Here is a 461,373-nt window from a genome sequence, read left to right as displayed (position 1 = left end):
CTTGGTCTATTAACAATGTCGCTTTGGCGGAGAATTTACAAACCGCTTTGGCATATTGGCAGGCCGGAAGAAATGAGGACGCATACCTGCTTTGGAAAGGAAATATTACCGAAAGTATGTATTACGGGATAAGTCCCGGAAATTTTGAGCAATTATCACATTACGACGCATTTCGAGGTGAATTGTACCGCGATTTTGCAGACCCAATTGGCGTTGCTGCCAGAACTTTAACGGAAGGACTTTTTGGGGTTTATCCTAATTTGTTGGAGAATAAAATCAGTATCAAACCGGGATTCCCGAAAGAGTGGAATTTTGCAGAACTGAAAGTTCAGGATTGGGAATATAAATTTAATAGAACCTCGAAGAAATCAAAGTTTTGGTTTAAATCAAATAATCAAAAATCGGTTACGCTTCAAATGCAAATTCCGGTAAATCATACCGAAATAAAATCCGTAAAAGTAAATGGTAAAAAAGTAGATTGGAAAATTAAACCCAATTCCATTTTGCAGCCTTTTATTCAGTTTGAAACACCAATCGGAAAAGAATTTAATATAGAAATCGCCTATTCCGGACAGGAATTAAAAATTGAAAAGACAGATTTTATCAATTATCTTTCTGAAAATCTGCAGCTTAATTTCGATTCAAAAAAGAAAATTCTTCAAGTCAATGATCCACAGGAATTGATAAAAACCCGAAATGGTAATCAGTTTGAGTTGGTTAAAGAAGAAAGAAAAGGAACTTTTTTTGTTCAGCTTGAGCAAAACGGAACCAAATGGTGGCAACCTGTGAATGTTGATATTCAACATCCTTTGCAAACAAAATGGGTGAATAACAAACTTCAGATTCAAAATAAATCATCGAAAGATTATAATGGAAAACTGACTGTTAATGGTTTAACTAAAACATTTTCAATTACTAAAAATCAGATTTCAACCATTGAAATTCCGACAAATATTTTAAGCAAAGGAACCAATAACTTAGAATTAGATTACAATGGAATTAAGCAAAATGTTGAAATTACAGATTGGGGAATTGAAAATAAAAGTGAATTTAATACCATTTCATTAGCATCAAAATACAACGACCGAGTAAGCCAAATTTTCGATCAAAAATATCTTTCGCCAAGACCAACTGTTCCTACCTTACAACTTCCGTGGCAAGGCATCGGGAACTGGTGTTATCCTTTGGCAACTACTCAAATTGACGACAGTGGATTGATGACAAATCGTAAAAATGGAAAACTAGAATTTTTAGGAATTCCGTTTTTAATTGATAATAAAGATAAAAATATTGTTTTTGCAAGTCAGTGGGATAATTATCCGAATGCTGTTGAAATTCCATTAAATGGAAAAGGTAAAAAAATATATTTTCTTTTAGCGGGTTCTACCAATCCGATGCAGTCGCAAATAATTAATGGAAAAATTACAGTTCAATATTCTGACGGTTCAAATACAGAATTAGAGCTGAAAAATCCAACAAACTGGTGGCCGATTGAGCAGGATTTGTTTGATGATAATTTTGCATTTGAAATTCCGGATGATAAAATTCCGTACAGAGTAAAACTAAAAACCGGAGAATTGTATAAAGGAGGAAGTTTAAGTAAATATTCAGAAATTAAAGGAGTAAGCAACCGTGCTGTGGAAGGCGGAGCAGCCACTATTTTGGATTTACCGATTGACCCGAATAAAGAATTAAAATCTATAACAGTAACCGCAGTAAGCAACGATGTTGTGATTGGAATAATGAGCGCGACGGTTTTGAAATAGGTTTAATGCCACGAATGCACGAATTAAATAATGACTAATAAAAAAATATTTGTGTATTCGTGGCAAAAAATAAAATAATTAAATAATATAACCGCAAAAGGTTCAAAAGAAATTATTGAAAATAAGAAATTCAAAAGTTTACAAAATGTCTGATTTTTTATTGTCATTTTGCCACCTTTTGAATAGCTAAAGAATACAAGAAAATCTTTTGTCTCTTTTGCGGTAAATAAAAGCAAAATAAAAATTTAAAAATGAAAAAAATTGCAATATATCTGAGTCTTTTCTGCGTTGGATTTTCTTCACTTAATGCCCAGAAAATTGACCGAAAGAAGGTCGTACAGCGTCACAATGTTGTCAACACAAAAGCTGACACACTTTCTACTTTGACGGTTGGAAACGGGAAATTCGCCTACACGGTTGATATTACCGGAATGCAGTCATTTCCTGAATATTACAAAAACGGAGTTTCATTGGGAACACAGTCAGAATGGGGCTGGAACAGTTTTCCCAATAAAGAAAGTTATAAATTCGAAGAAACTTTAAGAGCTTACGATTTCAATAACGACGGAAGAAAAGCTTTGTACAGTGTTCAGATTAAAGAACCAGAAAGAAATAAAGGTGCTGTTGATTATTTTCGTGTGAACCAACACCGTTTGCAATTGGGAAATATCGGGATTGAGCTGCTTAAAAAAGACGGTCAGAAAGCAAAAATTTCAGACCTCACAAACATCAATCAGAAAATAGATTTGTGGACCGGAATTATTACCAGTGAATTTTCTTTGGAAGGAACTCCTGTAAAAGTGTGGACTGCTTCTTTCCAGAATTCAGATAAGATCGGAGTTAAAATTGAATCAGATTTGATTTCTAAAAACAGATTGAAGGTTTTTGCACGCTACCCGTCTCCAACCGGACAATTTTTGGATGATGCAGCATTTTATGGAAATGAAAACGATCACACCACGAAAATTGTTTCGTCACAATCAACGCAAGGTTTGATTCAGCATAAATTGCAAAGCACCGATTATTATACTCAACTTAATTTTACAGAAGGAAAACTTCGGGAAGCCGGAAAACATTATTTCGTTTACGAACCTTCTTCTAAAAATAAAAAATTAGAATTAAGCGTTGAATTTTCAGCTAAAAATCCAAAATCTAATAGAACATTATTCGTTGATGCTGAGAAAGAAAGTGCAGCAGGATGGGAATCGTTCTGGAAAAGCGGTGCTGCCGTTGATTTTGAAGGAAGTACAGATCCGAGAGCCAATGAATTGGAAAGAAGAGTTGTCTTGTCAGAATATTTAACCAAAGTACAGTGTGGAGGAAGCAATCCGCCGCAGGAAACAGGTTTAACTTTCAACAGTTGGTACGGAAAACCGCATACAGAAATGCATTGGTGGCACGGTGTACATTATGCTTTATGGGGAAGACCTGAAATTTTGGAAAAACAATTGGATTATTATTTCAGATCTTTCGATAAAGCTAAAAAATTAGCTGAAAGACAAGGTTATAAAGGCGTTCGTTGGATTAAAATGTCAGATAATGAAGGAAATGAAAGTCCGTCTTCTGTTGCTGCATTTTTGATCTGGGAACAGCCGCATATCATTTATATGACCGAACTTTTGTACCGCAATAGTAATGATAAAAAAGTATTGGAAAAATATAAAGATCTGATTTTTGCAACGGCAGATTTTATGGCAGATTTTGCAACGTATGATAAAGAGAAAAACCGTTATAACTTAGGAAAAGGCGTAATTCCTGCACAGGAAGTTTTCCCGGCGAAAGATACATACAACCCAACTTATGAAGTTGCGTATTGGGATTGGGCTTTGAAAGTAGCCCAGCAATGGAAAGAAAGATTGGGACAGCCAAGAGATAAAAAATGGGATGATGTGATCAATAAATTAGCTCCACTTCCGGTTCAGGATGGTGTTTATTTGTCAACAGAATCAGCGAAAGATTCTTTCACATTTCCAAAATGGATGACCGATCACCCTGCAGTTTTGGGAGCATTAGGAATGGTTCCTGAATCTCCGAAACTGAATAAAAAAATAATGAAAAATACGTTGGATATCGTTTGGGAAAGATGGAATTGGGAGCACACTTGGGGTTGGGATTTCCCAATGACCGCAATGAATGCAGCAAGACTTGGACTTCCGAATAAAGCGTTGGATGCACTTTTTATGAATATTCAAACCAATACATATCTTAAAAACGGACATAATTTCCAAGATAAACGTCTTAGAATATATCTTCCCGGAAACGGTGGCGTTTTAACAACTGTTGCGATGATGCTTGAAGGTTGGGATAATTCTACCGGGGAATTCCCTGGTTTTCCAAAAGATGGAAGCTGGAAAATAAAAGCTGAAGGTTTCAAAAAAATGCCTTAAAAAATTTCACATTCATATTAATTGAAGTCTGTTCTGAAAAGAGCAGGCTTTTTTGTTTGTGTTTAAGATTTTTAGAGTTTCATAGAAATTTAGACAATGTAAAAAATGATTTAATATTTTATTAATTTTTTCAAAAATATAATAAACAAAACTAGAATTCCGCATTACTTTTTTTTAATCGAAACAACGCATTTTAATTCTATGTCATGAAATTGGTGATTTTCAAAAAAGATAAGTCATATAAAGGCTGATAAAAACCTATTAAAAATCAAACAATTAAATACGTTTTAATAAAAATAAATGACATTTATCAATTAATGTAAATTTTTGTAACTTGTCTTCTGGCACTAATCTTTTTTCAAATTAGATTTAGTTTAATTAAAATAATTTCTCTTACCGAAAAGTCATGGCTGAAACGTTCGAAATAAATATCAATGAAAACTCCAGAGTTCCTAAATACAAACAGATTGTTGATTCTATTCTGAATGGAATCGATGGCGGGGAAATAAAGATCGGGGAAAAAATTCCTTCAATCAATGAGCTTAGTGAATCATGTTTTCTGTCGAGGGACACCGTTGAAAAAGCTTATAAAGAACTGCGCAAAAGGCAAATTATAGAGTCTGTAAAAGGAAAAGGATATTATATTTCACGCATCAATAAGAATGACATCATTAATATCTTCTTTCTGATCAACAAACCGAGTACTTACAAGATGATGATCTACAATTATTTCGTCAATGCAATCGGTACCAAAGGGAATGTTGAGATGTATATTTATCATTGTGACGAAACGCTTTTCATTAATGCTTTGAAAAAAAATCTTGGCGGATTTGATTATTATGTCATCATGCCTCACTTCCGAGATGAACAGTCGAAGCATACGAGTTCGACAAAAGAGGTTATTGAAATGATTGAAAAAATTCCAAAGAATAAATTGTTGTTGCTTGATAATACCAAGCCTAATATTTCGGGAGAATACGGTACGATTTTTCAGGATTTTGAGCATGATATCTATAATGCTTTGAAGGAAGGCTTAGAAAAAATAAAAAAATACGAGAAGATCATTTTGGTTTATCCCGATAAGTCAATTCACCCCTATCCTTTCCGCATCGTACGTGGTTTTGAGAAGTTTTGTGAAGATTTTAAACTGGATTATGAAATTTTGGATGAAATATATCCCGACATGGAACTTCAGGATAAGGATATATTCATCACCATTCGGGAGCGTGATCTGGTAAATTTGGTAAAGCAAATCAGGCAGAAAAATCTTGAACTGGGAAAAGACATCGGCATTATTTCTTATAACGAAACCCCTTTGAAAGAATTACTGGGAATTACCGTAATCACCACAGATTTTAAAGCAATGGCAGAATCTGCAGCGTACATGGTTTTAAAAAATAAGAAAGAGCAGGTGAATAATGTCTTTAAATATATTGAAAGAGATTCTCTATAGAAATTTGTTCATAAAAAAATTCGTGAAGTTCACTTTACGAATTTTGTTTTTATAATTTAAATAATTTATTTCTTCTTTTCAGATTTTACGGCTTGTCGGGCAAGTAATTTCCAATTTTTTCCGGTTTTCACCCAAACCAATACAATATCCAATGTTACATCACCCGGAGCTTTTCCAAGATCAGCAGTCGTTGCGTAGAAATGGTGACGAACAATTGCCGTATTTCCTACAATATTTACCGTTTGGTTGGTAATATCAATGGTTACAAAATCTGATTTTTTACTTACTAATTTTTCGACAAATTCTGTAGCGTCATCAATATGTCCTCCCGAATGACCATATGTTAATTCAGGTAAAATCAAAGATTCCAACATTGCTTTATCACCGCTTACCATTGCTAAGCGAAGTTTTTCGGCAGCATCAGCAACAACATCTTTGTCGTTCTTTTTCTGTCCGAATACAACGAACGCCAGTAAAAAACTGATGGTAAAAATTATTTTCTTAATCATAATTATAATATGAATTGATTTATTAAAATTTAAGATCGTATTACTTCACTCTAAAGTTCTGTAGATCAGTTGTTTTTTCACAACAAACCTGCTCCATCACTTGTCTGAACTGCATTTTTAGCATCTCAATAATATGATCACCGCCTTTATCGCCTAAAGCACCGACTGCATACATAAAGGTTCTTCCCATAAAGGTAAATTCTGCGCCACAACTCAAAGCGCGGGCAACATCCGGACCAGTTCTTACGCCGCTATCCATCATTATTTTGATTTGACCTTTGTATTTTTCACTGATGTCTTTCACTACAGCAATCGTAGATTCTCCTGCATCAAGCTGCCTTCCACCGTGATTTGATATAATCATTCCGTCGAATCCTAAACGAACTGCTTCTGCAGCATCTTCGTCTGAAGCCACCCCTTTAATGACCAATTTTCCTTTCCATTTATCGCGAATTGCTTTTATTCTGTCTGAATTTAATCTTCCGGAAAATGTAGAATTCATGAACTGTCCCAATTGTTTCACGCCCATATTTTTATCCATGTATTTTTCCATGGTCTTAAAACTTGGAACTCCGTGTTTCATTATTTCCAGACACCATTCCGGTTTTACCAAAGCTTGTGAAACGTTCCTGAAATTCAATTGAGGAGGCATTGCCAAACCATTTCTGATTTCTTTTGCTCTGTATCCAAAAGTCGGAACGTCTGCTAAAACAACCAAAACATCGTAACCTGAAGCTTCGCAACGGTCTAGAATATCGTCACGCAACCACTCTTCTCTCGGATGGTATAATTGATACCAGGCTTTTCCTTCTGTTAATTCAGAAATTCTTTCAAGACTGCTTGTCGTTACCGTACTTAATATGAAAGGAATATTATGTTTAAAGGCTGCTTTCGCTAAAATTTCCGGAGCATTGGGCCACATCAATCCTTGCAAACCAACAGGAGAAATTCCGAAAGGTGCAGAATATTTTACACCAAACAATTCAGTTTCCATATTGGCTTCCGCATAATTATTATTCAGATATTGCGGGCGAAGCAGAACTTCTCTCAATTCGCTTGTATTTCTGTCTCGGTTGATGTTTTCGTTACATCCGCCATCGAGATATTCGAAAGCGAAACGGGGCATTCTTTTTTTTGCTTTTTCGATTAAAAGTTCAAGCGAAGCGTAACGGGTATCAAATGGAAATGACATAACTAGTTGTTGGTTGTTTTTAGTCAATGGTTTTTAGTTTTTAGGGCTAAAACTTTCTACGCATTAACTATTAATTATAAATTAAAAATTAAAGGCTGAAGCACTTTCATCTGATAGTGCTGCTGTAAAAAAGTTTCGTCTATTTTTTTGTTTGAAATCACCATTGATGCTCCCAAAGCCGATCCCAACGGAGAATGTGTAGACATCACATTGTAATGCTGAAAATGATGAGACATCAGTTTCATAAAGACATCATTGTCTGTAAAACCGCCGTCAATGTAAATATTTTTAATTTCTGAATTTCCGATGGCATTGGTAATGGTATGAATCTGCAGATCCATCAATTCAATCATCAGCTGGTGATAGGCTTCTTCAAAGGTAGCGAATGAATTGAGATCAGTAGCGGTAATCATTTTTCGTTTTAAAATAATCCCTTCAAAGCGGAAATATATCGCTTTGTGCTTCATCAAACGAAGGTACAGATCCTGATCAAATTTTACTTCTCTATGGAAACCATATTCTTTTCCGTAATAATCACATAATTTTTCAACCTGAATTTTATATTCATTTCCCATAAAGAAACGTGATGCTTTTACACGTTTTCCGTCAATCCGCATATAATTCAGACAGTTGTTTTCTATATCTTCATCAGTCAAGCTTTCATCATTAAATGGGTTTAAAGAAATACTCCAGGTTCCTGTTGAAAGCAATAAAAACGGTTCTTTTTTACTTAAAATATAAGGTAAAAGTGCTGATGAACTGTCATGAATCCCAACGCCGATTTTAATTTTCTTATTTCTGTAAGAAGTGTTGATACTTGCAGAAGTTGGAACGATTGGAGGCAATAAAGCATCAATTTCTTCTTCGTAAACCCAATCGTGGTAATCTGCTTTGTCATAATCCCAAAGATTGGTGTGACAACCAATTGAGGTAAATTCTGACACACAAATTCCAGTAAACAAATACGATAAATATTGTGGTAAATGAAGACTGTAACGTATTTTTTTGAATATTTCCGGGTGTTTATATTTCATCCAGAACAATTGTAACCCAGAATTCAGCATTCCGGCTTGTGGCGAAGCTGTTTCACGCGCAATTTTCAGTTTGCTGCCGTGTTTTTCGTAGAATAGATCAAGAATTTCCTGATCCATCGGTTTTGTGTAATTGTACAAAGGCGTCAGAACATTTCCTTTCTGATCAAGATGTACAAAACTTGCTCCGTATGTAGAAAAATTGATTGCTTTTACTTCAAAGTTTTCATCATCAAGAATGGCATTAAAGTTATCTTTGATCCAATTTTGTAATGCAGAAAGATCTTCTGTCGGATAACCGTCTTCATCTGTCGTAAGCGGTAATTCTGTATATTCGCGCACGACTTCTTTATAATTTTTATCAAATAAAAAGAATTTTTTATTGGTCTTTCCAATATCAAAAACTATGGTTACCTTTTTCTTGGACATTCTTAAGATGAATTATTTATTTAAACACAAATAGCGCAAATATTTTCACTAATAACACTAATTTGTTTACGTTGTAGTTTACAAAATTAAATCATTAAGGAGTGTTTAGACAGCAAGAAAATACTTAACAGTCTAAACACTTTCCCCTTAACGAAACTATATAAGGATACATATAATTAAACTTTCAATTGCACTTGAAAGCTGAAATTATCAATTTTAAAACAGGTTTTATAATCCTGTTGCTTTAACATTAAGACCTCTTTCGGAAATCAATTGCTCTCTTACTTTTAGGTTTCTGTATGTTGCGATTGGGTCTAAAGCGGCACCTGTCTGTAATCTTGCTGCTCTCAGTAACGGACGAACATCGGTTCTGTATGCGTTCTGCAAAATATCCTGCGCCAACACAACATCATTATTTTGTTGCGCTTCTTTTAATGCTTTCTGATCAACTAAAAGTGCTGTCGCATAAGCAATTAAAATTGCTTCTAGAGATTGTAATAAATCTTCCAACGGATCTTTGATATTGTGACTTGCATCTATCATCCAAGCCGGATAAGGATTGTTTGGATTGTTTTCCATTCCGTATACTAATTCATTGAAAATCAAGAACAAAGCATAAGGCTTAATAGAACCAACCGTTAAATCATCATCTCCATATTTGCTGTCATTAAAGTGGAAACCTCCTAATTTTCCTTTATACATCAAGGTTGCAACGATTTGCTCAATATTTGAATTCGGTAAATGATGCCCAAGATCAACCAACGTGAAAGCTCTTTCACCACAAGCGTTTGCCAGCATAAAAGAAGTTCCCCAATCCTGAATGGTTGTTGAATAGAAATTCGGCTCGTAAGGTTTATATTCAATAAAAAGCTTCCAGTCTTCAGGCATTCCTGCGTAGATTTCTTTTAAACTTTTTTCAGTATTTGACAAAGCGGTCTGGAAATTCAGCTGTCCCGGAAAACTTGATCCGTCTGCCAACCAAACGGTTAAACTTTTTGAATCTAATTCTTTTCCAATTCTTATTACTTCTTTGTTGTGTTCAACTGCATACGCTCTAGAATCTTCATTTGCAGCGTTTAAAGAACCAAATTTATACGATTGTTTTGCTCCCGGCTGATCCTGAAACGTGTTAGAATTCATCGCATCAAAAACAAGTCCGTGAGAAACTGCTTTTTCTTTAATCGCTTTCACATCACTCGGAATATCCCAAGGAATATGCAATGAAACAGCTCCCGCAGAATGCGTTAAAGCGTGAATCAATCCTACATCGTCTAATTTCTGCTCCAAAGAAGAAGGTTCGCCACCGTAAGAAAATCTTCCGAAACGGGTTCCACCTGCGCCTAAAGCCCAACTTGGAATTGCTACCTGAAAATCGGCAATTTTGTTGACAATCTCAGCAACGTTGGAACCTGCTTTTGTTAATTTATTTTGAAGAAAATCAAAGTCTGAATTAAAGTTTTCAACTTCGTTTTTATTGTATTGTTCAATGATATCTTTTCCTATAATCATAGTTTGATTTTTAATTAACCTTGTCAAGGTTTTGAGCCTTGACAAGGCTAAATGATTTATTAAAATTAGTATTAAATATTGATTCCTACCTTTCAATTACTTTCGAATCTCGCAGCCCGACCTGAGTGGAGCTCTTTTTGCGAGGAGGTACGACGAGCAAAAAAGCGGGAACGGAGGGCGGATTAAGCTGCCCAAATAAAATATATTAATCAATAATTATCTTGGGAAAGCATTAGCCATTCCGCCATCTACATTGATAATATTTCCTGTCGTTTTATCTAAAATCGCAACACAAGCGAAAACTCCGTTGGCGATATCTTCAGGAAGTATAATTTCGTTTAATAAATTTCTCTTTGCGTAAAATGCAGGTAATTCTTCTACAGAAATTCCGTTTGCTTTTGCACGACCTTCTGCCCAAGAACCTTCCCAGATTTTACTTCCAACGATAACTCCGTCAGGATTTACAACATTTACACGGATCTTATCTGCTGCCAATTCTGCTGCCAATAATCTTGTCATGTGCTGTTGAGCTGCTTTTGCAGTTCCGTACGCTACGTTATTTGGTCCGGCAACCAATCCGTTTTTACTTGCAATATTCACGATGTCTCCACCTAAATTTTGCTTTTTCATAATTTCAGTACCGCTTTTAGCCATCATAAACTGACCTTTTACCAATACATTCTCCAATAAATCCCAGTCTTTCGTAGTTGTATCTTCCAAAGATTTAGAAATAGCCAGACCTGCAGAATGAACGATGATATCTACTCCACCGAATGCTAAAACAGCTTCCTTAAAAGCATTGGCAATAGATTCTTCGCTCGTCACATCACACGGAACAGATACTGCCTGATCTTTGTTGTATTTTGCGGTAACAGATTCTACCGCTTCCTGATTAAGGTCTGTAAAAACAACCACTGCGCCTTCAGCAACCATTTTGTCAGCAATAGCCTGCCCGATTCCGCCTCCTGCACCGGTTACGATCGCAACTTTTCTTGAAAGAGGTTTTTCTTTAGGCATTCTCTGCAATTTAGCTTCTTCAAGTAGCCAATATTCGATATCGAATGCTTCCTGTCTTGGTAATGAAGTGTATTCAGAAATAGCTTCTGCACCACGCATTACGTTGATTGCATTGACGTAAAATTCGTTCGCAACACGAGTTGTCTGCTTATCTTTTGAGAAACTGAACATTCCAACGCCCGGATAAATGATGATCACAGGATTCGGGTCACGCATTGCAGGGCTGTTTGGATGTTTGCAAGTCTCGTAATAGTCTTTATATTCCTGTCTGTATTGTTCGAAAAGTGGATTTAATTTATCTAAAATAGCTTTAGAATCAGATAAATCTTCATTTTTATCTAAAGTCAACACTAAAGGTTGAATCTTTGTTCTTAAAAAGTGGTCCGGACAAGAAGTTCCCAATGGTGCTAAACGCTCCAAATCGTTACTGTTGATGTATTCTAAAACAACATCACTGTCTGTGAAATGACCAACCATTCTATTTTCAGAAGAAGCTAAACCTCTCAATAAGGGCATCAATTGAGCCGCTTTATTTTTACGTTCTTCAGCAGGAAGAGATTCTACTTTTTGACCTCCGAAAACCTGTCCGTTTTCTTCGATTTTTTTAGCGATATATTCAGAAGCGGTTTCGATTACTTCCAAACTGTTCATGTAACATTCGTACGAAGTGTCTCCCCAAGTGAATAATCCGTGGCTTCCTAAAACGATTCCTCTGATTCCGGGATTATCAGCCAAACATTTTTCAAGCTGTAAACCTAAGTCGAAGCCAGGTCTCTGCCAAGGCACCCAACCCATTGTGTCTCCCCAGATTTCTTTGGTAATTGCTTCGCTGTCTTTTGCTGCTGCAACTGCAATTAATGCATCCGGGTGAAGGTGATCGATATGTTTAAATGGAAGTAAACCGTGAAGAGGCGTATCAATAGAAGGCGCTTTGCTTTCCAAATCGAAAATACAGTGATCGAATAAACCTACCATTCTGTCTTCGTCTGCTAAACCTCCGTAAACATTTTTCAGATTTCTCAGTCTTTCCGTATATAATCCGGCGATTCCTTTTCTAGTCAAAGTTCCGATGTCACCACCTGAACCTTTTACCCACATTACCTCAACTTCTTCATTCGTCAACGGGTCTTTTTCGATGGTTTTGCAACTTGTGTTACCACCACCATAATTTGTAATTCTAAGATCTGCTCCTAATATGTTTGAACGGTATAAAAATAAAGCCACCTGATCGTCTCCGAAAGATGCCGCTTTGCTATCATCCCATAAATAATCTACGTATTTAAATGTTTTTACGTTTTCCATTTGTTTTCTTTTTGTTTTCTGAATTTTAACCCAAATTTAGACTGTAGTATTTTGTACAGCATCCCGTACTATACTGCTGAATCGATTATTTAAAGATAAATTAACACTGATATTTATCACTTTTCGATTCAGCTGTACGGTCAATTCATTAAGGTTAATTATTAGTTAATATTTTGATTTGGTGTTTATTATCGATTAATATCCAGGAAGCTGAGTAAGATTTGGATTATCAATTAACGGATGCCCCGCAGACGCTGCCGCAAAAGGAAGTAATTCTGTTTTATTAGGTACAAATCCGTAGAACAGACCGTCTCCGCCACCTTCGATCCAGTTTGGATATGTTCCGCCATTTTCAGCTGAACCCGTTGGTTTTGTATAAATAATATTACCAACCTGAAGTGTATTAAATCCTCCTGTAAATCCTACAGCTTTTCTTGCATTACCATTGAATGTACTTGTATAAGCCTGGAACATATTTACAGGATACCATTTGTCATCAGCTGTTGAAGTTTGTCCGTTCGCTAATGCAATAGCCTTCAAAGTCGTTTGATAAGCAGCATACCCAGCTGAACTGGTAGGAACTGCCTGAACCTGTGCAATCTGTGCAGGATTAGTTAAATCAATATAAGTAACTGCCAAGAACGGATCTCCGTAAACCTGAGCATTTTTATGAAATTTATACAAACGATAAACCGGTGTTGACGCAAACTGACCTGTACGGTTTGATAAGTTTTTCATAGCTTGTTTTGTCGCTTCAATTTCGCTTGCGATACGATTCATTCTGATTAAATCAGTACGAAGCATAAATTCGTCCGAAAATTCCCACTTACGCTCCTGAACAAGTGCTGATTCAAAAGCCTGCTGACCGCTTGGTATTGGTAATGAACCGATTCCGGCTCTGTTTCTTACTTCCATTAAAGCAGCAATTCCTGCAGCGGTAGGTCCGTTATTTAAATAATTTTGTGTTTCAGCATACATTAATAATACATCTGCGTATCTGATGATAGGAATATTCAAATTACGTGAATCTGCAGCTTGTGGCTCCACACACCAAGAGATTCTAAACTTACCCGGCATAATGCACGAATAGGTTGTTCCTACATCTACCCATGTATCACTTGCATTACCAGAGTTCAAGAAGTAAATACTATAAGAAGTAGTAGCAACATCTCTGCGCTTATCTGCAGCATTAAAAGACAGATAATAACTTGGAAGTATAAACTGTAACGCTTTACGAGAACCATAAGTACCTCCTCTTGATCCCGGATGAGCATATACTCCAAATGCTGAGTTCGTATTAGGTCCATAAGAAGCGATGTGCCACATCATTTCCTGATTTACGGTTGAAAAGTTTCTTCTGTCGAAATTAAACCACAAAGCTTCAAAACCACTTTTTCCTCCCTGAGCCTGTACCAAACTATTGGTTCCGCCCTTAATTACAGAATCTAATGCAGCATCTGCAATTTGGTATAATTGCTGAACTCTGGCATTATCCGGACGGCGAGACATTATCCCCGGCGAATTTGTATTCAGATCCCAACGAAGAGAATATCCTGCTGCATACAAAGCGATTTTTGCTAAAAGGGCATTGGTTGACTGCTTGTTTAATCTTTCCGGTGTTCCGTTAGAAGCAGGCATATTGTTTATGGATTCTTGTATATCAGCAATCACTTTATCATAAATCACATCACGCGAACTACGTTTAGGATAAAGAGTATTAGGATCATTAGGATCTGCTTCTTCTAAAGGAATCCAAATTGCTGGTACATCACCATACACTCTGATCAGGTTGTAGTAGCAAAATGCACGAATGGCCTTTGCTTCTGCCAATAATGCATCACGCTTTTGGCTTGCCGGCATATCTGGTAATCTGTCGATGGCAATATTGGTTCTTTCGATCACCGCATACATTGCAGAATAAATTCCTGTAACCGTATTGGGTGTTTTTGCATCGTACTGATAATTACAAATATTGTATTTAGAATTATTTGTTGATCCGTCTTCTGCAGAGTGAGTAACTGTGTCGCCAGCTCCTAACTGATAGAACATTTCGGTAGGAACAAGACCTCTATATAAACCCTGAACAAAAGCATCTGCAGTTTCTATATTGGTAAATACCGATTCTGTATCTGATGAATTATAAGCAGGTTGATTTAAAAAATCTTCGCTGCACGCATTGATACTTAAACCAGCAATCAAAATAGATGGAACTATGATTAGTTTTTTTAAAACGCTGCGATTAGTAAATATATTTTTCATGATTGAAACAATTAAATATTAAAAAGTAAGATTGATCCCTAAAACATAACTTCTAGATCTTGGGAATGAAGAACTATCATAACCAGGTGTTACCGCAACACCACTTGCTGCTGAAACTTCCGGGTCAAATCCGGAATAACCAGTAATGGTTGCTAAGTTATTAACTGTTGCATAGATACGTGCATTGGTCAATTTAATATGGCTTAAGAATTCTTTAGAAAAAGAATAGCCTAATGTTACCATAGAAACTCTTAAATACGAACCGTCTTCTACATAGTATGATGAAGGATAAGTGATGTAGCTAGAATTGGTTGTACCTAAACTCCAAAGACTTGAATCTTCATTAGGATTAAGCTCTTTTAGTCTCACCAAACTTGTTGCAGCCTGCCCTGTATTAGGATCTATCACATGATAATAGTTATCTCCAAATTCTGAAGGTACATTCTGGAACATTGCATACGGACTCATACTGTGTTTGGTCGCATTGTACACATCACCACCGACGCTGAATTTCAAAAATACCGCAAGATCAAAACCTTTGTAAGAAAAATTATTACTAATTCCTCCAATAAAATCCGGAGTACCATTTCCAATTTTCACCAATTTTCTTGTAAACTGATCTCCTGCTTCATTATCAGCAGCAAATTTAATATCACCCGGTTTTGGAGTTCCAGAAGCAGGTTTTACAACTCCCGGTTTTAGAGTTAATGTTCCGTTTCCAGCCTGTGTAAAGTCATCAGTGGTATAAATTCCCTGATAAACATATCCGTACATATCTCCCAGTTCTTCTCCAACGGTCGCATAATAAGTTACCATACCTGATCTGTTACCTCCTACGCTGAAATTTCTAAAAGTTCTCCCACCATCAAGTGATAGTACTTTTGACTTATTGAAACCTACATTGGCATCGGTAGACCATCTGAAGTTTTCAGATTTTAAGTTGATTGAATTTAATGTAAATTCCATACCTCTGTTTACCATAGAACCTACATTTACAAACTGACTTTTATATCCTGTGGATGCAGGAAGTACAGTTTCCAATAACATTCCACTTACGTTGTTATTGTACCATTCAGAAGTTAATTTGATTCTGCTGTTAAACAAAGCAAGATCAACCCCAATATTTGTAGATCTCATCGACTCCCACTCTACACCACGATTACCTAAAACAGAGTTTGTTACTAAAGCTAAATTACCCACGGTATTATTAGTAGGATAATCTGTACCTACGACATTGGTTCTAAATACATTATTTGGAATACCATTATTACCAACCACACCATATTCTCCTCTTAACTTCAAGTCATTGATATAATTATCAATTTTAGAATTTTTCCAAAAACCTTCTTCAGAAACACGCCAAGCTACAGCTGCAGATGGAAACATTCCCCAAAGATTATCTTTAAATTTTGAAGAACCATCATGACGTAAGGTAGCTGTTAACAAATAACGATTATCATAATTATAGTTTACACGACCAAAATATGAAAGTAAACTATAAGAAGATCTATCTGCATCTTTATCGGCAACGGTAGCATTTGTAATATCATCTAACCCGTAATTTAGAATAGTAGGAAATTTTATCAATCTCATACTATTGCTTTCATTTTCCTGGTATAAGATTTCATTACCGATTAAACCAGTGAATTTATGTTTTTCACCTAAAGTTTTATTGTACGTTAATGTATTTGTGATCTGATAACGATAAGCTTCAGAATTCCCAATACTTCCGTTTATCCCTGTATTTATAGGATCTGTAAGAAATGCACGGGAGTTTCTATCTGAAAATGAAGTAGATTTAGCGTTGGTCCAGTTATAAGAACCCGCAGTTCTAAATGTAAAGTCTTTAAATAAATCAAATTCAAGACCTACATTCGCTAAAAATGTTCTGGTTCTTCTGTTTTGAGTGGATGCCGCCGTTTCAATATACGGGTTTTCCGTATCAAAGGAAGAATCTAAGCTTGAATAATCCCCAAATGTCTGTGTATTAAACAACTGATCCTGCGTGAACAATGTTCCTCCGGTAATCGGCTGTAGTAATATTTTTTTCATTCCTGAATATGCACCGCCTCCATTTGTAGAATTGGAAGTAAACATTGAGCTGAAATCTAAACGTATCCCTTTATACAATTCTGAATTGATATTTGCACGTAATGAATTTCTAGTTTCGCTGAAATTTTGTAATAACCCGTCTTGTTTGTTATAGTTGTAACTGATAAATGCCTGTGTTTTATCTGTACCTGCGGAAACACTTACATTATGATTCTGAGTCATCCCAGTTCCGCCAAGCATTTTTTCTTGCCAGTCTAATCCGTTTTCCGATCCGTATCGATTACTGATTCTGCTAAATGCTCCTGTATAAAATCCTGGTGAATCGATCCCTAAGCTATTATCAAAAACATTACTCCACTGGGTTGTTTTTCCCTGAAGCTGTGCCATTTCATACTGATATTTCACATATTGCTCAGGATTGGAAACCATATCCAGCTTCTTAGAAAGCATATCAAATGCCATAAAAGAGTTATACTGAATGGTGATTCTCCCTTTTTTTCCGCTTTTCGTTTTAATAACTATAATACCATTAGAACCACGAGAACCATAGATTGCAATGGCAGAAGCACCTTTCAAGACATCAATACTTTCAATATCATTAGGATTGATAATATTTAATGCATTATCCAATTGAAAACCATCTACAATATACAATGGCTCTGTTGCTTGAGTGATTGAGGCACCACCACGAATTGTAACATTTGCACTTGCTCCGGGAGCACCACCTGCCGTTACAATATTTAGTCCGGCAGCTCTACCCTGCAATGCCTGCAAAGCATTCATAGAAGGAGTTGCAGCAAGATCTTTCGCAGATACTGAGGATACAGATCCGGTAAGGTCAGATTTTTTCACTTTACCATATCCGATAACTACTACCTCTTCGATATCTTTAGTATCAGTCTTTGCAGTATCACTTACTGCCTTTTGTCCGAACATAAAGCCAGACGCAAGCAAAAATAGCGGTGCGATGAGTGGCTTAAAATTCTTCTGTTTAATTATTAAAGACATATATATTAACTTTTATTTACATTATTATCACGTACCAAAGTACACAGTTACAGAAGTTCTGGCATCCTGCAATATCCTGCACCATAAAATTCATAATTTATCTTAATTTTTTAGATATATCAATTCAAATTTTCAAAATAATTAGTAATTCAATTATGTTAGATTTGATAAATAATTAAGTATAAAATAATATTATATTGACAATGCTCAAATTACAACCCCAAAATTATTTTATTATAAACATAAAAAGGCACCGAAACATATCAGTGCCAAATTGAGCTTTTAACTCTAACTATATGAATATGATAAAATAAAGTCTATAATGCAATACGTTTATTATCGTAATGAATTTCCGTATCCTACAATTAAAATTGAGATAAACATGACAATCATTCCCACGGAAATCGTGGTAATAGTTTTTTTGGAAACGCCTTTCCATTCTTTGATGATAACGCCCCACAAATTAGCAATCAAAATGATAAATGCCATGTGTAAGATCCATGAACTTGGACCATTCCCTAGTTTGCTCTCTCCCATCCCGTAAAAGAAAAACTGTAAAAACCACATCGTTCCTGCCAATGCACAGAAAATGATATTTTTTGCAACTGGTACATTTTTTTTGACGTAATCTGTATAGGATTTATTTTTAAATGAAAGATAAAGGCAACCAATAAGATTAGAAGCCATTCCGCCCCAAAGTACCACTACATAGGTCACATTATTCTGAAACAAAAACTCACCTTGTGAAGGATTTGCTATTTTCCAGGCTTCATTAGCAACATTTGCCATTGGTTTCCCAGCTTCTAATCCGAAATTAAAACAGGCACTTAAAACTCCTGAAATAATAGCAACAGTTAAACCTAAGCCAAATTTATATTCTGTTTTTACTTCTACACCGTGCGGATCTATTGAATCTGTTTTAAGCTCTTTATCTTTCATCACACCAGCTTTTCCGCTGATAATAATTCCGATAACGCATACAAAAAGCCCCAATAGAACCATCTGCCCCCATGAGTTTGAAAGCATTAAACCAATATTATCTTTTCCGTCTTGTGGAGAAAATTCATAAAAAATTGAAGGAACAAGCGAACCAATTACCATCGTTAACCCTAACATAATACTGCTTCCGAGAGCAACCCCTAAGTAGCGAACTCCCAAGCCATACATAAAGCCTCCAATTCCCCAAAGGGCACCGAATAAAAATGTAAGCCCTAAAATAGATGAACTTTCATTTTGTATAATATCCCAAAAATTAGGAATCGTTAGAAATGCTGCCAATGGCGGAACGATAATCCATGAGAAAGTACCACCTATCAACCAAAACGTTTCCCAAGACCAGCCTTTTACCTTTTTGTAAGGCAAATAGAAACTTCCTGAAGAAAATCCTCCTAAAAAATGAAATAAAATCCCTAATAATGCATTCATAATTTATCGTATTGGTTGAGTTTGAAAATTAACAAGATGTAATCGATTGCGCATCTTGTAGTGTCATGCTTAAACTTTTTGGAAAAATAAGATTTTTTCTAATGTTATGCATGTATTTTTCAATCTACTGTTTTATTGACAGTTATATTAATTTTTAGTTATTTTCACTTTAAAATATTTTACCAAAAATAACACTGAATCTTACTTTTCTTAACCTTTTAATAATTTAGAAGCATCATACAGTATTAAATCAACAAAAAAAGACTTAACAATTTTCATCATTAAGTCTTTCAATTTGGTTAAAAATGAAATTTATTTCAATTTATACACTTCGCTTCCTGCAAGCAGTAAGCAGCCTAAACCGTAGTCTTCAAAATCTGGTTCTTTACTTACAGAAAGCGGTTGACCGTCTTTTGGCTCTTTTCCCGTTCCTTGTACCCAACCCAAAAATCCATTAGGTTGTACAGAATCTTTTGCAATGGCATTCCAGGCTTTTACCAAAACCGGCAGATAAGTATCTCTGTCGATGAGGTTATTATTTATTCCATACGCCATTCCGTAAACGAATAAAGCCGTTCCGGTCATTTCTTTTCCTCCGAAATTGTTTGGATCGTGCAAACTCACATTCCAAAAACCGTCTTCTCTCTGAAGCGGAAGCAAAGCAGCCAACAAATCTTTATAGTCCTGCAAATATTCCTGATAATGAGGGTCAGATTTTGGCGTATCATCAAGTGTTTTTGCCAAAGCAGCCACTACCCACCCGTTTCCTCTACTCCAATAGCAATCTTCACCATTCGGTTCTTTGTAAGGTGGAACAAAACTTTTGTCACGCCACCAAATTTTGTCTACCGGATTGTACAGACCGTTTCCTCCATGCTTATATTTTGTGTAAGCATACATTTCGTAGTTTTTATCAAAGTATTTTTGTTCTCCTGTAATTCTGCCTAATTTCGTGAAAATCGGCATCGACATTTGAAGTGCATCAATCCACCACCAATCATCTACTTTTGGTGTTGCAATCATGCTGTCCATCGAGGCTTTTACATTTTTAATTCTTTCCGGATGTTTCTTTCCGTCGATTTCATACAAATCAATATAAGTTTGTCCGCAAGCCTGATGATCGGCATTTCGAGTATATGTTCCGCGCATCAGATCCCATTTGTGATTATTTGCCCAAGACATCGCATAATCATAATATTCTTTTTTCGGATCAACTTTGTATAAAGCAATCAATCCTTCATAATAAACAGCACGAGTCCAAAGATTACTTGGCCATACTTTTTTACCAACGATATCTTTTCCCGTATCGGGCCATTTGTTCATAAAATATTGATTGGCTCTTCTTGAAACATCCAAAACTTCTTTTTTATTCGGAAGTTCTACCTTACTTGCAGAAGTCTGTTTTTGTACTGAACAGGAAGTCATTCCTCCAATGATCAGCGCAAAAAAACTTGCTGTTAACAGTTTTTTCATAGTATATATTTATTTTTATTTTCTTTTTAAATAATTCTTGAGTTCACATTCCTTTAAATTCCGGACACCTTCCGCTACTAATTCTGCGTTCAAAGTTGCTCCCGCTTCATTCGTATGAGTATGGTCTTTCGGAAAATAACCTTTTACTTTTTCTTGTCCCATTTGCTCATATTTTTCAATCACCAGTTCATTTAAATCTATAAAGTAAGCTCCGGTTTGTTTCGCTACTTCCTGTGCCCAAATTCCATATTGATCTTTTTCTATTTTACCCTTTTCATTAAATTTATTTCTTGGAATAGGCGAAACAATAATCGGAATTGCTCCTTTTGCTTTTGCTTCACTGGCATATTTTCTCATATAATATCCGTATGTATAAACCGTTTCGTTTACTTTACGAATAGGATTATAAATATCTTTCGATTCATTTCCAATGCCTTTGATCGTACCTCTTGCTCTCAAAGTATCTGCCAATTCTCCACCATCGTTATGACCAAATTGCATTAACACATAATCTCCTTTTTTAATTGTTTTCATAATTGAATCCCATCGTCCTTCTGTGATAAAAGTTCTGCTGCTTCGTCCACCTTTTGCGTGATTCTGAATTTCGATTTTATCTGTATTAAAATATAAATTCATAAAACTTCCCCATCCCCAAAGTGAATCTGCACCTTTGCCTGAACCGTTTTGTACCGTAGAATCTCCGATAATGTAAAGAACAGGTTTCTCCTGAAGTTTTTGAAATGAAACTCCAATAAATACAACCAATAAGATAAGCGGAATAATGATTTTGATTTTCATAATTAATTATTGTTTAGGAGTTACCGTATAAATATTCGGTTTTGGCATTTCTTTAATCGATTCATCCAAATAATAATCGGTGTGTGGTGGCTGATTGTAACCCACATTTTGCCAGACGATACTCAAACGATACTGCGGGTTATGCATCAAAGTATATAATCTGTGTTTTGTTGGAATTGTTGTGCTGAAGATTCTCAATTCCTGATTGTCTGATGTTCTGTACATTACTTCTTCCCGCCAGTCTCCAAAAAGATCGGCAACCAAAGACGGATTCTTTTTAGTTCCATTATTCGATTCGCACTGAAAGCTTTTAGCATCGAAAATCACGTTTGATTGTTCTTTTTTCCAGTCCCATTTTGAAACGACAGTTCCATCTAAAATTTCGCTTAAAAAATCTCCATCCCAATAGATTCCCATATTGGCAGGCGGGTTTTTATTACTGATCTTTTTTCCTTTGGTATCATAAATACCCCTTAATCCTGCTCCTGCAGCCCAAGATTCTGAACCTTCGTAACGAGGGTCGATATTTAAAGACAAACCTCTTCCCGGTCCTTGAAATTTACCTGCTTTACTATAAACTGTCGAAGGTAATTTCCATAAGACTTTTCCGGTTTTCCCATCCCGAAAATGCGCTCCCGCATCATCAAACCTTTCCTGAATATCAAAAATTTCCAGTCCCGGATTACTTGGGTCTAAATCGCCAACGTGCAAAGCATCGCCGTGACCATAACCTGTGCTGTTCAGCACTTTTCCGTCGTCATCAACGGTCATTGCACCGTAAACAATTTCATCTTTTCCGTCGTTATCGACGTCTGCAATAGTTAAATTATGATTTCCTTGTCCTCGATATTGCTTATTTTCTTCTGAACTTTCAGTATCAAAAAGCCATCTTAAACTCAGTTTTTTATCTTTATAATCCCAAGCTGCAATAGCTGTTCGTGTGTAATATCCTCTCGACATAATGATACTCGGCGTTTTTCCATCGAGATAAGCGACTGCTCCTAAAAATCGGTCGATACGATTTCCTTTTGCATCGCCCCAGGTTTCCGTCATTTGCTCGGCGGTTGGATTTAAACTGCCTGCAAATCTTGGAACTTCGTAATTCACAGTATGAATTTCAGCTCCCGTTTGTCCGTCAAAAACCGTCAGAAATTCCGGTCCGGAAAGAATCATTCCGTTTTCATTCACATAATTTTTGGTCGGGTCACCTATGAATTTTCCTCTTCCGTCTTTGCTTCCGTCAGCTGTTTTCATTACGATTTCGGCTTTACCGTCCTGGTCTAAATCATACACTAAAAACTGGGTATAATGCGCACCTTCTCGTATGTTCTTCCCTAAATTAATCTCCCACAAAAGTTTACCATCCATTTTATAAGCCTGAATAATCGGTGGGTCTGTATCACCTTTTTGGCTATTATCTTTTGACCTTCCTGTTTGATGAAGGATAATTTCATATTTGCCATCGCCATCCAAATCGGCAACAGAAGCATCATTTGGAGTATATCCAACTGGTGTTTTTAATGGAATTGAAAAATATGGTTTCTGATTCGCTACATATTTTGCAGAATCAATATCTATCGTTTTATCCTGAGTATTTGATTGGACGAAATAGGTATAATTCTTTGTTTTGTCGGCAGTTTTATCTAGAAAATTAGTTTCGTTTGAAAGTGGTTTTTCGTTCAGTTTTTTGGTCGAATTGTTATCAACTCTATATAAATCAAAGTAAGTATTTTGAGCTTCAGTTCCGAGCAAACGCCAACTTACAAAAACTCCAGAATCTGCAGGTATAGCGACAATTCCTCTTTTCAGATATTCCATTTGTCTTTGTGCAGACAGAAGTTCTGAAAAAAGAATTGCACCTAAAATAAATTTGAATTTTATTTTCATAATTCTAATTTTATAAGTTTTGGCTAAAGCCGGATTTGAAAAACATTTTGCAAATGGGCTAAAGCCCATTCCTATTGATAATATTCGATATTATTTATTATTCTCGTTTTATCCTTGTCAAGGATTTTTTTCGCTGAATCACTCGCAGCCCGACTTGAGCGGAAATCCTTTTTTGCTTGGACTTTAAGTTCTATTTAATGGAAATCGTCTGCAAAAAAGATTGGGAGCGGAAGGCGGATAAAGCTGCCCAAATTAATCAAATTCAATCGATTGCACTTCTGTTTTTATTTTTTTGAAGTTTGCTTCAGCAGCCACTTTACCCATTCTTCAGTTCCCTGATAATTGGTAAAATCTGCGGGTAATTTTTTACCGTCGATATATTCGTTGTAACACCAAGGATCGCCTAATGCGAAAACCGTCCCTTTGCCGAATTTTGCAATAGCTCCGATATTTTTCCCTCCTGCTGACAACAATTCTTTGGCTGGATTTTTCACAGAAATCGTTGCCACTTCTTTCATATATAATTTTTGCTCAGAAAAAATTTCATTTCCTTCAGGAACCATCACTTTTCCCTGTTCAAATTCTCTTTTCTGAACCCGGTTGTAACTGTCATTATTGAAATGAATTCCGAATTCTCCAGCTAATTTGTTGAAATGTTCAAATTCAGAATTACCGTTGTCGTTGCTCATCAATACCAAAACGCCTCCTTTTTTAACCCAGTCCGTCAAATTTTTGATGCTTGTTGGGTTTATCAGATTGGCCTTTCCGCCGTACGCTTCTTTGTCAATATCTGCATCAACGATGATGTAAATATTGGCATTTTTCAAATCTTTTTTGGTTGGTGCAGTTGTCAAAGTACTGATTTCTGCGCCTTGTTTTTGAAAAATTTCTCCCAACAAAGAAAATCCGCCATTGGTCGTGTCGTTCCACGTGTAATGCCAAGATTCTAATTCTTTGGTTTCTTTATTTTCTCTTTTTTCGTTGTTGAAAAAATTATCTAAAACTACTTTGGGTTTCTGCTGAGCATTAGAAAAACTGAATGTCAGCAAAGTTCCTAATGCGAATGTTTTTAATATTTTGTTATTCATTTATTTTAAAATTTATTTTGAATAATGGATTGGAATTAATTGAATCTCGCCATCCAAACCGGAAGGTTGTACTTTCCAATTGGATGCGTCGAATGGTTTATAATCGATATTTACAAAATTGATTTCGTGATAATTTCTCCACTGAATTTTATTTTCATCCATATATTTAATTCGATTCGCCATCAGATTACAGACTTCGATTTGAATGGTATTATTACCTTTCTTTAAATATTTTCCGATGTTGATTTCAAACGGAATGCTCCACACAATTCCTGCATCCTGACCGTTAACGATTACTTTTGCACTTTCGTACAGCTTATCAAATTTCAGAACAAAATCATCTGCTTTGTTTTTCTTTAATTTAAATGAAGTCGTATACACTCCTGTTCCTGAAAAACTCTGCGTTGATGAATCTTCTGTAAAATTCGTCCAAGGTTGAAGCTTGTCTAAAGTTTTGGATTTTGGAAGTTCAGGACCGCCTTCTTTGAAAGTCAGTTTCCAAGGTTGATTTAAAACAATCGGAGTATCTGTTTTTTCAATATATTTCCATTTTGGAATTGTAATATCTGTATTTTCAGAAGCTTGTATAATTAAAGATTCACCAGATTTTAGTTGAATTCTAACCGAATTATTCTGTATTTCACCAATTCCAAAATTTCCATTTTCAGGATTCATCAAAGCCACCTGTTTTCCTGAATAATTTAAAGGAACAAATTCATTTATTTCTTTTGAAGTATGATTGACGATGTAATAATATTTTCCGCCATCAAACTGTCTTCTTACAAATTTCAATCCGGTGTCGGTCAGTTTTTCTCTTTCAATTTTTAAATATTCTAAAGCTTTCGCAACATCTGAACTTAAAATAATTTTACCTTTTCCGAAGCTTGCCATTTTCAAATTTCCGGTTTGGTTTTGAAACGGAATTTGATTCCAAAGAGATTTTAACTGAGTTCTTCTCTTTTCCACCTCAAAATTTCCTGGAATATCTTTCGGTTCGTTTTGAAAAATAATTGAAGCTCCGTTTTGAGCCAATTCCAAAATATTTTTCAACGTAGATTCAGGCAAATAAGTCAATTCCGGAATAACTAAAACCTTGTAAGAACCACCATTTTTGGTAACCTGAATATTCTGATTTTCCAACTTCGATTCGCTAATCATTTTATCAGAAACCATATCAATCGAATACCCAATTTTGCTTAATTCCGTCAGGTTTTTGTACATCACTGTTGGCTGCAACCACTTTTCAACATTATGAACTTTGAATGTCACATCTTTCCCTTTCGGACTCGCCCATTGGTCATAAATTGGCCAATACATCAACAGTTCATTATCCGGTTTTCCGCTTTGCAAAACACTTTGAGTTCTTTCAATATAAGAATTAAGACCCTTCAAATGAGGCCATAAACTATTCTCCGGAACAAAATTGGTTGAAGCATAAAACAACCAGCCCGGAAACTGAACATCTGAAGGTGTATACGTTGTTCCGTGGTAAAAAATATGATTGATTCCAGATAAAAAAATCTGCTCTGCTTCGGGTTTTACCTGTGACCACGAAGTTTTAAAATGTTCCGTCAACCACGTAAAAGACTCATTAGAAATCAAAAGTTTTCCAGTAACATTTGCAGCCGAAGATGCAAATTTCAGCATATTAATATCAGGAATTTCCTTTGTATTAATATCTTCCACATTTCTTCTCAACCCTGTAATATCGAATTTTGTACTTCCAAAAGTTTCAGATTCGGGAATATCAACTGCAGCGTACAAATCCAATAAATTTCCCGGCGAACCGTGTGCCTGATTGGTGTTTTTAGAATTTTTGGAATGTGCCCAATTGGTGAAATCTTTGGTAAAATTGTTTAAAATCAGTTCACTCATCGTTTCTCTGTAATCTGATTTTATTCTTGCTGCGATTTCGTTTTCCTCATTGCCCACTAAATATTTGATGTACGGGCTTACATCGTATCCTCGTCTCTTTTTAAATTCATCTTTAAAATCCGGCGTCCAATCAGCGTTGTAAACTTCGTAACTGTCATTGAAAAAAGAACGGATTCCGTAGTTGGAATTTCCAAAAGCTTTGTCAAAGGTCTTCAAATAATCTTTAGTTGCTTCCGGTGAAAAATGGTCTAAAGTATAACCATCTCCTCCCGGAGCTGCACGTTTTACTTTTTGAAGCGTTTTTCCAACAAAAACTGCATAAACAGTCCATTTACCAGAATTAGGTTTCCAATCTAAAATACCATCACTATTCACTTTATCAGTCAAAACAACAGCTTCGTTTTTCTCATTATAAGCCGTTACAATATCTAATTTAACCGTCTTTAAATTCTTTTGTTTTTCATCTTTTAAAACAATCTTTTCCGAAAATTTTTCACCTGGAGCAATCGTGTAAGTCTGAACAATCATTTTCGTCGCAGCATCCTGTTCGTCAACTTGCGGTCCACCAATTGGCCAACCTGTTCCAACCGACATATCGACACCCATATTCAGGCTTTTTGCTTTGTTGGTCGTGAATTGAAGCATTTTCATCCATTCCGGAGAAAGATAATTGATATATTTATTTTCAAATCCTTTTGCACCATAAATCGGGACGATTTCTACACCTCCAAAACCAGCTTGGGAAAGTGTCGTCAATTGTTTATCTAACCCTTTTTCATCAACAGCACTTCCCATCCACCACCAACGTGTCCAAGGTTTGGCAGTCTCAGTAGTTTTTGGCCACGGATTTTGTGCGGAAAGATTTCCGAACGCAAAACAGATAACGCTGAGTTTTATGATATTTTTAATTTTCATTATTAAATCTTTACTTTTAACGTTTGTCATTTAGAGGAACGAGAAATCTGTTTACAAATAGATTCTTCACTTCACTCCACTTCGTTTCATTCAGAATGACAAACTGCTTATTATTACTCAGAGAATTTTTTCAATTTCCATCGGGTTTTAAAGTTTCCATAAAGATACTTTCCGGCCAATGGAATTTTTCAACATCATCAGGTTTATTGGGGTTAAAATTTTTATAACTTTTTGAAATATATTTCTTCAAATGCAAATTTTCATCAACAATAGATTTTACTACACACTTCGCCAATTCGTATGCTCCATATGTATTGAAATGCGTATCGTCTGCCAAAGCTGTTGGCTGATTGGAATAAGAATTTGCAGGATAATAGACAAATGCTTTCTTTGCAGCTTCCGGACCCATTGCTTCAAATAAGGTTTTACTCAACGCATTCAAATCAATTAAATATACATTTTCCTCTTTCGCAATTTCACGCATTGCATCAGGAAAGTCATCCAAAGTATTGATAATTTTATTATTTTCATCAAAAACTCTTCGGTTCATCGAAGTAACTAAAACAGGAATTGCACCCAGTTGTTTTGCTTTCAGAATCCATTCTTTTACCCTTTTTCTATAACCGGATTTCGTACTGTTTCCGTATTTCTGGTCGTTGTGCCCAAACTGGATGAACAGGTAATCTCCTGATTTTATTTTATTCCAGATTTTATCGATTCGGTGGCGGTCTTCAAAGGCTTTTAAAGTTTCTCCGCTTTCGGCATAATTCGCAATAACGACTTCATTCGGAACGAAAAAATACGGCAACATTTGCCCCCAAGACGCCCAAGGCTCATATTGCGCGTCGACAACTGTAGAATCACCCGTTATAAATATCGTTTTAGCACTTTTGTTGGGTTGGACGATTACCGAACAGACTTTCGGAGCTTTGTCGTTGAATTCAATCGTCAACAAATTGTCCCAATGTAAATATTTTCTTTCTCTCGGTTTTAACTTTACAATCCCAATCTGAGTTCCTTCCTGATTTCGAATTATACTGTCTTTTACGTGAACTGTAATTTGTTTTTCAACAATTTCACCTTTCTTTGTTTTGACATCATTCAGCATCAGTCGACGGTTTTCCACTCGGACGGTTGTTTCAGAATTTCCTTTTGAATCGCCTAGTTTTAATTGAATATCATAATTGCCTTCAGGAATCGCAACTGAAAAATAAAACGGTTTATCGCTCGTAATAAAATCTCCTGTCAAAGCATTCCCTCCATTATCCACAGATTTCAGACCGGAAATATCCATAAATCCGTAACCGATTTTTTTGTCAAATTTTGAATTTGAACTAATGGGAATAAAACCGTTTTCAATTCTGTTTCCACCAAAATCAAACTTAAAAGTTGTCTGTTGTGCTAACAAAAACGAACCTAAGAAAAGCGTTAAAAATTTCATCCAATTCTTCATCATTAATCTGTTAAAATATTTTCTTTTGGCATTATAAACTGCTTATTTTCATCACCTAAATCCGGCAAACCGAAATAGAAATACAATGTTCTTTTAAACGTTCCATTCAGATGATTTGGTTCACTTTCGGATCCTAAAGTTGCTGTATCATTGTTAATATTGAACGCCAAAACAGTTCCCAATGGCGGAATCGCATCTAAAAATGAAATATTACCCGTTGGAAGTTTCGGATAACCTTCAGCACCATAAATTCCGTAGAAATCAAAAAGCCTAACGAACATTTTTTCTTCTTTAGTTCCAACAGTGATTTTCCCTTCTGCTGTATTCAATTGCATCCAAGAAATATCATCGAAATAACCTTTAAATTCGGGATAAATCCAAGGCGAAAAACCAGTTCGGGTTGAGTTTCGTAGATTTTGCCAAACATTATAAGTTTGTCCTTGAGTTCTGTTTTTCCAAACGTGATACGGACCTTTGCCTAACCATTTTGCGCTGATTACATAATTTTCAGGATAATCAAAACTTACGCCTGCAAACTGGTAATCTCCTGAAAGCGAATATTCATAATTTAATTCTAAAATTCCATTTTGATTCAGCTTCCAGACTGCTTTTTTTCCGTCTTTGTAGGAAATCTGAATGACTTGATTTTTACCTTCTGCAAAAGATTTAATGGATGATAATTCTGTTTTTCCATTCACGAAAACAGGTCCGTTTCGGAAAGTTATTTTTTTTCCTTTTTTATCTAAAATAACTGACTTTAGCAATCCGTCTTTTTTGCCAAACGAGAATTCTTTTTCTTCTGATTTTAAAATAAATAATGAATCATTTTCTGAAAATAAAACTGGAAATTCTTTGATTAAAGATTTTGAAAATTGTTTTGAAATTTCATCATTAGATTTAATTTTCCAAGTCCAGGTGTAAATTTCTTTACCAAAAGAATCGGTTGCGGTTAATAATAAACCTTCACTTTCTTTCCAGTTGGTTGGAAGATTTAAACTGATTTGCCCTTTTTCAACTGGCTTGATATTCGGAGATTCTGCTTTTCCTTTTTGGATCACATCAAATCCTGATTCTGACGAAAAAGGTGTTTTGAATTTGACCAATTTCCATTCAAACTGACATTCATTTAGATTGGCAAAATGATAACGATTTTCCACGGGAATGATTCCATTAAAATCATTCGGCAATGTTTTAAAATCAATTTTTACCGGACTGTAAATTTCCCGAATCGCATAAAAACTCCCCTCTTTTTCACGATGTGGTCCGACCACTCCATCCGGAGCGTTGATGGCATTCACATCGATTTGATTATTAAAATCGGTTCTTACCAAACCTTCATCTGCAAACGCCCAAAGAAAACCGCCTGCTCCTTTTTTGGAGTTCCAGTGAAGTTCCCAATAATCGGCTAAAGAAGTTCCTCCGCCGCCGTCATCCTGCGCGTGAAGAAACTCGGTCGGCATATAAATATTTTCGCCTTCAAGGATTTTTTTTGTGCTGTAATAATCTTCGTAATGATTGCAGTCAATTCCATTGAAAGCATTTCCAGGTTTGTGATGCGCGTGAATGACAGGACGGTTTGATAAATCGTATTTTGCATATTCTGCATCCAAATCAAAATTATGTCCGCCCTCATTTCCGTTGCTCCAGAAAATAATGGAAGGATGATTGGTATCTCTTGTAACCATTTCTCTCACAAGCTTTTTCCCAACTTCGGTACTATATTTTTTTTGCCAACCCGCCAATTCATCCAAAACGTATAAACCTAAAGAATCACAAATCTGCAAAAACGATTTATTGGGTGGATAATGCGAATAACGAACGGCATTCATATTCATTTCTTTGATGAGCTGAACGTCCATCAAATCGATGTTTTTGTTGACTGCCCTTCCGGTTTCAGGCCACCAAACGTGACGGTTGATGCCTTTCATTTTGATTTTGGTCCCGTTGATGTAAATTCCGTCGCCTTTTCGGATTTCAATTGTACGGAAACCGAATTTTTCTTCGCTTTGGAAGATATTTTTTCTGTTTTTATTTAAACTGAATTTTGCTTTGTATAAATTCGGCGTTTCTGCTGTCCAAAGTTTAGGATTTTTAACGGAGAATTGAATCTGTTTTAAAGTGTCTCCTTTTTGAATGGTCATCTGAGATTCAGTAATAAGAATGTTTTTAGCATCAAAGATTTCGACCTTTAAATTATTAACCGATTGGATTCCTTGTAAATAAATATTTGAACGAAAAGTTCCGTCTGCTTTGGCATCAATCGAGGTTGATGTAATGTGTTCTTTCGAATTTGCTTCCAGATAAACTGGTCTAAAAATCCCTCCCAAAACCCAATAATCAGCCAATCGTTCTGCATTGTTAACCGATTTATCAGCAGACATTTTCGAAACTTTGACTTCAAGAATATTTTCTTTTCCGAAATTTAATTTGTCAGAAATATCATATTTAAATTCATAAAAAGCACCTTGGTGAGTTTCTCCGGCTAATTTACCATTGATTTTTACTTCGGTATCGGTCATCGAACCTTCGAAAACGATATTGACTGATTTTCCTTTCCAGGAATTTGGAACTGAAAATTGGTGTTTATACAAACCAACTTCGTCATTGAATTTAAAGTTTTTGCCATAGGTGACATAATCTCGTCCGTAATTGTACGAGCCAAATCCCTGCTGTTCCCATTGTGAAGGAACTTGGATTTTGTTCCAGTTTCCTGATTTTCTTCCACCATTTATCCAAAAATTCCATTCTTTCGTATGCTCAGAATCTGTCCCGCTCAGGAATTGAATTTCCTTAGATTGAGAATGCAACAATTGAGAGCATAAACATAATAGAACGAATATTTTGGAAAAACATCTCATTTTGCGGCAATATCGGAATCGTCTTTTTTATCGTAAGATTGAGTGAGAGAAGCAACCTGAGTTACATTAATATTTTTTTGTTTTAAATTCTGAATGTTATTCAGGTTTTGCATTTCAGGTTTTAAAGCCTTTATTTTAAAGTTTTCAAATGTGAAATCCTTCACATCGAATAAATCTGATTTTTCAATAGAAAACGCAGTTCCGCAACTGATGTCGATATTTTTTATTGTGATATTGTTGGCTAATCCTTTTTTAGGTCTTTCTTCACCTTTTAAATCAAAAAACTGGTTCCAGCCTTTTACATATAAAAAAGTTTTTACGTTTCCTGTGATATTTTCAACCGTAAGATATTCGTAATGTTGTGGCGTGTCGGGACGCATTTTCAGGTGTAATAATCTTGAAGCATCTTTCACTTTAGAATTACGCAAAATCACGTTATAATTATGAATCGATTCGCTTCCGCAAGTTAAAACACTGTGGCAAAATCCGAAACTGTTGTCTTCGATAAGGATGTTTCTGTTTTCGCCGTTGTTCGGGTCTTTATCGGACTTCGGACCTTTTCCGCCTTTCAATGCAATCGCATCGTCGTTGACCGACATATAACAATTTTTAATTAAAAAATTAGTACAGGCATCAATGTCAACAGCATCTGTACTTGGTGCTTTTACAGGTTCTTTCGGAGCTAATATCGTCAGATTTAATAATTTCACAAAATCACTTTTGTAATAATGCGTGCTCCAGAAAGGTGAATTTTTAATGGTGATTCCTTCAACCTGTACATTTTTAGAATTTGAAACATAAAGAATTCTAGGTCTCATTTCATCCATATTGGTACATTTAGGATTCCATTCGCGTCTTTTCCAGAATGATTTCCAGAAACGAAGTCCGTTTCCGTCTAATGTTCCTTTACCAGAAATCGTAAAGCCGTCTAATCCGTCTGCGTTAATTAAAGCCGGAAAATATTTTACCGTTTGTCCTTCCATTCTTGTGGTTACTACTGGAAAGTCATTGATGTCATCGCTTCCTTTTAATTTCGCTCCATTTTCTAAATGTAAATGAGTTCCCTGCTTAAAGAAAACTGAACTAAGCAGGAAAGTTCCTTTCGGAACCACCACAACGCCACCACCATTTTTAGCAGCCAAATCGATAATTGCCTGAATCTGCTTGGTCTGAAGAATTGTACTGTCATTCTTCACTCCATTTTCTGTGAGGATATATTTTTTGCCTAATTTATTGATGTCTGTAGGTTTATTTTCTTTAAACCATTTTGGAATCGTCGTTCCGTCAGGGAATTTATCCTGACTTTTGAAACCTGAAGAAGATAGAACGAGAATTAAAAGAGACCAAAGGAAATTAGATGTATTTCGATATTTCATAACTTATTATATTGCTGTATGTCTTGATTTTTATGAATAATTGATTATAAAACACAAAAATCAGTAAAATAACTTTCATTATTTAAAGAAAATTATTCTTTCATTTCATTTTCATAAAAATATACATTCCGCTACTTTACAGCATCCTGCTCTTTCATGTGGGAAATTTTAAGATACTTTTGACTTTAATAAAATTTTCAAATTCAACGGATTTTCATTAAGTTTACCTTTCTTGTATTAAATGAAGTTGAAAATTAATAATCATGAAAGTAATATCAGTAAGACAAAATCCCGAATATAAAGAAAAAGCAATTGAATTTTTCCAGAAAAGCTGGTCTGAAATTTCGCCAATTATTTATGAAGACTGTATATCGAACAGTATTGCTGCAGAGCAATCTTTACCTCAGTGGTATTTATTGGAAAAAGATGAAGAAATTATCGGTTGCGCAGGATTAATTACCAATGATTTTATCAGCAGAATGGATTTGTATCCGTGGCTTTGTGCCCTATTTATCAATGAAGATTACAGAGGAAATCATTACAGTGAACTTTTGATTAATAAAGCTAAAGAAGACACCAAAGATTCAGGATTTAAATATCTGAATTTATGTACCGATCACATTGGATTTTACGAAAAATATGGTTTCAAATATATCGGACAAGGGTATCATCCTTGGGAGGAAGAATCCAGAATTTATCAGATTGAACTTTAAATATTTTTATGCTTATTGAATACAGAAGCCTTTTACCAGACGAAAGTAAAGAGTACCGAAGATATTTTAATGAAGTACCGCGGTTTCTAAATCAATACTAATCTTAGGAATTACTCAGCCAAATTTCTTCAAACTTCTGTTCAGGCTTCGTACCGAAATTCCTAAATAAGCAGCCAAATCTTCTTTGGAAAGCTGAATATCCTGTTTTGACTGAAGTTCCAAAAGTTTTCGCAAACTGTGCTCAACTGTGTAGAGCTGCTGAAAAGATGCCCGCTTTGAAGTATTCACAATGCGCTCTGCAAAAGCATCGACGAGTAAAGCATTGAGTTCTAAATTATTTTTTAAAAGTTTGCGAAAATAAGGAACCGACAATGCATACGCCGAAACATTGGTCATCGCTTCGATATTGCATAAACACGGAATATTTCTAATGCATTCGATTTCACCAAGAATTTCGCCTTTTCCTAAAAATTCGAGAATAAATTCTTTATCATTTTCTTCACTGAAATAGCATTTCACAATCCCTTCTTTCATCAGCATGACTTTGGATGATTTGTCATTCTGCATGAAAAGCTTTTGTCCTTTTGTGAACTGTTTCAAAATCACATCTTCTTTTCGTTGCTGCTTCTCGTAAAGTTTTGTAATAAAATCTAAAAACGTCTGGTTTGTGCGTAACATATTTTTAATCAGGACAAATGTCCTTTCGGGATTTTTTATATAGGTTGAAATTTGCGGTAGAAAAATACACAATACTGTTGAAAAATAAAATAGTAATCTTACTCGATTTATATAAAATTTAATAAAATATGAAACAACTCATTAAGCTAGATGATTGGAAAAGAAAAGAACATTTTCAGTTTTTCTCAAAATTTGAAGAACCTTTTTTTGGTGTAACCATCAATATAGACTGTACTTTAGCCTATCAACAAGCGAAAGAAAAAGGCAACTCTTTTTTTCTTTATTACCTGTACAGAGCTTTAAAAGCAGCAAACAAAATAGAAAACTTCCGCTATAGAATTATTGATAAAGAAGTCTATTTGTTTGACCAAATCAATGCTTCTGCAACCATCAACAGACCCGATGAAACATTTGGTTTTTCTTATATGGATTATGATAAAAATGAAGAATTATTTTACCAAAATGCAAAAGAAGAAATTGCAAGAGTACAGCAATCTAAAGGTTTAATTCCTGCAGGTTCGGGAGAAAATGTTATTCATTTTTCGGCTGTTCCGTGGCTAGATTTCAATTCACTTTCTCACGCAAGAAGTTTTACATTTCCGGACAGTTGTCCCAAAATTTCATTTGGTAAAATCACTGAAAATAATGGTAAAAAATTAATGTCTGTTTCCATTCATGCGCATCACGGATTGATGGATGGTTTTCATATCGGATTGTTTGCTGAAAAGTTTCAGGAATTGATGAATGAGAATTAAATAAAATAAAATAACGTCTACAGATTTTGTAGACGTTATTTTAACATTAAAATTATAGTTTAGCGAAAATCAGTGCCCGTGTTCGCCAGAATTTGATAATTTAGCATTCACAAAAAAAGCACCTTTTGTAACCACCGATGCATCGGCAGGAATTTCATTAACGCTCGTAATTGCGGTATATCCCATATCTGAAGAACCTTTTACAATCTCTATTTTTTCAAAATTGACTGTCTTAGATTCTTTTCCGTGTTCTTGCTTTTCATCTGCGTGTTCACCTTTTTCTTCAGTATGTTCTTCAGGTTTTTTATTTGTTTTTATAAAAATATAATATTTGCTGTCTGCTTCTACAATGGCTTCATTCGGAACTGCCGGTGTCGTGCTTTTATCAAGACTTACAATTCCGGTGATATTCATCCCGTCGATTAATCCTTCTTTATTTCCTGTGACAGAACAGTGTACAGAAATGGTTTTGCTTTCGTTTTCAAAAGATGAACCGATGCTGTAGATCTTTGCATCGTACTCAATTTCCGGGTTGTTGGTCAGTTTAAAATGTACGATCTGCCCGACTTTCATTTTAGGAAGATCTTTTTCAAAAACCTGTAGATCAAGATGTAACGAACCATTATCAATCACATCGGCAACGGGGGACGAGATATCAACGTAACTTCCTATCTGTGCAGAAATATTACTCACCGTTCCGCTGATTGGCGATGTGATAACCAAACCAGATCGCAAATTACCATTATTAACCGTTGCAGGGTTGATTCCCATAATCTGAAGCTGTCTTTGTAAAGATGATCTTTGCGTTCGCAAAGTTTTTAGTTCTGCATCAGAGCTTTGCAGATTTTTCTTTGCACCGGCATCGTTATCAAACAATTCTTTTTGTCTTCTGTATTCCTGTTCTGCAAACGCAATTCTGCTTTTCACAGTAAGATATTGCTCTTGTAACTGTATATATTCAGGATTGCTTATGGATGCGATCACCTGACCTTTTCTTACAAAATCCCCGATTTGCACATTCAGCGTCTTAATAATTCCACCATACATTGAAGTTATAGTGGCTTTATTATTATTTGGAACCCGCAGTGCACCGTTAGCTTTAATCGTAGAAGTCAGCTCTTTCATTTCGATTTTTCCTAAGGTAACACCTACGCTTTTTATTTGTTCATCGGTAAGACTGGCAATGCTTTGTGGAGCTTCATCATCGTGTTCTTCGGTTTTTTCGGTTTTAATTTCGCCCTCAGATTCCTTTGTGGAAGCTTCTTTCCCGCAGCTTACAAGAAAAATAAAGGTGAGAGCCGTATAGATGATATTTCTTTTCATTTTATTTGTTGATTAAAGAGTTAATGGTGATCACAGACTGGTTTACCTGTTGTATGGATTCCAAATATTTCAGCTGAATATTAGTCGCAGTCTGCAAAGCAAATAAATATTCGACATAAGAGATTTCTCCGGTTTTGTAACCGAGTTGCCCTGCTTTGACGATTTTTTCTGCATTTGGCAAAGCCTGCGCAATGTAATATTGGTATTGCTGAATATCCTGTTGATATTGGCTTAATGCATTTTCCAACTGAGCGGTCAATTGTTTTTGTTGCTGTTTGGCATTAGATTCTGCCATCTGTTTTTGATATTCTAAAGACTGAATTCGTGCTTTGGTCGCTCCAAAAGTCAATGGAATCGCAACTCCGACACTCGCAACACTGAAACGGTTTCCTGCATTATAAAATTTCTCCTGACCATTCAATGTATGAAAACCAATAATCGACTGATTGGTATAGCCTAAAGTGAATTCCGGCAAGCCTTGTGACTTCTCAACGTTTTTGTTCTTATCGGCGATTTCCATTTCCTGATAAAAAGCTTTTACAGTCGGATGATTGGCAATAGCTGTGCTGTCAAGAACATATTCCGCTTTCAACGGTTCATAGCTTTTATTAAGAGGAATCTGAATATCGTCATTTGTATTCAGAAGCATTTTCAGATTTTTGTAAGCATTATTAAGATAAATCTTATTCTGATTTAATAATAAATTGATTTCTCCTTTCTGGGTTTCTGCAGTGCTTATTTCTATTTTCTTGATGTCACCTGCATTAAATCTTACGGTTGCAATTCTGATAAAATCCTGATAAAGACTATCCAATTTCAACAGTTTATTTTGATTATAATGCAGATATTCAATTTGATAAAAATAGGTTCTTACCTGTTTTGCCAACTCATTAACTGTAATTTCACGATTAATTTGCTTTCCTTTTATTTCCTGCGCAATGATTTCCTTTCTCGCTTTAAATAATGTAGGAAACGGAATCGTTTGCGAAATAGAAAACGACTGGTCAAATTTCGGACTGTTGTATTGCCCCAATTGTGCATTAAACTCCATTTTCGGAAGTTCATTGGCCGTTGGTTTTAAGCTTTCAGAAACCTTAACGTCTAAGTCTTTTGATTTTATTGAATGGTTATTATTCAGCGCTATTTCTGTTGCCTCTTCTACCGATAGCGTTTTTGTAGTTTGAGCAGCCATTGTTTGTCCAAACAATAAAAAACCTAAAATAATCACCGTCGTTAAAGGTTTCATTTTGATATTTTTTATTTTGAATTTTGTGCTGAAAATAATATAAAGCATTGGTAAAACGAATAATGTAAGGAAAGTTGCTGTTATCAATCCACCAATAACAACGGTTGCCAATGGCTTTTGAACTTCTGCACCCGCTCCTGTGGAAATTGCCATCGGAAGAAATCCTAACGATGCGACCGCTGCAGTCATCAAAACCGGACGAAGCCTTGTTTTAGTTCCTTCAAAAACACGTTTCAGAATATCGGTTTCACCATCTTTTTCCAATTGATTGAATGTTCCAATCAAAACAATTCCGTTTAAAACCGCAACCCCAAACAAAGCGATAAAACCAATCCCTGCACTAATACTGAATGGCATATCCCGAATAATTAATGCGAAAACACCACCAATTGCACTCATAGGAATGGCTGTAAAAATTAATGCGGCTTGCTTGAAAGATTTAAATGTAAAATATAGCAGCATAAAAATTAACAAAAGAGAAACCGGAACAGCAATCATCAAACGTTTGCTTGCTGCCTGCAAATTCTCGAATTGCCCACCATACGTGAAATAATAACCCGAAGGAAGTTTTATCTTATTGTCTAATTTTTTCTGAATATCATTCACCACACTTTCCACATCACGGTCTTTTACATTAAAACCGATCACAATTCTTCGTTTTCCTTCTTCACGGCTTATCTGTGCAGGACCGAGTTTGTAGCTGATATTGGCAACCTGTGAAAGTGGAATCTGATTTCCTGAACTTGTAGATATCATCAGGTTATTTACGTCATCAATATTGGTTCTGTGAATGCTGTCTAATCGTACGACCAAATCAAAACGTCTTTCGTTCTCAAAAACCAAACCTGCGCTTTTACCCGCAAAAGCCGTACTGAGCGTATTATTCACATCTTCAATATTCAATCCGTAGTTCGCCATTCTTGTTCTGTCGTATTCTACGTTGATTTGCGGAAGTCCGCTAACCCGTTCAATTTGAGGTTTAGTTACCCCTTCAATAGTTTGAATCACATCATTCACCTTTTCTGCATAAATCGCAAGAGAATCCAGGTTTTCACCAAAAATTTTCACGGCAACATCCTGGCGAATTCCAGTCATCAGTTCATTGAAACGCATCTGTATCGGTTGATTTTTCTCAAAGAAAACACCGGGGATATTTTCCAGTTTTTCAGAGATTTCATCAGCTAATTCATCGTAGGATTTTTTTGTTTTCCATTCTTTTTGTGGTTTTAAAACAATAATCATATCCGTTGCTTCCGGTGGCATCGGGTCGGTAGGAACTTCGGCTGAACCTGTTTTTCCTACAACCATTTTCACTTCATCAAATTGCTTAATGATTCTTGATGCCTGCATCGACGTTTCTACACTTTGGGTAAGCGAACTTCCTTGCGGTAAAATACAGTGAAATGCAAAATCTCCTTCCTGCAATTGCGGAATGAACTCACCTCCCATTCTGCTGAATACAAAAATACTAACTGCAAATAATGCAACGGTAGCCGAAACTAAAATGTATTTTAAACGCAGTGCTTTCTGTAATAGCGGCTGGTAAATATTCTGCAGCCTGCGCATCATTTTATCTGAAAAATTTTCTTTTGTGGAAGGCTTTTTAGATAAAAATAAGGCACTCATCATCGGAATGTAAGTCAGTGATAAAATCAAAGCTCCTAAGATTGCAAAACCTACTGTTTTTGCCATTGGTGTGAACATTTTACCTTCTACTCCAACCAAAGTCAGGATAGGAATATAAACGATAAGAATAATGATTTCACCAAATGCTGCGCTGTTTCTGATTTTTGAAGCGGAAAGAAAAACTTCTTCATCCATTTCAGTCTGCGTAAGTTTCTGAGTCGATTTTCTGAGTCCTAAATGATGAAGCGTCGCTTCCACAATAATAACTGCACCGTCTACAATCAGTCCAAAGTCGATTGCTCCAAGGCTCATCAAATTTGCACTTACGCCAAAAACATTCATCATTCCCAACGCAAAAAGCAATGCTAATGGAATTGCGGATGCAACGATTAATCCTGCTCTGAAATTCCCAAGAAATAATACCAGAACAAAAATTACAATCAATGCGCCTTCAATTAAGTTTTTCTCAACGGTATTGATGGCTCTTCCCACCAAATCTGTTCGGTCTAAAAACGGTTCTATAACAACATCTTTGGGTAAAGATTTTTGAATTGTCGGGATTTTTTCTTTCACCAAATTCACCACTTCATTACTGTTGGCTCCTTTCAGCATCATTACAATACCGCCTACAGCATCTACTTTACCATTGAACGTCATTGCTCCATAACGTACCGCACTTCCTAATCTTACGTCGGCAACATCTTTTATAAAAATCGGAACACTAGCTGTGTTGTTCTTTACGGCAATGTTTTTTATATCTTCCAGAGAAGCGACAACGCCAATGCCACGGATGAAGTAAGCATTTGGTTTTTTATCGATATAAGCTCCTCCAGTATTCTGATTGTTTTTCTCTAATGACGTGAAAATATCAGTCACACTTACACCCATTGCTTTCAGTCGGTTAGGGTCAATAGCAACTTCGTATTGTTTCAACTCACCACCAAAACTATTGACTTCCGCTATTCCCGGTGTACCATTTAATTGTCTTCTCACAATCCAATCCTGCATTGTTCGCAGTTCCTGGGAAGTGTATTTGTTTTCGCTTCCTTTTTTCGGATGCAGAATATATTGATAAACCTCGCCCAAACCTGTACTTACGGGCGCTAATTCAGGAGTTCCGATTCCTTTTGGGATTTCCTCTGCAGCTTCTTTTAGTTTTTCGCTGATAAGCTGACGTGCAAAATATATATTAACATCGTCTTTAAAAACAACGGTAATTACCGATAATCCAAATCGGGAAATACTTCTCGTTTCCTCAATATCCGGAATATTGGCGATGCTTTGCTCAATGGGAAAAGTAACCAGCTGTTCTACTTCCTGACCAGCAAGCGTAGGACAAACCGTGATAATTTGTACCTGATTATTGGTAATATCGGGTACAGCATCGACGGGTAATCTGGTCGCGCTCCAAACTCCCCAAATTATCCACAATAAAGTCATTATCCCAACGACTATCTTGTTTTTGATGCTAAATTTTATGATTTTATCTAACATAGAATTTTATTTAATTTTTATTGATCTGCAATCTCATTATGCATTAAATAATTGATGCATTTTTGAGATACAAAGATGACTAAGAACACTATGCAATCATATTGCAAAGTTTTCCTAAAGGTTTTGATGAAAAAATTCTTTCATCTGATCACTAAAAATTAAATTTTGGGAGGTTGCCAAATATGGTCGTAAACCTGATAGGCAATATTGTTTCTATGGAAAAGAATTTTCTTTGAAAAATAGGCTTTTACCTGTAAAGGAACTTCTAAAAAAGGTTCCATTTTAAATGATGTTACCGTAATCTGGCAACAGCTGCAAAAGCAGAAAGGAGAACAGCCATCATCTATATTATGAGAATGAGAATCCTCAGTATTGAGTGAAATTTGGGTATGATTATCTTTTACAGATTCAGCCTTGACATCACTGCACGGCATAATCAGCAGTGCAATGAAATAAATTGTCAATATAAGTCTTAAAAGTTTCACTTAACAAAAATAGAAAAATGGTTTATATAAACTAAACTTTATTGTAGTTCAGTTATTTAAAAGCTCTAATAAAAATACATTAGAGTAGTATGATAATATTTGTTTTTATGATTGATACCCCAATAATTTTCTAATCTGGTAGAAGAATCTTTCAATTAATCTTAAATCCTGTGTAACAATCTCGGCATTTCCTCTAAGCTCTTTGTCGAATTTAAGGGTTTTATTGTATGATGTTTTTAAACCTTTTGGCAGCACAACATCTACGTAATAATTTCCTTTATCATCCGGAATTAATGAGATATTCTGTACTTTCCCTTCGATAATTCCGTATTCCTGAAAGCGATAATTATCTAATTTAATCAACACCTTTTCTCCGGGAATAATTTTCCCCGAATTTGCTGTTGGTACAGACATTCTACCCACCAATTGTTCAGTATTATCCGGTAAAATAGACACTATAGGATCGCCAGCTTTTACAAATTGGTTTTCGCCATAAAACTGCTGAAAACTCGCCATTCCATTGGTAGAAGAAACAATAAGATAACTCTGTTCCCATTGTTTTAAAGATTTTCGCAACTGTTCGAATAGTTGAAGAGTTTGCGACGAATAAGTAATTTTATCTTTTTCTGTGTTGATTGCGGTTCCGCTTTTTGTTTTATTGAAATTAGAAATACTTTCCTGTAATTGAGAAAGAGAAATATTTAAATTTTCTAAGTTTTGCTGAGCCTGCAGATATTTTATTTTTTCAGTTTCGAGTTCTACCGCTGCAATCACGCCTTGATTAAATAATTCCTGAGATCTTTGATAGCTTTTACGGGAAAGCTCGGCCTTTGCTGCTTCCAGATTTTTTTGCTGCTTTAAATTAGCAATTCGGCCTCTGGATTCTGAAATACTCAGATTCGTAGCAATATTTTCTGGGGCATAAGGCTGTAAACGGGTAAATAAATTCTCATCCTGAAAAGCTTTCGCAAAACTGTTGTAATCACTCTGAAGTTCGCCTAATTTAAAATGAGAAGCCTCTTTCACAGGAAAAGAAAGCAGTTGATCCGAAGCAATAGAGTCTACCAGTTTTTTTAGTTTTAAAACATCCTGATAATTTGCTGTAGACTGCAAAACCATCATTACATCACCTTTTTTTACTTTTTGATGATCTTTAATGAATATTTTCTCAATTTTTGAGCTGCTTCTTGCTTCAATTTTCTCCGGTGGATTTTGTGAAGTCACAATAATCGGAGCCGGAACAAATTCCGGATATTTGATGATGTAACTCATCGCAAGAATGAGTAATAGTATAAGTAATATAATGGTATTTCCCCATCGGAACATCCAATGTGGCGGCTCTGTAAGTATATCCTGAACGCTTTCTGAGCGCAGTTCTATGTTGTCTAAAGTGTCTTTCATAATTAAAAACTAAATCCTCAATTGAGGATTTAGTAATCATATTGATGTATATAATAATTTATAATTGCATTCAAAAATTCTATCATTAATCATAACAAACTACTATTTGTCCCATTTTAAAACAACAGTTAGGGAATGAGCAATAAATATAACCTGAAGGACATGTTCCCCCACTTGGAGGAGTCGCATATGGATATTGACCACTGCATTGATCAATTGGGGGTAGCTCTTTATCAGAACCTAAAATTTTACTTAAATCATTTCTATTAATTTTTTTTAAATTTTTCATAATAAATTTGTTTTAATTATACCTCTGGAGCTAAACATATTGGATCTGTGCCATTTGGACAACGATCTAAACACTTTGTGGGTACCCATGCTCCATTAACACGACAGACACCCCAATCATTTTCCCCATAACCTCCACCATGGATCTCTTTTAAATTCTTTTTTGAAAGTTTTTTTAAATTTTTCATAATATATACAGTTATTTTGGTTTTCTTACTCTCTTACAGGTTTTAAGATTATTTTTTAAAAGTTTAATTAATCCTTGTTTTAAGTATTTTAGTAAGTCTCTAAGAAGTCCTCCTATCATTAAGAGGATTTAACTTATAATATTTGTTTGGAATTAATAATCAATACAAGCGTAAGGTCTATTAGATTTAAAACAGCAGCTAGGCAATGAACAGTAAATGTAACCTGCAGGACACGATCCGCTACTTGGAATTCCATTTGGCTGACCGCCACAATCATCAACTGGAATTGGCTCACCGTGACCAGCACCTAAAATTTTACCTAAATCGCTTCTTTTCAGTTTTTTTAAATTTTTCATGATAAATAGTTTGATTTTGATTTCCCTACTCTTTTATAGCTTTTCGGGTAACGCTTTTAATAAATTCCATCTCATTAGAGACCAGTCTGACAATCTTGTGGGTCATACATATTTTGATGTATGCATGATCCTCTTTGCGGGCACCACACTAATTTGCAAGGACAATTATACCCCCCATCTTCTGGTATCTGATCACCAGGAACAAAGTGAGCAAAGCAATCATCAGCACGTCCTCCTCCTTTGATGTCTTTCAATTCTTTTCTTGAGATTTTTTTAAAATTTTTCATATTGGTAAAATATTTTTGATTTTTCCTACTCTCTTATAGCTTTTCGGATAACGCTTTTATTAAGACTTAAATATAAAAAATAATTCCGACATAGATGAATTATTTTTTATATTTAATTACCTAATTCCAGTTGATTTTTAACGAGTCTGTAATATTCTCCTTTTAAAGCTACCAATTCCACATGGTTTCCTTCTTCTACAACTTTGCCTTTATCGAGAACAATAATTTTATCGGCATGTTTTACGGTTGATAATCTGTGAGCAATGACAATCGCTGTTTTTCCTTTAAAGAACTGTTCTAGATTTTCCATAATTACCTTTTCATTATTGGCATCTAAAGCACTTGTTGCTTCATCAAAGAAAATATATTCCGGAGATTTGTAAACCGCTCTTGCAATGAAAAGTCTTTGCTTTTGACCACCACTTACACCGACTCCTTCATTTCCTATTTTTGTGTTGTAGCTTAAAGGTAGATCTTCGATAAACTCTTTAATATTGGCAATTTCTACAGCTTTTCTTAGTTTTGATTTGTCTACATAATCTTCTCCGACTGCAATATTATTAGCAATTGTGTCATTAAAAACATATCCTTCCTGCATCACCACACCACACTGATCTCTCCAGAATCTTGGTGAGATGTTTTTCATTTGGGTATTCCCTATTTTGATTTCACCTTCGTTAGGTTCATAAAACTTCATTAATAATTTCAACAATGTCGTTTTCCCACTTCCGCTGGCTCCAACGATTGCCGTTGTTTTTTGGTGTGGAATATTTAAGTTTAAATTTTCAAAAACAGGAACATCCGCACCGATGTATCTGAAAGACATATTATTGATTTCTATATCTTTATCCGGAATTTCTGTAGCATATTGATCGTCTTTGCTTTCCTCATCTTCTTTATCATGAATTTCGCGTAGTCTTTCTAAAGAAATTTTGGCATCCTGAGTTTGTTTTACAAAATCAATCAATTGCAATAGGGGACTATTCAACTGTCCGATAATGTATTGTACAGAAAGCATCATCCCTAAAGTAAGATTCCCTTCCAAAACCAATTTAGCAGAAAGAAAACTTACCAAAATATCTTTCATTTGGTTGATGAAATTTCCTCCAACCGATTGCCATTGCTCTAATGACAGCGATTTTATTTTTAATTTAAAAAGTTTTACCTGTAAAAATTCCCAATCCCAACGTTTTTGTTTTTCAGCGTTATGCATTTTTATCTCCTGCATTCCGTTGATCAGTTCAATGACTTTACTCTGTTCCTGTGAAACCTGTGAAAATCTTTTATAATCTAATTCTTTTCTTTTTCCGAGAAAAAAAGTAATCCATGCAATATATAAGGTGGCTCCAACTAAATAGACAACAAATAATCTGTAATCATAAAACAGCAATACAATACTGAAAATAATCAGGTTGACTAATGAGAACAATGTATTCAGAGAAGAGTTGGTCAGAAGCTGTTCAATTCTGTGATGGTCATTAATTCTCTGCATAATATCTCCGGTCATTCTTGTATCAAAGAAACTGATGGGAAGTTTCATTAATTTAATAAAGAAATCTGAAATAATTGAAATGTTGATTCTTGTTGAAAGGTGAAGTAAAATCCAGCTTCGGATAACCTCAATTCCCATTCTGCCTAGAAAAAGCATCACTTGAGCGAGAAGAACAAGATAGATAAAATTCAGATCCTGATTCTGAATTCCAACATCCACAATACTCTGAGTAAGGAAAGGAAGAATAAGAGAAAGTAAACTTCCCGCTAATAATCCTACCGCCAACTGAACAATAAGCGATTTATATTTTAACAGATATTTAGATAAAAAAGAAAAACTGGCTTTACTTTCCTGATCGTCAAATTCGGTTTGGAAAAATGCTGGTGTAGTTTCCAGAATCAAAGCAATTCCCTCTTCCGTGTTTTCGTTGGCATTTTCACCAATCCATCTTTTGATAAATTCTTCTCTGGAATAAGTAATCAGTCCGTAGCTCGGATCTGAAATATATACCAAATTATTTTTATCTATTTTATAAACGACTACAAAGTGATTTTTGTTCCAGTGTACAATGCATGGGAAAGGTACTTCTTCAGCTAATGTATTGAAATCGACCTGCACTCCTAAAGAACGGAAGCCCAAATCTTCGGCAGCATCACTTAAACCAAGTAAGCTGCTTCCTTCCCGGGTAGTTTCTGAAAGGTTACGAATCTGTTGCAGGGAAATACTTTTTCCGTAATGTTTGCTGACAATTCTTAGACAAGTAGGGCCACAATCTTTAGAGTCGGGCTGTATGTAATTTGGGAATTTTTTTTTCAATGCTTTATATTAAAAAGACTGTATAAAATACAGCCTCAATTTAAGATATTTTTCAAATGTAATTACCACATGCAATATAATGTTTGCTCACAAAATTCTATAGTATTTAAACAACCGCTACCAGAATGAAGTCTACATTCATCATAAGAAGAAAAACAACTGCTTACATCACGTATATCTAAACATAAATGTGGTTTTCCTCCTCCTTTTAAATTTTTAAGATTTTCTCTTGATAACTTTTTTAGATTTTTCATAACATATTTTTAGTTTTTTCCTACTCTATTGAAGCTTTTCGGATACCGCTATATTTTATCCCAATTTAGGAATTTTTTAAATAACTATCATATGCAATATAATGTTTGACCACAAAATCCTCTAGGTGTACAGCTACTACCTGAATAAAGCCTACAATGATCATAAGATGGATAACAAGTACTTACATCGCTAATGTCATCACATGGTTTATACGGACCTCCTCCTCCTTTTAAATTTTTAAGATTTTCTCTTGATAATTTTTTTAAATTTTTCATAACATATTTTTAGTTTTTTCCTACTCTATTGAAGCTTTTCGGATACCGCTATATTTTTATCCCAATTTAGAGATTTTTAATAAATACAAATATTATATTAAATAAAATTTATATTTTTTAATAATTAAAAACTTTTAGATATTAGTAGCAAGACTTATTGCAATAACGAATGCAAAAACCGCCTGAATTAGGATCATTTACGCATTCAACATTTGTATTGTAGCACTTTACAGATGCTGCTTGCCCTTGTGCACATTCAAGAGTAATTCCTCCCTGTACGCTTTTAAGATTTTCTCTTGAAAGTTTTATTAAGTTTTTCATAAATATAAGATTTGGTTTTCCTACTCTATTGAAGCTTTTCGGATGCCGCTTTAGTTTTATCCCAATTTAGGGATTTTTCAAATTCAAATATTATATTTAATTAAAGAAATATTTAATTTTTCTGAATATTTGTCTGTGATTATAATATATAATTACCTGTTAGATAGTCTAGTATTTTTATTTTTCAAATAACTATCATACACAATATAATGTTTGTCCACAAAATTGTGTAGTTGCACAACCACTGCCTGAATAAAGCCTACAATGATCATAAGAAGAGTAGCAATTACTCACATCACGAATGTCAGTACATAGATCCCATGATGATCCTATTCCTCCTCCTCCTTTTAAATTTTTAAGATTTTCTCTTGATAACTTTTTTAAATTTTTCATAAAATATTTTTTAGTTTTTTCCTACTCTGTTGAAGCTTTTCGGATACCGCTTTACTTATTTCAAATATAAATGAAATATTTTAATCTTCACAATCGTTTTTGTTAAAAAAAGTTAAAACCGACAATTATATGATAACAATATTTCCATCTGTAATCAATTCACTAATAAAACAATGAATAACTTCACAAATAAATTTATCTGCAACATAGAACCGTTAAGTATCTTAGTAAAATAAACCCTGCGAAATTGCTTTAGGTAATCTGAATAATAAACGGATTTTTTCTCATCTTATCTTAATCAATTGCCAACTATAAAATACGTATCTTTTCCTAAGAAAAAATATAATTAACTTAAGAAGAAGTAAAATTTTAAAACAAAAGTTTAGATAATAACAAAATAAAAGAGGCAGATAAGACAGCCTCTTTCTTTAATTAAATATTATGTATTGTAGATAATAATTATTATCTAATAAATTCTAAACATACTGTGGACAAACTACAGCCGGGCAAATCAATTTTGGACATTTAATTTGTCCAGGAGGCGGACAACAGATATTTACGCATTGTTTTACGATTATTCCACCGCTTCCGGTAATATTTTTCATCTGATTTCTTGAAATTTTTTTTAAATTTTTTATAACATTAATTTTTTAAGATTCTACTGGACATGCTATAATACAAATAATATTAGGACATCTTTTTATTCCCGGAGGAGGACAACATGCTTGAGAGCAACCAGAAGCCCCTCCGCTAATGTCTTTCATCTGATTTCTTGATACTTTTTTTAAATTTTTCATAATACTGTAATTTAGTTTGATTTGATGATTAAATTATGGCTGGTTTCCGCCACCGCATCCATCGTATGGCATGCATTTCCATTTTCCGTTGATCAGGCAAATTTGCCCGCCTTGGCAATTAATACCACCTTGAATGGTTTTCATTTCCTGTCGGTTGATTTTTTTTAGATTTTTCATAAAAATTGAATTTGGTAATTTCCTACTCTTTTTAAGCTTTTCGGACCTCGCTTTTAATTCATTTAAAATTAATCAATTTTAATTAAACGGAAATAATTTAAGCAGAAAAATCTTCATCTTCGATCAATTCATTAATAAAATAATGAATGTCTTCGCGATCATACTTATCCGGAAACTGATAACCGTTAAGAATAAAAACTGGTGTAAAAGTAAGTCCGGCAGAACTATTTTCTGATGTCATCTGAATAATATTGGTAAGATTTTGCGGTTGATTGGTTCCCGATTTTTTCTTAATTTCATCCTCATTTCTATTTTCAAACCAGATATCAACAGTATTTAAAAACTCGTGTTGTGATTTGTTTAGATAAATGCTCAAAAAGTCTGAAATAAGCTGGGTATATTTTTCACCGGCACTTTCACCCGAATAATTAAATCTAATCTGTGCAGAAATTTCATCTGGATATTTAGCTAATAAATCTTCAAGAATCTTATGCGCATTTTTACAAAAACCACAATATGGATTGGAAACCACAGAAATGTGAAGTTTTGCATCCTTATTACCTAAGAAAAAAGTGTTCTTATCTGAAAAATCAATTTTCTCATTACTTAAAAGCTCTCTTTTGAACAAATCATAATTTCTTTTGAATCTAAGATTTTTTGCATTCGATTTTTTGAGCTCTTCTTTTTGATTCATCAAATTATTTAGGAAAGCAATTGTAAAAAACAACGAAATAAATGCAATAATACCAATAAAGACAATTGGTATGTAAACTTCTAGACTAAAATAGAAGCTGCTGATTACAATCTGTGAAAGCAGAATAAAAATAATGAATAAACAAACTCTGCACAATGATTTTTCTACGAAAGCCTGTACATACAGAGAATATAAAATAACCAAAACGGAAATTAACGAAATAATTCTTAAAGCAAACTGAGCACTCGGAAACAATAGCCCGATAAAAGTTATTCCCAAGAAATAGATTAAGCTAAAATCAGAAAGCTTCAATCCTAAAATATTGGTCTTGTCTGAAGAAAAAATCGTTGCACATGCACTTTGGGTATTACTGTTTGAAGCGCCACCGCAAATATTGTTAACTACCACAGATTCTTGCCCGAATTTTTGATTAAAAAGTTCTAAAGAAATGTAAATTCCGAGTAAAGACAATAGATTAAAAATGCTTTCGTACCAGGTAAACTGCAAAAACGAATAAAGAAGAATGATCCCGAAAATCACATAAATAAACGGTTTAAAATCGAAAAATGTTGTCGTCTTTACATTCTCCGTTTTTTCAAAAAGAAGCACAAAATCACCTGAGTTTTTATAAAGTTCTTCCTTACTTATATTCTTTACCTTATCAGAATAAATAGTAAACTCACTGTCTTTCTTTTTTACTAGAGAAAAAGAATTATCGACCAAGGCCATGAATTCACTAGGTAATTCGTCCCAATATTCTTTATCCAGCTCATAAGCGTCATTTTTTAAACCCAAAAAATTGAGTGTGTCGCTAAACGCTAAAGCTGAAGGATAATTGGGATGAGAGTTGAACTGGAAATAAAATTCTTGTTTGTCGAGTCTAAAATGATCTATTAGTTTGTCGAAATTCATTGATGATTTGGTCTATAGTTAATGGGATGAAGATAATAAAAATTACTTTATCAGCTAAGAAAATTCAAGAAAATAAGTAACATTTTCTATTTTTAGTTAAACAAAAAACGCCATTACCGTATAAAAATATAAAAACAACGTCAATAGATCTTATTGACATTGTACAGTTTAAATATTCAGAACTGTAATATAGAGTTGCTGAATATTTTATAAAATAATTGAGTGAAAATTATTAAATACTTCTGTTATTACGTATTTTAGATTATTATGATCAGACTAAGAAATACTTTTTCCATTTGGCAACGGTATTTCTGCTGAGTCCATAATGTTTTGCCAGTTCTATATTGCTAAGATTGTTTTTCTTTTGATACTCCAGAATCTTAAAAATTGTTGATTTATCATAAGAACGATGACTCCCGTTTTTTAGCAGTTTATCATTTTGTGTATTTCCAAATAAAATACTTTCAAGTTTAATAACATCCAACTGAGAAAAATTTTCTTTCTCTAATAAAGCTTTTATTACGCTATCTTTTTCCTTATCAGGAAATTTCATTTTTAAAAGGTCTTTATAGATCCTTTGATAATCAGGTCGAATCATTTTTTTGTGTTTTTATTAATAAGATTGCTCTATGTTCTGTATGAGTATAGTTCCAACATTTGCAGTTTACATTTATATATCTAATATTTTTCAATCCACTTCAGCAGAGTGTTTTTAGGAATTTTATATTCTTCCATAATCTCTGCCTTTGTTTTTTTTCCTGTTCTCACAAGCTCTAAAACAAAGTTGATAATCTCTTTGGTGTAGAGATTTTTCCTGAAACTAGGTAAAGAAGTTTTATTTTCGTGACTTCCTGCATTTGGTGACTTTTGTGGAGAAAATAAAATAAGGTGTTGCGAATAGAGCCTGAAAAAATCATATTCAAGAAGTTTGCACCATTTTAACATGATATTGGCAGGAAGATCAACTGACCGGTACATCTCCTCTATTTCATCTTCATTACAATTCATAAAATTACATATTCGGTCATTTTCAATTTTTTTTGTAATGACCTCTTTTTGAATTAAATTTCCAATGTGTATTTTTTTATAATCGAACTTCATTTTTTAATCATCGTTTTCATAAATCATCATTCACAGAATGACTCATCTGTTTTTATTAAATTTTTATTTTCAGACAGAAATTGCTTTTCCCAATCCTGTCGAAAACGAAATTAAATGCTGGAAAATCAAAAAACGAGAATAAAGCCATTAATTAACATTAATAAAACTGATAATAATCAAAAAAAAACATTAATTTTAAAAAAGCAATCAACTGAAAAACAATATTTTAATATAATAAAAGCATTAATTTTATAAAAGTTTTTTTTAAATATTTTTTTTAGTACATCTTTAATAAAAAAATTTTACTGATATTGACACTGTAAAGCCATTTGCCATATATGATTAAATATTTACTCTATTTTTTATTCTTTAGTTTTTTATTTACTTCCTGCAATTCTTCCAGCGAAGATGATTATTTTGATAAATTAAATAAGAAAATTAATACATCTCTGGCTGCTCGAAAAGAAGATCGTCATGTTATTATTAAAAGATTTTATAATGAAGAACTGCAAAAATATAATGAAGACAAAAAGCAGCTTTATCTCATCAGCAGTAAATATGTAAATGTGCTTTACTTCGCTGATAAAAGAAATGAGCAGATTCCGCTTGTGTATGAACTTTTAAGACTGAGTGACGGGAAGTATAATTATGTAAGTATTACCTGTAATTACAATCTGGCAACTCAGTTTGAGACCAGTTCTCCCGATTGGTCTATGCGGCATATCAATGAAGCAATAGAACTCAATGAAAAAGTAGGAAACAAATATTATCTTCCTCATTTATATCATTTTAAGGGCAGACTGTTGTATAATAAAGCAGACTATCCCAATGCATTGGTTTTCTTTAAAAAAGCTTTAAATACTTATAACAAAAAGAAAGAACTGCTCTATATTGCATCAATGCATAATAATTTTGGAATGTGTTATGCAAAAATGGGAAAACTGAATCTGGCTATTTCGGAAACTAATAAAGCTATACAGATATTAACACAGAAAAACATATTAAATAATGAGCAAAGGGTTTTTGTATATTATATGAAGGGCAGCCTTGCTCAATATTATTTAGAACTAAAAAAATATGATATTTCTGAAAAATTATTCTTAGAAAAATGGAGTTTTTCCTTTAAAAACGGAAACAACAGAATGGCACTTTTTGCCGCTAAAGATATTTTGAATATCTACGATATTACAGGCAAGAGATCTGATGAAGATGAAATTATCGAATCTCTTAAAATTATCGAACCTAAGCTGGAAAAAGTAGAAGATAAAATCATTTTGACCAAACTGATTAAAGATTATTATTTAAGAAATGATAATTTCAAAGATTTTAAAGGCATTTCGATGAAATTAGCAGATCTCAATGATGAGCAGGATCATTTGTCTCAAAAAGCGCTAAGTGAAACAGTAGATGCCATTGACAGCTATATCATTAAAGAGATCAATAAAGATAAAGAAGATCAAAAGAAGCAAAACGTCTTCCTGATTTTTTTCATATTCCTTATATCGGCTGTTTTTACGGGTTGTATAATCATTTTGAGAATGAGAAAAAAGAAAAAAGAAGAACTTACAGAAAAAGAAAAAATAATATTTGAGACTTCAAAAGAAATTCTAGAGAAAGATCTTCAATTGCAAAAAGAAAAGGTAAAGAATCTTCATCTTAATCTCAATCTGAAAACAGAAACCCAAAGGGCATTTTTGGAAAATTTGAAAAAGATAAAGAAAACGAAGAACATCGAGCCTGAGGAAATTTTAAGAGATCTACAATTTAAAATAAATAATTTAATACAGCTTGATAAAAAAGACATTGAGCTGATTAATGAAAGTTCACTGGAGAATAAATTATTCATGGATAATCTTTCTGAAAGGTTTCCTGTTCTTACTCAGCAGGAGCTGAAGCTCTGCGTTTATTTTAAACTCAATTTATCTGGAAAGGAAATTGCTCTTTTGGAGAAATTCACAGTAGGAAGTATCAGAGTTTATAAAGCGAAAATAAAATCAAAAATCGGATTGCCCAAAGAAGAAGACCTAAGTGAATTTTTGAATACAATTTAGAGGAAGAATTTCAGATTAGATCTGGCTATTGTGTCTATAATAAATTAATAACTACACGTTAGTGTTGCAGATTAAAGAAAATTATACCTGCCAAATTACACATTGTTACACGCCGCTACTTATTTGCAAAATCTTTTAAGGTAACGGTTTTGCTATCCGGTGAAATCTCTGTTCTATACACCGAAAAATTTCCATCAACAGAGTACTGTCTGCAGTCAGGCTCTTTATGATCTTTATAATCTTTAAGAAACTTCTCCATTTCTTGATAAGCTGCCGGAACTACAATATATTGTATATCCTTATGATTATATTCGGCAGCGTATTCCTGTAACTTTAAAGTTCTAGCCAATGCTTCTTTGTAATTCATCCTAAATCGTATCTAAATTATATTGAACTGTTATATTCAAATAATATTCTGTTAATCTGATTTGGTGTTAAAATGAAAATTTGATGAAAATAATCTCAATCCATTATACCATCATTAAGTAATAATCAATTATTATTAAAAATGCATAACTCGACAAAGATAGAATATTTCACCAATTGAAATAATTTTTTTTATGATTTTTTTAACAAATAATAATTTTGTAAATAAAATTACTAAATACAAAAAGAGAATAATATCAAACTATTAAAAAAAGACTGAATATTAAATATTTACATTAATAATAAACTTTAAAATTGCTTAATTTTCTGTAATCATATTTATAATATCGGGCTCTGTTATTATACCTGTCATATTCGTCAAATAGAACATATTTTTCAAAATCATATACTATATCAAATTTGAGATTAAAGATGGTGAAACAATTGTCAAGTGGAAATTTAATTCACAGGCGAATGCAATTAATAATCATAAAAATTTAAAAATAGTAAACCCGAATAGCACCAATTAACAGATCTGGCGCAAATTTTGGTTAAACAAAAAGTGAACTTGAAAATAATTAAAGTCAAATCTGCAGTTCCGATTTTTAATTATTTATTTAAAACAGAAAGATTTTGGAAACAATATACGACCATCTTAATTCGATTAATGACAATCTGGATAACAACATTTATCTTCAGGCATTGAATTCTGCAAAATCGGGAATTATCATTACTGACAACCGACAGCCAGATAATCCAATTATCTATTGCAATAAGTCTTTTGAAGAAATTACAGGCTATTTGCACAATGAGATAATTGGTCATAATTGTCGTTTTCTGCAGGCACAAGACCGCACCCAACCTGAACGGGAAATGATAAAAGATGCGGTAAAAAATGGTAAAGAATGCCATTTGGAAATCCGGAATTACAGAAAAAACGGAACATTATTCTGGAACGAACTTATCATATCTCCAGTAAGGAATAAAGAGGGCGAGGTAACTCATTTTATCGGAGTTCAAAATGATATTACCGACAGAAAAAAAGCAGAAAATGAATTACGGGAAGAAAAAGCGTCAGCTGAAAAAAAGATCCTCGAACGTACCAAGGAACTTCATGATAATGAAGCATTTCTTTCGAGTATTATTCAAACCGTAAGAGAATCTCTTTTAGTATTAGATTCCGATTATAAGGTCTTGAGTGCCAATACTCACTTTCTGAATTCTTTCAAAGTAACACCGGAAGATACGGTTGGTAAGATACTTTTTGAATTAGGAAATCATCAATGGGATATTGAACCTTTAAAAGAGCTTTTAACGAAAATTCTTCCAACAAATAATCCTGTAATCGATTTTGAGGTAGAACACGACTTCCCTTATATCGGAAGAAAAATTATGCTGGTTAATGCCTATCGAGTAGAGTTTGAAGGTCAGTATAAAGACAGAATATTGATTGCAATTGAAGATATTACCGAAAAAAAGGAAATTGACCGTAGAAAAGATGATTTTCTTTCTATTGCAAGTCACGAATTGAAGACACCGTTAACTACAATTAAAGGATTTGTACAGCTGCTTAAGCGAATGGCTCCTGAAGAAGCTTCAGACAAGTTCTTAACTACTTTAGATAAAGTATCTGTAAATGTTGAAAGGCTAAATAATTTAATTTCTGAGCTATTGGATACCTCCAAAATACAGTCTGGAAATATTGAGATACATAATGAACCTTTTAAAATTGACACCCTGATCAGAGATACCGTGGAGAATCTTTCTCTGGCAACGGATTACAAAATTAACATCAGCAGCAATACCAATGCTACGATTTTCGGGGATGAGCTGCAAATCTCTCAGGTAATCAATAATTTGATTTCAAATGCTATCAAATATTCACCCGGATCTGATAAAATTGATGTTTACTGTAACAGGGTCGGTCACTTTGTAAAGGTTTCAGTAACAGATTACGGGATGGGAATCAGCCCGCAGGATCAGTCTAAAATATTTGAAAGATTTTTCAGAGCTCGAGATATTCAGAAAAAATTTCCGGGAATGGGAATTGGCCTTTATATATGTCATGAGATCATCGCCAAGCACAATGGTACACTTTGGGTAGAAAGTGAAATTGGTGCAGGTTCTACCTTTAATTTCACATTACCAATTATAAAAGAAAATAGAAATGGAAGGTAAAAAAATAATGATCTGCGATGACGATGACAGCATACTGGAAGTTCTTCAAATGATGCTTGAGTTTGATGGATACACCGTTTTTCTGGAAAACAACAGCACCAATCTGATTAAACAAATAAATAATGTAAACCCCGATCTTTTGCTGATGGATCTTTGGATGCCGGTACTTTCGGGAGATCAATTGCTTAAAACAATCAGAACGACAAGTGAGTTGAAAAACTTACCTGTAATTATTTTTTCAGCGAGTGTAGATGGTAAGGAGATAGCTAGTAGTGCAGGTGCAGATACGTTTATCGCAAAACCATTCGATATGGACGATATTTCTTCCAAGATAGAAGGATTACTTGTAGGATAGCTTATTGTTACTATTCTACAAGTAATTTTCACTTTTTATAGTTTTTAATAAATCTTTTAGATATAAATTTCTTACAGAATTTAAACGTATAATTTTTGCACGATTCTAAATTATTCACACGTAGATTTTACCTGAAACCTATTTCCAATAACTCCAGTTGAGCCCGTCAAAAACTGCTATCGAATTGCTTACCGTATCGTAGCACATCATCCCGGGATAAGGACTCAAAACAGATTCATGAGGATTTTTAATATGAGGAAGTACTAAAGCCTTGTTTGAAGATTCAAAAATCAATACTCCTTTTGCAGCACTTGAAGCTGAACCGATGATAACACCGTTACCTACTTCATTTCCGCTTGCAGGTACCAATGCAGCAACACTTCCCTCATCTGACATATCTTTCCAGGTACCATTTTCATAAAACTTTGTTTTGCTGCTTTGTTTATCAAAAATAAATGTTCCGTTTTGAGAATTTGCCGGTGACAGAACTGTATTTACAGCCGGTAAAATAATGCCTTTGGTATTGGAAGTATCGTTTGTCGCAGTATTGCCTGCAAATTCCATCAATGATCCGATTCCTGACAATTCTGTTTTCCCTATCGCTACCTATGCATTTGCGATGGAGAAAAATGCAGTGATTGCTAATATTAGAGTTTTTTTCATCTTTTTAGTTGGGTTCGTTACAGGTTCTTTTGATACAATTCCAGCCGGAACCGTTGTAAAGTTTTACACATTGGGCAGTAATGTCATAAACAATCATTCCTTTCTTAGGCTCCAAAACAGCTGATGAGTTTGAGACCCTGCTGATGACCATTCCTTTATTCGTAGAATTAAGCGCTACAAAACCGTTAGGAATTCCTCCCTGAGATATTCCGGGGCCTTCAGGCCAGTTCTTGTGCCTTTCAGATAGTGTTGAAATACCCAAATTGGTATAAGATGACGGTGTACCCGCTGTTCCAGGTTTAAAGCAATAGTTAACATCGATACTTATATTTGCCGCATTACTTACAAGTCCTGCATTATCCTTAATTGTATATTGTACAGTTGATGCAGTATTATAAAAGTTTTGCGCAGGCGTAAATGTCAGAATTCCAAAATTATCGACATTCCAAGTTCCCTGATTAGTAATCGTAAAGCCCTTAACATTTCCACCCGTATTTACAATATTGATTGAATTTCCCGGCGGTATCAGGTTTATACTTGCAGGAACCAGCACTCCACCATCAAAATCATTATCATTAGCAATTAGATTAAAAGTTTTTGTGATGTTTTTAGGAGCAGCTAAAATATCATTCCCTGCAACAGGAGGACGGTTTATACCAAAATTATTTCCTTGTGACGACCCTGTAGAAAGTACAGCAGATATACTATTGGAGGTAGTTCCCATACGATTTCCAACAACAGAAAAACCTTGTGGCAAGTTCAATTGTATCGTGTAAGGTCCCGGATAGGTATTGGTGTTAATATTATCGAAAAAATAAAATCCTGAGCTGTTTGTAACGGCATTTTTCACCAAAGTTCCATTGCTGTATAGATTTAATGATACTCCATTAATTCCTACTCCATCTGGTGTACCTGCATTATTATCATTATAAACAGAACCATTGAAACTTGCAGCAAATGTAATCGATTGCTCATTGTAAGCACCTATAAAAGCCAAATCAGATGATCCTGAAAATGTCTGTATAAGCTGTACCGCTTGTGAATAATTGCTACTGGTAATTCCAAATTCTGACCAGTCAGCAGCTAAAACACGAATCACCCTAGTACATGAATTAGAGGTGTTTGCGTTGTAGGTGGGAGGATTTGTATTGGCATTATAAAATTTCCAGCAGGCATTACCGATAACCGGCACCGAACTGAACGAAACCACATAGGGAGTTCCTACGTTCTGGCCTGCCTGGTTTACAAATCTGAAAGTATCAGGCAATGTTGTATTATTTATTGTTCCAACCTGAGTAAAAATCAAGTCCGGGACATTATCACCAATCGAAGAAGGTACAATTCCCAACGTGTTCAGACTAATGCTGGATCCTGAAGTAATATTGAACAAAGCTGTACCCAGATCAAGCCCTTGAACTCCATCGGAAAGATACTGTACCAAGTTGTTATTAACGGGAAGAGGCGATACATTACCAGCACCTCCATACATCTGCCCCACCCCTATATAAGTATCGCTGTTGGGAGTAGGAATTGTATATGCCGGCAACGCAATATAGCTGCCAGCAGTGAAAGACACTCCTTTCGTGTTAAGAATTCCGTTGTTGACACCGGTGCTAAAGGTTTTTTCGGGAAGCGGTCCTGCACCATCAGGATCCCAAGTAAATGCTAGTAAATTATGACTGTTGTCTGGCTTTGTAACTGCACTGGTTTCACTATCCCAAAATCCTGCATAATCAGAGTAGATTCTCGACACGGGTTTTTGAGCAAATAATAGTGAGCAGCTTCCTAGTCCAGCCAGAACTAAGAGGTACTTCATCATTAAAAAATTTCAGTTTTCAGGCACAAAATTAGATAAATCAATCATAAAAATAAAAATCTAAAGTGACGATTTCCCAAAAAAGTGAATCTTATCATATATTAAATCTATTAACAATAAATTTGATTTTTTGTTGAAAATATTTTTTTTTATGCTAATCATTGAATTCTTTAAATACCTGATACCACAAGATTTAAATTATATCTGCAATGTCAATTATAAATTTGAATAATCTCATCTGATGCATGATCATAATTAGAGCTTTTAATGAATATCAAGCGATTACCAGAAGCTCAAAATTGTTCTCATTTAATTTTTTTACATTTGTTTTATCTAAATTTTATGAAAAAACTTACCCACTTTAAGGCTTTAATCAATTACCATAAAACAGAAAAAGGAGGATTGGTTACGCCGGTATCTACAGGATTTCGTGCGTCTTTCAAATTTCCTTTCGAATTAGTATCGTATCTAGGAGTTCAGACATTTACCGAAAACGAACTTATTTTTCCCGGAGATTCTATTGCTGTGGATGTTACTTTAATCGGTGCTGAACTATTCCTCGGAAAATTATATACAGGAATGGACTTTGAAATTTCCGATAATTCAGGGATTATAGGAAACGGATTAATTACCGAGCTTTATTCTAAATAAATCTTAACTTCTGTGATAATAATCTTAACTTTTTATTTTTAATTGAGTTTTTGTATTATCAATTTACAGAACCATAAAAAAACCGAGCCTTAGATAAGACTCGGTTTTTCTGATAATATAATGTAAATTTTGGTGTCAATGTATTCTTCTTAAAATAAATTGTAGAGAACAGGGTTCTTTTTTCCTAGAGTTTAGAACCCTGATGTTCTACATGAAAACTGAATGATGAAAAATTTTTATACTTTATGATTTGGTGTCATGTTTAATGTGTAACAAATATATAATCATAAAATATCGTTTGCAAGAAACCGTTGGAGCCATTTATAAATATTGACGTAAAAATTCGTAAATAATCACTTCATTTATAGTGATAAACAGTTATTAATTAGACTTTTAACAAAATAATTTAAACAATATAAATAAGTGATAAAGTTCATTTAAAAACCTCAATAATTAGACACTATTTTAATAATACCCCATATAATAGTGTTTCAAATTTTTGACAGACCGTAAATTCTTGGTAAATTAGTAGCACAAAACTATTGCCATGATCTTATCACCTTTAAAAATTTTTCCTTCTGCAGGACACAATAATAAGGATTCCGGTGCTGTAAAAAATGGATATCGTGAAGCCGACCTTACAAAGGAAGCCAGAAATAACATTGCTCGTAGAAGTAAAGCTGAAGACCTGATTATGGATGAAGACTGGGAAACAAATTCTCAATACCAAAGCAGGATAAAACCCGGTAAAGGATCTGTTTTGTTAGATATCCATTTTAACTCTGCAGCCTCTCTTGCAAGCGGTACTGAATGCTACATCACAGCAACAGATTTTAATAATAAAAATTCTCTCTCTTACAAAATGGCGGATGAAATTTGTAAGATAACTGCAAAGGTTTTGCGTATTCCAAACCGTGGTGTGAAATCGGATAATCTAAGCCAACATTCACGTATAGGAATTTTGCATTTAGGAGCAGGTGTTTCTGTACTTTGGGAAATATGTTTTATCTCTAATAGTAAAGATATGAACTCGTATCAGGCAAATAAAGAAGAACTGATGAAAAAAGTAGCAGAAATCCTGAAAAAGTATGACGAGAGGATACTCTGAAAACGTTGTTGTGAAACTTTATAGATGCGAAGTGGATTTTTTAAAGAATTCTCTGTTTATTATACTTAGAAAATTCAGAAAAGTTAGACTCAGGTTGTCAAAAAAGTTCATTCCCATTTAAAACAATTAAAAATAGAATAATATAATTTTTGATTAAGATTTTCATTAAAAAAAATATTTAGTAAAGTATATTATAATCCATATTTTAATTATATTTACAGTATCATCAATTTTTAAATATAAAAGATATGAAAAACTTAAAAAAACTAAGCAAAGATCAATTAAAAGGTATTTCAGGAGGCGGAATTAAGCCATTACCAGAACCAGAATTTTGCATGTATTATTGCAATGGTGTTGTCATTTGTGCAACTTGCAGCAATGATTTCAAATGTCCTGATGATTCGATGTAAGTCATTTATTGTTAAAAAAACGCTCCAAAATGGAGCGTTTTTTTATGATAAGATTTTTTATAGCATTATTGAGATCGTCTCTATAAACAAAAACAATCTACTGTAATACAGCAGATTGTCTATTTAAAGTGACTTCGAAGGGATTCGAACCCCCAACCCTCGGAGCCGAAATCCGATATTCTATCCAGTTGAACTACGAAGCCATTTATGTTTTAGTGTCTGAGAGTGGTAGGGTTTCAGAGTTTCTGTAGCTCTACCACTCTCCCACTCTAAAACGTGATTTTCACACCTCCCACTACCTGCGCACCAAGAACTTTGTATCCTTTATACGTTTGGTATTTTGAGCTTAGAAGATTGTTTCCGAGTGCAAAAATACTGAAATTTTTGTGAATTTTGTACTCTGCAGATAAGTTTAAATCAGCATATCCACCAACTTTATCATTCGTATCTTCAGTCGACTGGAAAATCATAGACGGACTTCCCACTCCTTCAAGCATATACGAATTTGTAGTTCTGTCTGTTGCGAAAATTCCTTTGAAACCTAAAGACAATTTTTTCTCAAACATCGTGTATTTTGCACCGATACTTCCCGTAACTAAAGGAACGTTATAAATATTTTCGTAATTCTTTAAATCATATTTTAAAAATCTTACATCAGCATCTACAATTAAGTTTTCTAAAGGAAAATATTGTAAACTACCTTTAATGTCACTCACATTTCCATCGTCATAGACTGCTGAGAACGTATTGGCAAAATCGTAACCAGGTCTGTCTAAAGTAAATTCATTGGTAAAAAGATTATTTGCTCCGAAGAACATAATATTTTTCATTTTTCCAAATCCGGCAGAAACATCATATTTAAAAGTTTCGTCGATATCTCCTCTCAAACCTGCATAAAAATGATACTGTGTTTCAGTTGGTCTCAACATTTGATCGGAAACCAAGAATGGATTTTCCTGCAACAATTCAGCATACGTATTTAGTTTTAAACCACCGTCAACTCCACCGTAGAATTTAAATTCTTTAGAAGCAGCCACCTGAAATTCAGCCTGTGGAAACCAATATGTTTTATTATTTTTAAGTTCTTCTGCTAAAATTAAATTAGAATTTCTTGCATTTAAAAAATTAAATGAAGAACCCAACATTAAGTAAGATTCACCTTTTGCAAAAGTAACTTTCGGAGCTAGACTTGCGTTAAAAAACGTTGCCGCATTTTCATCTCTTATTTTAAAATCAGTTTTTACCGTTTCTAAACCTAATCCTAAATCAGCATTCATTACAATTCCGTTGTCTGAAAGCTTTACAGCATGCTTTGAAAGATTAGCTAAAATGGAAGCCTGATTTTCTTTTGCATCAAAATGATCGCTCAGAAATGAAGATTTTACTCTTACATCATTCAGGATTTCATTAGAATAAAAATCATAGTAACCGTTTACTTTAAACTGATTTACTTTTTGTTGTAAATCTACGTCAGCTGAAGGATTTACGGCATAAATCCCATAATAATTATAGTTATTTAAGCCATATTCAGCATTAACATTTATTTTTCCTTTTTCTCCGTAAGAGTTTAAGAAAGCGCCTAATGTTGCCGAGCTTTGCTTAGAATCCCAAGGATAAACTTTTTTCAGACCGTTCGTCGATAAAACATGAACATCGGCACCCACTTCCAGCTTATTTTCAAGCGTTGTAGAAATATTGGCATCGGCTAAAATCTTCCCGTAATTCCCCATTCCGAATTGGAAATAATTATTTTGAGCCGTTCCGTCAAATTTCGGAGTCACATCTTCACCCTGAATGGTAGAAGTTTTAAAATCTGAAACTGCAGGAACATCCGTAATCGTATATCTTACAGGATTTGCTGATTTCTCTTCAGGCGGATAGTTTTTCTCTATCACTACAGAAGTTTTCTTCTTCTCGATTTTCTTTACTTCCGGTTCTCTTTTCTTATTAAGAATCAGCTTTTCTTCCTTGATCTGAGAAAACGCCACAGACGAAATTCCTAGAAATAATATAGATAGTATTTGAATTTTCTTGTTCATATATATTGTATTAATGTATAAAGTAAAAAGTATAAATGATCAAATTGCATGAATACATTTTACATGAATACGACAGTACATTTATTTCTTAATTTGTTTTTTTACTTCCTTCGCTTCTGCAACAATTTCAGGGAAATCTGCATAGTTTGAGATAATCTGGTCGCAAGTATAACTCGCCTGATAATTATCTTTCAGACCAATGTAGTTTTTCGCCATCAACACCAATGCTTTTGCACCCCAATAATCTTCTGAAGCGTAATTGTTGGCAATTTTAAAGATCGTTTCATTGGAAGATTTATAAGCTTTCGCTTTGTTTTGATAAAATGCTTTTGCATAGAAAGCTTCAGCCGCAACTTCAGTGTTTGAAGATTTTTCAAGAGCTGTATAGGCCGCTTGTGCATCTTTATCTTTTCCTGAATTCATCAAACTTCTTGCCTTGATCACTTTTGCAGTTTCGATAACTGCTGCAGAGTTTTTATTATTGGCGATTACTGCATCGGCTAATTTTTCAGCTTGTGAGAAATCTTTTTCTTCCGCATACATTTTCATCAACTCAACATTTGCGTAATTTTTAACGTTAATATTCGAAGAGTTTCTGATGTTTTCTAAGTATTTTTTAGCCTCAGCAGAATTTCCTTGTGCAATGTAAATTTGAGAAACTCTTGTTGCTGCATCGTCCTGATAATCATTCTGAACATTTGCAATTTCCTGTAAAACCAATAATGCTTTTGTAGGATTATTGGTCTGGTAATAACTTTCTCCCAACTCATATTTAGCCTGATAAAGGCCTTCTCCTGTTGGATTTTGAGTTAAATATTTTTCGTAATAAGAGATTGCATTTTTGTAGTCTTTCTTGGTGAAATACTGTTTACCTGTTGATAAGTTGATTTCGTCAAATTCAGAAGCGTCGATATTTACACCTATATTTCTTGCGAAATCAGCGTAACCACTAACATCACCATTTTTAGTGAAAACAGGTTTTGCAGCCTGAACAATTTTCTGTGCGTAAGCTGTATTTTTGTATTGTTCACCTAAAGATTTTAATTCAGATAATGCTTTATCACTTTGATTTTGATCAATATAATTCTGCGCTCTGTAAATTGATGCATTTGCCACAAGATCTTTATCGGAAGAAGATTTAATTACTTTTCCGAAGAAATCATTAGAATTGGCAAAATCATTTTGAGCGGCATAAGCAACTCCGATTTCGTATTGTGCATCATCAATATATTCGGAAGCAGGATATTTTGAAATCAATGATTTTAGGTTGGTGATTTTTGCAGCCTGATCCTCTTTAAACCCTAAAGCCAAAGCTTTTTGGTATAAAGTATAGTCTGTTGCGTCTTCATTTTTATCGTAAATCGCGATCGCCTGATCCAAATCATTGTTAGCATAATTAATATCTGCTAAACGAAGTTCTGCATCATTCTTAAACTCAGGTTTCGGATTTTTTAAATATTGCGTAAAATATTGTTCTGCCTGATCGAATTTTTTAGATTTAAAATAAGCATATCCCAAATCATAAGAAAGCTGTTGCTTTTCAGGGAAAGTTTCGTTGGCCAATTTTTCGTAACGCACAATTGCTGAAGGATAATTCCCTTTCTGATAATATACCTGACCGAGCCAATACAAAGCTCTGCTGTGGAATTCTTTATTTAAATCGAATTCTAAGCTTCTTAGGAAATATTTTTCAGCTTCGTCAAAATTACCTTTATTGAATTCTTCCGTTCCCAAAAGGTAAGAGACTTCCTGATCTACTTTATCGGTTTCAGGAGTTGAATTTGGCAATTTATCAATCGCATTCAACGTTTCTTTAAAGTTCCCGGAATACAGATAAGATTTCACCAAAAGGGATCTCATTTCTGCCGTTTTTGCATCATTATTATTAATGGTGATATAATCTTGAATAACTGTTGTCGGACTTTCAAAAGGGTTACCAATATCGTAACTTAATTTTGCGTACTGTTCATGTGCCAGTTTTTTAACACTTTTATCATAATCCATCTGATAAGACGAACGGAATGCCGAAAGTGCTTCCTGCTTTTTCTCAACAGCCAAATAAGCGTTCCCCAATTGATAATAAGCATTCTGAGCCAAAGCCGAATTACTGTTTAACAGTTGGTTGTAATAAGAAACTGCTTCATCATATTTTTTAAGCTGAGCCGCTACAAATCCCATTTCGTACAAATCGTTTTCAGACGGGTTTTGCTGAACACTTAAATAATCTTTCAAATGTGGATAAGCAGAGTTGTAATCATTTTTCATGAAATAAGACTCACCAATGATTTTATGTACTTCTGCTTTATAAGAATCTGAAATATCTTCATTCAACAAAGCATTTCCTTCCGAAATTGCTTTATCATAATCTTTATCGTTGTAATACATCTGCACGTAATACGGACGCACTAATTTTGAATATTTAGGCTGATCTTTTACAGAATCAAAATACTGAAACGCCTGATCATTCTGTCTCTTTGAATAATACAAATGTCCCAACATATAAGCGATATCGCCTTTCTGAGATTCATCAGCAGTTTTGTGAGCTTCTTCCAGTGCATCAATTGCACCTTTAGAATCGCCCATCATAAATTTAGCATAGCCAAGCTTCAGAATATACTGTGTATTTTCTTCCTTGGTCAATTGATATTGATTGACTTTCTTTAAAGTTTTTAAAGCTTCCTCAAAATCTTTTTTAGCTAAATAATAATCTGCCAAAGGTAAATTAGCCTGTGCAAAATAGGCTGAATTAGGATATTCTTTCATGAAAGCTGTCAATCCGTCTTCTGCATGATTTTTCTGAAGAATAACTCCAATTACATTATCAAAAAATTGGGCAGCTTCTTTTTTAGACTGTTCAAGATTCTGATTGTAGAAATACTGTCTTGCATATTCGTATTGAGAAGCATTGTATATTTTGGTCTGATAAAGATTCTGAGCCAGATTAAACCTATAGTTTTCCTTCTGGGTAAAGTATTGAGACTGTTGCGCTTCCGAAACTCCGAAATAGAAAACAGCAGCCGCTAAAAGTATTTTTTTTGATTTCATTAATATCAAATTTAAAAATGGGTAAGCCTTCAAAAATAAGACCAAATGTTTTAATTTTGAGATAAGAATTTATCCACAAATTATCAACGAAAATATCGAAAAGATATTGTATAAACAAGTCTTTTTACATAATGTTAGTATGTGGATTATTTTTTAATATTTATTAACTTTTGAAGAAGAAATATTAAGAAAATATTAATTATTTCACAGAAATAATTACATTTGTTTTTTTCAACTTTATATAAACATTGAATGAATCAACTTTTCAAAAGGAAAACCTATTCAGAGACAGACACATCGACAAATCTTCTAAGAGTTCTGGGAACTTGGGACATTGTATTTTTTGGTATTGCAGCTATTATCGGAGCAGGAAGCTTCAGTAGTTTAGGCGAAGCAGTTTTCAGAGGTGGTCCCGGTGTGATTATTCTCTATTTGATTTGTGGTTTTGCCTGCGGTTTTACTGCTTTGTGCTACGCTGAATTTGCGAGTAGAATTCCTACGGCGGGTTCTGCTTACACCTATGCTTACGCCAGTTTTGGTGAATTGATTGCGTGGGTAATTGGCTGGGCTTTGATTATGGAATATTCTTTCGGAAATATCTATGTTGCTTTCTCATGGTCTGATTATTTTACCAGTTTTCTAGAGCGACTCGGCATGCATATTCCAGATTATCTCACTTGCAGCTATACCGAAGCCAAAAAAGCTTTTACAAATGGTTCTGAAAACAAAGAATTGATCAATGCTTGGACAAATGCACCATTATTAGGAAGTTTAAAATTTATCGTAGATATTCCAGCATTGGTTATTAACGGATTAATTACCTGGCTTTGTTACCGTGGCGTGAAAGAAAGCAAGAACTTCAACAATTCTTTAGTTATCTTAAAACTTGCCGTAATCGTTTTGGTTATTTTAGTCGGCTTTTCATACATCAATACCGAAAACTGGACTCCCGTAAGTCTGGAAACCGGAACTTCTTCTTTTATGCCGAATGGTTTTGCCGGAGTAATGAGTGCAGTTTCAGGAGTTTTCTTTGCCTACATAGGATTTGACGCATTGAGTGTACTTTCTGAAGAAACAAAAGATCCTCAGAAAACCTTACCCAAAGGTATGATTATTTCTCTGGTTCTTTGTACCGTTATTTACATTGCCCTGACTTTAGTGTTAACAGGAATGGTAGATTATAGAAAATTTGACGGTATCGGCGATCCTCTTTCATTTATATTTGAAAAAACAAATGCCAATGTTGCATGGATGGAACTTACCGTTTCTTTCGTGGCGATTGTAGCAATTACTACCGTATTATTGGTTTTCCAGATGGGACAGCCTCGAATCTGGTATGCGATGAGCCGTGACGGATTGATGCCTAAAAAATTCCAGGATGTGCACCCAAAATACAAAACGCCTTCGTTTGCAACGATTGTTACCGGTATTGTGGTGGGAGTTCCTATTATTTTTACCGATAAAAGTTTCATCTTAGACTTTACAAGTATCGGAACTATTTTCGCCTTCGTTTTGGTTTGTGCAGGAGTTTTGATGCTTGCTCCAAAAGAAAAGATTAAAGGGAGATTTCACCTTCCTTATATTAATGGGAAAATAATTTTCCCTGTTATTTTTATCGGTTCATTGGTGGGATTCCATTATTTCCAGCCGGACTTTTTTGATCATTTAATGGAATGGTCTGATCCTAAAGAAGGCGAATTCAAAGCTTCGATTTTCTTTTTCATCTTGATCAATCTTGGGCTTTGTGTTTTAACATTTATTAAAAATTTGTCACTAATTCCATTGATTGGTTTAAGCTCTTGCTTATATCTTCTTACAGGAATGAGCCATGAAAACTGGTTTTATTTCGGAATATGGTTCGCTATCGGTTTAGTAATATATTTCTGTTACGGATATCAGAACAGCAAATTGAGAAATACCAATTAAAAGATGAAATATCTTTTTTGTCTGCTATGTTTAATCATTATCGGATGCAACAAATCTAAAGTTGAATCGGACAATAATGTAATTTCAGAGAAGTTAGAAATAAAGAAGATTCCTTACAAAGAATTTTTAATGTCGATTAATAAAAAGACTGCGGAAGAAAAGAAAAATTATCTGTTTAAATTCATCAACTATGACGTTCCCAATTACTGGATGAGTACACCTTGGTCATTCAACGGAACATCGAGAGAACCCCAGAAAAGCACGATTGCCTGCGGATATTTTGTAACCAATACGCTTACTGATTTCGGTTTTGATATCAACAGAACATATTTAGCACAGCAAGCTTCATCGGTAATGATCAAAAAGCTTTGTAAAAACATTAAATATTTTTCTAGCAGAGAAGATTTAGAGAAATATATTTTAAGTGAAAATAAAAATCAGGTTTATATTGTTGGTCTAGATTTTCACACCGGTTTTATTACAAGAGATAATAAAGACACCTATTTTATTCATTCTAATTATATCAAAAATAAAGCTGTCGTAAAAGAATTAACGCAAGCATCGCAAGCTCTTAATGCTTCTAAAACTTTTATGATTGGAACTTTAAATTATTGAAATTTTAGTAAATGATATTAATTTTCAACGCAAAAGGTATTCAAAAATTTTTATTGTTTTTTGAATCATTACAGTAATTAAGTTTTTACGGACAATTATCATTTTGATTTATTGAAATTCAGCAAGGTGAGTCATTAAACATACTGCTGAAATCAATTTATTGGTTCTAAATCATTCCTAAACCTTTAATTTTCTTAATGTTTTAAAATGTAATGTAAATAATCAAATTACTCTTTTTTAACACAGTACTATTTGGCGAAATTATTGCTAACGTTCTTTAAGAACTTTAAACTATCAAGCCATGTCTGAAAGAATAAAAACATACGACGAATTCTATGAGTTTTACCTTGGCGAACATAAAAAACTCGGAACAAGGATTTTTCATTTTCTTGGAATCTTATGTGTATTTATCGTCATAGGATTTGTATTATATACCGGTAAAGAACGGTTCTTGTGGTATATTCCAATTTTCGGGTATGGTTTTGCCTGGCTGAGTCACGCTTTTATTGAAAGAAATAAACCGGCAACGTTTAAGTATCCGCTTTGGTCTTTATTGTCTGATTTTAAACTTTTTTTTGAGCTTTTAATAGGGAAACAAAAATTTAATGGAAATAATTCTGACTTAACAAAAGGTGAGAAGTATTAAATATTTAATGATATAATTTTAAAGTCTAAATCTTAAGAAAAGCCTATTAATTTACTTCTATTATCTTGTATCTATTTAGAAATTTCTTCGGCATCAAACTTGCAATGCAACCTCAAAATATATGAACTTATGAAAAATGTAACTCTCTTTCTAAAAGGAACTTTTACAATATTATCTTTTTTAATTTTATCGCAATGTAAGCCGATGCCAAACTCGACATCAGACAATGAAAAAACATTTATTGTAGGTCCCGAAACAGCAGATTGTACAGGAGTAGCACCTATGAAATGTCTTCAGGTAAAAGAAAAAGAATCTGATACTTGGCAGAATTTCTACACCAACATTGAAGGTTTCACTTACGAACCGGGATATGAATATGTTTTAAAAGTGAGAACAGAGAAAATTGAAAACCCGCCAATGGATGCTTCCTCAATCAAATATACTTTGATAAAACAGGTTTCTAAAACCAAGAAATGACAAAAAATCCCCTTCAATTATTGTTGAAAGGGATTTGTATTTTAGAATGCTTATTCTATTCCTGAAGTCCTCTATTTTGAGGAGGATTAGGCATTTGAGGTTTAGAATATTCCTCCATTTTTTGAGTTGCCGCCATAGAGACTACCAAATCATTCAACATAGTACTCGCTGCTGTAGGAGAATTGGGCAGTAAAACCAAATTACTTCTATTATTAGCCCCAATAGAATTCAAAGTATCATAATGCTGTGTAACCACGATTAATGCAGAAGCTTCCTGCGCATTGATATTGGCTGCATTCAGCATTTTCACAGATTCTTCCAGACCTTTTGCAATTTCTCTTCTTTGATCTGCGATACCTTGTCCCTGAAGTTTTTTAGATTCTGCTTCAGCTTTTGCTACAGCAACAATTCTTATTCTTTGTGCTTCAGATTCGTATTCTGCGGCAGTTTTTTCACGTTCTGCAGCGTTGATTCTGTTCATAGCGTGTTTTACCTGTTCGTCCGGATCAATATCAGTTACCAAAGCTTTGATAATATCATATCCATAACTCTGCATCGCTTCCTGTAATTCACTTTTTACAGCAATTGCAATATCATCTTTTCTTACGAAAACATCGTCTAATTTCGTCTTTGGAACTTCTGCTCTTACTACATCAAATACATAAGAAGTGATCTGATTTTCAGGATTTTCAAGACGATAATATGCATCTTTTACATTTTCTCTGATTACTTGATACTGCACAGAAACTTTCATTTTGATAAAAACATTATCTAAAGTTTTAGTATCAATAATAACATCAAGCTGCTGAATTCTAAGATTGAGACGTTTTGAGATCTGATCCAGAAAAGGAATTTTCAAATGTAAACCAGCATGGCTCACTTTTAAAAACTTCCCTAATCTTTCTACAACAGCGGCAGACTCCTGTTTTACCGTAAAGAAAGAGGCAAATAATGTGACCAGTCCAAAAAAGACCAAAATACCTAAATACACCATATAGTTTTTATTTTAATAATTAGTTGATAAGATACAATATTCCACAGTATAAATCAAATTAAAATGAGTAATTCTACATCGTCATTCCGATATCAATACCTTTTATTTTTCGGTAAAGATCTGTTGCATAATTATCGGTCATTCCAGAAACAAAATCAATGACACCAAGAACTTTCTGGTAATCACTTCCTTCTTCGTAAATAAACTGTTTCGGAATTAGTTTTAAAGCTTTTGTATCATAAGATTTGATTTTATCTTCAGACTTTAAAATTGACGGAATAAAATGATCAAGCAATTCGTACATTACGTTGTAGCCAGCATTTTCAATCTCCACAACTGCTTTATGATTGTATATTTTCTCTACCGAAAAGCTTTCAATATCCTGTAAAGCCTTATTTTCACTTTTATAAATGTCAAGCAATGCTTTGTCAAGATTTCCCTCAAGAATTTTATCAAAATTTTGCTTGTACATTGAGATCGATTTATTAATCAAAGCATTAATAACTTTTGCTCTTAAATAAGAAATTTTTTCATTGTCATTTCCTATAGAATCAAGCTTTCTTTTTACTCTGTCAACATCATCAGTTTCTGATTTTACCAATTCAAAAAATAAGTTTGTACAATCAGCCGTTGAAACAATGCCCAATCTGTGTGCATCTTCCATATCGATAATATTATAGCAAATATCATCGGCAGCTTCTACCAGCCAAACGAAAGGATGCCTTTTGAAAATATAAGGTTCTTCGCTTTCTGAGATTAAGTTTGTGCCTTTTGCAATTTCAAGAAAAATCTCTTTTTCATTCTGAAAAAAACCGAATTTCTTTCTGTGTATAATTCCTTTTTTCTTGGCAATTGCTTCACAAGGGTATTTTGCAATGCTCGCCAAAGTGGCAAACGTCAACTGGGTTCCACCGGCATCTTTCCCGTTTTGCTGCTGAGCTAAAACCCGAATCGCATTGGCATTTCCTTCGAAATTGACCAAATCAGCCCATTCTTTTTCGTTGAATTTAGGTTTAAGATCATTTTCATTTCGGTCAAAATAACTGGCAATTGCATCTTCTCCCGAATGTCCGAAAGCAGGATTTCCCACATCATGACAAAGACATGCTGCAGCAATTACATTTCCTAAATTATGATTATAAAAATTCTTTGATTCTTCTGTAAGGTCACTTTTATAATGCTCCGCAATAAACTCACCGATCACACTTCCCAAACTTCTTCCCACAGAAGAAACTTCTAAAGAGTGCGTCAATCTATTGTGTACAAAAACACTTCCCGGGAGCGGGAAAACCTGTGTTTTATTTTGTAGTCTTCTGAAAGCTGAAGAGAAAATAATACGATCAAAATCTCTCTGAAAATCTGTTCTTGAAGCAATTGTATTTGGATTGTTTCCGGTACGTTGACTGGTAAAAATCTGGTTCAAATTCATCATTTTCCAAAATTAATTCAATTTTTACTTTTAAAGGAATAATATTTGAACTTTTGTTGAAAACTATACGATGCCCGAAGGTCCTACTATTGTTCTGATGAAAGAAGATCTGCAAAAATTTGTAGGCGAAAAAGTAATGGATGTTGACGGAAGCGAAATTCCAAAAGAATCCGAAGTAAAAGGAGAAATTTTAAGAGAAATAAAAACTTTCGGAAAACAAACATATTTGATTTTCGATAAAATTATATTTAAAATTCATCTGATGATGTTTGGTTCTTACAGTTTATATGAAAGGAAAGATATTGATACCCTAAAGCTTGGGTTAAAATTTAAAGATGGCGGAATGTACTTTTATACTTGTGTAGTAAAAATAGTGGATGAAAGCCATTTAAATAAAATCAATTGGGAAGCTGATGTGATGAGCAGAAAATGGAATCCCGAAAAAACCGAAAAAACTTTGGTTGAAAATTCTAAAATGATGATTTGTGATGCTTTGATGAATCAGGATATTTTCTCAGGTGTCGGAAATATTATTAAAAATGAAGCTTTGTTAAGAGCCCGAATTCATCCCGAAAGCCTGATTGGCAAATTACCATCAAAGAAACTGAAAGAAATTATTGAAGAAGCCAGAAATTACAGTTTCGATTTTAAGAAGTGGAAGAAAGCAAATGTTCTGAGCAAAAATTTTAAGATTTATCATCAGAAAAACTGTCCGATATGTGGCGCTGAAGTTATTAAAAAAGATACCGGAAAAAGTAAACGTACCAGCTTTTTCTGTGAGAATGACCAGAAATTGTATTAAAAGTCATTTTTAAGAGCTAGAATTTTTCTAACTTTATAGAACATTAATTTCTTGAAATGACCGACAATAAATGGCTTGACCGATGGAACGAAAGATATAGCAATGACGAATTTGCCTACGGAACCCAACCCAACAACTACCTAAAAGATCAACTTCAAAAACTGGAAACAGGCTCTATTCTTTTTCCAGCAGAAGGTGAAGGAAGAAATGCCGTTTTTGCTGCTCAGCTCGGATGGGAGGTTTACGCATTTGATATCAGCGCTGAAGGAAAAAACAAGGCTTTGCATCTGGCAGAAATCAATAATGTAAGGATAAATTATCAGGTAGGGGAATTGCAAACATTGAATTTTCAAAAAGAGCAGTTTGATGCAATTGCACTGATCTATGCACATTTTCCTGCAAATTTGAAATCATCAATCCATAAACTGCTAGATACCTATTTACGTAAAGAAGGTTATATTATTTTTGAAGCTTTCAGTAAAAAACATCTTGACTTTGTATTAAAAGATGAAAAAGTTGGCGGTCCAAAAGATATAGAATCTTTATTTTCAATTGAAGAAATCAAAGCAGATTTCCCAGATTACGATATTATAGAACTATCAGAAACTAAAATAGAACTTAATGAAGGTCTTTTTCACAACGGAACCGGCTCCGTCATTCGATTTTTGGGAAAGAAAAAATAATATACTTTTTAGTCAGACCAACCGACCACAAAGATTATTTAATCTTATTTTTTAGAAGTTTGGTGAAGACACAACCATTCATCATGTCAATTTTTGGTATTAATCTTCAGTATAAATACAATTTTAGACTGCATCAAATCAATTCCTTTCTAATCGGGAACTCCTTTTGACCGAAATTCTAACGGAACGTAAATCAAAGTCAAACACTACTTTACATATTTTCGCACAAAATCTCGTTGATTCCTATCTGCTGAAGTTTCACATTCTATTAACATAGAAACTCCTCTATCCTATTCATATAATTAAAACGAAATAAAAAAAATTGATGACCAATTGATCATCAGTAAAGACGATTTTAACAATTGCTATGCATCACTTGCTATTCGCTTGATATTGTCAATATGAAAATAAGAAATACAGAAACATTAATAAATTGATAATTTTTTAATTATAATACAATTTAAAAACAACCAAATTTAACGCAAAATTAATAATCAAGAAACCTTAAAAGTTTTAAAATCACATCCACAGATACATAAAACACTGATAAACATCATAATAATTCAATTTGGCACATCATTTGAAAGTCGTAATATTGCATTATAAAATTCGCAATAAAAAATAAATAAATTAAAAATTCAAAAATTATGATCGCTTACATTGGTATCGCAACATGTGCAATTCTTGTTACTTCTTATTTTGTAACTGCTAGAAGAGAAGGGAACTAGTTTTTAATTAAAACATTCCTCTATTTAACAAATTTCAATTAATATTTTTTTATGTTTACAGTTTAAAACTGTCGCTCTTCTACTCAACCGGAGTAGAAGAGCTGAAAACATAAAACTATGATTGCACCACTCGAGAAACTTCAAGAATTACTATTTTCTAATCTCAGTCTGGTCATTTCCAATTTACATCAGGAGCAGGAATGCAAAGAATATTTCGGATGTAATTTTCAACTCAACTCCTTTCAAATTAAATTCAGAAAAGCCAAAGTAACACCGACAAAAATTGGTCAGTTTGTCACTTTATGGAAAAGAAATTCTATTTCTAGAGAAACAGAGCCTTTCACTTCTGAAGATCCTTCAGACTTTTACTTAATCTTAACTGAAACATCTGAAAATTTCGGGTTTTTCCTTTTTACAAAAGATAGTTTGATTAAAAATCAAATTCTCAGCTCAGGTTACAAAGATGGAAAACGAGGTTTCAGAGTTTATCCGAATTGGGATATTCCACAAAACAAACAGGCAACGAAAACTCAAAACTGGCAAACTCAATTTTTTATAGATTTTGCTGATGAAAATTATGTTCATATGTTTGAATCTATTTTAAAATCGAGAATCTTATAGAGAAATACAACTGATTAAACCCGTTATGCATTTTGCGATGTCTTTTATGATTGATATTTAAGCAATTGTATTTCTTTGTTAAATGAAATGCCTTTATTTATTGTTTATTGTAAAAACTTTGTCTGTCTTGGCGGTTAAAAAAACGCAATGATATACAAAGAGTTTAAATAAAAAACTGAAATAAGCCGTTTCACTTGTTTTCGAAAGACAAAGATTCAAAAATCAAAACTATTAAATATTTTCTCGCAGATTTTTCGGATTGAGCAAATTTAAAATGCTTTAAAATAAATCTCACCTAATTTGCAAGATTTTAAGTAAATAAAAAGAAGAAATTGTTTTTCAAATACATTTAAACTGGCTTGAAAATTCTAAATCACTTATCTTTGCAGATTAATATTAATGTTCAAGAAATATGAATCTGTACAATCTCATTATTCAGGATAAAGAAGCTGTAACGCTGGATGAAGTTTATCTTGAACCTCAAAATAAGCAACAATTTGTACAGCTCATAAAAGAACACACTTACATCAAAGAACTTCAGGAATACGGACTTCCCGTCAATAATAAAATCCTTCTGGAAGGAAGCTCAGGCTGCGGAAAAACAATGACCGCAAAAGCAATCGCCAATGCTTTAGGAAAAAGTATTATCATCTTAAATCTGAGCAATATTGTTTCATCTAGGATTGGGGAAACTTCTCAAAACATCAAAATGATCTTTGACAAAGCTGCAAGAGAAAGATCGGTTCTTTTTCTGGACGAGCTGGACCAAATCGGAAAAGCCCGTGGAAGTGACGATAAAGATGTTGGCGAAATGCGAAGACTCGTTAATACTTTGATTCAACTGATTGATTATTATCCCGAAAATGCACTTTTATTGTGCGCTACCAATCACGCAGAAATTATTGATACCGCCATTATCAGACGTTTTCAGTTAAAGATCAATTACACCATGCCTTCAAAAGATTTTCTTGATGAATATTACGATCATGTTTTATCTCAGTTTCCCGAAGACTTAAGAGATATTGAAAGAAAGTATGAAATTTCGTTTGCAGAAGCGAAGGATTATACTTTTACGGTGGTGAAAGGGAATTTGATTGAGAAGCTGGAAGCCAAAAACTCAATACTTCTATAAATATTGAGATAAAGATTTTTCTTTCAAGGTTGATTTAAAATTGTTTTGGAATAATAATTATATTACTTTAGCGTAATTAGTTTGAATTGACGCAATGCGTGAAGCTAAAAGTTATCTGCCATATTATACCGACACTATGCAAAGACAAACAATAAAGACAAATAATTTATCGACGCTAACTTGGTCAAACGATTACTTAATCGATTGGGCAAATTCAGGTAGACAGTATTTTGCAGATGGACAAGTAAAAGAACTTGGAAGATATTATTTCGCTTTTTCGTTTGACAGTGCAATAACTTCAGAAGATGGAATATATTCAGTCATTTATAAAAAACTTGGAACAAAAGGACTTTTACTTAAAAATGGACAAATTTTACGGGAAATCAATCGTTCTTATTATCACGCAGAAGTTTATGAGTATCCTATTGCATTTGCTAAACTTAAGGACGGCAGAAACATTTTAATTCATTGTCCAGAAGAATATTGTAGGCTTGACTTCGAAGAAGTTGAAACAGGCAACTTTTTGACAAATCACATTGTCAGAAAACCATCTGACTTTTTTCATTCAAGATTAGAAGTTAGCCTTGATAATAAAACACTGTTAAGCAAAGGTTGGGCTTGGCATCCATATGACTTTATTGAAGTATTTGACATTGAAGAATGTATTCATAATCCACTTGCTTTGGACAAAAGCAAACATAATCCTGATGTTGACGCTGAAATTTGTTCCGCAAGTTTTATTACAAATGACTTGGTTTTAATTGGGTCACCTAATGACACAGAACCATTCAACCACGACCCATCTGACAAACTTAAAAATGGACAAATTGGGATTTGGAATATTAAAACCAACGAAGTAACAGAAATAATTCAACCAAATTTTACTACTGGCGGACACTTGACGGCAATAGATGAAACATTTGCTTGGGACTTATACGAAAATCCCAAAATTATCAATTTCAAAACTGGTGAAATTGTAGATGAGCTGAAAGATATACAATCAGGCAATCAAGTTTCTTCAATCATTCATCATCTTGACAACTTGCCGAGAATAGCTTTTAACAGAAAGACAAAACAAGTTGCGATAAGTAAAGACAATAAAATTGAGATACTTACAAAATAAAAATACGGCAGGTAACAAGGGTTTTGCAATAGTGGGCCGAAACTGCAAAGTTCAACGGTTGTTCTTCTATTGAACTTTTGTACAAAACTGAAGATTTGTGCTTCGACTGCCCACCATCGCAAAGCCCCGAAACGTTAGCAAAAAATTTAAGCAACCACTCGTCACAAATGAAATTTATTATAATTTTTCTTGGAATTTCTACATTTTGCTTCCCGCAAAAAATAAGTTTTATTTACGAAACAAAATACAAACTGAATTTAGAAAATCCAGATGATGTTTATTCCCAGAAGATGATTTTGGATTTTAAAAATAATATTTCAATTTTTAGAGATTCACTAGACAAAAAAAATGATTCAATAAAGTTGAATAATGGAAACGGAAGGTATAATATGGGCGTTGAAAACAAACTCTATGTCAAAAAGAATCTTGCTCAAAAAAGAATTGAAAAAGTAATTACTTATCTGGGAACAGATTATCTTCTTCCAGTTGAGGAAATATTAAATTGGAAAATAACTTCGGAACAGAAACTCATTGGAAAATATAAATCTCAAAAAGCAGAAACAAATTATGGAGGAAGAAACTGGATTGCTTGGTTTACTTCAGAATTACCTTTTGCAGATGGTCCCTATATTTTCAGTGGTTTACCCGGATTAATCGTTTCTATTCAAGATTCAAACAATGAATATTCATTTAATTTGATAGAAGTCAAGAAAGGCGGGAATATTTTTGACGCACGAAAAAAAACAATAAAAATTGATTGGAAAAAATATGAAGTACTTGCCAAATCATATTTTAATGATCCATTTGATATAAATTCAAAAGGTTGGAAAACAGCTACATTTACCGATCCAAAAGGTAATACAGTGGATATTTCTGTAAAAAATAAAGAAATACAGAATAGTATTTTGCTAAAAAATAATCCTATTGAGTTAAATCATAAAATAAACTATTAACAAAAATTCTGCTAGCATTGTATTGTCAAATGCGGGGTTAAATTCTACATTGAAATATTCAAATATTTAGCAGCTGCGCTACTTTTCATATGGTTTTTTCACTAATTTTAACAAGGCGAAAAAACATAGGCTTTACGCAGTTCTGAATTGAACTTTCAGTTAAATCTAGCATCTCGCTAATACTTTTTCCGTTAGCCTCAATTTTTATCAATCCACCGTAAATAGTGAAAGAACTTACAATTAAATATAATAAATTAAAAGTTTTAAAATACTTGACTTTATCAATAATTCTAATAGTAATTTTTGGTTTAATAACAATAAATTATGAATATTTAGCTTATAGACCACCTTCATCATCTGGAAGACATCAATGGGTTGGAAAATTATTTTATGAAAGAGAAAACTTGTTATTAGGAATTTCTTTATTTCTGAACTTGCTTTTTTTAGTTCTTTTAGTTGACTCATTGAGTATGTTAATCCGAGGAAAGCTTGAACTTACGAAAGTAAACGGAATTATTTATAAAAACGGAAAATATTTTGTCGAACAAAAAGATATAAAGAAAACCGCATTATTCGATAATAGCAATAATTCTTCAATACTAATTTATTTAAAGTCATTAAATAATGTAATATCGAAACGTGAAACAAAACTTGATCAATTTTTAGTAAAAGGATTTTTATTAATTAATAGAAATAAAATTCAAATAAGATTAAGTTTTCTGGAAAATAGCAAAAAAACTATGAAAATATCCGTGAATTTTTAAAACAATAAAAAACTACAGCTAACATAAGCTTTACAAAATGAAACCAATCTATCTATTCTCGCTTTTGACAATACTTTTTTCCTGTACCGAAAAATATACCGGAGAAGTTAGTTTTAAATCTTGTAAAATCAAGTATGATGTTTTAGATGAAAAAGTGGAATTTAAAGTAGACGGACAACATATGGTCGGTAATCAATGGAGGCTTGAATCTGCACAACAAGAATTGGCACTTTGTCTTTGTGAAAAATATTTACAAAATCCGGATAAAGAAACTAAAGATAAAATTTTAGAGATCTACAATGGTGATTTTAAATATTATGACAGACAGATTAGCTTTAAACCCTTTGATTTTGATTCAATCCTAAAAGACAGAAAAGAAATTTTTAATTATAGAATTTTAGTTGATTAAACATATAAAATTTATATTTGATCAATAAAAATTTAAAAACTAAATGATATTATTACCCACGAAAATAGAAAACTAAACTAGATGAAAAGAACAATTTTAATTTTATCGACTGCTTTCGCAGTAAACCTGAATGCTCAAAATCTTTTTCCTGTAAAATTAGACAACTGTAAAACAGATAAGTTTTGCCTTGATTGTGGAGATGTAAAAGCCGGATATAATGAAGAGGACTTTTTGCAATTACAAAATGAACTTCAAGAATCTTTAAATTTAAAAGGCTTAAAAGGTGCTATTAAATTTCAGATACTTGTTGATTCAAAAGGAAAAGCTTGTGTTCTAAGCCATACAGACCAATTAAAAAACCCAATTACTTTAAAGATTATTGAAAAATTAAATAAATTGAAAAACTGGTCACCTGCAATTACAGCTGGAAAAAAGGAGGAAAAGTCTTCAATTAATTTAATTTTCACCATCAATGAAAACAAAATCAAAGGGAATGTAGAAAGAGTTGATGTCAAAGCTTTTACAAAATCTTTTGACAGACCTGCAAATCCTGAAATATTCAATAAAACTTATAATTATAAAAATGAAAATCTAAAAAATTATAAGATAACATCTTGGAACTCCAAAAACTCTAATCTTCCAAATAATATGAATGATCATATTGCAATTGATAAAAGTGGATTAATTTGGTTAACTGCAGATGAAAGTTTGGTCACTTTTGATGGCAAAGATTTTAAAAATGCAGAGCAAAACATTACCGATAAAGGAAAATTCTTTTCATATTATGCCCTTGCTTCGGATAATGACAATGTAAAATGGGTTGCAGCAACCAACAACATTTATAGTTTTGATAATGATAAATGGACAAAATATGATCCTAAAGAAATCGGCATTGACGGAGCCTACGAAATAATTAACAATCCAAAAACTGGTGAAGTATTTTTCTGTTCTGATGAAGGCTTAACAATTTTCAAAAACGGGCAATGGTCAAATATCAATAAAAGTAAAATTAAAGAATTTCCTTCCGACAGAGTAACTTTCGCAAAAAGGGATTCTAAAAACAGAATCTGGATTGGAACTTTTAGCGGAACGGTAATGATCGATGAAAATGGAAAAGCTACAAATTTTGAAAATACTTCGACGGTATTAAAAGGCAAATGTATTACCTCAATGGATGAGGATGAAAATGGTAATCTATACTTTACGTTATATGAGTTTAACTCTAAAGAAAAAGGACAGGTAAATAGGAATGAAGGTTTTGCAATTAGAAATACTGATGGAACGTTTAAACAGTACACAACAGAAAACTCAGGCATCCCTTTTAACCATACAAACTGTATTCTTTACGACAAAACTGATAAAGTAGTGTGGATATCAACCGACAGAGCAGGATTAATAAGATACGATCTAAAAGATGGATGGGAAAATTATCATAATCAAAACTCAGATATTCCAACTTCATACATCTCAACTATGACATTTGATGAGAAAGGAAATCTTTATTTAGCGACTAGACAAGGATTGGTAAAGATCGAAAAAAAGTAAAATTATTGTAAACATTTTGATTCAAGGTTGAAAATGTAAAAGCGGTCAAAATACTTAAACAAAAAAAAGGATTTCAAAAATTTGAAATCCTTTTTACTTATATTTTTTTTTAATCTTACAATCCGATTACAGGCATTGAAAGCATTAAGATATTTTCGTTTTCTTCAAGTCCGTCAAGCGGCTCGATAATTCCCGGTCTGTTTGGCTGAGACATTTTCATTGTAATATCGTCTGCTCCTAAAATACCCAACATTTCTGTTAAGAATTTAGAACTGAAACCAATATTGATATCTTCACCGTTATAATCACAAGGAATCTGCATATCTGCTTTGTTCGCATATTCTGTATCTTCTGCGTGAAGGTGAAGAATATTTGCAGACAATTTGAATCTCACCTGATTGGTTGATTTATTAGACATGATCGACGCTCTTTTAATTGCACCCAATAAAAGGTTTCTGTTGATCGTCAAAACATTCGGGTTCTCTTTAGGAATTACTGCAGTGTAATTAGGATATTTCCCATCGATTAGTCTACAGATCCAGATATGTTTACCAAAAGTAAATTTGGCCATATTCTCGTTGAAGTCGATTGTAATATCTTCATTTGAGCTTGCTAAAATATTTTTGAAAATATTCAAAGGCTTTTTAGGCATGATAAATTCCATTGGCTCAGCATTCATCAAATCTGTTCTTTTGTAAACCACCAATCTGTGAGAATCTGTAGAAACAAAATTAGTTTCGTTTTCTCCAAACTGGAACAAAACTCCCGTCATTACCGGACGAAGAGAATCGTTACTTGTTGCAAAAAGGGTGTTGGTTAACGCTTCAGACAAAACTCCTGCAGGCATTGTGATACTTTGAGAAGCATCAAATTCCGGAATTTCAGGATAATCGTCTGCATTATCTAATGCTACAGCAAAATTATCTTTTTCATCTAAAATTTCAAGCAAACTTCCTGTACCTTCAGCGTTATCTTTTACCGCTAAAGTAAGAGGCTGCTCGCCATACGTTTTAATAAAATCTTGAAAAATCTTAGCTGGAACCGCAAATCTACCAGAATCATCAGACTTCACTTCCAAAGAAGTAATAAGCGTTGTTTCGCCATCAGATGCAGTAATGGTAACGTTGTTTTCGTTTAGTTCAAAAAGATAGTTTTCTAAAATCGGTCTCGACTGAGAACTTGATATTACGCCACTTACAGTTTGCAAAGCCTTCTGCAGTTCACCACTTGAAATAATAAATTTCATAGATTTAAAAATAAGTTTCCACAAATATAACAAATAGAAAACAGATAGAAAAGAATAATATGGAGAGTTATTAACAACCATCAAAATAAATTTATCTTTGTTAAAAATCAAAAGCTATGCGCAAACCTCCGATTCATAAAAGTTTTCTGAATGCTTTTCGAGGTATTTTTTTCATGTTTAGATCTGAAAGAAATTTTCAGATGGAAGTTATTGCTTTACTGATCAACATTTTTTTGATTTTTTATCTGAAACTTTCAACAATAGATACTGTTTTAGTTTTAATAGTTTCATTTGGAGTCTTATCGGCTGAGATTTTCAACACTGCAATCGAGAAAATCTGTGATATCATTCAACCTGAATTTGATAAAAGAATTGGTTTTATTAAAGATATTTCTGCGGGAGCCGTTACTTTAATGGCTATTGCTTCGGTTATTGTTGGAATTTTGGTGTATTGGAAATATATTTTTTTTAATTAAACCGTAAAGATTACTCTAAAATCAGTGTAATATTCTTGTGCGATTCTATAATTTCAATTAAAATATCAAAAAGAGTTTGTCCTTTTCCCTCAATCAATTCATCAAGTTTGCCCTGAATTAATTTCACATTAAAAGGCTTCCCCTGTCTTATTTTATTTTCATAGAATTCTTTAGTTAAATCGAAACCTAAATCTTCTTTTGATTTTTGAGATTCCTTCCAAACGATTTCTAATTTTTCACTGTTTTCAAATACACCAAAACCACTGTAAAGTATATCATCAAAACCATCCAAAGTACCCACTTTCCAATCTGTATCTTTCATAAAAACAGTAGAAATTTCTTCATAGAAACCTTCTAAATCTGAAAAATGACCGCCATTGATGACAGTCATTTTGTTATGATGAATTTCGTTTTTCATTTTTAATTATGGATATTATTTTCTCAGATAAATATTCCCGTATTTAGACTCCAGAATATATTGCGGTCCGTTTCCAAATGTTGTCGTAACTAAAGTACGAAAATCATTCGAGTCTTTTCCCGTGAATTTAGCATCTAAATTTGAATAAATTTGTCCAAAATGGGTTTCTGCAGAAAGCTTCCCAACATTTCTATCCAAAATCGTGGCATCAATTCCACCGTATATCGCATTCACATTGATTGTTCCACCAAAATCTTTCACTTCAACCAAGCCATATTGAGATTCTATTTGCGTAGCTAAAGATTTCGGAACTTTTATTTCTAATTGGATATCAATATCAACGCCATCAGTCATTGAACTAAACGTTACATTGTTTTCTTTACAATATTTTTGATATTCTTCACGGCTTTTAAAAATCAATTTCTGACTTCCCTTTTGAACTGTGATACGATGCGGAATATTTTTCATTTCAGACATTTTGCCTTCAATAACGAGAGAATTACCTTCGTTCGATTCTTTTATCTGAAAAGCATTGTTTCGTTCATTCTCATTAATGTTAACCGTTCCCAAAATTTGAACTTCAGATTTATCCCAAGTACTGATTTTAATCAGTTGCGGATAATCAAATTTCAATGATAATTTTTGATTTTCATCGGTAGGAAAGCTCTTATTAATGGCTGTTTGCGCTGCAGTAAGACCGAAAACGAAACTCGCTGCAAGAATTAACAGCGTTCTCATTTTGCTCTTAAATAAATTTTACTGTAATCGGAACGCACTTCAATATTGGTACCGCCTCCATTCACTTTTCCAATCAATTCATCGCCTTGACGTGCCAAACCCTGTTTCTTTTCAATATCAATTTTAAGATCCGGAGACATATAAATTTCGCCATAAGAGGTTGTGGTTTTAAGATTAGCTTTCACCGATTTAGGAAGTGTAACATCAGCAAATCCGTAAACAGAAATAATCGACAAAGGGCCTTTTACGTTTTGTTTAAATACCGCTTCCACATCTCCATAAATAGATTTTACGACAGCAGGGCCGGTAATATTCTCCAATTTAATACTATTATACGTTGCAGCAATTTCGATTTCATTCTGCATATTTCTGAAAACTACTTCTCCGCCATACTGTGATTGATGCTGAAAAGAAACAATAACATTTTCGGGAACTAAGATTTTTATCTCGGGAAAAGAAATCTTTTTTAACGGATTAACTTCCAATATGCCATCTTTTTCGTTGACATTTATCCCAAGTCCGGTGTTATCTACGATTCCTAAAGCATTAATCGACTGAAGTCCTTCTGCGCGTTTATCCACTTCAGGAACTTCACCTTCCAGCGAAAAAACAATTTCGTTTCCATTATAACCTTCAACCGTTACTTTTCCAAGATTGATGAGAAGTTTACCATTATTCTTTTTAACCTTAAATGTTTTAGAGTTTTCTTTTACAGAATTGGTTTGCTCGATGTTTTCCTGTGCATGGAAAGAAACTGTCATCATGGCAAACATGATTAAATATATCTTTTTCATATGTAGATTTTTATTGTTTTTTAATTGTCCTATGTTATCGCTATACCTTCACACGTGTTTATGATTCTTAATAATGGCGATTTCATACTTTTTAATTTGTTAAATAATTTATTGATTTTTATATAAAAGCTTTTAATATTTCATTAAAACAGCATAGGCTTCATCTTTCACGAAAGCCGCTGTAGTAGGATTTAGAGTAAGTTCCCTCAACTTCGCACTCACTTCACTATTTAATTTGGATGGATTTTTCTGAGCTAAAATGGCAATAAGTTCTTTTTGAACAAACGGATCGTCCTGATTAAGAAAAATCTCACGAATGTGATCTCTGACAGTTGTATTTTCTATGTGTGCAGACAAAGCTTCAACTGCTGCCAATCGTACATTTGTATTTTCGTCTGAAAGTGCTTTTTCAGATAAAATAGCAATCATTTTTTCATCTGAAGGCGAAAAATTGTTTATCAGAGAAATCCCTTCCAGTCTTGAGCTTGCAGAATATTCATCAGCCATTAATTCTAGTGCCTTTACATTCTCAAAATCGTATTCTGTTGCTGAGCTATTATCCTGAACTAAATTTTTCGTTTCTGCTATTCTTTTTGAATGCTTTAAATTATTTTTCTCAAAAACTTTGGGGCTATTTTCCTGCTTTGTCGTCATTATTTTTGCAGTTTTCAGTTCATTTTTGGGTTTTATAATTTCAACTAAATTTTCATCTTCAGTTTTAGTTTTTTCCTGAATGGCAATAGTCGATTTTTCATTTTCTTTTTGGTTCCATAAAGCAAAGCTTCCAACACTGAAAATTATTACTATAGAAGCGGCTGCAATCCACTTTTTCCAAGTAAATAACGGAATTGTTTTTTCTGAAATAGCAGGCTCGTTCAGTTTTGACATTATTTTGTCAAACGTTTCTTCCGGAACTTCGAGTGTATCGAATTCCTCACGATGATCTTCAATATATTTTTTAAGCGAATCTTTCATTTTTGCATTTTTGAGTTAGTTTTTCAAAAATTTTCTTTTTAGCACGGTGATAATAACTTCTTACCGTGCCTGGCGGAATATTTAATTCTTTTGCAATTTCCTCCTGTGGCATATTTTCAAACAGAAAAAGATTAACAATCGTTCTGATCTGTAAAGGAAGCTCTGCAATAACATTTTGAAGTTCCTCTATCCTGAATTCTAGATCCAGCTTTTCTTCAAGTTCATCATCCTTTGTATCCAACATCTTATCATCTTCAATTTCCGCAAAATATATTTTCTTTTTCCGTAAAAAATTGAGTGCGTGATTGATGGCAATCCGTTTAACCCAACCTCCGAAACTATCGGTATTTTTTAAGGATTTTATTTCTGAAAATGCTTTCACAAAAACCTCCTGAAGAATATCTTCTGCTTCTTCCCTATCATTAACAAGACGAAAAATAGAATTGAAAGCAGCTTTAGAATACCGTTGGTAAAGCACAGAATATCCGGAATTGTTGCCAGAACCGCATAGCTCCAACAATTCCTTGTCACTGATATTTACTGCTGTTGTTTTCAAAAATTGGTTCCGGTTTATTCTTTCTACTTAATAGACGCAATCACATCGTTTATGTTGCAATTTATTTTAAATTTTTTCACAAAAAAAATGACTGCCATTGTTGACAGTCATTTTTCATTTATTATTAATTGCTTTTTTATTATTCCTAACACCAAACCTAACCGTTTTTTGAATCCGTTAGATTTTAGTTCGAAAGCCAAAAGCTAATCGCCAGAAACTTAAAGCCTACTTGAAGTATTCAACTCCGTTTTTAAATATATTGTGATAATTCGCAGTTGGAATGTTTTTCATCAATCCTTCTGCGAAACGTTCAGGATGCCCCATTCTACCATAGATTTTTCCACACGGACTCGTAATTCCTTCAATTCCAAACAATGAGTTATTTGGATTGAATGGCATTCCGTGAGCGATGTTTCCATCTAAATCTAAATATTGAGTGGCAATCTGTCCGTTTTCATACAACTTCTGAATTTCTTCTTCTGAAGCCATAAAACGACCTTCACCGTGAGAAATCGGAATGGTGAAAACCTGATCTTTCATTCCTTTCAACCAAGGCGATTCATCGTTCAGAACTTTTACATTCACCATCTGAGAAATGTGTCTTCTGATTGCATTGTGAGCCAACGTCGGAGAATTTTCATCTAAGTCTTTAATTCTTCCGTAAGGCAACAATCCGGATTTAACCAATGCCTGGAAACCATTACAAATCCCGATGATCATTCCGTCTCTGTCGAGCAATTCGTGAACGGCATTTCTCATCTTTTCATTCTTCAAAACATTCACGATAAACTTAGCAGAACCGTCCGGTTCATCACCCGCAGAAAACCCTCCAGAGAATGCTAAAATCTGTGACTGTTTAATTTCTTCCACCCACGCATCGATGCTCTCATCAAGCAACTGATGATTGATATTTATTAAAGGTAAACTGCTTACAATTGCACCTTCTTTTTGGAATGCATTCAGTGTATCATATTCGCAATTTGTCCCCGGGAAAACCGGCGCAAAAACTCTTGGCTTCGCCAATCCGTGTTTTTTGATAACGATATTTCTTGGGTTGATTGAGTTCAGTTTTGAATCCAATTCAACCACGATCTTTTCTTTTTCAACCGTTGAGAAAAGGTTTTCAAAAGTTTTCGTATTGGCTTCAAGTAATTTTTCGATTTCAAAATCCAAATTACTGATTTTCAAAACACTTGAATTTTTAACTTCACCAATTAATTGAAGTTCAACAGAGCTTAATTCTTCAGTTGATTCGATGATTAAACTTCCAATATTTTTAGCTAATAAAACACTCTCGTCAGCAACATTTATTTCAGCTCCCAATCTGTTTCCGAAACTCATTTTTGCTAAAGCAACTGCAACTCCGCCTTCTTTAATTGTCTTCACAGAAACAATTTTTCCAGCCTTGATATTTTCGAAAATAAGTTCGTAAACATCTTTCAATTTATCATAGTTTGGAAGTCCGTTTTCCTGTGGAATATGATTGAAGAAATACAGTTTATTTCCCGCCTGTTTAAATTCCGGAGAGATGATATTTTTCTTTTCTCCATTAGCACAAGCAAATGAAATCAACGTTGGTGGAACATTCAAATCTTGGTATGTTCCACTCATAGAATCTTTACCTCCAATTGCTGCTAAACCGAAATTGATTTGAGCATCATAAGCTCCTAAAAGAGACGCCAAAGGTTTCCCCCACTTTTCTGGATTTTGTCCTAATTTTTCAAAATATTCCTGGAAACTGAATCTGATATTTTTATAATCGCCACCCATCGCAACGATTTTCGCAACACTTTCAACCACCGCATAAGAAGCTCCCAACAATGAGTTTTGCTTTGAAATTTCAGCATCAAATCCCCAACTTGCCAAAGAAACCGTTTCGACGTCTTTTGCTCCTAAAATTGGCAACGTCTGAACACTTCCTTCCATCAAAGTTTGCTGATATTTTCCACCTAAAGGCATCGCAACCGTAGTAGCACCGATAGATGAATCGAACATCTCCAATAAACCTTTTTGAGAAGCGACATTTTTATCGCTTAATATTTTTAAGAAATTCTCTTCGTTAAAAGTCTGTGCTTCTTCTTTCAATTCATTAAGATGTGTAATCTTAACTTCTTGGCTTTTAGAACAACCGTTGGTATCCAGGAATTCTCTTGAAAGGTCAACAATTTTATCGCCTTTCCAGAACATCTGCATTCTTCCAGAATCTGTTACTTTTGCCACTTCAACAGCAACAATGTTTTCAGCTTCACAGAACTTGATGAACTGCTCTTTATCTTTTGGTTCAACCACAACTGCCATTCTTTCCTGAGATTCAGAAATAGCAAGCTCGGTTCCGTTCAAACCTTCGTATTTTAAAGGTAAAACATCAAGATTAACTTCCAAAGAATCAGCAATTTCGCCTATTGCAACAGAAACTCCACCCGCTCCGAAGTCGTTTGACTTCTTAATCAATCTAGTCACTTCAGGATTTCTGAATAATCTCTGAATTTTACGTTCTTCAACCGCATTTCCTTTCTGAACTTCAGAACTCATCGTGTGGATAGAAGTTTCGTCCTGCTCTTTTGAACTTCCGCTTGCTCCACCAACTCCGTCACGACCTGTTGCACCACCTAAAATGATGATAGAATCGCCAGCTTCAGGTTTTTCACGTCTTACCCAATCCACAGGAACTGCTCCGGCAACGAAACCAACTTCCATTCTTTTCGCTTTGTAGCCTTCGTCATAGATTTCAGAAACCATTGTAGTTGCCAAACCGATTTGGTTACCGTAAGAAGAATATCCGTTTGCCGCTTGTTTTGTGATTGTTTTTTGAGGTAATTTACCCGGTAAAGTTTTGTCAACCGATTCTAAAACATCGGCAGCACCCGTTAATCTCATCGCCTGGAACACAAAAGAACGTCCAGATAAAGGATCTCTAATCGCGCCACCTAAACACGTTGAAGCACCTCCAAAAGGTTCAATTTCTGTCGGGTGATTGTGTGTTTCGTTTTTGAATAATAAATACCAAGGTTCTTTTTTACCATCGTATTCAGCTTCGATCTGGATGGTACAAGCGTTGATTTCGTCTGAAACCACCAAGTTATCAAGCTTTCCGGTTTTACTAAAATATCTTCCGCAAACGGTCGCCAAATCCATTAAAGAGATTGGTTTCAATTCACGTCCTAAGAATTTTCTTTTTTCGATATAATCATTGAAAATAGTTTCCAATGTATGTTTAAACTGTCCTTCAAATTCAATATTTGACAATTCTGTTTCAAAAGTTGTGTGACGACAGTGGTCGCTCCAATACGTGTCTAAAACTTTCAGTTCAGTTTCTGTAGGATTTCTCTGTTCAGTTTTAAAATATTCCTGAATGAATTTCAAATCATCCAAACCTAAAGCAAAACCGTGATTATTAAAGAATTCTTCTAATTGAGCATCATCAAAATTGATAAAACCTTCGTGAACAATTACTTTTGACGGCGTTTCTTCCGCAGGAATATTTAAAGTTGATAGATCTTTCTCCTGAGATTCTACTTTATTGATTAAAAGGTCTTTGATTTTTACCAAGTCAGATTCAGAAACTCCTTCAAACTCGATAAGTTTACCGCTTCTTACTTTAGACTTCTCATTTTCAGTCAGTAAAGCAATACATTGTTGCGCAGAATCAGCACGCTGATCGTATTGTCCCGGTAAAAATTCTAATGCGAAATGGATTCCCTGTGCAGGGTTTTCTTCGATTAAAATATCAGTAACCGGATCTACGAAAGTGCTGTTTACCACTTTTTCGAATTCACCATCATTTAATCCAAAAATATCGTAAACGTTATACACCTTTACGCTTTGGATAGACGGAACCACCGCTTTTACTTCATCAAAAATCTTTGGACTTTCTACATCGAAAATTCCTCTTTTTTCTACGAAAATTCTTTTGTTATTAGACATTAGATGCCAGATATTTATTAGATTTATTTTTAATTTTTAACTGAAATTTATGTTGGCAATCCCACTTTGCAGCCCGACTTGAGTGGAGCTCTTTTGCCGAAACGAAGTGTAGGCAAAAAGCGGGAACGGAAGGCGGATAAAGCTGCCATAAAAAAATCAGTGTTTCTGAAAACTTTGTCAAATCTTAAACTTAACAAAGTAAAAAATGCAGCCGAAAAGACTGCATATCATTTATACTTTAAGATCAGCCTCCAAACCAATCAGGTCTTTATTGGCATCAATGATCGGCTGAACTTCATTTGCGATGAATTCTTCCGTTTGAATTGGTGCAAACCCGATAAAGTTTTTAGGATCTAAAACTTCTTTTAATTTTGACTTATCAAGCTTTAATGAATCGTCATTTAAGATTCTTTCGATAAGGTCATTTTCTTTACCTTCTTCTTTCACTTTTTTAGAAGCTTCCATTGAATGAACTCTGATCACTTCGTGGATTTCCTGACGGTCTCCACCAGCTTTTACCTCTTCCATGATGATGTATTCTGTCGCCATGAAAGGAAGTTCTTCCATAATATGCTTGTTGATTCTGTTCGGATATACCACGATTCCGTTCATGATGTTGTTCCAAATCAATAGAATTGCATCAACAGCCAAGAAAGCCTGAGGAATCGTTAATCTCTTGTTTGCAGAATCATCTAAAGTTCTTTCAAACCATTGCGTAGAAGCGACCATTGCAGAACTCGTCGTCAAAGACATAACATATTTTGCCAACGCTCCGATTCTTTCGCTTCTCATTGGATTACGCTTGTAAGCCATTGCAGATGAACCGATTTGGTTTTTTTCGAATGGTTCTTCAATTTCTTTCAAATTTTGAAGAAGACGTAGATCGTTGGTAAATTTATGTGCAGATTGTGCAATATTTCCTAATAAAGCGACCACTTTAGCATCGATTTTTCTGTCATAAGTCTGTCCAGAAACTCCGAAAACTTTCTCAAAACCGAATCTTTTTGAAAGCTCTTTATCTAAATGTTTTACTTTAGAATAATCACCGTTGAAAAGCTCAAGGAAACTTGCAGCAGTTCCTGTTGTTCCTTTTACTCCTCTGAAACGTAGCGTTTCTAAGAAGAAATCAAGCTCCTCGATGTCTAGAACCAAACTTTGTAACCAAAGTGTAGCTCTTTTTCCAACAGTTGTTAACTGAGCTGGTTGGAAGTGTGTAAATCCTAAAGTTGGTAAATCTTTATATTGAATAGCAAAATCAGAAAGATTTTTCATTACGTTAACCAACTTTTTCTTTAAAATTAAAAGTCCGTCACGGATTTGAATTAAATCTGTATTATCTCCTACAAATGCCGAAGTAGCTCCTAAGTGAATAATTCCTTTAGCAGAAGGCGCCACATCACCATAAGCGTGAACGTGAGCCATTACATCATGACGGAATTTTTTCTCGTATTCTGCCGCTTTATCGTAATCGATATTATCAACATTGGCTTTCAACTCAGCAATTTGCTCGTCTGTAATCTCAAGACCTAAGTCTTTTTCAATTTCAGCAAGGGCAATCCAAAGCTTTCTCCAATTCTGGAATTTATTATTATGAGAAAAGTTAAATAACATTTCTTCACTGGAGTAGCGCTCTTCCAATGGATTTTTGTAGGAATTCATTTCTTTACTTTTACTTTTTAGATATGCAAAAATAAGGATTTTCGGTGAGAGATAAAAATCGTGATGTTGGTTTTAAATTTTGTTTAAAATAGACTTGTTTTAACCGATTTAAAGCTAATTTTCAGTTCAGATAAATTCCGAAATACCATGTCCAGGTTATTAAAATAATCTGCATTGGAATTCTTTCTTTATACAAATAAGCCATTCCGGGACCAGAATAATCTGCTTTAAAAAGGTTCACTTTCTTTCGTGATGAATAAACATTAGCAATAAACACTAAAATTAAAAAGATAATCAACAAAATTGAAGTAAGCTCCCGAATTGAAGGAATCATTAAGCCAATTGCCGTCAGAATTTCAATTAGACCTGTAAAATAGACCCAAAACATTTTTGCCGGAATAAATTTAGGAATCATTAAAGCCATTCCTTTTTGAAATTTAAAATGGGCAAAACCTGTGAAAATCATGAAAACTGCCATTCCAAGATTTCCGGAAAATAGAAGATTCCAATTTCCCTCAAAGATTTTTGTTCCGACTAAAGCTAAAGCAAATGTAATAAAAAGGATTCCCAGTAATTTCATATTAATTGTTTTAAATTCTCACATATATCACTGATTTTCACAAATGATTGAGAATATTTTTTTAAAGTTAAATAAAAAAAGAGGTTTTCTCTAAAAAAACCTCCTGATATAAACTATACAAATCTTATTAATTCGATTCCGCAAGATCTTTAACAATCTGTAAACCTTTGGTAAAGCCTTCGTTCATATGATCTTTCCATTCGCTTTCGGCCTGAACTTCTGCTTGAAGTTTTACCGTTCCGTCATCGAGCGAAATCAGGAAATATTTTTCAAAAGAACCGTTCCACTCCATCACTTCTTTACTTTGAGTGTCTTCATTTCCTTCTTTATCAACCATTCCTAAATGTTTAAAAACAATCTGATCGGGCTTTTCCAAGCTATCGATCGTGGATACCATTCCTTCACCTTCTGTATTTGTAAAATACGTTTTTCCACCAACTTGCCAATCTGATTTCATTATTGAAATCGACTTAGGATTGAAATATTTCGTCCATTCACTGTACGTTTCTGGTGTCCACAAGACATCCCATATTTTTTGTTTTGGAGCATTGATAATAATGTCGTACGATAAATTTTCCATAATAATGATTTTTTGATGTGTGTGATTTGGTTAAAATCACTTGTGTCTTTGCAATCAATCACTTAAAGCTGATTTTCAGCCAGATTCTTTACATTTTGAAGCGCAGCCGGGAATTTTTCTTCAAAAAAATCTTTGAATTCCGGTGACGATTTAATGGCTACTTTCAATATAGTTTCTTCTTCTGTTTCCTCTAAAATATAAGATTCTGTAGCGTCTCCCCAATCTTGTGGAGTTTCTACGCCATCATAAATTTCGCCCAAATGCAGAAAAATCATCTCTTTATTGGGATCATTCTTTACAACACGACTGTACATTCCGTTATTGTTTGGATCAAAAAATTTAATGATGCTGCCTTCATCCCAAGTGCCGAGATAAAATGAGCCTTTAGAAAACGCTGAAGTCCATTGTCTGTAACTCAAATCATCCCACAAAACGGTCCATATTTTTTCCGGAGCTGCATTAATTTTAATTTCGAATTCTAAAGTTTCCATAATTTAATTATATTTAGTTTAGGTTTAGGTTTAGGTTTAGGTTTAGGTAAAAATATTTATCCGCCGACAAAATCACCGCCATTGATGTGAATAATTTCACCCGTGATAAAACTTGAATCTTCAGAAGCCAGAAAAACATACGCAGGTGCAACTTCTGAAGGCTGACCGGCTCTTTTTAAAGGTGTATCTTTTCCGAAAGAAGCAATATCTTCAAAAGTTTCTTTCACTAGCGGAGTCCAAATCGGGCCCGGAGCAACACCGTTGACCAAAATTTTCTGCTCGGCAAGATTTGTGGCCAATGAACGAATAAAAGTTGCGATTGCACCTTTTGTTGCCGAATAATCGATGAGATGATCGCTTCCGCGATAGGCAGTTACCGAAGTGGTACAAATGATTCGTGCGCCTTTATTCATTACCTTCAAACAGTCTCTTGTAAAAGAAATCATTGAAATGATATTGACGTTGAATGTTTCATTAATCTGATCATCCGAAATTTTTTCGATCTCACCTTTCGGAAACTGAATTCCGGCATTATTGACCAGAATATCAACATTTTTCCAATGTTTACTAATCTTTTCTAAAGTATTTTTTCTAAATGCTTTTTTAGAAATATCACCTTTGAAAAGAATACATTCCTGACCCTCTTTTTCAACCAATCTTTGGGTTTCTCTGGCATCTTTTACACTTTCTTTATAGATAATGGCAACATCGGCTCCTTCTCTTGCAAAATGTACAGCTACTGCCTGACCGATTCCGCTGTCGCCCCCGGAAATAATAGCTTTTTTATTAAGTAATTTTTTGCTTCCTAAATAATTTTGCCTGATAATCTCAGGATATAAACCGTCTTTAGGTACTTTGGAAAGTGATTTTGACTTGTTCTGCGTCTTCATAAGCAAATCTTTTTCAGAACTGTATCAAACAACAAGCCGAATAATGGAAGTAGAAGTTTGATGTTGGAAGCTGAAAGTTTTTAAACACTCAAATAACTTCTGACATCCAACTTCCATCACCCAGTTAAGAATGATAAGCTTCTTCTAAATCTTTAATTACAATTTTTTGCATTTTCATCATAGCCTGTACTACAATTTGGGCTTTTTGCTGATTAGAATCGCTCATCAGCTCAATTAATCTTGTGGGTACAATTTGCCAGCTCATTCCGAATTTATCTTTTAGCCAACCACACATACTTTCTCTACCCCCATCTGTAGTGAGAGAGCTCCAAAGGTGATCTGTTTCTTCCTGATTTTCTGTCATAATGACCATTGAAATCCCTTCATTAAAATCAAATTTGTGATCGTAAGAATTATCCATGCAAAACATTGAATAACCGTCAATTTCAAAATGGGCGTGTTGTACATTTTCCGGAACTTCGTGATTTTCATCATTTACGCCTTCTCCATATTTCAAGACGCTTTCTATTTTTGAATTGGGGAAAATTGTGGTGTACGATTCCATCGCTTCCAATGCTTTTCCGTTATTTTGATGGATAAACATTAAAGTCGGAATAATTCTTTGCTCGCTTTTCTTTTCACCTAAATATATTTGCCAAGTAACTCCAAATTTATCTCGGATCCAACCATATTTTTTACTCCAAGGATAAGAATCTAACGCCATCAAAACAATCCCTCCGTCTTCCAACTGATTCCAATATTCTTGAACTTCATCTTCCGTTTCACACATTACCATAAACGAAACGGAAGCATTTTTTTCAAAATGCGGGCCGCCATTTAAAAGCATTAATTTCTGTCCGAAAAGTTCTACATTTAAAACTACCGGAGTATCTGCAGTAATTTTTCCATCAAATATTTTGCAGTAAAATTCAGCTGATTCTTTTGCATCACCATCATACCAAAGGCATGGGAAAATATTGTTATTCATTGTTTTAAAATTTAAAGTTGATTGAGTTCAAACACGACTTGTTTAATATTTATTCTTTATTATGTTAAGAAAAATATGTGACGTATTTATATTTAAAGATTGCTTCGCTGGCAATGACAAACTTTATGTTTAGTTTTTAATTATTTTTAAAGGAAATCTGATTTTCCTGCATATAGCATTTTAATTTCTCCATCGCATTTTTTCCAAAACCGTGAAGTTGCATGATTTCCTGCTCAGAATAAAGTGACAGTTTTTCTAAAGAATCAATCTTTTCTTTTTCAAGAGCCCTTCTTGCAGGCATCGCTATAATCCCCTTCAAAAAATCTCCATTCGCAACATAATTAACAGCACAAATAGAGGTTAAACACTTTGCCATAATTATTAAGTTGATCATATTGCAAAAAAAATTGTTAGTTGTTTTCTACATATTTATGAAAATTGTTGAGTATTGCATACCAACCTTCACGTTGCATTTCAGCTGAATTTTGTTTTTCAGGATCGAAAATCTCGGTTACTTTAGTGGTATTTTCGTCTATTTTCTCAAAAATCACTTCTACTTCTCTTCCATCTTCAATGTGATATTTTATTCTTTCATTCGGAATCACTTCGTCATAAATTCCGATGTAATCAAATCCGAAGCTTCCGTCTTTTGCCTCCATTCGGTTATTGAACTTCCCGCCTGGTTTCAAATCACTTTCAGAAATCGGACAAAACCAGCTTTCGTGTGCAAAATTCCATTTGGTAATGTGTTTTGGATCATTAAAATAATCCCAGACTTTTTCTACCGGCGCCAAGATCGTAATGTCAATTTTAACTTTGTCCATTTAATATTTTGTTTTTATGGTGTAAAATAAGGGTAAATTAACATCTACCCTTTCATTAATTAAATATAAAACTATTTTGTGTATTCTTCGTTATAATTAATCATCCAATGAACACCAAACTGATCCTGAAAGCTTCCGAAATAATCTCCCCAAAACTGGTCTTCAAGCGGCATTTCAATATTTCCACCTTCTGAAAGTCTTTTAAAAATTCGATCTGCATCTTCTCTGGAATCAGGGAAAATTGAAACATAATTATTATTTCCAACGGTTAATTTCTGTCCGAATGACGGCACAATATCTGAAGCCATCAAAAGATCTCCACCAATGGGAAGCGCAATGTGCATGACTCTGTTTTTTTCTTCGTCTGAAAGATTTTCAGTTCCGGGAGCATTTCCCATTTTGTGAATTTCTCCAACGAATTCTCCACCGAAAACAGATTTATAAAATGTAAATGCTTTTTCTGCTGTACCGTCAAAATTCAGGTACGGATTTAATTTTGCCATGATTTTTATTTTTAAAAAGTTAGTTTTTTTAAACACGAGTTTCGCTAATGGTTTTTACGAATAAAACAATTAAATTTATCATGAAATTTGTGTAACCATTTGTGTCATTTGTGTTTATTTAAACGCAAAGAGCACAAAGATTTTTTATCTAATTGAGAATGCTTTTCGTTCGCAAAGGCGTTTGATTCAGCAAAGAAAATAAGTTATATTTTTATACGTTTTGTCATTCTGAACGAAACGAAGTGCAGTGAAGAATCTGTTTTAAATATACATTTGATTTTAATACTTCATATTCTCATCAAAGTCATATTTCATTCCTTCGTACCCAAGAATTCTGCGCATCAATCCGATTTGTCCACACAGATAATCTTCACGACCAATGCACATTCCAACAAAATTTAGAACTGTTTCAGGAAAAAAATCAATGTTCATTCCCATCGGAAATGCTTTCTCTAAATCTTCGTCTGATGCTTCCAATAATTTATTGTAAACAAGCGGTGAGATTTTATGAAAAGAATCTTTCAATTCTTGTAAAGACGGGTATTCTAAGTTTTCATCTAACGCTTTTCCCTGCAAGAAAAAATCTTTAAACTCAAATTCTTCATTTAATCCGAGCACGCTTCCCATTGCATAGCGCATATCGAGAAAATTACCTACCATCCAAACGATATGGTTTGTTCTGCCTTCAATTCTTTTCAGCCCATCTTCCTCTGAAATTCCATCAAGAACCATCAGAAAACTCTGACTGTGACCTCTAAATGCAGGAATTATAATTTCTAATTTTGATGACTTTGGTGTGTCCATAATTTAAGGTTAAGGTTAAGGTTGATTCAAATTGAGCTTAAGGCTGTGAAGGCATTTGCGACATATCTGCAAACGTCACATTCCATCCGTGTCCGTTGATGTCCCAAAAAGAATTTTGATACATCCATCCGTAATCTTGTGGTTCTTCGTGTTGATAAGCTCCGTTCGCTACGGCTGCATTAACAACCTGATCAACTTCCTCACGACTGTTTAAACCAATTGCAACCAGAACTTGTGTTGTATCGCCTTTCGGAACAGGTCTTTCTGAAAATGTTTGAAAATATTCTTCCTTTAAAAACATGACGTAAATAGTATCGTTCAACACAACACAAACCGCTTTATCGTCTGAAAATTGCTCGTTGACGGTAAATCCTACGTTAGTCCAGAATTCTTTTGTTTTCTGAATATCTTTCACCGGAAGATTCACATAAATTTGATTGACTTTCATTTTGTAATTTTTTATTTAGGTTAAATCTGAAATTTAAAATTCTGCAGGAAGCTGAGACATATCTGAAAAAAGTACTTCCCATTGATGACCGTCTAAATCTGCAAAAGTTTTCTGATACATCCAGCCATAATCTCTAGGCTCACTGTATTTGGAACCTCCATTTTCTGTAGCAGTTTTCACCATTTGATCAACTTCTTCACGACTGTTTACACCAATTGCAAGAAGAGTTTGAGTAGTATCTCCCTTTGCAACAGGTCTGTCTGTGAAAGTTTGGAAAAACTCTTCTTTTAAAAACATGGTGTAAATATGATCTTGTTTCATGATTACACAGATTGCTTTTTAATCAGAAAATTGTTCGTTGATAGAAAACCCAAGTTTCGTCCAGAATTCTCTCGTTTTCTGAACATCTTTTACAGGAAGGTTTACGTAAATTTGATTGATTTCCATTTTGTAATTTTTGATGTTAAACTTTTAACCAAAATTACCAAGTCACTCTGAAAATCAACTTGCCATAAGACAAGATTTAATTTTTCTTCGGATGTGATACCAATTCTTTACGGATTCTGCTCAGTGAAGTGTCAGTAACTCCAAGATATGAGGCTATCTGCTTAAGTGGTGCAAATTGTACGACTTGAGATTTTTGCTCTAAAAGATGAAGATAACGTTTTGTTGCAGAAAGTATAAACATCTCAACCGAGCGCTGTTTGCATAAAAAAAGCTGCTGAGACATCCAAGCTCTTCCCCATTCTCTGAGATTCGGAATCTTATGAAATAGTTCCTGAAAAACATCAAAATCCATCTTCCAACATTCACAATCGGTGATACAAACAATGTTTTCCTGCGTAGGAATTCTTTGAAAAAGTGAAGAAACATCGATGATAATTTCGTTTTCTGTAAAAAAGTTTGTCGTCACATCGTTTCCGTTGAAATCATTGACAAAAGAACGTGCCAAACCTTTTTCTAAAATATAATATTCATTAGCCATTTTGCCTTCCTGCAGAATAGTTTCCCCTTTTTGAAAAATTACTTTTTCGTGAGCCTGAATAATTTCATCAAGTTCTTCCTGAAAAAAGAAAGGAAAATCGCGGTAAACGTCAAAGGCTTTGTTGGTCATCCAAATACTATTTTAAGATTTTAAAATTAAAATTTTTATTGGAATTGGAAGTGTTTTTTTTGGATTACCTGAATTTAAATATTGTAATCCTAGATTTTAATTAATTACAAAGTATTGTAATACATTATTTACCAATTCTGGTGAAAAAACTTATCAAATCTAAATGCCCATTTTGTCATTCCATAGGAATCTAAGCAAAGAATTAATTTTAAAATAGTTGAGATTCCTTCGGAATGACAAACTAGATGCTAATTAGATACTGATTTTTGAGATCATTTAAGGTTAATTTAAGCAGATGGAAGATAACATCAACAAATTCCGTGCAAGTGCTACAAGAGCTTCTTTTGCGCAGTCTTTGATTAAAAAATTAGATAAAATAGAGCGTATTGAAGTGGATAACGAAGACGTTTCCAAATTCAATATCCGTTTCGTACAGTCACAAGTTCCAGGAAAAGTTATTGATTCAATGATATTTTGAAAATATTTTTAAAGATTTCCCGAAAGCTTCTTACTATGGTGTTTTGCCTTTTCGTGGGTTCCCGCAAGTCTGTCGCAGGGGTGAAAGAAGGTTTCAAGAGTTGCCGAAAGTTTCTTACTAGTGTGCAGGAGCCTTTCGGAGGGGCATTTAGGATTTACTGCCCTGTTTTGAAACTACTCCTAGCAAGTAAATTTAAAACAAAGAAAGCTGAATTGGTTTAGGTTTTGAAGGTTTTTCAGCATCCCCAAATACTGTTTTACCACCAAATCTCCAGGAGTTTTGGCGTTCTTCTTCAATAACTTCGTTAATATCAAAGTTCGGAGTAAAATTTTTCTCTGCTTCTGCAATAATTGTATGAAGTTTATTGATAGATTGCAGTTTATCTGAATTTCCCAATTTAGATTTTTCGATTCCTTTCTGAAGAATATTGATGGTTTCATCATAAACATTAATGGGAACCGGAAACGGATGCCCATCTTTTCCGCCATGTGCAAAAGAAAATCTCGCAGGATCTCTGAACCTTGAAGGCGAACCGTGAATAACTTCGCTTACTAAAGCAAGGCTCTGTAAAGTTCGCGGTCCTACACCTTTCAATAAAAGCAATTCTTCAAAGTTTTCAGGCTGGTTTTCTCTTGTCATGTACAAAAGTGTTCCGAGTTTTTTCAAATCAACATCAGAAGCACGAACATCATGATGCGCAGGTAAAATCAAATTGGCGAAATCCTGCATGATTTTTTCTGAATTGGTATGGGAAATTTCTAAAATTCCTTTGCGGCTTTCCTGAGCTTCGTGAGCTGTAAGGTTCAGAATATTCCCACGGTTAATTCCCTGAATTCCTTTGTGAGGTTCGTCGACAAAAGATTCCATATTTTCCGAATGCCAATGATATCTTCTTGCAGTTCCGTCTGCATCATTCATTCCCTGTTGTACAACTGCCCAATTTCCTTCATCTGAAAGGATAAAATTATGAAGGTACAACTGATAGCCATCCTGAATGGCAGTATTATCAACCTTTGCAGAAAGTTTACTGGCACGAACTAATTCGTTTCCATCTAATCCTGTTTTATTGGCGATGACTAATAATTTATTCGGAGTTTCTTTTGAAAGCTTACCTTTTCCACCACAAATATAAATTCCGAGTTCTTTGGAATTTGGATTGATGCTGCGTTTTAAAGCTCCCATAACAGATGTTGTAATTCCGGAAGAATGCCAATCCATTCCCATCACAGCACCAAAACTTTGAAACCAAAACGGATCTGCTAATCTTCGAAGAACTTCATTTTTCCCGTAATCTGCAAGCATTACTTCAACAATAGAAAGTCCGAGTACAGCCATTCTTTCATAAAGCCAAGGCGGTACTTTTCCGTAGTGAAGTGGTAAAGTTGCGGTTCCGGAACGTTTCATTTGTTATAGTTGATAGTTGATAGTTGATAGTTGATAGTTGATAGTTGATAGTTGATAGTTGATAGTTGATAGGCAAAATTAAAACCTTACAATTGAAATACATAAGGCTTTAACATTTTTATTTTTTCATGCAAAGATTTTTAATTAACTAAATCAACAGAATAATATTAAAATTACTGATGTGAAAGAATATTGACTAATTTACCGAACGGGTCTATCACAAAGAATCTTCGGACACCCCAATCTTCATCGATCAATTGGTAAGTGATTTCAAATCCTGAACTGTTCATCTTTTCATATATTTCATCAACATTGTCAACTTCGATAGAAAAATCGGGAACTTCCGTGTCGTTTCCACCTTGAGTTGCAAAACTTATCTGAACTTTTGCTTCTTCGTTATTGCCAAAAGTTTTGATCCAGCCGTGATTCATCAATGTTTCGAGACCCAAAATATCATGATAAAATACATCAGCATTCGATAAATCTTCAGTTTTTATATTAGCAACAATTCTTTTTACCATTTTCTTAAATTTTAGCTTTAAAAATAAAAAAAGCCTTGTGAAAAATACAATTTCACAAGGCAATATAATTATTTATTTAAAATTTTAATGCTTTATAATTTCCTTTACAATTCCTCCTTGAGGCTCTCTTACCGTTTGAGTGAAAATAAATGCTTTTGGATCGATTGAACGAACGATATTCTGCAGTTTTCTAACTTCCAATCTGGTAACAATCGTGAAAATAATATCTGCTTCGGCACTTTGCTCAAAAGATTCTTTCATAAAACCTCTTTCGCCTTTGTACACCGTAATTCCTCTGTTCATCGTTAAAACCAAAGCTTTTTTGATTTCTTCGCTGTTTCCTGAAACGATGGTTACGCCGGTGTAGGCTTCAATTCCTTCAATTACATATTTGGTAATCTGACTAGCCACGAGATACGTCATAATTGCATACAAAGCAATTTCAAATTTAAGAAAAACGGTTGCGATGATAAAGATAATCACATTCATTCCTAAAATAATTTCGGTAATGCTAAAACTGCTTTTTTTGAACGTTAATAAGGCTAAAACTTCCATTCCGTCGAAAGTTCCGCCACCTCGCATAGATAAACCGATTCCAATTCCCATGAAAAATCCGCCAAACACAGCGACCAATAATTTGTCATGGGTCACTTCCGGAAAAGGGATGAAAAAAATGGTGATGATGATTAGTAAAATCGTTAAAAAACTTCTGATCGCAAAGTGTTTTCCGATTTGGAAGTACGCCAGAATGATAAATGGTAAGTTTAAAACCAATAGAATGACTCCGAGATTCCAATGGTAAACTTCGTGAAGTAAAAGTGAAACACCGGTAACACCACCATCTAAAAAGTGATTCGGAACGAGGAAAGATTTTAAAGCAAAACTCGCAGAAATAACTCCTAAAACCAGATAAATAATATCTGATAAAGTAAATAGCGGGCCATGTTTAGTAGAAGCTGAGCTCATAAAGTGATCAGTTATTATTTAGTTTTGTTTTGATAATATCCAGGTTATCCTGTTTTTTTTGATTTCTGCTGTTGATTGCTGTTTCGGTAAAATAATGATGGCTTTCTAAAAACTTTTCCTGTAATAAATTCCAGTCGCGCTCAGAATTTACGATTCCAAACATAGAAAGTTCTTCAAACAATTTATCTCCGATCACAAAAAAATCGTCTCGACCAAGATAGTCTAAATCGGCATCGGCTACAATTTGTTCTAAATGATTTTTCGGAGTCTGAGGAATTTTTGTCGCCATGATCATTCCGTTTATTTTATCTAACTGATCTTGCGAAAAGCCGTATTCTAAAAGATATTCCGCAGCAATTTCACAAGACTTTTCTTCATGATTTTTTGATCCAAATAAAAATCCTGTATCGTGAAATAATGCAGCGGTTTTTAGCAATACCAGATCTTCATCATTAACTCCTTCAGATTTGGCAATTTTTTCGACAGCATCGATAACGTCTTTTACGTGCATCACACTGTGATAAGAAAGATGCTCAGGAAGGTTTTCTCTGAGTCTTTTTAATATGAGTTTATTTAATTTTTCGTATTCCATATTTAAAATAGAAAATGTTTTTTAATTTGTTTTTAGTGCAACTTTTAACGCAAAGTCAAAGTTCGCAAAGATTTTTTTAAAACTACTAACTGTTTTTAAGTTCGCAAAGGCGTTCTACTTAGCAAAGATTGCAGAATTTTAGACTAGTAATTTAAATTATTTATAAATCTTTTTTAGTTTCAAGGGCAAAATACATATCCATATCGCCTTTTCCTTTGGTATGAATTTTACCTCTGTATTCGCAGACTATTTTGTCTTTTACCAGCTGATATGTAGATTCTGAAATATTTATTTTCCCTTTCTGGCTGTTTTGTTCCATTCTTGCAGCTGTGTTTACGGTATCGCCCCAAATGTCGTATGCAAACTTTTTTACCCCAACAATTCCGGCAATTAAAGAACCTGAATTAATCCCGATTCTGATATCTAAAACATCAGAATGAGTTTTCTTTCTTTCTTCAATAAAATCAATAATATCCAAAGCTACCAATACCGTTTTGTAAGCGTGACATTCATTTTTCATAGGTAATCCACAAACCGCCAAATACGCATCACCAATGGTTTTTATTTTCTCTAAACCATGCTTTTCCATAATTAAATCGAAAGCAGTAAAACATTCGTTCAACTCAACCAACATTTTTTCGGCTCCCATTTTCTCGGAACTTTGAGTAAAATTAACAAAATCGGTAAATAAAACACTTACTTCATCATAATATTTAGCTTCAGAGCTTCCGTTTTCCTTTAATTCTTCGGCAACTTCATGCGGAAGAATATTGAGAAGTAAATTTTCAGTTTTTTGCTTTTCTTTTTGCAACTCAAACGTACGTTCGTCGACCTGTTTTTCAAGCAAATCATTTTGATCCTGAAGAATCTGCTGTTTTTCCTGTTCCTGTTTTATATTGATATCAGAAAGTCGGTTGACTTCATCCAGCTGTTTCACAAGACTTAAATTGGTTGATGCAAACTGCCATGCTAAATAGGCTGAGATTGAAATAGGAAAACTTATGAAAATAAAAATCATGACATATCCCATAAAATCATCGCCCATTATTTCACCCATATCAATGGTATTCAGTTTATTCAGAAACATGAAGATAATGACCATCACAATAAAAAGAAAGAATACCAAAACCCCTCCACCAACGATAAATGCAGATTTTTCTCTTCTGATCATTGCTCTGATTATTAAATAAAAAGATTCAAAAGCAACAAAACAAAGGTAAAAAAAAGCAAAACTGGCTGCAGAAGCTGCACTGAAATAATAAAGAATAAAAATACACGCTGAAATAATCAACATTACTTTCAGCCTTTTTTTTGTTCTTCCAAATAATGTATTGACAAATCCTGTGAGCGAAGTACCGAATGCCATTACCGAAAGAAATGCAAAAAACGTATAAGAGTCGATATCTAAAGGATTTTTTATTTCTGACAAGAGCAAAATCATATAACTCATCAAAGAAATAGAAAAATTGTATGTAGAAAAATAAAGATTGTAAATTGCTTTTCTGTAAAAAATAAACAACAGGAGATGAATAAATCCTAATGCACCAAATATTCCGCAAATCAGCATGGTGTAAAAATTGAAATACTGCACTTCTTCAATTTTGTCTCTGATAAATTCGTTAGCCGAAGCAAGCTCTACACCGATTGCAAAAGGCACTAAAGTAATGGTCTTCTTTTTGCCTGCAGCAATTGGTAAAAACCGTATTGCTAAAACATTTACTTTGGTATTATCTAAAGTAAACAATTCGGGGATTCTGTTTTTAATCCTGAATTCTCTTGATTTTTCGTCTCCGATTTTACCAATGCTTTCAATCTTTTTACCGTTTAAATAAACTTCTGAAGCGCCAAGTTGCTGAATCTTAAAACATAAAGATTGATTGACCGATGCAGAATCTATCTTAAAATAGTACCGTACCCAATAAATCTGATCTTTTTTAACATCTTTTTTTAAGTTATAATTTGTAGGATTCCATGAATAAACTTTTCTAGAATTAAAATTTACATTTTCCCATGAAGAATCATCGAATTGTACAGAGGCAAAGGCCGGATTATCACCTGCAAAAAATTTACTGGCTTCATCGATTGAAGCACCAGCTTTAATTTCTTTATTGGTAAAAACTCTCGGTTTCTCACGAGAATTTTGAGCAAAAGAAAATGTTTGCAACACAATGAATGCAAAAAACAGAAATTTAAAGAGTAGATTTTTTTTCACACTGATAAAATTAAATTTGATTGACGAAATACATGTCCATTGCGCCTTTACCTTTGGTTTCGATTTTCCCACGATACTCAAAACTAAAGCTTTCTTTTATTAACTGATAAGTTGCTTCAGAGATATTTACTCTTCCCGGTGCGCTATTTTGCTCCATTCTTGCAGCCGTATTTACGGTGTCCCCCCAAATATCGTAAGCGAATTTTTTCACTCCTACAATTCCTGCAATCACCGCTCCGGAATGAATTCCAATCCTGATATTTAAAGCATTTGGATTGTGTTGTTTGCGATGTTGAATATAAGAAAGAATTTCTAAACTTGCACTGACTGCATTTTTTGCATGTTGATCATTAGAAACCGGTAAACCACTCACCGCTAAATACGCATCGCCAATGGTTTTTATCTTTTCTAAATTGTATTTCTCCATGATTCTGTCGAACTCTGTAAAGCAGATATTCAGTTCATTCAGAACTTCCTGCACACCGATTCTTTCGGAATTCGCGGTAAAATTGACAAAATCGGTAAACAAAACAGAAACTTCATCGAAATGTTTTGCGCTTGTTTTCCCTTTTTCTTTTAATTCTTCAGCAACTTCAAACGGAAGGATGTTCAACAACAAATCGTCTGATTTTTGTTTTTCTTCAGCAATTTTTTTGTTGTCTTTTCGCTTCTGATTATAAGAAAACCCAGCAAAACCTAATAATAGCAAAGATAAACCAGCTCCAATTGCCCACATATTTTTTTGCGTTTTAGAACTTTCTAAATCTGCTTTTGCAATGGCATCTTTTTTCTCCTGATTGATTTTGGCAATATTTTTTTCCTGGTCGTATTTTAATAAAACAGCTTTTTGCTCTTCATCAAATTTAATCTGAATTTCTTTTCGTTTTAAATCTTCTTCAAGCGCCAATCTTTTTCTTTCTTCGTCTGTTTTTGCTGCAGCCTGTTTTTTTTCGTATTCAAAAAGAAGTGCTTTTAATTCTATTTCTTTTTGGAGTTGTATGCGTTTGGTTTCTTCTTCTAATTTTATGCGGGTTCTTTCGTTTGCGACTTCAGTTTCCGATTGTACAGAAGAAAGAGCTTTCATTTTGTCCATTCCATACGTTTCTTCTTTCTTGTCATACATCTTTTTTAGGTACGAGTAAGACTGAGTGTAATCCCCAAGGAAAGCATAAGCACGATGTAACACTTCATAATTCTGAATAAAAATTTCCGGAGAAACATAAGTCTTCAATTGAGTAAAATATTCAAGATTTTTTTCCTGCTCTTTTGTTTTGGATTCTAATGCTAAAAGTTTTGATGGCTCATTTTTAAGAGCTAAGCTATCTTCCATTATCTTTTTTAACCCAATAAATCCTTCATGATTTTTGTAATACTGATACATCGGATCTTTTTCACTACTCAATTTCATTCCTTTAGCTGCATATTCCTCAGCTTTTACAAAATCTTTTTCTTTAGAATAAATATCTGAGAAATAGTAATAGACCAACGGTAAATTATCTTTCAAATTTTTAGCCTCGTAATAAGTTTTAGCCTCATTCAGATATTTTTTTGCTACTTCCAGTTGATTCATTTCAGAATAAATATTAGCCATAAAAATCTTTGCTTCTGCTGTCTGCAAATCATTATGACTCTTTTGGGAAACTTCCAAACCTTTTTGGAAATACTCCAACGCTTTTTTATTATCTCTGCTGGTTAAGAAAAATGTCCCGGCACTTCTGTAGGCGGGATATAAATTTTCAGGATAGTTTTTTTTAACAAAATCGATGTACGTATATAAAGCTGTATAACTGTCTGCGTACTCTTGTTGTATAAAATTGTTAGCAAAAAGACCTTGGTAAGATTCCATTACAATGTTCTTGTCTATTTTTCTGCCTTCTTTATTATACTTTAAAATTTCATTGTAATATTTTGCGGCAACATCACTTTTTTTGTTGACAGCATTCACTCGTGCCATCCAAAAATTGAGAAGAGCTCTCTTTTCGTAATTTTCAGTTTTATGGAGATATTTTTCGGCTTCTAACAAGTATTTTTCACCCGTAACTAAATCATTTTTTTGCAAAAACAAAGTCCCTATAAACAAATTTGCTCTTCCGATTTGCTCAGTATCATTGTTTTTTAAATAACTAGATAATGATAATTTGGAATATGAAATTGCACTGTCTGCATTTTTATTCTGAACATAGATATTACCTAAATCTCCAAAAATCTTTGCTCGTTCTTTTTCGGACTTAGTCAATTTCAGCTGACTTTTCAGACTGTTTATTTCAACAGATTCCTGCGCTTTGAAAACGGCATTCCCATAAATGAGAAAACAGATTATAGCAAAAGAGGTAAATTTATTCTTCAATGATTAGTTATTGCGTTCATCCACAAAAATAGAAAAATCATTCTATTAAATAACAGAATGATTCAAATTGATGAGAAATATTTTTATTTACTTCAAAGATGCAATAGCAGCTTCGTAATTAGGCTCTTGTCCGATTTCAGGAACTTGCTCAGTATATATTACTTTAGCTTTTTCATCCAAAACAACAACTGCTCTGCTTAAAAGCCCTTTCAAAGGAGAATCTGAAAGCGTAACGCCATAATCTTCACCAAAATTACCTCTGAAATCTGATAACGTTTCTACGTTATTCAAACCTTCAGCTGCGCAAAATCTAGACAATGCAAAAGGTAAATCTCTTGAAACATTAATTACAACTGTATTATCAAGATTTGAAGCTTCTTCGTTGAATTTTCTTGCAGAAGCCGCACAAATTCCTGTATCAATACTTGGAAAAATGTTCAGAACAACTCTTTTCCCAGTATAATCAGCAAGGTTTTTTTCAGACAAATCTCCGGAAACCATTGTAAATTCCTGAGCATCTTTTCCTACTTCGGGAAGATTTCCTATCGTATTTATTGGGTTTCCTTTAAATGTAATTGTAGACATAGTTTATTTATTTAAATTTTTATCAAATTTATTCAAATTCCTGGTGAATTTGTTTGAAATAAAGGTTAAATAATTCTTAAAGTGAAAAAACTCATTGATTATTAAAGTGTAAAAAATTAAAATTTAACTAAATTTGTGAAACTAAAAATTTAAATAATAAATAACAGTATAATGTCAGAAAAATCAAAAATCTATTACACCCTTACGGATGAAGCTCCAATGTTGGCTACACACTCGTTTTTACCGATTGTAAAAGCTTTTACAAAACCAGCAAACATTGAGATCGCAGTTCCGGATATTTCTTTGGCAGGAAGAATCTTAGCTAACTTCCCAGAATTTTTGAAAGATGATCAGAAAATCGTTGATGCTTTAGCTCAATTAGGAGAATTGGCAACTCAACCGGATGCAAACATTATCAAATTACCAAATATTTCAGCTTCTGCTCCTCAGTTAGATTCGGCTATCGCTGAATTACAAGCTAAAGGTTTTGCAGTTCCAAATTATCCTGCAGAGCCTAAAAATGACGAGGAAAAAGCAATTAAAGCTAAGTATGCTAAAGTTTTAGGAAGTGCTGTAAACCCTGTTCTTAGAGAAGGAAATTCTGACAGACGTGCTCCAAAAGCTGTTAAAAATTATGCAAAGGCAAACCCTCACAGAATGGGTAATTGGGCTTCAGACAGCAAAACTGACGTTGCTCACATGAACAGCGGAGATTTCTACGGGACAGAAACTTCTACTACTCTGGAAAATGCTACAAAATATAAAATCGTTTTCAAAGGAAATGATGGCGCTGAAACTTTATTAAAAGATTTCGCAGGTCTTCAGGCTGGAGAAGTAATCGATTCTTCTGTAATGAACTTAAATTCTTTGAAATCTTTCGTACAGGAAGCTATCGAAGAAGCTAAAAACAGAAACGTACTTCTTTCTGCTCACCTGAAAGCGACAATGATGAAAATCTCAGATCCAATCGTTTTCGGAGCAATTGTTGAGACTTTCTTTAAAGATGTTTTCACTAAATATGCTGAAACATTTAAATCTTTAGATGTAAATCCAAACAACGGTCTTGCTGATCTTTTCGATAAAATTAAAGGAAATGCTCAGGAAGCGGATATTAAAGCGGATATTGAAACTGCTTTAACAAACGGACCAAGAGTGGCAATGGTAAATTCTGATAAAGGAATTACGAATTTCCACGTTCCTTCAGATATTATCGTTGATGCTTCTATGGCTGCTTTGGTAAGAGGCGGAGGAAAAATGTGGAACAAGGAAGGAAACGAAGAAGATACAGTTTGTATCATTCCAGACCGTTCTTACGCAGGTTTCTATCAGTCAGTTATTGACGACATGAAAGCGCACGGAAAACTGGATCCTACCACAATGGGCTCTGTTCCAAACGTAGGTTTGATGGCTCAAAAAGCTGAAGAATACGGTTCTCACGACAAAACTTTCCAGGCTTCTGCTGAAGGAACGGTTGAAGTTCAGGATGAAGCTGGAAACGTTCTTCTTTCTCAGAAAGTTGAAGCTGGTGATATCTTCAGAATGTGTCAGACGAAAGATGCTCCGATTCAGGACTGGGTAAAATTAGCAGTAAACAGAGCAAGACTTTCTGATACTCCGGCAATTTTCTGGTTAGATAAAGGAAGAGCTCACGACAGAGAAATGATCAAAAAAGTTGAAAAATATTTAGCTGATCACGATACAAACGGACTTGACATTAAAATTCTTGATGTAAAAGACGCAATGACGGAAACGTTGAAGAGAGCAAGAGAAGGAAAAGATACCATTTCTGTTTCAGGAAACGTATTGAGAGATTATTTAACTGACCTTTTCCCAATTCTTGAACTTGGAACTTCTGCTAAAATGCTTTCTATCGTTCCATTGATGAATGGTGGTGGTTTATTCGAAACAGGAGCTGGAGGTTCTGCTCCAAAACACGTTGAGCAATTCTTAGAAGAAGGTTATTTAAGATGGGATTCTTTAGGTGAATTCTTAGCTTTACAGGCTTCTTTAGAGCATTTAGCACAAACTCAGGGGAATACAAAATCTCAGGTTTTAGCAGATGCATTAGATGAAGCAAATGCTAAATTCTTGGCGACTGACAAATCTCCTGCAAGAAAAGTTGGACAAATCGATAACAGAGGTTCTCACTTCTATTTGGCAATGTATTGGGCAGAAGCATTGGCAAACCAAACTGCAGATGCTGAATTAGCTGAACAATTTGCTCCGGTTGCGGAAGCAATGCACGAAAATGAAGAAGTTATCAATGCTGAGTTAATTGGCGCTCAAGGTAAGCCTCAAAACATTGACGGCTACTTCAAAACAGATACTTACAAAACTTATGAGGCAATGAGACCAAGTACTGTTTTAAATGAAATTATTGACGGAATCTAATTCTTGATTTAATATAAATGAAAAGCTCCTTTTTTAAGGGGCTTTTTTGTTTTGTTAAACATAAATTGCGCAAATGTTTTTCACTAATTGCGCAAAAAATATGCGTTTAGTTTGTCATTCCGGAGGAATCTAAGTGTAGTAATAGCGAAATATTTTTAAGTTTTGGCTAAAGCCAATAGTTATATACAAAAATAAAGCGGGCTAAAGCCCGCTCCTATTGATATTGATTAGTATAAAATACTGAAGTTTATCCAAAAAATAATTCATAATTCATAATTCATAATTCATAATTCATAATTCATAATTCATAATTCATAATTCATAATTCATAATTCATAATTCATAATTCATAATTCATAATTCATAATCATAATTCATAATTAAAAATTAATCAAACATGCGCTTTTCTCCATTTAATCATACTCAAAATAAATAAACCTAAAATTCCCAAAACAAAATATCCTTCTGCGACTTCAAGCTGAACCTGAGGTTTGATGAGCGCCACAATTCCGTAGCTTATTGCAGAAGTGATGATAAACACTACTCCACCTGTCATTCCACCTGCAAGTCCGGCAGAATTGGGGAATCTTCCGATACAATATGAGAAATAATTATTAAAAATAAATCCGGCAGTCACATGAATGACGAATGCAAAAGCAACCAAACTGTAAATATTATTTGAAAAATAAGATGCAATAAACATCAAAACAATCAGCAACAATTGAATAAAATTGGCATTTCTAATTTTAGGTAAAAATGCTTTATTGATTAATGCTTTTCCTAAAAAACCTCCCGCCATCCAGGCAAAACCAAGAATCAAGGAAACGTATCCGGCAACAACTTCAGAATAACCCATTTTATGCTCGATAATGAAAGAGCCACACAAATTGAAAAACATAATCATCGAGTAACTCAATCCGCACATCACCATTCCGTAGAAAAAATCTTTCGCTTTAAACATCGAATCGTATTCTTTAAGCAAAAATTCAACATTGAAGGGATTTCTTTTCTTTAAAGTTTCACCTGAGAAAATCAATTCAAAAATTAAAAGAACCAAACTATATCCCGCTAAAACATAGAAATTAGATTGCCAACCGAAAATTTTCTGTAAATAACCTCCGATAAACGGCGCAATGATCGGACCGACTGACCATACAATCGTCATGATACTGAGATAATGTTTCCGCTCATCTCCTTCATAAACATCCACAAAAAAAGCACGTTTAGAAACCACTGCAAATCCTGATAAAATCCCCTGCAAAACCCGCATTGCATAGATTACAAAGATATTTTGAGTCGTCGCAGTAATCAGGAAAGAGACAATAAATAAAGCCAAAGAAGCCATTGAAATTCTGTATCGTCCGAAAGAATCAACAATACTTCCTGCAAAGAACTGCGTGATGCCATAACTTATCAAAAATATCGATAAAGTAAGCTGAATATTGCTTTCAGGTTGGTGAAGTTCAGTCGCCATACTCGGCATTGAAGGCAGATAAATATCTGTTGCCAAACCCGACATCGGAATCATTGCAAAAGCAAGAATCGTTGAAATAAATTTATTTTTCTCTTTTAACATCCGCATGAAATTTTCAAGCCCCAAAAGTCCGACTTTTTATTTGTTCAAGCGTGTTTCTTTAGATTAATAATTCTGAAATAGTATATAATTAAATTCAATCGTAAATGTAACGTGATTTGCTTTTTCTATACTTTAAGATAACTTCCGAATAATTTTAATCATTATAAATTATTTGAAAATTTTTAAAATCTTCTTTTTGTAAAATTTTAATTTGTAATTTTAAGGAAGAGTTTCACCAAAAAGGATCAGAATTATGGAAAATATAAAATTTGAAATTACACCTTACCAAGACGAATTGCATCTGCTAATTGATGGTAAAAAAGTTGGTTATATGTCAATTTCCGTTGCCGGAAGACTGCTCAATGTCTATTACACCAAGATTGATGAAGATATTGAAGGACATGGCTACGCCAAACTTCTTTTAGACAGACTAGTAAGTTTTGCTGAGGAAAAAGATCTGATGATTGATCCTGAATGCGATTTCGTAAGACAGCAGCTTGAAAATCACCCGAAAAGATACAAAGGAATTTGGCACGAATAGATTATTCCCACCAATTCTGAAAATGATACGATGTATTATTTAAATCTAATTTTTCACCGATTTTCGGAGTGAGAATATGCAAATTTTTCTCTTTTCCGAGCGTCGTTACTTTTTGCAATGGCTCATTCCAAGGATGTAAAGCCAGAGCAAATTTCCCGGAATGAACAGGAATAATATTTTTTGCCTGAATATCTAGACTTGCCTGAATAACATCTTCCGGCAAAGCATGAATGTATTTCCAAGCCAGATTGTATTGCCCGTTTTCCATGATTGCAAAATCGAAGGGACCGTATTTTTCACCAATTGTTTTAAAGTGAGTATCATAACCGCTGTCGCCGCCTAAAAATATTTTTTTCGTAGGCGTTTCAAGAACATAAGAAGTCCACAACGTTGTATTTCTTTGGAATTTTCTTCCCGAAAAGTGTCTTGCCGGAGTAAATGTGATGTTAAAACCATCTTTTAAAGCAACACTTGCGCCCCAATCTTCTTCAATAATCTGATCTTCAGAATATCCCCATCTTTCAAGGTGGGCTCCCACTCCTAAAGGCATAATTGCTTTTCCTACTTTCTCACGGATTGCTTTTACCGTCGGAAAATCTAAATGATCGTAATGATCATGTGTAATCACCAAATAATCAATATTCGGAATATCTTGAGGTTTAAACAAATCTGAACCTTCAAAAGCTTTATTGAAAAACTTAAAAGGCGAACCAAATGTGCTCAAAACCGGATCAATCAAAAATGAAACTCCATCGATTTTTATAAAATAAGAAGAATGTCCCATCCAAATGAAAACATCTTCGTTTGCCGAAATACTATTTAAATCTGTATGAATCGCCGGAATTGCCTGTAAAGGTTTCAGCAACGGATCTTTTTTACCAAATAAAAAATCGAACATTACTTTTGGCATAGAAAAACCTTCAGCAATCTGTGGAGTAAAACTTTGATTCTGAAACTGTTTATTTTTATAATTCTTAGAATTGAGTATTTTTTCAAGACGTTTTCCTTTCGGTGCTGCGCCAAAAACTTCCTGAGACATTACAAAATATGTGGCTGCAACCAATACTGCGATCAATACAATTAAATAAATCATCTTTAAAATTTGATATTCAAATGTAAAAAACTTTCTTTAAGTTTAATACTCTTTCATCAATGACGCATGAAAGTGAATTTTACTTTTTTTATTTTAATTTTTGATAAGTAAAAATTATTTTACCGCAAAAGAGGCAAAAGAACAATCTTAAAAATAGAAATTCAAAAGCTTACAAAATGTAGAAAACTTATAGTTATATTAGTTTTGCAAACTTTTGAAGAACTTCAACGAAATAAAATCTTTTGATTCTTTTGCGGTTAAAAGAAATATTATCCAAATTATATTTAAAAGTTTTTAAATTCGTTTACCAAAAAACTATATCCTTTGAAATATTTAATATTTACAGTATTCCTTTTAAACTTTGCTTCCTGCACTTCTATAAAGAAATATAACGAACAAAGATTAAACATAATTCCTCCTGACAAACTACGTCATGACGTTGATTTTGCTTACAAAAAACTTCAGGAAATGCATCCGAATTTAAACTGGTATATTTCAAAAAAAGAACTCTATTTTAAATTTGATAGTTTAAAATCAACCATCAACAAACCTTTAACCCCAACTCAGTTTTATTTTAAACTACAACCTGTCATCGCACAAATCCGTGAAGGTCATTTATCATTAAAGATTCCGGCAAAAAGGTTTTCAAAAAAAGAAATTAAAGCTTTAAAAAACAAGAAAGGTCTGTTTGGTAGATTTGAATATCATGTAGAAAATGATCATTTGTATTTTATCGAAAACAAAGATTCTATTCAGAACATCAAACCGGGAACTGAGCTTTTAAGTATTAATGATGTCCCTGTTTCAAACTATCTCAAGAAATACCGTGAATTGATAAGCAGTGACGGTTACAACACCACTTTTTATTCTTATTATCTTAAAGATGTTTTCTTTAACTTTTTTGTTGCCGAAAAAGGAATAATGGACAGTGCAAAAATTGAAACTCTTTACAATAATAAAAAACAAACCCTGGTTTTAAAACGGGAAAGCAAAAACAAACAAGAAATCGAAAAAGACAAAGCTGATAAAAAACGAACTCCTGAAAAAAAGATCAACGATTATGTTGCTTCAACGAGCTCTTACAACAGAAGTTTTAAGTTTTTAGATAAAGACAGTACAGTTGCTTACATGAAAATCAAAAGTTTCTCAAGATCATTTTCAGATAAATTTTACAAAGATTCTTTTGCGAAAATTAAAAATGCGGAATCTTCTTACCTCATCATCGACATTCGCGAAAATTATGGTGGTTCGCTGTATGAAATCAATCAACTCTATTCTTATCTTGCTCCTGAACCCTTTGTTTTGATAAAACCTTCACAGCTTACATCAAGAGTAACGCCGCTTAAAACCAATTATTTCAGAAAGTCAAATCCGTTGCAATATACTGTTAAAAGTCTGGTTTATCCGGGATATTTCTTTTATCAGGCCTTGAATGTTTACAAAGGAAAAGATGGTGTTGCTTACTATAAAATGAAAGAAAATAAGCCGACAAAGCCTAAAGAAAATGCTTTCAAAGGAAAAGTGTACGTTTTGATTAATGGCGGAAGTTTTTCGGCATCATCTGTTATTTCATCCAAATTAAAATATGATAAACGAGCAACATTAGTTGGCGAAGAAACCGGCGGTGCAAATGACGGAACCGTTGCAGGGTTTTACTCTTATCAACAGCTCCCCAATTCTAAAATAGATTTACCGATTGGTTTACTTTTAATACAACCCAATATTACCTTTGAAAATACAAAAAAAGGAGTCACTCCTGACGTGGAAATTGAGCAAAGCATGCAGGATATTATTGATCAAAAAGATTCGCAGCTTGATTGGGTGAAAGCAGAAATTAAAAAAGAGAAAGAAAGCTTAAAAATTGCAGATTGATGAAAAACTTGATTAAATATTTAAAGTTTGTTGTCATCTTCATTATATCTTGGTTTACAATTCACACCATCTACATCATCATTGATGGATTGTCTGACAGCGGTGAAAAAGCAGATATTGCCATCATCCTCGGAAATAAAGTAAATGAAGACGGAACTCTATCTGCAAGGCTTGAAAAACGTTTGGAAACCGGAATTGAATTGTACAAAAATTATCGTGTTAAAAAAATTCTGGTAAGTGGTGGTTTGGGTAAAGAAGGTTTTTATGAAGCTGATAAAATGAAAGAATTTTTAATCAGTAATGCAATTCCTGACTCTGTAATTCTGGTGGATAATTACGGCAACAATACAAGGTTGACCGTTGAAAACACTTTAAAATTTCATCAAAAATATAAGTTTAAAAGCATCATCGTTGTTTCGCAGTATTTTCATGTGACCCGAACGAAAAAACTTTTTAAAGAGAAAGGTTTTATGGATGTGAAAAGTGTAAGTCCGAAATATTTTGAATGGCGAGATTTGTATTCTATTTTGAGAGAATTTCCAGCTTATTATACTCAGTAGAGTTTTCATAAATGTTTAAAAGAAAATTCTGTAGTTTTAGGATATGAAAAGTACATTTTTTTCCGTTCAGAAAAAGAGTTCGGCGTATTTTAAAAATACGTTCAGTGATTCGATGTATCATATTTTCTTGTTTAATGGAAACGGAAAAATCATTGTTGATTTTATAGAATACAATTTTATAGGAAAAACGGTATTTTTCACTTCACCTTTTCAAAATATTCAGATTTTAAGTGAGACTGAGATTGAGATTGAAGTGTTAAACTTTCATGGTGATTTTTACTGTATCGAATTTCATAAAAAAGAAGTGGCTTGTAACGGATTACTTTTCAACAACATTTATCTTTTCCCTCATTTTTCTTTAACCGAAGAAGTCTATCAGGAGATTTCAGATTATTTTTTAAAAATTAAGGAAGTAAATCATTATGAAGATTTTTCAGGTTCGGTTTTACAGTCATATCTTCAGTTAATTCTGGCCATTTCAAGCAGGGAAAAGAATAAATTACTTCCGGATAAGGAAATAATAAAAGATGATTTCAATGAACTGAAATTATTTCAAAACCTTGTAGAAGAGCATTTTATTGTAGAAAAAAGTCTGTCTTTTTATGCGGATTTGCTGCATGTAACCTCAAATACTTTAAGCAAGAAAATTAAATCTAAATTTAATAAAACTCCTTCTCAAATTATTCAGGAACGAGTAATTCTGGAAGCTAAAAAACAGATTCATCTTACCCGAAAATCAATTAAAGAAATCGCTGTGGAACTCAATTTTAATGATGAATTTCATTTCAGCAAATATTTCAAAAAATACGTAGGAATTTCACCAACACAGTTCAGAAAAGAAACTGGAATTTCTATCGTGGCAGATTTGTACAAATAACTTCCACAATCATCCATTTTATTAGCTATTAGCTCGGCATAACTTTGTCAAAAAATAAATTATGCTGGAACTTTTAGCAAACTCACAGAAAAACTTCATTCACTTTTTAAGAATAAGTATTTTTATTGTAATGGCCTGGATCGGAGGTCTCAAAGCTTTTCAATATGAAGCGGAAGGTATTATTCCTTTTGTAGCCAATTCTCCTTTTATGAGTTTTTTTCTTCAAAAAAACGTTTCTGACACCGATAATTACAAACTTCACAAAAATAAAGAAGGCGAAGTAGTTCCTGAAAATATTCAATGGCACAAAACCAACGGTACTTATATTTTTTCTTATGCTCTAGGAAGCGTAATCTGTATCATCGGAATTCTGGTACTTTTAGGAATTTTCTATCCTAAAGTTGGGGTTTTAAGCGGAATTCTAACCGCCGGAATGTCCGTAATCACGCTTTCTTTTCTTATTACAACACCAGAAACCTGGGTTCCGGCTTTGGGTGGAGATCAGCATGGATTTCCTTATTTATCCGGAGCGGGAAGATTGGTTATTAAAGATATTATTATGTTGGGTGCAGGTTTGATTATTGCATCAGATTCTGCGAAAAGTATTTTGAAAAAGGATTGATTATATTTTTTTAGGTTTCAGCGGCACCGAAACCTAAAAAAGCTCCCAACTTAGGAGCTTTCAATATCACTATTTTCAATTAATTGATATGTTCTACGCTAAGGATTTCGATTTTTCTGTCTCCCTCCTTAAAAGGCCAATCAATAACTTCACGTTCTTTGTTTCCTACAATGGCCAATACAATATCAGAAAGCACAGAATATTTCCCTTTCTTCACTTTTGCCTTGTCATCGGAAACAATCGTAAATTTTTGCTCTTGAGGATGTGAAGAATCTTTTATTTTTACTTCACAGTTGATGGTTACGATATCTTTTGGTAAATCACGGCGTAATACCTGTTTTGCATTTCTCAGTTGCGCAAGAAGTATTTTCTCTTCTTCAGCAGTTGTTTTTTTTCTTCTTAAATGGTCTTTTATTAAATCATATACTCCTGTGGTTAAAATAATCTGTTCTGACATAATTTTATTTTTAAAAAATGAAATTTCCGAATGCCGAATATTGACTCAGACATAGCCATAGCTCACAAAAATTTGTGATAAGGTATGCAGAATGCACATTCAGAAAAAATAAATTGGGTTAAATACTTAACAATGCCCTGCCCTGAGTCTCGACAGGGATATTAAATAAACTCTTTAGAATTTTTTAAAAATTTGTCATCATGCAGATATGACAAAGACAACGAAAGCGTAATCGAAGAATACTGCACCGGAAAAAAGTACTTTGTTGTCATTTAATTGATATTGACACGAAGATACAACTTATAATTGATATTAAACAGCAGCTTCTTCGTTAGGTATTTTCACAAATTTCTTTATTATTTCTTTTGGAATTCGTTCAATAGATTTTCTATCTGCTGAACATATTTTCCATAAAAAATTCTGTACCAATATTTTGCTAACAAGAACAGACCAAAAAGACCAGCAGCAAGCATAGAAATAATTGTGGTAGCTACCTGGAAATCACTCAACGGTTTACGATGTGGGAGAAACTCGATCACAATAATCAGTTCACAAACCAAAAACGGGACAAATGAAAGCATAAATGATAAATAATACTGCTTATTAAGGTCAAATTGGTACATGAGGTCTTTCAGTGAATCGTAAGTTTTCATCATCGGGTTGCCAATGTCATTATATAATTTAAAAAACTTACTGAAGAAGAACGAAACCACAATTAGCATTGATACCAACAATACTGTCAAATAAAATTTAAACTTAAATGGAGCTTCGGGAACAGATATCCAGACTATTGCAAAGCCGAAAATTAATATTCCAACGGTTGACCAAAATTCCATTCGCATGTTTTTTCTGATTTTTTCAAGCGGAAGATTGATTTTATTTTTATGTTCAATGCTGATTTCGGGTGTTTCATCAGAAACATCATCATTCCAGGCGTTTTTTAGGTCATCTATATTCATAATGTTTGTTTTTGTAAATTCTTGGATGGAAGTTCGGGAGATGGATAGTGAAAGTCTTTCCAGCTTCAAGCTTCCCGCATTCTGCCTATTGATTATTTAAAATATCTTTCAGTTTATTTTTGGCGCGATTCATTTTTACTCTTACATTTCCTTCGGAAATTCCCATTTGATCAGCGATTTCTCTTCCTGAAAAATCTTCGAGATAATAAAAAATAAATGCTTTATCGATAGGATTCAGCTGATTGATGGCTTTATACATTTCAGCAAGCTTATCCTCTTTTTCATGATCATATTCATCATTTACAATTTTATAATTTGAAAAATCTTCATTGGCGATAAAGCTTCTTTTCTTTTCAGATTTCAAAAAAATTATCGCTGTATTCAGCGCAATTCTGTACAGCCATGTTGAAAATTCACTTTCACCTTTAAAATTAGGATACGCTTTCCAGACCTGATACGTAATCTCCTGAAAAAGATCATCGCGGTCATCTTTATCATCCATATACATTTTAGAAATCTTAAAAATAATTCCTTTATGCTTATCGATTTTGGTAATAAATTCCTGTTGTGAGGTCATGGTTCTATACTCTCTGTAGAGTTAGTAGTTTTTTGAAATAAATGTTACAATTTTTTTTCTTTTTTTCGATAATGATCCAATCATCTTTCACCAAACAAAAATTTAAGAAAATCAACACATATCATTTAACTCATCTTCATCTCGCTGCATCATGGCGCAAAATTTGTGTTTTATGTTGAACATCACAAAAAAATATTAATATGCCTTACCTTACAAAACAAGACAGCAAAAACTTTGAACTTTATTACGAAGATTTCGGTTCCGGACAACCGATTATTTTAATTCACGGATGGCCTTTAAGCGGAAAATCCTGGGAACTTCAGGTTCCTGTACTTTTAGACTTAGGATATCGTGTAATCACCTACGACAGAAAAGGTTTCGGAAAATCTTCTCCAACATTAGATGGTTATGATTATAATAGCCTGGCTGCCGATCTACACGAACTTATCACGCAATTAGAATTAAAAAATGTCATCCTTTTCGGCTTCTCTATGGGCGGAGGCGAAGTTGTACGTTATTTAACCAATTACGGTTCAGAAAATGTAGATAAAATAGCGTTGATCTCATCTATCATTCCTTTGGTAAAACAGAAAGATGACAATCCACATGGAGTTTCTGAAGAAGAATTATATGGAATTTTAACCAGCCTTAAAACTGACAGAGTTACTTTCCTGGAAAGTTTCCATAAAAACTTTTACAATTACGGATTACTTTCTCAAAAAGTCAGTCAAAAACAGCTGGATTATGACTGGAGCATCGCATCTTGTGCCTCTCCTATCGCAACGATAAAGTGTGCCGAAAGCTGGGCAAATACAGACTTCCGACCGGAATTAGCAAATGTAAATGTAAAAACATTGATCGTACATGGTGATGACGACCAGATTGTACCAATAGAAACAGCTGGAAAACAGGCCGCAGAAGGAATTGCGGATAATGATTTTGTCATTATTGAAGGCGGACCACATGGATTAAATGTAACGCATGCAGAACTGTTAAATGAAACCTTAGCTAAGTTTCTAACTAACAACTAAGTTTTAAGTTTCAATATATTTGAAACTTAATGATCAAAAAAACCGCAATAGAATGTATTGCGGTTTTTTGTATCAAAGTCTTAAACTAAATCTTTAGAAAATATAATCTGTACTCAAAAAATTAGAATCATGGTCTCTCACAATCGTATTCAACAATTCTTTATTTGAATCTGTAATTTTTGCAGCAACTAAAGAACGGATAGAAAATGAGCGAAGTGCATCAAAAACGGAAAGTGTACCTTCCGCACTGTCTTTTCTTCCGGTAAAAGGGAAAACATCTGGTCCACGCTGAGCTTGACAATTGATATTTACACGGCTTACCAGATTAACGAAAGAGTCGATTAATTTTGAGACTTCCATCGCATCTTCACTGAAAATACTCACCTGCATTCCGTGATTTGCATTCACCTGATAATCGATTGGCTCTTCAATATCATCAAATGGAACCACCGGAATTACCGGACCAAATTGCTCTTCATGATAAAGCTTCATCTCACTGTTTACGGGATAAACCACCGCAGGAAAAACAAAAGATTCTTCTGTAAATCCGCCATTTTCATTAAGAACTTTTGCTCCTTTTGCTAACGCATCGTCAATACATTCTTTCAGATAAGGTGGTTTATTAACTTCCGGAAGTGGAGTAATTTTCACGTCTTTTTCCCAAGGAAGTCCAGGCTTCATTTTAGAAACAGCTTCCGTTAATTTCTGTGTAAATTCTGCTGCAACATCTTTTTGAACAAAAATTAACTTCAAAGCGGTACATCTTTGTCCGTTAAATGAAAGTGCACCCAAAATACATTCGCTTACTGCAACATCAAGATTTGCATTTTTTGTAACAATTGCTGCATTTTTTGCATCCAGACTTAAAATTGCTCTTAAACGGTTTACTTTCGGGTGTAATTTCTTCAATCCGTTGGCTACTTTGCTCGAACCGATAAAAGCTAAAACATTTACTTTTCCGCTTTCCATAATCGGAGTGATAATTTCTGAACCTTTTCCGTATAATGTGTTAACCGTTCCTTTTGGAAAAGCTTCTTTAAATGCTTTTAATAAAGGATAATGTGCTAATACACCATGCTTGGGAAGTTTAAACAAAATCGTATTTCCCATAATCAAAGCAGGAATCAGTGTGGTAAAAATTTCGTTTAAAGGATAATTGAATGGTCCCATACTCAAAACTACGCCAAGAGGTGCTCTTCTGATTTGAGCAATCGTACCTTCTGCCTGCTGAAAACGTGAAGATTCTCTGTCTAAATCTTTTAGAGCATCGATCGTCTGGTTGATATAATCAACTGTTCTGTCGAATTCTTTGGTAGAATCGGGCAACGTTTTTCCAATTTCCCACATCAGTAATCTGATAATTAAATCACGCTCTTTTATCATCAGATACACAAATTTCTGCATGCATTTTATTCTTCCTTCCACAGACATCGTCGGCCATTCTCCCAATCCGTTATCATAAGCTTTTACCGAAGCTTCCAAAACTTCCATCGCTTCTTTTGGGCTTATATTCGGAATGCTTCCTAATTTTTTTCTTTCTAAACCGTTGTCTGTTTTAATACAGACCGGCGAATAAATATCCGTGACATCTCCCTTCCATTCTATCAATTCTCCGTTGAGGAGATATTCTCGCTGGTGAATTTCGGGAACTTTATATTCTTCTGGAATTTCATTTTCTAATTTAAAAAGGTCACTGAATGACACTTGATTATTTAAACTCATAAATTGTATATTTTAATAGTTTGAAATTTGAAAGAATAAAGTTAGATCTAAAAATCCGTTTTTAAAAGAGACAATTAATAGATTTGCTCTATCTGGTGCGTATTTGAATAAGAATTAATACACAACAAAAAACTCAGCGTTGTCGCTGAGTTTGCTTTATTTTTCTGTTGATTTTAATGCCCAGAACATGAGTAACGGCTGCATAAATAATCGGGCTAGTCTCTTTCCGTCGGTATTTAGGCCGAAACTGTTTCGATCGTTTTTATATTGCGCAATATTTCCCGGAAAAACGGCAGTGAAAAAAGTTCCTGCAATTTTCCCCACAATAGATTCATACTTTTTTGGAGTGGCGATAATAGCTGTTCCTAAAGCAATCTCTGCAATCCCTGAATAAACAACGGTATCATCTTTTTCCAGCGGAACCCAATTGGGAACCTGCGCCTGAAATTCTTTTCTTGCAAATGTGAGGTGACCGATTCCTGCTGTAATCAACATGGCTCCGAGACCATATTTTGCGATGGTTTTGATGGTTTCTGATTTCATAATGTATATTTTGTGATACACTCATAAGTCAAGAATGATTCCAATCTTATGTTTATTTCTGTTAAAAATCGCTGCTTTGAATTAATTTTTCTTTCTAAATTCTTTTTTCAGTTTAATAATGACTACTCCATTACGCGCCTTAGTTCCGTAAAGTGCAGTTGCCTGATTTCCCTTGATAATATTCATTTTCTTAATTTTATTAGGATCAAAATCTTTTAAGGTTTTAGTTTTCACAATTTCGCCATCAATTACCCATAAAGGTTCGTTGCTTCCCTGAATGGATGAAGGTGCGCCTCTTCCCATTATTCGAGGTGAAGAATAAGCATTGTTTTGATTAACTGTTAAACAAGATATTTTCCCTTGAAGACTGGCAAGAGCCGAAGTCTTTACTGAATCATTTTCCTGAGCATTTACAGAAACAATTCCAACGGCTGTTAAGATAAAACCGATGGCAAACTTTGAAAAAAGTGAGTTGATTATTGAATAATGCATATTTCTATTAAGCTGAGATTCGTAAAAGTTTCCGCAGGCATTTTGAGATGAAGAATCAGAAAAATAGTCTAAAATTTCATCATCAGAATCATTCGTAAAATCTCTGACGGTTTTTGAACAGACAGCACAGAATCTTCCTTTTTCCTGTGGAGTCATGCTTTCCCATTTTTCATCACAAGGCTTTGGTATCGTAATTTTCATAGTCTCTTTATTATTAAAGATGCAGTATGGAATAAAAGGGTTGGAAAACAAATTGAAGATTACCTCAACAATAGATTTAAAAGTGATAATTATTATTGTAATTCGAATAAATATCTTATTTTCAAATGATTGTAAATATTACAAATCGATTATTTTTTATAATTTTAAAACTATGAAAAAACAGAATTTACTTAGAATGGACAATGTGGGAATCGTTGTAGAATCTCTCGACGAAACGATTTCTTTTTTTCTCGAACTTGGTCTGGAGCTGGAAGGAAGATCAATGATTGAAGGCGAATGGGCCGGTCGTGTAACAGGTCTTGGTAATCAATCGGTAGAAATTGCTATGATGGTTACCCCAGACGGAAACAGCAGACTGGAGCTATCTAAATTCATTAATCCGAAAGTAATCGAAGATCATCGCAACGCTCCCGTAAATGCCTTAGGTTATTTACGTGTTATGTTTGCCGTTGCAGACTTAGACGATACGCTCAACAGACTTTATAAACATGGCGCCCAACTTGTGGAAGAAGTCGTTGATTATCAAAATATATATAAACTTTGTTACATTCGTGGTCCTGAAGGAATTCTTATCGGACTGGCTGAAAAAATTGAAAACAACAAAGACTAATTAAACTTTTAGAAGTCAAGAGAAAAAAATTATTTAGTTAGTCTATCAAATCCTACATCTCCAACATAAGACTTGACAATATAATTCTTTTGTGATTTTATTTATATTTGAAAAATATTATCCTGCGAGATACAATAGAACAGGTCAAATAGGCAATCCAAAAAATTAATGCAAATGAAAGAAGAAAATATCAACAGGCTCAATTCCTTATTCTCAAATTTAAAATCGGAAGAACAAAAACTCAAAGAAAGTCTGGAGAAACAGAAAAGCGAAGACGATTTATTTATTGAAGGTTTTAAAACGCTGTGCAAGAACTTCATCGATCCAAAAATGCAGGAATTCAGAAGAATGTTGAGAGAAAACGGATTTGGCTGCAAGATTTCATTTAATGAAGAAATTAAAAATGGATTAGGCATCAATTCACAAACCAATATCAAACTTCAGATCTCAAGAAATGTAGATTCTAATTTTTACGCCAACGATAAGTTTCCGCATATTATGTTTGTTGCTGATAAAAATTTAAAAAGAATCGTTGTACATCAGGATACAATTTTCCAAAACGGTATTGGAATCGCAGCAGTGAAAGAACAAAACTACACGCTGAAAACACTTGATGAAGAAAGTGTAGAAAAAGAAATTCTTGAATCTATTGAAAATATTTTAGTGAATAAATAACATATAAAAACCTGCTGTGTGGCAGGTTTTATTGTACTTGAAACATTTTATCCCTGAACATCTTCAAGATGAAAATACCTCGGGTCAGGATATTGAAATTCAAAATCCAACTCTTCAATTAATTTGTTTGGAGAAATCGTTCTTCCAACTGTCGTTCGAGTTCCTTCGTAAGGCAGATCTTTCTGAGCATTAATCACTTCTTCTTTGTTTGGATGAATTGGCGCAACCACATTGTACACTTTAGATTCAGAATGATTGTCTAACATTTTTTCTACCACCGAGCAAATATCTGCATAATGAATATGATTCACCAACTGATCTATATTTGAAATATTATAATTCTTCAAAAGTCTCTGATCTCCCATCAACCCGGCCAATCTTAAAATATTGGTCTGTGGAAATTTATCTAAGAAAAAACTTTCACTTTCTACTTCTTGTGCAGGTTTATCGTCTTCTGTAAAGTCTTTTTCAGTTTCAGGATAAACGCCCGTCGAACTTGTCAAAAACAATTGGCCTTTAAAATCTCCAAGAAAATTCAGCAAGTTTTCACGTTTGTCATTCATAGGAATTTGAGCACCTCTGATTCCCGAAAACGGAACACTGATGATAACTGCATCCAGTTTTTTTGCTGCATCCCATTCTTTCATCTCTGGATTCAATTCATTAGGAAAACTGACTAAAGTGGTGTGATACCCTTTAGATTGTAGATCTTCAACCTTTGATTCTGTAGTCGTGGTTGCATAGATTTCATATTGGTTTGATAATCGTTCTGCAATGTGATTTCCGAGCCAACCGCAGCCGATGATGCCTAGTTTTTTCATGTTAGTTTTTGAGTATTATTTCAGTGATTCGTAATTGTTATCAGGATCTTGGAAGTTTTGAAGGATTTTAATAATCTTTAAAACATTATTTTCAATAGTGTAGATGAGAGTATTGTGTTTTGTAATTAAAATCCTGTGATAATCTGTATTCTCATATTTTTGAAAAACCACATTTCCCGCAGAAATTATTTCGATGATTTCTGCAAATTTTGTTAGAAAATCATCATAAATTTTATCATTCCATTTTTCAAGAAGATATTCTTCAATATTTCTTAAATCTGAAAGTGACTCATCAGAGAAGTTTATTTTCATTTCTGTATTTTTCTAAACGTAATCTTGTAGCTTCCATAACATCTTTGTAATCGTGAACTCTCCCGTTTTTAAAATCTTCTTCAGAACGTTTCAAAGACTCCAGAATTTCTTCTTTGGTTTCGTTGCGCCATTGTTTAGGTTCGATGGTTTTTGAGATTACTAAAAGTTCTTCCGGTGTGAATCTTTTTTCTTTTAGTTTTTTGAAAAAAGTAGGTTTCTTAATTCCTGATTTCTCAATAATATAAGACATTTTGAAAGGAGAATTTTTCAGAATCTCATCAATGTTATTTTGGATTTCGATGTATTTTTCTATTTCTGCTGTCATGTTTTTTATATTTAGATTCTCAATTTTACATTTTAAATCGATAAAAAAAGTACTTTTTGTCTCATTTATTGATACAAATGTAATCAATTTTTGATTCTAAATTATAAAATGAATATCAAGGGCGCTGAATTTATTTGAATCTATCCTTATTGTTTCCATACCGTTTGTCATCCTGAAAGGATCTCAACACAGTCTTCTCATAATTTTTCTTATACTACACTTAGATTCCTGCGGAATGACAAATATTATAGCTTATGTTTATTATTAGGATTGAAGCTATACTTAAATTCTTACAGAAACCGAAGATTCAGCGTAGCCAATGACAAGAACAATTGTTTCCGTACTGTTGTCACTTCCGCAAATTTCTCACTTGTCTTCAGTACTTATCCCCAAAAATATAATACTCATCCAAACAAACTGATTATTATATGATCATGAGACGTCATTTATCAGTCCCGAGAGGTTTAATGAAGCTTCGAACAGGTGTTTTAATGATCAAGAGAGGTTTTTCAATGGTCTGAATATATCATTTACCGCTCCGGATACGTACACGAAAGATTCGATGCGGTTGTTTATATATCTCTACTAATCTTTTACCTGTCGAGATAGGTTGTATAACCTGTCTGAATGGTTAAGTAACTCCATCGGGGGTATCACCAACCACGATGGATCTTTGATGAACGTATCGGAATAGGTTATACAACATATCGAAACCTTTACGGAACGTATTGGGACTTCTTCAGAACGTATAGCGATAGATGTTTTACGTATACCGAAGGGTTGAGAACCTCAAATGTGGGGTTGGGAACGTGTCGATAATGATTTTCGCTGGTGCTGGAGCTATGATCTTTTTTGGTAAATCACAATGTGCGTTGAAGACTTCCTGCAATTGCAGGAGGTTTGTTTTAAGGGTGTTTGAGAGGTCTTGCGGATGCGGGTGGTTTTTTATTTGGGGTTATATTTCCCTATTGTTTTACGCTAGCGCGAGCTTCAAGCTCGTGCTGTGATTTATTTGTGGGTACGAGCAAGATGCTCGCACCAGAGGGGATTACAAAAACTCTTTTATGAATAATTTGAGTTAACTATATTTACGAGTGTATAATATCACACCTTGTTTATGAATAGATATAATCCAACTGAAAGATTAGGAGTTAATGAAACTGAAAAAATTGTAATCCAAAATCTTGGATGGATATTTCGTGAACAACCAATTGTTGATGTAGGATTGGATGCTATAATTGAACAAGTTGAAAATGGTGAACCAACCGGAAGGTTTATAGCTGTTCAAATTAAAAGTGGTTCAGGAAATTTTTATAAAACTCAAAAAGGATTATCTCATTATGTTACTAATATACATTATAATTATTGGTTAAATCTGAGTATACCAATAATTCTTATAGCACATATTCCAGAAGAAGGAAAAACATACTGGCAAGAAATTACAGAGAAGAATTTTAAGAAAACGAAGAAGAGATGGAAGATCGATATTCCATTCACGCAAGAATTTAATGAAAATTCTGACAAAAAACTCAAAAAAATAGCTTCCGATAAAAGTGATGAGAGGCTATTTAATGTATATATTGGTAGAGCACACTCTGATGATATTGAAGATATAGCTGAAGATTTAAATTCAATTACAGATGCTACTTTTTGTATTAATAATATATCAGCAATCATTAATTTACAGAGTGAGGATGTCCAGAAAAGAACTGAAAAATTAAAACTATTAACCGAAAATATGTCGTTGAATTACAGTTCTGAAAAATCAAAACTTTACAAAGCTCTGTCACAAAAAATGAATTTAACCTCAAAGAGAATTCAAATTGAAGTTGAATTATTTGCTCAGGTATACTCGGTGGGAATTAGTGCTTTTGAAAAGCTATTAAATAATTTAAATAATCTTAATCTAAAACTTGAAGACTTTGTAGAAAACACAGTCGAAATTAAGAATATTCCTAATAGTATTGATTATGCTATTAGAGAATATACTAACTTACGACAAACCCTTATTGAAATGCCTTCATATAATTTCAGCTTTTTTAAAGAAGCAAAAAAACAACAAGTTGAAGTTTTAAGTTTATTTTTGTTTGAGTTAACCGAGGCAAGTCAGATGACAAAAAAAATCTTTAACAATTTATAGAGTAGAAATCTCAATTTTGTGGAATTGCAAACCTCAACAACAAAAAAGCATATATTATAAATTATAAATCTACTTAACATTAAAATCACAACATGAAAAAATTAGACGTTGAGCATTATTTTTATATTTATACTGTAAGAAAAGAAATGCAGGAGAAAGGGATAACAAATCCTAATGAAAATGTAAAAAAATTCACATCTGAGCTTGTTGAAATATTAGAAATAATGCCATTAGATGAAGAAATCATTTTAAAAGAACGTGGTTTTTATGATAGTAAAGAAAACCTTCTAATTAAATTTCCTAATCTAGAAAATTAAATCAGATTTACAAAAAACCTGCCTCACAGCAGGTTTTCTATATTTAAAAAGTTTTAAAACAAACTCTTATTCTTTGTACATTTACCATAAAGTCTATGCGATGAAAAGAATAATTGTGTTTTTAGTTTTAACTTCGATAATTTCCTGTCATAAACATCTGGAAACACAAAAGACTACATCCACAAAAATAAATACTTCTGCAATGGTAAAGAATGATATTCCTGCACAAGATTCAATTTTTGAAAATGAGATAATTTGCGACTCAGTATATCAAAACAAAAATTATAAAATTGTTTTAAGACATTTTTCACGGGAAAAAGGCTATGATGAGAACGATAAAAATACAGTCTTCATTTTCAGTAAAAAAATAAACGGAAAGTATGAAGAACTTTTACGTGATTCTATTGAATCTCATGTCGGAGCTTATGAATTTCAGGATTTTAATGGAGATAAAATTAAAGATATCCTTATTCAGAATATTTCTGACATCAGAAGCAATTGGACGTATTATTTATACCTAGTAGATCTTAAAAATGACAGACTGACGAAGGTTAAAAATTTTAATCAGATTAAAAACCCACATTATTTGCCTCAAAATAATTTAATCGACAACGAAGTAATGTCAGGAAGAAACTGGACGTCTTTTTATCAGATCAAGAAAGATACGGTTTTCGATTTCGGATATGTGATCTATAATGGCGAAGATGGTAACGGAAATGCTGTTGATTTTGATAAAGAATATGATAAAACGCTGTCGAAAGTTCTTAAAAATAAAAATTATAAATAAAATAAAACCTGCCTCACAGCAGGTTTTTATATTTCAATACAATAACTTCTCGATACGCTTTTTTCAAAAGCTACTCGAAGTGACGGGATTATTAAACATTTTCAAATTAAATCATTTTCAAATTCTAAAATTTAAAAAAACTCTCCAATCTCGCGGATTTGTAATCCGTGAGCAAACACTAGAAAGAAAAATCCGTATATTTCACTATAAAATTCTTAACAGCATATGAAGACAAAATTTTTAAAAATTGTTGGAGTTGTTTTTTTTCTATTTGTACTCTTCAGAGTAATTAATCCTAATTACACGAAGAAAATTTTTGTTCTTAATTGTTCAGACGAATATAAAATGTCAGTTTTTGGGAGAGAGTATGAAGGATTTAGATATCATAATTCTAAAATGGATGTTGCGAAATGCCTCTGTGAAAAATACCTTAAGACTAAAGAAAAAAAATATGAATCTGAGATCCGAAAAATTATTAACGAGTTTGAGCTTGAAAACTCTGTATATAATATGACAATTGAAAAGATTTGTACCGACAGAGAGGAAGTGTTCTTTTATTGGTATTATGAGTAGTTTTCTGACTGTAATCATCATTGTAAAAAAAATAAAAACCTGCCTCACAGCAGGTTTTTATATTTTGAATCAAAAACTTCTCGATACGCTTTTTTCAAAAGCTATTCGAAGTGACGGGATTATTAAACATTTTCAAATTAAATCATTTTCAAATTCTCAAATTAAAAAAGACTGTCATCCACAAAATTCGGCAACGTTACTTTCAAATTCGGCTCTATTTCCATCGCTCTTTTAATCGCAAAAACAGCACCTTCATTTCTTGCCCAGCTTCGTCTGGAAATTCCGTTGTTGACGTCCCAGAAAAGCATCGATTTTAATCTTCTGTCGGCGTCATTGCTTCCATCCAATAACATTCCGAAACCACCGTTGATCACTTCGCCCCAACCAACGCCGCCTCCATTGTGAATACTCACCCAGGTTGCCCCACGGAAACTGTCACCGATCACATTGTGAATCGCCATATCTGCCGTAAATCTCGAACCGTCATAAATATTGGAAGTCTCTCTGTACGGTGAATCTGTCCCCGAAACATCGTGATGATCTCTACCCAAAACTACCGCTCCGATTTCTCCGTTTTTAATAGCTTTGTTGAAAGCTTCTGCGATCTTCATTCTTCCTTCTGCATCGGCGTACAAAATTCTCGCCTGTGAACCAACCACCAATTTATTTTCTTGCGCCCCTTTGATCCACTGAATATTATCCTTCATCTGCTGTTGGATCTCTTCCGGAGAATTCTGGATCATTTCTTCTAAAACTCGGCAAGCAATTTCATCTGTTTTCTGCAGATCTTCAGGTTTTCCGCTTGTGCAAACCCAACGGAACGGCCCGAAACCATAATCAAAACACATCGGTCCCATAATATCCTGAACATAAGAAGGGAATTTAAACTCTCTTCCCAATGTCGGATTTTCAGACATTACATCAGCTCCGGCTCTTGAAGCTTCCAATAAAAATGCATTTCCGTAATCAAAGAAATAGGTTCCTTTTTCTGTATGTTTATTGATCGCTGCAGCGTGTCTTCTCAAAGTTTCCTGAACTTTTTCTTTGAATAATTCAGGGTTTTCTGCCATCATTATATTCGATTCTTCAAATGAGATCCCGACAGGATAATAACCTCCCGCCCAAGGATTATGAAGCGAGGTCTGATCTGAACCAATATCTATTCTTAAATTTTCCTGATCGAATTTTTCCCAAACCTCAACGATATTTCCAAGATAAGCCAGAGAAACAACTTCTTGAGTTTCCTGAGCTTTTCTTACTCTTTCTACCAATTCATCAAGGTTTTCATGAATTTCATTTACCCATCCCTGATCATGACGGATTCTGGTGATCTTTGGGTTCACTTCTGCAATTACTGTAACGCAACCTGCAATATTTCCTGCTTTTGGCTGCGCTCCGGACATTCCGCCCAAACCTGAAGTAACGAACAATCCACCTTGTGGTTCTTTATTAATCTTTCTGAAAGCATTCAACACCGTAATCGTTGTTCCGTGAACAATTCCCTGCGGACCGATGTACATATAAGATCCTGCCGTCATTTGTCCGTACTGCGTCACACCTAAAGCATTGAACTTTTCCCAATCATCCGGTTTAGAATAATTCGGGATCATCATTCCGTTGGTTACCACAACTCTTGGTGCATCTTTATGTGAAGGAAATAATCCCATCGGATGACCTGAATACATCGTCAATGTTTGTTCGTCTGTCATTTCAGACAAATATTTCATCGTCAAAAGATACTGTGCCCAGTTGGAGAACACCGCACCATTTCCACCGTAAGTGATCAGTTCGTGTGGATGTTGAGCAACCGCATAATCCAAATTGTTCTGAATCATCAGCATGATCGCTTTTGCCTGCTCAGATTTTCCCGGATATTCTGCAATATCTCTCGCTTTCATTTCATAATCCGGACGAAAACGATACATATAAATTCTTCCGAACTCATCGAGTTCTTTTTTAAACTCTTGAATTAATTCTGCATGAAACTTTGGTTCAAAATAACGTAAAGCATTTTTCAGAGCGAGTTTTTTCTCTTCATCCGTTAAAATTTCTTTACGTTTCGGAGCGTGATTGATATTGGTTTCGTATGGTTTTGGCTGAGGTAATTCGCTTGGAATACCTTGCTGTATCTGTTCTTGGAAAGTCATTATTATAGTTGATGGTTGTTTGTTGATAGTTGCTTGTTTTTTTGTGGTTTTAAAGATATTCAAATTAGAAAATTCCTGCAACTAATGTGAGAAAATATACTGTGTGATGGAATTCCTTTTTTTTCAAACTTTATTCAAGGTTTGTCATTCCATAGGAATCTAAGCGCTATTTTTAAATTATTGTTTAGATTCCTATGGAATGACAAACAAGTATTTATCTAATAAATATTTCTGTAAAAAGAAAATACCTCAGTGAATTTCAATGAGGTATTTATTCTTATTCAAAAAGGTTTAATTACTATTTTTCACAAGGATCCATCCCGTAAACGTTCTTCCATCCGGAAGTGTGATGACATACCAATAACTTGAGGTCGGTATTGGTCTTCCTGAAATGGTTCCGTCCCAAACAATCTGAGTATTGGTATTTTGCTCGAAAATTAAATACTGATAACGGTCAAACACTTTTACATTCGTCATTTTGTTTCCGAAAACATGAAGGTTTCTGACGATCCATTTATCATTTTGCCCGTCTCCGTTTGGTGTAATTGCATTTTTAATATCTAAAATAACTCCGTCCTGTTTTACAATACATTTTCCTTCTACATATTTCACGTAAAATGTTGTAATTCCTGTCGGCAGATTGTAAAAAACATTAGTTCCCTGCCAATTAATACCGTCAATTGAATAGAGGATCGGCTGTGAACCGGTCGCTATTATCGTATAAGTATTACCGCTCGCAATCATATTCTGAATGACCGGAACATCATAATATTTTGCTTCAAAAGTCGCAGTGTAAGAACATCCGTTATCTGAAGTTACTGTTACGGTGTAGGTCCCTACCACTCCTGCATTAAGAAGAGTATCTGTAGTAGAAACTATTTGCCCTGCAGGATTTGTCCATACATAACTTACAATTGTGTGATCTTTTACTTCTAAAGTATAGCTGAAGTTTGCATCCGGACAGAAATACTGTGTTGGGATCTCAAAAATAGGAACCTTCTTAAGTGATATTTTAATGGTTGCTATTTCAGGACATAATCCAGAAACGCTTACTCTCACATACACGATATCTGATCCTAAATTTTGATTAAAAGGATAACTCGCCGGGTTTGCAATGGCATTCGTTCCTGAATTTAAATCAGCTAAAGAAGCATAATAAGTAAAAGTAGCATTAGTCCCTGAGAAAATTTGCGATTGATATTGAGTAAGGTTTACATTTTCAATGCCGTCATTTAAGGTATCGCAGACATTATTGAGAAGGAATGGACCGGAATTTTGAAGAACGACTTTGGTTCCAATAATAAAATTGATCGTAGCGATATCATCACATCCCGGAATATTCATCACTTTTACCCAAATCTGCTGTGGAAAAGGATTTGCTGTAAAATTTTGTGGATTTGCAATCGGATTCGTTCCGTTTTGTGCATCACTCTGACTAAGATAAAAAGTGAATGTATTGATCTGATTCGGAATATCTACATAAAGGTTGGTAAAATTCATCAGATTGACTTCGTAGACGCCATCAAGATTATCATCACAAACCGTTATGGTTGAATTAATAGCTTTTGGAGGGAAATAAGTATTCAGCTGAATCGGCGCTACTGAAAAACAGCCATTTGTTTTCGATTGGAATCTTGCCCAAACCTGCACCGTAGAAACTGTTGTTACGATACTGTTTCCAATCTGAGTGGAAGGAATTCCTGCATTGGCTTCTGCTAAAGTATTGTAATACGTAATGTTCATATCCGACAATGGATATGTATTCTGAGACGCTGAAAACATTTGAGAAACCGCATCATTAAGCTGAAAAGTTTCATTTAAATTAAAATCTTCATCACAAGTATTTAAAACAGCATTCGTAAGTATAATCACCGGTAAAAATGTCATTTGAATATTCAATTGTGACGCAGAAAAACATTCATTATTATTATTAAACTTCACTTGTACATAAACCGTTGCGCTTCCCTGAACAGGAAATTCTGCAGGATTGGCAATAGGCCCTGAAAAAACATGGGTAGAAGGATCATATGAAGTGTAATAAGTGAATGTAACATTTGAACCACTGTAAATCTGAGGTTGAGCAGACAAAAGATTATACAGCTCTACTCCATTGTTATTATTATCACAAATATTGGTCAGATTAATATTTACAACAGTGTTCACAGCCGGAGTTGAAACCAAACTAATGGTCACCGGATAAATCTGAGTACAATTGTAAGAATTAATTTTTACGAAAAGCTGTCTCGTACCTACAACATTTACACTCGTTACAGGATTGGTTCCGTTTTGAGCATCAGCTTGAGTAAGATAGAACGTTGTGGTTGCATTCTGATTTCCGATAATCGCTCCCGAAAACTGAGCTAAGGGAACAACTTCAGTATTATCATTACTAAAATCACACACCGTAAAATTAGAATCTACAATAACCGGATGAACCAAATGAACATTAAGCGCTCTAATGGTATAACAGGTTTCACTTTGCTCAAAGCGGACATAGAAAGTTTTGCTAACAAAATTTCCGTTTTCTGTAATCGTTTGCGTGGGTGAAATAGGATTTATTCCATCTAAAGCTGCTAAATAATTATCATAAAACTCGGTAACAGGTACCGTTGACGGAGCAACAAGCATACCCGCAGAAAGTGTTTGTAGATTAACGGTAATATCATCTGTTCCGTTGAAGCAGATATATTCATTTTTATCATTAACTAGAATCTTAGTAAAGGTGATATTTAAGTTAACGGTAACAACTGCAAAACATCCTCCCGGAATCTGAACTCTGATATACACCGTGTATTGCCCTTCTTTAATCGTTCCTATTACAGTTCCTGAATTATTATAGGCTTCAAGAAAAGTTTGATACACCGTGAAAGTAGCGCCCGGTTGTGTCGTAATTAAAGGACCAATATTTAAAGCAAAATCAAAAGGTTCATTATTATCTGCGTTAATATCACACATCGTGTATGAAAAATTAATCGGAGAATTAGCATTCACTCCCGGTTGGAAAGTAAAATTTACGGGACCTAGAATATAAGTACATGCCGCATCCTGTAATCTTACCCAAACTTTTGTGTTTGTAGTAATATTTGCCGTAGTTACAGCATTGGTATTATTTTGAGCGTCAGCTTGAGACAGATAATATGAAAATCCTGATGTTCCTGCAGGAAAAAGCTGGCTGTTTAAGAAACTCAAATCATAATTCTGCTCAATTCCATCGTTGTTGGTATCGCAAAGTAAAATACTATCTGTCAAAAGATTTTTGGTAAGAAAGTTCAACGTAAGAACTGCCACCCTAAAACATCCGGGAACATTAGGATTCTGAATTCTCACATATAAAACCTTATTGGCATTCAACAAATAGCTTGTAGAAATGCTGTTCTGATTATTCTGTGCATCAGCTAAAGATTCGTGAAATGTAAAATTAAAATTCGCAGGATTTTGTGAGGTTACATTAGGTTTAAAATCATTTAAATTAAGCTGAATCGGAGCATTCCCACAAAAGTCTTGTGTATAAGTTCTCGAAATAGGATAAGAAAGATCAAAATCAAGGGTAAAATCATCAGTTAACGTCAGATTACTGTTTCCACAAATATTAAAAACGACATTAGCAGTATAAACTTCATTCTGTGTAGGACACAAAGTAGCCTGAATACCCGATGCCACGGTCTGTCCTGCTGAATTAGTCCATGTTACTGTTGGCTGAATTACACTTCCGTTTGGAGTAAACTTCCATGATTCCTGTAAAGCCTGCCAGTTTCCGGTATTTCGTGAAGCCGGAGAATATCCTACCGTTCCCGTATCATTTATAATTCCAATCAAAGCATTTTCAAACTTTCTGGTTGGGCACGGTGTGAGCTTTTTATCTACAAAAACTTCCACAATATTGGTGGTTTCATGTAAAACAATTTGTGAAGAAGAGCGATCGGTACATCCGGCAACTCTTCCGTCATAATAACTGATTACAAACTTTCTGTAAGGCGCCGTTCCCACTGTAGAATAGTAAATTTCTGATGTATCTGCAGCAGAAAAAACCATATCGTGATACACCCCGAAAATAGAATTTTTGGGTAAACCTGCGTTAGGGTTTTGCCAAAGAACATTTGGATAATTGATATTTCCCTGCTGATTCAGATCGAAAGTGACCATTCCGTTTGAGCCAATGACGACAGACTCAAAATATTGATTAAAAAAGCAAAATTTAAATGGCAAATCTACTTTTGGCGTAAAAATATCGTCAAAATTAGCATTCAATGCCGTTCCCTGATTCAGAGGAATTGGCGGATCATACGTTCCCTGCGTGAGCTGGTACGTCGTTGTTTGTTTCAGCTCCGGGTATTCTACGTGAAGCGGAATACAGCCATTAGCATCGAGATCATTTGTACACGTTACATGAAAATTTTCATTCCCAACAGCGTCTTTCACTTTTACACTTATGGGAGCTTGCGAAAAGGCATAACAACTGATCAACAGTAAGAAAATCTGTAAATATTTTGTCATAGAAATTTGGTGTGATTAAAATTATTAATTAATTAAAACAATTTACTAATAAATATACCTTAAAAATAACACTTTTTATGTACAAAATACACAACAAATGCTATTTATTTATAAATTATTAAGAATTAATTAATATTATAATAAAAGCACGATATTAAAACATTATCTACATTCTAAAATACCACACAAACTCGACAATATTCAACTGCGAAACAGGGAAAGAATACTCTATTTCATAAAAAAAGTGGAAATCTTTTGAATTTCCACTTTAATATTTAAAAATTAATCTTAATTAATCTCCATCTGAAAACATCGAATTGGCAAGCGACGTCACTATAGAAAGTGCTATACTGAAAATAAACGCCCACCAAAAACCATCTACAGCCATACTATCTATAAAATAATCTGCAATAAGAATAATTATAGCATTGATTACCAAAGCAAAAAAGCCCAAAGTAATAATGGTAAGCGGCAAACCAAAAAGACTTAAAATTGGCTTCACGACTAGGTTTAAAAGTCCTAAAACAATTGCAAAAATGATTGCCGTTGAAAAGCCGTCAAAATGTACACCCGGTAAAATTTTTGTCAGTAAAAAAGCCACAATAGCTGTTATAAGAAGTCTAATAATTAAGTTCATCGTATTTATTTTTATATTATCTGTCTTTTACAAACAAAACCTATTCCAATGACACGTAATCATTGATGTGTACTAAGTTTTCTTTGTTATAAATTTATTTAATTTTCATCATGGTCACCAAAGACGTTGCTACATGACTTTCAGAAGAGTGTTTTTCGTCAACCGTGAAAATCTCTGTTCTGATGACACTGATCTTAGAACCTCCTTTCACTACATAAGCTTTTGAAACCAGCGCATCTCCCATTGCAGGTCTCAAATAATTCACCTTCAACTCCACCGTTACTACATAGCAATCTTCTTCGTAATGACTTACTGCCGCATATCCTGAAGAAACATCAACCAAGGAAGCAATCATTGCCCCATTGAACATTCCAGCTTTTCGGGTCATTAATTCCATTTTAGGAATTTTAATAGAAACAAAATCAGTGTTTACTTCTAATAATTCAGCTTTATAGAATTTCAATGTTTCAGAGCGGTTGAAACTGTCGGTCATGAGTTTTCTTTTTTCGGGAGTCATTTTGAGGGTTTGAGGGTTTGAGGGTTTGAGGGTTTATGCAAATTTCTGTAAAATTTATTTAATAATTTCTACAAAAATACTTTTAACTTACCTTTGCAAAATGGAATTAGAATCTATTTACAAAAAACTGCAGATTCAGGATATGAATCAGATGCAGAAATCTACATATAAAACTACAGAAAACAATACCGATGTTGTTTTGCTTTCACCTACAGGATCAGGAAAAACATTAGCTTTTTTGTTTCCGGTTCTCAGGAATCTTAAGAAAGAATCAACAGGAATTCAGGCATTAATAGTAGTACCAGCAAGAGAATTGGCTTTACAGATTGAGCAGGTATTCAAGTCGATGGGAACAGATTTTAAGGTGACTGTATGCTACGGCGGTCACGATAAAAAAATTGAGATCAACAATCTCAAGGAAGCTCCTGCTGTATTGATCGGAACTCCGGGAAGAATTGCCTATCACATGAGGAATAAAAATCTTGATGTAAAAACAATCAAAAATCTGGTACTTGATGAGTTTGATAAGGCTTTAGAATTGGGTTTTCATGATGATATGGAATATATTATTGAAAACATGTACAATCTTTACCAGAGAATTCTGACTTCCGCAACTTCAATGGACGAAATCCCTAAGTTTACAGGTCTGAAAGATGAAAAAATAGTAGACTTCTTAAAATTAGGAGAAAATAAACCTGATATTCAATTAAGAAAAGTGATGACTATTTCTGAGGAAAAACTGGATACTTTATTTCATCTTATTTGCAAAATAGGGAATAAAAGGACTCTGATTTTCTGTAATCACAGAGAAACTGTCGACCGTATTGCTGATCTGCTTTTAGATAAAGGCATCGCCAGAGAAACTTTCCACGGCGGCATGGAACAGGATGAAAGAGAACGTGCTTTGCTAAAATTCAGAAATGATACAGCCAGAGTTTTGATTACCACAGATTTGGCTGCAAGAGGTTTAGACGTTCCCGAAGTTGAATCGATCGTACATTATCAATTGCCGGCAACAGAAGACGCTTTTATTCACAGAAACGGTCGTACCGCAAGGATGAATGCAAAAGGCTTTGCTTATTTGGTGATGACAGAAGATGAAAAATTTCCTTTCATTAAAAAAGATACGCCAGAAGAATCTGTAAAAGAATTTTCTAAAGTTCCCGCAAACCCGCCTTTTCAGACAATTTACATCAGCGCAGGAAAAAAAGATAAAGTCAATAAGGTAGATATCGTTGGATATTTATTGAAAAAAGGTGAGTTACAAAAAGAAGATCTTGGTCTGATCGAAGTAAAAGATACAACTTCTTATGTAGCTGTTTCCAGAACTAAAGTAAGAGAATTACTTAAAAAACTAAACACTGAAAAGCTGAAAGGCAAGAAAGTGAAAATGGAAGTTGCATATTAGGTTGAGGCTGAGGTTAAGGTTAAGGTTGAGGCTAACAAAAATCAGCCTTAACCTTAACCTTAACCTTAACCTTAACCTTAACCTTAATTTACCCTATTTCAATCCTTTGGTTTTTGTCTGCAATGTGTAAACAGATTTTGAAGCGGTAATAAACAGAATATCGTTTTTCTCACCTCCAAAAGTTACATTTCCCGTCCAGTCTTCAGGAATTTTAATGTGATGTACTTTTTCACCTTTAGCATTAAAAACAGTGACGCCATCTCCGGTAATATAAAGATTTCCATCTTTGTCAAGCGTCATTCCGTCTGATCCCATTTGGCAGAATAATTTCTTTTCAGATAATTTCCCGTCTCCTAAAATATCATAAACATACGTTTTTCCGGCATCAATATCCGAAACGTACAGTTTTTTTGTCTTCACATTTCCAATGATTCCATTAGGCTGCACAAAAGTTTCCAGTTTTGAAATTTTGCCATCTTTATTTCTGTAATACAGATTCTTTTCAGGAATCTCCACTTTAAAATTTTGCCAATAATCTCTTTTATACAATGGATCGGTGAAATAAATTCCTCCGTTTCCGTCGAGCCAAAGATCGTTGGGACCATTTAGTCGTTTCCCTTCAAAGCCTTTAGATAAAACCTGTACTGATTTATCTTTACCAATCTTCCAGATTTCACCTTCATCGTCTGAACAGGTAATTAAATTATCATTCTCATCGAAATACGTTCCGTTGGCGCGTCCGGTTTTATCTAAAAATAAAGATACTTTGTCTGTTTTCCAATCCCAGACATAAATTTTGTCATTAGGTTGATCTGTAAAATAAACGTTTCCGGCTTTGTCTGCTGCAGCTCCTTCGGTAAATGAAAATTGATTTGATATTAATTTTGGTTCAGTGTTTTCCAACATAGCATTGTAATTTGATGATTTGCAACTGGTAAATGCCAAAACCAAACCAACAAGACCTGCATTCAAAATATTTTTCATTTCTATAAATTTAAGGCTTACAATTTACGATTTGTAAAAAGTATTGCCAATTTTATACGAATAATTATTTAGTTTAAATACAAACAACCAAATGTCCTTTTTGTCCTATTCTGTAAGTATTTAATATTATTTATTAAACCTTAAAATCAAGAGCTTTGTATCATCTTTTAACGAGGAAAATTTAGACTGCGTTATTTCATAAATGATTTACAAATCATCTAAAAAAGTCCTTTTAATTCAATAAAATTCAAAAGATGAGCATTCAGCAAGGTAATATAAAAATTCCGGGAAGTGATGGTGAGGCTTTCAGAGATTCTGTAGGAACAATGGACGATACAGGGAAAAGAAAATGGGTTTTTCCTCGAAAACCAAAAGGTAAGTTTACCAATTACAGAGATTATACAAGTTATGTTTTATTAGCTTTATTTTTCGGAATTCCATTTTTAAAGATCAATAATAATCCATTTCTATTAATTAATCTTATTGATAGAAAATTCTTTATTTTAGGGCACTCGTTTTACCTTCAGGATTTTTTTATTTTAGCTTTAGGAGCCGTGATTTCTGTCATTTTTGTAATGCTCTTTACCGTAGTTTTCGGAAGAATATTTTGTGGATGGCTATGCCCGCAAACCATTTTCATGGAAATGGTTTTCCGAAAAATAGAATATTGGATTGAAGGCGACCGTAACAAACAAATGAAACTCGACAGACAGAGTTGGGATTCTGAGAAAATAAGAAAAAGGCTTTTAAAATGGTCTGTTTTCTATATTATTTCATTGATTATCTCCCACTTTATGTTTATGTACATTGTCGGGTACGAAAATATTTTCAAAATCATTCAGGAAGGTCCAGGAGAACATCCTTTACATTTTACGGCGATGCTGTCTTTTTCACTGGTTTTCTATTTTGTTTTCACTTGGTTGCGCGAGCAAGTCTGTACCTTGATATGTCCTTATGGGAGACTTCAAGGCGTGTTAATCGACAAGCAGACCATCAATGTATATTACGACACAAAAAGAGGAGAAGGTCGTGCTAAATGGAGAAACGGGGAAGACAGAAAATCTTCAGGAAAAGGCGATTGTATTGATTGCGGACAATGTGTTGTCGTTTGCCCAACAGGAATTGATATCAGAAATGGTCAGCAATTAGAATGTGTCAACTGCACTGCCTGTATCGACGCTTGTGATGAGGTAATGGTAAAAGTAGGTTTACCAACCGGATTGGTACGTTATGCCACAGAAGCAGAAATTGAAACCGGAAAAAAACTTGGAATCACTTCAAGAATGATTATTACCACAATTTTTCTGGCGTTATTAATAGGATTTTTAGGATTTTTATTAAACGACAGAGGTTCTATGGAAGCAAAATTTATAAAACCCGCAGGATCTACATTCTTTGTGAGAGACGGAAAAATCATCAATAATTTCACCTATACTTTTTTAAACAAAACCAATGAAAAAAAAGTAATTACGATAAAAATAACGCATCCCAATCATGCTGAAATTATCTCTTCAGGACCGAGTAAAATCGTCTTAAAAGGCGACCAGATTCTCAAAGGTTCAATCAGCATTGCATTCCCTGAAAATGAAATTAAATCGTCCAAACAAAATATAACATTTGTTGTCTTAGATGAAAAAAATGAAGTTTTAGATACTTTCGAAACAACTTTTGAAGGACCTTTTAAACTTGCATTGTAAAGCATTAGTTTTTATGATTTTTGATAAATTGCGAGGGTGCAATTCCCGTATTTTTACGGAACATCCTCGCAAAATAAGAATACTCTTCATACCCCAATCTGAAAGCAATCTCTACAAGACCTTCATCAAGATAAATAAGCATTCTTTTAGCTTCCAGAATCACTCTTTCAGTAATAATCTCAGAAGCCGTTTTCTGCATAACGGTTTGGGTAATTCTGTTAAGATGCTTTGCCGAAATATTGAGTTGTGAAGCGTAATAAGAAATCGATTTTTGAAAAGTAAAAGATTTCTCCAGCAAGTTTTCAAAATCCTGATAATGTTTAAAATAAGATACACTTGCTGCTGAAGTTTTTTCATCACCTTTAGAAAACTCTCTTACCGACTGAATATAAATTTGAGAAATAAGAGATAGAATAAAGCTCTGCTTCATAACATTCTGAGATTGATGTTCATTTTGAATAGCCTCAAAAAGGCGAATCGTATCAACCAAATCATCAGATTGAAGCTGAAGTTTTCTCGGAAAACTCGGAGAGTTAAAAAATGGAAAATTTTTCAGCTTTTGATTGACGTAATGCATTTCATAATAAGGCTGAGAAAAAAAGAAAATATAGCCATCCGTATCCGGAGAAAGTTCCCAACTGTGCACCTGTCCCGGAGAAAGAAAAAATAAACTTCCTTCAAAAACATCATATTTTTGAAAATCTATTTCATGAGTCCCGGTTCCTTTAGTGAAAATAACGGTAACATAAAAATCATGACGATGCGGTTTCTCGATATGTTTATGACTGGAAACCAAATGATCTTTCAATGTATTAAAGTAAAAATCCGGAGCGTTTTTCTCTGACTGAAAAAGATTGATGTGCAATACCGAGATAGAATTCATCCTGATTTATTAAATATGAAAGAGAACAAAAATACACTTAAACTGCACATTTTACAACGTGTATTTGTAGTAAAGCTTAAAAAATATTTATCTTTGAATTTTCAGGATTTATAATGAAGACAAATTTACCCGACAAACTGTATTATTCGATAGGAGAAGTTGCGAAAGCATTCGATGTAAACGCTTCATTGATAAGATATTGGGAACAAGAATTCCCCATTATTAAACCTAAAAAAAACAAAAAAGGAAACCGCTACTTCACTCCCGAAGATATCAAAAACCTGAAAATCATTTATCATTTGGTAAAAGAAAAAGGATATACGCTTGACGGAGCAAGAATTGCCTTAACAACCAACTCAAAAATTTCTGAAACGGTAACATTAATCGACCGTTTAGAATTCGTAAAAGCAGAATTGCTGAAGCTAAAAGATTCTTTGGTAGAAAAAGATTCTGAATAAAAATGTAATCCCAAATGATTAAAGTAAAACACAGAAAGCATTTAAAAACTCTGGCTGGAGTCTCATTGTTTCTTATAATTATCGGAGCTGTTTTTAATGTGAATACTTATTTAATGGCCGCTTTGATTGGAATCTTTGTCGTGTCACTTGTCCAAATTTTCATTCACAAGAAAAGTGATTCTTAAGTCTATCTTTTCATATAAACATTTTTACAATTCACTGTAAAACAATTATTTAATTACTATTTTTTTTCATTTTTATTAGCTTATGAATTAAATTAATTCATAACTTTATTGTATTCTGATTTCGATAAATCGAAATAAGCCAAAAAACATAAATAGATAACGATGAAAAAAAATTACTATCAGAAGATGGCATTTCTTGGAATGCTGTTGTTTACACTAGTTGGATTTCAAAAATACGCCAACAAATCTGATGAAACTTTTCCAGAGGTTACCTTTATTTCCGAAAGTTTACCTGTAGAATCATTCTCAGAATTTGACCCAACGATTTAGACGAAAATCAATGGCAAAAGCTCGGATTTTCCGAAAAACAAGCAGCAACAATTTTAAAATACAAAAAAATTGTCGGCGGAAAATTTCTGTCAAAAGAACAGCTCAAGAAATGCTATGCAATTTCAGAAGAAAAATATTCCCAACTCAATTCTTTTATTTTATTACCTGAAACCAATTTGGAGGCAAAATCCGGAAATTCAGATTTTAAAAGTTATGAGAAAAAATCTTTAAATATCACCAGGAAATTTAATCCCGACCAACTTTCACAAACCGATTGGGAAAAAATCGGGTTTTCTGAGAAACAAGCTGCTGCAATTTTAAAATATAAAAATTATTTAGGTGGAAGTTTTGTTAGCAAAGAAAAATTCAAAGAATGCTTTATCATCAATGAAGAAAATTATGCGAAACTTGAACCTTACTTAATTCTTCCGGCAAAAACTCCGGCCAATTTTAATGCTTATGCAGGAAAATCCAATTCATTCAAATTTAAAACGCTGCAAACTTCTTTTGATCCGAATATATTAGATGTGCAAGGTTGGATGGCTTTAGGATTCTCAGAAAAGCAAGCGAATGTGATCGTTAATTATCGTGACAGAAATCTGAAAGGAAGTTTTAAAAATTTGGAGGATATTAAAAACTGCTTTGTCATTTCCGCAGAAAAATTTGAAGAATTAAAACCTTTTATCAAACTAAACGCTTCTACAATGGCGAAAAATGCTGAAGATAAAAAGCCCGAATTCAAACAAGAGAAAACTGATTTTTCAAAAACGGATATGAATTCTATTACGTTTAAACAGCTTTTAGAATTTGGTCTGGATGAAAGAAGCGCAGGTTCAATGATTGGTTTCAGAAAAAAACTGGGTGGGTTTATGACGAAAGAGCAAATTTTGGAGACCTATAATATTGATAAAGAATTGGTTCAAAAATTATTAAGCTTTACTCCACTCGATAATTCAAAAGTTGAGCGATATACTTTGGTCGATGCACCCGAAGAATGGCTGAAAAATCATCCGTATTTCAAATATTCTGCAGACAAAATTATGTATTATAGAATCAGCAATCCCGATGATAAAAAGATTTGGAAGCTATTGAAAACCAAGCCTGAATATGAAGCGAGAATGAGGCTGTATTTGAAATAGTTGATAGTTGATAGTTGATAGTTGATAGTTGATAGCAAAAATATTTAAAATTTCACCATTAAGATTAGTTGAGATTTTTAGAATATTAAGTTTGAGCTTTGCTTTAAGAATTCAGCTTAAAAAATCTTTAGATTTTTCTTAATCTATCTCAACTTCTAAACTAATCTTAATGGTTTAAAAAGCTTTTAAAGTTTTAAATCAATCTAAAATTTAATCATTTAATTATGAATTAATATTTATTAGAAATTCAGGAGAAAGCGTAACAACTCCTTCTGCTAAACCTTCAGGATGAGTGGTAAAGCCTTTTAGTTTTGAAGTTTTTCCTTTTAAAACTAAATCCATCAATTGTTTATCGGAAAGTTTTTTACCGAAAATATCAAATGAAACTTTAAAGCCGCAGTTTTTAAAATCTGAACATCCGACTGCGGTTTTTCCTTTCATCAAATTGTGTGATTTGCATTTCGGACATTGTGTTTCTTCCCAAGACTGTAATTCTTTTTTTACAGCCGGCTCACGTTTTTTCTTTTCTTTGACTTCCTCCTTTTCTTCATGCAAGGTGAAAACCTTTGCCTTTCCGTCAACCACTTTTTTGGTCAGTTCGGTCACCATTTGTATCAATTCATCTTTGAACTGATTGGCTTCATATTCACCACTTTCAATTTTCCGCAGTTTTAATTCCCACTCCCCTGTTAATTCCGGGCTTTTCAGCAATTCGTCTTCAATCGTATCAATTAACTGAATTCCGGTTTGGGTAGCAATCAGATTTTTTCTTTTCTTCTCAATATACTTTCGCTTGAAAAGTGTTTCGATAATATTTGCTCGCGTTGAAGGTCTTCCAATTCCATTATTTTTGAGCATTTCACGAAGTTCTTCGTCATCGACTTGCTTTCCGGCAGTTTCCATCGCTCGAAGTAAAGTTGCTTCGGTATAGGGTTTTGGTGGCGAAGTTTTTCCCTGATGAATCATCGGGTCATGAGGTCCCGTTTCCCCAACTTTGAATTCAGGAATCGTCTGTTCCTCTTCCTTGTCTTTTTCCTTGTCGGTCGGTTCTTCTTTAGCGTCTTTCGCATACACTTCTCTCCAACCCGGTTCGAGAACCTGTCTTCCACTTGTTTTAAATGGAATCGTCCCAACCTGAGCTTCAACCAACGTATTTGAAATTTTACATTCCGGATAAAAAACGGCAATAAAACGCTTCGCAATCAAATCATAAATCAATTTCTCTTCTCTCGTTAAATTTGGAGAAGGCGGAATTTCTGTCGGAATAATCGCATGGTGATCGGTCACTTTTGCATCATCAAACACCGCTTTAGATTTTGGAATCGGTTGTTCCAGCAAAGGCGAAATCAAATCTTTGTAAATGGCCATACTTTGAAGTATCACTCCGATTTTCGGATATAAACTTTCCGATAGATATGTCGTATCAACACGAGGATAAGTGACGTGTTTTTTCTCGTAAAGACTTTGAATATATTTTAAAGTGCTGTCTGCAGAATACCCAAACTTTTTATTGGCTTCCACCTGAAGTCCGGTCAAATCAAACAGTCTTGGATTTTTTTCTTTTCCTTCTTTAATTTCAAATGAAAGAATTTCAAAAGGATTAACCTTCAGATATTCCAAACCTTTTTCGGCTCGGTCTAAAGTTTTGAGACGGTCAATTGCAGCGTTGAAAATTACGTCACGGTATTTTGTTTTCAGTTCCCAATATTCTTCGGTTGAGAATGCATCAATTTCTTTCTGACGCTGAACCAACATCGCCAAAGTCGGAGTCTGTACTCTTCCAATCGATAAAACCGCTTTATTTCCACCAAATTTTTTGGTGAAAAGTCGCGTTGCATTGATACCCAACAACCAGTCTCCTATCGCTCTTGCATTTCCTGCTAGGTAAAGGTTTTTGTAATCTTCGGCTGGTTTTAATTTTTCAAAACCTTCTTTAATTGCTTCTTCTGTCAATGATGAAATCCACAAACGCTGTACAGGTTTGTCGCATTTTGCTTTCTGCAAAACCCATCTTTGAATAAGTTCTCCTTCTTGACCGGCATCCCCGCAATTGATAACCTCATCACATTCGGCTACCAATCTTTCGATTACTTTAAACTGATTTTCAACGCCTTTATTCGGAATTAATTTGATCCCGAAACTTTGAGGAATAATTGGCAGCAAAAACAAATTCCAGGATTTGTATTGCGGACCGTAATCGTGAGGTTCTTTTAAGGTGCAAAGATGTCCGAAAGTCCAAGTCACACAATAGCCGTTTCCTTCCATATAGCCTTGTTTAGGCATAGTTGCGCCCAATACTTTGGCAATATCTCTGGCAACACTGGGCTTTTCGGCAATACAAAGTTTCATGAATAATTGGGATTATTGGGAGGGTTGCAAAAGTCGGGATTTTTTTTGGAATTATTGAAATGAGATAGTGAAATTAATGATCTACTTTAAATATCGTTTTTTTTTATTACTGTCATACATTTTTATAATCGAATACAAAACAACTATTAAAATACTATTAGCTGTAACTACAAAAGCTCATTGCATACACTTTTCTAACAATAATTTCTTCCTTTAAATTTAAAAAAAAAATAAAAAATGTTTAATAGTTATTATTATCAAAATTTAAAAAATAAATAAAATCTTATTGAAAATACATAACTATAAATGATTATTTTAATAAAACACAATTAAATGCTTATTTCATTATTTTATTTTAGTTAAAAAATATTAAAATATTATAAATAATTTATATATTAGTTGAAATATAAATTTAAATAATTATGAGAAATTTTTTACTATCGTGCCTTTTAGTATTTGGAATTGGCATTTCTGCGCAAACAACACTTTTAGAGGACAATTTTGACACTGTCACTAGTGGCTCTACAGGAAGTTGGACGGGAACCAACATTGGAACTTTATCTATTTATCCTTATAATGCATTTTTCGTTCAAAGTGGATGTCCTGCTAATTTAATAAGTGTCAAAACAATGCAGGTCACTGGAGTTACTTCGGCTACTGTTGTTAGCTGTTCATATCAAAATGTTTCTGCAACTAACACAGGGTTTGCAGCGTTAATTTATCGTATGGTAGACACCACTTCGTACTATAACCTCAAATTATCATACAAATGGAAATGTGGGGGAGAAACAGATCAGGACTACGGACAGTTAGTATACTCTACGGATAAAATAAATTGGATACCTGTAAGTACCAGACTACAAGGTCAAACTGCCACCCAGACTATTACAGATTTAGCTTTGCCAGCAGGAGCTGAAAATGCTATTATTTACATCGGATGGCTTTTCTATGCTAATACAACTACTGCTACACAGCCAGGCTTGAGTATTGATGACGTTAAAATTACAGGAGTTGCTCCTTCTTGTTCAGGGACACCTAATGCAGGTACAGTCAGTTTATCTTCATATATAGGAAAATCCGGAACACCAATAACAACTTCTGCTTTAGCACTTTCTGCTGGAGGAGGAATTACCTATCAATGGCAGAGTTCTACCGACAATGGAGCTTCGTGGAGCGATATTTCTTCTGCAACAACCCCCTCTTCAAGTATTACTCCAATAGGAAATTTTGGAAGTTCTATACTTTACAGATTAAAAACAACGTGTACAAACTCAGGACAGAATGCTGTTTCCAACACGGTTACTTACAAGTTTGACTATTGTAGTGTTTCTGCAAATGGAGCTGATAATAAATTTCCGGTTACCTCTGTAAAAATTGGAAGTTTGGAAAAAGTCTCAGGCACAACCCCAGGTCCTACAACACCGCCACAAGAATATTTCCTACAAGATGCGACAAACTTTACTGTTACGCAGTCCGACAATGTAACTATGGATGTAAAGGTTTTTGCAGGTACCAACAGAATGGGACTTACATTTTTTATCGATTGGAATAATGATGGAGATTTTGATGATACTAATGAAGCTTTTAATACTACTACTCCATTAACAGGTACTGGTACAACTGCAGACAACTTTCCACTTATACCAGCAACTTTCACAGTTCCTTCAAATGCTGTTGTAGGTGACTTAAGGATGAGAATAAAAACCAATTTTTTCCCAACTACCAACAATACGACTCAATTAGCAGCACTAAGTTCACCTTGTAGTAATGTAATAAATGGACAATCAGAAGATCACATCTTAAAAGTAAATGCTCAAACTTTGGCAGTCTCTGATATTAATAAAACAGGAAATCTATCTGTATATCCAAATCCATTCTCAAGTACCCTTAACATTTCTGATATTAAAGGAGTTAAGTCTATTTCTATAAGTGATATTTCAGGAAAAGAAGTTAAATCTCTTGCACCTGCTACAGAAATAAACCTTTCAAGTTTGACAACAGGATTATATATCGTTAACCTTAAAATGAATGATGGCAGTACTAAACCATTCAAAGTAATCAAAAAATAATTACAATCTAAAAATATTAAAACCGTTTCGTTATTGCGAAACGGTTTTTTAATGTTATATTCTTATAATTTTTATAGTAAAATAAAAATCTGACAGTAATTAATTGCATTTATAATTATCTGTTTTTCATTATCATATTCTCAAAATACTCAATTTCACCGAATTCGAACAATTCCTTCTCTTTGATGTTAACTAATTGTCTGCTTTTTTCCAGAAAAGAATGACTGTACAAAGCATAAGAAGGCTGTTCAGCAAAACCATTTTTAAGCATTTGATGCGCTTCTACGATAGGTTTCCCATATAATTTCCTGAAACTTCCAATGTTGTATTGTGAAAATTTTCCGTAGTGAACAATGAATTTTAATGATAATTCGATGGTCGTATTCAACATTTCACTTAATTCCTGAATTTTCATATTGAAAGCATTTCTCATATTTCTCAGCATTCCGGAAATCTTTTTATACGATGGTTTGTTGTCGTAGCGATAAAATAAAATCGCATCGCCCTCAATTTCTGAAATATCAAAATACTGATTGTTTATATCAATCAAAATAGAAAGTAGTTGTTTTACAATATATTCTCCGGTATAAAGTTTTGTATTGAACACAAATTCAGTAAATCCACTGAAGTCAGGAATCAGAATAATTCCGTTATTAATGTTCGTATTCTCCATAATTTTTGGTTTTAAAACCTTTTTTGAAAGAGACGAACAAGTATAATTTTTACTTTACGGAAATTAAAAACCATCAATATTATTAAACTTAAATGATAATTAAGGCGTAGAGAACTTATACTTCAATAATGAATTCATTTCATTAGCTTAAATAAGATTATTCTGCGAAGAAAAATATTCTTCAATTTAATCAATTAAAATACGAAAATAAAACATTGATTCACAATCAATTAAACACATATTTAAAATTAACATTCAAAAAAGTCTATTATTTTAGTGGACTAATAAAAATATATGTTTTATATTTGCACCCGTATTCAAGTTTGGAAATGAAAATGAAATCAAAATTCACCTACAATTTTATGTCGAAGATGAGCATCATCCATATGATGATGTATTGCTGTATGCCTTTTTGTGGGAATTTTAGTGGCTGACCTTACTTTTATTATAACATATTTTTAAAGGCTTTACCACGTTGTAGAGCCTTTTTTTATTAAAAATTACAGAAAAAAAATGATAGAAATAAAGAATATTTCAAAAACATTTCATCAGAAAAAACAAGCTTTTAAAGCTTTAAATAATATTAATTTAAGTATTGAAAAAGGTGATATTGTCGGAATTATTGGTTTTTCAGGCGCCGGAAAAAGTACTTTAATCCGAACCGTTAATTTATTGGAAAGACCAGATGAAGGACATATCATAATCAATGGAAAAGATTTCACACAACTAAATTCCAAACAGTTAGCCCATGAAAGAAAAAAAATAGGAATGATTTTTCAGCATTTCAATCTTCTTTCATCAAGAACGGTTTTTGAAAACATCGCACTTCCATTGGAATTGGATTCTGACAATAAAGATAAAATCAGAGAAAAAGTAAATGAACTTTTACAAATCGTAGGACTTGAAGATAAAGCTCATGATTACCCTAAAAGTCTTTCAGGCGGGCAAAAACAAAGGGTTGCCATTGCAAGAGCCTTAGCGAATGATCCCTATCTCCTACTTTGTGATGAAGCGACAAGCGCACTGGATCCTGCAACGACCCAATCTATTTTACAGTTGCTTAGAGACATCAACCATCGTCTGGGAATAACAATTTTATTGATTACCCACGAAATGGAAGTCATTAAAGCAATCTGCAACCACGTTGCCGTCATCGATAAAGGACAATTAGTATCAAAAGGAACTTTGAGTGAAATTATTTCCAACAAAGAAAATCCTATCATCAAACAATTTTTAAATTCAGGTGTTATGACTATACCGCAAGAACTCAATAAAAAACTACAGAAAGAACCACAAGACGGTTTGTTCCCGTTGGTTGAAATCGAACTGAACGAAAGTATCAGCGTAGAAAAATTACTTTCTGTCATCTACGATCAATATAAAATTCCATATAAACTTCTGAAAGCTGATGTAGAATATTTGGGAGATTCCAATTTCGGGAAACTGCTGCTGCAGTTACAGGGAGAAGCTGATGAAAACCAGAAAGCAATCTATTATTTTAATCAGAATAACATTCAAAATACAGTAAAAGGATATGCTTAGTGATACGGTAATTTCGCTTCTGGGAAAAGGAATTTGGGAGACAGTTTACATGACGTTTGTTTCAGGGTTTTTTGGTTTTGTTTTGGGTCTTCCTGTTGGAATTCTGCTTTTTATTACTAAAAAAGGACAGCTTTTAGAAAACACCATTTACAACAGAATTCTGTCGGTTTTGGTTAATATTTTCAGATCGATTCCTTTCATTATTTTGATTGTCTGGATGATTCCTTTCACGAGATCTTTGGTAGGAACTTCCATCGGAATGAATGCGGCATTAGTTCCTTTAAGCATTGGAGCAGCCCCATTTATTGCAAGATTGGTTGAAAACAGTCTTTTGGAAATTCCGAATGGGTTGATTGAAACTGCAAGAGCATTAGGTGCAACTCCGTTTCAAATCATTAAAAAAGTTTTGTTACCGGAAGCTTTGCCATCGCTTATCAATAATGCAACGATAACTTTAATAACTCTTGTCGGATATTCCGCAATGGGTGGAGCTGTCGGAGCCGGTGGATTGGGACAAATTGGTTATCAGTACGGATATATCGGTTACGATGCGTTGATTATGAATCTCGTTCTGGGTTTGTTGGTCGCTTTGGTATTTATCATCCAGTTTTCAGGTGACAGATTGGCGAAGAGATTTGATTATAGGTGAGTTAGAGTGTTTGAGAGTTTTAGCGTTATTGAGAGTGAAAAGTCGATTGACAAAATTTTAATCATACAATCTACAATCTTACGATATTACTTAACGAACATCCAACTTCCATCATCCAACACCCAACTTTTTTAAAAAAAATAATTTACAATGAAAAAAATAAAAATCTTAGGATTAGCAGCAGGTTTGTTGTTATTCGGAGCGTGTAATTCGCCCAAAAAAGATGATCCAAACTTCATCAGAGTAGGAATTACTTCCGGACCTGAGCAGCAGATTGCCGAAACCGCCAAAAAAGTAGCTAAAGAAAAATATAATCTGGAAGTAGAGCTTGTTTCTTTCAACGATTATGTGGTCCCTAACGAGGCTTTAAATAATGGCGACATTGATGCGAATGCCTTTCAGCATGTTCCTTATCTGAACGAACAGTCGAAACAGCGCGGTTACAAACTGGCAGTAATTGGAAATACTTTCGTTTATCCGATTGTAGCCTATTCAAAAAAAATAAAAAATATTAATGAACTTCAAAATGGAAGTACGATTGTAATTCCTAATGATCCAACCAACGGCGGTCGTTCTCTCCTACTTTTACAAAAAAACGGTTTATTAAAGTTAAAAGAAAACATCGGTTTGCTACCCAAAGTAACCGACATTGCTGAAAATCCAAAACAGCTTAAAATTCTTGAAATAGAAGCTCCGCAATTACCAAGAGTCTTGGATGATAAAGAAGTGGTAATTGCTATTATCAACAATAATTTTGCTGCTCAAGCCGGATTGGATGCCGATAAAAATGGTATTTTCAAAGAAGATAAAGATTCTCCTTACATGAATGTTGTCGTTTCAAGAGATGACAATAAAAATACAGATAAAGTGAAAAATTTCCTGAAAGCCTATCAGTCGAAAGAAGTTGAAGATAAAGCCAAAGAAATCTTTAAAGGCGGTGCTGTGAAAGGTTGGGATTAGTTGATAGTTGATAGTTGATAGTTGATAGCAAAATTAAAAATCCTCTACTCATAAAGAAAAATTCTATTATTATATGCGATACCGCTTCGGGAACTTTTCCTCCGGAGCGGTATTTTTATTTTGAAGCATCCTGAAATTTAAATGAAATTAACTGTATAAATCATAGAATGAATTAAATATTCTAATGGTTCAAATTTCAAAAACAAATTCAAACTTCCTTCATTAACCCAATTATTCTACCGATTTATATACTATAGTTAAAAATAACCATTTCTCAAAAAACACATTTTCTCAATTTGAGATAATAAATATTTTTCCTATTTTTGTGAACAATCAATAAAAAGTTTTTTATGTTGAAGAAAACTGTACTTCTAAGTTTGTTTACGATAATATCTGCCTCTGCAATGGCTCAAAACAATACAAAACCTGTTTATTTAGACGAATCTAAACCTGTTGAACAGCGCATTCAGGACGCACTTTCCAGAATGACACTGGAAGAAAAAATAGCAATGCTTCACGCACAGTCAAAGTTCAGTTCTCCCGGTGTTCCAAGATTGGGAATTCCTGAATTCTGGACAACCGACGGTCCACACGGAGTTCGCCCCGAAGTAATGTGGGACGAATGGGATCAGGCTGGCTGGACAAATGACTCTATTATCGCCTACCCTGCCTTAACCGCTTTATCAGCAACATGGAACAAGAAGATGTCTTGGAACTACGGTAAAGCATTAGGTGAAGAAGCTAGATACAGAAAAAAAGACATCCTTTTAGGACCCGGAGTAAATATTTACAGAACTCCTTTAAACGGAAGAAACTTTGAATACATGGGTGAAGATCCATACTTAACTTCTAAAATGGTAGTTCCCTATATTCAAGGAGTACAATCTAACGGAGTGGCAACTTCTGTAAAACATTTTGCATTAAACAATCAGGAAATGTTCCGTCATACAAGCAATGTGATTGTTGATGACAGAACGTTATATGAAATTTATCTTCCTCCTTTCAAGGCTGCAGTAACTGAAGGAGATTCGTGGACTATTATGGGTGCTTACGATATGTACAAAAATCAGTATGCAAGCCAAAATCAATATCTTTTAAATGATATTCTTAAAGGAGAATGGAAATATAAAGGGGTTGTTGTTTCAGACTGGGGCGCAGTAAACAATACCGAACAGGCTATTCATAACGGATTAGATGTAGAATTCGGAAGCTGGACCAATGGCCTTTCTGCCGGAACAAGAAATGCATACGACAATTATTATTTAGCAAAACCATATTTAGACCTTATTAAATCAGGGAAAGTAGGAACTGAAGAGCTTGATGACAAAGTAACAAGACTTTTGCGTTTAGCGTATAAAACTACGATGAACACCAAAAAACCTTTTGGAAACATCGCTTCTGAAGAGCATAAAGCGGTAGCAAAAGAGATCGGTGAAGAAGGAATTGTTTTGTTGAAAAACCAAAATAACGTACTTCCAATCGACATCAACAAAGCAAAGAAAATTGCGGTAATTGGTGAGAATGCGATCAAAGTAATGACAGTTGGTGGAGGTTCTTCTTCATTAAAAGTAAAATATGAAACATTACCTTTAGACGGAATTAAAGCTAAGTTCGGTAAAAATTCAGACGTACAATATGCAAGAGGTTATGTAGGAGATATCGGTGGAGAATACAACGGTGTGAAATCTGGTCAGGATCTGAAAGATACACGTTCTCCGGAAGAATTATTGAACGAAGCTGTTGAGTTGGCAAAAAAATCTGATTATGTTATTTTCGTAGGTGGATTAAACAAAGCTGATTTCCAAGATAGTGAAGGAAACGACAGAAAAAGTTACGGACTTCCGTACAACCAAGATAATGTGATCTCAGCTTTAGCAAAAGCTAACAAGAACTTTACCGTTGTTTTGATTACAGGAAATGCAGTAGCAATGCCGTGGATTAAAGACGTTCCATCTATAGTTCAGGGTTGGTATTTGGGTTCTGAAGCAGGAAATTCTATTGCTTCTATTTTGGCAGGTGATGCCAATCCTTCAGGAAAATTACCATTTACATTCCCGGTAAAACTGGAAGATAATTCGGCTCACACAATGGGTGAATATCCGGGAAATAAAGAAGAATTGGCTGCCGGAAAAGGTAAAGATCAGAAAAATCCGATCAATATTACATACAACGAAGGAATATTTGTTGGTTATCGTTGGCATGACACCAAAAAAATAAAGCCTTTATTCAGCTTCGGCCATGGTTTAAGCTACACTACTTTCGAGTTTGGAAAAGCTAAAGCCGACAAAACAAGCATGAATCAGGATGATAAAATTACCTTTACGGTTACTGTAAAAAATACAGGTAAAAAAGCTGGTGCAGAAGTAGCTCAGTTATATATTACCGATGTTAAATCATCTGTTGAACGCCCTGCAAAAGAGTTGAAAGGCTTTGAAAAAGTATTCTTAAATCCTGGAGAACAGAAAGAAGTAACATTCACGATCGATAAAACTGCTTTAAGCTATTTCGATGCTCAAAAGCACGACTGGGTTGCAGAACCTGGAGATTTTGAAGCGCAAATCGGAAATTCTTCTGATGCAATTAAAACAAAAGTAAAATTTACTTTAAAGTAATTAGCGAAAAACAACACGTTTTATTTTAATATTATTAATAAAGAATCTGCATTGTCATAATGCAGATTTTTTTATTGTTTTTTAACTTTTTGAACTCGCCAAATTGTTTTTAGTAGCTATTTCCCGCTATCCACTCATACTCCTCATTCGCCCAACTCTCCTACACCAAAACCCTCAAGCTTTCCCAATCCTATTGCGGGGTAACCGTTTCTATCGGGGCTAATAAACTCAGTCATAATTTTCACTGAAGAACAAAACTAAGAAATATTTGATCATTTTTAATAATATGTAAAATTTATTTTTTGCTTTCTATATAAAATCTTATCAAAAGTTTATGTCTTAATAGATAAAAATATAGATGTCCAAAAAGCTCTGTAGGAACAACCTGTCAATAAATTATCAGACCGATCCTCGGAGCTTTTCGTAATAAATAGCTTTTATTTTTCAATATTAAAATTTCTTCAAAAAAAAACGTAACAGATAAAAATCTGTTACGTTTCAAGATCGGAAAATCTTTCTTTTAATTACTTTTTATTAAGAAGAGAAATATAATCTCCATATCCTTTTTCTTTCATTTCAGCTTTTGGAACAAACTTCAATGATGCAGAATTGATACAATATCTCAGTCCGCCTTTGTCTTTCGGTCCGTCATCAAAAACGTGTCCCAAATGAGCGTCTCCGGTTTTACTTCTTACTTCTGTTCTTGCCATTCCGATTGAATTATCGGTTTTTTCGTCGATAACATTTTTAGAAATAGGTTTCGAGAAACTTGGCCATCCACAACCCGATTCAAATTTATCGGTTGAGATAAATAATGGTTCTCCCGTTGTAATATCTACATAAATTCCTTCACGAAATTCTTTGTCATATTCATTGGTGTGAGGTCTTTCTGTAGCATTTTCCTGCGTAACTGCATATTGTTCTGCAGTTAGTTTTTTCTTTAAAACTTCCTTATCCTGTTTTTGATATTTAGCTTTTGGAAGTGGGTTTGCATTTCTTGCAATTTCAAATAATCCCGGCTCAATGTGGCAATAACCTCCCGGATTTTTATCTAAATAATCCTGATGATAATTTTCGGCACTGTAGAAGTTTTTCAACGGAATCGTTTCTACAACCAAAGGTTTGTTATAATTTTTCGCTAGTTTTTGAACTTCTTCTTTAATAACCGCTTCTGTTTCTTTGTCCGTAGAATAAATCCCGGTTCTGTACTGATCACCTCTGTCATTTCCCTGCTTGTTTAAGCTTGTAGGGTCAATTGTTTTAAAATATAAGTCAATCAAAAGCTTAAGATCAACCTGCTCCGGATCGTATTTTACTTTCACGGCTTCGGCAAAACCTGTTGTATGACTTACAACTTCCTCATAAGTAGGATTTTTTTTATTTCCGTTGGCATACCCAACTTCAGTTCCTACCACTCCTCTGATTTGTTGAAAAAAATGTTCCGTTCCCCAAAAACATCCGCCTGCAAAATAAACTTCTTTTACATTTTTAGCATTCATAATGGTCTCATTTCCTTTTTTAATTGATGAAGATTGTTGTTTTCCTTCTCCACAACTTGTTGCAAAGACTGCAATTCCCAGAATCATTCCGAGAAATGTTAATATATTTTTCATTTTTGTTTTATTATATGTTTTCATTTTTTCCATTTAAAAGCATTAAACCAAATCCTAAAAGCATCATATCCTTAAGAATAAAAAAGTCTGTAACAGGAACGCCGTCAACAATATGCCAAACATTCGGTGTTGTAAAGAGATAACTCAGTGTCACCAAAAAAGTAACCACCATTCCGATACCTGCAAACTTTTTTAGATATGCAAATTTCACGCTAAAGATCAGTAAAAAGGCAATGATAATTTCTATGACACCGATTATATTAGAAACCGCTTGGGCGCTCATAATATCATATACGAAAAACGTAAGAAAATGGTTTTCTACCAAAGGTTTTATGGCAGCAGCTTCCGTGGGTGTAAATTTGAAAGCCCCGATCCAAAGTAAAATAATTGCAGCTCCGAAAAGCGAAATGTAATAACCGATTTTGTACGTTGGTAAACCTTTGTTTTGTGATGTTTGTTGCATTGTTCTTAGATTTTGTATTAATATTTATTATTTTCAAAACTATAGTCGCAACAATTACAAAATCCTGACAGGCTATTTACTAAAAATCTAATTTCCTAAATACTTTATCTTTAAAACTCTGAATTTCAGCAGTATTGATATCAACTTCTTCTTCTTCAAACCATTTCTTTTTCAAGATGGAATCTAAAATCTCTACTTTTTTCTGATAAGCTTTGCACCATTTACAAATCTTTACATGCATAGAAAGCTGCCAGTTTTCTTTTGGCGAAATGCTTTTTGCATTACGCTTTTCCATCAGTAAAGTAGCTTTACTGCACGGTAAAAAGAAAATATGAATTATTTTTTTTAACATTTTTATTCCTTATGATTTTGAAAACCAATTAATTTCCAGGCATTCCCGCAGCTGCATTCTGGTGCGTTGTAAAATCTTCCAAAGATTAGTCGTAGAGATATCCAATTCCTGACTCACTTCAGGTGCTTTTTTTTCTTCGAGGTAATACATTTTCATTGGGATCTTCCATCGTGAAGGAAGATCTTCAATACAGTCTTCCAAGCTTTTATTAAAATCCTGATTGTCCAGAAGTTCAGATTCCTGGTTAGAAACGTTCCAATCATTCAACACCGAATCGTTTTTCCAGGATCCGGTTTCATCAAAAAAGTGATCGAGTTTTATATATGGTTCAGACCTGTATTTTTTACGGTAAAAATCGGCAACTTTATTATTGAGAATCGTGTTGAGCCAGGTGAGGGGCTTGCTTTTTCCTTCAAAAGAATCGTAAGACGAAAAGGCAGCAATAAAAACCTCCTGAACGATATCCTCTGCTTCCACTTTATCCGAAAGCAAATAAATTGCTCTTCTCAACAACGATTCAGAGTATTGTTCTATCCAGTTTTTTAAGGTCTCGTTTTTCGTCATTTTTTTGTTTGTCTCTTTTCAGATACTAACGAAGGTAATAAGTTAAACTCAGAAGTGCAAAGTTTTTATTAATCCTTTTTTCTGTTCAAAAAATCAGTCTAGAACCTCATAGGTTTTAAAAACCTATGAGGTTTGTTTTTTCAGCAACAGGCTTAGCCCCGAGTGGAGCATTTGTTTGAGCTCATTTTGTATGTTTTGACGGCGGCTTTGCCACCGCCAAAACATACAAAATAGCGAGTGCGGAAAGCGGGAAATAGCTCCTAAAAAGAAAGGAAGTTGTAAACTGGATGGTGGAAGATTACAAGATTGAGAATAATAGATATCTCTTTCGTCGAAATGACAAACTCAAATACTATTTTACAAATAAATTAAAACACAAAACTATATTTTTCTATTGCTTTAAAAACATTAAATTTGCATCTTATCAAAAATTTGTAAAAAGCAAAGCAATATATAATTATGACATCACAAGAGATCCGTCAGAAATTTTTAGATTATTTTAAAAGCAAAGACCACCTTATCGTTCCTTCGGCGCCCATCGTGTTGAAAGACGATCCTACTTTAATGTTTTCCAACTCCGGAATGACGCAGTTCAAAGATTATTTTTTAGGATACAAAGATCCTAAAGCACCGAGAATTGCCGATACACAAAAGTGTCTGAGAGTTTCAGGGAAGCATAACGATTTGGATGATGTGGGCCGTGATACCTATCATCACACCATGTTTGAGATGCTGGGAAACTGGTCTTTTGGTGATTATTTTAAGAAAGATGCTATTGCTTTTGCCTGGGAATTGTTGACGGAAGTTTACGGAATTCCAAAAGAAAACCTTTACGTAACTATTTTTGAAGGTGACGCTTCTGAAAATCTTGAAAGAGATCAGGATGCTTACAATTTCTGGAAATCTTACATTTCTGAAGACCGAATTATCAACGGAAATAAAAAAGATAATTTCTGGGAAATGGGTGAAAGCGGACCTTGCGGACCATGTTCGGAAATTCATATTGACTTGAGGACTCCTGAAGAAAAAGCTAAAGTTTCAGGACTTGAATTGGTGAACAACGACCATCCTCAAGTGGTAGAAGTCTGGAATCTGGTTTTCATGGAATTCAACAGAAAAGCTGACGGAAGCTTAGAAAAACTACCGAAGCAACACGTTGATACAGGAATGGGCTTCGAACGTCTTTGTATGGCACTTCAAGGGAAATCTTCCAACTACGATACAGACGTTTTTACGCCTTTGATTGCTAAGGTTGAAGAGGTTTCTGGTAAAAAATATACCGGAATTTTAGAAAACGAAAAAGATATTGCAATTCGTGTTGTGGTAGACCACATCAGAGCGGTTTCGTTTGCAATTGCAGACGGACAGTTGCCTTCCAACGGAGGAGCAGGTTACGTAATTAGAAGAATTTTGAGAAGAGGAATTTCTTATTCTTACAGATTCTTAGATATGAAAGAACCTTTCCTTTATAAATTGGTTGCCGTTCTTCAAAATCAAATGGGAGCATTCTTCCCGGAACTGGAAAAGCAAGGAAAATTGGTTTCTGAAGTGATTAAAAGTGAAGAAGAATCTTTCTTAAAAACCATTGAAACAGGATTAATAAGAGTTGATAAATTAATTGAGACAACACTTAATTCGAATAAGGAAATTAAAAATGTCATTAGTTCGATTAATCAAAACATCCCAGCTTATGATGTATTAAAAAAAATTCAAGAAAACCTTAATGTTTTAAAGGTCAATCAACCATTTCTAGATGGGTTCAAAAAAATTCAAGAAAATATTGAAAGTTTAAATCAACCAATTCAAGAGTCATTCAAAAAAATCCAAGAAAATATTAATTTGGCAAATCAGCCAATTCGAGAAGCCTTTAAAAAAATTCAAGAAAATCTAGACTCAGTTAAAATAAAATTACCAAATACTGAAGTTTTTGAACTATACGATACTTATGGTTTCCCGGATGATTTAACAAGAATTATTGCGGAAGAAAAAGGTTTGACCATCGATGAACAAGGTTTTGAAGCTGAAATGCAAAAACAAAAGCAACGTTCTAAAAAAGATTCTGCTTCTAAAGTATATGACTGGGTTGTTTTAGAAGAAAAACCTGAAACTTTTGTAGGTTACGACCAAATTGAAGCTGAAACCTACATTACAAGATATAGAAAAGTAGAAAATAAAGACGGTGAGTTTTATCAGGTTGTATTGAGCAACTCCCCTTTCTATCCTGAAGGTGGTGGACAAATCGGTGATAAAGGAGTTCTTGAAAATGCTGTTGAAAGTTTTGAAGTTCTTGAAACTAAAAAGGAAAATGGATTGATTATTTCTCTAATCAACGGGCTTCCGAAAGATGCAGGTGCTGTTTTTTACGCTAAAGTAAATGCAGCAGAAAGAAAAAATTCTCAGGCAAACCACTCGGTAACGCATTTGTTACACGAAGCTTTGAGAGACGTTTTAGGAACTCACGTTGAGCAAAAAGGTTCTTACGTTGGTCCTGATTATCTGCGTTTCGACTTCTCACATTTCAGTAAAATGACGGAGGAAGAATTGGCTTTAATTGAAGAAAAAGTCAATGCAAAGATCAAAGAAAATATAGCTCTGCAAGAGTTTAGAAATATTCCGATCAAAGAAGCGATTGACAAAGGTGCAATGGCTTTATTTGGTGAAAAATATGGTGACAGCGTAAGAATGATTCAGTTTGGAAGTTCAAAAGAACTTTGCGGTGGAACTCACGTAAAAAACACCAGCGAAATCGGACATTTTAAAATTAATTCTGAAAGCTCTGTGGCAGCAGGAATCAGAAGAATTGAAGCAATCTCAGGAGACAAATCCGAGGAATATTTCAAAGGTTTAGAAAAGCAGGTTGTTGAGCTTTCTCAATTGCTAAAATCTAAAGATGTTGTACGTTCTATCGAGAAATTAATTGAAGAAAATGCAGCGTTGAAGTCTGAAGTTGACGCTTTGAAAAAGGAAAAAGCAAAAGGTGAAATCGGTGACTGGAAAGGTGCTTATGAGCAAAAAGGCGATAAATTACTTTTAGTGAAGAAAACTTCTCTGGACGCAGGTTCTGTAAAAGATATCGTCTTCCAGTTAAAGAAAGAAATCCCAACTTCTATAACGATTATCCTGTCCGACGCAGACGGAAAACCAATGATTACCGTTGGCGTTTCTGATGACTTAGCAGGAATTTATCAGGCTGGAGCACTTATTAAAGAGTTAGCTAAAGAAATCCAAGGCGGCGGCGGCGGAAACCCAGGTTTCGCTACAGCCGGAGGAAAAAATCTTGATGGCTTGGAAAATGCTTATCAGAAAGCTTTGAATATTTAAATTACTAATAAATATTAAATATTACCTTTTTTACGGTTTTTATACAAACAATCCCTTTCAAAAACTGAAAGGGATTGTTTGTATTTTACAACGTCAATCGTACGTCGTCACTTCGAGTAGAATTTTGAAAAAATTCGTATCGAGAAGTTTTTGATTCACAGACAAAATTTGTGCTTCTGTTCACTGGTTCTCGATACATTTTTCTGCGCTGCGCTACGAAAAACACTCGAACTGACGAAACCGTTTTCGTATCGTGTAAACAAGTCGCCACTTCGAGTAGGTTTTGCAAAAAATCGTATCGAGAAGTTTTTGATTGGAGAACAAAATTTGTGCTTCAGTTCACTGGTTCTCGATACATTTTTTCTACGCTTCGCTACGAAAAACACTCGAACTGACGGAGCGACTGACGTGGGCAAATTGATAAGATCAATCAATTACCTCCCAAAATTCTTTTTCGCAAGATTCGGCAGGTCTTCATATCGTCCTTCAATTAATGCTAATTTCTTTGCCTGAGACCATTTCTTAATCTTTTTCTCAAAAATAATTGCTTGCTCAATATCCATAAACTGACAAAAATAGACTAGCTGTAACGGTCGTCTTGAGAACGTGTAAGAGCCAAAATATTTACCGTCCTGATGTTCGTCAAAACGTTTGTACACATTTTCTGTGACACCGGTGTAATAGGTTTTATCGGAACAAAGTAATATGTAGACGAATGATGTTTGCATGATTAATCGTATTAAAAAGTTTTGATTCAACGAACGTCACTTCGAGTAGAATTTTGCAAAAAATCGTATCGAGAAGTTTTTGATTCACAGACAGAATTTGTGCTTCCATTCACTGGTTCTCGATACATTTTTCTACGCTGCACTACGAAAAACACTCGAACTGACGAAACCGTTTTCGTATCGTGTAAACAAGACGTCACTTCGAGTGATTTTTGTGAAAAAATCGTATCGAGAAGTTTTTGATTCACAGAAAGAATTTGTGCTTCCATTCACTGGTTCTCGATACATTTTTCTGCGCTGCGCTACGAAAAACACTCGAACTGACGGAGCTTGACTTACGTTTAATGTCTGCTAATCGTCACTTCGAGTAGGTTTTTGCAAAAAAACCATATCGAGAAGTTTTTGATTCACAGACAAAATTTGTGCTTCGGTTCACTGGTTCTCGATACATTTTTCTACGCTGCGCTAAGAAAAACACTCGAACTGACGAGGGGGACTGACGAGATACATTTTTTATACAGGATTTACAGGTGGTACCTCCGGAAGTCCACTTGGGGTGTCATAGATGATGTAGTCGTTGTATTTGGCTTCGTTGGTTTCGTAGAAAATATCCTGACCGATGCCTGCATATTTTGTGGACAGTTGGTAGAGTTTATTAAGAGCTTCTACTCGACTCTCGGTGGCAACATCCCGGTCGGATATCCCTTGAGCCTGTGCGTCAATAGCAATATCCAGAGCTTCACGTTGGGTAATCAGGGCATTAATTTTCTCTGAGGTAAGACCTTCGTCAGCAAGTTGGGGAAGATATTTTTCTGCCGTCACGCTCATCATTTTTGCAATGCGTACCACCTCGGCATCGCTGAGCTGACTGATTCCTGCATTGCCGAATTCCTTGTATTTGGCACTGTAGAGTCCGAAAACATGTTCTGCCATCTTAAAAATACTGCGCATCGATTTTTCCAGGGCATTTCTGGCGGCGTCTTTTTGTTCGGTGAGATTTATTTTGACGGCTTCCAGCTGTTCATCGCTTGGGAAACTATCTACCGTGTTTCGTGCTGTCGTCAGTTCGGTCTTTTTTGCGGTGTTATAGCCACGATCTGTAAATTCGGTGATGTCTCTGTCGATCAAAGCGATCAGTTCATCTGCTTTTTGTTTCAGTACAGCGTCTGCCAGTTTGAAAGTGCGTACTACCTGTTCTTTTTTCATAATAAAGTAATTTTTTGTGTTTAAAAATGGGTTTGAAGTCTATTGTATCCTGTCTGTTGAATCACCTTACTTTTCGGAAACGCCCGTAAAGTATTGAAATATAACAAATTGTACTTGATTGCTTCTTCGGAGTGGTTGATCGCCTCTTCGGAGTGATTGATCGCCTCTTCGGAATGGTTGATTGCCTTTACGGAGCAGTTAAACGCCATTACGAAGTGGTTGATTGCTTCAACGGAATGCCTGATTGCCCTTTCTAACTGGTTGAAGCACTCTTCATAATGCCTGAACGAACCAACGGAACGGTTTACCGTTTTTTGAGATGAGCAATGGGTTGAAAAGTATTGAGTTGGATATTGAAACCGGAAGTGCCGGAAGCCTGCGCATGAACTGCGGGGTTAATTCTTACTATCATCATTTTGTTTTTTGTTGTTCTAAAAACAAATATAAAAATATTTTTGATTAGTATAGGATTGGAATTTTATTTTTTTTAATGGGAAAACCTCGCGGGTGGGCGAGGTTTTTATATTGGAAGATTTTTTTTTATAATGGAAGCACGAGCGAGACGCTCACGCTAGCGGGGAATTATTTCAAATACCTAGTTACCATTAATAAATTTCTTTTCATTAAGATAAATTTCTATTTCTTGGGTAATGAAAATTAAATAATTTATTGTTTGATTCGTTATTTTTTCAAGGTCTTGTGTTGTATAGTTTTTACCTATTTCAGCAAATGAAAATGTACCATGAGCCAAATCATTTCTTTTTTGTTTTATTGTTGATAATGTTTCACCATGTGCCGTATCTCTATAATTACTATTTCTAATATTAAAACCATATATGACAGAAAGTTCATTTATAACTTCTTTATCAATGTTTCCTTTCGATATCTTTTCCTTCTTAAACGAAAGTTTTATAATATCTTTCGTAATTAATGTGCATGATTTTACGAATTCTTCAGGGCTCATATTTGTTTTTAAATCTTTTAATATTTGGATTTTGATTTCATTTTTTAAACAATCAAAATTTGCGTCGGCATTATGATAAATATTACGTCTTATGGCATCAATTGAATTTGAGACAACTGATTCTACAAAATTGTACAGCATTAGTAAAAGATTTGCTTTGAGAATTTTAAAAACAGTTCTGTCAAAATTATCTTCATCAATAGATTGCAAATAGTTTAGATAGCTAACTATCTCCGTGGATCTACTTGTTACTATTTCTTTAGTTACCTGCATTTCCTAAAAGATTATTTTTAACGAATTCTATTCTTCCAACAACATAAGCTTTACTATTTGCCCCATCTGATGTAGTTAGTCTTTTAAACTCGTCTGATTCTAGCCAATTTATAACATCGCTTGGAATTAATTTTGGATTTTCTTTTAAAGCTAAAGTAACCCCTACAGAAATTGCTTCAAACCTAACTCTCGGAGTTGAATTGTGAGACGCTGCTTTTTTGAAGCCGTAAGGAAAATAAGCATCCACGAAATCCAGCATTGTAGTAAATTCATCTTTCATCGCAATTATATCAAGTTCATCATTGTTCTTTTCTTTAATATAATCATCTAAAAACACGTCAACTCTATGCACAAAACGTTGATATTTCTCACCATATGCAAAATATCTTAAAACAAGTTCCTCAGATTCTCCCCGATTTTTTCTTTTTTGCGAAATAGGGCATAAGTCATGAAATAAAGACATTTTAGCGCACTCAATTAATAAATTATAGAAATCGCCACCTTCATAAATTCCTTTTCTTATTTCCATATCAGTTAAATCATATGGATCAGTATTTATTCTTCTAAAAATATCTTTTTTTACTTCAAAATCTGCTTTTTCTGTCAACTCAATAGATCGCAAAGTTTTTCTCAAAAATCTTCTTTGTCTACTTTCAAATAAATCTTCAAACTTAAATCCGTTGAATTTATCTAATTTCTCTAATCCCCTAAGAGTTAGTTTGTTTTCATAAAATGAAACAAGTGTTCTGATCCTTTGAGAACCATCAACAATCTCTAATTTTCCATCAGTATTATCATCAGCAAAGAATATGTAAGGTATAGGTAAGTCAAGCAAAATTGACTCAATAAATCTAGATTGTTTTTCTTCATTCCAAACAAATTCTCGTTGATATGGAGGTATTTTGTATTCCTCAGCTTGATACTTTTGAACTATATGTTCAACTACAAATTCTCTAGTATCATAATCAACTTGTGCTTTTTCACCTAATAATTGTTCTTCTGAATCTAATTTTTCTTTCTCTGTTTTCATATTGATAAGTGTTTTTTTATACTTTGTGCGATGATTTCACCCAGCCTAACTGGTACTGCGTTCCCTATTTGCTTCGCAATTAAGACAGTGGAAAAATCTTTGTTTTTATTAAAAAAAGTATATTTTTTTGGGAAAGTCTGAAGTATAGAAGCTTCTCTAAGAGAAATTCCTCTATCTTGTTCTGGATGACCAAACCTACCATTTCCATAACCAACGCAATGAGTAGTCATCGTAGGAGATGGTTCATCCCATTTCATTCTGCCATATACACTTGAATAAGATTTACCAGATTCTTTTTTATGACATTCTAATTTTAAATCTTCAGGCCAATCTATCCAACTGCCTCCATATGGTGTATTCTTAATTCTTATCTTATTAGTTGGAGATAGTTTTCTAGCAAAATGTAATTTATCATCAGGATGAAATTCTCCATCTTCAATTGGTGGTAATTTACCAATGGCATCTTTAACTGTAACAAAATTATCTTTGTTATGGGTTTTAGGAATTAAATCTATATTTCCTAATTTCGAAGCAATTAATACAAGTCTTTTCCTTTTTTGTGGAATTCCATATTCGGGACAATTAACTATTTCAAAGTGAGTAAAATAACCTTCATTCTTTAATGTTTCAATAAAATCATTAAAAACTGGCGCTTTTTTAAAATTTATTAATTGTGATACGTTTTCCATAGAAACAATATCCGGTTTGGTTTCTAATATCAATCTTTGAAATTCATACAATAATTTCCATTTCTCATTATCTTTCTTATCTGGATCCTTAAAAGTATAAGATGAAAAGGGTTGACAAGGAGCACAACCTACCAAAACTTTAATTTTAGAAGTTCCAAATAACTCATTTAGTTCCGAAGATGATAGTTCAGTAACACTTTTAGAAATGAATTTTGATTTATTATTTTTTTCGAAAGCATATCTACAAGATTCATCAATGTCAATACCAGCAACAACATTAAAGCCCTCTCTTAAAAATCCATGAGCAAGCCCCCCAATTCCACAAAATAAATCTACAACTGCAATATCTTTGATTTCCATTTAACTAAAATTTAGTTAGATTAATTAACTCGCTAAGATACAAATTGATTATTTCAAATTATTATTATTAATAAACTATTTCCTTTATACATGATGTCTATCCTCTATATCAACTCTTAAGCTATATCTTTCAAATAATTTTTACTCAATATGAAGAAGGTTAAATAGTAGAAATCAAATTTACTTTTCAAAAAGCCTTAAAATCTATTAAATAAAATTCCATTTATCCTCACCGTGAGAATTGAAAAACCCAACAATTAACTATCAATAAAGCAAATACAGCAGATTAAATTTTTAACAAAAGATTATATTTTCTGTTATGGTTTTGTAACCTTCTTATCAATAGTTTTGTCTTATTAATAAAAAACTCAATGACAAAAAATTTATCTCCGTTATTTTTATTTTTTACCGTACTTTATTTCGGACAGACTTCACTGAAAGTTTTCAGTAAAACCGATAAAAAACCAATTCGTGAAGCAGCCGTTTATTGTGATGACAATCTTTTGGGTAAAACCAATTTTGACGGCGTTTTATCTTTTAAAACAAAATGTAAGAAAGTAGAAATTCTGGCGAGCAACTTTGAAGATGTCACCGTTGATGTAAAAAAATCTATGGAAGTGGCTATGCAGCCGCTGTCTGAGAAACAGAGCAATATTGATAAAGTGGTAATCACCGATAAAAGTGATCCGAAAGCTTTGAGGATTTTAGATGAAGTCAATAAGAGGGAAAAAGAAAACTCACCAAAGTCATTAGATACCTACAATTTTAAATCGTATTCCAAATTCTCGATTGATGTCGATAAAGATTCAATTGGTACTTTTAAAAATTTCCTGGCTTCGAGAAAAGATTCTCTTTCAAAAGTCGATAAAAAAGAATTTAAACAAAAAGAAAGCGAAAAGAAAGATTCTCTAATTGGCGAAGATCTGCTCGACGCTACTCAGGAAAGTCAAATGTTCCTTTGGGAAAAAGCGGCGGAGTACAAATATTCCCAGAAGTTCGGGGAGAAAACCAATATCATCGACAACAGAATGTCGGGTTTTAAAAATCCTATTTATGAAGCTTTAGCAATTAATATATCCAATTTAAACAGAACTCCAAGGCAATTACGACCGGAAAACAGAAAGCTTTTTAATTTTTATCTGTCAGATACTTTACAGTTAGACGGCAGGAAAACTTACGTTATTAAGTTTAAGGAAATCACCGACAAGAAAAAGCAAAATCCGAGAAAATTTAACGGCAAGATTTATATTGATTCTGAAACGTATGCCTTGAAAAAGTTTGAAAGTGCCAGTAAAAAAAGAAACGAAGGCGATATTGTCTCGGTCTGGAAACCGATTGACGGAAAATGGTTTCTGGATTATGAAGACATTAAACTGAAAATGGGCGACCAGACGTTTAATATTTCAAAAAAAGACAGCGTAAAAACTGACACACTGAAGAAAGGCGAAAAACTGAGCGACCGACAGAAATACAACCGAAGAACATTTGGAAATTATCTGTATGTAAAAAACCGTTTTTTTGATTTCCAGTTGAATGAAACGCAGAAAGCCTCAGAATTCAAAGGCTATTCTCTCGAAATGAAAAACTCTGACGGAAGTCTGCTTCAGCAATACAGAACCGACAGTTTGACCGCAAGAGAAAGCGCAACCTATACGAAGATTGACAGCTTTGTAGAGAAACATGACTTTGAAAAAAAGCTAACTTTTTTAACCCAATTAATGCGGGGAAATCTTCGTTATAAAATGATGGATTTTGACCTGACTAAATTTTTCAGCTACGATAAATATCAAGGTGTTCGATTAGGAGCCGGTGTAAAACTGAACGAAAAATTCAGCAAAACTTTTTCTCCGGACGGATATTTCGGCTATGGTTTTAAAGATCACACCTGGAAATACGGACTTGGTCTAGACATGAAATTGTCTGATAAAAGAACCTCTGTTTTCCGTATTGATTATGTAGATGATGTCTTTGCTGCAGGAAGATTCAGCAATACTATGTGGGATATGATGATGAAAGTGAATGATCTTAATCTGGATCTACACAATACCAATTTTTATAAGAATCAAAAATGGGGAGCATCGTATTTGTATGATATTTCGAACTCCTTGAGTATGAAAATTGCCGTGAATAAAGAGAAACAAGAAGCTCTTTTTGATTATCAATACAAAAATTTAGGAAATCGTTTTGATAATGTGAGTACAACATTATCATTAAAATTCTCACCAAACGATAAAAATATCATGACGCCAAGCGGAAAATATACGTATGAGAAAGGATTTCCGCAAGTGTATGTAAATTTTGAAAAAGGAGTTGATGCATTAGGCGGAGATCTGGATTATTACAGAGCTGATGCATTGATTATTCACCAGTTCAGATCAAAACTGGGAATTACCAATCTTAAACTTTTTGGAGGAATTTCATCAGGAACAGCTCCGATCTGGAAAAACTTTGAAATTGCGGGTCAGAATGACAGAAATCCGGATCATTGGTATTCTAATATCAATACTCCAAACAATTTAGCATTTGCCACAATGCCCTCGGGAACTTTCTTTGCCGATAAGTTTATAGCATTTAAATTCTCGCAATATTTACCGTTTAGATTTAAAACTTTTGGTTCAAGATATTCAAACATCGAGCTTGAATATCAATCAGCTATTGGAGATTTCAAAAACAGAGGCGACCATCAGTTTGATTTCCAAGTGCTCGATCATTATTATCAGGAAGTCGGCTTTATCTGGAACCGATTTTTAGGTAGAGGTTTTGGCGTAGGTTTCTCTTATAGATTAGGACATTATCAAACTTCGCAATTCAAAGATAACTTTGGAATTAAACTAAGGTTCAATCTTTTAAATTAATAAATTTGTTACAAATAAAGTAAAAAATAGTAGACCGTCATACACTTTAAAAGTGTATGGCGGTTTTTTTTTTAAGTATTTTAATTTGATGAAATATAGCCCTACATTAAAGCTATCCTAAACATAAAAATATCATCTACAGCTTGTAGATGATATTTGACTTTACAACAACTATAATTAATAACTGTATCTATATTAAATTATAATAAAACAAGTTTATTTATTAAGTTGTAAAATATCTTTTGATTTACGTCTTAGCTATGAAATTCTTTACAAGTCTTTTCATCAATTCCAAGTTTAAGACAACATTGATACCTTGTCATACAAATTCCATTTGGCCAGCCTGGAGGATAACACATTCCGAATGCAGGATCGTCAGGACATGTCGGGCCACCGCCCCCGTTAAGTGATTTTAGATCTTCTCTAGAGATTTTGATTAAATTTTTCATATTTTGATTTGAATGGTTCCTACTCTATTAATGCTTTTCGGATTCCGCTTGACTAAAATAGTAATTTTCAATATATGATGAAATATAATTTAGAATTTTATCTCGAAATAACTGATTATAAATATAAAATTTTTAATTAATGATACTTTAAAACCATTTTAAAATAAATACTTTTTTTAGGAGCTTTATCCGGCTTCCTCACACCTTGCTTTGCCAAAGCTAAAACCTTCGAATTTCCCACTCTGTTGCGCGTTAACCGCTTCTATTCTGGCTAGGGTTAGTTGTATCCTAAAGTAATATTTGTCCCTTAATTACAATTAAATGCTTCAAATTCACCTTTTTTAGATTCAATAGTACGATTATTTGAAATGTAAGCTCAAAAATCAAGATTTTAAGTAAGATTTACACTCAAGATAAAAGGTAAAAACCTAACAAACACTCCTTCGGAGTGCAACCTTTGGAGAACATTACAGCATCATTTTCATAAGCTCCGGAGGAGCGAAACAACCAACAACCAACAACCAACAACCAACAACCAACAACCAACAACCAACAACCAACAACCAACAACCAACAACCAACAACCAACAACCAACAACCAACAACCAACAACCAACAACCAACAACCAACAACCAACAACTATCACTTATCACTTATCACTTATCACTTATCACTTATCACTTATCACTTATCACTTATCACTTATCACTTATCACTTATCAAAATTACACATTGTCTATTGCTCATTACTCATTACTTATTTCTCATCATTTAGGTTTAGCCCAAAAAAAAGTCTCATACAAATGAATGTATGAGACTTTTAAAAAAAACTGGCGGCGACCTACTCTCCCGCTTTCGCAGTACCATCGGCGCTGGTGGGCTTAACTTCTGTGTTCGGAATGGGAACAGGTGAGCCCCACCGCTAAAACCACCCTAAAGGTTGTATATAAGGTTTAGGTTGCAGATTATAGGCTTTAGGTAATAGCTTTAAACTGCTACCTGCTACCTTGTATCTATCATCCGATACCTGATTTTAATCGATAAGAATATTCACAAAGAGAGAACCTTTAATTGCGCAATTAAGCAGTTGCCAATTAGGCTATAAATCTACGGGTAATTAGTACTACTCGGCTATGCTGTTACCAACTTTACACCTATAGCCTATCAACGTTGTCATCTCCAACGACCCTTAAAAGATGTCTCATCTTGAGGCGAGTTTCGCACTTATATGCTTTCAGTGCTTATCTCTTCCAAACGTAGCTACTCAGCGGTGCTCCTGGCGGAACAACTGATACACCAGAGGTTTGTTCAAATCGGTCCTCTCGTACTAGATTCAAGCCCTCTCAAACATCTAACGCCCGCAATAGATAGAGACCGAACTGTCTCACGACGTTCTGAACCCAGCTCGCGTGCCACTTTAATGGGCGAACAGCCCAACCCTTGGGACCTTCTCCAGCCCCAGGATGTGACGAGCCGACATCGAGGTGCCGAACCTCCCCGTCGATGTGAGCTCTTGGGGGAGACTAGCCTGTTATCCCCGGAGTACCTTTTATCCTATGAGCGATGGCCCTTCCATACGGAACCACCGGATCACTATGTCCTGCTTTCGCACCTGATCGACTTGTAGGTCTCACAGTCAAGCACCCTTATGCCATTACACTCTACGCACGGTTACCAAGCGTGCTGAGGGTACCTTTGAAAGCCTCCGTTACTCTTTTGGAGGCGACCACCCCAGTCAAACTACCCACCACGCAGTGTCCTTCTAAAAGAAGTTAGGCTCCAAGTAAGTAAAGGGTGGTATTTCAACGTTGACTCCACAAACACTAGCGTGCCTGCTTCAAAGTCTCCCACCTATCCTACACATTACTTACTCAAAGTCAATACGAAGTTATAGTAAAGGTTCACAGGGTCTTTTCGTCCCATTGCGGGTACTCGGCATCTTCACCGAGACTACAATTTCACAGAGCTCATGGTTGAGACAGTGCCCAGATCGTTACACCATTCGTGCAGGTCGGAACTTACCCGACAAGGAATTTCGCTACCTTAGGACCGTTATAGTTACGGCCGCCGTTTACTGGGGCTTCAGTCAAACGCTTCGCATTGCTGCTAACGCCCTTCCTTAACCTTCCAGCACCGGGCAGGTGTCAGACCCTATACAGCATCTTTCGATTTAGCAGAGTCCTGTGTTTTTGATAAACAGTCGCCTGGGCCTCTTCACTGCGGCCAGCATTGCTGCTGGCGTCTCTTCTTCCGAAGTTACGAGACTATTTTGCCTAGTTCCTTAACCATGATTCACTCTAGCACCTTAGGATTCTCTCCTCGACTACCTGTGTCGGTTTATGGTACGGGTTGCTTCACTTCGGCTTTTCTTGGAAGCACTTTCCCTGCAGCAGCTTCGCCCGAAGGCTAGGCCTTGACTATTCCGTCAGTCTCCAGCAGGTACGGCACTCCGTCCCCTTTTTAGTGTGAGCAAGTATGGGAATATTAACCCATTGTCCATCCACTACCCCTTTCGGGTTCGCGTTAGGTCCCGACTAACCCTCAGCTGATTAGCATGGCTGAGGAAACCTTAGTCTTTCGGTGAGCGGGTTTCTCGCCCGCTTTATCGTTACTTATGCCTACATTTTCTTTTCTGTACGCTCCACAATATCTCACGATACTGCTTCTGTGCAAACAGAATGCTCCCCTACCAGATACAACCCAACGGTTGTAAATCCATAGCTTCGGTACTCTATTTATGCCCGATTATTATCCATGCCGGACCGCTCGACTAGTGAGCTGTTACGCACTCTTTAAATGAATGGCTGCTTCCAAGCCAACATCCTAGCTGTCAATGCAGTCCAACCGCGTTGCTTCAACTTAATAGAGATTTGGGGACCTTAGCTGTTGGTCTGGGTTCTTTCCCTCTCGGACACGGACCTTAGCACCCGCGCCCTCACTGCCGTGGAACATTTATTAGCATTCGGAGTTTGTCAGGAATTGGTAGGATTTGACTCCCCCGCATCCAATCAGTAGCTCTACCTCTAATAAACTTATACACGACGCTGCACCTAAATGCATTTCGGGGAGTACGAGCTATCTCCCAGTTTGATTGGCCTTTCACCCCTACCCACAGGTCATCCGAAGACTTTTCAACGTCAACCGGTTCGGTCCTCCACTTTGTGTTACCAAAGCTTCAACCTGCCCATGGGTAGATCACAAGGTTTCGCGTCTAATACTACTAACTAAGCGCCCTATTCAGACTCGCTTTCGCTCCGGCTCCGGACCTGAAGTCCTTAACCTCGCTAGTAACATTAACTCGTAGGCTCATTATGCAAAAGGCACGCCGTCACCCAACTTGTGGGCTCCGACCGCTTGTAGGCGTACGGTTTCAGGTTCTATTTCACCCTTCTATTCGAAGTGCTTTTCACCTTTCCTTCACAGTACTTGTTCACTATCGGTCTTTCAGGAGTATTTAGCCTTGGAGGATGGTCCCCCCATATTCAGACAGGATTTCACGTGTCCCGCCCTACTCATTTATCATCTAAATATACCTTTCAAATACGGGGCTATCACCCTCTACGGCTGTTCTTTCCAGAACATTCTTTTAAATATATAAAGACTTTTGGGCTAATCCGCGTTCGCTCGCCACTACTTACGGAATCTCTTCGATTTCTTTTCCTCCGGGTACTTAGATGTTTCAGTTCTCCGGGTTTGCTCTCCTTGCGGAGTGACTGGTCTTCAACCAGACGGGTTGCCCCATTCGGACATCTCGGGATCAATTCGTGTGTGCCAATCCCCCGAGCTTTTCGCAGCTTACCACGTCCTTCTTCGCCTCTGAAAGCCTAGGCATCCGCCATACGCCCTTAACGATTTCTTTCCTAATTATTAATTAGTTCAGTATTTTTGCTTAACATTGCTGTTAAATTATTTTGTAAACTCAAACGCTTAATTGCGCTCGGTTTTCTCTTTGTGATATTTTTACCGTTAATGTCAATGATCTTAATGTCTTTCTGCTTGTCTGATAAATGAATATTTGTTTTGGCTCTATCCATCGTACTTTTAAATCAAACTCGCAAAACTGTGGAGAATAAGGGAGTCGAACCCTTGACCTCCTGCGTGCAAGGCAGGCGCTCTAGCCAGCTGAGCTAATTCCCCCTCTAGTAGTTGTTAGTTGTCGGTGTTTGGTTGTTAGTATTTGGCTTGCGCTTTTCCTAACTCCTAATACCTATAACCTAACTCCTTAATTAGTAGTCTCGGGCAGGCTCGAACTGCCGACCTCTACATTATCAGTGTAGCGCTCTAACCAGCTGAGCTACGAGACTTCATTATTTAGATATTAGAGGCTAGATTTTAGATGTTAGACTAATTTCTAACGACTAACTTCTAATTTCTAATTCTAAAATCTCTCTTCCCTGTTACTAATTTCTAGTGGGTTTTGTATTTTTTTATATATTATATAAGTAATAGGTAATGAGTAATCTTAACGTTCCAATTACTTGGAGCTTTTTACTTCTAACTTTTTCCTTTACTTATATATCAACCAAATAAAAAACTAAAGCATGAACTTTAAGTAAGTACATTGTATCTTGCGATACGTGTTTTGTTTATCGTCTAAAGACGCTCTAAAATGAGATGTTCCAGCCGCACCTTCCGGTACGGCTACCTTGTTACGACTTAGCCCTAGTTACTTGTTTTACCCTAGGCAGCTCCTGTTACGGTCACCGACTTCAGGTACCCCAAACTTCCATGGCTTGACGGGCGGTGTGTACAAGGCCCGGGAACGTATTCACCGCGCCATGGCTGATGCGCGATTACTAGCGATTCCAGCTTCATAGAGTCGAGTTGCAGACTCCAATCCGAACTGAGACCGGCTTTCGAGATTCGCATCCTATCGCTAGGTAGCTGCCCTCTGTACCGGCCATTGTATTACGTGTGTGGCCCAAGGCGTAAGGGCCGTGATGATTTGACGTCATCCCCACCTTCCTCTCTACTTGCGTAGGCAGTCTCACTAGAGTCCCCAACTGAATGATGGCAACTAGTGACAGGGGTTGCGCTCGTTGCAGGACTTAACCTAACACCTCACGGCACGAGCTGACGACAACCATGCAGCACCTTGAAAATTGTCCGAAGAAAAGTCTATTTCTAAACCTGTCAATTCCCATTTAAGCCTTGGTAAGGTTCCTCGCGTATCATCGAATTAAACCACATAATCCACCGCTTGTGCGGGCCCCCGTCAATTCCTTTGAGTTTCATTCTTGCGAACGTACTCCCCAGGTGGCTAACTTATCACTTTCGCTTAGTCTCTGAATCCGAAAACCCAAAAACGAGTTAGCATCGTTTACGGCGTGGACTACCAGGGTATCTAATCCTGTTCGCTCCCCACGCTTTCGTCCATCAGCGTCAGTTAAAACATAGTGACCTGCCTTCGCAATTGGTGTTCTAAGTAATATCTATGCATTTCACCGCTACACTACTTATTCCAGCCACTTCTACTTTACTCAAGACCTGCAGTATCAATGGCAGTTTCATAGTTAAGCTATGAGATTTCACCACTGACTTACAGATCCGCCTACGGACCCTTTAAACCCAATAAATCCGGATAACGCTTGCACCCTCCGTATTACCGCGGCTGCTGGCACGGAGTTAGCCGGTGCTTATTCGTATAGTACCTTCAGCTTTCCACACGTGGAAAGGTTTATCCCTATACAAAAGAAGTTTACAACCCATAGGGCCGTCGTCCTTCACGCGGGATGGCTGGATCAGGCTCTCACCCATTGTCCAATATTCCTCACTGCTGCCTCCCGTAGGAGTCTGGTCCGTGTCTCAGTACCAGTGTGGGGGATCACCCTCTCAGGCCCCCTAAAGATCACTGACTTGGTAGGCCGTTACCCTACCAACTATCTAATCTTGCGCGTGCCCATCTCTATCCACCGGAGTTTTCAATAATAAGTGATGCCACTCATTATATTATGGGGTATTAATCTTCCTTTCGAAAGGCTATCCCCCTGATAAAGGCAGGTTGCACACGTGTTCCGCACCCGTACGCCGCTCTCAAAGATCCGAAGATCTTCTACCGCTCGGCTTGCATGTGTTAGGCCTCCCGCTAGCGTTCATCCTGAGCCAGGATCAAACTCTCCATTGTATGTTTGTCTGACTCACTCAAAGTTATTTTACGCTTTAGTTTTTCCTTACTTGGTTGTATATTATTTTTCAATGATCTCTTCTCTTCCGCTTTTTACGATACCTACATTTTCTGTCGTTTTCAGTACCGATTTGCGTGTGCAAAAGTAAAACTTTATTTCTAATCTGCCAAATGTTTTTTGAGGAAATTTTAAAGTTTTTTGATGACCCTAAATCCTTATCCAAACACTTAAACCTCTCTACTCCTGCGCTCCCGTTTTACCGGACTGCAAAGATACAAATCTTTTTATCTTTACCAAATTTTATTTCTAAAAAAATTAAAAGTCTTTATTGATCTCTATCCATCTGTAGATGACATTAGCCTTATCGTTTCCGCCTCTTTAAAAGCTCTTCTGCGCTACCGAATCACTCTCGTTTTTCAGTGGGGCAAAAGTAGAACTTTTATACAACACAATCCTAATTTATGTAACATTATGTTTACTTTTAATTCATATTTAATCCTAAGTCACTGACCTTCTGAGAGAATAATTTTATGGGGTCTAAGGAGGAGGCGGGTGACAGGTTAAGGAGGCAGAGGGTTTGGGTTGTTTGAGGGTTGGAGAGTTGTATGGGAGGTTTCGGCTCGGGCAAAGGGCAAGGTGTATAAAACAGAAGGCTTATAAGAAATATAAGAGTATGGTTTTTTATCGCAACGGTAAACAAAAGCTTTTTATTTTATCTCTATTATAAGGTAAACTAAGGCGTTTCACTTAGTAAAGAAAAGACAAAAGGATAAAAGAAAAGGTTGAAATTGAATGGCTGGCAGAAAAGACATTACATTACCGGAAATTGAATCGCTTTTAGGTACCGCTCCGATTAAGCTTATGTGCTAAAACACATGTTCTGTTACAAAGGTGTCGCTCCTACGGAGCTTAATTTCCGATTATGTAATGTCTATTAACTGGTCGCCACTCTGTGGCTTTTCAATCTTTACTTCTGACTGCATCGGGGGTGGTCACTGAATGTATATATCCAATTAAATTATTAAAAAGAATAATTTAAATCCTGATTTTTGAAATTGAAACTTTGAAATAGAAATTCTACAGATAACTAAAGGCTCCACCAAGAACTCAATCATAGCCCGGATGTTCTATGTTACTATGCAAATTATTCAGGTTAAAATTTTAAAGTTTTTTTGAAAATTTTGTTGATATGCAGTTTTGTTTTTCACAACACCAAAACAAATCCTCAGTAACTTGTTACAAACTGCAATTAATGCAAGTTTTTAGGCTTTCCTTTTTCCAATAGTCGCAGATAAAGTTCTTTGCACTGCGTATTATGTTTTATTGCCGTCCAGGAACAAACATATAGCAAACTTCTAATGTGCGTTTTGGATGTACGGCACTTACCGGGAGAATATGATTTCTTTCCTGATTGATAAATACGTGGAGCCAATCCAAAATATTTTACGAGTGATTTCGATGAATCAAAATTTTTAAAACCAGATGTAGCGGTCATCAGTTGAAGGGAGGTCTTCTCCCCAATTCCCGAAACACTTTGTATCAAACCTTTTATTTCTCTAAATTCTTCATCTTGAAGTTGTGGAAGCCTCATTTCTACTTCCCGTATTTCTTTATCTAATTGTTTTAATCTCTTTTCATAATGTTTTTCCGTGTTGGGATTGAGCTGAGGATTGTAACGAAGCCACTTTAGCTTTACCGAATACCGTCGCTTCTCTTCCTCGAGATCATTCAGAAGTTTTATTTCTTGGTCAAGATGTTCAATCTCGATGCTTTTGGGAATATAAACTTCCGGACGAAAAATCTCTCCATAAAGTCTGATGACTTTGGCGTCTTCTGCATCAGTTTTGCTGATGATATTTTTCATCCTTGAAAAATATTTAACAGACATACAGTTAATCAAACTTGATTCAAAACCATTATCCAAAGAAAGATGGAGTATGCGACTACTATAATTACCTGTGGCTTCGATAGCCAAACAATAATCTTCTGTGGGAAATTTCTTGAGAAACGATAAAATCGAGCGTTGATTGTTTTGGATATTAAAAACCTGATCTTGATTTACATTATCCGTAAAACTTACCGTTAAAAACTTTGCTCCTACATCTACACCAATCACTTTTTTTGATAATTTTGACATAACAAATTCTTTATTAAAGAGGTTTTCTTCTGATCCACCATGGTAAAAGTTTTACCAACAATGTTCTATCCGGATTTGGAAGAAAACAGCAGCAGGGGAATAAAATCCGGGGCGATATCTTAGTATCAGTGAAGCGTCTGCCTTTATCCTGCTGCTTTTGCTCTTTGGTTGATTTTTTTAACCAAATTATTAATCTATTTTTACTAATGCAAACTTACCATTGAACGGCATGTCTGAGCTCTTTTTGCCGCAAAAGGTAAAGCTTGGCGCAAAAAAGCGAGTAGTGAAAGCCGGAAATAGATACAGAAAAGTTGGAGAGTTGGAGAATAGAGAGAGAGTTGGAGAGTCGGAGGGCTGGAGAATTGAAATGCAAACTTGGAGGTAATACATATTATGTGATTAAAAAAACACTTTAAGAGAAATCGTATTATAGCTCTGGATGAATTATAAAAAATAAAAACAATGGATTTCAAATTTACAGGGTATAATATTGTGTATCCTATATATATGTATATTTTTTTGATGAGCATGACGATTTACAAAAACTCCTATTTAGAAGCTTTCAATGAGGTAGTGAATAATTAGAGATTTTCCGATTTAAAATAAGTTAACTTCAAAAGCTTTCTCAAAAGAAGAAATATCAGTAATTTTGACCGAGCATAATGGTATGAAAAAGAGTTTGAGTTTTATTTTTTTATGGGCGTTTATTTTTGGTTTTTCACAATCAAAAATCACCGTATTTAATGAAGCTGACAACGCTCCTATTCATAATGCAGCTATTTTATGCAACGGTAAGGTTTTAGGTAAAACCAATACTGCCGGCTTTTTGGAATTTAAAACAAAATGTAAAGATGTCCAGATTGAAGCATCCGGATTTTACAAAGAAAGTGTTTTTTTAGAAAATACCACTCAGATTTTTCTTACACCAACTTCATCCAAAACTTTTGCGATAGAAACCGTAATTCTAGAAGACAAAAGCGATCCGAGAGCCTTGGAAATCCTTAGAAAAGCAGATCAGCTCTTCAAAAGTAACTCACCAGAAAGCCTTGATTCTTATGCCTATAAGTCGTACGAAAAAATTTCTTTAGATATCGATCAGGATAGTATTTCGGCTTTTAATAATTTGTTTGCCAATAATTTAGGATTATTTAAAAATAACAAAAAAGAAGATTCTGCAAATGATATTTCGGCAAAAAGAATATTTGCCAACAGTAAACTTTTTCTTTGGGAAAGAGCTCAGGAATTTTTGTACTCTAAAAAATACGGCGAAAAAATAAATATTCTTGACAATCGAATTTCCGGTCTGAAACAACCCATCTATGAAATGATTGCGGTACAAAGCAACCGAAATAAAATCCCTAGCCAGATTAAACAGGAAAATCGAGGATTGTACCGGTTTTTTCTTACCGATAGTATAGAAATCGATGGAAGGCAGAATTATGTAATTCGTTTTCGCGAAGTCAATTATAAAAAACCGATGAAGAGGCGAAAATTCAGTGGCGTAATTTATATTGATACGGAAACCTACGGCATAAAAAAGATCGAAAGCATCAGCAAAGAAAAAAATGAAGGGAATATCACAAGCATTTGGATGTACTTTAACAATAAATGGTTTCTATCTGAAGAAAGCATAAAACTTCGCATGAGCAGAATGATGATGGGGCAAGACGATGAAAATCCCGAAAAAGAGAAAGAAAAAAAGAGCAGTTTCGGCACCTATGTCTATCTTAATTCAAAATATTTCAACTACATTTCGCCTATTGAAGAAAATCCCAAAGATTTTAAAGGTTACACTTTTTCAGTGAAAAACACCGATGGGTCTACCCTTCACCTCTATCGTCCGGAACCTTTATCTTTACGAGAAAGCCACACTTACAAAACGATTGACAGCCTGGGAAAAGTTTATCAAATCGATCGAACAGCACGAATTTTAACCGGCTTAATTAACGGGCAAGTTCGGGTAGGAAGCTTTGATTTTGACATTGGTGAAATCGTCAATTACAATTTATATGAAGGTTTCAGGCTTGGTTTAAAAGGAAAACTAAACGAAAATTTCGATCCTTATTTCTCCCCGGAGTATTATTTTGCATACGGTTTAGGAGACGATAAATTCAAATACGGAATCGGAATTGATATGAAAACCACGCTTGAAAAAAATTCTTATTTCAGGCTAGAATATTATGATGACGTAAATTCTTCGGGTGAATTTTATCGCCGACTCTGGACGTTCAGAATGCGTATGATGAACTATGGAAACAACATCAACAACGATAAGTACTACCGATACAAAGGTGCTTCTTTGTCTTATCTGAATGATATAAATAATGGTTTGACACTCGCTTTTGCCACAAGAAGAAATTCTGAAGAAGCTTTGTTTGACTATAATTTTCGTGGAAAAGGTGGGTCTTTTGAAAATTTCAATACTTTGGTCACTTTAAAATATTCTCCGAACTCTACCAATATTATGACGCCACAGGGAAAATCGCTGATCGATCAGAAATATCCCGAGCTTTATTTTAATTATGAGCAAAGTATGAAAATTTTTGGCGGAGATTTTAATTATACCCGTTTTGATGCCTTATTTGTACACAATTTTAAAACAAGATTAGGCACAACAGGAGTTCGTTTATACGGAGGTTTTCTTTTGGGAGAAGCACCCATTTGGAAAAATTTCACAACAAACGGATTGGCTTCGCCAAGTAGAGATATCAATTTCAACCTTACTTCGTATCTCGGATTTGCCACTTTGGAAGGCGGAAAATATTATAACGATAAATTTATCGCTTATTATTTCACTCACAAATTACCTTTTTACTTTAAAAGTATCGGGCAAAATGTGACAAGCTTTGATTTCGTTCTCAGAGGAACAATTGGAGATATGAAGCATCCTGAATATCATGATTACAGATTCCAAAAACTCGATCATTTGTATCAGGAAGTTGGTTTGGAATGGAATAATTTTTTATCTTCCTACTTCAACCTCGGATTATTTTACAGAGTTGGATATTACACCACAACCAATTTTAAACAGAATTTTGCAATACAGTTTAAATTAAAACTTTTAGAATTTTAAAAAGCCCCGCTTTTAATAGTGGCGAAAATTCAAGGAATTTTTGAAGAGATGATTAAACTAAATATAATTATTAAAACAATGAAAAAAATAGAAATAAAAGCAGAACAATTTTTTGAACTGTTGAGATTAAAAGATACTTCAATGTGGGCTATTTTCTCCCAGATGATTGATGGTGAAGAAAAAGAAATGATTTTTCTGGATAGTGAAGATAAAATCCTTTTCAATTATATTTTACCCGATAATCAGGAAAAACTGGAAGAAGACAGAATAAAATTTTCTAAAGAATTTGCAGAAAAGCACGCTCATCTTAATTGATAAATAGTTTATATTAAAAATTTCTAACATCTGCGGCACTCTATTTGCCATAGCTGATTCGAATTGAATATTTTTAGATTTTACTAAAAAATAACTCAATATCAGCCCATTTAATTATTGTTAGAAATTTTTTATGAAAAAATTATATATCCTGCTATTATCATTCGGATACATCAGCATTTTCTCGCAGTCTAAAATTATTGTTAAAAGTTCTGTGGATAATGCCGTCATTCCTAATGCATCAGTATTTTGCAACGAAAAATTTGTAGGAAAAACAGACATTTCCGGCATACTTAATTTTAAAACTAAATGTAAAAAAGTAGAAGTTTCTGCAAAAGGCTATTTTGAAGACGATGTTGTGGTTGATAAAGTGATGGAAGTTTTTCTAACGAAAGCCGATCCGAAAACTCAAAACATTCAAACGGTAATTCTTGAAGATAAAAGTGATCCGAGAGCTTTAGAAATACTCAGAAAGATTAACGATAATTATAAGCAGAATTCTCCGTTAAGCTTAGATTCTTATTCATTTAAATCTTATGAAAAAATTTCTTTAGATTTTGATGAAGACAGCATTAAGGCCTATAATGCGTATGTTGCCAACAGAATTGATTCATTAAAAAGCCTTCCTCAGCAGCCAATGAAAGCTCAGGAAAAAAAAGACTCTCTGGAATCTGTCAATCTGATGAAGCTGGTAGGTAAAAGCAAGATGTTCTTATGGGAAAGGGCTTCACAAAGTCTATATTCACAAAAATATGGTGAGAAAACCAATATTTTAGATAATAAAATTGCGGGTTTAAAGGAGCCGATCTACGAATTGATGGCTTTCCGTTCCAACAGAAATGTAATTCCGAAAGAAATAAAAGAAGAAAATAGAAATCTTTACCGTTTCTTCCTTACCGATTCTATTGAGATCGACGGCAGAGAAAACTATGTCATCCGTTTTCGCCAGGTTGATTACAAAGCAGCGGCTAACAAAAGAAAATTTAACGGATATCTTTATGTAGACAAAGAAACTTATGCGTTGAAAAAAATTGAAAGCAACAGCAAAATTAAAAATGAAGGAAGCATCACAAGCATCTGGAAGCCGATCGAAAATAAATGGTTTTTGGTAAAAGAAAATTACAAAATAAAAATGGGATCCACCTCTTTCGACACCGACGATACGTCAGATAAAAAGAAGTCGAAAGCTGAAAAAGAAGAAGACAAAAACACCCGAAAGAAATTTGGAAGCTACGCTTATGCCACTGCAGATTATTTTGATTTTAAAACACCAATTGAAGAAAATCCGAAAGACTTTAAAGGCTACACCATTGATGTAAAAAACTCTGACGGAAAACTCATTGATCAATACCGTACGGAAAATTTAACGGATCGGGAAGCCACTACTTATACTAAAATTGACAGTTTAAGCAGTAAATACAAACTCGACCAAAAAGCAAAAGCATTAACAGGCCTATTGAAGGGAAAAATAAGAGTTGGAATTGTTGATTTTGATTTAGCCAGAATAATTGGTTACAATAAATATGAGCATTTCCGTTTTGGAGCAGGTGCTAAACTGAACGAGAAATTCAATAAATACATTTCACCTGACGCCTATTTTGCTTACGGAATTTACGATAAAGACTTTAAATATGGAGCCGGAGTTGATGTTCGTACGACTTTAGAAAAGAACTCGTTTTTCAGAGTTGAATATTTTAATGATGTAATGGCTGCCGGTCGTTTCTCAGAAAACTTATGGAATTTCAGAATGAAAATAATGAACTCCGGAGTTGCATTAAATAATGGCGTTTTCTATGGATATGAAGGTTTTAAAGTGAGTTACGAAAATGATATTACAAACGGATTAACCGTAAATGTTTCGGCAAAAAAGACTCAGGAAGAATCTAAATTTGCTTACAATTTTAAAGGTTTAGGAAATCAATTTGACATTACTTCATCAACAATTACCTTAAAATATTCTCCAAATTCGAAGAATATTATGACACCGACCGGAAAATACACTTACGAACAAAATCTTCCTGAATTATATCTGAATTATGAACAAGGCTTTAAAACATTAGATGGAGATTTTAATTTCAGCAGATTTGATGCACTTTTCGTTCACAACTTCAAAACAAAATTAGGAGTTACAGGAATCAGAGCTTACGGTGGAATTATCACCGGTGACGCACCGATTTGGAAAAATTTCACGATGAACGGATTAGGAAACGGTCACGGCAGATTGAATTTTAACCTGACTTCATACCTTGGTTTTGCTACGATGGAAGGCGGAAAATACTATAACGATAAATTTGTCGGCGCATATTTAACGCACAGATTGCCTTGGTATTTTAAAAGCTTCGGGAAGAATGTTTCAAGCTTTGATTTTATCTACAGAGGAACAATTGGCGATATGAAAAACAAAGAATTCCATCAATTTGAGTTCCAAAAATTGGATCATTTGTATAATGAATTAGGTTTAGAATGGAATAACTTTCTGTCTTCACAATTTAACTTAGGATTTTTCTACAGAGTCGGGCATTACAACACGACAAAATTTAAAGATAACTTTGCCATTCAATTTAAATTGAAATTATTAGGATTTTAAAGATGGTAAAATAAATAATATTATTGTATTAAAAACCTCTCAAAATTATATTTGAGAGGTTTTTTTGTTTGAATTAATTACTCAAAAATTCGTCAACTGTTTTCTTAGCTTCAAGTACATCATGCACACGGAGAATTTTAGCTCCTTGCTGCAGAACTTTTAAATGTAATTTTTGAGTTTCTTCATTAATATCTAAAGGAGCTTTACCTAAAGGTTTATAAATAAATGATTTTCTTGAAATCCCAATGAGCAAAGGATATTTGTCAAAACCTAAAAACTCCACTTCACCAATCATTTTCATCTGATCTTCAACGGTTTTTCCAAAACCAAAACCGGGATCCAGAATAATATCTTTGATTCCTTTTTGCAGAAGTTCGTTGGTCTTCTTTGTAAAATAATGGTTGATATCTAAAGTAATATCATCAAAATTCACTTTATGATGCATCGTTTTGTACGAAGAATTTACGTGCATTAAAATATACGGAAGTTTGGTTTCAGCAACAATATCAAACATCTTTTCGTCAAACTGTCCGCCTGAAATATCGTTCACCAAATCAATTCCTTCATTAAAACCAAATCTCACAGTTTCAGCATAAAAAGTATCCAAAGAAATTAACGCTTCGGGAAACTCTTTTTTGATCTCTGATATTACAGTTCCCATTCTTCTGATTTCCTCATCACTACTCAGAAATTCAGCATTGGGTCTTGTCGATTGCGGACCGATATCAATAATTTCTCCACCATCTTTCAATATTTTCTCAGCATGTTGCAAAGCTGCTTTTTCATTATTAAATTTTCCGCCGTCAGAAAAAGAATCGGGTGTAAGATTCAGAATTCCCATGATTTTTGGTGAACTTAAGTCGACTAATCTTCCATTACAATTTAATGAATGATTATTGATGAATGATGAATGATTTCCCATAACACAAAAATACAATTTCCGGCTTCTTACTTCCAACTTTATAGCCAAAAAACTCCGTCCTGATTCCTGCTACCTAAAACCTAATTTGTATCTTTGAAAGATTAAGAAAATGTATGTCAAAAACTTCAGAACAGTTCGGTAAAATCATCAATGAATGTCGTGATCTTTTCAGTAAAAAAATGCATGATTATGGTGCAGCTTGGAGAGTTTTACGCCCAAGCTCAATTACGGATCAGATTTATATTAAAGTCAACAGAATCCGTACGTTACAGATGACTGATGTAAAGATGATTGACGAAAGCGAGGAAGGAGAATTTATTGCCATCGTTAATTATTCAATTATCGGATTGATTCAGCTGGAAAAAGGTCTTTCGAATGATTTTAATGAAAATCCTGAAGATATTTTGAATCTTTACGATAAATATTCTGCTGAAGCTCAGGCTTTAATGGAAAAGAAAAATCATGATTACGGTGAAGCCTGGAGAGATATGAGAATTTCTTCCATCACCGATTTAATTTACCAGAAAGTATTGAGAACCAAACAGATTGAAGATAATCACGGGCAAACTTTGGTTTCCGAAGGTTTGGATGCCAATTATTTTGACATGCTGAATTATGCAGTTTTCTGTCTGATTAAATTTTCTGAACAAACAATTGCCACCGAACCCAAAAACTAATTAATATGATCAAAAGTTTATTACGTTTCATTATTGCTGTTATTTTCATCCTTTCAGGTTTTGTAAAAGCTGTTGATTTGGTCGGTTTTTCCTTTAAAATGGAAGAATATTTTTCGCCATCGGTTTTCAATATGCCGTTTTTGGAAAAATTTGCCCTGCTTTTTTCGATTATTGTGGTAGTACTTGAACTTTTCTTAGGATTTTTACTTTTATTAAAATTAAAACTAAAATTCACACTTTCTGCATTAATAGCTCTCTGTGTTTTCTTCGGATTTCTTACGTTCTATTCAGCGTATTTTAATGTGGTGACAGACTGCGGATGTTTTGGCGATGCGATTAAATTTACACCTTGGGAAAGTTTTGTGAAAGATGTTGTTCTTTTGGTCGGTTTGATTATTCTTTTTGTTTTGTATAGAAAAGAATTCGCTAAAAAAGATGCTTACTCAGATAATAATAAACCTGAAAACAATACATTTAAATCAATTGCTTTTGGAGCATTCTGCGGAATTATGATTGTTATTATGACCATTGGAATTATTAATGAGCCCATTATCGATTTTCGTGATTATAAAATTGGAACTGATCTGAAAGCTGAAAAAGCAAAAATCATTAAAAATCCCTTTGAATATAAGACATTCTATTCAATGAAAAACTCTAAAACAGGCGAAGTTTTAAAGATAAATTCCGACGATTATGTAAACGAAACAAAATATTGGGAAGAAGGTTCACCATGGAAAATTGAAGAAGGGAAAAATGAATCTAAACTCGTTAAAGAAGGCTACAAATCTGAAATAGTGAAATTTAAAATTGAAGATCCTACGGGAATTGATTTGACCGATGAAATCATCAATGCTCCAAAAGCAATTTTAGTTTTTGCGTATCATCCAAAAGAGGTTTCTTCAGAACTGATTAAAAAAGTAGAAGCAAAAGTAAATGCTCAAAAAGGAGCTGTGATTTACGGCGTTTCTACTGACCAAAATACTTTTAAAACCATTAAAAATGCAATGATGGACGGCACTGCAATCAAAACAATTGCAAGAAGTAATCCTTTTGTTCTGGTTTTAGAAAAAGGAAAAATTGTAGACAAACAACCTGCAAAATATTATGTTGACTAAAGCTGTCAATAATGGTGAATGGTGAATGGTGAATTGTCAATTACTAACTTTGAAAATATTAAACACTGAACATTAAACTTTAAACTTATAAAAATGCAAAAATCAAATAAATCTATTGCAGGTTACCATTTACTGATGATTCTTTCATCTGTAGACGGAGAATTTGCTCCGGAAGAAGGAATGTTGGTGCAGCAATATCTTGCTGACGAATTTCCATTTAAGATCAATTTAGATGACGAACTGGAAACTATTGCATTACTTAAACCAGAAGAATGGAAGGCTCATTTTGAATTTCACGGTCGTTGCTTTTTAGATGATTCTACAGAAAAAGAACGCTTAAATTTCATCAAATTTGCAAAAACGTTAATTAAAGCTGATGATAAAGTAACCGATGAAGAACATACTTTCTATGTTATTTTGAAAAACCTTTGGAATATTAAATAAGAAACTAAAAGTTAGAAACCAGATATTAATTTAATTTCTGATATCAACTTCTAAAAATAAATCTATGAGAAGAAAAATAGTTGCAGGAAACTGGAAAATGAACAAAAATGTAATTGATGCTCAACAATTAATGATTCAATTACTTAGTTATAAAACTAATAATACAACCAACTGTGAAGTTTGGATCGCGCCACCATCTTTATATTTAATGATGGCAAAAGATATCTTTGAAAAGGACGAAATCGGAGTTTTCTCACAGGATATGAGCGAATACGAAAGCGGAGCTTATACAGGCGAGCTTTCTGCAGATATGTTGGAGTCTATTGATGCGACAGGTTCTTTGATCGGGCATTCTGAAAGAAGACAATATCACGGTGAGAACGACGAAAGCTGCAATAAAAAAGTAAAATTAGCTTTAGATAAAGGTTTGATTCCTGTTTACTGTAATGGTGAAACTTTAGAGCAAAGAAAAGCAGGACAGCATCTTGACGTTGTAAAAACACAAACTGAAACAGCGCTTTTCACTCTTTCTGCGGAAGAAATCAAAAAAGTGGTTATTGCTTACGAACCGGTTTGGGCAATCGGAACTGGGGAAACGGCAACTCCGCAGCAGGCTCAGGAAATTCATGCTCACATCAGAGGAATTATTGCAGAAAAATACGGAAAGGAAGTTGCTGACGAAGTTTCTATCCTTTACGGTGGTTCTGTAAAACCTGATAATGCTAAAGAAATTTTCTCTCAACCTGATATCGACGGCGGTCTTATCGGCGGAGCTGCATTGAAACTTGAAGATTTCTCAAAAATTATTGAAGGTTTTAATTAAGAAATAATTCTTATCAAAAAAGTAAAGACATATCATTAGGTATGTCTTTTTTCATTAATTTAATAAAATAAATATCAAAAATCACATTACTATTTACAATAATTTTAAAATCATTAAATTATTACTAAAATATTATTCAAAATTTAAATAATATCTTTGCAAAAGTTTAAGGTTGAACCCATGCGTTCATTAATAGGGAATCAAGTGAAGTAAAATAATTCTTGAGCTGTACCCGCAACTGTAAGCTATTCAACTTATTATAAAGAAAAACCACTGTTTTGTGTTAATAAAATGGGAAGGTTATAATAAGATGCAAGCCAGGAGACCTGCCTTAGATTAATTTCAACTTTCGGGAATAAAAGTTTATGAGATCACATCTTCGGATATTTTTTCATGACTGTTTTTTCCTGCAGTGAAGTTTCGGGAACAAAACTTTAAATTTAATTATATCATGAAGAAAATCTATTTTCTTATTCTTGCATTTGTATTTTCATTTGCAAATGCTCAAACTGAAGGAGTTTTAGTGCTCAACGAAGGCGGCGCCGGAAGCAATAATGCTGAAATTTCGCTGATCAACAATCAATCTGTTGTTACGAACAATTATTTTAAACTTAAAAACAATAATGCTACATTGGGTGATACCGCTCAGGACATTAAAATTTTTGGTGATAAGATTTTTGTGGTTTTGAACATTTCCAATCAAATCAAAGTCATTAATAAATCTGATTTTACTTTGATTACAACTATTTCTACCAATCTTGATAATCCAAGATACATCGCATTCAGCGGAAACAAATTTTATGTAACCAATTGGGGGAACAATGGTCCCACAAACTACGTATCGGTTTATGATTTAAACACTTACGCTCATCAAGCTAATATTCCTGTAGGAAATGGCCCTGAAAAGATTTTTAGTAAAAACAACAAACTATATGTTTTGCTGAAAGGAGGTTACGGTCTCAATCATTTTATGGATGTAATCAACACGACAACCAATACTGTCGAATCACAGGTAAATGTAGGTGACTCACCAAACAGTATTTTTGAAAAAGACAATCTTTTGTATATTATGAGTTCGGGAGATCCTTATGCACAAACTTCTTTTGGGACACTTACTGTTTATAATACAACGAATCAAACTACGGTTTCTAGCACTACATTTCCTGTAGGTGTAAAGCCAGCTTATATGGATACTGACGGAACGAACATTTATTACATGAATGAAGCTTCCATCTACAAAACGCCTATTGATGCACCGTCGATTAATACCACGCCTATTGCAGTTACGCCCATTACCGTAAACAGCTATGGTACTGCGTACGGATTTAATGTTATTAATAATAAAATTTATGCAGCCGATCCTTCAGGATATGTTGCGCCGGGAAAAATTTACACTTACGATTTACAAGGTACTTTACTGAATACTTTTACAGTAACTTCTCTACCTAATCAAATCATTGCTTATAATAGCGCATCCCTTTCTACAATTGAAAATAGTAAAGCTTCAAAATTAACGGTATATCCAAATCCTGCAAGCAACAGATTCTTTGTACAAGGCCTGAATTCTGGAAACGTGCAGGTTTATGATCTCAATGGAAGAATCGTTATCAATGAGAAATACACTGAAAAAGGAATTAATGTTAGCACATTATCAAAAGGTATTTATATTGTAAAAGTTACCGATAAAAATATCAACTTCAGCGAAAAGTTAATCATTAAGTAATAGTTGATATGCAAAAAATATTAAGTTTTATATTCACTTTTATTGTTGCTTTATCTTTTGCACAATTAACAGCAAACGATGTAAAGTTTTTTGTGGGAACAGGCTCTCAAACCGCTTATTTTGTTGCCGATTTTAAAGACGGAACTGATGACAGATCTTATGTATGGGGAGTAAAATTCAATCCCGGACAAAATATCACCGGTCCTCAAATGATGCAAATGATAAAAAATGCAGAACCGGCATTTGATTATATTCTTACTTTCAATAACGGCTTTCTTGATAAAGTATCATTTAATGATCATGTTGCACAATCTGTACCAGACTATTGGAGTTTATGGGGAGGTAGCGATACAAATAATTGGTCTATGGGAGGATGGATGAACAGCGGAACAATCTTAAACGGAGAATGGTATGGCGCAAGCTACGGTTTTAGTAATCCTACTGCTGAAGCTCCTGCGACGCCAATTCCTGCCTACAGTTCGTTGTGGTATAATTCTTCACAAATCACCAACTGGATTGGAACAGGAAGCAATAAAAGTTTAGTTGTCATCGATTTCGGAACCGATAATTCTAACGGAAATGCTAATTCTTTTGTTTTTGGAATTCAATACAACGGAACCATTACCGCAGAACAGGCTTTACAGTTGATTGATGCTCAAAGCAGCACCTTTAATTATACTTCTGTTGCAAATCAGGTTTCTACTTTATCATTGAATTCTTTATCAGGAACAGCAAACGGTACAAACACCTGGAAATTATACAAAGGAACCAATTTATCAAACTGGAAAACCAATGCTAATCTTTCTACAATAACCTTAACAAATAATGATTGGTTTGGATTGAGTTTCGGAACAAGAAGACCGTTTACGCCAACAGAAGCAAATGTTAATTTGAGTGTTTCGGATGCTGTAAAGCAAAGCTTTAAAATATATCCGAATCCTGCGAGTGATTTTATCATTATTGAAACCAAAGATGAGATCAATACTATCAACATCTACTCTATTTCAGGTCAAAAAGTTTTGAATACACAAAGTAAAAAGATTAATATTCAAAGTTTGAAATCGGGAGTTTATTTGGTTGAAATTAAAACCAACCAGTCGACAACGACACATAAAATCATCAAAAAATAATTTGATTTTTAATATTAAAAATTTCGGCGCACCCAAAAGGCGCGCCGAAATTATATCATAATTTGAAAAAATTATTTCTTCTCTTTTGATCTCTGTAAAACTTCATCTACCATTCCAAAATCTTTTGCTTCGGTAGAAGTCATCCAGTAATCTCTGTCTGAAGCTTTCTCAACCCACTCGTAAGTTTGTCCGGAATGCTCAGAAATAATGTCATAAAGCTCTTTTTTAAGCTTCAACATCTCTCTTAAGTTAATTTCCATGTCAGAAGCAACACCTTGAGCTCCACCAGAAGGCTGGTGAATCATCACTCTTGAGTGTTTCAAAGCAGAACGTTTTCCTTTTTCACCTGCAACCAATAAAACAGCTCCCATTGAAGCGGCAATACCTGTACAGATTGTAGCAACATCCGGCTTGATAATCTGCATCGTGTCATAAATTCCTAAACCTGCATAAACGCTTCCTCCAGGAGAGTTGATGTAGATCTGAATATCTTTTGAAGGATCTGCACTTTCTAAGAATAGCAACTGAGCCGTTACAATATTTGCAACCTGATCGTCAATTCCTGTTCCCAGGAAAATAATTCTATCCATCATCAAACGAGAGAAAACGTCCATTTGAGCAACGTTTAATCTTCTCTCTTCCATGATGTAAGGCGTAAGATTGGTAGGATTAAACATTCCCATATACTGATCGGTTACCAAACCGTTATTTCCCAAGTGTTTTGTAGAGAAATCTCTGAATTCTTTTTTAATGTCCATATTTCTATCGGTATTATTTTTAAATTTAATTAAACTTTAAATTACAACTTTTATTCCTAAAATTTTATAGGACTTTTTGTCAGTTTAGGTTGCCGTATTTAGTTTGAAAGCTGCAGATTTTTTTTATAATAAAAATTAATAGTGAATTTTTAATCGTATTAACTTCATACGAAAATTAGACATTATTAGTTTAAAAAAGTACATTTTAAACTATCAACCAACAACTAAAAACCATTAACTAACTATCGCTTTCTATCAACATAAATTCCTTTGATTGGCGAATACTCAATCATTTCACTTAATCTCATTGAAGCCTGCTTCAATAAAGTTATTTTTTTGATCAGTTCAAAGTATTTCACTTCATCGGTACTGCTGTACTTTTCGAGTTCAGCAATCGTTTCTTTAATTAAATAATCAATGTAACGGTATTTATGAAGCAAAACATCGCCTTTAATCTGTTCAGCAACTTTATCTCCGTAATTCGGCGGGAAAATATTTCTTGAGCTCCAATTTTCCAGATCATCTAAAGGAATCAGTGCGTCAACCACTTTTGTTGTAATCTGCTCATCCATAAAAGTGACAAAAAAACTTCCGCTACGAAGCTCGTCGTTTTGAATCCCTTCTTTTACCTGATCAATGATAATTTCGTTTCCTTTTACTAGAAACTGATATTGCTCCTCCTCAAAATGATGCAGAATTTCTTCAATTACTGTAATTTGATATTCAGCTTCATTATCATCTTGTCGTTTCAAAACAACATCGCCAAACATCAACATGTGATCTACCAATTTGTTTTCCATAAACAAAACATCATACAGATAAGGATCTCCTTTTTCTTCATCCGGAGGAACAATCTCCATTTTTACCGGAGCTGCTTTATCCTTTTGCTGCTGAGCATTTTGATTATGGTTTTGGGTAATTTGCCTCTGTACGTCAAGCTCATTAAACAAACTCTGTTCAGAAAGACCAAATTTATTGGAAACTTCTTTCAGATAAACTTCCCTTTTTAAAGCGTTTTGAACAAATCCGACAGATTTTACAATATCCCGAATCGCTTCCGCCTTTTTAATAGGATCGTTTCCGACTTCCTTTAAAAGAATTTCAGCTTTAAAATCAATAAAATCCATCGCCTGATTTTCGATGAATTTTTCAACATATTCTTGCGGATGTTTTCTGGCAAAAGAATCGGGATCGTCACCATCCGGGAAGAGCAAAACTCTGATGTTCATTCCTTCGGTAAGAAGCATATCGATACTTCTGAAACTCGCTTTAATTCCTGCATTATCGCCATCAAAAAGAATCGTCACATTTTCGGTGAGCCTTTTAATAAGCTTAATTTGTTCGGTCGTTAAAGAAGTTCCGGAGCTCGCCACCACATTTTCAATTCCCGACATATGAAGTGAGATCACATCCATATAACCTTCCACCAAAAGACATATATTCTTTCTGGAAATCGCCTGCTTGCTTTGATTTAAGCCATAAAGAACATTTGATTTATGATAAATTTCTGTTTCGGGAGAATTGAGATATTTGGCGGTTTTTATATTGTTTTTAAGAATCCTGGCTCCAAAACCTAAAACTCTTCCCGAAAAACTATGAATCGGAAACATCACTCTTTCACGAAAACGATCAATTCCGTTGGGAGCATTTTCTGGAAAGATCGAAAGTCCAGATTTTTCTAAAACTTCTTTTGTATAACCTTTTTCAAGGGCGAATTCGGTAAAAGCATTTTTCTTTTCCGGTGAGAAACCGAGCTGAAATTTTTTAATAATGTCATCTTTCAGTTCACGCTCTCTGAAATACGAAAGCCCGATTGCTCTGCCTTCATCATTTTCCCAAAGTATGTTTTGAAAAAAATCATTAGCAACTTCATGTATTTTATAAAGTAGATCTCTTTCAGACTGAGCATTTTTTGCTTCTTCAGAAAACTCTCGCTGGTCTTCTTCAATTTCGATTCCGTATTTTTTGGCAGCGTGACGAAGGGCTTCAGGATAAGTGAAGTTTTCGATTTCCATTAAAAAAGAGATCGCTGTTCCTCCTTTTCCGGTGGAGAAATCTTTCCAAATCTGCTTACTTGGAGAAACTACAAAGCTTGGCGATTTTTCTTCATGAAACGGACTTAAACCTTTAAAATTTGATCCCGCTCTCTTCAATTGCACATATTCGCCAACAATCTCTTCTACGCGGATTGTCGAAAATATTTTATCTATCGTCTGTTTGGAAATCATAATGAAAAAAAGAAAATTGGAAAGTTCCAGCCACAAATATAACAACTTTGTTATAATTTTGCAGCAAACAATCTTCATGCAATTTAATATCAAAAATATAAACGACTGGCAAAATGTCGTAGATTCTATTTTACCGGAGTTGAAACATAATATTCTTCTTTTAAAAGGAAATTTAGGCGCAGGAAAAACTACATTTACTCAATTTCTGATTAAAAATCTGGGCAGTAAAGATGAAGTAAACTCCCCTACCTATTCTATTGTTAATGAATACAATTCACCAAAAGGAAAAATCTATCATTTTGATCTGTATCGTTTAAAAAACATAGAAGAAGTTTATGACATTGGTATTGAAGAGTATCTCGACAATGCTTTTTTGTGTATTATAGAATGGCCAGAAGTGTATGAAGATGAATTGTACGGATTAAATTACCACTCAATGAGCATCAATAATACAGGAGAAAACAGAGAAATTACATTCGATTAAATATTATATCTTTGCTTATAGAAATCGATTGTATTAAAAAAAATTCTGTAAGTCATAATTAAACAAAAATGAGTACTACAAATATTTTTACTCCTTTTTCCGAAGAAGAATTAATTCCGAAGGAAGAGAAGTTGGAAGTTATCAAAAAAGGGAAACAGTTTAGCATAGGGATTCCTAAAGAAACCTGTCTCAACGAAAGAAGAACATGCATAACGCCCGATGCAGTACAGGTTTTGGTAGAACATGGTCACGAAATCATCATTGAAGCCGGTGCCGGGCAAGGCTCATTTTTTACAGATTTACAATATTCTGAGTCGGGAGCAAGAATAACTCAGGATGCCAAGGAAGCGTTTTCCCAAGATCTTGTTTTAAAGGTAAACCCTCCTACAGAAGAGGAAATAGATTATTTCAAACCCAATACCTATCTGGTTTCTGCACTTCAGATCAATTTAAGAGATAAAGATTATTTCTTAAAACTGGCAGAGAAAAAAATCAATGCAATCGCTTTTGAATTTATTGCTGACGAATACAAACAACTGGCTTTGGTAAGATTGGTCGGGGAAATTGCAGGAACAGTTTCAATTTTATATGCCTCAGAATTACTAGCTTTATCAAACGGGTTAATGCTTGGCGGAATCACCGGAGTAAGACCTACAGAAGTAGTGATTTTAGGAGCAGGAATCGTTGGTGAATTTGCAACAAAAGCAGCGATCGGATTAGGCGCAAGTGTAAAAGTTTTTGATAACAGCCTCTCAAAGCTGCGAAGACTGCATACTTTAGTAGACAGCAGAGTTCCTACATCAATTATTGATCCTAAAGAATTAAGTAAAAGCTTAAGAAGAGCCGACGTTGTGATAGGAGCTTTACCAAGACTCAATATGCAGCCAATCGTTACCGAAGACATGGTAATGAACATGAAAAAAGGCAGCGTTATCATCGATATTGTAATCGACAACGGAAAAGCAATCGAAACTTCCGAGCTTACCACGATGGATGATCCTTATATCATCAAACATGGCGTTATTCACTGCGGATTACCGAATCTTACATCAAAAATGCCGAGAACAACGACAAAAGCAATCTCCAATTTCTTCCTTTCTTATATTTTAAACTACGATCTGGAAGGCGGTTTTGAAAATATGCTGATTCGCAAAAATGAAATGAAGCAAAGTTTGTACATGTACAAAGGCAGACATACCAAAAAAGTTATCTGCGACCGTTTCGGGCTTACTTATCACGACATCAATCTTTTACTATTTTAGTCTAAAAAAGATAAAAATATATTCATCAGTAATTTTTAGCAAACCCATACGATCTTTAAAAGATAGTAAAATCAACGTATGAAGAAAATAAAGTTCTTTCTTATCGGGCTTATTCCCGGACTTATCATCGTATTTTTTGTCCTTAATGCAAAAGGCGCAAGCTGCAGCGGATATCTGCCAAACAGCCGTGTAATTGCAGAAACTCTTTCAAAAGATTTCGAGTATTCAGATAATTTCAAAAATGAAATGAATGCTCTGAAAATTGATGAAAAATTCTTAAAAGACAGCATTATTACTTTAGGAAAAATAGATTTTGACCGTAGTCATGCTCAGAAGAAACCGTGTCCGGATTATGTGATCACTTCTCCTGAGAAAAATCCTGTCTACGAAATCACTTTCGAGAAATGTGAAGAAAAAGCAGTTCTGCGTTCTTTGAAAAAGCTTAAATAAAATATTCTTTAGCCACGAATACACAAATTCTTATCGATTATTATTCGTGTATTCGTGGCAATAAGATTAGCATTTAAAGCTTCACAATATTTAAAACAATAAATTTCATCTAAATATTTTACTTAAAATGGATGGCAATTACTACATGATTCATGATTATCTGATCTTTTTTGGAGTTTTTGCTATTTTCTTTTTTCTTACGGTGAGTATTTACCTTTTTAGCCAGAACGAACGACTAAAAAATAAAAACAAAAAACTTTCCGAAAGCAATAAACTCATCGAACATAAGTTAAATGAATTTCAGCTGGAACATATAGGAACCAAGCTCAATCCGCATTTATTTAAAAACATTCTCAATTCTGTACAGTCGCACGCTTATCAAACCTATATGTCGCTAGACAAACTGGCCAATGTTCTCGACTATATTTTATACGAAAGCAATAACAGATTTGTAAGTCCAAAAGAGGAACTGAGCTTCGCTTTAAGCCTTATCGAAATTAATAAAATCAAGGTCAATCCGCTTTTTGATTTTAGAATTAAATCTAAAATTGACAAATCTGATTCTATTTTCGAAGAAAAAATATTTGCTCCGCTGATCACTGTTGATCTAATTGAAAATGCTTTTAAACACACCGATTTTCTGGCTCAGGATTCCTTTATTTCTATTGTATTGGAACTTGAAGGTGGCGTTTTTTCGATGAAGGTAAGTAATAAAGCCTCACTTAAAAATGTATTGCATAAAGATCACAGCGGTTTTGGAAGCCAGTCTTTGGATCAACGTTTAAAAATGATCTACACCAATTTTTATTCGCTTCAAAAGAATTCAAAAAACGGTATCTTCACTGCAGAATTAACAATCAATTTAGGCGAGTTCTATGATAAAATGCGTTATTCTTGATGATGAATTGTTGGCAATAAGCTACCTTAAACTTTTATGTGAACAGATTGAAAATGTAGAAGTTGTAAAAGCTTTTAACGACCCAAAAATCTTTCTCAACGAAATAAAAAATATAGATTGCAACCTTTGTATTTTAGACATCGAAATGCCGGGAATGACCGGTTTGCAAGTGGCAGAACTGATTTCAGATTCCAAAAAAATCATATTTACAACCGCCTACAAAGAATATGCAGCAGAAGCGTTTGATCTGAATGTGGTAGATTATGTGCGGAAACCTATAAAAAAAGAAAGACTGATTCAGGCATTTGAAAAAGCAAAAGATCTTTTGAGCAATACTCAGAAAAAAGAATTTATAGAATGGAATACCAATATTGGTAAATCTACAATTTTCACAGAGCAGATTGCCTACATTAAAACTTCAGAAATCGACAGCCGCGATAAAGACATTATCCTTAAAGACGGAACGGTAATCGTACTTAAAAATCTTAATTTTAAATCTTTACTGGAAATGCTTCCATCCAAAGATTTCGCGCAGGTAAACAAAAAAGAGATTATTGCTTTATCTTCTGTAAAAGTTTTATCGACCAACGAAATAATCACAACGATATCCAATGAGTCTGATCAGTTTCTGAAACTTCAGATTGGTGACACCTATAGAAATTCTTTTATGGAAATGTTTGGAAAATAGACTTTTTAAATTTTATTTTCCAAAATTTTACGGCTTAGATTATTCCAGTTTTACAGACATAAGAATCGGACACAAATTTAAATAAGTAAATTATATTGATTTAAAATTGCAAAAAATCTTAAATTGCAAATCCCTTTTATTATCTGAAAGGGATTTGTTTTAAACAGAATATTATGAAAAAAACAGCACTTCTTTTTCTATTGGTTTCAGCATTTACTTTTGCTCAGAAATCTGCTTTAGCGCAAAAGGTAGATTCAATTATTAAAGATAAAAAAGCGACTGTCGGAGTTTCTGTTTTAGGTTTTGAAGATGCTTTTAAATACAATAAAAATGCAGAGACAAAGTTACCTATGCTTAGTGTTTTTAAGTTTCATATTGCAGCAACAGTTCTAGATTTAGTAGATAAAGGAAAGCTTTCATTAGACCAGAAAATTTTAATAAAAAAAAGCGATTTGCTGGAAAATACCTGGTCGCCGATTCGGGAAAAATATCCTGACGGAAATGTAGAACTCCCATTAAGTGAAATCATCAATTATACTGTTGCATGGAGTGATAACAATGGTTGTGATGTATTATTAAGGTTAATCGGAGGCACACAAGTCGTGCAGAAATTTATGGATTCTAAAGGAGTGAAAGATTTTCAGATTAAACATAATGAAGAGCAAATGCACAAAGGAGCGAAATATTTGTATGAAAATTATACCACAACAAATTCTTTGAGCCAACTTTACAAAAGCTTCTACGATGGCAAAATTTTGTCTGAAAAATCAACAAAGTTTTTATATGACATCATGCTGAATACCTCTACCGGAGGAAATAAGCTAAAAGAACAGTTACCAAAGCAATCTATCGCTCACAAAACGGGATCTTCAGGGAAAGATGGAGACTTAACAATCGCAGAAAATGATTCGGGAATTGTTACTTTACCCAATGGCAAGCATTATGCAATAGTAGTATTTATTAGCAATTCTACCGAAACAGACGAGATGAATTGCAAGATGATTTCAAATATTTCAAAAGCAGTTTGGGATCATTTTAATAAGTAAAATTTAAAGCTTAATTTTAAAACCATTAAAATGAAAAAAATAATTTTAACAATAGCGGTGTTCAGTTGTACATTTTTCTTTGCTCAGAAAAGCGAGAATTATATTGAAATAAGCTACAACAGCATTTGTTGCGGTACGCCATCAACGGCTCCTGTAATGAACTATATCAACAGTTTTCAAGGTAAAAAAAATAAACTTGAAATATACCGACAATCACGTTTGGGAAGAGAAGGTGAGTTTAAACTGTTTATCGGAACTGATGCTCTTTCAAAAAGCAATAAAACAAAGTTTATAAAAGGGCTTGAAGCTGCGATCAATTCTCAGAATAAATCCAAAAATGAAAACAGTGACGGAATTGTAGATTTTAACAGCCAGACATTAGTGAAGAAAGAAAAACTAAATACATTAAATAATCTAACTATATATAAAAAAGAAAATTTAAAATGATCAAAAACATTGTCGTTATCGGAGCTGGAACCATGGGAAATGGTATTGCACATACATTCGCACAAAGCGGTTTTAGTGTAAATTTAGTAGACGTTTCTCAGGAAGCTTTAGACAAAGGATTGAAAACTATTACCACAAACCTTGACAGAATCATTGCAAAAGGAAATCTTACAGAAGACCAAAAAGCAGAAACTTTAGGAAATATCAAAACTTTTACTCAGCTAAAAGATGCGGTAACCAACGCAGATTTGGTGGTGGAAGCTGCAACTGAAAATCAGGATTTAAAATTAAAGATTTTCGCTCAGATGGATGAGTTTGCACCGGAAAACTGTATTTTATCTACCAATACATCCTCTATTTCTATTACTAAAATCGCTGCTGCTACCAAAAGAGCAGATAAAGTGATCGGAATGCACTTTATGAACCCGGTTCCTATTATGAAACTGGTAGAAATCATAAAAGGCTACTCTACTTCAAAAGAAACTTTTGACTCTATTTATGAAATGAGCAAAACTTTAGGGAAAGTTCCGGTAGAAGTAAATGATTATCCAGGTTTTGTTGCCAACAGAATTTTGATGCCGATGATCAACGAATCTATCGAAACTTTATACAATGGTGTTGCCGGAGTTGAGGAAATTGATACCGTAATGAAACTGGGAATGGCTCACCCAATGGGACCACTTCAGTTGGCAGATTTTATCGGTCTCGATGTTTGTCTGGCGATCTTAAATGTGATGTATGACGGATTCAAAAATCCTAAATATGCACCAAACCCATTATTGGTAAACATGGTAATGGCAGGAAAATTAGGTGTAAAATCCGGAGAAGGTTTCTATGATTATTCTGGAAGCAAAAAAGCTGAGAAAGTAGCAGAGATGTTTGCAAAATAACAAAGCAAATAAGTGCGTCGTTAGTAGTAATTTCTCTTTTAATGTAAATATATTGATTGAATATTTATAAACTGACTTTAACAAAAAATTAAATATCAAAGAGAACAAATACCAATAATTTTATTATCTTTGATTCAAAGTTAAAACATTAAAAAAAATGAAATTACCAAAGTTTTTATTAGCAGACAATTCGGAATTTCCTGAAGATTTATTCGTAGTACATACAGAATATCCAAGATTCATCTTAAACGTTGAAGAGGAAGAAGTAGAATGGCTTGACGATTTGGAAGGTGACGATGAAGAAACTATGGCAGACGAAGCTACTAAAGTAGTTGAAGCAGCGTTCAAATGGTGCGACGAAGAGTTGGCTAAGTACGACGAAGAAGAGGAAGATTAAGAAAAACCACTTATAAAAAAAGGAACTCAAATTTGAGTTCCTTTTTTATTTTTATTCAGATTTGTTGAATTTTAAAAGCAACAAATTATCCTGATACAATTCTAAAGTAGTTCCTGAAACTACATATTTATTGGCTTTGTGAAGCATATCGAGGAAGTTTTGCTCAACGCTCATATTTGCACAGGCCATTTTTGTAGAACCCATTTGTGAAGCTTCAAATTTTCCTGAAGCCGTTTCCATTGTTACACCGCCAAAATATCGGTTGCACCCTGCATTTCCGTTGATCTTCGAACCTTCTACATTCAAAGTAGGAACCTGCCCTTTTACGTTGTCCGCTAAAGTCCATTTTGTATTCGCAATTGAAGGTTGTGCTTTACCAACTTTCGATGAAGATGCGTTTTTCATTGTTCCGCAAGATGCCAGAACGGCAAATGTGCATATACTTAAAAAAAGATTTTTCATTTTACTTTTTGATTTAATTCAAATTTACGGAAATTATTAATACTTTATTTCTAAAAAACAGATTTATGTTAAATGTATTTTTAAGCTATTTAATTTTAATAAAATGTTTTTTAAGATTTTCGGCATCCTCATCATTCTGAAAATTCATCCCGATAAGATTGGCGTGTCCCATTTTATAATCTTTATTCATCAATAGAAAAACTTTTTTTCTCAAAACCTGGTCTAAAGTACTCATTCCTATACTCTTCCGTCTTCTGTCTATATCTTTCACCAAAGCATTTCCTTTTTCTCCTCTTTTTTCAGGATAAAACCATTGATGTACATAGCAACAATCTGCTTTTTCAAACATTTCTTCTGCTTTATCATGAGGCCGGTCAGGATTACCTTCATTTTTAAAAATTTGAACTATATCGAAATGCCCGCTAGAATAATTCTTGGTTCCGTTGTTTAAATCTAAAAGAAAAGCTGCGTTTTCCGGAGTAATCTTTCCTTTGTTTAAAGCTTTTATAATTTCGTCTGAAAAATTGACAACTTGTGGACTGTAAAGATTAGTTGCCAATTGATGCCAAATAATAAAATAAAAATTTTGAAAAAAAACTAAGTTGGCAGAGCTTAAACCCAAATCATATTCATTAGGGAATCCTTTTTTCTGAATCAAACTTAAAAGTTTCGTACTCGCAATGCTGTCGTTCTTTGTAATTTCTTTTTTATATTTTGCATAATTTCCACCGGAAAGTTTTCTGTAATGCTGATCAATCGTAAATAAAGAATCAAGCTCTTTTCGGTAATTATCATCAAACTTATTTTTACATTTTAGCCTTTTGTGTTGTTCAATATTTGGAAAATGAGATGAAAGAAAATTTTCTTCAAATTTATATTTCATACAATCTAAGGACTGATAATGTTTAAAAGCATTTTCGTAATCCTTCCTGTTCAGCAGAACTTTCATATGATTATACAAATCATTCGCATGAGGTTCTTTAAAAGTTTTAAATGCCTTCTGATAATACAAATCTGCACTGTCTAACTCATTAGTCACAATCTTATCTTCTGCCGAATTTATGTCTTCATAATAGCTGATTAATTTCTTATTGGTCAGTTCATTATTTTGACAATGAAAAGAAGTGTAAACAAGCAGAAAAACCAGAGCTATAAATGATTTCATATGAATTAAGTTATTTTTAAAACAAAAAAAGCGGACAAAATGCCCGCTTCCAATATATGATATTTTATTTTATGATCTCAACTCAGCATTAAACTCTTTTTGGAAAGATTTAATTAAAGAATCCATTACGTGAGAAATTTCTTTTTCTTCAAGAGTTTTTTCTTCGTTTAATAATTCAAAACTCATTGCGTAAGATTTCTTACCTTCCGGAAGATTTTTCCCTTCATAAACATCAAAAAGATTAATGTTTTTAATGAATGGAGATTTATTCTTTTTAGCCGTCTGATACAATTCCTGATAAGAAATATTCTTGTCAATCAGTAAAGCTAAATCTCTTCTGATCTTGTTGAATTTAGGAATATCTTTAAATTTCAATTCGTTCTTAGAACGTAGTTCCTGAGCAAATTCAAGCTCGATTTCTGCGTAGAAACATTCTTGGTCTACATCAAAATCTTTCAGCATTTGAGGCGCTACTTTTCCGATTCTTACTAAAGTTTTATCTTCAGATTTGTATTCAATTGCATCAGAGAACCTTTCATCATCTAAAGCAACTTCTTTATAATCGATCGATAATCTTTCCAACAAAACTTTCACATACGCTTTCAGGTTGTAGAAATCTGTTGCAGATTTTGGCTGCAACCAGTTTTCAGCAACATTTCTTCCTGAAACCAAAATAGCAAGCTGTTTTCTTTCTTCGTACTTTTCTCTTTTATGATAAATTTTTCCGAACTCGAAAAACTTAATATCCTGATTTTTTCTGTTGATATTATAAACTGCATTCTGCAAAAGCCCTTCCAATAAAGACTTTCTCATAAATGCTAAGTCTCCGCTTAAAGGATTCAGTAATTTTACAGCATCCGTTTCGTCTTTTACAGAAGTTAATGAATTGTTCATCACTTCGTTGAAACCTAAACTCTGTAAAGTTCTAGCCCAAGAGTTTTCCAACTCATCCTGATCGTTTGCACTTAATTTTACAGGCGTAAATGAAATTTTCTGCGGAGCATCGATTTTGTTGTAACCGTAGATTCTTAAAATCTCTTCGATAACGTCGATTTCTCTTGTAACATCGGCTCTGTAAGCAGGAACAGATATTTCAAAACCATTCTGAATATCATTTAAAACCTGAATTTCAAGTGCTTTTAAAATTTCTTTTACCTTTTCTCTGTGAATTTTTGTTCCTAAAATCTGCTCGATTTTTGAAAATCTGATGATGATGTAATTATCTTCAATTTTCTTAGGATATTCTTCCAACAACTCTCCTACTAATTTTCCTTCAGCCAATTCTTCAATCAATTTGATGGCATGAGTAATTGCTGTTCTTGTAATATTAGGATCAACCCCTCTTTCAAATCTGAAAGAAGCGTCCGTATTCAAACCATGGAATTTTGCGCCTTTTCTCACCGCAACCGGATTGAAATAAGCACTTTCCAGGAAAATAGTTTTTGTCTCACTAGAAACTCCGGAATTGGCACCACCGAAAACTCCGGCAATACACATCGGGTTATCCTGTCCGTCTTTAATAATGATTTCAGAACCGTTTAATGTTCTTTCAACACCGTCTAAAGTCGTGAATTTTGTTCCTTCTGCAACCGTTCCTACTTTTACTTTTTTGTCTGCAATTTTATCTGCATCAAAAGCGTGAAGCGGCTGACCAAAACCGTGAAGAATATAATTGGTAATATCTACAATATTGTTGATCGGGCTCAATCCGATTGCTTTTAATCTGTCTTTCAGCCAAGCCGGAGAATCTGCAATTTTTACGTTTTCGATTACTGCACCGATATATCTTGGCGTGAGTTCAGTATCTTCAACTTCAAGCGTAAAGCTGTGCGAACCTTCATTATTTAAGGCAACAGAAGATACTTTTTCAAACTCAGATTTTTGCTGGTTTGTTGAAAGAAATGCGTGCAAATCTCTTGCTACCCCGTAATGCGACATTGCATCGGTTCTGTTTGGTGTTAAACCAATTTCAAGAACTTCGTCATTCGTTAATTCGAAATAATCAGCAAAGTTTTTTCCTACTTCATATTTGGTTTCGTCTAAAACCATAATTCCGCCATGATCGTCGCTTAAGCCTAATTCGTCTTCTGCGCAAATCATTCCCTGAGAAACCTCACCTCGGATTTTTGCTTCTTTAATTTCAAAAGAGCTTCCGTCTTTAGCATAAATTTTGGTCCCGACCACTGCAACAGGCACAGTTTGTCCTTCTGCAACATTCGGAGCTCCACAAACGATATTTAAAACTTTTCCGTTTCCTACATCTACCGTTGTTTTGTTTAATTTATCAGCATTCGGATGTTTCTCACAAGTCAAAACTTTTCCTACAACGATGCCTTCAAGACTTCCCTTTACACTTTCAAACTTATCGATTCCTTCTACTTCAAGACCTATATCGGTAAGAAATTCACCAATTCTCTCGGTTTTCAGTTCTGTTTTAATATAGTCTTTCAGCCAGTTGCTTGATATCTTCATTAGTAGAATTTTAAATATTTAATCTTCAGATTATGTATTCATCATTTTTATAACCATGAATCACCTCCGAATTTTGCGTCTACAAATGTCGTGTTTTTTTGAGAAATACCGAAATTCAAAAAGGTTAAAAAAATCATATTCGTGCTTATTGTGAATTAAAAACATATTTAAGTAGGGATTAAGATTGGCAATAGATATTATCTAAAATAGATTTCCTAAAATTAAATTGTGTGCAATTTAATTTTGTTATACCTTTGTCTCATAATTTAAAACAAGAAAAATGTCATTAATTGAAGATTTAAACTGGAGACATGCGGTAAAAGCTTATGATCCGGCAAAAAAAGTTTCTCAGGAAGATTTAAATAAAATTTTAGAAGCAGCAAGATTAGCACCCACTTCTTCAGGGTTGCAACCTTTCAGAATTATAGTCGTAGAAAATCAGGAATTGAAAAATAAAATGGTGAAGGGCGCACTGAATCCTGAAGTAATGAGAGATTCTTCACATGTATTGGTTTTTGCAGCTTGGGATAGTTATTCGAACGAAAAAATCGATAAAGTGTATGATTATACAACGGATGAACGTGACTTACCGAGAGGTCGTTTTGGCAGCTACACCGATAAAATCAAAGAATTATATGGTGCACAGACTCCGGAACAACATTTTGCACATACCGCACGACAAACTTATATTGCTTTGGGGCTGGCGATGGCTCAGGCTGCTGAATTAAAAGTAGATTCTACACCGGCTGAAGGTTTTAGCAACGAAGTCGTAGATGAAATTTTAGGTCTAAAAGAATTAGACTTGAAAAGTGTAAGTTTGCTGTATCTTGGCTACAGAGATCAGGATAATGACTGGATGGCTTCTATGAAAAAAGTCAGAATTCCTATGGAGGAATTTATTATTAAAAAATAACAATTCATCAACTTCACTCTTGCTATTATGGAAAACTCAGAATCTTTAAAATTAGAAAATCAAATTTGCTTTCCGTTATATGTGATTGCAAAAGAGATTACCGGGCTTTATCGTCCGTTTCTTGATGAGCTGGATATTACCTATCCGCAATATCTTGTGATGATGGTTCTGTGGGAAAATGACGGACTTCCAGTAAATCATATTGGCGAAAAGCTTTATCTGGACAGTGGTACATTAACACCGCTTTTGAAAAGACTGGAAGCTAAGGGATTGATTCTTAGGAAACGAAAGAAAGAAGATGAAAGAGTTGTTCAGGTTTTTATCTCCGATTTGGGAAAAGAACTTCAGCAGAAAGCTTGTGAGATTCCTTCCAAAATTTATCATAAAGTTGGAGTTTCTAAGGAAGACTGGGCCGAGCTTAGCAAAAGCGTAAAAAAAATATTAAACAAATTAGACAACAAATGAAAACATTATATACAACAAAAGTTACCGCAAAAGGCGGAAGAAACGGGCAAGTAAAAAGTGAAAACGGAATTATTGACCTTGAAGTAAGAATGCCAAAAGCTTTAGGCGGAGCCAATGACGACTTCACAAATCCTGAAATGCTTTTTGCAGCCGGATATGCTGCTTGTTTCGACAGCGCTTTAAATTTAGTTATCAATAAATCTAAAGTAAAAACCGGTGAAACAACCGTGACAGCTGATGTAAGCATTGGTCAGATAGAAAACGGTGGATTTGGTTTGGCGGTTGAATTAGAAGTTAATATTCCTGAAGTTTCTCTTGAAGAAGCTCATGAATTGACTGAAAAAGCTCATCAGATTTGTCCTTATTCTAATGCTACAAGAAATAACATTGAGGTAAAACTTACGGTGACGAATAACTAAGATCTTATCTAAATTTGATATAAAATCTGTTTCAGTATGAAGCAGATTTTTTTTGTTTAATAATTCACAATAAAATTGGAAGTAAATATATTATTAAAACGTAGAATATCACCTGAAATTTTTATACTTATCAATTTGGGAAAATCTTCCCTCAAACTGGTTTACACTGTCCCAACTTGGGAAACATTCCTCGCAAAAAGTTTTGTATTATCACAAGTTGGGAAAGTCTCCCCGGAAATAGGTTTGCCTCGTCCCAAATTGGGAAACCTTGCCTCTAAAGTGGTTTGCTAAATTTCACATCAAAAGCATAGAAATTCCGTATTAAATTTAGAAGACTTAACTAAGTGGTTGATAGGTTTAATTGATGGCTGGTAGGTTGAAATTCAATAACTTTAAAGCTCATAATGAGTCATCGAATAGTTTCAATAACTTGTTTTGGTTCAAGTTTTAAAGGATTTGTATTATATTTGAAAATAAAAATTGAGTACACAGCAAAAAACTTAAAATGTCTTTTGGCCGAAAAGAATCAAATGAAATGATGTAAATAGGAATATTCAAAAGTTTACAAAGTGTAGTGTTTTCCTTTTATTGTTTGTTTTATTAGCTTTTGAATAACTTATTTCTTCATAAAATATTTTGTGGATCTTGCGGTTAAAAAAATGCATATACCAAAAAAGTAAAAACTAATTTTTGCACTCTTCATATAACACATTCAACCTTATATTTTGAAAAAATTTTTCGTCTTAACTTTTACTTTTTGTACTTGGATCTATTTTTTTTCTCAAAACACGTATGCTTTTTTTGGCTCTTTCAATTGGGATAAAAATACAGAAGGAATTTATGTTTATAAATTAGATACCATTAACGGAAATTTATCAAAAATAACCACAGTTAGCGGTATTCTCAACCCTTCTTTTCTGACTGTTTCACCCAATGGAAAATATATTTTTGCATGCACAGAAAGCAAAACAGAAAACGGAGGAAGCGTAAGCAGTTTTGAGTTTAAACCTAAAGATGAATCGCTTACCTTTATCAACAGTGAAAAAAGCGGTGGTGAAAACCCTGTCTATCTTACTGTTCACAAGAATGGCAAATGGCTTATCAATGGAAATTATACGGAAGGAAGTGTTTCCGTTTATCCTATTTCAGAAGGTGGAAAAATCGAACCTCATGTTCAGAATTTTCAGTTTTCAGAAGGAAGTGTAGACGTTAAGAGACAGAATCGTGCTCATATTCATTCAACAGTTTTTTCTCCTAACTATGATTATCTCTTTCTTCTAGATCTCGGAGCAGATAAAATAAGAACTTATCAATTTAAAAATGAAAACGCTCAACCTTTACAAGAAGCTAAAACTGCTTTTACAAAAACAACCTTAGGAAGCGGACCGAGACATTTTACGTTTCATCCAAATGGAAAATATGCTTATTGTATTGAAGAAATGGGAGGAGCCGTCAGTGTATATTCTTACGAAAATGGGAAGCTGAGCAATCTTCAACGAATTCATACTCATTCGGAAAAATATAATGATAGCTTTGAAAGTTCCGATGTTCACATTTCGCCCGATGGAAAATTTTTATATGCCTCAAACCGCGGAAAGGAAAATAATATTGCTATATTTTCAATTCAAAATAACGGAACATTAAAAACTGTCGGTTATCAATCTACAAAAGGAAAACATCCAAGAGTCTTTGGTCTCGATCCGAGTGGAAAGTTCTTAATTGCAACCAATACAGGAAGTGGTAATGTTGTTGTATTTAAAAGAAATTTTGAAACAGGAACATTAAAAAAAGTTGGTAAAAAGATCAAAATAAAAAATGTCTCTTGTGTACAGATAAAGAAATACTAAATCACCATGTAAAAGAATAATTTTCTTATTTTTGGCTTTAAAATTTTCTCAAAATATCAAGATTATGAAATATATTTTAAGCGTTTCTTTACTTTTGTCAGTATTTTTCTCTTACGGGCAAAACTATCCATTTGCAACAGAATTCGTCAACGGTAAAGTAATCCTTAAAGATTTATCTGAACTTGATGGGCAGATAAAATGGTTTCCCACCCAAAATGATAAATTACATTTCCGATCAGATGAAAAAGCAAAACCAGAGAAATATACCCCAAATGATATTACAAGCTTCTCTGCTGAAAATTTGAAGTTTGTTCCTTTATATAATTTCAAAGCTTATGCAGATAACTATGCATTGGTTGGAACCCCAACAAAGATTACGGAGACATTTGGAGAAGTTGTTTCGGAAGGTAAATTCAATATTTATTTTACATCAATCAGAGGATATAATCCAATTGCAAGAACGTTAGAAGATTATCCTAATTTTGTGTTTCAGGATGCTAATGATGCTGACAAAAAACTCTATGCTTATCCGTACAGAATCAGAATGAAAGAAAAGAAATATGAAAAAGCAAAAGAAGATCTTTATATTCTTTTTAAAGATCATCCAGAAATTGTTGACAAAATAAAAGCTTTCAAAAAAGAGAACGATTTTTTAGAGATCATTAAAATGATTGAAGATATCAACAAATAAAAGAGCAATTTATCTCGTTACAGAATCACTCTTCTTATAAGCATCTACCGCTTGGTAAGAATCATTTTCCTCTTTTTTCTTTTTATCTGAAATTAAAATTCCAAAAAGATGATCGATTTCGTGCTGGAAAATCACGGCGGTAAAACCTTCCACCATTTCTGAAAATTTCTGACCTTTTAAGTCAACATATTCCAGTCTAATAACTTTGCTTCTGTAAAACTGATCTCTAAATTCGGGAATCGATAAATCGCCTTCCGGACCAAGATTCTGTAATTCCGATCTCCAGGTAATTACAGGATTAATGAAATATTCCAACGGTTCGCCTGCTTTATCAAAACGCTGTACCCAAATTATTTTTCTATTGATTCCTACTTGCGGAGCCGCAATTCCTACTCCACCGTCCGTCGAAAGAAGTGATTTCTCCATTCTTTTAACCAAAATTGCTGTGTTTTTATCAAGCGGATCAATTTCTGTTGAAAGGTTCAGCAAAGTGGTATGTTGATGAGCATCAGTAATCTGATAAATCAGTAGAGCCGAATTGACATCGCCCTGATTAATAAGAGAAATTTCGTTAGGAGTCAACTTTTGAGCGTTGATAAAACCGATAAAAAATATGAAGAGTATGGAGATTTTTTTCATTTTTAAAAGAATGTTGAACAAAGATAAAGGATGTTTTTCAAGTTTTGGCTGAAGCCTTTGGATTTTTCATATAAAAAACGGGCTAAAGCCCGTTCCTATTGATGTATTTTGTTTAATTTTTCTCACGCAGAGTGGGCAAATTCAGCATATAAAAATTTGTGACAATCTTTTTAATCCCTGGATATTTTTAAAACACATAAATCACTTTAGAGTTTTAATTTTAAAATGTATAAAAGAACACATTTGTCTTGAAAATCAAAGATTTTCTTTGAATACCAACTTATCTCTTTTACCTTTTTACTTGGCTCTTTTCACTTAGTTCTTTAAACTTAATAAGTCTTGGTCATATCCGCCGGAACAATCAGATTAAAATCTGTCGGGATATATTCTTTCTCAGGGATTTTTAATTCGTCATCTTCAGATTCAAAAACAGAAATTACTGCCATTTTAAGGTTTGGATTTTTCTGTTTGATGTACCAGTATATTCCGCCAAACTCTTTACTGTGGAAATTTCCATTGTAATGAATAAATGTTTTTCCGGGTTGCAGGTTGTTAAGAATAGATTCAGCCATCGTTGCATCTTTCGTTGCCTGAGCCGAAATAAAATTCATCACTTTGGTTCCTTCTGCATGATCGCCCATCATTTTTTTCATTTCAGGATAACCGGGCGTGTCTAAAGTTACATTAATCGGCAATTGAGCAATGTAAGATTTTTCTTTTTCACTCAGTTTATTTAAGGACTCCAAACCTTCTTTTGCAGTTTGAGAAGCATATTTTCTTGGAATATTGGTCGCAATAAAATTCAGGTTTTTATCTTTTGCAAAATCTACCAAAGGTTTGTAATCTGTGGTATAATTATTCCACAAACGAACAGAATCTTTCAGACTTTTAGCTTCAATTTTACCGGCAAGATATTTATTAAGCTGCGGCTGATTGTCTCTTTCAAACATCTCGGCACCCAAAGTAATCTGCTTATTTTTCTGTTCATACAATCCTTTTGTTACTTTTAACTGCAGCCAGTGAACGATCGAATTATTGTGAAGCTCACCAAAGAAAACAACATCGTAATCAGCAAGCTGCTTGATCAATTTCTCAGTTTTGATGGCTTTTCCTTTTTTATTATAGAACTGATAAGGTTTAAAATTCTGCGCTTTAAAAACAGAAAAACCTAAGACTAATATGACGATAAAAATATTTTTCATTTTATATTTTTTGATTTTTATTTGATGTAAAGTTCGTAAAAGATCTTTTCAATTTGAATAAACATTTTTAATTTTTCACAAATATACTTCGTTCAGAATGACAAACTATATGTGAAGTAACTTTACATTTCATCTAACAAAAAAAGCCGTTTTGATTTACAAAAAACAAAACGGCCTTCATCAAATCATCTAATTATTATTTTTCAAGATCTGCTACCAAATCTTTCCATTCTTGTAATTCAGGGATTCCCGGCTTTCTTTTTCCGAAAAACTGTACAATAAAGTCTCCTTCCTTGTTGAATACTTCTATTGCCGTCACCTCACCATCTTCGGTTGGTTTTTTCACTATCCAGGCTTCAGTGATTTTTGTGACATCTAAATGTAAGTTGAAATCAGGATCCATTACATTAAACCATTGCTGGTGCCACATTGTTTTTTTCACTTCTCCGGTGTGGATTTGGATAATTCCTCTGTTCCCAACGAAAATCATGATCGGAAGATTCTTTTCAGAAGCATCTTCCAAAACATTTACCACTTTTGAAGGATCTATTTTTTTAGCATAACCTTCTGGCGCCAATCTCAAGGCCTGAGTTCTTGAAACCCCGAATTTTCTGGTCATCATAAAGAAATCGTGTGTGTCTTTCAGTTCCGTCCATGCTTTTTTGAAACCTTCAGCATCAATTTCTGAATCTTCTTTTTCAGGAGCTTTTGGAGCAACCGCTTCAAATTCAAAAGTTTCGTTTTGATTTTCAGCTCTAAATTGAGCGACGATAGGATCGAAAGCTTCAACATTGCTGTCTTTCGTTACATAAATTTTGTGAAGCGCCAAACCATCTTTTCCGAAGAACTGAAGACTTCTTTTATCACCTTCAACCACGGCGAAAGCAAATTTCCAGTGATTTTGGAAGATTCTTAAATCGATATCTTCACCTACAAAAAGCTGTGCATGAGGACTGCTGAAATCACCGTTTAAGTAAGTTCCTTTTCTTTCGTGAACACACTCGTCATTTCTCGTTAGCGCCATTACTTTTCCTAATTTTTCAACCTCCGTTAAGATATTGGCAAATTCAGGTTTTAAAACGGTGACTTCTTCACCTACGTTAGTTAATAATAATTCTGCTTCGCTTACACCCAATTGTTCAGCGGCATTTCTTATTCTCAAATGTGGATTTTCTACTTTCAGAGCTTCCCATTTTTCTTTCAGATCGTTAACTATTGTATTCATTTTATTATTTTTTTATGGTTAAAACTGTATAATTTCTTTTGATTAATTCGTCTCCGGTTTTGCTTTTTATTTCTTCTTCTTTTTCGGAGATTTTCATTCTTTTAAAACGACTTTCAGATATTAATTCTTCCATTTCGTCATTATTGTAAAGATTAAAATTAAATTTTGTAAATGGTAATTTCTCCATGAAATCTCTCTGTGCGAAAGTAAGGACGAAGGTTCCCGTATTTTTTAAAACTCTGTAAATCTCGTTGAGAAACTCAACCGGATTATCCCAGAAATAAACGGTATTGACTGTAAATATTTTATCAAAAACCTCATCTTCAAAAGGAAGCTTTCTGCCTTCATACAAAATAAAATCAGCCTGATCTTTGAATTCTTTATTCAGATTCTCAGCTTCTTTACGCATTGTTTCAGAAATATCAATTCCTGTATATGTAAGGTCTTTGGCCTTATTTAAAAGACTTTTAAGATGACCTGCATTTCCATGACCAATTTCAAGAATATGCTCATCATCTTCTATCAAAAGTGTTTTGATGCTTTCAAGCGTCATTCCTATATTGGTGGCATTCATCATTTCACCAATTTCAACACCTTTTTCACCTTGCGGGTTGGCAAGATTTTGGGCTAATATTTTTAAATCTTTCTGTTCCATTTATCCAAAAATAATCATTGGGTTTGAGTTGACCGGATGCGGACAAATAGTACAAGGAAAGTTGTAGGCCTGCGTAATATTTTCGGAAGTAAAAACTTCTTCCGGCGTTCCGTACGCCGAAACTTTCCCGCCTTTCATTAATAAAATTTTATCTGCAAACTGAGCAGCAAGATTCAGATCGTGCAAAACAACGATGGCCGAATTGTCGTTCTGTGTAAATTTTTTTATGATTTCTAAAGCTTTGTACTGATGTTTTACATCCAGATTATTCAAAGGCTCATCAAGAAAAACAAGTTTTTGTTCCTGCTCATTTTCAAGTTGCGCCATTACTCTCGAAAGATGCACTCTTTGCTTTTCACCACCAGACAACGTATTGTAATCTCTCTCTTTAAGATGGTAAACATCGGTTTCGTACATCAATTTATTCATCGCTTCGAAGTCTTCTTTTCTTGGCTGAGAATCAAAATAAGGATAACGCCCCATCATCACCACATCTTTTACCTGCAAAGGAATCTCGTTGGAATTATGCTGAGAAAATTTAGCTTTGTGTAAAGATAATTCTCTCACTTCCCACTCGGAAATATCTTTATCCTTAAACATTATTTTCTGCTGTCCCTGCTTCACTTCATTGGCCAGAATACTCAGCAAACTTGATTTTCCGGCTCCGTTTGGACCAACAATTGCCAAAAAGTCGCCGTAATCTAACGTGACATCTACATCATTCAGAATAAAAAATTCTTTATGCTTATAATCAATCTGACGTGCCTTTAACATTAGAATGATTTTTTAAATTTAATTAAAATTGCGATAAAAATAGGGCCACCCATTAACGCCGTTAAAATACCAATCGGTAATTCTGAAGGCTGCACCACACTTCGGCTAAACGTATCTGCCACCAACAGTAAAATGCTTCCGAAAATTGCAGACAACGGTAAAATAAAAGTGTAATTTGATTTAAATAAAAGCCTTAAAATATACGGTACAATAAGCCCTACAAAACCAATCGTTCCTGAAAAAGCAACGCAGGTTCCGATCATTAAAGCCGTTAAAATAACAATCTGTTTTTTTAATCTTTCAACATTAATTCCTAAATGCTGTGCATCTTTTTCGCCCAACATCATTGCATTAAGCGCTTTGCCTTTCGGAAGAAGAATGGTGTAAGAAATTACGATTACGATTGCTAAGACAATATTTTTAGTCCAGGTTGCAGCAGCCAAACTTCCCATATTCCAGAAAGTAAGATCTCTCAACTGTTCGTCTTTAGAGATATAAATCAAAAAACCAGTAATAGAAAATCCGATTGCGGTAATTGCAACTCCGCTCAATAACATCATCACAACATTTGTTTTTCCACCACTTGTAGAGATCCTATACACCAACAACATTGCTAATAAAGCTCCTATGAAAGCTGAAATACCCGTCAGTGAAAACTGTACCATTTCAGGAAGATATTCTTTGAAATGCCCTCCTAAAACAATTGCAATTGCCGCCAATAAAGTTGCTCCCGAAGTAAGACCTATTAAATCTCCCGTTGCCAAAGGATTTTTAAACAATCCCTGCAAACTCGTTCCTGAAACCGCCAACATACTTCCCACTAAAATGGCCATAATAATTCGTGACGCTCTCACATCCCAAAGTACATATTTGTCGCTTAACTGCAGATTGGGATCCCCCTGAATGAACTGACCTAAAACGGTAAAAGGTGAAACGCCGTTGAAATCGTAAACACCGATATAAAGCGCCGCAATTGCCAGTATAACCAGCAAAAGGGCACTTATAATAAGATAAATATATAATTTATTTTGTGCTTTCAACTAAAAGTTTGTTTAATGAAACTGCAGCCTCACCAAGTCTGGGTCCGAAGCTTGAAACTAAACCTCCATCCATTGCGATAATTCTTTTGTTTTTACCTGCATTGGTTTGAGAAACACCCGGCATTTTTAATGCACCTTCGTTTCCACCTGATCCCTGAAGACCAGTCGTAAAGAAGAATAAAACATCAGGATTTGCTTTTACAACCGCTTCCGGAGTTAACGGTTTGAAATCTTCGAAGTCATTGATTGCGTTTTCACCTCCTGCAAGATTAATTAAAGCTGCCATAGGCGTATTTTTACCGGAAACCATCATCATATTTCCTCTTGCGTAGATGAATAGTACTTTCGGTTTTTTGGCAATTGGCTGAATTTGCTTTAAATCGGTATCAATTTTATCGTTTAATTTCTGATAATCTGTGTTTCCTACAGCTTTTGCAACGTCGGAAATTAATTTTTTGGTTCCGTCAACTGTAAATTCCTGCTTGAATAATTCAGTTTTGATACCTGAAGCTTTTATTTTCCCTAATAAATCCGGATTGATATCTTTATCTGAAGCTAAAATCAAGGTAGGATTTACTGCCATGATCGGCTCAATCGTCATTGATCTTACATGTCCTAAATTTTCAGCAGTAGCTTTTAGAGATTCAGGATATGTACTGGTAACATCTGTTGCTACAATTTCGTTTTCGTGACCAAGAGCAGCAACAATCTCTGTGATACCTCCACTGATAGAAACGATTTTATTATCAGATTTCGGAGTATCAGAAGAAACTTCAGTTCCGTTTTCTGTTGGTTTTTGAACTTCTTTTTTGCAAGAATATACTGCCACTAAAACAGAAGCTGCAAGGATGAATTTTTTCATTTTATTAATTATTATTTGATTATTTCTATAAAGGTTTGTATTCGAATTGAGGGAACCCTCTTTCACCTTTCAGACCAAACTCGTCTGTAGCAGCCTTTGTAAGTCTTGTAAATCTTAGTTTAAAATAATATCCGTCTGCATCTTTGATGATATAAAAACGGTCACCAAATACTTCAAGGCCGTTGGTACCTACAGGATTTCTCCAGTTTGCCCCGATAACTCGATGATCGTTGTAGATTAACTTTGACTGTTCAATATCGGTAACTTTAAAATTATTATACGCCTCTAATCCTGAAGCTGGAGATGGGATTACAACTTCATATGCACCTACACCACCTACATTATTATTATTTACAAAATCTGCATAAATGTAGCTCCCTGATCCCGTAATTGTGTTGGTAAAAACCGTAAAACAAAGATCCCAGTTTTTCTTTTCCGGCTGTATAAAAACTTCTTTTTTATTAACTACACTGACAAAATTGTAATTATAGGCTGTATTTTTTGTCACTGTAATTTCGAAATAATTATCTCCATTTATGTCTGCTGACTTTATGGTATAACCGTTTCCTGCTCTTGCAATCTGTACTTTTTTCCAGCCTCTTTCACTTCCGCCAGTGGTAACAGTACCCACGGGAACAGATCCTTCATAAATGTGTTTCCCCATATTTACCAGATAAATTCCATTTTCTGAAGAATTGGCTTTAATTTCGGAGATTGCAGTATATCCTTCAGGGAAATTACCTTTTACATCATCTATATAAACTTCATTAGCTGCATTAAAATTCGCTACCAGTACCTGCGTCTGTAACACGGCAACAGTAGATGGTGTCACCTGTGATAATTCTGTGACATTCGGAATTTTGGCAGCAGCCATCATAATTGATGAATTTAAAACAACTTTAAACTCATTTCCTGAATAGAAGGCGAAGTCCCAATCGGTTCTTTTAGTAACTAATTCTTCTTTTTTACTCAAGTCATACCAAACCTGATTCGGCTCTGTAGCCCCCCCAACTCTTGGATCAATAATAGAACCTTCTATAGGAGGCACTGCCACTGCATCTTCGTTATCCTTAATACAAGATTGTGATATAAACGAGGTGCCAACCAGAAGGCAAAAAAGTATTTTTTTCATTGTAATCCTTTATTAAAAATTATAATTTAAACGGGCAAAATAGCTTCTTCCATAGAAAAGATTTTGTATATCTGCACCAGCATTATGGGCTCCTCCCGAACTGATCGTATTTCTTACAGACGAAACATCAAATATATTTTTGATTCCTAAGCTTAATTCTAAATGGTTGTTGAAAAATGGCTGGGTAAGTGTAAAATTCAACATATTAAAATTTCCGACTTCTCCTAAGATATATTCTGGTGCAGCACTTGGATTTTGATTAAATTTCTGGGTAAACTGCTTTCTGACTCCTGTATATTTATAGTATAATGCAAATAGAGTTTTGGTTTTGTCTAAGGTATAGTTTGCGCCAAGATTTGCTTCAGCATAAAAATTATAGTCATCAGGAGAAACCACTGTTCCGGAAATCAATTCCTGAGAAATTCCCATTACCGAAACACCGGCATTTAATGAAAAATTATCTTTTTTCACCGTTAAACCACCACCAAATAAAAGAGACCTGTAATTATTGATGTTCAGAAAAGTATATTTTAGAGGCTCATTGCTTACGATCACATTTTCTATTCTGTCTTGTACGTCAAGAAACATTCCTGATAGACTAACATTCACTTTCCAATTATTCACTGCAGGCATACTGTAATCATAGAATAGTCCGAACGAATACCCGGTTTCAGGTTTTAAATTTTCATTTCCGCGAATATCATGATTGTTATCTACTACCGAAGTATATAACTCCTCATAAGTTGGAAATCTGTTTGAAGATCCGAAAACGGCTCTTACATCTGATCTTGAGGTCGTATTATATCTCGCTGTTAAAGAGTAATTATACTGAGAATCAAACTTATTGCTTAATGCCAATCTTACACCCGGGCGTAGTGAAAATTTATCATCTATCCTCCATTCTGCAGAAAGAAAATTTGCATAATTGAAAATTGACTGCTCTATATTTTTTCCATTATTATTGAATTCGAATGTCGAAGAACCTGCAAAACCACTGGTATTATCTAATTCGTATCCTAACTGAAAGTTAATTTTTTCGTTATCTAAGAAATTACTGAACATTCCTCGGGAATAGAATACTTTAGTATCGTAATAGACCTTTTTTTCGTCCGTAGACAAAGTCTGTCTATTAGGAACATCATAAATATAATCCTGATATTTTCTTTCCTGAGTCTGATAAGAGAAATCCCCCTGATAATTAATTCTCGAGCCCAGTTTAGTCTGAATATTAAACTGGTGAATCCATCTTTTGGTAAAATAATCCCTATCTTGTGAGATGAAAGTTCTCTCACCTCCACCTAAGGGAAAGTCTGTAATTCTTGGGTCTCTAAAGTTGATATCTTCGGTAAGAAAATTTACTTTATAGAAAAATGAGGTATTGTTTTTAGAATAACGGATAGCTGCATTTCCTGTAAGTTGATCTTTGGGAAGCCATTCGTACCCTCTCTTTTTATCGTTACTGAGGTTAAAATATTTATAACCGTTCAAGTCACCTTCATAGCCTTGAAAATCATTATGATTGATATCGGCAGTCAAAGACCAGTTATTGGAAAGTCTAAACCCTAGGTTTAATGCCTGAATATGTCTTCCATTTCCTTTTTTGTACCAGTCATAATCTTTCCCTACCGTTTCTTCCTGCAATGATAAAAGTGCCGTTACTTTTTGGGTATAATTTTTCTTGGTAATGATATTAATAACACCTGCCACAGCATTATTGCCGTACTCCACACCCATTGCGCCTTTTACGATCTCAATACGTTCTATATTATTTACATTGATTTTACTAAGGTCAATTTGGTTACCCATTCCCTGATCTCCCACTACCGGGATATTATCAATAAGTACTTTTGTGTATGAGCCGCCCAAACCCATAATGCTGGCTCTGGAATCACCAGTTCCGCTATCAGGCTCGATTAATATATTTAGATTTTGATTCAGAACTTCTGCCGCCGTAGTTACAGCCATATTTTTAATCTGCTGAGCATCAATCACCTCAACTTTGTAAATTGATTTATTGATCGATTGCTGCATGTATTGTCCGGTGATAACAACCTCTTCTATTTTCTTTTGATTAAGAGAATCTTTTTCCTGTGCATTAATCCATAAAACTGTTGATAACGACACAATTGAAAACACTTTCTTCTTCATAGATTCAAAAATTTCGACAAATATAGGACTTTATTTAGAATAAGTAAAAATAATTAAAGTTTTGTAATATGATATTTTAACTGAAAATGATGATAACAGAATTTTGATAATGATAACAGATATTACGAATATTATTATAATATATTGTATGTCAGCAATATTATAAATTTAAAAACAAGATAAAAATCATTATTTTATTTAGAACAATTAAAAACTAATTAGTAATTTTGCGATATATAAATATTAGAAAAATGAAATTAAAATTACTTTTTGCAGGATTAGTTTTTTCAGCAGTTACAGCAAATGCGCAATTGGCTACAATTAACCAGAATTTTAACAATTTTACAACAGGAAACACAACATTTCCTCAGAATAGTTGGTCTGCTGTACTCCCTCCGATGAATACTCCGCCGAGCCCGCCGTCGCCAATGATGATTGTATATGCAGAAGCAAATGATGCTACAAACAGATATGTGTCATCCTATTCCGGAGGTAACAAAGACACACCACAATATTTAGTGTCTCCACAAATTGTTGCGCCAACAGGAAATAAAACGCTCTCATTCAAAGCAAGAAGAAACGGACAAAATGCTGCTCCAATAGTTGTACAAGTAGGATTGGCATTAAGCCCTACAGATATGACTACTTTTGTAGCTGTAGGAGCACCCGTTACACTTACAGACAATACCTATCAGACTATTACAAGATCAATCCCAAGCTCATCTTCAAGCTATATTGTTTTTAAAACTGTAAATGCTGTTACAGGTGTACCTCATACAGCAGCAGATTTTGACGACGTGGTTTATGACTTAACGGCTAGCTTATCTGTTTCTGATAACTCAAAAAAAAATAACGACATTCAGTTCGCTGTAAACGCAGACAATACTGCTCTTTTTTTTGTGGGTAAAACAGAAATTAAAAAAGTAGATGTTTATTCTGCAGCTGGTCAAAATGTAGCTTCAGGGAAACCAAATAATAATTCTTTTGACATCAACACTCTTCAAACCGGGGTTTATTATATCTCAGCCCAGACTAAAGATGGAAAAGCTATTCAATCAAAATTCATTAAGAAATAATTGATTTTAAATATATTCTAAAAAGTGAGTTACTAATGTAATTCACTTTTTTTTTCGTTTTAAACCTTTGAAAAACAACACTTTAATTCAAAAAACTTGTTTATAAAACTTTAAAACAAGACAAATGTCATGTTTTTATTTAGAATTATTAAAAATAATTATATAGTTTTGTAGAATAATTCTAAATAAGAAAATTAAGGTTATGAAAACAAAATTATTTTTGGCATCAGTATTTGCTTTATCAGTGCAGCAAACTGTATTGGCTCAGACAGATGCAAACGGATATACTACGGTAAACCTTACCATGGGACCTTCGTATCAAAACAGAGTGTTCTTTGATTTTAGTGCAAACAATATTGTTTCTCAACCAGCAAATTCTTGGGATATTGCATTCTACAGAAACTCTACCTACGGATTCGGAACCAGAATAAATGATGCTCAGAATGTGGAAGTGTATCAAGCCGCAAACACAGCAAGTGCCTGGAATACGATTACCACGAATAATATCTCGACCTACGGAGCGCCTTTATATAATTTGGATAATACAACTGCTCTTGAGAACGGTGCCTTTGAACAAGGTTCTGCAACCTATGGCTGGGGAGAATATAACCCTTCTAATCATCATGTGGTAGGAAGTGTTGTTTTTATTTTAAAATATCCTTCAGATGTTTTCTATAAATTTATGATTGAAGATTTCTTTGGCGGGTACACTTTTAAATATGCAAAATGGAATGCTGCCACTTCTTCTTGGGATGCTACACAGACAAAAACGATAGCTAACGGAACTGATGATGCTTTCTTCAACTATTTCTCTTTTGCCACAGGAGATAAAGTTGCAAATCTTGAGCCGCCGAGAGCCAATTGGGATATGATGTTTACAAGATACTGGAATGATTATCCATATGTTGATCAGCAAGGAAACCCACAAACAATGAAATACAGATTGTCTGGTGTTATTCAAAATCCCAATATTACGGTAGCAAAAGTAAAACCTGAAACACAGGCTACAACCACATATACTTTGCCTGCATTAACAGCATTTTCAAACAATATAACAACAATCGGACATTACTGGAAACCTACAATAGGATTGCCTTACTCCGATGTTGTTTATTATGTAAAACAAGGCTCTGATTATTACAGAATGTACTTTGTTTCAAATGATGGGTCGTCTACAGGAAATATGTATTTCAAATACAAAAATATTACCTCAACATTGGGTATTACAGAGGTTAGCAAGAAAGCGTCATTCGGTATTTATCCGAATCCGACAACGGCTGACAAAAAAGTAACTGTTTTATTTGATGTAAAAGAAAAAGACAACAACAAAGGAACCGTTGAAGTTTATGATCTTACCGGTAAGAGAGTTTATAATGCAGAGCTGAGCAATCAGGCAGGTTTCTACAAACAAGATCTTAATTTATCTCATCTTCCGGCAGGAAATTATTTGGTGAAAATTTCTTACGGTGGTAAGACAGAAGCTAAAAAACTTATTGTAAAATAAGAAACGTGAAGAAGTGAATTTTCTTCACAGTGAATTGTCAATTTTAAATTTTAAATTCACCATTGACAGCGATGCTAATTGACCGTTCACCACAAAATTAATACTTTCTATTTTTTCTAATAAAAAGGCAGTTTTCAAGAATGATGAAACTGCCTTTTGACTTTTCTAGCATCTAGCATCTAGCATCTAGCATCTAGCATCTAGCATCTAGCATCTAGCATCTAGCATCTAGCATCTAGCAAAATTAATAGATTTTAAAACCCTTATAAACCTGTGCAGTTTCTTCCAGTATTTTAGACGCATTTTTTCTGAAATCCATTAGATGATCCGTTCCGTTGTGTTGGCTGTGATGCTCTACACTTTCCCATAATTCAATCAGGAAAAAAGTTCCTTTATTATCTTTATCTTCAATTAAATCATATTGCAGACATCCATCTTCTTTTCTGGTTTCTCTTACCAAAGTCTGAAATAGTTCTACAGCATCCATTAAGTTATTTTCTTTAAATTTGAAAAGGGCAACGATATGTAAATTCATGTATTATTTTTAGGCAGTAAATGTAAAATTATTTTTGATTTTAATTGAATTCAAATTATCCTAAATTTTTCACAAAAAAAAATCTAAAAAACCGATTTATAAATTGTAATCGAGCTCATCACAATCACTAAAGTTCCGATGATAATAAACATATTTTTTACAGGAAGTTTCGCAGTAAGCATTGCAGAAAAAGGTGCGGTAATAATTCCACCGATCAGGAGTCCTAGAATAATATTCCAGTGTTGAATTCCTAAGGTTAAAAAGAATGTCACTGCTGCGGTAACAGTCAAAATAAATTTTGCAACCGTAGAACTTCCTACTGCAAATCTGGGCGTAAAACTGTTTTTAATTAAAGTTCCCGTCACCAAAGGTCCCCATCCTCCACCAGCAAAAGAGTCGATGAAACCACCGATCACTCCCAATCTTGTAAGATTTGTTTTTTTCTTTAAAGCTTTATTCTGTTTAGGTTTAAAAGCATTCGATAAAATCTGAATTCCAAGATACAAAGTGTAAAAAGAAATCACTGTTTTCGTAATTTTCGAATAATATTCACCAAGATAAGTCAGTGAAACTGCTCCGATAATTGCTCCGATAATCGCAGGAATTGCAAGCTTTTTCACCAGACTTTTGCTTACATTTTTAAGTTTAATGTGGCTGATACTTCCGGCTGCTGTTGTAAAACTTTCGGCAGAATGAATACTTGCACTTACCGCATGCGGAGGAATTCCCAGAAATAAAAGTGTTGTGGTGCAAATCACTCCATATCCCATTCCCATAGATCCGGCGACAACTTCAGCAAAAACCCCTACCAAAAGCATCCAGTAAAAAATGTAATTGTCTTTGGCAAGAATAATTTCAAGTTCATCCAAATATCCTAAGCTGTACATCGACAGAAATGTGATTGCCAAAACTGCAATTGTAATCAATAGCAGATTGAGCCTGAACTGAATTTTTTGCGAAATTATCATATCATCATGTGTGTTAAATTAAAAACTTATAAAATCATCACCGCTCCAACCGTAGAATTGCTGGTTTCATCAATCAAAATGGCATTTCCGGTGGACTTACTGTCTTCAAAACTGTCAAAAACCAAAGGCGAAGCTGTTTTCAATCTTACTTTTACTACTTCATTAAGTTTAATGCTTTCGGTAATTGGAGTTTGTTCTAAAGTATTAACATCAATTTTATATTCAATTTCTTTGATGATAGCTTTCAGAGTCTTGCTTTTATGCTGGATAAAATATTTGTTTCCTTCGTTGAGTTCTTTTTTATCGAGCCAGCAAACTACAGCTTCAAACTCATTTTCAACTTTCGGCTGCTGATTGGTTTTTACTAAAAAATCTCCACGGCTGATGTCGATGTCATCTTCCACATGAATCACGGCAGGCTGATTGGTAAATACAAAATCTACTTCATGACCTCCTGTTTCAATTTTGGAAATTTTAGTCTGAATATTTTGTGGAAGCACCGTAATTTCATCTCCTTTTCTATAAATTCCTGAAATTACTTCTCCTGCATATCCTCTGTAATCATGCAATTCATCAGTTTGCGGACGAATGACATACTGCACCTGAAATCTTGGATTTTCTTTTTCCTGATCTTCATTGATTTCCACATTTTCTAAGAAATCTAGAAGTGTTGAACCTTGATACCAGTCCGTTTTCTCAGATTTTGAAACAATATTATCCCCATTAAAAGCCGAAATCGGAAAATAACTGACGTTTTCCAGCTTCAGTTTTTTGGCAACCAATTCATATTGAGCTTTAATATTATTGAAAACTTCCTCAGAATAGTCTACCAGATCCATTTTATTAATCGCAACTACCACATTTTTCATCTTTAATAATGCAGCGATGATAGAATGCCTTCTGGTTTGTTCAATAACGCCTTGTCTTGCATCAATCAAAATTATAATCAATTGCGAATTAGATGCTCCTGTAATCATATTTCGAGTGTACTGAATATGTCCCGGCGCATCGGCAATAATGAATTTTCTTTTTGGAGTCGAAAAATATCGATAAGCAACATCAATAGTAATTCCCTGCTCTCTTTCGGCTCTTAATCCGTCAGTAAGAATCGCAAGGTCTACTCCATTTTCGTTTTTATTTTTTGATTGTTTCTCGAGCGCTTCAAGCTGGTCGATCAATATATTTTTGCTGTCGTAGAGAAGTCTTCCGATCAACGTACTTTTGCCGTCGTCTACACTTCCTGCAGTTATAAATCTTAGTATGTCCATAAGTTTATTTATTAATGATAATTGATCAATGATAAATCATCTCAACTTTCTTTTAAAAATCATTTATCAACTATCGTTTATCATTTATATTAAAAGTAACCTCCCTTCTTTCTGTCTTCCATTGCGGCTTCCGTTACTTTGTCGTCAATTCTGGTTTCGCCTCGTTCTGAAATTCGGGAAGCAGTAATTTCATTGACAACCTGATCTAAAGTTTCCGCAGCGCTTTCAACTGCAGCAGTACAAGTCATATCACCAACCGTTCTGTATCGCACTTTTTTATTTTGAATCTGATCATTCTCATCAATCTGAATGAAATCTGAAACTGCAATTAATTGTCCGTCATACTCAATCACATCACGATCATGCGCAAAATAAATTGAAGGCAGCTGAATATTTTCTTTTTTAATATAATTCCAAACATCGAGTTCCGTCCAGTTTGAAATCGGGAAAACTCTTACATTTTCGCCTTTGTTAATTCTTCCGTTGTAGATATTCCACAATTCCGGACGTTGAAGTTTCGGATCCCATTGTCCGAATTCGTCACGAACAGAAAAAAATCGTTCTTTTGCTCTGGCTTTTTCTTCATCTCTTCTTGCTCCTCCAATACAGGCATCAAACTGAAATTCTTCAATGGTATCTAATAAAGTATGCGTTTGCAACCAGTTTCTTGAAGCAAATTTTCCTTTTGGCTCGGTTAATTTTTTTGCTTTAATGGTGTCTTCCACTTTTCTGACGATCAGTTTCGCACCAAGACTTTCAGCAAAATAATCTCTAAACTGCAATGCTTCAGGAAAATTGTGTCCCGTATCAATATGTACAAAAGGAAAAGGAATTTTCATCGGAGCAAAAGCCTTTTTCGCCAGATGAACTAATGTAATAGAATCTTTTCCACCGCTGAAAAGCAAAGCTGGCTTCTCAAACTGAGCTGCAATTTCACGCATGATGTAAATGCTTTCGGCTTCCAGTTGTTCCAGATAATTTAGTTTATAGTCACTCATTATTATTCGAAAAATTAAACGTGAATTAATGTGAATGCAGACCGCATTCTTTTTGTGAAGTTTCCCACCACCATCTTCCGGCCCGTGGGTTTTCGCCTTCTTCGATGGCTCTTGTGCAAGGTTGGCAACCCACACTGATGAAACCTTTTTTGTGTAAAGACAATTCCTGAACTTTATGTTGTTCTAAATAATGTAGAACATCTTGATAAGTCCAGTTAATTAACGGGTTGTATTTGTATAATTTCCGGTCTTCATCCCATTCAAGTATGGGCATATTTTCCCGGTTTTCAGATTGTTCAGAACGCAAACCTGTAATCCATACTTTCGCATTTTCCAAAGCGCGGTTCAGCGGCTTTACTTTTCGTATGAAACAACATTCTTTCCTGTTCTCAACGGAATGATAAAAGCCATTAACACCTTTTTCTATCAAATATTTTTCAACATCGGAAGATTCGGGAAAGTAAACTTCAGTTTTCTTTTGATAACGCGAATTATTTTTTGAAAGCAAATCGTAATGCTCATAAAAAAGACGTCCTGTATCTAAGGTGAAAACTTTTATCGGTAAATTATTTTTGAAAATAGCATCTGTAATTACCTGGTCTTCCTGACCAAGCGAGGTTGAGAAAACAATCCCTTCTGAGAATTTAGAAGAAACAAATTGTAATCCGTCCTCCAAGGTAAGCTGCTGTAAAGTATCTATATCCTCTTTTGAAAACATAATTTCTGTTTGATACCAGCAAATATCTAACAAAAATGTTATCCTACCAAATAAGTAGACTTATAAAATCAAAATTAGGACTTAATCGATTAGGTCTAAAAGTGTTTTTTCTTCTAAAATTTTAAGCGATGCATCTCTCACCTCAATCAAAACATCATGTAAACTGCAGTGATCTTCGTTGCAATCTGCACATTTTTCATAAAAATTAAGACTTACACAAGGAAGCATTGCAATGGGACCATTTACGAGACGGATAATCTTCGCTAGATTTACATTTTGAGGATTTTCTTTGAAAAAATAGCCTCCTCCTTTTCCCTTTTTACTATCAAGGATATCTGCTTTTTTCAATTCGAGCAGTATATTTTCAAGAAATTTCAAAGGAATTTTTTTGTGTTCTGCAATTTCTGAAATTAGGATAGGCCCTTCATTTCTCTTTTCTACGAGATATGAAAGTGCCTTAAAAGCATATTGAGATTTTTTTGACAGCATTACAGCAAAAATAGGAAAAAAAATATTGAAGAGCCAAGGCAAAAGCTAAAAGTAAAAAGGGTGACTCCAAAAACATTTTTTTTCATTTGTTTCTTTCCACTTTTTACTTGACTCTTTTCACTTTTTACCTAAATTTGTTTCATGTTCAGTAAAGAAGAAGCGCAGCAATTAAAAAAAGAGTTTTGGACGGCTTTCGGAAAATCGTTTCCGAGAAAATGGCTTTTGTATAATACCAAGATCAAGGATTTTTCATTTAAATTTTATGCCGACAAGAAAAAAGCAGAAGTTTCTTTGGATATCGAAATGAAAGATGAAGTTTTCAGAGATGCTTATTACAATAAAATATGGTCGCTTGAAAATATCCTAAAAGATTTTATTGGTGATTTTCATAAAGAAGAATTTTATACATTAGAAAATGGAAAAGTCATCAGCAGAATCTGGGTTGAAAAAGAAGGAATTTCTGTGTTCAATAAAAATACATGGCGGGAAGCTTTCGAGTTTTTTGTCGAAAAAATGGATGGCTTTGAGAGGTTCTATTATGAATATGAGGATTTTATAAAAGATGTTTAAAATTTAAATCGATACGAATAATTTATATATTAAAAGAAAACACACTTATGAAAAAGTTTTTCCTGCTACTTATTCTATTAGCATTTACTTTCACTTCTGCGCAAAATGTTTTTAAATCACAGAAACAAATTTATTTGGCAGAATATTATGCTCATCAGAAAGAAGATCAAAAAGCTTTAAATCATTATTTGGAGGCCATTAAGCTTAACCCAAAAAATCCAAATAGCGATGTCTATTTAGAAGCTGCAGCAATTGCTTTTAAACTTAAAAAAAGTAAAACCGCCAAAGAATTACTTATCCAAAGTATTACCAAACAATTAGCTCCATTAGATTTTTTAAGGAATTTTAAAAACCTTCAACCCTACAAAGAGTCTAAAGAAATGAAGGAAGTTTTAGCTCAATATGATGATTTGGAAAACCAGTATTATCGTGAGCTCAAGAATCCCGCAGCATATATGAAAATTCAAAGCTTAATTGCCACAGATCAGCTTATAAGGAAAGAGGATAATGTTTTTGGTAAGTTAGCTACAAAAATAGATTCAACGAACATTACCAATCTCATCGAGCTTACTAAAAAATATGGCTGGGAATCTCGTGCATGGGTTTTATTGTGGCACCACCGAGGTTCTTATAAAGAGAATGATTTTGTATGGAACTTTTTCACACCCTATCTCCGGAAAGAAATTGAAAAAGATAATGTCAATAAAGATTTTTTTGTTGACTTTTATGAATATGAAAACTCTACAAAGGATTCTATTAACAAAACAGGTGAAGGATCTCTTTATACATTACAAACTTTAGGAAATCTAAACTTTAACAAAACAGCCTATTTTGATATAGAAAATCTTGATAAAAGAAGAAAATCCGTAGGCTTACCACCTTTATATTTTGAGCATTTTCTTTATGGAGCTGAACTTCCCGAAAAATACAACTATAATCCCGACAATCTTCTCAACGATCTGGAAAATTTATAGTAATTAAGTTTTTATTAAAACATACCACAATTTAAACTTCCGTTTAAATATTTTCCGTATTTTAGTACTACCAAAAAAAGACAACATTTACTTGTTCATAAGGTTTTTCAGCCAAATGCATTCTGATATTGACTTAAAGTAAATCACAAAATTTTTAAAATACAATGGAAAACAACTCGTTTATTTTTACAGACGGAAAAGACCCAAAAATGATTGAAGCGTACAAGAAAGCGCAGGAAACTTTTAAATATTTCTGGAGAGAACTGTCTTGGGAATACCGAAGAATCATCCCGGGACTAAACATTGCCTGTGTAAAAGCCTCTTTTTCAGAAATTGATCCCGATGGAGATAAAATCGTAGAACATATGTGGATGAATGACATCAGTTTTGATGGCGATACAGTGAGTGGATATCTCATCAACGAACCCAATGATTTGACAACAATACAGCCCGGCGATTACTTTGAAATTCCTTTAAATGAAATCAGCGACTGGCTTTTTGCAATAACTCCGATGCAGAAAAAAGCAAAAGGTTTTTCAAAATTATTTTCTTCATCCGCAGAGCCTATTCCAAAAGCTTATGGTGGATTTACTATTCAAAAAATGCGCGCTGATATGTCGGAATCAGAAAGAAGAGATCATGATGAAGCATGGCAACTCGATTTTGGAGACTATAATGAGATTGAAGTGGTGAACGAACAAAGTGAAAAGCCTGAAAACCTCATCGAACATCCGATGAGCAGAAATATGAAAGAAGATTTTGTAAAATTTCTTGAGGAGTATCCTAACGAATTAACAAATATTGATGAAGAAGGATTTACACTTCTTCACCGTGAAACGATTGCAGGCAATCTAAGCTCTGTAGAAGTACTGCTTGAAGCCGGAGCCGATAAACATTTAAAAACAAACAAAGGGAAATCTGCTTTTGATTATGCTAAACAGCTTAATTGGGAACATTTAATTCCTGCATTTGAAAAGAACTAATAACTAGAAAAGCTACAAATGATACCCGAATTTCTTACTGAGTTTAAAACAAAACTTGAAAAATACAAACTTGAAACGATAAAAATTGTTGCAACGCCTCTTAAAAAAGAAGAATCTCTTGAGATTTCTGACAGCAAATTTTTAGGAAAGCCATATTTACCGAAAGATATGGAGTACCCTAAAGACAAAGAAAATAAACCGGTGGTTCTCTGGGCACAAATCAATTTAGCTGATATTCCCGCTCTTGATGGTTATCCAAACTAGGGAATATTGCAGTTTTTCGTATCTTCAGAATGGTTTGATATGGATGATTATAAGGTTGTTTTTCATAGTGATATCACTGAAGAATTTCAAACTGATTTTTCTTTTTTAACAGAAGATCTTTATGAAGAATCTCCTATTTATTGTGAACACAAGCTTGATTTCAATAAAGAAATTGAATATGGAAGTTCTGAAGATCTGCGATTTAACATGAGGTTTAATGATAAAGATTACTGGGATTTTCAGGAAACTCTCACAAAAGATCAGGCAGAAGAATTAAATAAAATTATTGATGGAACCGGTCACAAAATAGGAGGCTATGCCTATTTTACGCAAGCAGATGTCAGAGATTACAACAAAGATCTTAAGCAAGACTTGCTGTTATTACAGATTGATACCGATGAAGAAATTATGTTCGGAGATTCAGGGGTAGCCAATTTCTTTATTAATCCGGAAGATTTAAAAAACAGACGTTTTGAGAAAGCGTGGTTTAATTGGGATTGTTGCTAATAAAATTTTCAAAAGAGGAACTTTAGAGTTTCTCTTTTTTTTGTTTTTTACCAAATGACAAATGCCGTGAAAATTTCTTTGCCTAAATTGCAAACATGAAAGAATTATTTGACTTTATCCTAAAATTTGGAAACCTTAATAAGCAGCAAGTCGATTTTATTTCTAATAAAGCCATTGAAATTCATCTTTCTAAGGAAGAATATTTTTCAGAAGCAGGAAAAATAGCCAAACAAGTTGGATTTGTCGTAGATGGAATCCTTCGGGTTTGCTATTATAACAATAAAAGTGAAGAGATTACAAAATATTTTATAGAAGAAAACAATTTGGTTGTAGATCTTGAAAGTTTTGATAATCAAATGTGCTCGAGTTCGTATGTTCAGGCGGTTACAGACTGTAAAATGATTATTTTTCAAAGAAAAGACTGGCTCGAACTTTTGCAGACCATTGTTGGATTTGACGCTATTGTTCATAAAATCATTTCTAGAGCTTTGATTCAGAAAGTTGAAAGGAGAAGCCCGCTTGTATCCGAAGATGCCACAACCCGTTATTTGAAATTTCTCGAAATTTACCCTACAGCCGTTAACAGAATTCCGCTTTCTTACATTGCTTCATATCTGGGAGTAACGCAATCTTCTCTAAGCAGAATCAGAAAAAACATTCGCTAAAAAGTGAATAGCTAGACACTGAAAGTTTTGTAGATATTCTAAACTTAAAAATTCGTTCTAAAAACCCTTCTCTTTTTGCCAAATGGCAAATGCTATCTTACTTAATTGACTGAATTTTGTATCATTAAAAATAAATAAAATGCAAACAGTATTAATTACAGGAGCCAACAGAAGTATCGGACTGGAAACTTCAAAACAGCTTTCACAAAAAGGATTATTTGTCTATCTCGGAAGCCGGAGTCTTGCAAAAGGTGAAGAAGTGGTAAAAGAATTGGCTGAAAAAGGATTTCAAAACATCAAAGCCATCGAAATAGATGTTACCAATCCCGATTCTATTTCAAAAGCTAAAAATATCATTGAAAACGAACAGGGTAAATTGGATATTTTAATAAATAATGCCGGAATTTTAGGCGTTAATCCTCAGACTGCAGTCGAAACTTCCGTAAAAGATATTCAGGAGGTTTTTGACACCAATTTCTTTGGCGTAATCAGTGTGACCCAAGCTTTTTTAGATTTACTAAAAAAATCAGACAGCCCAAGAATCAGCAATATCACTTCAGGATTAGGCTCATTGACCTTACACAGTGATCCAAACTGGAAATATTATCACGTAAAAGCCGCTGCTTACGGATCATCAAAATCTGCTTTGAACGCCTACACAATTGTTTTAGCTTATGAGTTGAGAGAATTACCATTCAAAGTAAATGTGATTGATCCCGGTTATACGGCGACCGATTTTAATCATCACAGCGGGCCGGGTTCCGTAGAAAGTGCCGCATCTTTCATTATTAAACATACAGTGACTGATGAAAATGCGCCAACCGGACAATTTTACAGCAATGATATTGAAGATGAAACAGGAATTAGCCCTTGGTAACTTTTGTGGAATTCTAAAAACATTTAATAAAAAAGAGAGACTTCAAAGTTTCTCTTTTTTTGTTTAGGAAACTTAAATTTTCCTTATTAGGTGATATTTAAGCTCGATTTTTATATCTTTGAAAGGTTACAAAATGGTTTGAATAATTGTCGTATTTTAAATTATGCAGACTTTATAATGTTAAAATAATCTCATTGCATAAAATTTTCCACCATTTTCAGTTTAGATTTAATCAGAGTTTTAGGATTTTTAATTTTAATCCTAAAGTCAGTTTACCTATTTTTTTGGTTTTTGGCGCACTGATGATTGTTAAACTCCCGCAAACTATTTTTTATCCGCTACTTTATTTTTCAATTGTATTGGTATTTCATATCAATAGAAAAGATATTCCGTTTCTGAAAAAAATATTTATCGGTAATTGGCGACTCCTAATTTTCCTGGAATCTGCTTTTATCTACACGCTTTTTATAATGGCAAACATCAATTATAAGATTGAAAAATTTGGCTTACTGATGTTTTTAGCAATCGTTTTACTATGCTTTTTGCAGCCTAAATCTAAACCGTTCCCTACTCTCCAGTGGAATTTTATTTCCAATAATCTTTTTGAATGGAAAAGTTATATGCGCAAAAACACTTGGATGTTTATTCTTACCTACATCATATTGATTGCTTCAGCGTATCATCGCGTAAGTTTAATTTTATGCGGAATTTTCCTTTTAGATTATCTCTCGCATGTGTATGAAAATAACGAGAACAAAGAAATGCTCGAGGTTTATTTTAAGAAGATCAGTCTGAAAGAAAAAATTCATAAAAATGTCTTTTTTTTCAATGCACTTCTCTTGCCAACCTATCTTGGATTTTTAGTTTTAAACTTTGATGAAAGCTTATATCTTTTATACTATATTTTCTTTATGAACTGCTATTTCTTACTGATTCTTACCAGAAAATACAAGCTATATCATCATCATGAAAAAGCCAATTACTTCAGTATCGTAGTTTTTATAGAATATTTCGTGTACAGCATGTTAATCATCCCCGCATTGATTATGATTCGTATAAATAGTAAAGAAGCACAAAAAAACATCAGCAAATATGTTGGAAATTAAAAATTTATCGGTCAGTTTTAAAGATAAAGATGTACTTCAGAGTCTGAATTTAGAAATTGAAGAAGGTATTATTGTAGGCATTCTCGGGAAAAACGGAGCAGGCAAAACGACACTGTTTGAATCTTTATATCAAAGTCAGAAATACAGCGGTGAAATTTTGTGGAAAAAGCAAAAACTTCTCCGTGAAAACATTTCTTATCTTGAAACCGAAAATTATTTTTACCCTTACATTACGGGAAGAGAATATCTTTCTTATTTCGCAAAAGACAAACTTCTGAAAACGATAGAACTGGCTGAAAAATTTCAGCTTCCGTTAGAAAAATATGTACAATATTACTCAAGTGGAATGAAAAAGAAGCTAGCCTTAATCGGAATGTTGATGCTCGACAAACCCATCAATATTTTAGATGAACCATTTAATGGCGTCGATTTCGAAGGCGTTCATTTATTGTATGACATCATCCGTGAATTGAAGCAAAGCAATAAAATAGTGATGATCAGTTCACATATTATCGAAACACTTTTTCATACTTGCGACCGAATCGTTATTTTAGAAAACGGACTCATCAGTAATATTTTTGAAAAATCTGATTTTGAAAAACTGAATCATTTTAAGTTTTCTTAATGCTACAGTTTCCTAGGTCTCACCTTTTTATCAAATTTTAGCTAAAAAAACAACAAAGACATCTGCGTTGCTACAGATGTCTTTATATTGATTGATGTTCTTACTTATTTTTGGTCTGCTTTTACGTCGATACCGATCTCGATATCTTTGCTGATCATCCATTCTGCTGGATCAGTTTCGTCAGTTCCGAATTTAATTCCCCAATCAGCACGGTTTACTGTAAACTGAGCTTTCAAAGTAGCAGATTTTTCTACGATATCTACTTTTGCAGGGAAAGTTACGTTCATTGTTTTTCCTAATAAAGTAAGGTTTCCGCTTACAGTTTTGTTTGCACCTTCCACAGCGTTTTGAGCACCTGCAGCAAGATCTTCAACTTTAGTGATTTTGAAATCAGCAGTTGGGAACTTTTCTACGTTAAAAAAGTCAGCACTTTTAAGGTGACCTTCAAGATCTGTATATTTTTTGTCTTTTTCAGTTACAGAAGCAGGATCTACTTTGATCGACTTCATATCGATTAAAAACTCACCAGATGTCAATTGGTTATCAGCAACAGATAATTCTCCCGTGCTTACAGAAAGAGTTCCCCAACGAGGTGCAAAACCTCCTTTATGGAAAGCTTTCCAATTTACTTTAGAAGCTACTGTATCAACAGTAAGAACTTCTCCTTTCTTTTCAGCTACTGATTGTTCCTGACCTGCAGTTGCAGCTTCTTTTTTATCGCCACATGATGCAAGAAGTAACCCTAAACTTGCCAAAGCGATTACGCCAATTTTCTTCATTTTTTTAAATGTATTTAATATTAATATTGTTTGTTATCCTAATAACCTCAAAACTTTTATTTTGTTTTTACTCTGCAAACCTCCGAAAAATTGAAGATTTAATGATTAACATAGGATAAGAAAAGACTAAAAGTATAAAAAACTTTTGAAAATTGGAGTTTAAAATGATTAATTAGCTGAAAATCGTTTAGAAAGTCTCGATTCGTTGATTTGTTTTATATTTGAAAAACTTCATTATCACAATTTATTTTTAAAATTTAAATGTTCAAATATCTGTGGAAATAAAATATAGCATCAAAATTTTTACGATTTTATCAAATGTATTATTCGTTTCTGCATTACTATTACCTAAAATAGTCCCAGAATCATATCGATATGGGGAATTAAATGAAATCTGGGCACTTTCAGTAATGATCGTCTTTGCTTTTCACGGAATTGCAGGCCTTTTAACTATTTTAAATATTGCCTTTATAATTCCAAAGATTAATGAGAATAGAAAGAAACATTACATTTTGATTCTTTGCAATATGCCAATTATAATATTCTGGATTTTGCTTACGATAGCGATTTTATTTTTCACTTAATTATAATAAAATTCAATTTATGAATTGGGAACCGATAACATTAGAAGAATTATCTTTAGAAATTTCAAAAGGAGAAAAAGAAATGAGTCCCGAAAACTTTCAATTTTGGAATGAAATAAAATTTACTCCTACAAAATGGACTGAACATGAATTTGGAAATAAAGGCGAAGGTTTTTGGGCAGTCGCAAAATATAAAAACCTTGTACTTTATTACAACGATATAGAAGAAGGATTTAATATCTCTGAATTTAAAAAAGATGGCGAAATAAAAGAATACGGAGTCGAGCAGGATGAATTACAACATGCTTTAATTAAACTTAAAAAATTGGTTGAATATTATGAAATATAAAAATGCAGAAATTAATTTTATTATCTGAAAACTTTATCTTTAAACTCTATTAAAAACTAAAAAAAATATGAAAACAATTCTGTTATTAATTTTATTTCCTATCCTTAGTTTTTCCCAAAACAAAAACGAGGCTGAAATAAAGGTTAATGAAGGTATTTTACTTCATGACAAAGGTAAATACAATGATGCACTTGATAAATATGAAGAAGCCCTTAATCTTGATAAAAATAATTTGTTTGCAATTTCAGAAAAAGCAATGACACTTGAAGCTTTAAAAAAGTACGATGAAGCCATCGATATGTGTAAACTTGCAATTAATATTTATCCCAAAGAAGATATAAAAACGATTTATATTACTTATGGAAACACTCTTGATCATTCTAAAAGAACAAAGGAAGCATTAAAAATTTATGATGAGGGGATAAAAAAGTATCCGAATTACTATCAATTATATTTTAATAAAGCAATTACTTTAGTTAACGATAAGCAAATTGAAAAATCTTTAGAATTATTTCAAAAATCAGCCACGCTTAATCCAAATCATCCTGGATCTTTGAATGGCTTAGCCGCGTTAAATCGTGACAAGAGGATTATATCTATTTTAGCTTCATTAAGGTATCTTGCTGTTGATAATAAAACTTCCCGTGCAAAAGGACACTTAGACTCTGTAATAGATTTGATGCAACAGGGAGTTACTCAAACTGATGATAAAAATATCACATTGGCTATTGACCCTAAGGCAATGGAAGATGTGGGCAAAAAAAAGAAAGGAATCAATAATTTCTCTACGGCGGATATGGTTTTGTCAATGACTGCAGCTTTAGATTTTGACGAAAAAAACAAAGATAAAACACAATGTGAGAAAGCTATCGATAAATTTGAAAGTATTTTTGCCGTTCTAAAAGAAGGACAAGAAGATAACAAAGGTTTTTATTGGGAATTTTTAGCTCCTTATTTTATTGAACTGAAAGAGAAAAATTTAGTTGAGCCTTTTGCCTACATTGCCTTTCTTCCTTCCCAGGCTGAAGATGTAAAAAAATATCATCAAGACAATGCTAATGAGATCCAACGTTTTTATAACTGGAGTAAAAACTACACTTGGAAATAATAGTTCACACTAATTGTATCTTAATAAAACAAAAGAGAAACCTCACAGTCTCTCTTTTTATATATCATTCTATCCAAATTTCTTTTTTCTTAACCAGAAGAATAAAGACTAAATCAATTTTTATTTTTAGGAATTTTGTAATAAAATTGTCTTTAAAGTTGTCTTTAAATTAAAACATAAAATGAAAAAATTAATTCTCCTTAAAACTCGACTAAAGTTTTTTATTACTTCCGCTATTTTTTTCTTTTCAATTCTAAAATTAGGTGCTCAAAATCTGACTGCGCAACAATTCGTTGAAGATTTAGAATTTCTAAAAAAAGAATTACCCAAAAGACATAAGAATTTGTTTGCGAAAATTTCTGAAGAAGAATTTAATCAAAAAATTGAACAAATAGCGCAGAAAAGCAAAACATTGAATAATGAAATTTTTGAAATTGAACTTTACAAATTAATCAAAGAAATTGGTGATGAACACACAAGAATTGAGCCTATCTACAAAACAAAGTTCCCCATAAATTTTGATTTTTTTAAAGAAGGGATCTATGTGACAAAAACAGATTCCCTGCATTCTAATTTACTTTATAAAAAACTTAACGGAGTAGAAAACAAAACGACCAATGAAGTCATCAAAGACTTTAGAAAAATCATAAAAAGTGATAATCAATCTTATTTTGAAATTTATTTTCAAAACTTTATCAATAATCCAAGAGTTTTAAAAGGTCTGAAAATTATAGACTCATCGACAAATGCAAATTTCATTTTGAATCAACAAAAATATTTAATTTCTTCGGTACAAAAACATAATTTCCACGAACCGTTTTCAAAACTTTTAAGATATAGAAACAACGATAAGTATTGGTATGAAATCATTAATGACGGAAACATAATATATTTTAATTATCAGGATTGCTCAGAACAAGATAATAAACCGTTTACTGTTTTCAACGATGAATTATTCAGGGATATTGACAAACATCAACCTGAAAAAACAATTCTTGATTTAAGAAATAACAGCGGCGGAAATTCGGCAATTTTAAAGCCATTTCTTGATAAATTAAGTGAAAATTACATGAATAAGAAAGGTTCTCTTTATGTTTTGATTGGAAAGAAAACTTTTTCCTCTGCGCTAATGAATGCGGTTGACCTAAAAAGAAATTTCAACTCGATTCTTGTAGGAGAACCAACGAGCGGAAATGTAAATCATTATGGGGAAACAAGGGGATTCCGTCTTCCAAATTCGAAAATTACAGTAGGATATTCAACCAAATATTGGGAAAATTGGAAAGGTTATTCGGGGCCTTTACTTCCGGATATTAAAATAAAGTATTCAATAAAAAATTTAAAAAAAAATATTGATGAAGCAATTGAATATGTAAAAGATGCGAGATGATTTATTTATAAACAAAAAAAAGAGAAACCTTGCAGTTTCTCTTTTTCTATATTCTATCCGAATTTCTTTTTTCTTAACCCAAAAAATAAACCAATGTTTCTGTTTCGTGAGTTCTGTTATACAGATATCAGACAAATTCTATCTACAAATTTGTATATTTGATTAAAATATCAAGATTATGGATTTGCAAGCCCGTAAATTAAATCTAATCACTTATCTCGCTCAAATTCAAGATGAAAAATTCTTTGAAGAGCTTGAAAATTATATCTTGACCAAATTTGAAAAAGAAGACCATTCCGAATTTGTACCATTTTCCGTCGATGCTCTCCGTAAACGTATAGAACAGTCGGAAGAAGATTTTAAAAATGGAAGATTCAAAACTCAGGAAGATTTAGAAAAACAATCTTCAAATTGGTAATACATGAAAATTGTCTGGACTGATTTTGCGATTAGAAATCTAAAAAGTATTTTCGAATATCACGTTGAAAAAGCTAACCGAAAAATCGCTCACAAGATAAAGCAGAAGATTCTTACTTCTGCAAAACAGCTCATTAGCAATCCTGAATCTGGTCAACTTGAGTTTTATCTTGAAAGTTTGAACCAGAATCACAGATATATTTTAGAAGGAAACTATAAAATAATCTACCGAATTGTTGAAAGCAACATTGTAATTAACGATATATTTGATGTAAGACAAAATCCAATAAAAATGATTGATGAAAAAAGAAAAATTGATTCTTGATCTTAAATACAAAATATGAAAATAAATCAAAAAAAAGAGAAACCTCACAGTTTCTCTTTTTCTATATCATTCTATCCGAATTTCTTTTTTCTTAACCAGAAGAATAAACCTCCTAAAAGTCCGATGATTGCTAATGGTAGAAATAAATTAAGATATTGCCAATTTGTTCTTTCATCAGCGATTCTGTGGCGGTCTAGAAGACGTTCTTCAATGTTTCTGTTTCTGAGTTCCATCAGATTGCTGTCGTCAAGAAGATAATCTAAAGCATTTCTAAGGAACTGTTCGTTACCAAACTGTTCGTCAGTCAGCATATCAACTCCCAAAGGTAAAGCTTGTCCTTTAATGATTTTATTTCTTCCGACATCACCGTCTGCAATCACGATCATTTTATTTTCCGGACTTGTTGCTTTAAAGCCAGGATAAGATTTTCTTTCGATTCTTGAAGCATAAGCAGAATTAAATTTTCCTTCCAGAGCAACGGCAAAAATTTTCGGTGTGCTTGGCTTTTCCATTTGTCCGAGACTGTCTACGCTGGAAATTTCTTTTAGTTCAACATAATTTGGAACCTGCTTCAATAAAGTTCTTTCACTCGATTCAAATAAAACATGAGTTTTAAATTTCCTTCCGCCTAAGGTATCTATTGATGTAGGAAATTCTAGTTTTACAGGATTGATATTCTTCGTAATCGGATGATCGTGTTCTGCAATTCCCAAAGGAAAATACGGCCACGGAAGACTTGTATATTGTGCGTTTCCTCCTACTTCACCGGTAACCAGTTTTAAAAGTGCATATTTCTTCACATCTTTTACCAAAGCCGGGTTGATTCTTAACCCATAATTAAAGAAGAAATCGGTCATATTAATATCAACCGGGAAAGGCATTACTTTTTTAGATCTCGTCAAAGTATCCATTTCAGCATTTACGGCATCAATCATCCAAAGTGTTTTTCCGCCATTCATGATGTACTGATCAAGAATTACTTTTTCACCGTCGGTGAAAGCTTTTCTAGGTTTTGCAATCACCAAAGCGCTCATTTGTTTTAGTAAAGGAACATCTGCCTGAGTGATTTCCACATTATTTTTAGGAACAATCGGTCCTGCATCATAACTTTCTAAGGCAAGATTCATAAATCCCTCAAATTCACGGGGATTCAGCTCATCCTGATTCACAAGAATTCCTATTTTTTTTCTTTTATCTGAAGCAACTGCTTTGATGTTTGAAACTAAATTATATTCTAAGTTTTCAATCGACTTTCTCAATTGTTCTTCCGCGTTGATATTAGACTGCTGTACCACCAACGGAATAGAAACGCCTCTTTGGTTGTACTTTACAACAGCGTAAGGAAACAAAGTGATTTGCGAAACTTTTCCGTCTTTGATATCCGGAAGTATCGAAGGCTGCATTCCCATTGCCATCAAAGTATCTTGCGACATTTTTGTTTTTATGGGATCGATGAATTTAAAATCTATTTTTGGATTGATCTTTCTGAATTCTTCGAGCATAAACTTAGTTTCACTCTGCAGCTGTTTAAAGCTTGCCGGAAAATCTCCTTCAAGGTAAACATCTACCGTTAAAGGCTTTTTAACAGATTCTAAAACTTTAATTGTGCTATCTGAGAGCGTGTATCTTTTTTCTTTGGTTAAATCTAATCTGATGCCCGAAAATGCTAGAATTAATGCAACAGCAAAAGTTACAATCAATAAAATGGCAAACGGAGATTTTAGGTTGATCTTCTTCATGTTTTTACTTCTTTTTATTGATAAAATGATTAGACAATGTTAAGGTAAGACCAATGATGAAAACAAAATAGGCAACATCTTTAAAATCGATAAGACCTCTTGTGAAACCTAAGAAATGCTGATAAAAACCTACATTCTGCAAAATAAAATCTGCTCCGCCCAACAATTTATAACTCGCCAATTGTTCGATTCCGAAATACATGATGAAACACATGAAAACTCCTAAAAGGTAAGCCATGATCTGGTTTTGAGAAAGTGATGAAGCTAAAATTCCAACTCCTGAAAATGCTGCAATCAAAATAATTAAACCAAAATAGCTTCCGAAAGTCATTCCCATATCGATATTTCCTTCAGGAACTCCCAAAACGTAAACCGTATAAAAATAAATTACCGAAGGAATCAGACATAAAATCCCGACAACCCAAACGGAAAGAAATTTCCCTGAAACCAGATCTGAAACTTTCAGAGGCTGAGAAAACAACCAGTTTAAAGTCCCCGTTTGCTGCTCTTCCGCAAAAGTTTTCATCGACAACGCCGGAATGATAAACATCAGTAACCAAGGTACCAAAACGAAATAGCTCTGTAAAGACGCCATTCCGATGTCGAAAATATTAGAATCATTTTCGAAGAAAAACAAAAACAAAGTCGTTATCAGACTGAATGCCGCAATGATGATCCACGCGCTCCAGTTGCCGAAATAACTCCAAAGTTCTTTTTTTAAAATTGCAAACATGTTTTATTTAGGTTTTAGGTTATAGGAATTAGGTTTTAGATAATTGGCATTACATTAACTCACAATTGACCATTCACTATTAACTTTATTAATTTTTACTTGGCTCTTTTTACTTTTTCTTTTTCTTATTCACGAGCTTCACCGTCATCATAATTAAGAATACCAGAACGAAAAATCCTACGATTAATTGCCACCAATATTCAATAACCTGATATTTTAAAATAACGGTAAATACGACCAAAAATAAAATAAATGTGGCGATTTCGTTAGCCTGCCTCAATTTTAAATTGGCTGTTTCTAAAGTATTTCCGTTAAGCTCCACTAATTTTTTCACTTTTTTCCAGCACCAATAATGGTAAATGGCCAATCCGATCAGGAAAGTTAGTTTTAAATGAAACCACGGCATTTTCATTAAGCCCGGATTTAAAAAAATCATGACCAAACCACAAACTGCCATGATTACTCCGGCAGGAACGGTGATAATGTTCCATAATCTTCGAGCCATAAACGTATATTGCTCTCGCAAAATCGTCTTTTTTTCGTCTGAAAAAGCATCGGTATCTTTATAGTACACAAAAATCCTTACGAGATAAAAAATCCCCGCAAAATAACTGACCATAAAAATAATGTGTAACGCCTTGATGATGGTATAAAGCATCGTAAAAATTTGAGTGCAAAGATAGTTTATTTCAGAAAAAAAGTGAATTTTATATGAGAAAATGATGATTAAAGAAGATTAATTGAATTATTTTAAAATTTAAAAATAAGTTTAATATCAATATTGAAATTAAAACGAACGGTAGAACCTTCTCTGTTTAGTAAAAACTGGAATGGCAATCCATCAGTCGGTTCATATCCTTCTTCTCGATTCATCACATTGTTGTAAGAAATATCAGTTTGCCTGATTCCGAAACCAATTTTAGGCATAAATCCGAACCAGGACGATTCTTTGTGAAGCATGATGCTGTAATTGATGTTTAATCCCGCTTTAGTTCGTTTGTAATCTGCAGAACTGAATGAGTAATAGTTGTCATTTTCATCATAATAATTTCCATTGACATTATCACCTTTATGATTCAGGTAAAAAACTTCTGCGGAAACCAGATGTTTCAATCTAGAATCGGGATTTAAACTGTAAAAAACTTCCGGCCGAATTTCAAACATATTAAATTTCCCTTTGAAATCATTATGGTTAAAGGGCGTAATTCCTTCAGAACCATACCCTACTTCTGCACCCAGCCACCATCTTTCAGATACTTTGTGCATATAACCAATGTTATATCGCTGATCCCGAAATGGTGAAAACGTACTTACCGTAATAATCGATTTAAAATCTTCAGACTGCGCAGAAAGCTGACTCGCTAAAACACAAATAAAAAACAGGAATAAAGTTTTTTTCATCAAAAGATTTCAAAAGATTAATATGCTAAAAATAAAACAATTCTGTATTCGCCAGCAAAATAATTTATATTTCTGAAAAATAATTATTTATTAAAAGAAACACTGTCTATTTTTTTACCATCGGTGTATTTCTTAATATACTTCAGCTTTCCGTTTTCATCATAAAATTTCCAGTCTCCGAAATAATACCAATGGCGCTCGTTTTCAGAAATATCAAGTTTTGTTTGTCCTCGCTCCATGATATTTCCATTTCGATGATAAACGAACATTTTGGTTTTCTTTCTTCCAATTTTTTCTTTTTGATATAATTTATCCCCTACAAATGTTTTCCAGATTCCCACTTTTTCGCCTATCTTGTATCTTCCTGTAGTAACCAAAGTTCCTTCTTCGGTAGGATATTCTTCTTTCCACTTTCCGTGTCGTTTCTGAACTTTATCAGAGATTTTAATGTATTGATTGGTTTTGGTTTGACAAGAAACGAAAACAAAAATTGACAGCAGGGTTAGTAAGAAATTTTTAAGCATAAAAAAACAGAATTTCAGTAAATATAGAAATTCTGTTTTTATTCTACAATTGTAGAAGCGTTTATTTTTAAGAAATTACGCCTAATTCTTTTCCTACTTTTTCAAAAGCAGCAATTGCTTTATCTAAATGCTCTCTTGTATGTGCCGCAGAAAGTTGAACTCTAATTCTCGCTTTTTCTTTCGGAACTACCGGATAGAAGAAACCAATTACATAAATCCCTTCATCCATCAGTTTTTCTGCCATTTTTTGAGCCAATTTTGCATCGTATAACATCACAGGAACGATTGCAGCATCTCCATCAGGAATATCAAAACCTTTTGCTTTCATTTCCGTTCTGAAATATTCTGCATTTTCCATTACCGTATCACGAAGTGAAGTGTCGTCAGAAATCATTTCTAAAACTTTCAAAGCTGCACCAACAATTCCCGGAGCCAAAGAGTTTGAGAACAAATAAGGTCTAGAACGCTGTCTCAGCATATCAATAATCTCTTTTTTACCAGACGTAAATCCGCCCAAAGCACCACCTAAAGCTTTTCCTAACGTAGAAGTGATAATATCTACTCTACCCATTACTTCATTGGCTTCATGCGTTCCACGACCTGTTTTTCCAATGAAACCAGTAGCGTGAGAATCATCAACCATTACCAAAGCATCATATTTATCGGCAAGATCGCAAACTCCTTTTAGGTCTGCAACAATTCCGTCCATTGAGAAAACTCCGTCTGTAACGATGATTTTAAATCTGTGATTTTTTTCGGAAGCCGCAATCAGCTGAGCTTCCAAATCTGCCATATTATTGTTTTTATAACGGTATCTTGCAGCTTTACAAAGACGAACTCCGTCAATAATTGAAGCATGATTCAGTTCATCTGAAATAATAGCGTCTTCTTCTGTAAACAAAGGTTCGAAAACTCCACCGTTTGCATCAAAACATGCTGCATAAAGAATGGTATCTTCAAGACCTAAAAATTCAGCAATTTTCTCTTCCAACTGCTTGTGAATATCCTGAGTTCCACAAATAAAACGTACCGAAGACATTCCGTAACCGTGAGATTCTATCATATCCTGCGAAGCTTTCATTACTTCAGGATGATTTGATAATCCCAAATAATTATTGGCACAAAAGTTCAAAAGCTTTTTTCCATTTGCTTCTATTTCTGCACTTTGCTGAGAAGTGATGATTCTTTCTTTTTTAAAAAGACCGTCATTTTCGATATTTTTCAGCTCGTTCTTTAGATTTTCAAGATATTTTCCGGAGATCATTATAATTAAATTTAAGTTGCGCTAATTTAATAAAAAGGCATTAAACAAAATACGTTTCGGCACCTTTATTGATTTTTTGGGTTATAAATTATTAAAAAATCCAAACCAAATAGTCTACTAATTTTGTAGAATAATTATTACATTTGACCTTTCTTAATTCTTTATAATGAAATTGACACCGATAAAAAGAGTACAGAATATCAGTTCAGATGAATTTATTACCAATCACATGAAAGTCTGTAAACCTGTTATTTTAAAAGATTTTATAGAACAAGACAGTCCGGCTTTCCAAAAATGGAATTATGAATATTTCAAAGAAATAGCAGGTGAAACCAAAGTAAATATCTACGGCAGCGAGCTGGAAACTATTGACAGAGTTGCCAGTAAACCTGTGGCAGAAACCACTTTTTCAGAATATTTAGATTTAATCAGTACAAAAACTACAGAATACCGCCTGTTTTTATTTAATCTTTTGACCCTTAAACCAGAGCTTAAAGATGATCTTCATTACAAAGATGTAACAAAAGGAAAAGTTTTAAAATGGCTTCCATTTATGTTTTTTGGTGGAAAAGGTTCTATTACTAGAAACCATATTGACATTGATATGTCTCACGTTTTCATCACACAATTTCAAGGAATTAAAAGAATCTGGCTTTTTCCTTGGGAACAATCTGATTTGATGTACAAACTCCCGTATAATTTTCACAGCCTTGCTAATCTTCAGGAAGTTGATTACGAAAAATATCCTGCTTTGAAATTTCTTAACGGCTATGAAGCAGTAATTAATCCCGGAGAAACTTTGTATATTCCTTCCGGTTGGTGGCATTATATTCAATATGAAACTGAAGGATATTCTGTTTCCGTCCGAGCATTGCCATCAAGTTTACTTGAAAAATGGAGAGGTTTTAAAAATCTAGTCATCATCAGACATTTTGACAATGTGATGAGAAAACTTTTTAACGAAAAATGGTTTAATTATAAGGTGAAAATTGCTAACAAACGAGCTGAAAAAGCAATGAGTAAAGTTGGATGATGGATGCAGGAAGTTAGATGTTTTAATTAGCCTCCGTTTAAATCTTCACAAAATCAATAAAACTTCAGAATTAACGACAAAAAATATTTTTATCAATTCGACAACACCCCACTTCCATCATCTATCTTCCGGCCTATAATATTATTTTTTGATAATTTTCTTAGTAAATTCTGAAGTTAATGTTTTTACTTTCACCATATAAACTCCAGAAATAAAATCTGAAACATTAATTTTTTTTCCATTGGAGATTCCGGTTTCTTGAAAATTTTTAAGTAGACTCCCTTTTGCATCAAAAATTGTAATTGAAGTGATTTTACTTTCTGTTTCAATAGTTAATGTTTCTGCCGTCGGATTTGGATAAATTTTTATCGCTTCTTTTTTCACAGTTTCATCAGTGGAAAGCACCGGAAGATTATTGATCTGAATATTATCAACTCTGAAACCAGTCCCGTAATCATCATAAACGAAATCGATCGCCTGTACGTTTTTGTTGACTCCCAAAGCCCCCGAATAAATCTGAGTTCCATCTGCAAAATACTGTAAAGTATTATCAGATTGTTTAATGATTATTTTCAAATTATGCCATTGATTAGCCGCTAAAACAGGACCGTTTGCTAATCCCGTAGCCGTTCTGTAGCTTAATATTCCCGTTAGATAATCAATTTGAAAAGAGGCTGTATAATCTGAAATTAATGCGTTATTGTAAATTGCTATTTCATAAGATGAAGAATTGAGTCCTGCAAAATTATAATCAAAAGATATTTCAACATCATTGCTGGTCACAAAACTTGTAATATTCTTTTCAATTCCGCATTGATCTTGTACAACTCCGGTACTTAACATATTAAATGAATTGCTTCCATCGGTGGAATTAGAATTAACAACCGTCGCATTAGCAGCCGGAACTCCACCCCAGTTTGTCCAACCTTGTTGTCCCCCTAGATTTCCAACAACATATCCTTCTGAAGTTTCAAAAGAGATTTTTTGCATCTGCGCTTTAAAATAAAACGCTCCAAATGACAGACTTGCCATTACAATAAATAGTTTTCTTTTCATAGGAAATATTTAACAATTAATGAATCAACCAGTTATAATTGTAAAGGGTTGCAAAAGTAGTACCTTATTCTCAGTAATTTAAATATTTCTTTTTATATTTAATTAATATTCAAAATTTATCAAATACCACACTTGTATCATCAACATCTGACATGTATTTTCACGAAATCAATTTCACGACATTGAGAAACAAAAAAAAGCCTTCACGGATGAAAGCTTTTATGATAAAAAAACAATAATTTGTATTATTTTTTAATTTCAATTTTTTTGTACACAATTCCCTGAAAAGATTTTATTCGGTCTGCGCAATCGTCTGAAACAGGTGTCATCACAAGATTCTCACCTATTATTTCATAATTGTATTTACCTTTGGTTCCCACATTGCAAGGTGTTCCACCAGATTTTTTTTCAATATTGATGTCACCATTATTCAGAGTGTAATTCATCGTTTCGATGATTTTCTCTCCCTGCAGCACATCAAATTTATCTTTAGAGAATTTTAAAATAATCTCTGTTTCCTGAGGACTTTTTGCTAAACCATTCCATTGCGTATCCAGTAAAGGATTGTCTGATTTTTTAGATTCACAAGAAACAACATTCAACATTAAAAATGTCATTAAAAGGAATTTTAAAATAAATAAATTTGTTTTCATACGTACTATTTTTATGTATTTAAACAAATATACACTGAAAATCAATACAATAATTTATTTTTTATTCTTTTACGAATTTTAAATTTGAATTTAATATTTTAATAAAATAAACTCCTTTTTGCAGTATCGATACTTCAATCATTTTATCAGTTTTACCTTTTTTCACTAATCTTCCGTCTGCTGTGAAAATCTGATAGTCTGCTTCTCTTTTTAATCCGGAAACAAATAGATTTTCTTTAACGGGATTAGGGTAAATGCTAAACTCTTCATTTTTAAAATCTGCAGTGCTCAAAGTATTATCCTGAGAAACCGTAGAGTTTTTTTCTAACATCTGATATTCATAATTAAACTGTACGCTTGCAATAGGGAAAGTTACAGATTCTGTGAAATACTGATTATTTGAGGTATTATTTAAAGCAAAAAAAGCAGTCTGACCGCCTGTTCCGGTAACTTTTATCGGTAAAGGCATCTCAAAAAAACTAACTGACGAGTGGCTCTGAGTTTGTGAAGCCTTGAAAGTCACTTGGTTTCCAACCTGTTTCCATCGGATGTCATAAGTAGGATATCCTTGTCCGTAAATCCAGTCATTAAAAAATTCTGTAAAATCTTTTCCGGTCGAAGTAAGTAAAGAAGAATTCAGATCGGCAGTTTTCACATAGTTATACGCCAGATTTGGTCTTGCGTGATAGTCTTTTAATGCCTGATAAAATACCGTATCTCCCAAAATCCATTTAATCATTCTTACGACATATCCTCCTTTTGAATACGATAATCTTCCGCTAAAAATAGAATTGATGTTTCCCAGATTACTGTCTGCAACATAGACACTTCCACCGCTAACACTTGTAATATAATTTTTTTCACCTAAAAGATAATTGAGAAAATCGGCATTGTTCATGATCAGTTTTTCATACGCAAGATGCTCTCCAAAAGTAGCAAAACCTTCATTCAGCCAAATGTCATTCCAGGCTCCGCAAGTTACTTTATCACCAAACCACTGATGTGCCAATTCATGAGCAATAAGTTGCTTACTCCATGATCCCATTGACGACATGGTTTGATGTTCCATACCACCACCGGCTTCAAATTCCATGTGACCATATTTTTCATTGCGGAACGGATAAGGCCCGAAATAATTTTCGAAAGTATTCATCACCGTTTTCGTCCAATCGATATTTGCCATACTTGTTGCATTTGCATTCGTAGACGGATATATATAATTTACAAAAGGAAAGGGTGGATTTCCCATCGTATCATTTAGTTTTACAAAATTTGTAATTGAAAGTGCAATCAGATAAGCCGCCGTCGGATATTGTGTTCTCCAGAAAGTACGCTTTTGACCGTTTCCTAAAACAGTTTCAGACATCAATTTCCCATTTGCGGCAACGTTATATTGAGCAGGAGTCGTTACTTTAATATCAAATCTTTCAATTTTATCATTTAGACTTTGTTTTGTAGGAAACCAATCCTGTGCACCATAAGGTTCATTTAAAGTTGAAAGAATTGGTGTTCCGCCTTGAGAACCGTTGAAAAATGCATTGCCTGCTGTATTTGGAGCTCCGTTATATTGAATAGTTAAAGAATCTAAAACATTCGCGGGCAAAGAAGCTGTAAAATCTATTTTTATCTCTTTAGTTGGAAGTTGCTGAAAAGCAAGATTCTGACCATGAAAACTTACCTGAGAAACATTGAGGTTGAGATCAAGATCAAAATAAATACTATTCAATGCTTGTGTTGGCTTGAAATGAGAAGTTACCGATCCCGAGATATTGTAAACAGCAGGATCTATAGTGACCTCCATTCTTTGATACTGAAGATCGTAGTTCAACGTATTAGGATTAATATTTCCTGCAGCCATTTTAGCCGCATAAGATTTCATTTCTTTTTTTAATAAACCTTTTTTTTCTACATTCTCATTTTGCTGTTGAGCCGATAAAGTATTCATAAGAAAGATGCTTATGCATAAAATATAAAATTTTCTCATTGTCAGATAATTAGAGCTTAAAGATAAAAAAAACCTTTCAATCAAAGATTAAAAGGTTTCTATATGAAATTAATATTTTTTTTAAAGATCCAAAGCCGGTTTAAGAATTGTTTCCATCTTGCTTTTCACCTGTCCTACTGATCCTGAATAATTATTCACCATCAAAGAGAAAACAAGTGTTCTTCCAGAATTGGTTTTTAAATATCCTGCTAAAGTTTTTACCTTATTTAATGTTCCTGTTTTTGCAAAAACCTGTCCGTTTCCTTCTCCCAAAAACATACTTTTAAGCGTTCCGGACTGTCCGCCAATCGGAAGAGAATTAAAATATGCTTTGTAAAATTTCTCATCCATTAAAGATGTCAAAAACTTCACCTGAGAAATTGGCGTTACATGATTACTTCTAGACAAACCGCTTCCATCCATATAATTTAACCCTTCCAAATCGAATGCAATATCTTTTAAGTGATTATTAACCACGATTCTACCCGATTCTGAAGTCTGATCACCCATTTTCTGGAAACCTACTGTTTTAAGCAAAGCTTCGGCTAAAGAATTATCACTTCTTTGATTGGTATAGTAAATGATGTCGCCCAAAGTCGGAGATTTATAAGTTGAAATCATTTTTCTAATTTCAGGAGATGCATCTGTCATTTTAGGAGTTACTTTTCCGGTAACTGCTACTCCACTTTTCACCAAACTTGCTCTGAATGAATTGGCAAGGAATGCGGGTGCATCTGGTAATTTTGTTGTTAAAGTACCGTTCCCATCGTATTTCTCGGCATACACCATCTTGTTGGCATACGGCGAAACATAGAAAAATCTTTTATCAGCAGCAGGATTTATTGATTTTTTTACAATCAGTTTCTCGTTTGCAGGATTGATTTCTCGTGTTGTACCAACCGGAAGATAATAATTATTGTTTTCTAGCCACACAACATTTTCCGGAAGTACTGAAATGTTACCTTTGAAAAGCGCTGTCTGAATAATAATATCACCATTTACCTTTTTGATACCTTCACGAGCCATTCCGCCTGCGAAATCTGAAACAATATCTTTATAAGACCAGGCTCCCGCTTTATTGGTTCCCAACGATGGGTCACCACTTCCTACAATATAAAGATTCCCGTTTAAAGTTCCGTTCTCATCGATCGCTCCCGAATATTCCAACTGCGTCATCCAACGGTAGTTTTCACCCAACATGCTCATCGCAGTTTCGGTAGTTAACAGCTTAGTTGTAGAAGCGGGAACAAGCGGAGTGTTTTCGTTATAAGAAGAAATTATTTTCTTCGTTTTCGGGTCGTAGACCACAAATCCCCAGGTTGCATTTTTCAACACAGGATCCGTCATCATTGTGTTTACACTGATATCTACAAGTTCTTTTGGCGACAAAATAGCTTTTTCCACATACGCAGCTGGCGATGGAAGGTTTAAGCTTGTTTTATTGTCGTAATTCTGAGAGTAAAGAACTGTAGAAACGGTTGATTGAGCAAGTAGAAAACCAGCAGTCAGAACCGTAATACCTGAAATATATTTTCTGAAATTTACCATCTAATTTTTTCTTTTGTATATATTTTGGATTAAGTAAAGAACAATTAGTTAAATCATTCATCGTATTCCAAACATATAGTCAACGTCCAAATGTAGAAATTATTATGGTATGGTAGTTAGGTAGACTATAATAAAAGGCTATAAATTATGTTAAAGTTTGTTAAAAATCCACAAAAACATCTTTTTTAATGCTTTGATAAGCAGTGATTTCGTCAAATTCCTTTAAACTTAGCAAAACTAAACTTTTAAATTTGTCATAATTTTTGCCACGCGGAAGTTTTAGCATTACCTGAAACTGATACAAATTATTTAATCTGGCAATCTGCGATCTTTCAGGACCTAAAATACAATCTTCGGGAAGATATTTTCTTAAAACCGATCCTAAAAACTGCGAAGCACGATTCACTTTTTCATCCCTTCTGTGCTTCAGCTCAATCATAATTAATTTTGTAAAAGGCGGATAATTAAATTTTTGACGTTCGGTGAGAAAATACTTATAAATTTTCGAAATATTATTCATTTTAATCAATTGAAAAACAGAATGATCCGGATTGAAAGTCTGAATTAAAATTCTGCCTTTTCCGGAAACTCTTCCCGCTCTTCCGGAAACCTGCGTAATCAGTTGATAAGCTCTTTCTTCTGCTCTGAAATCCTGCACATACAGCATAGAATCAGCTTTGGGAATCGCCACCAATTCGATATGATCAAAATCCAGACCTTTTGAAATCATCTGAGTTCCAACGACTATATCGGTTTCTCCGTCCTCAATTTTTACGTATAATTTTTCATATGCAAATTTCTTTCGCATGGAATCCACATCCATTCGGTCAACTTCATTGTCAGGAAAAATTTTAGAAATTTCTTCATGAATCTGCTCAACTCCCACTCCTCTTTCATTAAGGTTTTCAGAATAACATTTTGGGCAGGTTTTCGGCTTCGATGCTCTTTGTCCGCAATAATGGCATTTCATTTCGTTTGCAGCTTTATGATACGTCATTACAACATCACAATTTGAGCAGTAATTCACATATCCGCAAGATTCACATTCCAAAACACTGGCGTAGCCACGACGATTATGAAGAATCATCGTCTGATTTTTTTCTTCTAAAGTTTTTTTAATTTCATCAATCAATTTTAAAGAAAAATTTCCCGAAACTTTTTTAGAATCCTGAGCTTCTTTAAAATTAATTAATTCAAACTCCGGAAGCTTTACATTCCCGAATCTTTCATTGAGAAAAATATATTTCATCTTCTCTTTTCGGGCTAAATAATAGCTTTCAACAGAAGGTGTTGCCGAACCTAAAATTACGTTTGCTCCATAAAAATTCGCCAACACCAAAGCCGAATCTTTTGCATTGAAAAAAGGAGAAACTTCTCTCGGTTTATATCCAGAATCATGCTCTTCATCTACCACAATTAGTCCCAAATTCAGATAAGGCAAAAACAGAGCATTTCTCGTTGCGATAAGAATTTTGACGTCGTTATTCTTTATTCTTCGCCAAATTTCAACTTTCTCAAAATCAGTTAATTTCTGATGATAAAACCCAAGTTGTCTTCCGTATTTTTTTTCTAATCTTTGAGTGATTTGCTTTGTTAAAGAAATTTCAGGAAGCAAAAACAAAACATTTTTTCCCTCCGAAATACATTCTTCGATTTTCTCTAAATAAATATGTGTCTTTCCGGACGAAGTTACACCATGCAGTAACACATTTCTGCCTTCTTCAAACGCTTCATCCACTTCATTTTTTGCAGCTTTCTGAATTTCTGTAAGCTCTTCAACCTCTTCAATTTCGCCTTCATAGCTTTCAATTCTGTCTCTCTGCATGTAATATTCTTCAACCAGATTTTTATCTGCCAAAGATTTAAAATGCGAACTCGCAAAATAACCGTCCTCAAACAATTCTGATTTTTTGATATGCAAATCAGGATTTTCTGTCTGCTTTTCTAAAATATGCAGGAAAAGATCTTTCTGCTTTTGGGCTCTTTTTAAGCTTAAAAGAATCTCGGTAAGATTATTATTTTTTAAAACCTCATCAGTTATTTTTACATAAGCAACTTCTTTCGCTTTGTATTTTTCAGCAATCTTTTCGTCGATCTCAATATATTGTAAATCGATCAGCGAGTTGATGGTTTTAATGATATCTTTTTTCGGAATAAATGCTTCAATATCCGTTAAATTGATCAGCTGACGAACTTCCAATGCCTGAATAAGGTACATTTCATTGACGTCTAAATTTTCAAACTCAACGGTAATATTGGGTTTTAGTTTTAAATAGGTTTCACTTTCCAGTTTTAAAGAAGACGGAAAAGCAAACCTGTAAATTTCGCCCAAATTGCAGAGATAATATTCTGAAAGCCATTTCCAGAATTTGATTTGCTCAAGCGGTAAAATCGGTTGTTCATCTAAAATACTGATGACTTCCTTTGCCACAAACTGAGTAGGCTCTTCGTCATGAAATTCAAAAACAATTCCGGTATAGATTTTTTTTCCACCAAAAGGAACCAAAACTCTCATTCCGAGTTGAATTGTTGATTGTATTTCTTCCGGAACTTTATACGTAAAAGTTCCTTTCAGATTGAGCGGCAAAATAATTTGAGCGTATTGCAAGGGAATAATTAAAGTGTAAAATTAGATTTTTATTCAGAGAAGTGCAATTTTTTATACTTTTATAGTCCAATCAGATTCAATTAAACTAAAACTATCATGAAAAAATTCTTATCTCTATTCATTTTATTATTTATAATCACGATAAATGCTCAAGAAAGAGTTTTAATAAAGAAATCAGAAATAACCATTCCTATTGGTAAAAAAATTATTTTAAAACCTGAATTTAAAAAAAATAAAATTATAAAATTCGAGCTGGTTTCCGAAGAAAACATTACTGAGAAAAAAGATATGTTTGATATGCTCAAAAATTTCAAAAGAGATGAGACTACGGATAATAGTATTGAGTTTACCTTTTCTGAATCTGAAATGATGGGAAATTCTATTTTCACCCTTTTAAATATTCAAAAAACAGGTAAGACGATGAATTTCAAAGCAAAAATTAAACTAAAAGGCACAACCATTTATCAATCAACCTCTATTATGCCAAGCTCAAGTAATGCCGCTTCTGTAGAGCAGTGGAGAGACAATATAGATTCTATTTTTTTGTATGATTTTGAATTAATAGATTAGAAAATCAATTCAATAATCTGATACCAAATTGCCGAAGTAATAAATCCAACAAGGATACTGAATCCGATGATCAGATTCGTCAGTTTTGTATTAAGCCTAAATTGTTCGGCAATAATACTTGCAGTAACAACCGTCGGCATTGCAGCTTCAAAGACAGAAATTTTCGCAACATCACCTTTAATTCCAAGTAATAAAGCTAAACCTAAAATCATTATTGGTGCTAAAATTAATTTATAGAACATAGAAGCTGAAATCTGTGGCAAAAGTTTTTTCCAACCATTGAATTTCAATTGTAATCCAACAGAAAATAAAACTAGCGGACTTACAGTCGCAGCCAATTTATCAAAAAGTGGCTCTGCAAAAGTAAAATCGATGAATTGAGATAAAAACAATGCAGCAATACAACCGATCAAAGGCGGAAAAGTAACCAATCTTTTCAGAATAAAAACGGCGCTCACTTTTCCGGATTTGCTTCCGCCTTTTACTGCAGCGATAATTCCCAATGTGGAAAGTGCAAAAAACATCGTTTGATCACAGATTATTGCAATACTTAAAAGACTTTCGCCATAAAAAGCTGAAATTAAAGGAAACCCAATGAATGAAGTGTTACTGTAGCCACTTGCCAGTTCCAATGTACTTCTCGATCTTCTGGAATAGCCTTTTTGTCTGCTGTAAAACATCATAAAAAAGAAACATCCAATCGCAATTACAAAAGTTGAAAGTATTGGAAAAAGCATTTCTGCAGACCATTGAACCTTGGGTAAATATTTAAAAGAAACTGCAGGAAGTGCTAAATAAAGAATCCAGGTGTTGATGCCTTTGTGCGCATCGGGATGAATAGATTTTGTTTGTTTGAAAATCATTCCTGCCAAAATACAGACCGCAATTAAAACAAAATTTACTATATTATCAAGACTTTACTTCTTTTACTTTGTCTTAATACAAAAGTAACAAAAATCAAGACTGGAAACTCCGACTTAATTTTCACATTAATTAAACCTGTTAAACTCTGCTAAAATTAAAACGCAGATATTCATAATATAAATTTCTAATTCAAAAAAACTTTATCTTTGCGACTATGATTTTACGAGGAGAAAACTTAATCAAAGAATACGGTCCCAAAAAAGTTGTAAAAGGCGTTTCTGTACAGGTTCAGCAGGGAGAAATTGTAGGTTTGCTTGGTCCGAACGGAGCCGGAAAAACCACTTCGTTTTATATGATCGTAGGTTTGGTAAAGCCTACTTCAGGAAGAATTTTCCTCGACAAACAGGAAATCACGACCGATGCGATGTATCGCCGTGCCCAAAAAGGTATTGGTTATCTTGCTCAAGAAGCTTCGGTTTTCAGAAAACTGTCAGTAGAAGATAATATTCTTGGTGTTTTACAGTTGACTAAACTTTCAAAAAGAGAACAGCAAATAAAATGCGACGAATTGATTGAGGAGTTTTCTCTACAACACGTTCGTAAAAACAGAGGAGATCTTCTTTCCGGAGGGGAAAGACGTAGAACCGAGATTGCAAGATGTTTGGCGACAGATCCAAGTTTTATTCTTTTGGATGAACCTTTTGCGGGAGTTGACCCGATTGCCGTGGAAGATATTCAGAAAATTGTAAGAAGTCTGACCGATAAAAACATCGGAATTTTAATTACCGATCACAACGTACAGCAAACTTTGGCAATTACCAATAAAACTTATATTATGTTTGAAGGAAAGATCTTGAAAGAAGGTCTTCCTGAAGATTTGGCAAACGATCCACAGGTAAGAGAAGCATATTTGGGAGAAAACTTCGTTTACCAAAGTATTTTCGATAAGCCAAGTAAGAAAAGTTACGCTTACAATATTTGGGCAGGAAATTTTGATTCTAAATCGCAGATGCAATCTTTTGTCAACGAAAACTTTGCTCAGTTTGATGATCTTCGATTGATGCATGGTTTTGAAGATATCAGTTTTGCATCTTTAGGAAATTCAGAAATTGAACATATTTTCAGTGATGTAGTTGACAAAAATGCCAACAATTCTTTTGTATTCCAGAAAAAAGAAATCAATTCAAATTATTCTTTGGAACAGGCTGAAGCAAATTCTAAAGCAGCCAGTAAATCTGAATTGCATTATCTGACTACTTATGTTTTTGAGGGATAGATTTAAAATTGTAATTAAATTTTTCACCATTAAGAACATTTAAGTTTTTAAGAATATTAAGAATCAATAAATTTATTTAATAATGCTTAATAATTTTACCGAAGTAATTCTTAAAAGTTTAAGCATATTGTTCTTAAAAGCTTAATTATCTTAATGTTTAAAATACTTCGCAGTTTAATTTGAATTAAATATTTGCGCCAAAAAATAATAAAACGTACCTTTTTCTCTCAGAAACGGTACGTTTTTCTTTTAAACCAAATTCATGGCAAAACCTTTTAACAGAACTCTTACTCTATTTGGAATTTACAAACAACTAATTCCTTTTATAAAGCCTTACAGACCGATGATCTACGGAACTTTGTTTCTTACTTTTCTCGGTGCCTTGGCGGCTCAGGTGAACCCTTTAGTTTTAAAATATACGGTGGATGAAGTGACAAAACTCACACATTTACCAAATCCGATGAGTGAGGGAGTTCATATTTTGATTATCATTTCGATTATTTTACTGGGAAAAGAATTGTTGAATATTTTCATCAATTTTGGACAGAAATTTTATGGTGAGAAAATCAGGATTAATGTAAGTTCTGTTTTGGCTCAATCCGCAATCGACAAAATCCTTACGTATCGAGTTGCTTATTTTAATGATGAAAATCACGAATCTGGAAAACTTCAAATCAGAATCGACAGAGGAATTGAAAGCTTAACAAGACTTGTTCAAAATTTCTTTATTGATATGCTTCCATTATTTTCAAATGCATTTATTGCATTGATTATTATGTACATGCAAAATGTTTACGTGGGTATGGTTTCAACGATCATTGTTCCTATTTATTTTTATATCAGTTCGTTACAGGCAAAAAAACTGGGCGGAGTAAGACGAACTTTGAGGAATCAGCGTGAACAGAAAACTTCAGGACTTTTAAATTTAATTAATTCAATTATGGTAATTAAAAGTTTTGTGCGTGAAAAATTTGAAGGCAAAAAACAGTACGATCTACAGATGCAATTGATGGACAGCCAAATGTTTACCCGGAAAACCAATTTTATTTATGATGGTTTAAAAACTTTTATAGAGCAGTTTGGGGTTGTTTTAATTATTCTTTTGACGGTTTATTTGGTTTTGGATCAGCAAATGACGATTGGTGCTATTATGCTTCACATCATGCTTTTCAACAATGTTTCTTCGCCCATCAGGCAGCTTCACAGAATTTATGATGATATGAATGATGCGATGATTTATGCCGAAGGTTATTTTGATATTTTAAATGCAGACAATGAAGTCGAACCGAACGGAACTTTTGTGGAAAATAAGAGCACAGGAAACTTTGAATTACGAAATATCAATTTCACCTATCCCAACGGAACAAAAGCACTGAACGATGTTTCAATGACAATTGAAAACGGAAAAACGACTGCTTTAGTAGGATTAAGTGGAGCCGGAAAATCAACCATCATCAATCTTCTCTGCAAATTTTATCTTCCGGATTCTGGTGAGATTATTTTAGATAAAGTAGATTTAACGAATTACAACAATACTTTTTTACGGGATGATCTGGGATTGGTTTTGCAGAAAAATCACATTTTTCAAGGAAGTATTGAAGACAATATCCGTTACGGAAATATGAATGCAAGTTTTGAAGAAATAGAAGAAGCGGCTAAAAAAGCATATCTCCACGAGCAGATTTTAGATCTTCCGGAAAAATATAAACACGATGCAACTCAGCTTTCTGGCGGACAACAACAAAGAATCGCGATTGCCCGATTATTTTTAAAAAATCCGCCGATTATTTTTCTTGACGAGCCGACTGCAAGTTTGGATGCAATTGCCACCGAACAGATTAAAAATTCTTTGGATGCCATTAAAGCAGGAAGAACGGTCGTGATTATTTCTCATTCTCTTTCACAGATTTTAGATTCAGATAAAATTTATGTAATGAAAAAAGGATATGTCGTAGAAAGCGGAACGCATGATGAGTTGGTACAAATGAACGGAACTTACAGAGAAATTTTTGATGCTTCTGCAAGGAGTTTGAATTTGGATAAATTGGTGAATACGTTTAAGAATTAATGTAACAATTTAGTAGTTTAAAAGTGTATCAATTATGTAATGCAAATACTTTAAACGCAAAGATTTAATAAAAAAGTGAAATCTTTAAGGAGCAAAGAATAGCGAGCAAGTCGCTTAAGCTTGAAAAAATATAGCCACCTACAATCAATTTATTGATTAGACTTTGCATTTTAAATATTATTTGAAAAAATAAAACCTTTGCGTTTAAAAAAGTTACTGATTAAATTTGCGCAATAATGAACGACCACTACCTCAAAAAACTTGACCGTGTCACTGCTATTCTCACACAACTGCAATCAAAACCGATTGTAAGAGCGCAGGATTTGGCAAAAAAATTTGAGGTCAGTATCAGAACTATTTATCGTGACATAAAAACTTTGGAAAATGCCGGAATTCCTATTATTGGAGAAGCCGGAAGCGGATATTCTCTGATGGATGGCTATAAACTTCCGCCTGTGATGTTTACTAAACAGGAAGTTTTGAGTTTTATCACAGCTGAAAAGCTAATGCAGAAGTTTTCGCATGAAAGTTTGGGAAATCATTATCAGACTGCGATGGAAAAGCTACGTTCTGTTTTGAAACATTCAGACAAAAATTTAATTCAGAATATTGAAAATCAAATTGATATTTACAATTACAATCCAAAAACAGAAGATTCGATAAAAAATATCATTCCTATAATTTTAGAAAGTATCGCCGAAAAACATCAGATCTCGATAGATTATAAAACGGTTAATGAGAAAATTTCGACAAGAACGATCGAAGTTGTAGGTGTTTTTTTTGAGTTTAATTTTTGGTACATTATCGCTTACTGCACATTGCGAAATGATTTCAGGCAATTCAGAATAGATCGGATATTAAATATCGTAAAAACTCAAAACCCTTACTTGCAGGAATATGGGCAAATCAATGATTACAGAAAAAGTCCGAACGGGAATAAAACGATCGTCAAACTTTTAGTCGACAAAAAAATTATCGGACATTTGAATAACTCAAAAACATATTACGGATTAATCGAAGAAAAGGAAACTGATAAAGGAATTGAAATGACTTTTGAAACCGATTGGATTGATGAAGGATTTCCACGTTGGCTGATTACCTTTGGAGATTACGCCGAGATTCTGGAACCTGAATTTCTAAAAACGACGATGAAAGATTTAATTCAAAAAATTTCAAAAATAATTTAGACATAATGAAGCTGTTAATTTTACGATGCCTATTGCTCGCTGCAATCACTTATTCTACTACAATTAATGCATGTTCCGCTTTTTTACTCAAAGGAAAAAATCATTGTGTAGTTGGGTTTAATGAAAACTGGAAAACAATGCCCGGAATGATCGTTGTCAACAAACGCGATATTGCGAAAAGAAATATCAGCTGGGAAAATCTGACGACAGAAAATTTAAATTCAAAAAAAACATGGACTTCCAAATACGGTTCTGTAACATTCAATCTTTTAGGCTACGATTTCCCCTGTTACGGAGTCAATGAAAAAGGCCTTTTTCTGGTCGAATTGTATCTTGAAGAAACAACAAAGATTTACAATCCTAAACAACCCAACCTATTTTGGGCACAGTGGATTCAGTATCAACTTGACAATTATAAGTCGGTAAAAGAAGTGGTAGATCATTTAAATGACGGCCCGAATATCGATTGGTGGCCGAATGCAGCGGGAAGTCATTTTTTCTTAACCGATGCGAAAGGAAATACGGCAACCATTGCTTTATTGGATGGAAAATATAAAGTGCTCACCGATAAAGATATGCCGATGCCACTTTTATGCAACAATCAGTATAAAAAAGATTTAGAAGCTACGCAAAAATATGATTTTCTTGGTGGTACCGAAAAATATGATTTTACACAACGAAAAAACTGGGAAGATCGCTACAGCAGAGCTTTTTATATGCTAAAAAACTATAAATACGACCAAAAACCTGTAGATTATGCGTGGAGTATTCTCAATTCGGTCTACGCCGGAGAATGGCAAACCGTGATTGATGTGAAAAATATGAATCTGTATTTTCGTTCTGATCTGAAACAAGAAATTAAATCAATCAACATTAAAGAGCTTGATTTTTCTAAAAACGCTGATGTTAAATTTTTGGATATTCATACAGATCATTTAGGAAAAGTTAATCAAAATTTTCAACCTTTAACACTAAAGAAAAATAATGAATATGTTGAAAAAGGTTTCCCAATCGGTTATGATAACAAAGATTTTGGAACCTCAGAAATGTTTGTAACCCTTAAAGAAAACATTAAAAAATTCTTCAGATCTGTCTTACCTGATTAATATTTTATCAGTTCAAATACTTTTAAGCAAACGCTTTCAGAAATTCTGAAAGCGTTTTTTATGCGAGCATTAATGATGTTTAGAATCTTTCCCAAAAGAATGGCGGATCAATACCCAAAGCTCTTAAATAAGTATACCCTTGACCACGGTGATGTACTTCATTGTCAATAAAATAAAGAATATTCTGATAAACCGGAAACTCGTATTGACCAAATAAATTAAACATTTCCTGAAATCTTTCTTCAGAGATTTGATTGAAATATAGATTAATTACTTCTGTTTCAGAATCCCATTTTGCAAGAATCTCTTCTTTTGTTTTCGGCTGAAATGCTTCTTCAGAAAATTTTTCTTCCTGGTGATCTACAATTCCTTTCAAACCAGGACCTGCAATGCTGATTAATTCTACTGCCAGCTTTGCGAAAGGTCTCATTCCGCCAATTGAAAATTCAAATAATTCTTTTTCAGGAAATGCATCGATTACTCTTCTTGTAAGGTTTCTGTGACCTTGCCAATGTTCTAATAATTGCGTTGAAGAGATGAACTGTTGTGTTGCGATTGCTGTAGTTGTCATAATTTTTTGTTTTAAGTTGTTAATCTTAAGACAAAGGTAATCGCAGTTTATGACAACAGTTTGTCAGTAAGATTTTCGATGTTTGAAAAAAGTTTTAAACTTTCAAAATAAATACATATTTTTCACGTTAGCTTGATATCCGATACACAAATGTTTTAACTGTAAATATGTAGAGGTAGATAAATTTGAATTAGGCCGGTTTTTAAAATCGGTCTTTTTGTTTACTCATTCATTGTATCCCACAAAGTCATTACCTCAACGCTTTTTAATGGTTTTGAAAGGGTAATTCTTTTTGAAGTTTTTGGAAGCAAATCGAAAAAATTGTCACTAAAATGAGTATCTCCCATCAAATAAACATCTTTCGCAAACACATCAGTTGAAATTTCGATTTCAGTTGGAGAAATTTTCTTGATGGTAATATTGGGTTTTGTAAGCTTTAAATCTTTTGGTTTTGAGAAAAAATGATTTGATTCTGTAATTTTATTACCTTTTTTATCTACTAAAATTAAGTTTAAAAATGAATTATCTCTTTCTGATTCAGTAATAAAAAATGAAGTTTTTGGAGATGCTAATTTTAAAATTCCATCTAAAACTCTCCTCTTACAATCAGTTGTTCTTCTTACGATTATGTCTCCATTAAATTTTTTAGCATAAACAATTAATGAAACATCCTCAAACTTTTTTAATTCATCATTAATGGCATAAAAATTTAAAACGCCCTCTTTTTCTTCCGTTAAAATTACCTGATTTTCAAAGCTTCTTTTAACCTGATAATGCAAAGCTTTCCAGTTTCCCAAATAATCAATCGACGACCAAGAAATTACAGGCCAACAATCGTTTAACTGCCAATACAGAGTTCCCATATTGTATGGTTTTGCACGTCGGTGTGCTTCAATCGCAATCTGCATTCCACGAGCCTGAAGCAGTTGGGAAACATAATTGTATTTCACAAAATCTTTTGGAACCACATAATCACGCTTCATGTATTCATTAATAATATGAAAACCTCTCGCATTTTTTTCGTGCGCTTTAATTATTGGATTCTCTAAACTTAAATCAGGATTTCCTGAATACATTGATTTAACGGTTTCTAAACTCGGCATTCCCTGAAAACCATATTCTGAAGCAAATCTTGGAACTTTTTCATTGTAAATTTCAAACGGAAACTCACCCCACCAAACGCCCCAATAATGAGAATCGCCTTCAGTTAAACTTTCCTTGTGACCCCAACCAATCGATGGCGAACTTTCCCAATAAATTGATTTGTCTTTTGTTGCAAACTCATTAATCGCATTCGGAATTACTTCATGAAAAACCTTTTTGTAATCTTTCCAGACCTGCAATGAATCTTCTTTTGAATATTTGAATTGCTTCTGATATCCCCAATTGACAATGGCTTCATCAATTTCGTTATTTCCGCACCACAAAGCAATCGACGGATGATTTTGAAGTCGGTTAACCTGATCTTTAACTTCCTCTCTTACATTATTCAAAAAATTTTCATCTGACGGATAAAAACTTCCGGCAAACATAAAATCCTGCCAAACCAGAATACCGTTTTCGTCGCAGGCTTTGTAAAATTCGTCATCTTCATAAATTCCGCCACCCCAAACACGAATCATATTCATGTTGGCATCTTTACAATCTTGGATAAGTTTTTTATATTTTTCTTTGGTAATTCGCGGTGTAAAACTGTCAGACGGAATCCAGTTGGTTCCCTTTGCGTACATCGGGTTTCCATTGACTTTAAAGTAAAACGATTTTCCTTTTTCGTCATTTTCCTGAATTAATTCTATAGTTCTTAGCCCAATTCTTTCAGATTTAGAACTTAGAGTTTTTGAATCTTTTTTAAGAGAAACTTTTAAATCATACAAAGTAGGTTCACCCCAACCGTTGGGTTGCCATAGATTTGGATTTGTAATCTGAAAAGGAATTGAAATCTTATTTAAACCTTGTTGTAAAAAAACATCACGCGTTTCATTATTGATTAAAAAACTATACTTTCCGTTTTGCTCAGCGAAAATTTGAGCGTGAATATTAAGATTTGCCGTTTGTTCTGTTAAATTTTTCTGCTCTACTTTTACGTTTTCCATCTTTGCCTGATTCCAGAAATTCAATTTTACATCTTTCCAAATTCCTGCAGTGACCAATCTCGGTCCCCAATCCCAACCGAACTGATATTGTGCTTTTCTCACAAAACTTCGTGGCGATTCCGGCATTGTAAACGGAACTTTTTTCGCTAAATCTTTTCCAATATGTACTGAAGATTTAAATTTAATCTGTAAAATATTATTTCCAACTTTTAAATAATTTTTCACAGGAATTTTCCAGGTTCTGAACATGTTATCGGTTTTCTTCAGCAGTTTTCCATTTAAATAAATTTCAGAAAACGTATCCAGCCCATGAAAAATCAAATCCGCATTCTGATTTTCTAATTCTTTAGCAGAAATTTTAAAAACCGTCTGATAATCCCAATCTTCATTTTCAACCCACTGTACTTTTTTCTCATTTTCATCTTTATAAGGATCGGGAATAAGTTTGTTATTCATCAAATCCAAATGAACCGTTCCGGGCACGGAAGCCGTGAGCCATTTATTTTCTTTGGAGTTTTTGAACTGCCATTTTTCAGAAGATAAATTCCGATCTGAAAATTGTGCTTTGATTAATGTTTGAATGAGAAGTAAAGCAAGAAGTATTGTTTTGTTCATCTACAGTTTATTTACAATTCTATGGATTCCGTCTTTGATTAATGGCGTATTAAAATTAATGAGAAGACCTAGTTTTATATCAGTTAGCTTCAAATACGTCAAAACTTGAGAATAAAAAACTGGATGTAATTCTAAAACAGATTTTATCTCAATAATTATTTTGTTCTCTATCATCAAATCGATTCTATAAGCGTTGCTGATTGTTTCATTTTTATATTTTAGAGGAAGTACTAACTGACTTTCAACCTTCAAACCAAGCTCTTTTAATTCATAAGCCAAAGCAACTTCATAGACGTTTTCGAGTAAGCCAACTCCCAAAGTTTTACGAACTTCTAAAGCTGCTCCGATAATTTTATAAGATAATTCGTTTTCTGTCATTTGTGTTTGTTTTTGTGTTTGTGTGACTTTTATCTTGAATTTATTAACGCAAAGATTTATTTTGGTTACGGACAATTAAGAGGCAAAGAGTAGCGAACAAGTCACTTAAGCTTGAATATACTTGTGCTTTATAATTAATTTTCTGTAGTTGATGTAAATGTTCATTTTCATAAAGTTTATTACAATAAGATTTATTCTAACATCTACCTATAAATTTCATGCTTAGACGACTTGTTCGTCATTCTTTGCACCTTAAAATATGCAGTTTTAAAATAAAACTTTGCGTTAAAATATTTTTCGTTTGTATTTCACAAATTAACTTTTAATTTCTTAATTTCATCCGCATTGGCAAACGATTCATAAGATAAAACTGCTGAAGAATGAAAATATTGGCCATGAGTTACATTTTTTAATTCTGAAATATTATTGGAACGAACACCACCTCCAATCAAGATTTTGATGTCATCAGAATAACCTTCAACAAGCTTTTTTAAATTTTCTTTTCCTTCCATTGCAGAATTTTCTCCGCCGGAAGTAAGAATTTCTTTAAAACCTAATTCAATTAGTTTTTCTGTAGATTCAAAAATATTTTTAGTCCGGTCAATAGCTCTGTGAAAAACACAAGGTTTTCCGTTGGCTAAATCGATTAAAATTTTATTTTTTTCAATATCAATTTCCTGGTCTTCATCTAAAATCCCGAAAACAAAACCGTCTGCATTGGCTTTAGAAAACTCAATAATACTTTTTTGCATTTCCCTGAATTCTGATTCGGTATATAAAAAACCTCCGCCTACAGGACGAATCATTACATGAATCGGTTTCGAATATTTTTCTTTTAAATATCTCAATTCTTCCAGATCGGGAGTAATTCCTCCTGAATTGATGTCTGCACAAAATTCAAGTCTGTCGGCAACAGAATTTAAAGCAATTTCGGCAGAAGTGATATCGAATGTGGCAATTTCTAGGAACATATTTTTATTGGATGATGGATGATTGATGTCTTTGCGAGAAGGGACTACTAAGCAATCTTTCCGAATTGTGGAAATATCCCCAACAGATTACTTCTCTTTTCTCTGATTGACTTTTTTCACTAGGATCTTTTTACTTTTTACTTGGCTTTTCTAAAACTATTTTAAAGCAAATTCCGGCTTTTCGAGACGATTTCCTTTTTGGTCGTACACCGCAAAATTAAACCCGTCCTGAATACAATAAGAACCATATTCACCTTTTTTATTAATCGCAATAAAACCAACCTGAATATCTTTTAAACTTTTATTTCTTTTTTTAGTAATATTCACGATTCTTTCAACCGCTTCTTTACACGCTTGTTGCGGATTTCTTCCCTGTCGCATCAATTCAACTACCAAATGAGTTCCAACTGTTCTGATGACTTCTTCACCATGACCGGTTGCTGTTGCTGCACCAACTTCGTTATCAACAAATAAACCGGCGCCGATAATTGGCGAGTCTCCTACCCTTCCATGCATTTTAAAAGCCATTCCGCTCGTTGTACAAGCTCCGGAAAGATTTCCCTGAGCATCGAGCGCAATCATCCCAATTGTGTCGTGATTTTCAATATTGACAATCGGTTGATATTTGCTGTCTTTCAACCATTCTTTCCATTCTTTTTCAGATTCTGCGGTGAGAATATTTTCTTTTTTAAAACCTTGAGAAACGGCAAACTGTAATGCTCCATCACCCACCAACATCACGTGAGGCGTTTTTTCCATCACCGCTCTTGCTACAGAAATTGGATTTTTAATATTTTCGAGACAAGCCACTGAACCAATGTTATAATTTTCATCCATAATACAGGCATCAAGCGTTACTCTTCCGTCTCTGTCGGGTCTGCCGCCGTATCCGACACTTCTTTCGTCGGGATCATTTTCAACCAGACGAACGCCTTTTTCAACGGCATCCAAAGCTCTTCCACCTTTTCCAAGAATTGTCCATGCTTCTTCATTGGCTTTTAAACCAAAATTCCAGGTTGAAAGTACGATCGGTTTGTTTATTACTTTATCATTTTTCTCTGATGAATCTTTAGCAATCAAATCCAATGGATTCAGCAATAAAGCGGATGATAATATTCCTGTAGTTTTTAAAAATTTTCTTCTTGAATTCATATTTTTAGGTTGAGGCTTAGGTAAAGGTTGACTTACTTAAAATTACAGAAACTTTAAGTACTAAATTTTAATAATTATTGCGCTCCGATTTCGTCTACGAAAAGCCATGCTTTTGAGTCTGCACCGGGATTTCCTGCGGGAATAATTCCTGCATTTCCTATTTTAATTTTAATAAATTTAGCACTCTGATTGCCAACTTTCAGATTTATTTTTCCTTTGGCTTTAAGAATTTCATTCTTACCGATTTCTTTAATCGTTTTAAAATTTTTACCGTCGTCAGAAATTGAAATTGTTGCTGATTTTGCAAAATGAATCCAGCTTCCTTTGTTATCCAACGTATTGAAGTAAACTTCTGAGAATTGTGTTTTTTCACCTAAATCAATTGTCGCTACAACATCTTTACCTTGAAAACCCAGCCATGTTTTTCCTAATTGTTTTACGTTTCCGATAATTCCGTCAACCAACGTGAAAGCTCCGCCAAAAGAATAATTTTCACTTGGCTGGTGTTCTAAAGTAATTGATTTACCCGTAGTTTTTGAAGTTTTAAAATCTTGGGAAGATATTGCACTTTTCAATACTCCATTTTCAAAATAAGCAGATTTTATAGTCATTGATTGTGAAACAGGAATGGGATTCTGATAAGTTGCAGAATTTGATTTTGGCTCACTTCCATCAATCGCATATTTAATTCCGTTCGGATTTTGTGAGGTTGAAAGTTCGTAAGAAACTCCATTTTTACTAGGAATTACTTTTCCTGAAATATTATAGATACTTTTCGCATAATTGATGTTCATTTTATCTAAAATTTTAAAATGCTCCACCACTCTGTTTTCAAACTCCTTGTAATTTTCAGGATTTGAAGTTCCCCAACCCACTTCAGAAAGTGCAAACAATCTCGGAAAAATCATATACTGAACCTGTTTAAAATCCAGAATATATTCCGTCCATAAATTAGCCTGAACTCCCAAAATATATTTTGACTGTTCAGCATTCAATTCAGAAGGAATCGGGTTGTAAGAATACACTTTTTCCAAAGGCGTAAAACCTCCAAAAGCATTTGGTTCGGTTTGCGGGTCACCCTGATAATGGTCAAAATAGCAATAAGAGCCCGGCGTCATTACAGCAAAATGTCCTGACTTTGCAGCTTCAGTTCCACCTTTGATACCTGTCCAGCTCATTACAGCTGCGTTTGGCGCTAACCCACCTTCTAAAATCTCATCCCAGCCGATGATTTTTCGTCCTTTAGAGTTGACATATTTTTCAATTCGTTGAATGAAATAACTTTGTAAACCGTGCTCATCTTTCAGATTGTTTTTCTTAATTAATTCCTGACAATGCGCACATTCTTTCCATCTTGTTTTAGGACATTCGTCACCACCGATGTGAATATATTGCGATGGAAAAAGTTGGATCACTTCATCCAAAACATTTTGTAAAAACGTAAAAGTTTCTTCTTTCGGACAGAAAACATCATCAAAAACACCCCATTTTGTAGCCGATTCAAAAGGACCTTTTGTACAAGCCAATTCAGGATACGCTGAAAGTGCAGCCAAGGCATGGCCCGGCATTTCTATTTCAGGAACTACTGTAATGTGTCTTTCTGTTGCATATTTTACAACTTCTTTAATTTGATCTTGCGTATAAAAATAGGGACCGTAAGGTTTTCCGTCAAACGTATCGTCGACATACGCTCCAATCATTGATTGTTTACGTTTTGAGCCAATTTGTGTGAGTTTTGGATGTTTTTTTATTTCAATTCTCCAGCCTTGATCATCCGTTAAATGCCAATGAAAAGTATTCAGTTTGTACATCGCCAAATAATCAATGTACTGCTTTACTTCTTCAACGGTAAAGAAATGGCGGCAAACATCGAGATGCATTCCACGCCAAGCAAATTTTGGAGAATCTTCAATTAATAAATTTGGTATTTTTTTTCCAGTTGAAAACTGTTTAATCAATTGAATTAATGTCTGAAAAGCATAGAATTTCCCATTTTCATTATGATATTTGATTGAAATTCTTTTATCATTAATTTCTAATTTATATCCATCATTACTTCCATCAACTTCAGATTTCACTTTTTCTAAACCTACAAAAGTATCCTTAGGTACACCATGATTTGAAACTAAAAAACGAATTGAATCATTTTTAAGAAAATCATTATAAACCTTAACTTGTAAATGAAGAGAATCATTATTTACTTCTCTAACTAATATTTGATTTGGAATTTCACTCGTTCCTTTATTTATAATAACTTTTTGAGGATAAGGAATTAAATTCAATTGAGTTTGAGAAAATAGTAACCCCGAAAATATCATAGAAAATAGAAGTAAAAAACGTTTCATTTCTGAATTGATTTGATTTTAGCGAATATAATTATTTTCTGAGGATTTTTCTGGTGATATTGGTAAATATAATGCGTTGCTGCTACGGAGCTCAAATTTGTGCGCTTGCATTCTGCTACAAAGGTTAAGCTCATCTGGAGCTTTGCACACTTAATTAATGTTCTAATTAAAAATCGCGTCCTATTAAAATTAACACTCATCATTTAACTATTTAAGCTTCAAAACATCTAATTTTGTATAAAATAAACGATGAAAAAAACTGTTTTCTTAGCTGCCGGACTATTATTCTCAGTCTCAGCACAAGCACAAATTTTAGATATTATAAAATCTACTGTTAAAAACCAAACCGGTGTTGATTTAAGTAATCCTAAAACCACCACAACAAAGTGGCCTACAACAACTCAGCAAACTCCCACAAAAAACAATTCGTCAGTAAATCTCGGAAGCCTTACTTCAACCCAAATCTCATCAGGTTTAAAGGAAGCTTTAAATTTAGGTGTAACTGAAGGTGTGAAAAAATTAGGTGTTACCGATGGTTTCCTTAAAAATGAAGCAGTAAAAATTTTAATGCCCGAAAAATTAAGAGTGATTGACACCAAACTTCGTGCTTTTGGATTGGGAAGCTTGGCTGATCAAGGTGTAAAACTGCTCAACAGAGCCGCTGAAGATGCCGTTACAGAATCTGCTCCGATCTTCACAAAAGCGATTACGTCGATGACAATTACAGATGCCAAAAATATTTTATTGGGAGGTGATAATGCAGCGACTAACTATTTGCAAACAAAAACGCAATCTCAACTTTTCACAGCTTTTCAGCCAAAAGTAAAAGCTTCTTTGGGAAAAGTCGGCGCCGATAAAGTCTGGACTAATTTGATTTCAAAATACAACACTTTAACAGGACAAGCCGTTTCTACCGATCTTAATGAATATGTAACCAACGAAACAATTAACGGTGTTTTTAAAATGGTAGCCGAAAAAGAAAGCGGTATCAGAAATAATTCTGTGATGAGAACATCGAGTATTTTGCAGAAGGTTTTTGGGGCGCAGGATGGGAAGTAAATTTCTTTTGTCTTGAAACAAAAGAAACAAAAATTCAAGACTTGGAATTCTTCGCTAAAAATAAATTCTGTTCTCTAAAAATTCTAAAATTCGTGCGGATTAATGTTTAATTTATTAACCTAATTCTTGCCGCACTCAAACAGTAGAATTTTCTTAACGTTCAAAGAATATATTTTTTTAACGCTACGATTTCCTAGGTCAATTTAATTACAATGAATATTTTCTATACAAAAAACCTTGTCAAACTTGACAAGGTTTTTTGTATTATTTAAAATTGCATTTCAGGAATTTCGCCTTCAATGATCAAATCTGCTTCTGTAGATTTGATGATGTGTTCTACTGAAACTCCGGGAGCTCTTTCAACCAATTTGAAACCAGCTGGAGTCACATCAAGAACTGCTAATTCAGTAACTACTTTTTTCACACAGTTAATTCCGGTTAAAGGAAGTGAACATTTCTTTAGAATTTTGCTTTCTCCTGCTTTGTTTACGTGCATCATTGCAACGATAATATTTTCAGCAGAAGCTACCAAATCCATTGCTCCTCCCATTCCTTTCACCATTTTTCCCGGAATTTTCCAGTTGGCAATGTCTCCGTTTTCTGAAACTTCCATTGCTCCAAGAATGGTCAAATCAACTTTTTGGCTTCTGATCATCCCAAAACTGAATGCTGAATCGAAAAATGAACCGCCATCAAGAATGGTAATCGTCTGTTTTCCGGCGTTGATAATGTCGGCATCTTCTTCGCCTTCAAAAGGAAATGGCCCCATTCCTAAAACGCCGTTTTCGCTTTGAAACTCTACTGAAAGATTATCAGGAACGTAATTGGCAACCAATGTTGGAATTCCGATTCCTAAATTTACATAATATCCGTCTTTTACTTCTTTTGAAATTCTTTGTGCAATTTGTTCTTTAGTTAGCATAGCATAATCTTATCCCGCCAAATTAGCCATTTTTTCAGAACTATGAAAATACTTTCTTTCTTATCCTATGATAAATTTTGCTTCGCAAATTGTCGTAAATTTGTGGGCTTTTAATTTTACAAATGAAAATTCTATTAAATTACTTAAAACCATATAAATGGCTGATTATTGCTTCGCTGTTGTTAGCTTCTATCAATCAAGTATTTTCGCTATTTGCACCTGCTATAACGGGGAATATTTTGGATAAATTGGTTAACCAACCTAATTATTTTGACAAAGAAAAACTGATCCCAAGAACGTTGAATGAATATCTCTACGGAACCGATATTTATCATGGAGTATTCTATTTTTTAGGTCTATTGATCGGAACGGCAATGATCAGCAGAATCGCCAAAGCATTTCAGGATTATGTAGTAAGTGTAATTATCCAAAAATTTGGTGCTCAGATTTTCACCGATGGTCTACAACATTCTATGAGATTGCCTTTTCAGGAATTTGAAGATCAAAGAAGTGGCGAAACGCTTTCTATTTTAACTAAAGTACGAGAAGATTCTGTGAAGTTTATCAATAATTTCGTTAATGTATTTTTTGGAATTTTGGTGAGTATTATTTTCGTTTCTATTTACGCCATTCGTTTGCACTGGTCGATTATGCCTGTTTATGTAGTCGGAATTATTCTTATCGCTGTTATAACTAATTTGCTGAGTAAAAGAATTAAAACCATCCAAAAAAATATTGTTACCGAAACGACAGCTTTGGCAGGAAGCACCACTGAAAGCCTTAGAAACATTGAAATTGTAAAAAGTTTGGGACTGACCAATCAGGAAGTTGAAAGGTTGAATAACAACACTTACAAGATCCTGAATTTGGAATTGAGAAAAGTAAAAAGGATCCGCTCGTTGAGTTTTGTACAAGGAACTTTGGTTAATTTTTTACAACAAGTCATTACTTTCACTTTATTATTATTGATTTTTAAAAACATTGTCACTCCAGGACAATATTTATCACTGATGTTTTACGGATTCTTTATTTTCGGACCGATGCAGGAAATAGGTAACATTATTATTTCTTATCGTGAAGCCGAAGCATCGCTTCAAAATTTTGACCGGGTGATGAAAAAAGAAGTTGAGCCCAAACCTTTGACCCCGAAAAAAATCGGAGCCATTGAAGAGTTGGAATTCCAGAATGTTTCTTTTCAGCATCAAAGTGCTCATTATAAAGCGTTGAATGCTATTTCATTTGATGTAAAAAATGGTGAAACGATTGCTTTTGTAGGGCCAAGTGGCTCAGGGAAAAGTACGTTGGTAAAATTATTAGTTGGATTATACAGACCACAGGAAGGAAGTATTTTTTATAATAATGTTGACGGAAAAGAATTTGATTTTGATGAATTGCGTAATCAAATTGGTTTTGTAACACAGGACACTCAACTTTTTGCCGGAACAATAAGAGAAAATCTTTTGTTTGTGAATCCTTCTGCAACGGAAGAAGATCTTCAATTAGCTTTAAAAAAATCAAGCTGTACCGCTCTTTTAGAACGCGCTGAAAAAGGAATTGAAACTGTAATCGGTGAAGGTGGATTAAAATTAAGCGGTGGTGAAAAACAAAGAATCGCCATTGCAAGAGCTTTGTTGAGAAAACCTCATCTTCTTATTTTCGATGAAGCAACTTCTGCTTTAGACAGTATTACCGAAGAAGAAATTACAACCACGATTAAAGAAATTTCTAAAGAAAAAGAACAAATCACTGTTTTGATCGCACACCGATTAAGTACGATTATGCACGCAGACAGAATTTATGTCTTGGAACGCGGGCATGTCATCGAAACGGGTTCTCACTTACAATTAATTGAAGAAAAAGGATTGTATTATGCCATGTGGAGACAACAGATTGGAGAGAGAAAAACTTTGGCGTAGGGCAATAAAAGGAAGTTGGATGATGGATGCGGGAAGTTTATATGATTATGAATATAGATTACTCCTTCGTCGGAATGACATCGTTGAAAATATAAATTTAAAACTATAAAATTACCCCGAAAGTTCATTTCGGGGTATAATTTTTTTTGAAACTGTTTAAAAAATTAATCTTTTTTTCTTACAGTTCTTTGTTCTATTCTTTTCTCAAAATTTTCACCCTGGAAAATTCTCTGAATCATAATTCCCGGAATGTGTATTTGATTAGGATCTAATTCGCCCGGTGCTACCAATTCTTCAACTTCAGCAATGGTAATTTTCCCCGCTCCAGCCATTGGATGATTGAAATTTCTTGCTGATCCTTTGAAAATTAAATTTCCTGCGTGATCACCTTTCCAAGCTTTTACGATTGAATAGTCTGCTTCGTAAGCATGCTCCAAAATATGTGGTTTTCCTTTGAAATCTTTTACTTCTTTACCTTCTGCAACTTCGGTTCCGAAACCTGCAGGTGTATAGAATGCAGGAATTCCGGCTTGTGCAGCTCTGCATTTTTCGGCTAAAGTTCCTTGTGGAGTCAGCTCGACATCTAATTCGCCTGAAAGCATCTGTCTTTCGAATTCTGCATTTTCTCCAACGTAAGAAGAAATCATTTTTTTGATTTGCTTTTTCTGCAACAATAATCCAAGTCCGAAATCATCAACTCCGGCGTTGTTTGAAATACACGTAAGCTCTTTTACATCACTTTCTACTAAAGCATTGATTGAGTTTTCAGGAATTCCGCACAGACCGAATCCGCCCAACATTAATGTCATTCCGTCTTTGATTCCTTCTATCGCTTCTGTAGCATTTTTTACTCTTTTATCTATCATTGTACTGCGTAAAATTTTGTGGTCTGAAATTACAATTTTTTTGTGAATTTTCTAATTTTTGTAATCTTTTGATTTGAAAGACTGTATTTTTGCGTGAGGGATGGAAGCGACATCCTTTTTGGGAGTTTCGGCGGCAATGCTGCTGTAACTCCCAAAAAGATACAGCGGACAGCCCGACCTGAATGAGGAAATGGAGCGCGAGCGTAATGACCGAGTGAATGGGCACGCCATGATTGGGTTTTAGGGTTTTAGAGTTTTAGAGTTTTAGAGTTTTAGAGTTTTAGAGTTTTAGAGTTTTAGAGTTTTAGAGAAAATTATTAAAAAATGTTTTGTAAAGTATTGGCGGACAGAAAAATTTGTTTTATTTTTGCAATCTGTTATTCAACCTCTGACGAAGTCCGTGTAAGTTGCTTAGCTTGACAAAAAATTTTTATTACAAAAATGGATTTATTAAAGTACGTACAAGACAAGTACATTACAAAAAAAGAATTCCCTGAATTCAAAGCTGGTGATACAATCACTGTGTATTACGAGATTAAAGAAGGTCAAAAAACGAGAACTCAGTTCTTCAAAGGAACTGTAATCCAATTGAGAGGAACAGGTTCTACAAAGACTTTTACAATCAGAAAAATGAGTGGTGATGTAGGTGTAGAGAGAGTTTTCCCTATCAACATGCCTGCTCTTCAAAAAATCGAAGTTGACAGAAGAGGTAAAGTTAGAAGATCTAGAATTTACTACTTCAGAGACCTTAGAGGTAAAAAAGCGAGAATTAAAGACGCTGCTTACAAGAAGAAATAATTCAGACAACACATACGAAAAGAGGCTATTCAAATTGAATAGCCTCTCTTTATTTTAATATATATATTCTTTTGTCTTGAAACAAAAGAACCAAAAGTTCAAGACTGGAAACTCCGGATAAAAATTTAAATTAAATCCTAAAATCCCCAAAACTTGCGCGAAATCAGAATTATTTTTTCAACTCAGAATTTTTGTCGCGCTTCAGACAGTGGGAATTTTTTAACGGATTAAATTTCAATTTTCTTAACGCCTCCATTTCCTAAGTCAATTAAAATAACTTCCCTTCTACTTTATAAAATCATACAAAGCATTCCAGAATTTGTCGTAGACTTCGATGTGAGGAAGGTGGCCTACATTTTCTAGTTCGACCAGTTTTGATCCTGCAATTTGCGCTTGCGTTTTCTTTCCTAATTCCTGATACTGCCCCATTGTTGGCTGAATTTCTTTTGGCGCACGGTCTTTTCCAATTGCTGTTCTGTCTCTTGTTCCGATAATTAATAATGTGGGTGTTTTTATATTTTTAAACTCATAAACAACCGGCTGATTGAAGATAATATCACTAGTTAAAGCAGCATTCCAGGCAACTTGTGGATAATCTTTATGCAACGTCCAACCAGCGATGAGATCGAGCCAAGGTTGATATTCTGCTTTCCATTTGTTGTCGTAATAGAATTTAAGCTGATAATTTTTGTAGCTTTCGGCTGTATTTTTTAATTCAGATTGATACGCTTCGTCAACCGTTTGATATTTTGCAAAAGTTTTATAATCTTCTAATCCGATTGGGTTTTCGAGAATTAGTTTTTCAACATTTTCGGGATACATTAAAGTAAATCTTGTAGCAACCATTCCGCCCATTGAATGTCCGAGAACGATCAATTTATCAATTTTCAGTTCATCTAAAATGGCTTTCGTATTGCTCGCCAATTGAGCAAAAGAAAATTGGTAGCTTTGAGGCTTTGAAGATTTACCAAAACCAATCTGATCAGGAATAATTACTCTGAAACCTTTATCAGAAAGATCTTTTGCTGTTTTTTCCCAATATGCACCGTTAAAATTTTTACCATGAAGCAACATAATAGTTTTCCCGTTTGACTTTTTGGGCTTTACATCCATATATGCCATTTTCAACGTTTGATTTTGTGATTTTAAATCTTTAAAATGAACTTCAAAAGGATATTGATAATTGGTAAGCGTTGCATTTAAAGGCTTGACTTGCGCAAAAGCAAAACTTGAAGTGATGCTAAAAGAAATGATAGCGACAATATTTTTAAAATTGGTCATGAAAATTTAATTTAGATATAAATTTAAAAAAACCGCTTCAAAAGAAACGGTTTTTGGTGTCATTTATAATTTAATTATCATTTTTAAGAGAGCTGTTCGCTGAGAATCTTCTCTTTTTTTGAAGGTAAATTCATCAAAACAATTGCCATTAAAATTAAGACAATCCCAATCCACTGAATAAGAATAACCTTTTCACCCAACAAGACAAATGCCATCGTCACCGATACCGGAAGCTCCAAAGACGAAATAATACTTCCCAATCCTAAACCTGTATTTGGAAAGCCTAAATTGAATAAAATAGGCGGAATAATGGTTCCGAATAAAGCTAAAATAAATCCGTACGTCCAGAAAATCGAGTAATCGAATGGTCTTATATGCTCTGTATTTTCAGTAAAATTTAAATAAAAAGATCTTAAACTTTCAGAATACAGCGGGCCAATCTGCGCAAAAAACAGAAATACCAAAATAATTACAGAACCACCCGTTAACATGATGATACTTTTTCTGAGTACGGGTAAATGTGTTGCCAAAGTATTGGATGTAAACATCGTCATCGTAAAAGAAGCCGCCGCCAATAGTCCCCAAAAGATGCCGTGCCAATCTAGTTTTACTTCTAAATTGATCAGATTTGTTGCTAACACTGTTCCTAACAAAACAATTACCGTTGCGACAACTTTTTTAGCATTGGGAAACTTTTTAGTAATAAAACTTTCGACGACAACACTGAACCAAACCGACTGCATCAACAATACAATTGCAATAGAAACGGCAATATATTGTACTGCTATATAATAAAACAAGCTGGTGCAACCTAAAGAAGTACCCGCCAAAATCAACATTCTGACTTCTTTGCGACTGGGTGATGATAATTTCTTTTTTGAAGTAATGGTATGAATAAAATTCAGGATTAAAAGACCTATTAAACCCAACGCAAACTGAGCGGTCGTTACCTCAGAAGTTGTAAAACCATCTTTGTAAGACATTTTTACAAATGTAGCAAGCATTCCGTATATACTCGCTCCAAAACCAACAAATAATACTCCTTTTAAAATATTTTTCTTCTTCATAATTTTTTTACAGCCGGCAAAGTTACGATATAAAAACTTGTTTGAATGAGTTTTTATATTAAATAAAGATCACCTCAGAATTTCTGAGGTGATGATATAGATTGTTTTTTTGAGTTTTATTTTTTCACAATAATCCTTGAGCTCATGTCAACTCCGATTCCCTGTAGCTTTACGACATATACTCCATTTTCAAAATCTTTTGTAGAAACTGAAATTCTTGAATCCTGTGATGATCTGTTTTCTGAGACGATCAATTTTCCTGACATATCGTAAATCTGCAGATGAAGATTTCCGATGGTAAAATCTTTTAAATAAATAAAAAATTCATCTTTCGCCGGGTTAGGATAAATCGATATTAAACTTTTATCTATTGCAATATTTGAATTCCCTTCGGTACAGTCTTTAGGAATTGAAAAATCTTCTTTTTGATCGCTAATATTCATTTTATTTCCGGCCAAAGCATTCAAACCTAAACCTCTTTTTGCAAAGGTTTTCCATATCATACATCGGTCTTCTCCTTTGGTGGTCAACATTTCGGCATTTAATATCGCATTTCGCCCATCAATAAATGTAGGATTACAAGTCTGCAATTTTAGTGCATCTGTTACAAGCTGTAAAACTTTTGCGCTTCCGCTATTTTTATTGGCTAAGACATCAGAAGAATAGCCATATTTCGCAGCATATTGCCAATGAAGATCCCAAAGCATTGATGCCCAAATAAATCCGATGCTGTGTACATCGGGAACTATTTCACCATCTTCCTCGATTTCCATCCCGTTTGTTTTTCCGTAAGTATAATTATTAATAGAAAAATCAGGAGAGTATTTTGCAGATCTTAATCCGGCTTCTGTTGTAGATTGTCCACTCGCATAAGTCCCAACACTTCTTGCAACATTCGCATTATCTCCAGGTTTGTTAGTAAGCATTAATGCAAAAAAATCTGACCAACCTTCGCCCATTTGTTCTTTGCTTGCGGATTTTAGAAGACAAGTGTAACCGTTTCCAGTAAGTCTGTTTGAAATTCCATGTCCGTATTCATGAGTGATAATACCATTGTCGAAACTTCCGTCTGGTGTAATTGCAGTTGACGGATCGCTTTTCAAAGTAATATTGACCGTTAATGAATTATTTATTTGAGTTTTAATATATTCGCCTTCATCATTGGTTATCAAAACTGAAGGTATTGTAATTGTAGCATCTGTTCCGCCCATTGAAGATGGAAAGTTAGCAGCAGTAGGATTATTATAAATAATTGCAGCAATTGCGCCCGCGTTCTGAGCATTTTTTACTTTTAAAGCAAATGTGCAGCCCGAAGCTCCTCCTCTTTCAAGCAATCCGATTTTTCCGGCTAACGATCCTGCAGGTAATGCCGAACATCCATCAATTACAGAAGCTAAGTTTACGTCACCTGTCACACCTGTTCCATTGAGTTGGGATCCGAATTGGGCTGCGCTTGCCTTCGGAATCCTAGGAATTGCCGCTACAGGTGCATTATAAAAAACATATCTATTGATTGTCGACCAAAGATACATTTGCATCAAAGGATTTTTTCCGTCGGAAGGTGTTGTAAAATTGGCATTATTTAAAGATTTTCCATCCTGAGATTCTGCTACAACATAATCGTTTCCGGCTCCTCCTTTACCGAAATTATTCTGTTGAAAATTCCTTGCTGATTCTGTAAATCCAAATTGATAAAAAATATCATGTACCTTGTTATTAATATAAAATAAATTGGTGATTGCAGCATTTTGATTAAATGAAGGCGCGCCATTTATAGAAAAGGGGAAATCAAAATTCCTATTTACACCTCCGTCAGGAGAAAATCCCGGTTGGTCTTTGTTTGCTGTATCCTCATAAGCGTAGACATTATTTCCTCTTGTTATTGTATAATTTGTTGCTCCTGTAGAATGCCATCCTTCTGGTGAAGAAGCTAAAATCCACGGATTTGATACAATCGATCGGTTTCCAAAAGTAGGCGCCTCGATAGGTAATGGAAAAACATTATAACTCGCATTATCAGCAAGTTTTAAGAAAGATTTTTTTTGAAGATTTGACGATTCAGCAATATCTGAAATCATAGATCCTCCGGAATACGCATCTGAATGAAAATTACATGATAGATTAAGGTTGTCTTTTGAGATAATTTCACCTGAATTGGCATCTATCAGGATATTCCAATAGTTTGTAGAATATGGTTCTTGAAAAGAAAATTCGTAGGCAAGTCTTAAATTATTTTTCACCTCAACAAACATTAATCTTTGTCTTACAACATTTTTATGACCCGATTCTGCAGACGAATTACTAAGAATTTGAAAGTTTTTGATTTCTTCTTTTCCTAAAGTTACAGCAATATTTACAAGTGCTTTTTCTTTATTAATTGTTGCAATTTCTGAGGTTGAAATGTTGTAATTTTTCACAAAAGAATCTGAAAAATATACAATTTTATCGTTTTTAATGATTGCTGTCCCTAAAGCATTGTAAACCAGATAGCCTTTGAATTTTTGTTGAATTTTTACGATTTCTCCTTCTAAAGATTCGGATGTATCTATATTATCAATTTCAAAATCTCTTAAATCTGATTTTTTAAAATCTTTAGCTTGTGTGGCAAGAATATAATTATTTATCAGTCTCTTTTGTTGCTGAGAAAATACAGAATATGGAAATAAGATTAAAAAAGCCAATAGAAATTGTACACTTCTAACCTTTATTTTAGTAATAAAAATACAAATCATCATTTTCGCTATTAATATTTTATAAAAATAGTAACATTTTGTGAATATATATTTAAGATTAGCGGAAAAGAAAAATACTAATGTAAAAATAAAAAAGGCCATCTCAAGAATGAGACAGCCTTACAATTATTAAACTTAAAGAAACTATTATTTATTGATAATAACTTTTGAAGTAGTATCGATCCCTAAACCTTTTACTTTTACAAGGTAAGTTCCGTTGATCAATTTGCTTGTAGAAATTGCTTTTTTAGCTTCCGGAGAAATCTTATTTTCTGTAGAAATCAATTTTCCTGACATATCGTAAATCTCGACATCTACTTTTCCTAAAGTACTGCTTGGGAAATTGATATAAAACTCATTTTTCGCAGGATTTGGATAAATTGACACCCCAACATTTTTCACTGCACTTGTTTCTGAAGTAGAAAGCACACATTCAGCAGGAACAGTAAAGTCTTGCGTTTGATCATTGATACTTGTCTTACTTCCTGCAGAAGCATTTACTCCTAAACCTCTTTTAGCAAAAGTTCTCCAAATCATACATTTGTCTGCACCGCCTGTAGTAGCCATTTCTGCCTGTAAAATTGCATTTCTTCCATCAACGAATGTTGGGTTACAAGCTTGCAACTTCAACGCATCTGTTACCAATTGCAAAACTCTTGCGCTTCCGCTCGTAGTACTTGAGGTGACATTTGAAGCATATCCATATTTAGCAACATATTCCCAGTTTAAATCCCAAAGCATTGTTGCCCAAACAAACCCTATTGAATGTACATCCGGAACAATACCTTGACCGTTATTATACTCCATACCGTTGGTATCTGTATACGTATAATCATTAACTGCGAAGTCCGGAGAGTATTTTGCAGGTCTGATTCCGCTTCCCGTAATTCCCTGGCCTGAAGCATACGTTCCTATTCCTCTTGCAACAGAAGCATTATCTCCCGGCTTGTTGGTTAACATTAAAGCAAAAAAGTCTGACCAACCTTCACCCATTTGCTCTTTACTAGATCCTGAATTCAAACAATTGTAACCAGTTCCTGTTAATCTATTAGAAATACCATGTCCGTACTCATGAGAAACGATGCCGTTATCAAAACTTCCGTCATATTTTGCATCTAATCTCAAATCAACATTCACAGGTGTGTTTGCGGCTAATTTGGCTTTGATGTATTCTCCTTCCGAATTGGTAATCAAAATAGAAGGAATTGTAACTGTAGCATCTGTACCACCCATATTACCCAGTGTAGAACCATTAGCAACATTATTGTAAATAATAACTCCTGTAGCTCCTGCATTTTGAGCATTTTTCACTTTTGATGCGAAGGTACATGTTGAAACACCGCCTCTTTCTATCAATCCTATTTTACCCGCTAATTCTCCGGCAGGTAATGCTGTACATCCGTCAATTACACTTGCCAATTTTACGTCTCCTGTAATTCCCATATCATCTAATGGCTGACCAAACTGTGCAACACCACCGTTTACGACTCTTGAAGTAGCATCTGTCGGAGCATTATAAAATAACACACGGTTTGAGCCTATCCAAAGATACATCTGCATTACCGGATTATAATTATCCGGATAAGATGCGAAGTTGGCATTGTTATAACCACCTCCGTCTTGAGATTGTGCAAAAACTTCGTCATCATCTAATCCTCCGTTACCAAAATTGTTACTTTGGAAATTTCTTGCTGCTTCTGTAAATCCGAATTTATAGAATACATCATGCATCATATTACTTATATAAAATAAGTTGGTTGTAGCAGCTGATAAATTATTAATTGCTTTTGTATTGGGATCATACGGGAAATTAAAATTCCTCGTAGCACCGCCATCGGGAGAGCTTCCAAAAGTGGCCTCATCATCGTCCTTGTCATCATAAGCATACGCATTATTTCCTCTTGTGATTGTATAATGTGTAACCCCGTTAGAATGCCATCCTTCAGGAGATGAAGTAAGAATCCAAGGGTTGGTTATTAAACTTCTCGCTGCGAATGTTGGTGCTTCAACAGGTAAAGCAAAAACATTATATGAGGCATTATCTGCAGACAATAATAAACTGTTATTATTATCAGGATAATATTCTTTATTTTGAGGTAAAGCTACCGCCTGCGACTCGTGAGAATATGCATCTTCGTGAAAATTACACGATAAATTAAGATTCAATTTACTGATTACCTCTCCTGAATTGGCATCAATAACGTAGTTCCAGTGGTTGGAAGTTTTTGGCTCATGAACCAAAAATTCGTAAGCTAATTTTAGATTTCCTTTTTCATCAGAACTATAAACCAATCTCTGTTTTGCTGCGACATGTTTGTTTTGTCCTTGTTGAAAGAAATCTAAAAGTGGCAGATCTGAGATTTCATTTTTACCAAGATCAGCAGCAATTTTATCTAGTGCTGCTTTTTTACTTAAAGAGGCAGTCGCCGAACCGGTACTTTTATAATCCTTAATAAAGTTATCATTAAAGTAAGTCACAGTGTTATTCTTAACTAAAACTGTAGCCACTGTACCATATACAGGAAGCCCATTATAGGTCTGCTGAATTTTTACTACATCACTACTTAATGATTTTGATGAATCAACATTATCAATTACAAATTGATTAAGATCTGATTTTTTATATTCCCTTAATTTATTTTGAGAAATATAGTTTTTAATCAGCACTTCATTCGACTGAGCAAATGATATTGATGGTATTGCTGCGAAAACTGCAATAACAAGAGGTAGAATTACTTTTTTCATTTCTATAATTAAAGGTGCAAATGTATAATTAATTCCTAACCGCTGATACCATTAATTAAAATATTTATTAATTCCCTAACATAACGTCAATTAATATATAAACAATTAATTATCAGTAATTTAAAATTGAAATTCACAGAAGTACAATTACAACTTATTGATTATCAATACCACACACTTAACACTCAGTGGCTTTTGATACCAATTTAACACCCGAAATGAACAGTTTTAGAAAATAAATTCCCTTAATAATATTTTTAAATTCACTCTTATAAACTAATATGATTTTAATAAAGCATAAATACTATTCTTAGCTCCTCTGAAAGTTAATAAGCTGTAAAGTTTAATATTTACTATGAACAAACTCATTCATTATCGTAAATAAAAAAAACCACTCTTTCGAGTGGTTCTTATGATAAAAAATGATTGTCGGCTTATTTACCTCCTTCCATTTTCTTTTTCAATTCTGCTAAAGCATCGATGTCTCCAAGAGTTGATCTTTCTTCGTTGTTTGAAGAAGAAGATACATTTCTGTTAGAAGATTCTTTCACATTCTTTTTCTCTTCGTCTCTGAAGATACCTGTGTGAGAAACTACTACTCTCTTGAATTCTTTGTTGAATTCGATTACTTTAAACTGAGCATCTTCACCTTTCTTGATTTTAGATCCGTCTTCCTTCTCTAATAATCTTGATGGGCAGAAAGCTTCAACTTCAGCATCTTCGAATTGTACAGAAGCACCTTTATCGTGTACTTCTACAGCTTTACCAGCGTGTACAGTTCCTTCAGCATATTTAGTTTCAAATTTATCCCAAGGGTTTTCCTGAAGTTGTTTGTGACCTAGAGATAATCTTCTAGCCTGGATGTCTAATTCTAGAACTACAACATCTAATTTATCACCAACTGCACAGAACTCAGATGGGTGCTTGATTTTCTTAGTCCAAGAAAGATCAGAGATATAGATTAATCCATCAATACCTTCTTCCAATTCTACAAATACACCGAAGTTTGTAAAGTTTCTTACAGTTCCAACATGTTGAGAACCTACTGGATACTTAGTTTCGATATTTTCCCATGGATCTTTAGATAATTGTTTCATACCTAAAGAGATTTTTCTGTCTTCTCTATCAAGAGTAAGTACTTCAGCTTCCACTTCGTCACCTACTTTTACGAAATCTCCTGCGCTTCTCAAATGAGTAGACCAAGACATTTCAGAAACGTGAATTAATCCTTCTACACCTGGAGCGATTTCTACGAATGCACCATAGTCAGCAAGAACTACTACTTTTCCTTTTACTTTATCACCAACTTTCATGTCAGCAGAAAGAGCATCCCAAGGATGAGCTTCTAATTGCTTCATACCTAACTGGATTCTTGTTTTCTCGTCATCAAAATCAAGGATAACCACTTTTACAGTTTGACCGTCTTCCAAGATTTCTGATGGATGGTTAACTCTAGACCAAGAAAGGTCTGTAATGTGGATAAGACCATCAACACCTCCAAGATCAATGAATACACCGTAAGAAGTAATATTCTTAACAGTACCTTCAAGAACCTGACCTTTTTCAAGCTGAGCGATGATTTCTTTTTTCTGACCTTCGATATCTGCTTCGATCAATGCTTTGTGAGATACTACTACGTTTTTGAACTCTGGGTTGATTTTCACAACTTTGAACTCCATAGTTTTACCTACAAACTGATCGTAATCTTTGATTGGCTTAACGTCGATTTGAGAACCTGGTAAGAATGCTTCGATACCGTGAACGTCAACGATCATACCACCTTTAGTTCTAGACTTAACAAAACCGTTAACGATTTCTCCAGTTTCGTGAAGTTCGTTTACTCTATCCCAAGCTTTAAGCGTTCTAGCTTTTCTGTGAGATAACTGTAACTGTCCTGTTTTGTCTTCTCTTCTGTCAACCATTACTTCCACATCATCACCTACTTTTAGGCCTGGGTTGTAACGGAATTCGTTAAGAGAAATAACACCTTCAGATTTGAAATCGATGTCTACGATAGCTTCTTTGTCAGTTAATCTTACAACTTTACCAGTGATAACGTCGTTATCGTTTAAGCTGCTAAGAGATCCGTTATAGATTTCTTCAAGATCACTTTTTTCTTTTCTAGCATCTGCATCAAGACCAGATTCGAAAGAATCCCAATCAAATTGTTCCGGTGCTACGTTTTGGTTTAATAAAACCTCTGCTGAATTTGTCTCTTTTGACATTTTCTAATAAAATTTGTATTCCTTCTTTTTTAATGGTCCGAATAAATGTGGTTTCAAAAAATACGGAAGTAATTAATTTATAATAATTTACCTTTTCAGACCTGTCCACAAAAAGTGACTGCAAAATTACAAAAAAAACTCGAATCTGCAATTATGTTTTCATTTGAATTAATAGGTATATTTTAGATTAAATAAAAACAGATGAGCATTACACTCATCCGTTAAAAAAACACAAATTGTGATGAAAATCACATTACTTTTAATTAAGAGACTCTACAACCGTCGTATTAAGAGATATTTTTGATAAAAAACTACTCATATTTTCGCAGGCATTTCCATTATCTGACCTTGTAGCCGGGCCTCCGTAGATAATTTTCTGCGTTGGTAAATTAGTCGTTGAAGATATATTTCGTGCCATTACTTTTATCGTATGGTTACCGACAGAAAGATTATTGACGACACCATTTAAAATAAATTTATGCCATGAGCACGTGAAATCTTCTTTTTGCTTATGGTATTTTCTAACAACAACAAGTATGTCATCAACAAAAATACCGACAGCATACTCATAATACTGATTTTTTGAGGCATCGAGCTGCGTCATACCTTCTACTGTAAAAGCAAAAGAATTACGGGTTCTGGTGAAAATTTTTGAATCTGTTATCCCAAGAGAAACCCATCCTGCTGTACCCGAGCCTAAATTAATAGATCCGGAATTAAAACCTGTAATAACGGTAGGTGCATTAGCAGAAACAGAACTTGTATTAACTAAATCAAGCTTGGGCTGAAGTTGCTCTTTTGTATACAAGGCATTCCACCTGTCAACTTCGAAATACGTTATTGTTTGTGGTAAAGACGATGTAGGATTGGTATTAAAAACAATATTACCATTTTGAGGGCTCGGCACAGTAATTACATCCATATTGGATGTTAAAGGAATTCTTGGAAGCAAAAACCCTTTTTTGTCCGAATCTAATTTTAAAACAGCCGTATTATCTAAAGCTGCTACGCTTTTATCTGTAATTACAACTTGTGAAAGACTCACAGTATAGAAAGCCGTTAAAAGAATTATATTAAATATTTTTTTCATGATCAGTAAGGTAATGGTTGGTTGATTAAGACGATGGCACTTATCTTTGCTTCATCATTTGAGATGTTACTGCAACTTGCCGCTTTTTTTCCATAATTAATAGTTGCGGTTGTTGTACTGGATCTATTCATTACTGCAAGCTTTATATGATGAGTATCTACACTGAGATTATTTACGAGCCCGGTAATGGTAAACTCCTGGAATGCACATGCGTTATCTACATTCATCGTAGCCGATTTTGAGGAAATCAGTTTATCGTCTACGAAAATCCCCAAACCATAAGTAACACTTTCATTATTCGATGATGTATTATTTAATTGTAGCATCCCCGTGAAAGTAACAACGGTATTATTTGTAGGTCTGTCAATTACAAAATTGAACGCTGAAGCATCAGTAATCTCTACCCAGGGCGACGCCAAAAGACTTCCGTTTACAAATGAACTCACCGACGCAGCATCTGCCGGATAATTGTTGGTAGAAACACCGTTATTATAAATTTTAGAATAATATTTGGTAATTCCTAAAAGCAAATTGATATTAGCTGAGCTAAAGTAAAATACCCATTTTGCGCCGTCCCAGTAATACAACCCTTTTCCACCCGGAAAGCCTGCATTTGTATTATACACCAACAGAGATTCTGTAGGTTTAGCAATCATAAAACTATAATCGGCAACATTATTAGGATTCAATGAAACTTTTGGTAACATAAAACCTTTATTACCCGACACCAGATCCAAAATTGCAGATTCGTTCGGTGTACTCGTTCCTATCCCTACCGATGCAGTTTGTGCGTACAAATTGATTCCTATTATTAAAGAGAGGAATACTAAATAATTTTTTTTCATTGATTTGTGTTTTAAGATTTTTCGGTTAATGTGATAAACATGTTTATCTTAGACATATCGGTATTTATAGAAGATGAGGCTGCACCACCAAACTTCCAGATGGTAGCGTTAGAATAATTATTTACCCTCATTGTAACGTACGTTTTTATTGTATGGTTACCCAAACTAAGATTCTTGAACACAGAATTGATCGAGAAGAAATCATATTGAAATGTTCGACCGTAATTGGAAGAATAATTTCTCACACCCGCAAGTTTGCCATCTACAAAAATACCAACAGCATACGTGTAAGTGTTTACGGTACTCACATTGGTATTGTTAGCCTGAACCATACCTTCTGTGAGCACAAAAACGGTATTATTAGTCTGGGTAATGTTAATATTTTTGGAAAGACCGGGCACTTCAGTCCAAACTGAGCCTGGTAAAGAGTTTTCAGCATACATCAATGCTCCGGAGAGCGTACTCAGATCAACGGCTGAGGAGCTTGATGTACTGTAAGAAACCGACAAACCAAGCAGCGAATAGATATTTTGAGAATCAACAAGCTCATTCCATTTATTAACCTCCCAAAAGTTGAATCCTTTTTTTCCGGGAGCTTTATTATAAGCTAATAATCCTAGACTTGGAGTCGTAGTCACGGGTGAAGCGAGATTGAGATTGGGAATACTAAGATTAGGAATCAGGACTCCTTTGTTAGAAGAATAAGTTTTGAGAAGGAGATCATTTTCAATAATCTCGGTACCTATCCCTACTTGAGCACTTGTGCTCTGAAAAAAAAGCAGATAGAAAACCACTGCCTCGGCTAGAAGTATTTTTTTCATCATTGTGTATTAAAATTAAAGTTGTGTTTTTATTATTATCTACAGAACCTCTAAGTAAACTACTTTTAAGATTCTGTAAATACTAACACTGCAAATCTATATAATTTAATACGATCTAATTCAAAAAATACCAATTTATTTTCACTTCATCGAGAAATTCAATAATGCGTTGGATTTCAATAGATAAGTCTGAATATCATCAATACGTTTTGCTGGAGTCTTCCAAGAGATTATTCAGAGTACAAAATTCTTCAGGAGTGAGATCTCTCCATTTACCTAAAGGAATATCGAGCTTGATATTCATGATTCTTATACGCTTCAGCTTTTTTACTTCATAACCCAGAAATTCACACATCCTTCTGATCTGACGGTTGAGTCCCTGCGTTAAAACAATACGAAAGGTCATATCATTAATTTTTTCCACTTCACATTTCTTAGTGATTGTATCTAAAATCGGAACACCGTTTCGCATTTTCTCCAAAAATTTTGGATTGATAGGCTTATCTACTCTTACCAGATATTCTTTTTCATTATTATTTTTTGATCGCAGTATTTTGTTGACAATATCACCATCATTTGTCAGTAAAATCAAACCCTCGCTCGGCTTGTCTAATCTTCCTATCGGGAAAATTCTCTGCGGATGATTAATGTACTCTATAATATTGTCTCTTTCACGTTTTGTATCTGTAGTACAAACAATTCCTACAGGCTTATTGAAAGCAATATAAACTGGCTTTTCCTGAGATTCGCGTATTGGTTTTCCGTCAACTTCTACAACGTCTTCATCAGAAACTTTTGTTCCCAGTTCCGGAATCTGGCCGTTTATTTTTATTCTTCCTTCTTCCAAAAGCTTATCTGCGGCTCTTCTTGAGCAATAACCAACTTCTGAAAGATATTTGTTTATACGTGTTTTTTCCATTATTCTATTCCTTCTACTGTGTAATTTTTGTTGCTGAAAATTGTGATTCCATAACTTAAACCTATAAATAAGGTATTTGATCTTGATGCCTGCAATGTCTCAAAAACAAGCCCGCCTTCCTGACTCAGTCTTTTTGAATACGCTACCTGAAGTCCTAACTTTAAACCCCAAAACTCAGAATTGGAAATTACAGAGCTGTTGATCTGTTTGCCATAAGTAACATCAATAAAAAATGCTTCATCACCTGGATTAAAAATAAATTTTGGCTGAATCAACCAATACATCAGATGAAAATTCGGATCAATGTAACTGTATTTCAAACCTGTACCCACTGCAAAGTTAGGAAGAAAATTATATCCTCCCACTGCAGAAATTCCATATGTAAAATCATTGGGAAGATACGGTGAAACATAATTCTGATAATATTGAGAATCGGCATTTTGGTTTCTCTTGCTTTGATTTTTCACATTATATCCTACATTTAAAGTCGGATTAAAATAAAAATTCATCTTCGGCTTCTTTGAATCTTCAACTTGAGAAGACACTGTTATTGACGACAGTAAAACAAGAATAACTAGTAAATTTTTAATCATAATTTTCAAATCTGTATTCGTTTTCTAAAAAGTCGCTGGTCGCATCTTCTATTTTGTAATCGCCTATTTTTGTTCTTCTCAATTGGGTAAGATACGCACCAACACCCAATTCATGACCAATATCGTGCGCCAAACTTCTGATGTAAGTTCCTTTTGAACAGCCTACCGTAAAACTCACCAAAGGAAAATTGATCTCAACATCTTTTATATAATGAATGGTTGTTTTTCTGGATTTCATTTCAACCTCCTCTCCTGCTCTGGCCAAATTGTAGGCTCTTGCTCCGTCAATTCTGATCGCTGAAAAAATGGGTGGTTTCTGATCTATTTCGCCTAAAAACTTTTCTAAAGCTATTTTTACATCCTCTTCAGTAACATTTGAAATATCCTGATGAAGAATTTCGGGTTTTTCGGTGTCGTAGGATTCGGTTTGTACGCCTATTTTTATTTCTGTCCAATATTCTTTTGGAGCATCCTGAATTTCCGATATTTTTTTGGTGAATTTGCCACAACAAACGATTAATAATCCTGTTGCTCGTGGATCTAAAGTTCCGGCATGACCGATTTTAAACTTTTTCGGAAGATCAAATTCTCGTTTTAGCTTATATTTCATTTTATTGACCGCCTGAAAAGAAGTCCAATCCAAAGGTTTGTCTAATAAAAATATGTGTCCTGATTGTAATTGCTCGGCAGTCATTATGGGTTGGAGAGTTTTAGAGTTTTAGAGTTTCGGTAACTGAATTTTATTTAATGGCAAATATTACTGTAGAGGCCACTTTGCAGCCCGGCTTGAACGGAGCTCTTTTTGCCGCAGCGAAGCGGAGGCAAAAAAGCGGGAGTGGAAGACGGAAATAGCTGCCCAAATCAATAAATAATAGGTAATGAGTAATTTTTTATTTAAAATAATAAAAATAAATTAACAAAGCAATTCCTACAAAAATACGGTACCAACCCCAAGGTTTGAAGCCATATTTGTTTAAAACTCCGATAAATGCTTTGATGGCGATCAATGCGACAATAAATGCTACGATATTACCCACAATAAAAATAGTGATGTGATCCTGAGATTCCAGAATCATCTCATACCCTTTCATAGGATTGGCGGTTTCTTTACCCCAAGTTTTTACAAAAACTGAATAGACAGTCACCGCCAACATTGTAGGCACCGCTAAAAAGAAAGAAAATTCTGCCGCTGCTTTTCGTGACAAACCCTGCGTCATTCCTCCAATAATTGAAGCTGCACTTCTACTCGTTCCGGGCATCATCGCAAGACACTGCCAGAAACCAATGGTCACTGCTTTTTTTATGGAGATATCTTTTTCGTCATTAATAACAGGATTTTTAAACCATTTATCGGCAAACAACAAAACGACTCCACCTAAAACCAACACCGAGGAAATGGCAATCTGATTTCCCAGAACAGCCTCGATCATATCGTCAAAAATATATCCTAAAACCAAAGCCGGAATCACCGCAAAACCCAATTTATAATAAAACTTAAGGTTTTTGAAGTCAAAAAACTTTTTCCAATAAGCGACAACTACCGATAAAATAGCCCCAAACTGTATGGAAACCTGAAACATTTTTAAGAATTCTGTTTCTTCTAAGCCCATCAAACTGGCGGTAAAGCCCATGTGAGCAGTTGATGAAATGGGTAAATATTCTGTAAGACCTTCTATGATGGCAATGATTATTGCTTTGATTAAATCCATTTTTGTTTAATTCAAAATATATTAAAAGATTAAAAACAGTAAAAGATTCAAATTAATATTCAAATCTTTTATGCCTTACTCTTTATTTGTAAAAATTTTTATTTCCTCTTTAAAATTGCGTAGACCTCAATCACAAAACCAGTCACCACAAGAAGCGGAGCAATTCTGATTCTTCTTATTGAAAAAATGTCATCGTTCCAGACATTCGGATCAAGTTTTCCGTTTACTGTATTGGCGTCAGGTCCCATCATCAGAAGAAAACCAACTACAATACACGCAAGACCAATCAGCATCCATTTGAAATTCTGCTTACCGAAGTAAAACGTATTTTCGTCGGAAACTTTTGTTTCGTTACCAAAATCTGATGCCGAAAATTTATTTGTTTTTTTGCTCATTTTTAAGAATAGTATAAATCGTCAACATTCGATCTTAAGAACCTCCATGTTGCAATAATTGTACTTAGTACGGTGATGAATAAACCAACACCAAATATAGAAACCACCAGCCAAATATACTGATTCGTATCTTGTACGAACGGTGTTTTGATCGCTGTTGTAAAATAATACCAAACTCCGAATAGTGCCAAAAGACCGATAAACGAACCAATAGCTCCTAAAACAACAGCTTCTATGATAAAAGGCTTCAAAATAAATCGTCTTTTTGCTCCTACCAACTGCATGGTTTTGATAATAAATCTTTTTGAAAAAACTTTCAGACGAATTGAATTGTTAATCAATACAATTGCTAAAACCAGGAACAATACACAAAATGCCAAAATCCATTTTAAAATTTTATTCAAGTTATCGTATATCTTCTGCGAATCTGAATCGTTCTTCACATCGACAATCCCGGGAACGGCTTTAATCTGCGTTAAAACAGCACCTATTTTGGTAGAATCTGTATACTGAGGCTTTAAGGCAATCTCAACAGAAGCAGGAAAAATATCTTCTTCGAATAATGCTTCACTATTGATTCCTAAGCTTTTTTTTGCTTCACTGGAAGCCATTTTTTTTGATATATAAGTGGTACGCTTTACAGATTCCATTTTTTGTATCTGCTGTACAGCATCCGATTCTTGTTTTGCTATTTTAGCAGAATCTTTAGCATCGTAGTTTTCATCAAAATAAGCATTTACAACAAGCTGCTCTTTCAAATAATCGGAATATTTTTGAGCATTGATTAAAATAAGCCCCATTAATCCCAACAAAAACAGCACTAAAGCGATACTTACTACGACAGTAATATTGCTGGATCGAAGCCTTTTCTTATTAAACTCATCTACAGATTTAGCCATTAATATTAAAATTTTTGGCTAAATTAGAAAAAATCTTCCGAAATTTGGGACGAATTAGAGAAAATCATTGTTAACAAAATCATAAAAAACTTTGAGTGTAAAAGCAAAAAAACATCTCGGTCAACATTTCTTGACCGACGAAAATATCGCCAAAAAAATTGTAGAAGGATTAAGCTTTGAAAACTACGGAAACGTACTCGAAGTAGGCCCCGGAATGGGTGTTCTCACCAAATACCTGATCGAAAAAGAGCAAAAAATATATCTTGCCGAGATCGATACAGAATCTATTGAATATCTGAAAAAGCATTACGAAAAAATCACGGAGGAAACCTTTGTAGGTGACTTTCTAAAGCATGATTTTGCAGGTCTCAATAATGAGCAAATCGCTGTTATCGGAAATTTCCCCTATAATATTTCTTCACAGATTTTATTTAAAATCATTGATCATTACGAGCAGATCCCTGAAATGGTAGGAATGTTTCAGAAGGAAGTTGCTGAAAGAACTGCCGCCGTACCACGAACAAAAGATTACGGAATACTGTCTGTTTTAATTCAGGCTTATTATGACGTAAAATACCTTTTTACGGTACACGAAAATGTTTTTAACCCGCCTCCGAAAGTAAAATCGGGAGTTATAAGACTGACCAGAAATCCTAAAGAAGGTCTTGGTGGAAACGAAATCCTGTTTAAGCAGATCGTAAAAGCAGGATTTAATCAGCGAAGAAAAAAATTATCTAATTCACTGAAAGTTCTGAATATTCCTGAAGCATTGAAAACTCATGAATTCTTAGATAAAAGAGCTGAAGAGCTCAGTGTAGCAGATTTTATTTCTTTCACCACACTTTGGAAAGAAAATCAATAAATAAAAAATGCCTTTCAGATCTGAAAGGCATTTTTTATTGTTTAATATTGAGAATTACTCTCTGTTTTTCAACATAATCCAACCCGATTGGTTCATCTGAGTTTTAGATTTATTGTATTCGAAATTGAATTTGTACCAATACGTTGCAGTCGGCAATCTTTTTCCGCCTACAGTTCCGTTCCAGATTGGTGTTTCTTTTGAGAACTTAAACATTTCAACACCGTATCTGTCATAGATAGAACCATTGAAGTTTTTGAAAGTTGCTAAAGAAGTAAGATCTAAAACATCATTTACGCCATCCTGATTCGGTGTAATTACATTATTGATATGAAGTGTAAAGAATTCTACAGAACCATTACAGCTTGTACCTTTTATTCTAACTCTTACCGTGTAATTTGTATTATTTAAAAGACCCGGAAAAACATTAGAATCCTGCCAAAGAACACCGTTATCAACAGAATACTCAAGTGTTTGAGGAATATTGTTGATGGATGGAGTGTACGCAGTCACCGTTAAAGTATTATTTGAATAATCAAGATTCGTGACATACGGCAAAGCAGCCGCCTGTACTTTCACTTTAAACTCTTCCTGGCAAACTCCGTTATTTATGACCACGCTGTATATACCCAACTCATCAGCAACTATTGTCTGAGTAGTTTCACCTGTATTCCATAAGTATGTATAGTTATCTCCGGCTCCGGCGTCTAAAACAAAAGTGTCTCCTACACACATTTCAACATCTAATAATGGAGATGTAATCGCTGGAATAACTTCTATTCTTATTTTTGCAGGCTGAAGAGATTTACAGCCTTTTGTTCCGATTGCATATACTGTAAAGTCAGTAGATTGATACAGTGTAACTGTTTGAGTATCTCCACTACCTCCAAAATTACTCCAAAGATATGTTACTCCTCCTGAAGCTGTAAGAGTGATTGATTCACCGGCACAAATTCTAAACTGCGATGCAGCAAGGTTTGCAACAGGTGTTTCTTCTCTTTGCAGAGTAAGCTCTACAAGTTTACTACAAAAACCACCGTTTGAAACAACAACATGTAAAATCTGGCCGTCTGTACCGTTGTAGTTGTAAATGTCTGCTATAAAATTGTTGTTTTGAGCTAATGCATCTGCCTGGTTTTCATAAAAATGAAACGTTGCTGTTTGCCAATCAGTACTGATTGAAGCTTTCGTCCCATTTAAATTAAATGAAGTTACATCGGGTGTCGTACATAATAAATAAGTTCCATTATGTGCTTCGGGAGTAGTTCCGCCATGAATTACAATTGATGCACTTCCGGGACAAGGATTTCCCGGAACACTTACTTCAATTTTATAAGTTCCCGGCTGTACTGCGGTAATAGTATTTGTAGTAGCACCAGGTATTACTGTTCCATTTAAAAACCATTTATAAATTAAATTTGGACCATCGGTTGATGCCGTAATTACTTGTGGCTCATTATCACAAACATTAATTTCTGCCGGTAATTGAGCTCCCGCAGGATCCAATAAATTAACACCGATATCAAATGAACCTGCTTCTAAAAAAACAGCAGAACCGTAACTACTGTCTCTCGCATCAGCTACGACCATCTTGATGTGGTAAGATTGTCCCGGAATCACTGTTGCTTCAGCAGTAAGAGGCGCTGTAGTACCATTATAATTTGTTGCATTTGGCGATAATGATCCAAAATACTGATCATTGATAGGTCCACAAGCAAAACTTCCAGGAAGAATATTTGGAACAGAAACAGGTCCTGCGCCAGCAGGTAAAACTGCTAAATTTGTATAAGTAGAACCTGGTGTATTAGGTTTCAGTAATAAAGCGAATGCATCATCATACTGTGTTGGAGGACAGGGAAAGTTACCTTCGTATTCTTCAGATGCAAAAATATATCTGAACTTCATCTGAGAACTTGTCGGCACGAAGTCAAATTCTAAAATAGCCGCATTATTAATTTGTGTAGTCACCCCAATAGCTGCAATAAGATCAGGATCACTTCCTCCACCATTACCATCACTTAAAGTGAAATCTTCAAGTACATTACCCGCCTTTCTTGCGAATCCTGTCGTCAAGACAATTCCTTCTTCAAAAGGAAAAGTTGAAGTTGATTTATTAAAATAACCCCAAAATCTGTCGTCATTGGTAACGGGTTGATTGGGACTCACTGTAACGTTAGAAATATTTGGGGTTCCACAAGAGCCCGAAGTTCCTACCAAAACATCTGTAACGAGTTGCGTAGGAGTATAATTGCTTTCGGGATAAGGAGCAACATTTACATCGATATAGTCTCCTGCTTTTTTTGAATTTGAATTAATTTCCTTAATAGGTTTTCTCGATTGAATTTTTTGTGCATAAAAAGTATTGGTAGCGAATAAAAATAAAGAAAACAGAAGTATATATCTCTTCATAATAATATTTTTCAACAAATTTAATAGTTTTTTGCGTTTATCATACATTTACCTGCAATTTTTTACCTGAATTTAAAATTTTAACAATATTAAAATTACTCACATTTATATGAGATTTGGTTTAAAATAAAATTAATCAATCAGAATTCTTAATAACAGAACAGATTTTTACTATTAGAAACAGCATCAAAAATTAACTATTTACGAAACTCAGCATCCATCTGAAAACCAATTTTAAACAATCATAAAATGTGATTTTCAGAATTCGATTAAATTCACGATTTTTGCAAATTCAAAATACGATATGTCAGACTTAATCAAAGAAATAGAAAAAAGAAAAACCTTCGGAATTATCTCTCACCCCGATGCCGGAAAAACCACTCTTACCGAAAAACTACTGCTTTTCGGAGGTGCTATTCAGGAAGCAGGTGCGGTAAAATCGAATAAAATAAAGAAAGGAGCTACTTCCGATTTCATGGAAATTGAGCGCCAAAGAGGAATCTCGGTGGCAACTTCTGTATTGGCTTTTGAATACAGAAATCATAAGATCAATATTTTAGATACTCCGGGTCACAAAGATTTTGCAGAAGATACGTATAGAACTTTAACTGCCGTAGATTCTGTAATTGTTGTGATTGACGTTGCAAAAGGAGTTGAGGAACAGACCGAAAAGCTTGTAAAAGTCTGCAGAATGAGAAACATCCCAATGTTGGTCTTCATCAATAAGCTTGACCGTGAAGGTAAAGATGCTTTCGATTTGCTGGATGAAGTTGAGCAGAAATTGGGATTAACGGTTTGTCCACTTTCTTTACCTATTGGTATGGGTGCAGATTTTCAGGGAATTTATAATATCTGGGAAGACAACATTCAGTTATTTTTAGAAGAGAAAAAACAGAAAGTAGGTGATGCGATTAAGTTTGATGACATTAATGATTCTAAAATTGATGAAGTTATCGGTGAGAAAGCAGCAAAAAACTTAAGAGAAGAGCTCGATTTGATACAGTCTGTTTACCCTGAGTTTAATCGTGAAGATTATATGAAAGGAGATTTGCAGCCCGTTTTCTTTGGTTCGGCTTTAAATAATTTTGGAGTTCGCGAATTATTGGATGCTTTTATCGACATTGCACCGATGCCGCAACCAAAAGAAAGCGATACCCGTTTGGTAAAACCCGAAGAAAGTACTTTCACAGGATTTGTATTTAAAATCCACGCCAATATGGATCCTAAACATAGAGACAGACTGGCTTTCGTAAAAATTGTTTCGGGAGTTTTCAAAAGAAACGAAAATTATCTATTGGTAAGAGAAGGTAAGAAAATGAAATTCTCTTCTCCGAATGCATTCTTCGCAGATAAAAAAGAAGTAGTTGACGAAAGTTTCCCCGGAGATATCGTTGGCCTTCACGATACGGGAAGTTTCAGAATTGGAGATACCTTAACCGGAGGTGAAAAATTAAGCTTTAAAGGTATTCCTAGCTTCTCTCCTGAACATTTCAGATATATCAACAATAACGATCCTCTGAAAGCAAAACAATTGGCAAAAGGTATCGATCAATTGATGGATGAAGGTGTTGCGCAGCTGTTTACACTTGAAATGAACAACAGAAAAATCATTGGAACAGTGGGTGCACTTCAGTACGAAGTAATTCAGTATCGTCTGGAGCACGAATATGGTGCTAAATGTACTTATGAACCCCTTTCTATGCACAAAGCATGTTGGGTGGAAGCTGATGAAAAGTCTGATGAATTCAAAGAATTTGCAAGATTAAAACAGAGATTTTTGGCAAGAGATAAGTATAATCAATTGGTTTTCCTGGCAGATTCATCGTTCACCATTCACATGACGCAGGAAAAGTTTCCGAATGTGAAGCTGCATTTTATCAGTGAATTTCAGAACGCTTAATCAATTAATTTAAGTCAGTTTTATAAAAAATAAAAACCGTTAAGTGTATTGCTTAACGGTTTTATTGTTTCTAAGATGATCATTCTATTTATTCAGCATAAGTAGCTTCTTTACAATTTTTTCACCTTCCAATTCAACTTCAATCATATAAGCACCGCTTGGTACATTTGTTAAATCAACTTTCTCAAGATGATCACCAAAGAAAAGTCGATTTCTTTTAGGAATAACAAGCTTTCCATCCATTGCATAAACTGTATACGTAAATGAATACGGAGCAAGAGGTCTTAGTCTAGGTAAATCTAATTTAATATAAACATTACCATCGTTTGCAGGAATAGGATAAATCATCAATCCCTGATAAATAGGAGAAGGAGGAGCTCCTGGAGTTTCTGGATCAGGTGGTATTATAACAGCAGAAGAATTAATGGTAAAGTTCTGTAAATTGACATTAAAAAAGATATTATTTAATCCTTTTACCATAATTCTGGCGGTATTATTAATCATTCCAAGCCCGCCAGGAACTGTATAATTATAGGTACCATTATTGGGTGCACTAGCTACCAAAACTGTAGGCCAGGTAAGCCCACCATCTTTTGATAAAAGAATTGTAACGTTTGATGCACTTACAGGAGCTGCAGTAGTGCCGGCAACGTTCCAAGTAATTGCATATGATTGACCTTCGTCCCAAACAACTCCTGCTGTATTTTGTGAAGTTACTGTAAACGGTCCAGCAGCAGCATTTACTGTTACTACCATATCATCAGAGTTATTTCCAGAACCTCCCGCTCTGTTATCACGAGTGGTAAATCTAAAATTATATGTTCTTGCAACATTAGATAAAGCTTCTACAACAATAGGTGAAGCCGTACCGGCAGGACTTGAAGATGTAGTTGCTCCTACAAGTGTTCTATCTAATGATGGAAAATATCTGATCGGAACTGTTTGTGGAGTATATGATCTGAAAGTAGGACCCGATGCTTTCGTTGCGGTTGCTGCAGAATTCGCTCCTGTTTGCCCAGTAACAGCATTATCCATTTGTTCCCAGATGTAAGTTAAAGCATCTCCATCCGTATCAGTACCCGTTCCTGTAAGCATAAACGGTGTTCCTTTAGGAATAGTATAATCTAATCCCGCATCAGCTGTAGGAATTGTATTTCCGGTATTTGTGGTTACCGGGCAAGTTTTTGTTTTAATATTATTTGTAATCTGCTGAATGCTTACAGCATGAAAAAAGGGATCTGAATGCATTGCTACATTTTGATCTGTAATACCAGCATATCCCATAATTGTAGACCCTGAGCCAGGTTCCATGTTTACGCCAGTACCTTCTAGACTCATTGAAAAGGTATGGTTCCCGCCAAACTGATGTCCCATTTCGTGCGCAACATAATCAATATCGAAACTATCTCCAACCGGCGCTGTGCTTTGAGTAAAGCCAGAACCTTTTGCTTGTGTAGTATTGGTAGCGGGATTTACACATATGCAACCAATACAGCCAGCATTCCCGTTATTACCAGCAGCATTAAACACATGGCCAATGTCGTAGTTATCATTTCCAATATTAGCTGTTAATGTTTGTTGCAACTGTAAATTCAAATTTCCTGTATAAGGATCTGTAGCTGCATTGGTGTAGATAACAGAAGTAGTATTCGCAATAATTACCATTCTTGCTGCAAAGTCTTTTTCAAAAATCCCGTTTACACGTGTCATTGTATTGTTCATTGCAGCTAACGCTCCCGCTACTGTTCCTCCAAAATAGGTAGTATATTCCCCTGTACAAGATAAAGCCAGTCTGAAAGTTCTCAATTTTCCATCATCAGCGTTTGGTCTTGCCGTAAGGCTAGAATTATCAATTCCTTTTTGGGCAACATCCAGAACGGTACATTCGAACTTATCTAGACTTTCTTTTTTGTCTGATTTTTTATAGACAACATACGTTGAAAGATCTTTTGTATAAGGTTCTATAAAAACAGCTGATTTATTGCCATATATTTCCATTGAAGATAAGCCCAATGGTGAAATACTGAAGTAAACAGTAGAACTGGCATCTTCAAGCCCAACCCCCACGTAAGATCTAATATCAGGATATTTTGCAGCTAATTCAGGATCAAAGTTTGAGTTTTCTCTTACTTTAAAACTTTCGAGTATCCCATTAGAATTTGGAAAAGATATGACAATGTCTGATTTTCCTTTAACAGCAAATCTTTTAGGTGCTTTAGACAAAACATTTTTTAATTTGTCAAAATCAAGACTATAGATTCTCGGGTGAAGAATATTGGTTTTATTTTCGAATATTTCCGAATTGTTTTTTTGAGACACTTCCTTCCAAAATCGGCTTGTTTGTGCTAAAAACATATTGGAAATAAGAAATAATCCCATCACAAGTAGATGTTTTTTCATATATTTTTTTATTTTTTTTTAAATATTAAAAAGGTATAAGTTACATTTCAAAGAATAATTTGTGAAAGTCTCAAAAAGCAAAGATAATTATTATTACATTTCCAATGATTGATTTCTTTTAACATTTTTAACATTTAAGTAAATTATTTGTAAAATAACTAAAAGCAATTTACAATTTATTGATTTTCAACTGCATAATAATTTACCAAAACCATACATTCCATTTACAATCTTTACAAAAAATTCATTCCTAATTTTACTTCAACAAAAAAATAATCTTATGAAAAAGTTCATTGTAATAGCTGCAGTATCAAGCGTATTTGTAATGTGTAAAAAAGGAGAAGCAACACAATCTCAGCTGGAAAATGCAATCAGCACAGCAGATAGTACTGCTGCGAATGTTGGTGAGAAAATCAATTCTATTAATAATGAAGCAGAAGCCGTATTCGATTCTGCCAGTATTAAAATTAAAGATTTCGAAGAAACAAAAAGCGAGGCAGTTCAAAAGATGGAAGCTACCTCAAAAAGCGTCGATTCTTTATCCGACAAAATAAGCAGTATGAAGTTGGAATCAAAATCTGAAAAGAAAGATTCTCTTCATAAAATAGTGGTGAATGTTCCGGCTCCGAAAGTCATCAAAGAAACGAAAATCATTTATAAAGACAAGCCTAAAAAAGTAGAAACTATTTCTTTAAACAAAATGCAGAAAACAGGAGTTTTGGAACTTAATGTAAACGATGCAGAAACGGCTAAAGAAACGGTAAAAGAATTGGTGAAAAAATATGACGGATTTGTAAAAAGTGAAAATATATCTCTCAATAATAACGATACCAAAATTGCTTATCTGAAAGTAAAGGTTCCGATTCAGAAATTTGATTATCTGATGGATGATTTGAGTTTTAATATCGGAAATGTAGAAAATAAAGGAATCGATGTGAGCGGACAAGATTTCGTAAACAACACGCTTTGCGATATGGAAATCACCCTGTACGGAACTTCAGAAACCGCGCTTGCCAAAAACAAACCTGAAACATTTGGCGGAAAATCTCTTGCTGCAGTATCTTCCGGATGGAATGTAATCACTTCTATTTTTCTGTTTATTCTTCCGCTTTGGCCACTTTTTGTAATTGCCGGAATTGGTTACTATTTCTACAAAAAAAGAAGCAATAAACCATCTGAAAACCAATAAAAACAGATGAAAATCAAAATTTAAGTAAATTTTAAGAAAAGAATTGATAAAGTTTAAGTTTTTCCTTTTAAATTTATCATATCATAATTATATAAAAATTGTGATTTGGTGTAAAAGAAAAGGCTCTCAACTGAGAGCCTTTTCCATTATTTCATATTTACTATCTTAACCTGAGTTCGGGATAAGAGTTGAAAATAAATTTGCAATAAAAAGCAATAATTCGTACATTTAAGTATCTAACATTCAAATGTTTAAACGAATTATTGCTTATGATTCTGAAAGACCAAATTACAAATATTTTTGTACAAGTTGACGATTTTTGTAAAGAATTTGATTCCCAAATCAAACAAATGAAGTTTCAGGCGCTGGGAGATCAAAAGAAGAGAAGAAACAGAAGATCTATGATGTCCGATTCTGAAATCATTACCATCATGATCGGTTTTCATCTCGGTGCACACAAAACATTTAAGCATTACTACCAGGAAATAGTGTGTGGCTACTGGAAAAATTTGTTTCCAAAAGCCCTTTCCTACAATAGATTTATAGAACTTCAGCAAAGAAGTTTTGTGGTTTTTGCATTGTTTCTGAAAGAAAAATGTTTGGGTAAATGCACGGGAATAAGCTTTATGGACAGTACCACTTTGAAGGTTTGTAGAAACCAAAGGATACACAATCATAAAGTTTTCAAAGGTTTGGCAGAACGCGGAAAATCTTCAATGGGCTGGTTTTATGGGTTTAAACTGCATTTGGTTTGTAATGAAAAAGGAGAACTTCTATCTTTTTATTTAACGAAAGGAAATGTTGATGACCGAAATCCGAAACATATTAAAAAAATGACAGAGCAGCTTTTTGGAAAACTCTTTGCCGACAAAGGATATCTTTCCAAGGCTCTCTGGGAGATGCTTTTTGCTGATGGAATCCAGCTTTTCACAAAGCTTCGTAAGAATATGAAAAATCATATCATGAAAATGGAAGACAAGATTTTGCTTCGAAAAAGAGCCATCATTGAGACGATAAATGATGAATTAAAGAATCACTGCCAAGTGGAACACACCAGACATCGAAGCGTGAATAATTTTATGATGAATATTTTGGGAAGTCTTTCAGCATATTGCTTTTTCCCAAAAAAACCATCATTAAACTTGAAAAAAGTAAATGATGGTCAATTATTTTTAAGCTTTCTTTAACCCGAACTCAGGTTATCTTATCTACAACATATCTTGTGTTTCCTCGCCAAGGTAACGATCCGTTGTATTCTTTGTAGTGAAGATCAAAGGTTTTACCGCTATTAAGCTCCAGTTGTTTGAAGACTTCGGGATCAGATACAGAAAATTCAAACTCATAGCTTGTAATTGTTCCTGTTTTGCCTTTTCCAAAACCTTCCTGAATCAATTTGCCTTCGTACGTTTTGAAAACATACCCTTTTTTGATGGCATAATTGAGATATCCTGATTTCACGCCTTCTCCGAAAACGAAGAAAAACTTGTACCAGACAAAAACTCCCACTAGAAGCAAAACTACTCCCAAAGTAATCCACAAAGATTTTTTCATAAGATAGTGTTTGATGTTTTTAAATTATTTTGCGATACTTCTAGAAATCACAATTTTTTGGATTTCAGAAGTTCCTTCGTAGATCTGAGTGATTTTTGCATCACGCATCATTCTTTCTACGTGATATTCTTTTACATATCCGTATCCACCGTGAATTTGTACAGCCTCGATCGTTGTATCCATCGCAACCTGAGAAGCATATAATTTTGCCATTGCTCCACTTTCAGAAATATCTTTTCCGGCATCTTTCTCACAAGCAGCCTTAAAGCAAAGCATTCTTGCAGCCGAAATCTGAGTTGCCATATCTGCCAATTTGAAAGCAATTGCCTGATGATTGATAATTTCAGTTTTGAAAGCTTTTCTTGTCTTAGCATATTTTAAAGCCAGTTCGTAAGCTCCTGAAGCGATACCTAAAGCCTGTGAAGCAATACCAATTCTACCACCATTCAAAACAGCCATTGCAAAATTGAATCCGAAACCGTCTTCACCGATTCTGTTTTCTTTTGGTATTTTCACGTTGTTGAAAATCAAAGAATGTGTATCACTTCCTCTAATACCCAATTTGTCTTCTTTAGTTCCGATCTCGAAACCTTCCCAACCTCTCTCAACGATAAATGCGTTGATTCCTTTATGTTTTTTCTCAGGATCGGTTTGTGCAATTACAATATAGTAAGATGCAGTACCCCCATTTGTGATCCAGTTCTTGATTCCGTTCAAAAGATAGTAATCACCTTTATCCTCAGCAGTGGTTTTCTGAGAAGTTGCATCAGAACCTGCTTCAGGCTCAGATAAAGCAAAAGCTCCGATTACCTGCCCGCTCGCCAAAGGGGTAAGATATTTTACTTTTTGCTCTTCAGAAGCAAATTTTTCAAGACCGGCACACACCAAAGAATTGTTTACAGACATTACCACAGCTGCAGAAGCATCAATTTTTGCAATTTCTTCCATTGCCAAAACGTAAGAAACACTATCCATTCCTGCGCCGCCGTATTGTGGGTCTACCATCATACCTAAAAGACCCATTTCGCCCATTTTCTTCACTTGTTCGGTTGGAAATTTCTGCTCACGGTCTCTTTCAATCACTTCAGGTAATAGTTCGTTCTGTGCAAAATCTCTTGCTGCCTGCTGAATCATCAGCTGCTCTTCCGATAAATTAAAGTCCATAAAAATTTTCTATTATATGGTGGCTAATTTACACTTTTTAAGCAAATCTGAAAATAGAATGATAAATTAGGAGTTAATCAAGGTTTCGGGCACATTTGTAATTATTCAGAATATATTATTTTAATTTGAATTATTAAAAATATTATGGCATACATTTTATTAAATTCTAAACAATACGAACTAATTTTCAGAGTTAAAAAAAATTCTTATATTTAAAATCCTAACAATTATTTGAAAAATTATGTCAATCAAAAGATTATTCGATATACCTCACTACGCTCTAGACCATCTTCCTAAAAGCGATATGTTTGTCACCAAATACCATGGTGAATGGAAAAAAACATCTACGCAGGAATTTATAAATCAGGGAAATAAGATTTCGCGAGGTCTTTTGAAACTTGGTATTAAACCTGGTGATAAAATCGCATTAATCACTACCAACTCCCGTACAGAATGGGCAGTAATGGATCTTGGTCTCTCGCAGATCGGTGTAGTTTCTGTACCGGTTTATCCCAGTATTTCACCGGAAGACTATGAATTTATCTTTAATAATGCCGAAATCAAATACTGTTTTGTATCTGACAAAGACTTGCTTGCCAAAGTAATGAAGATCAAACATAATGTAGCAAGCCTGCAAGGGGTTTTTACCTTTGATAATGTGAGCGGAGCTGCCAACTGGAAAGAAATTTTAGATTTGGGTGAAGATGATTCTACACAAATTGAAGTGGAAGACCTTTCCAAAGCAATCAATACACAAGATCTTGCTACTTTAATCTATACTTCCGGAACAACAGGAAAACCAAAAGGGGTAATGTTGACGCATGAAAATATTGTCTCAAACGTTTTAGGATCACTTCCGAGAATTCCAAAAAAGAAAAGTCTTGATTATAAAGACACCAGAGTTTTAAGCTTTTTACCGATCTGCCATATTTTTGAGAGAATGCTGTTTTATCTTTTTCAATACAATGGTTTTTCGATCTATTTTGCCGAAAGCATCGAAAAAATGGGCGAAAATGTAAAAGAAGTAAAGCCTCATTACATGAGCGTAGTGCCTCGTTTGGTAGAAAAGGTGTATGATAAAATTTATAATACCGGATCTAATGCTGGCGGGCTAAAACAAAAAATATTCTTCTGGGCTTTACAATTAATCCAAAAAAAGAAAGAAGTATCAAAACCTTCAGGATTGAAGGAAATTATTGCCGACAAACTGGTTTTCAAAAAATGGAGAGAAGGTTTGGGAGGCGAGATTATCACTTTAGTTTCAGGATCGGCAGCTTTATCTACCCGATTGAATTTAATGTTCCAAAACGCAGGAATTCCTATTCTGGAAGGTTACGGGCTAACTGAAACTTCGCCGGTTATTTCGGTAAACTCGTTCGGAAAAATGAAAGTAGGAACTGTTGGACATCCTTTGGATAATTTAACGGTAAAAATTCAGGAAGACGGAGAAATTACCGTAAAAGGACCTTCTGTTTTTAAAAGCTATTTTAAAAATGATGAACAGACCAAAGAAACGTTTACCGAAGACGGATTTTTCAAAACCGGAGACATCGGTCACATCGACAGTGAAGGTTTCTTACAGATAACCGATCGTAAAAAGGAAATGTTTAAAACTTCCGGGGGGAAATATATCGCTCCACAAACGATTGAAAATTTAGCTAAAGCTTCGAAATTTATTGAGCAGATTATGGTGGTTGGCGACGGTGAAAAGATGCCAACCGCATTGGTACAACCCGATTTTGAATTTGCTAAAAACTGGGCAATGAGAAATAATTTAAACATCGGTACCACTCCGCAAGAGATTGCTAAAAGCGCTGAATTAAAATCCAGAATAGAAAAAGAGATTGATGACATCAACGAACATTTAGGAAACTGGGAAAAAATCAAGAAAATTGAGCTTACGCCAGAAGTCTGGGGAATTGAAGCAGGGCTTTTAACGCCTACTTTAAAGCTTAAACGTAAAGCAATTAAAGAAAAGTTTATTGATCTTTATAATAAGATGTATGAGCATCATGAATAAAATATAACCGCTTCTATTGAGGCGGTTTTTTTTGTTTTTTATTTAAACACTAATTGAACTAATCTTACATAAATGACACAAACTAAAACGGTGTGTTTGTTATTCAGAGCGAAACGAAGTGGAGCGTGGAATCTAAACTTAGAATTATATAAGCTTGTCGAGATTCCTACGGAATGACAAAGTGGCTGTAAATTATATTTTGGCCAAACCCTTTTCTTTGGTTAAAATTATTAAACGGGCTTTAACCCGCTCGTAGTGATACAACAAAATTCGTTTTATTTATGTTTAAATTAATTACAGTCAAAAAAAAGCACATAAAAAAAGCTGTCTCAAAATTTGAGACAGCTTTGTATTTTTAATTAAATGAGTAATTAGAATTTAATTACTGATTTCATTTTTTCAGTTTCTTCCATTACCAATTCGTCATCTACAAGAATTTTTCCTGAATGCTCATCAATAATGATTTTCTTTCTCTGAGCAATTTCCATTTGCTTCTGAGGAGGAATTGTAAAGAATGATCCTTTCGGAGCACCTCTTTCTAAACCTACAACTGCTAAACCTGTAGAAGAGCTCGATCTGATTCTGTGGTAAGAAGCCAACAATCTTTCGTCGATTTTAGCAGCAAATTCTTTAGACTTTTCAAGAAGATATTCTTCTTCTTTCTGAGTTTCAGATACAAGACCTTCCAACTCTTCTTTTTTGAATTTAAGGTGATTCTTCAGATCGTTGATTTTTGTAATCAATTCGTTTAAAGTTTCTTCTTTATGACCGATTTTAGCGCCAAATTCTTTGATTCTTTTTTCAGAAAGCTGAATTTCAAGTTCCTGATATTCCATCTCCTTTCCTAAAGCTTCAAACTCCTTATTGTTTCTTACATTATCCTGCTGAGACTTGTATTTTTCAATAAGTGCTTTTGCATGGTTGATCACCTCATTTTTGGTATTGATCTGATCATTCTGCTCTTTAATATCTGCATGAAATTTTTCGGCTCTTGTCTCAAGACCCTCAATTTCGATTTCAAGATCTTCAACTTCGATTGGCAATTCTCCTCTTGTGTTACGGATCTCGTCTAATCTTGAATCTATGATCTGTAAATCATATAAAGCTCTTAATTTTTCTTCAACTGAAATATCTGTTAAATTTGCCATATCTAAAGGAAATAATTTACTGGGTTTGTTTTTTCACTAGATTTTAAGATTGCAAATGTACTAATTTTTTGTGATAAAATTTCAAATAATTGTTGGGCAACCCATTGTTCTGATTCATAATGTCCTACATCACAAAGTAATATTTTAGATTCTGCCAGAAAATAATCATGATATTTGAGATCGCCTGTAATATAGGCATCACATTTATTGGCAAGTGCAGCCTTTATTCCGCTTGCTCCGGAACCTCCCAAAACCCCTACTCTTTTGATTTTTTTATCTGTAAAATCTGAATGTTTGATAACCTCAACATTAAATTTATCTTTAATAAAGCTCAGAAAACCTTTTTCATCCATTTCCTGATCAAATTCACCATACATTCCTAATCCTGAATACTGGTTTTCATTGTCTAAAGAATAAATCTGATGCGCTACTTCTTCATAAGGATGTACTTCCTTCATTGCCGCAATGATGCTGCTTTGCTTATATGCTTCAAAAATTACAGATATCATATTTTCATCTGCATTTTCTCTCACATTCTGCTGTCCGGAAAAAGGGTTTGAACCTTCGATTGGTCTAAAGGTTCCGTTTCCTTCAATTTTGAAGCTACATTCGTCATAAAAACCGATATTTCCTGCTCCAGCAGAAAAAAGAGCTTCTTTTAATTGTTCAGAATAATCATTCGGAACATAAACATCTAGTTGCTTTAAATTATTTTTTTTAGGCTGAAGGATTTTTAAATTTTTCAAACTTAAAGCATTACAAATTCCGGCATTTACTCCAAAATAATCATTATCAAAAGCCGTATGAATAGCGTAAATGGCAACTTTGTTTTCAATCGCCTTTAAAACAGCTCTTTCAACGTAATTTTTACCCGTAAGAGATTTTAAACCCGAAAAAATAATGGGATGAAAACACACCACAAGATTACAGTTCCTGGCAATAGCTTCATCAACCACATTTTCTAAAGCATCGTGACAAACTAGAACACCACTTACATTACGGCTCGGAAGACCGCACAAAAGCCCCACATTATCAAAATCTTCTGCCTGAGGCATCGCAATTTGCTTTTCTATAATAGAAATTACTTCTTTTATTGTCATTTTATTCTGTAAGTTTGTCACGAAATTAGTTATATTTAGTTAAAATAAAAAGCTCATATGGAAAGAGAGCATAATCTTGTTCCCGGAGATAAACTTTGGAAAAGGTTTTTGTACCGTGTCATTTACCGAGCAGATACAAAACTCGGGAAGTTTTTTGATATTGCACTTTTATCTCTTATTTTGGTAAGCACTTTCATTATCATGATGGAAAGTGTGCCTAAGCTTGATAAAAAATTCCATGTCTATTTCATTATTTCCGAATGGGTGATTTCTGTATTTTTCACTGTAGAATATTGGGCTAGAATTGCTGTTTTGAAAAATAAAAAGCATTATATCTTCAGCTTTTTTGGTATTATTGATTTTCTTTCGCTGGTTCCTTTTTATCTGAGTTTCTTTTTTCCTGTCACCAAATATTTCCTGATTTTCAGAATGCTCAGAATGCTGCGTGTCTTCAGGGTTTTCAATCTGTTGGATTTTATGAATGACGGTTCTGTGATTGTACGTGCTTTAAGGAACAGTTCACGAAAGATCTACATTTTTCTGTTATTTTTAATTATTTTCTCGGTCATCGTTGGCTCGTTGATGTTTATGGTAGAAGGCGGAAGACCTGGTTTTGAAACGATACCTCAATCTATTTATTGGGCCGTGGTAACGGTAACAACAGTGGGATACGGCGATGTTTCACCAATTACTCCGATGGGTAAATTTTTTGCAGTTATTTTAATGCTTGCGGGTTATTCGATTATTGCTGTTCCTACAGGAATCGTAACGGCAGAAATGAGGAACAAGAGACAGAATCTTGAGCTGATCTGTGAACGGTGCGGAAATGAAGATATTGACGATGATGCAAGGTATTGTAAACAGTGTGGCAAGAAATTGGCTTAATAGATTTATACAAATTTTATCTATTAACCAAAATCGACAAAATCATGGAGCCACAAAAGAAAAACAAGCCTAATAGTTTAGTACTTATTCTATTTGCTTTAGTTGTATTGATGATTATTATTTATTTTATTCTTGTTATGTTTTTCCCGACAGTTTTTGATCTTATGAATACGGGAGACATCAAACCGGTAACACCAGATAAATAAATTTTACAAAAAATAAAAATTAGGCTTTCCGAAAACGGGAAGTCTTTTTTATTTGGAATCAAGTTTTTATATCAAAAAAATGAAAGGGATTTTTAATATGGAAACTTTAATTGTAATCTAAATTCGGATCAATCACAAAACTTGGGGACTATGCAAAAAGTTTAGACAACCTGAACAGAAAAAATGCTTTATCCCGCACACCTCTTAATTGCAATCTGAAGTTTTTTATTTTCGCATTGAAAGACTCGGCGGAAGCATTCGTGCTTCTTCTTTCAAAATAATTGAGAATCTCATTGTAATGATTCATTATGGTTTTTCTGAGCACCGAGAAAGCTTTAAATCTTGATTCTTCCACCTCTTTGAACCAATGTGCCAGTTTCAACATTGCAACGGATTTTTGAATGTTTTGGTTGTAAATTTTCCTCAAGCCATCAGATAAATTGTACGCTTTTTCTAAATCAGGATATTGCGAGAATAAGATTTCAGCTCGCTGATTTTGCGATGCAGTCCATTTTTCTCTGGTTTTGTAGAGTAAATACCTGCTTCTTGCCAAAAGTTGCTTTCGGGTATCGCCATTTTCAAAAGTTTCAATCCCGGGGTTGTTTTTCTTTTCTTTTGCTTCCATGAGCAGGTTGTTTTCTTGCTCAATAGCTTCCCAACGGTGGCTTATCCTTAATTCCTGCAACGCTTCTATGGCTAATTTCTGGACATGGAATCGGTCGATAATTTGTGTGGCATTGGGAAAACATCTTTTGGCGATGAGCTTCATAGAACCTGCCATATCCAAAGTAATTCCTTTTACATTTAACCTTAGTTTTTTGTTGATTTTTAAGAGATATTCTATTACGGTATCACTGTTGGTTCCTTTGATAATGGCGACAATACTGCCTTTTCTGCCCCTTGCTTTTTTGGAGGTCAGAACAGTGTACAATTCGCCATCAGAAAGAGCAACTTCATCGAGAGATAGGTGGTGTGAGAGGTTTTCGGGATAGAGAATCCAATCCTCGGCGTGTGATTTTTGTTTCCAGTTTTTAAAATTGCTGATGCTTTGCTTGTATTGCCTTTGAAATTTCCTGCCATCCACGCCATACATCTCGCCAATGGTTTTACAGGGAAGCGCTTTAGTATCGGCTGATTTTTTTTAAGAACTCGGCAAAATCCTGTGTCATGCGGGTTCCTTTGGCAATGAGATTCCAATCTCTTTGGATGATGTTGCCGGTTTTTGTATCGGTCCATCTTCTGCGTTTGATGTGGAGTTTTACTGTTTTTCCACGAAGAGGAAAATCGTCAACGGTAATTTCCGGAACAAAACCTTTTGACTGCAATAACAGAGAAGAAAATTCTTTCGGAGCTGTATTTTTCTCGTCAAAGTAAATGTGGACGATTTTGTTTTCTTCTTCAACTTTTACAATCTCAAAATGCTCAATCAAGAGTTCAGGTAAAAATAATTTGAGGAGTTCGGCATCGTTTAACATTCCACAAAATTATCAATATTTTTTTATCCCCAACTTTTGAGATTGATCCCTAAATTCTGCTTTTGTAAAAAAGAATTTATGCTTATAAACAGTATTATGATTTTAGTTAAAAAAATCAAAAAAACGATAAATAAATTTTACATAAATAAAATAAATTTAAATAAAAACAAAAACATTTAACAATAAATAGTTTATTTTAATGAAAAATATTTATAAAAAAGAATTATCTATTGTATTTTATTCATATCTTTAAATCCTGTAACATCTATAAAAATTTCCTCTATGAGGAGAACAATTCAAAAGCACACTATTGTAAATACTTTATTGTTCTTACGAGATAAATTAATTTATTTGGTCATCATTTTTTGTAGTCTCGTCTTTCCGGCTCAACTTTATATTTCTGACAGTACCATCATTACCAACATCCATGAGATTCACGTTGTAAAATTAGACACCACTGTTGTGGTTAGCAAAAATAACGTTTCAAAAAACAGAAAGTTAAAACCAAAGTCAGTCATTAACGCTAAAATAATTAAACAAGTAAAATTAAAGGCTGTAAATCCACCTGATCAGTTTTACCGTAATAATACTTCAAATTACTTCGTCTATAGAAGAGGGAAAAGCCAGGAAGCCATCACACCTACTACACAATCTAGTCAATGGATCGCTCTTTTGCACAGCATAGATTTACATTGCTGCTTTACTGATGATGAGTGTTCAAATCTTACAAAATATAAAGAAAATAATACAATTTCTTTTTTTGATAAAATAACTTTAGCCAGGCCGCCTCCACAATGATAATTTTATCATTCATCAAAAAACTTTATTTAAAAACTTTTTATTAAAAAAAATGAAAAACATATTATTGATTTTAGGATTGGTATGCGGTATAGCATTCACCAATGCGCAATATGTTGCGCAAGACAAGACTGTAGGGGTAAACACCGCCCTACCGGGTTCTACAGTACAAGTTAAAGGATCTATTGCCGGAGAATACACAAGTATATCAGCAAATACCTACACCTTATTAGATACAGATTATTACATAAATTGGTCAGGAACCGCAGATGGAACCTTTACATTACCAACGTCATCTGCTACAATTGACAAGACGGGAAGACTATATTATGTCACTAATAAAACTGATAGTTTTAATTTAACCATTAATACCAGCGCAGGAGAACTTATTGATGATAAAAGCACCATCACTCTTTTACCTTTTCAATCGGCACTGCTTGTAAAAACTTCTCTTAATGCTACCTCTGGAATTACTTACAGATTGGTGTCTATTACTCGCGCCAATTTAGCGTATATTCTTTCGGTTTCTTCATCATCTTCTATACCGTACACACAAGGAATTGCAGAACCATTAGGCTTTACATCTAATGATTTAAATACCTATGCTGGAGACATTGTACTTGGTACAGGTCTATGGACATGCCCTGCATCTGGTATCTACAGAATAGAAATACAAGAGACTGGTAGATTACCTGGAACAAACGTATCGGCACACAGAGTAATCTACATCAATAAAAATTATAATGATGGAGGAGTAACACCAACAGGATCAATAAGCGAGCAATATTATACGATGACTATTCTCGCAATTAGCTCACTTCAGACATCAGGTGCTACTGCAATTGTAACAGTACCGATGAAAAAAGGGCAAACCATACAGCCTTTTGGAGTACTTTGTAATGGTTGCGGCGCTAGCACAATGAGCTCTGTTAACCGAAAAATGATCATTACCAGGGAGTATTAATCAACATATATTTACCAAATAAAATCAGGCTTTCCGACAACGGGAAGTCTTTTTTATTAGTATTAAGCATGACTTGTAACTAAAAAGAGAGGCTGATCAATTGACCAGCCTCTTATAAAGAAATTTGAAATAAATTATTTTTTGATTGCTTTGATCGTTTGCTTAGAACCATCTTTCATATTCAGAATAACTAAATACATTCCTGAATTTAATTCTCTTAAATGAAGAGTAGATTCCGGCTTATCAAAGGTCTTTACCAATTTACCTGAGATATCTACTACCGAGATAGATTTCACATTGCTTACGTCTGAAATATTCAAGACATCAGCAAATGGGTTTGGATATGCTTTGATATTGTTTTTAATAGCTCCCACTTCAGATGTTCCAAGACATGCAGCAGGATCTGCTGTAACAGCTACTACTTGTCTTGCAGATTCACAATTAGTTCCAACAATAAAATTGTAGAATAAATAATATCCAGTCGTTACATTACTTCCTCCGGTTAATTTAAAATCACCTTGTCCGTAAGGGAAAGCCTGTCCTACCGAACCAGAAGCACTATAGTTTCTGTAATAACTGCCAGCACCTTCAATTTTAAACCTGTATACACCTGGGCTTAATACAATATTAAGAGGTACAGTCTGTGGTGTCACCCCTCCACTTGCAACATTCGAAGTGAACGGTATCGTATAAACTGCGGTTGTAGCCGTACCTAAATATACTCTAATAGAGCTCTGACTACCTACTGCACCAGGAAACACATCAACACTTTGTACAGTAACCGGTGTATTAGTCACTGTGGCTTCCATATAAAAACTTGTGCTTGCAGAAGTTGTTCCTCCATTTGTCAATACTCCTGGATTTGCTGCTCCCACAGCTTCAGTACTCCCTGTAGATGCGGTTACCCAATAGTTAGTATTAGTTGTTAAGGCTGGTGTTGTAAATGAACCTCCTGTTGATAAAACAGTACCATTAGTAGCTGCATCATACCATTTGATTGTAGCTCCCGTAGCTGCTGTAGCAGAAATAGTTGCTGTATTTCCAGGACAAATAGTTGCTCCTGTAGTTGAAAGTAACGCAGGTGGCTGACATAATGTACTAAATGATGTAATCGCAGTCCAAACACTTCTATCAGTACCGATACATACAGATCTTACCCAAACAAAATACCCTGTAGAAGATGTTAAACCTGCAATTGGAGCAGAAGCTGTAGCAGAAGTTACAGAATTTGTTGCGTTTAAAACTGTAGACGAAGTAGGTGCAGTACTTGAAGTACTGTAATACACTTCATATCCGTTAGATGGAATAGTCGTAGGAGCAGTCCAAGATACAGTAGCTCCTGATGATGTGATAGAAGCAGTAGCAACGGTCACTGCTGTTGGCGCAAAACATGAAACCAAAGTGGTAAAGGATGCAGATGACGTCCATACACTTCTATCAGATCCCGTACAAGCCGATCTCACCCAAACATAGTACATTGTAGCAGATGTTAAGCCCGTTATTGGAGCAGAAGCCGTAGCAGAAGTTACAGAATTTGTTGCATTTAAAACTGTAGAAGAAGTAGGCGCTACATTTGAAGTACTGTAATACACTTCATATCCGCTAGAAGGAACAGTCGAAGGAGCAGTCCAAGATACAGTAGCTCCTGATGCTGTGATAGAAGCAGTAGCAACCGTTACTGCAGTTGGTACAAAGCATGAAGGCAAAGTGGTAAAAGATACAGATGATGTCCATACACTTCTATCAGACCCCGTACAAGCCGATCTCACCCAAACATAGTACATTGTAGCAGAGGTTAAGCCTGTTATTGGAGCAGAAGCTGTAGCAGAAGTTACAGAATTTGTTGCAGTTAAAATCGTAGCAGATGTAGGTGCAACATTTGATGTGCTATAATATACTTCATATCCATTAGACGGCGCAGTAACAGGAGCCGTCCACGAAGCTGTAGCTCCTGACGCTGTAATTGAAGCCGTAGTAACTGTCAATGCTGTAGGCTCACTACATGAAGGAGATACATCTATATTAATATCATCCACATACAGCCTATTCATATTAGCTGCAGAATAAGCCTGAAATCCAAAATAATATATTCCCGTTGTTGCTGGTATAAAATCAATAAATCCATTTGCAGCTGTAGAGTTAACCACATTTGGATAATCAGCAAGTGTAGTTGTCATAGCTGTATTCGTTGCCGAAGTACCATATGCTACTTTTAATTTTTCAGGAAACGATGCGGCACTTGCATTACCATATTTATATTTAATTCTATAGCTTACACCTGCGGTAAGATTAATACCTTGAGTAAAAAACCAAGTATTTGCTGCATTTGAACTGTTATAAGTATAGTTCAATACGTTTCCAGTAAATCCGCTTGTTCCTCCTGGACTATAAGTAATCCAAGTATTTCCACTTCCGTAATTTACAGCAGTAGTACAAGTCGGTAAAACCGGCGCTGTAACATTGGTAAAGTCTAATGTATAAGGAACATTAGTACTTACACAATATGTTGTAAAAGAGGAAACAGCGGTCCAAACACTTCTATCCGTTCCTACACAAACCGATCTCACCCACACATAATATGTGGTGCCTGATGACAGTCCACTTATTGGGGAAGATGTCGTGGTAGAAGTTACAGAATTTGTTGCATCTAAAACTGTAGAAGAAGTAGGAGCTACATTTGAAGTACTATAATACACTTCATAACCATTAGCCGGAGCCGATAAAGGCGCAGTCCACGAAGCAGTAGCTCCGGACGTTGTAATAGATGATCCTATAATTGCCAAAGCTGTAGGAGCGATACATGTTGGAGGCGTCCATGTAAAAATCAAACCACTACTTGGTACTACGGCACCACCAGTAGCTGCAGCTCCTCTAAATGGAATAGTAGAAGCACTAGATGTTCCAGCTGTAGTCGCTGACCATCCGGTTGTTGCCGTTCCGGTACGGTTATTATAATCTGAAGATGTAATTAATCCTTTTAAACCAACCTCTACTGCGCCAGAAGTAGTTACTTGAGTCGATGCAGTATTATTATAAATAGTCTGAATTACATTTGTTCCTTCATATAATTTAATTTGAAAATTTAATAAATCCCCACTTCCACCATATCTTGCAGAATTTTTCCATTGTACTGTAAGCACTCTCGAACCTACAGTCCCAGTTGTAACATAAGAAATATTATCTGACTCTGCAAAAAAAACACTCGCAGAAGTGGAACTAGAGGTTGCATTAGCGGACATGGTAATAGCAGTACCAGAAACTGCTGTTACAGTTGTTCCTGCAGGAATACCTGTACCTAGTATACGCATTCCTACTACTATATTACCTGCCATTCCGGTACTAGTCCCCGTTAAGGTAATAGTAGGAGAACCAGATGTACGAGTAGCACTTGTAGCTCTTAAACCGCCGACTAGATCAATTCCAAAAGCAGAAATGAGATCATCCGTACTTGTAGTTGTAGTTGAAATTGGAGTTCCATAAGCAGCAGCTGCTAACGTACCAGTAGTTGAACCTAGTTTTATGTAACCATCTGTTCCAATATAAAAACCATCATAAGCTACACCTCTGTAACTAAAGCTAAAACCAATAGGAAAAGCATTATAAGTTCCCGAAGAAATTGTTCCGCTAAGACCACCAGTTCCATTGTGAAATAATTGGGAATCAAATCCAGAAACAGCAGTAGACAACAGTTCCATGTTAGTACCTCCGGTAATTGGGGTATACGTTCCGGTGGATTGCCCGAAAGCGTAAGTAGATACCGCTTGAGCATTTAAGCTCGTCGTGGTTGTTAAAAAAGCCATAAGCATCATATAATACTTACTGTGCAATTTCAACTTTTCTTTTAAAAAAGAAAGTTTTCTCATATTCAGTTAAATTAAGTTAAGGGCTAAAATTAACAAATATTAATATTACAAATACAACTATATTCAATTTATTTTTAAATATTTATTAACAATAAGCTAAAAAAAATGAAATATCATTAAACAAGCATTTAATTAAAATCATGTCACAAAAAATTAAAATACTATATATCAACAGATTACACCTGTCCGAAACCCTACCTATTTAACTAATTTATATCGAATTTTAAAAATCACTGCGTATAAAAAAAGAATCGCAATCTAAAGGAGATTGCGATTCTTTTATTCTTGTTATTTACAATAATATCAGTTCAGATAAAAATCATATTTATTAAGAAGCTGAATATTTTTAATTAATTCTCCGTTCAGATTCACTGTATGCTTCATCGATTGAACTTCAATATGAGAATCATCCTCGATATTTTTAATGTAAAATTTAAACTTTTGACTGCCCTGATTTTCACTCAGAACATTTCTAAAGAAACTTAGATCTTCCGGTCTGAAATCCATCACATCCATCACAAGCGAAATACTTTTGGCAAATTTCTCAAAGGCTTCCTGTAATTCAATCACTTCATTTACATTAACGAACACTCTACCGTCTTTTACCTGAGCAAATTTTATTTTTAAAATCACAAAACGCTGCACTTCAAGTTTTTCCTTAAGCTTCATGTAATCACGGTCTCCCAATCTGAAAGAATATGACCCGGAATAGTCTTCCAACGTTACAAATGCTACTTTTTCACCGCTTCTGAAACCATCTTTTACAACATATTCCGTAATTAATCCAGCAACGGTGTATTCTTTACCACCACCACCGTTTTCTCTTTCTTTTTGTAAAGTTTTCCAGTCTTTTTTCTTTTCTTCAAACAATTCTTCCTGCTTATTTGCAAAAGCCTGTTCTTTATAAGCATCTACCTCATCAAGGTTCAAAAATCCAAAAACGCCCTTTGGTTCAGCTTTTTTTGTTACTTCTTCAATAATTTCTTCTTCACCTGTTGCTAATTCGTCTGATACAATTTCAATTAAATCAGCGACCTCATCCACAGAATCTTTTTCAAGAATCGGTACTTCATCTATTACGACTTTTGCTTCCTGATCTTTTTCCAGAACAGATTTTTTAGATAGACTTCCCTGCATAAATTGATACTGAAATTTAAACTCATCCAGCGGATGCGCAGAAAGATAGAAACCGATCGTTTCTTTTTCTTTATTTAATTTATGCATATTTGGCCATTCCGGGCAAGGTGCCAATTTTGGCTGTTCAATTTGTACCTCCTCAGCAAAATCTGCAAAAAGAGAATGTTCCATCTCGTTTTTACTTTCCTGAAAGCTTTGTCCGTATCTTATCAGTCTTTCCAGATTGGTTCTTCCTGCCATGTCAATATCAAAATATTGGCCTCGGTGGAAAGAGTCTAATTCGTCGAAAGCACCAGCTACAACTAAACTTTCAGCCACTCTTTTGTTCATCTGAGAAGGCAAAATTCTTTCGAAGAAATCATAAATATTTTTAAATCTTCCGTTTGCTCTTTCTCTGGTAATTCCTTCACTTGGTCCTTCGCCAATTCCTTTGATCGCCCCCAAACCAAAACGAATCTGACCTTTTTCGTTTACTGAAAACTTATATTGAGATTCATTCACATCAGGTCCCAAAACATCAACACCCATACTTTTACAATCTTCCATAAACATGGTAATCGATTCTGTGTTGTTAATGTTGTTACTCATCACACTTGCCATATATTCTGCAGGATAATTTGCCTTTAAATAGGCTGTCTGATAAGCAATTAAAGCATAGCAGGTAGAGTGAGACTTGTTGAAAGCATATTCAGCAAAGGCTTTCCAGTCATTCCATATTTTTTCTAATCTTTCTTCATTGAGATTGTTTTTTCTTCCACCTTCAATGAATTTAGGATACATTTTATTAAGAACCTCGATCTGTTTTTTACCCATCGCTTTTCTCAAAGTATCGGCTTCACCTTTCGTAAAATTGGCCAGTTTTTGAGACAAAAGCATTACCTGCTCCTGATAAACGGTAATCCCGTAGGTCTCCTTTAAGTATTCTTCAGTTTCGGGTAAATCATAGACAATTTCTTCAATACCATGCTTTCTGTTGATAAAGTTTGGAATATACTTAATCGGACCCGGTCTGTAAAGGGCATTCATGGCAATCAAATCGGCAAAAACTGTAGGTTTCAGCTCACGCATATATTTTTGCATCCCCGGACTTTCATATTGGAAAATCCCAACCGTTCTTCCTTCCTTAAATAACTGATAGGTCTTAGCATCATCCAAAGGAATTAAATCCGGATCGATATCTACATTATGTCTTGCTTTAACAATTTTTAAAGCATCTTTAATGATCGTCAATGTTCGAAGACCCAAAAAGTCCATCTTCAAAAGTCCGGCACTTTCAGCCACCGAGTTATCAAACTGAGAAACTAAAATATCGGCATCTTTCGCAGCAATCGTCACCGGAACCAGATTACTTACATCTTCCGGCGTAATAATCACCCCACAAGCATGAATTCCGGTATTCCTGATGCAACCTTCCATCTTCTTTGCACTAGCCAAAACATCATGACGCGCATCACCTGGAGTATTAAGAACATACTTCATCTCATCGACAAGCTGCTGCTCTTCAGGCTTTAACTTATCGTATTTAGACAAAGCTTTGGCAATATTCATCCCGGGACTTGGCGGAATTAATTTTGCAATATTATTGGTATCAGGAATTGGGAGATCTAAAACTCTTCCCGCATCTTTGATGGCAGATTTCCCACCTAAAACTGAATAAGTAATAATCTGCGCAACCTGATTTTTTCCGTATTTTTCAACAACCCATTTGATGATTTTATCACGTCCTTCATCATCAAAGTCGATATCAATATCGGGCATAGACACCCTTTCAGGATTCAGAAATCTCTCGAAAAGGAGATCATATTTAATGGGGTCAACATTGGTAATTCCGATCGTATAAGCTACTGCAGAACCTGCCGCAGAACCACGACCTGGACCGACCCAAACTCCCATCTTTCGGGCTTCATTACAGAAATCCTGTACGATCAAAAAGTAACCGGGATACCCTGTATTGGCAATAACTTCCAACTCAAAATCAAGACGTTCTTTTATTTCAGGAGTAATTCCTGTAGCTTCATATCTCTTTTTTGCACCTTCGTAAGTTAAATGCGTCAAATAAGCCATTTCCCCACGTTTTCCCCCATCGACATCGTCTTCAGCATGAATAAACTCTTCGGGAATATCAAATTTAGGCAAGAGAACATCTCTTTTTAAAGTGTAAGGACTAAATTTTGCCGTAAATTCTTCATACGCATCGAATGCATCGGGATAATTTAGAAAAGCTTCTTTTATTTCATGTGAATTCTTAATATAATATTCTCCTGTTGCCAAACCTCTTCTTTTCCCAAATCCTTTTCCAACAGGCGTTGTCAGCTTTTCACCATCTTTTATACAACTTACAATATCCTGAATATTAGAATCATCTTTATTGGTATAATAAGTTTGATTCTGAGCTAATATTTTTACCTGATACTTATCGGCAAAATGTAATAAAACATCATTCAAATGCTCTTCTTCTGGTAATTTATGGTTTTGAATCTGAACATAAAAATCATCCTCAAAGGTATCTTTCCACCATTTGAAAAGCTCTTCCCCTTTTTGCTCACCTGTATTTAAAATAGCATCAGGAATATCTCCGTTGATGCCTGAAGTTAAAGCAATCAACCCTTCTTTATATTCAGCAATTAATTCTCTGCTAATTCTTGGAACTCCGAAATAAAACCCTTTTAAAAATCCTATACTCGAAAGTTTCGCCAAATTTTTATATCCGTTAAAATCTTTTGCCAGCAAAACCACCTGAGTTCTTCTGTCGGGGTCATCTTTTGTAAATTGCTTTTGCTCATATCGGTCTGAAATATAAAATTCACACCCTACAACTGGAATCAAAGGTTCAGAAACTGGCTCGGTCTCATTAAATTCGGCTCCGTTTTCTTCGGCTTCCTGTTTTTTAGCTAAAAATTCTTTATGCTTTTTTGCACGGTCAGAGTTAGCAGATTCCACAGCAGAAACAAATTTGAAAGCGCCCATCATATTTCCAAGATCGACCATGCCGACTGCCGGGAAATTTTCTTCGGAAGCTTTCCTTATTAAATCATTAATACTTGAAGTCGCCGTCAGTGTTGAAAAAACACTTTTATTATCAAAATTGAAATATCTTCCTAAGTCAATATCATCAATACTTCCTACATCAGACTGCTTTTTCTTATTGTTAAAATCTGCAACCTGTCTTCTGATAATAATTCCAAAAGGTTTTATAGGATTCGGATGCAGCGTTTTAAAGTACGCCAACTGATCTTCCGAAGTTTTTAAAACCTCAGCAGGAATAATCCCGATTCTCATCATTTCGAAGAAAACCTGAGCCGTTGCATTTACATCGGCTGCGGCATTATGGGCTTCATCAAATTTATGACCGTATAATTTCTCATATAATTCTTCCAGTTTTGGAGACTTATATCTACCTCCACGACCGCCTCCAAGTTGACAATAATCCGTACCCAAAATCATGGTATCGGCTTTTGGTTTTTCCTGAAGATGATCCTGAATATTTTTTCTAAAAAATTCAGCGCCTACAATATTATAATCGAACTCTACATTGTGTCCGGAAACTACTCTCACCCGCTCTAAAACTTCAGAAAATTCTTCTAAAACTTCCTTGAGATCACGACCTTCTTCATTGGCAATCTTCGTTGTAATTCCGTGAATTCTTGCGGCATTAAATGGTATATCATACCCTTCCGGCTTTATTATATAATCCTGATTTTCAAGCAAATTACCATTATCATCATGCAATTGCCAGGCAATCTGAACCATTCTTGGCCAGTTGTCTGAATCTGATAATGGAGCGTTAAAATTTTTTGGTAAACCTGTGGTTTCTGTGTCAAAAACTAAATACATGTATTTTTACTAGCTTTTAATTTAAAAAGAGAATGTAAAGTTACTTCAATTTTTGTTATTATCCTTGATAACTGCTTACTTTTAAAACCTCTATTTCTTTTTCAGAAATTCGCTACGAAACAATGAAATTAAAAACAATGCAACATAATAAAACAAATGTTTTCTTATTAATTCAACAATATTAATTTATAAATATTATTATTTTATATATTTGCTATTTATAATCGTGTAATAATTTTTATAATCTATCATGAAAAAACATCTACTTTTAGTAAGTACATTCGCACTTAGTTTACTAAATGCTCAAATAGTCAAATCTGTTGAAAGAAAAGCTATAAAAGAAAAAGCATTTGAAAACTATATCAAAAACAATAATACGCTTTATGACTCGAATAAAAGTTCTAATAACTTAGATCAACTTAGAAGAAGAATATCATTTGTATTTGAAGGAAGACCATATTTTTATTCAAATGAAGATATAAGACAGGTTAGAAATGTTAATGCAGATATACTAAATGATTCAGGCAGTAGTATAGGATTATCAAGCAATGTTAATGGTGAAGGAATAAAGTATACAGTTTTTGATGGTGGAAGGGTTTACGCAGCACATTCTGTCTTTGATAATCTTCCTAATAGAATAACAAATAAGGAGGCTTCAATAGAAGAATACAGTGCGCATGCAACTGCAGTATCAGGCTTCATCGGTGCACGCTCTTTTAGTGTTCCAGGATCAAACCTTAGAGGTATTGCTATGAATTCAACAATTGATTCATATATGTTTGCAGATACAACCCTCCCCGGCAATTCTTCTCCTAGTGATGTTTTTGATAAAATTGTTACTTCTAATCCAAATATCTCTAATCACTCATATGGTAATAATAGTGGATGGCTTTACGGTCCAACATACGGGCTACCTAATGGATGGTTTTGGAGTGGAAGTTATTCCACTTCTAACAATGTAGCATATGATTTACAAGGTACTTACTTAGACAATGATGCCAATTATGATGATATAGTTTACAACAATCCCTCTAATATTATAGTTAAATCATCAGGGAATTATTTCGGAGATGGACCAGCAGGAAGCAGCATATCAACAGCATATTATGTGAGCGGTAATACTTACGTTCCATTTCCTCCTGGAGCAATACTCCCTCCAAATAACTGTACTAATGGTTATGATTGTATATCAAATGGCTCTTTAGCTAAAAATATTATTGTTGTAGGAGCAACAAATATAATTACTACAAATAATTTTAAGTATAATTCAGCATCAGATGTAATTCATTCAGATTATAGCAGTGCTGGTCCAAGAGATGATGGAGGAATCAAACCAGATATAGTTACTACCGGAACAAATGTTAGTCATGCTTCAACAAGCACAACAGGAAGTAATTCTAATTCTGCAGGAAGTGGAACGTCATATTCAGCCCCAGTAATTACTGGAATTATCGGATTGTGGACACAAATAAGCAAGCAGCTTTTTGCTGGTCAATTATTAAATGCAGCATCTGCAAAATCCCTTCTAATACATTCTGCTAAAGAGGCAGGAAATACAGGTCCTGACCCATTATTTGGATGGGGATACGCTGACGCTAAAGGTGGTGCTGAAATTTTAGTTGGAAAATCTAACAATTCAGTTATTTTTAAAGATGAAACCTTAACAAGTGGTAACTTAAATGAAAAACTTTTAGTAGCTTCGGGAACGGCGCCTCTAAAAATTACAATATCGTGGATTGATCCGGCTTTTACTAATCTACCTTCATCATTTTCTGACGCATACAATAATAGATCTTCAAGATTAATAAACGACTTGGATTTAAGAGTTATTGATACTAATACTAATACTACATATTTCCCATGGAAACTTGATCCCGACAATCCTAATTCACCCGCAATAAAAGCTGATAATACGGTTGATAATGTAGAACAAGTTATTTTAGATAACCCTATAGCAGGAAGAACCTATAAAGTTGTTATTTCACATAAAGGAACTCTTGTTGACGATGACAATCTTATTTCTCCGCAAAATTATTCTATTATTGCCACCGGATATTCTCAAGAGCTACTAGGTACAGATGAAACCATTATTAAAAATAATCTAATAATCGCACCTACTCTTACAAAAGATATTGTAAATATTTTGAAAGCTCCTAAAAAATCTAGCTTCACAGTATATGATTTATCTGGTAAGAAATTACAAAGTGGTGTAATTAACAGCGCACAAGAAGCTGTTAGTTTATCTTCTTACACTAATGGTATCTACATCATTGAAGTAAAAACTGATAAAGACGTTATTTCTAAAAAAGTTATCAAAGAATAATTATAATTCACACATAATTTTACGCAAAACACTAACACTTGTTAGTGTTTTGTTTTTTTATGTATATTTGCTTCCTATGGAAAATACACTTCACGAGAAAGTTTCAAAGGATATTTTGCTTAAAGCTTACAATCACATGATGCTTGCAAAAGCCATGGCAGATATTTATGAAGAGAACAGAAATGTTACCAAATATGTTCATAGTACATCACGAGGTCATGAGGCGATTCAGCTGGCAACCGCTTATCAATTAAAAAAAGAAGACTGGGTTTCTCCTTATTATAGAGACGAAAGTATTCTTTTGGGAATAGGTTTTCAGCCTTACCAATTGATGTTGCAGTTATTAGCAAAAGCTGACGATCCTTTTTCAGGAGGCAGATCTTATTATTCTCACCCTTCAAGCAGAGATGAAGACAAACCAAAAATCATTCATCAAAGCTCAGCAACAGGAATGCAGACCATTCCTACTGCGGGAGTTGCTCAAGGAATAAAATATATTCAGGATTTTAATTTACAGGAATTTGAAAATAATCCAGTTGTTATTTGTAGTCTGGGAGACAATTCTGTGACAGAAGGTGAAGTAAGTGAAGCTTTGCAATTTGCAGCTTTGCATCAACTTCCTATTATTTTCCTGGTTCAGGATAATGAATGGGGAATTTCTGTTACCAAAGAAGAAGCAAGAACTTGTGATGCTTATGATTTTGTAGCCGGATTTGAAGGTTTGGGAAGAATGCGTGTTGACGGAACCAATTTCGTTGAAAGTTTTGAAGTAATGAAAAAGGCTGTTGATTTTGTAAGAGCTGAAAGAAAACCTTTGGTTGTTTGCGCAAAAACAGTTTTGATTGGTCACCATACTTCCGGAGTAAGAAGAGAATTCTATAGAGATGAAGAAGATTTAACCAAGCACAGAGCAAAAGATCCGGGAGAAATTCTGAGAAATCAATTGCTGGAATCTGGTGTTGATGAAGAATTATTAAAACAAATCACTAAAAAAGCTCGTCTTGAAGCGGAAGAAGCTTTCGAAAGAGCTCAAAAAGCTGAAGACCCGAAGCCTGAAACAGTGATGCAACATATTTTCGCTCCCACTCCCATTACAGAAGAAGTAGGAACCCGCGAGCCGGAAGGTGGAGAAAAAATTGTAATGGTAGATGCTGCCATTCATGCCATTCAGGAAATTATGTGGAAGCATCCTGAAGCATTGCTTTATGGACAGGATGTTGGCGAAAGAATTGGTGGTGTTTTCCGTGAGACGGTAACTTTAGGTAAAAAATTCGGAAGCAAACGAGTTTTCAATACAGCCATTCAGGAAGCTTATATTATCGGTTCTACAACCGGTATGAGCGCAGTTGGTTTGAAACCGATCGTTGAGGTACAGTTTGCAGATTATATTTATCCGGGAATCAATCAGTTGATTACGGAAATCTCAAAATCAAGTTATTTAAGTCAGGGCAAATTCCCTGTAAGCAATATCATCCGTGTTCCAATCGGAGCATATGGCGGTGGCGGACCTTATCATAGCGGAAGTGTAGAAAGTATTTTGGCGAATATTAAAGGAATTAAAATCGCTTATCCAAGTAATGCTGCCGATTTTAAAGGTTTATTAAAAGCTGCCTATTACGATCCGAATCCTGTTATAATGTTGGAGCATAAAGGTTTATACTGGAGTAAAGTTCCGGGAACTGAAGATGCAAAAACCATTGAACCTGCAGAAGATTACATTTTACCTTTCGGAAAAGGAAAAATCGTAATCGAAGCCGATGAAAATCAAATCAAAAAAGGAAATAGTGTAATTGTAATCACCTACGGAATGGGAGTTTACTGGGCGAAAGAAGCTGTGAAAAACTTTGGTGGAAAAGTTGAGGTAATTGACTTGAGAACCATCATTCCTTTGGATGAAGAATTGGTTTTTGAAAGAGTAAAAGCACACGGAAAATGTATCGTTTTAACGGAAGAGCAACTTAACAATTCTTTCGCTGAAGCCTTTGCGCACCGTATTTCTAAAAACTGTTTCAAATATCTTGATGCACCTGTAGAAACAATGGGATCGCTTGATACACCTGCAGTTCCTATTAACTTAATTCTGGAAAAAGAAATGCTTCCAAATGCTGAAAAGCTCACTAAGAAAATAGATGAAATGCTGAAATATTAAAAATTAAAACCTCTAAAAATAATTTAGAGGTTTTTTTGTACAGTTTTTGTTAACTTGGTTATACAAACTTTTATATCTAAAATGATCACTACAAAATACGTCAATTACAAACAGGTTCTTAACTTGTCCGGATTTCACTTAATTTTAATCGCTTTTTGGTGTACTTTGATTGCTGTACTTTTTCACGTTTTTCATTGGGATTGGATGATTATTCCCTGGGTTCCGGTTGCATTGATTGGTACGGCAGAAGCCTTTTTGGTGGGTTTTAAAAATAATCAGGCGTATGACAGATTGTGGGAAGCCAGGAAAATATGGGGCGGAATTGTAAATTCAAGCCGCTCGTTTGCATCCATGGTCTATGCTTTTGATACCAATAAAGAAAATTTAGGAAAATTTGATGTAGAAGACCGCAAAAAAAAGATTGTTTACCGCCACATTGCTTGGCTGTATGCTTTTCGGGAGCAGCTGCTGATTCCTGCCGAATGGGAACATATTAAAGTGGAAGAAGAACAATTCAAAAATATCGATCACAAACGAAACCGACTGATAAAAGCTGGTTTTCCTGATTATGGAAGAACGCCGATTTTTCTTAACAAATATTTATCTGAAGAAGAAGTAGAGCTGCAGAATCATTACAAAAACTTTGCAACCTATCTTATTGCCCAGCAATCGAAAGATGTAAATGAGTTGAAAAACAAGGAAGTCATTTCAGAATTTAACCAAATACAGCTGCAGGACTGCCTTAATGAATTTTACACTTTACAGGGTCAGGCAGAAAGAATCAAAAAATTCCCGTTGCCTCGACAATTTGCGAGTACCGCATTTGTTTTTAATATCATTTTTATAATGTTGCTGCCTTTAGGTTTGGTAAGCGAATTCGCCAAACTTGGCGACTGGGGAATCTGGGCGTCTATTCCTTTCTGTATTACGATCGGCTGGATCTATATTATTATGGAACTAGTTGGTGATTATTCAGAAAACCCTTTTGAAGGATTGATGTTTGATATTCCGATGCTTGCGATTTGCCGGAGTATAGAGGTCGACCTTTTACAAATGTCAGGAGATAATGATTTACCGGATGCAATTACTTCTAAAAATGGTGTTTTAGTATAATTTTAAAGCTATATTCTAAAATACAAACCACCTTGCAGCCCGACTCAAGCGGAAATCCTTTTTGTTGGTTGAGCTTGTCGAAACCAACAAAAAAGATTGGGAGCGGAAGGCATAAATGAGAAAAAAGCGAAGGCTTTTATCGAAGTTTACGAACGAAGTTCTAAGCTGCCCAAAACTTAATAACCAGATTCGATGGTATGCTATAAAATGATTTTGGTGGTATTTTTCACTTCCGAGATCGTAAAAGAGCTGTGTGTACTTGCAATATGCTGCAACGTCGTGAGTTTTGAAAGCATAAAATTCCTGTAATCATCCATATCTTTTACGCAGATTTTCAGAATATAATCGTAATCGCCACTTACATGGAAGCATTCGGTGACTTCCTGTAGATTCATCACCTCTTTTTCAAACTGCATCACATAATCTTTTTTGTGCTGAGTAAGTTTTACGTGGCATAAAATCAAAAATTTTCGGTCCACTTTTGTCTTATCTACTAAAGCCACATATTTGGAAATCACACCGGAGTTTTCAAGTTTTCTAATGCGTTCATAAACGGCAGTTACCGACAGACCGAGCTTGTAAGACAGTTCTTTGGTGGTTTGTTTGCAATCTTCCTGTACATATTCGAGTAATTTTTTATCGGTTTCATCAAAACTCATAGATAATATTTTATTAAAATTAAGAACAAAGCAAATATAACCAACTTATTTTCTACCAAATCAATATTTAATAGTTTTATTTTCTAAATATTTAAATTTTAGTTGTTATAAACATCAGAAATATTCATTTTTAAAACAAAAAACTATGAGTCAATTCAATGCAGCAAATGAAATACAGGATCTTCAGTATTTTGGAGAATTTGGCGGGGTAAATCCTTCGATTTCTGACAGCTCAACATATACTTTTCTCTCTGCGAAAACTATGTTTGATACTTTCGAAGGTAATGCGGAAGGTTGTTATCTATATTCAAGACATTCATCCCCGATGAATCTTTACCTTTCTGAAGCCTTGGCAAAAATGGAAAACACAGAGGCTGCCAATGTTACCGCTTCAGGAATGGGCGCTATTACTTCTGTTTTGATGCAGGTTTGTAAGTCGGGTGACCATATTATTTCGAGCAGAACAATTTACGGTGGAACGTATGCTTTCATGAAAAATTTCCTGCCACCTTTCCAAATTGAAACGTCATTTGTAGATATCAACAATTTTGAATCTATAGAAAATGCGATTCAACAAAATACGAAAATCATTTACTGCGAAAGTGTGAGCAACCCTCTTTTGGAAGTTGCCGACCTTAGAAAACTTTCGGAACTATGTAAAAAACATAATCTAAAACTTATTGTAGACAATACGTTTTCTCCACTTACCATATCTCCTACTCTTTTAGGAGCAGATATAGTGATTCACAGTTTAACCAAGTTCATCAACGGAAGCAGTGATACCGTTGGTGGAGTGTATTGTGCAAGTCAGGAATTTATTAATGACACCAAAAATGTAAACAACGGAGCATGTATGCTTTTGGGTCCTACAATGGACAGTTTCCGTTCGGCTAGTATTCTTAAAAATTTAAGAACCCTGCACATCAGAATGAAGCAGCACAGTCATAATGCTTTATTTCTGGCTGAAAGATTTGAGGAAGATGGTTTAAAAGTTTCATATCCCGGTTTGAAATCTCATAAGAATCATGATTTGATGAGAAGCATGATGCATGAGGAATACGGATTTGGGGGATTACTGACTTTAGACGCAGGCACAACCGACAAAGCCAACGAACTGATGGAAATGATGCAGCAGGAAAATCTAGGCTATTTAGCGGTAAGTTTAGGATTTTACAAAACATTATTCTCATGCTCGGGAAGCTCAACTTCATCAGAAATTCCTGAAGAGGAACGTGAAGCGATGGGGATTTCTGACGGATTAATAAGATTCTCAATCGGTCTCGATCACGATATAGAACGAACCTATGAAAAGATGAAAGAATGCATGCTCAAAACAGGCGTTCTAAACCATGAAACCATTTCATCCATATTCTAATTATTATTGTATAAAAGCTGTCAAAATTTGACAGCTTTTATTATTTTTCTTGAAATTTTGAATATCTCTTTTAAGAAGAAAAAAACACCCACAAGTCGATTTAACGAAACCATATTTTCAAGCTTCGCGAAGCAAATTCATTTGCCTTTGCCTCTTAAAACCATACATCATCAAATAAAACTTTGTGTAAAAAATTTAAACTTGATGAAACTCTTTAGGAAATGTATCCTCACGTTTCGTTTTTATTGATTTGACAAAGCCATATTTTCAAGCTTCGCGAAGCAATTCATTTGCCTTTGCCTCTTAAAATCATGAGTTGTATAAATAAATCTTTGCGTTAAAAAGCTTAAAAATAAAATTTAATTCTTATGAAACTGTTTAGGAAATGTATCCTCACGTTTCGTTTTTATTGATTTGACAAAACCATATTTTCAAGCTTCGCGAAGCAAATTCATTTGCCTTTGCCTCTTAAAATCATAAGTTTTATAAATAAATCTTTGCGTTAAAAAGCTTAAAAATAAAATTTAATTCTTATGAAAATGTTTCGGAAAAGCATCCTCAGGTTTCATTTTTATTGATTTGATGAAGGCATATTTTCAAGCTCCGCGAAGCAACTTCATTTGCCTTTGCCTCTTAAAATCATACATCATCCAAATAAACCTTTGCGTAAAAAATTTAAACTTATGAAACTGTTTAGGAAATGTATCCTCACGTTTCGTTTTTATTGATTTGACAAAACCATATTTTCAAGCTTCGCGAAGCAATTCCTTTGCCTTTGCCTCTTAAAATCATGAGTTTTATAAATAAACCTTTGCGTTAAAAAAACAAAAATAAATTTAATTTTTATGAAAATGTTTCGGGAAAGCATCCTCAGGTTTCATCTTTAGAACATTTAATAAAATCCATGATTTTAAGAAACCATACCCGTAAGAAAACATTTGAATATAAGTCGAAATCACTGCCATTCCTGTAATTGCAATATTTTTTGTAACAATCATAGCGTGAATTATAACCATGAAAGTGTACAATCCGAAAAGAGACAAAACAAAGCCTTTCCCAAGAATAAAATATTCAATAAATCCCAAAACATAGCCCAATAAAAATAAGGTCGGAAATGCAAAAGAAATTTTCACATAATTAGGATGCCTTTGATTAAGAATCGGTCTTGCGCAACCGAATTGATACACCTGTTTTGAAAACTTTCCAAAATCTACTCTTCGTTTATGGTAAACTGCAATATCATCGAAAAAAGCGGTCGTAAAACCGTTTTCCCAAAGCGTCATCGAAAGATCAGGATCTTCACCGATTCTCATCTCAGAAAAACCACCTACTTTCTCGAAAACCTCTTTTTTCACACCCATATTGAAACTTCTGGGCTGAAATTTTGAAACTGCTTTTTTATTTCCCCGAATTCCACCAGTCGTAAAAACGGAAGTCATAGAATACGAAATTGCTTTCTGCATTAGATTAAAACCTTTATGCGCTTTATCTGCCCCTCCAAAAGCATCACAAGGAATGGTAAGAATATCGTTTTTAATATTTTCAATATAATCTTTCTCTACAATTACATCACTGTCTACAAAAACCAACCAGTCATTTGAAGCTCTTTTTGCACCGTAATTTCTCGACAAACCAGGCCCTGAATTAGTTTTTTTGAAATATTTTATGTTTAAAATTTCTTCAAATTGATGGATTGTCGGTTTCAGATCAATCAAAGAACCATCATCAACGATAATCACCTCAAAGTCTTTATCAGTTTGAGAATTGAGTGAATTAAGAAGCTCAAAAAGCTCGTCTTTTCGGTTAAAAATAGCAACAACGATGGAGATAGTAGGTTTCAAATTGTGGGTCGTAATATTGTTTAGAAAATCGTTCTCAAAAATAACCATTTGTACTTCAGCTTGCAAATGTAGAATTGAATTGTTAGTCAAAAATATAAATTAGTTTTAATCGCAGTGAGAGACAATGTTTTTAAGTAAATAATATTTTTTAAGGTAAACAATTTCATTTTAAAGAAATACAATTTCTTTAAGTATAAATTGCGATGGTACTTGTAAAATCCACAACCGTTTAATTAAATAAAATTGCTATCTTAATTTTCTCTTAAAAAGTGTAGACTGTTATGGAAGAAGCTAAAATTTATATAGATTATGTTGCCAGAATCATTGAAATCATCGGAGTGCTTACCATTTTCGCCGGAGCCGTAATCGCTTTGGTCAAATTTATATTTTCTATTCAGGGTACCAATCCGAGATCTTACAAAATATTGAAACAGGAATTGGGAAAAGCAATTTTATTGGGTCTTGAGATTCTTGTTGCAGGAGATATTATCGCTACTGTGGTTACTGAACCTACAATTGATCGACTTTTAGCTTTGGGATTAATCGTTCTCATTCGTACTTTTTTGAGCATCTCTATTCAGGTTGAGGTAGAAGGCAAGTTTCCTTGGCAGAAAAAAGAAGAAATTTAACTGTTTCATCTTAAAAATATACGGAAAGGCAGTTTTCCTAAGCAGACAAATGGTATTTTGTTATTGAAAGAGCATATTGTGAGGTATACAATTCATATTTAGCATGAAGCAGATAGCTTTACGAACCGTTCAGATTGCATTCTGGTATGTACAGTTTACATTTATAGACCGATAGATAACATTTTGAACCAAACAGAGGGATTTCTGATGTTGACGGATACTTTCTATCTAAGTACACATGATTAAACGAAATGAAAAGTATTTCTAAAAGAAAATCCCTGATTTGTAATACATGAACAGTACAAAAGAAATCAGCAGTAAAATCACCGAACCGCTAAAGAAAATAAATTTTAAGAGACTCTTAAAATAAAAAATCCCGAGCTGATAAAGCGAGAAAAACAAGACAAATGATATAAGAAAACCGATGAGAATGCAAATCAATAAAGTTTGTACGAAATTCTCTTCCGGTAAAGGATCTTTGAAAACAATAAAATAAAGAATGGAAGCGATCAAAAGAAAGCCTCCACTCCACAATGCTGTTGTATATTTTGATTTTTTAGAATTCTTATTCTTTTTAGAATTCACTGATTCTGATTTTGAAGAAAAATCCAAACTCAGTAAATCTGCAAGAAAATCTAAACCATCAAAAATATGAAAAGACATTTTTTATTCTTCTTTGTTTTCTAATTTATGAACTTTTTTCGTTCCTTCATACATTTCATACTGTAAAAATCTGGTTTCCAGTTTTCCGTTGAAAAGTTTTATTTTTCTTGAAGGTCGCAGACCGATTTTCTTTACCGCTTCTAAGTCTGAAGAAATCAGCCAGGCCAAAGTATTTGGATAATTTGTTTTGAAAGTATCTCCTATTTTCTTGTAAAAATCGTCATCATTAATAGAAATTCTCTCATCGTAAGGCGGATTGAAAACCATCAGCAATGGGAATAAATCTTTCTTGGTATCAAAGAAATTTTCTCTTCTTACTTCGATAATATCTTCCATTTCTGCAGATTCTATGTTGGCTTCTGCGGCATTCAACATTCTTCCATCGATATCGTAACCTACGATTTTACCGGTGAATTCTCTCACACGATTGATTCTTACTTCTTTTATTTTTGAAAATAAATCGGAATCATAATTTTTCCAGTTCTGAAAGCCGAATCTTCTTCTGAAAGTCTGTGCCGGAAGATCCAAAGCAATCATTGCAGCTTCAATAAGAAGTGTTCCCGAGCCACACATAGGATCCAGAAAGTTTCCTTTTCCGTCCCAACCTGCCAATTGCAGCATTCCACTTGCCAGAACCTCATTTATTGGCGCTTCGCCCTGCTCTTTTCTGTATCCTCTTTTAAACAAAGCATCACCGGAAGAGTCTAACGAAATCGTCACCAATTCTCTGTCAATATGCAAGTGAAATTTGATATCCGGAGATTTTGTTTCAATACTCGGTCTTTTCCCGTATTTATTTTGGAAATAATCTACGATGGCATCTTTCATTTTGAAGGTCATAAACTGAGAATGACTGAATCTTTCTGAGTTTACCGTAGAATCGATGGCAAATGTCTGATCGACATCCATGAATTCGTCCCATTCAAATTTGAAAAGTTTATCGTAATATTTTGTTTCGTTATACGCCTTAAATTCGTCAATCGGAACAAGAACTTTCAATGCTGTTCTTGCAGAATAATTGATTTTATATAAAAAACCCAAATCTCCCTCACAGTTTACTGCACGGTTTTTAAGTTCTACATTTTTTCCGCCTAATTTTTTAACTTCCTCAGCAAGAATTGGCTCTAACCCGAAGAAAGTTTTTATCTGAATTTTTAGATTTTCTGTATCCATTTTGCAAAAATAGTGATTTTAGTTGTTGGTTGTCAGTTTATAGTTGATAGAAATCGCTCTATCTTATAAAAACCATCAACCAACAACGATGTACCATCAACCAAAAACACTATTTTTGCATCATGGAATGGTTTGAATCGTGGTTTGATACCCCTTATTATCACTTATTATACAGCAACAGAGATTACACAGAAGCTGAAAATTTTATTACAAAGCTTACTTCAGAATTAGAGCTTTCTCAATCAGCAAAAATCATTGATCTCGCTTGTGGAAAGGGAAGACACTCGGTTTTTCTTAATAAATTAGGGTATGATGTATTAGGACTCGATCTTTCCCGTCAAAGTATTGAGCATAATAGACAGTTTGAGAACCAAACATTGATTTTTGATGTTCACGATATGCGAAATCCTATTGATTACGATCCTGTAGATGCGGTTTTTAATCTTTTTACAAGTTTCGGATATTTTGATAATGAAGAGGATGATAAAAAAGTCTTTAAATCGGTTTGCAATGTTTTGAAAAAAGACGGCTATTTTGTTTTGGATTATCTGAATGAAGAGTTCGTTCGAAAAAATTTGGTTCCTGAAACAATTATCAGCAGAGAAGGAATTGATTTTAAAATTTCTAAAAAAATCGAAGACCGACATATCATAAAAAACATAAGATTTGAAGCAGACGGAAAATCTCATCACTTTTTTGAAAAAGTAAAGCTTCATACTTTAGAAACCATTAAAAACTACGCTGAAGAAAGCGGTTTTGAAAGCGTTAAAATCTGGGGAGATTATCAATTGAATGATTTCAATAAAGATATTTCGCCACGTTGCATCAATTTATTTAAGAAAAAATAAACCGATAATTTAAAAAATTGCAATTGGAATGGTGACTAATATATTATTTGCGATATTAACAATAATTTCAATATTTAGTGGAATTAAATTCGGATATTTTCATAGCCATACTCCTCCATTGCCATTTGTTATCTCTAGTTTATTACTAATTCTTGGAATATTTTTAATTTTTCTCAAAATATTTCTATTTAAAAATAGGACTAATTTTAAGATACACCTCATCATTACAATTGTGAATCTAATTATTGTTTTATATTGCTTATCACCCCTTTTTAATTAATATGATTTTCATTCTCCTTATATTAAGTGTCGTTGCCGGAGTTTTACTCGGTAAGTATTTTGGACAAAAAGAAAAATTTTCCAAAAATTTATTGATTTTAAGTGCCGGGTTTTTAATTACCATTTGTTTAAATGAAGTTTTTCCTCAGGTTTACACTTCAGATATTGGTAATCTTGGGATCTTCGTCATTGGCGGAGTTTTGTTACAGATGATTCTTGAAGCTTTGACTAAAGGTTTTGAGCACGGACATTTTCACCATCACGGAGAAAGCAATATTCTGCCGATGGCATTAATGGTCGGGCTTTTTATTCATGCTTTTATTGAAGGAATTCCTTTAGCGAATGAAACGAATCCATTTTCACCTTATTTGTTGGGGATTTTGTTTCATAACTTGCCTATTTCGTTTATTTTGGGAGCATTTTTATTTAACAGAACAAATTCAAAAATATCTTATCCATCGATATTAATTGTTGCTTTATTTGCTTTAGCTTCACCATTCGGAATGCTTCTGGGTAATTATTTCAATCCAGATTGGCAACCTTACTTCTTAGCCATTGTAGGTGGAATCTTTCTGCATATTTCTTCTGTTATTATATTTGAAAGTAATAAAAATCACAATATTGATTGGTCTAAAATTGGCTTGGTCATTTTGGGAGTTTCGTTAGCTTTAATGATGCATTTATTTCATGATCATTCTCATGTAGGACATCATCATTAAATTTAATTTTAAGATAAATAAAAAGGCTTCGAGAAATTTTTCCCGAAGCCTTTTTTATATTTTAGAAATAGTATTTTAGAATTTCCAACCAACAGTTAAAAAGAAATTATTTCTAATATTCTTAACGTCTGAAACTACTGAGCTTGGTGATGCTACATCAAAGTCTCCTGAATAATATCCTGTTCCATAACTTTCATTTCCGCTTAAGAAAGGATTTTTGTATTTTGAACTGATGTTCTGATACGCTGCATCAACATAGAATTTACCGAAGTCATATCCTAAACCTGCACCAATCGTGTTTCTTGCTCCTAAAATCAAGTCGCTGTAATTATTATCTCCCGCTACTCCATTGTTTGAAAACGAACTGATCGTCATTGCATCAAAAGGACTTGAAGCGTAAGAATAACCACCTCTCAATCTGAAAGCTTTGATTCTGTATTCTGCTCCGACTCTTATTTCTGATAAGTTTTTGTAAGAATCACTAAAGAAAGAATTCAATTCACTTTCTGCTTCACCCTGAACTTTATATTTAGGTTTCGTTAATCCTAAAGTATAATCTACGTTAATCGCAAAATTCTTAGTAGGAACAAATGCACCACTTAAAGTAGCTTTCATAGGCGATCTGAAAGATCTGTCTTCTATAAAATTATCAAAATAAACCAATCCGTCAGTCCCAGTATAATAATCTGAGTAGATTCTATCCATACTCCACCAAGTAGGAGATTCGATTGAAGCCCCTAATCTCAATTGATTGGTGATTTTACCAATTACCCCCAAAGTTGCAGAGAAGCCATTCGATTTTTCAGAAAACGGCGTGTATTGTTTATCAAATGAATATATTGTATTGTCTAAATCCAAACCAAAATTGGCGCTGTCATACTGCTCCAAATCTACATAATGCATATTAATACTTGCACCAAGATATAGAGAGTTATTATAATTGGCACCCACCCCAAGATTAAATTTGGTCTGAGTTCCATATCTGTTATAAGCATGCCCTAAATAAGCAAGATTACCAACTACAGCATTTCCTGAATCGTCAACAAGATTTTTTGGAATTGAAATATTTGTGTTACCTGCAGTTTCTACATAGTTTTCAAGTGACTGTGTAGAAATACTTGCTCCCAAATTAATAAATTTCCAAGGTGATTCTGTCATCAATTGAAAAGTTGCAACACCTCCCGCATTTCCGATATTTCCTTTTGTAATATTATAGTTAACTGAAGATCCTGCTAAAGTGCTTGTATTTTTATTACCCGTAATCGATAAAGTAGCCGAAACATCACCTGCAATTGCAACACCCAGACCGGCAGGGTTAGTAAGTAATGATGTAGCATCACCACCCAAAGCTCCGTTTGATCCTGCCATTGCATTAAACTTCGAAGAACCAGTCATTGGAGTGTTTGAGTAAACATCAATCGAATTTCTTATAACCGATATATCCTGAGCCTGCAAATAAAATGCTGCAGTTACACCTATTAATACTAGAGATTTTTTTAACATTATTTTTTTTAATAGTTATTAAGTTTAATATTATCTACCACCAGATCTGAAACCGCCGCCTCCGCCGCCTGATCTCATACCACCTCCACCACCTGAAGAGCCACCTCTGAAGCCGCCACCGCTACTTCCAGAATTAAAACCTCCTGATCTGAAACCTCCATTATCACTTGGTCTGGTACTTTCATTTCTGTATCTTGGTTGAGATTGTTGTTGATTGTAGTTATAATTTGGTCTTGTAGGTCTTACCCCGTTATTCATATTAGGTCTCATCCCATTATTCGGATTACGGTAGCCTCCGTTGTTACTTCTGTACCCTCCATTATTATTCATATTTGAAGATCTGTACGATCCGGCTCTCATTCCGGAATTATTATTTCTGAAACCAGAACCGTTATTATAATTACCTTTTAAAGCAGAATTATTCGTTCTGTAAGATCCTGATCCAGAAGTACCGAATCTTCCATTTGCTCCGCTTCTTGCGTAAGGAAGTCTGTTATAGCCACCCCAATATGAATTGTATCCCCAATAAGGAATTCCGTAGTAACCGCCCCAGTAAGGGTTGTATCCCCAGTAATTATTCCAGCCCATTCCCCAATAAGGATTGTAGCCTCCCCAGCCCCAAGAGTTACCCCAACCGAAAGACATTCCCATGCCCCAGCCAGAACCCCAATAAGAACCGAAGCCTCCGCCCCAGCCCCAAGGTGAGCCCCAACCCATCATTCCCCACGAATTATCGTAGTAGTTGGTTTCGTTACCTGCGAACATTCCCCAATCAGAATCGGTAGCATTACTGTTCCAATCAGAATTACTCCAGTTGCTGTAGCGGTTATCTTGTTGAGCAGCATTTATTTGCGCGTTTTGAACCAGATTAGAATCATCCTGATAATAATCATAATATTCTCCTACTCTGTTTCCTTCATTACCATTGATGATGACACCTTCCGGCAACGTATCTTTATTTGGGTCGTAATACACCCCATCAGTCTCGCTATACCCACCCATCTGTGCACCACAAGACATTAACAACAATCCACCTGCAACTGCCAAAATACCTTTTGATTTTAGCATTCCAAGTAAATTTTTATGTATATTTCTTTTCATGATAATGTAAAAATTTTTAATTTAAATTATATTTGCATTCTGTACCAAAAATATACCAACTTATTGGTAACAAAAATCTATCAAAAATAGATTTTTATTTTTAGATTACATAATTTTAGAAAAGTTAAAATATTAAAAAAAAATTAATGGCAAAATTAACTTCAAGAAGCGAAGATTACAGCAAATGGTATAATGAATTGGTTGTGAAAGCTGATTTGGCAGAAAACTCAGGCGTAAGAGGCTCTATGGTTATAAAACCATACGGATATGCAATCTGGGAAAAAATGCGTGACGAGATGGACAAAAAGTTCAAAGAAACAGGTCACGTTAATGCTTACTTCCCCCTATTTGTGCCCAAAAGCCTGTTTGAAGCTGAAGAAAAAAACGCTGAAGGTTTTGCCAAAGAGTGTGCAGTTGTAACTCATTACAGACTAAAAAATGACCCAGATAATCCCGGAAAACTAATTGTTGATCCGGAAGCCAAATTAGAAGAAGAACTTATTGTAAGACCAACTTCTGAAGCAATCATCTGGAATACTTATAAAGGCTGGATTCAGTCATACAGAGATTTACCAATTCTTATCAATCAGTGGGCAAATGTTGTACGTTGGGAAATGAGAACCCGTTTATTTTTAAGAACTTCAGAATTTTTGTGGCAAGAAGGTCATACCGCTCATGCTACGAAAGATGAAGCAGTAGAAGAAGCCGAAAAAATGAATAAAGTATATGCAGATTTTGCAGAAAACTTTATGGCAATGCCGGTTGTACAAGGTTTAAAAACACCTTCAGAGAGATTTGCAGGTGCTGATGAAACCTACTGTATAGAAGCATTAATGCAGGATGGAAAAGCTCTTCAGGCTGGAACATCTCACTTTCTTGGACAGAACTTTGCAAAGGCATTTGACGTAAAATTCACCAACAAAGAAGGTAAAATAGAACACGCTTGGGCAACTTCTTGGGGAACTTCTACACGTTTAATGGGTGCTTTGATTATGACGCACTCTGATGATTTCGGTTTAGTACTTCCTCCTACTTTAGCTCCGATTCAGGTGGTTATTGTTCCTATTTTCAAGGGAGAAGAGCAATTAAATCAAATCAGTGAGGTAGCATTGGAAATTCAGAATAAATTAAAACTGAAAGGAATTTCAGTAAAATTTGATAATGACACTCAAAACAAACCGGGATGGAAATTCGCTGAATATGAATTGAAAGGTGTTCCTTTAAGAATTGCAATGGGACCAAGAGATTTAGAAAACAAATCTGTAGAAATTGCAAGAAGAGATAATCTTACGAAAGAAACACGCCCATTGGAAGGTCTTGACTCTTATATCGAAGATTTGTTGAAGACCATTCAAAAGGATATGTACACTAAAGCTTTTGAATTTAGAAAAGACAATATCACGAAAGTAGATTCTTATGATGAATTTAAAAAAGTTTTAGAGGAAAAACCTGGATTTATCTATGCACATTGGGACGGAACTGCTGAAGAAGAAGAGCAGATCAAAGAAGAAACCAAAGCAACCATCAGATGTATTCCTATGGATGATGACATTGAAGAAGGAGTTTCCTTACTTTCAGGAAAACCATCAAAAAGAAGAGTTTTATTTGCGAAAGCTTACTAAAATTTACCATAATCATTATTAAATCTGCAAGAATTTTAAGAATTTTTGCAGATTTTTTTTGAAACTTAATATTTGGACAGATTTTTGTTTAAATTTATCTAACATTAATTTCAAAATTATTTAATATGTCATTAAACATCATTGATCTCATCAAAGGGCAGCTAGGTTCTGCACTTGTTTCTCAGGCTGCATCGCAACTTGGAGAAAGTGAAGCCGGAATTTCGAAAGCCGTTTCTGGTTTACTTCCGGTCATTGTAGGCGGATTAGCCAACAATTCTGATAATCCTTCTGTATTGGATTCTATTTCTAATGCTTCTTCGCAAGGTGTTTTGGGGAATTCATTAGATACATCATCTAACAATTCTATGATTTCGGGATTACTAACATCAATTTTTGGTGATAAACTCAGCGGAATTATCAATACCATTGCTACATACGCAGGAATTAGCAACAATTCTTCGTCTTCGTTATTAAACTTAGTAACGGGAGCAACGGTAGGCTCTGTAGGAAAATATGCTGCAGAAAATAATCTTGATAAATCCGGAATTTCATCATTATTAAATGATCAGAAAGGAGTCGTCTCTACACTTTTACCAGCCGGACTTTCATTAGCATCATTAAATGTGGGTGACTGGGCAAAAGGCTATAAGTTTGATAACGACAAAGACGCTATCGCACCGACTCCACACGAAGAACCAAAAGTAGAAGTTACAAGAAGTACAGCAGAAAACGGTACTTTCCCAAACAACCCTACTCCTTCTGAAGGCGGATCTATCTGGAAATGGCTTCTTCCATTATTACTTTTAATTGCAGCAGGATATTTTTTATGGAAACAATGTGAGAAAAAAGAAACCACTACTACAACAAACGTTTCAGGAGACAGTTTAAATACTGTAAATGATACTATGTCGACACAAAGTGGCGATACAACCGCAATGACCCCAACCAAAGTTGATGAAGATATCGATTTAAATGGAACGGCATTGAAAGGATACAGAGGAGGATTGGAAGATCAAATGATTACTTTTCTAAAATCTGATGGCTACAAAAATGCGGCAAATGATGATGCCTTAAAAAACAAATGGTACGATTTTGACCATGTAAACTTCACAATTGGAAGTTCAAATACTTTAGAAGCCGGTTCTGAAGGACAGTTACAAAATCTGGTAGCGATTTTAAAAGCATATCCCGATGCAAAAATAAAAATCGGTGGATATACAGATAAAACCGGTGATGAGGCTAACAACAAAAAACTTTCTGCAGAGAGAGCTAATTTCATTAAAGATTGGTTAGGAAAACAAGGTGTAGGAACACAGGTTATTGCTGCTGACGGATACGGAAGTGAGTTCGCAAAAGTTGATGCTTCAGCTTCTAATGAAGAAAGAGCTGTCGACAGAAAAATGTCAGTAAGATTCGCAAAATAGTTGATCTTCAAAATATAAAATGAATCCCGAAAGAATATTTTTCGGGATTTTTCATGAGAAATTTACTTCCATTTCATTTATTTAATTAAATTTGTTAGTCATTTCTAACAATTACTGAATTCAATATGAAAAACGCTTGGCGAAAAGATAAAACATCTCACTCATTACCAGAGGTATTCTCTTCAATATCCATTCCTAAAAAATCAGGTTTTTGGAGGAAATATCTTGCCTTTGCAGGTCCGGGATTAATGGTTGCAGTAGGTTATATGGATCCCGGAAACTGGGCAACCGATATTGCCGGTGGATCACAATTTGGCTACACTCTACTTTCTGTAATTCTTATTTCAAATATATTTGCAATGGTTTTGCAGCATTTATCTGTAAAACTAGGCGTTGTAGCAGAGAGAGATTTAGCGCAGGCTTGTAGAGATCATTTCAAACCGACTACGAACTTTATACTTTGGATATTTTGTGAAATTGCCATCGCAGCCTGTGATTTGGCTGAAGTTATTGGTTCGGCAATTGCTTTAAACCTGCTTTTTGGAATCCCGTTGACTTGGGGAATTGTGATTACAACGATTGATGTATTAATTATTTTACTTCTTCAGGCAAAAGGCTTCCGCTGGATAGAAAGTATTGTCGCAGGATTAATGTTTATTATTTTAGTTTGTTTTGGATATGAAATTATTATTTCTAAACCCGAAATCAATGCTATTTTAGGAGGATTAATTCCGCAAAAAGAAATCATTACCAATCCCGCAATGCTATACATTGGAATAGGAATTCTGGGTGCAACCGTAATGCCTCACAATCTATATCTTCACAGCAGTATTGTACAAACCCGCGATTATACCAGAGACCGAGAAGGGAAAAAAGAAGCCATAAAATATGCGACTTTAGACAGTACAGTTTCTTTGTTATTGGCATTTTTCATTAATGCAGCAATTTTAATTTTAGCTGCTGCGACTTTCCATACCACAGGAAACGAACACATTGCCGATATTCATGATGCTTATAAAATGTTGACGCCTATTTTGGGAGCTTCTATGGCGAGTATCGCCTTTGCAATTGCTCTTTTAGCTTCCGGACAAAACTCTACTTTAACGGGAACTCTTGCCGGACAAATTGTAATGGAGGGATTCCTAAATATCAGACTAAAACCGTGGTTAAGAAGATTAATAACCCGATTGATTGCAGTAATTCCTGCATTAATTGTGGCCATTATCTATGGAGAACAGGGAACGACAGATCTTTTGGTTTTAAGTCAGGTTATCTTGTCGATGCAGCTGAGTTTTGCGGTAGTTCCTTTGGTAATTTTCACCAATGATAAAGCAAAAATGGGCGAATTTGTCAACAAACCATTCTTAAAAATTTGCGTCTGGATTATTTCTATCGTCATCATTATTCTTAATCTTTACCTTCTCTATCAAACATTTTTCGGGGAATAATTGCTTTTTTTCATGAACTGTTTGGCTTTCTTAGATTTCTTTTGAAGCAATTCCCGCTTTCCGCACTCGCTGTTTTTTTGATCTTGTGTGTGGCTTTGCCGCCGCACACAAGATCAAAAAAACGAGCTCAAACAATTGCTTCAATGGTAAGTTTGCATTAGTAAATGTACTTTAATAAATTAGTTAAAAAATTAACCTAAAGATAAAAGCAGCAGGATAAAGGCAGACGCTTCACTGATACTTAGATATCGTCCCCGATTTTATTCCCCTGCTGCTGTTTTCTTCCAAATCCGGATAGAACGTTGTTTAGCCATAACTTTTACCATGGTGGATCAGAAGAAAACTTCTTTAAAAAAGAATTTTGTATGTCAAAAATATCAAAAAAAGTAATTGGAGTAGATGTCGGAGCGAAGTTTTTAACAGTAAGCTTTAATGATTTTGAAAACAGAGATCAGGTTTTTAATATAGAAAATACCCAGCGCTCTATTTTGTCATTTCTAAAGAAACTGCGGATAGAAGATTATTGTTTTGTCATTGAGGCCACAGGAAATTACAGCAGTCGTATTTTACATTTATCCTTAGTTCAGGGCTTTGAATCAAGTCTGATAAACTGTATGTCTGTTAAGCATTTTGCAAGGATGAAAAACATCATCAGCAAGACAGATGCTGAAGATGCCAAGCTGATCAGGCTTTACGGAGAGATGTTTAAACCTGATATTTATACTTCTAAAAGTGTTGATATTGAACATCTTGATCAGGAACTAAAGCTTCTCAATGATTTGGAGGAAGAAAAAAGGAGATATGGAGTGAAGTTAAAATCTCTTCGCTATAATGCTCAGATTAATCCAAACACAGAAAAACATTATGAAAGAAGATTACAACAATTAGAAAAAGAGATTAAAGAAGTTATAAGCCGTCTCCCTGGGCTCCAGGATGAAGAGTTTAAGGAAACAAAAGCATTACTACAAAGTGTATCTGGCATTGGTGAAAAGACATCTCTTCAACTGATGACGGCTACTTCAGGATTTAAAAACTTTAATTCAGCAAAATCATTATCTAAATATTTTGGCTTGGCACCCCGTATTTATCAATCGGGAAAGAAATCATATTCCCCGGGAAAATGCAGAACCTCAAAGAATCATATCAGGGGCTTGTTATATGTTTGTTCGTGGACGGCAATTAAGCATAACAAACAATGTAAAGAGTTTTATGAAAGACTTCTTTCTCAGGGGAAACCTAAAAAATTAGCTTTAATTGCAGTATGTAACAAGCTACTGAGAATATGTTTTGGAGTGGTAAAAAATAAAATCAATTATCAACCAGATTATCAAAAAAACTTTAAAATTTTAACCTGAATAATTTGCATAGTAACATAGAACATCGGGGCTAAGATTTCAGTCTTCCATTTCAAGTTCTATCAGAAATACAAGTTTTGTCATCCTTAGAAATATCTACGTGAGTTTCTGCTATTAAACTTGGCTTAGATCATATGATTCTTTGAACAAATTATACTATAAAAAATTTGAAACTAAATAACCATTCTTCCAGAGGAGGGAAATTCATGCATCACCATTATAACTAAAACAATATGTAGAAAAGTCTCAACTATCAACTATTAACAAACAACTACTACCTAAATTCTGCCTAAATGTCATTATTTTTTCTTTGGCAGAATGTTTGTGAAACAACCTTGTAAAAAGTTATTGAAATATGGAAAATCAGGATATCAACGAAGAAAATATCAATAATCAGGAAGAAAACATTACGCAGACTGAAGAAACGGTTGAAGAAAATGTGACAGAAATGCCTACTCCAGAAGAACTTTTGGCAGCAGAAAAAGATCGTTACATAAGACTGTATGCTGAGTTTGAAAACTATAAAAAAAGAACATCAAAGGAGAAGATGGATTTTTTCACCTACGCCAATCAGGAAATGATGGTTTCTATGCTTGGTGTTTTAGATGATTTTGAAAGAGCGCTAAAAGAAATTGCTAAAAACGGAAATGAGGCCGATCTTCAAGGTGTTGAACTGATTTACAACAAGTTTAAAAATAAACTGACCGAAAAAGGTTTAAAAATAATGGAAGTAAGAGCGGGAGACAACTTCAACGTAGATTTCCACGAAGCAATTACACAAATTCCTGCACCTTCTGAAGACCTGAAAGGTAAAATTGTAGATGTTATCGAAACAGGATATACGCTGGGAGATAAAGTGATTCGTTTTGCAAAAGTTGTAACAGGAAACTAAAAATTTATTAATGATAAATGATGAGTGATAATTGATTGAATTTTCACTTAGAATTTCAGATCAGTTATCATTTATCAATCATCAATTATACTATATCATGTCAAAAAGAGATTATTACGAGGTTCTTGAGGTAAGCAAATCTGCAAGTACCGACGAAATAAAGAAAGCATACCGAAAAATGGCAATCAAATATCACCCCGATAAAAATCCGGGCGATAAAGAAGCTGAAGAAAAATTTAAAGAAGCTGCAGAAGCTTACGAAGTTTTAAGCGATGATAATAAAAAAGCTCGCTACGACCAATACGGACACGCCGGAGTAGGCGGTGCAGGTGGTTTTGGCGGCGGTGGCTTCGGTGGAGGCATGAACATGGAAGATATCTTCAGCCAGTTTGGAGATATTTTTGGCGGCGGCGGTTTCGGAGGATTTGGCGGTGGCGGTGGCGGCCGTCAACAGGTGAAAGGTTCTAATTTAAGAATCAGAATCAAGCTGAATCTTGAAGAGATGGTAAACGGAACCCAAAAAACTCTTAAAGTAAAAAAAATGAAGATGGCAGAAGGAGCCACTTCAAAAACTTGTCCTACATGTAACGGTGCCGGAGTTCAGATGAAGGTGATGAACACAATGTTCGGACAAATGCAAACACAGACCACTTGTGGAACTTGTCAGGGAATCGGTAAAGTTGCCGATAAAATTCCTGCAGGTGCCAATGCACAAGGTTTAATAAAAGATGAAGAAGAAATTACCATCAACATTCCTGCAGGTGCCAGAGACGGCATTCAGCTAAATGTAAGAGGAAAAGGAAATGACGCACCATTTGGCGGTATTCCCGGTGACCTTTTGGTAATTGTGGAAGAAGAAGTAGACAATACAATCAAAAGAGAAGGTGATAATCTACATCAGGAATTGTATGTTTCTTTTGCCGAAGCTGCTTTGGGAACGAAAAAAGAGATTCCTACCGTTGGCGGAAAAGTAAAAATCACCGTTGATCCTGGAACACAATCCGGAAAAATTTTAAGATTAGCCGGAAAAGGTTTACCAAGTATCGACAGTTATGGAAAAGGTGATATGTTTATTCACATCAATGTATGGACTCCACAAAGACTTACGAAAGATCAAAAAGACTTTTTCGAGAAGCAGATGAGCAGCGGCGAAATGGTTGCCGAGCCTTCCGGGAAGGAAAAAACCTTCTTTGATAAAGTAAAAGATCTATTCAACTAAAAAAAACTTAAAAAGAGGCTTTTTAAAGTCTCTTTTATTTTTAAATTTACATCAATTTTTAATTTGATATATTCCTTAAAAAGGATATTGTAAAAAACTCCTCATGAACTACAAGCTTGAACTGCGCACACCTGATTCTCAACCTAAACTAATCTTCCATGCAATTACTTTTGATGCGTTCAAAGTAAATATTGTGGAGAGATATGGTGGAGTAAAACCAATATTATGCGATGTTTTATTCAGAGTAAGAACTCTGGATGACCAAATTATCAAAAGAAAAGACGGGCACGTAAAAATTAGAATTAAAGATGAAGAGCTTGAAACCTATCAGAGATTAATAAAAGTTTTCAAATCTTACGATTATAAGAACCGACTGATCAGCAGAAGAGATGCAGAACAGGATTTCGTGCATTTTATTTTGAGAATGGTGATTATCAATTACGAAATGAACTAATATAAACAAGACAACGATGTTATTTCGCTGTCTTTTTTAATTTTAATAATTTTAAACGTTTTTCTGAATCATAATATTAAAATTATTAAGATCAGTAATTTTCATTATTTTCGTAAACCTTACCGAATAATTATTCAATATAATGAGAAAACTATTGATACTTTCATTATTTAGCGCAATCGTTTACGCCCAAGAAAGTCCGAGATATTTGTTTGACGATTTGTATTTTGCAGATCCTTCCGTTCATGTTTTTGATGGAAAAATTTATATTTATCCTTCTCACGACATTCAGACTGATGTGAAAGATGCTGCCAATGGTGCTCATTTTAATATGAAAGATTACCATGTTCTCACTTTGAATGACGTAAACCAAAAAGCAAAAGATAGTGGCATTGCTTTACAGCTTGAAGATATTCAGTGGGCAAAACAACAGCTTTGGGCGCCAGATGTTGCCAAAAAAGGAAACAAATATTACCTTTATTTTCCTGCGAAGGATAAAAATGATTTGTTTAAAATTGGCGTAGCTTCCAGCAAATCTCCGACAGGACCATTTAAAGCTGAAAAAGATCCTATTTCAGGAACATACAGCATTGATCCTACGGTTTTGAATGATAACGGTACTTATTATATTTATTTTGGAGGGGTAAAGGGCGGTCAACTTCAGGAATACAGAAACAACAAACGTTCTAAAGATTATCCTGAGTTGCAAAAAGGCGAAAATGCTTTATTGCCAAAAATTGCTTTGCTCAAAAGCAATATGAAAGAATTGGCTGAAGAACCGAAAGATGTTTTAATTGTCGATGAAAACGGAGATCAACTAAAATCCGGAGATCAGCACAGACGTTTTTTTGAAGGTGTTTGGATTCATCAGTACAACAACAAATATTACCTTTCCTACTCTACCGGAGAAACACACAAACTGGTTTATGCAATTGGAGATAACCCTTATGGCCCATTTACTTTTAAAGGAGAAATTCTGACACCCGTTGTAGGCTGGACAACCCATCACAGCATCGTTGAGATCAACAAAACATGGTATCTTTTTTATCACGATTCCAAAAATTCTGGTGGTAAAAGTTACCTTAGAAGTTTGAAAGTAAGAGAACTGAAATATGATCAAAACGGAATGATTCTGCCAATGAATGGTCAGGATTAATTTAAAGCAAATATTTCAATTTTCTGTTGAGATAAACCAAGCCAAAACTTACAGGAATTAAAATTGCTAAAAAGATCAAGATTTTAAACGACTGAATTTCTTTATAAAATTCAGATTTCATGATCAGCGGATGTACAACATATATTGCTGTAGAAAGGCTGGCTAAAACTTTCGAGGTTGTTTTAATGTATATTTTCTGGCAGTATAAAAACAACAATGGGCTCGCAAAAATCAAAGAAAATAAAATATCTGTGCTTTCGCTGCTGATATATTTATAATTAAAAAAAGCTTCGGCAATAACACCTAAAATTGATAAAATAACCAGCAAAGATGAGTTTTTGTATGTTGAAATATCAATTCGGTGCTTGTTAATTAAAAAACCAATCGTTAAAAACGGGAAGCAGACAAAAAGGAAATTACGGTAAAGCAGATAATCATTCAAAAGTGAATCTGATTCAGTATTTAAATAATGTAAATTTCCTAAAACCTGAACGACATAGCCGAACAAGAATAAAAAAATTGCCAAGACAAGCAGCCAACGTGAATTTTGGTTTCTAAGAAAATACAAAATTAATCCTGAGAAAAAGGTTCCTATTAAATACCATAAATGATGGTATCCAAAGATAATGGTGAGCCAAATCTGTTCGTTATCTTTCCAATAAGAAACGTAAATCAACATCCAGATTGCATACAGCAGAAACGTTCTGAAAAGCCATTTTTTAAGCTTTTTTGCGCTGTCGATATGGAAGAAATAAAATCCGGTGATAACTAAAAAAACGGGAACTGCAATTCTGAAAAGTCCGTTTACTAAAATATAGCTCAAAATAGGATACGTCTCTTTCAGAAAATTCATGTGCAGAAACACAACAAAAAATGCCAGTATAATTTTTAAAACATCAATTGATAAATTTCTACCCATAATTAATTAGAATCAAACATTTACTGAAGACCTAGATTTTTGCAAAAATAAATATTTAAATCATTATTTCTTAAAAAAGAATTTAACCAAGCTCAGAAAACAGAATCTTATTATTAAGGCATTTCGTCTTATTTCTTTTTACATTTAAATTTATGAAAAATCTTTCTGTATTATTTTTAATTTTAGCTTCTCAGTTATCTTTCGCCCAAAAATATATTTTAGCCTTATCGAAAACTGAAAAAAAGATGGTTGTTCTCAACTATGAAACTTTAGAAATCATTACTAAAATACCAGTTGGAGACGATCCACATGAAGTTGTAACTTCTTCCAACGGGGCTTTCGCATATGTTGCCAATACACTCAACGGAACGGCACATGAAATTAACGTCATCGATTTAAAAGCATTAAAACCCTTCAAAAACATAGACACAAGACCTTTGTACGGATCGCACGGTTTAGCTTATCTAAATGATAAATTGTGGTTTACTGCACAGGGTTCTAAAGCAGTTGGAAGATATAATGTAAAAGAAAATTTTTTAGAATGGTCGATGGGAACAGGTCAGAATACCACCCATCTTTTGCACGTTACATTGGATACTGAACATTTCTACACAACAAATATTGATTCGGGAACAGTGAGTATTTTTGATCATGTTTTATTACAACCCACTGTTCCTCCTACCGGAGTTTTACCTCCGAATGCAAAGCCTCGCTGGGATTGGGTTCAGTCTTTAATTCCTGTAGGAAAAGGTGCTGAAGGATTTGATGTTTCATCAGACGGAAAAGAATTATGGACTGTAAAACCAGACGGAAGCATTGCTGTAATTAATCTAGTAACCAGAAAGGTAGATCAACAAATTGACACAAAAGTCTTAGGACTTCACCGTTTAAAATTTACTCCCGACGGAAAATATGCATGTATTGTCAGTGTAAAAACGGGTGAGCTTTTATTTTATGATTATAAAACAAGAAAAGAGATCAAAAGAATCAATGCAGGACAAGGCGCTGCAATGTTGATGGATAAAGATAAAAATAGACTATTCATTTCCTGCACTCCTAATAATTCTGTTACTGTAATTGATTTAAAAACAATGGAGATTATTCAAAAGTTAGATATTGGCGGAAGACCTGACGGTTTGACAATTGCTGACGTAAAATAATTAGATATATTTGAAAGGTATTTTAACCATTTACGATTGTCTATGAATTTAAAACTAAAAGCATTATTTTTAACAAATTCAATTTTCATCTTTCTGTCAAATGCGCAACATCTTAAAAACGGAAATTACACAGAAAAAATTGATGGCATAAATATCAATTACACTATCAAAGGAAATGGTCCTGTGATGTTTGTGGGACATCCTAATTCAGGAAAAATTGGGTATGAATTAACATTACAGCCATTGGAGAAACAATTTACAATGGTATATTATGATTCACGCGGAACCGGAAAATCTGCTTTACCAAAGAAAGTAGAAGATTATAGTCTTGAGAAAAGTGTTGTAGAAGTTGAGGAATTAAGAAAAAAACTCAACATCGATAAGATTTGGTTTTTTGCACATTCCGATCAAAGCGCAGTGGCCATGCTTTACGGTTTGCAACATCCAAATCATGTTGAAGGAATGATCTTGGCCGGAACTTCTTTAGTTGCATCCCCGGAAGAAATTTACAATAGAAAAAAAGAATCCGAAAGCAAGAGAATACAGGAATCTGAATGGTTTTCACAAGTCGTAAAAGACTGGGATTATATGTACACGCATAAAACCGAAAAAGCTCCGGACGGAAGAGATTTATCTGAATCTCCTTTGAAATGGTGGTGTTATGATGAAGAATCTTCAGAAAAAGTAATTCCGATTATAAAAGAAATTTCAAAAGCTGGTAGAAGAAAACCCGTTAACGGTCAGTTACCGAAGATTGAAAAAGAATTGAAGTATTATTATACTAAACAGAAAAAATTCTCAGATATCAAAACAAGAACTTTAATTCTCAACGGTATAGCAGACACCAATAATTTACCTGAATTTGCAGAACAGCTTCACCAAACATTACCCAATTCTAAATTAGTATTGATCGAAAAAGCAGGTCATTTTCCTTGGGTAGAAAATGCAGCACAAAGTTTCGCAGAAATCGAAAAATGGCTTACGGAAATAAAATTTTAAGCGCATCTATTAAAAAGAAAAATCCTGCTCAAAAAATATTGAAGCAGGATTTTTTTATTAAGATCTAACAATTATTTTTTAGTCGCTAATGCATAAATTTTCTTTCCACCGGTTATTAAAAACAAAGCAATTAATCCTCCAACGATACCAAATAATACTTGTTTTAGTGTCTCATGCCATGTTGGGAGTGAATGATGAAGATAATCAATATTGTGATCAAAAATTCCACCTGCTACCAAAATCAACGCAATAGTTCCGATAATTCCCAAAGCTTTTATCACAAAAGGAAGTGCTTTCACGAGAAGGTGTCCCAATTTACCAAAAAAACCTTTATCGTTACTTTTTTTAATTAATTTGAAACCTGCATCATCCATTCTTACGATTAATGCTACAATTCCGTAAACACCTACCGTTGCAATAATGGAAACCACAGAAACAGTAACTATTTCTACAAGGAAAGGATTAAACTGAGATTTAAGCGCTATATAGCCATCTTTTGCTGCAGCTAATGCGATAATAACGATCTCAAGAGATAAAATAAAATCAGTGGTAACTGCAGATTTTACTTTAGCTTTTTCTACCGCCTCACCGTCTTGTTCAACTTCCTGTGCTTCTTCGATTACTTCATGTCCTTTTTTATCTCTGTGAAATAAAAATTCAACAATTTTTTCGACACCTTCGTAAGCCAGATAAAATCCACCAATGATTAAGATAATTTTAATTGCAGGTGAATACAGCCACTCAAGAAGGAAAACAAAAGGAACAATAATCAGCTTATTGACAAATGAGCCTTTCATAATCTTCATCAATACAGGTATTTCTCTTGAAGAAAGAAAACCTGTGGCTTTTTCTGCGTTTACCGCCAGATCGTCGCCCAAGATACCTGCTGTTTTTTGGGTTGCAATTTTACTTGTTACAGCAACATCATCCATCAAAGCAGCGATATCATCTAAAATCGCAAAAAAACCAGACGCCATAGTATTTTAATATTTTTTTAATAAGTGTTAAGTCTTACAAAAATATAGATTTTTATTGGTTTTTAATGGCTTATAATCTTAATAATTATTCATTTAAATTAAGGCGTTTTATTTAATTTTACTTCAATGAAAATATATTTAGCTTTCCTCCTTACTATTTTCTCGCAAGTAGTATTTGCTCAGATAAATGATGGCAACATCCGATTAAAAACTTTGCAAAAATCAAACATTGGTAAAAACTATGTCTATGGAAAATGGAATGGAAAAGGCGGAATGGAGACCCACTTAACATATTTAGGAAATGTAAAAACTAAAAAAGGAAAAACTTATAAAATTATGACCTCTGTATGGCTTTGGGGATTGTCAAGGAGAGCGACTAATAAGATCTTAATTTTTAATAATCTGAATCAATATATCGGAGAATATAGTGTAACAATGATTTCAGATTTACCTAAAAAATTAAAAAATGGAATATTGATATTTGAAAATAAAAATAATGATTGTGATCAAAAAGTTTCATCAAAAATTAATTTTAAAAACGGTATTCCAAAAGAGTTTTTCCGAGAATGTAAAAAAGGTTCTGGTGGCATTTATGAGTTCTATAGTTTTTAAGAATAAAATCATCTTTGTTTGTCATAATAAAAATCAAATTCTCCTTACCTTTACTCTATGAAAAAGCTGATTCTCAATTACCATTTTTTTGTTTTAGGATTGATTGGTTTGGTATTAAATTCATGCACTAATTCTAAGTTTAAAGTTTGGATGGGAAAAGACAGTCAGAAAATCTACAATCTTAATTATGGTGAACACAAACGCCAGAAAATGGACGTCTTTCTTCCCGCAGATTATCCGCAAAATTCTCCAGTTATTTTAATTGTTCACGGTGGCGCTTGGAAATATGGAAGAAAGGAGCACATGATACAAATTCAGAAGATGCTTTTTGAAAATAATATTCCGAGTATTAATATGAATTATCGCTTGGTTTCAAAACATTTTACGTACAAAGATCAGTTGGAAGACATCAATTCTGTGATCGAAAAATTCAATGCACTTTCAGAAAAAGCAGAACTTCTTCCGAACAATTATATCATATTGGGCGAAAGTGCGGGCGGACATTTAGCATTGCTTTACGGCTATCAAAATCCTGATAAAATAAAGAAGATTATTTCACTCAGTGGGCCGACAGATTTTTATTCGCAAGAATATTTGCAGTCATTTTATTCAAAATATACCTCGGGAACAGTGCAGAAAATGGTAGGAAGTAAATTTGACCGTAAAAATTTATCTGAAGATTTCCAAAAAGCAAGTCCAGTAGCCAATGTCACGAATGTTCCGACGCTTTTATTTCAGGGAAATCAGGATTTTCTGGTGAACCAGAAGCAAGGTTTAGCTTTAGATTCAGCATTAACGAAAATGAATATTCCGCATAAATTGGTGTTTATGGATAAAACTGGTCATGCTCCAAGATTTTTCAATAAGAAAAAAAGAGACAGCATTATTTATCCCAATATTCTGGAATGGATTAGGAATTAAAATTAAATTCTTTTTTTAAGCATTTAAGCCTTTCTTTTTGATACTTGACAAAAATATTTAACCGCAAAAAAATCAAAAGAAATGATTAGAAAAGTAGAAATTCAAAAGGTGACAAAATATGAAAAACCTGAGTTATCAATTGTTTTGCAAACTTTCTGAATAACTTAAGCTTGGTAAAATCTTTCTTTTCTCTCGCTGGTTATGCAGATTTCGTAGATAATTTGTAATAAAATCTGCCCAATCTATAGAATCTTTACACTAAAAAATTATAGTACGTTTTTTAGAAGCAAAAAAATAACCTGCAATTTGTTGCAGGTTATTTTCTATATTTTAAATTGATTATTTTTCTTTGTCAATCAAATCATCCAAAACTTCGTCTTCCAGTTTCGGGTTTCCTTTTGGCGCTCCAAACATAAATTTCAGAACCACAGGAACAGTCGTAATTAAAACAATTACAATAATAATAAACTCTAGTTTTTCTTTCAGATTGATTCCGAATTGATCAAGGAATAATTTGTCTAAGTAATGTCCAGCAAAAATTAAACTGAAAGACCAAAGAACACCCCCTATAATATTATCACGAAGGAAAGATTTTTTGTCCATCTTTACGATTCCTGCTACGATGGGCATAAAAGTTCTTACCACGGGTAAAAATCTAGCCATAATAATTGCTAAAGCTCCGTTTTTTTCAAAAAAATCGTGTGCCTGATAAAGGTATTTTTTCTTGAAAAGCATCGTATCTTTTTTCTTGTATAGAGCCGGACCGGTTTTGCTTCCAAACCAATACCCTACCTGATTACCTACAATCGCCGCAAAAGCTACAGCACCCGCCAAGATTGTGGTATCTAAAAAGTCACTTCCCGTAGAACCGAATGTTTGAGAAATAATGTCTACCGCATAAATTCCGGAAACAAATAGCAGTGAATCTCCCGGAAGGAAAAACCCTACAAACAATCCTGTTTCGGCAAATATTATAAATAATATAACCCAAAACCCACCCATGTTTATATAAAACTCGGGGTTTAATAAATCTCTCCAGCTATTGAATTCTTCCATATGTAATGATGATGAACAAAAATAAGCTTAATAAAATTATGCTGAAAATATATTAGCATATTTTAACAAAAATGTAAACATGATTTTTTATAGATCAAAATCATCGTCTGAAACTGCCGTTCCGTCAGCCATCAGAAACGCTTTAAGGAAAGGCGTAAGATTTCCGTTCATCACGGCATCTACATCTGATGTCTCATGACCAGACCGCACATCCTTTACCAGTTTGTAAGGGTGCATCACATAATTTCGGATCTGACTTCCCCACTCTATTTTCATTTTGTTGGCTTCAATTTCGGTACGGGCTTTCAGACGTTCCTCCAATTCCATTTCATATAATCTGGATTTCAAAAGCTGCATCGCTTTTTCTTTATTCTGAAGCTGAGAACGAGATTCTGAGTTTTCAATGATAATTCCTGTTGGTGCGTGACGAAGACGAACAGCCGTTTCTACCTTGTTTACGTTTTGTCCACCCGCTCCCGAACTTCGCATCGTTTCAAATGAAATGTCTGCCGGATTGATGTTGATTTCAATCGTATCATCTACCAAAGGATAAACATACACCGAAACAAAGCTGGTATGACGTTTTGCATTAGAATCAAAAGGAGAAATCCTTACCAGTCTGTGAACGCCATTTTCACCTTTAAGATAACCAAAGGCATATTCGCCGTCGATTTCCAAGGTTACAGTTTTCACACCGGCAACTTCACCTTCCTGGAAGTTCAGTTCTTTTATTTTATAGCCCTGTTTTTCAGCCCACATATTATACATCCTCATCAACATTGCAGCCCAGTCACAACTTTCTGTTCCACCTGCTCCTGCCGTTATTTGAAGTACTGCCGAAAGCTCGTCACCTTCGTTAGAAAGCATATTTTTAAACTCCAGATTCTCTATTTTCTCTAATAATTGAGGAAAAGCTTCATCCAATTCTTTTTCAGAATCAGCATCTTCTTTCGCAAACTCCAGTAAAACCTGAAGATCCTCAAACTGAGTATTGATTTCTTCGTACTCTTCTACCCATTTTTTCTTGGAACGAAGCTGCTTCAGAAAAACCTCAGCTGTTTTAGGATTATCCCAAAATTCCGGAGCTGCTGTTTTTTCGTCATCATTAGAAATCTCTATCTTCTTTTTATCAATCTGAAGATATTTATGAAGGTCTTCAATTCTGGATTGAATTTCTTTTATCTGGTCGTTATTAATCAAAACTAAAAAATTTGAATAGCAAATTTACGGATAAAATCATGAGTTTTGGTATTGCTCGTAAGTATTACTAAAACTAAATCGTTACAACACTTACATTAAACATTATCTTCGTCATTATGCATAAAACCGATTTCTCTTCTCGGAGTTTCTACAGATTGATACGTTTCCAGTTCAGATTTTAGCGCATGAATTCTCATTTGAAAATCATCAAGGTTATTGATAATGACATCATTTAAAAACTGAGCAATTTGGTTAAGGTATTCTTCAGTTAATTTTGCTGCAGCATCACGCAAAGCACCGTTCAGAAGGGTTTCATCAATTTTCAGCTTTTCGTCTTTCGTTCTTTGGTAGCGGTTTTTAATCCTCTTTTTTAAACTTTGAGTAAAATCGATCAGCATGGTATTACTGAAAACCTTCATTTTCTTAACAGTTTCGCTCCAGAAAGGAATTTTATCTGCTTTGTTGTTTTTTAGAATTTTGAAAAGCAGAGAATCTTTATCCAGATTTTTGGTCATTGAATAGAGAATAATCTCTGATCTTTCGGCAGCATTCGGCGGGAAAACAGGAATAACAACATCAAATCTTCCGGGTGCCAGAATTTCTTCGTCAATGTCTGCAACGGAATTGGCAGAACCGACCATCAACACTCCTTCACTTTCAAATTTTGAAACGTGATGCAGAATAATCTCCTGGGTTTCGAGATTGCACGAAGCCACATTATTTTCAGCATTTCTTTCCATCATAATTTCGTCAAAATCATCCAAAAAAAGCAACACTTTATCTTCTTTCATCATCGTCACCAAAAAATCATTGAAATTGGTTTGATTTCCGTCAATGAATGAGGTGCCGAGATAATGTTTTTTAACTTCTTTAAACTTATAATTAATGATTTCGGCAATTTTATTGGCCCAAAATATCTTTCCGCTTCCGGGAGGTCCGTACAAAATAATTCCTGCAGGTTTATGAATTCCCCAGTCTTTGGTTTGCTGAGGATTTAAAAACGGCTCCAAAATATCTGAAATATAAAAGAAAAGATCTCTGTAACCGATGAAATCTCTTTGCTGAAGCTTGGTTTTATTTCCAAAATAATTATAAACGAATTTGTAATTTCCACCTAACTTTTGATCAATCCCATAACTTGAAATCGAAGATCTAAACAATCCGTTATCAAAAATATTTGAAGGATTTTCTTCAATGGCTTTTTCAATTTTATCTTTAGGCTGATTGATAGTTTCTGCAATTTGGTCGACGGTTTTATTTTTGTCTAAATCTGTTTCATATAGTTTCAAAAAATCTACATTTTCACGGGCAAATTTTTCAAAATCTTCTTTTACTTCAAACTGGGTCGAAATACAATCAACCAGATCAAGATCAAAATCCTGAATAAACTGCTTGATGGATTCTGCGGAAACATTTAATTCTTTTGCAAGTTCAATTAACTTCATACAAACATCTTTTAAATCAAATTTAATGATTTTTTTGAAAGCGGTAACAAAGTTAGGAGTTAGGAGTTAGGAGTTAGGCAAAGTTAATTCATAATTCATAATTCATAATTCATAATTCATAATTCATAATTCATAACTAAAAAGTTCACTCCATTTGTAACATTTCACAAAAAAGAGAAACTCATAGTACATACAATATACTACATGGAAAAAATTTTATCAGTAAAGAATCTGACGAAAAAATTCAAGAGAGTCGTAGTCAACAATATTTCTTTTGATGTAGAAAGAGGTAATGTTTACGGCCTTTTAGGTCCTAACGGAAGCGGAAAATCTACTACCTTCGGGATGCTTCTTTCAACTATCAATCCTACAAGCGGCGACTGGTTTTGGTTTGGGCAAAAAGGAACAACTCCCGAAACGCTTAAAAAAATCGGAGCTATTATCGAGCAACCCAACTTCTATCCTTATCTAAGTGCGGAAACCAACCTGAAAATTGTTGCGGAAATTAAAGGAACTCCTTTTGCGAGAATTGATGAAGTTTTAAATACAGTTAAGCTTTTAGAAAGAAAAAAAGATACATTTAAAACCTTTTCTTTAGGCATGAAGCAACGTTTGGCAATTGCTTCGGCTTTGCTCAACAATCCTGAGGTCTTGATCTTAGATGAACCGACCAACGGCTTAGATCCTGAAGGAATTATTCAGATCAGAGAAATTATCGGAGCAATCGCAAAACAAGGAATTACCATCATTATTGCAAGTCACCTTTTAGATGAAATCGAAAAGATCTGCAGTCATGTAATTGTTTTAAAAGAAGGAAACGCCATTTATTCCGGACGAGTAGATGAAATAACCAGTAACCAAGGTTTTTTTGAATTAAAAGCTGATAATAATTCTGCTCTTTTGAGTGCTTTGGAAGAACTTCAGTGGTTTACTTCAGTTTCGGCAGAAGGTGAACTTATTAAAGCACAGGTGCGTGATGATGCATCGATTTCTGCATCAACATTAAACCAGAAACTTGCAGAAAAAGGTATTTTCCTGTCACATTTGGCTAAGAAAAAACAATCGCTTGAAAATCAATTCCTTGAACTTGTAAAAAACACTAATTAATCATGATGAAATTATTAAAATTAGAATATTATAAAAATCTGAATTATACACCGTTCAAGGTTTTTACCATTCTTTACTTTGCTATTTTGGTGATCTTTCTTTGCATTGGTTTGATTGATCTTAAACTTTTTGGTGACACCATCAATTTGAAAGAACAAGGGATGTATAACTTTCCTGAAATATGGAATTTTACGACCTGGACTGTCGCTTTACTTAAAATATTTTTAGGGCTAATTATCGTCTTTTCGATCTGTCAGGAATTCAGCAACAGAATGTTTAAGCAGAATACGATTGATGGGTTGAGCAGAGAAGAATTTATTGGTTCAAAATTATTGACGATCACTATTTTTACTTTAATTTCAACAATTATTGTATTTGCTATTACTTTGTTTTTAGGCTTACAGTACTCAACCTCCACAGAATCATCATTGGTTTACAAGGAGATGTTTTTTATTGGAAATTACTTCTTAAAGCTTTTCGCATTCTTTTGTTTCTTAATGTTTTTATCAATTCTACTAAGAAAATCTGTTTTTGTTTTCCTTGCGTTCTTTGTAATTTGGGTAGGAGAATCTATTATCGGAGGAATCGAATCTTATTCTAAATTAGCAGGCCTAAAAGCGGCTCAAAGAAATGAAGTATTGCAAAATGACTTTTTCTTCAGCAAAATTTTCCCTCTGGAAAGTATGTCCAATTTAATTCCTAATCCGATGTTGAGGCTAAATATGGCAAAAGCACTTGGTTTAAAATATGAGTTTACTTACCCGACAGAAAGCCTTATTGCTTGCCTGATTTGGTGTGTTTTATTTATTTTCGGATCTTATTTGATTCTGAAAAAAAGAGACTGGTAAAATTTATTTACATATTATTCAAAATTAAAAGTGATTCGTTTGAATCACTTTTTTTGTTTTTATCTAATACATTCTGATGCCTTAAAATAAAAAAGCCCCGAAATCGAAATTCCGAGGCTATATTATTAATGAACAACAATTACTCATTGCCCATTACTTATCATTTATTAACCAAGATATGGGTATTTATAATCTTTAGGAGAAACAAAAGTTTCTTTAATAGATCTTACAGATGTCCATCTTAGCAAGTTCATTTTAGAACCCGCTTTATCATTTGTTCCTGAAGCTCTACCTCCACCGAAAGGTTGCTGACCCACAACTGCACCGGTTGGTTTATCATTGATGTAGAAGTTTCCTGAAGCATTTTCTAACGCTTTGAAAGCCTCGTTTACAGCGTAACGATCTTGTGCAAACACAGAACCCGTCAATGAATAAGGAGAAGAAGAATCAACCACCTTTAAAGTTTCTGCCCAGTCTTTATCTTCGTAAACAAAAACAGATAAGATCGGTCCGAAAATCTCTTCAACCATACTTTCGTATTGAGGATCTGTAGTTTCTATAACTGTTGGATGTACAAACCAGCCTTTAGAATCATCAGTTTTACCACCAATTACTACATTGGCAACGCTTGAAATTCCTGCTCTGTCGATATAACCTTTGCACTTTTCGAATGAATTTTTATCGATTACCGCATTCACAAAGTTTGAAGGATCTTCAGGAGAACCTACTTTAATTGAAGCGATCTGAGTTTCCATTACTTTTTTCACATCAGCCCAAAGAGATTGAGGAATATAAGCTCTTGAAGCCGCAGAACATTTTTGTCCCTGATATTCGAAAGAACCTCTTACCAAAGCCGTTGCAACAGCTTCTACGTTTGCTGAAGGGTGAGCGATTACAAAATCTTTTCCACCTGTTTCCCCAACGATTCTTGGATATGTTCTGTAGTTATGAATATTGTCACCGATCATTTTCCACATTCCCTGGAAAACTTTTGTAGATCCTGTAAAGTGAAGTCCTGCAAAATCTCTGTGCGCCAAAACTTTATCAGCAGTTTCTTTTCCGTCCGTGAAAATCATGTTAATAACCCCTGCAGGAAGACCCGCTTCGATCAAAACATCCATAATTACTTTTGCAGAATAGATTTGCTTGTCAGAAGGCTTCCAAACCACTACGTTTCCAAGCATTGCCATGCAAGTCGGCAAGTTTCCTGAAATTGCTGTAAAGTTGAAAGGCGTTACTGCAAAACAGAATCCTTCCAATGGTCTGTACTCTACTCTGTTCCAGATTCCTGCGTCAGAAACCGGCTGCTCAGAATACATTTCTGTCATAAATTCTACGTTGAATCTTAAGAAATCGATGAATTCACAAGCTGCATCAATTTCAGTCTGATGAACATTTTTAGACTGCCCGATCATTGTCGCTGCATTAATAACGTCTCTATAAGGTCCTGCCAAAAGATCAGCTGCTTTTAAGAAAATCGCTGCACGGTGCTCCCATCCTAGCTCATTCCACTGTTTTTTTGCTGCTAAAGCAGAGTTGATGGCATCATCTACATGCTGCATCGTTCCTTTATGATAAAAACCGAAATCGTGAGCGTGATCCTGCGGAGACTGAAGCTGAACAGTATCGCCTGTTTTCACTTCTTTACCATTGATGATCATTGGGATTTCTATCTTTTCTGCCCACATTTTTTTGTAAGTTGCAAGAAGAGATTTTACTTCTGCTGATCCCGGTACATACGAAGTTACCGGCTCATTTACTGCAAATGGTACTTGCGAAATTGCTTTTGACATATGAGTTGTATTGTTTAATTTTTGCTTTGTTACAAATTTACAACATTTAAAATTTATTTTGAATAATTGTCAAAGGTGAATTTTTCTTTGCAAGTGAAGTGTGGATTTTAAATGATTCAAGCTAAAATTTTAGCAAAAGAAATAGACAAGGAAAAGCGAATTGTTCTTTCACAATTCACTTTCTCACATCTTTTCGTTCTCCAGAATTTTTAAAATTAATTTTTCCTCGTGAGTTAAGCCAGCTTTTCCGTCATTTTCTTCGATAACCTCTAGCTCATCAAGGTATTTTTTGATGGTATTATTTTCGTATAAATTTATTACTAGTGGGTGTACATAGTATTTCCGACAAACTGTATTTGTATTTCCAAGATGCTCAGCAACAATATCTAATGCAGCTTTCACTTTCTTTTTATATTGAGAATTATTTTCGGCATAGCCTATTTCTTTAAATGCAATTAAGGCATTTACCGTTCCCGACCAGGTTCTGAAATCTTTGGCTGTAAAATCTTCGCCGCTGATTTCTTTGATGTAATCATTTACCATTCCCGAATCTACAGAATGTCTTTTTCCGTCGTCATCAATATACTGAAACAGCTCCTTTCCGGGAATTTCTTTGCATTTCATAATTAATTTTGCCAATCTTTTGCTTTTAAGATTGACGTTATGCATTACTCCTTTTTTACCTTTAAATGAAAAATTGATTTTCTGCCCATTTACCTTTACATGTTTTCCCTTCAATGTGGTCAATCCGAAAGAACCATATAGCTTTTCGTAAATGCTATTACCAATTCTGATATTGGTACGCTGCATTAAACTGACAATCAAAGCCATAATTTTTCGCTTTTCAAAATTTCTTAAAGCAAGGTCTTTTTCAAGTTGCAGTCGAATTTCCGGTAAAGCATACCCAAACTGCAGCATTCTGTAAAATTTGGTCTGATTTCGCAAAGCACTCCAAAGTGCATGATATCTGTATTGCTTTCTTTTTCTTGCATCAAATCCTGTTGCCTGAAGATGACCGTTATCTAAAGCGCATATCCAGACATTCTCCCAAGCCGGAGGAATGACTAAACTATTAATACGCGTAATCTCTTCTTTGTCTTTAATTTTTTCACCATCTTTAAAGTAAAGGTATTTTTTGCCTCTTTTTCTACGAATAATTCCGGCAGTTTCTGCGTCTGTGGTGTAAATAAGATTCACCGCCTTTGCAGAAGCTACCGGATCTTTCATAATTTTTACAATCTTCGATGGCTTAAGATGAGAAATAATATCTAAGTCTGATTGTTCCATAAAAGTTGGTTAAGAGTTTCTACCCCGCGAAAAAAGCCATAACAGAAGTGCAACGACTCCGACAACCAGAATTATCCCCCACCACATTCCTGCTTTAAAGATTGTTTCTACTGCCTCGCAGCTTGTAAGAAGCATCAAGCTAAAAATAGCCATGCTGTATAAAGTCCACTTTTTCATAGTAATATAATTTAGGTTAATTATTTTAAATCCGATGGTGATCTGCTCGCCATTTTTTAATTGACTTTTTGATCTGATCACCTGACATTTTTTCGTTTAAAGCTTTATATAAAAGTTCTTTAAATTCTTCATCATAAGCAAATCTTAAAGCAGCGATCTGTCCGAAATTCAGTTTTTCTTCAACTTCATCTGATCTTGTGTTGAACAGTTCAAAATATCTTTGCTTAAATTCCAGTCTCACGATGCGGTTTTGTAGTCCCAATGCATAATGTTGACGCACCATTAAAGCTAAATAGAGAATTAAAAATATAAGAACCGAAAAAAGTATCCATGCCAGTTGATTCACTGATTCATTAAATATTTTATAAATTCCAAAAATTTCAGCTATCAACAACAATGGCAAATAAATGAAGTGATGCGGCGGATAAAATTTTCTGTGGTTATTATAGTTTTGCGTTCCCATGTTGCCGATACTGCAATAATCTTTCCAAAAAGTTAATTTTTTTATGATTTGAGTTTGATGTGGTACCTGAATACTGTTGTTTTTCCCGTAACTCATTAAAAACATTCATTAAATATGATTTTAAATTATAGTCAACAATCAAGAATATTTTTGATTAAAACGCTTCAAAACTGCATTTTTTCGTAACTTCACGTCTTTAAAATTGATAGAAAAATGACTTCAAAGGAAAAAGTAGCTGCGCTTCGTGAAGAAATGCAAAAAAATAATGTTGATGCATTTATAGTATATTCTGCAGATCCTCACATGAGCGAATATTTACCTGAAGAATGGCAGGAAAGAGCCTGGCTTTCGGGTTTTCTTGGTTCCGCAGGTTTTGTGGTAATTACTAAAGATAAAGCCGGACTTTGGACCGACGGAAGATATTTCACACAGGCTCCAATCGAATTGGCAGGCTCAGGAATAGATCTTTTCAAAGACGGAATGGAAGGAACGCCAAATTATATTGACTGGATTATATCTGAAATTCCTGCAAACGGAAAAGTGGCAGTCAATGCATTGGCAACTTCACATTCAAACTGGGAACTTTTATACCAGAAACTGAACGCCAGAAATTTAACCCTGGTTGATTCTCCTTTATTAAAAGCAGTTTGGAAAGAAAGAGGAACTCCTTCAAAAAACCCGATTTTCGTGCATCCATTAGACAGAGCCGGAAAATCTGTGACAGATAAAATCTCTGCAATTCGTCAAAAAATGGAAGAGCAGGAAGTTACCGTTCATGTGATTTCAAGTCTTGATGATGTTGCCTGGACGTTGAACTTAAGAGGAAGTGATGTAGAAAGCAATCCTGTGTTTTTAGGATATATTTTAATCACTAAAAATGATGCAATTCTGTTTACCGACCTTGAAAAAATGGAGGTTGAAGCCAGAAAACAAATGGATGAATCATTCGTAAAAATGATGCCGTACGAAGAATTCAACAATCATTTAAGAACCATCAAAAATGAAAAAGTTTTAGTTTCACCAAACAGCAACCAATCTATTTTTGAAGCTTTAAAAATTGATAATGAATTTGTGAAAGCTGCTGTTCCCGGAAATATTATGAAGGCTCAGAAAAATGAAACTGAGCTTGAAGGTTTCAGAAAAGTAATGGTAAGAGATGGTGTTGCGATGGTAAAATTCCTTTACTGGTTAACGCATAATGCCGGAAAAGAAACCATGAACGAATATTCTATTGGTAAAAAGCTGAGAGAATTCCGTGCTGCAGGAGAAAATTTTGTGGGTGAAAGTTTCGGAAGTATCGTTGGGTATAAAGACAACGGTGCCATGATGCACTATTCCGCAAAAAGCGAAGGCAGTAAGGAAGTAACCAATGACGCAAGTATTTTAGTTGATTCGGGAGGTCAATATTTAGAAGGAACAACAGATATTACAAGAACTTTAGCTTTAGGAGCTGTTTCTGAAGAATTTAAAACCAATTCTACTTTAGTTTTACAAGGAATGATTCGTTTATCGATGGTGAAGTTTCCAAAAGGAACAAGAGGAGTTCAGCTTGATGCGATCGCAAGACTTCCTTTGTGGATGCATGGAAAAGACTACAATCACGGAACAGGCCACGGAGTTGGAAGCTTTATGAATGTACATGAAGGTCCGCAAAATATCAGAAAAGATATGAATCCGCAGGAACTTTTGGTTGGGATGGTTGTTTCAAACGAACCTGGATATTATGTGGAAGGAGAATACGGAATCCGTCATGAAAATCTTATTGCCATAAAAGAATCAGAAACCACAGGATCCGGGACTTTTTATGAGTTTGAAACTTTAACGTTCTGCCCGTTCTTTAAAGATACCATCGTAAAAGAAATTCTTTCTGAGGAAGAAATCACTTGGCTTAATGCTTATCATAAAACATGTGAAGAAAAATTGGCTCCTCATTTGGAAGGTGAAGTAAAAGATTGGTTTTTATCACTTGTAAGCCCAATTTAAGGTTATTAATAATATTTTAATTGTTAATTGTTAATATAAGATTTAATATTTTTTAATTAATATAAATAGTCATCCTGCAACAGATTTTGCAGGATGATTTTGTTTTACACAACCGTATTTTTACGGTTTTTTTTATGAGGTAAATCCTGAAAAACAATTAATTCTTATCCTCTATTTTTGTGCAGGCAAAAGGAAAGCAAAACCAATCACATTTATATATAAAAACTAATATCCTTTAACGTCATCTCTATTTAATAGGGGTGATGTTTTTATTTTACTGTAAAATATTTAAGTAATTTTGTTACGACTAAAAACAAATTTATTTACAAAATGATTCAGCAGTTTTTTCACAATTTTAATCTGTTTTCAAAAAATGAAATAGAGCATCTTTCGACTCTTTTTAGTGAAATAAAATTATCACAAAATGATTTTTTTGTAAAAGAAGGTGAGAAATGTAAAGAAATTGCTTTTATACACTCAGGAATATTCAGATCTTTTTATACTTCAGATGAGGGAAAAGACAATACGTATTGTTTTAGATTCCCCAATGATTTGATGGCTTCTTATTCTTCATTTATTTCAGACAAACCAAGCATAGAAAACATGCAGGCCATTTCAGATGCTACTCTATTGGTTATTAAGAAAGAAAAAATTCAGGAACTTGCCTCTGAAAATTCTAAATGGAGTGAATTTCTCAGAATGATTGCCGAACAGGAATATCTGGAACTTGAAAAACGTTTTTTCCAGCTTCAACGGGACACCGCCGCACAGAGATATGATTTTTTAATTGAAAATCAACCGAATTATATTCAGCAAATTCCCTTGCAACATTTAGCATCTTATCTAGGCATTACCCAAAGACATCTGAGCCGTATCAGGAAAGAAATTTCTTTTTAGACATTTGTCCTATTCATTGATATGCATCATGTATAGTTTTGTAACAAAGAATAAAGGTATTCAAATACAATACATCATGAAAAAAATTGCATTAATCAACGGACACCCAAATCATGAATCGTTCAATTTCGCTTTAGCTGAAGCTTATAAAAAAGGAGTCGAAAATTCGGGAGCCGAAATAAAGGAAATTATTATCCGAGATCTTGATTTTAATCCTAATCTCCAGTTTGGCTACCAAAAAAGAATGGATTTGGAACCTGATCTACTGAAAGCATGGGAAATTATACAATGGGCAGATCATCTGGTTTGGGTACATCCGGTTTGGTGGGGCGGACTTCCTTCCATTACAAAAGGTTTTATCGACCGTCTTTTTCTTCCCGGTTTCGCATTTAAATATCGTGAAAACTCGGTTTGGTGGGATAAATTTTTAACAGGCAAAACTGCACATATCATCACAACAATAGATCAACCAGGCTGGTATTACAGAATGTTTTATGGAAGACCGAGTATCAATCAACTCAAAAAATCTACTTTAGAATTTTGCGGTGTAAAGCCTGTGAAGGTTACTTATATTGGAATCATTAAAAACTCAAAAGAAGAGCAACGTCAAAAGTGGATTGAAAAAGTGTATTCATTAGGCCGGAAGCTTAAATAATTGAGGCAAAAAATCTGTTTTCAGATTAGAATTAAAAATTTTCATATAAAACCGTAAATTTGCAAAATGAATCATGACACTATCTGCGCACTTGCCACAGCCAACGGAATCGGAGCCATCGGAATTATCAGAATTTCGGGTGATGATGCAATTCCTGTTTCAGCAAAAATTTTTGACGGTAAAAACCTTGAAAAAGCACAATCGCACACTGTTCATTACGGTTTTATAAAAGATGGTGATGAGGTAATTGATGAAGTGATGATCTCTGTTTTTAAAGCTCCAAAAACTTTTACCGCAGAAGATTCTGTAGAAATTTCATTTCACGGTTCGCCACATATTGCTAAGAAAATTCTTGAAGTTCTCATTAAAAATGGGGCAAGAATTGCTAAAGCCGGTGAATTTACCATGCGTGCTTTTATGAACGGAAGAATTGATCTAAGTCAGGCTGAATCGATTGCCGATTTGATTGCTTCAGAAAATGAGGCATCAAGAAAAGTAGCATTAAACCAGCTAAAAGGCGGAATTACCAACGAAATTTCGTTTTTAAGAACCGATTTATTAAATTTTGTTTCTTTAATTGAATTGGAACTCGATTTTGCTGAAGAAGACGTTGAATTTGCAGACAGGACTGCCCTGAATCAATTACTTGATAAAATTGAAGCAAAATTAAATTCTCTTATTGAAAGCTTTCAATACGGAAATGCCATTAAAAACGGAACTGCCGTTGCCATTATCGGAAAACCAAACGCCGGGAAATCAACTCTTCTGAACGCTTTATTGAAAGAGGAAAGAGCAATTGTAAGCAACATTGCCGGAACAACGAGAGATACCATTGAAGAAATTCTTCACATAAAAGGTCATGCATTCAGATTAATTGACACTGCCGGTCTGCGTGAAACAGTTGATGAAATCGAAGCTATCGGTGTAAAAAAAGCAAAAGAGAAAGTAGAAAACGCAAATATTCTGGTTTACCTGGCCGATGCTGCAACAGAAAACTTTTCTGAAGACATCGAAATGATAAAATCATTACAAAGAGATGATTTAAAACTCATCATCTGCGCCACGAAAATAGATGAAGTTTCTCCTGCCCAATATGAGCTGGTGGAAAATATTTTCAGAAAAGAAATTTCGCAAGATTTCGATTTCATCACCATTTCGGCTGTTGAAAATCAAAATATGCAAGATTTAAAAAATGAATTATCATCTTATGTAGAGCAGCTAAAATCGGAAGAAAGTAATGTGGTAATCACTAACCAACGACACTTTGAAGCCTTAGGAAAATCCTTAGACGCCGTAAACAAAGTGAAGGAAGCGATTACTTTCCAAATTTCAACAGAACTTTTAGCTTATGAACTAAGAAATGCTTTGGAACATCTTGGTGAAATTTCAGGCGAAGTAACGAATGATGAGGTTTTGGGAAATATTTTTTCTAAGTTTTGTATCGGCAAATAAATACACTTTCTTTTACTTTCCTATTTATTCTTTTACTTGATTTACAGTAATTTACGTAAATTTTGTTTTTTCTTATTAAGCTTTATTTTCTATATTTGTACACCATATGTACACCTTTGTACACCTCAAAAGAGTCAAGGTGTACAAAGGTGTACAAAACTAAATAAACCGATATGTTAATTACGCTAAAACAGAGAAAATTGAGTGACGGAAGATTAAGTCTTTATGTAGAATATTACAAAGGTTCAAATATTGATGATAATGGAAAACGGCTTCATATAAGAGACTTTGAATATTTAAAAATATACCTTCATCAAAACCCTAAGACTCCCGTCGAAAAAAAAGAGAATAAAGAAAACCAAAAACTGGCAGAAAATATTTTAGCAATTCGGAAAGCTGAATTTGTTCAAGGTAAATTTAAAATTAGGGATGCTGCTAAAGACAAGAAAAAGTTTCTGGATTACTTTTCTGAAAAAACACAAGAAAAAGTAAATTCTGTGAATAATTATGGGAACTGGACTTCTACCCTAGTACATCTAAAAAAGATAATTCCTCAAAATTTACTTTTTGAAGAAATTGATGAAAACTTTATTAAAAAAGTAAAGAATTATATCGATAATGAAGCCAAAACTAAAAGCGATCTACCTTTATCTCTTAATTCCAAATATTCTTATTTCAATAAATTCAAGGCATGTTTAAGAAGTGCATTTGATGAAGGATATTTATCTATTAATTATTCAGCAAAAATAAAATCATTTGAACAAGCAGAAAGTCAGCGCGAGTATCTTACTCATACCGAGCTCCAAACTCTTGCAAACACTTCGTGTAAATATGAAGTGTTGAAAAAAGCCTTTATTTTTTCTTGTCTTACCGGCTTGAGATGGTCTGACATTAATATGCTGTTATGGTCTGAAATTCGTGATGAAGATGGTGTGAGTAGAATCAACTTTCGTCAAAAGAAGACGGACGGAGTTGAATATCTCTACATAGCTAAACAGGCAAGGCAATTGTTAGGTGAGAGAAAGTCACCACAGGAACGAGTTTTTAAAGGGTTAAAATATGGTGTTGGATTCAATAATGAAATCGTCCGATGGTGCAATAGAGCAGAAATATCTAAACATATCACTTTTCACAGTGCTAGACATACCAATGCTGTATTGCTATTGGAGAACGGAGCGGATATATATACTGTTTCTAAAAGACTTGGTCATAGAGAGATCAGAACCACTGCAATTTATGCTAAAATCGTTGATCAGAAAATGAAAGAAGCAGCTGAAATCATACCTCAATTAGATATCGAAATTTAGAAATTTTTAAATAATATTTAAAAAGTAATTCATTTTATTCGGGTGTTTTCAATTTGCAGCGATATCATCCATAAAAATATTTCAGCGTATTTAATTTATTGAAACATCCTAGATTGGCTATAGTGCAAGAATCTTTAAGTTATCATTAAACATAAAAGGCTAACGTCATAATTTTTTGCCCACTTTTGTTTGCGTATCCAAACAAAGGTATATATCTTTGCAACATACTAATCAGTATGTTTTATGACAAGAGCAGAAATCACGAGATCTAATATTTTACAGAGTGCTTTGATGCTCACCTACAGGCAGGGGTATCAAGCAACAAGCATCGATGAGATCTTGGAAAAAACTCAAGTTACCAAAGGCGCTTTCTATTATCATTTTCGTAACAAAAATGAAATGGGTATGGCACTTATCAGTGAAGCCTTAAACAATGAGATATTACCTTTCATAGAAAAATCGCTTTCCAAAGGAACGGACTTTAAGAAAAACATGTATCAGATGATGCATAGTTTATTATTAGAACATCCTTTTATGAATGCCGTAAATGGATGTCCCACCGTTAATCTAATTCAGGAAATGGCACCGCTGTCGGATGCATTTCGCAAGGCTCTTTTAAAGTCATTAAATAAATGGCGAAAGGCAATTGAAGACGAGATAACAAGATCTCAAACGGCCGGTCAGTTGAGTTTGGATCATGATGCAAAAAAGATTGCAATTCATATTCTGACTCAATATCATGGCGTAAGAAATATGGGAAAGATATTAGGAAAGAGATACTATTATACATTTCTTAAAGAGTTTAAAATTTATATAGATTCATTAGATTAAATTTATAATTATGCACAAGATTTCTTCACTCCCAAACATTTTCTTAGATCTAAAAATTAATACTCCAATATAAAGATTTTTTTTTGCGATAAAAACATACTAATTAGTATTTTTAATTCGAATTAAAATTTAAAACAATCAATATGTCATTCAAACCACCGCCAAAAAAAAATAATACATACCTCAAAAATAACAAATTACAAATGTCGATTATGAATCAGATTTCAATTATCAAAAATTTATACAATTTCAAATATTCTAATAAATAATTTCATGAAAAAAACTGTAATATATGGCTTGTTCGCCTACACTGTATTAATAGGCTGTAAATCCGGTGATGACAAAACAGAGTCAGCAAATATACCTTCGGTTCCGGTCGCAACCGTTAATCCCGGCAATGCAATGGTCTATCTGGAATATCCTGCCAAAATGGAGGGACAAACTGATGTTGAATTACGAGCTCAAGTATCCGGAATTCTCGAAAAAATCTATATCACGGAGGGATCTTACGTAAAAAAAGGGACACCTCTGTTTCAAATTGATCACAGACCTTTCACAGAAGATTCCAATTTTGCTGAAGGCGAGTTGCTTGTTGCAAAGGCAGATCTCATGACAGCAAAGTTGGAAGTTGATAAACTTACACCTTTGGTTCAGAACAAAGTTGTTTCACCCTATCAGTTAAAGACTGCTCAAGCCTCCTATCAAGCCTCAATGGCAAGACTCAAACAGGCAAAAGCCAAAGCAGGCAATGCCAAAATAACATTGGGTTTCGCTACCGTCAAAGCTCCGGTAAGCGGTTTCGTCGGGAGATTGTTTAAGAAAACCGGCAGTATCATCTCCCCTTCTGATGTTCAGCCACTGTCATACTTATCTGATAACAGGGAAATTCACGCCTATTTTTCCATATCTGAATCAGATTTTGTAACCTTTAAGGACGGACTCCAAGGGGCATCAATTGCAGAGAAAATAAAAAATGCTCCTGCTGTCAGCATCATTCTTTCAGGAGGACAAGTATATCCTCAGGCTGGCAAACTGGATATGGTCGATGCTGTTTTCGACAAAACAACGGGAGCAATAACCTTACGTGCAACATTTCCCAATGAGCAAGGTTTACTGCGTTCCGGAAATTCAGGACGAATAAAATTGGGACTGCAACAATCGAACGTTATCGGAATTCCACAATCCGCGACTTTTGAAATGCAGGATAAACTATTCGCTTTTGTGGTCGATCGAAATAATAAAGTCCGACAGGTCGCCTTAACCATATCAGGAACATCGGACACAACCTACTATATCTCTGAAGGACTGAAAGCAGGTGATCAACTCGTGTTAAAAGGTATGGAGTCTCTAAAAGAAGGCATTGTGGTGAAACCTGAAAAGTCAACAGAAAAAATAGCTAAAATAAATATCAACTAAAGATTATGTTAAAAGTTTTTATAGACAAACCGGTTATTGCAACAGTAGTTTCCATCATGCTGGTCATTTTGGGAGCCGTAGGTCTCATGGATCTTCCCATTCAACAATTTCCGGACATTGCACCTCCTGTCGTTCAGGTTTCCGCAAACTATCCCGGCGCCAATGCCGAAACAATGGTTCGTGCTGTTGCACCCGCTCTCGAAGAATCAATCAATGGAGTTGAAAACATGACTTACATGAGTTCGACATCCAGCAATGACGGAACACTCACAATATCAGTCTATTTTAAATTAGGTACAGACCCCGATCAGGCTGCGGTGAATGTTCAAAATCGTGTTTCATCTGCAACAGGATTGTTGCCGACCGAAGTGGTTCAGGCAGGTATAACCACGCAAAAAGTTCAAAACTCACTGGTCATGGCAATCAATCTAATGAGTGAAAATCCAAAACTATATGATGCAACATATTTAACAAATTATGCTCAAATAAACGTAATTCCGGAGATAAAACGTATACAAGGAGTTGGACAGGTAAGATTTTTAGGAAGCAATAAAGATTACTCCATGCGTATTTGGCTAAATCCGGCACAGATGACCGCATATAGTATTACTCCTAACGAGGTCATGGCAGCTGTCAAAAGTAAGAACCAAGAGGCGGCGCCAGGAAGATTAGGACAATCAAGTAACCGATCTTTTGAGTATGTTCTTAAGTATTCAGGAAAATATACCAAACCTGAAGAATATGGAAACATGATCATTAGATCTAACTCAGATGGAACTATCTTGAAATTGAGAGATGTTGCCAAAGTTGAATTGGGAAGTTATACTTACAATTCTTTGAACACAGTACATGACAAACAAAGTATTTTGTTTGAGGTAGTTCAATTACCGGGGTCAAATTCAAGGGAAATACAAACCAAAGTAGGTGAATATCTGAAAAAAGCTGAGAAAGATTTCCCTCCTGGAATCAAGCAGCAAATTCTGTACAACACCAAAGATATGTTGGATCAATCCATTGAACAGGTTCAACAAACTTTACTGGAAGCCTTCATCCTTGTATTTATTGTTGTTTATATATTCTTACAGGATTTCAGATCCACATTGATTCCCGCCATTGCTGTACCCGTAGCAATTATCGGAACATTCTTTTTCATGTCGATTTTCGGATTTTCAATAAATCTTCTAACCTTATTTGCACTTGTTCTTGCTATCGGAATCGTGGTGGATGATGCAATCGTCGTGGTGGAAGCTGTTCATTCAAAACTGGAACATAAAAACATTACACCGAGAAAAGCTACCATGTCCGCTATGCATGAAATAACCGGCGCAATCATCTCCATTACTCTGGTTATGGCTGCGGTTTTTCTACCTGTTGGATTTATGAACGGTTCAGCCGGGGTCTTTTATCGCCAATTTGCCTTTACTCTGGCAATCGCTATTTCTATTTCGGCTGTAAATGCATTGACCTTGAGTCCCGCTTTGTGCGCTTTGCTTTTGAAAGATGTGAATCATGACCACCACGAAAAGCCAAAAAATTTCAAACAAAGATTTTTCTTCGCATTTAACAAAGGTTTTGAAAACGTAACCTCAAGATATGTTGGGAGCGTAAAGAAAATGATAAAATTTAAATGGATAAGCCTCGAAGCACTTGTGGCAATCATGCTTGTAACAGGAATATTAATACGAAAAACTCCCACAGGATTTATTCCTTCCGAGGATTTGGGCTTTATTGCCATCTCGGTTAATCTTCCTCCAGGTTCATCGATGAAGAGAACGCAGGCAATTCTTGATGAAGCTGCTGACAAAGTTAGAGATATGCCGGCAAAGTTCGCTTTCAATCAGGTAGCGGGATTTAACATATTGACAAGTTCTACAAGTCCATCTTCGGGTGTTGCATTTTTCAGGATGAAGAAAGACGGAGAACGCGGTGATATGAACGACGTATCCGCAAATATTGCAGAACTTCAGAAACGTATGAATACGATCAAAGGTGCGCAATGTTTTGTCTTTTCATTTCCGACAGTACCGGGATTCAGCAATGTAGATGCACTGGATATAGTTCTTGAAGATAAGGCAGGTGGAAAACTTGATAAATTTGGAGGTATTGCAAATCGTTTTATTGCAGAACTGATGAAAAGACCTGAAATCGCAGTGGCTTTTACGACATTTCGTGCGGATTACCCACAGTTAGAGATGATATTGGATCATGAAAAAATCGAACAGCTCGGTATTGATGAAAAAGATGTCTTAAGCAGTATGCAGGCATATTTTGGAAGTGCTCAGGTATCGGATTTCAACCGGTTCGGTAAATATTATCGGGTGATGATTCAGGCGGAAAAAGAAGAACGCGCCGATCTTGCTTCAATGAATGAAATTTATGTCAAAAACAAAACGGGAAGCATGGTACCCGTTAACACTATAGTAAGTCTGAAAAGGGTATTTGGTCCTGAAGTCATAACCAGATACAATCTTTACAACTCCATCGGAGTTAATGCGGTACCCAAACCGGGTTACAGTACAGGCGATGCAATTCAGGCTATTAGGGAAGTCGCAGAAAAGGAATTACCTACAGGTTATTCTTTTGAATTTTCCGGAATGACAAGAGAGGAAATTTTATCCGGTGGGCAATCTGTGTTAATATTTGCATTATCGCTTGTGTTTGTATATTTCCTGTTATGTGCTCAATACAACAGTTACATCCTTCCTCTGGCCGTCGTTCTTTCAGTACCTACGGGTATTATCGGAGTATTCGTGGCAATACGTCTGGCAGGGATCGATAACAATATTTACATTCAGGTTGCTTTGATCATGTTGATCGGATTACTCGCTAAAAACGCAATTCTGATAGTGGAATTTGCATCTCAACGAAGAAATGCCGGACACTCACTGGTAGAATCCGCACTGGAAGCTGCCAAACTGAGAATACGTCCAATTATTATGACGTCGATTGCATTTGTTGCCGGTATTGCGCCAATGATGAGAGCAACAGGACCATCTGCAATGGGCAATCACTCCATCAGTATTGGTGCGGCCGGAGGAATGATCGGCGGCGTTGTTCTGGGACTGTTTTTTATACCTGTTTTGTTTATCGTGTTTCAGGCGCTGCATGAGAAAGTATCAGGAAAACCAGCTAATACTACTCCGGAACCTGTTTTACAATAACAGATAGAACCTTTTAACAAATTCATCATTAAGAAATGAAAAAATACTTTAAAATAACTGTCACAGCAAATATCCTTTTCATTATTATCGGTTGTACAGTCTCCAAAGACTTGAAGACACCTGCACCCGAACTGCCTTCGACATTTCGTAATGCGGTGACTGAGGATACGATGTCGATCGCTTCTCTTCCGTGGAAAGAATTTTACAGAGATACTATGCTTCAGAAGTTGATTGACAGTTCCATTGTCCGGAATTTTGATATGCAAATCGCACTGAAAAATGTCGAAGAATCCCGGTTAAGATTGAAACAGTCGCAATGGAACAATGTACCGATTGTAGGACTAAATATTTCATCTTCAACAAACAATCCTTCAAACAACAGCCTGAATGGAATGTCAACTTCGCAGTTTCTTGGAACCAATCATCTGGAAGATTATACAACAAGTATAAGTTTGTCTTGGGAAGCAGATATTTGGGGCAAGATCCGCAGCAAAAACAAGATTGCTCTTGCTTCTTATTTATTAACCAATGAAGCACGCAAAGCAATACAGACTGAATTGATTGCAAATGTAACTCAAGGCTATTATAATTTGATAATGCTTGACGAACAATTGAAAATCGCGCAAAGAAACATCCTATTGAATGAGAGTACTGTAAGGATGATGACAATACAATATGAATCAGGTCAGGTCACTTCACTTGCGGTCGAACAGGCTGAGGCACAGCTTCTGGCAACACAAAAATTAATTCCGGAATTGGAACAGGCAACCATTCAACAGGAAAATGCACTGCGTGTTTTGAGCGGTGATCTGCCCTCAAGCATTAACCGTAGCTTTTTGTCGGAACAAGTAATACTTCCGGAAACAATTTCCGCAGGACTGCCTTCGACACTACTGAGACTGAGACCCGATATCAAGAGAAAGGAATTCGAACTGGCATTGTCAAATGCCAAAGTAGGTGTAAGCAAAGCTGACATGTACCCATCATTAAGAATCACAGCAAGCGGAGGAGTAAATTCACTCAAGGCGAGCGACTGGTTCAATATTCCTTCGGCGCTTTTCGGTATCGTCGGTGCAAGCGTTGTACAACCTCTCTTGCAACACAAAGAATTGAGCACTCAATATAAAGTTGATTTGGTCGAGCGTGAAAAGTCAGTATTGAAATTCAGGCAATCTGTAGTGAATGCCGTAGGTGAAGTTTCAGATGCACTGGTAAAAATTGAAAAATTAAAGACACAGGAAACATTAGCCGAAAAAAGAGTAAATAAACTCAAACAATCAACAATGAGAGCAAATGATTTGTTCAACAATGGGATGGCCACATATCTTGAAGTTATTATTGCACAAGGCAATGTGCTGCAAAGCGAACTGGAATTGGCTTTGATACGAAGATCGGAACTTATCGCAATATCCGAACTCTACAGGAGTTTGGGAGGAGGCGTTAATTGAATTTCACAACAGATATCTAATCAGTGCTCAAAAGTACCGTATTAGTTATGCTACTGTTCAAAAATACATACATTCATTTTCAAAAATCGTCATTTAGATTATCTAAGTGGCGATTTGTTTTATACATATACTGATATACACGAATCTTGTTTTTATCTGAGAGCACTAAAGTCCGGTTACCTTTTAAAGCCTTCAATAACTATTATTCCAATAAAAATAATACAGCTCCATTTGGTTCGACAAGTTCAGCAGGCTGGAAAAAACCACTAAAAATCATCTTGATAATCCTTGATGGAAAGAATATCGATCTTTTAAAATATCATACAGGCTGCTTGTTTTAAAAAAATGGCCTGTTCTAATGAACAGGCCAAACTAAAAACTAAATTAACACTCATTAAAATTTATTTTGCATAAGATAGATGATAGACCTTCGAAATTATCTTCCATTGGCCATCAATCTTCATCAGAGAGAGATAATCGGTGGAGTTTTCGTTAGGTGCTGTCGACTTCAATTCGGCAAGAACAAATGCTGTATTAGAAGTCTGATTCAGAACTTTGTTTTTCGCTGTAACGTTCGATAAGGCACCAGCCTTTTCAATGATATCGTAAAGGTGTTGCACGCTTCCTTCCGTAATTTTATTATCTCTCGAATATCCGTGCATGATTGCATCTTTATGAAAACTTTTTTTCAAAAGATCGACACGACCTTGACGAAGTCCTTCTATGTAGGTATCTATAACTGCGAGAATAGCTTTTGTATCATCCATCTTTTCCATTTTTTTTGACCTATTTTCTTTTTCGTTACTATTTCCCCCTGAACCGGCATTCACTTTTGCTGTCGCAACTGTCGAAAACATAAGTCCGACGGCTACTAATAATTTAATCATATTATCTAATTTTATTAATAACAAATTAACGCCTGTTTTTGAATTATTTTTTTTCTATACAGACCATCTTTTTGTACTATTCAGCTCAATTTGCAAGGAAATTATAAAATTGTTCTCTGCCTGAAGTTAGTGGGTGGTGAACCGTGGTAATCTTTATATATTCGCGAAAAGTGGGAAACATTCTCAAACCCTAATGAATAGCAGATCTCATTTACCGTTAGATTTGTTGACTCAAGCATTTCTTTCGCTTTGTTGAGTCTTGTTTTTCTTATCCATGCGGCAGGAGCCATATTGAATACTTTTTGAAAATCTCTCTTAAAACTGGAAAGACTTCGGCCTGACAAATAAGCAAGTTCTTCCAGACTTGCAGGATAAGCATAATTTTGTTCAATGACTTCTAGCAAATTTTCACGCACCGGATTTTGCAAATGAAGGATCTGACCGAACATATTCTCACTGCATACAGCGGTGTCATATAGCATCTCCATCATTTTACGACGCAGCTGACTAGGAGCAACCTTATCAGCGTCTTTAAAGTATGGTTGCAGAGAACCTATGAAAGCAATCAGGCACTCATTGACGGGTTCTACAGAGGATCTTCTTGTGTCGTATCGTTTGGATATATTCAATTCGGTACTGGTCAAAAATGACTTCACCAATTCCTCTTTTATAGTAAACATCATGCAGTCGAAGATCTCACGATCTTCCTGACCTATGTACTTTTCGTAATAAACAAAAGTTGCCTTTTTCAACAAAATCATTTCATTCTTGTTGACATTGAATATCTCATTCCCATAAATTATCTTGGCACTTCCCTCCAGGATAAAAATAAGTAAGTGATCTTGAAGATACATAGCGCCCTGATTATCTTCGAAATTGACAATATGTTGAATTACAGGTACACCATCCAAAGAAAGTGACGCATATGAATCTTTTTTCGAGTTTCCGAAAAAATTATTTTTGATTTTCATTTGAATCAGAACTGTAGTCAATACTGTTGAAAATTTTTAATTCTTGTCTGTAAACGGAAGAAGTGGTTATGGTAACCTTGAAAAAATGCCGCCTTATAAAACTGAGATGACCCAGAGCTCCAACAGAATCAGGAGAATAATTCAGTTTCTACAAATAATCTAGCAATGACGACCGTAATTTCTTTTAAAAGTTGAAAGCCGCCGGATAAATATCGAGTTCTTATTTATTCTTAATACTTTTCTGCAAATCACTCCACGCACTGCCGTTGTAAACTTTTTTGAAGCCTTTTTCCTTTAATATCGATTCGGCTTTTACACTGCGCAGTCCATGAGAGCAAACGGTAATATAGGTTTTTGTAGGATCGAGTTCAGTATATCGTTCCCTGATTGTTCCCAAGGAAATATTCTGAGAGTCCGGAATATGTCCGGTGGCAAACTCCTTCTCGGTTCGTACGTCAAGTATAATGGCACCTTTTTCAATTAACGTACTGAGTCCATCGTCCAAAGTTTGATATTTGTAAACTCTGTAAATGACATAAATGAATATAATTACTCCTATACAGATAAAAATGTTTTTCATAGTTTGCTCAGTATTTTTTTGTCAACGTAAAATGTGCCGAAAGGAATAATGCAGGCCAGTAAAACTTTCCATGTAGTCTCTTTGAATTTCCAGTTCTGTTCGACTCCCACACTTAGTGTGTTAAATAAAAATAGGAGAAATAATGATCCATGAATAGGACCCATCATTTTAACCAGTGCAGGATTATCAAATCCATATTTTAGCGGCACTGCGATAAAAACTAGTGTCAGCAATGAGAATCCTTCAAGAATAGCAATGATTCTCAAACGTCCAACTTTTGTTTTTAATAGATTTATCATAATTATCTTAAATAAGGTCTGTTAGCAAATGGTGAAAATGGCCAAGGTATCGCTATAAAAATGATAACTAAGGCAATCAGGTAGTAAATCAGTATTGTTTTATACTTATCGCGATCTGTTGTTTTTCTTTTTGAAATTGATGATCCAATTGTAATTAAAATGATTGCCAGAAGCATTAAGGAGATATGGATCATTCCGAAAAATAACACGTCAAATGATTGTTTTGCTTCATCATAATTGTTCCAGAAGTATTTGATGATCGGGCTTTGAGAATACAAAGTAATTCCTAAAACCAACTGTACATGAGCAATTGTAGCTGTCCAATGTCTTACTGCATTGTCAGCTTTTAAAAATTCACCTGAAGAAAAGTAGCCTTTGTAGGCTCTAAAAATGGAGTATAATAAACTCAATAAAACCAGCCATCTGAGTATGGAGTGCAGAAATGTAAGCGTCTGATACATTGTTTGAAATTTCAATGACGCAAAGATAAAACAAAAAACATACTAATTGGAATGTTTTTAGAAAAAAAATTATTTAAGAGTAAGAAAATAGTTTTTAATGGCATTCAAAAAAGTGACATATACTGATTTTGAGTTCTTCATTTTTCCAAGATTTCTCACTCCCCAGTAACCGGAAAGGATAAAAACGGCAACCTCGTTTCCTTTGACTGATTGGTTGATGTACCCTTTTTCCTTCCCTTTCTCGATGGAATTGACAATTGTTTTTTCCCACTGCGAGGAAAGCTGATTTAAAGCCTTTGTAAATTCAACATTCCATGGAGCCATTTCCTGTGTGAAATTTGATGCTGGGCAACCGTATTCTACCTTTAGTTCGGTACTTTCCATCAAAAGATAATGCAGTAAATTGTAAATGGTATCCAGCGGATCTTCGTCTTTATCAAAAGGTTCGAGAAAAGTTTTTTTGAAACCCGGAATCATCAATTCATTGACAATCGCTAGTCCCATATCATCTTTTGTTTTGAAATGATAATAAAAAGCTCCTTTGGTAACCTGTGTTGTCGCTATAATTTCATCCACACTCGTTGTTTGATAACCGTGCATGTAGATGAGGTCAAATGCTTTTTGAAGAATATTGTGACGGGTTGCTTCTGATTTTTTCATATAAAAAGTACTGCAGCAAAGGAACAAATTTTTTGTAATTTTTACAACGCTTGAAGTTAATAATCGTTTTCCATATTTTGATGTGAAAAAGACTGTAAAAAAAATGAAATTTTTCCTATAAAGAAAATATTCCCTGCAGAAGGAAAATCTTCGAATAAAATTCTGCGTCTAAAACCTCTGATTCCAAAATTTCTATCTTAAATTAATTCCTAAAAAAAGGGACGAATTAAATTTTTGAAGGTGGGAAGTGTGCGATCATTCATGTACAAACTCTTCCAAAACTCCATGTCCTTCTTTCGCTTTATCGGCGCTTTAAATTGACTGCATAAGTTCTTCAGGTGATCACCTATGGCAACTTATTCCATTTTTATCACTTTTAACTTCGGAAATATCGTTTTGAACAAAACGTACGAGAAGATCATTTTCAAAATATTATTAAACCGAAGCTGATCTTACATGGTATGTAAAATATTCATAGCTTTTCTGATGATCACTACTATAATATTTTTTTGTATTCAAAAGCGACCTTTATTCACCTCTCCTACTCTTTACAAATTGGTTAAATCTAAAAATCTCCTGAGCTTCCCTATCCCAGGTTTTTCTCGGAAGAATTTGAAGTGTTACGAAAACATCACTCTTTTTGTTGTAGCTGTCAATGCGTTCAAGCCTTCCGTGATAATCGATTTCAGCATGTCTAAACAAGGAATACGGCAGAATTGTGTCAGTTTCATAAACATAAAAACGGCTATAACTCCATGGTGAATCGACTTCAAATCTCTTGTAGTTCTTTTTGAATAAGATCGTATCATTCAGATTTTTTCTGTTATTGTAATTGGGAATCCATTCTTTGGAAAACAGAGCCCCCTCCTTCTTCTTGGCTATATCAGCACCTTTATTTTTCACAACTTCAGAAATAACGATTCCGTTGAATTTATCCGTTCCCAAGGAATAGTATAAAGAATCTTTGATGTAAAATACCTGTTTATTGATTTCGGGGAAATTAAGATTTGGAACAATTTCAATAATACGGTCACCGGAATAATTTATTTTGGACAAATGAAAATTCTGCATTTTTTCAAGTCCTTTGGAAGCGTCTAAATAGACATTCGATATGACATCAATTCCGCCTTTTTCCGGTCTGATTTCTTTTTTGCAGGCATGCAACATAAACAGCAGCAAAAGGTATGGTAATATGAGTAGACTTTTCATAGAATATATATTTTAAAAAAGCGGAAATCCCAAAAGAATTGCCGCCGATTATTGATGAATAAGAATCATTTATCTTTTAATACTTTGTTCTTTTACATTATTTTTATCATTTTTCTGATCATGCCCCAAACCCTCTGTAGACTTATTGGTGTTGATTCTGTTCATATCCATATCATAGAGATTGATATTTTTATATTGAGGATTCAATACTGCTTTACCTTCTACGACAGTATCATCTATTTCAAATTTGACCTTGACAATATTTCCTTTTTCAAGAGATTTGATCACACTGTCTTTGTATTCGGGTTTATCGAATCGCAAATTTGATTTCTCTACAATGTCGGCAGTATCCACCCCGTAGTTTTTGTAGAAATTCTGAAAATGAAAATTTCCCTTTTCCGTTTTGGGTTCTTCAAAATTGAGCTTTACAAAAGCAGGTTCCATTTCCCCGGTTTTGGGATTGTCAAACTCAATTTTCAAAGTTCTGCCTTCCAGGAGATTAACCGCTTCTTTTGCCGTAAAAGTATTTTCTCCGCTCACATTAAAATTGTGTGAGAGACTTTCGACTTTGTCATTCGATAATGTCGCATTGTACGAATTCAGAAATACACCTCCTTTCTCACTTTTGCTGAATTTCAGAACAAAATCCACTTTATTTCCCGGCAACGTTTTGTCGGATTGTGTTTTCAGCTCAAATTGCTGATCAACGGATTTAATCCCTGCTTCCAGATCAAGGTGCAGTTCTGAACTCTCACCAAATCCAAGATATTTAAGTTGATCCTTCAGGTATTGAAGCTGATCAAATTCTTTCTGTGTTTCCATAATTTCAAAATTTTGATTGTTGTAATTAAATTTGTTTTGAATGATTGTATTCAATCTTTTTATCTGGGCATCTACCAAGGTCATTCCTCCAAAATCGTCGTTGCTCACCTCATATTTGAACTGCTCTTGTTTGACATGCAGGAGAACAGTGAGGTCATCAGTAGACAAGTTTAGCAAATCACTGTCACTGTAGCCTTCAATAGTACTTTCCATAAAAACATTTGGCGACATCGTTTTCTTAAGTATTAATTCTTCACTGTGAGTTCCGTCAATCTGATGAGAAGAACCAACATCTTCCGTATGGCGTTCTGTAATTTGAGCGAACTACGAAAGGGAAGAATCAATTTTGATTCGATTGTTTTTGTATTCAAAAATTTCCAAGAACTTTCTCTCCCTGTCAGTTAGGACTTTCTCATCTTTACTATCAAAAAATTCCGGTACGGCAGAACTCGTTTCAAACGTTTCGATAAATTCTTTGTATGCATTGGTCAAAGGCGTGATATTTCGGTCAAACCAATCAAGATTACTCTTCATAATAACTTCACGCTCTATCTTCCGTAACCTTTTGATCGCTGGAGATCTTCATTTTTGTATTCATTCTGTTCTTCTCTGTTCCTTTGAGCATCCTGATATCTGTCGGGGTCGTTGACATTTAATTCAATACCTGATTGATTCTGCTTTGAAGTATTTAGAGGATCGTTTGTTCTTCTGATAATACCATCGACCGTGTTGATTTCTTTTGAAACAACAGAAAGATCACGGGAAATATCTTTGGCAATTTCAGGATAGCGTTCCATCTTATCCTGAAGAAAACTTCGAAGTTTTTCGAGTTCATTTTTATACCTGCTGATTTGTTCGACATCTTTTTTATCGGCGATAATAGCCGTCAATTCTCTTGAGTTTTTGATAAGATCAAATTCCACCACCTTGTTATGCTCCAAATCAAAGACAAAGGCCTTTTTTCTGAAATTCATCTCATCGCCGGAATCGGACACCTCAGCAACTGTGGAATATTCAATACTTCGCTTACTTGCATCAAGTATCTGCGAAATACCTCTGTCCCGTTCAAGAAAAATTACTTTCAGTCTGTTATTGTTGTCAACCAATTGAAAAGTTGCTCTTTTTTTGTTGTTGTCTGCCACGATGGTGTATCCCTGCAAAAATTTCTGGATTTCCTCTGCGCTAAGTTTTTGAGTGAAAGAATTGTCATTGTTGATAATTCCGAATTCTTTCAATTCCTGTGTTGGTAAAATATCGGTGTTCATAAAATGTTGTGATTAGAGATTAAATTATTTGCTTTGATCAGATCGTTGAGAAAATGGATGGGATTGATATGCTTTCCATTTTCGGTGACGGAAAAATGAAGATGCGGTCCGGTGGAGTTTCCGCTGCTTCCGCTTTTACCGATGATATACCCGGCTTTGACAAATTCACCCGCACGATAATAAATTTTTGAAAGGTGCAGGTAAGAAGTAACAAATGATTCAGAATGTTTAATCCTCAAGTAATTACCGCCTCCATTTCTGTCCCACCCCGAAGCCACTACATATCCGTCCATAACCGAGTATACATTTTCATAATTGGCTTTGAGATCTACTCCTTTGTGTATTTTGAATCTTCCCGACAACGGATGAATTCGGGTTCCGAATCCGGAAGTTATCCTGAGTTTATTTCCAAGGGGCATAGCAATTTTTACGTAAAGCCTTGCATCATTAAAAGCATCTTCAATCATTTCAGATTTGAGAATTGGTTTTCCGGGTGAGTACACAGGAATCAGCTGCTTTACTTTCTCCCTGATTGTCTTAATCAAAGAATCCTCGATTTTCTTAAAGTCCACTTTTCCTACGTCCGTTTCCAACCCTTGAGATCGGGAAAGGAGAACTTTTAAAGAATCAATTTCCTTCTGCAAACCGGCCTTTTTTCCGGAATTTAAGATTCTGAACCTCGTCTTCGGATGTTTTTCCTCCGTTTTTGAGTGGCCCTTTTCGATGCCTTTGAATATATTGTCAGATCTTTCGGGAGATCTGGTAATTGTGTTGAACTGGGCTGTAATCAATGAATGAAACAGCACAAAAAACAAAACTGCAAAAACTCTTATAGATGCTCTCATATTTTAAATTTTGGTATTTTCTTTGACAACCAATTCGATTTCCTTGTTGATTTTTCTGAAGTTCGTCATCAGAACATCTTCTTTCCTGTCACTTCCTGTCAGATCTTTAAAACAATAGCAGTCAGGTATTTCGACATAATTATTTTCCTCTTTATATATCTCATTCATATCAAGATTTATTTTTCCGCTGATTGCCGACGTTCGATATTCTTCACCTTCATTGGCATCATCTCTGGCAATAATTCCGACCATCTCGCCTGTTTTCAGAGCCGCTATTTTTCCTGCGGGAATCATAAAATCCAGTTTCTCATTAATGCTTGTTGTTGTCCCCTGCTGCGATATGGATTGAGAATAGCTTTTTTGCTTGATCTTTCCGAACATTTTTTCCATCCAGTCCAACGTATTTTTATCTCTTGCAGATCCTGAGATAATGTTTCCGACAATGGCAGAGATCGTATCGGCAACTTCTTTTTTGTAAAACTGTCGAAGCTGAGGAATTTCCTGCAGTCCAAGCAAAACAGCTACTTTGTTGCTTCTCGCGGTGGCTACAACATTGTCAATCTTATGGATATAAATAGTCGGAAACTCATCGGCAATAATACCACCGGGTAAATTATGCTTGGAATTGATCAGTCTCAAAGTCCTGTTTAAAACTGCGGAATACAAAGCGGAATTGATATCCTGCGTCCTGGGATCGGAAGCGAGAATAAGGATTGACGGATTATCTTTATCAGTAATTTTCAGTTCCACCTCATCACCAGAAAAAACCCAGAAACTTTCCTTAGTCGCCAATCGCGAGAGAAAGATTTTCAACGTTCCGATCTGCCCTTCCAGTTGGTCGAAAGCTTTGTTGTCATAGGCAGTTTTAAACGGAGACAGCAAAGAAAAAATTTCCTCGTTGGTAAAAAGCAGATCAAAAATTTCTTTGTAGCTTCTGTTCATAAACGAAAGAATATGAGGCAGATCGGAAAATTTACCATTCTCGTACTTCGCAAAAAAATAAATGCTCGATGAAAGAAAATTGATGGCAGACTGCGTAAAGAAAGCTTCCGATCCACCGCCCGAACTTGCTCCTCCTTTCTGCAAAGAAGAAACCATCGATTCTGCCATTTCCTGGGCTTCAGCCAATGTCCGGATATATTCTTTTTTCAACGGATTGACCCTTTTCGACTTTTCAATCTGATTGAGATTGATCACATGAAAATGATGCCTGTAATTTGGATCTGCGGATTTCCTAAGCAGAAAATGATAATAGGCAATCTGAGCAAGATCCGGAAACTTAAAATCGTAAATACAAAGACAAAAACCTTTCGCAACCATCTGACGAATCGCAGGATTGATCACTCCGAAAGATTTTCCCGAACCTGGTGTTCCGATGACCATCGTCCCACGGAAAGGGTTCAGATTGATCCATCCTTTATTTGTCTTCTTGTAATATCTGAACAAATAGGGAATATTTACCGAAGTATCATTCACAACAAGCGACTGATTTTGTGCAAAGCTCTCCTCTTCCGTGTTCCAACGATCCTTTCCCATCTTCTGTTGCATCAGTTTCGAGATATTGTCCGCTCCCATCTGTCCGACCAATGCGCCCAAAAACGACAATAGTGCATAGACGATCTGATAGAGATTCAACGGTGGAATTATTTGGGGGAGTTCATTATTCTCAGCTTCGTTCAGAAATATCAATGAGCCGAAAATCATCATCAATCCAATTAAGATGGGTACGATAATATCCTTTGCGATGTTCAGATCCATCTTCTTCTTTGCCCTCGTCCCGATTGCGACCAACGCAATTAAAAGCAAGGTGGTAAATTTTGCGTTGACGGGCGGATAAAAAAATCCGGTTTTGGAAAATTTACCCAGCAACTCAGAAACAACAGGAATCTTTGCACCCAAAAAGAACAGGGTGGCACAATCCAGCAAAACGATGAAATACACCATTTTCTGAAAAAAACTGTAAATTCTGATTTGATTTTGCTGCTCCTGCATGGTCTAAAAATTAAAAGGTGTCTGCATTTAAAATATCGGAATACTTGATACTCATTTCTAATGCTCTTCCCCAGAGCTGTTCTTCAACAAGACGGATCTTCAATACCTTGCTGTTGGGATAAGTAAACTTTTTGAACACGTAAATGTTTCTGAAGTTTTTCGTGAACTGTTTCTGACCGTACAGCCGAAAGACAGGACGGATATCAATACTTTGATTGTTGGTGGCTTTGTAGATTTTCTTGTCCTCAATCGAAAATGTCAGCCCGTCTATATGATACCCGAGATTGGAGGAGTTTTGAAAGGTCATATCCAGAAAAATATAATCGTTGACTACATAGACATTGTTCACCTGCATTCTCAGTTTCAAATTTTCATATACACGAAGGGGTTTTCCAATGATCTTTTTTTTCAGCACATCCATGGAAAACTGACGTAGTTCAAAATTTGAGAATCCGATTTTGGGATATTCCAGAGTTTGCATATCCTCAGGTTGAATCTGAATAAAGGAGACCGCATCACTTTTCTCATCCGAAAAATTGACTTTGTATTGTGTCATGAAAGACTGGCAGACGACGGTGATTACTCCCAAATCGTCTTTGCAAATTATTGGATCAATAAAAGTCGAATCTTTTTCGTTATCCTCCGTAATCTTCACTCTTGCAATATTTTCCGAAGGCAAATCACCGGTAAGAAGAGCGGTCGAAAGATCAACAAATTGAATAGGTTCGGGTGAAATGATATGGAGACTGATTCCTTTTGAAATATTCAATTCCCTGAGACCTGCCACTTTTTTTTCACCTACCGAAGTTTGAGCATATACAACACAATTGAGGAATATGGTGAGCCCGGTTATTATATTTCTGATTAAATTTTTATTTATTGTCATTTTGTTTGAGTTCTTTGTCGTTGATTAAGAATAGGTAAGAGTTGTATTTAAGCTTCGCTTTGTTCTGTCTGATCAGGTTAGAAATGGTTTTGGATGTGGAACTGAAAAGTTTCGAGGCCATGCTGCTCATAAACCCTTCCCCACCGCTGTCCATGTTTGTTCCCTGCACTGAATTGCTGCCCATTTCACGCAGCATCTCACGAAAATCACTTTGCGGAACATACAATCCCTGCATCCCGTCCATATCGTAAACAGAGAGATTAATAGGTAATATTTCGCCATTGTTTAAAATTGAAACCACATTCAGATTCACCCTCTGCAGAGAAAATCCCGAGATCTGCCCGTACAGAAAACTTCCTTTCGAAATTTTGTGTCTTCCCACTACGATATCTTCAAGCAACCTGAACCGAATCCTGCTTCCCAGGTAGCCTTTTAAATTTTCATCGATGACCGCTTTGACAAATTGGTCCTCCTTTTTGCTTGTCAAAGAATTAAAGCTTGGGTTCAGTGATGATTTGTTGACCCGAAGTGTGGAATTTAAAAACGTGGTCATTTTCTCTTGGCTGTTCTTCAGTTTGTTTTCGGCTTCCAGTGCAGCCTGATACTGCGGATCTCTTGCTTTCTCCAAAGAGTCCATCATCAGCATCTGCTTTCTCAGTATTTTGGTCGGATCATTTTGCTCCTTTTCCAAAGATCTAACGGTTGGCGTTTTTTTAGCATTTTTCAAAATTTCTTCTTCTCCGAGACTTTTGCCGTTGAGCATCCGTATCATTTCGGCAGATCGCTGAAAATCCTTCTCATCGGAATTTCGGTGGTCTCTTCCGTCGTAATACAATTTTCTGTCATCGATCCCCGCTCTGCTGCTGTTGAGACCTCGAATAAGCTTTAAGGAATCGATATATCTTTTCTGATCAATGTCGAGATTGTCGGAATAGTTTTCAAGACTGTCATTTTCTTTATCCAGCCCTTCTAGCATCGACCTGCCGTCTCCTTTTTCGAAAAGTCGCTCATAGGCATCATTTTTCGATAGGATCGAGTCCTGAGTGTCCCCCAAAGAAAGCGACAGATCCTGTTTTCCCACAGACATCGTTTTTTCTTTTCCCATATACTGCGATGCCGCAAAAGCAATCAGAATAATTACAGGCAGTACGATCAACGGAAAAATATACTTGGGTTGCTTAAAATTTATTTTGTTAATGTCCATTTTTCAGATGTTGATATTTGTTGTACAGATATTCGATACGGAGGCTGTCGTTTTTTGTCAGAGGTCCGTTTTCCCTTTTGCTTTTGTAGCGTTGAAGTTCATTGACCACATTTTCCATCAGCTGATCTTGTTTATCCAAATCAGACTTTGACCGGTCGCTCTCCGAATAGAGATTCGGAACCGCAAAAGATTTTTGAATTTTCGGTGTGAAAAAGTAATACTGAATAAAAGGAAACGAGAATGACAGTATCAAAGTTCCCATCAGATAGGTGTACACCAATTTCGGGCGGGCATAAATGCGATCCCTTATTCTCAGAAATTGCAGCTTGAAATATTCATATTTTTCTGTCATCACTAATAAGATTTGGGTTTGTTGGACATTTCTGTATTGTCGAGAATTCGCCAGTTTTTCAACAGCACACCATGCGGATTGTTCGGACTTCTGATCATGTCTTCAAAATTTCCTTCAGTAATCAGTCTACGGATGATCAAAGAAGTTTTTCTGTTGATCATCTGAGTTCCGTAATAGATAAATTTTCTGCCGGGAAGGTCAAGTTTGATCGAATCCCCGCGCACGGTAACCAGAGAATTTCCGGAAATAATCTGATTGTAAAATCCTTTCTCCCTTAAATTGGTGTATTCCTTTTTCCCGCTGTCATCGATGAGGTAGAGTGACTTTTCCACATTTTCCTTGATGTACCGGTCATCAGGTGCGAGCGTAAAAAAAAGCCGGTGAAAAAGTTCGATTTGCGATCGGTATTCAACCGGTCTGTTCAGCAGCTCATCGGTTTGTTTGACAAGAATCGGCACCCCGTTGTCGATCACATAAAGGGATTTTCTGGAATCCCTCACCAGTTGATACGCTGTTACAAATCCTGCAATCACTACGATAACGGCAAATACAATGGCTGCAACAGAAACCGCTTTGTTGATCTTTATTTTTTGTTCAATGTTTTTTACAAGCATTTTGAAAATATTTCAAGATTAAAATTGTTGATATATCTTTTATTTTTTCGAAGTCATCGTTCTGACAGACTTTGCGATTTCCTTTGCAGCTCCCGCAACTGCAGCAGAACCACCCGAGGCAACTGCCGCAGCAGTTTTACCCGCAGCCTTTCCGGCACTTGCCACAGTTCCCCCGGCAGCTTTTCCTTTGCTCATAATTCCTGCACCCCCTGCTGAAACAATCGAATCCGCAATGGACGGAACCATCAAAATGCCTATTCCCGTGATAATATATGCCACCGCCGGAAACAATGCGGTGTACATCATCCCGCTGTTTTGAACATAAACCCGCAAAGTATTCATATCCGCCACTCCGGCATCGTTGATCAACAATGCATACCGGTCGAGCTCCATTTGGTAACCCGTCATAATAATCTGTTGTCCGATGTTGATGATCGTGTAAGAAATAAAAGTGTACAAATTGATATTGATAAACTTCGTCAACCAATTGTTGAACGAGTTTTCAAATCCCGGAATCAATGATATTCCGACCGCAAGAGGCCCCAATACAATCAAAATGTAAATCCAGATCTTCTGAATAAAGAATATCAGATAGGTACAGACTCTTAAAATAGTAAGGGCGACCGCTTCGATAATCTCCGACAGTGTTTTCTGTATTTTAAACTCCATTTTCATATACCATTCCTTGACGGGAGCCAATAATTTGTCCGCATCGATATCAAACCAGCTGTCGTCGGCTTTCGTTTCGAGTTTCTCCAAAGTTTCCTGTTTGGCATCCTCTTCCGCCTGGCTCTTGATCAGGATATCCAAAATCTGATTTTGCTTTTTGAACCTTTGGACCCGCAGATCATTCGCATCCTTTTCGATATCTTCGAACAAAGCCATTCCCGGTTCTGCCAAAGATTGCAAGGGGTACTGGATCATCCCGGTAAAGGCACTCCAATACATCAGAATAAAAGCTATAATGGTGGGTCGGATCAGAGGAGTCACTTCCCACGGCCGAGCACCCTCCTGCATCTGCCAGCCCAGGTATCCCATATAGCACAAGGCACCAAATCCACCGATGGCCTGACCCAGCATCACCGCACCGGCTGACTGCGCGGCCATGGTTGTGTCGAGCTTCGTGAAAACCTCCATGAACCACTTTTCAAAAGCACCGTCACCTTTAAGGAATTGCAGCAATTTGTTGTAGCTTTCCGTCTCCCCCGTCTGCCCGAAAACAGCCATGGGTAAAAAGACCATCATAAGACAAATTGTCAATGTCAAATATTTGTTCATGATATCAATATTTGTTGTGATAGTGAGCCATAATGCTTTGCACAATCTGTACATCTGTCTGCGATCGATGAGCTTGCATACCCGATTTCAAAACGGTCAGAAGATTTTTATAATCAAGAAAAAGAGTGTTCTTTTGATTGAAAGATCTCAGCTGTTTTAAGAATTTCCTCCAGCCTGCAAGCGTTTCGTGATACATCAAAAAACGTTTTCCTCTTGGCATATCCAATGTTCTTGATTTTTCGTACTGATCTTTCAACAAATCCAGTTTTTCCTGAAGGTTGTCGATACTTCCGTTCGATTTCATGGATTGATAGGTCACATCATCTTTAATTCCCCACTCTCCAAAACTTTGCGGATGCACCGGAAACTCCTTCAGGGGCTTCAGCATTTTCTTGTAGTACAAAAGCCAAAGCGGATCGGCATCGACCGTAGCGGAAGTCCAATTTGCAAAGTCCTGTACGTTTCTTTTGTAAATCGTATCGGATTCTTTTTTTACTTTCTCGGCATACTCCTGTTGGATCTCCAGTTCGGCCAATCGTTGCACCTCGATTCCTGTAGGTTTCAGTGGTCGAATATCATCCCCGTCTTTATAATCCCTGTTGATCGAAGGTGCCATCCATCCCCACACCGTGGCATAGGCAAAATTGGTCTGAACACCCAGGACATATTTGGGGTCGGGCTTAAAATTGCCCCAACTCTCAAACACCATTCTTTTGTGCTGAGCAACAATTGCAGGATCATTCAGTCTCTTTACCGTAAACTGACCGAAAGCAGACGCCGAAGTGTTAAGAAGGACGATGGCAATTAATTTTGACAAACTTTTTTTCATGATGATTAGTTAAAAATGTATTTGAACTGCTGAATAATATCGGATACGATCATTTTGTCCAGATTCACATAGGTGTTGATCTTGGGAATCTGATAGATATAGGGAATGTCCATCGCATTTTTGAGCCTGATCTTGATACATATCAAATAGCCGTTGATCATTTGCGCCTTCGTTGAAATATTTCTGATCAGCTTTTCTCGATCGTAGGGATCCATCAAAAAATCGTTGTCCTCCCGGAGAATCTCCTCAGTCAGCTCAGCCTGCATTTTAATGAGTTCCTCCGTTGCGCCCTGATAAAATCTTGTGAGCAACACTGCATATTGCGGATATTTTGTGGTCAGCTGATAAACCTCTCCGGCATTGTTTCCGATCTCCGCAAACGTTTTGGACAGATAATACATTCTTTTCCCCTGCTTGATCGCCATGTTGACATTCACCAGTTTGTCATAGATAAATTGTTGTATGGCAATGACCTGTGCAATTTTTCGATTGACGTCGTCATACATTTCTTTTTGCTTTTCATAAGAATTCAGAAAAGCTTCGTTGCTTGCCAGTCTCACCGCCTGATTTTTTGTGATCTGAGCCAGCAACTGCTCATTGATAACGACGGAGACAACTGAGGTAGACTGCGAGCTGACTCCTGTAAAACCTCCGAACAGAGCCAGTATGGCTGTTAGTTTTTTCATAAAATTTGATTTAGAAATGATTGATAATTTCCTGAATGATCTGTTTGTCTTTGTTGATATAGTTGAGAATCTGAAACTTGACCCATGCAATTTTCTGTTTCAGATCCCTGATTTTCATGAGCATAATTCGGGCATCCAAAGTCAGCTGTTTCACTTCCTGTAGGGCGTATTCCAACAATATTTTGCGCTCCGCTTTTTCCATCTGGTTGATGGCTCCGTAAGAAACTACAATGCCGGTCAGAAGCCTGACGATCATCTGCATATCATCGACAAATTTTATTTCTGCCGGTAAGATCGAGGCAATGGCGTAAGGCGCCGTCTGAATTTCCGCAAGGATTTGCGACTGAAGCTCAGAAATTTTCTGACTTTCCAGATAGATAACATATCCTGTGGGAATGGCCTGCATCGCAAAATCCACAATCCGAAGTCTGTCCTGAATTTTTGCGGTCGTCTCCTGGAATTTCTCCCATTGCTTTTTGTTGACATTTTCCGAAGCAAGATTGGCAACCTGCCGGTTCTTCATTTCTTTCTGACGATCATGCTCTTCCATGGTGTGCCTTATTTCGAGATTCATCATCGGAAAAGAAACATTCTCTTTCTGCCATGGCGGCGTGGATGATCCGCCGCTGGAAGTCCCTACGATATAAATCGTAAAAAGCAGTACCGAAAGGAAAACTTTGTTTTTCATTGCACTCACATTTTTTAGAATCAGAATCTGTTCTTGTACGTCCACATAATATTTTCCACAATACTTTTATCCGTATTCATATATCCCTGAAAAGGATTGACGGACTGCCACCATCCCAGTCGTATGGCTCTTTCGATATTCAACTTTGTACTCAGAAGCCATATTTTAAGCATGATTACATTCTGCGACACCGAAAACAAAAGCCTGTACCGGTCTCCTGCCGTAGCGAGATTCAGCTCACCAGACTGTAAAAGATCCGATACATCGGTTGTCAGTTTAACCGCCTGCTGATACGTTTTCTGTGAAGCCTGCGCTCCGAATACCGCATACTGAGGTTTGTTTTGAGTGAGTTCGACAATATCTCCCGAATATTGGATACAGCGATTGATCTCGTTGTAAATATCCACGACCTGGATTCCGTTCCTGAGGGTTCCGGAAACTTCCTGCAAACCTTTCAGCAATTTATTCTGAATCGAATTGGCGACCGCCATTTGCGAAGCAACCAGAGTTTGAGCCTGTTGAAGTTTGCTTTGCTCGTCAATAGTTTTGTTCTGCCTACTTTTGAGATTTTCCGAATACAGGATCATTGCTGCCGTGACGGTAGGATCGATATAGGTATTTTGTGCACAACAGCAGGCTCCTATCGCCAGAAAAAGACAAATACTAAACTTTTTCATATCCGTATTTTTTAGTTGCAATAATTTCTTTAAAGGTCAGACCTGATTCCTGCATTTCACTGACGGTCATTTTCAATATATTCACGTCTTTGAAAATTGATTTCATTTTACGATAGTAGCCGAAAACCTCATCATCCATCGGTTCTTTATACAAATTCACCAATGCAACCATATCCTCCATTTTGTCACCGAAATTTTTCAAATCCCTGACAAACCATTTCAATGCTTCCTCATAGTTCACCGATTTTGCCACATAGTATTCTATCGCTGTCTTCTCAGGTTTTTCCGTTGTGTAAGTCAGGTACTGCTCCAGTGATACTTCGTTTCCGTATACCTCCCCTTTGGAACCTCTTTTCAGATAAAATTCTTTGAAACGGCTTCTCCCGAACTTATTGTTGAGATTGTTGATCGTGAATATTTTGTTTTGCTCCACTTTGTTGAGAGAAAGCAATGAAGCGATCTTGTCAAAATTGTCTTTGAATTTGGTCTGATCCAGAAGGATGAACGTATCGGAGTTGTTGATGATACTGTCTTTCACCACGGGATTGCCGATGATGTCGTCCAGTTCCTGCGTTACCACAATGGCCTCGCCCCAAAATTTCCGTACTGTTTTATAGAGGTACAGTATATATCCTGCCATCAGTTTTGAAGCGATAGCCTTCCAGGCCTCCTCAATGATCAAAGCTTTTCTGCGGTCTTTTCGCAGTCGCATTTTCTGGATGAAAGTATCCATGATGATCAGTGTGACAATAGGAAACAGCTTGGGATTATCCTTCACATTGTCTATTTCAAACACAATAAAAGGTTCGTAAAACAAAGTACTGTCGGCATTTTGGTTGAGCGTCGTACCGTATCTTCCCCCTTTGTAAAAATCCTTCAGAACAAACAGAAAAGTCCTCAGTTTAAATTCCGATTCGTCAATTCTGTGTTTTTTGTTGTTCAAAAATATCGGCAGGAAACTGTCGCAGAAATCATAAAATGAATTAAAAGAAAGCTCGGGAACTTTCAACCTTTCTTCAAGATCCTGAATTTTCCGAATCAATGCCGTTCTGATATCATTGTTCCAATCATCTTCATTCAAAGATTTTTTTATCACATCCTTATCGGTAGCAAGAATCGTTAAGGTTTCATTGTAAGCTCTTCTTTTCACGTCATCACTCAAAATATCGTACGCCTCAAAAACCTTGTGAAATTTCTCCGAATCATACTCAGGATTGTTGATGTTTTTGTCGGGATGATGAATGGCGATCAATTTTCTGCCCTTCTCTCGAATCTCCTCTGAACTTGCATCAAAAGGAAGTTCCAGAATATCGTAGTAGGTTTGACTTTCCGAAAATTCTTTCTCAAGACTTTCTTCAATATCCTCCTCATAAATATTGTATTTTCTCAAATATTGAAAAAGCTCATCTGACGTTTTCTCATCGTACCAGCGTGTACCGTTCTTAAAATACCGATGATAGTATGACATCAATGCATTGTCGATAATTGACTTTTGGGTTGAACTCATGGTGGCATCGGCACCCTGCCAGATCAAAAAAATCAGATTGGCAAGAAACTCGAGCTTTTCTATGTTGAACTCATCTTTGCTCATCAGGAAAGGATTCATCGTGATGGGTTTCTCTTCAGTATACTGAATGTATCTTCCGTTGCAGTAAGAACACAAACCCGAATAAGAATCGCCCGTATCCACGATCACCACATCATAGTTGTAAGTCAGATCCTGCTCAACGATATTGTTCATTAAAAATGATTTTCCGCTTCCCGAAGGTCCAACCACAAACTTGTTCCGATTGTTAATTCTGCCGCTTTTCATCGGCTGATCCGACGGATCTATATTTAAAGGCACGCCCTGCCTGTCCGTGAATCGCAGATAAAAATTGGAATCCTCATTCAGCGGGTAACTCTCTTTAAAAAAAAAACACAAGGCCGCTTCGCTTGTTGTCGTGAAAAGATCATATTCTTTAAGTTCCACCGCATTGCCGGGAATACAGCATCGAAAAAGCTCCAGCTGATTGTAGGAATTCTGTGATACAATAATGCCTTTCATGAAAAGTTTGTTTTCGATCAGAGACTGAGTTTCTTCCATTTTCTCCTGAGAATCGACCGAATAGCAAATCGAGAAGTGGGCATCCACAATGAGCTGCCCATCCAGAGCAATATTATGAAGCAACTCTTCAATCTCATCCGCAACAATCGAATTGGACAGCGAATTCTTCGCAACCCCTTCGTGTTTCTTTTTCTTCTTTTCCAGTTCCCTCTGTTTCGAAGACTGATGAGGGATCGAAACAATCTGATTGTAAACAATTGTACTATACTCTTCGAGCTCATTGATAAAAGTGAAATTGTCAACTGCCGTTTCGGATGCCGAACCGCTTCCGCCCAAAGTAGAAAAAGTTTCAATCTCCGAAGGCAGATCGATCTTTTCGACATCCACAAAGCTGATCGTTTTAACGAATCTTTTACCGATGGTCAAGTGTTCCCGGGTAGCTTTGATGTTGTCCTGCGAAGGTACTTTTGTGAAATTCATGGACAGAATTCCGCCGATGTAATACTCGAGATCCTTCTCCTTCAAAAAGCAGGGCTGCGAATTGCTTTGAGAGAGCAGCATAAAAATTTTCCGGCACTTGTCCCTTAAGTTTTTGTATCCCCTCTCCGAAAAAACATACCTGCTTTTTTTGTTCGAATGATCTGCCGCTTCCGAAAACAAAAGAACGGTGTCGATCGTTTTAAACATTCTGCCATCGAAATGCTCAGAATATTTCTGCTGTAAAAATTCCTTTGAGTCTTCAGCTTTATATTCCTGTTTGCTGAAAATGTCGATTTTTTGCACCACATGATTTTCACCGATGATGGCGATGACCTGATTCAAGACCGTATGAAATTGCAGATACGCATCGGGATCTGCAGAGTATTGTTCCACATTGTTTTTGATCTTGATGCCGATGATCGGATTTCCGAACTGACCGATCAGAACATCGAAATTCCAGTTGTGCCTGTCGCCGTAATCGTAACCGACGAAAGGAATGTCAAATACTTTTTTCTTTAGTTTCATTTCAGCGTTTGTTTTTGTTTTTTAAAAGTTTGGAATTGTCAAATTTCTTTGGCATCACATGCAGCTCAGTATCATTTTTTGTTTTATTGTACAATCCTTTTTTATCCTGCATTCTGAAGCTTAACCAGACTCCCGCTACACCCAATGCTGCTCCTGCAATGGTTCCGAAAATTCCAATCAGGGAGGACAGAACCGCCACGGTCACAAGACCTCCGACAGCAGAACCCATTGCGTAATAGATATATTTGTCCTTCAATCCGAAAAATACAAGGGGCTTTTTCAACCCCTTATAAAGAAAATAACCCATTAGAACATGGCATCGATAAAGGTTGGAACGATCAGAAGGAAAATACAGGCACCACCCCAACCGACAATTTCTTTGTTGATGTCCTGATCACCGTTCGTCCACTTGTTATAAATTCGGACACCGCCCACTGTACCGACAATTCCGCCTATGGCGTAAATAAGAAGTTTGAGATCGGCCATATAACCGCTGATTGTCGAAGCTGCGTTTCCTAACGCTGCACTTCCTCCTGCCTGAGCATAGGCGGGAGCTACTGCCAATAAAACGACAACCGCGGTCAACAGCCTTTTCATTACATTTTTTTTGTTGAATTTCTGATTCATGTTGAATAATATTAAAATTGATATTAGAATTATTTCGTCGTGTTTAAACACAGAATACCCTGCAACACTTGTCTTTAAGTGTTGACTTCCCTATTTTTAGAATTGAGAAAAACGGGCTTACATCATCGACTGATATATTTTGTATCCGTCGGGATGCGCAATAAGCTGCACACTGGTTTCGGCAAGATTCAGGAGATTTCGAAATTTCTCACGGTTCGCCTGAACTGAAGAAACAGATGATTTTTCGGCCTCCGGCATCTCGGTATCCCGCTTAACTGAAGCAGACCACTTATCCGAATTGTCTGCAGATTCGCTCTGCAAAACAACCACAGGTTCAAAAGAATCAATGTTCTCCTCCGCTTCAAACCGTTCTCTCCAATATTCAAGATCATATCTTTGCCCGGGTGAATCGGGCTCGGCAAACAGCTCTTTTTTGCTGAAGGAGCTTGGAGTCCTGAGGTTTTCGACATCTTCAATCCGAATAACTTTCAGGTCTTCCCGATACTGCTCTGAGAACTCTGCCAGTGAGAACTCTTCCGAATCATCGCTTTTTGCGATGTTCTGTTTTTTTACAAAGAGATCGTAAGCAATGTTTCCCAGATAGTATCCTGCATAAACGAGCAGAATGATCAAAGTAAATTTTCCCATAGTGTATTTTTGTTCTTTGAGAGTCTGCCGGCAGAACCTTACAGCTCGATATTTATAGTTTTGTTGATGTATTCAATCAATTCGTTGAAGGTATTCTTCACCGCGTATTTTTGCTCATAAGTGAGACTTCTGGTATCAATGGTCTGCAGACAGTTTCTTTTGTAAACAGGACTGTTGACAAGAAATCCGTACCGCATAATTTCTGTGTCCATTGCAGCTTGATTCAAATATTTATATCCTTTGTCATACTTCGATCGTATAAAAATCCGGTCGGCCTGACTTTCAAGCAATCCCAGAAAGTTGACAAAAACCAGAGTTGATTTTACGGAGATATCCGAATATTCAAACGGGATCACAATAAAATCACTGTAGATCAGCAAATCACTGTAATTGGCATCGAGAGCTCCCGCAAGATCGAAGACATTGAGGTCGTCACTCTCTTTCAAATCAATCAATTCCTCAAAATCTTTGAAAAGCTGCTCTTCATTGCCATTCTTCACAATGGTCACCTCATACAATTTTGGAATCTCCAGGACTTCGTCTTCCGTCCATTTATAATAAAATGATTTCTGATCATCAAAATCATACACATTGATCCTTCTTTTCGAATGACCCGAAACATAATTGGCAAATGCGATTGCCAGTGTTGTTTTTCCTGTTCCTCCTTTTTGTGTGGCAAAAGTGATGATCATATCTTTGCTGTTAGTATCAGAATCGCTTTACAAGTCTCCCCTTTTATTCCTTTTTTTTCTCCTTTTCAGTTCATCTTCGCCGGGGTCTTTACCTGTTCCCGAACTTCTCATAAATTCACTCACCATTTCGACAACCGCTTCTCCTACTTCACTTTTGTGATGTTCCTGCCCCATTTGGACCGGTCGTTCTTCAGGACGGAGAAAACTTTGAAAAAGCCGCTCTCCGACCAAAAGTTCAAGCTCTCCCACAAAATGATATTTGGTATGAATTGCATATACCTTCCTGTTATGAGCATTGGTGAAAAAATGTATGTTTTCAACATTTTTTTTTTTTGTCCTTATCGCCTCTTTTATTTCAAACTGCATTTTTCTGTAGGTCATCAAATCCTTTCTTTTGCGGTTTTCAAACAGCATAAAATCTTTGAGACCAAGTTCCGGCTTTGAGATCTTTAAAAATTCAAGCAGACTTTTTTTGATTTCGGCATTCGGAATCGAATAGTCCTTCAGAATTTCAAAGGTTTTCTTGTCCAGTTTGTCTTCGGTAAAATCAAAAACATCCTTCATTTTTAAAACTTCGCTGCCCTTGTACATTCTGCCTGTTTTGTAATCAATCATCGTATAACCAAAAGGCTGACGACCGTCCTTATGATGAAAAACCACGTCGATTCCGAACACGTCTTTCAATTTTTTCTGAAGTTCGCTTTCAAACGAAATCTGCACCTTTGACAGATCAATATCATCAGTGGCGCCTTTGGGAAATTTTGATTCCTCTTTCCTGTTGTCATCCACCATAAAGACCTTGTTGGAACAAATCTCCTTGTACTTTGACAGTATGGCTCTTATCTGCCTCGATCTCTGATCGTTTTTCGCGTGGTCAAAAACAATCCGATCACCTTTAAGAGTGCGCAACACAACACCGTTTCTCATAATTTGCAGCGAATTTTCGTCGATCCTGTCTTTGCTCAGTTTATAACCGTTTCTGTTCAGCAAAATTTCCAATTGCGACAACGAACCTGTTTTAAAACGCAGCAGTTTGTCGAGTTCACTTTCAACGTCAGTGTCGTATAGTTTTTCCATTACAGCACTCAGCGCCTTTTGAGCGGCAAGCCTCTCGTAGCTGTCATCTATTTTTTTTCCCGTAATCTTATCCACTCTTGACGAAACGACATGAATATGGTTGTGATCGGTATCATTGTGAAAAACTGCTATGAACGGCTGTGATCCGTATCCCATTTCAGACATGAAACCTTCGACAATTCCGGTAAGCTCTTCTTTGCTGTGCTCCTGAAATTTCGTTGAAATGACCGCATGAAACTGTGGCTTCTTCACTTTATGACTTTTTGAAACTGATTTCAAGTAATTTCTTACCTCATCCTGACCGCTATCCTGACCGATTAAAGAAGGAAAGTTTTTCATAAGCATCAGTTCTCCCGTTCCCTTTTCTACTTTTTTGTCATTGTATTTCACGCCGCTGAAATCAGAACCCGAAGGTTTGAAAATCTTAACGATCATCGGCGATCAGGGAATATATTTGTTTGAATATTTCATTCTGCTCTTTTTTCAGATCAGCGACTACTTTCAGCTGCTCTCTGAAAACACTGAATTGCGCCTGGGTTATGAACTTTTGACCGTTCACAATCCTGGCCAGTTGATTGATGTTCGTTTCAACTTTTCTGAAAACATTGTCCTGTTTCTCAATGAAAAGCAAAACCTTTCTGCGTTCATCGGCAAAAATTCTTTTTTCCACAGAATCGACAATCAAACTCGTGACAGAAATTTTCCGTTCGGAACAGAGCTTTTTCCAAATCTGTTTTCTATCCTTTTCGATTCTGAAAACAATTTGACTTTCCTTTACGTTTCTCTCCATCATTTACCGCTAAAAAATAGACCTACCTTAACCTGAGATCACCAAAATATTATGGCAAATAAGGCTTGATCCAGTTCGAATATCCCTGCACTTCACCATAGGTGTAGTATTGCGTCGACATTGAATTGAGTGAGCTTTGCGGAATCTGTATGGAATAGTTTTCCAGGAGTGCCGGAAAAAACTGTGTTGAATTTTCCGTATGCAGCAGCACGATCTGATTGGGAATATACCCTATGTCACTGTAAATATCGGGAATGCTTATAAAAGCACTTCCGGTGATCGGGTCAGAATCATACGATCTGTATATCTGAAACCAGACATTGACAATTCCGTTGATCTTTCTGAAACGTACCGCACCTTTCAGACCTCCGAAATTTTTGGTCCCGATCGTATAATTTTTGCTGGCAGTCAGATAAGCGTTGGTATTTCCCCAGAAATTAACTGCGGCCGACCAATTTCCCATCACCGAAAGTCCTGCCGTTGACGTATGATCGAACATCAGTAAAATACTGTATTCGACAGGATTTTTTTCTTTGGAAAAAGACTGCCATACCGTACCGTCAAAATAATACAATCCAGCTTCGGAAATATTAATCACCTGTCCTGACAAACTCGACGGAGTTGTCGTCACAAAAATAAAAGCACCTTTTTTTGCTGCCGTATATGTCTTGGCTGTCAGTTCGTTGCCTGTAATTCTTGGTGGAATAATACCGTCAAAATGATTCTGATCCGAAGGCTTCCCCACAACATCCAGTGTTGCTTCAGGAATTTGAGTATTTATTCCGACCTGCGCCTGAGTTATAAGAGAAATAAATGAAAGAATAATTAGGCTCAATTTCTTCATGATTATTATTGTTAAATCCTGAGACAAAATTGAGCGAAAAAGCTTCACCAAACAACACCCAAAACTCACAACGCATTAAATACGAAGAAATTACATTAAAACAAAATTAAAAAACATCAGAAAAGAATAATTCGGATTACATTGGAATAGCAAATAAAATTCCTAATAAAACGGACAAAGATTCATGAGCCATCTTTAATTAAATGATTTACATATCATCAGACATTCTCTTTTTTTGATAAAGTTTATACCTGAAAAAATTGTAAATTAAATGCTTCAAAAAACTAAAATGGAAGACCATAATCCCAACTTAAAAATGCAGATTCCCAATTTGGGATGGCAGCAGTTTCTGACCGGAAGAAATGAGATGCTTAAAGCCTATGACATTGCTCGCGAACATAGCAGAAAAAGGCAGGTTCAAAGCGGACATGGCCTTGTAGCAGAAGCTGAATTTAGAAAATGGCTCAGCAACTTTTTACCGAAACGATACGGAGTGACCTCCGGCTTTATTATCTCACAGGGAATTCCTAATACCGAATATCCGGTTCATTTTGATGTCATCATTTACGATCAATTGGAATCACCCGTCCTTTGGGTTGAGGGAAGTTCTGATCTTTCCAGGCAAGGTAGATCGCTTGCAATTCCGGTAGAGTATGTGTATGGGGTTATTGAAGTAAAATCTGCATTCAATCGAAAATCATCTAAAAAAGCAGTTAATCAACTGGCTAAACTCAAGCCCCTCATGAGTCGAGTAGAACCGGACAATCAACCGGTCAAACTTTATCTGCCGAAAAATTTCTTTTGTGCAGCAGTTTTCTTTGAACTTAGAAAACAAGATGAAATGGATTTTGTGGCATTGGACGAGCTTGTTGAAGCAACTAAACTCAGAGGATTCAATGGAGGATACATCCTACGGGGTGAAACACTTGAAAATTTGGAAAGCGGTAAACTGACACTGATTGAGGAAAAAGAAAATACTGTTCCAGACAATAAGTCGATGCTCTTCTGGGCTACTTCAAAACCGAAGCAGTTCGGAGACAACAAGTTCAAAAAAATTATGCTTCATTTTTCCGAGACTCACTTTTCTGAATTCGCATTTGACATCATTGCGATGTTGAAGGGAAGCTACAATCCCTACATACTTTCCAGTTTGTACGGTTTCGGGACAACACAATTTGAAAATGGCAGTTCCATGGACATTAAATATTTTAACCCTGAAGATCATAAAAAATTCAATGAACAAAACGATAAATTCTTCAATAATCTAAATTCGGAATAACAATAGGCCATACATAAACATAAATCAGCTGTGTATCAAAACATGCCCATTTATTAAAGTATTTTATTTCATCTTTAAAATCTTGGGTCAACCTTCAATATCAACTTTCAAAAAATGCCATTGCTCTCTTGAAATCCAGTTGCATGTCACATCATTTTTGAAAATAATCGGTTTGTCACGCTTCACTTTCCACTTGTCTGCCCAGCCCGGAATTATTTCCAAATTTGCTGCATAAATAGTTCCGTTATTCAATGTAACTGTTTTTCCGTGTCCGGTCTGTAAAGTTTGAGGATAATATTTGTTGTCGGTCAAGCATATAAATTTTTTAAGATCAAATCCTTCAAAATGTTGCAGTCTCTCTATATCCAATAGGGCGTCATAACAATCAAGATCTTTAGCCCTATTGCTGGCCTTCATAAAACATTTAAGTTCAATTGCAGCTTTTGTTTTTCCAATACCGCAAACTATATCGATACTTTTATTCCCATAATTCGTTTCCATTTCGATTTTAAATGTTTCATCAGGAAAAATACAATACAAGTTTCCCAAATCAAAAATAAGTTTCGATAGGTGAAGTTGTAAAGAAGACTCTTTATTAATCACAAGTTTTCCTGAGATAATACTTTCAAATAAAAGTTTCCATGACAAATCAATGACCTCATTTAGTCTTGTCTTGGTATCAGATGATATCATAATTTACTTAATATTTTTCGATGTTATATTTCACACAATCAATTCCAAAACCTTTCATTCAAGAAGAACAATTACTTTTCATTCAGAATTTGCTGTAAAATAAGAGCAGTTGCTTTTGCATCATCCAAAGCTCTGTGAAATTTAAAGTCTTCTGTTAAATTCATTTTTTCTAAGACTCTCTTCAATGAGATTCCGGATGTAGAAATATTATTTTTTGCCAACCAATAAACACCGAGCGCCCTAATGTCAAAACCTCCACCAACAAAATACTTGTTATAATCAAATCCGAAATGTGAAAATTCTTTTCTTAAGAGCGGTAGGTCGTAATACAATCCCCACCCGGCTAAAGTTGATTTATTCTTTTCTCCATACCAATCTAAAAACTCTAGAATTGCTATATCAAAATACTTTTTGTTTTCAACCATTTTATTGCTGATGTTTGTAATGGCTGTAATCTCAGGTAGAATTGGAAAATGTTTAGGTTTTATTAAAATTGAGAATTCGTCTTTTATTTCAAAGGTTTTCTTGTCTAATTTTACAGCTCCAATCTCTATTATGTTGGTATCATTTATTTCATTTTGTCCAAAAGTTTTACAACTTCCTTCCAAATCAAAAATTACCAAGTCACTCGAAAATTTCATATTATCACTTTACTTATTTAAGTCAGACTTCCACTGATCTTTTATAGCCGGGAATCTGAACCAATTTTCTATTTAAAAATCATCCTCAAAACAAAGTTTACCTGATACATTCAAACAAATTCTTCTTTATTTATAATGCTCAAATATCAGTAATTTCATACTATTCTGATGGTTCCTTATCTTTTCAATATCCCAATTCTTGATATTCTGCGAATAAACTTTTGCCAATTTGAGCGAGTCATAAGTTTCCTTTTTATCAAAATCCACTTTTTTCTTTTCTACGTCTTGATTGTTGTATTTGGAATTCTCTCCGACGGATAGCAGTCCCAAATTTCCGAAACTGTTCAACCAATCATGTTCGCTAAACTCCAACTTATCACCAAATTCGTGATTTTGAGGAAAAACATGTTCAACAGAATTTTTTGAAGTTATTCTATAATTTTTAAACTTAACGTCCTGACGATCTATCCAATTCTTCCACAAGATATATTCCAGTTTATAAAACCAATAATGATTAAAACTTGTTCCGTGCGTTTGATCAAGAATATCAAAAGTATTTGAATCAACTTTTTCATTACGCTTGGCTTGCGAAGCCAACTGTATCGAAATCTCTTTTTTATCTCCGGGCAACATCAAATTATCTATCTTTTCCAGCTCTTCATGAATTTGATTACTGGTAAGGTCTTGATTTTCCAGTAGAAAAGCCAGAAATGGCGTTAACCAATATTGTTGAGTAAAACCACCGGTGAAATACAAGACAGATTGCAGCATCTGAGAAGGTGAATAAGACGAATTAGTTCTTGAAAAATAATTTTTCTCATAACTCCTGCTTGTATTAATATCAGTCAACAGTAATTTTTCGTCGTTATCATCATCTTCTTCGAAGCGCCATTTAACAACATACTTGTCAAATGCATATCTCACTTTCCATAGCAACAAAAAGAAGCATTCTGTATCTTCAGATGTATGAAAAGTATCGAGTTTTATTGTTGAGAGCAAAGTTTTTGGATCTATGGTGTGCTCGAAATCATCCCGCTGCCTTTGTAAATTAAAAATTCTGTACGTATGAATCAGCAAAGTGTTGAAAGAAATAATAGAACGACATTTTGAGCTATCTTCTATTTTTTTCTCACTAAATTCTGCACTATGATCATCATTATTTATTATTTCGCTGATAGTCTTTGTATGATGAAAATTGTTAAACTTATTTACATTTTCATTTAGTGAAAAGAAAAGCGGATTGAAAATTCTGAAATCATCCGGTTTTATATTTGATCTGTCTATATTAAAAACATCTGCAATATTTTTCTCGAAATAATTACTCATGTCTTCACATACATCCCAAATTTTAGAGAATTTTTCGCGTGAATCTCTACTAATTTTCTCCAAAAGCCTCGCTTTCAAAATATCAGACTGTTGAAGCTGAATACCCGACGTACCCAATGCTGTAAAGAGCGCATTCAAATCTGTGTTTTGTGGAGCTACATTAAATACAAAGCATACATTCTGGTAAATAAAATTACCAAAGTCAGAACGCTTTTCTTCCTGCACTTCTGATAATATGAAGTGCTTTATTGTTTCTACACCTTTAGCTATAAATTTTAAAAATTCTTTTTCGCTGGCGTCTGAAAACTTTAAATATGAGCTGCTGTCCAGTAAACCTTTCAAGTAATTAGCAACTTCTATTCGAATATCAAAATCAAAACGAATATCTTTAACTTTAGTAGGATAAGTTACCTCAAGATAATCGGTTAAATCAGTCTCAATATTTAATAATTTGTAAGCATTTGCAAGCAGCCAAAATGTTGTAAAACGCTGCTGTCCGTCAATCAATTCAAATTGTTTTTCACGATTTTTATTTAATGACTTAATGACATAAGTATTTCCGACGAAATAGCTTGAGCCAAGAGAATATACACTGTTAAATGTGTTTAATATATCACCTAAAAGCTTTTTAATTTCTTCGTCATCCCAAACATAAGGTCTTTGGTAAACTGGAATAACAAATTCATAGTTTTCATTTACAATTTCTTCGATTGTTTTAAGGGATGTTTCAAATTTCATCTTTGTGTTTTTTTACAATTTCTTCAATCCTATTTTTCAATTTTTCATCAAACTCCCCATCACTTACCTCCCCCATTGTAAAGAAGTCACGACACTTATCAAAAAAACGTTGTTTAACTTTACTATCCCTAATTTTTATTTCGAGCGTTTCATACTCTTTCAAGTAAGTTATGATTTCCATATAATTAAAGGCTTGAAATATACGCTCGATAATTTTTGTTTCATCAACATAGTTTTTTACTGTGGCCTCGTAAATCCTACTTTGCTCACTTAGTCGCAAACTAAAGATATGCCTAAAAAGCCATAGAGAGAATTCTAAGAGATTCGCCGTTCCGAAAGTATCGACGAAACTTAGCAAAGCCAATTGATAAAAACTTCGCAGATCAACGGTTCCGTCAATCTGATCAATCATGAAATTATTGAATGTTGAATAAAAATCAATTCTTTTTTTAGTTTCAAAAATAGATATATAAGCATTTGAAAAACTCATCAAATAATTTATATAATTTTTTCCTTGATTCAAAGGCTGTCGTATCGAATATTTATCTGATATAATCCGATGTGTATTTTCTTCAATTTCAACCAGGGAATAACCTATATCAAAATTTTCCTTGCCTACATTTTCAGCAAAATCCTCTGTCAAAACATTTTTCCAATTTTCTGCACTCGCAAATTTGTCCGGTATACTCTTTTGCTTTAAAAAATCAATTCTCCGTGCTTTTGCCAATAATTTGTTTACTGCTTCTAAATTATGTTGCCTATCTTCCCAATTAACAGCATATTTATTCCTTTCTGTAATTTTTGTGATACTACGCAAATGATGTGCTTTCAAAATATCAGTACCTGACAATCGTTTGCCGCCGGTATTCAATGTTTCAAAAAAGTTATATGCCAAATCCTCATCTTCGACAATGATGATCGTTATATTGATATTATTAAAAGAAATCAGATCAAAATCTTTCTTGGAAAAATAATCGTGATTTGATTTAATGTTTTTGAGAGAAATTGGGTGACTGTACTTGATTCCAAAATCTGATTTTGATTGAATGTGTGACAGAATCTGAAGTGTTGTGAGTCTCTGTTGACCATCGATTATTTGAAGCAAGCCATCTTTTTTATGCAAAACTATACTGCCTAAATAGAAAAGCGGCTTTTCGTCCGCTCGTTCCTCATGCTGCTTAATTTGTGACAAAAATTTGTTAATTTCCTTTGGTGTCCAAACATATGGTCTCTGGTATTCGGGAATAGCAAGAGATTGTTCTTTTTGAAATAATTCGTGTAAGGTTAGGCTTTCAACCGTAATTTCTTCCATTTAATTTTATCCGAGTAAAATATGATTAATAGTTGCACAAATTTATGCAGTTCTAATTATTATTTATTCTTTTTTTTCATAATCTATGGATATAAAATTTCTTAATAACCATTTAAATTGATAATTGGTGTTCTATTAATATCCAATAAATATCAAATATACTTACTAACTAATTACAAATATTATGGTTTACCATAAAAATAAAATATTAACAGTAATAATAAAAAATAACTCTAAAAAATTCTTTTATAATTTAACTTTTTAATTTATTCATAGAACTTTTACAAGTTGATATTGACAATTAAAATTCAAAATAATTATGAAAAAAAAATTAAGTGCAATATTCGAAATTAGAAAACAAGTTCCGCAGTTTTTCCCCTTTTGCAAAAAAGGCAGGATCGTCTTTTGATATCAAACTTATAAAGTTTGTATATACAAAGACACATCTTGCTATAAATTTCTTACAAAAACATATACTGGTAAAAACATAACGAAAGATCATGCAATATTAATTCAGTATATAAATCATATCAAGCATTTTTTAAAGTATACTAATAACTCGTCTACTTTGCATGCAACTAAGGATAAATAACCTCAACGTTTTAAAAATTACCCTGTATCATTTTATACACTGAGAAAGTTTAGGTAGGCACATATTACTCAGGTGCACGAAGAAGGCTATCTTCAAAAGATTAATTGAGTTCATTTGCTTCGATATTATTTGTTCTTACCAAACAGCTGCAATGCCATTTCCTTGTCAATAATAATAATATTTCCATTTTGAATTATTGCCTCATCCAGAATTCCCGATGATTTTACTTCCGACGCTTTAGAGACCGAGCATCCCAAAATCTTAGCGAGACCTTTCAGCCCGTATTCATATTTTTTTTCAGTGCTGAAGTTCTTCGAAACTTCCAAAAATTCCTCAATAGTCAATTGCCAAATCGGAGTTTTTAAATCTATTTTTTTCATAACTACCCGTTTAAATTTTCTTCACTTAAAAATGCTCGACGTTTTTGCTAAGCCAGCTGCACTAAGCCATCTTTTTGAACACATCAAAGCTCAGAAAAATTTCAATTACCTTTTCGGTAGTATTTCGTAACTACCGAAAGATTCAGGAAAACAACTGTATGCAAACAGTGTAAATAGAGTTTAAAAATTTAACGATAATGAAATAGTTATAACAAAGTCTAAAAAACATTCAAATGAAACAGTTTACTATACAAAAAGTTTAATTCTTAGTAAATTAATTGGCTATTCATCGGAATAATCAAGATATTGCTCCAAATTCTGTTGAATTAGCTTCAGAAATTTGGTTCGATCTGTTTTTCGCAACTTGATTTCATTTAATGTTTTATGGTAATTGCCCAAATTGATATTTAAAGCAGTCTCAGCCCACCGAAATATATCCGAAGGCTCTGCTTTTCCCGCATCGAAGCATTTAGTCAAATAAAGAGCGTACAATAATTCAATCAGTGCCACTTTCGGAGCTGTCCACTCCAACGGGCTGTGTTGAAATACCAAATGATCGACTACATAATCGGAGTTTATTTTGGTGGTAAGATATAAATCCAAACGGTCATTCGCCAGTATTTGCGAAACGGTATGATCATGGGAAGTTGAAAATGACTCGTCGTAGCTGTAAAGTTCGGGACTTAATTTTAATTTAAAATCAAATTTTAACTTCACGAAATATTTCTTGTCAAGATAGGTGGCTTTACGCTTGTAGTAGCTGATAAATTCTTTGTGCTCCTGATAAAAGTAGATAAGATTTGCTCTCTCTGTTTCATAGTAGTTCTTTAAAACCAAAGGATCTGCGTACGGTTTCGAGCTTTCGATAGCAAGCAGTTTTGAATAATAAATATAAACAGAAACAAATTTTGGCTTTGTAACCTTAAAAAATTCAATTTCTTCACTCCAGTCTTTGAACTGATATTCCTGCACATATATTTTTAATTTTCTGATTGCAGTGTCAGTAAGCATCAAAATTTCTTCTGCATAAGAAAGCACTTCGCTTTTATTTCGGAGTACTGTATCAATGTCGTTGCTGAGGTTTTTCCATAGCTCATCAATCTTTCTCTTAAAATTAATTCCGGTCATAATTATGATTTTTTATGACCATAAAATTCGTGTAAAAATTTAAACCTTTGGCTGATTCAACTCCTCAAAGCGTTTCCGTATAAAATCTGTCGGGCTCATTCCGTTGATTTGTCGAAAATGCACTCTGAAAACCTGCCTGTTCGACATACCGCACATTTCTGCAAGACTTTCAATTTTATAATTAAGATACTTTTTGTCTGTAAGCATCAGATTGGTGATATAGTTAATTCTCAACAATTTTATATAATCAGGAAATGAAACATTCATATGATCATTCAAAATATAAGATAGTGTCGTACGATTGGTGCCCAATAATATTGCAACATCAGGAAGTTTCAGATTTTTATTTAAAAATTGTTTTTTCTCTACAAAAATTTTTAGTTTAGCTTTGATCTCTTCAATGATTTCGGCAGAATATTGTTCCTTCACAACATATGTTTCGTTCGGCTCTCTTACTACGATCTGAGGTGTCTTTTGATCATACGTTACTATATCTTTGAATTTCGAATCCTGATTTCCTAATTCAAACCGTTCCAACAAAAGATTGTACCGCACAGTAAGTTCCTTCTCTTTCCGACGATGATCAAAATAAAGATAAATCAAAAGAAGCCCGCCGACCGCAATGGATAAAAAGTAGACAATACTGATAATTTTCTTATCCTTCACCAATATCTTCTTTTCTCCCGCAAAATGTTCTGAATCATATTCTTTCCTGATTTTAGAGGATAGCTTTGGAAAGTCACTGATCATTACAGAATCTGCTTTCACCAATTGATGGGAGTAATACAACAGCATATTATCATTATTTTGATTTTTTGCGTAATTTATAAGATACTCGTAGCTCGATCTTGTTTCAGGAGTTATGAAATTAAACTTCCTGACAAGAGAATCTATTTTCTTAAAATAAAACACTGACCGGCCTTTGTTTCCTGTATTCCAATATAATTTTCCCAGATAATAATTGACGGTTGCCAACGAGGCGTAATCCTGATTGCGCTTTAGAATATCCTCTGCAGATCTTAAACTTTTGAAGGCATTTTCAATATCCCCATTTCGAATCATCTGGCGTCCCTTAGCCTTTAGAAAATAAGCATATTCAATTGTTTGGTGATTATTTTCTCCAATCTTTTGAAGTCCTATATTAATCAGGGAATCTTCTTTAGAATGCATTTCCAAATCATAATAACATTTGCTCAGCCTATAAATACTGTTCAAATAGCCGGATTCATTGTTTTGTCTTATAATCTCGTGAATATCCTTTTGATTCATTATTTCTTCGAAATAGAAAGCAGTCTGTTTAAAATGAGCTTCAGCTTCCTCATAATATCCGAGATATGATTTGACGATTCCAAGATGATACACGATTTTATTCTTCAAATAGGCATCATCCGAATTTTTTGAATACTGAAATGCTTTCAAATATTCTTCGAGAGCCTTCCTAAAATTTCTGATATTGTAGTAATAAATTATTCCCTTTCCAAGGTAAGCACGTGAAATCTGATCTGAATTACCCGATTTCTTCGCAGTAATAATTATACTGTCACCCAACTGCAACTTTTTCTCGGGCTGCCCGGTGAAATAAATCGCCTCCTCATATCCTGCAATCAGTTTTTTTAAATTTTGTTCTTTTCTGGCCTTATCAATATACAAATTCACAAAAACCATTGCCCTCTCGTCATTTTCAGGATAGGAATTGAATAGGGTCGATAATTCTTTATAGGTATACTCTTTTTTCTGGCAATAAAAAATATTGACTGTCAAAAGTAATATAAGCGTTATTAGCCTTTTTTGATTTTGCATGTGAGTATGGTTAAGCCAAATTTAAGTAAAATACAAGGTCGTAGAAGGACGATAAAGTCTAAAAGCGATTAGTTTACGCAACTTACTGAAAATCAATACTTAAAACTCATATTTTGGAGGAATAATGTACCAATTGTTCCCTTTATAATGATCCATTGATCCATCCGATGCTTTTTTCAGAGTCGATATCATTATAATTTCGAACCAGAATTCTAAATCAACCGGCCGGGATAACACTTTAAAAAAATCAGAATCTTATGAAAAAGTATATCTCAATTTTAAGTTTATTAACCATACTGGCTCTTCAATCTTGTGAAAGAATTGGCGCCGGTGCAGATACAGAAAAACCGGAAAAACCGCTTATGAAAGATTTTTTAAGAGCCACTGAAAAACAATCTTCAGACGACGATGCCTCGACAGTTTTTTCGAGAGAAGCCAACGAGTACAATTTGGATACCGGCGATGACGACGAGCCACGAAAAGATAAGCAGCATTGGAGAACCATTAGGGATTCATTGTAAAAAGCATCAAGAACATGATAAAAGTGAAAGACAAACAAATCATACTTGAAACCGGCAAAAAATGTACAGTCAGTGGAGAATGGGAATTACAAGGTCCTGTTTCAACTATAGTGTATGTTTCAAAAGGACAGCCAATGCCGGATTACTGTGGAAGTAAGGTCAAGTGGATTTTAATTGATAACGGATAAATAGTCAGCCATGAATACCATCAAAACAAGATTTGTAGAAATCGTAAGTTATTTTTTTATACTGCTGTTCTGCTATGCAAGCATCAGTAAAATATTGGACTTCGAAAATTTCCAAATTCAGATCGCTCAATCCCCTTTGCTCAGTGCATTTGCAGATATCGTTTCTTACAGTGTATTGATCATAGAACTATTGGTGAGCAGTGTGCTGGTTTTTGAAAAAACAAGAAGACTCGGTTTGTACTGTTCTTTTGTTTTGATGATAGCGTTCACGGTTTACATATATCTGATCTTGAACTACAGTGATTTTATTCCCTGCTCGTGTGGAGGTATTTTGGAGGATATGGATTGGAAAACCCATTTGATCTTCAATATTGCAACAGTAATATTGGCAGCGGTGGCCATATTTCTTCAAAGTGCCGAAAGTAAGAAATCCGTTCAAAAAACTTCGCTTTGGTTATTGGTACTGACGGTTGTAAGTGGTTCATCAATAATAGTTTTGTATCAGAGATCTGAGTATATTATCAAAAAGGAAAACAATTTTACGAGACGATTTTTGCAGCATCCTCTGAAGCAGGAAAAAAGGTTAAATCTTGGATTTAATTCTTATTATTTTGCAGGGACGACCAAAGATTCGATCTATTTGGGAAATTACACTACTCCGTTTACATTGACATCAATGGATATTGATTTTAAAGATGTAAAAGAATTAAAAGTCATTCCTGATGTACGTAGCTACCAGTTCAAACGTGCACAATTTCAGGTCAACGGAAAATACTACTATCTGTATGACGGATCAGTACCTGTAATTTACAGGGGAATCATCGGTCAAAAAAATGCGCAAACACTGAGTTACGGTCAGGCATATTTCAGCCAGTTGGTGAATATGGATGAAAATTCCTTTTCTCTCAGTACTTTTTACGCACCGAGAAAAACCCAGTCTTTAGGATTGCTGTTTCCTGAGTCGCATGAAAGTTTGTTGATAAAGCCCGATCTTCTAAAAAATCACAAAGATCCAGTTTTTGAAACCGACGGACAGTTGCACTACGACTGTAACAACCAGCAACTGGTGTACGTTCATTATTACAAAAATGAGGTCATTGTGATGGGCAAGGCTATGAACCTGAAAGCAACGTACAAAACAATTGATACAATCAGTCAGCCGAAGATCGATATTTCAAAACTATCTGACGGCAGAAGAAAAATGAATCATCCTCCACTGGCGGTCAACAAAAAATCTTTTGTTCAATACGGTCTTTTGTTCAATGAATCAAATTTGATCGGGCGGGATGAAAGCAGGGAAATGTGGAATACTTCAGCAGTTATCGACGTGTACTCTACTCTTGAGCAGAAATACATCGGAAGCTTTTATATTCCAAAACCAAAAGAAATAAAAAAAATTCAGTTTCAGGTAACTGATCAGTACTTTATTGTATTGATAGGAAATGAAATCGTGAGATACCGTTTTGCGCAGAACCTGTCTCAACATTTCATTAAGGGAAATGCCGAAAACCTTCAAAAAGAGTAGGCAACAATATCAAATTTCAACATCATGAAAAAAATGAGAAAAATCGCATTGCCTGTAGCAATCCTTTTATTGGGTGCCGGAAGTGCGTATGCTGGAACAGCATTTGAAACTAAGACTGCAGAAATGCAGGGATACTTTTACAACGAATCGGCACCGTCCGAAAAATGTATTCTGACTGAGAAACGATGTTCGCCAGTAATCGGTGCGATTTGTACCTGGAATGACGGTTCTGAAAACCATGAATTATTCCAAATTAACAATGGAACATCGTGTGTAAGTCAACTGTATGAAATTCAGTAAATCAAATCATTTATTAACGGTGAAGGATGCTAAAAAGCATCCTTCATTTGTTTATTAATCCAGTCAACATCTTTTTTTCCGTAAAGATGATAATCAAACCACTCCAAAATCCTGATCGATAAATCCCTTTGAGCCGGAACTTTCCCCAAGGAATGATTCTCATTTCTATAGTTCAGCAAAACAACAGGTTTCCTGTATTTGCGCATAACATTAAAAATCGATATACTTTCCTGGGGATCGACATTTGTGTCGGCGGTACCCGCCCACAAAAGCATTGGCACATTAATATTTGAGGCAGCATAAATCGGATTATTATCCAGATACTTTTGCCTCTGATTGACAAAACTCCCTTTCATTCTAAACTGTCCCTCTTCGTAACGCCAGTAATCAGGTGAGTTAAAATTATAATTCAGGGCGTAAGAAGTATGAACAATATCCGATACGGAATTACCGGAAACAAAAGCAGAAAACCGATTGCTGTGACTTGCGATAAAATTGGTTTCATAACCTCCGAACGACTGTCCTATCATTCCCACTTTGCTCATATCGGCGTAAGAAAACTTCTGCAATTCATCCAAAACATTATTAATGCATTGAAGAGCTGACAATCCGGGACCACGATCACCGTAGGTAATATCAGGAAACATCACCAGATATCCCGATTCCAAAAGAAGTCTGGGATTGATGCCTCTGTTGTTTTTAAAAGTGGGCATCAAAAACTTGTTCATGAACCTTTGCTGCTTTTCATAAACTGACAACACTACAGGATACTTTTTCGCAGGATCAAAATTTGGAGGCAGATACAAACTCGCTTCAATCTCCTCATTATTCGCTCCCCGATACTTCAAGGCAACTTTTTTAATCAATCCCAATTGCGTATCTGCACTATTGGATTTATATATAGCAACAGCATTCTTCGAGTCATTCTTGTATCTGATTGTAAAAGCCTTGTTGTAGTTGTCTTCAATCCAGAAAAAAGACTTGTAATCCGTATCAGCACCAAAAACCTGAATACGATCCGATGTTTCAGGAATAACCGTTTTTAATTGATTTTTATTCAGAAATACATAGCTTGAAGTAAGAGCATTACTATTCTTCCCAACGAAAATCATTTTTTTGTCCTGCTCCAAATACTCTGACAATCGGTACACACCCACCCCACTGTGTATCACCTGAGGCTTATACAATTCAATCTCATCAGCTTTCACCGTCATCAGTTTCTTTTTTTTCAAACTCTTTAAATTCTGTTCCCAGATTTCATTTTTAAAAGTCCAGATAATTCTGTCATTCGCAGCATAATAAGGCGACGAACCGTCGCCCCACCCCAAATTCGTGGAAGTCAAATTCCCTGTATCAAATTTCACCCATCCTTCACCGGTTTTGATCAAAAGAGATTTCCCTAAAGGATCGAAATTCATATGACCGTCATCAAAAGGCAATAGAACATCCTTGCCGGTCTTGGAGTTCCACAGATAAATTTCTTTTTTGTGGAAACCGAACTGATCGTCATGGACATCGACCATGCTTTTGTCAATTCTCATTTTCAGGAACAGATTGTTTTTTCCTATTGCCGTATACCCTGTAAAATTCTGATCAAAATCCAAAATTTTTCCCGACTCAGGATACCATAAAACTTCCCTGATTGTATTTTGCTCCGTCGTATAATTCCTTAAATTCTGTTCCTTTCCGTACCAGATATCTACAACAGAATTCTCTTTAGGCTTGACCTTCTGAAATCTCAGATAAACAGCTTCTCCATCAGACGACCGATCAATTTTCACATATGAAATACCCTGCAAACCATCATCTTTAAGCTCAATAGCCTGAGCATCTCTCCTCACCCAATAAACACGAAGTCCGGTACTTGCTTTCGTAGCCACTACAAATCCTCCAAGATCAGAGTCGGATTCAACAGCTTTGTCAACTTCCTCTTTCGAAGACCATAGTTTTATTTTGCTCTTACCCTGATCGGTCAATTCATATACATGATTTTCATCTTTCAAAATATCTTTTGTAAAAACCAAAACCGAATTATTTCCTATCGTCCATCTGATAACAGATTCAATCTGCTGAACAGGTTTAAAATTTGAATCGTAAATCTCCAATTTGTTTTTCTGACCGGAATTAGAATGGACAAGCAGTAAACCGTCTTTTTTCACATATTCTATCCTCGAAACGTCTTCTTTTTCGGTTATCGAACCCGATTTCAAATCAATGATCTGCAAAACACCTGCAGTAAGCACAGCTGCCCTATCCGGATTGATAAAATAATAACCGCTCACTTTCTCTCTGACAATCTTCCTGAAAGGAGCCTTTGTTTCAATAATCGTCAGCGTTTTGGGCTTGCTTTCATAATCTGTGTTAAAAAATGCATACCTTCCGTCAGGAGAAGGATACACAGCCAGTACTTCCTCAGCGGATTCGGACAGTTGCTTAAGATGACCGATATTATGCTGTGCCTTTAGTCTTGGCTGAATAATGGTCAGCAATATCAAAATTATCAAGCTGACCAGTTTTTGTATTATTTTCATATTCCTCAATTTAATAGCCGTTATTTTGCGGATTGATATTCGGATTCACCAAAAGTTCCTTCTGCGGAATTGGCCATTGCGATTGAAAGCTTTTCCAGTTTGGCTTCACGGAAGTCAATCCGTCAAGCATTCCCCACCTTTTAAGATCAAAAAATCGCATGCCATGTTCCGTAAAAAATTCCCTCCTCTTCTCTTCTTTCAACTGGACCATTGCCGCCGAAACAGTCAGATTTGTGCTCAATGCAGGCAAACCCGCCCGTTGTCTCGAACGATTGATCAAAACAACCGCTTCACTCACTTTGTTCTGCTGCAATAAGCTTTCTGCCTGCATAAAATACACTTCATCCAGACGGTAAATAATCGAATACTCAGTAGCATTGTTCACCGCAAGATTTTTATATTTCGCAGGCTTGTAATTGATCTGCTGACCGAAAGGAACCGCAGTAAAATAATGAACACGTCGAAGATCTCCTGTTGAAAAAGAATTGACAAGATCAGGATTCATCGCAAAAGAAGTCGGTGCCGACGTAAAATTATACAATGAAGCTTCCTTCGTTGCATCATTGCTGTTTTTAGGTTTAAGCTGCCAGATAATGTGACCGCCTGTCTTCTGAAACACTTTGCTGATATCATTCTGATAAGACAAACCCGGAGCCTGAACAATTGTGGTACAGATCACATCCGCTTCATTCCATTTTTTGAGAAGCATCTTCATCTTGGCCAACGCAACATATCCCGCATATTTGTTCGGATAAATCCTTTCACTGTTCCTGTAAGCAGAAGGAAGAAGATTGACCGCTTCCGAAAGATCGGTTTCCACTCTTGTCAAAAATTCATCTTTGGGCATTCTCGAAAGCTTGCTGTTGATCACATAATCCGTTGTGGCGGTGTATGGGATCTCCCCGAAAATCTGGTACAGATCCATATACAACATCGACCTTACCAACAACGCCTCACCTCTTATCCTGCCTTTTACGGCAACAGACAACGATTTGGAGTTGGCAACGCCTTCCATGATACTGTTGGCATAATAAATCTGCTGATACGTACTTGCCCATAAAGCAGTCACCGCCGTATTGGTAGGTAATTGCTGATTGATATAAAGATCAAGCACACCGTTGGAGGCACTGGTGTAAACACAAGTCAGATCATCGGTATAAGTTCCGAGCAAAGCACCCATTCCGTTGATCCCTCCCGAATACATCGAAGTTTCCCACAAGCCGGAATACAATCCTGCCAGAGCAGCTTCGGCAGTCTGCTCATCCTCGAATACCAGTTCGGACGGAATCTGGTTGTTCGGATAATCGGTCTCAACCATTTTCTCACACGAAATCGTCATGGACAACACCATCATCACAATGGATACGGCGATCCCATATTTTATTTTTAAGTTCATAATCATTTACTTTAATTTTAATTTCATTTTTTCAGCTTTACAACGCCTAACCTAAAATGTCAGCTGAAATCCCACAGCATAGGTTTTAAGCGGAGGCAGGTAGCCCGTCAGCAGAAACTCGGGATCAAGCCCGAAATACCTGGTAATCGTCAGCAGATTCTGCCCCTGCACATAGATCATCGCTTCTTTGATTCCAAAACGGCTCACGGGAATACTGTAATTCAGCTGAACATTTTTAAGGCGGACAAAAGAAGCATCTCCCACGGCAGCCGTCGAGTTCTGAAAGAAAGAATGCAGCGAACTTTTCGCCGCAACAGTTCCCGAACTGTAAGGCATATACGTTCCTGTCGGATTGGATGCCGACCATACGTCAAGCACTTCAACAGGCTGATTGTTCATTGACCCAGGAATAAGCATCTGTCGGTTATAGTTCCAGTTTCTCTGCTTTACAAACTGCCACAGAAAAGAAGCTGACCACTGCCCATACCTGAAATTATTCGACCATCCCCCGAAAAACCTGACCCCAAGTCTCTCGATCACCTTATTGTCATCAGGAGACGTAATCTTGCCATCGTTGTTGTAATCCGTAAACTGATACAGTCCCGTGTCAGGATTAATACCTGCATACTGATAAACCTTTACCAACGTTGTCGGATAACCGATCACATATTGATTGGTATACGTAGATCCTTCAAGATTCGGAAACTCCAGCAATTTGCTGTCAGGTACCGAAAGATTCAATGAAGTATCATATTTGAATTTCCCACCCTTGAAAACCTGTACGGAAGTTTCAAACTCCCAGCCCGTATTCTGTACCTTAGCCGGAAGATTCGACTGTATCGATGAAAAACCCGTCGTGGCAGGAAGCGGTATTCCCACCAGCTGGTTGGAAGAGGTATTTTCATAATAAGCAGCCGAAAGATTCCAGCGGCTCTTAAAAAACGAAACCTCCGCTGCCGCCTCTTTCTTCAACGTCTTCTCCCAACTGAAATCAGGATTGTACAATCTTGAAGGATTCATAGCCGTAATATTGTTGTAAATATTGGAAGACACACTGTATGTGTCCAGATACTGATAATCACCTATTCTGTCATTCCCCGAAGTACCGATACTTCCTCTCAGTTTGGCAAAACTCAGCCATGAGATATTTTTCATCCACTTTTCCTCAGAAATCAACCATGCCGCACCAACTGCCCCGAAATTACCAAAACGATTATTCGGACCAAACCTGCTCGAACCATCCCTTCTCCCGGTCACATTGAGGATATACCTTTTCAGGAACTTGTAGTTCAGCCTTGCAAAGACTGCGGTATAATTGTACTGATTCCTAACCTGATCACTGATAATCTTCGTCTTGGCAGCACCGATATTCTGAATCAGCGCATTGTTTTCAAAACCAAGTCCCTGCATCGAAGACTGATTGGTTTCGGATTTCTGCAAAGTGGCACCGATCAGCACATCAAAACTGTGATTCCCAAAAGTATAGGCACCCGTTATCTGAGGTTCAAGGACATAAGACAGAATCGAACTGTTGTTTTTGGACGAAGTAGAATTGGCGCTCGTCAGATTTGCAGCAGGATTCGACATCGTATGCGGACGCAAGGAAAATTCTTCAAAATTCTGATGGGTAATTCCCCCGTTGAACTTTAAAGAAAGAAACGGAAAAAGTTTGTATGAAACCTGCGTTCCCGAATTGATAAAACTTGTCGAATTCAGATACTCACTTTTAAAAGCCCCGAGAGGATTCGTAAAGGTGCTGTTCTCCCAGTTCAGAGAACCGTCAGGCTTATATAGCGACGGCGCATTCGGACTCAGCGTGATACTTCTGCCCGTCACATCACTGTTCAGCACATTGTTGTCCTGAAAAGACAACGTATTCGTCAGATTTACCTCCAGTCTGCGATCAGGTGTCCTGTAACTGAAATTCCCTGTCAGATTATTCGACTTATACTGAAAACCTGCAGGCAGAACCGTAGACTGCTCCGTATGCCCGTAGCTGATCAGATAAGAAGTAGTTTCAGATCCGCCACTCAGCGAAAGTTGCACCACAGAAGATTCGGCAGTCTTACCGATCAGTTCCTTCTGCCAGTCCGTTTCCCTCTCCTGACTCCAGGTATTCAGATCATACGCATTTGCAGGAATTGCAGAAATCCCGTCATTCTGAAAAGCAGTACGACGCATTCTCAGATAATCGGAAGTCCCCATCATCTGAAGACGGTTCGTCACCGTACTAAATGAATACGAAGTATTCAGTTTAAGATCAGTTCTCCCCTTCTTCCCTTTCTTGGTCGTCACGATAATCACCCCGTTCGCTCCACGACTTCCATAAATCGCAGTAGCATCGGCATCCTTCAGCACCTCAAAACTCTCGATATCATTCGGATTGATCGCATTGAGTGGACTAACCGAAGCATACGGAAGAATCGCTGCACTGTAAATAGACGGAGTTTCGGAAATCACAGGAATCCCGTCAATAATATACAAAGGTTCATTCCCGTCCCTGCGGATACTGTTCTTCCCCCTGATCTGAATATCGAACCCACCTCCTGGAGTCCCCGAGTTTTGAACAATCGAAACTCCCGCCATTCGACCCTGAGCAGAAGCAAGAACATTCGTTACAGGCTGGTTCTCAATATCCTTAGCAGAAATCTTCGCAATACTCCCCGTCCTCTCTTTTTCCTTAACCTTATAATATCCCGCATTCAGCACCACCTCCTCAATCCCCTGCACCTTCCCGGAACCAGAATCAGAACCAGAACCAACCTCATCACCTTCACTTCCAACAAACATCCCAACATCAACAACAGACCGATTCCCCAAAGGAACCCTCTGCTCAGCATATTCAGGATGCCTAAAAACAAGAACAGCACTCCCACCTCCATTCCGATTTCCATTTCCATTCTCATTGCCACTCCCAATATCTCCGGAAATCTCCAACCGATAAACACCTTGAGCATTAGTAACTGAAGTCTGATGACTTCCAACCTGAGAAACACTGACTCCCGAAAGAGGCAACAACTGATCTCCGTTCCGCACGGTAACCTTTCCCGTAACGGTTTTGGTCTGAGCCTGAACGAAACCGCAAACAGCGGTTAACACCAAGGCAAAGCCCATGCTTCCTATAGTATTATAGGATTTTTTCATAGTTTTGTAAAGTTTTTAATTAAACGATTCAATAATTACTGCTCCTTCCTCAGTCTCCAAACTAATGGGAAGGGGCTATTTTATTGAAACCTGTCGATTCTATTTCATTGTCATCTATAATTTCACTACCGAATTCATGTATTTGAAAACAAAACTTTCCTAAGTGCCTTTCAATACAGAAAAGAACATCAAAACTCTCCCCCAGTCATCAAAAGACACCGGAAAGCACTAATTAATATGAATGAAAATTTGTCCCGTAAAGCTTAAAAAAGCCGCAATAGGTTGTACACCCTACTGTATCATGTCAAGATACTCTATGTGATAAAGCGGGCTTAGATTATTTTGTAGAAAAGCGAACAGCATGAAAATAAAACAGCATGGACTCTACAATATCAGAACTAGAGGTACTGGTATACCTTACACACAGATAAGAGAGCCCACGCCTAGGTCGTGAGCTTAATACTTATCCTCTTGTGTGTATAAAAATTACCAGTTTTCTAGTACAAGATTCTAAGCAATAGCTTCTAATATTCTTTGAAGTATCGCAAAGTTAACTAAATTTTGGATTGTTAACATTAATTTCAAATATACAAAAAATATCGGTACGCCATAGCGTAACGATATTTTTTTTCTAAAATCGTTTATTGCACATGCGATGAGTGAAGAAAATATTATCAAGTTTAAAATAATTATATCCTTAAAAAAGCTTTTGGAGAAAGGTAAAAATCTTCAAAAAGAAGTTACGGATAATAAAATTGTTTATAGCTATCATGGTGTTGCTTCAAATGCACTGTTACGAAAAGCAACAATCAATGACACTTTAAACGGTAAGACTTCACCGAAAGCTACAACTTTAATTAGTATCGTTGAAGCTATGGGTTTTACTATGAACGAATTTGGTAAAGAATTCGATGATATTTCAGACGATGAGGTGAAAATATTTTTGAATGAAAATTCATAATATTATCTCAATAATTCTCCCTTCAGTGCTCACTAAATTTTTCACTGCACAGTTCTAGACTTCAGTCAATATCATATTTTATTTACCTATTTATTTGTAATGCCGATCAGAATTTTTTTATGGTATACTCATTTTGGTCAATTCCTAATATAAGACCCATATGCAAACTAAAAATAATAAGAAATTTGCAGATTTTTTGTATATTTTCTATTTGTATTAATGCGCTATAGTATTTAAAATTTCCAACGGTTGTGATATTTCAGTATATTTGACAAAATTCAGATTTTTATATTTTTTCACTGTGCAAATTTAAGACATGACTTATTTATGATAAATTCATATGGAGATAAAAAAATCAATTACTTTTATATTGATGAGTCAGGAAATATTAATAATAACTCCAATATTTTCATACACGGGTGTATCAAGACAGATAGCCCACAAACAATAACAGATGCTTTACTTTGCCTAAAAACCGATATTGAAAGTTCTCTATACTACGAGGAAATTAAAAATAAAATTCTGAAACAAGGCTTTCACGCAACGGAAAATAACATGGATGTTCGTACGGAAGTCTACAAGATACTACCTTTGTTAGATTATAGAGCATATTTCGTTATCACTAATAAAAGCAATGATTTCTTCATAGAAAAAATGCGGATTATGGATGAATCTGAGTTTTTCGCCTACTCTCTAACAAAATTATTAAGAGACCGAGTAGAATCGCATAAAAATGACAAAAACATATTTTTCTTCGAAACGATTGAACTAAAGAAGAAATCGTTGAAAACCATTTTAAATAATTTTTTCTCAAATTATGTCGGAAGAATTGAATGTGAGTTTCATATAGTTGGCAAAGAAGAAGAAAATCTTGCTATTATAGATTATCTAAACTTTCTTTTCTATCATATATTCACCGAGACTACTCCATATCCCAGAATGAAATCTAATTTTAACTTAGTTGCTCCAAAAATTGCTTTAGTCAATTATTCTCACAATAATATTTTTTTTTCAAGACAAAAAAAAGAGGAATTTCAAGTATCTTTACAAAATCTTATAAAAAATTTTTAGTGGGTGTACAGATAAACTTTGAGTACGATTTCGTACTCGGTTACAAAACATTTCAATCTTATCTTATCTGACACCCACTTCTTTATTTTAAAACGATGAAACATTCCGAATTAATTACTAAGCAGGATTTAGCAAACTATCTAAGATGCGATTTAGAATTTATAGAAAAAATTATAGAAGATGATTATTTCATTCGTAATTTAGATAGACGTAATATAGAAGAATTGCGTTCGGCATTAACCAGCAATAAAATCCTTGTAGATAGATTTAATTTAAGAAAAAAGGGACAGAACGGAGGATTTCGAACAGTTCATAGAGTTTGGACAGCAAAATTAAATAATACACTAAAAATTCTTAATCATTATCTTGTAAAAATTCATCAACCTTCAGAAATGGTTCATGGCTTTGTTAAAGGAAAAAATATTCGATCAAATGCAGAATGTCATTTAGAAAAAAAGATTGTCTTATCAGTTGATATTAAAGATTATTTTGAAACAATTACAGAGAGTATGGTTACAAATAGTCTAAAGAAACTGGGATTTAAGGATAATGTTGCACTATGGATTGCTAAAATCACAACTATCGAGAATCAGCTTGTTCAAGGTTTTTGCACAAGTCCAACTCTAGCAAACATAGTAACACATTCGCTAGATGAGGAGTTAAAGAGTCTTTGTGGTAGTAATATTAGATATTCGAGGTATGCTGATGATTTGTACTTTTCATCAAATACAGATATATTACCTCTCGATGACATACAATTAGCAGTTGAAAAATACGGTTTTTTACTCAACGAAAAGAAAACTAAATTCATGAAAAGGGGACAAAAGCAATTCGTAACAGGACTAACGATTTTTGACTCACATTCTCCGAGAATTTCAAAAAATAGAAAAAAGAATATTCGTTTAGAAATTAATTGCATTACTAAATTTGGATATACTGCACATGCAAAGCATAGACTAATTGCGAGAGGAGAAGATCCTAAAGATTTAGGTTTTTTAAGTAAATTAGGGGATGAAGTAACTAACACTCGCAATAGACTGTATGGTTGGCTGCACTTCATTCAATCAATTGAGCCTCAGTTCGCCAAAAAATATTACAAAAAATTAAACGATGTTGGTGAAAATTCTGTTTTAAGAAGTACACAAGCATTAGAGATTCTACTTCAAATTCGTGCCGGTCAAAAAGAATCTTAGGCAATATTAAATTATTTTAACAACAGACAATTTATTTTATAATATTACACTTATATAAAATTGCATGACTTTGCTCTTAAAGTATACTGACTTTAGAACTTTTAGCGCAAATTTATTAGGAATTGAGATGTTTATCAATGCACTTATATACTATATGCTTTCGCTTTCTTATTTGATTCATTATATGTTCTTCCTTAAAAATTGTACAACATCTTTTGACATAAGAATAATAATTAGATTCTTTTTTGTGATCCTTAGGAGAATAATGAGCAAAGTCATAAAAACCTTTTTCATTCTTTTGCAATTTGCTAAATTTCCTTCTCAGACCTTTTTTATCAGACCTTTCGGAATCATTTATTTTTAATGGTCTATTGTACAGTTTTTTAATTTGATTTATAAAAACAGCTCTTTTTGCTTCGGGATTTTTATCTAAAACCCTTTTAGCTCTAGCGCATCTGCGTTTGGTAATGGAAATAATCTTCCTGTAATATCTGGATAAATTAGCGGATTTAATAACAGTTTTGTAACCTCTAAATTCAAATCCCAAATATAATAATGGTGTTTCAATCTCTTTCTTAGATTTTTTATCTATCTTAAAGCATGCTAACCTTTTGTCATCATGTTTTGGAGAGAAAGTAACTTTCCTGAAAATAAATTTTTCGGTTTTATTTTCGCTAATCTTCACTTTACTATCTTTGATCAAAGCATAAATATACTTCTCAATATACTCTGCTTGGTTGGGCTTACAAACAACCACTATATCATCAGAATACCTTTTATAATATACATCCCTATCTTCAACAAGTTCATTTATTATTTTTAAGTCGAAATCATACAGATATAAGTTCGCTAATAGAGCGCTTATTGGTAATCCTTGGGGAATTCCAACACTGATTTTTTCATCTGAATAAAAAGGATTTTTATATACACGTAATTTACCCTCGCTAATTGTTCTTCTAAATTCCTCATTACTTTCGAAAAAACATTTATAGCCTTTTTCCTTTCTGATCTGTGCAAGTTTTGATTCATCAAAACCCGATTTTCTCCCATTTCTATCATTTCTGATTCTTAGGTCATCAAGCAATACATATCTAAATTTAGTACAGGCTTTAAAGACATTATAATGATCTTTTGGAAGCTCATCAACATCTAAAAGCCATTTCCATTTTTGCTTAAGGAATTGATGATTTAAACTTGGAAAAAAACTTTTTAAATCAAAAGTTAAGACACAGACTTCATCGTACTCTCCCCTTTTCTTAATTTCATCAAACGCTTCCTTTGCAAAATGTATTGTGCTTTTTCCTTTTATATCCTTTTCTGATATTTGAATTTTTCTATATGCATTTACGGCTGCGTCAAGTTTTGAATTTTCGTTTAATTTTTTCTCATAAAGCTCATCAAGAATCTCCTTATAGTAACCGTATACTAAAGCATCCATATGACTTGCATAATGCAAAGGTCTCATCTTATGTGATTTTTCCGGCTTACCTTTTTTATGTAAAGTATGACAATGCTTTCTTCCCGTGGTCCTGTGCTTTTGAGGATCTGCTTTTTTATATTTTCTGTCTATTATATTTGTATGGATAAGCGGATAGAATGCATATTTTTCAACAAATTTTTCATTAGTAATGAGACGATAATAATTTTCCCATTCATCTCCTATTTTAAGAGATGGTGAAATATGTAAATAGCCTTTTTCTTTAAGCCAAGTTGGTTTTTCAATCATAAAAAATGCTTGCAAAAATCAATAACGTTTTATAATTACATACAGCTTTCGCTCAGATAAGTACCCAAATTATTAATATTGAGTCATTGATAATTCCGTAATTGGTGGAAATAGTATTAAGCATAGCTGAGACTGTAATAGCCGAGCTAATAGTCAAACTGATAAATTATGAAGACAAAGATGATAAAGTTAATAAATAAAGTTACCCTTTTGGTAGTTTCAATAATTCTTAGTAAATTGCTACTGATTTCCTTTCTATCGGGCTGTCCTTTCGGTGAGCCTTCGATGAAATTCTCTAACCTTATAACCCTCTTGTTATAAGTAAATCTAAAAGACCTTTTATCTTATTCTAGTCGTAATTACACTTCTTTTTGCAAGCATCTCAAAAATATGAAATAATTCTTATATTTGTGACAATAACCACGAAAATAATTACTAATGATCACTTTTTCCATTGGAGATTTTGTCTGTCTTCAAAATCATCCCTATTTTAATAAAAATCAAAATATTAAAATTGCTGCAAATGCAGAAATGACACCACCAATTATGATTGTGGGAGAAATCTTAAATAAAGATGAATACAATCCGTTAAACGGTAGACAGTCTGAAATTCAACTTAGATGTTATTATTATTCCACTAAAGATGGAAAATATATTGATAAATGGATCAAAGCTGAGCAAATAAAAAAACTTGAATCTGACTATACATATCTTGATATTGAGAAATTGATTAATATAGAAAATTTTGACTTAGAATTTCTTAAGGAGTCTCTTCTAAATAAACTTGTCTGTATAAAAAGCGTTGATTTTGAACTTAATAAAAAAAAGATTTTCATTGATAGCTCAGATGGAATTCGTACGAATAAAGAAAACAATCACCTTGAGTTTTTACCGCCTGTAATGACCGTTATAGACATTGTTAAAAATAAAGAAGAGAAAAAGTACTCGTCAACAAAAGAAAGTTTTGTTGAAAAGGATTTATCAAAATATATGTTTAAGTGTAAATGGTATAATCCTAAAACTTCATCCTATTCTGAAGAGCTGATACCAAGTGTAATTTTAGGAATAGTCAAAAATCAGACAAGTGATCTTGAGATTATTAGCTCAGGAATTAATGAAAATGGTTACATCATTATTGATCTAAAAAATGATGTTGAACTAGAAGATTCATCAAGATTAGTTGGTAATACAATTATAAAGCCTACTGAACTTATATTTAATCATTATTATTATAAACTTAGTGCCTTCGATTACATGAAACAAAGAACGGCATCATATCCTTTAGGTGATATTAGAAAAAATGTTAGCCTAGATGACTTTACTCAAAAAGCAATAATTTTTGGACAAATCTATCCACGATACAAAACAATTTTCCGTCCTATAACTGCAAATATATTCACTGAAAATGAATATTATTTAATAAAGTATAGAGACAAATCCAACAAAATAACTACCCGAATTATTAAACTAATATATAAAGAACCTTATACAGATCAGGAATCTAATTCGGATCAGATCTTTCTTGTTTCGAATTGTCTTCTGCGAAAAGGACACATAAGACATTTCACTGTTAGTCAGATTTTAGAGTCTACAGAAATTTTAAATGGAATAGAGATTTTTGAAAATGCAACTTCTTAATATTTATTAGTCTTTCTTAAATGTACAAAACATTCAATTATTTTAATCATGATAGATCTAAAATTTAATTTAAAAATTTTCTCTATTGATCTTCAACATTACGAGCTCAGGAATAAAGATTTAGACGAAGTGATAAAAACAATAACTAAAAATCATAAAAACCATTTACACGCTTCGGATAAAGATTTTGAACAGTTTAAATACCCCATCCAAGAAATAGAGGACGAGGATTTTTATTTTTACAGCTACTGCTATAATCAAACTAAGGATCAAAATTACTGGAAATATTTTTTACCCGAAGAGCTAGCAAAAGATCAAAATTTTGATTTAATCGAATTTTCTCATGTCCTTTTTATCTGTTATAAAGGCAAATTGTATTGTGTTACCAGCGGATCCGGAATAACGGTAATTAAAAAATACTTAGATAATTATTTTGGGATAGAATTATACCAGCATTTCGCTAGTTTGAATGATGATATTACCATCTCTATCAATACTAGAGGAGTCACAGGAAACCTTTCGCAAAGAAGTAACACATTTAATTACAGCCAATCAATTAAAGATTCACTTTTATATTCTGAAATACCTAAAAAAATAAAGGTGGTTGTAAGAAAAGAATTGCGAGATGGAATTTTCAGAGAATTTAATCTTGATGATGAAAGTTCAATAATGGATTTAGGTTCATATTTTAGTTTGAGAAAAAAAATAAATTTTGAAGAACTTAAAAAATTGATTATTACCATTGAGAAAATTTTAGGAGATACCAGCAATTATAAAAATCTTAGTTTGTTTAACAGGGTTAAAGATTCTAATATATTAGAAGACCTTCGCAATAGCTTATTAGAAAAAATAATTGAACATATTTTAATGCACGATCAACCAGAAAATATAAAAAAATCTGAATATGATATTGTAGAAATTGTAAATAGTAAGCAGATTGAAAAATTTTATGAATGTAATATATTCAGATTACATTTTTTTCGTAAGAAAAAAAAGACTGACTTACAATTGACATCTCGCAATGATCTTTATTTTAACATCACGAAACAAATATATAATAGCTTAGAAAATATTTCGGATAGAAAAGAAATTGTAGATAAAATCAATCAACTGTCTTTAATTGGTATTATAGACTCGAAAGAAGAGACATTTGACTATTTCTATAATCACCTCGTTACTGAGATTACGTTGAATGATGGCAAATATTTTAGAACTGATAACACATGGTTTAAACTCGATAATAACTATCTGTCACAAATTAGAGAAGAAGCCATAAATGACTATGAGCTTTATGAGCTAAAAGAAAGAATTTTAAAACCGTGGAATCAAGCTAACGAGGATCTTTATAATCTTAATCATAGTGAGGAGAACTATTACGTTTTTGATAAAAAATTTACTGATAATATAGAGTTATGCGACATTATGTACTATGCCGAGAGCACAATGTATCTAATACATGTAAAAGATGGTTTTAATACTAATATGCGAAGCTTATACAATCAAATTGTACTGGCTTCTCAAAGATTATGGCATGACATAAATAATATCGACGGAAGTACATATCTTAAGGATACCATTGCCATTTACAATGATAAGACAGATGGTCAAAAATTAAATTCAGATGATATTTTGAAGAAAATAAGAGACAAAGATTTAACTATAAATTTTGTGATGGCATATAACAATTACTCTTATATTAATGACGATGCTGTAGGAAAACTTAGTAAAAGCGCATCAAATATCGCTCTATTTTCTTTAGTTCAGACAGCCAGAGAGGTGTTGAATTACAACACTTTTAAATTTAATGTGATTGACATATCACAAATTAGATAATCTTTTAATCTATCTCATCAAAAGTTAGTTTACCAACTCTTTTAAATAATAAAATCACAAATGAGTGCTTCTACTATAAGAATTGAAAACAAAAAGAACTTTGAATCTGAATTACAATTTATTGAAAAAATATGTTCTCTTTCTAAGTATGAGCTTAAGATTATTGATAATGATGAAGATGCTGCTTATTTTTCGAGAGGAAGTAAAACATTTAATTTTGAAAGAGAAGCAATATTTGAACAAAGAGAAAAAGATGAAAATAAGATTTCTTTTATCTTAAACAATATCGTTTTAGTTTCGAAAAAGTTTGGAAATACTTCTTCCAGTAATAATATAAAAGTAGATAAATATATCGATTTTAAAACAACAATTGAGCTGAAAGAATTTCATTCCGAAGGTTTTAAAACCAACAGTATTTTCAAAGCATTTTTTAAAGTTGGTTTGAACGAAATTAACACGTTCCATAATGAATTTGAGACAATAACGCACGTAAGGGATGAAGTAGAATATTTCTACGATTGTCTTCGCATTAAAATCAAGGAGACGGAATATGATGTTACGCAATTAAAAAGTAACAATGAAGGCTATTATATTATTGAAAGTTTACAGAAACAGAATTATGAAGAGTTTTCAAAAGGTTGCTTTTCTATACAACAAGCCATAGGATTTATTAATTGTCTTATGATAGGAGACGAAAAGTTTGTATTTGATGGCTGTGGTGGTTTTTATTATACTAACAATATTAGACCTATGATAAAAGGTATGTATAGACCAATCATTACAAACCCATACTCATGCTTAGAAATAGATAGGAAAACTGCGAATATTCTTTATAAGAAACATGAGCTCACAAGAGTTTCTTTGCAAAACCTATCAAAATTAGTTCATAAAATACATATGGAACCAGAATTTTCTATAGCCATTCTTGTTATTTTAGAAGCAACATCAACAAAATCTTTACTAATAATTCCAAGCTCATTTGCAGTAATCATTGAACAGCTTTCTAAACATTTTAGTATTGAAGAATCAGGATTAGAAAGACCAATTAATAATAAAAAGTTGCAGGAGAAGATAATTACAGAACTTAATATTGTTATTGATGACAATTCTGACTCTCTGACTTCTGATACTATTCTGAAATTAAAGAGAAGACTCAATGAAATTAATAAACCATTCAACAAAGCACATTTAACAAATAATGAAAAACTCACAAGACCTTTTGAGCAAATAGGTATCGACTTAAGTTTGCATGACATTACAATTATTGAACATCGAAATGACTTATTACATGGTAATATACTTATTAAAAAAGATAATATAGTAAGAGATGAAAGTACAACTAACCTTTACCTAAGTTATGTTTCAGCAAAACTTTTCACACTAATAAGTAAACTCATTTTTAAAAGTGTAGGATACAGTGGATATGTATATAATCAATCAAAGTATTTAGAAAAGTATATGGCAATTGAAACTGAGGAAAAATACTTTGAAAAGATATGACAATAATCAAAAAACTGTAATTAGAATGAATCGTCGTAATTGTTTTCGGACTCATATCTAATTTAGGTTATTCTAGGAAAAAATATAAATATCAGATCTTAAAATTTAATAGTTTGTTATGGAAAAAATTAAGAAAATTGAAAAATCAAAAATTGAAAAAGTTTACAAATACCCAGATAATAGTGGTTTATCATATAAATCTTATGGGAAATCTCAGAACATAAATGATTATTCTGAAAGAGAGATTAATGAAATGATTTTAGGTATTTATCGAGATAAAAAATACCTTTTAGTAGATGGAGATTATTTTGTAAATCTTGAAAATGTTATAAAATCTGAATGCATTCTGCAAGATGTTAGCTACTATAAAAAACCTACCCTCACAACTTTCAAAGACAATTCATGTAATCTAATTAGTAATATAAGAACATTTTATGTGAAGGATTACTATATCATTACTAATGAACCAGTAGCAGGAATTACAAAACATAAAATAACTAAATATTTATATAATATTGGTTTTTTAAACTCCGGAAGAGGAAGATATAGAGGCTTATTCAGTATTGCCAATGATTATCAAACACTACAAGCTGGAACTTACCCAAAAGATTTATTTCACCCAATTAAAAGATATATTAATGGTTTATTTTTTAGTGATGATTATAAAATTTCAGATTTTGAAGTTGTTACATCGTTCACAATTATTGCAAACTAATCAAATATAATGTTTTTATTAAATTCTTTTAATCATGACATCTTCAGATATAATTTCGATAACCACTGTAGTAATTTCCCTGGGAGCATTTTTTATTGCAACTCTCAGTTACAAAAGAGATCGTAATAAATCAAACCAAGATTTTCTTTTTCAGGAAAAAGTTCTGACATATAAAGAATTACTTTTCCACGTTAATTATATTTTTGAATCCTTTTTTGATATCATGGATGAAATGTTGGATCATGAAGGTTCAAACAAAAAATGGGGGAAATTTTTAAATAAAGAATCTGATTTCTATGATGATTTAATTGCTGATTATTACAAGTCAATATTTAAAGCCCTACCCATAATTCCAAGTAATATTTACAAAGAACTCATACAATTTGGTCAAGAGTCCACACAATTTATTAATTCTGCATTTGATAAAGATGAAGATCTCACAACTAAAGCACATGAAGAACTTGAGAAAAACTTAAGAAATGTTATCAGTTTGATTAGAGAGGATGTGAATGTGGATAAATTAAATGTTACTTTGACAAAAAGATTGCTATAAAAATAATAGCTTCATTATGTTCTTTGTAAAACTTAATGACTCTGTTATATCAATACTTTTTTAGAACAAATAATTAATACGTTGATGCTTTTATGGCCAAAAAAATAAAGATTTTTTGGATGACCTTGAATTCCAAAGTTGAAAAGTGACTGAGGATCTTTTAAGAATATTTATTAAATTATAAAAGTACATATCTGGATGATTTTAGAATGTTTTGAAGAAGTGCTATAAAATTAAAGTACTAAAGCTATTATTTAAAAAATGAAATATCTGTTTTTAAATTAGATGGCGTATTTAAATATCCTCCTTGTACTCCATCATGGTATCTTTTACTATAATTTTCATTAAAATGTGTAGTAAATATCAAAATTTTGTACATTCGTGTTTCCCTTTCTTTTATACAAATAATTCAAATGATAAAACTCAAAAATCTTTATATCGAAAATTTCAGACATATAGAAAAACAGAATTTAGAATTTGGTCAATATATGACTATTATAACTGGTCTTAATGGGTCAGGCAAATCATCCATTCTAGGATGGATTGCACAGCTCTGCGATTATAAAGGTAAAGATAAGACAGTATTAGATAGTTATTACAAAGAGAGCTTTAGAAATGTTTTCAGATTTTGCCCTATGAATGATTATAATAAGGAGTATGACATTACTTTTCATTACGAAAATCCATCAGAATCTTTACTTGAAGAACAAAAGAGAATTAAGACAAGACATCTAAAAAAAACTGAAATTTCAGCTGAAAGATATAGAACAGATTTTGATGGAAGAGGAAAAGCATTAGACCATCCTGTCATCTATCTAGGATTAAAAAGATTAATTCCATTAGCAACAGAAAATTCAATCTCAACATTACATCTAAAAAATTTAGAAGATTACTCAAAACTTTATTCTAGTTTAATAAAAGAAATTTTCGCTGTTGTTGGAGAACATATAAAACCCGAACCCATAAAATCATACAATAAAAAGATATTAGCTTTACAAACTTCGGAATTTAGCCATTTAGGAAATTCAGCGGGACAAGATAATATCTCGCAAATAATTTCTGCATTAATCTCTTTTGATATGCTCAAGAAAAAATTAGGTGCAAAATTTAGAGGAGGGATTTTGTTAATTGATGAATTAGACGCCACACTTTATGCAGCCGCACAATTCAAATTAGTTGACATTTTATTTAGATATGCTAAGAAATTAGATATTCAAATTGTTTTTACAACACACTCGTTAGAAATTTTAGACTATTTGGAGAGCAAATTAGGTTCAGACACAAAAATTAACTATTTTAACATACAAAATAATAAGGTTGTAAATTTGATTAATCCTTCAGCTCAGTACATTAGGAGAAAAATCAAAAGTGAAGTTGCTGAAGAGGAAACAATCGATAAAATAAATTTTGTATGTGAAGATGATGTAGCCGAATATTGGATTAAAAATCTCATTAATGGATCTGATTTAAAAAAAATGATTAAAGTTGAAAAAGGTCCATTTCCAGATATGACTATTGTCGGTATGGCTGAGTCCAAACATACAATCTTTAAGAATGTTCGTTTTATTTTAGATGGTGATGTAAAAAGAAAGTTTACTCAAAAAAAAGCTCCTAATAAGGCAGTATTTTTACCTTTTGAAGACAGACCTGAAACAATTTTTTATGAGTTCGTAAAAAATCTATCGGATACCGATGAATTTTGGGATGATGACAAAAACTTCACAAAAATTACTTCTTTTAAAGACTATACTAATGAAGGAAAAGGTACTCATAAAAATTGGTTTAGCGACCCAATTAATAAAAAAAACTTTGGTACTGGCTATTCAAAGTTACTAAATAGATGGAAAAAAGATCATCCAGTAGAAGTTGAAAATTTCATTAATTCTTTGAGAAAAATTATTTAAAAACAGTTAATGTGAAGTTCACAGTAAACTGTAATAAATATTTTTTGTAGATATTAAAAAATATATTTAGCCATTATCCCAAAAATAATGTATTCACAAACAAAGTATGTGGAGAAGAAACCAAATTAATATCAAATTTTAGAGATGGTTCTATCCTAGAGCTGGCATTATGTATTCGAAATGAAATCTGCCAACCTTCATTCAACGTCACCAACAATGTTGTTGTAGAATTATTTTGATACACAACTTCAATAAGCCTGGTCGGAAGTTTTAATTTGGGAACCTTTGCTTTTGGCTTAACGTTACCAAATGGTAAATTTAAAGTTCCTTGCAGATTATACGCTTGAATTTCAACTTTTCCTTTTCCTTTAATAACTTTATAAAAATCCTGATTTCCGATTAAATACTGGACTAACTTCTGTGCGACTACTCCTGGATTGTCCCGGTCTAATGCAATCAATTCATCTCTGAATGCGTTTAATATAGGTAAGTAGACTGTTGAATGATAATCTCCAAGACTTGCCCAAGTTTTAGTAGCCTTACTTTCTTTCCTTAATTGTGCTAGCCCATTAAAAATGGGCTTAATCACTGTAAAATAATTTTCTGAACAAGGAGTTCCCAACCACTTTTCGCCAAAATCAATATCATTTGATAGTCTCGAATGTTTAACCGCACGATGGTTATTTTTAGCAGAAATTCCAATTTCCCATTTTTGTAATGATCTTATTGCTAAGACATCACGAACATCCCCTGACTGTCCTGCTTTATCAGCTACAATTTCAAGTTCCAAAATATCTTCTTCATTGATACCGTTTGAAAGTCTGGGTTCTAGATCTAATAAAAAATTGACTGAGAAACTAGCGTTTAAACGATATTGGCTTCTTTCTTTTTCACCAAAACTTTCAAAACAGCTTAAAGCTGTTTTATAGGAAGCATTGTCAACTATTGAAACTTTAGTTACTAATTTTAATTTTTCGTAAAATTCCAGTAATAATGCATATTCAAATGCTTTTCCATTGATAGTCTGAGTTGCGATTTTTGCCATTATGCGGTTACTTTATTAACTATTTCCTGTAATTTTTCTATGACATTATTGCCATTAACTTTTGATAACTTATTTAAGCCTTCCTTCGTTTTTAGACTACTCAAGTCTGAATAAATTTTTTCTGCCAATATTTTACCCATTTCCACAGGTACCGCATTCCCAATCATTTTATACCCGGCAACTACACTTTTATACTCAAAACTGAAATTATCCGGGAATGTTTGGATGCGTGCACATTCACGAACACTGAGCCTACGGTATAATTTCTCTTTACCTTTTTTAAATTCACGTACATCTTGTGCAACAAGAGTCATTTTTGGTGCTTGCGGATGCAATGGTGCATGCCTTCCACCAGCCTGAATCGTGAATGAAACTTCATCCCACGATCTCACCCTATTCCTAGACATATAAATAGAAGAAAAACCACCTATCATGTATTCATGGTTAAGGACTTTACATTTTATTCCATTGGTAAAATTCCCTTCTTTAGCGGGCAATGCAGAGTTTTTCAAATCACCGATCGCCATTTCTAAAGTCACTTTATTTTCGTTGGTTGTCCCTTTAGGAAAAACAAATTTTCGTTTTAAATCTTTACGGTACCCTATAAAGAAAACTCTCTTACGATCTTGCGGCACACCATAATCTGATACATTCAAAAGTTCAAAAGATAATTCATATCCTATTTCTGTAAACATTTGTTTAATGTTTTCCAGAGCTTCTTTATGAGCTGGTAATAACATTCCCGACACATTTTCCGCTAAAAAAAATTTCGGCTTTTTATCTGCTAAAATTCGCATAAATTCATAAAAAAGCTGTCCCCTCTTATCAGCAATACCCTTCTTAGAACCTGCCTCTGACCAACTTTGGCAAGGCGGTCCTCCAATAATGCCATCGCAATCAGGAACTTCATCTGAAGGGATATTGACAATACTTCGCTTATCTAAAATTGTATGAGTATGGTTCTTCTCGTATGTTGCCCAAATATCCTTATCATATTCATTTGCCCAAACAACATCAAAACCCGCCTGCTCGAAACCCAAATCCAAACCTCCTGCACCTGCAAAAAAAGACACTACTTTCATAATTATACTCCCTAAATTTGTTTACAAAATTACCTATTAAAAAACAATTGGCCAAATCTAAAATTCATCAAAATATTATATAATGATATACTTAGCCAGAATTAAATATCAAAGGTATATTCATAATGCGACAAAACTTGACGTATTATCTTTTATAAGTTTGATTTCTTATTATCTATTTTTAGTAATTGTTCAATAATATCATTTTTAAATTTGCTAAATGGTCGTTTATGATAATCTTTCTCATTTTTTTCCACGTTGAAAAGCATTCTATATTTTTCAGCTTCGGAGGGTTCATGTTTGTGGAGTATTTTCAATAAATACTTTAAATAATTTTTTGAATATTTTTTTCTCAAATCATAAAGGTCTCTAAGTTCTAATTCCGAATGAGCTTGATATATTTCTTTTGTAAGATTAAATTTTAGAGTTTTCATAGTTTTGTCTCCTTCTACATCTCTAAAGAGAACAAAAAGATTATTCGTGCTTTTCTCAAAATTGAAATCAAATTTAAATTTATGATCTGCTTCTTCAAAATATGGATGTATTAATTCATCGAGTGCTGTAGTGCTCCACCAACCTTTATCTTTATCAGAATTACCCTTCATATGATTACAAGATGAGCAAGATGGAATAAGATTAAAAAATGATAAAGCTAAAAAAGGAAACTTGTCTTTAGGAAACCAATGATCCAATTGGGCTGATGCATTTTTTGAAGTGATGTTTATGGTGTAGTTTCTATTACAGTATGAACACGTTGATCTGTTTAAATGATTCAAAAATTCTCTTCCATTATTCGTCTGAAAAAATGTTTTATATCCCGATTTTTTAAAAAGATCTTCCAGGGCAACAGTTTCTTTCTCTTCCAAAACAACAGCATCTATCTGCTGTGTTAAAATCACTAAATCTCTTGGTTCACTAAGCAATAGCTTGTCGATGATATCCACCTTTAATAAATCTTTAACTGATTCATCAAAAGAGTAATTATGATTTTTAGTTTTTAGATTTTCACATTCCGTTGTATCACAATATGTACATTTGGTCTGATCACCTTCTTTAATTCGTGACACTCCATGAATCTTTATTTTAAGCCAACATGGAACAATTTTTTTGTAAAAATCTAAGGCCTTGGAATATTCATTTATATAGAGCATACAGACTATTTGAAAACTTCATTAAACAATTCGGTCAATTTATCACTTATTAAAGGTTCGCCAATCATAACAATGATTTTAGATATTTCTTCGCTTTCATATTTGGGAAAATTTTCTAATTCTTTTTCTAATTCTTTTTTCAAATTAGCTAAACTATCGTTAGTCTCGGATGAGAAATATGATTTATCTATATCATTATTAATTTCTTTGATTTTATATTGACAATACAAAAAATTTATAATCTTGTCAATCTTATCACTAGCAAATTTCCCAACAGTATTACCGCCCAAAAAAAACTCATCTGCTAATAAATCATGAATATTTGAACCGAACGAATTAATTTTATCAGAATCGATCAACGGAATTCCTTCATTCAATCTTAAAATATTCTGAGTCGGAATGTCAGAAAGAATGAACGGTGAATGTGTAGAAAAGATGACATTAAATGAAAAATTCTTAAATTCTTCACTCTTTAAATTTTGAAGTAGATTACTTATGAAATTCTTTTGAAATTCAGGATGAAAATATAATTCTACTTCATCAAATATGATATTAATGTGATTGTACTTTTTCTTTTGACCTTTTTGTTGAACCGATTTAATATTATATAGATGGTAAGTAATATTCAACATTGAATGAATCATCTGCTGTTCACCTGAACTAAGCCTATTAAATGTATATGGTTCACCTTGTTTATACATTAATATTTCAGGTTCAAAAAATGATATTGGAATATTATATATATCATTTCCAGAAAACTTTTTTTCAATAACTATTTTATATAGATCAGGAATATTCTGACCATTTTCATCAACAACAGGTTTTACTGTTATCAAACCAAAGATATTTTTTAGAAAATAGTTTATTGCTTGTTTGTATTTGAAGGCAATATGGCTTTTATCTCTATTAAGCTGCACTATATATTGCGAAAATAGATCAACTCTATTATCATTTATTAATGTTGTTAATGTATCAAATATGAAATCAATCACATTATTAACATCAGAGTCATCATCAAATTGAGATGAAAAAAGAATTTCCTTAATCCTGCCATATACATCCTCATTCAAAATGTTTAAAACAGCATGTGTCTTGATATAGGATTTAAAAAACTCTAAGAGTTTATCTACATATTTTCCAAAGTTAATATACTGCTCATGGTTATTATGTTTTATATATTTTCTAAAATTTAATTTAAATGGACTAATATCTTTTTTAAGAATTTCTTCAGTTACTGTGGACCCAAATAAGAAATGGTATTTTTCATATTCTCCATAATTGTATGAAATTCTTTTTAACTTTTTAAAAATATACAAGAGACATAAGTAGCTAATTTTTTCTTTGAAATCATTTGACAAGTTTTTCACTAAAAAGTCCTTTTCTATATTTTCAGTTCTCAGGAACTGCTTCAGTGATTTAATTGAATGAACAGCCTTCTTATTAGCAAAAATAATATCAACTAAACTTGACAAATTATTTGATAATCCAAAATTATTAAGATTAAGGAAATTAATTATATCGTCAATAATTAATTTATCGCTTTTACCGTCATTTTCATCGTCTGCGATATATTGTAATTTTTTAATATTTAAATAGTAGTTAACTTCTTTAAGTTGAATGCCTTCGATTAAGGTATCATTTTTTATGACGAAATGATTGAGTATTAGTCTTGCTTGTGCTAAATCATATTCATTATTAACATCAACATTACCGTCAGTTCTAAACGGATTGATTACAATCGGTGACTGATATCCATCATTTTTATGAAATAATGTTTTAACCCACTTTCCTGAAACTTTACTATTTAAACTGTAAATACTATAATTAATTACTAAAGAATAAAACTTGAATAAAATTTCATCAATGTTTGTAGCTTTTAAAAACTTAGAATCAGCAGAAGCTTTAAAGACCTCAATCTTGATTGTGGATTTTAAACTTTTATGCGAAATTTTATAATAGCTATTATTATAGAAATAATAAATTTCCAAATTAATCTTATTGTAATTTACAGTTGATTCTCCAAACTTTAATATTTTATACTTTTTGCTAATATTGAATATGAATGCATATAAAAATTCTAGAATACTACTCTTTCCGCTTCCATTTTTCCCAACGATTGCTGAAACGTTTATATTTTCTTCATAAAATGAATCAGGAACTTCTTGAATGTATTTTATCTTTGTTACTTCATGAAAATCTATTTTTTTTTGACTTAAATCATTGACATTACTTTGCAGAGTTTTGTTTTGTAGATCAATTAAAGAAATTTCAGTATTATCTGTTATAATATGTTTGTAATCGTATTCATTGTAAAACCTATAAAAACAGTTTTCTTTTAAATTTTTAAGAAACGAAGAATCGCAATCTTTTAAGGGACGAATTGCTAACAATTTAAAGTTCATATGATCGTAGTGGTGATTTATTTAAGTTTTTTATCAGTCGTAGAAATTGTGCTGTATCGCTAAAGCAAATAACACTAACATTTTAACAATGTTATAAAATATTGTCCCACTTTATGTGGTAGTGAAATTTAAAATGATAGATAAGAGTACTAACATGGCACAGTTCTTTTCTATATGAGCTGATGCTTTGTTAGCTTTAGTAAAGGAGCTAATTTCGAGATAATTCATGGATGTTTCAGGCTGTTAGTTTTGGTGATGGAATATATCATATCACTATTTTTCAAATATATTAAAAATAATTGTTTCACAATTACGGGAACACATAATTATGGCGCAGACTCACTAATTACCTAAAAATACTACAGAAGATATATTGATGTGGGAAATAAAATGGAAAAATCTATTCAAAGCTTTCTTTTATGGAGAATATATTTTGACTGTATAAGCTTTTTCCTAGTTTGGGAGTTTGGTTTTAAGACACTTTGAGATTGATTCAGAAGCAGGCTAGTAGGATTCGAGAGCCTTCTTATGTATATCTTTTATGCTATACAAAACATATCAATTATCTAAAATTCGCATAACCTTTTTTCAAAAACATTTGAATGCTCTGCCGGGCAATGTTTTTGAAATGGAGTTTTTCCGATTTCAGCAAAAATGCGTTTCCGACCAAAGGAAGGAATTGCATTTTTGCTCGCAATATTTTACCAACTTTTGTCCGAAATATCCACAATATTTCGGACAAAAATCCACAACAACAAACCATTAAATCACTGGTTAATAATTTATAACGACAAAATTTTCAAAATCAACCAACAACATTTATTTCGCTGGAAAGCTTTTTCATGCGAACTACTAATACAACAATTAAAAGATTTGATCCGATTTGGATTTTGTAGGAATGAAAATCAATATAACTTTCTATTTAAAACACGCATAAAAAAAGTACAAAGTCTCCAGCCCCTGCACTTTTAAACTCAAAATTGTCAAACGTCGAGACTATTAAATTTTAAAATTTTTCCGAAACCTTTCATACATTTATCTTCTTCTTTGCATTCGGATTCTTAAACGAAAACAAAATTCTCCATGTCTCCTTATCAAAACGCATATACCCCTGATACTGCTTCCCCAACTCACTAACAAGCCCACTGATATAAGCCGCCTCTCCTGCTTTCAGTTTCTCCATCTGCCATTTCCGAAGATACTTCCCTCTGAACATCGTGGGAACTTCCCTAACCAAATCCTCTTGAGACTTTTTCCGAAAACCTTTCAGAATCCTGTCAAACAAAAACTCAACACCCTGCTTCTCAGCATTAAACTGCAACCTTGCAGAAAACAATCTCCCTTTTTTCGACAACATATTCTCAACAAACAGACTTTTCCCCTCACGAAGAATCTTCCGTTGTTCCAAGCTCAACGTCACACCACAAATCACATGCGGAATCCTTACAAAATCCATTCTTAACGAAATCAACTCATTGGTCAGCCTGTCCATACTTACCAACGACGAAACCAACTCCCCTGTAGATTCATCAACCAGCTCCACCACCCTGCCCATGTTTCCAAATTTCAAAAGGTTCACCTTGTCTTCCTTCGAAAATCGGTGACCACCAAACATCTTTTCAAAATCAGGTTTGTCCTGTACCCGATGAATACACACCAACACCTCACCCCTATTATCAAGTCTTAACTGCAAACGAGCATCAATCGTATTTATAGAATTCCCATCCCTCAAAAGTATCGGAATCAACATTGCAGTTTTATATCCTTTCAACAGAGATTCCAAAGCACCAATGCTTTCCAACTTTTTCCTATCAAGACCGATCTCAGCTAATCTCTCCCAAGGAATATCTTCAATTTGATATCGATATTCAAAATTACTGCGTAGTACGGAAGAATGGTCTTTAAAATCATTGTTACCAACAGAAGCTTCCCTGTCGGCATATTTTTTATTTCTGAAAGTTTCTACCGTTTCGATTGCAACGGCATACTTTTCCAAATCCTTTCTTTCCTCATCCGAAGAAGACTCAACATAGTTCTGCAAACTTATTGCAGTTTCTCTCGCCCCATATTCCCGCACTTTGAAAAATGAATACTCGGCAGGATTTTTCAGCTGATGATAAAAGTCCGCATAGAAATTCATAAAAGAATCTTCCGAAGATTCGACACGGATTACGGTATCCGATGTATTTCTGTCGGGGAGCACATCAATAAGATTTCCGTATTGATTGACTTCCTGCACAATTCCAACGGAATTGCTTCGGTGACGGAGTACCAATAAAGTACTCACCTCCGAAATTACTGTATTGTTGACTATTTTTTTCATAATGATTATATTTTTTTGTTTATTGTTCTACTCAATATCTTCCCTCCATAAAAACCTACTCTTTGGCTGTATCAAATCCATATGAGTCCACACCTCACTAAAAATCTCTTTGATTTGTTTCTCAGAAAGTTTGTTTAAGAGGATGGCATTTTTATAATCATCATACATCATTATTTCCCGACCTGGAAAATGACCCGTAGCTATTCTCACTGCACTTCTTCCGCTTCTGATACACAGATGCAAAGTGCTGTCGCTCCATCCCTCATGACCCAGAATCAAAGTTTCATCCATGGCGACAGCTCCCAATAAAGCTTTGTTTACGGTATCATCTTCAAAACTCAATTTTGCAAGACGGTTACAATTCTCTATTCCTTCATACTCCGCCATTTTCATGGCAAACAAAACCTGCTCAATATTCCCCTTAGGGTTCTCAATCCCAAACAGCAAAGATTCAACTGAAAATTTCACTTTGGTTTTTATATTTTTACGCATTCCTTTAATTTTTTTAGTCAGTTCCCATCTTGTAAGATTAATCACGATGAGGATACCCATACATTGGAAACTTTATGCTATTTAACTTTTGAGGATTAGAGAAAGTATTCTGAAACTTTTCCCTCTTTAACTTTTCTCTTTCTTTCAGGATTTGAATTTTATTAGTAACCGCAAAAATCACTGCAGGTTTTCCAGGAATTTCTTTCCCCTTTTCGACTCTACAAATGCGCTGCGTATTTTTGCAGCCCGGTCTTCTCGATTTGATCCCGACCAACTTTTCAGATATCGTACACTGTTGAGAAATTCCTCAGAAATCCCTAACTGAAGGCATAAAAGCATTGAACCCATTTCAGCGATTAATTCCTCAAAAGAATAACTTGCTTTATCGTCATGCCCTTTCAGATTTCTGTTGAGTCTTTTTTCGTGACCTGTCCAATGTAAAATCTCATGAAACAGCGTGCTGTAATATTTTGAAGCCGAAATAAAATATTGCTTTTTCGGAAGCATCACAAAATCAGATCCAGGAGAATAAAAAGCAATTTCATGAATAGAATAACGCAAATTTAGATTTCCATTTTTAATGATACGATAAACGAACTTTTCGCAATTTTCCATTTCTAAAAATTCCGATTTTTCGTGATCTTCAATGACCAGACTGGTTTTAATTTCTTCTAAATTTTCGATCTGTTCAGAATTAAAAACAACATAATTTCTGGCACATGGAATTTTAATAACGTTCCTTTTTTCATCATCATTCATCTTTGCCACAACTTCGGCGCCGATAATTTTTCCGCTTTCTTTATCTTTAAAAACATAGCTGAAAAACTCAATCACACAACCTTTTGAACCTTTTTTTAACCGTCCTCCTGCTTTTGCTATACTGTTGAAAGTTGCATACTTTGCCGATGAAAATTTCTTCAGGATCGTATCCAAATAAAGCGCTAAAATATTGTAGCCCTGGTAAGATTTCCCGGTAAATAAATTTGAAGGGTATACAGCGCTCAGGTCGCTGTACATTTCCCAATCTTTTGCATTGACTTTGTCAAGGTTCTCCAAAATTCTTTCAATGAATAAATCAGGTTTACCTTCCTTTTTGCCAGTTGAAACTTTTTTGTTTTCTGTAATATTTTGCATGATGTTACTTTTTAAATTAATATTAAATTGCTTTGAAATAATGTGATTTGATAGTCTTTATCATAAATGACCCTCATCGAGAAAAGAGTAATAATGCTCAGAAGTCAGAATAATGTGATCGAGTACAGAGAAATCTAAAAACTTTGCCGCTTCTTTGATTTTTTCCGTCATTTTAATGTCTTCTGTTGAAGGCTTTAGATTTCCCGAAGGATGATTATGACAAACAATAATTCCGCTGGCATTGCATAACAAAGCGCCTTGCATCACAATTCTGACATCCACTAAAGTGGAACTGATTCCGCATTCTGATATTTTTTTGATGCCTAATACTTTATTTTTCTGGTCTAGATACAATGCGTAAAAACTTTCTTTGTAGTCGGTTTGTTCCGTATCAAAATGGGCTCTGAATACTTCCGAAACATCATAGGAACTCATCACTGTTTTATCTGCGTTTCCTTTTCGTGAATAGCTTAATTTAATTTCGTTGACGATATTATAATTCATCTTTTTTGCTCCGAGTGCGGCGGAGACCTGTTTTTCCCGCACCTGCTGTTAAAAACACTGTTGATTCTGTAAATTGCAGATTGAAGGAAATTTTGATCTTTTCTATTCTTTTACTTAGGGTCATATCATTTTAAACTGATTTATACCAAAAGAATAAGGATGATCTAAATTTCAATGAACTGCATTTGCATCTTGTGAGGTTTCCGACTTTTCTATGCAGATTACCATTCAGGCAGGCACAAGGAAAACTGCAATCAATTCCTTGAAAACAATAAGAAAGCATATTGATAAAGCTTGAAATATTTTTGCGGAGGGTTTGTAATCTCCGATTACGGATACCCAAAAAGATTTTTTCCCGCAGAGACAACGGAATATATTTGCTATAGAAAATCGGATGACCTCAAAGACAACCGCTACCATTAAAATTTATCACTGCTGAGTCAGGTAAAAAAAGAATGTGTGATAAGTATCCTGAAATTTTAATATGAAAGCTCTGCGTAAATTGTATTATTAGTTGATATGAATTTTTGAGATAAACGGTGGTTTTATGAGATTTTTAAATTGATTGATTGCATCACTTTATTTTTTTTAATTAATTTCTCAAAATCTCGTATCATTAAACAAAGTTTCATAAATTTACAAGAGATGAGTTTAATGTAACAAATTATGAAAATAGGATATGCCCGGGTTTCAACCAAAGATCAAAATTTAGATTTACAAATTGAAGCCTTAGAAAAAGCAGGATGTGAAAAAATTTATCAGGAGAAAATTTCAGGTTCAACAAAAAATCGTCCCGAACTTGATAAAATGATAGACCAATTTAGAGAAGGTGATGAACTTTATGTTTGGAGATTAGACAGATTGGGAAGAAGTTTAAAACATATTATCGATATGGTCTTAAGCTTAAATGAAAAAGGAATCATTATAAAAGGTCTTGTGGATGGTGTAGATACTTCTACGATTAACGGACGACTATTTTTGAATCTCATGGCTTCATTAGCTGAATATGAAAGAGAATTAATAAGAGAAAGAACCAATGCTGGATTACAGTCTGCAAGAGCAAGAGGTAGAACTGGAGGAAGACCAAAGGGATATGCAAAAGAAACAATTTCTAAGTTAATAATTATGCGGTCTGTGTATAAAGATCCAACCAAAGCTCCAGAGGAGATTTACAAGCCACTTGGTTTGACTAGAGCAACGTTTTATCGTTATGCTAAAATTCTGGATAATCATACCAATGAAGAAATAAAGAAAATGGCAATTAAAAAATAATAAGATACGTCAATAGATTGCGTAGTAAGAATATATTTTTGAAAACTATATATTAAAATTAAATTGTAAAATGTCGATTAATTGGAACAGTATAAATGATGGGCTTCGACCTGAAGTCGAAGAACCCGTTTTACTTGCTAAAGAACCTACTGAAGATTTAATTAATAATTGTAGAGTTGGTTCATTGATAATACATGAAGATTCGGGGGAAGTAGGATGGTTTGTAGGAAATGATTGTCATGTAATTACATTATCTTCTAGAACATATTGGGCATATTTAAATGAAAAGGCACTTTTTATTCCAGATACGGACGATGAAAAGATACTTGTAAACTGTCTACAGGAGTATATGTTAAAACTTCAATATTTTGAAAAGAAATTTCAAAAACTAAGTGAGTGTATGATGATAAGTGGTAAAGGCACATATCCATTAGATTACTTTGTTGCAGGAATTTTAAATAGGAGCCTTTCTCTCATTTATGGTTTTGACACTTTACTTAAGTCTGCAAACTTTATTGGCGCACTGCATTTGGTCAGACCACATCTTGACAATTATTTAAGGCTTTCAGCTTCGTGGTTAGTAGAAAGTCCACATGATTTTGCCAAAGATGTTTGGGAAGGCGTTTCCGTCAGAAATATTAAAGATAGAGATGGAAAAAAAATGACCGATGTATATCTTAAGGAAAAGGCTGCAGCAGAATTTCCATGGGTAGAGAATGTATATAATGAGACATCGGGATTTATTCATTTCAGTAATAAACATATAATGAATGCAACAACTTTATCTTCTGAAAAAGAAAGAACACTTAGAACATTTATTGGGAAAATAGATAATAATGTCTCTTACCAATCTAAGATAGAAGCTGTGATTGGGATGATCGAGATTTCAAATTTAATATCAAGTAGAGTATACGGATGGATTGCAACAAAAAGAATAGAAGGATAGTGTATCGGTTTACAACTGTGCATGTGAAATAAAAAAAGATATCACAATTGCAGATATCTTATTGATTCAATGTGTAAATTTGGTACTATCAGAATTTAATTAGCTATATATGTCAGAAATTTATTATAAAAGAGCAGTTTGTTTTTGTGAAAAAAAAATTAAAAAACCATTTTCATGTTATTTATTTCAAATCATACCTCTAACAAATTATATTGATTCAGATATACCAACAAATCATTTCCCTTTTTTATTAGAATATAAAATTGATAAGAATAATGTTATTTATTATTCTTATGAAGATGTTTTTGAATCGTTTGGAAAGGACACAAAAGATTTTCTTTCAGAACTTTCACATGAAACAAATACAATGAATTATATACTAAAATTACTAACAGTTGTTTCTAATTTTAATTTTTTCACTTACAATGTAAATGAACATGCTTGGTTCATAAATTTAAATGCTAAAACTGAAGAAGAAATTTCGTGTAGATATGGAGCCAAGATCTATATTGATGCAAATTTAAAAGACAAAATGTTCATTGCAGATTTTACAAAGATTGATGAAGAAGAAATTGAACCTCAAAAACATTCTGAATACTATACAGCACCAGATTTGGATAACGAAAAAAATAATGAGTTAACATTTTCTGAATTCACTAAAAAATTTTTCGAATATATCCCGGAGTTAGATGAGCTTCAAAAAAAATACTTTGATTCTGCTCTCACTTTAATTAATAATGGGAGTAGAATTAGAAAAACCATGAAAAGTCTTTCATTTCTAGCATTCATTTCAAGTATTGAAGCTATGACAACACTTGAGGGTAAAATTAATAAAGTAACAATTGATTTTGAATGTAATTCTTGTCAAACAATAAAGACTTCAACGTATAGTTGTAAAAAATGTGGTAGACCAATATGGGGAATCAGCCAACAAATTAAATTGTACTTGGAGAAGTATTTGTCTAGTGCTGAAAAATTCAAAACTATCATAAATAAATTATATAGTAGGAGATCACAAATTGCACACGCTGGAGGATTATTTACAAGTGATGAGTTTTTTGATTGGGATAATCCAGAAACACGTGAACAACATAACCTTGAATTAATTGCTGCAATGCAATATAGCAAAATGAGCCTAGTTAATTACGTTTTGAGTAATATAAATGAAAAACGAACATCTTCAGATAGGAAATAAATTTTTGTTTTTTTACGATAAAAAAATTAAAGCAAGTTGAATCAAAATTTCAGAGAACAATGTGGACTTTGATAAAATAGTTTTTATAACAACCGTATATTATTTATTAGATTATAGCTATGAATTCAATAATTTAGATCTCAAAAAACGATGCAATACTTGAAGCACATATTGCGAAACATAATTCAAAATAAACTATGATAGATAAAACTATAACCCGAATTCTTAAAGTTGGAAAATTTGAACACATTCATTCATTGTACGAAGAAGGTCTTGTTTATTGTAATCCAATAGAATTTTTTAAGATATGTGAGAAAGAAGATGCTCGATTTGATAAATCTGAAGCAGCAACAAATATTACGCAAGTTTCTCAAATTATTTTGCAAGGAAATAATGGTGAAGAATTTACATTTTCTAAAGAGCCAAAAGAAGGAGAAATAAAATTAAATTCGGCTTTTAAATATGATCATATACATGATTTCAATGGAAACTTGTTTTGTTGTACTGCAGTTCATCCAGATACAAAAGACTTTATTGAATTTGATGCAAGATTTGCTGACTTTGGAGATACAATTCTTTTAATTGAAAAACCAATGAGGTTCGTTATTGCTTTGCAAGATTGTCTAAAGAGCTTGAATCTACGTTTTAAAATGGATCTAGTAAAATATTATGATAAAAAAAGTCATGATGGGATACTTGACTTTTTTTCAAAACCTAATGAGTATTCATTTCAAAATGAATTAAGATTATTTATTGAAAATGATCAACATGAACCTATAACTTTAAAACTTCCTCCATTAAAGGAGTATAGTTCACTTTTCAAATTAGAAGATATTTTGTCATTAAATAAAAAATAATAATCTCACAAAACGAAAGATGGAAGACAAAACAAACTACTTTACTAGAACTTTAATATGTATATTTTCAATTTGTTTGGCTTTAATGGTTGCATATAATTATTTATATGTTGAGCCAATTGGAGCTATAAAAGATGGAAATCTTATTATTATTTTTTTAATTTTAATATTAATATTAAGTGAATCTTTTGATAGCTTTTCAATTGGTAAAATTATTTCTATCAGTAGGAAATTAAAAGAGAAAAATGATGAAGTTGAAAAACTTGAAAGTAAAAATAGTCAACTATTATCTCAAGTAATTTCTTTAACAACTAATCAAAATCAAGTTCAATCAAGCAAGCAAATTTTTGGAGACTATTATGAAAGACCTAAAAAACAAAAAAAAATTGATAATGAAAAAGTTGTAAGAGAACTATTAGATAGAATTGGAACGTCAATAGTTATATCAGACTTAGAAAGCTCTATTAAAAAAGAAATTATACAACAAGGACTTGAAATATCAACAGAAACCGAAACAGTTTTAATAAGACATCTTGCAGGAACACAATTATTAATGGAATTTTTGAGAATTGACAAATATATATTTGGAAGCCAATTAAACCTATTAAAGGAATTAGCCGAAATCAAACCTGAAGGATATACCAAAAATGAAATTGAGGAATATTTTGAAAGTGTTAAACAAAGTTTTCCAAATTCATTTAATAATTGGGATGTGAAAAAATATCTGGGTTTCTTATTTAGTAGCATTTTAATTACAAAAAATGATGAAAAAATTCATCTAACAAATTTTGGACAAGAATATATTGATTGGGTAGCAGAAAACAGAGCTAATGATTATCGAAGCTTATAATAGCCATTATGCATAGAGATGCTTATAAAGATTTAATTAATAAAATAATCCCACAAACCTCAAAACAAGATTACTTAATTAGAATATCACATTTTAAAAATTTATAAAAATGTCTCAAGAACAAATAAAAAGCATTATTCCAGTTGATAAAATTTATGACGATGCTTTAAGTCCTGCTATGAAGCAAATTGGAAAAGCTTTAGAAAACATAGCTAAATCATCAAGGTTTTTACTAGCACCAATCGATTATATAGCATATCAACATGATAGATGGGAAAGATATTTGCAAAAAGTTACTGATAAAGTAAAAAATGAAGATTTAATTGAAGGACATCCACAAATTGTTATTCCAACACTCGAAGGGCTGAGCCTAAACTATGAAAACACTTTGTTAGCAGAATTATTCATAAACCTTTTAGCAAACTCTATTGATAGAACAAAACAAGATTTAGCTCATCCTGCATTTCCAAATATCATAAAACAATTATCACATGATGAAGCAGTTATATTATTTCTTCTTAAAAAGAGATCCTACAAATTTAACCTAAGATCCGATTTAAATGTTGAGGGAACAATGATTGTAAATGAAGTGACAACTCTTGAAGAATTCCCATTAGACACACTTCAATTTCCGCAACATTTGCCAATATACATGAACCATTTGAATAGTTTAAATATTGCTGGGGCTTTCGTAAATAATCAAGAACCTATATTTGATAATAATAAACAGACTGGAATTAATAGTTACAATGAAAGAAGAATTATTGATTTTGGAGAATTATTTGTGGCATCATGTGTTCCGGATAATTTTGAAAATTTATAACATAATCTCAAAAAAACGATTACTTACAGCCCAAATTTTATATAAAATGAAAATATTAGCTATGAAACAAGTACATTTAACGGAGTAATCACTTTAATTACAGGAGAAAAAATTGAAAGTGAATTTTTTCATAGACTTTCAGATGATGTGTTTATTGACCGAAAAAATAAAACTGAATTTCTTCGAGATAAAATTGTGAGTGTAAAATATATTGAAGATAGAAGAGAATAATCTCAAAAAATGATTGATTTTCTCTTAATTTACAAACAAAAACTCATATCAGTGGATAAATAAGAAACGGCGGAGATGCTAATTCTCCGCCGTCAATAATTTATTATATAATAATCTGTGCGATTATTTATTGAAGTAATTCACCCATCCCGAATAAGGCTAAACCTTTACCATATTGTTCTTCAACGGCTTTATTCGCAGCATTAATATATTCTCCCGTGATAGGATCAACAACCGTTCTCAGAGGTCTTTTGCCCTTTTCAGTACCAATAAGCTTTACGATGGCATCTGCAACATCCTGTGGATTGGTTTGATGAGCTTGAATAAGCCCGCCAAGAGCTGTCATCATCTTCTCGGGAATTTCTGCAATAGCACCATACCCTTCAAATACGGATTGATCTGAAAATAGCCTGTCTTTAGCGACATTTCAGTTGGAAAAGCGCCAGGTTCTACAATTGCAACATCTATTCCGAGGCGCTTAACTTCGTAGTGGAGTCCTTCGCTCAGTCCTTCCAATCCAAACTTCGAAGCGGCATAAACCGTTGCAAAAGGAAACGAAACCCTTCCAAATCCGCTGGTCACATTAATGATCAGCCCGTCTTCCTGTTTACGCATTACCGGTAAAACCTGTTTAATAAATCTCCATGGTGCAAATACATTCACATCAAACATGGCTTGTACGTCGGCAGTTGTAAAGCTTTCGGCTACACCATTCATTGAAAACCCTGCGTTATTGACCAATATATCAATAGCACCTTCTTTTGTGATAATAGTTTGTATGGCTTGATTCACGCTATCATCGTCCGTAATTGTAACATCCAGAACAGTTACATTTTCAACTGCTGAGAGCGCTTGTGCTTTTTCTGCATTTTTACCAACGGTATCTCTCATTGTTGCATAAACTTGATGTCCTAATGCTGCAACACTGTGTGCAGTAAGCCAACCAAAACCACTATTTGTACCTGTAATCAATACTACTTTTTTGCTCATCTTTTTATTTTTTAAATGACTGATGCAAAGGTTGGTGAACTGAGTCGGAAAACATTTACCATTTGGTAAAAAGCATCATTTAACAATATTTTTCCTAATTCTGCTAAGAGATTGCTGGGTAATCCCCAAATAAGAAGCCACCTGTGAAAGAGGAACACGATTCACAAGTCCCGGAAATTGACTGATGAACGACAAATAACGGGTTGTTGCATCCTCAGATACCAAAGGACTTCTGCGTTCGAGAGCTTTCATCAGACAGTTTTTGACAATAAGATTCTCCATATCTTTCCAGCCGACAATAGTATTTCCAATTTCGTCCCAGTTCTTTTTCGAAAAAACAAGCAATTCACAATCTGTTATAGCTTGGATATACTCCGAAGCGACCATTTGTGCCTCAAATCTTTGTTGATCAGAAACAAAATTATTCTCTTCAACAAAAGAGTGTGTAATCTCTTCGCTCTTATTATTATAATAACAGAATCGGGTAACTCCTTTAAGAAGAAATCCAACGTACCGCGGAATTTTACCTGCTTCTGAAAAATATTCATCTTTGCGAAGTTCCATTGTTTCCGCCTTGCTTAATATCAATTCAATCTGCTGACTATTTAAATTACCGAACTGTAATATATAATTCACAAATTCTTCCATTTTACAAATTTCAGCTTTATCATTGAAAACCAATTTACCATATGTTAAAAAAAAATATCGCAGAACAAAAAACAATTTTTAAAATATCAATTATCAACTAATCAATCGCCCATAGTAGTGAGATACTGCTTGGTTAAGCGTATGATTTACGAGTAATCTCGGGTAAAAATCTAAATGCGATAAATAATCCCTGATCAATTTTTTCTTAAATAAATCAACCATCTGTAAAATAATTTTATCCTCAATTGGGATACAAACAGTCTGAATATGGATACAACTATAGATTCTTAAATAGTCATCTTTGCTGCATCAATTTTAAAACAATTAACATTATGCAGACAAATGAAAACAAGGTAGCTCTGATATCAGGGGCAAATACAGGTGTAGGATTTCAGATTGCTAAAGCACTCATTGAGAATGGATATATTGTGTATGTAGGCTCCCGTGACAAAAAAAAGGGCGAAGCTGCAACTGTTCAACTTGGGGAATATGCACGCGCAATCCAGCTTGATATTACCGACCCTGAATCAATTAAAGCAGCAGTAGAAACAGTTAAGCGTGAATATGGATATTTGACACTGCTCGTAAATAATGCTGCGGTTTCTCACGCCGGTGAACAAGGTCGTACCATGGAAGAGATTCTGGACTCTCAACGCGCTTCAATTGTACCTATTACTGAATTGAAAACAGTCTGGGAGACGAATGTGTTTGGAACGCTTGCTTTAACTCAGGCTTTTATTCCATTATTGCATAGAGCAAAAAAAGCCCGGATTGTGACCATCTCAAGTGCTTTAGGGTCATTGACAATTAATTCAAATCCGGAAAACCCATATCGTTCCAGTTTTGACGCAGTCTACGGTGCTTCAAAAACTGCACTTAACGGTATTTTTCTTTCATTGGCAATCGATCTGGAAAAAACCGATATCAAGGTTCACTTGGTAAGTCCAGGATTTACCGCGACGGCACTCAATAACTTTCAGGGAACAGACTCCGTTGAGGTAGGCTCCATAGAGCCAATCAGGGTGGCTTTAGCTGAAGATCTTCCGACAGGTAGTTTTACAGGCCCTGAAAATTTCAGCGGAAATGATAATAATCTTGCGTGGTAATTTTTAAAACAAAAACCTATGATCAAATATCGTAGGTTTTTTTTACATTTATTATTATGAAAAGCAAAGAAGATAAATTGATACGCTTCATATCAATATCGGAAAGTCATCAAGCCTTTGGATTGCCTACCCCGCAACATCCAATGATAAGTCTTGTTCATTTCAATCAAGACAATCCTTTCAATATGGCAATGGCGCCTATCTATGATGTTCTGAGTTTCTATAAAATCACCTTCATTACCAGGAATAGAGGAAGGCTGAAATATGGCCGTGATTACTACGATTACGATGAAGGTAGTATGCTGTTTTTGGCACCCAACCAATTGGTCGGAAGCACTGATTACAACAGTGAAACTCACTGTTATATTTTGCTTATTCACCCGGATTTTCTGCTTGGTCATCCCATAGCAAGGAAAATAAAAGATTATAGCTACTTTTTATACTCATCCAACGAAGCATTGCATCTTTCGGACTCTGAAAAAGAGATTATACTATCCATTTACAAAATCATGGAACAGGAACTCAGCCAACGTATTGATGAATTTAGCGAAGAGGTGGTAATTGCTCAAATTGAATTGTTGCTGAGCTATGTTAATAGATTTTACAAACGTCAGTTTATTACCAGAAAAATACCCAACAATGACATTCTTCAGAAGACCGAGACAATTCTTGATGATTACTTGAACAGTCAGGAAACTTTAAATCAAGGACTACCAACTGTCCAATATATTTCGGATAGGCTGAATATTTCACCCGGATACCTCAGCGACGTCTTACGTTCACTCATAGGAAAAAACACACAGCAGTACATACGGGAGAAACTTACTGAAAAAGGAAAAGAGAGACTTACCAATACCAATTTTACTGTATCCCAAATAGCGTATGAATTGGGTTTTGAACATCCACAGTCTTTCAGCAAAATGTTCAAAACAGCAACCGGTCTTACTCCTTTGGAATTTCGCACTTCATTTAATTAGTCTACGACAAATTATATTTGGCAGGAGAAAATAATTGATTTGCAAGGTTTTCAAAAATTATGCACTTCAGGGTACATAGAGCTGAGTCACTATCAATTCAAAATACGATCATTAAAATTAAAAAAACTCCTAAAAAAAGTAATTTTAGGAGTTCTTTAATGTATCAATAAAGTAAATTATTCCGTAATTCTTTCCAGAGTTTCGAATTTACCGTAAGAAGCTCTTAATTTAACCAATTGATCTGCTACAACTACTGTACTTTGCGGACATAAATCTCCACTTTGCAAAGCTTCCTGATAAGCATCAATTGCAGCTTTTTCACCAAAAACAACATTCTCTAAAGTAGATTCTGCATGATCACCTCCAAAAGAATTTTTGATATCGATCCATGTTCTGTGCAATGCTCCTGCAGTTGTTGAGCTGTCATCCGGATTACCTCCTCTTTCGGTAATTAATCCCATCAGATCCGATTTCATCGTTTGAGATTCACGTACCATCTGGTCATAATCATTTTTTAGTCCGCTGTATGAGTCCCATACTTTTTCTTCTACCTTAGCAAATCCTTGGATTCTGTCATTTGTAATGTTTAATAAATCATTCAGTGTCGATACTGTTTTACTGTTGTCCATAATAATATTTTTTGATTAGTGTACTGATGTATTTACAATGACCGTACCATGTGGTACCAGCTCAAATGCTAAAGTTTTCTTAAATAAAGAAATCGCACAATCTTTTTTACATAGTAAATATGAGTTGAAGCAGTGTATAAAAAAATATTTATTCTTCAATTAAAATCTCCATCCGGTTAATTAATGAGCGTTCGTTACTTTCTCCTCAAAGTTATTACCAATTAGAATTCAGACGGCAAGCTCAAGGTAGATATCAATTTCAATCCAGATACTGAATGCTAATGCAAACAATAAAGTGTACCATAGCAAATCAATCTGTTTCCTCAGCTGTATTCCAAAAACGGCAACAAAGAAAAGAGGGCAGGTTATGAGATAAGTTAGAATAGCTGTACCAAAGACAACAAAAATATCATAGTAATAATCGCCCAACAATAGTGTAATTGCAAAGTGTATACACCAAACAACCAACGGCAGTACGATGCATAAAATCCACTTCCAAAGTTTTTTCATATGCAGTTTTTCTGCTACCTGACGATAATTTTTGATAAGCAGAAATGCAATCACAATAAATAACAGAATAAGTATTGCAATCTGGATCAATTTGTATTGAACAACATCTTCTCTCGTATTAACATAATCCGTTTTTATAACGATTTCATTTTCAAACAGCTGTTTTTTTGTACGCTCACCGTTAACAAACGTTACTTTACTTGAAAACTTACCATTGTTATTTTGAAAAGTCCAGACAGAATCTTCAATACCCTTTTTATATAATCCTGTACTAACTACTCTCCCATCCTTTTTCCTAATAAATTTTCCATCCAAACGCCCACCATTGAATTGTACAGAATCCACTCCTTCAGGTGTTCTTATGTTTAAATAAGTGATTGTTCCAGGCTTAACTAATTGTACTCCATTGCCAAGCATCAGCGAGACGGAATAATCCAAATTTTTAATGGCATCGTTCTTATTGTAGTCATCATATTTTATTGGCTGTTTTGACAAATCAAGCTCTTCGATTTTGACGACCAGTAATGAATCAAATCTGTAGTACTGCAAATGCTCGTAATCAATGATGTCAATAAGTTTGTTAGACTTCAAAAGTACATATTGCGGCTGATCAAATCTTTGTGTATATCTAGGTTTGCTTGTAGAATAAAATGAGAAAATCGCAATTGCTCCGATGATGTAAGGATTAGTTCTCTTCTGCCATAATGAAAGTTCAGATCTCTGCTGATTTTTGTTCAGACTAATCCATGCTGCAAATAAAACGGGTAGAACAAAAAGATCCGTCAGATCAACCGTTCTTTCAATAACAAAAAATGTTTCACTAAAAAAATCGATAAACGGCTGGGAATAAGCACTTTTCCAATAAACAAAAAATAATGCTGTTGCAATGAAAATTGCAGATCTGTATCTCGGAAGCAAAACAGACCAAAAAATAGGAAATATAAAAAGCCCGCACAAATCTGACAGTTTTCCGGTAACGTGATTATGATAAGTTGTTTTAAGATAAAAATCATTCAGAATCAATAATCCTAAACACAAAATAAATGGGAAAGAAACTATTGGATTCAGACGTTGTTGCATAGTATTGAATTGGTATCGATCTTAAAACTAAATATTATTTCCTAACTTCTTTAAAATTAGATAAAAAACAATAGGCAATAATAAAAAGGTACAATTATTTTTAAGGATAAATCTTAAGACTATTCTTTCGTCAGTTCCACTCACCATCTGATAAGATCACAGTAAGATATTTCCTAACCAGAATTATATAATGAATTATTTGGCTGATGGAATGATAATATTTTTCCCGGATTGTACAAAGTGACTGTTTCCTCGGTAGTGGATTGTTTTAGGATATTTTGGAACTTTTGCCACATGAGCTTTTACAATCTCAAAAATAAAAAAATTATAATCATTGACCAGCTTACAGTCATATAAACGACATTCGAAATTGGCATAACAGTTAACCAACAATGGTGCATTTACCATTTCTCCTTCGGCTGTATTCAAGTTAAACTCTTCAAATTTATCGATTTCCGTACCACTGCAATTTCCTATTGAAACCACTGTCTTGGACAACTCCAATGTTGGTAGGTTGATTACACATTCATTACTTTTTCTTATTAATTCGAAACTATGATTTCCACCAGAAATCATGCATCCAATTAATGAGGGAACAAATTCCATAATAGTGTACCATCCTAAAGTCATTACATTTCTTTCCTCTTTGAATGCAGATGTTAAAAGAACCGTAGGACTTGGTTCCAGATAATGACGAACATCCTCGATAGGATAATTTACTTTTTTATATTTTTTCATGATATAGTTTGCTCCATTACGGTCATTTCAAACAAGTCAATTTAATCTTTATTAATTCTTGCAATCCATTGAGTGAAAGCTTCAACGGCTGATTGTAAAAACTTTCTGTTTTCTTCTTTTTTGATTTTACCTTCATCGTCAAACCATTCAGATATATTTGCAATATAAACTTCAGGTTGCTGCATCACTAATAAATTTAGAAAAACAAAACACTGGCGGAGATGATGATTAGCTCCAAATGCAGCAATATTTCCGGGTGAACTGCTGAATACTGCAGCCGGCTTATTATCCCATACATTTTGATCAGATGGTCTTGAGCCAATATCTACTGCATTTTTTAAACATCCCGGTATCGATCGGTTATATTCCGGGGTAATAAAAATAAATGCGTTTAATCCTTTAATTTTATTTCTGAAAACAGTGTATTCTTCAGGAACATTGTTAAAGTCGTCAAAATCCTGATTATAAACAGGAAGGTTATCGATGGACACGATTTCAAATTCAAATCCTCCGAGCTGGATATCTGCCACAGCATTCGCAATTTTTTTAGAAAAAGATTCTTTACGAAGACTGCCTACTATAATACCAATTTTATTTTCCATTGATCAATGATTTATGTCGTTGGTTCAATAACTACGCCATTCGAAATATATTTATTTCCAATCTACTTTTACATTGATTAAATTAATATATGATGAAATAAAAAGAGAGCTTCATTCAGAGCTCTCCTCTATTTCAATCACTAATTTGTTATTTTGGGGTGGATGCCTTATCATAGATTATTGATTCGTTCTTTAATTCGTTCCAGAACTCCGAAGGTATATCAACCTCTAAAGCTTTGGCATTAGCAATAGCCTGCTCTGGTTTTCCAGCTCCGGGAATGATCGATACAAACTCTTCTGCAGCCAAAACAAATTGAATTGAAGCATCTACAAGATTGACCTGATGCCTTTCAGCAATAATTTGTAACTTTTTATATTTCTCAGCAATATCTTTCGGTATCTGATCCTTATAATTATATCGTTTTCTTCCGGCTATATATCCTGAATTAAAACCCGCACCTGATACCAATTGGACACCCGCTTTTTTTACTGCCGGAAGAAGCCTGTCGACAGCATCTTCGTGCTCCAATATGGAATATCGTGTTGCAGAGAGACATATATCAGGATCTGCAGAATCAAGGCAGTCTAAAATTGGTTCAATTTTATTGACCCCCATTCCCCATGCTTTGATGACACCTTCATCCCGCAAAGCGGATAGAACTTTGAATGCACCGTTTTGAGCTTGTTTTAAAAAATATGGATAACGGTCTCCCACTTGATCTTCCGACAGGTCATGAACGTAAATGATATCAAAATATGGTAAGCCTGTTCTTTCCAGACTGTCCTCAATAGATCTTTTGATACCATCAGCCGTATAATCGTGTTTAAAATCATAATGAAACGGATTTTTCCACATGGTAGGCGGTACCTGATCCTTTGGAACCTCCTTGAACAGGCGACCAACTTTTGTGGAGAATACATAATCTTCCCTTTTTTGAGACCGGAGATATTCCCCAAACCTCTTTTCACTTTTGGTCAATCCATACCATGGCGATGTATCAAAATATCTGATACCTTCATCCCAGGCGGATGATAAGATATCCCGCGCTTCATTATCCGAAATATCATTAAAAGCTGTTCCTATAGCAACCCCTCCCAATCCAATCTGATGTTTTTTTTCTAAAATTTCATTTTTCATATTAACTCATTAATTATTAGTGTTAGTACAAAGATGATGCAAACTATACGTTAGTCCGAGTAGTAATAGAGTTGGAAGATAGCTCTTTCAAATATCTAAATGTAATACTGACTTTTTCAATTGTCTTTCAAATTGGTACGCAGTTGGTAACCAGTTCACCTAAACTTATCGTAATAGAATTGCAAGAGCAATAATCTCAATGCAGAAAAAAAACATATAATAAAGATGACTGAAAATCAGGAATCTTAAATGGAATATTTAAAATACAGAAATGTGAATATTATTTTATTTGACAAAGATGTTTCTCAGGAAACCATCAACAAAAATGCAGAAAACCTGAATATTGCTCAGCTTAATCTCTCAGATTTTAATGAAAGAATGGGTACAAACTATGATCTCATATGCAAATTTACGAATGAGAATACCCGTTTTTTTCTAAAACAGGAATTAAGATATCCTGAAAATACAAACACCATCGCCAGCCAAATTAATTGGCTCCTAATGTGGAAAAGGGAAATCAGCGACAGAGTCTACTTTAAAATATTCTTCAACGATATTGCACGGGAATTTGAAGAAATCAATCGATATGATTCCCCATACGTACAGAAGGATAACGTATACTATAAAATGGTTGACGATTTTAAAAGAAAGTATACAGATTACGCTCCTTTAGGATTTTTAAGCGAAGATGACGAAAAATACATAAAAGAAGAAATCAACAAAAAATTCTTACAAAAAATCAATTGAAATTAAAATCTTATTTTTATTACTTGTAGTTCCATTTGCAACTTATAGAAGTACTATATCATCATCTTAATTTATGACAATAGCTAAAGAAAAATTTTCAGCATTGGAATCGGAGATCAATCTCAGAGCTACTAATTTTGCAGCTGTTTTGGTATGGATTATTGTTGCATTATTTGCCGGTCTTGCCATGATCTGGGCAGACCAATTAATACGCCCCGATTTTCTTGAATATTACAGAAACAACATTCTAGATTTTTCAGCATCAATTATCATCATAGTTTTATCAGCAGCAACGAGTTTCTTTCTTGCACGTTATCTTTTAACCAAAAAGTACAATAAATATACTGTATCGGTAAATGACCAGGGAGCTTTTATATTTGATCGCTATGGTAAAATTTCAGAACAGATTCTTTATACTGATTTACACGCCACAACAGAAAAGTATGATTCAGATATTAGTTTAGAATTCAACAGGAAATTAAACAAACAATGGTTTATCATTTATAAAAAAACAGAGTTAAATGAAGTCACAAAATACAATCTCAGGTTTCAGAAGGACTTTTATGCACTAAAAAATAATTACGAGCTTTATCAACATTTCCTGAGAGGAGTACAAATATTTCGTCCTGATATTAAAATACATTATCATACGGCAATACACTTCAAAATAATATCACCAGGCGCACTGACTGAAAAGCAAAAAAAGAGTGATAAGATCTTTAAAATTGTATTTAATATTGTTCTGTGTATCATCCTACTATTTTTTATTTATGTGATATGGATGTTCATTCAAATATTCTCAAAATAAAAATTCCTATCTTTTATTTTTTAAATCTTAAAAAATGCCGTTACATAATTTAAAAACCTTATTTTTAAAATATGGAAAAACGAGATCTTTTAATTATTGAATACCTTTCAAAAGGATTTAAAACCACCGAAATAAGTCAAAAGTTAATGACAGAGCATTCAATTAAGGTCAGCAAGAGTCTCATTGAAAAAAGACTAAAAGCATTAAGAACAAAGTTTCAGGCAAAAACGCTTTTCCAATTAGCAGTCATTCTAAAAAACGAAAACATCATCTAATACTATGATCCTACATATAATCAGGCATCATTAAAAACAGAGGTCTATGAAAAAGCTAATTATATTTTTTGCATTCGCATCTTTTATATCAAATGCTCAAAGCCGATTTATCAAATTAGATTCAGCTAAATTGATCAAACATGTGGAAAGCTTTATCTGGTTAACCGAAGTTAACTATGTGGCAGATAAAAATAGTTTTGACTGGGGTTACAACAATTACCAATTTGTTAATCCTAAAAATGAAAAAGATCTGTTTACAATCAGATTTGAACGAAGAGCTGATGGGTTTGATATAGTCAGAGTCAGTGGAACTTTTGATAGTCTTTTTAAAATCTGGAAAAGTGATTTCGATAGAAAAGCTGATGCTGACACAGTTAAAAACACAGGTTTTGCAATAGATGGCCGAACAAGATTTAACAAAAATAAAGATAGTAATTACTGGAGCATCAGCAGTTTATAGGTCATTGCCTTTACATACTTTATTTTTTTTTGTTTTTAAAATCTTTAATTTGATCTTACTACTCCTATACGAAACTTAATAAACTAATTGTTTCAAATTCAAAGTGTATAATGCTATCAAAAATTTCAAACTTATTCATACATGATGATTAATAAATTACCGGAGATTTTAACAAAAGAAAAATATAATGAGAAGGACATCGAATTTCGAAATGCGTTATTCAATTTGGACAAGAACATAATCACCGATAACAATGCAGAATTCCTTACAACCATTTACCAGTCCACAAAACATCTCGACATCCGAAATAAAATATTAAAATTGTTGTATGATTTTAACTTTTCTGCCTTAAAGGAATTCTTTCTCAGCTCCTACAAAAAAGAGCGCTATCTGGATATGAAAATTTACGCTTTGCGGGGACTTTCACAATTTATTGAAGAAAAAGAAACTTTGGAGCAGGTAAACATTCAATACGATGCAATGCCTGATGCGTTTAAAGACCATTATACCGTTGATGAAACTGGTGAGATCGTAATGCTGAAAAGTCATTCAGAGACAAAAAGAATTATGGATAAATATTGGGAAGACGAAAAGAAAAATCTAGGGTAAATTTTAAAATCTAAGTTCATTTAAAGAGATTAGAATAATAATCAGCTCTCTTGATCCTTTTGCGGGAAGTCGATGATGAAGTAATTATTTTAGTATGTCTTTTGATATATCTAAACCATATTAAGAAAATACAGCAATTATGTTAAAAAAAGGAGACCATGTAAAGTGGAGGTTTCAGAATGGTGAAACACACGGTATTATAACTACAGTTCATACCAAAGATTTTGTTTTCATGAATAGACAAAGACGGGCATCTGAGGCTGAGCCACAGTATGAAGTCATCAGCGAAAAAACTGGAAAGAAAGCAGCCCATAAAGCTTCCGCACTAAAAAAGATTTAAATTACCAGAAGCTAAAAGTTAAGGAGTTAAGCTCTATTTGCAATTTTCTGCGTAAGATAGATATAATTAAACATACAAAATGTCGCTATTACCCCGAAAGTATGCCATAAAAAATGTGTTCCGATATTGAGCCACTCCCACTTATCAGCGATACGAAAAGTAAGTGCAAAAGCAAATGACAGTAATGCAAATCCCACCCATTTCCCGGCTTTCCATTGCGTATAAATTAAATATCGTAAAACCGAGAAGAGAACAAATGATGCCATCATTCCATAATTTAAATTGATAAAAAGAGATGTATTATCTAGCAAAATCCAGTTTCTTAAAGCAAACATGAGAATTATATATACAAGAACTACAAAGACAGCATAAAACAATTTGGTGCTCTTCGCTATAAAGTAAAATCCTGCAGACAAGCATAGCAACATAATAGGTAGCCAATCCATCACAATAAATACCGACCATTGTCGGAATGAGTGATAAAACGTTCCACCAATAGCACCAATGTATAATAATATCAAGCAATAAACTAAAAATGGATACTCTTTAAAATTATCTTTGATTCTAATAGTCCAAAAAATAGCTGTGATGAGAAAAAACATCGCAGTAACTGCATTTAAAGGCTCAGGAAAAAGCTGACTCATATCTGTTTCCTTATAGAACATCCCTCCGTCCGGCGGCGATTGATTTATTGACATTCTTTTTATTTTTACTTCGTGGTGCAATATACAAAGAGAACTCTTTCAATTAAATATGATTAAGATTAATGACAAGTTCTGCCATTTAAATTATCATAATGTTTACAAGCAATAAAAGTAAGCTGTCATTTTTGACAGCTTACTTTTATTGCTAAATAAATTTTAATTATTTCAGAGCAGACTTCACTTTCTCAGACTCCTTCAAATGGTTTTCCAAAGTCGGAAGTGTTTTAGTTGCAAATGCTTTTACGTTAGCATCTGTACCATCTGTTGACTCCTTTTTAAATGCTGCAATATCTTTTTTATGATCGTTAACCATCATGTCGACATAAGCCTTGTCAAAATCGGCTCCTTTCTTTGCTTTTAGATCATCATGCATCTTTTGTTGTGAAGCATCTAAGGATGCCGGTAAGGAATAATTTACACTTCCCGCCCATTTTTTTAGTTCTTCGTTGGCAGCTTTATGATCTTTTGCAATCATTTGCCCTAAAGATTTCACAGAAGCATTGGTAGCATTTGCAGCAGCAAGTTCTCCCATCATAACTTCCATCATTCCCCCTTTAGCAGCAGCATCAACAAAAGTTTTGTCTTGAGTACTTAATGCTTTTGCATCAGGAACTGTACTTGAAACTGTAGCCGAATCATTAAGAGTCTGTGAGGAATCCATTGGAGCTGTTGAAGACATATCCGTTGAATCTACGGAACTGTTTGTAGAAACAGAATCCTTTTTGTTGCAAGATACCATGGCAGCAACTGCCAACAATGTAAGAATTGAATTTTTCATAATAATTATTTGGTTGGTTAAAATTAAAAGCATTTTTATTATTTGCTTTGTGCTACAAATAACAATTTGTCTGCCAAAGATTTTGAGGTAATAAATAGACCAATCTACATCAGGTAAGTCTCAAAGTTTTAATTGCCTTAACCCACTCTTTTCTCTCACAACGTTCACAAACCTTTACAGATCTTTCCAAGTATGCGGAATAACCGCAGTAAGTACAGGCATAAATGTCTTCCTTCTCAATGGTCGTTACTTTTTTGTTATAAATTTTTGGAAGTACAGGCAATCCGAAATGAACTTCTTCATCCCTGTAGAAATAAAAACTGATATTGCCTGTGGTTTCCAGAATTGCAGTCTTTACCTGACCGACATGTTCAATCGATTCCTGTCTCATTTCGGCAAAGAATTCATCCTTTGCAAAAGTATGATCATTTTTGACACCTAATACAAATTGTCCATCTTCAATCACATATAGCGGTTCACCTTCAATTACATCCTCAAACTTTTCACTTTTACTTGCGAAATAAGTAATAGTTCTATAGA

401 protein-coding genes, 3 tRNA genes, 3 rRNA genes, 4 pseudogenes and 1 riboswitch (2 of these 412 running past the window's edge) are annotated in these 461,373 nt (G+C 34.4%); of the genes and pseudogenes, 165 read left to right on the top strand and 246 right to left on the bottom strand.

Annotated features, from left to right (window positions below; all coding sequences use genetic code 11):
• From EG358_RS10195 to EG358_RS10185, 3 genes are all read left to right on the top strand, one after another.
• Positions 1 to 1,766: the end of a DUF4450 domain-containing protein gene (locus EG358_RS10195; protein WP_076559105.1), read on the top strand. Its footprint begins 1,798 nt before the window's first position; the window shows 1,766 of its 3,564 coding nt (coding positions 1,799-3,564); the start codon falls outside the window, past its left edge; its stop codon occupies positions 1,764 to 1,766.
• A 251-nt stretch (positions 1,767 to 2,017) separates the two neighbouring features.
• Entirely contained in the window at positions 2,018 to 4,153 is a 2,136-nt protein-coding gene (locus EG358_RS10190; RefSeq protein ID WP_076559107.1) for a hypothetical protein, read from the top strand.
• A gap of 406 nt (positions 4,154 to 4,559) precedes the next feature.
• Positions 4,560 to 5,606, top strand: coding sequence for a GntR family transcriptional regulator (locus EG358_RS10185; protein ID WP_076559109.1), 1,047 nt, complete (start codon positions 4,560 to 4,562; stop codon positions 5,604 to 5,606).
• 65 nt (positions 5,607 to 5,671) lie between these two features.
• Here EG358_RS10185 and EG358_RS10180 read toward each other — a convergent pair whose 3' ends face one another.
• The 16 genes from EG358_RS10180 to EG358_RS10105 form a co-directional block, all read right to left on the bottom strand.
• Entirely contained in the window at positions 5,672 to 6,115 is a 444-nt protein-coding gene (locus tag EG358_RS10180) for a nuclear transport factor 2 family protein (protein ID WP_076559111.1), read from the bottom strand.
• A gap of 40 nt (positions 6,116 to 6,155) precedes the next feature.
• Positions 6,156 to 7,307 carry an alpha-hydroxy acid oxidase gene (locus EG358_RS10175; protein WP_076559113.1) on the bottom strand — a complete coding sequence of 384 codons (1,152 nt, stop codon included), beginning with the start codon at positions 7,305 to 7,307 and terminating at the stop codon, positions 6,156 to 6,158.
• Positions 7,308 to 7,381: 74 nt separating this feature from the next.
• Complete coding sequence (locus tag EG358_RS10170; protein WP_076559115.1) at positions 7,382 to 8,767, bottom strand: FGGY-family carbohydrate kinase; 1,386 nt, start codon at positions 8,765 to 8,767, stop codon at positions 7,382 to 7,384.
• Between the two features lie 228 nt (positions 8,768 to 8,995).
• Positions 8,996 to 10,276 (bottom strand): sugar isomerase, encoded by a 1,281-nt coding sequence (locus tag EG358_RS10165; protein WP_076559117.1) that lies wholly within the window; start codon positions 10,274 to 10,276, stop codon positions 8,996 to 8,998.
• Between the two features lie 216 nt (positions 10,277 to 10,492).
• The gene (locus EG358_RS10160) at positions 10,493 to 12,595 is read right to left on the bottom strand and encodes a bifunctional aldolase/short-chain dehydrogenase (RefSeq protein ID WP_076559119.1); all 2,103 of its coding nucleotides are present in this window, start codon (positions 12,593 to 12,595) and stop codon (positions 10,493 to 10,495) included.
• 195 nt (positions 12,596 to 12,790) lie between these two features.
• A complete protein-coding gene (locus EG358_RS10155) occupies positions 12,791 to 14,854 on the bottom strand; it encodes a RagB/SusD family nutrient uptake outer membrane protein (RefSeq protein WP_115596420.1) in 2,064 nt (687 codons plus the stop codon).
• A gap of 18 nt (positions 14,855 to 14,872) precedes the next feature.
• Positions 14,873 to 17,914 carry a SusC/RagA family TonB-linked outer membrane protein gene (locus EG358_RS10150; protein WP_076559122.1) on the bottom strand — a complete coding sequence of 1,014 codons (3,042 nt, stop codon included), beginning with the start codon at positions 17,912 to 17,914 and terminating at the stop codon, positions 14,873 to 14,875.
• A 336-nt stretch (positions 17,915 to 18,250) separates the two neighbouring features.
• Positions 18,251 to 19,339: an L-rhamnose/proton symporter RhaT gene (gene rhaT / locus EG358_RS10145; protein WP_076559124.1), complete on the bottom strand. Its 1,089-nt coding sequence runs from the start codon at positions 19,337 to 19,339 to the stop codon at positions 18,251 to 18,253.
• Positions 19,340 to 19,651: 312 nt separating this feature from the next.
• Entirely contained in the window at positions 19,652 to 20,812 is a 1,161-nt protein-coding gene (locus EG358_RS10140; RefSeq protein WP_076559126.1) for a glycoside hydrolase family 88/105 protein, read from the bottom strand.
• A gap of 15 nt (positions 20,813 to 20,827) precedes the next feature.
• Positions 20,828 to 21,610 (bottom strand): rhamnogalacturonan acetylesterase, encoded by a 783-nt coding sequence (locus EG358_RS10135; protein ID WP_076559128.1) that lies wholly within the window; start codon positions 21,608 to 21,610, stop codon positions 20,828 to 20,830.
• 6 nt (positions 21,611 to 21,616) lie between these two features.
• Complete coding sequence (locus tag EG358_RS10130) at positions 21,617 to 23,497, bottom strand: rhamnogalacturonan lyase (protein WP_076559403.1); 1,881 nt, start codon at positions 23,495 to 23,497, stop codon at positions 21,617 to 21,619.
• 284 nt (positions 23,498 to 23,781) lie between these two features.
• The gene (locus EG358_RS10125; RefSeq protein ID WP_076559129.1) at positions 23,782 to 24,585 is read right to left on the bottom strand and encodes a hypothetical protein; all 804 of its coding nucleotides are present in this window, start codon (positions 24,583 to 24,585) and stop codon (positions 23,782 to 23,784) included.
• 12 nt (positions 24,586 to 24,597) lie between these two features.
• Complete coding sequence (locus EG358_RS10120; protein WP_076559405.1) at positions 24,598 to 27,375, bottom strand: glycosyl hydrolase; 2,778 nt, start codon at positions 27,373 to 27,375, stop codon at positions 24,598 to 24,600.
• A 130-nt stretch (positions 27,376 to 27,505) separates the two neighbouring features.
• The gene (locus EG358_RS10115; protein WP_228421286.1) at positions 27,506 to 28,831 is read right to left on the bottom strand and encodes a rhamnogalacturonan acetylesterase; all 1,326 of its coding nucleotides are present in this window, start codon (positions 28,829 to 28,831) and stop codon (positions 27,506 to 27,508) included.
• Complete coding sequence (locus EG358_RS10110) at positions 28,831 to 31,635, bottom strand: glycoside hydrolase family 2 protein (RefSeq protein WP_228421287.1); 2,805 nt, start codon at positions 31,633 to 31,635, stop codon at positions 28,831 to 28,833. The genes EG358_RS10115 and EG358_RS10110 overlap by 1 nt, the downstream gene beginning before the upstream one ends.
• A gap of 47 nt (positions 31,636 to 31,682) precedes the next feature.
• Entirely contained in the window at positions 31,683 to 33,062 is a 1,380-nt protein-coding gene (locus EG358_RS10105) for a rhamnogalacturonidase (RefSeq protein ID WP_083677006.1), read from the bottom strand.
• A gap of 263 nt (positions 33,063 to 33,325) precedes the next feature.
• On the opposite strand from EG358_RS10105, the gene EG358_RS10100 reads away from it, so the two are divergent.
• Entirely contained in the window at positions 33,326 to 33,775 is a 450-nt protein-coding gene (locus tag EG358_RS10100) for a GNAT family N-acetyltransferase (RefSeq protein ID WP_076559133.1), read from the top strand.
• A gap of 114 nt (positions 33,776 to 33,889) precedes the next feature.
• On the opposite strand, the gene EG358_RS10095 is transcribed toward EG358_RS10100, so the two are convergent.
• A complete protein-coding gene (locus EG358_RS10095) occupies positions 33,890 to 34,453 on the bottom strand; it encodes a Crp/Fnr family transcriptional regulator (RefSeq protein WP_076559135.1) in 564 nt (187 codons plus the stop codon).
• A gap of 128 nt (positions 34,454 to 34,581) precedes the next feature.
• Between EG358_RS10095 and EG358_RS10090 the strand changes: the two genes are divergently transcribed.
• On the top strand, positions 34,582 to 35,208 hold the full coding sequence (locus tag EG358_RS10090) for a chloramphenicol acetyltransferase (RefSeq protein ID WP_076559137.1): 627 nt from the start codon (positions 34,582 to 34,584) through the stop codon (positions 35,206 to 35,208).
• A gap of 69 nt (positions 35,209 to 35,277) precedes the next feature.
• On the opposite strand, the gene EG358_RS10085 is transcribed toward EG358_RS10090, so the two are convergent.
• The 19 genes from EG358_RS10085 to EG358_RS10025 form a co-directional block, all read right to left on the bottom strand.
• Positions 35,278 to 36,531, bottom strand: coding sequence for an efflux RND transporter periplasmic adaptor subunit (locus EG358_RS10085; RefSeq protein WP_076559139.1), 1,254 nt, complete (start codon positions 36,529 to 36,531; stop codon positions 35,278 to 35,280).
• 1 nt (position 36,532) lies between these two features.
• On the bottom strand, positions 36,533 to 40,897 hold the full coding sequence (locus EG358_RS10080; RefSeq protein WP_076559141.1) for a CusA/CzcA family heavy metal efflux RND transporter: 4,365 nt from the start codon (positions 40,895 to 40,897) through the stop codon (positions 36,533 to 36,535).
• 158 nt (positions 40,898 to 41,055) lie between these two features.
• Complete coding sequence (locus tag EG358_RS10075; protein ID WP_228421289.1) at positions 41,056 to 41,361, bottom strand: DUF6660 family protein; 306 nt, start codon at positions 41,359 to 41,361, stop codon at positions 41,056 to 41,058.
• Between the two features lie 126 nt (positions 41,362 to 41,487).
• The gene (locus tag EG358_RS10070) at positions 41,488 to 42,783 is read right to left on the bottom strand and encodes an HlyD family secretion protein (protein ID WP_076559145.1); all 1,296 of its coding nucleotides are present in this window, start codon (positions 42,781 to 42,783) and stop codon (positions 41,488 to 41,490) included.
• Between the two features lie 85 nt (positions 42,784 to 42,868).
• Complete coding sequence (locus tag EG358_RS10065; RefSeq protein ID WP_115950999.1) at positions 42,869 to 43,072, bottom strand: bacteriocin-like protein; 204 nt, start codon at positions 43,070 to 43,072, stop codon at positions 42,869 to 42,871.
• Positions 43,073 to 43,088: 16 nt separating this feature from the next.
• The gene (locus EG358_RS19655) at positions 43,089 to 43,259 is read right to left on the bottom strand and encodes a bacteriocin-like protein (RefSeq protein WP_164462480.1); all 171 of its coding nucleotides are present in this window, start codon (positions 43,257 to 43,259) and stop codon (positions 43,089 to 43,091) included.
• 152 nt (positions 43,260 to 43,411) lie between these two features.
• The gene (locus tag EG358_RS10060) at positions 43,412 to 43,615 is read right to left on the bottom strand and encodes a bacteriocin-like protein (RefSeq protein WP_076559147.1); all 204 of its coding nucleotides are present in this window, start codon (positions 43,613 to 43,615) and stop codon (positions 43,412 to 43,414) included.
• Between the two features lie 74 nt (positions 43,616 to 43,689).
• Positions 43,690 to 43,902 (bottom strand): bacteriocin-like protein, encoded by a 213-nt coding sequence (locus tag EG358_RS10055; RefSeq protein ID WP_076559149.1) that lies wholly within the window; start codon positions 43,900 to 43,902, stop codon positions 43,690 to 43,692.
• Between the two features lie 112 nt (positions 43,903 to 44,014).
• The gene (locus EG358_RS10050) at positions 44,015 to 46,210 is read right to left on the bottom strand and encodes a peptidase domain-containing ABC transporter (protein ID WP_076559150.1); all 2,196 of its coding nucleotides are present in this window, start codon (positions 46,208 to 46,210) and stop codon (positions 44,015 to 44,017) included.
• Positions 46,211 to 46,272: 62 nt separating this feature from the next.
• Complete coding sequence (locus EG358_RS10045; RefSeq protein ID WP_123890082.1) at positions 46,273 to 46,464, bottom strand: bacteriocin-like protein; 192 nt, start codon at positions 46,462 to 46,464, stop codon at positions 46,273 to 46,275.
• An 87-nt stretch (positions 46,465 to 46,551) separates the two neighbouring features.
• Entirely contained in the window at positions 46,552 to 46,740 is a 189-nt protein-coding gene (locus EG358_RS20095) for a bacteriocin-like protein (protein ID WP_407919820.1), read from the bottom strand.
• Positions 46,741 to 46,881: 141 nt separating this feature from the next.
• Positions 46,882 to 47,061 carry a bacteriocin-like protein gene (locus tag EG358_RS20090; protein ID WP_204535962.1) on the bottom strand — a complete coding sequence of 60 codons (180 nt, stop codon included), beginning with the start codon at positions 47,059 to 47,061 and terminating at the stop codon, positions 46,882 to 46,884.
• Between the two features lie 195 nt (positions 47,062 to 47,256).
• Complete coding sequence (locus tag EG358_RS10040) at positions 47,257 to 47,454, bottom strand: bacteriocin-like protein (protein ID WP_123890080.1); 198 nt, start codon at positions 47,452 to 47,454, stop codon at positions 47,257 to 47,259.
• A gap of 476 nt (positions 47,455 to 47,930) precedes the next feature.
• The gene (locus EG358_RS19900) at positions 47,931 to 48,092 is read right to left on the bottom strand and encodes a bacteriocin-like protein (protein ID WP_164463126.1); all 162 of its coding nucleotides are present in this window, start codon (positions 48,090 to 48,092) and stop codon (positions 47,931 to 47,933) included.
• Positions 48,093 to 48,104: 12 nt separating this feature from the next.
• Positions 48,105 to 48,251 carry a bacteriocin-like protein gene (locus tag EG358_RS20085; protein ID WP_407919819.1) on the bottom strand — a complete coding sequence of 49 codons (147 nt, stop codon included), beginning with the start codon at positions 48,249 to 48,251 and terminating at the stop codon, positions 48,105 to 48,107.
• 33 nt (positions 48,252 to 48,284) lie between these two features.
• A complete protein-coding gene (locus EG358_RS19650; RefSeq protein ID WP_159436361.1) occupies positions 48,285 to 48,428 on the bottom strand; it encodes a bacteriocin-like protein in 144 nt (47 codons plus the stop codon).
• A 97-nt stretch (positions 48,429 to 48,525) separates the two neighbouring features.
• Entirely contained in the window at positions 48,526 to 50,034 is a 1,509-nt protein-coding gene (locus tag EG358_RS10035; protein ID WP_076559152.1) for a vitamin K epoxide reductase family protein, read from the bottom strand.
• Between the two features lie 271 nt (positions 50,035 to 50,305).
• Positions 50,306 to 50,632 (bottom strand): transposase, encoded by a 327-nt coding sequence (locus tag EG358_RS10030; RefSeq protein WP_076559154.1) that lies wholly within the window; start codon positions 50,630 to 50,632, stop codon positions 50,306 to 50,308.
• Between the two features lie 80 nt (positions 50,633 to 50,712).
• Positions 50,713 to 51,135 (bottom strand): transposase, encoded by a 423-nt coding sequence (locus EG358_RS10025; RefSeq protein ID WP_076559155.1) that lies wholly within the window; start codon positions 51,133 to 51,135, stop codon positions 50,713 to 50,715.
• A 338-nt stretch (positions 51,136 to 51,473) separates the two neighbouring features.
• Between EG358_RS10025 and EG358_RS10020 the strand changes: the two genes are divergently transcribed.
• Entirely contained in the window at positions 51,474 to 53,186 is a 1,713-nt protein-coding gene (locus tag EG358_RS10020; protein WP_076559156.1) for a tetratricopeptide repeat protein, read from the top strand.
• 115 nt (positions 53,187 to 53,301) lie between these two features.
• Here the strand turns inward: EG358_RS10020 and EG358_RS10015 are convergent, their stop codons facing one another.
• Positions 53,302 to 53,553: a hypothetical protein gene (locus EG358_RS10015; RefSeq protein WP_076559157.1), complete on the bottom strand. Its 252-nt coding sequence runs from the start codon at positions 53,551 to 53,553 to the stop codon at positions 53,302 to 53,304.
• Positions 53,554 to 54,185: 632 nt separating this feature from the next.
• On the opposite strand from EG358_RS10015, the gene EG358_RS10010 reads away from it, so the two are divergent.
• Together EG358_RS10010 and EG358_RS10005 are read left to right on the top strand one after the other, a co-directional pair.
• Positions 54,186 to 55,730, top strand: a complete 1,545-nt coding sequence (locus EG358_RS10010) for a PAS domain-containing sensor histidine kinase (protein WP_228421293.1) — start codon at positions 54,186 to 54,188, stop codon at positions 55,728 to 55,730.
• Positions 55,720 to 56,085 carry a response regulator gene (locus EG358_RS10005; RefSeq protein ID WP_083677007.1) on the top strand — a complete coding sequence of 122 codons (366 nt, stop codon included), beginning with the start codon at positions 55,720 to 55,722 and terminating at the stop codon, positions 56,083 to 56,085. Before EG358_RS10010 ends, EG358_RS10005 begins: the two co-directional genes overlap by 11 nt.
• A 138-nt stretch (positions 56,086 to 56,223) precedes the next feature.
• On the opposite strand, the gene EG358_RS10000 is transcribed toward EG358_RS10005, so the two are convergent.
• Together EG358_RS10000 and EG358_RS09995 are read right to left on the bottom strand one after the other, a co-directional pair.
• Positions 56,224 to 56,670 carry a hypothetical protein gene (locus EG358_RS10000; protein ID WP_228421295.1) on the bottom strand — a complete coding sequence of 149 codons (447 nt, stop codon included), beginning with the start codon at positions 56,668 to 56,670 and terminating at the stop codon, positions 56,224 to 56,226.
• 82 nt (positions 56,671 to 56,752) lie between these two features.
• On the bottom strand, positions 56,753 to 58,567 hold the full coding sequence (locus tag EG358_RS09995; protein ID WP_076559159.1) for an Ig-like domain-containing protein: 1,815 nt from the start codon (positions 58,565 to 58,567) through the stop codon (positions 56,753 to 56,755).
• Between the two features lie 339 nt (positions 58,568 to 58,906).
• Between EG358_RS09995 and EG358_RS09990 the strand changes: the two genes are divergently transcribed.
• The 3 genes from EG358_RS09990 to EG358_RS19645 all read left to right on the top strand — a co-directional run bounded on the left by EG358_RS09990 (position 58,907) and on the right by EG358_RS19645 (position 60,733).
• A complete protein-coding gene (locus EG358_RS09990; RefSeq protein WP_076559161.1) occupies positions 58,907 to 59,215 on the top strand; it encodes a hypothetical protein in 309 nt (102 codons plus the stop codon).
• A gap of 547 nt (positions 59,216 to 59,762) precedes the next feature.
• Complete coding sequence (locus EG358_RS09985; RefSeq protein ID WP_076559163.1) at positions 59,763 to 60,323, top strand: N-acetylmuramoyl-L-alanine amidase; 561 nt, start codon at positions 59,763 to 59,765, stop codon at positions 60,321 to 60,323.
• A gap of 248 nt (positions 60,324 to 60,571) precedes the next feature.
• The gene (locus tag EG358_RS19645) at positions 60,572 to 60,733 is read left to right on the top strand and encodes a bacteriocin-like protein (protein WP_164462479.1); all 162 of its coding nucleotides are present in this window, start codon (positions 60,572 to 60,574) and stop codon (positions 60,731 to 60,733) included.
• 129 nt (positions 60,734 to 60,862) lie between these two features.
• Here the strand turns inward: EG358_RS19645 and EG358_RS09980 are convergent.
• The 3 genes from EG358_RS09980 to EG358_RS09970 all read right to left on the bottom strand — a co-directional run bounded on the left by EG358_RS09980 (position 60,863) and on the right by EG358_RS09970 (position 65,817).
• Positions 60,863 to 60,936 (bottom strand) — tRNA-Arg (locus tag EG358_RS09980).
• 66 nt (positions 60,937 to 61,002) lie between these two features.
• Positions 61,003 to 62,772 (bottom strand): TonB-dependent receptor, encoded by a 1,770-nt coding sequence (locus EG358_RS09975; RefSeq protein WP_076559166.1) that lies wholly within the window; start codon positions 62,770 to 62,772, stop codon positions 61,003 to 61,005.
• Between the two features lie 81 nt (positions 62,773 to 62,853).
• Entirely contained in the window at positions 62,854 to 65,817 is a 2,964-nt protein-coding gene (locus tag EG358_RS09970) for a tetratricopeptide repeat protein (RefSeq protein ID WP_076559168.1), read from the bottom strand.
• Positions 65,818 to 66,069: 252 nt separating this feature from the next.
• On the opposite strand from EG358_RS09970, the gene EG358_RS09965 reads away from it, so the two are divergent.
• The 4 genes from EG358_RS09965 to EG358_RS09950 all read left to right on the top strand — a co-directional run bounded on the left by EG358_RS09965 (position 66,070) and on the right by EG358_RS09950 (position 69,481).
• On the top strand, positions 66,070 to 67,743 hold the full coding sequence (locus EG358_RS09965; protein WP_076559170.1) for an APC family permease: 1,674 nt from the start codon (positions 66,070 to 66,072) through the stop codon (positions 67,741 to 67,743).
• Between the two features lie 3 nt (positions 67,744 to 67,746).
• Complete coding sequence (locus tag EG358_RS09960) at positions 67,747 to 68,358, top strand: hypothetical protein (protein ID WP_076559173.1); 612 nt, start codon at positions 67,747 to 67,749, stop codon at positions 68,356 to 68,358.
• A 301-nt stretch (positions 68,359 to 68,659) separates the two neighbouring features.
• Positions 68,660 to 69,004: a DUF962 domain-containing protein gene (locus EG358_RS09955; RefSeq protein ID WP_076559176.1), complete on the top strand. Its 345-nt coding sequence runs from the start codon at positions 68,660 to 68,662 to the stop codon at positions 69,002 to 69,004.
• 129 nt (positions 69,005 to 69,133) lie between these two features.
• Positions 69,134 to 69,481, top strand: a complete 348-nt coding sequence (locus EG358_RS09950) for a DUF4377 domain-containing protein (RefSeq protein WP_076559179.1) — start codon at positions 69,134 to 69,136, stop codon at positions 69,479 to 69,481.
• Positions 69,482 to 69,536: 55 nt separating this feature from the next.
• Here EG358_RS09950 and EG358_RS09945 read toward each other — a convergent pair whose 3' ends face one another.
• Positions 69,537 to 70,475 carry an SPFH domain-containing protein gene (locus tag EG358_RS09945; protein ID WP_076559181.1) on the bottom strand — a complete coding sequence of 313 codons (939 nt, stop codon included), beginning with the start codon at positions 70,473 to 70,475 and terminating at the stop codon, positions 69,537 to 69,539.
• A 73-nt stretch (positions 70,476 to 70,548) separates the two neighbouring features.
• Complete coding sequence (locus EG358_RS09940) at positions 70,549 to 71,904, bottom strand: deoxyguanosinetriphosphate triphosphohydrolase (protein ID WP_076559418.1); 1,356 nt, start codon at positions 71,902 to 71,904, stop codon at positions 70,549 to 70,551.
• Positions 71,905 to 71,974: 70 nt separating this feature from the next.
• Between EG358_RS09940 and EG358_RS09935 the strand changes: the two genes are divergently transcribed.
• The 9 genes from EG358_RS09935 to EG358_RS09895 all read left to right on the top strand — a co-directional run bounded on the left by EG358_RS09935 (position 71,975) and on the right by EG358_RS09895 (position 80,664).
• Complete coding sequence (locus tag EG358_RS09935) at positions 71,975 to 72,706, top strand: DNA-formamidopyrimidine glycosylase family protein (protein WP_076559183.1); 732 nt, start codon at positions 71,975 to 71,977, stop codon at positions 72,704 to 72,706.
• Between the two features lie 56 nt (positions 72,707 to 72,762).
• A complete protein-coding gene (locus tag EG358_RS09930; protein ID WP_076559185.1) occupies positions 72,763 to 73,389 on the top strand; it encodes a class I SAM-dependent methyltransferase in 627 nt (208 codons plus the stop codon).
• 845 nt (positions 73,390 to 74,234) lie between these two features.
• Positions 74,235 to 74,738 (top strand): MepB family protein, encoded by a 504-nt coding sequence (locus EG358_RS09925; protein WP_076559188.1) that lies wholly within the window; start codon positions 74,235 to 74,237, stop codon positions 74,736 to 74,738.
• 412 nt (positions 74,739 to 75,150) lie between these two features.
• Complete coding sequence (locus EG358_RS09920) at positions 75,151 to 75,870, top strand: AAA family ATPase (protein ID WP_076559190.1); 720 nt, start codon at positions 75,151 to 75,153, stop codon at positions 75,868 to 75,870.
• 94 nt (positions 75,871 to 75,964) lie between these two features.
• On the top strand, positions 75,965 to 76,993 hold the full coding sequence (locus tag EG358_RS09915) for a hypothetical protein (RefSeq protein WP_076559193.1): 1,029 nt from the start codon (positions 75,965 to 75,967) through the stop codon (positions 76,991 to 76,993).
• A 167-nt stretch (positions 76,994 to 77,160) separates the two neighbouring features.
• Complete coding sequence (locus EG358_RS09910; protein WP_076559196.1) at positions 77,161 to 77,946, top strand: GLPGLI family protein; 786 nt, start codon at positions 77,161 to 77,163, stop codon at positions 77,944 to 77,946.
• 224 nt (positions 77,947 to 78,170) lie between these two features.
• On the top strand, positions 78,171 to 78,710 hold the full coding sequence (locus EG358_RS09905; protein ID WP_076559199.1) for a hypothetical protein: 540 nt from the start codon (positions 78,171 to 78,173) through the stop codon (positions 78,708 to 78,710).
• A 37-nt stretch (positions 78,711 to 78,747) separates the two neighbouring features.
• Complete coding sequence (locus EG358_RS09900) at positions 78,748 to 79,119, top strand: hypothetical protein (protein WP_076559202.1); 372 nt, start codon at positions 78,748 to 78,750, stop codon at positions 79,117 to 79,119.
• Positions 79,120 to 79,200: 81 nt separating this feature from the next.
• Complete coding sequence (locus EG358_RS09895) at positions 79,201 to 80,664, top strand: ligand-binding sensor domain-containing protein (protein WP_076559205.1); 1,464 nt, start codon at positions 79,201 to 79,203, stop codon at positions 80,662 to 80,664.
• Positions 80,665 to 80,779: 115 nt separating this feature from the next.
• Here EG358_RS09895 and dnaN read toward each other — a convergent pair whose 3' ends face one another.
• Positions 80,780 to 81,910 carry a DNA polymerase III subunit beta gene (gene dnaN, locus EG358_RS09890; RefSeq protein WP_076559420.1) on the bottom strand — a complete coding sequence of 377 codons (1,131 nt, stop codon included), beginning with the start codon at positions 81,908 to 81,910 and terminating at the stop codon, positions 80,780 to 80,782.
• A gap of 116 nt (positions 81,911 to 82,026) precedes the next feature.
• Here dnaN and EG358_RS09885 point away from each other — a divergent pair, with 116 nt between their 5' ends.
• Positions 82,027 to 82,386 carry a diacylglycerol kinase family protein gene (locus EG358_RS09885; protein WP_076559207.1) on the top strand — a complete coding sequence of 120 codons (360 nt, stop codon included), beginning with the start codon at positions 82,027 to 82,029 and terminating at the stop codon, positions 82,384 to 82,386.
• A 10-nt stretch (positions 82,387 to 82,396) separates the two neighbouring features.
• Here the strand turns inward: EG358_RS09885 and EG358_RS09880 are convergent, their stop codons facing one another.
• The 20 genes from EG358_RS09880 to EG358_RS09790 form a co-directional block, all read right to left on the bottom strand.
• On the bottom strand, positions 82,397 to 82,804 hold the full coding sequence (locus tag EG358_RS09880; protein ID WP_076559209.1) for a barstar family protein: 408 nt from the start codon (positions 82,802 to 82,804) through the stop codon (positions 82,397 to 82,399).
• 15 nt (positions 82,805 to 82,819) lie between these two features.
• Positions 82,820 to 83,542, bottom strand: a complete 723-nt coding sequence (locus EG358_RS09875) for a DUF4097 family beta strand repeat-containing protein (RefSeq protein ID WP_076559211.1) — start codon at positions 83,540 to 83,542, stop codon at positions 82,820 to 82,822.
• Entirely contained in the window at positions 83,539 to 84,336 is a 798-nt protein-coding gene (locus tag EG358_RS09870; RefSeq protein ID WP_123890078.1) for a DUF4097 family beta strand repeat-containing protein, read from the bottom strand. Before EG358_RS09870 ends, EG358_RS09875 begins: the two co-directional genes overlap by 4 nt.
• A 132-nt stretch (positions 84,337 to 84,468) precedes the next feature.
• A complete protein-coding gene (locus EG358_RS09865; protein ID WP_076559215.1) occupies positions 84,469 to 85,311 on the bottom strand; it encodes a HEAT repeat domain-containing protein in 843 nt (280 codons plus the stop codon).
• Positions 85,295 to 85,867, bottom strand: coding sequence for an RNA polymerase sigma factor (locus tag EG358_RS09860; RefSeq protein ID WP_076559217.1), 573 nt, complete (start codon positions 85,865 to 85,867; stop codon positions 85,295 to 85,297). The genes EG358_RS09865 and EG358_RS09860 overlap by 17 nt, the downstream gene beginning before the upstream one ends.
• A 225-nt stretch (positions 85,868 to 86,092) precedes the next feature.
• Positions 86,093 to 89,791 (bottom strand): phosphoribosylformylglycinamidine synthase, encoded by a 3,699-nt coding sequence (locus EG358_RS09855; protein ID WP_076559219.1) that lies wholly within the window; start codon positions 89,789 to 89,791, stop codon positions 86,093 to 86,095.
• 231 nt (positions 89,792 to 90,022) lie between these two features.
• The gene (gene purB, locus EG358_RS09850; RefSeq protein ID WP_066678116.1) at positions 90,023 to 91,450 is read right to left on the bottom strand and encodes an adenylosuccinate lyase; all 1,428 of its coding nucleotides are present in this window, start codon (positions 91,448 to 91,450) and stop codon (positions 90,023 to 90,025) included.
• A 121-nt stretch (positions 91,451 to 91,571) separates the two neighbouring features.
• Positions 91,572 to 92,030 (bottom strand): DoxX family protein, encoded by a 459-nt coding sequence (locus EG358_RS09845; RefSeq protein WP_076559221.1) that lies wholly within the window; start codon positions 92,028 to 92,030, stop codon positions 91,572 to 91,574.
• Between the two features lie 127 nt (positions 92,031 to 92,157).
• Positions 92,158 to 92,610 carry an SRPBCC family protein gene (locus tag EG358_RS09840; RefSeq protein WP_076559224.1) on the bottom strand — a complete coding sequence of 151 codons (453 nt, stop codon included), beginning with the start codon at positions 92,608 to 92,610 and terminating at the stop codon, positions 92,158 to 92,160.
• Between the two features lie 62 nt (positions 92,611 to 92,672).
• Entirely contained in the window at positions 92,673 to 93,101 is a 429-nt protein-coding gene (locus EG358_RS09835) for an ATPase (RefSeq protein ID WP_076559226.1), read from the bottom strand.
• Between the two features lie 56 nt (positions 93,102 to 93,157).
• Positions 93,158 to 93,991, bottom strand: coding sequence for an SDR family oxidoreductase (locus tag EG358_RS09830; RefSeq protein ID WP_076559229.1), 834 nt, complete (start codon positions 93,989 to 93,991; stop codon positions 93,158 to 93,160).
• Between the two features lie 124 nt (positions 93,992 to 94,115).
• Positions 94,116 to 94,979, bottom strand: coding sequence for a VOC family protein (locus EG358_RS09825; protein ID WP_076559231.1), 864 nt, complete (start codon positions 94,977 to 94,979; stop codon positions 94,116 to 94,118).
• Between the two features lie 136 nt (positions 94,980 to 95,115).
• Positions 95,116 to 95,355 (bottom strand): helix-hairpin-helix domain-containing protein, encoded by a 240-nt coding sequence (locus EG358_RS09820; protein WP_228421297.1) that lies wholly within the window; start codon positions 95,353 to 95,355, stop codon positions 95,116 to 95,118.
• Positions 95,356 to 95,389: 34 nt separating this feature from the next.
• Complete coding sequence (locus tag EG358_RS09815) at positions 95,390 to 95,803, bottom strand: SRPBCC family protein (RefSeq protein ID WP_076559235.1); 414 nt, start codon at positions 95,801 to 95,803, stop codon at positions 95,390 to 95,392.
• A 71-nt stretch (positions 95,804 to 95,874) separates the two neighbouring features.
• Complete coding sequence (locus EG358_RS09810) at positions 95,875 to 96,306, bottom strand: VOC family protein (protein ID WP_076559237.1); 432 nt, start codon at positions 96,304 to 96,306, stop codon at positions 95,875 to 95,877.
• 279 nt (positions 96,307 to 96,585) lie between these two features.
• Positions 96,586 to 97,110 (bottom strand): hypothetical protein, encoded by a 525-nt coding sequence (locus tag EG358_RS09805; protein WP_076559239.1) that lies wholly within the window; start codon positions 97,108 to 97,110, stop codon positions 96,586 to 96,588.
• A gap of 37 nt (positions 97,111 to 97,147) precedes the next feature.
• On the bottom strand, positions 97,148 to 97,558 hold the full coding sequence (locus tag EG358_RS09800; RefSeq protein WP_076559241.1) for a VOC family protein: 411 nt from the start codon (positions 97,556 to 97,558) through the stop codon (positions 97,148 to 97,150).
• A gap of 33 nt (positions 97,559 to 97,591) precedes the next feature.
• Positions 97,592 to 97,879: a VOC family protein gene (locus EG358_RS09795; RefSeq protein WP_228421299.1), complete on the bottom strand. Its 288-nt coding sequence runs from the start codon at positions 97,877 to 97,879 to the stop codon at positions 97,592 to 97,594.
• Between the two features lie 18 nt (positions 97,880 to 97,897).
• Complete coding sequence (locus tag EG358_RS20035) at positions 97,898 to 98,005, bottom strand: VOC family protein (RefSeq protein ID WP_394337950.1); 108 nt, start codon at positions 98,003 to 98,005, stop codon at positions 97,898 to 97,900.
• Between the two features lie 76 nt (positions 98,006 to 98,081).
• Positions 98,082 to 98,672, bottom strand: coding sequence for a Crp/Fnr family transcriptional regulator (locus EG358_RS09790; RefSeq protein WP_076559243.1), 591 nt, complete (start codon positions 98,670 to 98,672; stop codon positions 98,082 to 98,084).
• A 289-nt stretch (positions 98,673 to 98,961) separates the two neighbouring features.
• Here EG358_RS09790 and EG358_RS09785 point away from each other — a divergent pair.
• Positions 98,962 to 99,132: pseudogene (locus tag EG358_RS09785) on the top strand (hypothetical protein); the annotation flags it as partial.
• Positions 99,133 to 99,342: 210 nt separating this feature from the next.
• Here the strand turns inward: EG358_RS09785 and EG358_RS09780 are convergent.
• From EG358_RS09780 to tpx, 7 genes are all read right to left on the bottom strand, one after another.
• Positions 99,343 to 100,554, bottom strand: coding sequence for a DUF763 domain-containing protein (locus EG358_RS09780; RefSeq protein WP_076559247.1), 1,212 nt, complete (start codon positions 100,552 to 100,554; stop codon positions 99,343 to 99,345).
• A gap of 173 nt (positions 100,555 to 100,727) precedes the next feature.
• The gene (locus tag EG358_RS09775) at positions 100,728 to 101,075 is read right to left on the bottom strand and encodes a VOC family protein (RefSeq protein WP_076559249.1); all 348 of its coding nucleotides are present in this window, start codon (positions 101,073 to 101,075) and stop codon (positions 100,728 to 100,730) included.
• A gap of 84 nt (positions 101,076 to 101,159) precedes the next feature.
• Positions 101,160 to 102,041 (bottom strand): YitT family protein, encoded by an 882-nt coding sequence (locus EG358_RS09770; protein ID WP_076559251.1) that lies wholly within the window; start codon positions 102,039 to 102,041, stop codon positions 101,160 to 101,162.
• Positions 102,042 to 102,048: 7 nt separating this feature from the next.
• Positions 102,049 to 102,633, bottom strand: a complete 585-nt coding sequence (locus EG358_RS09765; RefSeq protein WP_076559253.1) for an HD domain-containing protein — start codon at positions 102,631 to 102,633, stop codon at positions 102,049 to 102,051.
• A gap of 160 nt (positions 102,634 to 102,793) precedes the next feature.
• Entirely contained in the window at positions 102,794 to 104,845 is a 2,052-nt protein-coding gene (locus EG358_RS09760; protein ID WP_123890074.1) for an adenylate/guanylate cyclase domain-containing protein, read from the bottom strand.
• A 10-nt stretch (positions 104,846 to 104,855) separates the two neighbouring features.
• Positions 104,856 to 107,192 (bottom strand): adenylate/guanylate cyclase domain-containing protein, encoded by a 2,337-nt coding sequence (locus EG358_RS09755; RefSeq protein WP_076559257.1) that lies wholly within the window; start codon positions 107,190 to 107,192, stop codon positions 104,856 to 104,858.
• 87 nt (positions 107,193 to 107,279) lie between these two features.
• Entirely contained in the window at positions 107,280 to 107,777 is a 498-nt protein-coding gene (gene tpx / locus EG358_RS09750; RefSeq protein WP_076559259.1) for a thiol peroxidase, read from the bottom strand.
• Between the two features lie 171 nt (positions 107,778 to 107,948).
• On the opposite strand from tpx, the gene EG358_RS09745 reads away from it, so the two are divergent.
• On the top strand, positions 107,949 to 110,168 hold the full coding sequence (locus tag EG358_RS09745; protein WP_076559261.1) for an NADP-dependent isocitrate dehydrogenase: 2,220 nt from the start codon (positions 107,949 to 107,951) through the stop codon (positions 110,166 to 110,168).
• 391 nt (positions 110,169 to 110,559) lie between these two features.
• Here the strand turns inward: EG358_RS09745 and EG358_RS09740 are convergent, their stop codons facing one another.
• Positions 110,560 to 111,744 (bottom strand): MFS transporter, encoded by a 1,185-nt coding sequence (locus EG358_RS09740; RefSeq protein WP_228421301.1) that lies wholly within the window; start codon positions 111,742 to 111,744, stop codon positions 110,560 to 110,562.
• A gap of 253 nt (positions 111,745 to 111,997) precedes the next feature.
• On the opposite strand from EG358_RS09740, the gene EG358_RS09735 reads away from it, so the two are divergent.
• Entirely contained in the window at positions 111,998 to 112,285 is a 288-nt protein-coding gene (locus EG358_RS09735; RefSeq protein ID WP_076559263.1) for a GNAT family N-acetyltransferase, read from the top strand.
• A 1-nt stretch (position 112,286) separates the two neighbouring features.
• Here EG358_RS09735 and EG358_RS09730 read toward each other — a convergent pair whose 3' ends face one another.
• Positions 112,287 to 113,378 carry an MBL fold metallo-hydrolase gene (locus tag EG358_RS09730; protein WP_076559265.1) on the bottom strand — a complete coding sequence of 364 codons (1,092 nt, stop codon included), beginning with the start codon at positions 113,376 to 113,378 and terminating at the stop codon, positions 112,287 to 112,289.
• A 324-nt stretch (positions 113,379 to 113,702) separates the two neighbouring features.
• On the opposite strand from EG358_RS09730, the gene EG358_RS09725 reads away from it, so the two are divergent.
• From EG358_RS09725 to EG358_RS09710, 4 genes are all read left to right on the top strand, one after another.
• On the top strand, positions 113,703 to 115,250 hold the full coding sequence (locus EG358_RS09725; protein ID WP_076559267.1) for a S41 family peptidase: 1,548 nt from the start codon (positions 113,703 to 113,705) through the stop codon (positions 115,248 to 115,250).
• A complete protein-coding gene (locus tag EG358_RS09720; protein WP_076559269.1) occupies positions 115,250 to 115,810 on the top strand; it encodes a YdcF family protein in 561 nt (186 codons plus the stop codon). The genes EG358_RS09725 and EG358_RS09720 overlap by 1 nt, the downstream gene beginning before the upstream one ends.
• Before the next feature lie 43 nt (positions 115,811 to 115,853).
• On the top strand, positions 115,854 to 116,687 hold the full coding sequence (locus tag EG358_RS09715) for a helix-turn-helix domain-containing protein (RefSeq protein WP_076559271.1): 834 nt from the start codon (positions 115,854 to 115,856) through the stop codon (positions 116,685 to 116,687).
• A gap of 61 nt (positions 116,688 to 116,748) precedes the next feature.
• Positions 116,749 to 117,309: a DUF417 family protein gene (locus EG358_RS09710; RefSeq protein ID WP_076559273.1), complete on the top strand. Its 561-nt coding sequence runs from the start codon at positions 116,749 to 116,751 to the stop codon at positions 117,307 to 117,309.
• A 79-nt stretch (positions 117,310 to 117,388) separates the two neighbouring features.
• Here the strand turns inward: EG358_RS09710 and EG358_RS09705 are convergent, their stop codons facing one another.
• From EG358_RS09705 to EG358_RS09695, 3 genes are all read right to left on the bottom strand, one after another.
• The gene (locus EG358_RS09705) at positions 117,389 to 117,766 is read right to left on the bottom strand and encodes a GreA/GreB family elongation factor (protein ID WP_076559275.1); all 378 of its coding nucleotides are present in this window, start codon (positions 117,764 to 117,766) and stop codon (positions 117,389 to 117,391) included.
• Positions 117,767 to 118,122: 356 nt separating this feature from the next.
• Entirely contained in the window at positions 118,123 to 118,725 is a 603-nt protein-coding gene (locus EG358_RS09700; protein ID WP_076559277.1) for a hypothetical protein, read from the bottom strand.
• 85 nt (positions 118,726 to 118,810) lie between these two features.
• Entirely contained in the window at positions 118,811 to 119,302 is a 492-nt protein-coding gene (locus tag EG358_RS09695) for an RNA polymerase sigma factor (protein ID WP_076559279.1), read from the bottom strand.
• A gap of 200 nt (positions 119,303 to 119,502) precedes the next feature.
• Here EG358_RS09695 and EG358_RS09690 point away from each other — a divergent pair, with 200 nt between their 5' ends.
• Entirely contained in the window at positions 119,503 to 120,333 is an 831-nt protein-coding gene (locus EG358_RS09690) for an alpha/beta fold hydrolase (protein WP_076559281.1), read from the top strand.
• A 93-nt stretch (positions 120,334 to 120,426) separates the two neighbouring features.
• On the opposite strand, the gene EG358_RS09685 is transcribed toward EG358_RS09690, so the two are convergent.
• The 3 genes from EG358_RS09685 to EG358_RS09675 form a co-directional block, all read right to left on the bottom strand.
• On the bottom strand, positions 120,427 to 122,055 hold the full coding sequence (locus tag EG358_RS09685; RefSeq protein WP_076559284.1) for an NADP-dependent glyceraldehyde-3-phosphate dehydrogenase: 1,629 nt from the start codon (positions 122,053 to 122,055) through the stop codon (positions 120,427 to 120,429).
• A 156-nt stretch (positions 122,056 to 122,211) separates the two neighbouring features.
• Entirely contained in the window at positions 122,212 to 122,598 is a 387-nt protein-coding gene (locus EG358_RS09680; RefSeq protein WP_076559286.1) for a DoxX family protein, read from the bottom strand.
• Positions 122,599 to 122,679: 81 nt separating this feature from the next.
• Complete coding sequence (locus tag EG358_RS09675) at positions 122,680 to 123,291, bottom strand: TonB-dependent receptor plug domain-containing protein (protein ID WP_076559288.1); 612 nt, start codon at positions 123,289 to 123,291, stop codon at positions 122,680 to 122,682.
• Positions 123,292 to 123,463: 172 nt separating this feature from the next.
• Between EG358_RS09675 and EG358_RS09670 the strand changes: the two genes are divergently transcribed.
• Positions 123,464 to 123,922: a VOC family protein gene (locus EG358_RS09670; RefSeq protein WP_076559422.1), complete on the top strand. Its 459-nt coding sequence runs from the start codon at positions 123,464 to 123,466 to the stop codon at positions 123,920 to 123,922.
• Positions 123,923 to 124,096: 174 nt separating this feature from the next.
• A complete protein-coding gene (locus EG358_RS09665; RefSeq protein ID WP_123890072.1) occupies positions 124,097 to 124,597 on the top strand; it encodes a hypothetical protein in 501 nt (166 codons plus the stop codon).
• Between the two features lie 47 nt (positions 124,598 to 124,644).
• On the opposite strand, the gene EG358_RS09660 is transcribed toward EG358_RS09665, so the two are convergent.
• The 3 genes from EG358_RS09660 to EG358_RS09650 are packed head-to-tail and all read right to left on the bottom strand — an operon-like array spanning position 124,645 to position 126,055.
• Entirely contained in the window at positions 124,645 to 125,418 is a 774-nt protein-coding gene (locus tag EG358_RS09660) for an NAD(P)-binding domain-containing protein (protein WP_076559292.1), read from the bottom strand.
• 15 nt (positions 125,419 to 125,433) lie between these two features.
• Positions 125,434 to 125,730: a type II toxin-antitoxin system RelE/ParE family toxin gene (locus tag EG358_RS09655; RefSeq protein ID WP_076559294.1), complete on the bottom strand. Its 297-nt coding sequence runs from the start codon at positions 125,728 to 125,730 to the stop codon at positions 125,434 to 125,436.
• Positions 125,711 to 126,055: a hypothetical protein gene (locus EG358_RS09650; protein WP_076559296.1), complete on the bottom strand. Its 345-nt coding sequence runs from the start codon at positions 126,053 to 126,055 to the stop codon at positions 125,711 to 125,713. Before EG358_RS09650 ends, EG358_RS09655 begins: the two co-directional genes overlap by 20 nt.
• Positions 126,056 to 127,172: 1,117 nt before the next feature.
• Here EG358_RS09650 and EG358_RS09645 point away from each other — a divergent pair.
• The 4 genes from EG358_RS09645 to EG358_RS09630 all read left to right on the top strand — a co-directional run bounded on the left by EG358_RS09645 (position 127,173) and on the right by EG358_RS09630 (position 129,872).
• A complete protein-coding gene (locus EG358_RS09645; RefSeq protein ID WP_076559298.1) occupies positions 127,173 to 128,195 on the top strand; it encodes a DUF4365 domain-containing protein in 1,023 nt (340 codons plus the stop codon).
• A 92-nt stretch (positions 128,196 to 128,287) separates the two neighbouring features.
• Positions 128,288 to 128,512 (top strand): hypothetical protein, encoded by a 225-nt coding sequence (locus tag EG358_RS09640; RefSeq protein WP_076559300.1) that lies wholly within the window; start codon positions 128,288 to 128,290, stop codon positions 128,510 to 128,512.
• Positions 128,513 to 128,612: 100 nt separating this feature from the next.
• Positions 128,613 to 129,299, top strand: coding sequence for an XAC2610-related protein (locus tag EG358_RS09635; RefSeq protein WP_076559302.1), 687 nt, complete (start codon positions 128,613 to 128,615; stop codon positions 129,297 to 129,299).
• Positions 129,300 to 129,524: 225 nt separating this feature from the next.
• Positions 129,525 to 129,872, top strand: coding sequence for a hypothetical protein (locus EG358_RS09630; protein WP_076559306.1), 348 nt, complete (start codon positions 129,525 to 129,527; stop codon positions 129,870 to 129,872).
• Positions 129,873 to 130,033: 161 nt separating this feature from the next.
• On the opposite strand, the gene EG358_RS09625 is transcribed toward EG358_RS09630, so the two are convergent.
• From EG358_RS09625 to EG358_RS09610, 4 genes are all read right to left on the bottom strand, one after another.
• A complete protein-coding gene (locus EG358_RS09625; RefSeq protein WP_076559424.1) occupies positions 130,034 to 132,019 on the bottom strand; it encodes a urocanate hydratase in 1,986 nt (661 codons plus the stop codon).
• Between the two features lie 291 nt (positions 132,020 to 132,310).
• Entirely contained in the window at positions 132,311 to 136,513 is a 4,203-nt protein-coding gene (locus EG358_RS09620) for a T9SS type B sorting domain-containing protein (protein ID WP_076559309.1), read from the bottom strand.
• Between the two features lie 292 nt (positions 136,514 to 136,805).
• Positions 136,806 to 137,150 (bottom strand): phage holin family protein, encoded by a 345-nt coding sequence (locus EG358_RS09615; protein WP_076559312.1) that lies wholly within the window; start codon positions 137,148 to 137,150, stop codon positions 136,806 to 136,808.
• 94 nt (positions 137,151 to 137,244) lie between these two features.
• The gene (locus tag EG358_RS09610; RefSeq protein WP_076559314.1) at positions 137,245 to 137,667 is read right to left on the bottom strand and encodes a PaaI family thioesterase; all 423 of its coding nucleotides are present in this window, start codon (positions 137,665 to 137,667) and stop codon (positions 137,245 to 137,247) included.
• Between the two features lie 100 nt (positions 137,668 to 137,767).
• Here EG358_RS09610 and EG358_RS09605 point away from each other — a divergent pair, with 100 nt between their 5' ends.
• Complete coding sequence (locus EG358_RS09605; RefSeq protein ID WP_076559316.1) at positions 137,768 to 139,075, top strand: DEAD/DEAH box helicase; 1,308 nt, start codon at positions 137,768 to 137,770, stop codon at positions 139,073 to 139,075.
• 93 nt (positions 139,076 to 139,168) lie between these two features.
• On the opposite strand, the gene EG358_RS09600 is transcribed toward EG358_RS09605, so the two are convergent.
• Positions 139,169 to 140,059: an SMP-30/gluconolactonase/LRE family protein gene (locus EG358_RS09600; RefSeq protein ID WP_076559318.1), complete on the bottom strand. Its 891-nt coding sequence runs from the start codon at positions 140,057 to 140,059 to the stop codon at positions 139,169 to 139,171.
• 254 nt (positions 140,060 to 140,313) lie between these two features.
• Between EG358_RS09600 and ccoG the strand changes: the two genes are divergently transcribed.
• A complete protein-coding gene (gene ccoG / locus EG358_RS09595; protein WP_076559320.1) occupies positions 140,314 to 141,756 on the top strand; it encodes a cytochrome c oxidase accessory protein CcoG in 1,443 nt (480 codons plus the stop codon).
• A gap of 4 nt (positions 141,757 to 141,760) precedes the next feature.
• Here ccoG and EG358_RS09590 read toward each other — a convergent pair whose 3' ends face one another.
• Entirely contained in the window at positions 141,761 to 142,639 is an 879-nt protein-coding gene (locus tag EG358_RS09590) for an AraC family transcriptional regulator (protein WP_076559322.1), read from the bottom strand.
• Between the two features lie 113 nt (positions 142,640 to 142,752).
• On the opposite strand from EG358_RS09590, the gene EG358_RS09585 reads away from it, so the two are divergent.
• From EG358_RS09585 to EG358_RS09580, 3 genes and pseudogenes are all read left to right on the top strand, one after another.
• A complete protein-coding gene (locus EG358_RS09585) occupies positions 142,753 to 143,097 on the top strand; it encodes a MerR family transcriptional regulator (RefSeq protein ID WP_034757421.1) in 345 nt (114 codons plus the stop codon).
• Positions 143,098 to 143,444: 347 nt separating this feature from the next.
• Complete coding sequence (locus EG358_RS19830; protein ID WP_228421304.1) at positions 143,445 to 143,612, top strand: hypothetical protein; 168 nt, start codon at positions 143,445 to 143,447, stop codon at positions 143,610 to 143,612.
• 227 nt (positions 143,613 to 143,839) lie between these two features.
• A pseudogene (locus EG358_RS09580) lies at positions 143,840 to 144,751 on the top strand (hypothetical protein); the annotation flags it as partial.
• 222 nt (positions 144,752 to 144,973) lie between these two features.
• On the opposite strand, the gene EG358_RS09575 reads toward EG358_RS09580, so the two are convergent.
• Complete coding sequence (locus tag EG358_RS09575; protein WP_076559323.1) at positions 144,974 to 147,100, bottom strand: type IA DNA topoisomerase; 2,127 nt, start codon at positions 147,098 to 147,100, stop codon at positions 144,974 to 144,976.
• Positions 147,101 to 147,522: 422 nt separating this feature from the next.
• Between EG358_RS09575 and EG358_RS09570 the strand changes: the two genes are divergently transcribed.
• The gene (locus EG358_RS09570; RefSeq protein ID WP_076559325.1) at positions 147,523 to 149,169 is read left to right on the top strand and encodes a T9SS type A sorting domain-containing protein; all 1,647 of its coding nucleotides are present in this window, start codon (positions 147,523 to 147,525) and stop codon (positions 149,167 to 149,169) included.
• Between the two features lie 115 nt (positions 149,170 to 149,284).
• Here EG358_RS09570 and EG358_RS09565 read toward each other — a convergent pair whose 3' ends face one another.
• Positions 149,285 to 149,842, bottom strand: coding sequence for a DUF2652 domain-containing protein (locus EG358_RS09565; RefSeq protein WP_076559328.1), 558 nt, complete (start codon positions 149,840 to 149,842; stop codon positions 149,285 to 149,287).
• A 513-nt stretch (positions 149,843 to 150,355) separates the two neighbouring features.
• On the opposite strand from EG358_RS09565, the gene EG358_RS09560 reads away from it, so the two are divergent.
• From EG358_RS09560 to EG358_RS09545, 4 genes are all read left to right on the top strand, one after another.
• Positions 150,356 to 151,384: a methionine ABC transporter ATP-binding protein gene (locus tag EG358_RS09560; protein WP_076559330.1), complete on the top strand. Its 1,029-nt coding sequence runs from the start codon at positions 150,356 to 150,358 to the stop codon at positions 151,382 to 151,384.
• The gene (gene metI, locus EG358_RS09555) at positions 151,377 to 152,033 is read left to right on the top strand and encodes a methionine ABC transporter permease MetI (RefSeq protein ID WP_076559332.1); all 657 of its coding nucleotides are present in this window, start codon (positions 151,377 to 151,379) and stop codon (positions 152,031 to 152,033) included. The genes EG358_RS09560 and metI overlap by 8 nt, the downstream gene beginning before the upstream one ends.
• Before the next feature lie 150 nt (positions 152,034 to 152,183).
• Positions 152,184 to 152,993: a methionine ABC transporter substrate-binding lipoprotein MetQ gene (metQ, locus tag EG358_RS09550; RefSeq protein WP_076559334.1), complete on the top strand. Its 810-nt coding sequence runs from the start codon at positions 152,184 to 152,186 to the stop codon at positions 152,991 to 152,993.
• 350 nt (positions 152,994 to 153,343) lie between these two features.
• On the top strand, positions 153,344 to 155,605 hold the full coding sequence (locus EG358_RS09545) for a glycoside hydrolase family 3 C-terminal domain-containing protein (RefSeq protein ID WP_076559336.1): 2,262 nt from the start codon (positions 153,344 to 153,346) through the stop codon (positions 155,603 to 155,605).
• A gap of 524 nt (positions 155,606 to 156,129) precedes the next feature.
• On the opposite strand, the gene msrB is transcribed toward EG358_RS09545, so the two are convergent.
• The 4 genes from msrB to EG358_RS09525 form a co-directional block, all read right to left on the bottom strand.
• Positions 156,130 to 157,218 (bottom strand): peptide-methionine (R)-S-oxide reductase MsrB, encoded by a 1,089-nt coding sequence (msrB, locus tag EG358_RS09540; protein ID WP_076559426.1) that lies wholly within the window; start codon positions 157,216 to 157,218, stop codon positions 156,130 to 156,132.
• A 10-nt stretch (positions 157,219 to 157,228) separates the two neighbouring features.
• Entirely contained in the window at positions 157,229 to 157,681 is a 453-nt protein-coding gene (locus tag EG358_RS09535; protein ID WP_076559338.1) for a DUF417 family protein, read from the bottom strand.
• A gap of 79 nt (positions 157,682 to 157,760) precedes the next feature.
• Positions 157,761 to 158,033, bottom strand: coding sequence for a hypothetical protein (locus EG358_RS09530; RefSeq protein ID WP_076559340.1), 273 nt, complete (start codon positions 158,031 to 158,033; stop codon positions 157,761 to 157,763).
• Between the two features lie 9 nt (positions 158,034 to 158,042).
• Complete coding sequence (locus tag EG358_RS09525) at positions 158,043 to 158,597, bottom strand: sigma-70 family RNA polymerase sigma factor (protein ID WP_076559342.1); 555 nt, start codon at positions 158,595 to 158,597, stop codon at positions 158,043 to 158,045.
• A 459-nt stretch (positions 158,598 to 159,056) separates the two neighbouring features.
• On the opposite strand from EG358_RS09525, the gene alaS reads away from it, so the two are divergent.
• Positions 159,057 to 161,918 carry an alanine--tRNA ligase gene (gene alaS, locus EG358_RS19825; RefSeq protein WP_076559344.1) on the top strand — a complete coding sequence of 954 codons (2,862 nt, stop codon included), beginning with the start codon at positions 159,057 to 159,059 and terminating at the stop codon, positions 161,916 to 161,918.
• Between the two features lie 434 nt (positions 161,919 to 162,352).
• Here alaS and EG358_RS09510 read toward each other — a convergent pair whose 3' ends face one another.
• From EG358_RS09510 to EG358_RS09485, 6 genes are all read right to left on the bottom strand, one after another.
• Positions 162,353 to 162,646, bottom strand: a complete 294-nt coding sequence (locus tag EG358_RS09510) for a GIY-YIG nuclease family protein (RefSeq protein WP_076559346.1) — start codon at positions 162,644 to 162,646, stop codon at positions 162,353 to 162,355.
• A gap of 513 nt (positions 162,647 to 163,159) precedes the next feature.
• The gene (locus EG358_RS09505) at positions 163,160 to 163,852 is read right to left on the bottom strand and encodes a hypothetical protein (protein WP_076559348.1); all 693 of its coding nucleotides are present in this window, start codon (positions 163,850 to 163,852) and stop codon (positions 163,160 to 163,162) included.
• A 20-nt stretch (positions 163,853 to 163,872) separates the two neighbouring features.
• Positions 163,873 to 164,061: a hypothetical protein gene (locus tag EG358_RS09500; RefSeq protein WP_123890069.1), complete on the bottom strand. Its 189-nt coding sequence runs from the start codon at positions 164,059 to 164,061 to the stop codon at positions 163,873 to 163,875.
• 386 nt (positions 164,062 to 164,447) lie between these two features.
• Positions 164,448 to 165,089: an MAE_28990/MAE_18760 family HEPN-like nuclease gene (locus EG358_RS09495; protein WP_076559350.1), complete on the bottom strand. Its 642-nt coding sequence runs from the start codon at positions 165,087 to 165,089 to the stop codon at positions 164,448 to 164,450.
• On the bottom strand, positions 165,076 to 166,119 hold the full coding sequence (locus EG358_RS09490) for a DUF262 domain-containing protein (protein ID WP_076559352.1): 1,044 nt from the start codon (positions 166,117 to 166,119) through the stop codon (positions 165,076 to 165,078). Before EG358_RS09490 ends, EG358_RS09495 begins: the two co-directional genes overlap by 14 nt.
• Positions 166,116 to 167,168 (bottom strand): DNA cytosine methyltransferase, encoded by a 1,053-nt coding sequence (locus EG358_RS09485; RefSeq protein WP_076559354.1) that lies wholly within the window; start codon positions 167,166 to 167,168, stop codon positions 166,116 to 166,118. The genes EG358_RS09490 and EG358_RS09485 overlap by 4 nt, the downstream gene beginning before the upstream one ends.
• A 371-nt stretch (positions 167,169 to 167,539) precedes the next feature.
• On the opposite strand from EG358_RS09485, the gene EG358_RS09480 reads away from it, so the two are divergent.
• On the top strand, positions 167,540 to 170,023 hold the full coding sequence (locus EG358_RS09480; protein WP_076559374.1) for a DUF5686 family protein: 2,484 nt from the start codon (positions 167,540 to 167,542) through the stop codon (positions 170,021 to 170,023).
• Between the two features lie 254 nt (positions 170,024 to 170,277).
• Here EG358_RS09480 and EG358_RS09475 read toward each other — a convergent pair whose 3' ends face one another.
• The 7 genes from EG358_RS09475 to EG358_RS09440 all read right to left on the bottom strand — a co-directional run bounded on the left by EG358_RS09475 (position 170,278) and on the right by EG358_RS09440 (position 178,735).
• The gene (locus tag EG358_RS09475) at positions 170,278 to 170,472 is read right to left on the bottom strand and encodes a bacteriocin-like protein (RefSeq protein ID WP_115596418.1); all 195 of its coding nucleotides are present in this window, start codon (positions 170,470 to 170,472) and stop codon (positions 170,278 to 170,280) included.
• A gap of 829 nt (positions 170,473 to 171,301) precedes the next feature.
• A 5S ribosomal RNA gene (gene rrf, locus EG358_RS09465) occupies positions 171,302 to 171,409 on the bottom strand.
• A 161-nt stretch (positions 171,410 to 171,570) separates the two neighbouring features.
• Positions 171,571 to 174,332: ribosomal RNA gene (locus tag EG358_RS09460) — 23S ribosomal RNA — on the bottom strand.
• A 204-nt stretch (positions 174,333 to 174,536) separates the two neighbouring features.
• Positions 174,537 to 174,610: transfer RNA gene (locus EG358_RS09455), tRNA-Ala, on the bottom strand.
• Between the two features lie 93 nt (positions 174,611 to 174,703).
• Positions 174,704 to 174,777 (bottom strand) — tRNA-Ile (locus tag EG358_RS09450).
• A 303-nt stretch (positions 174,778 to 175,080) separates the two neighbouring features.
• A 16S ribosomal RNA gene (locus tag EG358_RS09445) occupies positions 175,081 to 176,597 on the bottom strand.
• The 16S, 23S and 5S rRNA genes sit together here with 2 tRNA genes alongside, the layout of an rRNA operon.
• 1,250 nt (positions 176,598 to 177,847) lie before the next feature.
• Positions 177,848 to 178,735 carry a transposase gene (locus tag EG358_RS09440; RefSeq protein ID WP_228422012.1) on the bottom strand — a complete coding sequence of 296 codons (888 nt, stop codon included), beginning with the start codon at positions 178,733 to 178,735 and terminating at the stop codon, positions 177,848 to 177,850.
• 667 nt (positions 178,736 to 179,402) lie between these two features.
• Between EG358_RS09440 and EG358_RS09435 the strand changes: the two genes are divergently transcribed.
• The 3 genes from EG358_RS09435 to EG358_RS09425 all read left to right on the top strand — a co-directional run bounded on the left by EG358_RS09435 (position 179,403) and on the right by EG358_RS09425 (position 184,710).
• Positions 179,403 to 181,808 carry a hypothetical protein gene (locus tag EG358_RS09435; RefSeq protein ID WP_076562158.1) on the top strand — a complete coding sequence of 802 codons (2,406 nt, stop codon included), beginning with the start codon at positions 179,403 to 179,405 and terminating at the stop codon, positions 181,806 to 181,808.
• 78 nt (positions 181,809 to 181,886) lie between these two features.
• Positions 181,887 to 182,123, top strand: a complete 237-nt coding sequence (locus EG358_RS09430) for a hypothetical protein (protein ID WP_076562253.1) — start codon at positions 181,887 to 181,889, stop codon at positions 182,121 to 182,123.
• 133 nt (positions 182,124 to 182,256) lie between these two features.
• Positions 182,257 to 184,710 (top strand): DUF5686 family protein, encoded by a 2,454-nt coding sequence (locus EG358_RS09425; RefSeq protein ID WP_076562159.1) that lies wholly within the window; start codon positions 182,257 to 182,259, stop codon positions 184,708 to 184,710.
• Between the two features lie 73 nt (positions 184,711 to 184,783).
• Here the strand turns inward: EG358_RS09425 and folP are convergent, their stop codons facing one another.
• A complete protein-coding gene (gene folP / locus EG358_RS09420; RefSeq protein ID WP_076562160.1) occupies positions 184,784 to 185,632 on the bottom strand; it encodes a dihydropteroate synthase in 849 nt (282 codons plus the stop codon).
• A gap of 113 nt (positions 185,633 to 185,745) precedes the next feature.
• Between folP and EG358_RS09415 the strand changes: the two genes are divergently transcribed.
• The 6 genes from EG358_RS09415 to EG358_RS09390 all read left to right on the top strand — a co-directional run bounded on the left by EG358_RS09415 (position 185,746) and on the right by EG358_RS09390 (position 191,544).
• The gene (locus EG358_RS09415) at positions 185,746 to 186,309 is read left to right on the top strand and encodes a DUF1599 domain-containing protein (RefSeq protein WP_076562161.1); all 564 of its coding nucleotides are present in this window, start codon (positions 185,746 to 185,748) and stop codon (positions 186,307 to 186,309) included.
• A 5-nt stretch (positions 186,310 to 186,314) separates the two neighbouring features.
• Entirely contained in the window at positions 186,315 to 187,424 is a 1,110-nt protein-coding gene (locus EG358_RS09410; RefSeq protein WP_076562162.1) for a BT_3928 family protein, read from the top strand.
• A gap of 93 nt (positions 187,425 to 187,517) precedes the next feature.
• Positions 187,518 to 187,868, top strand: a complete 351-nt coding sequence (locus EG358_RS09405) for a hypothetical protein (RefSeq protein ID WP_076562163.1) — start codon at positions 187,518 to 187,520, stop codon at positions 187,866 to 187,868.
• A 64-nt stretch (positions 187,869 to 187,932) separates the two neighbouring features.
• Positions 187,933 to 188,691 carry a triose-phosphate isomerase gene (tpiA, locus tag EG358_RS09400; RefSeq protein ID WP_076562164.1) on the top strand — a complete coding sequence of 253 codons (759 nt, stop codon included), beginning with the start codon at positions 187,933 to 187,935 and terminating at the stop codon, positions 188,689 to 188,691.
• 152 nt (positions 188,692 to 188,843) lie between these two features.
• Positions 188,844 to 189,039: riboswitch (cobalamin riboswitch) on the top strand.
• Between the two features lie 103 nt (positions 189,040 to 189,142).
• On the top strand, positions 189,143 to 190,414 hold the full coding sequence (locus tag EG358_RS09395) for a YncE family protein (protein WP_076562165.1): 1,272 nt from the start codon (positions 189,143 to 189,145) through the stop codon (positions 190,412 to 190,414).
• Positions 190,415 to 190,422: 8 nt separating this feature from the next.
• Positions 190,423 to 191,544 carry a T9SS type A sorting domain-containing protein gene (locus EG358_RS09390; RefSeq protein WP_076562166.1) on the top strand — a complete coding sequence of 374 codons (1,122 nt, stop codon included), beginning with the start codon at positions 190,423 to 190,425 and terminating at the stop codon, positions 191,542 to 191,544.
• Positions 191,545 to 191,615: 71 nt separating this feature from the next.
• Here the strand turns inward: EG358_RS09390 and clpP are convergent, their stop codons facing one another.
• Positions 191,616 to 192,302, bottom strand: coding sequence for an ATP-dependent Clp endopeptidase proteolytic subunit ClpP (gene clpP, locus EG358_RS09385; RefSeq protein ID WP_074231705.1), 687 nt, complete (start codon positions 192,300 to 192,302; stop codon positions 191,616 to 191,618).
• A 242-nt stretch (positions 192,303 to 192,544) separates the two neighbouring features.
• Positions 192,545 to 194,530, bottom strand: coding sequence for a DNA primase (gene dnaG / locus EG358_RS09380; RefSeq protein WP_076562167.1), 1,986 nt, complete (start codon positions 194,528 to 194,530; stop codon positions 192,545 to 192,547).
• 76 nt (positions 194,531 to 194,606) lie between these two features.
• Between dnaG and tsaE the strand changes: the two genes are divergently transcribed.
• The 9 genes from tsaE to EG358_RS09335 all read left to right on the top strand — a co-directional run bounded on the left by tsaE (position 194,607) and on the right by EG358_RS09335 (position 201,092).
• Positions 194,607 to 195,014 (top strand): tRNA (adenosine(37)-N6)-threonylcarbamoyltransferase complex ATPase subunit type 1 TsaE, encoded by a 408-nt coding sequence (gene tsaE / locus EG358_RS09375; protein ID WP_076562254.1) that lies wholly within the window; start codon positions 194,607 to 194,609, stop codon positions 195,012 to 195,014.
• Positions 195,015 to 195,082: 68 nt separating this feature from the next.
• Positions 195,083 to 196,276 (top strand): alanine dehydrogenase, encoded by a 1,194-nt coding sequence (locus EG358_RS09370; RefSeq protein ID WP_076562168.1) that lies wholly within the window; start codon positions 195,083 to 195,085, stop codon positions 196,274 to 196,276.
• Positions 196,277 to 196,354: 78 nt separating this feature from the next.
• On the top strand, positions 196,355 to 196,726 hold the full coding sequence (locus EG358_RS09365; protein WP_076562169.1) for a hypothetical protein: 372 nt from the start codon (positions 196,355 to 196,357) through the stop codon (positions 196,724 to 196,726).
• A gap of 127 nt (positions 196,727 to 196,853) precedes the next feature.
• On the top strand, positions 196,854 to 197,624 hold the full coding sequence (locus EG358_RS09360) for a histidine kinase (RefSeq protein WP_083677089.1): 771 nt from the start codon (positions 196,854 to 196,856) through the stop codon (positions 197,622 to 197,624).
• Entirely contained in the window at positions 197,602 to 198,312 is a 711-nt protein-coding gene (locus tag EG358_RS09355; protein WP_076562170.1) for a LytR/AlgR family response regulator transcription factor, read from the top strand. Before EG358_RS09360 ends, EG358_RS09355 begins: the two co-directional genes overlap by 23 nt.
• Positions 198,313 to 198,485: 173 nt before the next feature.
• Positions 198,486 to 199,358 (top strand): CGA/CIA family class A beta-lactamase, encoded by an 873-nt coding sequence (bla-A, locus tag EG358_RS09350; protein WP_076562171.1) that lies wholly within the window; start codon positions 198,486 to 198,488, stop codon positions 199,356 to 199,358.
• A 30-nt stretch (positions 199,359 to 199,388) separates the two neighbouring features.
• The gene (locus EG358_RS09345; RefSeq protein ID WP_076562172.1) at positions 199,389 to 199,805 is read left to right on the top strand and encodes a hypothetical protein; all 417 of its coding nucleotides are present in this window, start codon (positions 199,389 to 199,391) and stop codon (positions 199,803 to 199,805) included.
• Positions 199,805 to 200,695, top strand: coding sequence for a 3-hydroxybutyryl-CoA dehydrogenase (locus EG358_RS09340; protein WP_174565107.1), 891 nt, complete (start codon positions 199,805 to 199,807; stop codon positions 200,693 to 200,695). The genes EG358_RS09345 and EG358_RS09340 overlap by 1 nt, the downstream gene beginning before the upstream one ends.
• 157 nt (positions 200,696 to 200,852) lie before the next feature.
• The gene (locus EG358_RS09335) at positions 200,853 to 201,092 is read left to right on the top strand and encodes a hypothetical protein (RefSeq protein ID WP_002977986.1); all 240 of its coding nucleotides are present in this window, start codon (positions 200,853 to 200,855) and stop codon (positions 201,090 to 201,092) included.
• A 51-nt stretch (positions 201,093 to 201,143) separates the two neighbouring features.
• Here the strand turns inward: EG358_RS09335 and EG358_RS09330 are convergent, their stop codons facing one another.
• The 3 genes from EG358_RS09330 to pheT all read right to left on the bottom strand — a co-directional run bounded on the left by EG358_RS09330 (position 201,144) and on the right by pheT (position 205,191).
• Positions 201,144 to 201,554 carry an META domain-containing protein gene (locus EG358_RS09330; protein ID WP_076562174.1) on the bottom strand — a complete coding sequence of 137 codons (411 nt, stop codon included), beginning with the start codon at positions 201,552 to 201,554 and terminating at the stop codon, positions 201,144 to 201,146.
• 85 nt (positions 201,555 to 201,639) lie between these two features.
• Positions 201,640 to 202,719, bottom strand: coding sequence for a hypothetical protein (locus tag EG358_RS09325; protein WP_076562175.1), 1,080 nt, complete (start codon positions 202,717 to 202,719; stop codon positions 201,640 to 201,642).
• Positions 202,720 to 202,788: 69 nt separating this feature from the next.
• Positions 202,789 to 205,191 (bottom strand): phenylalanine--tRNA ligase subunit beta, encoded by a 2,403-nt coding sequence (gene pheT, locus EG358_RS09320; protein WP_076562176.1) that lies wholly within the window; start codon positions 205,189 to 205,191, stop codon positions 202,789 to 202,791.
• A gap of 280 nt (positions 205,192 to 205,471) precedes the next feature.
• On the opposite strand from pheT, the gene EG358_RS09315 reads away from it, so the two are divergent.
• The 5 genes from EG358_RS09315 (at position 205,472) to EG358_RS09295 (ending at position 209,526) form a co-directional block, all read left to right on the top strand.
• Positions 205,472 to 206,104 carry an NAD(P)H-dependent oxidoreductase gene (locus EG358_RS09315; RefSeq protein ID WP_076562177.1) on the top strand — a complete coding sequence of 211 codons (633 nt, stop codon included), beginning with the start codon at positions 205,472 to 205,474 and terminating at the stop codon, positions 206,102 to 206,104.
• A gap of 27 nt (positions 206,105 to 206,131) precedes the next feature.
• On the top strand, positions 206,132 to 206,569 hold the full coding sequence (locus EG358_RS09310; RefSeq protein WP_076562178.1) for a MarR family winged helix-turn-helix transcriptional regulator: 438 nt from the start codon (positions 206,132 to 206,134) through the stop codon (positions 206,567 to 206,569).
• Positions 206,566 to 206,988, top strand: coding sequence for an organic hydroperoxide resistance protein (locus EG358_RS09305; protein ID WP_076562179.1), 423 nt, complete (start codon positions 206,566 to 206,568; stop codon positions 206,986 to 206,988). Before EG358_RS09310 ends, EG358_RS09305 begins: the two co-directional genes overlap by 4 nt.
• A gap of 725 nt (positions 206,989 to 207,713) precedes the next feature.
• Entirely contained in the window at positions 207,714 to 208,835 is a 1,122-nt protein-coding gene (locus EG358_RS09300) for a lactonase family protein (RefSeq protein ID WP_174565106.1), read from the top strand.
• A 64-nt stretch (positions 208,836 to 208,899) separates the two neighbouring features.
• Positions 208,900 to 209,526, top strand: coding sequence for a hypothetical protein (locus EG358_RS09295; protein WP_076562181.1), 627 nt, complete (start codon positions 208,900 to 208,902; stop codon positions 209,524 to 209,526).
• A 9-nt stretch (positions 209,527 to 209,535) separates the two neighbouring features.
• On the opposite strand, the gene EG358_RS09290 is transcribed toward EG358_RS09295, so the two are convergent.
• The 9 genes from EG358_RS09290 to EG358_RS09250 form a co-directional block, all read right to left on the bottom strand.
• Positions 209,536 to 210,165 (bottom strand): peptide deformylase, encoded by a 630-nt coding sequence (locus EG358_RS09290; RefSeq protein ID WP_076562182.1) that lies wholly within the window; start codon positions 210,163 to 210,165, stop codon positions 209,536 to 209,538.
• A 329-nt stretch (positions 210,166 to 210,494) separates the two neighbouring features.
• The gene (locus tag EG358_RS09285) at positions 210,495 to 211,367 is read right to left on the bottom strand and encodes a ChaN family lipoprotein (RefSeq protein ID WP_076562183.1); all 873 of its coding nucleotides are present in this window, start codon (positions 211,365 to 211,367) and stop codon (positions 210,495 to 210,497) included.
• 196 nt (positions 211,368 to 211,563) lie between these two features.
• Positions 211,564 to 212,592 carry a hemin-degrading factor gene (locus tag EG358_RS09280; protein ID WP_076562184.1) on the bottom strand — a complete coding sequence of 343 codons (1,029 nt, stop codon included), beginning with the start codon at positions 212,590 to 212,592 and terminating at the stop codon, positions 211,564 to 211,566.
• Between the two features lie 4 nt (positions 212,593 to 212,596).
• Complete coding sequence (locus EG358_RS09275; protein ID WP_076562185.1) at positions 212,597 to 213,247, bottom strand: class I SAM-dependent methyltransferase; 651 nt, start codon at positions 213,245 to 213,247, stop codon at positions 212,597 to 212,599.
• On the bottom strand, positions 213,248 to 214,021 hold the full coding sequence (locus tag EG358_RS09270; RefSeq protein WP_076562186.1) for a heme ABC transporter ATP-binding protein: 774 nt from the start codon (positions 214,019 to 214,021) through the stop codon (positions 213,248 to 213,250).
• Positions 214,021 to 215,061 (bottom strand): FecCD family ABC transporter permease, encoded by a 1,041-nt coding sequence (locus EG358_RS09265; RefSeq protein ID WP_076562187.1) that lies wholly within the window; start codon positions 215,059 to 215,061, stop codon positions 214,021 to 214,023. The genes EG358_RS09270 and EG358_RS09265 overlap by 1 nt, the downstream gene beginning before the upstream one ends.
• Entirely contained in the window at positions 215,045 to 215,923 is an 879-nt protein-coding gene (locus EG358_RS09260; protein WP_076562188.1) for a heme/hemin ABC transporter substrate-binding protein, read from the bottom strand. Before EG358_RS09260 ends, EG358_RS09265 begins: the two co-directional genes overlap by 17 nt.
• A gap of 25 nt (positions 215,924 to 215,948) precedes the next feature.
• Complete coding sequence (locus EG358_RS09255) at positions 215,949 to 217,055, bottom strand: HmuY family protein (protein ID WP_076562189.1); 1,107 nt, start codon at positions 217,053 to 217,055, stop codon at positions 215,949 to 215,951.
• Between the two features lie 12 nt (positions 217,056 to 217,067).
• Positions 217,068 to 219,203, bottom strand: a complete 2,136-nt coding sequence (locus EG358_RS09250) for a TonB-dependent receptor plug domain-containing protein (protein WP_076562190.1) — start codon at positions 219,201 to 219,203, stop codon at positions 217,068 to 217,070.
• A gap of 251 nt (positions 219,204 to 219,454) precedes the next feature.
• Between EG358_RS09250 and EG358_RS09245 the strand changes: the two genes are divergently transcribed.
• Together EG358_RS09245 and EG358_RS09240 are read left to right on the top strand one after the other, a co-directional pair.
• Positions 219,455 to 220,279 carry a T9SS type A sorting domain-containing protein gene (locus EG358_RS09245; protein WP_076562191.1) on the top strand — a complete coding sequence of 275 codons (825 nt, stop codon included), beginning with the start codon at positions 219,455 to 219,457 and terminating at the stop codon, positions 220,277 to 220,279.
• 202 nt (positions 220,280 to 220,481) lie between these two features.
• Positions 220,482 to 221,783, top strand: a complete 1,302-nt coding sequence (locus EG358_RS09240) for a T9SS type A sorting domain-containing protein (RefSeq protein WP_076562192.1) — start codon at positions 220,482 to 220,484, stop codon at positions 221,781 to 221,783.
• 244 nt (positions 221,784 to 222,027) lie between these two features.
• Here EG358_RS09240 and EG358_RS09235 read toward each other — a convergent pair whose 3' ends face one another.
• The 6 genes from EG358_RS09235 to EG358_RS09210 all read right to left on the bottom strand — a co-directional run bounded on the left by EG358_RS09235 (position 222,028) and on the right by EG358_RS09210 (position 226,759).
• Complete coding sequence (locus tag EG358_RS09235) at positions 222,028 to 222,318, bottom strand: putative quinol monooxygenase (protein WP_076562193.1); 291 nt, start codon at positions 222,316 to 222,318, stop codon at positions 222,028 to 222,030.
• A gap of 83 nt (positions 222,319 to 222,401) precedes the next feature.
• Positions 222,402 to 223,286: a sulfite exporter TauE/SafE family protein gene (locus EG358_RS09230; protein ID WP_076562194.1), complete on the bottom strand. Its 885-nt coding sequence runs from the start codon at positions 223,284 to 223,286 to the stop codon at positions 222,402 to 222,404.
• A gap of 26 nt (positions 223,287 to 223,312) precedes the next feature.
• Positions 223,313 to 224,554, bottom strand: coding sequence for a sulfate adenylyltransferase subunit 1 (locus EG358_RS09225; protein WP_076562195.1), 1,242 nt, complete (start codon positions 224,552 to 224,554; stop codon positions 223,313 to 223,315).
• A gap of 89 nt (positions 224,555 to 224,643) precedes the next feature.
• Complete coding sequence (gene cysD, locus EG358_RS09220; protein WP_076562196.1) at positions 224,644 to 225,552, bottom strand: sulfate adenylyltransferase subunit CysD; 909 nt, start codon at positions 225,550 to 225,552, stop codon at positions 224,644 to 224,646.
• A 25-nt stretch (positions 225,553 to 225,577) separates the two neighbouring features.
• Positions 225,578 to 226,270, bottom strand: a complete 693-nt coding sequence (locus EG358_RS09215; protein ID WP_076562197.1) for a phosphoadenylyl-sulfate reductase — start codon at positions 226,268 to 226,270, stop codon at positions 225,578 to 225,580.
• Positions 226,271 to 226,351: 81 nt separating this feature from the next.
• Positions 226,352 to 226,759, bottom strand: a complete 408-nt coding sequence (locus tag EG358_RS09210; RefSeq protein ID WP_076562256.1) for an RrF2 family transcriptional regulator — start codon at positions 226,757 to 226,759, stop codon at positions 226,352 to 226,354.
• Between the two features lie 141 nt (positions 226,760 to 226,900).
• On the opposite strand from EG358_RS09210, the gene EG358_RS09205 reads away from it, so the two are divergent.
• The 8 genes and pseudogenes from EG358_RS09205 (at position 226,901) to EG358_RS09170 (ending at position 233,330) form a co-directional block, all read left to right on the top strand.
• On the top strand, positions 226,901 to 227,329 hold the full coding sequence (locus tag EG358_RS09205) for a DUF4268 domain-containing protein (RefSeq protein ID WP_076562198.1): 429 nt from the start codon (positions 226,901 to 226,903) through the stop codon (positions 227,327 to 227,329).
• Positions 227,330 to 227,376: 47 nt separating this feature from the next.
• Complete coding sequence (locus EG358_RS09200) at positions 227,377 to 228,303, top strand: tetratricopeptide repeat protein (RefSeq protein ID WP_076562199.1); 927 nt, start codon at positions 227,377 to 227,379, stop codon at positions 228,301 to 228,303.
• Positions 228,304 to 228,467: 164 nt separating this feature from the next.
• Positions 228,468 to 229,286, top strand: a complete 819-nt coding sequence (locus EG358_RS09195) for a DUF2314 domain-containing protein (RefSeq protein WP_076562200.1) — start codon at positions 228,468 to 228,470, stop codon at positions 229,284 to 229,286.
• Between the two features lie 18 nt (positions 229,287 to 229,304).
• Positions 229,305 to 230,057: pseudogene (locus EG358_RS09190) on the top strand (YwqG family protein).
• 95 nt (positions 230,058 to 230,152) lie between these two features.
• Positions 230,153 to 230,722, top strand: a complete 570-nt coding sequence (locus tag EG358_RS09185) for a Crp/Fnr family transcriptional regulator (protein ID WP_076562201.1) — start codon at positions 230,153 to 230,155, stop codon at positions 230,720 to 230,722.
• Between the two features lie 139 nt (positions 230,723 to 230,861).
• On the top strand, positions 230,862 to 231,599 hold the full coding sequence (locus EG358_RS09180) for an SDR family NAD(P)-dependent oxidoreductase (protein WP_076562202.1): 738 nt from the start codon (positions 230,862 to 230,864) through the stop codon (positions 231,597 to 231,599).
• A 470-nt stretch (positions 231,600 to 232,069) separates the two neighbouring features.
• A complete protein-coding gene (locus EG358_RS09175) occupies positions 232,070 to 232,705 on the top strand; it encodes a hypothetical protein (RefSeq protein ID WP_228421457.1) in 636 nt (211 codons plus the stop codon).
• Complete coding sequence (locus EG358_RS09170; protein WP_076562204.1) at positions 232,692 to 233,330, top strand: ABC transporter ATP-binding protein; 639 nt, start codon at positions 232,692 to 232,694, stop codon at positions 233,328 to 233,330. Before EG358_RS09175 ends, EG358_RS09170 begins: the two co-directional genes overlap by 14 nt.
• Positions 233,331 to 233,434: 104 nt before the next feature.
• Here EG358_RS09170 and EG358_RS09165 read toward each other — a convergent pair whose 3' ends face one another.
• Positions 233,435 to 234,109, bottom strand: coding sequence for a YceI family protein (locus tag EG358_RS09165; protein ID WP_076562205.1), 675 nt, complete (start codon positions 234,107 to 234,109; stop codon positions 233,435 to 233,437).
• Positions 234,110 to 234,712: 603 nt separating this feature from the next.
• Between EG358_RS09165 and EG358_RS09160 the strand changes: the two genes are divergently transcribed.
• The 5 genes from EG358_RS09160 to EG358_RS09140 all read left to right on the top strand — a co-directional run bounded on the left by EG358_RS09160 (position 234,713) and on the right by EG358_RS09140 (position 238,282).
• The gene (locus EG358_RS09160; RefSeq protein ID WP_083677090.1) at positions 234,713 to 235,042 is read left to right on the top strand and encodes a hypothetical protein; all 330 of its coding nucleotides are present in this window, start codon (positions 234,713 to 234,715) and stop codon (positions 235,040 to 235,042) included.
• 67 nt (positions 235,043 to 235,109) lie between these two features.
• Positions 235,110 to 236,150: a tetratricopeptide repeat protein gene (locus tag EG358_RS09155; protein ID WP_076562206.1), complete on the top strand. Its 1,041-nt coding sequence runs from the start codon at positions 235,110 to 235,112 to the stop codon at positions 236,148 to 236,150.
• 181 nt (positions 236,151 to 236,331) lie between these two features.
• The gene (locus tag EG358_RS09150; protein WP_076562207.1) at positions 236,332 to 237,540 is read left to right on the top strand and encodes a S41 family peptidase; all 1,209 of its coding nucleotides are present in this window, start codon (positions 236,332 to 236,334) and stop codon (positions 237,538 to 237,540) included.
• Between the two features lie 178 nt (positions 237,541 to 237,718).
• Positions 237,719 to 237,958 carry a hypothetical protein gene (locus EG358_RS09145; protein WP_076562208.1) on the top strand — a complete coding sequence of 80 codons (240 nt, stop codon included), beginning with the start codon at positions 237,719 to 237,721 and terminating at the stop codon, positions 237,956 to 237,958.
• A 3-nt stretch (positions 237,959 to 237,961) separates the two neighbouring features.
• Positions 237,962 to 238,282 (top strand): type II toxin-antitoxin system RelE/ParE family toxin, encoded by a 321-nt coding sequence (locus EG358_RS09140; RefSeq protein ID WP_076562209.1) that lies wholly within the window; start codon positions 237,962 to 237,964, stop codon positions 238,280 to 238,282.
• Between the two features lie 71 nt (positions 238,283 to 238,353).
• Here EG358_RS09140 and gldG read toward each other — a convergent pair whose 3' ends face one another.
• The 6 genes from gldG to kbl form a co-directional block, all read right to left on the bottom strand.
• Entirely contained in the window at positions 238,354 to 240,021 is a 1,668-nt protein-coding gene (gldG, locus tag EG358_RS09135) for a gliding motility-associated ABC transporter substrate-binding protein GldG (protein WP_076562210.1), read from the bottom strand.
• A 4-nt stretch (positions 240,022 to 240,025) separates the two neighbouring features.
• Positions 240,026 to 240,754 (bottom strand): ABC transporter permease subunit, encoded by a 729-nt coding sequence (locus tag EG358_RS09130; protein WP_076562211.1) that lies wholly within the window; start codon positions 240,752 to 240,754, stop codon positions 240,026 to 240,028.
• 109 nt (positions 240,755 to 240,863) lie between these two features.
• Positions 240,864 to 241,412 (bottom strand): CopD family protein, encoded by a 549-nt coding sequence (locus EG358_RS09125; protein WP_076562212.1) that lies wholly within the window; start codon positions 241,410 to 241,412, stop codon positions 240,864 to 240,866.
• 92 nt (positions 241,413 to 241,504) lie between these two features.
• The gene (locus EG358_RS09120; RefSeq protein WP_076562213.1) at positions 241,505 to 242,155 is read right to left on the bottom strand and encodes a hypothetical protein; all 651 of its coding nucleotides are present in this window, start codon (positions 242,153 to 242,155) and stop codon (positions 241,505 to 241,507) included.
• A gap of 83 nt (positions 242,156 to 242,238) precedes the next feature.
• Positions 242,239 to 242,679, bottom strand: a complete 441-nt coding sequence (locus EG358_RS09115) for a toxin-antitoxin system YwqK family antitoxin (protein WP_083677091.1) — start codon at positions 242,677 to 242,679, stop codon at positions 242,239 to 242,241.
• A gap of 67 nt (positions 242,680 to 242,746) precedes the next feature.
• Positions 242,747 to 243,943, bottom strand: coding sequence for a glycine C-acetyltransferase (gene kbl, locus EG358_RS09110; protein ID WP_076562214.1), 1,197 nt, complete (start codon positions 243,941 to 243,943; stop codon positions 242,747 to 242,749).
• Positions 243,944 to 244,109: 166 nt separating this feature from the next.
• On the opposite strand from kbl, the gene EG358_RS09105 reads away from it, so the two are divergent.
• Positions 244,110 to 244,976: a cupin-like domain-containing protein gene (locus EG358_RS09105; RefSeq protein WP_076562215.1), complete on the top strand. Its 867-nt coding sequence runs from the start codon at positions 244,110 to 244,112 to the stop codon at positions 244,974 to 244,976.
• A gap of 141 nt (positions 244,977 to 245,117) precedes the next feature.
• On the opposite strand, the gene EG358_RS09100 is transcribed toward EG358_RS09105, so the two are convergent.
• The 5 genes from EG358_RS09100 to priA form a co-directional block, all read right to left on the bottom strand.
• Positions 245,118 to 246,032, bottom strand: a complete 915-nt coding sequence (locus tag EG358_RS09100; protein WP_076562216.1) for a T9SS type A sorting domain-containing protein — start codon at positions 246,030 to 246,032, stop codon at positions 245,118 to 245,120.
• A gap of 245 nt (positions 246,033 to 246,277) precedes the next feature.
• Positions 246,278 to 246,685 (bottom strand): hypothetical protein, encoded by a 408-nt coding sequence (locus tag EG358_RS09095; protein WP_076562217.1) that lies wholly within the window; start codon positions 246,683 to 246,685, stop codon positions 246,278 to 246,280.
• Positions 246,686 to 246,746: 61 nt separating this feature from the next.
• Entirely contained in the window at positions 246,747 to 248,630 is a 1,884-nt protein-coding gene (locus tag EG358_RS09090) for a M1 family aminopeptidase (RefSeq protein ID WP_228421459.1), read from the bottom strand.
• A 120-nt stretch (positions 248,631 to 248,750) separates the two neighbouring features.
• Positions 248,751 to 250,217, bottom strand: a complete 1,467-nt coding sequence (dacB, locus tag EG358_RS09085; protein ID WP_076562219.1) for a D-alanyl-D-alanine carboxypeptidase/D-alanyl-D-alanine endopeptidase — start codon at positions 250,215 to 250,217, stop codon at positions 248,751 to 248,753.
• A 160-nt stretch (positions 250,218 to 250,377) separates the two neighbouring features.
• The gene (gene priA / locus EG358_RS09080; protein ID WP_076562220.1) at positions 250,378 to 252,825 is read right to left on the bottom strand and encodes a replication restart helicase PriA; all 2,448 of its coding nucleotides are present in this window, start codon (positions 252,823 to 252,825) and stop codon (positions 250,378 to 250,380) included.
• Positions 252,826 to 252,921: 96 nt separating this feature from the next.
• On the opposite strand from priA, the gene EG358_RS09075 reads away from it, so the two are divergent.
• A complete protein-coding gene (locus EG358_RS09075; protein ID WP_076562221.1) occupies positions 252,922 to 253,395 on the top strand; it encodes a hypothetical protein in 474 nt (157 codons plus the stop codon).
• Here EG358_RS09075 and EG358_RS09070 read toward each other — a convergent pair.
• Positions 253,392 to 254,270, bottom strand: a complete 879-nt coding sequence (locus tag EG358_RS09070; protein WP_228422014.1) for an AEC family transporter — start codon at positions 254,268 to 254,270, stop codon at positions 253,392 to 253,394. The two genes, EG358_RS09075 and EG358_RS09070, sit on opposite strands and share 4 nt — an antisense overlap.
• A gap of 203 nt (positions 254,271 to 254,473) precedes the next feature.
• Between EG358_RS09070 and lptB the strand changes: the two are divergent.
• From lptB to EG358_RS09050, 4 genes and pseudogenes are all read left to right on the top strand, one after another.
• A pseudogene (lptB, locus tag EG358_RS09065) lies at positions 254,474 to 255,199 on the top strand (LPS export ABC transporter ATP-binding protein); the annotation flags it as partial.
• A gap of 679 nt (positions 255,200 to 255,878) precedes the next feature.
• On the top strand, positions 255,879 to 257,603 hold the full coding sequence (locus EG358_RS09060) for an ABC transporter ATP-binding protein (RefSeq protein ID WP_076562259.1): 1,725 nt from the start codon (positions 255,879 to 255,881) through the stop codon (positions 257,601 to 257,603).
• 236 nt (positions 257,604 to 257,839) lie between these two features.
• Positions 257,840 to 258,790, top strand: coding sequence for a helix-turn-helix transcriptional regulator (locus EG358_RS09055; RefSeq protein WP_076562224.1), 951 nt, complete (start codon positions 257,840 to 257,842; stop codon positions 258,788 to 258,790).
• 5 nt (positions 258,791 to 258,795) lie between these two features.
• Positions 258,796 to 259,896, top strand: coding sequence for a linear amide C-N hydrolase (locus tag EG358_RS09050; RefSeq protein WP_083677092.1), 1,101 nt, complete (start codon positions 258,796 to 258,798; stop codon positions 259,894 to 259,896).
• 79 nt (positions 259,897 to 259,975) lie between these two features.
• Here the strand turns inward: EG358_RS09050 and EG358_RS09045 are convergent, their stop codons facing one another.
• From EG358_RS09045 to EG358_RS09020, 6 genes are all read right to left on the bottom strand, one after another.
• Complete coding sequence (locus EG358_RS09045) at positions 259,976 to 260,467, bottom strand: DinB family protein (protein WP_076562226.1); 492 nt, start codon at positions 260,465 to 260,467, stop codon at positions 259,976 to 259,978.
• 221 nt (positions 260,468 to 260,688) lie between these two features.
• Positions 260,689 to 263,175 (bottom strand): beta-mannosidase, encoded by a 2,487-nt coding sequence (locus tag EG358_RS09040; RefSeq protein WP_076562227.1) that lies wholly within the window; start codon positions 263,173 to 263,175, stop codon positions 260,689 to 260,691.
• Positions 263,176 to 263,553 (bottom strand): GxxExxY protein, encoded by a 378-nt coding sequence (locus EG358_RS09035; protein ID WP_076562228.1) that lies wholly within the window; start codon positions 263,551 to 263,553, stop codon positions 263,176 to 263,178.
• Between the two features lie 308 nt (positions 263,554 to 263,861).
• Complete coding sequence (locus EG358_RS09030) at positions 263,862 to 264,524, bottom strand: copper homeostasis protein CutC (protein WP_076562229.1); 663 nt, start codon at positions 264,522 to 264,524, stop codon at positions 263,862 to 263,864.
• A 156-nt stretch (positions 264,525 to 264,680) separates the two neighbouring features.
• On the bottom strand, positions 264,681 to 265,676 hold the full coding sequence (locus EG358_RS09025) for an isoaspartyl peptidase/L-asparaginase family protein (RefSeq protein ID WP_076562230.1): 996 nt from the start codon (positions 265,674 to 265,676) through the stop codon (positions 264,681 to 264,683).
• A 74-nt stretch (positions 265,677 to 265,750) separates the two neighbouring features.
• A complete protein-coding gene (locus EG358_RS09020) occupies positions 265,751 to 268,021 on the bottom strand; it encodes a glycoside hydrolase family 20 protein (RefSeq protein ID WP_076562231.1) in 2,271 nt (756 codons plus the stop codon).
• Positions 268,022 to 268,270: 249 nt separating this feature from the next.
• On the opposite strand from EG358_RS09020, the gene EG358_RS09015 reads away from it, so the two are divergent.
• Positions 268,271 to 269,080: a DUF4197 domain-containing protein gene (locus EG358_RS09015; protein WP_076562233.1), complete on the top strand. Its 810-nt coding sequence runs from the start codon at positions 268,271 to 268,273 to the stop codon at positions 269,078 to 269,080.
• 268 nt (positions 269,081 to 269,348) lie between these two features.
• On the opposite strand, the gene EG358_RS09010 is transcribed toward EG358_RS09015, so the two are convergent.
• On the bottom strand, positions 269,349 to 270,002 hold the full coding sequence (locus EG358_RS09010; protein ID WP_066678629.1) for a CoA transferase subunit B: 654 nt from the start codon (positions 270,000 to 270,002) through the stop codon (positions 269,349 to 269,351).
• Between the two features lie 122 nt (positions 270,003 to 270,124).
• Here EG358_RS09010 and EG358_RS09005 point away from each other — a divergent pair, with 122 nt between their 5' ends.
• Positions 270,125 to 271,918, top strand: coding sequence for an ABC transporter ATP-binding protein (locus EG358_RS09005; protein WP_076562234.1), 1,794 nt, complete (start codon positions 270,125 to 270,127; stop codon positions 271,916 to 271,918).
• 164 nt (positions 271,919 to 272,082) lie between these two features.
• Here EG358_RS09005 and EG358_RS09000 read toward each other — a convergent pair whose 3' ends face one another.
• On the bottom strand, positions 272,083 to 272,784 hold the full coding sequence (locus EG358_RS09000; RefSeq protein WP_076562235.1) for a CoA transferase subunit A: 702 nt from the start codon (positions 272,782 to 272,784) through the stop codon (positions 272,083 to 272,085).
• Positions 272,785 to 273,225: 441 nt separating this feature from the next.
• On the opposite strand from EG358_RS09000, the gene rplS reads away from it, so the two are divergent.
• Positions 273,226 to 273,582, top strand: a complete 357-nt coding sequence (gene rplS, locus EG358_RS08995) for a 50S ribosomal protein L19 (RefSeq protein ID WP_007846341.1) — start codon at positions 273,226 to 273,228, stop codon at positions 273,580 to 273,582.
• 285 nt (positions 273,583 to 273,867) lie between these two features.
• On the opposite strand, the gene EG358_RS08990 is transcribed toward rplS, so the two are convergent.
• The 14 genes from EG358_RS08990 to EG358_RS08925 form a co-directional block, all read right to left on the bottom strand.
• Complete coding sequence (locus tag EG358_RS08990; protein ID WP_076562236.1) at positions 273,868 to 274,863, bottom strand: alpha/beta fold hydrolase; 996 nt, start codon at positions 274,861 to 274,863, stop codon at positions 273,868 to 273,870.
• An 83-nt stretch (positions 274,864 to 274,946) separates the two neighbouring features.
• The gene (locus tag EG358_RS08985; protein WP_076562237.1) at positions 274,947 to 275,930 is read right to left on the bottom strand and encodes an EamA family transporter; all 984 of its coding nucleotides are present in this window, start codon (positions 275,928 to 275,930) and stop codon (positions 274,947 to 274,949) included.
• 116 nt (positions 275,931 to 276,046) lie between these two features.
• Complete coding sequence (locus tag EG358_RS08980) at positions 276,047 to 278,665, bottom strand: T9SS-dependent M36 family metallopeptidase (protein ID WP_083677093.1); 2,619 nt, start codon at positions 278,663 to 278,665, stop codon at positions 276,047 to 276,049.
• Between the two features lie 144 nt (positions 278,666 to 278,809).
• The gene (locus EG358_RS08975; protein WP_228421461.1) at positions 278,810 to 281,407 is read right to left on the bottom strand and encodes a T9SS-dependent M36 family metallopeptidase; all 2,598 of its coding nucleotides are present in this window, start codon (positions 281,405 to 281,407) and stop codon (positions 278,810 to 278,812) included.
• A gap of 434 nt (positions 281,408 to 281,841) precedes the next feature.
• Complete coding sequence (gene rpsA / locus EG358_RS08970) at positions 281,842 to 283,632, bottom strand: 30S ribosomal protein S1 (RefSeq protein WP_076562239.1); 1,791 nt, start codon at positions 283,630 to 283,632, stop codon at positions 281,842 to 281,844.
• Between the two features lie 259 nt (positions 283,633 to 283,891).
• The gene (locus EG358_RS08965) at positions 283,892 to 284,722 is read right to left on the bottom strand and encodes a hypothetical protein (protein ID WP_076562240.1); all 831 of its coding nucleotides are present in this window, start codon (positions 284,720 to 284,722) and stop codon (positions 283,892 to 283,894) included.
• A gap of 2 nt (positions 284,723 to 284,724) precedes the next feature.
• Positions 284,725 to 285,567: a hypothetical protein gene (locus tag EG358_RS08960; RefSeq protein WP_076562241.1), complete on the bottom strand. Its 843-nt coding sequence runs from the start codon at positions 285,565 to 285,567 to the stop codon at positions 284,725 to 284,727.
• Between the two features lie 11 nt (positions 285,568 to 285,578).
• Positions 285,579 to 286,391 carry a hypothetical protein gene (locus EG358_RS08955; RefSeq protein WP_076562242.1) on the bottom strand — a complete coding sequence of 271 codons (813 nt, stop codon included), beginning with the start codon at positions 286,389 to 286,391 and terminating at the stop codon, positions 285,579 to 285,581.
• Positions 286,392 to 286,587: 196 nt separating this feature from the next.
• Positions 286,588 to 287,307, bottom strand: coding sequence for a 23S rRNA pseudouridine(2604) synthase RluF (gene rluF / locus EG358_RS08950; protein WP_076562243.1), 720 nt, complete (start codon positions 287,305 to 287,307; stop codon positions 286,588 to 286,590).
• On the bottom strand, positions 287,307 to 287,900 hold the full coding sequence (locus tag EG358_RS08945; RefSeq protein ID WP_076562244.1) for a hypothetical protein: 594 nt from the start codon (positions 287,898 to 287,900) through the stop codon (positions 287,307 to 287,309). The genes rluF and EG358_RS08945 overlap by 1 nt, the downstream gene beginning before the upstream one ends.
• Positions 287,893 to 288,594, bottom strand: coding sequence for a tRNA pseudouridine(55) synthase TruB (gene truB, locus EG358_RS08940; protein ID WP_076562245.1), 702 nt, complete (start codon positions 288,592 to 288,594; stop codon positions 287,893 to 287,895). Before truB ends, EG358_RS08945 begins: the two co-directional genes overlap by 8 nt.
• A gap of 196 nt (positions 288,595 to 288,790) precedes the next feature.
• Complete coding sequence (locus EG358_RS08935; RefSeq protein WP_076562246.1) at positions 288,791 to 289,609, bottom strand: undecaprenyl-diphosphate phosphatase; 819 nt, start codon at positions 289,607 to 289,609, stop codon at positions 288,791 to 288,793.
• 98 nt (positions 289,610 to 289,707) lie between these two features.
• On the bottom strand, positions 289,708 to 290,004 hold the full coding sequence (locus EG358_RS08930; protein WP_076562247.1) for a DUF3098 domain-containing protein: 297 nt from the start codon (positions 290,002 to 290,004) through the stop codon (positions 289,708 to 289,710).
• A 2-nt stretch (positions 290,005 to 290,006) separates the two neighbouring features.
• On the bottom strand, positions 290,007 to 290,903 hold the full coding sequence (locus EG358_RS08925) for a cell division protein FtsX (RefSeq protein ID WP_076562248.1): 897 nt from the start codon (positions 290,901 to 290,903) through the stop codon (positions 290,007 to 290,009).
• Between the two features lie 91 nt (positions 290,904 to 290,994).
• On the opposite strand from EG358_RS08925, the gene rsmA reads away from it, so the two are divergent.
• On the top strand, positions 290,995 to 291,765 hold the full coding sequence (gene rsmA, locus EG358_RS08920; RefSeq protein WP_076562249.1) for a 16S rRNA (adenine(1518)-N(6)/adenine(1519)-N(6))-dimethyltransferase RsmA: 771 nt from the start codon (positions 290,995 to 290,997) through the stop codon (positions 291,763 to 291,765).
• Between the two features lie 54 nt (positions 291,766 to 291,819).
• Here the strand turns inward: rsmA and EG358_RS08915 are convergent, their stop codons facing one another.
• Positions 291,820 to 294,171 (bottom strand): choice-of-anchor L domain-containing protein, encoded by a 2,352-nt coding sequence (locus tag EG358_RS08915; RefSeq protein ID WP_076562261.1) that lies wholly within the window; start codon positions 294,169 to 294,171, stop codon positions 291,820 to 291,822.
• Between the two features lie 304 nt (positions 294,172 to 294,475).
• On the opposite strand from EG358_RS08915, the gene EG358_RS08910 reads away from it, so the two are divergent.
• A complete protein-coding gene (locus EG358_RS08910) occupies positions 294,476 to 296,071 on the top strand; it encodes a peptide chain release factor 3 (protein ID WP_076562250.1) in 1,596 nt (531 codons plus the stop codon).
• 84 nt (positions 296,072 to 296,155) lie between these two features.
• Here the strand turns inward: EG358_RS08910 and EG358_RS08905 are convergent, their stop codons facing one another.
• Positions 296,156 to 298,471 (bottom strand): reprolysin-like metallopeptidase, encoded by a 2,316-nt coding sequence (locus tag EG358_RS08905; protein WP_076562251.1) that lies wholly within the window; start codon positions 298,469 to 298,471, stop codon positions 296,156 to 296,158.
• Between the two features lie 280 nt (positions 298,472 to 298,751).
• On the opposite strand from EG358_RS08905, the gene EG358_RS08900 reads away from it, so the two are divergent.
• Positions 298,752 to 299,660, top strand: a complete 909-nt coding sequence (locus EG358_RS08900) for a DUF4349 domain-containing protein (protein WP_076562252.1) — start codon at positions 298,752 to 298,754, stop codon at positions 299,658 to 299,660.
• Between the two features lie 269 nt (positions 299,661 to 299,929).
• Positions 299,930 to 300,847 carry an IS982 family transposase gene (locus EG358_RS08895; protein WP_394337935.1) on the top strand — a complete coding sequence of 306 codons (918 nt, stop codon included), beginning with the start codon at positions 299,930 to 299,932 and terminating at the stop codon, positions 300,845 to 300,847.
• A 7-nt stretch (positions 300,848 to 300,854) separates the two neighbouring features.
• On the opposite strand, the gene EG358_RS08890 is transcribed toward EG358_RS08895, so the two are convergent.
• Positions 300,855 to 301,211 carry a hypothetical protein gene (locus EG358_RS08890; RefSeq protein ID WP_076563139.1) on the bottom strand — a complete coding sequence of 119 codons (357 nt, stop codon included), beginning with the start codon at positions 301,209 to 301,211 and terminating at the stop codon, positions 300,855 to 300,857.
• A 24-nt stretch (positions 301,212 to 301,235) separates the two neighbouring features.
• Positions 301,236 to 302,375, bottom strand: a complete 1,140-nt coding sequence (locus EG358_RS08885; protein ID WP_076563137.1) for an acyl-CoA dehydrogenase — start codon at positions 302,373 to 302,375, stop codon at positions 301,236 to 301,238.
• A 241-nt stretch (positions 302,376 to 302,616) separates the two neighbouring features.
• On the opposite strand from EG358_RS08885, the gene EG358_RS08880 reads away from it, so the two are divergent.
• Complete coding sequence (locus tag EG358_RS08880; protein ID WP_076563135.1) at positions 302,617 to 304,395, top strand: AMP-dependent synthetase/ligase; 1,779 nt, start codon at positions 302,617 to 302,619, stop codon at positions 304,393 to 304,395.
• Positions 304,396 to 304,766: 371 nt separating this feature from the next.
• On the opposite strand, the gene EG358_RS08875 is transcribed toward EG358_RS08880, so the two are convergent.
• Both EG358_RS08875 and EG358_RS08870 read right to left on the bottom strand, forming a co-directional pair.
• Entirely contained in the window at positions 304,767 to 305,543 is a 777-nt protein-coding gene (locus EG358_RS08875; protein WP_076563133.1) for a zinc ribbon domain-containing protein, read from the bottom strand.
• A 2-nt stretch (positions 305,544 to 305,545) separates the two neighbouring features.
• A complete protein-coding gene (locus EG358_RS08870) occupies positions 305,546 to 306,643 on the bottom strand; it encodes a Nif3-like dinuclear metal center hexameric protein (protein WP_076563131.1) in 1,098 nt (365 codons plus the stop codon).
• Between the two features lie 57 nt (positions 306,644 to 306,700).
• Between EG358_RS08870 and EG358_RS08865 the strand changes: the two genes are divergently transcribed.
• Positions 306,701 to 307,528, top strand: a complete 828-nt coding sequence (locus EG358_RS08865; RefSeq protein ID WP_076563129.1) for an ion transporter — start codon at positions 306,701 to 306,703, stop codon at positions 307,526 to 307,528.
• 44 nt (positions 307,529 to 307,572) lie between these two features.
• On the top strand, positions 307,573 to 307,734 hold the full coding sequence (locus EG358_RS19640; protein ID WP_159436402.1) for a hypothetical protein: 162 nt from the start codon (positions 307,573 to 307,575) through the stop codon (positions 307,732 to 307,734).
• 148 nt (positions 307,735 to 307,882) lie between these two features.
• On the opposite strand, the gene EG358_RS08860 is transcribed toward EG358_RS19640, so the two are convergent.
• Positions 307,883 to 308,827: an ISAon1 family transposase gene (locus EG358_RS08860; protein WP_115596394.1), complete on the bottom strand. Its 945-nt coding sequence runs from the start codon at positions 308,825 to 308,827 to the stop codon at positions 307,883 to 307,885.
• Between the two features lie 28 nt (positions 308,828 to 308,855).
• On the bottom strand, positions 308,856 to 309,209 hold the full coding sequence (locus tag EG358_RS08855) for an ISAon1 family transposase N-terminal region protein (RefSeq protein WP_076561346.1): 354 nt from the start codon (positions 309,207 to 309,209) through the stop codon (positions 308,856 to 308,858).
• Between the two features lie 282 nt (positions 309,210 to 309,491).
• On the opposite strand from EG358_RS08855, the gene EG358_RS08850 reads away from it, so the two are divergent.
• Together EG358_RS08850 and EG358_RS08845 are read left to right on the top strand one after the other, a co-directional pair.
• The gene (locus tag EG358_RS08850) at positions 309,492 to 310,007 is read left to right on the top strand and encodes a hypothetical protein (protein WP_076563081.1); all 516 of its coding nucleotides are present in this window, start codon (positions 309,492 to 309,494) and stop codon (positions 310,005 to 310,007) included.
• A gap of 79 nt (positions 310,008 to 310,086) precedes the next feature.
• Positions 310,087 to 310,971, top strand: coding sequence for a hypothetical protein (locus EG358_RS08845; protein WP_123890065.1), 885 nt, complete (start codon positions 310,087 to 310,089; stop codon positions 310,969 to 310,971).
• Positions 310,972 to 311,105: 134 nt separating this feature from the next.
• Here the strand turns inward: EG358_RS08845 and EG358_RS08840 are convergent, their stop codons facing one another.
• Together EG358_RS08840 and dnaE are read right to left on the bottom strand one after the other, a co-directional pair.
• Positions 311,106 to 314,771: a fibronectin type III domain-containing protein gene (locus EG358_RS08840; protein WP_159436400.1), complete on the bottom strand. Its 3,666-nt coding sequence runs from the start codon at positions 314,769 to 314,771 to the stop codon at positions 311,106 to 311,108.
• 366 nt (positions 314,772 to 315,137) lie between these two features.
• The gene (gene dnaE / locus EG358_RS08835) at positions 315,138 to 319,805 is read right to left on the bottom strand and encodes a DNA polymerase III subunit alpha (protein ID WP_076563075.1); all 4,668 of its coding nucleotides are present in this window, start codon (positions 319,803 to 319,805) and stop codon (positions 315,138 to 315,140) included.
• Between the two features lie 250 nt (positions 319,806 to 320,055).
• On the opposite strand from dnaE, the gene EG358_RS08830 reads away from it, so the two are divergent.
• The 3 genes from EG358_RS08830 to EG358_RS08820 all read left to right on the top strand — a co-directional run bounded on the left by EG358_RS08830 (position 320,056) and on the right by EG358_RS08820 (position 325,390).
• On the top strand, positions 320,056 to 322,128 hold the full coding sequence (locus EG358_RS08830) for a S8 family peptidase (protein WP_076563073.1): 2,073 nt from the start codon (positions 320,056 to 320,058) through the stop codon (positions 322,126 to 322,128).
• Between the two features lie 76 nt (positions 322,129 to 322,204).
• On the top strand, positions 322,205 to 324,277 hold the full coding sequence (locus EG358_RS08825; RefSeq protein WP_076563071.1) for an alpha-ketoacid dehydrogenase subunit alpha/beta: 2,073 nt from the start codon (positions 322,205 to 322,207) through the stop codon (positions 324,275 to 324,277).
• Between the two features lie 81 nt (positions 324,278 to 324,358).
• Complete coding sequence (locus EG358_RS08820; RefSeq protein WP_076563069.1) at positions 324,359 to 325,390, top strand: bestrophin family protein; 1,032 nt, start codon at positions 324,359 to 324,361, stop codon at positions 325,388 to 325,390.
• Positions 325,391 to 325,590: 200 nt separating this feature from the next.
• Here the strand turns inward: EG358_RS08820 and EG358_RS08815 are convergent, their stop codons facing one another.
• Entirely contained in the window at positions 325,591 to 326,049 is a 459-nt protein-coding gene (locus EG358_RS08815; RefSeq protein WP_076563067.1) for an Lrp/AsnC family transcriptional regulator, read from the bottom strand.
• A gap of 145 nt (positions 326,050 to 326,194) precedes the next feature.
• Here EG358_RS08815 and EG358_RS08810 point away from each other — a divergent pair, with 145 nt between their 5' ends.
• Entirely contained in the window at positions 326,195 to 327,424 is a 1,230-nt protein-coding gene (locus EG358_RS08810) for an aminotransferase class I/II-fold pyridoxal phosphate-dependent enzyme (RefSeq protein WP_076563065.1), read from the top strand.
• An 836-nt stretch (positions 327,425 to 328,260) separates the two neighbouring features.
• Here the strand turns inward: EG358_RS08810 and EG358_RS08805 are convergent.
• Positions 328,261 to 329,313 (bottom strand): glycosyltransferase, encoded by a 1,053-nt coding sequence (locus EG358_RS08805; RefSeq protein ID WP_076563063.1) that lies wholly within the window; start codon positions 329,311 to 329,313, stop codon positions 328,261 to 328,263.
• 233 nt (positions 329,314 to 329,546) lie between these two features.
• Between EG358_RS08805 and EG358_RS08800 the strand changes: the two genes are divergently transcribed.
• Entirely contained in the window at positions 329,547 to 329,894 is a 348-nt protein-coding gene (locus EG358_RS08800; protein ID WP_076563060.1) for a DUF1622 domain-containing protein, read from the top strand.
• 264 nt (positions 329,895 to 330,158) lie between these two features.
• On the opposite strand, the gene EG358_RS08795 is transcribed toward EG358_RS08800, so the two are convergent.
• The gene (locus EG358_RS08795; protein ID WP_076563057.1) at positions 330,159 to 330,557 is read right to left on the bottom strand and encodes a hypothetical protein; all 399 of its coding nucleotides are present in this window, start codon (positions 330,555 to 330,557) and stop codon (positions 330,159 to 330,161) included.
• A gap of 3 nt (positions 330,558 to 330,560) precedes the next feature.
• Positions 330,561 to 331,730 (bottom strand): THUMP domain-containing class I SAM-dependent RNA methyltransferase, encoded by a 1,170-nt coding sequence (locus tag EG358_RS08790; RefSeq protein ID WP_076563055.1) that lies wholly within the window; start codon positions 331,728 to 331,730, stop codon positions 330,561 to 330,563.
• 122 nt (positions 331,731 to 331,852) lie between these two features.
• Here EG358_RS08790 and EG358_RS08785 point away from each other — a divergent pair, with 122 nt between their 5' ends.
• Together EG358_RS08785 and EG358_RS08780 are read left to right on the top strand one after the other, a co-directional pair.
• Positions 331,853 to 332,578 (top strand): class I SAM-dependent methyltransferase, encoded by a 726-nt coding sequence (locus EG358_RS08785; protein ID WP_076563053.1) that lies wholly within the window; start codon positions 331,853 to 331,855, stop codon positions 332,576 to 332,578.
• A gap of 281 nt (positions 332,579 to 332,859) precedes the next feature.
• Entirely contained in the window at positions 332,860 to 333,576 is a 717-nt protein-coding gene (locus tag EG358_RS08780; RefSeq protein WP_076563050.1) for a ZIP family metal transporter, read from the top strand.
• Positions 333,577 to 333,651: 75 nt separating this feature from the next.
• Here EG358_RS08780 and EG358_RS08775 read toward each other — a convergent pair whose 3' ends face one another.
• Positions 333,652 to 335,079, bottom strand: a complete 1,428-nt coding sequence (locus EG358_RS08775; RefSeq protein WP_076563047.1) for an OmpP1/FadL family transporter — start codon at positions 335,077 to 335,079, stop codon at positions 333,652 to 333,654.
• Positions 335,080 to 335,109: 30 nt separating this feature from the next.
• Positions 335,110 to 336,180 (bottom strand): prolyl-tRNA synthetase, encoded by a 1,071-nt coding sequence (locus EG358_RS19940; protein WP_076563045.1) that lies wholly within the window; start codon positions 336,178 to 336,180, stop codon positions 335,110 to 335,112.
• Between the two features lie 146 nt (positions 336,181 to 336,326).
• Between EG358_RS19940 and proS the strand changes: the two genes are divergently transcribed.
• The 8 genes from proS to EG358_RS08730 all read left to right on the top strand — a co-directional run bounded on the left by proS (position 336,327) and on the right by EG358_RS08730 (position 345,750).
• Complete coding sequence (gene proS / locus EG358_RS08765; RefSeq protein WP_076563043.1) at positions 336,327 to 337,802, top strand: proline--tRNA ligase; 1,476 nt, start codon at positions 336,327 to 336,329, stop codon at positions 337,800 to 337,802.
• Positions 337,803 to 337,927: 125 nt separating this feature from the next.
• Positions 337,928 to 339,226 carry an OmpA family protein gene (locus EG358_RS08760; RefSeq protein ID WP_076563041.1) on the top strand — a complete coding sequence of 433 codons (1,299 nt, stop codon included), beginning with the start codon at positions 337,928 to 337,930 and terminating at the stop codon, positions 339,224 to 339,226.
• 125 nt (positions 339,227 to 339,351) lie between these two features.
• Complete coding sequence (locus EG358_RS08755; RefSeq protein ID WP_076563038.1) at positions 339,352 to 340,674, top strand: Nramp family divalent metal transporter; 1,323 nt, start codon at positions 339,352 to 339,354, stop codon at positions 340,672 to 340,674.
• Between the two features lie 365 nt (positions 340,675 to 341,039).
• Entirely contained in the window at positions 341,040 to 342,029 is a 990-nt protein-coding gene (locus EG358_RS08750) for an IS110 family RNA-guided transposase (protein WP_076563147.1), read from the top strand.
• 355 nt (positions 342,030 to 342,384) lie between these two features.
• The gene (locus tag EG358_RS08745; protein WP_076561700.1) at positions 342,385 to 342,921 is read left to right on the top strand and encodes a nucleotide exchange factor GrpE; all 537 of its coding nucleotides are present in this window, start codon (positions 342,385 to 342,387) and stop codon (positions 342,919 to 342,921) included.
• A gap of 97 nt (positions 342,922 to 343,018) precedes the next feature.
• Positions 343,019 to 344,140, top strand: a complete 1,122-nt coding sequence (gene dnaJ / locus EG358_RS08740; RefSeq protein ID WP_076561699.1) for a molecular chaperone DnaJ — start codon at positions 343,019 to 343,021, stop codon at positions 344,138 to 344,140.
• Positions 344,141 to 344,243: 103 nt separating this feature from the next.
• Complete coding sequence (locus tag EG358_RS08735) at positions 344,244 to 344,594, top strand: prevent-host-death protein (protein ID WP_076561698.1); 351 nt, start codon at positions 344,244 to 344,246, stop codon at positions 344,592 to 344,594.
• Between the two features lie 142 nt (positions 344,595 to 344,736).
• A complete protein-coding gene (locus tag EG358_RS08730) occupies positions 344,737 to 345,750 on the top strand; it encodes a glycoside hydrolase family 43 protein (RefSeq protein WP_076561697.1) in 1,014 nt (337 codons plus the stop codon).
• A 1-nt stretch (position 345,751) separates the two neighbouring features.
• On the opposite strand, the gene EG358_RS08725 is transcribed toward EG358_RS08730, so the two are convergent.
• Positions 345,752 to 346,669 (bottom strand): acyltransferase family protein, encoded by a 918-nt coding sequence (locus EG358_RS08725; RefSeq protein WP_076561696.1) that lies wholly within the window; start codon positions 346,667 to 346,669, stop codon positions 345,752 to 345,754.
• Positions 346,670 to 346,821: 152 nt separating this feature from the next.
• Between EG358_RS08725 and EG358_RS08720 the strand changes: the two genes are divergently transcribed.
• Positions 346,822 to 347,829, top strand: a complete 1,008-nt coding sequence (locus EG358_RS08720) for a beta-propeller fold lactonase family protein (protein WP_076561695.1) — start codon at positions 346,822 to 346,824, stop codon at positions 347,827 to 347,829.
• Positions 347,830 to 347,871: 42 nt separating this feature from the next.
• On the top strand, positions 347,872 to 348,828 hold the full coding sequence (locus tag EG358_RS08715; protein WP_076561694.1) for an alpha/beta fold hydrolase: 957 nt from the start codon (positions 347,872 to 347,874) through the stop codon (positions 348,826 to 348,828).
• A gap of 71 nt (positions 348,829 to 348,899) precedes the next feature.
• On the opposite strand, the gene EG358_RS08710 is transcribed toward EG358_RS08715, so the two are convergent.
• A complete protein-coding gene (locus tag EG358_RS08710) occupies positions 348,900 to 349,805 on the bottom strand; it encodes a DUF808 family protein (protein WP_076561693.1) in 906 nt (301 codons plus the stop codon).
• 126 nt (positions 349,806 to 349,931) lie between these two features.
• Here EG358_RS08710 and EG358_RS08705 point away from each other — a divergent pair, with 126 nt between their 5' ends.
• Entirely contained in the window at positions 349,932 to 350,417 is a 486-nt protein-coding gene (locus EG358_RS08705) for a hypothetical protein (RefSeq protein WP_076561692.1), read from the top strand.
• A 57-nt stretch (positions 350,418 to 350,474) separates the two neighbouring features.
• On the top strand, positions 350,475 to 351,338 hold the full coding sequence (locus EG358_RS08700; protein ID WP_076561691.1) for an alpha/beta hydrolase: 864 nt from the start codon (positions 350,475 to 350,477) through the stop codon (positions 351,336 to 351,338).
• A gap of 339 nt (positions 351,339 to 351,677) precedes the next feature.
• Here the strand turns inward: EG358_RS08700 and EG358_RS08695 are convergent, their stop codons facing one another.
• From EG358_RS08695 to EG358_RS08685, 3 genes are all read right to left on the bottom strand, one after another.
• The gene (locus tag EG358_RS08695) at positions 351,678 to 352,394 is read right to left on the bottom strand and encodes a DedA family protein (RefSeq protein ID WP_076561690.1); all 717 of its coding nucleotides are present in this window, start codon (positions 352,392 to 352,394) and stop codon (positions 351,678 to 351,680) included.
• 87 nt (positions 352,395 to 352,481) lie between these two features.
• A complete protein-coding gene (gene prfB / locus EG358_RS08690; RefSeq protein WP_076561689.1) occupies positions 352,482 to 353,594 on the bottom strand; it encodes a peptide chain release factor 2 in 1,113 nt (370 codons plus the stop codon).
• 95 nt (positions 353,595 to 353,689) lie between these two features.
• Positions 353,690 to 355,039 (bottom strand): AAA family ATPase, encoded by a 1,350-nt coding sequence (locus EG358_RS08685; RefSeq protein WP_076561688.1) that lies wholly within the window; start codon positions 355,037 to 355,039, stop codon positions 353,690 to 353,692.
• A 204-nt stretch (positions 355,040 to 355,243) separates the two neighbouring features.
• Here EG358_RS08685 and EG358_RS08680 point away from each other — a divergent pair, with 204 nt between their 5' ends.
• Complete coding sequence (locus tag EG358_RS08680) at positions 355,244 to 356,146, top strand: ABC transporter ATP-binding protein (RefSeq protein WP_076561687.1); 903 nt, start codon at positions 355,244 to 355,246, stop codon at positions 356,144 to 356,146.
• Between the two features lie 2 nt (positions 356,147 to 356,148).
• A complete protein-coding gene (locus EG358_RS08675; RefSeq protein ID WP_076561686.1) occupies positions 356,149 to 356,994 on the top strand; it encodes an ABC transporter permease in 846 nt (281 codons plus the stop codon).
• Between the two features lie 167 nt (positions 356,995 to 357,161).
• Here EG358_RS08675 and pruA read toward each other — a convergent pair whose 3' ends face one another.
• The 3 genes from pruA to EG358_RS08655 form a co-directional block, all read right to left on the bottom strand.
• Positions 357,162 to 358,787, bottom strand: a complete 1,626-nt coding sequence (gene pruA / locus EG358_RS08670; protein WP_076561685.1) for an L-glutamate gamma-semialdehyde dehydrogenase — start codon at positions 358,785 to 358,787, stop codon at positions 357,162 to 357,164.
• Between the two features lie 183 nt (positions 358,788 to 358,970).
• Entirely contained in the window at positions 358,971 to 360,074 is a 1,104-nt protein-coding gene (locus EG358_RS08665) for a DNA topoisomerase IB (RefSeq protein WP_076561684.1), read from the bottom strand.
• A gap of 202 nt (positions 360,075 to 360,276) precedes the next feature.
• Positions 360,277 to 360,819: a DUF6526 family protein gene (locus EG358_RS08655; RefSeq protein WP_228421425.1), complete on the bottom strand. Its 543-nt coding sequence runs from the start codon at positions 360,817 to 360,819 to the stop codon at positions 360,277 to 360,279.
• 108 nt (positions 360,820 to 360,927) lie between these two features.
• Here EG358_RS08655 and EG358_RS08650 point away from each other — a divergent pair, with 108 nt between their 5' ends.
• From EG358_RS08650 to EG358_RS08610, 9 genes are all read left to right on the top strand, one after another.
• Complete coding sequence (locus EG358_RS08650) at positions 360,928 to 362,697, top strand: aminopeptidase P family protein (protein ID WP_076561682.1); 1,770 nt, start codon at positions 360,928 to 360,930, stop codon at positions 362,695 to 362,697.
• A 330-nt stretch (positions 362,698 to 363,027) separates the two neighbouring features.
• Positions 363,028 to 363,594 carry a Crp/Fnr family transcriptional regulator gene (locus EG358_RS08645; RefSeq protein ID WP_076561681.1) on the top strand — a complete coding sequence of 189 codons (567 nt, stop codon included), beginning with the start codon at positions 363,028 to 363,030 and terminating at the stop codon, positions 363,592 to 363,594.
• 76 nt (positions 363,595 to 363,670) lie between these two features.
• Positions 363,671 to 364,249 (top strand): NAD(P)H-dependent oxidoreductase, encoded by a 579-nt coding sequence (locus tag EG358_RS08640; RefSeq protein WP_076561680.1) that lies wholly within the window; start codon positions 363,671 to 363,673, stop codon positions 364,247 to 364,249.
• A 66-nt stretch (positions 364,250 to 364,315) separates the two neighbouring features.
• Complete coding sequence (gene mnmE, locus EG358_RS08635) at positions 364,316 to 365,701, top strand: tRNA uridine-5-carboxymethylaminomethyl(34) synthesis GTPase MnmE (RefSeq protein ID WP_076561679.1); 1,386 nt, start codon at positions 364,316 to 364,318, stop codon at positions 365,699 to 365,701.
• Between the two features lie 173 nt (positions 365,702 to 365,874).
• Positions 365,875 to 367,008 carry a site-specific integrase gene (locus EG358_RS08630; RefSeq protein ID WP_076561678.1) on the top strand — a complete coding sequence of 378 codons (1,134 nt, stop codon included), beginning with the start codon at positions 365,875 to 365,877 and terminating at the stop codon, positions 367,006 to 367,008.
• Between the two features lie 243 nt (positions 367,009 to 367,251).
• Complete coding sequence (locus EG358_RS08625) at positions 367,252 to 367,839, top strand: TetR/AcrR family transcriptional regulator (protein WP_076561677.1); 588 nt, start codon at positions 367,252 to 367,254, stop codon at positions 367,837 to 367,839.
• A 297-nt stretch (positions 367,840 to 368,136) separates the two neighbouring features.
• On the top strand, positions 368,137 to 369,255 hold the full coding sequence (locus tag EG358_RS08620) for an efflux RND transporter periplasmic adaptor subunit (RefSeq protein WP_228421423.1): 1,119 nt from the start codon (positions 368,137 to 368,139) through the stop codon (positions 369,253 to 369,255).
• Between the two features lie 5 nt (positions 369,256 to 369,260).
• Positions 369,261 to 372,416: an efflux RND transporter permease subunit gene (locus tag EG358_RS08615; RefSeq protein WP_076561675.1), complete on the top strand. Its 3,156-nt coding sequence runs from the start codon at positions 369,261 to 369,263 to the stop codon at positions 372,414 to 372,416.
• Between the two features lie 35 nt (positions 372,417 to 372,451).
• Positions 372,452 to 373,864: a TolC family protein gene (locus EG358_RS08610; protein ID WP_076561674.1), complete on the top strand. Its 1,413-nt coding sequence runs from the start codon at positions 372,452 to 372,454 to the stop codon at positions 373,862 to 373,864.
• Between the two features lie 401 nt (positions 373,865 to 374,265).
• On the opposite strand, the gene EG358_RS08605 is transcribed toward EG358_RS08610, so the two are convergent.
• From EG358_RS08605 to EG358_RS08470, 28 genes are all read right to left on the bottom strand, one after another.
• Complete coding sequence (locus EG358_RS08605; RefSeq protein ID WP_159436387.1) at positions 374,266 to 374,721, bottom strand: nuclear transport factor 2 family protein; 456 nt, start codon at positions 374,719 to 374,721, stop codon at positions 374,266 to 374,268.
• A gap of 131 nt (positions 374,722 to 374,852) precedes the next feature.
• Positions 374,853 to 375,743 (bottom strand): AraC family transcriptional regulator, encoded by an 891-nt coding sequence (locus EG358_RS08600; protein WP_123890063.1) that lies wholly within the window; start codon positions 375,741 to 375,743, stop codon positions 374,853 to 374,855.
• 199 nt (positions 375,744 to 375,942) lie between these two features.
• A complete protein-coding gene (locus EG358_RS08595) occupies positions 375,943 to 376,302 on the bottom strand; it encodes a rhodanese-like domain-containing protein (RefSeq protein ID WP_076561672.1) in 360 nt (119 codons plus the stop codon).
• Complete coding sequence (locus EG358_RS08590; RefSeq protein WP_076561671.1) at positions 376,299 to 376,601, bottom strand: DUF3817 domain-containing protein; 303 nt, start codon at positions 376,599 to 376,601, stop codon at positions 376,299 to 376,301. Before EG358_RS08590 ends, EG358_RS08595 begins: the two co-directional genes overlap by 4 nt.
• A gap of 2 nt (positions 376,602 to 376,603) precedes the next feature.
• Positions 376,604 to 377,062: a hypothetical protein gene (locus tag EG358_RS08585; RefSeq protein WP_076561670.1), complete on the bottom strand. Its 459-nt coding sequence runs from the start codon at positions 377,060 to 377,062 to the stop codon at positions 376,604 to 376,606.
• Between the two features lie 69 nt (positions 377,063 to 377,131).
• A complete protein-coding gene (locus EG358_RS08580; RefSeq protein ID WP_076561669.1) occupies positions 377,132 to 377,722 on the bottom strand; it encodes a TetR/AcrR family transcriptional regulator in 591 nt (196 codons plus the stop codon).
• Positions 377,723 to 378,250: 528 nt separating this feature from the next.
• On the bottom strand, positions 378,251 to 378,931 hold the full coding sequence (locus tag EG358_RS08575; RefSeq protein ID WP_076561668.1) for a hypothetical protein: 681 nt from the start codon (positions 378,929 to 378,931) through the stop codon (positions 378,251 to 378,253).
• A 69-nt stretch (positions 378,932 to 379,000) separates the two neighbouring features.
• The gene (locus tag EG358_RS08570; protein ID WP_174565100.1) at positions 379,001 to 379,966 is read right to left on the bottom strand and encodes a hypothetical protein; all 966 of its coding nucleotides are present in this window, start codon (positions 379,964 to 379,966) and stop codon (positions 379,001 to 379,003) included.
• A gap of 335 nt (positions 379,967 to 380,301) precedes the next feature.
• Positions 380,302 to 381,018 (bottom strand): hypothetical protein, encoded by a 717-nt coding sequence (locus EG358_RS08565; protein ID WP_076561666.1) that lies wholly within the window; start codon positions 381,016 to 381,018, stop codon positions 380,302 to 380,304.
• Entirely contained in the window at positions 381,015 to 381,863 is an 849-nt protein-coding gene (locus EG358_RS08560) for a M23 family metallopeptidase (protein WP_076561665.1), read from the bottom strand. Before EG358_RS08560 ends, EG358_RS08565 begins: the two co-directional genes overlap by 4 nt.
• A gap of 3 nt (positions 381,864 to 381,866) precedes the next feature.
• Positions 381,867 to 383,855, bottom strand: a complete 1,989-nt coding sequence (locus EG358_RS08555; protein WP_076561664.1) for a type IV secretion system DNA-binding domain-containing protein — start codon at positions 383,853 to 383,855, stop codon at positions 381,867 to 381,869.
• 10 nt (positions 383,856 to 383,865) lie between these two features.
• Entirely contained in the window at positions 383,866 to 384,741 is an 876-nt protein-coding gene (locus EG358_RS08550) for a DUF4138 domain-containing protein (protein WP_076561663.1), read from the bottom strand.
• Positions 384,728 to 385,945: a conjugative transposon protein TraM gene (traM, locus tag EG358_RS08545; RefSeq protein ID WP_317043430.1), complete on the bottom strand. Its 1,218-nt coding sequence runs from the start codon at positions 385,943 to 385,945 to the stop codon at positions 384,728 to 384,730. Before traM ends, EG358_RS08550 begins: the two co-directional genes overlap by 14 nt.
• On the bottom strand, positions 385,935 to 386,297 hold the full coding sequence (locus EG358_RS08540) for a hypothetical protein (RefSeq protein WP_076561662.1): 363 nt from the start codon (positions 386,295 to 386,297) through the stop codon (positions 385,935 to 385,937). The genes traM and EG358_RS08540 overlap by 11 nt, the downstream gene beginning before the upstream one ends.
• 2 nt (positions 386,298 to 386,299) lie before the next feature.
• On the bottom strand, positions 386,300 to 386,911 hold the full coding sequence (traK, locus tag EG358_RS08535) for a conjugative transposon protein TraK (RefSeq protein ID WP_076561661.1): 612 nt from the start codon (positions 386,909 to 386,911) through the stop codon (positions 386,300 to 386,302).
• Positions 386,912 to 386,950: 39 nt separating this feature from the next.
• Entirely contained in the window at positions 386,951 to 388,189 is a 1,239-nt protein-coding gene (locus tag EG358_RS08530; protein WP_076561710.1) for a hypothetical protein, read from the bottom strand.
• A gap of 4 nt (positions 388,190 to 388,193) precedes the next feature.
• The gene (locus EG358_RS08525) at positions 388,194 to 389,018 is read right to left on the bottom strand and encodes a hypothetical protein (RefSeq protein ID WP_076561660.1); all 825 of its coding nucleotides are present in this window, start codon (positions 389,016 to 389,018) and stop codon (positions 388,194 to 388,196) included.
• Positions 389,019 to 389,023: 5 nt separating this feature from the next.
• Complete coding sequence (locus tag EG358_RS08520; RefSeq protein WP_076561659.1) at positions 389,024 to 389,704, bottom strand: hypothetical protein; 681 nt, start codon at positions 389,702 to 389,704, stop codon at positions 389,024 to 389,026.
• 10 nt (positions 389,705 to 389,714) lie between these two features.
• On the bottom strand, positions 389,715 to 390,392 hold the full coding sequence (locus tag EG358_RS08515) for a hypothetical protein (RefSeq protein WP_076561709.1): 678 nt from the start codon (positions 390,390 to 390,392) through the stop codon (positions 389,715 to 389,717).
• 20 nt (positions 390,393 to 390,412) lie between these two features.
• Positions 390,413 to 391,069, bottom strand: coding sequence for a hypothetical protein (locus tag EG358_RS08510; protein ID WP_076561658.1), 657 nt, complete (start codon positions 391,067 to 391,069; stop codon positions 390,413 to 390,415).
• Entirely contained in the window at positions 391,056 to 394,121 is a 3,066-nt protein-coding gene (locus tag EG358_RS08505; RefSeq protein WP_076561657.1) for a TraG family conjugative transposon ATPase, read from the bottom strand. The genes EG358_RS08510 and EG358_RS08505 overlap by 14 nt, the downstream gene beginning before the upstream one ends.
• Position 394,122: 1 nt before the next feature.
• Positions 394,123 to 394,428: a DUF4133 domain-containing protein gene (locus EG358_RS08500; RefSeq protein ID WP_076561656.1), complete on the bottom strand. Its 306-nt coding sequence runs from the start codon at positions 394,426 to 394,428 to the stop codon at positions 394,123 to 394,125.
• On the bottom strand, positions 394,428 to 394,706 hold the full coding sequence (locus EG358_RS08495) for a DUF4134 family protein (RefSeq protein WP_394337949.1): 279 nt from the start codon (positions 394,704 to 394,706) through the stop codon (positions 394,428 to 394,430). The genes EG358_RS08500 and EG358_RS08495 overlap by 1 nt, the downstream gene beginning before the upstream one ends.
• 159 nt (positions 394,707 to 394,865) lie before the next feature.
• Complete coding sequence (locus tag EG358_RS08490) at positions 394,866 to 395,396, bottom strand: hypothetical protein (protein ID WP_076561654.1); 531 nt, start codon at positions 395,394 to 395,396, stop codon at positions 394,866 to 394,868.
• A 38-nt stretch (positions 395,397 to 395,434) separates the two neighbouring features.
• Positions 395,435 to 396,088: an AAA family ATPase gene (locus EG358_RS08485; protein WP_076561653.1), complete on the bottom strand. Its 654-nt coding sequence runs from the start codon at positions 396,086 to 396,088 to the stop codon at positions 395,435 to 395,437.
• Positions 396,089 to 396,115: 27 nt separating this feature from the next.
• Positions 396,116 to 397,600 carry a relaxase/mobilization nuclease domain-containing protein gene (locus EG358_RS08480; protein ID WP_076561652.1) on the bottom strand — a complete coding sequence of 495 codons (1,485 nt, stop codon included), beginning with the start codon at positions 397,598 to 397,600 and terminating at the stop codon, positions 396,116 to 396,118.
• Positions 397,590 to 397,955 (bottom strand): hypothetical protein, encoded by a 366-nt coding sequence (locus EG358_RS08475; protein WP_076561651.1) that lies wholly within the window; start codon positions 397,953 to 397,955, stop codon positions 397,590 to 397,592. Before EG358_RS08475 ends, EG358_RS08480 begins: the two co-directional genes overlap by 11 nt.
• A 49-nt stretch (positions 397,956 to 398,004) precedes the next feature.
• On the bottom strand, positions 398,005 to 398,799 hold the full coding sequence (locus EG358_RS08470) for a hypothetical protein (RefSeq protein WP_076561650.1): 795 nt from the start codon (positions 398,797 to 398,799) through the stop codon (positions 398,005 to 398,007).
• Positions 398,800 to 399,088: 289 nt separating this feature from the next.
• On the opposite strand from EG358_RS08470, the gene EG358_RS08465 reads away from it, so the two are divergent.
• Positions 399,089 to 400,078 (top strand): DUF6602 domain-containing protein, encoded by a 990-nt coding sequence (locus EG358_RS08465; protein ID WP_123890061.1) that lies wholly within the window; start codon positions 399,089 to 399,091, stop codon positions 400,076 to 400,078.
• Between the two features lie 87 nt (positions 400,079 to 400,165).
• Here the strand turns inward: EG358_RS08465 and EG358_RS08460 are convergent, their stop codons facing one another.
• The 7 genes from EG358_RS08460 to EG358_RS08430 form a co-directional block, all read right to left on the bottom strand.
• A complete protein-coding gene (locus EG358_RS08460; protein WP_076561648.1) occupies positions 400,166 to 400,771 on the bottom strand; it encodes a hypothetical protein in 606 nt (201 codons plus the stop codon).
• A 71-nt stretch (positions 400,772 to 400,842) separates the two neighbouring features.
• On the bottom strand, positions 400,843 to 401,412 hold the full coding sequence (locus EG358_RS08455) for a 3'-5' exonuclease (RefSeq protein ID WP_076561647.1): 570 nt from the start codon (positions 401,410 to 401,412) through the stop codon (positions 400,843 to 400,845).
• 126 nt (positions 401,413 to 401,538) lie between these two features.
• Positions 401,539 to 403,476, bottom strand: coding sequence for a DUF262 domain-containing protein (locus tag EG358_RS08450; protein WP_076561646.1), 1,938 nt, complete (start codon positions 403,474 to 403,476; stop codon positions 401,539 to 401,541).
• The gene (locus EG358_RS08445; protein WP_076561645.1) at positions 403,466 to 404,788 is read right to left on the bottom strand and encodes a DUF262 domain-containing protein; all 1,323 of its coding nucleotides are present in this window, start codon (positions 404,786 to 404,788) and stop codon (positions 403,466 to 403,468) included. Before EG358_RS08445 ends, EG358_RS08450 begins: the two co-directional genes overlap by 11 nt.
• A gap of 717 nt (positions 404,789 to 405,505) precedes the next feature.
• On the bottom strand, positions 405,506 to 405,760 hold the full coding sequence (locus EG358_RS08440; protein ID WP_076561644.1) for a DUF3853 family protein: 255 nt from the start codon (positions 405,758 to 405,760) through the stop codon (positions 405,506 to 405,508).
• A 282-nt stretch (positions 405,761 to 406,042) separates the two neighbouring features.
• On the bottom strand, positions 406,043 to 406,888 hold the full coding sequence (locus EG358_RS08435) for an RteC domain-containing protein (protein WP_083677069.1): 846 nt from the start codon (positions 406,886 to 406,888) through the stop codon (positions 406,043 to 406,045).
• Positions 406,889 to 406,927: 39 nt separating this feature from the next.
• Positions 406,928 to 408,688, bottom strand: a complete 1,761-nt coding sequence (locus tag EG358_RS08430; RefSeq protein WP_076561642.1) for a helix-turn-helix domain-containing protein — start codon at positions 408,686 to 408,688, stop codon at positions 406,928 to 406,930.
• Between the two features lie 257 nt (positions 408,689 to 408,945).
• Between EG358_RS08430 and EG358_RS08425 the strand changes: the two genes are divergently transcribed.
• Genes EG358_RS08425 through EG358_RS08415 form a run of 4 tightly spaced genes read left to right on the top strand, consistent with a single transcriptional unit; the run spans position 408,946 to position 411,222 of the window.
• On the top strand, positions 408,946 to 409,209 hold the full coding sequence (locus EG358_RS08425) for a hypothetical protein (RefSeq protein ID WP_076561641.1): 264 nt from the start codon (positions 408,946 to 408,948) through the stop codon (positions 409,207 to 409,209).
• 14 nt (positions 409,210 to 409,223) lie between these two features.
• The gene (locus EG358_RS19635) at positions 409,224 to 409,397 is read left to right on the top strand and encodes a hypothetical protein (protein ID WP_159436386.1); all 174 of its coding nucleotides are present in this window, start codon (positions 409,224 to 409,226) and stop codon (positions 409,395 to 409,397) included.
• Between the two features lie 10 nt (positions 409,398 to 409,407).
• Positions 409,408 to 410,922, top strand: coding sequence for a MauE/DoxX family redox-associated membrane protein (locus tag EG358_RS08420; RefSeq protein WP_076561640.1), 1,515 nt, complete (start codon positions 409,408 to 409,410; stop codon positions 410,920 to 410,922).
• A gap of 24 nt (positions 410,923 to 410,946) precedes the next feature.
• The gene (locus EG358_RS08415; protein ID WP_076561639.1) at positions 410,947 to 411,222 is read left to right on the top strand and encodes a DUF6520 family protein; all 276 of its coding nucleotides are present in this window, start codon (positions 410,947 to 410,949) and stop codon (positions 411,220 to 411,222) included.
• Between the two features lie 29 nt (positions 411,223 to 411,251).
• Here EG358_RS08415 and EG358_RS08410 read toward each other — a convergent pair whose 3' ends face one another.
• The 3 genes from EG358_RS08410 to EG358_RS08400 are packed head-to-tail and all read right to left on the bottom strand — an operon-like array spanning position 411,252 to position 418,293.
• Positions 411,252 to 413,753 (bottom strand): alpha/beta hydrolase family protein, encoded by a 2,502-nt coding sequence (locus EG358_RS08410; RefSeq protein WP_076561638.1) that lies wholly within the window; start codon positions 413,751 to 413,753, stop codon positions 411,252 to 411,254.
• 10 nt (positions 413,754 to 413,763) lie between these two features.
• Entirely contained in the window at positions 413,764 to 415,149 is a 1,386-nt protein-coding gene (locus EG358_RS08405) for a RagB/SusD family nutrient uptake outer membrane protein (protein ID WP_228421417.1), read from the bottom strand.
• 51 nt (positions 415,150 to 415,200) lie between these two features.
• On the bottom strand, positions 415,201 to 418,293 hold the full coding sequence (locus tag EG358_RS08400; protein WP_076561637.1) for a SusC/RagA family TonB-linked outer membrane protein: 3,093 nt from the start codon (positions 418,291 to 418,293) through the stop codon (positions 415,201 to 415,203).
• 655 nt (positions 418,294 to 418,948) lie between these two features.
• Here EG358_RS08400 and EG358_RS08395 point away from each other — a divergent pair.
• The 3 genes from EG358_RS08395 (at position 418,949) to EG358_RS08385 (ending at position 421,518) form a co-directional block, all read left to right on the top strand.
• The gene (locus tag EG358_RS08395; protein ID WP_076561636.1) at positions 418,949 to 419,254 is read left to right on the top strand and encodes a hypothetical protein; all 306 of its coding nucleotides are present in this window, start codon (positions 418,949 to 418,951) and stop codon (positions 419,252 to 419,254) included.
• Between the two features lie 327 nt (positions 419,255 to 419,581).
• On the top strand, positions 419,582 to 420,325 hold the full coding sequence (locus EG358_RS08390; RefSeq protein WP_076561635.1) for a DUF3800 domain-containing protein: 744 nt from the start codon (positions 419,582 to 419,584) through the stop codon (positions 420,323 to 420,325).
• Between the two features lie 95 nt (positions 420,326 to 420,420).
• On the top strand, positions 420,421 to 421,518 hold the full coding sequence (locus EG358_RS08385; RefSeq protein WP_076561634.1) for a reverse transcriptase family protein: 1,098 nt from the start codon (positions 420,421 to 420,423) through the stop codon (positions 421,516 to 421,518).
• Positions 421,519 to 421,633: 115 nt separating this feature from the next.
• On the opposite strand, the gene EG358_RS08380 is transcribed toward EG358_RS08385, so the two are convergent.
• On the bottom strand, positions 421,634 to 423,244 hold the full coding sequence (locus EG358_RS08380; protein ID WP_228421416.1) for a reverse transcriptase domain-containing protein: 1,611 nt from the start codon (positions 423,242 to 423,244) through the stop codon (positions 421,634 to 421,636).
• 438 nt (positions 423,245 to 423,682) lie between these two features.
• Here EG358_RS08380 and EG358_RS08375 point away from each other — a divergent pair, with 438 nt between their 5' ends.
• The 6 genes from EG358_RS08375 (at position 423,683) to EG358_RS08350 (ending at position 431,387) form a co-directional block, all read left to right on the top strand.
• On the top strand, positions 423,683 to 424,882 hold the full coding sequence (locus EG358_RS08375; protein WP_076561633.1) for a hypothetical protein: 1,200 nt from the start codon (positions 423,683 to 423,685) through the stop codon (positions 424,880 to 424,882).
• Between the two features lie 48 nt (positions 424,883 to 424,930).
• Complete coding sequence (locus tag EG358_RS08370; RefSeq protein WP_076561632.1) at positions 424,931 to 426,715, top strand: DUF6119 family protein; 1,785 nt, start codon at positions 424,931 to 424,933, stop codon at positions 426,713 to 426,715.
• Positions 426,716 to 426,775: 60 nt separating this feature from the next.
• On the top strand, positions 426,776 to 428,215 hold the full coding sequence (locus tag EG358_RS08365) for a hypothetical protein (protein ID WP_076561631.1): 1,440 nt from the start codon (positions 426,776 to 426,778) through the stop codon (positions 428,213 to 428,215).
• Between the two features lie 118 nt (positions 428,216 to 428,333).
• Positions 428,334 to 428,930, top strand: a complete 597-nt coding sequence (locus tag EG358_RS08360; protein WP_076561630.1) for a hypothetical protein — start codon at positions 428,334 to 428,336, stop codon at positions 428,928 to 428,930.
• A 34-nt stretch (positions 428,931 to 428,964) separates the two neighbouring features.
• Positions 428,965 to 429,483, top strand: a complete 519-nt coding sequence (locus EG358_RS08355) for a hypothetical protein (RefSeq protein ID WP_076561629.1) — start codon at positions 428,965 to 428,967, stop codon at positions 429,481 to 429,483.
• A gap of 413 nt (positions 429,484 to 429,896) precedes the next feature.
• A complete protein-coding gene (locus EG358_RS08350; protein ID WP_076561628.1) occupies positions 429,897 to 431,387 on the top strand; it encodes an AAA family ATPase in 1,491 nt (496 codons plus the stop codon).
• A 73-nt stretch (positions 431,388 to 431,460) separates the two neighbouring features.
• Here EG358_RS08350 and EG358_RS08345 read toward each other — a convergent pair whose 3' ends face one another.
• The 8 genes from EG358_RS08345 to EG358_RS08310 form a co-directional block, all read right to left on the bottom strand.
• A complete protein-coding gene (locus EG358_RS08345; protein ID WP_076561627.1) occupies positions 431,461 to 432,432 on the bottom strand; it encodes a HaeIII family restriction endonuclease in 972 nt (323 codons plus the stop codon).
• Positions 432,432 to 433,514 (bottom strand): DNA cytosine methyltransferase, encoded by a 1,083-nt coding sequence (locus tag EG358_RS08340; RefSeq protein WP_076561626.1) that lies wholly within the window; start codon positions 433,512 to 433,514, stop codon positions 432,432 to 432,434. Before EG358_RS08340 ends, EG358_RS08345 begins: the two co-directional genes overlap by 1 nt.
• A gap of 152 nt (positions 433,515 to 433,666) precedes the next feature.
• Entirely contained in the window at positions 433,667 to 434,581 is a 915-nt protein-coding gene (locus EG358_RS08335) for an HNH endonuclease (RefSeq protein WP_159436385.1), read from the bottom strand.
• A gap of 89 nt (positions 434,582 to 434,670) precedes the next feature.
• Positions 434,671 to 437,067 carry an ATP-binding protein gene (locus EG358_RS08330; protein ID WP_115596415.1) on the bottom strand — a complete coding sequence of 799 codons (2,397 nt, stop codon included), beginning with the start codon at positions 437,065 to 437,067 and terminating at the stop codon, positions 434,671 to 434,673.
• Positions 437,068 to 438,094: 1,027 nt separating this feature from the next.
• Positions 438,095 to 439,390, bottom strand: coding sequence for a DUF3945 domain-containing protein (locus EG358_RS08325; RefSeq protein ID WP_076561623.1), 1,296 nt, complete (start codon positions 439,388 to 439,390; stop codon positions 438,095 to 438,097).
• Positions 439,391 to 439,417: 27 nt separating this feature from the next.
• A complete protein-coding gene (locus EG358_RS08320) occupies positions 439,418 to 439,942 on the bottom strand; it encodes a hypothetical protein (protein WP_076561622.1) in 525 nt (174 codons plus the stop codon).
• Positions 439,943 to 440,059: 117 nt separating this feature from the next.
• Positions 440,060 to 441,016 (bottom strand): zincin-like metallopeptidase domain-containing protein, encoded by a 957-nt coding sequence (locus EG358_RS08315; RefSeq protein ID WP_076561621.1) that lies wholly within the window; start codon positions 441,014 to 441,016, stop codon positions 440,060 to 440,062.
• A 60-nt stretch (positions 441,017 to 441,076) separates the two neighbouring features.
• Complete coding sequence (locus EG358_RS08310) at positions 441,077 to 441,520, bottom strand: JAB domain-containing protein (RefSeq protein ID WP_076561706.1); 444 nt, start codon at positions 441,518 to 441,520, stop codon at positions 441,077 to 441,079.
• A 666-nt stretch (positions 441,521 to 442,186) separates the two neighbouring features.
• Here EG358_RS08310 and EG358_RS08305 point away from each other — a divergent pair.
• The 6 genes from EG358_RS08305 to EG358_RS08280 all read left to right on the top strand — a co-directional run bounded on the left by EG358_RS08305 (position 442,187) and on the right by EG358_RS08280 (position 447,463).
• Positions 442,187 to 442,792 carry a recombinase family protein gene (locus EG358_RS08305; RefSeq protein ID WP_076561620.1) on the top strand — a complete coding sequence of 202 codons (606 nt, stop codon included), beginning with the start codon at positions 442,187 to 442,189 and terminating at the stop codon, positions 442,790 to 442,792.
• Positions 442,793 to 442,862: 70 nt separating this feature from the next.
• The gene (locus tag EG358_RS08300) at positions 442,863 to 443,738 is read left to right on the top strand and encodes a hypothetical protein (RefSeq protein WP_076561619.1); all 876 of its coding nucleotides are present in this window, start codon (positions 442,863 to 442,865) and stop codon (positions 443,736 to 443,738) included.
• A 109-nt stretch (positions 443,739 to 443,847) separates the two neighbouring features.
• Positions 443,848 to 444,933 carry a HEPN domain-containing protein gene (locus EG358_RS08295; protein WP_076561618.1) on the top strand — a complete coding sequence of 362 codons (1,086 nt, stop codon included), beginning with the start codon at positions 443,848 to 443,850 and terminating at the stop codon, positions 444,931 to 444,933.
• 197 nt (positions 444,934 to 445,130) lie between these two features.
• Complete coding sequence (locus EG358_RS08290; RefSeq protein ID WP_076561617.1) at positions 445,131 to 445,790, top strand: hypothetical protein; 660 nt, start codon at positions 445,131 to 445,133, stop codon at positions 445,788 to 445,790.
• A 19-nt stretch (positions 445,791 to 445,809) separates the two neighbouring features.
• Complete coding sequence (locus EG358_RS08285; RefSeq protein ID WP_123890059.1) at positions 445,810 to 446,640, top strand: hypothetical protein; 831 nt, start codon at positions 445,810 to 445,812, stop codon at positions 446,638 to 446,640.
• A gap of 109 nt (positions 446,641 to 446,749) precedes the next feature.
• Complete coding sequence (locus tag EG358_RS08280) at positions 446,750 to 447,463, top strand: Abi-alpha family protein (RefSeq protein ID WP_076561615.1); 714 nt, start codon at positions 446,750 to 446,752, stop codon at positions 447,461 to 447,463.
• Positions 447,464 to 447,821: 358 nt separating this feature from the next.
• Here the strand turns inward: EG358_RS08280 and EG358_RS19815 are convergent, their stop codons facing one another.
• The 3 genes from EG358_RS19815 to EG358_RS08270 all read right to left on the bottom strand — a co-directional run bounded on the left by EG358_RS19815 (position 447,822) and on the right by EG358_RS08270 (position 449,332).
• A complete protein-coding gene (locus EG358_RS19815) occupies positions 447,822 to 448,043 on the bottom strand; it encodes a hypothetical protein (RefSeq protein WP_228421414.1) in 222 nt (73 codons plus the stop codon).
• Complete coding sequence (locus tag EG358_RS08275) at positions 448,040 to 448,684, bottom strand: SDR family NAD(P)-dependent oxidoreductase (protein ID WP_228421412.1); 645 nt, start codon at positions 448,682 to 448,684, stop codon at positions 448,040 to 448,042. The genes EG358_RS19815 and EG358_RS08275 overlap by 4 nt, the downstream gene beginning before the upstream one ends.
• A 75-nt stretch (positions 448,685 to 448,759) precedes the next feature.
• Positions 448,760 to 449,332: a Crp/Fnr family transcriptional regulator gene (locus tag EG358_RS08270; RefSeq protein ID WP_076561705.1), complete on the bottom strand. Its 573-nt coding sequence runs from the start codon at positions 449,330 to 449,332 to the stop codon at positions 448,760 to 448,762.
• A 332-nt stretch (positions 449,333 to 449,664) separates the two neighbouring features.
• Here EG358_RS08270 and EG358_RS08265 point away from each other — a divergent pair, with 332 nt between their 5' ends.
• Both EG358_RS08265 and EG358_RS08260 read left to right on the top strand, forming a co-directional pair.
• Positions 449,665 to 450,438 (top strand): SDR family NAD(P)-dependent oxidoreductase, encoded by a 774-nt coding sequence (locus tag EG358_RS08265; protein ID WP_076561614.1) that lies wholly within the window; start codon positions 449,665 to 449,667, stop codon positions 450,436 to 450,438.
• A gap of 56 nt (positions 450,439 to 450,494) precedes the next feature.
• The gene (locus EG358_RS08260) at positions 450,495 to 451,415 is read left to right on the top strand and encodes a helix-turn-helix domain-containing protein (protein WP_076561613.1); all 921 of its coding nucleotides are present in this window, start codon (positions 450,495 to 450,497) and stop codon (positions 451,413 to 451,415) included.
• 176 nt (positions 451,416 to 451,591) lie between these two features.
• Here EG358_RS08260 and EG358_RS08255 read toward each other — a convergent pair whose 3' ends face one another.
• From EG358_RS08255 to EG358_RS08235, 5 genes are all read right to left on the bottom strand, one after another.
• On the bottom strand, positions 451,592 to 452,044 hold the full coding sequence (locus EG358_RS08255; protein WP_076561612.1) for a PA2169 family four-helix-bundle protein: 453 nt from the start codon (positions 452,042 to 452,044) through the stop codon (positions 451,592 to 451,594).
• Positions 452,045 to 452,272: 228 nt separating this feature from the next.
• Positions 452,273 to 453,634, bottom strand: a complete 1,362-nt coding sequence (locus EG358_RS08250) for a toxin-antitoxin system YwqK family antitoxin (RefSeq protein WP_076561611.1) — start codon at positions 453,632 to 453,634, stop codon at positions 452,273 to 452,275.
• 195 nt (positions 453,635 to 453,829) lie between these two features.
• Positions 453,830 to 454,372: a flavin reductase family protein gene (locus tag EG358_RS08245; RefSeq protein ID WP_076561610.1), complete on the bottom strand. Its 543-nt coding sequence runs from the start codon at positions 454,370 to 454,372 to the stop codon at positions 453,830 to 453,832.
• Positions 454,373 to 454,413: 41 nt separating this feature from the next.
• The gene (locus EG358_RS08240) at positions 454,414 to 454,974 is read right to left on the bottom strand and encodes an NADPH-dependent FMN reductase (protein ID WP_076561609.1); all 561 of its coding nucleotides are present in this window, start codon (positions 454,972 to 454,974) and stop codon (positions 454,414 to 454,416) included.
• 148 nt (positions 454,975 to 455,122) lie between these two features.
• Positions 455,123 to 456,112, bottom strand: a complete 990-nt coding sequence (locus tag EG358_RS08235; RefSeq protein ID WP_076561608.1) for an aldo/keto reductase — start codon at positions 456,110 to 456,112, stop codon at positions 455,123 to 455,125.
• 249 nt (positions 456,113 to 456,361) lie between these two features.
• Between EG358_RS08235 and EG358_RS08230 the strand changes: the two genes are divergently transcribed.
• The 6 genes from EG358_RS08230 (at position 456,362) to EG358_RS08205 (ending at position 459,351) form a co-directional block, all read left to right on the top strand.
• Complete coding sequence (locus tag EG358_RS08230) at positions 456,362 to 456,859, top strand: hypothetical protein (protein WP_076561607.1); 498 nt, start codon at positions 456,362 to 456,364, stop codon at positions 456,857 to 456,859.
• A gap of 73 nt (positions 456,860 to 456,932) precedes the next feature.
• Positions 456,933 to 457,667 carry a hypothetical protein gene (locus tag EG358_RS08225; RefSeq protein WP_076561606.1) on the top strand — a complete coding sequence of 245 codons (735 nt, stop codon included), beginning with the start codon at positions 456,933 to 456,935 and terminating at the stop codon, positions 457,665 to 457,667.
• A gap of 71 nt (positions 457,668 to 457,738) precedes the next feature.
• Positions 457,739 to 457,942, top strand: coding sequence for a hypothetical protein (locus EG358_RS08220; RefSeq protein ID WP_076561605.1), 204 nt, complete (start codon positions 457,739 to 457,741; stop codon positions 457,940 to 457,942).
• Between the two features lie 46 nt (positions 457,943 to 457,988).
• Positions 457,989 to 458,402, top strand: coding sequence for a hypothetical protein (locus EG358_RS08215; RefSeq protein ID WP_076561604.1), 414 nt, complete (start codon positions 457,989 to 457,991; stop codon positions 458,400 to 458,402).
• A gap of 141 nt (positions 458,403 to 458,543) precedes the next feature.
• Complete coding sequence (locus EG358_RS08210) at positions 458,544 to 459,011, top strand: hypothetical protein (RefSeq protein ID WP_123890057.1); 468 nt, start codon at positions 458,544 to 458,546, stop codon at positions 459,009 to 459,011.
• Positions 459,012 to 459,150: 139 nt separating this feature from the next.
• Complete coding sequence (locus EG358_RS08205) at positions 459,151 to 459,351, top strand: hypervirulence associated TUDOR domain-containing protein (protein WP_076561602.1); 201 nt, start codon at positions 459,151 to 459,153, stop codon at positions 459,349 to 459,351.
• A 26-nt stretch (positions 459,352 to 459,377) separates the two neighbouring features.
• Here the strand turns inward: EG358_RS08205 and EG358_RS08200 are convergent, their stop codons facing one another.
• From EG358_RS08200 to EG358_RS08190, 3 genes are all read right to left on the bottom strand, one after another.
• On the bottom strand, positions 459,378 to 460,049 hold the full coding sequence (locus tag EG358_RS08200; protein ID WP_076561601.1) for a hypothetical protein: 672 nt from the start codon (positions 460,047 to 460,049) through the stop codon (positions 459,378 to 459,380).
• A gap of 166 nt (positions 460,050 to 460,215) precedes the next feature.
• The gene (locus EG358_RS08195; RefSeq protein WP_076561704.1) at positions 460,216 to 460,833 is read right to left on the bottom strand and encodes a DUF4142 domain-containing protein; all 618 of its coding nucleotides are present in this window, start codon (positions 460,831 to 460,833) and stop codon (positions 460,216 to 460,218) included.
• Positions 460,834 to 460,942: 109 nt separating this feature from the next.
• On the bottom strand, positions 460,943 to 461,373 hold the 3' portion of the coding sequence (locus EG358_RS08190) for a DUF421 domain-containing protein (RefSeq protein WP_076561600.1). It continues 256 nt past the right edge of the window; only the last 431 of its 687 coding nucleotides appear in the window; its start codon lies off the right edge, out of view — the gene reads right to left on this strand; its stop codon occupies positions 460,943 to 460,945.

The sequence above is a fragment of the Chryseobacterium indoltheticum genome, assembly GCF_003815915.1.
GTDB classification, from domain to species: Bacteria; Bacteroidota; Bacteroidia; order Flavobacteriales; family Weeksellaceae; genus Chryseobacterium; species Chryseobacterium indoltheticum.
This window is presented reverse-complemented; position numbering and strand designations above follow the sequence as displayed.

Bases quoted from the DNA above. Each gene is read 5' to 3' on its own strand.
- EG358_RS10015 (WP_076559157.1), bottom strand. From the start codon at position 53,553: ATGAATTACAAAGAAGCATTGGCTAGAACTTTAAAGTTACAGGAATAC.
- EG358_RS08725 (WP_076561696.1), bottom strand. From the start codon at position 346,669: ATGGGTAGAAATTTATCAATTGATGTTTTAAAAATTATACTGGCATTT.
- EG358_RS08225 (WP_076561606.1), top strand. From the start codon at position 456,933: ATGACAATAGCTAAAGAAAAATTTTCAGCATTGGAATCGGAGATCAAT.
- EG358_RS08375 (WP_076561633.1), top strand. From the start codon at position 423,683: ATGATCACTTTTTCCATTGGAGATTTTGTCTGTCTTCAAAATCATCCC.
- EG358_RS09005 (WP_076562234.1), top strand. From the start codon at position 270,125: ATGAAAATTCTATTAAATTACTTAAAACCATATAAATGGCTGATTATT.
- EG358_RS08590 (WP_076561671.1), bottom strand. From the start codon at position 376,601: ATGATAAATCTATTAAAAACAAAAGTTGGACGTTTGAGAATCATTGCT.
- EG358_RS09865 (WP_076559215.1), bottom strand. From the start codon at position 85,311: ATGAAAGATTCGCTTAAAAAATATATTGAAGATCATCGTGAGGAATTC.
- alaS (WP_076559344.1), top strand. From the start codon at position 159,057: ATGACATCACAAGAGATCCGTCAGAAATTTTTAGATTATTTTAAAAGC.
- EG358_RS08805 (WP_076563063.1), bottom strand. From the start codon at position 329,313: ATGGTTATTTTTGAGAACGATTTTCTAAACAATATTACGACCCACAAT.
- purB (WP_066678116.1), bottom strand. From the start codon at position 91,450: ATGAATTCCTACAAAAATCCATTGGAAGAGCGCTACTCCAGTGAAGAA.
- EG358_RS09930 (WP_076559185.1), top strand. From the start codon at position 72,763: ATGACCGACAATAAATGGCTTGACCGATGGAACGAAAGATATAGCAAT.
- rluF (WP_076562243.1), bottom strand. From the start codon at position 287,307: ATGGAAAAAACACGTATAAACAAATATCTTTCAGAAGTTGGTTATTGC.
- traM (WP_317043430.1), bottom strand. From the start codon at position 385,945: ATGGACATTAACAAAATAAATTTTAAGCAACCCAAGTATATTTTTCCG.
- EG358_RS09870 (WP_123890078.1), bottom strand. From the start codon at position 84,336: ATGAAAAAGATATATTTAATCATGTTTGCCATGATGACAGTTTCTTTC.
- EG358_RS09280 (WP_076562184.1), bottom strand. From the start codon at position 212,592: ATGAATACAATAGTTAACGATCTGAAAGAAAAATGGGAAGCTCTGAAA.
- EG358_RS09740 (WP_228421301.1), bottom strand. From the start codon at position 111,744: ATGTTAAAAGAGAAAAATAAATTTATTTCAACGATTCTTGCTTTTGCA.
- EG358_RS09955 (WP_076559176.1), top strand. From the start codon at position 68,660: ATGTCTGAAAGAATAAAAACATACGACGAATTCTATGAGTTTTACCTT.
- EG358_RS08350 (WP_076561628.1), top strand. From the start codon at position 429,897: ATGATAAAACTCAAAAATCTTTATATCGAAAATTTCAGACATATAGAA.
- EG358_RS09055 (WP_076562224.1), top strand. From the start codon at position 257,840: ATGAACGACCACTACCTCAAAAAACTTGACCGTGTCACTGCTATTCTC.
- EG358_RS08735 (WP_076561698.1), top strand. From the start codon at position 344,244: ATGAACTACAAGCTTGAACTGCGCACACCTGATTCTCAACCTAAACTA.
- EG358_RS09970 (WP_076559168.1), bottom strand. From the start codon at position 65,817: ATGAAATCAAAAAAAATACTTTTAGCGGCTGCTGTTTTCTATTTCGGA.
- EG358_RS09700 (WP_076559277.1), bottom strand. From the start codon at position 118,725: ATGAATATAGATGACCTAAAAAACGCCTGGAATGATGATGTTTCTGAT.
- EG358_RS09295 (WP_076562181.1), top strand. From the start codon at position 208,900: ATGAAATATATTTTAAGCGTTTCTTTACTTTTGTCAGTATTTTTCTCT.
- EG358_RS09270 (WP_076562186.1), bottom strand. From the start codon at position 214,021: ATGTTAAAGGCACGTCAGATTGATTATAAGCATAAAGAATTTTTTATT.
- EG358_RS09690 (WP_076559281.1), top strand. From the start codon at position 119,503: ATGCCTTACCTTACAAAACAAGACAGCAAAAACTTTGAACTTTATTAC.
- EG358_RS09605 (WP_076559316.1), top strand. From the start codon at position 137,768: ATGGAATTAGAATCTATTTACAAAAAACTGCAGATTCAGGATATGAAT.
- EG358_RS09020 (WP_076562231.1), bottom strand. From the start codon at position 268,021: ATGAAACGTTTTTTACTTCTATTTTCTATGATATTTTCGGGGTTACTA.
- EG358_RS09335 (WP_002977986.1), top strand. From the start codon at position 200,853: ATGAAATTACCAAAGTTTTTATTAGCAGACAATTCGGAATTTCCTGAA.
- EG358_RS09440 (WP_228422012.1), bottom strand. From the start codon at position 178,735: ATGTCAAAATTATCAAAAAAAGTGATTGGTGTAGATGTAGGAGCAAAG.
- EG358_RS10070 (WP_076559145.1), bottom strand. From the start codon at position 42,783: ATGAAAGACACTTTAGACAACATAGAACTGCGCTCAGAAAGCGTTCAG.
- EG358_RS08300 (WP_076561619.1), top strand. From the start codon at position 442,863: ATGTCGATTAATTGGAACAGTATAAATGATGGGCTTCGACCTGAAGTC.
- EG358_RS09365 (WP_076562169.1), top strand. From the start codon at position 196,355: ATGAAGAAAATAAAGTTCTTTCTTATCGGGCTTATTCCCGGACTTATC.
- EG358_RS09250 (WP_076562190.1), bottom strand. From the start codon at position 219,203: ATGAAGAAGAAAGTGTTTTCAATTGTGTCGTTATCAACAGTTTTATGG.
- EG358_RS09425 (WP_076562159.1), top strand. From the start codon at position 182,257: ATGAAAAAATTATATATCCTGCTATTATCATTCGGATACATCAGCATT.
- EG358_RS08905 (WP_076562251.1), bottom strand. From the start codon at position 298,471: ATGAAAAAACATCTACTTGTGATGGGATTATTTCTTATTTCCAATATG.
- EG358_RS09100 (WP_076562216.1), bottom strand. From the start codon at position 246,032: ATGAAAAGAAAACTATTTATTGTAATGGCAAGTCTGTCATTTGGAGCG.
- EG358_RS09205 (WP_076562198.1), top strand. From the start codon at position 226,901: ATGTTCAGTAAAGAAGAAGCGCAGCAATTAAAAAAAGAGTTTTGGACG.
- EG358_RS10005 (WP_083677007.1), top strand. From the start codon at position 55,720: ATGGAAGGTAAAAAAATAATGATCTGCGATGACGATGACAGCATACTG.
- EG358_RS09775 (WP_076559249.1), bottom strand. From the start codon at position 101,075: ATGGTAAAAAGAATTGTTGCTAATATAAAAACTGAAGATTTATCGAAT.
- EG358_RS08895 (WP_394337935.1), top strand. From the start codon at position 299,930: ATGATTCTGAAAGACCAAATTACAAATATTTTTGTACAAGTTGACGAT.
- EG358_RS08370 (WP_076561632.1), top strand. From the start codon at position 424,931: ATGATAGATCTAAAATTTAATTTAAAAATTTTCTCTATTGATCTTCAA.
- EG358_RS10185 (WP_076559109.1), top strand. From the start codon at position 4,560: ATGGCTGAAACGTTCGAAATAAATATCAATGAAAACTCCAGAGTTCCT.
- EG358_RS09170 (WP_076562204.1), top strand. From the start codon at position 232,692: ATGTTGGAAATTAAAAATTTATCGGTCAGTTTTAAAGATAAAGATGTA.
- EG358_RS08855 (WP_076561346.1), bottom strand. From the start codon at position 309,209: ATGTTAAACGATGCCGAACTCCTCAAATTATTTTTACCTGAACTCTTG.
- EG358_RS09565 (WP_076559328.1), bottom strand. From the start codon at position 149,842: ATGGAGAATACGAACATTAATAACGGAATTATTCTGATTCCTGACTTC.
- EG358_RS19830 (WP_228421304.1), top strand. From the start codon at position 143,445: ATGAAAAAAAATTACTATCAGAAGATGGCATTTCTTGGAATGCTGTTG.
- EG358_RS08515 (WP_076561709.1), bottom strand. From the start codon at position 390,392: ATGAAAAACAAAGTTTTCCTTTCGGTACTGCTTTTTACGATTTATATC.
- EG358_RS08910 (WP_076562250.1), top strand. From the start codon at position 294,476: ATGTCAGACTTAATCAAAGAAATAGAAAAAAGAAAAACCTTCGGAATT.
- EG358_RS08475 (WP_076561651.1), bottom strand. From the start codon at position 397,955: ATGGAGAGAAACGTAAAGGAAAGTCAAATTGTTTTCAGAATCGAAAAG.
- EG358_RS09345 (WP_076562172.1), top strand. From the start codon at position 199,389: ATGAAAAAAATAATTTTAACAATAGCGGTGTTCAGTTGTACATTTTTC.
- EG358_RS10125 (WP_076559129.1), bottom strand. From the start codon at position 24,585: ATGAATAACAAAATATTAAAAACATTCGCATTAGGAACTTTGCTGACA.
- EG358_RS08915 (WP_076562261.1), bottom strand. From the start codon at position 294,171: ATGAAGAGATATATACTTCTGTTTTCTTTATTTTTATTCGCTACCAAT.
- EG358_RS08455 (WP_076561647.1), bottom strand. From the start codon at position 401,412: ATGAAATTTTCGAGTGACTTGGTAATTTTTGATTTGGAAGGAAGTTGT.
- EG358_RS08445 (WP_076561645.1), bottom strand. From the start codon at position 404,788: ATGGAAGAAATTACGGTTGAAAGCCTAACCTTACACGAATTATTTCAA.
- EG358_RS08395 (WP_076561636.1), top strand. From the start codon at position 418,949: ATGAGTGAAGAAAATATTATCAAGTTTAAAATAATTATATCCTTAAAA.
- EG358_RS10170 (WP_076559115.1), bottom strand. From the start codon at position 8,767: ATGTCCAAGAAAAAGGTAACCATAGTTTTTGATATTGGAAAGACCAAT.
- EG358_RS20090 (WP_204535962.1), bottom strand. From the start codon at position 47,061: ATGAAAAACTTAATAAAACTTTCAAGAGAAAATCTTAAAAGCGTACAG.
- EG358_RS10165 (WP_076559117.1), bottom strand. From the start codon at position 10,276: ATGATTATAGGAAAAGATATCATTGAACAATACAATAAAAACGAAGTT.
- EG358_RS09965 (WP_076559170.1), top strand. From the start codon at position 66,070: ATGAATCAACTTTTCAAAAGGAAAACCTATTCAGAGACAGACACATCG.
- EG358_RS09260 (WP_076562188.1), bottom strand. From the start codon at position 215,923: ATGAAAAAATTCATCCTTGCAGCTTCTGTTTTAGTGGCAGTATATTCT.
- EG358_RS08810 (WP_076563065.1), top strand. From the start codon at position 326,195: ATGAGTCAATTCAATGCAGCAAATGAAATACAGGATCTTCAGTATTTT.
- EG358_RS10045 (WP_123890082.1), bottom strand. From the start codon at position 46,464: ATGAAAAATCTAAAAAAGTTATCAAGAGAAAATCTTAAAAATTTAAAA.
- EG358_RS08650 (WP_076561682.1), top strand. From the start codon at position 360,928: ATGACTTCAAAGGAAAAAGTAGCTGCGCTTCGTGAAGAAATGCAAAAA.
- EG358_RS08750 (WP_076563147.1), top strand. From the start codon at position 341,040: ATGTCAAAAATATCAAAAAAAGTAATTGGAGTAGATGTCGGAGCGAAG.
- EG358_RS09570 (WP_076559325.1), top strand. From the start codon at position 147,523: ATGAGAAATTTTTTACTATCGTGCCTTTTAGTATTTGGAATTGGCATT.
- EG358_RS08305 (WP_076561620.1), top strand. From the start codon at position 442,187: ATGAAAATAGGATATGCCCGGGTTTCAACCAAAGATCAAAATTTAGAT.
- EG358_RS10155 (WP_115596420.1), bottom strand. From the start codon at position 14,854: ATGAAAAATATATTTACTAATCGCAGCGTTTTAAAAAAACTAATCATA.
- EG358_RS09640 (WP_076559300.1), top strand. From the start codon at position 128,288: ATGAAAAAATTAGACGTTGAGCATTATTTTTATATTTATACTGTAAGA.
- EG358_RS09960 (WP_076559173.1), top strand. From the start codon at position 67,747: ATGAAATATCTTTTTTGTCTGCTATGTTTAATCATTATCGGATGCAAC.
- EG358_RS10150 (WP_076559122.1), bottom strand. From the start codon at position 17,914: ATGTCTTTAATAATTAAACAGAAGAATTTTAAGCCACTCATCGCACCG.
- EG358_RS19655 (WP_164462480.1), bottom strand. From the start codon at position 43,259: ATGAAAAATTTAAAAAAACTTTCAAAAAAGAATTTAAAAGAGATCCAT.
- EG358_RS08325 (WP_076561623.1), bottom strand. From the start codon at position 439,390: ATGAAAAAAATAGTCAACAATACAGTAATTTCGGAGGTGAGTACTTTA.
- EG358_RS08865 (WP_076563129.1), top strand. From the start codon at position 306,701: ATGGAAAGAGAGCATAATCTTGTTCCCGGAGATAAACTTTGGAAAAGG.
- EG358_RS08825 (WP_076563071.1), top strand. From the start codon at position 322,205: ATGGAAAATACACTTCACGAGAAAGTTTCAAAGGATATTTTGCTTAAA.
- EG358_RS08330 (WP_115596415.1), bottom strand. From the start codon at position 437,067: ATGAACTTTAAATTGTTAGCAATTCGTCCCTTAAAAGATTGCGATTCT.
- EG358_RS08975 (WP_228421461.1), bottom strand. From the start codon at position 281,407: ATGAAAAAAGTAATTCTACCTCTTGTTATTGCAGTTTTCGCAGCAATA.
- EG358_RS09825 (WP_076559231.1), bottom strand. From the start codon at position 94,979: ATGAATAACAATATTTTCCCATGCCTTTGGTATGATGGTGATGCAAAA.
- EG358_RS08360 (WP_076561630.1), top strand. From the start codon at position 428,334: ATGGAAAAAATTAAGAAAATTGAAAAATCAAAAATTGAAAAAGTTTAC.
- EG358_RS10180 (WP_076559111.1), bottom strand. From the start codon at position 6,115: ATGATTAAGAAAATAATTTTTACCATCAGTTTTTTACTGGCGTTCGTT.
- EG358_RS09115 (WP_083677091.1), bottom strand. From the start codon at position 242,679: ATGCTTAAAAATTTCTTACTAACCCTGCTGTCAATTTTTGTTTTCGTT.
- EG358_RS09105 (WP_076562215.1), top strand. From the start codon at position 244,110: ATGAAATTGACACCGATAAAAAGAGTACAGAATATCAGTTCAGATGAA.
- EG358_RS19940 (WP_076563045.1), bottom strand. From the start codon at position 336,180: ATGAAAAGAAATATACATAAAAATTTACTTGGAATGCTAAAATCAAAA.
- EG358_RS08850 (WP_076563081.1), top strand. From the start codon at position 309,492: ATGAGGAGAACAATTCAAAAGCACACTATTGTAAATACTTTATTGTTC.
- EG358_RS09590 (WP_076559322.1), bottom strand. From the start codon at position 142,639: ATGAATTCTATCTCGGTATTGCACATCAATCTTTTTCAGTCAGAGAAA.
- metI (WP_076559332.1), top strand. From the start codon at position 151,377: ATGCTTAGTGATACGGTAATTTCGCTTCTGGGAAAAGGAATTTGGGAG.
- EG358_RS09165 (WP_076562205.1), bottom strand. From the start codon at position 234,109: ATGAAGAAAATTGGCGTAATCGCTTTGGCAAGTTTAGGGTTACTTCTT.
- EG358_RS10160 (WP_076559119.1), bottom strand. From the start codon at position 12,595: ATGGAAAACGTAAAAACATTTAAATACGTAGATTATTTATGGGATGAT.
- EG358_RS19650 (WP_159436361.1), bottom strand. From the start codon at position 48,428: ATGAAAAATCTAAAAAAAATCAACCGACAGGAAATGAAAACCATTCAA.
- EG358_RS08205 (WP_076561602.1), top strand. From the start codon at position 459,151: ATGTTAAAAAAAGGAGACCATGTAAAGTGGAGGTTTCAGAATGGTGAA.
- EG358_RS09660 (WP_076559292.1), bottom strand. From the start codon at position 125,418: ATGAAAAAACTAGGCATCATCGGCTGCGGTTGGCTCGGAAATCACATT.
- EG358_RS09620 (WP_076559309.1), bottom strand. From the start codon at position 136,513: ATGACAAAATATTTACAGATTTTCTTACTGTTGATCAGTTGTTATGCC.
- EG358_RS08385 (WP_076561634.1), top strand. From the start codon at position 420,421: ATGAAACATTCCGAATTAATTACTAAGCAGGATTTAGCAAACTATCTA.
- EG358_RS10060 (WP_076559147.1), bottom strand. From the start codon at position 43,615: ATGAAAAATTTAAAAAAACTGAAAAGAAGCGATTTAGGTAAAATTTTA.
- EG358_RS08695 (WP_076561690.1), bottom strand. From the start codon at position 352,394: ATGGAAGAATTCAATAGCTGGAGAGATTTATTAAACCCCGAGTTTTAT.
- EG358_RS09275 (WP_076562185.1), bottom strand. From the start codon at position 213,247: ATGGAACAGAAAGATTTAAAAATATTAGCCCAAAATCTTGCCAACCCG.
- EG358_RS09195 (WP_076562200.1), top strand. From the start codon at position 228,468: ATGGAAAACAACTCGTTTATTTTTACAGACGGAAAAGACCCAAAAATG.
- EG358_RS09635 (WP_076559302.1), top strand. From the start codon at position 128,613: ATGAAAAGAATAATTGTGTTTTTAGTTTTAACTTCGATAATTTCCTGT.
- EG358_RS08815 (WP_076563067.1), bottom strand. From the start codon at position 326,049: ATGAGTTTTGATGAAACCGATAAAAAATTACTCGAATATGTACAGGAA.
- EG358_RS08215 (WP_076561604.1), top strand. From the start codon at position 457,989: ATGAAAAAGCTAATTATATTTTTTGCATTCGCATCTTTTATATCAAAT.
- EG358_RS08465 (WP_123890061.1), top strand. From the start codon at position 399,089: ATGGAAGACCATAATCCCAACTTAAAAATGCAGATTCCCAATTTGGGA.
- EG358_RS09210 (WP_076562256.1), bottom strand. From the start codon at position 226,759: ATGCTGTCAAAAAAATCTCAATATGCTTTTAAGGCACTTTCATATCTC.
- gldG (WP_076562210.1), bottom strand. From the start codon at position 240,021: ATGAAGAAGATCAACCTAAAATCTCCGTTTGCCATTTTATTGATTGTA.
- traK (WP_076561661.1), bottom strand. From the start codon at position 386,911: ATGCTTGTAAAAAACATTGAACAAAAAATAAAGATCAACAAAGCGGTT.
- EG358_RS09025 (WP_076562230.1), bottom strand. From the start codon at position 265,676: ATGAATTCAAGAAGAAAATTTTTAAAAACTACAGGAATATTATCATCC.
- EG358_RS09495 (WP_076559350.1), bottom strand. From the start codon at position 165,089: ATGCAGGTAACTAAAGAAATAGTAACAAGTAGATCCACGGAGATAGTT.
- EG358_RS10090 (WP_076559137.1), top strand. From the start codon at position 34,582: ATGAAACAACTCATTAAGCTAGATGATTGGAAAAGAAAAGAACATTTT.
- EG358_RS08795 (WP_076563057.1), bottom strand. From the start codon at position 330,557: ATGTCTTTTCATATTTTTGATGGTTTAGATTTTCTTGCAGATTTACTG.
- EG358_RS08580 (WP_076561669.1), bottom strand. From the start codon at position 377,722: ATGAAAAAATCAGAAGCAACCCGTCACAATATTCTTCAAAAAGCATTT.
- tsaE (WP_076562254.1), top strand. From the start codon at position 194,607: ATGCAATTTAATATCAAAAATATAAACGACTGGCAAAATGTCGTAGAT.
- EG358_RS08800 (WP_076563060.1), top strand. From the start codon at position 329,547: ATGGAAGAAGCTAAAATTTATATAGATTATGTTGCCAGAATCATTGAA.
- EG358_RS20095 (WP_407919820.1), bottom strand. From the start codon at position 46,740: ATGAAAAATTTAAAAAAATTATCAAGAGAAAATCTTAAAAATTTAAAA.
- EG358_RS10040 (WP_123890080.1), bottom strand. From the start codon at position 47,454: ATGAAAAATTTAAAAAAGTTATCAAGAGAAAATCTTAAAAATTTAAAA.
- EG358_RS09945 (WP_076559181.1), bottom strand. From the start codon at position 70,475: ATGGTGTATTTAGGTATTTTGGTCTTTTTTGGACTGGTCACATTATTT.
- EG358_RS09125 (WP_076562212.1), bottom strand. From the start codon at position 241,412: ATGCTTTATACCATCATCAAGGCGTTACACATTATTTTTATGGTCAGT.
- EG358_RS09120 (WP_076562213.1), bottom strand. From the start codon at position 242,155: ATGAAAAAAACTTTATTCCTGTTTTTTATTTGTGTTTTAGCGAGTCAG.
- EG358_RS09410 (WP_076562162.1), top strand. From the start codon at position 186,315: ATGATCAAAAGTTTATTACGTTTCATTATTGCTGTTATTTTCATCCTT.
- EG358_RS08745 (WP_076561700.1), top strand. From the start codon at position 342,385: ATGGAAAATCAGGATATCAACGAAGAAAATATCAATAATCAGGAAGAA.
- EG358_RS09500 (WP_123890069.1), bottom strand. From the start codon at position 164,061: ATGGCGTTTAACTGCTCCGTAAAGGCAATCAACCATTCCGAAGAGGCG.
- EG358_RS08610 (WP_076561674.1), top strand. From the start codon at position 372,452: ATGAAAAAATACTTTAAAATAACTGTCACAGCAAATATCCTTTTCATT.
- EG358_RS08275 (WP_228421412.1), bottom strand. From the start codon at position 448,684: ATGAGCAAAAAAGTAGTATTGATTACAGGTACAAATAGTGGTTTTGGT.
- EG358_RS09910 (WP_076559196.1), top strand. From the start codon at position 77,161: ATGAAATTTATTATAATTTTTCTTGGAATTTCTACATTTTGCTTCCCG.
- EG358_RS08615 (WP_076561675.1), top strand. From the start codon at position 369,261: ATGTTAAAAGTTTTTATAGACAAACCGGTTATTGCAACAGTAGTTTCC.
- EG358_RS08355 (WP_076561629.1), top strand. From the start codon at position 428,965: ATGACATCTTCAGATATAATTTCGATAACCACTGTAGTAATTTCCCTG.
- EG358_RS09675 (WP_076559288.1), bottom strand. From the start codon at position 123,291: ATGAAAATTACGATACCAAAGCCTTGTGATGAAAAATGGGAAAGCATG.
- EG358_RS09435 (WP_076562158.1), top strand. From the start codon at position 179,403: ATGAAAAAGAGTTTGAGTTTTATTTTTTTATGGGCGTTTATTTTTGGT.
- EG358_RS08250 (WP_076561611.1), bottom strand. From the start codon at position 453,634: ATGCAACAACGTCTGAATCCAATAGTTTCTTTCCCATTTATTTTGTGT.
- EG358_RS08665 (WP_076561684.1), bottom strand. From the start codon at position 360,074: ATGGAACAATCAGACTTAGATATTATTTCTCATCTTAAGCCATCGAAG.
- EG358_RS09015 (WP_076562233.1), top strand. From the start codon at position 268,271: ATGAAAAAAACTGTTTTCTTAGCTGCCGGACTATTATTCTCAGTCTCA.
- EG358_RS09310 (WP_076562178.1), top strand. From the start codon at position 206,132: ATGGAAAACTCAGAATCTTTAAAATTAGAAAATCAAATTTGCTTTCCG.
- EG358_RS10190 (WP_076559107.1), top strand. From the start codon at position 2,018: ATGAAAAAAATTGCAATATATCTGAGTCTTTTCTGCGTTGGATTTTCT.
- EG358_RS08280 (WP_076561615.1), top strand. From the start codon at position 446,750: ATGTCTCAAGAACAAATAAAAAGCATTATTCCAGTTGATAAAATTTAT.
- EG358_RS09030 (WP_076562229.1), bottom strand. From the start codon at position 264,524: ATGTTCCTAGAAATTGCCACATTCGATATCACTTCTGCCGAAATTGCT.
- EG358_RS10035 (WP_076559152.1), bottom strand. From the start codon at position 50,034: ATGAATTTCGACAAACTAATAGATCATTTTAGACTCGACAAACAAGAA.
- EG358_RS09175 (WP_228421457.1), top strand. From the start codon at position 232,070: ATGGCAAACATCAATTATAAGATTGAAAAATTTGGCTTACTGATGTTT.
- EG358_RS09185 (WP_076562201.1), top strand. From the start codon at position 230,153: ATGAAAGAATTATTTGACTTTATCCTAAAATTTGGAAACCTTAATAAG.
- EG358_RS09160 (WP_083677090.1), top strand. From the start codon at position 234,713: ATGAATTGGGAACCGATAACATTAGAAGAATTATCTTTAGAAATTTCA.
- EG358_RS08685 (WP_076561688.1), bottom strand. From the start codon at position 355,039: ATGAAGTTAATTGAACTTGCAAAAGAATTAAATGTTTCCGCAGAATCC.
- metQ (WP_076559334.1), top strand. From the start codon at position 152,184: ATGAAAAAAATAAAAATCTTAGGATTAGCAGCAGGTTTGTTGTTATTC.
- EG358_RS08760 (WP_076563041.1), top strand. From the start codon at position 337,928: ATGTCATTAAACATCATTGATCTCATCAAAGGGCAGCTAGGTTCTGCA.
- EG358_RS09680 (WP_076559286.1), bottom strand. From the start codon at position 122,598: ATGAAATCAGAAACCATCAAAACCATCGCAAAATATGGTCTCGGAGCC.
- EG358_RS08925 (WP_076562248.1), bottom strand. From the start codon at position 290,903: ATGGCTAAATCTGTAGATGAGTTTAATAAGAAAAGGCTTCGATCCAGC.
- EG358_RS09710 (WP_076559273.1), top strand. From the start codon at position 116,749: ATGCTGGAACTTTTAGCAAACTCACAGAAAAACTTCATTCACTTTTTA.
- EG358_RS09545 (WP_076559336.1), top strand. From the start codon at position 153,344: ATGTTGAAGAAAACTGTACTTCTAAGTTTGTTTACGATAATATCTGCC.
- cysD (WP_076562196.1), bottom strand. From the start codon at position 225,552: ATGAGTGACTATAAACTAAATTATCTGGAACAACTGGAAGCCGAAAGC.
- EG358_RS08830 (WP_076563073.1), top strand. From the start codon at position 320,056: ATGAAAAAACATCTACTTTTAGTAAGTACATTCGCACTTAGTTTACTA.
- EG358_RS09140 (WP_076562209.1), top strand. From the start codon at position 237,962: ATGAAAATTGTCTGGACTGATTTTGCGATTAGAAATCTAAAAAGTATT.
- EG358_RS09150 (WP_076562207.1), top strand. From the start codon at position 236,332: ATGAAAAAATTAATTCTCCTTAAAACTCGACTAAAGTTTTTTATTACT.
- EG358_RS09090 (WP_228421459.1), bottom strand. From the start codon at position 248,630: ATGAATACTTTATCGGCTCAACAGCAAAATGAGAATGTAGAAAAAAAA.
- EG358_RS10140 (WP_076559126.1), bottom strand. From the start codon at position 20,812: ATGAAAAAACTGTTAACAGCAAGTTTTTTTGCGCTGATCATTGGAGGA.
- EG358_RS08990 (WP_076562236.1), bottom strand. From the start codon at position 274,863: ATGACCAATTTTAAAAATATTGTCGCTATCATTTCTTTTAGCATCACT.
- EG358_RS10020 (WP_076559156.1), top strand. From the start codon at position 51,474: ATGATTAAATATTTACTCTATTTTTTATTCTTTAGTTTTTTATTTACT.
- EG358_RS09840 (WP_076559224.1), bottom strand. From the start codon at position 92,610: ATGGAAAATTTATCGTACGACATTATTATCAATGCTCCAAAACAAAAA.
- pheT (WP_076562176.1), bottom strand. From the start codon at position 205,191: ATGAAGATATCAAGCAACTGGCTGAAAGACTATATTAAAACAGAACTG.
- EG358_RS08710 (WP_076561693.1), bottom strand. From the start codon at position 349,805: ATGGCGTCTGGTTTTTTTGCGATTTTAGATGATATCGCTGCTTTGATG.
- EG358_RS09770 (WP_076559251.1), bottom strand. From the start codon at position 102,041: ATGAGCTCAGCTTCTACTAAACATGGCCCGCTATTTACTTTATCAGAT.
- EG358_RS08420 (WP_076561640.1), top strand. From the start codon at position 409,408: ATGAATACCATCAAAACAAGATTTGTAGAAATCGTAAGTTATTTTTTT.
- EG358_RS08655 (WP_228421425.1), bottom strand. From the start codon at position 360,819: ATGTTTTTAATGAGTTACGGGAAAAACAACAGTATTCAGGTACCACAT.
- proS (WP_076563043.1), top strand. From the start codon at position 336,327: ATGGCAAAATTAACTTCAAGAAGCGAAGATTACAGCAAATGGTATAAT.
- EG358_RS08440 (WP_076561644.1), bottom strand. From the start codon at position 405,760: ATGAAAAAAATAGATTTAAAAACTCCGATTTGGCAATTGACTATTGAG.
- EG358_RS09050 (WP_083677092.1), top strand. From the start codon at position 258,796: ATGAAGCTGTTAATTTTACGATGCCTATTGCTCGCTGCAATCACTTAT.
- EG358_RS08500 (WP_076561656.1), bottom strand. From the start codon at position 394,428: ATGGGTTATTTTCTTTATAAGGGGTTGAAAAAGCCCCTTGTATTTTTC.
- EG358_RS08775 (WP_076563047.1), bottom strand. From the start codon at position 335,079: ATGTTAAAAAAATCTCTAGTATTAATAGGTGTAACTGCAGCATTTTAT.
- EG358_RS10175 (WP_076559113.1), bottom strand. From the start codon at position 7,307: ATGTCATTTCCATTTGATACCCGTTACGCTTCGCTTGAACTTTTAATC.
- EG358_RS08220 (WP_076561605.1), top strand. From the start codon at position 457,739: ATGGAAAAACGAGATCTTTTAATTATTGAATACCTTTCAAAAGGATTT.
- EG358_RS10095 (WP_076559135.1), bottom strand. From the start codon at position 34,453: ATGTTACGCACAAACCAGACGTTTTTAGATTTTATTACAAAACTTTAC.
- dnaG (WP_076562167.1), bottom strand. From the start codon at position 194,530: ATGATTTCCAAACAGACGATAGATAAAATATTTTCGACAATCCGCGTA.
- EG358_RS09510 (WP_076559346.1), bottom strand. From the start codon at position 162,646: ATGCAAACATCATTCGTCTACATATTACTTTGTTCCGATAAAACCTAT.
- EG358_RS09800 (WP_076559241.1), bottom strand. From the start codon at position 97,558: ATGAAAGTCAATCAAATTTATGTGAATCTTCCGGTGAAAGATATTCAG.
- folP (WP_076562160.1), bottom strand. From the start codon at position 185,632: ATGGGAAATCATTCATCATTCATCAATAATCATTCATTAAATTGTAAT.
- EG358_RS10120 (WP_076559405.1), bottom strand. From the start codon at position 27,375: ATGAAAATTAAAAATATCATAAAACTCAGCGTTATCTGTTTTGCGTTC.
- EG358_RS10065 (WP_115950999.1), bottom strand. From the start codon at position 43,072: ATGAAAAATTTAAAAAAAATTAATAGAAATGATTTAAGTAAAATTTTA.
- EG358_RS09765 (WP_076559253.1), bottom strand. From the start codon at position 102,633: ATGGAATACGAAAAATTAAATAAACTCATATTAAAAAGACTCAGAGAA.
- EG358_RS08715 (WP_076561694.1), top strand. From the start codon at position 347,872: ATGAATTTAAAACTAAAAGCATTATTTTTAACAAATTCAATTTTCATC.
- EG358_RS08430 (WP_076561642.1), bottom strand. From the start codon at position 408,688: ATGCAAAATCAAAAAAGGCTAATAACGCTTATATTACTTTTGACAGTC.
- mnmE (WP_076561679.1), top strand. From the start codon at position 364,316: ATGAATCATGACACTATCTGCGCACTTGCCACAGCCAACGGAATCGGA.
- clpP (WP_074231705.1), bottom strand. From the start codon at position 192,302: ATGGACATTAAAAAAGAATTCAGAGATTTCTCTACAAAACACTTGGGA.
- rhaT (WP_076559124.1), bottom strand. From the start codon at position 19,339: ATGAATGCATTATTAGGGATTTTATTTCATTTTTTAGGAGGATTTTCT.
- EG358_RS09505 (WP_076559348.1), bottom strand. From the start codon at position 163,852: ATGAAAAAAGAACAGGTAGTACGCACTTTCAAACTGGCAGACGCTGTA.
- EG358_RS09430 (WP_076562253.1), top strand. From the start codon at position 181,887: ATGAAAAAAATAGAAATAAAAGCAGAACAATTTTTTGAACTGTTGAGA.
- EG358_RS08560 (WP_076561665.1), bottom strand. From the start codon at position 381,863: ATGAGAGCATCTATAAGAGTTTTTGCAGTTTTGTTTTTTGTGCTGTTT.
- EG358_RS08875 (WP_076563133.1), bottom strand. From the start codon at position 305,543: ATGGCAAATTTAACAGATATTTCAGTTGAAGAAAAATTAAGAGCTTTA.
- EG358_RS08415 (WP_076561639.1), top strand. From the start codon at position 410,947: ATGAAAAAAATGAGAAAAATCGCATTGCCTGTAGCAATCCTTTTATTG.
- EG358_RS09795 (WP_228421299.1), bottom strand. From the start codon at position 97,879: ATGAAACAAGATCATATTTACACCATGTTTTTAAAAGAAGAGTTTTTC.
- tpiA (WP_076562164.1), top strand. From the start codon at position 187,933: ATGAGAAGAAAAATAGTTGCAGGAAACTGGAAAATGAACAAAAATGTA.
- EG358_RS09010 (WP_066678629.1), bottom strand. From the start codon at position 270,002: ATGCTAACTAAAGAACAAATTGCACAAAGAATTTCAAAAGAAGTAAAA.
- EG358_RS08605 (WP_159436387.1), bottom strand. From the start codon at position 374,721: ATGTTTTCGACAGTTGCGACAGCAAAAGTGAATGCCGGTTCAGGGGGA.
- EG358_RS08700 (WP_076561691.1), top strand. From the start codon at position 350,475: ATGAAAAAGCTGATTCTCAATTACCATTTTTTTGTTTTAGGATTGATT.
- EG358_RS09695 (WP_076559279.1), bottom strand. From the start codon at position 119,302: ATGACCTCACAACAGGAATTTATTACCAAAATCGATAAGCATAAAGGA.
- EG358_RS09720 (WP_076559269.1), top strand. From the start codon at position 115,250: ATGAAAAACTTGATTAAATATTTAAAGTTTGTTGTCATCTTCATTATA.
- dnaE (WP_076563075.1), bottom strand. From the start codon at position 319,805: ATGTATTTAGTTTTTGACACAGAAACCACAGGTTTACCAAAAAATTTT.
- EG358_RS08880 (WP_076563135.1), top strand. From the start codon at position 302,617: ATGTCAATCAAAAGATTATTCGATATACCTCACTACGCTCTAGACCAT.
- EG358_RS09485 (WP_076559354.1), bottom strand. From the start codon at position 167,168: ATGGAAATCAAAGATATTGCAGTTGTAGATTTATTTTGTGGAATTGGG.
- EG358_RS08965 (WP_076562240.1), bottom strand. From the start codon at position 284,722: ATGAAAAAAATATTTAATATAATTCTTTTAACGGCTTTCTATACTGTG.
- EG358_RS19815 (WP_228421414.1), bottom strand. From the start codon at position 448,043: ATGATGACAGCTCTTGGCGGGCTTATTCAAGCTCATCAAACCAATCCA.
- EG358_RS08520 (WP_076561659.1), bottom strand. From the start codon at position 389,704: ATGAAAAAACTAACAGCCATACTGGCTCTGTTCGGAGGTTTTACAGGA.
- EG358_RS09355 (WP_076562170.1), top strand. From the start codon at position 197,602: ATGATAAAATGCGTTATTCTTGATGATGAATTGTTGGCAATAAGCTAC.
- EG358_RS09880 (WP_076559209.1), bottom strand. From the start codon at position 82,804: ATGAAAAACGAAATTCATCATAACAAAATGACTGTCATCAATGGCGGT.
- EG358_RS08405 (WP_228421417.1), bottom strand. From the start codon at position 415,149: ATGAACTTAAAAATAAAATATGGGATCGCCGTATCCATTGTGATGATG.
- EG358_RS09245 (WP_076562191.1), top strand. From the start codon at position 219,455: ATGAAATTAAAATTACTTTTTGCAGGATTAGTTTTTTCAGCAGTTACA.
- EG358_RS09925 (WP_076559188.1), top strand. From the start codon at position 74,235: ATGATTGCACCACTCGAGAAACTTCAAGAATTACTATTTTCTAATCTC.
- EG358_RS08285 (WP_123890059.1), top strand. From the start codon at position 445,810: ATGGAAGACAAAACAAACTACTTTACTAGAACTTTAATATGTATATTT.
- EG358_RS08490 (WP_076561654.1), bottom strand. From the start codon at position 395,396: ATGGGAAAATTTACTTTGATCATTCTGCTCGTTTATGCAGGATACTAT.
- EG358_RS09670 (WP_076559422.1), top strand. From the start codon at position 123,464: ATGAAAAAACAGAATTTACTTAGAATGGACAATGTGGGAATCGTTGTA.
- EG358_RS08935 (WP_076562246.1), bottom strand. From the start codon at position 289,609: ATGGATTTAATCAAAGCAATAATCATTGCCATCATAGAAGGTCTTACA.
- EG358_RS09145 (WP_076562208.1), top strand. From the start codon at position 237,719: ATGGATTTGCAAGCCCGTAAATTAAATCTAATCACTTATCTCGCTCAA.
- EG358_RS19645 (WP_164462479.1), top strand. From the start codon at position 60,572: ATGAAAAACTTAAAAAAACTAAGCAAAGATCAATTAAAAGGTATTTCA.
- pruA (WP_076561685.1), bottom strand. From the start codon at position 358,787: ATGTCAAAAGCAATTTCGCAAGTACCATTTGCAGTAAATGAGCCGGTA.
- bla-A (WP_076562171.1), top strand. From the start codon at position 198,486: ATGAAAAAAACAGCACTTCTTTTTCTATTGGTTTCAGCATTTACTTTT.
- EG358_RS08675 (WP_076561686.1), top strand. From the start codon at position 356,149: ATGATGAAATTATTAAAATTAGAATATTATAAAAATCTGAATTATACA.
- EG358_RS09625 (WP_076559424.1), bottom strand. From the start codon at position 132,019: ATGACTTTCCAAGAACAGATACAGCAAGGTATTCCAAGCGAATTACCT.
- EG358_RS09575 (WP_076559323.1), bottom strand. From the start codon at position 147,100: ATGAAACTTTGTATTGCCGAAAAGCCCAGTGTTGCCAGAGATATTGCC.
- EG358_RS08575 (WP_076561668.1), bottom strand. From the start codon at position 378,931: ATGAAAAGTCTACTCATATTACCATACCTTTTGCTGCTGTTTATGTTG.
- EG358_RS08390 (WP_076561635.1), top strand. From the start codon at position 419,582: ATGATAAATTCATATGGAGATAAAAAAATCAATTACTTTTATATTGAT.
- EG358_RS09655 (WP_076559294.1), bottom strand. From the start codon at position 125,730: ATGAAAATAAACTTCTCTGATGAGTCACTTTCAGATTTAAGAAATATT.
- EG358_RS09790 (WP_076559243.1), bottom strand. From the start codon at position 98,672: ATGACCAACAAAGCCTTTGACGTTTACCGCGATTTTCCTTTCTTTTTT.
- EG358_RS09835 (WP_076559226.1), bottom strand. From the start codon at position 93,101: ATGGAAACTTTAGAATTCGAAATTAAAATTAATGCAGCTCCGGAAAAA.
- EG358_RS09040 (WP_076562227.1), bottom strand. From the start codon at position 263,175: ATGAACAAAACAATACTTCTTGCTTTACTTCTCATTCAAACATTAATC.
- dnaJ (WP_076561699.1), top strand. From the start codon at position 343,019: ATGTCAAAAAGAGATTATTACGAGGTTCTTGAGGTAAGCAAATCTGCA.
- EG358_RS09285 (WP_076562183.1), bottom strand. From the start codon at position 211,367: ATGAAAAATATTTTTATCGTCATATTAGTCTTAGGTTTTTCTGTTTTT.
- EG358_RS08470 (WP_076561650.1), bottom strand. From the start codon at position 398,799: ATGAAGAAATTGAGCCTAATTATTCTTTCATTTATTTCTCTTATAACT.
- EG358_RS08980 (WP_083677093.1), bottom strand. From the start codon at position 278,665: ATGATGATTTGTATTTTTATTACTAAAATAAAGGTTAGAAGTGTACAA.
- EG358_RS09645 (WP_076559298.1), top strand. From the start codon at position 127,173: ATGAATAGATATAATCCAACTGAAAGATTAGGAGTTAATGAAACTGAA.
- EG358_RS08435 (WP_083677069.1), bottom strand. From the start codon at position 406,888: ATGACCGGAATTAATTTTAAGAGAAAGATTGATGAGCTATGGAAAAAC.
- EG358_RS09855 (WP_076559219.1), bottom strand. From the start codon at position 89,791: ATGTCTAATAACAAAAGAATTTTCGTAGAAAAAAGAGGAATTTTCGAT.
- kbl (WP_076562214.1), bottom strand. From the start codon at position 243,943: ATGATCTCCGGAAAATATCTTGAAAATCTAAAGAACGAGCTGAAAAAT.
- EG358_RS09390 (WP_076562166.1), top strand. From the start codon at position 190,423: ATGCAAAAAATATTAAGTTTTATATTCACTTTTATTGTTGCTTTATCT.
- EG358_RS09525 (WP_076559342.1), bottom strand. From the start codon at position 158,597: ATGACGAAAAACGAGACCTTAAAAAACTGGATAGAACAATACTCTGAA.
- EG358_RS08410 (WP_076561638.1), bottom strand. From the start codon at position 413,753: ATGAAAATAATACAAAAACTGGTCAGCTTGATAATTTTGATATTGCTG.
- EG358_RS10105 (WP_083677006.1), bottom strand. From the start codon at position 33,062: ATGAAATATCGAAATACATCTAATTTCCTTTGGTCTCTTTTAATTCTC.
- EG358_RS10100 (WP_076559133.1), top strand. From the start codon at position 33,326: ATGAAAGTAATATCAGTAAGACAAAATCCCGAATATAAAGAAAAAGCA.
- EG358_RS09415 (WP_076562161.1), top strand. From the start codon at position 185,746: ATGTCAAAAACTTCAGAACAGTTCGGTAAAATCATCAATGAATGTCGT.
- EG358_RS10130 (WP_076559403.1), bottom strand. From the start codon at position 23,497: ATGAAAATAAAATTCAAATTTATTTTAGGTGCAATTCTTTTTTCAGAA.
- EG358_RS09255 (WP_076562189.1), bottom strand. From the start codon at position 217,055: ATGAAAAAAATACTTTTTTGCCTTCTGGTTGGCACCTCGTTTATATCA.
- rplS (WP_007846341.1), top strand. From the start codon at position 273,226: ATGGATTTATTAAAGTACGTACAAGACAAGTACATTACAAAAAAAGAA.
- EG358_RS09200 (WP_076562199.1), top strand. From the start codon at position 227,377: ATGAAAAAGTTTTTCCTGCTACTTATTCTATTAGCATTTACTTTCACT.
- EG358_RS08540 (WP_076561662.1), bottom strand. From the start codon at position 386,297: ATGACAGAAAAATATGAATATTTCAAGCTGCAATTTCTGAGAATAAGG.
- dacB (WP_076562219.1), bottom strand. From the start codon at position 250,217: ATGGTAAATTTCAGAAAATATATTTCAGGTATTACGGTTCTGACTGCT.
- EG358_RS09180 (WP_076562202.1), top strand. From the start codon at position 230,862: ATGCAAACAGTATTAATTACAGGAGCCAACAGAAGTATCGGACTGGAA.
- EG358_RS08195 (WP_076561704.1), bottom strand. From the start codon at position 460,833: ATGAAAAATTCAATTCTTACATTGTTGGCAGTTGCTGCCATGGTATCT.
- EG358_RS09610 (WP_076559314.1), bottom strand. From the start codon at position 137,667: ATGACTCCCGAAAAAAGAAAACTCATGACCGACAGTTTCAACCGCTCT.
- EG358_RS09615 (WP_076559312.1), bottom strand. From the start codon at position 137,150: ATGAACTTAATTATTAGACTTCTTATAACAGCTATTGTGGCTTTTTTA.
- EG358_RS08985 (WP_076562237.1), bottom strand. From the start codon at position 275,930: ATGAAGAAGAAAAATATTTTAAAAGGAGTATTATTTGTTGGTTTTGGA.
- EG358_RS09745 (WP_076559261.1), top strand. From the start codon at position 107,949: ATGTCAGAAAAATCAAAAATCTATTACACCCTTACGGATGAAGCTCCA.
- EG358_RS08645 (WP_076561681.1), top strand. From the start codon at position 363,028: ATGATTCAGCAGTTTTTTCACAATTTTAATCTGTTTTCAAAAAATGAA.
- EG358_RS09490 (WP_076559352.1), bottom strand. From the start codon at position 166,119: ATGAAAACAGAGAAAGAAAAATTAGATTCAGAAGAACAATTATTAGGT.
- EG358_RS08555 (WP_076561664.1), bottom strand. From the start codon at position 383,855: ATGCAGGAGCAGCAAAATCAAATCAGAATTTACAGTTTTTTTCAGAAA.
- EG358_RS08625 (WP_076561677.1), top strand. From the start codon at position 367,252: ATGACAAGAGCAGAAATCACGAGATCTAATATTTTACAGAGTGCTTTG.
- EG358_RS10135 (WP_076559128.1), bottom strand. From the start codon at position 21,610: ATGAAAATCAAAATCATTATTCCGCTTATCTTATTGGTTGTATTTATT.
- EG358_RS08290 (WP_076561617.1), top strand. From the start codon at position 445,131: ATGATAGATAAAACTATAACCCGAATTCTTAAAGTTGGAAAATTTGAA.
- EG358_RS09290 (WP_076562182.1), bottom strand. From the start codon at position 210,165: ATGAAAAAAATCTCCATACTCTTCATATTTTTTATCGGTTTTATCAAC.
- EG358_RS09305 (WP_076562179.1), top strand. From the start codon at position 206,566: ATGAAAACATTATATACAACAAAAGTTACCGCAAAAGGCGGAAGAAAC.
- EG358_RS08260 (WP_076561613.1), top strand. From the start codon at position 450,495: ATGAAAAGCAAAGAAGATAAATTGATACGCTTCATATCAATATCGGAA.
- EG358_RS10025 (WP_076559155.1), bottom strand. From the start codon at position 51,135: ATGAAGTTCGATTATAAAAAAATACACATTGGAAATTTAATTCAAAAA.
- EG358_RS09650 (WP_076559296.1), bottom strand. From the start codon at position 126,055: ATGACAGCAGAAATAGAAAAATACATCGAAATCCAAAATAACATTGAT.
- EG358_RS19635 (WP_159436386.1), top strand. From the start codon at position 409,224: ATGATAAAAGTGAAAGACAAACAAATCATACTTGAAACCGGCAAAAAA.
- EG358_RS08265 (WP_076561614.1), top strand. From the start codon at position 449,665: ATGCAGACAAATGAAAACAAGGTAGCTCTGATATCAGGGGCAAATACA.
- EG358_RS09075 (WP_076562221.1), top strand. From the start codon at position 252,922: ATGAAAAAATTCTTATCTCTATTCATTTTATTATTTATAATCACGATA.
- EG358_RS09325 (WP_076562175.1), bottom strand. From the start codon at position 202,719: ATGAAATCATTTATAGCTCTGGTTTTTCTGCTTGTTTACACTTCTTTT.
- EG358_RS08790 (WP_076563055.1), bottom strand. From the start codon at position 331,730: ATGGATACAGAAAATCTAAAAATTCAGATAAAAACTTTCTTCGGGTTA.
- EG358_RS08425 (WP_076561641.1), top strand. From the start codon at position 408,946: ATGAAAAAGTATATCTCAATTTTAAGTTTATTAACCATACTGGCTCTT.
- EG358_RS09315 (WP_076562177.1), top strand. From the start codon at position 205,472: ATGTCATTAATTGAAGATTTAAACTGGAGACATGCGGTAAAAGCTTAT.
- EG358_RS09600 (WP_076559318.1), bottom strand. From the start codon at position 140,059: ATGAAAAATATTTTGAATGCAGGTCTTGTTGGTTTGGTTTTGGCATTT.
- EG358_RS08890 (WP_076563139.1), bottom strand. From the start codon at position 301,211: ATGAAAAAATCTTTGTGGATTACTTTGGGAGTAGTTTTGCTTCTAGTG.
- EG358_RS09215 (WP_076562197.1), bottom strand. From the start codon at position 226,270: ATGTTTTCAAAAGAGGATATAGATACTTTACAGCAGCTTACCTTGGAG.
- EG358_RS08400 (WP_076561637.1), bottom strand. From the start codon at position 418,293: ATGAAAAAATCCTATAATACTATAGGAAGCATGGGCTTTGCCTTGGTG.
- EG358_RS09940 (WP_076559418.1), bottom strand. From the start codon at position 71,904: ATGAATTTGAACCAGATTTTTACCAGTCAACGTACCGGAAACAATCCA.
- EG358_RS09630 (WP_076559306.1), top strand. From the start codon at position 129,525: ATGAAGACAAAATTTTTAAAAATTGTTGGAGTTGTTTTTTTTCTATTT.
- EG358_RS08640 (WP_076561680.1), top strand. From the start codon at position 363,671: ATGAAAAAAATTGCATTAATCAACGGACACCCAAATCATGAATCGTTC.
- EG358_RS10115 (WP_228421286.1), bottom strand. From the start codon at position 28,831: ATGATGAAGAATTGGATGAAATTTTTAACGCTTTTCTTAGGTTCGTTT.
- EG358_RS10055 (WP_076559149.1), bottom strand. From the start codon at position 43,902: ATGAAAAATTTTAAAAAAATCTCAAGAAAAGAATTGAAAGACATCAAA.
- EG358_RS09920 (WP_076559190.1), top strand. From the start codon at position 75,151: ATGAATCTGTACAATCTCATTATTCAGGATAAAGAAGCTGTAACGCTG.
- EG358_RS08870 (WP_076563131.1), bottom strand. From the start codon at position 306,643: ATGACAATAAAAGAAGTAATTTCTATTATAGAAAAGCAAATTGCGATG.
- EG358_RS08945 (WP_076562244.1), bottom strand. From the start codon at position 287,900: ATGATTAAAAATTTACTAGTTATTCTTGTTTTACTGTCGTCAATAACA.
- EG358_RS08960 (WP_076562241.1), bottom strand. From the start codon at position 285,567: ATGAAAAAAAATTATTTAGTATTCCTCTCTTTAATAATAGGAATCAAT.
- EG358_RS08900 (WP_076562252.1), top strand. From the start codon at position 298,752: ATGAAAAAGTTCATTGTAATAGCTGCAGTATCAAGCGTATTTGTAATG.
- EG358_RS09845 (WP_076559221.1), bottom strand. From the start codon at position 92,030: ATGAAATTACTGGGAATCCTTTTTATTACATTTGCTTTAGCTTTAGTC.
- EG358_RS10030 (WP_076559154.1), bottom strand. From the start codon at position 50,632: ATGATTCGACCTGATTATCAAAGGATCTATAAAGACCTTTTAAAAATG.
- EG358_RS08245 (WP_076561610.1), bottom strand. From the start codon at position 454,372: ATGAAAAAATATAAAAAAGTAAATTATCCTATCGAGGATGTTCGTCAT.
- EG358_RS08820 (WP_076563069.1), top strand. From the start codon at position 324,359: ATGATCACTACAAAATACGTCAATTACAAACAGGTTCTTAACTTGTCC.
- msrB (WP_076559426.1), bottom strand. From the start codon at position 157,218: ATGAAAAATATATTAACATTTCTCGGAATGATTCTGGGAATTGCAGTC.
- EG358_RS09330 (WP_076562174.1), bottom strand. From the start codon at position 201,554: ATGAAAAATCTTTTTTTAAGTATATGCACATTTGCCGTTCTGGCATCT.
- EG358_RS08340 (WP_076561626.1), bottom strand. From the start codon at position 433,514: ATGAAAGTAGTGTCTTTTTTTGCAGGTGCAGGAGGTTTGGATTTGGGT.
- EG358_RS09985 (WP_076559163.1), top strand. From the start codon at position 59,763: ATGATCTTATCACCTTTAAAAATTTTTCCTTCTGCAGGACACAATAAT.
- EG358_RS08780 (WP_076563050.1), top strand. From the start codon at position 332,860: ATGATTTTCATTCTCCTTATATTAAGTGTCGTTGCCGGAGTTTTACTC.
- EG358_RS08860 (WP_115596394.1), bottom strand. From the start codon at position 308,827: ATGTATGGCGTGGATGGCAGGAAATTTCAAAGGCAATACAAGCAAAGC.
- EG358_RS09815 (WP_076559235.1), bottom strand. From the start codon at position 95,803: ATGGACAAAGTTAAAATTGACATTACGATCTTGGCGCCGGTAGAAAAA.
- EG358_RS09370 (WP_076562168.1), top strand. From the start codon at position 195,083: ATGAGTACTACAAATATTTTTACTCCTTTTTCCGAAGAAGAATTAATT.
- EG358_RS09805 (WP_076559239.1), bottom strand. From the start codon at position 97,110: ATGGACACACCAAAGTCATCAAAATTAGAAATTATAATTCCTGCATTT.
- EG358_RS09000 (WP_076562235.1), bottom strand. From the start codon at position 272,784: ATGATAGATAAAAGAGTAAAAAATGCTACAGAAGCGATAGAAGGAATC.
- EG358_RS09830 (WP_076559229.1), bottom strand. From the start codon at position 93,991: ATGAAGACGCAGAACAAGTCAAAATCACTTTCCAAAGTACCTAAAGAC.
- EG358_RS08930 (WP_076562247.1), bottom strand. From the start codon at position 290,004: ATGAGCAAAAAAACAAATAAATTTTCGGCATCAGATTTTGGTAACGAA.
- rpsA (WP_076562239.1), bottom strand. From the start codon at position 283,632: ATGTCAAAAGAGACAAATTCAGCAGAGGTTTTATTAAACCAAAACGTA.
- dnaN (WP_076559420.1), bottom strand. From the start codon at position 81,910: ATGAAATTTATTATTTCAAGTGGTGAACTGCAGAAGGCTTTGCAAACT.
- EG358_RS09810 (WP_076559237.1), bottom strand. From the start codon at position 96,306: ATGGCAAAATTAAATCCGTACCTGAATTTTGACGGTACAGCAGAAAAA.
- EG358_RS08460 (WP_076561648.1), bottom strand. From the start codon at position 400,771: ATGATATCATCTGATACCAAGACAAGACTAAATGAGGTCATTGATTTG.
- EG358_RS09875 (WP_076559211.1), bottom strand. From the start codon at position 83,542: ATGAGAACGCTGTTAATTCTTGCAGCGAGTTTCGTTTTCGGTCTTACT.
- EG358_RS09915 (WP_076559193.1), top strand. From the start codon at position 75,965: ATGCGTGAAGCTAAAAGTTATCTGCCATATTATACCGACACTATGCAA.
- EG358_RS08480 (WP_076561652.1), bottom strand. From the start codon at position 397,600: ATGATCGTTAAGATTTTCAAACCTTCGGGTTCTGATTTCAGCGGCGTG.
- EG358_RS09045 (WP_076562226.1), bottom strand. From the start codon at position 260,467: ATGACAACTACAGCAATCGCAACACAACAGTTCATCTCTTCAACGCAA.
- EG358_RS08955 (WP_076562242.1), bottom strand. From the start codon at position 286,391: ATGATGAAAAAAATACTTCTAGCCGAGGCAGTGGTTTTCTATCTGCTT.
- EG358_RS09360 (WP_083677089.1), top strand. From the start codon at position 196,854: ATGGATGGCAATTACTACATGATTCATGATTATCTGATCTTTTTTGGA.
- EG358_RS08380 (WP_228421416.1), bottom strand. From the start codon at position 423,244: ATGATTGAAAAACCAACTTGGCTTAAAGAAAAAGGCTATTTACATATT.
- EG358_RS08365 (WP_076561631.1), top strand. From the start codon at position 426,776: ATGAGTGCTTCTACTATAAGAATTGAAAACAAAAAGAACTTTGAATCT.
- EG358_RS20085 (WP_407919819.1), bottom strand. From the start codon at position 48,251: ATGAAAAATTTAAAAAAAGTATCAAGAAATCAGATGAAAGACATTAGC.
- EG358_RS08485 (WP_076561653.1), bottom strand. From the start codon at position 396,088: ATGATCATCACTTTTGCCACACAAAAAGGAGGAACAGGAAAAACAACA.
- EG358_RS08630 (WP_076561678.1), top strand. From the start codon at position 365,875: ATGTTAATTACGCTAAAACAGAGAAAATTGAGTGACGGAAGATTAAGT.
- EG358_RS09235 (WP_076562193.1), bottom strand. From the start codon at position 222,318: ATGAATTTACATATCGTTGCCCTTTTCAAATTTAAAGAAAATAACTTA.
- EG358_RS08270 (WP_076561705.1), bottom strand. From the start codon at position 449,332: ATGGAAGAATTTGTGAATTATATATTACAGTTCGGTAATTTAAATAGT.
- EG358_RS09895 (WP_076559205.1), top strand. From the start codon at position 79,201: ATGAAAAGAACAATTTTAATTTTATCGACTGCTTTCGCAGTAAACCTG.
- EG358_RS08200 (WP_076561601.1), bottom strand. From the start codon at position 460,049: ATGTCAATAAATCAATCGCCGCCGGACGGAGGGATGTTCTATAAGGAA.
- EG358_RS09530 (WP_076559340.1), bottom strand. From the start codon at position 158,033: ATGTTAAAAAAAATAATTCATATTTTCTTTTTACCGTGCAGTAAAGCT.
- EG358_RS09405 (WP_076562163.1), top strand. From the start codon at position 187,518: ATGCAAAAATCAAATAAATCTATTGCAGGTTACCATTTACTGATGATT.
- EG358_RS20035 (WP_394337950.1), bottom strand. From the start codon at position 98,005: ATGGAAATCAATCAAATTTACGTAAACCTTCCTGTAAAAGATGTTCAG.
- EG358_RS08570 (WP_174565100.1), bottom strand. From the start codon at position 379,966: ATGGAAAGTACTATTGAAGGCTACAGTGACAGTGATTTGCTAAACTTG.
- EG358_RS10085 (WP_076559139.1), bottom strand. From the start codon at position 36,531: ATGAAAAGAAATATCATCTATACGGCTCTCACCTTTATTTTTCTTGTA.
- EG358_RS09705 (WP_076559275.1), bottom strand. From the start codon at position 117,766: ATGTCAGAACAGATTATTTTAACCACAGGAGTATATGATTTAATAAAA.
- EG358_RS09475 (WP_115596418.1), bottom strand. From the start codon at position 170,472: ATGAAAAATTTAATCAAAATCTCTAGAGAAGATCTAAAATCACTTAAC.
- EG358_RS09585 (WP_034757421.1), top strand. From the start codon at position 142,753: ATGAAGACAAATTTACCCGACAAACTGTATTATTCGATAGGAGAAGTT.
- EG358_RS08525 (WP_076561660.1), bottom strand. From the start codon at position 389,018: ATGAAAAAAAGTTTGTCAAAATTAATTGCCATCGTCCTTCTTAACACT.
- EG358_RS08310 (WP_076561706.1), bottom strand. From the start codon at position 441,520: ATGAATTATAATATCGTCAACGAAATTAAATTAAGCTATTCACGAAAA.
- EG358_RS08550 (WP_076561663.1), bottom strand. From the start codon at position 384,741: ATGACAATAAATAAAAATTTAATCAGAAATATAATAACCGGGCTCACC.
- EG358_RS08530 (WP_076561710.1), bottom strand. From the start codon at position 388,189: ATGAACAAATATTTGACATTGACAATTTGTCTTATGATGGTCTTTTTA.
- EG358_RS09935 (WP_076559183.1), top strand. From the start codon at position 71,975: ATGCCCGAAGGTCCTACTATTGTTCTGATGAAAGAAGATCTGCAAAAA.
- EG358_RS09060 (WP_076562259.1), top strand. From the start codon at position 255,879: ATGATCTACGGAACTTTGTTTCTTACTTTTCTCGGTGCCTTGGCGGCT.
- EG358_RS10080 (WP_076559141.1), bottom strand. From the start codon at position 40,897: ATGTTAGATAAAATCATAAAATTTAGCATCAAAAACAAGATAGTCGTT.
- EG358_RS09155 (WP_076562206.1), top strand. From the start codon at position 235,110: ATGAAAACAATTCTGTTATTAATTTTATTTCCTATCCTTAGTTTTTCC.
- EG358_RS08680 (WP_076561687.1), top strand. From the start codon at position 355,244: ATGGAAAAAATTTTATCAGTAAAGAATCTGACGAAAAAATTCAAGAGA.
- EG358_RS08730 (WP_076561697.1), top strand. From the start codon at position 344,737: ATGAGAAAACTATTGATACTTTCATTATTTAGCGCAATCGTTTACGCC.
- EG358_RS09240 (WP_076562192.1), top strand. From the start codon at position 220,482: ATGAAAACAAAATTATTTTTGGCATCAGTATTTGCTTTATCAGTGCAG.
- EG358_RS08210 (WP_123890057.1), top strand. From the start codon at position 458,544: ATGATGATTAATAAATTACCGGAGATTTTAACAAAAGAAAAATATAAT.
- EG358_RS09975 (WP_076559166.1), bottom strand. From the start codon at position 62,772: ATGAACAAGAAAATTCAAATACTATCTATATTATTTCTAGGAATTTCG.
- EG358_RS08885 (WP_076563137.1), bottom strand. From the start codon at position 302,375: ATGGACTTTAATTTATCGGAAGAGCAGCTGATGATTCAGCAGGCAGCA.
- EG358_RS09820 (WP_228421297.1), bottom strand. From the start codon at position 95,355: ATGGCAAAGTGTTTAACCTCTATTTGTGCTGTTAATTATGTTGCGAAT.
- EG358_RS08295 (WP_076561618.1), top strand. From the start codon at position 443,848: ATGTCAGAAATTTATTATAAAAGAGCAGTTTGTTTTTGTGAAAAAAAA.
- EG358_RS08840 (WP_159436400.1), bottom strand. From the start codon at position 314,771: ATGGCTTTTTTAACAACCACGACGAGCTTAAATGCTCAAGCGGTATCT.
- EG358_RS09950 (WP_076559179.1), top strand. From the start codon at position 69,134: ATGAAAAATGTAACTCTCTTTCTAAAAGGAACTTTTACAATATTATCT.
- EG358_RS09225 (WP_076562195.1), bottom strand. From the start codon at position 224,554: ATGGACATACTAAGATTTATAACTGCAGGAAGTGTAGACGACGGCAAA.
- EG358_RS08255 (WP_076561612.1), bottom strand. From the start codon at position 452,044: ATGGACAACAGTAAAACAGTATCGACACTGAATGATTTATTAAACATT.
- EG358_RS08595 (WP_076561672.1), bottom strand. From the start codon at position 376,302: ATGAAAAACATTTTTATCTGTATAGGAGTAATTATATTCATTTATGTC.
- EG358_RS08230 (WP_076561607.1), top strand. From the start codon at position 456,362: ATGGAATATTTAAAATACAGAAATGTGAATATTATTTTATTTGACAAA.
- EG358_RS09735 (WP_076559263.1), top strand. From the start codon at position 111,998: ATGGAAAATATAAAATTTGAAATTACACCTTACCAAGACGAATTGCAT.
- EG358_RS08345 (WP_076561627.1), bottom strand. From the start codon at position 432,432: ATGGCAAAAATCGCAACTCAGACTATCAATGGAAAAGCATTTGAATAT.
- EG358_RS09035 (WP_076562228.1), bottom strand. From the start codon at position 263,553: ATGACAGAAAACGAATTATCTTATAAAATTATCGGAGCAGCTTTAGAA.
- EG358_RS09095 (WP_076562217.1), bottom strand. From the start codon at position 246,685: ATGAAAACAAATTTATTTATTTTAAAATTCCTTTTAATGACATTTTTA.
- EG358_RS08565 (WP_076561666.1), bottom strand. From the start codon at position 381,018: ATGAACACCGATATTTTACCAACACAGGAATTGAAAGAATTCGGAATT.
- EG358_RS08505 (WP_076561657.1), bottom strand. From the start codon at position 394,121: ATGAAACTAAAGAAAAAAGTATTTGACATTCCTTTCGTCGGTTACGAT.
- truB (WP_076562245.1), bottom strand. From the start codon at position 288,594: ATGACTGCCGAGCAATTACAATCAGGACACATATTTTTATTAGACAAA.
- EG358_RS09665 (WP_123890072.1), top strand. From the start codon at position 124,097: ATGAAAGAAGAAAATATCAACAGGCTCAATTCCTTATTCTCAAATTTA.
- ccoG (WP_076559320.1), top strand. From the start codon at position 140,314: ATGAGCATTCAGCAAGGTAATATAAAAATTCCGGGAAGTGATGGTGAG.
- EG358_RS09780 (WP_076559247.1), bottom strand. From the start codon at position 100,554: ATGAAACGTTCCGGAACCGCAACTTTACCACTTCACTACGGAAAAGTA.
- EG358_RS08510 (WP_076561658.1), bottom strand. From the start codon at position 391,069: ATGAAAAAGTTTAGTATTTGTCTTTTTCTGGCGATAGGAGCCTGCTGT.
- tpx (WP_076559259.1), bottom strand. From the start codon at position 107,777: ATGTCTACAATTACATTTAAAGGAAACCCAATAAATACGATAGGAAAT.
- EG358_RS08585 (WP_076561670.1), bottom strand. From the start codon at position 377,062: ATGTATCAGACGCTTACATTTCTGCACTCCATACTCAGATGGCTGGTT.
- EG358_RS09230 (WP_076562194.1), bottom strand. From the start codon at position 223,286: ATGATAATTTCGCAAAAAATTCAGTTCAGGCTCAATCTGCTATTGATT.
- EG358_RS09900 (WP_076559202.1), top strand. From the start codon at position 78,748: ATGAAACCAATCTATCTATTCTCGCTTTTGACAATACTTTTTTCCTGT.
- EG358_RS08720 (WP_076561695.1), top strand. From the start codon at position 346,822: ATGAAAAATCTTTCTGTATTATTTTTAATTTTAGCTTCTCAGTTATCT.
- EG358_RS09130 (WP_076562211.1), bottom strand. From the start codon at position 240,754: ATGTTTGCAATTTTAAAAAAAGAACTTTGGAGTTATTTCGGCAACTGG.
- EG358_RS09560 (WP_076559330.1), top strand. From the start codon at position 150,356: ATGATAGAAATAAAGAATATTTCAAAAACATTTCATCAGAAAAAACAA.
- EG358_RS09395 (WP_076562165.1), top strand. From the start codon at position 189,143: ATGAAGAAAATCTATTTTCTTATTCTTGCATTTGTATTTTCATTTGCA.
- EG358_RS08320 (WP_076561622.1), bottom strand. From the start codon at position 439,942: ATGGGTATCCTCATCGTGATTAATCTTACAAGATGGGAACTGACTAAA.
- EG358_RS09730 (WP_076559265.1), bottom strand. From the start codon at position 113,378: ATGATTTATTTAATTGTATTGATCGCAGTATTGGTTGCAGCCACATAT.
- EG358_RS08315 (WP_076561621.1), bottom strand. From the start codon at position 441,016: ATGCAAAATATTACAGAAAACAAAAAAGTTTCAACTGGCAAAAAGGAA.
- EG358_RS08755 (WP_076563038.1), top strand. From the start codon at position 339,352: ATGAAAAACGCTTGGCGAAAAGATAAAACATCTCACTCATTACCAGAG.
- EG358_RS09480 (WP_076559374.1), top strand. From the start codon at position 167,540: ATGACAAAAAATTTATCTCCGTTATTTTTATTTTTTACCGTACTTTAT.
- EG358_RS19640 (WP_159436402.1), top strand. From the start codon at position 307,573: ATGGAGCCACAAAAGAAAAACAAGCCTAATAGTTTAGTACTTATTCTA.
- EG358_RS09535 (WP_076559338.1), bottom strand. From the start codon at position 157,681: ATGCAACAAACATCACAAAACAAAGGTTTACCAACGTACAAAATCGGT.
- EG358_RS08705 (WP_076561692.1), top strand. From the start codon at position 349,932: ATGAAAATATATTTAGCTTTCCTCCTTACTATTTTCTCGCAAGTAGTA.
- EG358_RS08235 (WP_076561608.1), bottom strand. From the start codon at position 456,112: ATGAAAAATGAAATTTTAGAAAAAAAACATCAGATTGGATTGGGAGGG.
- EG358_RS08785 (WP_076563053.1), top strand. From the start codon at position 331,853: ATGGAATGGTTTGAATCGTGGTTTGATACCCCTTATTATCACTTATTA.
- EG358_RS09685 (WP_076559284.1), bottom strand. From the start codon at position 122,055: ATGAGTTTAAATAATCAAGTGTCATTCAGTGACCTTTTTAAATTAGAA.
- EG358_RS09715 (WP_076559271.1), top strand. From the start codon at position 115,854: ATGAAAAGTACATTTTTTTCCGTTCAGAAAAAGAGTTCGGCGTATTTT.
- EG358_RS08450 (WP_076561646.1), bottom strand. From the start codon at position 403,476: ATGAAATTTGAAACATCCCTTAAAACAATCGAAGAAATTGTAAATGAA.
- EG358_RS09995 (WP_076559159.1), bottom strand. From the start codon at position 58,567: ATGATGAAGTACCTCTTAGTTCTGGCTGGACTAGGAAGCTGCTCACTA.
- EG358_RS09990 (WP_076559161.1), top strand. From the start codon at position 58,907: ATGAAAAAACTTACCCACTTTAAGGCTTTAATCAATTACCATAAAACA.
- EG358_RS08240 (WP_076561609.1), bottom strand. From the start codon at position 454,974: ATGGAAAATAAAATTGGTATTATAGTAGGCAGTCTTCGTAAAGAATCT.
- EG358_RS09885 (WP_076559207.1), top strand. From the start codon at position 82,027: ATGCGCAAACCTCCGATTCATAAAAGTTTTCTGAATGCTTTTCGAGGT.